Annotated in this window: 392 protein-coding genes, 2 other RNA genes and 4 pseudogenes (2 of these 398 cut by a window edge); 205 read left to right on the top strand and 193 right to left on the bottom strand. The window is 48.6% G+C overall.

Annotated features, from left to right (window positions below; translation table 11 throughout):
• The 13 genes from ABWV76_RS07840 to csrA form a co-directional block, all read left to right on the top strand.
• Window positions 1-465 carry the 3' portion of a sodium-dependent transporter gene (locus ABWV76_RS07840; RefSeq protein WP_282952477.1) on the top strand. Its footprint begins 882 nt before the window's first position, so only the last 465 of its 1,347 coding nucleotides appear in the window; the start codon falls outside the window, past its left edge; it ends in the stop codon at window positions 463-465.
• A 168-nt stretch (window positions 466-633) separates the two neighbouring features.
• Window positions 634-1,023: a transfer-messenger RNA gene (ssrA, locus tag ABWV76_RS07835) on the top strand.
• Between the two features lie 271 nt (window positions 1,024-1,294).
• Window positions 1,295-1,486, top strand: coding sequence for an Arm DNA-binding domain-containing protein (locus ABWV76_RS07830; protein ID WP_353375702.1), 192 nt, complete (start codon window positions 1,295-1,297; stop codon window positions 1,484-1,486).
• Between the two features lie 493 nt (window positions 1,487-1,979).
• Window positions 1,980-2,168, top strand: coding sequence for a transposase (locus tag ABWV76_RS22025; protein ID WP_502914786.1), 189 nt, complete (start codon window positions 1,980-1,982; stop codon window positions 2,166-2,168).
• Window positions 2,169-2,736: 568 nt separating this feature from the next.
• Window positions 2,737-3,012 carry a hypothetical protein gene (locus ABWV76_RS07825; RefSeq protein ID WP_353375701.1) on the top strand — a complete coding sequence of 92 codons (276 nt, stop codon included), beginning with the start codon at window positions 2,737-2,739 and terminating at the stop codon, window positions 3,010-3,012.
• Between the two features lie 386 nt (window positions 3,013-3,398).
• The gene (locus ABWV76_RS07820) at window positions 3,399-7,082 is read left to right on the top strand and encodes a S8 family peptidase (protein ID WP_353375700.1); all 3,684 of its coding nucleotides are present in this window, start codon (window positions 3,399-3,401) and stop codon (window positions 7,080-7,082) included.
• 14 nt (window positions 7,083-7,096) lie between these two features.
• Complete coding sequence (locus tag ABWV76_RS07815) at window positions 7,097-7,486, top strand: hypothetical protein (protein ID WP_353375699.1); 390 nt, start codon at window positions 7,097-7,099, stop codon at window positions 7,484-7,486.
• A 708-nt stretch (window positions 7,487-8,194) separates the two neighbouring features.
• Window positions 8,195-8,416, top strand: a complete 222-nt coding sequence (locus ABWV76_RS07810; protein ID WP_353375698.1) for a nucleoside deaminase — start codon at window positions 8,195-8,197, stop codon at window positions 8,414-8,416.
• 909 nt (window positions 8,417-9,325) lie between these two features.
• Window positions 9,326-11,887, top strand: a complete 2,562-nt coding sequence (locus ABWV76_RS07805; RefSeq protein WP_353375697.1) for a hypothetical protein — start codon at window positions 9,326-9,328, stop codon at window positions 11,885-11,887.
• Between the two features lie 553 nt (window positions 11,888-12,440).
• Window positions 12,441-12,893, top strand: a complete 453-nt coding sequence (locus ABWV76_RS07800; RefSeq protein WP_353375696.1) for a nucleoside deaminase — start codon at window positions 12,441-12,443, stop codon at window positions 12,891-12,893.
• Between the two features lie 340 nt (window positions 12,894-13,233).
• Complete coding sequence (locus tag ABWV76_RS07795) at window positions 13,234-13,548, top strand: tyrosine-type recombinase/integrase (protein ID WP_353375695.1); 315 nt, start codon at window positions 13,234-13,236, stop codon at window positions 13,546-13,548.
• Between the two features lie 105 nt (window positions 13,549-13,653).
• Complete coding sequence (locus ABWV76_RS07790) at window positions 13,654-14,247, top strand: hypothetical protein (RefSeq protein ID WP_353375694.1); 594 nt, start codon at window positions 13,654-13,656, stop codon at window positions 14,245-14,247.
• Window positions 14,248-15,903: 1,656 nt separating this feature from the next.
• On the top strand, window positions 15,904-16,089 hold the full coding sequence (gene csrA, locus ABWV76_RS07785) for a carbon storage regulator CsrA (protein WP_353375693.1): 186 nt from the start codon (window positions 15,904-15,906) through the stop codon (window positions 16,087-16,089).
• 192 nt (window positions 16,090-16,281) lie between these two features.
• Here csrA and ABWV76_RS07780 read toward each other — a convergent pair whose 3' ends face one another.
• Together ABWV76_RS07780 and ABWV76_RS07775 are read right to left on the bottom strand one after the other, a co-directional pair.
• Window positions 16,282-17,484: a serine hydrolase domain-containing protein gene (locus ABWV76_RS07780; RefSeq protein ID WP_353375692.1), complete on the bottom strand. Its 1,203-nt coding sequence runs from the start codon at window positions 17,482-17,484 to the stop codon at window positions 16,282-16,284.
• Window positions 17,485-17,541: 57 nt separating this feature from the next.
• Complete coding sequence (locus tag ABWV76_RS07775) at window positions 17,542-18,387, bottom strand: alpha/beta hydrolase (RefSeq protein ID WP_353375691.1); 846 nt, start codon at window positions 18,385-18,387, stop codon at window positions 17,542-17,544.
• A gap of 220 nt (window positions 18,388-18,607) precedes the next feature.
• Between ABWV76_RS07775 and ABWV76_RS07770 the strand changes: the two genes are divergently transcribed.
• Window positions 18,608-20,782 (top strand): winged helix-turn-helix domain-containing protein, encoded by a 2,175-nt coding sequence (locus ABWV76_RS07770; protein WP_353375690.1) that lies wholly within the window; start codon window positions 18,608-18,610, stop codon window positions 20,780-20,782.
• A 126-nt stretch (window positions 20,783-20,908) separates the two neighbouring features.
• Here the strand turns inward: ABWV76_RS07770 and ABWV76_RS07765 are convergent, their stop codons facing one another.
• A complete protein-coding gene (locus ABWV76_RS07765) occupies window positions 20,909-21,799 on the bottom strand; it encodes a LysR family transcriptional regulator (protein ID WP_353375689.1) in 891 nt (296 codons plus the stop codon).
• Between the two features lie 142 nt (window positions 21,800-21,941).
• On the opposite strand from ABWV76_RS07765, the gene ABWV76_RS07760 reads away from it, so the two are divergent.
• Together ABWV76_RS07760 and ABWV76_RS07755 are read left to right on the top strand one after the other, a co-directional pair.
• Window positions 21,942-23,432, top strand: a complete 1,491-nt coding sequence (locus ABWV76_RS07760) for an aldehyde dehydrogenase family protein (protein ID WP_353375688.1) — start codon at window positions 21,942-21,944, stop codon at window positions 23,430-23,432.
• A gap of 36 nt (window positions 23,433-23,468) precedes the next feature.
• On the top strand, window positions 23,469-24,593 hold the full coding sequence (locus ABWV76_RS07755; RefSeq protein ID WP_353375687.1) for an alkene reductase: 1,125 nt from the start codon (window positions 23,469-23,471) through the stop codon (window positions 24,591-24,593).
• A 185-nt stretch (window positions 24,594-24,778) separates the two neighbouring features.
• On the opposite strand, the gene ABWV76_RS07750 is transcribed toward ABWV76_RS07755, so the two are convergent.
• The 3 genes from ABWV76_RS07750 to ABWV76_RS07740 form a co-directional block, all read right to left on the bottom strand.
• Window positions 24,779-25,480, bottom strand: a complete 702-nt coding sequence (locus ABWV76_RS07750) for a cytochrome c biogenesis CcdA family protein (RefSeq protein ID WP_020414590.1) — start codon at window positions 25,478-25,480, stop codon at window positions 24,779-24,781.
• Window positions 25,473-25,883 (bottom strand): thioredoxin domain-containing protein, encoded by a 411-nt coding sequence (locus ABWV76_RS07745; RefSeq protein WP_353375686.1) that lies wholly within the window; start codon window positions 25,881-25,883, stop codon window positions 25,473-25,475. The genes ABWV76_RS07750 and ABWV76_RS07745 overlap by 8 nt, the downstream gene beginning before the upstream one ends.
• Window positions 25,884-26,443: 560 nt before the next feature.
• Window positions 26,444-27,076 (bottom strand): hypothetical protein, encoded by a 633-nt coding sequence (locus ABWV76_RS07740; RefSeq protein ID WP_353375685.1) that lies wholly within the window; start codon window positions 27,074-27,076, stop codon window positions 26,444-26,446.
• Between the two features lie 787 nt (window positions 27,077-27,863).
• Here ABWV76_RS07740 and ABWV76_RS07735 point away from each other — a divergent pair.
• The 13 genes from ABWV76_RS07735 (at window position 27,864) to mnhG (ending at window position 41,562) form a co-directional block, all read left to right on the top strand.
• A complete protein-coding gene (locus ABWV76_RS07735; protein WP_353375684.1) occupies window positions 27,864-30,899 on the top strand; it encodes a DUF2339 domain-containing protein in 3,036 nt (1,011 codons plus the stop codon).
• A 291-nt stretch (window positions 30,900-31,190) separates the two neighbouring features.
• Window positions 31,191-31,928 (top strand): OmpW/AlkL family protein, encoded by a 738-nt coding sequence (locus ABWV76_RS07730; RefSeq protein WP_020414585.1) that lies wholly within the window; start codon window positions 31,191-31,193, stop codon window positions 31,926-31,928.
• Window positions 31,929-32,253: 325 nt separating this feature from the next.
• Window positions 32,254-32,685: a DoxX family protein gene (locus ABWV76_RS07725; RefSeq protein WP_353375683.1), complete on the top strand. Its 432-nt coding sequence runs from the start codon at window positions 32,254-32,256 to the stop codon at window positions 32,683-32,685.
• A 79-nt stretch (window positions 32,686-32,764) separates the two neighbouring features.
• Window positions 32,765-33,751, top strand: coding sequence for a glutathione S-transferase family protein (locus tag ABWV76_RS07720; RefSeq protein ID WP_353375682.1), 987 nt, complete (start codon window positions 32,765-32,767; stop codon window positions 33,749-33,751).
• Window positions 33,752-33,972: 221 nt separating this feature from the next.
• Window positions 33,973-34,878, top strand: a complete 906-nt coding sequence (locus ABWV76_RS07715; RefSeq protein WP_353375681.1) for a LysR family transcriptional regulator — start codon at window positions 33,973-33,975, stop codon at window positions 34,876-34,878.
• 91 nt (window positions 34,879-34,969) lie between these two features.
• Window positions 34,970-35,665: a pirin family protein gene (locus ABWV76_RS07710; RefSeq protein ID WP_353375680.1), complete on the top strand. Its 696-nt coding sequence runs from the start codon at window positions 34,970-34,972 to the stop codon at window positions 35,663-35,665.
• Window positions 35,666-35,819: 154 nt separating this feature from the next.
• Window positions 35,820-38,105, top strand: a complete 2,286-nt coding sequence (mbhE, locus tag ABWV76_RS07705) for a hydrogen gas-evolving membrane-bound hydrogenase subunit E (RefSeq protein WP_353375679.1) — start codon at window positions 35,820-35,822, stop codon at window positions 38,103-38,105.
• Window positions 38,102-38,521: a Na+/H+ antiporter subunit B gene (locus tag ABWV76_RS07700; RefSeq protein WP_020414579.1), complete on the top strand. Its 420-nt coding sequence runs from the start codon at window positions 38,102-38,104 to the stop codon at window positions 38,519-38,521. Before mbhE ends, ABWV76_RS07700 begins: the two co-directional genes overlap by 4 nt.
• A gap of 1 nt (window position 38,522) precedes the next feature.
• Window positions 38,523-38,897, top strand: coding sequence for a Na+/H+ antiporter subunit C (locus ABWV76_RS07695; protein ID WP_020414578.1), 375 nt, complete (start codon window positions 38,523-38,525; stop codon window positions 38,895-38,897).
• Window positions 38,894-40,417, top strand: a complete 1,524-nt coding sequence (locus tag ABWV76_RS07690; RefSeq protein WP_353375678.1) for a Na+/H+ antiporter subunit D — start codon at window positions 38,894-38,896, stop codon at window positions 40,415-40,417. Before ABWV76_RS07695 ends, ABWV76_RS07690 begins: the two co-directional genes overlap by 4 nt.
• 2 nt (window positions 40,418-40,419) lie before the next feature.
• A complete protein-coding gene (locus ABWV76_RS07685; protein ID WP_020414576.1) occupies window positions 40,420-40,893 on the top strand; it encodes a Na+/H+ antiporter subunit E in 474 nt (157 codons plus the stop codon).
• A complete protein-coding gene (locus ABWV76_RS07680; protein WP_020414575.1) occupies window positions 40,893-41,231 on the top strand; it encodes a cation:proton antiporter in 339 nt (112 codons plus the stop codon). Before ABWV76_RS07685 ends, ABWV76_RS07680 begins: the two co-directional genes overlap by 1 nt.
• Window positions 41,215-41,562, top strand: coding sequence for a monovalent cation/H(+) antiporter subunit G (gene mnhG / locus ABWV76_RS07675; protein ID WP_282952449.1), 348 nt, complete (start codon window positions 41,215-41,217; stop codon window positions 41,560-41,562). The genes ABWV76_RS07680 and mnhG overlap by 17 nt, the downstream gene beginning before the upstream one ends.
• Before the next feature lie 28 nt (window positions 41,563-41,590).
• On the opposite strand, the gene ABWV76_RS07670 is transcribed toward mnhG, so the two are convergent.
• The 4 genes from ABWV76_RS07670 to ABWV76_RS07655 are packed head-to-tail and all read right to left on the bottom strand — an operon-like array spanning window position 41,591 to window position 44,364.
• Window positions 41,591-42,697 carry a 5-(carboxyamino)imidazole ribonucleotide synthase gene (locus ABWV76_RS07670; RefSeq protein WP_353375677.1) on the bottom strand — a complete coding sequence of 369 codons (1,107 nt, stop codon included), beginning with the start codon at window positions 42,695-42,697 and terminating at the stop codon, window positions 41,591-41,593.
• Between the two features lie 6 nt (window positions 42,698-42,703).
• On the bottom strand, window positions 42,704-43,195 hold the full coding sequence (gene purE / locus ABWV76_RS07665; protein ID WP_020414572.1) for a 5-(carboxyamino)imidazole ribonucleotide mutase: 492 nt from the start codon (window positions 43,193-43,195) through the stop codon (window positions 42,704-42,706).
• Between the two features lie 6 nt (window positions 43,196-43,201).
• Complete coding sequence (locus ABWV76_RS07660) at window positions 43,202-44,131, bottom strand: sodium-dependent bicarbonate transport family permease (RefSeq protein WP_020414571.1); 930 nt, start codon at window positions 44,129-44,131, stop codon at window positions 43,202-43,204.
• 2 nt (window positions 44,132-44,133) lie between these two features.
• Window positions 44,134-44,364, bottom strand: coding sequence for a hypothetical protein (locus ABWV76_RS07655; RefSeq protein WP_020414570.1), 231 nt, complete (start codon window positions 44,362-44,364; stop codon window positions 44,134-44,136).
• 111 nt (window positions 44,365-44,475) lie between these two features.
• On the opposite strand from ABWV76_RS07655, the gene ABWV76_RS07650 reads away from it, so the two are divergent.
• The 3 genes from ABWV76_RS07650 (at window position 44,476) to ABWV76_RS07640 (ending at window position 48,943) form a co-directional block, all read left to right on the top strand.
• The gene (locus ABWV76_RS07650; RefSeq protein ID WP_040629047.1) at window positions 44,476-45,426 is read left to right on the top strand and encodes a LysR family transcriptional regulator; all 951 of its coding nucleotides are present in this window, start codon (window positions 44,476-44,478) and stop codon (window positions 45,424-45,426) included.
• Between the two features lie 268 nt (window positions 45,427-45,694).
• Window positions 45,695-46,459, top strand: coding sequence for an OmpW/AlkL family protein (locus tag ABWV76_RS07645; protein WP_020414568.1), 765 nt, complete (start codon window positions 45,695-45,697; stop codon window positions 46,457-46,459).
• A gap of 120 nt (window positions 46,460-46,579) precedes the next feature.
• Entirely contained in the window at window positions 46,580-48,943 is a 2,364-nt protein-coding gene (locus ABWV76_RS07640) for an autotransporter family protein (RefSeq protein ID WP_353375676.1), read from the top strand.
• Between the two features lie 36 nt (window positions 48,944-48,979).
• Here ABWV76_RS07640 and ABWV76_RS07635 read toward each other — a convergent pair whose 3' ends face one another.
• Entirely contained in the window at window positions 48,980-49,927 is a 948-nt protein-coding gene (locus tag ABWV76_RS07635; protein WP_020414567.1) for a glycosyltransferase family 2 protein, read from the bottom strand.
• A 185-nt stretch (window positions 49,928-50,112) separates the two neighbouring features.
• Entirely contained in the window at window positions 50,113-50,880 is a 768-nt protein-coding gene (locus tag ABWV76_RS07630; protein WP_020414566.1) for a class II aldolase/adducin family protein, read from the bottom strand.
• Here ABWV76_RS07630 and ABWV76_RS07625 point away from each other — a divergent pair.
• Window positions 50,864-51,652, top strand: coding sequence for a Crp/Fnr family transcriptional regulator (locus ABWV76_RS07625; RefSeq protein WP_353375675.1), 789 nt, complete (start codon window positions 50,864-50,866; stop codon window positions 51,650-51,652). The genes ABWV76_RS07630 and ABWV76_RS07625 overlap by 17 nt on opposite strands.
• 50 nt (window positions 51,653-51,702) lie before the next feature.
• On the opposite strand, the gene ABWV76_RS07620 is transcribed toward ABWV76_RS07625, so the two are convergent.
• On the bottom strand, window positions 51,703-52,614 hold the full coding sequence (locus ABWV76_RS07620) for a bile acid:sodium symporter family protein (protein ID WP_353375674.1): 912 nt from the start codon (window positions 52,612-52,614) through the stop codon (window positions 51,703-51,705).
• Between the two features lie 226 nt (window positions 52,615-52,840).
• Between ABWV76_RS07620 and ABWV76_RS07615 the strand changes: the two genes are divergently transcribed.
• From ABWV76_RS07615 to ABWV76_RS07595, 5 genes are all read left to right on the top strand, one after another.
• Complete coding sequence (locus tag ABWV76_RS07615) at window positions 52,841-53,785, top strand: DUF1853 family protein (RefSeq protein WP_353375673.1); 945 nt, start codon at window positions 52,841-52,843, stop codon at window positions 53,783-53,785.
• Window positions 53,786-53,968: 183 nt separating this feature from the next.
• A complete protein-coding gene (locus ABWV76_RS07610; RefSeq protein ID WP_020414562.1) occupies window positions 53,969-54,526 on the top strand; it encodes a GbsR/MarR family transcriptional regulator in 558 nt (185 codons plus the stop codon).
• Between the two features lie 241 nt (window positions 54,527-54,767).
• Entirely contained in the window at window positions 54,768-56,159 is a 1,392-nt protein-coding gene (locus tag ABWV76_RS07605; protein WP_020414561.1) for a cytochrome ubiquinol oxidase subunit I, read from the top strand.
• Complete coding sequence (locus ABWV76_RS07600) at window positions 56,156-57,175, top strand: cytochrome d ubiquinol oxidase subunit II (protein ID WP_020414560.1); 1,020 nt, start codon at window positions 56,156-56,158, stop codon at window positions 57,173-57,175. Before ABWV76_RS07605 ends, ABWV76_RS07600 begins: the two co-directional genes overlap by 4 nt.
• Before the next feature lie 206 nt (window positions 57,176-57,381).
• Complete coding sequence (locus ABWV76_RS07595; RefSeq protein WP_157533611.1) at window positions 57,382-58,074, top strand: TetR/AcrR family transcriptional regulator; 693 nt, start codon at window positions 57,382-57,384, stop codon at window positions 58,072-58,074.
• A gap of 81 nt (window positions 58,075-58,155) precedes the next feature.
• On the opposite strand, the gene ABWV76_RS07590 is transcribed toward ABWV76_RS07595, so the two are convergent.
• Window positions 58,156-58,386 (bottom strand): hypothetical protein, encoded by a 231-nt coding sequence (locus tag ABWV76_RS07590; RefSeq protein WP_020414558.1) that lies wholly within the window; start codon window positions 58,384-58,386, stop codon window positions 58,156-58,158.
• A gap of 117 nt (window positions 58,387-58,503) precedes the next feature.
• Here ABWV76_RS07590 and ABWV76_RS07585 point away from each other — a divergent pair, with 117 nt between their 5' ends.
• The 5 genes and pseudogenes from ABWV76_RS07585 to ABWV76_RS07565 form a co-directional block, all read left to right on the top strand.
• A complete protein-coding gene (locus ABWV76_RS07585; RefSeq protein WP_020414557.1) occupies window positions 58,504-58,755 on the top strand; it encodes an HP1242/YdcH family protein in 252 nt (83 codons plus the stop codon).
• An 82-nt stretch (window positions 58,756-58,837) separates the two neighbouring features.
• Window positions 58,838-59,440, top strand: a complete 603-nt coding sequence (locus ABWV76_RS07580) for a glutathione S-transferase family protein (protein ID WP_353375672.1) — start codon at window positions 58,838-58,840, stop codon at window positions 59,438-59,440.
• Between the two features lie 104 nt (window positions 59,441-59,544).
• Window positions 59,545-61,146, top strand: a complete 1,602-nt coding sequence (locus ABWV76_RS07575; protein ID WP_353375671.1) for an ethylbenzene dehydrogenase-related protein — start codon at window positions 59,545-59,547, stop codon at window positions 61,144-61,146.
• A complete protein-coding gene (locus tag ABWV76_RS07570) occupies window positions 61,143-61,784 on the top strand; it encodes an Lcl C-terminal domain-containing protein (protein ID WP_282952441.1) in 642 nt (213 codons plus the stop codon). The genes ABWV76_RS07575 and ABWV76_RS07570 overlap by 4 nt, the downstream gene beginning before the upstream one ends.
• A gap of 91 nt (window positions 61,785-61,875) precedes the next feature.
• Window positions 61,876-63,687, top strand: a pseudogene (locus tag ABWV76_RS07565) (DNRLRE domain-containing protein); the annotation flags it as partial.
• Between the two features lie 75 nt (window positions 63,688-63,762).
• Here ABWV76_RS07565 and ABWV76_RS07560 read toward each other — a convergent pair.
• Window positions 63,763-65,763, bottom strand: coding sequence for an alkyl/aryl-sulfatase (locus tag ABWV76_RS07560; RefSeq protein WP_353375670.1), 2,001 nt, complete (start codon window positions 65,761-65,763; stop codon window positions 63,763-63,765).
• 545 nt (window positions 65,764-66,308) lie between these two features.
• On the opposite strand from ABWV76_RS07560, the gene katG reads away from it, so the two are divergent.
• Window positions 66,309-68,582: a catalase/peroxidase gene (gene katG / locus ABWV76_RS07555; RefSeq protein WP_502914780.1), complete on the top strand. Its 2,274-nt coding sequence runs from the start codon at window positions 66,309-66,311 to the stop codon at window positions 68,580-68,582.
• A gap of 244 nt (window positions 68,583-68,826) precedes the next feature.
• On the opposite strand, the gene ABWV76_RS07550 is transcribed toward katG, so the two are convergent.
• Entirely contained in the window at window positions 68,827-71,037 is a 2,211-nt protein-coding gene (locus ABWV76_RS07550) for a S9 family peptidase (RefSeq protein WP_353375669.1), read from the bottom strand.
• 812 nt (window positions 71,038-71,849) lie between these two features.
• Between ABWV76_RS07550 and ABWV76_RS07545 the strand changes: the two genes are divergently transcribed.
• The 3 genes from ABWV76_RS07545 to ABWV76_RS07535 all read left to right on the top strand — a co-directional run bounded on the left by ABWV76_RS07545 (window position 71,850) and on the right by ABWV76_RS07535 (window position 74,751).
• Complete coding sequence (locus ABWV76_RS07545; protein ID WP_353375668.1) at window positions 71,850-72,509, top strand: TetR/AcrR family transcriptional regulator; 660 nt, start codon at window positions 71,850-71,852, stop codon at window positions 72,507-72,509.
• Window positions 72,499-73,761 (top strand): NADH:flavin oxidoreductase/NADH oxidase family protein, encoded by a 1,263-nt coding sequence (locus ABWV76_RS07540; protein ID WP_353375667.1) that lies wholly within the window; start codon window positions 72,499-72,501, stop codon window positions 73,759-73,761. Before ABWV76_RS07545 ends, ABWV76_RS07540 begins: the two co-directional genes overlap by 11 nt.
• Window positions 73,762-74,337: 576 nt before the next feature.
• Window positions 74,338-74,751, top strand: a complete 414-nt coding sequence (locus ABWV76_RS07535) for a hypothetical protein (RefSeq protein ID WP_353375666.1) — start codon at window positions 74,338-74,340, stop codon at window positions 74,749-74,751.
• Between the two features lie 103 nt (window positions 74,752-74,854).
• Here the strand turns inward: ABWV76_RS07535 and fghA are convergent, their stop codons facing one another.
• The 6 genes from fghA to ABWV76_RS07505 all read right to left on the bottom strand — a co-directional run bounded on the left by fghA (window position 74,855) and on the right by ABWV76_RS07505 (window position 79,944).
• Window positions 74,855-75,718, bottom strand: a complete 864-nt coding sequence (fghA, locus tag ABWV76_RS07530; RefSeq protein ID WP_353375665.1) for an S-formylglutathione hydrolase — start codon at window positions 75,716-75,718, stop codon at window positions 74,855-74,857.
• A gap of 11 nt (window positions 75,719-75,729) precedes the next feature.
• Window positions 75,730-76,863: an S-(hydroxymethyl)glutathione dehydrogenase/class III alcohol dehydrogenase gene (locus ABWV76_RS07525; protein WP_020414545.1), complete on the bottom strand. Its 1,134-nt coding sequence runs from the start codon at window positions 76,861-76,863 to the stop codon at window positions 75,730-75,732.
• Between the two features lie 166 nt (window positions 76,864-77,029).
• Window positions 77,030-78,043 (bottom strand): AraC family transcriptional regulator, encoded by a 1,014-nt coding sequence (locus tag ABWV76_RS07520; RefSeq protein WP_020414544.1) that lies wholly within the window; start codon window positions 78,041-78,043, stop codon window positions 77,030-77,032.
• A 220-nt stretch (window positions 78,044-78,263) separates the two neighbouring features.
• Complete coding sequence (locus ABWV76_RS07515; RefSeq protein WP_353375664.1) at window positions 78,264-78,836, bottom strand: PhnA domain-containing protein; 573 nt, start codon at window positions 78,834-78,836, stop codon at window positions 78,264-78,266.
• A gap of 195 nt (window positions 78,837-79,031) precedes the next feature.
• Window positions 79,032-79,448, bottom strand: coding sequence for a CBS domain-containing protein (locus tag ABWV76_RS07510; RefSeq protein ID WP_020414542.1), 417 nt, complete (start codon window positions 79,446-79,448; stop codon window positions 79,032-79,034).
• Between the two features lie 67 nt (window positions 79,449-79,515).
• Window positions 79,516-79,944 carry an Hsp20/alpha crystallin family protein gene (locus tag ABWV76_RS07505; RefSeq protein WP_020414541.1) on the bottom strand — a complete coding sequence of 143 codons (429 nt, stop codon included), beginning with the start codon at window positions 79,942-79,944 and terminating at the stop codon, window positions 79,516-79,518.
• Between the two features lie 276 nt (window positions 79,945-80,220).
• On the opposite strand from ABWV76_RS07505, the gene ABWV76_RS07500 reads away from it, so the two are divergent.
• Window positions 80,221-80,658: a host attachment protein gene (locus ABWV76_RS07500; protein ID WP_020414540.1), complete on the top strand. Its 438-nt coding sequence runs from the start codon at window positions 80,221-80,223 to the stop codon at window positions 80,656-80,658.
• Window positions 80,659-80,723: 65 nt separating this feature from the next.
• Here ABWV76_RS07500 and yihG read toward each other — a convergent pair whose 3' ends face one another.
• Together yihG and ABWV76_RS07490 are read right to left on the bottom strand one after the other, a co-directional pair.
• The gene (gene yihG, locus ABWV76_RS07495) at window positions 80,724-81,629 is read right to left on the bottom strand and encodes a 1-acylglycerol-3-phosphate O-acyltransferase, YihG family (protein ID WP_353375663.1); all 906 of its coding nucleotides are present in this window, start codon (window positions 81,627-81,629) and stop codon (window positions 80,724-80,726) included.
• 158 nt (window positions 81,630-81,787) lie between these two features.
• Window positions 81,788-83,296 (bottom strand): dipeptidase, encoded by a 1,509-nt coding sequence (locus tag ABWV76_RS07490; protein ID WP_353375662.1) that lies wholly within the window; start codon window positions 83,294-83,296, stop codon window positions 81,788-81,790.
• Window positions 83,297-83,600: 304 nt separating this feature from the next.
• Here ABWV76_RS07490 and ABWV76_RS07485 point away from each other — a divergent pair, with 304 nt between their 5' ends.
• The 5 genes from ABWV76_RS07485 to ABWV76_RS07465 all read left to right on the top strand — a co-directional run bounded on the left by ABWV76_RS07485 (window position 83,601) and on the right by ABWV76_RS07465 (window position 90,678).
• Window positions 83,601-84,266 (top strand): hypothetical protein, encoded by a 666-nt coding sequence (locus tag ABWV76_RS07485; protein WP_020414537.1) that lies wholly within the window; start codon window positions 83,601-83,603, stop codon window positions 84,264-84,266.
• A 151-nt stretch (window positions 84,267-84,417) separates the two neighbouring features.
• Window positions 84,418-85,029 carry a cytochrome b gene (locus tag ABWV76_RS07480; protein ID WP_353375661.1) on the top strand — a complete coding sequence of 204 codons (612 nt, stop codon included), beginning with the start codon at window positions 84,418-84,420 and terminating at the stop codon, window positions 85,027-85,029.
• On the top strand, window positions 85,026-85,592 hold the full coding sequence (locus ABWV76_RS07475; RefSeq protein ID WP_020414535.1) for a YceI family protein: 567 nt from the start codon (window positions 85,026-85,028) through the stop codon (window positions 85,590-85,592). Before ABWV76_RS07480 ends, ABWV76_RS07475 begins: the two co-directional genes overlap by 4 nt.
• 842 nt (window positions 85,593-86,434) lie before the next feature.
• Window positions 86,435-87,409 (top strand): FHA domain-containing protein, encoded by a 975-nt coding sequence (locus tag ABWV76_RS07470; protein WP_157533606.1) that lies wholly within the window; start codon window positions 86,435-86,437, stop codon window positions 87,407-87,409.
• A 623-nt stretch (window positions 87,410-88,032) separates the two neighbouring features.
• Window positions 88,033-90,678 carry a protein kinase domain-containing protein gene (locus ABWV76_RS07465; RefSeq protein ID WP_353375660.1) on the top strand — a complete coding sequence of 882 codons (2,646 nt, stop codon included), beginning with the start codon at window positions 88,033-88,035 and terminating at the stop codon, window positions 90,676-90,678.
• Here the strand turns inward: ABWV76_RS07465 and ABWV76_RS07460 are convergent.
• Complete coding sequence (locus ABWV76_RS07460) at window positions 90,572-91,072, bottom strand: hypothetical protein (RefSeq protein ID WP_026305227.1); 501 nt, start codon at window positions 91,070-91,072, stop codon at window positions 90,572-90,574. The genes ABWV76_RS07465 and ABWV76_RS07460 overlap by 107 nt on opposite strands.
• A 536-nt stretch (window positions 91,073-91,608) precedes the next feature.
• On the opposite strand from ABWV76_RS07460, the gene ABWV76_RS07455 reads away from it, so the two are divergent.
• The 6 genes from ABWV76_RS07455 (at window position 91,609) to ABWV76_RS07430 (ending at window position 98,914) form a co-directional block, all read left to right on the top strand.
• Complete coding sequence (locus ABWV76_RS07455) at window positions 91,609-93,390, top strand: trans-sulfuration enzyme family protein (RefSeq protein ID WP_020414532.1); 1,782 nt, start codon at window positions 91,609-91,611, stop codon at window positions 93,388-93,390.
• A gap of 124 nt (window positions 93,391-93,514) precedes the next feature.
• Window positions 93,515-94,813: a S1C family serine protease gene (locus ABWV76_RS07450; protein ID WP_282952428.1), complete on the top strand. Its 1,299-nt coding sequence runs from the start codon at window positions 93,515-93,517 to the stop codon at window positions 94,811-94,813.
• Window positions 94,804-95,847 (top strand): FHA domain-containing protein, encoded by a 1,044-nt coding sequence (locus ABWV76_RS07445; protein WP_353375659.1) that lies wholly within the window; start codon window positions 94,804-94,806, stop codon window positions 95,845-95,847. Before ABWV76_RS07450 ends, ABWV76_RS07445 begins: the two co-directional genes overlap by 10 nt.
• Window positions 95,844-96,917 (top strand): histidinol-phosphate transaminase, encoded by a 1,074-nt coding sequence (hisC, locus tag ABWV76_RS07440; protein ID WP_020414529.1) that lies wholly within the window; start codon window positions 95,844-95,846, stop codon window positions 96,915-96,917. The genes ABWV76_RS07445 and hisC overlap by 4 nt, the downstream gene beginning before the upstream one ends.
• Before the next feature lie 76 nt (window positions 96,918-96,993).
• Window positions 96,994-97,899, top strand: coding sequence for a penicillin-insensitive murein endopeptidase (gene mepA / locus ABWV76_RS07435; RefSeq protein ID WP_353375658.1), 906 nt, complete (start codon window positions 96,994-96,996; stop codon window positions 97,897-97,899).
• 4 nt (window positions 97,900-97,903) lie between these two features.
• Window positions 97,904-98,914, top strand: a complete 1,011-nt coding sequence (locus ABWV76_RS07430; RefSeq protein WP_353375657.1) for a D-alanine--D-alanine ligase — start codon at window positions 97,904-97,906, stop codon at window positions 98,912-98,914.
• A 103-nt stretch (window positions 98,915-99,017) separates the two neighbouring features.
• Here the strand turns inward: ABWV76_RS07430 and ABWV76_RS07425 are convergent, their stop codons facing one another.
• Complete coding sequence (locus ABWV76_RS07425) at window positions 99,018-99,587, bottom strand: HNH endonuclease (protein ID WP_353375656.1); 570 nt, start codon at window positions 99,585-99,587, stop codon at window positions 99,018-99,020.
• An 820-nt stretch (window positions 99,588-100,407) separates the two neighbouring features.
• On the opposite strand from ABWV76_RS07425, the gene ABWV76_RS07420 reads away from it, so the two are divergent.
• From ABWV76_RS07420 to ABWV76_RS07400, 5 genes are all read left to right on the top strand, one after another.
• A complete protein-coding gene (locus ABWV76_RS07420) occupies window positions 100,408-101,880 on the top strand; it encodes a DUF7133 domain-containing protein (protein ID WP_353375655.1) in 1,473 nt (490 codons plus the stop codon).
• An 84-nt stretch (window positions 101,881-101,964) separates the two neighbouring features.
• Window positions 101,965-102,216, top strand: a complete 252-nt coding sequence (locus ABWV76_RS07415) for an exodeoxyribonuclease VII small subunit (protein WP_020414524.1) — start codon at window positions 101,965-101,967, stop codon at window positions 102,214-102,216.
• Window positions 102,217-103,125 carry a polyprenyl synthetase family protein gene (locus ABWV76_RS07410; RefSeq protein ID WP_020414523.1) on the top strand — a complete coding sequence of 303 codons (909 nt, stop codon included), beginning with the start codon at window positions 102,217-102,219 and terminating at the stop codon, window positions 103,123-103,125.
• Between the two features lie 93 nt (window positions 103,126-103,218).
• Window positions 103,219-105,135 carry a 1-deoxy-D-xylulose-5-phosphate synthase gene (dxs, locus tag ABWV76_RS07405; protein WP_353375654.1) on the top strand — a complete coding sequence of 639 codons (1,917 nt, stop codon included), beginning with the start codon at window positions 103,219-103,221 and terminating at the stop codon, window positions 105,133-105,135.
• Between the two features lie 141 nt (window positions 105,136-105,276).
• A complete protein-coding gene (locus ABWV76_RS07400) occupies window positions 105,277-107,127 on the top strand; it encodes a DUF885 domain-containing protein (RefSeq protein WP_353375653.1) in 1,851 nt (616 codons plus the stop codon).
• A gap of 67 nt (window positions 107,128-107,194) precedes the next feature.
• On the opposite strand, the gene ABWV76_RS07395 is transcribed toward ABWV76_RS07400, so the two are convergent.
• Window positions 107,195-109,270: a TonB-dependent receptor gene (locus ABWV76_RS07395; protein ID WP_353375652.1), complete on the bottom strand. Its 2,076-nt coding sequence runs from the start codon at window positions 109,268-109,270 to the stop codon at window positions 107,195-107,197.
• Between the two features lie 293 nt (window positions 109,271-109,563).
• On the opposite strand from ABWV76_RS07395, the gene ABWV76_RS07390 reads away from it, so the two are divergent.
• The gene (locus ABWV76_RS07390) at window positions 109,564-109,881 is read left to right on the top strand and encodes a DMT family transporter (RefSeq protein ID WP_020414519.1); all 318 of its coding nucleotides are present in this window, start codon (window positions 109,564-109,566) and stop codon (window positions 109,879-109,881) included.
• A gap of 84 nt (window positions 109,882-109,965) precedes the next feature.
• On the opposite strand, the gene rsgA is transcribed toward ABWV76_RS07390, so the two are convergent.
• Window positions 109,966-111,093, bottom strand: a complete 1,128-nt coding sequence (rsgA, locus tag ABWV76_RS07385; protein ID WP_353375651.1) for a ribosome small subunit-dependent GTPase A — start codon at window positions 111,091-111,093, stop codon at window positions 109,966-109,968.
• 590 nt (window positions 111,094-111,683) lie between these two features.
• Here rsgA and pulA point away from each other — a divergent pair.
• Entirely contained in the window at window positions 111,684-115,010 is a 3,327-nt protein-coding gene (pulA, locus tag ABWV76_RS07380) for a pullulanase-type alpha-1,6-glucosidase (protein ID WP_353375650.1), read from the top strand.
• Between the two features lie 152 nt (window positions 115,011-115,162).
• Window positions 115,163-116,437 carry a metal-dependent hydrolase family protein gene (locus ABWV76_RS07375; protein WP_353375649.1) on the top strand — a complete coding sequence of 425 codons (1,275 nt, stop codon included), beginning with the start codon at window positions 115,163-115,165 and terminating at the stop codon, window positions 116,435-116,437.
• A 125-nt stretch (window positions 116,438-116,562) separates the two neighbouring features.
• On the opposite strand, the gene ribA is transcribed toward ABWV76_RS07375, so the two are convergent.
• The 13 genes from ribA to ABWV76_RS07310 form a co-directional block, all read right to left on the bottom strand.
• Window positions 116,563-117,180, bottom strand: a complete 618-nt coding sequence (ribA, locus tag ABWV76_RS07370; RefSeq protein WP_026305223.1) for a GTP cyclohydrolase II — start codon at window positions 117,178-117,180, stop codon at window positions 116,563-116,565.
• A gap of 17 nt (window positions 117,181-117,197) precedes the next feature.
• Entirely contained in the window at window positions 117,198-117,833 is a 636-nt protein-coding gene (locus tag ABWV76_RS07365) for a retropepsin-like aspartic protease family protein (RefSeq protein WP_020414514.1), read from the bottom strand.
• A gap of 18 nt (window positions 117,834-117,851) precedes the next feature.
• A complete protein-coding gene (locus tag ABWV76_RS07360) occupies window positions 117,852-118,340 on the bottom strand; it encodes a phosphatidylglycerophosphatase A family protein (protein ID WP_353375648.1) in 489 nt (162 codons plus the stop codon).
• Window positions 118,341-118,394: 54 nt separating this feature from the next.
• Window positions 118,395-119,342, bottom strand: coding sequence for a thiamine-phosphate kinase (gene thiL, locus ABWV76_RS07355; RefSeq protein ID WP_353375647.1), 948 nt, complete (start codon window positions 119,340-119,342; stop codon window positions 118,395-118,397).
• 8 nt (window positions 119,343-119,350) lie between these two features.
• Entirely contained in the window at window positions 119,351-119,794 is a 444-nt protein-coding gene (gene nusB / locus ABWV76_RS07350; RefSeq protein ID WP_282952413.1) for a transcription antitermination factor NusB, read from the bottom strand.
• Between the two features lie 65 nt (window positions 119,795-119,859).
• A complete protein-coding gene (ribH, locus tag ABWV76_RS07345) occupies window positions 119,860-120,330 on the bottom strand; it encodes a 6,7-dimethyl-8-ribityllumazine synthase (RefSeq protein WP_020414510.1) in 471 nt (156 codons plus the stop codon).
• A 58-nt stretch (window positions 120,331-120,388) separates the two neighbouring features.
• Window positions 120,389-121,501 carry a bifunctional 3,4-dihydroxy-2-butanone-4-phosphate synthase/GTP cyclohydrolase II gene (ribBA, locus tag ABWV76_RS07340; protein WP_020414509.1) on the bottom strand — a complete coding sequence of 371 codons (1,113 nt, stop codon included), beginning with the start codon at window positions 121,499-121,501 and terminating at the stop codon, window positions 120,389-120,391.
• Window positions 121,502-121,601: 100 nt separating this feature from the next.
• Window positions 121,602-122,264 (bottom strand): riboflavin synthase, encoded by a 663-nt coding sequence (locus tag ABWV76_RS07335; RefSeq protein WP_020414508.1) that lies wholly within the window; start codon window positions 122,262-122,264, stop codon window positions 121,602-121,604.
• Window positions 122,264-123,409 (bottom strand): bifunctional diaminohydroxyphosphoribosylaminopyrimidine deaminase/5-amino-6-(5-phosphoribosylamino)uracil reductase RibD, encoded by a 1,146-nt coding sequence (ribD, locus tag ABWV76_RS07330; protein WP_020414507.1) that lies wholly within the window; start codon window positions 123,407-123,409, stop codon window positions 122,264-122,266. The genes ABWV76_RS07335 and ribD overlap by 1 nt, the downstream gene beginning before the upstream one ends.
• Window positions 123,406-123,873, bottom strand: a complete 468-nt coding sequence (gene nrdR, locus ABWV76_RS07325; RefSeq protein ID WP_020414506.1) for a transcriptional regulator NrdR — start codon at window positions 123,871-123,873, stop codon at window positions 123,406-123,408. The genes ribD and nrdR overlap by 4 nt, the downstream gene beginning before the upstream one ends.
• A gap of 170 nt (window positions 123,874-124,043) precedes the next feature.
• A complete protein-coding gene (gene glyA, locus ABWV76_RS07320) occupies window positions 124,044-125,312 on the bottom strand; it encodes a serine hydroxymethyltransferase (protein WP_020414505.1) in 1,269 nt (422 codons plus the stop codon).
• Between the two features lie 219 nt (window positions 125,313-125,531).
• The gene (locus tag ABWV76_RS07315) at window positions 125,532-126,026 is read right to left on the bottom strand and encodes an outer membrane beta-barrel protein (protein WP_083922772.1); all 495 of its coding nucleotides are present in this window, start codon (window positions 126,024-126,026) and stop codon (window positions 125,532-125,534) included.
• 182 nt (window positions 126,027-126,208) lie between these two features.
• A complete protein-coding gene (locus tag ABWV76_RS07310; RefSeq protein ID WP_020414503.1) occupies window positions 126,209-126,700 on the bottom strand; it encodes an outer membrane beta-barrel protein in 492 nt (163 codons plus the stop codon).
• Window positions 126,701-127,206: 506 nt separating this feature from the next.
• Here ABWV76_RS07310 and ABWV76_RS07305 point away from each other — a divergent pair.
• Together ABWV76_RS07305 and ABWV76_RS07300 are read left to right on the top strand one after the other, a co-directional pair.
• Complete coding sequence (locus ABWV76_RS07305; protein WP_020414502.1) at window positions 127,207-127,782, top strand: hemerythrin domain-containing protein; 576 nt, start codon at window positions 127,207-127,209, stop codon at window positions 127,780-127,782.
• A 40-nt stretch (window positions 127,783-127,822) separates the two neighbouring features.
• Window positions 127,823-128,266, top strand: coding sequence for a SpoIIAA family protein (locus tag ABWV76_RS07300; protein ID WP_282952412.1), 444 nt, complete (start codon window positions 127,823-127,825; stop codon window positions 128,264-128,266).
• A 101-nt stretch (window positions 128,267-128,367) separates the two neighbouring features.
• On the opposite strand, the gene fnr (ABWV76_RS07295) is transcribed toward ABWV76_RS07300, so the two are convergent.
• The 3 genes from fnr (ABWV76_RS07295) to ABWV76_RS07285 form a co-directional block, all read right to left on the bottom strand.
• The gene (fnr, locus tag ABWV76_RS07295; RefSeq protein WP_026305221.1) at window positions 128,368-129,105 is read right to left on the bottom strand and encodes a fumarate/nitrate reduction transcriptional regulator Fnr; all 738 of its coding nucleotides are present in this window, start codon (window positions 129,103-129,105) and stop codon (window positions 128,368-128,370) included.
• Between the two features lie 300 nt (window positions 129,106-129,405).
• Window positions 129,406-129,711 carry a hypothetical protein gene (locus ABWV76_RS07290; RefSeq protein WP_353375646.1) on the bottom strand — a complete coding sequence of 102 codons (306 nt, stop codon included), beginning with the start codon at window positions 129,709-129,711 and terminating at the stop codon, window positions 129,406-129,408.
• Window positions 129,689-130,090 carry an SDR family NAD(P)-dependent oxidoreductase gene (locus tag ABWV76_RS07285; RefSeq protein WP_353375645.1) on the bottom strand — a complete coding sequence of 134 codons (402 nt, stop codon included), beginning with the start codon at window positions 130,088-130,090 and terminating at the stop codon, window positions 129,689-129,691. Before ABWV76_RS07285 ends, ABWV76_RS07290 begins: the two co-directional genes overlap by 23 nt.
• Before the next feature lie 212 nt (window positions 130,091-130,302).
• On the opposite strand from ABWV76_RS07285, the gene ABWV76_RS07280 reads away from it, so the two are divergent.
• Window positions 130,303-131,325: an adenosine deaminase gene (locus tag ABWV76_RS07280; protein WP_353375644.1), complete on the top strand. Its 1,023-nt coding sequence runs from the start codon at window positions 130,303-130,305 to the stop codon at window positions 131,323-131,325.
• Window positions 131,326-131,388: 63 nt separating this feature from the next.
• On the opposite strand, the gene fnr (ABWV76_RS07275) is transcribed toward ABWV76_RS07280, so the two are convergent.
• From fnr (ABWV76_RS07275) to ABWV76_RS07255, 5 genes are all read right to left on the bottom strand, one after another.
• A complete protein-coding gene (gene fnr / locus ABWV76_RS07275; protein ID WP_020414498.1) occupies window positions 131,389-132,117 on the bottom strand; it encodes a fumarate/nitrate reduction transcriptional regulator Fnr in 729 nt (242 codons plus the stop codon).
• Between the two features lie 70 nt (window positions 132,118-132,187).
• Complete coding sequence (gene hemN, locus ABWV76_RS07270) at window positions 132,188-133,573, bottom strand: oxygen-independent coproporphyrinogen III oxidase (RefSeq protein WP_157533605.1); 1,386 nt, start codon at window positions 133,571-133,573, stop codon at window positions 132,188-132,190.
• Window positions 133,574-133,694: 121 nt separating this feature from the next.
• Window positions 133,695-134,393, bottom strand: coding sequence for an OmpW/AlkL family protein (locus tag ABWV76_RS07265; protein WP_040629129.1), 699 nt, complete (start codon window positions 134,391-134,393; stop codon window positions 133,695-133,697).
• Window positions 134,394-134,797: 404 nt separating this feature from the next.
• Window positions 134,798-135,706: a 3-hydroxyisobutyrate dehydrogenase gene (gene mmsB, locus ABWV76_RS07260; RefSeq protein ID WP_020414495.1), complete on the bottom strand. Its 909-nt coding sequence runs from the start codon at window positions 135,704-135,706 to the stop codon at window positions 134,798-134,800.
• Window positions 135,707-135,776: 70 nt separating this feature from the next.
• On the bottom strand, window positions 135,777-136,883 hold the full coding sequence (locus ABWV76_RS07255) for an enoyl-CoA hydratase/isomerase family protein (protein WP_353375643.1): 1,107 nt from the start codon (window positions 136,881-136,883) through the stop codon (window positions 135,777-135,779).
• Between the two features lie 181 nt (window positions 136,884-137,064).
• On the opposite strand from ABWV76_RS07255, the gene ettA reads away from it, so the two are divergent.
• Window positions 137,065-138,729, top strand: a complete 1,665-nt coding sequence (ettA, locus tag ABWV76_RS07250) for an energy-dependent translational throttle protein EttA (RefSeq protein WP_020414493.1) — start codon at window positions 137,065-137,067, stop codon at window positions 138,727-138,729.
• A gap of 1,565 nt (window positions 138,730-140,294) precedes the next feature.
• On the opposite strand, the gene ABWV76_RS07245 is transcribed toward ettA, so the two are convergent.
• From ABWV76_RS07245 to ABWV76_RS07235, 3 genes are read right to left on the bottom strand one after another with little or no spacing between them, the layout of a single operon-like run.
• Window positions 140,295-142,424, bottom strand: a complete 2,130-nt coding sequence (locus ABWV76_RS07245; protein ID WP_353375642.1) for an ATP-binding cassette domain-containing protein — start codon at window positions 142,422-142,424, stop codon at window positions 140,295-140,297.
• Window positions 142,414-145,170 carry an ATP-binding cassette domain-containing protein gene (locus ABWV76_RS07240; protein ID WP_353375641.1) on the bottom strand — a complete coding sequence of 919 codons (2,757 nt, stop codon included), beginning with the start codon at window positions 145,168-145,170 and terminating at the stop codon, window positions 142,414-142,416. The genes ABWV76_RS07245 and ABWV76_RS07240 overlap by 11 nt, the downstream gene beginning before the upstream one ends.
• On the bottom strand, window positions 145,167-146,267 hold the full coding sequence (locus tag ABWV76_RS07235; RefSeq protein ID WP_020414490.1) for an HlyD family secretion protein: 1,101 nt from the start codon (window positions 146,265-146,267) through the stop codon (window positions 145,167-145,169). Before ABWV76_RS07235 ends, ABWV76_RS07240 begins: the two co-directional genes overlap by 4 nt.
• A 1,509-nt stretch (window positions 146,268-147,776) precedes the next feature.
• Here ABWV76_RS07235 and ABWV76_RS07230 point away from each other — a divergent pair.
• Window positions 147,777-148,097, top strand: a complete 321-nt coding sequence (locus ABWV76_RS07230; protein WP_353375640.1) for a hypothetical protein — start codon at window positions 147,777-147,779, stop codon at window positions 148,095-148,097.
• Window positions 148,098-148,220: 123 nt separating this feature from the next.
• Here the strand turns inward: ABWV76_RS07230 and ABWV76_RS07225 are convergent, their stop codons facing one another.
• Both ABWV76_RS07225 and ABWV76_RS07220 read right to left on the bottom strand, forming a co-directional pair.
• Entirely contained in the window at window positions 148,221-151,208 is a 2,988-nt protein-coding gene (locus ABWV76_RS07225) for a TonB-dependent receptor (protein WP_353375639.1), read from the bottom strand.
• Window positions 151,209-151,844: 636 nt separating this feature from the next.
• A complete protein-coding gene (locus ABWV76_RS07220) occupies window positions 151,845-152,546 on the bottom strand; it encodes a glutamine amidotransferase-related protein (protein WP_282952398.1) in 702 nt (233 codons plus the stop codon).
• A gap of 331 nt (window positions 152,547-152,877) precedes the next feature.
• Here ABWV76_RS07220 and ABWV76_RS07215 point away from each other — a divergent pair, with 331 nt between their 5' ends.
• Together ABWV76_RS07215 and ABWV76_RS07210 are read left to right on the top strand one after the other, a co-directional pair.
• Window positions 152,878-154,479 (top strand): AbgT family transporter, encoded by a 1,602-nt coding sequence (locus tag ABWV76_RS07215; protein WP_353375638.1) that lies wholly within the window; start codon window positions 152,878-152,880, stop codon window positions 154,477-154,479.
• A gap of 741 nt (window positions 154,480-155,220) precedes the next feature.
• Entirely contained in the window at window positions 155,221-156,276 is a 1,056-nt protein-coding gene (locus tag ABWV76_RS07210) for an AraC family transcriptional regulator (RefSeq protein ID WP_353375637.1), read from the top strand.
• Between the two features lie 163 nt (window positions 156,277-156,439).
• Here the strand turns inward: ABWV76_RS07210 and cobO are convergent, their stop codons facing one another.
• The 3 genes from cobO to ABWV76_RS07195 are packed head-to-tail and all read right to left on the bottom strand — an operon-like array spanning window position 156,440 to window position 158,364.
• Window positions 156,440-157,054 (bottom strand): cob(I)yrinic acid a,c-diamide adenosyltransferase, encoded by a 615-nt coding sequence (gene cobO, locus ABWV76_RS07205; RefSeq protein WP_026305216.1) that lies wholly within the window; start codon window positions 157,052-157,054, stop codon window positions 156,440-156,442.
• A 56-nt stretch (window positions 157,055-157,110) separates the two neighbouring features.
• Window positions 157,111-157,902: an alpha/beta fold hydrolase gene (locus ABWV76_RS07200; protein ID WP_353375636.1), complete on the bottom strand. Its 792-nt coding sequence runs from the start codon at window positions 157,900-157,902 to the stop codon at window positions 157,111-157,113.
• A gap of 36 nt (window positions 157,903-157,938) precedes the next feature.
• The gene (locus ABWV76_RS07195; protein ID WP_353375635.1) at window positions 157,939-158,364 is read right to left on the bottom strand and encodes a hypothetical protein; all 426 of its coding nucleotides are present in this window, start codon (window positions 158,362-158,364) and stop codon (window positions 157,939-157,941) included.
• 197 nt (window positions 158,365-158,561) lie between these two features.
• On the opposite strand from ABWV76_RS07195, the gene ABWV76_RS07190 reads away from it, so the two are divergent.
• Complete coding sequence (locus ABWV76_RS07190; RefSeq protein WP_353375634.1) at window positions 158,562-158,816, top strand: hypothetical protein; 255 nt, start codon at window positions 158,562-158,564, stop codon at window positions 158,814-158,816.
• A 42-nt stretch (window positions 158,817-158,858) separates the two neighbouring features.
• Window positions 158,859-159,959: a YHYH protein gene (locus ABWV76_RS07185; protein ID WP_353375633.1), complete on the top strand. Its 1,101-nt coding sequence runs from the start codon at window positions 158,859-158,861 to the stop codon at window positions 159,957-159,959.
• A gap of 130 nt (window positions 159,960-160,089) precedes the next feature.
• Here the strand turns inward: ABWV76_RS07185 and radA are convergent, their stop codons facing one another.
• Window positions 160,090-161,484 carry a DNA repair protein RadA gene (radA, locus tag ABWV76_RS07180; RefSeq protein WP_020414477.1) on the bottom strand — a complete coding sequence of 465 codons (1,395 nt, stop codon included), beginning with the start codon at window positions 161,482-161,484 and terminating at the stop codon, window positions 160,090-160,092.
• Window positions 161,485-161,746: 262 nt separating this feature from the next.
• On the opposite strand from radA, the gene ABWV76_RS07175 reads away from it, so the two are divergent.
• From ABWV76_RS07175 to ABWV76_RS07145, 7 genes are all read left to right on the top strand, one after another.
• A complete protein-coding gene (locus ABWV76_RS07175; protein ID WP_020414476.1) occupies window positions 161,747-162,190 on the top strand; it encodes a pseudoazurin in 444 nt (147 codons plus the stop codon).
• 13 nt (window positions 162,191-162,203) lie between these two features.
• Window positions 162,204-163,001 (top strand): oxygen-binding di-iron domain-containing protein, encoded by a 798-nt coding sequence (locus ABWV76_RS07170; RefSeq protein ID WP_020414475.1) that lies wholly within the window; start codon window positions 162,204-162,206, stop codon window positions 162,999-163,001.
• 132 nt (window positions 163,002-163,133) lie between these two features.
• A complete protein-coding gene (locus ABWV76_RS07165; protein WP_353375632.1) occupies window positions 163,134-163,484 on the top strand; it encodes a hypothetical protein in 351 nt (116 codons plus the stop codon).
• A 142-nt stretch (window positions 163,485-163,626) separates the two neighbouring features.
• A complete protein-coding gene (locus ABWV76_RS07160; protein WP_353375631.1) occupies window positions 163,627-164,115 on the top strand; it encodes a DUF411 domain-containing protein in 489 nt (162 codons plus the stop codon).
• A gap of 9 nt (window positions 164,116-164,124) precedes the next feature.
• Window positions 164,125-165,873, top strand: coding sequence for a copper resistance system multicopper oxidase (locus ABWV76_RS07155; protein ID WP_353375630.1), 1,749 nt, complete (start codon window positions 164,125-164,127; stop codon window positions 165,871-165,873).
• A complete protein-coding gene (locus ABWV76_RS07150) occupies window positions 165,870-166,664 on the top strand; it encodes a copper resistance protein B (protein ID WP_353375629.1) in 795 nt (264 codons plus the stop codon). The genes ABWV76_RS07155 and ABWV76_RS07150 overlap by 4 nt, the downstream gene beginning before the upstream one ends.
• Window positions 166,665-166,963: 299 nt before the next feature.
• The gene (locus ABWV76_RS07145) at window positions 166,964-167,866 is read left to right on the top strand and encodes a copper resistance protein B (RefSeq protein ID WP_353375628.1); all 903 of its coding nucleotides are present in this window, start codon (window positions 166,964-166,966) and stop codon (window positions 167,864-167,866) included.
• A gap of 402 nt (window positions 167,867-168,268) precedes the next feature.
• On the opposite strand, the gene ABWV76_RS07140 is transcribed toward ABWV76_RS07145, so the two are convergent.
• Both ABWV76_RS07140 and ABWV76_RS07135 read right to left on the bottom strand, forming a co-directional pair.
• Complete coding sequence (locus tag ABWV76_RS07140) at window positions 168,269-169,063, bottom strand: SDR family NAD(P)-dependent oxidoreductase (RefSeq protein ID WP_353375627.1); 795 nt, start codon at window positions 169,061-169,063, stop codon at window positions 168,269-168,271.
• 42 nt (window positions 169,064-169,105) lie between these two features.
• On the bottom strand, window positions 169,106-170,143 hold the full coding sequence (locus tag ABWV76_RS07135) for an MBL fold metallo-hydrolase (protein ID WP_353375626.1): 1,038 nt from the start codon (window positions 170,141-170,143) through the stop codon (window positions 169,106-169,108).
• 177 nt (window positions 170,144-170,320) lie between these two features.
• Between ABWV76_RS07135 and ABWV76_RS07130 the strand changes: the two genes are divergently transcribed.
• From ABWV76_RS07130 to ABWV76_RS07115, 4 genes are all read left to right on the top strand, one after another.
• Window positions 170,321-170,932, top strand: a complete 612-nt coding sequence (locus ABWV76_RS07130; RefSeq protein ID WP_353375625.1) for a TetR/AcrR family transcriptional regulator — start codon at window positions 170,321-170,323, stop codon at window positions 170,930-170,932.
• A gap of 421 nt (window positions 170,933-171,353) precedes the next feature.
• Complete coding sequence (locus tag ABWV76_RS07125; RefSeq protein WP_353375624.1) at window positions 171,354-171,782, top strand: N-acetyltransferase; 429 nt, start codon at window positions 171,354-171,356, stop codon at window positions 171,780-171,782.
• Between the two features lie 96 nt (window positions 171,783-171,878).
• Window positions 171,879-172,127, top strand: a complete 249-nt coding sequence (locus ABWV76_RS07120) for a DUF6868 family protein (protein ID WP_020414464.1) — start codon at window positions 171,879-171,881, stop codon at window positions 172,125-172,127.
• A 49-nt stretch (window positions 172,128-172,176) separates the two neighbouring features.
• Window positions 172,177-172,707, top strand: coding sequence for an ester cyclase (locus tag ABWV76_RS07115; protein ID WP_282952386.1), 531 nt, complete (start codon window positions 172,177-172,179; stop codon window positions 172,705-172,707).
• Window positions 172,708-172,981: 274 nt separating this feature from the next.
• Here ABWV76_RS07115 and ABWV76_RS07110 read toward each other — a convergent pair whose 3' ends face one another.
• From ABWV76_RS07110 to ABWV76_RS07095, 4 genes are all read right to left on the bottom strand, one after another.
• The gene (locus ABWV76_RS07110) at window positions 172,982-174,550 is read right to left on the bottom strand and encodes a multicopper oxidase family protein (RefSeq protein ID WP_353375623.1); all 1,569 of its coding nucleotides are present in this window, start codon (window positions 174,548-174,550) and stop codon (window positions 172,982-172,984) included.
• A 791-nt stretch (window positions 174,551-175,341) separates the two neighbouring features.
• Entirely contained in the window at window positions 175,342-176,199 is an 858-nt protein-coding gene (locus ABWV76_RS07105; protein WP_353375622.1) for a DUF417 family protein, read from the bottom strand.
• Between the two features lie 199 nt (window positions 176,200-176,398).
• Window positions 176,399-176,767 (bottom strand): cupredoxin domain-containing protein, encoded by a 369-nt coding sequence (locus ABWV76_RS07100; RefSeq protein ID WP_020414460.1) that lies wholly within the window; start codon window positions 176,765-176,767, stop codon window positions 176,399-176,401.
• Complete coding sequence (locus tag ABWV76_RS07095; protein ID WP_353375621.1) at window positions 176,767-179,010, bottom strand: heavy metal translocating P-type ATPase; 2,244 nt, start codon at window positions 179,008-179,010, stop codon at window positions 176,767-176,769. The genes ABWV76_RS07100 and ABWV76_RS07095 overlap by 1 nt, the downstream gene beginning before the upstream one ends.
• Before the next feature lie 203 nt (window positions 179,011-179,213).
• Here ABWV76_RS07095 and ABWV76_RS07090 point away from each other — a divergent pair, with 203 nt between their 5' ends.
• From ABWV76_RS07090 to ABWV76_RS07075, 4 genes are all read left to right on the top strand, one after another.
• A complete protein-coding gene (locus tag ABWV76_RS07090) occupies window positions 179,214-180,536 on the top strand; it encodes a DnaT-like ssDNA-binding domain-containing protein (protein WP_020414458.1) in 1,323 nt (440 codons plus the stop codon).
• On the top strand, window positions 180,448-181,113 hold the full coding sequence (locus tag ABWV76_RS07085) for a replication protein P (protein ID WP_020414457.1): 666 nt from the start codon (window positions 180,448-180,450) through the stop codon (window positions 181,111-181,113). The genes ABWV76_RS07090 and ABWV76_RS07085 overlap by 89 nt, the downstream gene beginning before the upstream one ends.
• 189 nt (window positions 181,114-181,302) lie before the next feature.
• Window positions 181,303-182,172 carry a delta-class carbonic anhydrase gene (locus tag ABWV76_RS07080; protein WP_353375620.1) on the top strand — a complete coding sequence of 290 codons (870 nt, stop codon included), beginning with the start codon at window positions 181,303-181,305 and terminating at the stop codon, window positions 182,170-182,172.
• A gap of 410 nt (window positions 182,173-182,582) precedes the next feature.
• Window positions 182,583-182,969 carry a VanZ family protein gene (locus tag ABWV76_RS07075; protein ID WP_353375619.1) on the top strand — a complete coding sequence of 129 codons (387 nt, stop codon included), beginning with the start codon at window positions 182,583-182,585 and terminating at the stop codon, window positions 182,967-182,969.
• Window positions 182,970-183,085: 116 nt separating this feature from the next.
• Here the strand turns inward: ABWV76_RS07075 and ABWV76_RS07070 are convergent, their stop codons facing one another.
• Together ABWV76_RS07070 and ABWV76_RS07065 are read right to left on the bottom strand one after the other, a co-directional pair.
• The gene (locus tag ABWV76_RS07070) at window positions 183,086-185,026 is read right to left on the bottom strand and encodes a phytase (protein WP_353375618.1); all 1,941 of its coding nucleotides are present in this window, start codon (window positions 185,024-185,026) and stop codon (window positions 183,086-183,088) included.
• A 67-nt stretch (window positions 185,027-185,093) separates the two neighbouring features.
• A complete protein-coding gene (locus ABWV76_RS07065; protein ID WP_353375617.1) occupies window positions 185,094-187,706 on the bottom strand; it encodes a TonB-dependent receptor in 2,613 nt (870 codons plus the stop codon).
• Window positions 187,707-187,986: 280 nt separating this feature from the next.
• Between ABWV76_RS07065 and ABWV76_RS07060 the strand changes: the two genes are divergently transcribed.
• The 3 genes from ABWV76_RS07060 (at window position 187,987) to pstS (ABWV76_RS07050) (ending at window position 192,366) form a co-directional block, all read left to right on the top strand.
• Window positions 187,987-189,915 carry a PhoX family protein gene (locus ABWV76_RS07060; RefSeq protein WP_353375616.1) on the top strand — a complete coding sequence of 643 codons (1,929 nt, stop codon included), beginning with the start codon at window positions 187,987-187,989 and terminating at the stop codon, window positions 189,913-189,915.
• Between the two features lie 118 nt (window positions 189,916-190,033).
• The gene (pstS, locus tag ABWV76_RS07055; RefSeq protein WP_353375615.1) at window positions 190,034-191,113 is read left to right on the top strand and encodes a phosphate ABC transporter substrate-binding protein PstS; all 1,080 of its coding nucleotides are present in this window, start codon (window positions 190,034-190,036) and stop codon (window positions 191,111-191,113) included.
• Between the two features lie 167 nt (window positions 191,114-191,280).
• On the top strand, window positions 191,281-192,366 hold the full coding sequence (pstS, locus tag ABWV76_RS07050; RefSeq protein ID WP_020414449.1) for a phosphate ABC transporter substrate-binding protein PstS: 1,086 nt from the start codon (window positions 191,281-191,283) through the stop codon (window positions 192,364-192,366).
• A 72-nt stretch (window positions 192,367-192,438) separates the two neighbouring features.
• Here the strand turns inward: pstS (ABWV76_RS07050) and ABWV76_RS07045 are convergent, their stop codons facing one another.
• The 3 genes from ABWV76_RS07045 to ABWV76_RS07035 form a co-directional block, all read right to left on the bottom strand.
• Entirely contained in the window at window positions 192,439-194,184 is a 1,746-nt protein-coding gene (locus tag ABWV76_RS07045; protein ID WP_353375614.1) for a diguanylate cyclase, read from the bottom strand.
• Between the two features lie 1,164 nt (window positions 194,185-195,348).
• Window positions 195,349-195,924, bottom strand: a complete 576-nt coding sequence (locus tag ABWV76_RS07040; RefSeq protein ID WP_353375613.1) for a hypothetical protein — start codon at window positions 195,922-195,924, stop codon at window positions 195,349-195,351.
• 169 nt (window positions 195,925-196,093) lie between these two features.
• Window positions 196,094-196,702 (bottom strand): MarC family protein, encoded by a 609-nt coding sequence (locus ABWV76_RS07035; RefSeq protein ID WP_020414444.1) that lies wholly within the window; start codon window positions 196,700-196,702, stop codon window positions 196,094-196,096.
• 158 nt (window positions 196,703-196,860) lie between these two features.
• Here ABWV76_RS07035 and aceK point away from each other — a divergent pair, with 158 nt between their 5' ends.
• Both aceK and ABWV76_RS07025 read left to right on the top strand, forming a co-directional pair.
• A complete protein-coding gene (gene aceK / locus ABWV76_RS07030) occupies window positions 196,861-198,615 on the top strand; it encodes a bifunctional isocitrate dehydrogenase kinase/phosphatase (RefSeq protein ID WP_353375612.1) in 1,755 nt (584 codons plus the stop codon).
• Window positions 198,616-198,671: 56 nt separating this feature from the next.
• Window positions 198,672-199,172 carry a hypothetical protein gene (locus ABWV76_RS07025; protein ID WP_020414442.1) on the top strand — a complete coding sequence of 167 codons (501 nt, stop codon included), beginning with the start codon at window positions 198,672-198,674 and terminating at the stop codon, window positions 199,170-199,172.
• 11 nt (window positions 199,173-199,183) lie between these two features.
• Here the strand turns inward: ABWV76_RS07025 and ppk1 are convergent, their stop codons facing one another.
• On the bottom strand, window positions 199,184-201,229 hold the full coding sequence (gene ppk1, locus ABWV76_RS07020; protein ID WP_353375611.1) for a polyphosphate kinase 1: 2,046 nt from the start codon (window positions 201,227-201,229) through the stop codon (window positions 199,184-199,186).
• Between the two features lie 261 nt (window positions 201,230-201,490).
• Between ppk1 and ABWV76_RS07015 the strand changes: the two genes are divergently transcribed.
• From ABWV76_RS07015 to ABWV76_RS07005, 3 genes are all read left to right on the top strand, one after another.
• Window positions 201,491-202,963: a Ppx/GppA phosphatase family protein gene (locus tag ABWV76_RS07015; RefSeq protein ID WP_020414440.1), complete on the top strand. Its 1,473-nt coding sequence runs from the start codon at window positions 201,491-201,493 to the stop codon at window positions 202,961-202,963.
• A gap of 73 nt (window positions 202,964-203,036) precedes the next feature.
• Window positions 203,037-204,503 carry a protein adenylyltransferase SelO gene (locus ABWV76_RS07010; protein ID WP_020414439.1) on the top strand — a complete coding sequence of 489 codons (1,467 nt, stop codon included), beginning with the start codon at window positions 203,037-203,039 and terminating at the stop codon, window positions 204,501-204,503.
• A 159-nt stretch (window positions 204,504-204,662) separates the two neighbouring features.
• A complete protein-coding gene (locus ABWV76_RS07005; RefSeq protein WP_020414438.1) occupies window positions 204,663-205,082 on the top strand; it encodes a DUF2147 domain-containing protein in 420 nt (139 codons plus the stop codon).
• Between the two features lie 83 nt (window positions 205,083-205,165).
• Here the strand turns inward: ABWV76_RS07005 and ABWV76_RS07000 are convergent, their stop codons facing one another.
• The 3 genes from ABWV76_RS07000 to parC all read right to left on the bottom strand — a co-directional run bounded on the left by ABWV76_RS07000 (window position 205,166) and on the right by parC (window position 209,088).
• Window positions 205,166-206,245 carry an HlyD family secretion protein gene (locus tag ABWV76_RS07000; protein ID WP_020414437.1) on the bottom strand — a complete coding sequence of 360 codons (1,080 nt, stop codon included), beginning with the start codon at window positions 206,243-206,245 and terminating at the stop codon, window positions 205,166-205,168.
• Window positions 206,238-206,702, bottom strand: a complete 465-nt coding sequence (locus ABWV76_RS06995; protein WP_157533593.1) for a MarR family winged helix-turn-helix transcriptional regulator — start codon at window positions 206,700-206,702, stop codon at window positions 206,238-206,240. The genes ABWV76_RS07000 and ABWV76_RS06995 overlap by 8 nt, the downstream gene beginning before the upstream one ends.
• Before the next feature lie 136 nt (window positions 206,703-206,838).
• Window positions 206,839-209,088, bottom strand: a complete 2,250-nt coding sequence (gene parC / locus ABWV76_RS06990; RefSeq protein WP_020414435.1) for a DNA topoisomerase IV subunit A — start codon at window positions 209,086-209,088, stop codon at window positions 206,839-206,841.
• Window positions 209,089-209,351: 263 nt separating this feature from the next.
• On the opposite strand from parC, the gene ABWV76_RS06985 reads away from it, so the two are divergent.
• Both ABWV76_RS06985 and ABWV76_RS06980 read left to right on the top strand, forming a co-directional pair.
• Window positions 209,352-209,957 carry an ABC transporter ATP-binding protein gene (locus ABWV76_RS06985; RefSeq protein ID WP_353375610.1) on the top strand — a complete coding sequence of 202 codons (606 nt, stop codon included), beginning with the start codon at window positions 209,352-209,354 and terminating at the stop codon, window positions 209,955-209,957.
• Complete coding sequence (locus tag ABWV76_RS06980) at window positions 209,954-210,760, top strand: ABC transporter permease (RefSeq protein ID WP_020414433.1); 807 nt, start codon at window positions 209,954-209,956, stop codon at window positions 210,758-210,760. Before ABWV76_RS06985 ends, ABWV76_RS06980 begins: the two co-directional genes overlap by 4 nt.
• Window positions 210,761-210,868: 108 nt before the next feature.
• On the opposite strand, the gene ABWV76_RS06975 is transcribed toward ABWV76_RS06980, so the two are convergent.
• From ABWV76_RS06975 to ABWV76_RS06965, 3 genes are all read right to left on the bottom strand, one after another.
• The gene (locus tag ABWV76_RS06975; RefSeq protein WP_353375608.1) at window positions 210,869-211,267 is read right to left on the bottom strand and encodes a hypothetical protein; all 399 of its coding nucleotides are present in this window, start codon (window positions 211,265-211,267) and stop codon (window positions 210,869-210,871) included.
• Between the two features lie 329 nt (window positions 211,268-211,596).
• Window positions 211,597-211,905 carry a hypothetical protein gene (locus ABWV76_RS06970; RefSeq protein ID WP_020414430.1) on the bottom strand — a complete coding sequence of 103 codons (309 nt, stop codon included), beginning with the start codon at window positions 211,903-211,905 and terminating at the stop codon, window positions 211,597-211,599.
• Between the two features lie 187 nt (window positions 211,906-212,092).
• A complete protein-coding gene (locus tag ABWV76_RS06965) occupies window positions 212,093-212,515 on the bottom strand; it encodes a GFA family protein (protein ID WP_282952364.1) in 423 nt (140 codons plus the stop codon).
• Window positions 212,516-212,732: 217 nt separating this feature from the next.
• Here ABWV76_RS06965 and ABWV76_RS06960 point away from each other — a divergent pair, with 217 nt between their 5' ends.
• The gene (locus tag ABWV76_RS06960; RefSeq protein ID WP_353375607.1) at window positions 212,733-213,272 is read left to right on the top strand and encodes a carboxymuconolactone decarboxylase family protein; all 540 of its coding nucleotides are present in this window, start codon (window positions 212,733-212,735) and stop codon (window positions 213,270-213,272) included.
• 15 nt (window positions 213,273-213,287) lie between these two features.
• On the opposite strand, the gene ABWV76_RS06955 is transcribed toward ABWV76_RS06960, so the two are convergent.
• On the bottom strand, window positions 213,288-218,474 hold the full coding sequence (locus tag ABWV76_RS06955; RefSeq protein ID WP_353375605.1) for a DUF748 domain-containing protein: 5,187 nt from the start codon (window positions 218,472-218,474) through the stop codon (window positions 213,288-213,290).
• Window positions 218,475-218,726: 252 nt separating this feature from the next.
• Between ABWV76_RS06955 and selD the strand changes: the two genes are divergently transcribed.
• The 3 genes from selD (at window position 218,727) to cobB (ending at window position 223,336) form a co-directional block, all read left to right on the top strand.
• On the top strand, window positions 218,727-221,021 hold the full coding sequence (gene selD / locus ABWV76_RS06950) for a selenide, water dikinase SelD (protein ID WP_353375604.1): 2,295 nt from the start codon (window positions 218,727-218,729) through the stop codon (window positions 221,019-221,021).
• A 128-nt stretch (window positions 221,022-221,149) separates the two neighbouring features.
• Window positions 221,150-222,457, top strand: coding sequence for an NAD(P)/FAD-dependent oxidoreductase (locus ABWV76_RS06945; protein WP_353375603.1), 1,308 nt, complete (start codon window positions 221,150-221,152; stop codon window positions 222,455-222,457).
• 129 nt (window positions 222,458-222,586) lie between these two features.
• Window positions 222,587-223,336 (top strand): Sir2 family NAD+-dependent deacetylase, encoded by a 750-nt coding sequence (gene cobB, locus ABWV76_RS06940; protein ID WP_281165758.1) that lies wholly within the window; start codon window positions 222,587-222,589, stop codon window positions 223,334-223,336.
• A 5-nt stretch (window positions 223,337-223,341) separates the two neighbouring features.
• Here the strand turns inward: cobB and ABWV76_RS06935 are convergent, their stop codons facing one another.
• On the bottom strand, window positions 223,342-223,926 hold the full coding sequence (locus ABWV76_RS06935) for a SixA phosphatase family protein (protein WP_020414423.1): 585 nt from the start codon (window positions 223,924-223,926) through the stop codon (window positions 223,342-223,344).
• A gap of 176 nt (window positions 223,927-224,102) precedes the next feature.
• The gene (locus ABWV76_RS06930) at window positions 224,103-224,579 is read right to left on the bottom strand and encodes a DNA binding protein (protein ID WP_020414422.1); all 477 of its coding nucleotides are present in this window, start codon (window positions 224,577-224,579) and stop codon (window positions 224,103-224,105) included.
• Between the two features lie 549 nt (window positions 224,580-225,128).
• Here ABWV76_RS06930 and ABWV76_RS06925 point away from each other — a divergent pair.
• Complete coding sequence (locus tag ABWV76_RS06925; RefSeq protein WP_245556713.1) at window positions 225,129-225,575, top strand: CBS domain-containing protein; 447 nt, start codon at window positions 225,129-225,131, stop codon at window positions 225,573-225,575.
• Between the two features lie 19 nt (window positions 225,576-225,594).
• Here the strand turns inward: ABWV76_RS06925 and ABWV76_RS06920 are convergent, their stop codons facing one another.
• The 3 genes from ABWV76_RS06920 to ABWV76_RS06910 all read right to left on the bottom strand — a co-directional run bounded on the left by ABWV76_RS06920 (window position 225,595) and on the right by ABWV76_RS06910 (window position 229,683).
• Window positions 225,595-227,445: an SLC13 family permease gene (locus ABWV76_RS06920; protein ID WP_020414420.1), complete on the bottom strand. Its 1,851-nt coding sequence runs from the start codon at window positions 227,443-227,445 to the stop codon at window positions 225,595-225,597.
• Window positions 227,446-227,664: 219 nt separating this feature from the next.
• Entirely contained in the window at window positions 227,665-228,264 is a 600-nt protein-coding gene (locus ABWV76_RS06915; protein ID WP_020414419.1) for a hypothetical protein, read from the bottom strand.
• 852 nt (window positions 228,265-229,116) lie between these two features.
• Window positions 229,117-229,683 carry a TetR/AcrR family transcriptional regulator gene (locus tag ABWV76_RS06910; protein ID WP_353375602.1) on the bottom strand — a complete coding sequence of 189 codons (567 nt, stop codon included), beginning with the start codon at window positions 229,681-229,683 and terminating at the stop codon, window positions 229,117-229,119.
• 93 nt (window positions 229,684-229,776) lie between these two features.
• Here ABWV76_RS06910 and ABWV76_RS06905 point away from each other — a divergent pair, with 93 nt between their 5' ends.
• From ABWV76_RS06905 to mnmH, 4 genes are all read left to right on the top strand, one after another.
• On the top strand, window positions 229,777-230,907 hold the full coding sequence (locus tag ABWV76_RS06905) for an aromatic ring-hydroxylating oxygenase subunit alpha (RefSeq protein WP_353375601.1): 1,131 nt from the start codon (window positions 229,777-229,779) through the stop codon (window positions 230,905-230,907).
• Between the two features lie 44 nt (window positions 230,908-230,951).
• Entirely contained in the window at window positions 230,952-231,488 is a 537-nt protein-coding gene (locus ABWV76_RS06900) for a hypothetical protein (protein WP_353375600.1), read from the top strand.
• Between the two features lies 1 nt (window position 231,489).
• Window positions 231,490-232,395, top strand: a complete 906-nt coding sequence (locus ABWV76_RS06895; protein ID WP_353375599.1) for a sterol desaturase family protein — start codon at window positions 231,490-231,492, stop codon at window positions 232,393-232,395.
• Window positions 232,396-232,878: 483 nt separating this feature from the next.
• Window positions 232,879-233,973, top strand: coding sequence for a tRNA 2-selenouridine(34) synthase MnmH (gene mnmH, locus ABWV76_RS06890; RefSeq protein ID WP_353375598.1), 1,095 nt, complete (start codon window positions 232,879-232,881; stop codon window positions 233,971-233,973).
• Between the two features lie 42 nt (window positions 233,974-234,015).
• Here mnmH and ABWV76_RS06885 read toward each other — a convergent pair whose 3' ends face one another.
• From ABWV76_RS06885 to ABWV76_RS06845, 9 genes are all read right to left on the bottom strand, one after another.
• Window positions 234,016-234,945 carry an SDR family oxidoreductase gene (locus tag ABWV76_RS06885; RefSeq protein WP_020414412.1) on the bottom strand — a complete coding sequence of 310 codons (930 nt, stop codon included), beginning with the start codon at window positions 234,943-234,945 and terminating at the stop codon, window positions 234,016-234,018.
• A gap of 5 nt (window positions 234,946-234,950) precedes the next feature.
• Window positions 234,951-235,343 (bottom strand): VOC family protein, encoded by a 393-nt coding sequence (locus ABWV76_RS06880; protein ID WP_020414411.1) that lies wholly within the window; start codon window positions 235,341-235,343, stop codon window positions 234,951-234,953.
• A gap of 54 nt (window positions 235,344-235,397) precedes the next feature.
• Entirely contained in the window at window positions 235,398-235,766 is a 369-nt protein-coding gene (locus ABWV76_RS06875) for a DUF2750 domain-containing protein (RefSeq protein ID WP_020414410.1), read from the bottom strand.
• A 183-nt stretch (window positions 235,767-235,949) separates the two neighbouring features.
• Window positions 235,950-237,314 (bottom strand): 23S rRNA (uracil(1939)-C(5))-methyltransferase RlmD, encoded by a 1,365-nt coding sequence (gene rlmD, locus ABWV76_RS06870; RefSeq protein WP_020414409.1) that lies wholly within the window; start codon window positions 237,312-237,314, stop codon window positions 235,950-235,952.
• Window positions 237,315-237,361: 47 nt separating this feature from the next.
• A complete protein-coding gene (locus ABWV76_RS06865; RefSeq protein WP_020414408.1) occupies window positions 237,362-238,069 on the bottom strand; it encodes a M48 family metallopeptidase in 708 nt (235 codons plus the stop codon).
• 29 nt (window positions 238,070-238,098) lie between these two features.
• On the bottom strand, window positions 238,099-238,527 hold the full coding sequence (locus ABWV76_RS06860) for a hotdog fold thioesterase (RefSeq protein WP_020414407.1): 429 nt from the start codon (window positions 238,525-238,527) through the stop codon (window positions 238,099-238,101).
• A gap of 75 nt (window positions 238,528-238,602) precedes the next feature.
• Entirely contained in the window at window positions 238,603-239,214 is a 612-nt protein-coding gene (locus ABWV76_RS06855; protein WP_020414406.1) for a DUF2799 domain-containing protein, read from the bottom strand.
• Between the two features lie 45 nt (window positions 239,215-239,259).
• On the bottom strand, window positions 239,260-239,910 hold the full coding sequence (locus ABWV76_RS06850) for an MBL fold metallo-hydrolase (protein WP_020414405.1): 651 nt from the start codon (window positions 239,908-239,910) through the stop codon (window positions 239,260-239,262).
• Window positions 239,911-239,947: 37 nt separating this feature from the next.
• Window positions 239,948-240,841 carry a hypothetical protein gene (locus ABWV76_RS06845; protein WP_020414404.1) on the bottom strand — a complete coding sequence of 298 codons (894 nt, stop codon included), beginning with the start codon at window positions 240,839-240,841 and terminating at the stop codon, window positions 239,948-239,950.
• Window positions 240,842-241,276: 435 nt separating this feature from the next.
• Here ABWV76_RS06845 and malT point away from each other — a divergent pair, with 435 nt between their 5' ends.
• The 4 genes from malT to ABWV76_RS06825 all read left to right on the top strand — a co-directional run bounded on the left by malT (window position 241,277) and on the right by ABWV76_RS06825 (window position 249,654).
• The gene (malT, locus tag ABWV76_RS06840) at window positions 241,277-243,991 is read left to right on the top strand and encodes an HTH-type transcriptional regulator MalT (protein ID WP_020414403.1); all 2,715 of its coding nucleotides are present in this window, start codon (window positions 241,277-241,279) and stop codon (window positions 243,989-243,991) included.
• A gap of 245 nt (window positions 243,992-244,236) precedes the next feature.
• Entirely contained in the window at window positions 244,237-245,886 is a 1,650-nt protein-coding gene (locus ABWV76_RS06835; RefSeq protein WP_353375597.1) for an alpha-amylase family glycosyl hydrolase, read from the top strand.
• 318 nt (window positions 245,887-246,204) lie between these two features.
• Window positions 246,205-248,736, top strand: coding sequence for a plasma-membrane proton-efflux P-type ATPase (locus ABWV76_RS06830; RefSeq protein WP_353375596.1), 2,532 nt, complete (start codon window positions 246,205-246,207; stop codon window positions 248,734-248,736).
• A gap of 42 nt (window positions 248,737-248,778) precedes the next feature.
• Window positions 248,779-249,654, top strand: a complete 876-nt coding sequence (locus tag ABWV76_RS06825; protein WP_353375595.1) for a polyphosphate kinase 2 family protein — start codon at window positions 248,779-248,781, stop codon at window positions 249,652-249,654.
• Between the two features lie 16 nt (window positions 249,655-249,670).
• On the opposite strand, the pseudogene ABWV76_RS06820 reads toward ABWV76_RS06825, so the two are convergent.
• Window positions 249,671-250,416, bottom strand: a pseudogene (locus ABWV76_RS06820) (alpha/beta hydrolase).
• A gap of 566 nt (window positions 250,417-250,982) precedes the next feature.
• Window positions 250,983-251,393, bottom strand: coding sequence for a GFA family protein (locus ABWV76_RS06815; protein ID WP_353375594.1), 411 nt, complete (start codon window positions 251,391-251,393; stop codon window positions 250,983-250,985).
• A gap of 112 nt (window positions 251,394-251,505) precedes the next feature.
• Between ABWV76_RS06815 and ABWV76_RS06810 the strand changes: the two genes are divergently transcribed.
• Window positions 251,506-251,871 carry a winged helix-turn-helix transcriptional regulator gene (locus tag ABWV76_RS06810; protein ID WP_353375593.1) on the top strand — a complete coding sequence of 122 codons (366 nt, stop codon included), beginning with the start codon at window positions 251,506-251,508 and terminating at the stop codon, window positions 251,869-251,871.
• A 94-nt stretch (window positions 251,872-251,965) separates the two neighbouring features.
• Here the strand turns inward: ABWV76_RS06810 and ABWV76_RS06805 are convergent.
• The 3 genes and pseudogenes from ABWV76_RS06805 to ABWV76_RS06795 all read right to left on the bottom strand — a co-directional run.
• Window positions 251,966-252,219 (bottom strand): annotated as a pseudogene (locus ABWV76_RS06805) (DUF1203 domain-containing protein); the annotation flags it as partial.
• Between the two features lie 367 nt (window positions 252,220-252,586).
• Window positions 252,587-252,901, bottom strand: coding sequence for a cupin domain-containing protein (locus ABWV76_RS06800; protein ID WP_026305209.1), 315 nt, complete (start codon window positions 252,899-252,901; stop codon window positions 252,587-252,589).
• Window positions 252,902-252,958: 57 nt separating this feature from the next.
• On the bottom strand, window positions 252,959-253,840 hold the full coding sequence (locus ABWV76_RS06795; protein ID WP_353375592.1) for a LysR family transcriptional regulator: 882 nt from the start codon (window positions 253,838-253,840) through the stop codon (window positions 252,959-252,961).
• A 121-nt stretch (window positions 253,841-253,961) separates the two neighbouring features.
• Between ABWV76_RS06795 and ABWV76_RS06790 the strand changes: the two genes are divergently transcribed.
• From ABWV76_RS06790 to ABWV76_RS06780, 3 genes are read left to right on the top strand one after another with little or no spacing between them, the layout of a single operon-like run.
• Entirely contained in the window at window positions 253,962-254,636 is a 675-nt protein-coding gene (locus tag ABWV76_RS06790; RefSeq protein WP_020414394.1) for a type 1 glutamine amidotransferase domain-containing protein, read from the top strand.
• A gap of 56 nt (window positions 254,637-254,692) precedes the next feature.
• Entirely contained in the window at window positions 254,693-255,145 is a 453-nt protein-coding gene (locus tag ABWV76_RS06785) for a DMT family transporter (RefSeq protein WP_020414393.1), read from the top strand.
• 37 nt (window positions 255,146-255,182) lie between these two features.
• Window positions 255,183-255,473, top strand: coding sequence for a putative quinol monooxygenase (locus ABWV76_RS06780; RefSeq protein WP_282952332.1), 291 nt, complete (start codon window positions 255,183-255,185; stop codon window positions 255,471-255,473).
• A 145-nt stretch (window positions 255,474-255,618) separates the two neighbouring features.
• Here ABWV76_RS06780 and ABWV76_RS06775 read toward each other — a convergent pair whose 3' ends face one another.
• The 3 genes from ABWV76_RS06775 to ABWV76_RS06765 all read right to left on the bottom strand — a co-directional run bounded on the left by ABWV76_RS06775 (window position 255,619) and on the right by ABWV76_RS06765 (window position 258,067).
• A complete protein-coding gene (locus tag ABWV76_RS06775) occupies window positions 255,619-257,073 on the bottom strand; it encodes an aryl-sulfate sulfotransferase (RefSeq protein WP_353375591.1) in 1,455 nt (484 codons plus the stop codon).
• A gap of 287 nt (window positions 257,074-257,360) precedes the next feature.
• Window positions 257,361-257,741: a DUF1269 domain-containing protein gene (locus ABWV76_RS06770; RefSeq protein ID WP_353375590.1), complete on the bottom strand. Its 381-nt coding sequence runs from the start codon at window positions 257,739-257,741 to the stop codon at window positions 257,361-257,363.
• Between the two features lie 8 nt (window positions 257,742-257,749).
• Window positions 257,750-258,067: a hypothetical protein gene (locus tag ABWV76_RS06765; RefSeq protein ID WP_282952329.1), complete on the bottom strand. Its 318-nt coding sequence runs from the start codon at window positions 258,065-258,067 to the stop codon at window positions 257,750-257,752.
• Between the two features lie 767 nt (window positions 258,068-258,834).
• Between ABWV76_RS06765 and ABWV76_RS06760 the strand changes: the two genes are divergently transcribed.
• Together ABWV76_RS06760 and ABWV76_RS06755 are read left to right on the top strand one after the other, a co-directional pair.
• Complete coding sequence (locus ABWV76_RS06760) at window positions 258,835-259,074, top strand: hypothetical protein (RefSeq protein ID WP_353375589.1); 240 nt, start codon at window positions 258,835-258,837, stop codon at window positions 259,072-259,074.
• Window positions 259,032-259,478, top strand: coding sequence for a L,D-transpeptidase family protein (locus ABWV76_RS06755; protein WP_169337133.1), 447 nt, complete (start codon window positions 259,032-259,034; stop codon window positions 259,476-259,478). Before ABWV76_RS06760 ends, ABWV76_RS06755 begins: the two co-directional genes overlap by 43 nt.
• Window positions 259,479-259,529: 51 nt before the next feature.
• Here the strand turns inward: ABWV76_RS06755 and ABWV76_RS06750 are convergent, their stop codons facing one another.
• Together ABWV76_RS06750 and ABWV76_RS06745 are read right to left on the bottom strand one after the other, a co-directional pair.
• The gene (locus ABWV76_RS06750; protein ID WP_020414386.1) at window positions 259,530-260,936 is read right to left on the bottom strand and encodes an alanine/glycine:cation symporter family protein; all 1,407 of its coding nucleotides are present in this window, start codon (window positions 260,934-260,936) and stop codon (window positions 259,530-259,532) included.
• A 166-nt stretch (window positions 260,937-261,102) separates the two neighbouring features.
• Complete coding sequence (locus tag ABWV76_RS06745; RefSeq protein ID WP_020414385.1) at window positions 261,103-262,620, bottom strand: MFS transporter; 1,518 nt, start codon at window positions 262,618-262,620, stop codon at window positions 261,103-261,105.
• A 184-nt stretch (window positions 262,621-262,804) separates the two neighbouring features.
• Here ABWV76_RS06745 and ABWV76_RS06740 point away from each other — a divergent pair, with 184 nt between their 5' ends.
• The 3 genes from ABWV76_RS06740 (at window position 262,805) to ABWV76_RS06730 (ending at window position 270,649) form a co-directional block, all read left to right on the top strand.
• Window positions 262,805-265,246: a glycoside hydrolase family 31 protein gene (locus tag ABWV76_RS06740; RefSeq protein WP_353375588.1), complete on the top strand. Its 2,442-nt coding sequence runs from the start codon at window positions 262,805-262,807 to the stop codon at window positions 265,244-265,246.
• A 52-nt stretch (window positions 265,247-265,298) separates the two neighbouring features.
• On the top strand, window positions 265,299-267,230 hold the full coding sequence (locus ABWV76_RS06735; RefSeq protein WP_353375587.1) for an alpha-amylase family protein: 1,932 nt from the start codon (window positions 265,299-265,301) through the stop codon (window positions 267,228-267,230).
• Between the two features lie 302 nt (window positions 267,231-267,532).
• Window positions 267,533-270,649, top strand: coding sequence for an FG-GAP repeat domain-containing protein (locus tag ABWV76_RS06730; RefSeq protein WP_353375586.1), 3,117 nt, complete (start codon window positions 267,533-267,535; stop codon window positions 270,647-270,649).
• 88 nt (window positions 270,650-270,737) lie between these two features.
• Here ABWV76_RS06730 and ABWV76_RS06725 read toward each other — a convergent pair whose 3' ends face one another.
• Window positions 270,738-273,284: an alpha amylase C-terminal domain-containing protein gene (locus tag ABWV76_RS06725; RefSeq protein WP_353375585.1), complete on the bottom strand. Its 2,547-nt coding sequence runs from the start codon at window positions 273,282-273,284 to the stop codon at window positions 270,738-270,740.
• 2,030 nt (window positions 273,285-275,314) lie between these two features.
• Here ABWV76_RS06725 and ABWV76_RS06720 point away from each other — a divergent pair.
• The gene (locus ABWV76_RS06720) at window positions 275,315-276,166 is read left to right on the top strand and encodes a universal stress protein (RefSeq protein WP_282952321.1); all 852 of its coding nucleotides are present in this window, start codon (window positions 275,315-275,317) and stop codon (window positions 276,164-276,166) included.
• A 60-nt stretch (window positions 276,167-276,226) separates the two neighbouring features.
• Here ABWV76_RS06720 and ABWV76_RS06715 read toward each other — a convergent pair whose 3' ends face one another.
• Window positions 276,227-277,879, bottom strand: coding sequence for an alpha-amylase family glycosyl hydrolase (locus ABWV76_RS06715; RefSeq protein ID WP_353375584.1), 1,653 nt, complete (start codon window positions 277,877-277,879; stop codon window positions 276,227-276,229).
• Window positions 277,880-278,155: 276 nt separating this feature from the next.
• On the opposite strand from ABWV76_RS06715, the gene ABWV76_RS06710 reads away from it, so the two are divergent.
• The 5 genes from ABWV76_RS06710 (at window position 278,156) to ABWV76_RS06690 (ending at window position 282,921) form a co-directional block, all read left to right on the top strand.
• On the top strand, window positions 278,156-279,016 hold the full coding sequence (locus ABWV76_RS06710; protein WP_353375583.1) for a DUF3014 domain-containing protein: 861 nt from the start codon (window positions 278,156-278,158) through the stop codon (window positions 279,014-279,016).
• 127 nt (window positions 279,017-279,143) lie between these two features.
• Window positions 279,144-279,392, top strand: coding sequence for a hypothetical protein (locus ABWV76_RS06705; RefSeq protein WP_020414375.1), 249 nt, complete (start codon window positions 279,144-279,146; stop codon window positions 279,390-279,392).
• 10 nt (window positions 279,393-279,402) lie between these two features.
• Complete coding sequence (locus ABWV76_RS06700; protein WP_353375582.1) at window positions 279,403-279,591, top strand: hypothetical protein; 189 nt, start codon at window positions 279,403-279,405, stop codon at window positions 279,589-279,591.
• Between the two features lie 1,076 nt (window positions 279,592-280,667).
• Window positions 280,668-282,578: a VCBS domain-containing protein gene (locus tag ABWV76_RS06695; protein WP_353375581.1), complete on the top strand. Its 1,911-nt coding sequence runs from the start codon at window positions 280,668-280,670 to the stop codon at window positions 282,576-282,578.
• 43 nt (window positions 282,579-282,621) lie between these two features.
• Complete coding sequence (locus ABWV76_RS06690; RefSeq protein ID WP_020414371.1) at window positions 282,622-282,921, top strand: hypothetical protein; 300 nt, start codon at window positions 282,622-282,624, stop codon at window positions 282,919-282,921.
• A 151-nt stretch (window positions 282,922-283,072) separates the two neighbouring features.
• Here the strand turns inward: ABWV76_RS06690 and ABWV76_RS06685 are convergent, their stop codons facing one another.
• The 6 genes from ABWV76_RS06685 to ABWV76_RS06660 form a co-directional block, all read right to left on the bottom strand.
• On the bottom strand, window positions 283,073-284,581 hold the full coding sequence (locus ABWV76_RS06685) for a tryptophan halogenase family protein (RefSeq protein ID WP_353375579.1): 1,509 nt from the start codon (window positions 284,579-284,581) through the stop codon (window positions 283,073-283,075).
• Between the two features lie 134 nt (window positions 284,582-284,715).
• Complete coding sequence (locus ABWV76_RS06680; protein ID WP_353375578.1) at window positions 284,716-287,580, bottom strand: TonB-dependent receptor; 2,865 nt, start codon at window positions 287,578-287,580, stop codon at window positions 284,716-284,718.
• Window positions 287,581-287,750: 170 nt separating this feature from the next.
• Window positions 287,751-288,713, bottom strand: a complete 963-nt coding sequence (gene glk, locus ABWV76_RS06675) for a glucokinase (RefSeq protein ID WP_020414368.1) — start codon at window positions 288,711-288,713, stop codon at window positions 287,751-287,753.
• 228 nt (window positions 288,714-288,941) lie between these two features.
• Window positions 288,942-289,250 carry a DUF1272 domain-containing protein gene (locus tag ABWV76_RS06670; protein WP_211214947.1) on the bottom strand — a complete coding sequence of 103 codons (309 nt, stop codon included), beginning with the start codon at window positions 289,248-289,250 and terminating at the stop codon, window positions 288,942-288,944.
• Window positions 289,251-289,442: 192 nt separating this feature from the next.
• Complete coding sequence (locus ABWV76_RS06665; protein ID WP_353375577.1) at window positions 289,443-289,754, bottom strand: cupin domain-containing protein; 312 nt, start codon at window positions 289,752-289,754, stop codon at window positions 289,443-289,445.
• Between the two features lie 61 nt (window positions 289,755-289,815).
• Window positions 289,816-290,115 carry a hypothetical protein gene (locus ABWV76_RS06660; protein ID WP_353375576.1) on the bottom strand — a complete coding sequence of 100 codons (300 nt, stop codon included), beginning with the start codon at window positions 290,113-290,115 and terminating at the stop codon, window positions 289,816-289,818.
• Between the two features lie 452 nt (window positions 290,116-290,567).
• Between ABWV76_RS06660 and ABWV76_RS06655 the strand changes: the two genes are divergently transcribed.
• Complete coding sequence (locus ABWV76_RS06655; protein ID WP_282952311.1) at window positions 290,568-291,161, top strand: TetR/AcrR family transcriptional regulator; 594 nt, start codon at window positions 290,568-290,570, stop codon at window positions 291,159-291,161.
• 62 nt (window positions 291,162-291,223) lie between these two features.
• Here ABWV76_RS06655 and ABWV76_RS06650 read toward each other — a convergent pair whose 3' ends face one another.
• The 5 genes from ABWV76_RS06650 to ABWV76_RS06630 all read right to left on the bottom strand — a co-directional run bounded on the left by ABWV76_RS06650 (window position 291,224) and on the right by ABWV76_RS06630 (window position 296,801).
• The gene (locus tag ABWV76_RS06650) at window positions 291,224-291,754 is read right to left on the bottom strand and encodes a hypothetical protein (RefSeq protein WP_353375575.1); all 531 of its coding nucleotides are present in this window, start codon (window positions 291,752-291,754) and stop codon (window positions 291,224-291,226) included.
• A gap of 111 nt (window positions 291,755-291,865) precedes the next feature.
• Window positions 291,866-292,090: a hypothetical protein gene (locus tag ABWV76_RS06645; RefSeq protein ID WP_353375574.1), complete on the bottom strand. Its 225-nt coding sequence runs from the start codon at window positions 292,088-292,090 to the stop codon at window positions 291,866-291,868.
• A 361-nt stretch (window positions 292,091-292,451) separates the two neighbouring features.
• Complete coding sequence (locus ABWV76_RS06640; protein ID WP_353375573.1) at window positions 292,452-293,636, bottom strand: hypothetical protein; 1,185 nt, start codon at window positions 293,634-293,636, stop codon at window positions 292,452-292,454.
• 11 nt (window positions 293,637-293,647) lie between these two features.
• Window positions 293,648-294,463, bottom strand: coding sequence for an outer membrane lipoprotein-sorting protein (locus ABWV76_RS06635; protein WP_020414362.1), 816 nt, complete (start codon window positions 294,461-294,463; stop codon window positions 293,648-293,650).
• Complete coding sequence (locus ABWV76_RS06630) at window positions 294,444-296,801, bottom strand: efflux RND transporter permease subunit (protein ID WP_353375572.1); 2,358 nt, start codon at window positions 296,799-296,801, stop codon at window positions 294,444-294,446. Before ABWV76_RS06630 ends, ABWV76_RS06635 begins: the two co-directional genes overlap by 20 nt.
• An 815-nt stretch (window positions 296,802-297,616) precedes the next feature.
• Between ABWV76_RS06630 and ABWV76_RS06625 the strand changes: the two genes are divergently transcribed.
• The gene (locus tag ABWV76_RS06625) at window positions 297,617-298,918 is read left to right on the top strand and encodes an amidohydrolase (RefSeq protein WP_282952306.1); all 1,302 of its coding nucleotides are present in this window, start codon (window positions 297,617-297,619) and stop codon (window positions 298,916-298,918) included.
• 44 nt (window positions 298,919-298,962) lie between these two features.
• Here the strand turns inward: ABWV76_RS06625 and ABWV76_RS06620 are convergent, their stop codons facing one another.
• Window positions 298,963-300,438: a DEAD/DEAH box helicase gene (locus ABWV76_RS06620; protein ID WP_353375571.1), complete on the bottom strand. Its 1,476-nt coding sequence runs from the start codon at window positions 300,436-300,438 to the stop codon at window positions 298,963-298,965.
• Between the two features lie 447 nt (window positions 300,439-300,885).
• On the opposite strand from ABWV76_RS06620, the gene ABWV76_RS06615 reads away from it, so the two are divergent.
• The 3 genes from ABWV76_RS06615 to ABWV76_RS06605 all read left to right on the top strand — a co-directional run bounded on the left by ABWV76_RS06615 (window position 300,886) and on the right by ABWV76_RS06605 (window position 302,658).
• The gene (locus tag ABWV76_RS06615; RefSeq protein ID WP_353375570.1) at window positions 300,886-301,488 is read left to right on the top strand and encodes a GNAT family N-acetyltransferase; all 603 of its coding nucleotides are present in this window, start codon (window positions 300,886-300,888) and stop codon (window positions 301,486-301,488) included.
• Between the two features lie 566 nt (window positions 301,489-302,054).
• Window positions 302,055-302,216: a hypothetical protein gene (locus ABWV76_RS06610; protein ID WP_169337131.1), complete on the top strand. Its 162-nt coding sequence runs from the start codon at window positions 302,055-302,057 to the stop codon at window positions 302,214-302,216.
• Window positions 302,164-302,658: a serine aminopeptidase domain-containing protein gene (locus ABWV76_RS06605; protein ID WP_353375726.1), complete on the top strand. Its 495-nt coding sequence runs from the start codon at window positions 302,164-302,166 to the stop codon at window positions 302,656-302,658. The genes ABWV76_RS06610 and ABWV76_RS06605 overlap by 53 nt, the downstream gene beginning before the upstream one ends.
• Before the next feature lie 120 nt (window positions 302,659-302,778).
• On the opposite strand, the gene ABWV76_RS06600 is transcribed toward ABWV76_RS06605, so the two are convergent.
• The gene (locus ABWV76_RS06600) at window positions 302,779-303,837 is read right to left on the bottom strand and encodes a hypothetical protein (protein ID WP_020414354.1); all 1,059 of its coding nucleotides are present in this window, start codon (window positions 303,835-303,837) and stop codon (window positions 302,779-302,781) included.
• A gap of 425 nt (window positions 303,838-304,262) precedes the next feature.
• Here ABWV76_RS06600 and ABWV76_RS06595 point away from each other — a divergent pair, with 425 nt between their 5' ends.
• Together ABWV76_RS06595 and mmsB (ABWV76_RS06590) are read left to right on the top strand one after the other, a co-directional pair.
• The gene (locus ABWV76_RS06595) at window positions 304,263-305,774 is read left to right on the top strand and encodes a CoA-acylating methylmalonate-semialdehyde dehydrogenase (protein ID WP_353375569.1); all 1,512 of its coding nucleotides are present in this window, start codon (window positions 304,263-304,265) and stop codon (window positions 305,772-305,774) included.
• Between the two features lie 42 nt (window positions 305,775-305,816).
• Complete coding sequence (mmsB, locus tag ABWV76_RS06590) at window positions 305,817-306,707, top strand: 3-hydroxyisobutyrate dehydrogenase (protein ID WP_282952301.1); 891 nt, start codon at window positions 305,817-305,819, stop codon at window positions 306,705-306,707.
• Between the two features lie 132 nt (window positions 306,708-306,839).
• Here the strand turns inward: mmsB (ABWV76_RS06590) and ABWV76_RS06585 are convergent, their stop codons facing one another.
• A complete protein-coding gene (locus tag ABWV76_RS06585) occupies window positions 306,840-307,562 on the bottom strand; it encodes an SDR family oxidoreductase (RefSeq protein WP_020414351.1) in 723 nt (240 codons plus the stop codon).
• A gap of 121 nt (window positions 307,563-307,683) precedes the next feature.
• Between ABWV76_RS06585 and ABWV76_RS06580 the strand changes: the two genes are divergently transcribed.
• Window positions 307,684-308,598, top strand: coding sequence for a LysR family transcriptional regulator (locus ABWV76_RS06580; protein WP_020414350.1), 915 nt, complete (start codon window positions 307,684-307,686; stop codon window positions 308,596-308,598).
• A gap of 69 nt (window positions 308,599-308,667) precedes the next feature.
• Here ABWV76_RS06580 and ABWV76_RS06575 read toward each other — a convergent pair whose 3' ends face one another.
• Entirely contained in the window at window positions 308,668-308,940 is a 273-nt protein-coding gene (locus tag ABWV76_RS06575; protein ID WP_282952299.1) for a hypothetical protein, read from the bottom strand.
• 1,014 nt (window positions 308,941-309,954) lie between these two features.
• Here ABWV76_RS06575 and ABWV76_RS06570 point away from each other — a divergent pair.
• A complete protein-coding gene (locus tag ABWV76_RS06570; RefSeq protein ID WP_353375568.1) occupies window positions 309,955-310,149 on the top strand; it encodes a histidine kinase in 195 nt (64 codons plus the stop codon).
• A 352-nt stretch (window positions 310,150-310,501) separates the two neighbouring features.
• Complete coding sequence (locus ABWV76_RS06565; RefSeq protein WP_353375725.1) at window positions 310,502-310,753, top strand: LytR/AlgR family response regulator transcription factor; 252 nt, start codon at window positions 310,502-310,504, stop codon at window positions 310,751-310,753.
• Between the two features lie 791 nt (window positions 310,754-311,544).
• Here the strand turns inward: ABWV76_RS06565 and ABWV76_RS06560 are convergent.
• Complete coding sequence (locus ABWV76_RS06560; RefSeq protein WP_353375567.1) at window positions 311,545-311,865, bottom strand: hypothetical protein; 321 nt, start codon at window positions 311,863-311,865, stop codon at window positions 311,545-311,547.
• Window positions 311,866-312,190: 325 nt separating this feature from the next.
• Window positions 312,191-312,673 (bottom strand): hypothetical protein, encoded by a 483-nt coding sequence (locus ABWV76_RS06555; protein ID WP_282952297.1) that lies wholly within the window; start codon window positions 312,671-312,673, stop codon window positions 312,191-312,193.
• A gap of 659 nt (window positions 312,674-313,332) precedes the next feature.
• Between ABWV76_RS06555 and ABWV76_RS06550 the strand changes: the two genes are divergently transcribed.
• Window positions 313,333-313,800: a hypothetical protein gene (locus ABWV76_RS06550; protein ID WP_353375566.1), complete on the top strand. Its 468-nt coding sequence runs from the start codon at window positions 313,333-313,335 to the stop codon at window positions 313,798-313,800.
• A 190-nt stretch (window positions 313,801-313,990) separates the two neighbouring features.
• On the opposite strand, the gene ABWV76_RS06545 is transcribed toward ABWV76_RS06550, so the two are convergent.
• From ABWV76_RS06545 to ABWV76_RS06430, 24 genes are all read right to left on the bottom strand, one after another.
• Window positions 313,991-314,959, bottom strand: coding sequence for a contractile injection system protein, VgrG/Pvc8 family (locus ABWV76_RS06545; protein WP_282952295.1), 969 nt, complete (start codon window positions 314,957-314,959; stop codon window positions 313,991-313,993).
• 10 nt (window positions 314,960-314,969) lie between these two features.
• Window positions 314,970-315,179, bottom strand: a complete 210-nt coding sequence (locus ABWV76_RS06540; protein ID WP_020414343.1) for a tail protein X — start codon at window positions 315,177-315,179, stop codon at window positions 314,970-314,972.
• Window positions 315,169-315,609, bottom strand: a complete 441-nt coding sequence (locus ABWV76_RS06535; RefSeq protein ID WP_020414342.1) for a phage tail protein — start codon at window positions 315,607-315,609, stop codon at window positions 315,169-315,171. The genes ABWV76_RS06540 and ABWV76_RS06535 overlap by 11 nt, the downstream gene beginning before the upstream one ends.
• Window positions 315,606-317,321, bottom strand: coding sequence for a phage tail tape measure protein (locus ABWV76_RS06530; RefSeq protein WP_353375565.1), 1,716 nt, complete (start codon window positions 317,319-317,321; stop codon window positions 315,606-315,608). Before ABWV76_RS06530 ends, ABWV76_RS06535 begins: the two co-directional genes overlap by 4 nt.
• 173 nt (window positions 317,322-317,494) lie before the next feature.
• Window positions 317,495-317,767, bottom strand: coding sequence for a phage tail assembly protein (locus ABWV76_RS06525; RefSeq protein ID WP_282952293.1), 273 nt, complete (start codon window positions 317,765-317,767; stop codon window positions 317,495-317,497).
• A 100-nt stretch (window positions 317,768-317,867) separates the two neighbouring features.
• On the bottom strand, window positions 317,868-318,377 hold the full coding sequence (locus ABWV76_RS06520) for a phage major tail tube protein (protein ID WP_020414339.1): 510 nt from the start codon (window positions 318,375-318,377) through the stop codon (window positions 317,868-317,870).
• A 33-nt stretch (window positions 318,378-318,410) separates the two neighbouring features.
• Window positions 318,411-319,919, bottom strand: a complete 1,509-nt coding sequence (locus ABWV76_RS06515; RefSeq protein WP_020414338.1) for a phage tail sheath subtilisin-like domain-containing protein — start codon at window positions 319,917-319,919, stop codon at window positions 318,411-318,413.
• A 39-nt stretch (window positions 319,920-319,958) separates the two neighbouring features.
• Window positions 319,959-320,585, bottom strand: a complete 627-nt coding sequence (locus tag ABWV76_RS06510; protein WP_020414337.1) for a hypothetical protein — start codon at window positions 320,583-320,585, stop codon at window positions 319,959-319,961.
• Between the two features lie 17 nt (window positions 320,586-320,602).
• Entirely contained in the window at window positions 320,603-321,910 is a 1,308-nt protein-coding gene (locus tag ABWV76_RS06505; protein ID WP_020414336.1) for a phage tail-collar fiber domain-containing protein, read from the bottom strand.
• A 78-nt stretch (window positions 321,911-321,988) separates the two neighbouring features.
• A complete protein-coding gene (locus tag ABWV76_RS06500; RefSeq protein ID WP_020414335.1) occupies window positions 321,989-322,537 on the bottom strand; it encodes a phage tail protein I in 549 nt (182 codons plus the stop codon).
• Between the two features lie 13 nt (window positions 322,538-322,550).
• Window positions 322,551-323,150 (bottom strand): prolyl hydroxylase family protein, encoded by a 600-nt coding sequence (locus tag ABWV76_RS06495; protein WP_020414334.1) that lies wholly within the window; start codon window positions 323,148-323,150, stop codon window positions 322,551-322,553.
• Window positions 323,137-323,781 (bottom strand): 2OG-Fe(II) oxygenase family protein, encoded by a 645-nt coding sequence (locus ABWV76_RS06490; RefSeq protein ID WP_020414333.1) that lies wholly within the window; start codon window positions 323,779-323,781, stop codon window positions 323,137-323,139. The genes ABWV76_RS06495 and ABWV76_RS06490 overlap by 14 nt, the downstream gene beginning before the upstream one ends.
• Window positions 323,782-323,790: 9 nt before the next feature.
• Window positions 323,791-324,726: an immunoglobulin domain-containing protein gene (locus tag ABWV76_RS06485; protein WP_353375564.1), complete on the bottom strand. Its 936-nt coding sequence runs from the start codon at window positions 324,724-324,726 to the stop codon at window positions 323,791-323,793.
• A gap of 29 nt (window positions 324,727-324,755) precedes the next feature.
• A complete protein-coding gene (locus ABWV76_RS06480) occupies window positions 324,756-326,561 on the bottom strand; it encodes a collagen-like domain-containing protein (protein WP_353375563.1) in 1,806 nt (601 codons plus the stop codon).
• 252 nt (window positions 326,562-326,813) lie between these two features.
• Entirely contained in the window at window positions 326,814-328,658 is a 1,845-nt protein-coding gene (locus ABWV76_RS06475) for a hypothetical protein (RefSeq protein ID WP_353375562.1), read from the bottom strand.
• 13 nt (window positions 328,659-328,671) lie between these two features.
• Window positions 328,672-329,034, bottom strand: coding sequence for a hypothetical protein (locus ABWV76_RS06470; RefSeq protein WP_020414329.1), 363 nt, complete (start codon window positions 329,032-329,034; stop codon window positions 328,672-328,674).
• A gap of 2 nt (window positions 329,035-329,036) precedes the next feature.
• Window positions 329,037-329,987, bottom strand: a complete 951-nt coding sequence (locus ABWV76_RS06465; protein ID WP_020414328.1) for a baseplate assembly protein — start codon at window positions 329,985-329,987, stop codon at window positions 329,037-329,039.
• Window positions 329,984-330,325 (bottom strand): GPW/gp25 family protein, encoded by a 342-nt coding sequence (locus tag ABWV76_RS06460; RefSeq protein ID WP_282952285.1) that lies wholly within the window; start codon window positions 330,323-330,325, stop codon window positions 329,984-329,986. The genes ABWV76_RS06465 and ABWV76_RS06460 overlap by 4 nt, the downstream gene beginning before the upstream one ends.
• A gap of 8 nt (window positions 330,326-330,333) precedes the next feature.
• The gene (locus tag ABWV76_RS06455; protein ID WP_020414326.1) at window positions 330,334-330,930 is read right to left on the bottom strand and encodes a phage baseplate assembly protein V; all 597 of its coding nucleotides are present in this window, start codon (window positions 330,928-330,930) and stop codon (window positions 330,334-330,336) included.
• Window positions 330,927-331,499 carry a hypothetical protein gene (locus ABWV76_RS06450; protein WP_353375561.1) on the bottom strand — a complete coding sequence of 191 codons (573 nt, stop codon included), beginning with the start codon at window positions 331,497-331,499 and terminating at the stop codon, window positions 330,927-330,929. Before ABWV76_RS06450 ends, ABWV76_RS06455 begins: the two co-directional genes overlap by 4 nt.
• Before the next feature lie 180 nt (window positions 331,500-331,679).
• Window positions 331,680-332,117: a hypothetical protein gene (locus tag ABWV76_RS06445; protein WP_353375560.1), complete on the bottom strand. Its 438-nt coding sequence runs from the start codon at window positions 332,115-332,117 to the stop codon at window positions 331,680-331,682.
• A complete protein-coding gene (locus ABWV76_RS06440; RefSeq protein WP_020414323.1) occupies window positions 332,114-332,416 on the bottom strand; it encodes a hypothetical protein in 303 nt (100 codons plus the stop codon). The genes ABWV76_RS06445 and ABWV76_RS06440 overlap by 4 nt, the downstream gene beginning before the upstream one ends.
• Window positions 332,403-332,699: a hypothetical protein gene (locus tag ABWV76_RS06435; protein ID WP_020414322.1), complete on the bottom strand. Its 297-nt coding sequence runs from the start codon at window positions 332,697-332,699 to the stop codon at window positions 332,403-332,405. Before ABWV76_RS06435 ends, ABWV76_RS06440 begins: the two co-directional genes overlap by 14 nt.
• A gap of 1,448 nt (window positions 332,700-334,147) precedes the next feature.
• Window positions 334,148-334,435 (bottom strand): hypothetical protein, encoded by a 288-nt coding sequence (locus tag ABWV76_RS06430; RefSeq protein ID WP_020414320.1) that lies wholly within the window; start codon window positions 334,433-334,435, stop codon window positions 334,148-334,150.
• 178 nt (window positions 334,436-334,613) lie between these two features.
• On the opposite strand from ABWV76_RS06430, the gene ABWV76_RS06425 reads away from it, so the two are divergent.
• A complete protein-coding gene (locus ABWV76_RS06425) occupies window positions 334,614-334,973 on the top strand; it encodes a helix-turn-helix domain-containing protein (RefSeq protein WP_353375559.1) in 360 nt (119 codons plus the stop codon).
• Window positions 334,960-335,415 (top strand): helix-turn-helix domain-containing protein, encoded by a 456-nt coding sequence (locus ABWV76_RS06420; RefSeq protein ID WP_020414318.1) that lies wholly within the window; start codon window positions 334,960-334,962, stop codon window positions 335,413-335,415. Before ABWV76_RS06425 ends, ABWV76_RS06420 begins: the two co-directional genes overlap by 14 nt.
• Window positions 335,416-335,425: 10 nt before the next feature.
• Here ABWV76_RS06420 and ABWV76_RS06415 read toward each other — a convergent pair whose 3' ends face one another.
• Window positions 335,426-335,956: a hypothetical protein gene (locus tag ABWV76_RS06415; protein ID WP_353375558.1), complete on the bottom strand. Its 531-nt coding sequence runs from the start codon at window positions 335,954-335,956 to the stop codon at window positions 335,426-335,428.
• A gap of 54 nt (window positions 335,957-336,010) precedes the next feature.
• The gene (locus tag ABWV76_RS06410; RefSeq protein WP_020414316.1) at window positions 336,011-336,505 is read right to left on the bottom strand and encodes a hypothetical protein; all 495 of its coding nucleotides are present in this window, start codon (window positions 336,503-336,505) and stop codon (window positions 336,011-336,013) included.
• Window positions 336,506-336,826: 321 nt separating this feature from the next.
• On the opposite strand from ABWV76_RS06410, the gene ABWV76_RS06405 reads away from it, so the two are divergent.
• The 3 genes from ABWV76_RS06405 to ABWV76_RS06395 all read left to right on the top strand — a co-directional run bounded on the left by ABWV76_RS06405 (window position 336,827) and on the right by ABWV76_RS06395 (window position 338,565).
• Window positions 336,827-337,627, top strand: a complete 801-nt coding sequence (locus ABWV76_RS06405; RefSeq protein ID WP_353375557.1) for a helix-turn-helix domain-containing protein — start codon at window positions 336,827-336,829, stop codon at window positions 337,625-337,627.
• Window positions 337,628-337,679: 52 nt separating this feature from the next.
• Entirely contained in the window at window positions 337,680-338,186 is a 507-nt protein-coding gene (locus ABWV76_RS06400) for a hypothetical protein (RefSeq protein WP_020414314.1), read from the top strand.
• A 133-nt stretch (window positions 338,187-338,319) separates the two neighbouring features.
• Window positions 338,320-338,565 (top strand): hypothetical protein, encoded by a 246-nt coding sequence (locus ABWV76_RS06395; protein WP_020414313.1) that lies wholly within the window; start codon window positions 338,320-338,322, stop codon window positions 338,563-338,565.
• A gap of 370 nt (window positions 338,566-338,935) precedes the next feature.
• Here ABWV76_RS06395 and parE read toward each other — a convergent pair whose 3' ends face one another.
• The 6 genes from parE to ABWV76_RS06365 all read right to left on the bottom strand — a co-directional run bounded on the left by parE (window position 338,936) and on the right by ABWV76_RS06365 (window position 344,647).
• Window positions 338,936-340,822 carry a DNA topoisomerase IV subunit B gene (parE, locus tag ABWV76_RS06390; protein ID WP_020414312.1) on the bottom strand — a complete coding sequence of 629 codons (1,887 nt, stop codon included), beginning with the start codon at window positions 340,820-340,822 and terminating at the stop codon, window positions 338,936-338,938.
• Window positions 340,823-340,833: 11 nt separating this feature from the next.
• The gene (locus ABWV76_RS06385) at window positions 340,834-341,457 is read right to left on the bottom strand and encodes a YqiA/YcfP family alpha/beta fold hydrolase (protein ID WP_026305199.1); all 624 of its coding nucleotides are present in this window, start codon (window positions 341,455-341,457) and stop codon (window positions 340,834-340,836) included.
• Window positions 341,458-341,533: 76 nt separating this feature from the next.
• Window positions 341,534-342,211 (bottom strand): hypothetical protein, encoded by a 678-nt coding sequence (locus tag ABWV76_RS06380; RefSeq protein ID WP_282952277.1) that lies wholly within the window; start codon window positions 342,209-342,211, stop codon window positions 341,534-341,536.
• A 298-nt stretch (window positions 342,212-342,509) separates the two neighbouring features.
• Window positions 342,510-343,334: a 3',5'-cyclic-AMP phosphodiesterase gene (gene cpdA, locus ABWV76_RS06375; RefSeq protein WP_245556712.1), complete on the bottom strand. Its 825-nt coding sequence runs from the start codon at window positions 343,332-343,334 to the stop codon at window positions 342,510-342,512.
• Window positions 343,335-343,375: 41 nt separating this feature from the next.
• Window positions 343,376-343,897 carry a DUF1249 domain-containing protein gene (locus ABWV76_RS06370; protein ID WP_020414307.1) on the bottom strand — a complete coding sequence of 174 codons (522 nt, stop codon included), beginning with the start codon at window positions 343,895-343,897 and terminating at the stop codon, window positions 343,376-343,378.
• Between the two features lie 87 nt (window positions 343,898-343,984).
• Window positions 343,985-344,647 carry an NUDIX domain-containing protein gene (locus ABWV76_RS06365; RefSeq protein WP_020414306.1) on the bottom strand — a complete coding sequence of 221 codons (663 nt, stop codon included), beginning with the start codon at window positions 344,645-344,647 and terminating at the stop codon, window positions 343,985-343,987.
• Window positions 344,648-344,804: 157 nt separating this feature from the next.
• Between ABWV76_RS06365 and ABWV76_RS06360 the strand changes: the two genes are divergently transcribed.
• Window positions 344,805-345,845 (top strand): glycosyltransferase family protein, encoded by a 1,041-nt coding sequence (locus ABWV76_RS06360; RefSeq protein WP_020414305.1) that lies wholly within the window; start codon window positions 344,805-344,807, stop codon window positions 345,843-345,845.
• Window positions 345,846-345,884: 39 nt separating this feature from the next.
• Entirely contained in the window at window positions 345,885-346,940 is a 1,056-nt protein-coding gene (locus ABWV76_RS06355) for a glycosyltransferase (protein WP_353375556.1), read from the top strand.
• 64 nt (window positions 346,941-347,004) lie between these two features.
• On the opposite strand, the gene ABWV76_RS06350 is transcribed toward ABWV76_RS06355, so the two are convergent.
• The 4 genes from ABWV76_RS06350 to ABWV76_RS06335 are packed head-to-tail and all read right to left on the bottom strand — an operon-like array spanning window position 347,005 to window position 351,292.
• Window positions 347,005-347,556 (bottom strand): DUF4136 domain-containing protein, encoded by a 552-nt coding sequence (locus tag ABWV76_RS06350; RefSeq protein WP_026305196.1) that lies wholly within the window; start codon window positions 347,554-347,556, stop codon window positions 347,005-347,007.
• Window positions 347,557-347,578: 22 nt separating this feature from the next.
• Entirely contained in the window at window positions 347,579-349,966 is a 2,388-nt protein-coding gene (locus ABWV76_RS06345) for a PqiB family protein (protein ID WP_020414302.1), read from the bottom strand.
• Window positions 349,959-350,645 (bottom strand): paraquat-inducible protein A, encoded by a 687-nt coding sequence (locus ABWV76_RS06340; protein ID WP_353375555.1) that lies wholly within the window; start codon window positions 350,643-350,645, stop codon window positions 349,959-349,961. The genes ABWV76_RS06345 and ABWV76_RS06340 overlap by 8 nt, the downstream gene beginning before the upstream one ends.
• Window positions 350,642-351,292, bottom strand: a complete 651-nt coding sequence (locus ABWV76_RS06335) for a paraquat-inducible protein A (protein ID WP_353375554.1) — start codon at window positions 351,290-351,292, stop codon at window positions 350,642-350,644. The genes ABWV76_RS06340 and ABWV76_RS06335 overlap by 4 nt, the downstream gene beginning before the upstream one ends.
• A 356-nt stretch (window positions 351,293-351,648) precedes the next feature.
• Here ABWV76_RS06335 and ABWV76_RS06330 point away from each other — a divergent pair, with 356 nt between their 5' ends.
• Window positions 351,649-353,148 carry a TolC family outer membrane protein gene (locus tag ABWV76_RS06330; RefSeq protein ID WP_020414299.1) on the top strand — a complete coding sequence of 500 codons (1,500 nt, stop codon included), beginning with the start codon at window positions 351,649-351,651 and terminating at the stop codon, window positions 353,146-353,148.
• A gap of 44 nt (window positions 353,149-353,192) precedes the next feature.
• On the opposite strand, the gene waaA is transcribed toward ABWV76_RS06330, so the two are convergent.
• Both waaA and ABWV76_RS06320 read right to left on the bottom strand, forming a co-directional pair.
• Window positions 353,193-354,491, bottom strand: a complete 1,299-nt coding sequence (gene waaA / locus ABWV76_RS06325) for a lipid IV(A) 3-deoxy-D-manno-octulosonic acid transferase (RefSeq protein WP_353375553.1) — start codon at window positions 354,489-354,491, stop codon at window positions 353,193-353,195.
• Window positions 354,492-354,594: 103 nt separating this feature from the next.
• On the bottom strand, window positions 354,595-355,515 hold the full coding sequence (locus tag ABWV76_RS06320) for a glycosyltransferase family 2 protein (RefSeq protein WP_353375552.1): 921 nt from the start codon (window positions 355,513-355,515) through the stop codon (window positions 354,595-354,597).
• Between the two features lie 189 nt (window positions 355,516-355,704).
• Between ABWV76_RS06320 and ABWV76_RS06315 the strand changes: the two genes are divergently transcribed.
• A complete protein-coding gene (locus ABWV76_RS06315) occupies window positions 355,705-356,823 on the top strand; it encodes a glycosyltransferase family 4 protein (protein WP_026305195.1) in 1,119 nt (372 codons plus the stop codon).
• A gap of 4 nt (window positions 356,824-356,827) precedes the next feature.
• Window positions 356,828-357,493: a YrbL family protein gene (locus ABWV76_RS06310; protein ID WP_282952269.1), complete on the top strand. Its 666-nt coding sequence runs from the start codon at window positions 356,828-356,830 to the stop codon at window positions 357,491-357,493.
• Here ABWV76_RS06310 and ABWV76_RS06305 read toward each other — a convergent pair.
• Entirely contained in the window at window positions 357,490-358,380 is an 891-nt protein-coding gene (locus tag ABWV76_RS06305; protein WP_353375551.1) for an ELM1/GtrOC1 family putative glycosyltransferase, read from the bottom strand. The genes ABWV76_RS06310 and ABWV76_RS06305 overlap by 4 nt on opposite strands.
• A gap of 270 nt (window positions 358,381-358,650) precedes the next feature.
• Between ABWV76_RS06305 and ABWV76_RS06300 the strand changes: the two genes are divergently transcribed.
• Both ABWV76_RS06300 and ABWV76_RS06295 read left to right on the top strand, forming a co-directional pair.
• Window positions 358,651-360,015 (top strand): O-antigen ligase family protein, encoded by a 1,365-nt coding sequence (locus ABWV76_RS06300; protein ID WP_353375550.1) that lies wholly within the window; start codon window positions 358,651-358,653, stop codon window positions 360,013-360,015.
• On the top strand, window positions 360,015-361,358 hold the full coding sequence (locus tag ABWV76_RS06295; RefSeq protein WP_353375549.1) for a UDP-glucose dehydrogenase family protein: 1,344 nt from the start codon (window positions 360,015-360,017) through the stop codon (window positions 361,356-361,358). The genes ABWV76_RS06300 and ABWV76_RS06295 overlap by 1 nt, the downstream gene beginning before the upstream one ends.
• Before the next feature lie 79 nt (window positions 361,359-361,437).
• Here the strand turns inward: ABWV76_RS06295 and ABWV76_RS06290 are convergent, their stop codons facing one another.
• The 3 genes from ABWV76_RS06290 to tfpB all read right to left on the bottom strand — a co-directional run bounded on the left by ABWV76_RS06290 (window position 361,438) and on the right by tfpB (window position 367,220).
• Entirely contained in the window at window positions 361,438-362,391 is a 954-nt protein-coding gene (locus tag ABWV76_RS06290; protein WP_353375548.1) for a branched-chain amino acid transaminase, read from the bottom strand.
• 59 nt (window positions 362,392-362,450) lie between these two features.
• The gene (gene glnE, locus ABWV76_RS06285; RefSeq protein WP_353375547.1) at window positions 362,451-365,294 is read right to left on the bottom strand and encodes a bifunctional [glutamate--ammonia ligase]-adenylyl-L-tyrosine phosphorylase/[glutamate--ammonia-ligase] adenylyltransferase; all 2,844 of its coding nucleotides are present in this window, start codon (window positions 365,292-365,294) and stop codon (window positions 362,451-362,453) included.
• Window positions 365,295-365,444: 150 nt separating this feature from the next.
• A complete protein-coding gene (gene tfpB, locus ABWV76_RS06280; RefSeq protein WP_353375546.1) occupies window positions 365,445-367,220 on the bottom strand; it encodes a type IV pilus assembly ATPase TfpB in 1,776 nt (591 codons plus the stop codon).
• 148 nt (window positions 367,221-367,368) lie between these two features.
• On the opposite strand from tfpB, the gene ABWV76_RS06275 reads away from it, so the two are divergent.
• The 7 genes from ABWV76_RS06275 to ilvD all read left to right on the top strand — a co-directional run bounded on the left by ABWV76_RS06275 (window position 367,369) and on the right by ilvD (window position 376,816).
• On the top strand, window positions 367,369-368,046 hold the full coding sequence (locus ABWV76_RS06275; RefSeq protein WP_020414288.1) for a TIGR00153 family protein: 678 nt from the start codon (window positions 367,369-367,371) through the stop codon (window positions 368,044-368,046).
• 10 nt (window positions 368,047-368,056) lie between these two features.
• Complete coding sequence (locus ABWV76_RS06270) at window positions 368,057-369,331, top strand: inorganic phosphate transporter (RefSeq protein ID WP_020414287.1); 1,275 nt, start codon at window positions 368,057-368,059, stop codon at window positions 369,329-369,331.
• Window positions 369,332-369,513: 182 nt separating this feature from the next.
• Window positions 369,514-371,214, top strand: a complete 1,701-nt coding sequence (locus ABWV76_RS06265; RefSeq protein ID WP_353375545.1) for a thiamine pyrophosphate-binding protein — start codon at window positions 369,514-369,516, stop codon at window positions 371,212-371,214.
• Window positions 371,215-371,396: 182 nt separating this feature from the next.
• The gene (locus ABWV76_RS06260) at window positions 371,397-372,275 is read left to right on the top strand and encodes a DMT family transporter (protein WP_020414285.1); all 879 of its coding nucleotides are present in this window, start codon (window positions 371,397-371,399) and stop codon (window positions 372,273-372,275) included.
• Window positions 372,253-373,416, top strand: a complete 1,164-nt coding sequence (gene argE / locus ABWV76_RS06255) for an acetylornithine deacetylase (protein WP_282952262.1) — start codon at window positions 372,253-372,255, stop codon at window positions 373,414-373,416. The genes ABWV76_RS06260 and argE overlap by 23 nt, the downstream gene beginning before the upstream one ends.
• A 115-nt stretch (window positions 373,417-373,531) precedes the next feature.
• Complete coding sequence (argA, locus tag ABWV76_RS06250) at window positions 373,532-374,854, top strand: amino-acid N-acetyltransferase (RefSeq protein ID WP_020414283.1); 1,323 nt, start codon at window positions 373,532-373,534, stop codon at window positions 374,852-374,854.
• A 126-nt stretch (window positions 374,855-374,980) separates the two neighbouring features.
• A complete protein-coding gene (gene ilvD / locus ABWV76_RS06245) occupies window positions 374,981-376,816 on the top strand; it encodes a dihydroxy-acid dehydratase (protein WP_353375544.1) in 1,836 nt (611 codons plus the stop codon).
• Window positions 376,817-376,864: 48 nt separating this feature from the next.
• On the opposite strand, the gene ABWV76_RS06240 is transcribed toward ilvD, so the two are convergent.
• From ABWV76_RS06240 to lgt, 10 genes are all read right to left on the bottom strand, one after another.
• Entirely contained in the window at window positions 376,865-377,515 is a 651-nt protein-coding gene (locus ABWV76_RS06240) for an energy transducer TonB (protein ID WP_020414281.1), read from the bottom strand.
• 221 nt (window positions 377,516-377,736) lie between these two features.
• Window positions 377,737-379,089 (bottom strand): tetratricopeptide repeat protein, encoded by a 1,353-nt coding sequence (locus tag ABWV76_RS06235; protein ID WP_353375543.1) that lies wholly within the window; start codon window positions 379,087-379,089, stop codon window positions 377,737-377,739.
• 11 nt (window positions 379,090-379,100) lie between these two features.
• Window positions 379,101-379,718 (bottom strand): energy transducer TonB, encoded by a 618-nt coding sequence (locus ABWV76_RS06230; RefSeq protein WP_282952259.1) that lies wholly within the window; start codon window positions 379,716-379,718, stop codon window positions 379,101-379,103.
• A 5-nt stretch (window positions 379,719-379,723) separates the two neighbouring features.
• Window positions 379,724-380,125, bottom strand: a complete 402-nt coding sequence (locus ABWV76_RS06225) for an ExbD/TolR family protein (protein WP_282952258.1) — start codon at window positions 380,123-380,125, stop codon at window positions 379,724-379,726.
• A gap of 115 nt (window positions 380,126-380,240) precedes the next feature.
• Entirely contained in the window at window positions 380,241-380,768 is a 528-nt protein-coding gene (locus tag ABWV76_RS06220) for a MotA/TolQ/ExbB proton channel family protein (RefSeq protein WP_282952257.1), read from the bottom strand.
• A 14-nt stretch (window positions 380,769-380,782) separates the two neighbouring features.
• The gene (locus ABWV76_RS06215) at window positions 380,783-382,153 is read right to left on the bottom strand and encodes a MotA/TolQ/ExbB proton channel family protein (RefSeq protein ID WP_282952256.1); all 1,371 of its coding nucleotides are present in this window, start codon (window positions 382,151-382,153) and stop codon (window positions 380,783-380,785) included.
• Entirely contained in the window at window positions 382,150-382,932 is a 783-nt protein-coding gene (locus tag ABWV76_RS06210) for a DUF3450 domain-containing protein (RefSeq protein WP_020414275.1), read from the bottom strand. The genes ABWV76_RS06215 and ABWV76_RS06210 overlap by 4 nt, the downstream gene beginning before the upstream one ends.
• A gap of 287 nt (window positions 382,933-383,219) precedes the next feature.
• A complete protein-coding gene (locus ABWV76_RS06205) occupies window positions 383,220-383,729 on the bottom strand; it encodes a dihydrofolate reductase (RefSeq protein WP_353375541.1) in 510 nt (169 codons plus the stop codon).
• A 10-nt stretch (window positions 383,730-383,739) separates the two neighbouring features.
• Window positions 383,740-384,573: a thymidylate synthase gene (locus ABWV76_RS06200; protein ID WP_353375540.1), complete on the bottom strand. Its 834-nt coding sequence runs from the start codon at window positions 384,571-384,573 to the stop codon at window positions 383,740-383,742.
• Window positions 384,574-384,579: 6 nt separating this feature from the next.
• The gene (gene lgt / locus ABWV76_RS06195) at window positions 384,580-385,431 is read right to left on the bottom strand and encodes a prolipoprotein diacylglyceryl transferase (protein ID WP_020414272.1); all 852 of its coding nucleotides are present in this window, start codon (window positions 385,429-385,431) and stop codon (window positions 384,580-384,582) included.
• Window positions 385,432-385,526: 95 nt separating this feature from the next.
• Between lgt and ABWV76_RS06190 the strand changes: the two genes are divergently transcribed.
• The 5 genes from ABWV76_RS06190 to mepK all read left to right on the top strand — a co-directional run bounded on the left by ABWV76_RS06190 (window position 385,527) and on the right by mepK (window position 393,002).
• A complete protein-coding gene (locus ABWV76_RS06190; RefSeq protein ID WP_020414271.1) occupies window positions 385,527-386,363 on the top strand; it encodes an NRDE family protein in 837 nt (278 codons plus the stop codon).
• 426 nt (window positions 386,364-386,789) lie between these two features.
• Entirely contained in the window at window positions 386,790-388,757 is a 1,968-nt protein-coding gene (locus ABWV76_RS06185) for a L,D-transpeptidase family protein (RefSeq protein WP_282952253.1), read from the top strand.
• A gap of 179 nt (window positions 388,758-388,936) precedes the next feature.
• A complete protein-coding gene (locus ABWV76_RS06180; protein WP_353375539.1) occupies window positions 388,937-390,193 on the top strand; it encodes a L,D-transpeptidase family protein in 1,257 nt (418 codons plus the stop codon).
• 27 nt (window positions 390,194-390,220) lie between these two features.
• The gene (locus ABWV76_RS06175; RefSeq protein WP_020414268.1) at window positions 390,221-391,399 is read left to right on the top strand and encodes a L,D-transpeptidase family protein; all 1,179 of its coding nucleotides are present in this window, start codon (window positions 390,221-390,223) and stop codon (window positions 391,397-391,399) included.
• Window positions 391,400-392,468: 1,069 nt separating this feature from the next.
• Window positions 392,469-393,002, top strand: coding sequence for a peptidoglycan L,D-endopeptidase MepK (gene mepK / locus ABWV76_RS06170; protein ID WP_020414267.1), 534 nt, complete (start codon window positions 392,469-392,471; stop codon window positions 393,000-393,002).
• Between the two features lie 56 nt (window positions 393,003-393,058).
• Here the strand turns inward: mepK and ABWV76_RS06165 are convergent, their stop codons facing one another.
• Both ABWV76_RS06165 and ABWV76_RS06160 read right to left on the bottom strand, forming a co-directional pair.
• Window positions 393,059-394,237 carry an imelysin family protein gene (locus tag ABWV76_RS06165; RefSeq protein WP_245556710.1) on the bottom strand — a complete coding sequence of 393 codons (1,179 nt, stop codon included), beginning with the start codon at window positions 394,235-394,237 and terminating at the stop codon, window positions 393,059-393,061.
• 47 nt (window positions 394,238-394,284) lie between these two features.
• Window positions 394,285-394,950 carry a histidinol-phosphatase gene (locus tag ABWV76_RS06160; RefSeq protein ID WP_020414265.1) on the bottom strand — a complete coding sequence of 222 codons (666 nt, stop codon included), beginning with the start codon at window positions 394,948-394,950 and terminating at the stop codon, window positions 394,285-394,287.
• 168 nt (window positions 394,951-395,118) lie between these two features.
• Here ABWV76_RS06160 and ABWV76_RS06155 point away from each other — a divergent pair, with 168 nt between their 5' ends.
• Window positions 395,119-395,796, top strand: coding sequence for an RNA pyrophosphohydrolase (locus tag ABWV76_RS06155; RefSeq protein ID WP_353375538.1), 678 nt, complete (start codon window positions 395,119-395,121; stop codon window positions 395,794-395,796).
• A 95-nt stretch (window positions 395,797-395,891) separates the two neighbouring features.
• Window positions 395,892-398,159, top strand: a complete 2,268-nt coding sequence (ptsP, locus tag ABWV76_RS06150; RefSeq protein WP_026305190.1) for a phosphoenolpyruvate--protein phosphotransferase — start codon at window positions 395,892-395,894, stop codon at window positions 398,157-398,159.
• A gap of 70 nt (window positions 398,160-398,229) precedes the next feature.
• Here the strand turns inward: ptsP and gcvH are convergent, their stop codons facing one another.
• The 8 genes from gcvH to ABWV76_RS06110 form a co-directional block, all read right to left on the bottom strand.
• On the bottom strand, window positions 398,230-398,616 hold the full coding sequence (gene gcvH / locus ABWV76_RS06145; protein WP_020414262.1) for a glycine cleavage system protein GcvH: 387 nt from the start codon (window positions 398,614-398,616) through the stop codon (window positions 398,230-398,232).
• Window positions 398,617-398,682: 66 nt separating this feature from the next.
• Window positions 398,683-399,771: a glycine cleavage system aminomethyltransferase GcvT gene (gene gcvT / locus ABWV76_RS06140; RefSeq protein ID WP_282952249.1), complete on the bottom strand. Its 1,089-nt coding sequence runs from the start codon at window positions 399,769-399,771 to the stop codon at window positions 398,683-398,685.
• Window positions 399,772-399,974: 203 nt separating this feature from the next.
• On the bottom strand, window positions 399,975-401,090 hold the full coding sequence (locus tag ABWV76_RS06135; protein WP_020414260.1) for a CNNM domain-containing protein: 1,116 nt from the start codon (window positions 401,088-401,090) through the stop codon (window positions 399,975-399,977).
• Window positions 401,091-401,263: 173 nt separating this feature from the next.
• Window positions 401,264-402,226 carry a rhomboid family intramembrane serine protease gene (locus ABWV76_RS06130; protein WP_353375537.1) on the bottom strand — a complete coding sequence of 321 codons (963 nt, stop codon included), beginning with the start codon at window positions 402,224-402,226 and terminating at the stop codon, window positions 401,264-401,266.
• Window positions 402,227-402,333: 107 nt separating this feature from the next.
• Window positions 402,334-403,569 carry a UbiH/UbiF/VisC/COQ6 family ubiquinone biosynthesis hydroxylase gene (locus ABWV76_RS06125; protein WP_020414258.1) on the bottom strand — a complete coding sequence of 412 codons (1,236 nt, stop codon included), beginning with the start codon at window positions 403,567-403,569 and terminating at the stop codon, window positions 402,334-402,336.
• Between the two features lie 41 nt (window positions 403,570-403,610).
• Complete coding sequence (locus ABWV76_RS06120) at window positions 403,611-404,852, bottom strand: FAD-dependent monooxygenase (RefSeq protein WP_020414257.1); 1,242 nt, start codon at window positions 404,850-404,852, stop codon at window positions 403,611-403,613.
• Between the two features lie 68 nt (window positions 404,853-404,920).
• Window positions 404,921-406,270, bottom strand: coding sequence for an aminopeptidase P N-terminal domain-containing protein (locus ABWV76_RS06115; RefSeq protein ID WP_282952245.1), 1,350 nt, complete (start codon window positions 406,268-406,270; stop codon window positions 404,921-404,923).
• Window positions 406,270-406,824: a UPF0149 family protein gene (locus ABWV76_RS06110; RefSeq protein WP_353375536.1), complete on the bottom strand. Its 555-nt coding sequence runs from the start codon at window positions 406,822-406,824 to the stop codon at window positions 406,270-406,272. Before ABWV76_RS06110 ends, ABWV76_RS06115 begins: the two co-directional genes overlap by 1 nt.
• A 206-nt stretch (window positions 406,825-407,030) precedes the next feature.
• Here ABWV76_RS06110 and ABWV76_RS06105 point away from each other — a divergent pair, with 206 nt between their 5' ends.
• The 4 genes from ABWV76_RS06105 (at window position 407,031) to ABWV76_RS06090 (ending at window position 408,444) form a co-directional block, all read left to right on the top strand.
• Window positions 407,031-407,234 carry a TIGR02449 family protein gene (locus tag ABWV76_RS06105; RefSeq protein WP_020414254.1) on the top strand — a complete coding sequence of 68 codons (204 nt, stop codon included), beginning with the start codon at window positions 407,031-407,033 and terminating at the stop codon, window positions 407,232-407,234.
• Entirely contained in the window at window positions 407,234-407,572 is a 339-nt protein-coding gene (locus ABWV76_RS06100; RefSeq protein WP_353375535.1) for a cell division protein ZapA, read from the top strand. The genes ABWV76_RS06105 and ABWV76_RS06100 overlap by 1 nt, the downstream gene beginning before the upstream one ends.
• 85 nt (window positions 407,573-407,657) lie before the next feature.
• Window positions 407,658-407,838: non-coding RNA, 6S RNA (gene ssrS / locus ABWV76_RS06095), on the top strand.
• A 27-nt stretch (window positions 407,839-407,865) separates the two neighbouring features.
• Window positions 407,866-408,444 carry a 5-formyltetrahydrofolate cyclo-ligase gene (locus ABWV76_RS06090; protein WP_020414252.1) on the top strand — a complete coding sequence of 193 codons (579 nt, stop codon included), beginning with the start codon at window positions 407,866-407,868 and terminating at the stop codon, window positions 408,442-408,444.
• A gap of 87 nt (window positions 408,445-408,531) precedes the next feature.
• Here ABWV76_RS06090 and ABWV76_RS06085 read toward each other — a convergent pair whose 3' ends face one another.
• Entirely contained in the window at window positions 408,532-408,669 is a 138-nt protein-coding gene (locus ABWV76_RS06085) for a hypothetical protein (protein ID WP_157533578.1), read from the bottom strand.
• 245 nt (window positions 408,670-408,914) lie between these two features.
• Window positions 408,915-410,429 carry a threonine ammonia-lyase, biosynthetic gene (gene ilvA / locus ABWV76_RS06080; protein ID WP_353375534.1) on the bottom strand — a complete coding sequence of 505 codons (1,515 nt, stop codon included), beginning with the start codon at window positions 410,427-410,429 and terminating at the stop codon, window positions 408,915-408,917.
• Window positions 410,430-410,644: 215 nt separating this feature from the next.
• Between ilvA and rpiA the strand changes: the two genes are divergently transcribed.
• The 3 genes from rpiA (at window position 410,645) to ABWV76_RS06065 (ending at window position 412,561) form a co-directional block, all read left to right on the top strand.
• Window positions 410,645-411,316, top strand: a complete 672-nt coding sequence (gene rpiA / locus ABWV76_RS06075) for a ribose-5-phosphate isomerase RpiA (RefSeq protein WP_020414249.1) — start codon at window positions 410,645-410,647, stop codon at window positions 411,314-411,316.
• A gap of 15 nt (window positions 411,317-411,331) precedes the next feature.
• Window positions 411,332-411,961: a transglycosylase SLT domain-containing protein gene (locus tag ABWV76_RS06070; RefSeq protein WP_020414248.1), complete on the top strand. Its 630-nt coding sequence runs from the start codon at window positions 411,332-411,334 to the stop codon at window positions 411,959-411,961.
• Between the two features lie 204 nt (window positions 411,962-412,165).
• Window positions 412,166-412,561 (top strand): DUF4168 domain-containing protein, encoded by a 396-nt coding sequence (locus ABWV76_RS06065; protein ID WP_020414247.1) that lies wholly within the window; start codon window positions 412,166-412,168, stop codon window positions 412,559-412,561.
• 32 nt (window positions 412,562-412,593) lie between these two features.
• Here the strand turns inward: ABWV76_RS06065 and ABWV76_RS06060 are convergent, their stop codons facing one another.
• Complete coding sequence (locus ABWV76_RS06060) at window positions 412,594-412,911, bottom strand: helix-turn-helix domain-containing protein (protein WP_020414246.1); 318 nt, start codon at window positions 412,909-412,911, stop codon at window positions 412,594-412,596.
• Window positions 412,912-413,309: 398 nt separating this feature from the next.
• On the opposite strand from ABWV76_RS06060, the gene ABWV76_RS06055 reads away from it, so the two are divergent.
• On the top strand, window positions 413,310-414,344 hold the full coding sequence (locus ABWV76_RS06055) for an AraC family transcriptional regulator (protein WP_245556709.1): 1,035 nt from the start codon (window positions 413,310-413,312) through the stop codon (window positions 414,342-414,344).
• 130 nt (window positions 414,345-414,474) lie between these two features.
• On the opposite strand, the gene ABWV76_RS06050 is transcribed toward ABWV76_RS06055, so the two are convergent.
• Window positions 414,475-415,719 carry an OmpA family protein gene (locus ABWV76_RS06050; protein WP_020414244.1) on the bottom strand — a complete coding sequence of 415 codons (1,245 nt, stop codon included), beginning with the start codon at window positions 415,717-415,719 and terminating at the stop codon, window positions 414,475-414,477.
• 383 nt (window positions 415,720-416,102) lie between these two features.
• Between ABWV76_RS06050 and ABWV76_RS06045 the strand changes: the two genes are divergently transcribed.
• The 5 genes from ABWV76_RS06045 to ABWV76_RS06025 all read left to right on the top strand — a co-directional run bounded on the left by ABWV76_RS06045 (window position 416,103) and on the right by ABWV76_RS06025 (window position 423,094).
• Window positions 416,103-417,314, top strand: coding sequence for an acetyl-CoA C-acetyltransferase (locus tag ABWV76_RS06045; protein ID WP_353375533.1), 1,212 nt, complete (start codon window positions 416,103-416,105; stop codon window positions 417,312-417,314).
• A 13-nt stretch (window positions 417,315-417,327) separates the two neighbouring features.
• Entirely contained in the window at window positions 417,328-419,484 is a 2,157-nt protein-coding gene (locus ABWV76_RS06040) for a 3-hydroxyacyl-CoA dehydrogenase NAD-binding domain-containing protein (RefSeq protein ID WP_353375532.1), read from the top strand.
• Window positions 419,485-419,666: 182 nt separating this feature from the next.
• Entirely contained in the window at window positions 419,667-420,815 is a 1,149-nt protein-coding gene (locus tag ABWV76_RS06035; protein WP_020414241.1) for an acyl-CoA dehydrogenase family protein, read from the top strand.
• Window positions 420,816-420,958: 143 nt separating this feature from the next.
• Complete coding sequence (locus ABWV76_RS06030) at window positions 420,959-422,152, top strand: CaiB/BaiF CoA transferase family protein (protein ID WP_353375531.1); 1,194 nt, start codon at window positions 420,959-420,961, stop codon at window positions 422,150-422,152.
• 315 nt (window positions 422,153-422,467) lie between these two features.
• Entirely contained in the window at window positions 422,468-423,094 is a 627-nt protein-coding gene (locus ABWV76_RS06025; RefSeq protein WP_020414239.1) for a hypothetical protein, read from the top strand.
• Between the two features lie 70 nt (window positions 423,095-423,164).
• On the opposite strand, the gene ABWV76_RS06020 is transcribed toward ABWV76_RS06025, so the two are convergent.
• The gene (locus ABWV76_RS06020; protein ID WP_020414238.1) at window positions 423,165-423,710 is read right to left on the bottom strand and encodes a carboxymuconolactone decarboxylase family protein; all 546 of its coding nucleotides are present in this window, start codon (window positions 423,708-423,710) and stop codon (window positions 423,165-423,167) included.
• Window positions 423,711-424,435: 725 nt separating this feature from the next.
• Between ABWV76_RS06020 and ABWV76_RS22020 the strand changes: the two genes are divergently transcribed.
• The 6 genes from ABWV76_RS22020 to ABWV76_RS05995 all read left to right on the top strand — a co-directional run bounded on the left by ABWV76_RS22020 (window position 424,436) and on the right by ABWV76_RS05995 (window position 430,044).
• Window positions 424,436-424,765: an ATP-binding cassette domain-containing protein gene (locus tag ABWV76_RS22020; RefSeq protein ID WP_445365234.1), complete on the top strand. Its 330-nt coding sequence runs from the start codon at window positions 424,436-424,438 to the stop codon at window positions 424,763-424,765.
• A gap of 44 nt (window positions 424,766-424,809) precedes the next feature.
• Entirely contained in the window at window positions 424,810-425,073 is a 264-nt protein-coding gene (locus tag ABWV76_RS06015) for a hypothetical protein (RefSeq protein ID WP_353375530.1), read from the top strand.
• A gap of 118 nt (window positions 425,074-425,191) precedes the next feature.
• Complete coding sequence (locus ABWV76_RS06010) at window positions 425,192-425,659, top strand: ATP-binding cassette domain-containing protein (RefSeq protein WP_353375529.1); 468 nt, start codon at window positions 425,192-425,194, stop codon at window positions 425,657-425,659.
• Window positions 425,660-425,737: 78 nt separating this feature from the next.
• Window positions 425,738-427,270 carry a cryptochrome/photolyase family protein gene (locus ABWV76_RS06005; RefSeq protein WP_353375528.1) on the top strand — a complete coding sequence of 511 codons (1,533 nt, stop codon included), beginning with the start codon at window positions 425,738-425,740 and terminating at the stop codon, window positions 427,268-427,270.
• A 384-nt stretch (window positions 427,271-427,654) separates the two neighbouring features.
• Complete coding sequence (locus tag ABWV76_RS06000) at window positions 427,655-428,968, top strand: hypothetical protein (protein WP_353375527.1); 1,314 nt, start codon at window positions 427,655-427,657, stop codon at window positions 428,966-428,968.
• A gap of 11 nt (window positions 428,969-428,979) precedes the next feature.
• Window positions 428,980-430,044 carry a hypothetical protein gene (locus tag ABWV76_RS05995; RefSeq protein WP_020414235.1) on the top strand — a complete coding sequence of 355 codons (1,065 nt, stop codon included), beginning with the start codon at window positions 428,980-428,982 and terminating at the stop codon, window positions 430,042-430,044.
• A 971-nt stretch (window positions 430,045-431,015) separates the two neighbouring features.
• Here ABWV76_RS05995 and ABWV76_RS05990 read toward each other — a convergent pair.
• Window positions 431,016-431,432: a VOC family protein gene (locus ABWV76_RS05990; RefSeq protein WP_020414234.1), complete on the bottom strand. Its 417-nt coding sequence runs from the start codon at window positions 431,430-431,432 to the stop codon at window positions 431,016-431,018.
• An 873-nt stretch (window positions 431,433-432,305) separates the two neighbouring features.
• Between ABWV76_RS05990 and ABWV76_RS05985 the strand changes: the two genes are divergently transcribed.
• From ABWV76_RS05985 to ABWV76_RS05950, 8 genes are all read left to right on the top strand, one after another.
• Window positions 432,306-433,091: an outer membrane protein OmpK gene (locus ABWV76_RS05985; RefSeq protein WP_020414233.1), complete on the top strand. Its 786-nt coding sequence runs from the start codon at window positions 432,306-432,308 to the stop codon at window positions 433,089-433,091.
• A gap of 1 nt (window position 433,092) precedes the next feature.
• Entirely contained in the window at window positions 433,093-434,442 is a 1,350-nt protein-coding gene (locus ABWV76_RS05980; RefSeq protein ID WP_020414232.1) for an NCS2 family permease, read from the top strand.
• Window positions 434,443-434,453: 11 nt separating this feature from the next.
• A complete protein-coding gene (locus ABWV76_RS05975; protein ID WP_020414231.1) occupies window positions 434,454-435,017 on the top strand; it encodes a phosphoribosyltransferase in 564 nt (187 codons plus the stop codon).
• 235 nt (window positions 435,018-435,252) lie between these two features.
• Window positions 435,253-436,593 (top strand): omega-aminotransferase AptA, encoded by a 1,341-nt coding sequence (gene aptA / locus ABWV76_RS05970; protein ID WP_020414230.1) that lies wholly within the window; start codon window positions 435,253-435,255, stop codon window positions 436,591-436,593.
• Window positions 436,594-436,816: 223 nt separating this feature from the next.
• On the top strand, window positions 436,817-439,501 hold the full coding sequence (pepN, locus tag ABWV76_RS05965; protein WP_020414229.1) for an aminopeptidase N: 2,685 nt from the start codon (window positions 436,817-436,819) through the stop codon (window positions 439,499-439,501).
• Window positions 439,502-439,656: 155 nt separating this feature from the next.
• On the top strand, window positions 439,657-440,118 hold the full coding sequence (locus tag ABWV76_RS05960) for a GNAT family N-acetyltransferase (RefSeq protein WP_020414228.1): 462 nt from the start codon (window positions 439,657-439,659) through the stop codon (window positions 440,116-440,118).
• Between the two features lie 49 nt (window positions 440,119-440,167).
• Window positions 440,168-441,196: a Kelch repeat-containing protein gene (locus ABWV76_RS05955; protein ID WP_020414227.1), complete on the top strand. Its 1,029-nt coding sequence runs from the start codon at window positions 440,168-440,170 to the stop codon at window positions 441,194-441,196.
• 33 nt (window positions 441,197-441,229) lie between these two features.
• Window positions 441,230-441,604, top strand: coding sequence for a RidA family protein (locus ABWV76_RS05950; RefSeq protein ID WP_020414226.1), 375 nt, complete (start codon window positions 441,230-441,232; stop codon window positions 441,602-441,604).
• 27 nt (window positions 441,605-441,631) lie between these two features.
• Here the strand turns inward: ABWV76_RS05950 and ABWV76_RS05945 are convergent, their stop codons facing one another.
• Together ABWV76_RS05945 and ABWV76_RS05940 are read right to left on the bottom strand one after the other, a co-directional pair.
• Window positions 441,632-443,827, bottom strand: a complete 2,196-nt coding sequence (locus tag ABWV76_RS05945; RefSeq protein WP_353375526.1) for a transporter substrate-binding domain-containing protein — start codon at window positions 443,825-443,827, stop codon at window positions 441,632-441,634.
• A gap of 234 nt (window positions 443,828-444,061) precedes the next feature.
• Window positions 444,062-445,564: a hypothetical protein gene (locus ABWV76_RS05940; protein WP_353375525.1), complete on the bottom strand. Its 1,503-nt coding sequence runs from the start codon at window positions 445,562-445,564 to the stop codon at window positions 444,062-444,064.
• Window positions 445,565-445,891: 327 nt separating this feature from the next.
• On the opposite strand from ABWV76_RS05940, the gene ABWV76_RS05935 reads away from it, so the two are divergent.
• Together ABWV76_RS05935 and ABWV76_RS05930 are read left to right on the top strand one after the other, a co-directional pair.
• Window positions 445,892-447,442: a CocE/NonD family hydrolase gene (locus tag ABWV76_RS05935; RefSeq protein ID WP_020414223.1), complete on the top strand. Its 1,551-nt coding sequence runs from the start codon at window positions 445,892-445,894 to the stop codon at window positions 447,440-447,442.
• 137 nt (window positions 447,443-447,579) lie between these two features.
• Window positions 447,580-450,312: a M1 family metallopeptidase gene (locus tag ABWV76_RS05930; protein ID WP_353375524.1), complete on the top strand. Its 2,733-nt coding sequence runs from the start codon at window positions 447,580-447,582 to the stop codon at window positions 450,310-450,312.
• A gap of 118 nt (window positions 450,313-450,430) precedes the next feature.
• Here the strand turns inward: ABWV76_RS05930 and ABWV76_RS05925 are convergent, their stop codons facing one another.
• The 3 genes from ABWV76_RS05925 to ABWV76_RS05915 form a co-directional block, all read right to left on the bottom strand.
• Window positions 450,431-451,012: an HdeD family acid-resistance protein gene (locus ABWV76_RS05925; protein ID WP_020414221.1), complete on the bottom strand. Its 582-nt coding sequence runs from the start codon at window positions 451,010-451,012 to the stop codon at window positions 450,431-450,433.
• A 427-nt stretch (window positions 451,013-451,439) separates the two neighbouring features.
• Complete coding sequence (aptA, locus tag ABWV76_RS05920) at window positions 451,440-452,753, bottom strand: omega-aminotransferase AptA (protein ID WP_353375523.1); 1,314 nt, start codon at window positions 452,751-452,753, stop codon at window positions 451,440-451,442.
• Between the two features lie 130 nt (window positions 452,754-452,883).
• Complete coding sequence (locus ABWV76_RS05915; RefSeq protein WP_353375522.1) at window positions 452,884-454,329, bottom strand: NAD-dependent succinate-semialdehyde dehydrogenase; 1,446 nt, start codon at window positions 454,327-454,329, stop codon at window positions 452,884-452,886.
• A gap of 204 nt (window positions 454,330-454,533) precedes the next feature.
• Here ABWV76_RS05915 and ABWV76_RS05910 point away from each other — a divergent pair, with 204 nt between their 5' ends.
• The 10 genes and pseudogenes from ABWV76_RS05910 to ABWV76_RS05865 all read left to right on the top strand — a co-directional run.
• Window positions 454,534-455,454 (top strand): LysR family transcriptional regulator, encoded by a 921-nt coding sequence (locus ABWV76_RS05910; protein ID WP_353375521.1) that lies wholly within the window; start codon window positions 454,534-454,536, stop codon window positions 455,452-455,454.
• Window positions 455,455-455,650: 196 nt separating this feature from the next.
• Window positions 455,651-456,043 (top strand): riboflavin biosynthesis intermediates N-glycosidase, encoded by a 393-nt coding sequence (ybiA, locus tag ABWV76_RS05905; RefSeq protein ID WP_353375520.1) that lies wholly within the window; start codon window positions 455,651-455,653, stop codon window positions 456,041-456,043.
• A gap of 105 nt (window positions 456,044-456,148) precedes the next feature.
• Window positions 456,149-456,525: pseudogene (locus tag ABWV76_RS05900) on the top strand (PH domain-containing protein).
• 102 nt (window positions 456,526-456,627) lie between these two features.
• On the top strand, window positions 456,628-456,858 hold the full coding sequence (locus tag ABWV76_RS05895) for a hexameric tyrosine-coordinated heme protein (RefSeq protein ID WP_020414215.1): 231 nt from the start codon (window positions 456,628-456,630) through the stop codon (window positions 456,856-456,858).
• A gap of 866 nt (window positions 456,859-457,724) precedes the next feature.
• A complete protein-coding gene (locus ABWV76_RS05890; protein ID WP_040629038.1) occupies window positions 457,725-458,186 on the top strand; it encodes a YccF domain-containing protein in 462 nt (153 codons plus the stop codon).
• Between the two features lie 197 nt (window positions 458,187-458,383).
• Window positions 458,384-458,737 carry a hypothetical protein gene (locus ABWV76_RS05885; RefSeq protein ID WP_353375519.1) on the top strand — a complete coding sequence of 118 codons (354 nt, stop codon included), beginning with the start codon at window positions 458,384-458,386 and terminating at the stop codon, window positions 458,735-458,737.
• A gap of 95 nt (window positions 458,738-458,832) precedes the next feature.
• Entirely contained in the window at window positions 458,833-459,111 is a 279-nt protein-coding gene (locus ABWV76_RS05880; RefSeq protein WP_020414212.1) for a DUF5694 domain-containing protein, read from the top strand.
• Between the two features lie 133 nt (window positions 459,112-459,244).
• Complete coding sequence (locus ABWV76_RS05875) at window positions 459,245-460,072, top strand: DUF5694 domain-containing protein (RefSeq protein WP_020414211.1); 828 nt, start codon at window positions 459,245-459,247, stop codon at window positions 460,070-460,072.
• Window positions 460,073-460,174: 102 nt separating this feature from the next.
• Entirely contained in the window at window positions 460,175-461,107 is a 933-nt protein-coding gene (locus ABWV76_RS05870; protein ID WP_353375518.1) for an alpha/beta hydrolase, read from the top strand.
• A gap of 65 nt (window positions 461,108-461,172) precedes the next feature.
• A protein-coding gene (locus tag ABWV76_RS05865) for a lipase family alpha/beta hydrolase (protein ID WP_353375517.1) crosses the window boundary here: on the top strand, window positions 461,173-461,373 show its 5' portion. 504 nt of this gene lie beyond the right edge of the window; 201 of the gene's 705 nt are visible here — the first part of the coding sequence; the start codon lies at window positions 461,173-461,175; the stop codon falls past the right edge of the window.

The raw sequence follows: 461,373 nt of genomic DNA, 5'->3' as shown, positions 1-461,373 counted from the left end.
CTGATCCTGCAGGTACTGCCAGCACTGTTCGATACCATGGGCGAAGCTGGTGTATTCGTAGCCATTGCCTTCTTTGCCCTGATGGTGATTGCCTCCCTCACCTCCTCCATCTCTATGCTGGAAGTGCCGGTGGCTTTCTCGATTGAGAACCTGGGGATTCCACGCCGTATCGCCACCCCAGCGGTAGGCCTGGTCATATTCGCCATCAGCAGCACCATTATTTACAACTTCGACACCCTGTTTGGACTGGCAGTCAGTATCAGTACTGAATACGGACAGCCCCTGCTTGGTATCGCCCTGTGTATCTTTGCAGGCTGGATCTGGCGCCGTGACCAGCTACTGGGTGAGCTGAAAAAAGGCCATGAGGATATCGAACACACCCTGTTCTGGAAGATCTGGCCCTGGTATGTGCGCATCGTATGCCCACTGTTGATCCTGGTAGCCTTCGCCCAGTCAATTATGTAATCACTCCTCATACCTGCCCCGGCCGCAGCCAGCCGGGGCTACCCTCCACTTTCCTAACACCGCACCAAAACACCCCCAAACAGCCAGCAAAACATCTAGCACGTAAAAACTTATTGCTGAGGCCAAGTTTGAGGTATACTTAGATGACACACGAGAGTGTTTCTTATCGGGGATGACTTGGATTCGACGCCGGTTACGAAACCTTGGGTGCATGCCGAGATGGCAGCGAATCTCGTAAATCCAAAGCTGTATTTTATTAGTTGCCAACGACGACAACTACGGTGCCCAACTCGCTGCGTAAGCAGCTTGTGAAGCGCTAACTAAGGGTTCGTCCCTTAGCAGTCTTCAGCAAGGTTCCAGTATCGCGCTGTAGACTGTTATACAGAACTGGATCGCCGCAAGCCATACCCGTGGGTAAGCGGTTAAACAACTTTCGGGATCGCCCTATACGTCCTGACCGCCGGGCTGTAATGGGTTAAATCAATAGACGGAGCTAAGCATGTAGAGCCTCTGGCAGAGTGCTGACGGACGCGGGTTCGACTCCCGCCATCTCCACCAAATTGCTGTCTCAAACAGTCCACGAAAGCCCCGCAAACCTAGTGTTTCCGGGGTTTTTGCTTATCTGGACCATCCCAGTTAACCTAAGCTAACCCGTCCAAATCCAGCCTCAAGTGGACGGGTTATTGGACGGGTTGATAGCAGTGCCACCGCCCAACCCGTCCAAAATCCATGGAAGGTGAGCTATGCCGCTGTCTGACACCAAGGTCCGCGCCCTCAAGCCACGCGAGAAGAAGTACATCGAGTCCGATGAAAAAGGACTGGCTGAGAAGTGACCCCGACCGGGGCCAAGCGCTGGGTATTCCGTTTCCGCCTTCACGGCAAACGCCCGGAGACGGCACTAGGGTTCTCGCCAGATATGAGCCCAAAATATGCCCGCGAATTTCGCGATGAAGCCCGACAGCGTGTTGCCGAAGGTATCGACCCTCGCGATATAAAACATGCCCGTAAGAAATCCGCCTAGAAAACCAGCCGCAACATCCTCACACTATAGCGAGACTTAAAACCCTATCTGAGTTAATGCCCCATTTCCGAGATAAGCCCACCTGAAGTTTGCCATCTGCTAACTGCCATAGACGAATACCATGGCACCCCCGTAGTAAAAGCAGCCCTAAAACTATCTTCCCCTCCTATTCTGACAAGTGATTAGTCAAACGCTTCGAAAGGTAATGCGGATATAATCCAGTATCGATTTATCTATCTACCAGAGGCAAATAGAGGAAAATGATTATGTGATTTTATAGTGTGCAATCAAGATAATTGACACCAAGGTACCGCTCATAAATTCAAATACTTAAGCTTTGTATGTGGCTATAGACAATAAATCCAGCCCTTTTTATGGACTCAAAAACTACTCCCATGCAAAGAGGTCCTTTCCTGACTTACCATTACGATAAAATTAACTAGTCGGCCCTAAAAAATTCCGTGAAGTCTTGTGACACTAAGGCGAGGTAGATATACCATTTGGTACTGACCTCCTTGACCAACTTGATCCGTCAGATCCACTACTATTACTTTCAAAAGAAATCCCCTGGATAGATTTTGATCGCACTTTTGGGCACTTTTATTCTGACAAAAAAGGACACCCGAGTATTCCCATTCACCTCCTCATCAGTTTACTTATACTCAAGCATTGGAAAATTTGAGTGACGGGAATGCTGTACTTCAATGGTAACGAACCCCCTACTATCAGTCCTTCTGTAGTTTAATATCTTTCCAGAATAAAGCCCCCTGCCCCATAGAATGGCTGCATTTTCGCAGCCGCATTGGCGAGTTCATTGTTGAAAAAAATTTCAAGATGTCGGTGCAACTCCATGCCAATCTTATTGAAGATCAAACCGTAAATATCGATACTAAAGTACAAGAGAAATTTATTTATTACTTACCCATCGGATGGTAAGCTCGCGATCAAATTTATTAACCGCCTTAATAAACTCGCTAAACACAACGGTACTCAGCAGCACCTAGCCTATGCCAAGGAAGAAAAAGAAATGCGACTTAAACTGCGTTTCTTTCACCATGTCAAGAAGCGTTCCAACGCAAAAAGAATCAGCAAAATGGCTGCGTACCATAACGGGCATTTTTTTGTAGGAATTGAGAAAAAAATTATCTAAAAGTCTTTTACATCTGTCAGGGTGATTTTGCGCTGCGTGAGTGTATCTTTAAACAATATAAAATGATAAAGACAAAATCTACAGCTTACACGAACCGCAAGTGTATTGTGTTGACAAGGGTAAAGATCATAAGCCATATGAGTATGGCAGCAAAGCTTCTATTGTCTCTACCGCGAAAGACGGCATTATTCTAATTGCTATGAATCACCACGAAAAAATTCACGATAGCAAGACCTTAGATGAAGTGATTAGCAAGGCTTATGAAGTCAGAGAACCCAAGATTGAAGAGGCCATATGGGATCGGGTCTATCGCGGGAAAGAAGATGGTCGAAGGTGCGAAAATAGTTTTACCCAAACCTGCTTTGAAAAGGGATGATCGCTACCAGCGAGAATAGAATCGGAAAAAATGTCGGCGCCGAGTGGCAATTGAGCCGTTAATTGGACACCTGAAATCTGATTTTCTTCTGCAAGAAACTTCCTTAAAGGCACCGTGGGTGATGCGATCAGCCTTTTCAAGGCCGAATGCGTCTGGAATTTAAAAAAATGAATAGTTAAGGCTCTGGAAGCTTTTTATTTCGACCTAAAAAAAGCGCTTTCATCAATATTTTTAGCCTCAAATCCACACTCATTAACAATATGGCTCTTTTACTTACGCCTTGAAAGCTGAGTTTGGTACGAATTATCCCGTAATCCCACGCTGCCCGGTACTGGGGGTGGGTGTTTGTTTTTTTCAGGATCAACTACTTAAATAGGGGGTTTACTATGCGCGTAAAACCGATTCCGCAGTATCTAGCAGCGACCGTCTTGGTTGCGTTACTGCAATCCGCGGCAGCCGATCCGGGTGAAAAAGCTTCAGAGTCTCGTTCTCTGCAGTTGAGCGTGTCCCGCGAAGGTGCGTCTCAGTCGGAGCCCAACAGGCAAGCCTGGCCGGAGGTGGTCAGATATCGTGCAGATGAAGAGGTGCGTATTATCATCGAACTGCACGGGCCTTCGGCTGCGGAGCAGGCTGGCTTTCGTGCATCGGGCGCTATCGGCACACGGCGGGATATGCGCGCCTTCGTCGCCCGGCAGCAAGAGTTGGGCCTGCGCCAGCGGCAAATAGTCGCCAAACTTCAACAGCGCAAACTGATCACGAGCCACAACCACCGCTTTACTCGTGCAGTAAACGCCATCAGCGCAACCGCCAGGGTGGATCAGCTGCCTGCTATCGCCGCAATGCCGGAGGTACGCGCGGTAACGCGGGACCGGCAGGTACGCGCTTTTCAGGCCGGCAGTCTGCAACAAGTACGCGCGCCGGAAGTGTGGGCAATACGCGATGCGCAGGACAGAGCCGTGGAGGGACAAGGGACCAGCATCGCCATTATCGATACCGGTATCGATTACACACACGAAGACCTGGGCGGCTGTTTCGGCAACGGCTGCCGCGTGGTCGGCGGCTACGATTTCGTGAACGACGATAGCGATCCCATGGACGACGACTCTCACGGCACCATGGTAGCAGGGGTGGCCGCGGCGGTAGCGCCTGCTGCCAAGCTCTACGCCTACAAGGTACTGAACAACTATGGCTTTGGCAGCGAAAGCAACATCATCGCCGCCATTGAGGCCGCACTGGACCCGGACGGAAACCCGCAAACGGATGATGCGGTGGACGTGATCAATCTGAGCCTGGGCGGCGCGGGTGGCAACAACTCGGTTCTATCCGTCGCCGCCAATAATGCCATGCGCGCCGGTGTCGTGGTGGTCGCCGCCGCCGGCAACGACGGCCCCTTTCTCAACTCCATTGGCAGCCCCGGTTCCGCGGAGGAAATTGTCACCGTAGGTGCGGTAGATGGGGCGGGCAACCTGGCGGACTTCAGTTCCCGGGGCATGTTCGGTACCAGCCTGGACCTAAGCAGCAACAGCGTCAAGCCGGAGATGCTCGCGCCGGGCGTGGATATCACCAGTGCCAACCTGGGCGGCGGATTCCAAACTGGATCCGGTACTTCATTTGCCGCGCCCCATGTGGCAGGCGCCGCGGCGCTGCTGCGCCAGTTGCATCCGGAACTGACCAGCGCCGAAATCAAGGCGCTGCTGGTCAACCGCGCCTCGCAGGTGGACGGCAAACTGGCCGAGGTGGGCAACGGGCAGTTGGATGCCTTCGCGGCGGCGAGCGCTCGTTTTCTGGTCAGCCCGCCAACTCTCTATGCAGGGCACTTTGGACAGGGCGCTCACAGCCAGAGATCCCTGCAGGTGGCGGTTAAAAACCTGAGCGCTCCTGCCGAATTCACAGTTGCTACCGGGGGTACTTTCCCCGCCGGCGCCGGCTTGGATCCTTCCGCCGACCAGTTCGATTTGGAAGTGGGTGCAAGCAGAGCCGAGCTCGTCGACCTGAATGTCGATCACAGTCGGGTGCCCTACCTCGAACCACTTTACCTCGCCTACGATTCGGCGCTTGAATATTTGTCCGGCGAAGAGCGGGTGCGCCTGCCGGTGGCCTTCCATCGCGCGGAGATACTGGCCATGCGTGAATCCGAGGCGCCGGGGGGATTCTGGTCCTATTACGCATTGGTGTTCAATGAGAGCTGGTCTGCCAGGGGGAGCCTCTTCGATTTCGAAAGTACTGAACCGGTCCTGCATATGGCGGTGCGTGACGAGCCGATCAATATTCTGTTCGGTACGGACGTCTTTGCTGATGGAGAGCGGTATAACGTCTGGCAAGCGTTTGAAAACCGGCACGGGTCCGATGGTGAACTAGTAGTGCCTGCAAGAGTTCGGGGGGCTGGCATTCCCCCTCTGCAAACAGAAAGCGGCAAGACGCTCCAATTTGTGGAACAGTCACTTGAGGTGACCCACCCCGAAATTCACGGGTCGGCCTTGATCCAGAGGTACGGTGGGGATATGCCGACGACAACCCTGCGCAACCTGTCTGATAACTTTCATGTCAACTATATGGGTCTGGCGGAAGATGGGGACGCGCACCCGCAAGACCGCAAGCTGTATATGGTTAAGCACAGCCAACAGGGCATGTCTGAAGATCTGCACTTCGATCTCAGTAATTCCGGCAGTACGCAATTACTGATCGGTAATTCATTCTGGAATCGGGAGGGCTATACCGTGGGTTACGGGCTCAATACGTACGATGCCGATATCAACATTTGGTCGAACCCAATCGAGTTGACCCACAAATCGTCCCTGCTTACCCTGCATGGGCAAGAGGAGGATATCGCTGCTTGGCCCACATTTTTGAGTTTGTATGTCCCCATAGGGGAAGATCAGACCACGGCGGCCCACAGTAACGAAATTTCCGTCGGCCGCACGGTCTACCGCAAGCTGCGACCTAGCGATAAGGACTTCACTACCCCCGAGGTAATACTGGAGCGGTCCAGCGGAATCATGCTTATGGGTCAGGGCCCCAGGTATTTTGCTGGGGGCCTGCGCAATGACGGCGGCAATCACCGCTTACTTCCCAGCCACATCGGCAGTATTTCTTCGAGCTGGATAATGGACAGCTGGGGCAACGGCTATAGACCGGAGTCGAAATACCGCGCCCTGTGCCTGCCCGGCGATAGTGAATTGAGCAGCAGCGACTTTATTCAAGAATACTTGTTCTTCGCCGACAGCGAATGCACCTTGGTGCAGGTGGATTTCAAGTACACCACGTCTCTCGGTGAAGATGAATACACCTCCAGCGCCCGGGTGCAACTCAACAATCTGGACGGTGCCGCCGCGCCGCGTATCGCTATGCTGGAACTGCTGGATGACGGCGTGATTTCGCACTATGCGCGCCGCAACGCCAAGCTGTTTTTGTCCCTCGAAAGCCAGTTGCCGCTCAACTCTGTGACCACCGAGCTGGCGCTGGGCGGGGGTGACTGGTTGCCGCTGGAAACCGCACCGGTAGACGGTCGCTACGTTGCCCAGCTGCCCGAAGTGTCGGAATCCGCCGTCGCCGATCTGCGCATTGTCGCCACAGACAGTGCCGGCAACAGTATGCAGAACACGATTCGCGGCGCCTTCGTGCTGGGCTTGAATGCGGCAACGGTAGTGGATACCGATAATGACGGCACGGTGGACAGCGAAGATGCCCAGCCCTTTAACCCCCGGTTCCAGCAGGCACCAAGTTCAGGTGTGAAGTTTAATTCAGGTACTGCGGGCGATCGCGAGGCGAGCCCCGGCGAGGAGGATGTGGTGGTGCAGGTATTAAGCCTGGAGACGGACGTGGAGTCGGAACTCAACACCCTGACCTTACAGGCATCCGGCAGCGGGGACGATGGATTGGATATCGCCCGGGCAAAACTCTACCTGGACAACAACAATAACGGAAACCTGGATGAGGGCGACACCATACTTGCCAGCAGTAGGTTTCAAGCAGATGACGGCGAACTGACTTTCCAACTCGACCTGCCGGGACCGCTGGCGCTGGAGCCCGGCGAGAGCCATTTCATCGTCACTTACGATTTTGTGCAGTGAAGGAGCGCAAACTGATGAACGGGAAAAACTTCATACTTAAATCTGCGGTCCCCGCTCTGCTGTTATTAGCTCTGAGTGCTTGTGGCGGCGGTAGCGGCAGTTCGGGTAGCCCCAGCAGCACAGACGGTTCTAGCAGTTCTAGCGGTTCCGGTGGTTCTGACGGTTCCGGTGGTTCCGGTGGTTCTGACGGTTCCGGCGGTTCCGGCGGTTCTGACGGTTCCGGTGGTTCTGACGGTTCCGGCGGTTCTGACGGTTCCGGCGGTTCTGACGGTTCCGGCGGTTCCGAATCTAAAACCTTCTCCAGCAGTATTACCGCCGTGAATATTAGCCGAAAGGACAGCGGTGATTTGCTGCCGGTATCTGGATTGCCTGCGGAAGGAGCAGAAATTACACTGAGCGAATGAATTACTTTTGGGTATAGGGAGCCTAAAAGCCCTTTTTGCTACCTACGAGTAAACGCCAACTGTAGCGTTCCACTTTGGATTCTGTCGCAAACTTTGCGACAGAATCCAACAATAGTCACCCTAAGAGCCGTCCCTGGGCTTTGCACAAAAATATCTTCAGTTGCTTAGAGTTTCGCAATCTTTTCCTCATAGGTGGGGCAACCCCCAACTATTAAACTCTCTTCCCCCTTTCCAGGTAGCGGTCTTCCGCTGGTATTCCCCCTCCTCGCAGGTAGTTAGTACCCCACAACCAAGGGGTTATTATTTCGTCAAACTCAAGTAGAAGTTTTATCAAAGAAGGGCTTACCCTAATGTTGACACCTATAAAGGTTTTATTCGCGTCAGAACGGGGGCTTGGATACCCTAACTATTGAGCCAGGCCAACTCTCAGGAGCATCAGCCTGTTAGTATCCTATACAGCACACACCAGCACAAAAAAAGCCATCAGTTCCCGTAGTTCGCTCTATAGGAAAGATTTATTGACGGGTTACCAAGTGCACGAAATATTTAATATAGCTTTATCAAAAAGTTAAGAGATATTTTCAGCCGCCATCTCCTCCAAATCGAAAAAGGCAATCCGGGACAGTTGACTTTTTTATTGCTTGTCCGTGATATATTCAGAAAAAAATTACCCTTCCTCGCTCAGCCATTGAGGAAGCACACACGGGCTTGGCCGCAGGCGGTATTCCCATTGGTAGTATATTAGCCCGTGACGGTGAAATTATTGGCAGAGGCCACAATCAGCGCATCCAACAGGATAGTGTTATCAAGCATGCTGAAATGGACGCGCTGGAAAAGACTGGAAGATTACGAGCGATCGAGTATCAAGAATGCACGCTTTATACGACTCTTTCGCCCTGCCCAATGTGCAGCGGAGCCATACGTCTATAAGGCATTAGGAATATTGTTATCGGTAAAAACAAAACCTTTCAGGGAGATGAGCTATTACTCAGATCTGAAGGCATAAGCCTAACCATCCTAAATAATTCTGACTGCATTAATCATTATGAATGAATTTATCCAGCAGCCCCCTGAGATCTGGCATGAAGATATTGGCGAGTAAAAAATATAAAACCATTGAATAAAAGTGAAATTAAATTAAAAACAACAAAATAATCATTACCGCACCTAGATAATGAACATTCAATCCCTCGATTTTAGAGGATGTCCTGCCGTTAAAACCTAGCTACAGAGTGAGCTAGAAATGCTTAGTGAAAAGATACCCCGGCTAACACAGAGTCGGAATGCGTTAGCTCAGTATGTTGACGAGCCTCTACCAGATAGGGTTTAGCTTTTTTCTTTTATCATTTAGACCAGAGTCGTGCAGGTTTCCCACCATGAATATCGTGCCACATCGTATTTTCACCCTCACCAAAAGCCCAGTCTTATCCGGCTCTTCAAAATCTGATAACAGCTTTTGGCACGTTATTTAGCCCTCTCCTTCCTCCGTTTTTCATATCCAAGGAAGCATTTTTGATCCGTCACACAATACTCATCCCGTAGCAATAACCTCGAGAGCCATGGATAAAGCCTTTGCTACTGCAATAGTGGCGTAACTTTTTACCGAAAGATTCCTTATAGAACATCCCAACAATGGCGCAAAAAATGTTATCAAACAAAAGACATTAACATTTTCCCTGATAATGCCTTCGACCTTGTTGGCTGATGCCCTTTTGAAGAGTAACTTAGGGCGGGTGGCAATTTTCTTGTGGGCCAGATATTCAATTGCTGTATCAAAGAGGGCGCGTGGCGCTTCCCAGCTATTTGCCTTCTCAAAAAAATTTAATACGGAGCATCATCATGGACGAGACTCTCACACTCTCTCCCGACGACCTGCAGCGCCGACTCAAAAAACAAAGCGCGCCCCTCACACTCTCTCCCGACGACCTGCAACGCCTGCTGGGCAAGCAAGCTACACAGCTAGATAGTTCGACCTCGCTCTCTTTCGAATTCACGCCAACATCTCAAACAGACACAATGCGGCGCGACCCCATCCTTGGCCAGCTCTTGCAACATGAAGCTCGCATGCTGGAGTGGCTTGGTGAATCTGAAGGCAATGCACGTCAGTTCGTGCTCGACCCAATTGCGACTTTTCAGCGGGTATGCGATCCGCGCCCCGAGCTGGTCCAGGGACTGCGCGGCCTGGTTGACCGAGAAGAGCCAAGCGACTTAATTGAAGAAGAAATTGAAGAGCAGCAAGGTCTTCAAGAAGTTGAATCCTCGCCAGATCCAGACCTTTCGCAGGGCTGGGACTTGATCAGTGCCTCGACTCAAGGCGCAGTCAACAATTGGATTAGCGAGCTCTTCGAAGGCGACTCCGGCCAATGGTCCTTCAGCGGGAGTGTCGGCAAGGGCCCCGCCAAGGTTCGCTACGAGTTCGCATTTGATTGTCCCGCCTTCATCGCTCCCGAAGACCAAAAGGCTACGCTGGACCTGCCCATCGCAGGGTTCATCAAGTTCCCAGGTATCACAAGCAACATCGAAGATGCACAAGGCCAGAGCCCCGGTCACGCGCGGCTCGTGCTTGACCTCGACAAAATGCAAGCCAGCGCCAGCATCAATCACGATGGGCAAGTCACCGTGACCATCCAGAAGCCCAGCTGGCGCATGATGGAGCTTGATCTCAGCGACATTCAACTCTCGCAACCGATCAAGGGGCTCGACATTACCGACGCGATGAAAGGCGCCGTCGACCAACTCATCTCAAGTTTCGAGTGGCCCATCAAATACACGGTCGCTCAACGCACCCCCCTGCCCGCCGGGAACCTGGACATCGGGGTGATGTATACAGCCTTTGATGGCGACTCCGGCTCAAACCTGTTCGGACTTGGGATATGCCGTAGGAATCGCCAACCAATAGACGCGCTTCTGCCGCAAACTGTCCCTAGCGGTTGTACGTCGGCACTCATCGTATCCAACGACATAATTTTGACCTCGGTGGCCGCAGCGATTGCTGAAGCAACGCCACTGACCTCATCGCAGCTGACGGTGACCGATACCTACCCTGAAAAAATGTACCTCAACACCGACGTCGAAGATGTCATTGACGGCGCGCACATCAAGATAAAAGAGAATAACCTTCAAGCGGCCTTCAATAACGATGGCGACCTTGTTCTGAATGCCGACGTCAGGGTGAAGCGGGGGGCCATGACGCTGTGGGTCTACCAGACCTTTAAGCTCTCTGCGACAGTCAGCTTCAGCGCCTACGACGATGTGCTCAACGTTCAGGTGAAGACCAAGGCAAAGCTCCCCTTCTGGTGGGCATTCGTACCGCTTGGCTGGGTCATTCAATTGATCATCTCGATTCTGAGTTCGAAGAAAGGGAGTGTCGACATCGCGATTCCCGGCTTTCAGGTCAAGAAGACGAATTCGCCCGCCTATCTTCAGATTGGTGGTGACTGGGCCTATATGCCAATCAAGCTTCATTCCACCCCAATCGCGCCTCCGAACATTCAGATGATGCACATCAATCAGCAGCTGGATGAAAACGGCGGAAGGTTCCGGTTTGACTTCAGCAAGTACGGTTCAGAAGTGACGAGCTTTATCGTTGCCGCCACCTACTGGTTCTTCAAGTACGAAGGAGGTACAGACCACCAAACTCAAACGCTGGGCCTGTCGCTCACCCAGGTTCACAACAAGAATGCCGTCCTCACCGTCACTCCAGACGCCACCTTGTTCGGCCAGAAGAAAGGTTTAAGTCCCTCAGACTCCCAATTGACATTGTCCTGCATCGCAGTAATCGACGGCCCCAAAGACGGTGTGATCCTACCGAGAACCATCACCGATATCCCCAATGAATCAACCAGCCCATACATCCCCCTCGATGAGCCAGAGGCTTATGCTGCCCTTGGAGGCTGGGCGTGCGAGTACCACAAGGACAACGACCCGAGCGAACCCCCAAAGTCACACCACGTTCGCACCATTGAGCTCGATGCAACCACCGCGGTTCCTAACAACTACGAAGTGGGTATCCAATCGACTGCACAGATGCACGATGACTCGGGCAACAATGCCATCGCATCGATTGATGGCAATCTCATCGAGCTGAGCAAGAGCCCCCCTCTGATCGCAAAGTACGTGCCAAACCTCCAAAACACGAGTGATGACGTCCCTGTCGAGATGGGCCAGCCCATAAGCGACGCGGCAGTATTCCTGTCTGGCTATCGCGTCCACTACGACAGCAGTGACCACGATATCCGGCAAGTCGGCGGAGGTTCGGAAACCTACTCCACATCAGGCTCGCAGGTCATACTGCACAATCCACACGCACTGATCGGCGACGGCGACTCGGGGAACAGCAAGCACACTCAAGAAAACAGCGAATCGCACGTATCGTTCCTAATTATCGCAGTACCGGAGTAAATCACGCGGTTGCTCGGGTGGCCATTACACGCCTGGGCAACCTATTCGTTACCAGAATCCCGCGACGGTGTGTACACGCTCCAGTCTTCTTTGGACGCCGCACCGTCGACGCCCCACGACAAACTGTAGTGGCGCGCAGTTTGTTAGTGAAAAGTAAGCGATGCACGAACTACTTACGATACTGAATACTGTGATTTATGTACCGCTGACTTTGCAGCAGCGTTTGGACCCTTTGCCTTCAAAAGCTTTATGGATACTCCATGATTTCTAGTGGGCAGGTACGGAAATAATATTTGAAATTTTTCTGTAGATTTATAGAGCGAAAGCCCCAAAAGTCGCCGTAGTCCTAGCGAAAAATAATGTGCCTGGAAAAGAACCCAAGCAAACGAACCTTTAATCAGAACTACCCTAGTTTATCAATCAGCCAGTTCATATCGTTAAGATCGTGCGGTTTTTGATTGGCAAAACCAGGCACCTGGTCTGAAGAATGCATCGACAAATACGCTATGCCCTATGCTTCAAGTACTCTTAGCAAATTAAACAGCGAGTTGCCATGAATAAATCCAGGCATGAAACTTTTATGCAAGCAGCGATTGAGGAAGCACGTAAGGGTTTAGCTACAGGAGGTGTCCCCATTGGTAGCGTAATCGTACTGAATGATGAAATTATCGGCAGGGGTCACAATCAGCGTATTCAACAGGATAGTGTGATCAAGCATGCAGAAATGGATGCATTGGAAAACACAGGGAGGTTGCGCGCTGCCGATTACCAAAAATGCACGCTTTATACGACTTTATCACCCTGCTCAATGTGTAGCGGAGCCATTCGCCTATACGGCATTAAAAATATTGTTATCGGTGAAAATAAAACTTTCCAGGGTGATGAATCATTACTCAAATCTGAAGGTGTAAGCTTGGTTGTTCTTAATAACCTTGAATGTATTGACCTTATGAATCAATTCATTCAGCAACACCCTGAAATTTGGCATGAAGATATTGGCGAGTAAGAAACCATTAACTGCAAAGTGTCTTTATAGTGGCCAGCCTATAAACCAAATTATTAGAAAAGATTGACATTTCATTGAGTCTTTCGATGTTTACACTGTGGCTTTCAAGAATTCAATTGTGTTTGAGAAGCTACACGGCCTCCTACTCAGCACCAATCTGACACATTACTGGTCAGCCTGATAGTTGCTAAGCAGGCCCAATCGGTGAAGGCTGCAACAGCCACCAGATATGGGCCCTAGCCTGAAGATACCTGAGGCACAACAACTATCCTAGATCGAAATTTCAGCAGTAAGAGCAGCCCTAAAACTATCCCCTCTCCTATTCCGCCGCCCTGGAGAATTGGGAAAACTTGTGTGGACAGAAATCAGTTGGGGTGCCAAGCACATAGAGCTGCCCAGCGAAAAAGTGAAAATGGGCCAGCCACACATTATCCCTCTTGCTGAACAGGCTATTGCCTTACTGCAAGAACTGAAGCCGCTAACAGGCCATGGCAAATATGTTTTCCCATCAGCTCGAGGCCAGTGCCGTCCACTGTCTGATAACGGTGTGAGGGCTGCGCCCAGCTCATTGGGCTGTGACAATGAAACCATGACCGCCCACAGCTTCCGTGCAATGGCCCGTACTCCATTAGACCGCGACACTCGGCAGATTTAATTTAGAATTCGCGTTTTCATCAAGGAAAAAATTGAATGTGGCACGTGCATCTCAAATCAGAGAGGTAGAACACATTCATCAATGGATTTACGAGGATAAAAGGATATGTCTATCAACGAACATGCAACCAAGGTACAGGTGAGTCGACTGGTTAACACCGCTCTGGCAGCGATTAAGAATAAAGATCCGAGACTTGATCAGACTCTGGTCCACACCTTGGATCAACTCAGCTTAATCAGCCGGAACCTGAATACTGCCAAACATAACGTACAGTACTTTGGTGGAATTATGGCGAGCGGCGCTCATGGACAAAACGCCTACCGAGCCAATCAATCCATGAACTCGAAGCTTAGGACCCTCTCATCACTTGAAGCCTTCCTCGCAGAAGAATGGAAAAAGCTTGGTAAAGCAGTTGACGCTTTTAGGAAACAGCTACCATGGGACGGCAAGACCGAATTGGAACTCCTGGACATGCTTGCGGGAGAAATCGAATCGTTCGATAAATTACTTAAGAAAAACGTTATTCAGGTTCCAAAACACCAGTCCAATCCACATCAAACGATGACCCTTCAAAGAGAAATCACCCAATTAAAGGCAATACCCGCTCATACAGCGCCAAGTATGCTTGTCTTAATTACCATCGGCCTTCGGTTATTTGCAATGTACGTCGGTTCTAAAAGAGTGACTAGCAATAGATAGTCTCGATTTCCTTTTTAGCAGCTCTCTAGGCGCTGAACGTTTTTCATCCGACAGGATCAATGCCTGTCGGAGCCTTATAAATAAATGGGGTCAGATCAATATTGTGTTAGTAATACCCACACTTATGGTAAAGCTATACATAGGCGTTCCAGCAGCATTTCCGTCACCCGCCTGGCAAACTGTTTCTCGATAGATGGAACCAGACAGGATTTGTAGCCCCCCACCAGAAAGTTCCCGAGCACCGATACTCCCGATTGAAGTAACGCACATAAATGGCGTGATGGGACACCCACGGAAAATAAAGCATCCTACGTCACACCATATTGCGCTGTTTATACATCAGCAACACGCGGATGACTGGGATCTAAAAAAAGTGGTGTCTCGTTGGTATCGATTATGCAAAGGCTCAGCTTTATCACAGCGTTTTTGTAGAGATGAAACCCAGATCACACCGAACTCACCCAACTCACAGAGGTAGTAAAAATTTGGAAGGCACGACTTACCGATATAAGTTGGTTCATGCACTGTCTGAACGAATCTATTGCGAGAGAGGCCAACCGTGAGACTGGCCTTTTATATTTTTTTCAAATTAGAAGGAATTTCTATTTCCCCAAAGCCCACCTAGTAAGGGGCTAAAAGGCCAGGAACTGTTGCCTCTAGCACAAATTTATTGGCCGGTGGATTAAGGTAGTCGAAATGCCAGGTTGATCGAATATCGCTACCTAGAGGAGAAAATCATGGCTCTGTTTTATGGTGAAACACTACAATAAAAATTGACATTGGATATTTTTAACGTGGATATGTACCCTATACAGGGGAAGCCTCTCGTCTCTACAGGTTCTTCTTAGCCATGATTAAAAGCCTAGTCAGAACTACCCTGTAATGGGTGCTCAGAATACTGTCCAGAAAAGCGATACAAAACTTCAGGCGGACACCTTTATCAAAAGGGTTATAAGCAGTAGCGAGACAATTACAATGAAAACGCGCAAAACCAAACCCTTAAAAAATATTTCGCAAATTTAAAAAGCTGATTGCTTTGAAAACTGCAACTCTCATAAGACTCCAAAACTTCATTTAAATTCTGGGCTAGAGAAATGAAAGCTTCTCGACACCCCCCTTATAAAGCTGCATTTCTTCGCGGTAAGTATACCTAAAAATATAGGCGCCCAAATAATCTTATTGGAATTTATTCAGTTTTCTTCAGCGTCAAAGCTGCGTAGAATCGAAAGATATTTATCAAGGTTATGGGCACTGATTAAACCGGCTTCTACAAGCCAACCGCCCAAGATAAAACAAGAACATCAAGAGTTGTATAAAAGACCCATTCCCAAAGGAGAACGGTAGAGTGACGTAAGAGTAAGTAAAAGGCGCTGACCCAAGGTGCGGCAACACCCGGGGTCAGCTAACCAAGTTGATAACGAACCTATCAAAATGGCTCCATGAATGGTACGCTAGAAACCCACTCGTCTTCAATAAAAGGTTGCAAATTCAGTAACCTGAGGCGATTCCCCAAGCACTGGGAGTCTAGCGCCCGCCTTTTCTTCTTTTACGCCTACCGTTCTCGCGCCCCTCCTAATACCTGCAACCGATATTACTTTCCTGGCCTTTCCGTTGCGGGAGGTTTGCCAATGCTTTGCGTCTCATTAGGAAACCGATATGTTGATTTTAAACCGCCGTACAGGCGAGAACCTCAGGATTGGGGAAAACGTCTCAATCACAATATTAGAAGTTAAAGGTAATCAGGTGCGGGTAGGTATAATCGCCCCCAAGACCTTGGCGGTTCACCGTGAAGAAATTTATAGAAGAATCAAAAAGCAACAGAGGCAAGACAATAGGAGATAAAAAGCAGTTTATCCCAATAGAGTGAACCCTAACAATCCTGCTTGGGCCCTACTGCTCCAAGGACGATAACTAGCGCAACCCTTGTATAATCAAACAATCTGTCCAGCGTTTAGGGCTTCCTTATTCTAAAGGCCCTAAATGCTGGACAGGAGTGTTTAACAGTTCCTAGGCAAGGTCAATTAATGTAACAATTTAGCCAGCTGTACCACTTAATGTAGAAGATACAAAAGCCGGCAAAATACGTTGTTCTATCAAGCCCAGGGTTTTGTCATCATCTCTGTGGCCGGTGATCGCAATCACCAAATCAAGATCTTCAATAGAGATCACATACTGGCCACCACCGCCCCAGCCAAACTTTGCGATATATTTCTTGTTGCCAACCTTCAGGGGCGTTCGCCAGAAGAAGTAGCCGTATGAAAAATTGGTATAGTCAAACTCATCATCTGTGGGAACAGCCACTTTGCCAGTAGCCTTGGCAATATACGCCTCCGGTATTAACTGGTGGCCGTTCCATTTTCCCTTATTAAGTACCAAAGTGCCCCACTTAACCATACTGCGCGATGTCATCATGGCTCTTGATCCTGCCTGGGGTACCCCGCTTACGGCCTCCTTCCAGTGATAGATATCGATCCCCATCTTCTCCAGTAGCTCTTCTTTAATAAAGTCGCTGGCGGAACCTGGAACCACGGCATCCAGAACCAGCATTGCAATCATTGGGTCTGAGCCTTGATATAAATAAGTTTGCGAATCAGAAGTGATCGGCTTACTGTAACTTAGATAGATTTGGGCCAGCTTTTTCCCGGTTAACTGCTCTTTGTTTTCCAGTAAGGCATCGAGTTTTTCCTCTGCAATACGGATTCCTGACTGCATGCTCATGGCATGATTTAGTGTGACAAGGTCTGCGCCTTTAACAAGTTGCTTCTTATCCAACCCCTTTAGGAAGGAAATGACAGGCTTGTCCAAGTCTGCCATGGTCAAATAACCTAACTGTATTGCCCGCCCAATTGCCAGGGCTGTATAGGCCTTGGTGGCAGATGCTTGTGGGTGAGGCAAGTTGACACGGCCAAGGGAATAGTAGGATTCAAATACCAGCTTGTTATTTTGGGCAATAAGCAGGCTATCGTAGGGGGTATGTTGATTATCGGCTATTTCCTGGGCCAGCTTTTGCAAGCTTTCCTTAATTGTATCTATTTCACCAACAGGAATACCGTCTTTTCTATCCGCTGGCGCCGTATCAATAAACGCCTTTTTGAGCTTTGGCGTGGATCTCTCCAGGTTTGGGAGGTCACTACGATAGTCAGCCATATTTATTTCTGGCGCCTTTAAGTCTCCCGCGCCTGCAGTAGCGCTTATGCCGTACATTAGGCCGATTGTGATTAGCTTCTTAAAAATCATCTTATATCCTCAATTTAACTTTGAAGTTTTTATTAATATGACTCGATATACTATTGGTTAATGTTTCAGCTTATCGGCAAGCCAATAAATACTGCGCACTGAAGTCTTCGGGAACGCTGTAGTGTGATTCGCGGATTCGATAACCGCTGGCTCCAGAGTTAAATTAGCCAATTTTTGCTTCTTTAACTCACCAACAAACTTTTCTACCGTAGCGCCGAGCTCTTTCTCTAATGCACCGTAAGCAATAAATACGTTTGTTTGCTTGGGTAGTTCCATCAATGGTTTGTTAGGCTCTGATTCAAGCCGGGAATCCATATAAGTGCCTATCAATCTTGATGGGCTACCGATAATGTAGTTTTGAAAAGTATCCGGTTGGCTTATTAAGGCGTAAACCCCAAAGAGCCCCCCGAATGAGTAACCGAAATAAGTACGGTTATCTGGATTCGCGCGGTAATTGCTTTCGATATACTTAATAACGTCATTTCTTATAAAGGCGAGATGCTGATGGGCCTCTCCTTTATAAGTTTTTTTATCTTTATTTTCTGAGGGTAGTGCTGGCTTAAAGTCTCGATATCGGCTCGACCATTCATTTTCATCAACTGGCATATCTTTCTGCCAGCCAATACCCACCAAAATGGCATCTTCCAGTGCGTATTCAGTAGTGGCCGATAGTATTTCAACTGCCCATAAAGCATCTGTATAGTAAATAACCGGATGCTTTTTAGTATCACGCTCCTCGTATTTCTCAGGCAGCTTAATAAACAGCTCGTATTCCCTGTTATTGCTGGAGTCCTGAATAGGTATTACTTGGATTGTGGATAACTCCAGAGCTTTGTGCTCATTTGCTTCAAGGGCAGCCATAGGTAGCAACAGGAGAAAGGCGACAAGTAAACGCTTTTTCATATCAGTATTTATACCGTTACATGTGATCGGAGAAGTGCTCAACCTAAACAAGGAGCCAGTGAAACACCTGAAGTGCTCCTGATTTTTCGATGACTTTCTGCTGTAGGCATAAAATGTCTATTTATCAATAGGTTACATGGTGCGCTTTAGCTGTAATCGGGGTTTATGCTAGTATCGATGGAAAAAATTCAGCTCAAATTTTGCTCAGGTAGATACATCAATGGCTTCACAATATTGGGTGGGTGACTTCTTTATTGATTTATCCAGAAACCAGATCACCCGAAATGAGCAATCACAAACTATCCCCCCAAAAGCCCTTGCCGTCTTAACCCACTTGGCAAAGCATCAGCGAAAAGTGGTGAGCCAGGATGAGCTACTGTCTGAAGTCTGGCCCGATACAATAGTCACCCCAAATACGCTGCAAAGAAGTATTGCGCAACTTAGAAAAGCCTTTGGGGAGGATCGCAAGCAGCAGTCTTATATTAGAACCCATGCCAAACAAGGTTATAGCCTGGAATGTGATATTGTTTGGCAAGATGGTAGTTCTATTCCACAGGATAAGACAGCACCGGAAGAAGACGCTCCCTCTCCAGTTCCCTCTGCACCCCCTGAGCCTGTAATAGATGTACAACCAAGTAATCCGGATTATCAAACCCAGCCAGTTAAACCAAATAGATTCCCAATATTTGCGCTAATCGGGATGGTATTATTGATATTTGTTGGATTTAATTACTCTTCACCCAAGCAAAACGCTCAGCTTATATTTGATCGATTACAGGCAGTAACGGCTACGGATCACAAAGAGTTTGGCCCCTCATATTCACCTGATGGTGAATATATTATATTTAATCGTTATTTGGATAAGCTCTGTGTGAATAAAATCTGGGCCAGGAATATACATACCCAGCAGGAAACGGAATTAACTCCCGAATGGGGTACTTATGGCCGCCATACATTATCTCCGGATGGCAAAAAACTGGTATTTATTTCAGAAGAAGACTGTACCATACCGCTAACCCAGAATACCTGTTACAACCTGGTAAGCCTGGACTTCCAAAAAGCTATGGTAAGCCCACAACAACCAAATGTATTAATGCGCTGTAAGAATTCGGCCATTAAAAATCCGGTATGGTTAAATAACAATGATCTCGCTATTTTGCATAATGAGTCTGATCGTTGGCGGCTAATCAAATATTCAGTGAGAGATAACACGAGTCAGGTACTTTATGACCTGGAAGAGGGAAACCTAGCCCACTTTGATTATTCAATCGATGACGATTTAATAGCCGTCACCAGCTATCATCAAGATGGTCAGCTTTATATCGATATGCTGGATTCTAAGGGGGCGCTTTTAACCAGCCATCCGATTGACTATCCAGATGAAATATCTGAACACAGAGCCATTTCCCCTAACTTTTCACCGAGAGAGGATGAGTTAATCTTTAGTACAGGGCGACGGCTCTTCTCACTCACCTATGATGGCAAGGTCAGTAAAATTCAGTTGCCTCTGGACCAGTCCGCCAGCTCTCCAGACTTTCATCCAGGTGGACATAGGGCGCTGGTTATTAAAGGGCAATACGATAGTGATATTGCCTCGATACCGCTAAAGCTGCCTGGGACTAGCACCACACCTTCAGAAGAAGATGTCAGCACAATTTACCCAAGCGCCACCCGATCAATTTCCGGGGAGGATGACGGCATTTTCCAACCCAATGGCAACTTGATTGCATTTACCTCCAGACGCTCTGGTGAAGACCAGGTGTGGGTCACTGATGGCAGTGATTTACGGCAGGTATCTCAGTTTCCAATCGATACCAATATCGACGGTATCCATTGGTCTGCCGATGGAGAAAGTATTCTGGTAAATGCCAATAACAAGCTCAATAAAATTTTCTTGGATGGCCGTGTAGAGAGCTTGCCCCTGAATGCGCCTATTGATCAGCTCTTCCAGTGGGACAGTATCGATAATTCAGCGTTACTATCCTTGACGGTTAAAGGTATTACACAGTTTGCAGAAGTCGATTTAGATAGCCTTGAGACCAGGTTTATCAATGAAAAACCAGTTAGCTGGGCCCAAAGAGCTAAAGATGGCCGGTTGATCTATATGGACCATATGAACCGCTTCTGGCAGCCCGGCCCTGCTGAAGACCAACTAATTGAGAAGCTGGTTGATCAAGGTAGCGAAAAGAGATTTGTTATCAAAGATAATGTGATTTACTCAATCAATCGAGACGACCAGCTGTGGTCATACAATCTCGACACCGATAACTTTTCCATTTTGAGGGAAATGCATAGGGATATCGATTACTTGACCGATATTAATCAAGAGAACCTGATGATTACCTATGTTGTTGCCGCTAAAAAGGAGGTGGCTGAGCTTTTCTTACGGCAATAGCATTACGACAATACACTCTTTTTATTTCTAAAAAAATAAGATGGTTTCCTAGAAACCATCTTACTATTCCATCACGATATGATACGAACTTTAATATTGCTAAAGCTCAATTAAAGAACTACATAGCTACCTAAATAATCTCATCAGCTGATCAACTACCCACATATGGAGCTGGCTGTGATTAGATCGGCTGTGCCATGCTGCAATGACTTCAAATTTTGGGGTCTGTGTATCCAAATTGAGAGGAATCACTTTCTTATTGGGCAACAATCTTGAGGGGTAAAAAGCAATTGTGTCAGTGGCAGCAATAATATCTGGTGCGGCTGAAAAGCAAGGTACTGACATTACGATATTGCGCTTTAGTCCTTGCATAGCAAACCATTCATCGTGAGACCCTCTCAAGTTCGGGCGAGAAGGCGAAATAATCAATTGTGGAAGCTCGGCTACGTCAGCCAAAGTCAATGACCTGCCCTTTAGAGGAGATTTTTTTCCTGCAATACAAACATGTTGCTCTTCAAATAACAGTTTGTAAGGCAGGTCATCCGGGATGAAATCAGGGAAAGTGAGCGCTAGATCGATCTCGCCGGCAACCATTAATTGATTTAGGTTATCTGTTTCAAAATCCCTAACAATAACTTTAAGCTCTGGAGCAGATTTACGGACAACCTCTAATAGCTGGGGCAGTACCGATTGAATCGCATAGTCTGTGGCGCTAATGCTAAAAACCCCCTTATAGGTTGCCGGGTCAAAAGCTATTGGGGTCAGCAGTGACTCTATATCCTTTAAAATGCTGCTGATCCTGCCGCCCAGTTGTTCGGCAATAGGAGTGGGCACCATGCCGTTGCCTTGCCTAATGAACAGACGGTCATCAAATACTTCCCTCAACTTACGCAGCTGTTCACTGATTGCTTGCTGAGTTAACCCTACTTTTTCCGCTACCCGCGATAGGTTTCTCTCTTGCAGTAGCGCTTCCAATATACGTAGCTGTTTCAGGTCTAACCGACTTATACCATTCATATTTGTAACCAGGACAAAGAGTAGTTGTTTCTAATTGTATCTTTGCCTATCTATTATTCCCACCATCGTAAGGCACAGCCACATCTGGCTGGGGCTATTTAATAGCCCAAGTAGTTACTCTTCTAATTATCTGGAGATAGATATGAGCCGACCCACTAAGCGCTTTGCTCCTCAGAAATCTTATAAATTATTTATTGGTGGTGAATGGGTTAATAGCAACTCGGGGCGTACGATGGACAGCCTCAATCCTGCTACAGGCGAATTACTGACTCGCATACCGTTGGCCGATTCAAGTGATGTCGATGCTGCTGTCATTGCGGCAGAAAAGGCGTTCCCCACCTGGAAACTTACTTCCGCTATTGAACGACAGGATGCACTGCTCAAAATTGCAGACAGGCTTTCAGAAAAGAAAGCATTCTTCGCCCACCTTGAGGCATTGGAAACCGGCAAGCCAATTCGCGAAACTTCAAATATTGATATCCCACTGGCCATAGACCACTTTCGCTACTTTGCAGGGGTTATCCGCTCTCACAGCGACGAAGCGGTGATGATTGATGATCAAACCATGAGCTTGGTATTCAGCGAGCCAATGGGTGTAGTCGGTCAGGTAATCCCATGGAACTACCCTCTGCTGATGGCAGCCTGGAAGATTGCACCCGCTATCGCAACCGGTAACACCGTAGTGATTAAGCCATCCGAGATGACTTCATCCAGCCTGCTGGAGCTGACCAAGATTTTCAAAGAAGTATTACCAGATGGTGTGGTGAACGTTGTCACCGGCGTAGGCCCAGAAGCGGGCCAGGCTTTACTGGATCACCCTAAAGTCGCGAAGCTGGCCTTCACCGGGTCTACTGGCATCGGATATAACGTGGCCAAAGCTGCGGCTGATAAATTGGTACCAGCTACATTGGAGCTGGGTGGCAAGTCGGCCAATATCGTATTCCCAGACACAAACTGGGAAAAAGCCCTGGAGGGCGGAGCCCTGTCTATCCTGCTGAACCAGGGACAAGTCTGTGAATCTGGTGCCCGCCTTTTTGTGCACGAAGATATTGTTGAGCGTTTTACTTCGGAACTAAAAGCCAAGTTTGAATCTGTAAATGTCGGCGACCCGATGGATCCCAACACACAGATGGGCAGCCAGATCAGTGAAACGCAAATGAACCGTATTCTTGGTTACATAGATATTGCCAAAGAAGAAGGTGCAAAGATCCTTACCGGCGGTAAGCGGCTGCAAAAACCCGGAATGGAACAGGGTTTTTACATTGAGCCGACAATTATTACCCATGCCGACAACGCAATGAAAGTCGCACAAGAAGAAATCTTTGGCCCTGTGGTGGTAGTGATTCCATTCTCCTCTGAGGAGGAAGTTATAGCGATGGCCAACCAATCCGATTATGGCTTGGCAGGTGCTGTTTGGACTCAGGATATAAACCGTGCACTGCGCGTTGCACGAGCCGTGGAAACAGGCCGCATGTGGGTGAATACCTATCACGAACTCCCTGCCCATGCACCGTTCGGCGGTTACAAGAAATCAGGTATTGGGCGTGAAACCCATAAATCGATGATTGATGCCTACACGCAGAAGAAGAATATCTTTATCAGTCTTAATGAAAAGCCCTACGGTCTTTTTTAAGCCTCACTGCAATAAGCTTTTAGCAGGAAAGTAGTTATGAAAAACGAAGCACTGTTCAGTGAAATCAACCTGGGCCCTTACACCCTGAAAAACCGTATTGTTCTGCCACCGCTTACCCGCTCGCGTAGTTCACAGCCCGGTAACATCGCTAATGACTTAATGGCCAACTACTACGCTCAGCGTGCCGGTGCGGGCTTTATGGTCACCGAGGGCACGCAAATCGAACCCAGGGGGCAGGGCTACGCCTGGACCCCCGGAATTTATTCACAGGAACAGATCGAAGGCTGGAAAAAAGTGACCAAAGCCGTACACGATCAAGGCGGTATTATTTTTGCCCAGCTTTGGCATGTGGGGCGTGTATCCCACACATCACTACAACCGGGTCGAACGGCTCCTGTTGCGCCGTCTGCAATTCGTGCAGATGCAGTAAAGGTATTTATTGAGACAGGGCCAGGGCAAGGTGCTTTGGCTGATCCCAGTGAACCTCGTGCACTGACAACAGAAGAAGTTAAAGAACTGGTGCAGCTCTATGCCCAGGCAGCACGCAATGCTTTGGAAGCAGGCTTCGACGGTGTTGAGCTGCATTGTGCCAATGGATATCTTGTAAACCAGTTTATTTCTGAGCATACCAATCAACGCGATGACGAGTATGGCGGTAGCCTGGAGAGCCGACTGCGTTTCCTCAAAGAGATTGTTGCAGCGGTATCAGCAGAGGTAGGTAATGATCGACTCGGCGTTCGATTTGCTCCGCTGTTTGAAAGTACCGATGAGGACCGTGTTTATCTTGGCTTGGTGGAGAGTGACCCACACACAACTTATATCGAAGCAATCAAACTATTGAACGAGGCGGGAATTGCTTACCTATCTTTAGCAGAAGCGGATTGGGATAATGCACCGGATTTACCTGAGAATTTCTACCAGGAAGTACGAGATATCTTTGGCGGGCGCATCATGTATGCCGGCAAGTATTCCCCAGAGAAGGCTTTGCGGGTGCTGCAGGCGGGTAACGGAGATATCTTTGGTTTTGGCCGCCCTTTCATTGCCAATCCGGACCTTCCCACACGTATTCGCAATGATTGGCCTCTTAATAAGGTTGACCCTGAAACCATGTATGGCGGTACCGATGAAGGCTATACCGATTACCCTTCTTACCAGCCATAATTTTTAACAGTTCCTTAACAGGACATAAAAAAAAGCCCCAGTAATTGAAGGTTACTGGGGCTTTAAACTTACTCGTAAAACTTCTTGGATTCCTGAGTTAATTTTCAGTGTTTTTCCAGACACTAAAATAACTATTAATCGCTTTGGACACCTCGACTAAATAGTGATTTACTTCGAGATGATTATTAAAAACTAAAAGTCCACTCGGGCATCCAGTTCAAAGCCCAGGTTTCCAGGACTTTATCAAAGCCACTCAACACCATAATCCCAAGCAACAAAAGTATGGCACCAAGTGCTACTTTGCCACCAACAGCAAAAGCGCCAACTGATGGTGATAAGCGGCTATAAATTTTCCGTGATAGCCCGCCTGCCACCAGTAGCGCAGCGCCGGTACCAAGCCCAAAAGAAAACATCACCATAAATGATTGGCCTAGTTGCTGGCCCATGGAAGCAAGCGCGATTGCTGCACCTAGCGTGGGACCTACGCAGGGCAACCAGATAATTCCTGTGAGAAAGCCGATACCAAACTGTCCGGCCCAGGCGCCATCACCAGTAATACTCGCCCCAGCGGTAACTTTCGCCAAACGCAGGGTCACCCAGTCGGAAAGGGGTTTGATCAGCAGAATAAGGGCAACGGCCACAAGCAGGATTGCAGCAATATAACGAAATAGCTCTGGGTCCAGCCCTAAAGAGACCAACAGGAAACTGAGCACAGTTCCAGCCAGGGCAAATGACAAGCTGAGCCCTACGGCGAGCGCATAAGGCCCCCAGCGCCCAGCACTGCTGGAGGCGCCAACCACCATTGGCACCAGCGGCCAAACACAGGGGGAGAGAATACTAAGTGTGCCCGCAATCAAGGCCAGGGGGATGGCGCTGACTTCAAGCATTTTCGCCGCAGGCCTTAACTGAGTTAAAGATATTCTGGCGAATAACATCAGCGCGTGTTTCAGCAACACTGAACCATACCTGCTTGTCCCCACGATAGAGCAGCAGAGTTGACTGCCTGGGCGCACGGAAATGCTTTACCCACTCTTTTTGCTTGTCGAAATTCACATTAAGGATTGTGAGGCCGCACTGGGGGTTATCTTCCTGGAACTGCGCAAGAATTATGCCCTGCTTCTTGCAGGTAGGGCACCAGTCTGCCCGTACATCAATCAATACGGGTTGCTTCGCAGCTTGCAGCTCTTTGAAGCGCTCTTCGGAGAAGGGCTCTCCGGCTGATGCGAAGGGCACGCTAAGAAGGAAGGAAGTTACAAGCAAAGAGCGTAGAAATAAGTGAAGAACTTTCATGCTAATCATATCCTCGGTATAAAAATGCACACCCCAGCGGAAAGGTAAAATTGGGTGCATTGCAACCTTAGTCGGCGTAGGCCGCAAATTATTACAGTCCATAATGAGGAATTTCTTAACAGATACTTACTGTAGAGCCGTCCACATTTACCATGGTTTGGATACAACACACTCCAAAAGCCAAGCCAGCTCAGGATTCAAAGGAAAGCCTGAACCCCGGATAAAAGAGAAATCCAGGGGGTAAGACGTGAAAATGTGCAGCTAATCCAATCGCTCAAGAAATGACTCAAAGCCCCAGATTCGTCTTAAAAGCTGATTATCTGCCCCTGGCTATAAAGTAGAAAAATGCAAAGATTTCGTCATGCTAAGCCAGGAATGCCAAGTACATTTCAAAGGCCTCAAAAACAGGCTAAGCAGATCCTCCTACTCTCTAGGAAAGCATGCACATTGGAACTCTGAGGATTCTGGCCAATTAATCGTTGGGAATGGGGAATCTGTAGGTCTCAAAAGTTAACCTAATTTATTGAAGGATGAACATAGAATACTAAATTAGCGGATTTTTATTTCCGGCCAATCTTTTTATGTATCACCATTAATATCAGCGGAATCACCAGCCAACCCAAAGACCAAACCACAGGGCTGATGAATGCAAGTCCAATAGTAAGTACTGCGACGAAGGGTTCAGTCGTTGCGCTTTTGAAGACGTTATCTTTTTCATTGCTGGTAAGGGATGTGTTAGCGAAGCCCATCTTGCGGGCATACTGCCAGCCTGCGAGCCCAATAAATCCCGATAGCGCAAGGCATACACTCTGGCCAACGGTGGACGAGATGCTCACTAATTTAGGGTCATTGATCGCAAAATAGAGATAAAAACATACGACCACCTGCTGCAATAACACCAGCGAAGTATGGATATTATTGGACTGCTCAACGGGCCCAAGTAATTTATGCGTCAGATTCCACTGTACGAGCGTTAGTCCTACGGCAATAAATAGGCGGAAAATCTCTTGGGAATTCTCCACTAAAAGACTCAGAAGGCCAAATTCAAGCTTTATCCAAGCCATATCTTCTCCCGAAGGAAGATATAAAACGAAGTTGACAAATAAGAGCGCGTAAGCGACATCAATAAAATTTTCAAGTCGCCGCAGGCGGCAATGCCTTATTGCAATAGTTCCAGTATCTATATGGCGCATCAGGGAGACCAGACTTTTTAGCCACAGTGAGTCTCGTTATAGCAGACACCGGATGCTGTATAGATGCAAAAAATAGACTGAAAGCCAGTAATTTTTACGCCTCCCAGTAAAAAGAGGCAGAGAAAAGGGCCGGCCTGTTATTTGCTCTTAGATAACTTTTCGCCTGAAGAAGATAGTTCGATTAATGATCTAACTGGTACTACTGCCATCATTATTACGCTAAAAGCTGATAGCCGGCCAATTTTGGTTGATAAGCAGACAGATCGAGCACAATTCAAACAAGGCAATACTATTAATCGATTGACTTCAAACAGAATCTACATAAGATCCTACGAAATTAACCCGGATAAAGATTTAACAACCATTTGCATAGCTATCCGGACGCTGAGTTTGGTCAGTAGACCTCCTGACAAGATCCCCACTTTTCCAGGGTTAAACGAATACAATTTTTACAGCCAGCAGAAAAAAGTATAATTATTTTTCTAGAAAAATTGATGATGCAAAAAACTTTATTGAACTCAATGCCGGTAAAAATACCTTCGGCTGCAAACCTTACCGTATCCAGTATGAAAACCAGCCTAAGTAAAAATCTCAAAGCTGGCTTTTGAAAGAACTGGCACGGTATCCTGAAGCAGTCAGATTAGAGGCTGAAAACACTCAATCGTCAGAAAAAATAGCAAGAGGAGTGACAGTGCTCCTTATCCATTTATCTTGGACAGCCCAACCTAAGCATTGCTTTGAATAATAAGTCAATAATACCCAGCAACCATATAAAAATGGGGTAATTATGGAAGGTGAATTACTTTCACTTCGAGCCGAACTCGCCCTGCTGGAGCGGGACAATCAACGCCGGCTGGAGACCTTCGAACGACGGCTCTCCGCCCTTGAGGCACAGCTCAGGCGGGACGATACAGAAACCAAAGAAGCCTTGGTAGAAAGTACTGCTGAGTTAGAAGACGAACTGGCCCTGCTTATGGGCACACCCTCCAAGCCCCGCCAAACCATTCAGCAAGCTCATTCAGCAACCATACCTTCAGCAACGGCAACTCCTACCCCGAAATCTTCTGAATCCAAATCAACGCCTGAGAGAGCCGGTAAACCATCAGTAGCCACTCCATGGTTACAAGAAGGCCTGGCCAGCCTATTGGCACCAACCCTAGAACCGCTCAATCGCGTGTGGGAGCCCCTTGCAAACTTTTATCGCCATTACCAGCGCCAGGGTAAAGCCCCGGTATTCTTTATGACCGCTGCCGGCATACTGGCACTGGTATTTGGCTTCGCATACTTGCTGCAGTTCTCTTTCAACAACTATTTGGGCCCGGCCGGTAAGGTGATCTTGGGCTTTCTGGTTGCGGCGGCAACCACTTTTGGCGGTGTGACTTTTAGCCGGCGTATGCCCCATATGGCGGACTACGGCTCTGGATTAATAGCGCTCGGAGTGATTCTTCTCTACCTGTGTGGGTACTTTGCCGGGCCTTACTATCAGTTGCTGCCTGTTCCTGTTGGAGTCGGCCTGTTGGTGGCGACAACAGGGCTCTCTTACTTACTGGCCCTATTATTTGAGACACGAGTGGTGTCTATGGTGACCCTGCTGGGCAGTGCCACCATGCCTTTGGTGGCGAATCATTTTGATCCTTCCGCACTTGTTTACCTCAGCTATTTATTGGCACTCGCCCTAGCGATGCTGCATTTATCCAGGCAGATACGCTGGCCACAGCTTGCGATCGTCACTATGGTACTGAGCGCAGGCATGCTGGAGTTTTCCGTCTCAAATCTGGATGAGGCTACATCTACCTGGGGGCCATTACTAATACTGCACGGCTTCTTTTATGGCTTTGCCCACTACGCTCTGCGAGGACTAAGTGCTGAATTGATAGAGTCCAAAGGGCTGGAGCGAAGACGCCTGATTATTATTGCCGCAAACCTGGTGCTGTTTATCCACATCAGCTGGTCGCTCGCACCCAACAGTAACGCACTGGGCATTGTGTGGCTGCTGAACCTTCTACCCTGGATGGCTCTGGCCATTTATTCACGCTGGCTGTTTGGCTACAACGCCATCAGTATTTCCGCCCGTGTTGTACAGAATATGGCTCTACTACACGGTGGATTACTGGCAGGCTTGGCAATCCTTGCGTTGTGCAGTCCCGCTTTATTGGGGATTGTCTGGTGTCTAGAGGGATTGTTGCTGATTTTTCTCGGTGCCCGTTTTGGTTTCATCAGTGTAAGAAGCGAGGGTTACATCGCCCTATCTGCAGCTGGCGTTACCATGCTGTGGCAAGCTCTGACCTGGGTAGCTGGCGGAGTTGTTCCCGCACCAATATTGCTGTCATTAAGCGCAGATGCTGGTTGGGGTAACTGGTTGGCGCTCTGTGCGGCTGCCTTCGCATTAACCCGGCTGTTGCAGCACTGCGCAGATCGGATTACTCCTAGAGAGCACCATTTAACCTCTTTCGCAGATAACGCTTTTGTGGTGTTTTTATCCGCAAGCTTTCTGCTATCTGTTGGCATCCTCTGGCCCCAGGGTATGTGGCTGCTTGCCTTGCTACCGATGGGCTTTTTAATCTGGCACGGCAAGCGCACTGGTTCAGCATTTAGTGAATGGTTTGGACTCAGCCATTACTTACTGCTGTTTATCCCACTACTCGCGAGTGCATCGATTGTGGGTAACTTGCATTTCTACGATCAAATACCTTACGGAAAGATCGCTAGTGTAGAGGCCTTCCTTAGCTTGTGGATGATTGCAGCTCTGTATAAACACCTGGATATGCAATCCACTGGCTTCTCTCTGGCACTCAATTTGCGCAAGCTGTTTTACGCTCTGGTGCCAATATTTTTCCTACCAACAGTACTTTATAAGGCCAACGACTACTTCCCCATCGCCGTTTGGCTGTCTGGCGCTATCGCCCTGGCACTTTATACACACCTGAAACTGGAGGTATTAAAACAGGAACTGCGCATATTGATCGCAGGCGCAAGCTTTGTAGCAATAATCAGTTGTGCTCTGCAGGAGTTCGCCAACTGGCAAGGGTTTGCCTTGAGTGGGTTGCTGTTGGGGCTGGTATCAATGGCGGCACTGTTGTGGATCGGCCAGGGATTGCGGCGGAAGCCAGCCGGCCAGGATTGGCGGTTGGCCCTGCATCGGGCACTTAAGCCACTCTTTCCATTGGCCTTTTACTATCTCGCGGCAACGCTACTTATTATTAGCTATGCGCTAAGCCGTGACTTTGCACTGGCACTTTTACTATGCCAGCTGTACTTCGCCGGTCTGTATATTTTTAAACCCCAACTAGCGCCGCTGCGCAACCAGTTGACCCCCCTTTATATGCTGAGTCTGCGCCTGTTTGAGTTTATTACCTTGTTGCAAGTTGCAGCGGTCATTGCCAATTCCGCTAAGGCGCCAATGTTGGGAGTGTATAACCTGGTGGCCCTGGGAATCGCTTCACTGTTGGTTTATCAGCGCTTTTTCGCCAATAGAGCCGTATGGCCCGGCCGCAGGCTGTTTAACCTGTGGGTGCTGCACCTTACAGCCATCCCAGCTTATATTGCGCTGCTGGCGCAAGTGCTGGAAACCATGTGGCTGCCAGCCATATCATTTGCCTTGGTGGTGCATGCAACACTGCTACTGTTCCAGACTCTAAGACCTGATACCCAAAAGTTACTGAAGCTCTCACTCATGTTGTTCGGCATTGCCGCACTAAAAATTGTGCTGTGGGATATGCAGGACTTTTCCCTGATACAAAAGATTGTGGTCTGTATGCTGGTGGGACTGTGCATGCTGGGGGCTGCATTCCAGTATCAGAAATTTCTGACCCCCAGAAAATGAAAACACCAAAAATACTGATCAGCTTATCTCAAAAATGTAATGGGCCTTTTTAGGCCCATTACTATTTACAGTTGTTAAATTAGTTATGATTTGTGTGGGGTTATACAAGAACTCCATGTGCTCTATCTTTTGAAGCAATACTTACAAAGGTTTGGCACAGATCACCCTCTATATATTGCTGCTGTAGACGTCTTATCACATCAAAGAACGCCTTACCCAAACCGCCCATTTGCCGGCCAACTACACTGAATGCGTAACTCCATTTCGATAAAATGCGCAGGGAAGCAAGAAATGAAACGGCTTCAGTTGGCAATAACGCTTTTTGCCGCCTTACTCATTAGTAGCCAAGCTTTGGCAGAGTATAAAAAAGGAGACTTTATTGTTCGTGTTGGCGCCGCCGCAGTTGATCCCAATGACGATTCCGACAATCTGCGCCTAAATGGCACCATACTGCCTGATACACGGGTTTACGTGGATACCGGTTACTCCGTGAGCGTTACGGGCACATGGTTATTCGCAGACCACTGGGGATTGGGGCTTTTGGCAGCATTACCATTTAAACATGATCTCGACGTGCGCGGCCTGCCCGACCCGGTGACTGGCGAACCTCTCGGACGGGTGCGCCTCGGGGACATTAAACATCTGCCTCCTACCCTCACCTTGCAATGGTACCCAGTATGCACAGAATCCTGGGTGCAGCCTTACATTGGTGTCGGAGTAAATTACACCCACTTTTTAAGTGAGCATATCAATCGTGCGGCTCAGAATTACTTTGAAGCTGTACTCGGTGCAGAATCACGAGCAAGACTCAAGCTGGATGATTCTTGGGGCCTGGCTGGGGAAGTTGGAATAGATATCGCCTTTGGCCAGGATAGCCGTTGGCTGTTTAATGCCGCTATTTGGTACCTGGATATTGATACCGATGCAAATATCCGCTTCTATACAGGTGCGGAAACTTACTCCCGTATCAATGTCGATGTGGACATAGATCCGTTTGTTTTCTCGGTCGGTATCGGTTACCACTTCTGATTTGGAGTGCCGGGAATCTGAAAGAGTGATTTTAACGGTTTCTTTTTTATGCCAGTCTGGGCATTAAAGAAATAAGTTATGGACTTTCCTTTCAGTCTGGCGGTAGCTCGCCTCTTCAGTAATCCACTCTCATTTTAATTGATCGAGCAAGCACTTCCCGTTGCGGCGTTCCGATAGACTCAACATTCATTCTATTTTCCCGAATCATACGGCCCGTTTTAAGCAATTTTCATCCTGTCCCTGCCCGATAAACTGCTCCCCATCGATAGAGGTTGCCCATCCCCTGGGGCACTACTTTAGAACTCACAGATTGAGGAGCGATACCATGACCACTTCCGCCCTGAGCACAATTCAAGATACCAACTCCATGTTTCCTGCTATTACCGACTTGGCTGGCCGTATAGGCCTGGCTGCGATTTTCTTACTGGCAGGTGTTAATAAAATTCAAAACTACGAGGGCAGCGCCCAGTACCTGGCCTACGGCGGCCTGCCTGAATTCCTGCTGCCACTGGTGATACTGTTTGAAGTAGGTACCGCCCTTGCCTTGATCGCAGGCTTTCAAATTCGCTTGGTTGCAGTAGCCCTAGCTGGATTTAGTGTGATTACCGCCGCCTTGTATCACAACAATCTGGCTGACCAGATGCAATTTATTATGTTCTTCAAAAACATCGCCATGGCCGGGGGCTTCCTGTTACTGGCTGCTAATGGTGCTGGACGATGGAGCCTGGACGCTCGCAGACAGGGAGCCAAGCAGTAATGCCTCATAAAACAGACGGCAGAAACCCCGAGAAAATCGGGGCCTGCACTCACTCTTACAGGCTTTTAAGAGGTACAAAATGGGACTTTTAATCAGCGGAAAATGGCAGGACCAATGGTATAACACCAGCGAGTCTGGTGGCGCCTTTGAGCGAGAGGCGGCCCAACTGCGCAACTGGATAACCATTGATGGTAGCGCAGGGCCCAGTGGAACTGGTGGCTTTAAAGCCGAGCCCGGCCGTTATCACCTCTATGTATCACTTGCTTGCCCTTGGGCCCACCGCACACTGATCTTTCGCAAGCTGAAAAAGCTGGAAGGGCATATCGGCGTATCGGTAGTAAGCCCTGATATGTTGAACTCTGGCTGGAGTTTTAATATTGAAGAAGGCAGTAGTGGCGACCCCCTATTCAGATTCGATTACCTGTATCAAATCTACACCCACAACAAAGCCAATTACAGTGGGCGCGTAACTGTGCCGGTGCTATGGGACAAACAGCAGAACTGTATTGTCAGCAATGAATCTTCAGAAATCATACGTATGTTTAACAGCGCGTTTAATCTGATTACTGGCGATCAAACAGACTTTTTCCCACGGCAAAAGCGCGATGAAATTGAGGTTATTAATCATGAGATCTACGAGAATATTAACAACGGAGTTTATCGCTGTGGCTTCGCTACCACCCAGGCCGCTTATGGGGAAGCCTACGACAAATTATTCAAATCAATGGACCATGTGGAAACACGTCTGAGCCAACAGCGCTATCTTACCGGTGATCAAATCACTGAAGCAGACTGGCGTTTGTTTACCACACTTATACGCTTTGATGCAGTCTATCATGGGCATTTTAAGTGCAACCGTCAGCGCTTGGATGACTTCCCTAATATCCGTAACTATGTGCGCGAGCTGTATCAATGGCCCGGTGTAGCTGAAACTGTAGATTTTCACCATATCAAGCGCCATTACTACTTCAGCCATACTTCGATTAACCCCACCCAGGTTGTACCGGTGGGGCCCGCTATCGATTACAGTAGCCCCCACGACCGCAGCAGGTTCCCCGTAAGATAAATCTTTAAGCCCGGCCCCACCTCAGGACTAACCCCAACCTCGGCCGCTCTGCGGCCACATTTTCTCAATCATGGGCAATGTCGTCGCCACCCATCTAAATTTTCGAACAAATCTTTCTATAATTCTGACTATCATTCGATTCTAGCGAACATTAGAGTAGCCCTTCGACAACTTATCCTGCCATAGGCATCAGGTTAAATGATCAACGGGAGAAGGCACCCATGCAGAAAACCACCCTGGAGCAATGGCGTATGTTTAAGGCTGTGGTGGATGCGGGAGGTTTCAACCAGGCCTCTTCAGTGGTGCATAAAAGCCAATCGAGTATTCACCATGCGGTAGGGAACCTGGAGACGGCACTGGGTGTAAAGCTTTTTGAAGTAACCGGGCGCAGAGTTACATTGACTGAAGCTGGCCAGCTGATGTTGCGCCGTGGAAAGTACTTACTGGATGAAGTATCCCGTATAGAGGCAATTGCGGAGTCTCTTAGCAGTGGTGTGGAATCTGAGCTGCGTATCGCTGTAGATGGTGCCTTCCCCCAGCAAGTGGTATTTAAGGCTCTCGAAAAAGTATCCGGAATATTCCCACAAACCAATATTGATATTGTCGATACCATTTTATCTGGCACTAATGAGTTGTTACAGGAAGGTGCTGTAGACCTGGGTTTATCACCAATGACAATGACCGACAATCTCAATGAAGAAATCTGTACGATTGAATTTATCGCAGTGGCATATATCAACCATCCTCTGCATCATTTCAAACGAAAGTTAAACTATGATGATTTAAAATCTTACCGACAGATTATTGTGCGGGACTCAGCCACACAAACCAGCGTCGACTCGGGGTGGCTTGGCGCTGAACAGCGCTGGACAGTAAGTAGCTTGCGTGCATCTACAGAGCTGATTTGCCAGGGAATGGGGTATGCCTGGCTACCCATGCCAATTGCCGCCCCGCTATTGGAAAACGGAATGTTAAAACGCCTTTCACTGGAAAAAGGCGCATCCCGCACAGCCAGTTTTTATTTGAATTTTAGAGATCAAGACAGCCTGGGCCCCGCTGCGCGTGAATTTATAGGGGAATTACGGTTGCTGACACTAGATATGCCCACTTCGGAAAATTCACTTTAATAGAACAGCAAATCCTTATCTATCCAATATTTCTCTGGTGCAGACTTGAATAAAATAAATAAAACCATTATTCAAGTACTTGGATCTTGTTATGTACTATTTTAGACCGGCGCAGGAACGAGGAACTGCCAATTTTGGGTGGCTCCAAAGCAAGCATTCTTTCTCCTTCGGATACTACTACGATCGCATGCATATGGGATTTTCTGCATTGAGGGTAATCAATGATGATACCGTCCGTCCCGGTGCAGGTTTTGATACTCACGGCCACAGGGATATGGAGATTATCTCCTATATCTTGGAAGGCGCTATTGAACATGTCGACAGCGAAGGGAATCGTTTTGTGGTCCCCGCCGGAGAAGTGCAAAGAATGAGTGCCGGAACAGGCATCACCCACTCAGAATATAATCACTCAACATCACAGAGATTAAAGTTCCTGCAAATTTGGATTCAACCCAACCGCCAGGGCATCAAGCCTGGGTATGAACAAAAATCAATTATTCAAACGAAGAAGCTGACTCCCCTGGTTACCCCAGATGGACGTGATGATTCACTAACCATGCAACAAGATGCCAGTTTGTATCGACTTCACTTGAAGAGTGGAGAAAGTGTGGTTCTGGATACCCGAATTCGCCCCGGATATTTACATGTGATTGAGGGGAGTGCCACTTTTAATAGCAATCATAAAATGATGGCAGGAGATGGCCTTGGACTGTTTAAAGAGGATATACAATTACAGGCCGGTATAGATGGTATAACGGCCTTGTGGTTTGATCTGCCACATCAATGAAAATTTAGTAAAATAAAGTCAACTCTTTAAATAAGGCAGTTCGAAGTAATCATCAACGGCAATATATATTTTTTCAATCAGGCGCAGTAATCGCCCTACCTGCTCTCTGGCCGATTCCCTCCTAAAATAGATCGAGGCAATTGGGGATCAATTGATGGGTGCAGTTGGCGACACGGATAGTCGCGATAGCAGGCAAGCCGAACCGGGGAGACTTATCTCCCTGCTCTCTCCCGTGCCCCCCACTATTTTGACACTGATCCTGTTGTTCTATATGTCAGATATATCTGCCGGTCGCGAAATTAGTTTTGGCGTGACCTGGGTATCTGACCTCGGTGTATCACTGCAATTTTTTATTGATGGTCTGAGCTTTCTTTTCGCCCTACTCATCAGTGGCATCGGCGTGTTTATTACAATTTATGCCGCATCTTATTTACGCGGACATATGCAACTGCGCCGTTTTTATCTGTATCTCTACCTATTTATGATCGGAATGCTGGGTCTGGTGCTTGCCGGTGATCTGATGACTTTATTTGTATTTTGGGAAATCACCACTATCGCCAGTTACCTGCTGATTGGCTTTAATAACACCAGCGCCATTGCACGCCGCTCAGCGCTACAGGCCCTATTGGTAACCACCCTTGGAGGCCTGTGTTTACTGGCCGGCTTTATACTGCTTGGTTCACTCACAGGCAGTTTCGATATGGTGCAGGTACTCGCTTCCGGGGAGACAGTACGCGCAAGTTCACTATATGTGCCAATCCTGATACTGATATTAATCGGATCTTTTGCCAAATCCGCACAACTGCCTTTCCATTTTTGGCTTCCCAATGCGATGGCAGCTCCGACCCCTGTCAGCGCCTACCTACACTCTGCAACTATGGTAAAAGCAGGCATTTATCTATTGGCGCGCCTGCATCCAGTTCTGGCACAGACAGAAACCTGGGAGTGGATTTTGACCTGTACCGGTGCGGCTACCGCAGCAGTGGCTGCATTGGCAGCTCTGCGCCAGACCGACCTGAAACTTGCCCTGGCCTACACCACCATGATCGCACTCGGTACCTTGACTATGTTCCTTGGTTCCGATGCCTCTGCTGCAGTTGCAGCCGCTATCACCTTTTTAATAGTGCACTCTTTTTATAAGGCTGCACTGTTCATGGTGGTAGGCATCATTGATAAGCAGACTGGCACCCGCAATATGATCAAACTTGGTGGGCTCGGACGTGTCATGCCTATCACTTTTTTTACCGCACTGGCCTCAGCACTTTCTATGGCAGGATTCCCACCATTTCTTGGCTTTATTGGTAAAGAATTAAAATATGAGGGAGCGCTGGCTGTGGCATCCGAACCAGCTCTCGTATCCACTGCCGCAGTATTCGCCAATGCCGTCACTGTTACCGTGGCTGGTATGGTTGCTTTAAAACCCTTTCTGGGAAAATACCCACACAACCTACCCAAAGTCCACGAGGCATCGCCTGGCTTATGGATAAGTCCACTAATTCTCAGCTTTCTGGGACTTACCTTTGGTCTTGCCCCGGATCTCGTCGGTGGGGGACTTGTTGAACCTGCATTAACTGCTGTACTGGGTATTCCAGAGAGTATCGATTTACGCCTCTGGCACGGGATTAATATTCCTCTGTTAATGAGCATATTGACCTTTGGTCTTGGGGTCACTATGTATCTGGGCTTACGCCACCTGCGGGCTTGGCTGGCATGGGATTTCAAACATGCGCCTACCAGTGCCGATCTACTGTGGGACAAGTCCCTGGAGCTGTTGAGGTCCTTTGCGGCTTTCCAGACCCGGATATTGCAAAACGGGGTTATGCGGCGTTATTTGACGGTCATTTTTGTGACCGTTTCGATATTCCTTTCCTATGCCTTGTTACGATCGGGGCAATTCCCACTGGAATACAACTGGCCGCGTCTGAACCTGAAAGAATGGGCCGCCCTTCTACTTACCGTGGGTGGAGCTTTTATGGCGGGTACAGCACGCAAACCATTAATTGCAATATGCGCTCTCGGGGCCCTGGGTGTTGGAGTTGCATTAATCTATCTGTTCTTTGGTGCTCCGGATGTAGCTATTACCCAGCTCCTGGTTGAAACCCTATATTTGGTATTGGTTGCCGCAATACTGCCTCGCCTGCCAGTATTCAGCCCCGGTAGAAAAATCCGCTTTCGCCCTAGAGATGCCCTTTTGGGTGGCATGGTCGGCCTGTTGGTGACTTTGAGTATCCTTGCCGTATTACAAACACCCTTCGATAGTCCCACCAGCGACTTCTTTGAGCAGGCCGCAGTACCCGAGGCCCATGGTCGTAATATTGTCAATGTCATCCTGGTGGACTTCCGCGCACTGGATACCTTCGGAGAAATCATCGTGGTATTTACTGCTGCCGTAGCGGCAGTAACGCTGCTGGGCCATCAATTACGGCGGGGGCCACAATGAACTCTCTGATATTGCAAACAGCAACCCGAGTGCTTGTGGCGCTCATTCTGGTTTTCTCGGTATATATGCTTTTGCGCGGCCACAATTATCCTGGAGGGGGTTTTATTGCCGGGTTAATTGCCGCTTCGGCATTTGCACTCTTTGCCATAGCCTGGGGTATGGAAGCGGCCCAGCGAGCACTGCGGGTTCCTCCCGGAAACCTGGCAATGAGTGGCGTATTGATTTCGGCACTGTCCGGTATGCTCGCAGCTTTTAAAGGAGAAGCGCCTTTCTCGGGCCAATGGTTTCAACTTATCGGCGATAAAAACTCGGGCGGTATCTCCATCAGCAATGTACTAATTTTTGATATTGGCGTTTACCTGGCGGTACTCGGCGCTGTACTCACCCTGATTTTTGCCCTGGAAGAGGCTGGTTAATATGGAGGGTCCCCTCGCACTTGTGGTTGGCATATTGATTGCCACCGGAGTCTATCTGATGCTGGCCAGGGATCTGCTGCACTACCTGTTCGGGTTAATACTCATCAGTAACGCCGCCAATCTGGCCATATTTATTACCGGTAGATTAACCCGCGCGGCTCCGGCCCTGGTTCCCAAAGGGCTGGAAGTACCGCCTATGCCTGTAGCGAACCCCCTGCCCCAGGCACTTATCCTGACTGCCATTGTAATCGGTTTTGGTCTGTTGGCCTTTGCCCTGGCACTAATCGCCCAGGCCTATAAAGTGCTGGGTACCCTTGATGTGGACTCCATGCGCATTGCGGAGCCGGTGAAGCCCAAGAGGAAAAAATCCCCTTGAGCTGGTTACTCGCCCTGCCCTTCCTGATTCCCATCTTCACCGCACTTGCCGCTTTTCCAGCGCGCGGGCGCCCTTTGCTCTGCGGCTCAATTTCTATTTGCGGCTGTGTGCTGATGCTGGGAATAGCAATCGCCATTATGATACTGGTGGAAACCGGCGGTCCGCGCGCGGCCCAAATGGGGGATTGGGCGGCTCCCTTTGGGATTACCCTGGTAGCTGATCGTCTGAGTGCAGTAATGTTGCTAATCAGTGCAATTGTAGGGCTCTGCGTTTCATTATTTTCACTCTCAGACATTGATGAAAAACGGGTGAAGCTGGGATTTCACAGCTTCTTCCAGCTTTTATTGGCAGGCGTTTGCGGAAGCTTTATTACCGGAGACCTGTTTAATTTGTATGTCTGGTTTGAGGTGATGCTAATCGCCTCATTTGCCTTGCTGGTTTTGGGGGGAGATCGTATCCAGCTGGATGGCGGTATTAAATATGTCGCGCTGAATCTTGTGTCCACCCTGCTGATGCTCACATCCATTGGTATGATTTACGGGTTGACCGGCACCCTAAATATGGCACAGCTGCATATATCCCTGGCCACGGTCGACAATCCGGTGGCTGTATCTGCCCTGGCGGTATTGTTTATCAGTGCTTTTGGGATCAAAGCAGCTATCTTTCCATTATTTTTCTGGCTGCCAGCTTCTTATCATGCTCCCCCTGTGGCAGTAACCGCTGTATTTGCCGGGCTGCTTACGAAAGTTGGAGTCTACGCGCTGATAAGAACCTTTACCCTGATTTTCCCTACAGACCTGGGCTTTACCCACAATATCCTTTTGGGGGCAGCATTACTCACCATGCTAACCGGCGTACTGGGCGCTGCCGCCCAATATGAATTTCGCAAAATCCTTGCCTTCCATATCATTAGCCAGATCGGTTTCCTGGTGCTTGGGCTGGCTCTCAACTCCCCCTTGGCACTGGCCGGATCAGTGTTTTACATGGTGCATAATATTGTTGCCAAAACTAACCTGTTCCTGATCAGCGGTACCGCCCAGCGCCTTACAGGCAGCTATGAATTGAGCGAAATCGGTGGTGTTTATCAAGCCAGCCCTCTGCTTTCTACCTTTTTCTTTATTGCCGCTTTCAGTCTTGCCGGCTTTCCTCCCCTGTCGGGTTTTTGGGCCAAACTATTGTTATTAAAAGCCAGCATGGACCAGGCGGCTTACCTTGTGGCAGCTGTTGCGCTAATTACCGGCGCTCTAACCCTATATTCCATGAGTAAGATCTGGGCAGAGGTTTTCTGGAAGGACCACCCCAAAAGCTACTGTAGCAATTTGTATGAGATACCACGTACTGAGAGATTACAGCGCCTGCTACCTGTTGCCCTATTAGCATTCATTACCTTAGGGCTGGGGCTGGTTCCAGAGCCTTTTATTGATTACTCCCTAGGGGCCGCAAATGAGCTTCTGGAACCCCGGAAATATCTGGATGCGGTTTTGGGCGAGGGTTCCGCCCAGTACACAGGAAACCACTGAGTATGCGCGTATTTTTACTCAATCTGTTATTGGCCATCAGCTGGTCCGCACTTACCGGTAATGCGACACTAACGAATTTCTGTTTTGGTTTTTTAATTGGTTACTTGGCACTGAGGGTATCCCCCAGTTTACCCGGGGGAAGTAAGTATTTTTATCGCCTGCCGCGCTTCGCCCACTTGGCCTTTTTTTTCATTCAGGAGCTGATACTGTCCAGCCTGCGTGCTGCCTATGAGGTATTTTCACCCAAACTAAAGAGCCGCCCCATGGTCGTGCGTATCCCCCTGAAAATCACTGATCGCAACCAAATTTTTATTCTCACTAATTTAATCTCGCTAACTCCGGGAACCATGGTGCTGGAAATTACCAAAGACCACTCTGAACTTTTGGTTCACACCATGTTTGTGGATGATCCGGAAGCTTTTCGCGAGGAAATTCACCAGGGTTTCGAAAAGCGGGTACGGGAGGCCTTTTCCTGATGCCAATTACTATTGCCGACATACACTCCCCCATTATTGTAGGGGCGATTAACATCTCTTCACTGATGTTACTTTTGGCCCTGGCAATGTGCTTTTTGCGAATATTTTTTGGGCCTACGTTAGCCGATAGAGTTGTTGCCCTGGATGTATTAAATATTCTCGCCGTCGCATACTGTGCACTATTGGCAATTGCTTCAGGACAGCCTGTATACCTGGATGCGGCTATTGCACTGGCACTTGTGGCATTTCTGGTCAGTGTGGCCTTCGCGCGTTTTATCGAAAAAAGTGGCAAGAAAACCGTGATTCACGAAGGGGGCGGTGGTGGTAGTTTTCGATGAGGTTTTTATTGCAGCATTGATACTGGTAGGAAGTACTTTTGGGTTCAGTGCCGCCCTGGGATTACTGCGCATGCCGGATTTTTACACTCGCATGAGTACTTCCGGTAAGGCTGCTACCCTGTGCTGTGGTCTTTTACTGGCCGGAGTGGCCACCCTGTTCCATGATACCCAGGTTACGGCACGGGCGGTGGCTGCAATCCTGTTCCTGCTACTCACGGTGCCGGTGGGCGTGCATATGATCGCACGCGCAGCCTACCGGGTTGGTACCCCTATGTGGCGGGGAGCATCAGCCCGCCCCCGTTTCAAAAATCCGAAAAGGGACCTCCGTTAACCGAAAGTCCTTTCGAGGTGTCCCTAAATTAGTGGCCCTTAGAATACAGTTCAGCGATAACTGCATCACTGCGCTGGGAAAGTCGATGGGAACAGTCATCGACAAGGATGACATGCCCCATCTTGCGTCCCTCTCTCAAGCTTTTGCCATAAAGCCATACGCCTTCATTTTTCTGCGAGGGTGATTTATTCACTCCGAGCATATTAATCATGGCAGTTGGGCTGGAGCACTGTGTATCCCCCAGCGGCATATCGAGAATGGCGCGCAGGTGGTTGGCAAATTGACTGGTCTCTGCTCCCACCAGGGTCCAGTGGCCACTGTTATGGACCCGCGGCGCTATTTCGTTAACGATCAATCCCTCAGTTGTCACGAAACATTCCAGGGTCAGCGCGCCTACATAGTCCCAGTCACGCATCAGTTTATCCAGGTAGGATTGGGCCTGACTCATTAGCTGGAAGTCATGAAACGGCGCCTTGGAAACCAGAAGAGTGCCCTGGCGATGAAGGTTTTCAGTCAGGGGATAGGTTTTTACTTCCCCGGATACAGAGCGCACTCCAACCAGGGAAACTTCACAGGAAAAATCCACCGCTGCTTCCATCACGCAAGCTTGGCTCTGAGCTTCTTCGATAGCATCTTCAAGTTGCGCCTGGTTTTTAACCCGCCATTGGTTTTTCCCATCGTAGCCATTTTCACAGCTTTTAATAAATACTGGATAGCCCAGGGTGCCAAGGGAGCGACGTAATTCATCAGCCCCCAGCGCCGGTACAAAGGACGCCACTGGAAGACCGCTCTCGGTCAGTGCTAACTTTTCCCGCAGGCGGTGCTGGGCTTTTTCAAAGATATGGGGATCGGGATAAACCGGGCAAAACTGCTGTAACTTTCGCAACAAGGCCACATCCACCTGCTCTCGCTCGGCAGTAATTACCTCTGGCCGGCCCAAGGCTTGATACAAAACCTCCCCGCTCTCATGCTCTTCAAGCTTGACCAGCTCTCCAAGCCCTTCGACACAGCTGGTGTTTTCCCCTTCCTCGGCGAGGAAGCTGAAAGTGATACCGAGGGGCTGGCCCTCCTGCGCCATCATCTGTGCCAGCTGCCCACAGCCAACTATAGCGATATGTCTGGTGCGCTCACTCACAGTGCCTTACTCCACAGACAGAGGAACTTGCTCACTTTGCTGCTCCCGCCAGGCAATCAGGCGCTGCTGCAGACCTGCATCGCTCAATGACAACATCTGTGCTGCCATCAGGCCCGCATTAAAAGCGCCGGAAGCGCCTACTGCCTGAGTGGCAACGGCAACACCCCGTGGCATCTGTACAATCGAAAGCAGGCTGTCCATACCAGTCATAAAACGGCTCTCAACAGGGACAGCAATCACCGGCAGCGGGCTCATGGCAGCAATCATGCCCGGTAAGTGCGCAGAGCCACCAGCACCAGCGATAATCACCTGGGTACCTTTTTTATGTGCCTCACTGGCAAATTCCACTAAACGCTGGGGGGTTCTGTGGGCAGAAACTACGGCGGTAGCGAAGGGGACCTCCAGCTCTGTAAGAGGCTTGGTCGCATTGGACATGGTGGCCCAATCCGAGCGCGACCCCATTACGATGGTGACTTTTTCAAAAGGCAGAGACTTCACTTGCAGTTAACTCCAGTGTTGGATGAAGGCCAGATAGACGGGGATCGCCACCAGCACGTTAAAAGGAAATGTGATTGCCAGAGACAAGGTGATCGAAACACTGGCATTAGCCTGGGGCAGAGCTACGGCCATCGCTGCAGGCACTGCGATATAGGAAGCACTGCTGCCCAACACCGCTAGCAGGAAGACGCCTCCGGCAGACAGACCGAGCAGGGAGCCGAGAACTCCCCCCGCAACGCCACCCATCAAAGGCATGAAGATGCCGAAGCTGAGCAGGAATGCGCCCTGCCCCTTTACGTCTCGGAGACGCGCCGCGGCTACCCGCCCCATCTCCAATAAGAACAGGGCGAGAACGCCGTGAAATAATTGACCAAAGAAAGGCATGACAGACGCAGTACGCTCTCCAGCCCAGGCACCAATAACAATACCGCCAAGAAGCAAGAGAACGCCCTGGTTACAGGTCAGCTCGTGAAACAGCTTGCCAGTGCCAGCGTCTTTAGCAGACTGCCTCGCCAGCAGAATGCCCACCACAATTGCAGGAACTTCCAACAAAGCGACAAACAGAGGGAAGTAAGCCTCGTATTCAATACCGCGTGAATTGAGAAGTGCAACAGCCACAGCGTAAGTCGCGACACTGACGGAACCATAATGGGCAGCTGTGGCTGCGGCATCGAGGCGGGACCACTTGCCAATCCAGTGAAGGACCGGGAAAGCCAACAGAGGTAGCAAGGCACCAAAAGCCAGAACAGCCAGTGATTGTGGTACCAGGGTAGCGGCAGAATAGGTGCTGAGTGCCGCACCACCCTTGAGGCCGATAGCCAGCAACAGAAAGATCACACAGCTTTGGTAGAGGCCAGTTGGCAGGCGCAGGTCACTGCGAACCAACTGTGCCAGTGCACCCAGCAGAAAGAAACCTACAACAATATCGAGTTGCATTTTCAGTACTTCCGACGCTGGGATCGTACTGGCTGTCGCTCCTGTCTGGCGATATCCACCCTGATTCGCCGGCGGCTTCGACTGGTAAACCAGTAACCGACGTTGGCAAGTAACACCAGGAGACCAACAGCCATGAGGGCTCCGGCTACGATACCGGCCAGTGTCAGGGTCCAGCCAACAAACATGACCAGTAATCCAACAGACGCGCCAAAATAAAGTTGTGACTTATGCATCAAAGAGGCCCCCGCTGTTTATTAAGTGGGCGCATTATCGATAGGACTATTGATAGATAAAAATAGATAATTATTATGTTATGTATCAGCAATCCTCTATACAGGTGCCTTGTGTCATCCAGCAGAGCCCACGCCCGCATCGGAACCGCACGACAATTGGAAATCCTCCTCACCGTGTTCGAGCAACGCAGCATTAGTACCGCCGCCAAAACCCTGCACCTGACCCAGCCCAGTGTGTCTATGCAACTGGCCAAGCTCTCCTCGGCAGTGGGGCTACCCCTCTACTATTCTGTCGGCAAACAAATCCACTTCACCGAAGCAGGCCTGACATTGGTGGAAAGTGCCAGAGAGATACTAAAAAGCTATGAGTACCTGGAGCTGAAACTGGCTAAACTCCGGGGCCTGGAAAGCGGTAAACTCCAACTGGCCGTTGTCACCACAGCCAAGTACTTTATCCCCCACCTAATTGGGGAGTTTTATGAACAACACCCACAGCTGGATATTCGCTTTCGTGTAGGTAATCGCCAACAAATCATTGATTATACTGGGGAGGATGCTGATGATTTTTATGTATTCAGTCATCCCCCGCAAAATCCCGATTTGGAACTGGTGGAGTTTTTACCCAACCGCTTGTTGGCTATCGCCCCAGAAAAACACCCGCTTGCAAACAGGAAAAAGATCTCCCTGAAGGAGTTTGCCAGTTGTCCTTTCCTGCGTCGGGAAGAAGGTTCCGGTACACGTCATGCAATTGAGCGCTTCCTGAGAAAAAGGGGGGTCGATCTCAATGTTCGTATGACAATTGAAAGTAATGAAGCCATAAAACATGCAGTGATGTCTGGTCTCGGCGTATCGATTCTCTCCGAGCATACACTTGCCTTTGGCGGGCGTGCCGGCCTTGCCATGCTGAATGTAGAAGAACTGCCCATTATCACTCATTGGTATCTCGCCCGGCGAAAATCCCGCCCCCTCTCTCCTGCTGCAATGGAGTTTCTGGATTATGCCCGTAACCTGGAAACTGTGCCGGAAGAAATTGGAAGCCCCAAAATACTTCAATCCAAGTAATTAACCTTCCCCAACTAAAACAGGGAGGTATCAATCTTATATTTACTGGTGTCTACAGAAGAGATTGTTATTCGTACGATCCCTGCTTTTCTATTTCCCTTAAAAGTCATGCCTTAAAGTTCGTCAAATCCCCTGCGGCCGGCCCGAATCCTGCTACTTTTGGGATACCCGCCGGCAACCTCAAATAAATCCTGGCGGAAAAATCACAACGGCAGAAAAGAAAGAAATTTCCTGCGCAAGTACAGAATTTTTATAGAGGGACATAGTGATGAAACTTAAGGGACTAAGTTGCACCGCAATTACGTTTCTTTTGACCTTTGGTGCAAACTTTTCTCATGCCCAAGAGGACTGGCGTGACATAGAGTGGGGGGACTTTATAGTTAGGTTCGGGCTCAGCTATGTTACTCCCAATGATGCAGCTACATCACTGAAATATCGAGTTCTTCAACAGTGGGATCTTTACAATACAACCTGGGAAATGGACACCGCGCAAACCTGGCAGATCTCAGGAGTTTGGCGCCCCACAGATCGTTGGGGCTTTGAACTGATGCATATTAATAACGCTTCATATGACGTAACCCTGGATAACTTCACAGGCAATCCGGGCCGTGACCAAATCCAGTTAGGAGATTTCAAGGCCTCTAGCACACTCGCTTTCGCAAACTGGTATTTCTTGGACCCTTCCTATTTCACCCGTCCCTATGTAGGAGCTGGGATTAACTATACCAATTACCATACAGTATCAATCAGCCGCCAGTTTAATGAATATCTGATAGATTCAGGCATGGCCGTTGCACCTGGATCATTTAATATGGGGCACTCTTGGGACTGGGCGCTACAGGCCGGGGTGGACTTCAATTTGGATTTTCGCCAGTTTCAGTATCCACTAATAATTAATCTTGCAGCGCTTTATTACATGTCTGATACAGATCCCACAGTGGATTTCCCCACCGAACTGGGCAGTGATCGACTTTACGCCCACTTTGATTACGATCCATGGGTAATCAATATTGGCGTGGGAACCAAGTTTTAAAAACACCTCATTAATTGCAGCTATTAGATTCACCTGTTGAATTTTACCAGTGGATCACAGCAGTCAGCCTACATGAGTCAATAGCTGTCTGCTCCCCGTATATTATTTATCGGAGTCATTGTGGTCATCAAACATAAATTAAACCAGCTGCTCATTATCTTTAAACCTCGATACCTTATTTCATACCTCTTATTATTCTTACCTTTATTATCGATCCATCCTGCTGTAGCGGAGTGCACTCCGGGAAATACCGGTTCAGATGGCCCAGATCAAATTACCTGTGATGAAGATAACGATGCTGATGACGCAGACGTTAATGCCTTGGGAGGCAATGACACCCTAAATCTAAATGGCGGCAACCTCAATAATGCCTATGGGGGATCCGGTGACGATGAAATCCATATTCTTGGGGCCATAGTGACCAACCTGGTTGATGGTGGCGATGGCGAAGATACTATTGTCTTGAACGAACGCAGTAGTGATGTTGGCACTTATCTTGGCGGTGGAGGTATTCACGGCGGTGCCGGCGATGATGATATTCAAATTCTGGACGGGTTGTCTTTCCATGTTTGGGGTGGCGATGGAAATGACAAAATCACCTTGGATGGTGGTTTTATTTTTAATTACCTGGATGCCGGCGAAGGGGACGACTATATCCACTGGGATGAGGGGCTCAGTAATGAAATTCGAGGTGGCAATGGCTCAGACACTCTGGTTATAGATTCCTACTCCTTCGAGGGCGACGCCATACTTAATGGTGGTGATGATCTCAGCGCTGAAGATGGTGATATTGATACTCTGATTTTCAAGCTGGATTATCGCGTAGATGGAACCCAGTTAGATAATTGGGAGAGGGTTGTTATCTGGGGTAGTTCTAAAATGATTTTTTCCGGCAGCCTCAACGTCGGCGGAGGCCAGGATAGCAATGGCAACCCTCTGGGATTGCACGTCAAGTGGGGAGGGCAAGCTTTTTTTGATACTGACGAATATACCGTGACTGGCAATGTTGCCAATGATGGAACTATCGATCTGGTTAATCAAAAATTCAATAAACTAACAGTAAAAAAAGATAGTAATGGTAACTATGGCCAATATATTGGCGGCAATGGCCGCCTATGGATGGATGTAATCCTTGAAGGTGATAATGCGGGAAGTGACCACCTGTTTATTGAAGGCGAAGCCAGCGGCACTACAGCAGTTACAGTTTTTAACCTTGATGGACAAGGAGCCCGCACCGAAGGTAACGGCATTAAACTAATTTCGGTATCAGAATCATCTACGGACAATGCTTTTGTGTTAAATGGTGATTATGTCACCAAGGATGACCAGCAAGCAGCTATTGGCGGAGCTTATGCTTATACCCTTCATCACAACGGAGTTTCAGGTAACAATGATGGTGACTGGTACCTGCGCTCTGTAGTAAATGACTCAAACAAATTTCCACAAGGTGGAATGACTCGCTGGCAACCCACTGCGGTATTATATGAATCCCTACCACAGATACTTCGCTCCCTGAACCTTCCCACCCCTTTACGCAGTCGTGTAGGAAACCGCTTTTGGGTGGGTAGCAGTTATAAAGATCTTCTTAATACTGATTACAGTAGTTCAGAAGAAACTGCTATCGATAGCAAAGGCCTGTGGATACGTAGTAGTGCACGTTATATTAGCGCCTCACCAAGCCAATCCACCACCTGGGCCAGCTGGGATCAAAATTATTTTCAATTGCAACTGGGAGCGGATCTACCCCTGAATGTTTCAGTCCTGGGCAGTTCGCCAGTTGCAAGTATGACCTTGCATTATGGTGATGCTAAAAATGATGTGGATTCATTCTTTGGCGATGGTGACATTGATGTCAGAAATTATGGTGTCAGCGCATACTTAACCTGGTACAGCTACCAGGGCTTATATCTGGATACGCAATTAAAACTGGACTGGTTTGACTTCGATTTTGATGCCTACGATCTACGTACTCTGCATAACAGTGGCGAAGCCTACGGTTATGCCATATCCATAGAGGGCGGATGGAGCTTCAAATTATACGATTACTATTCCATTACTCCTTTGGCCCAACTAATTTATACCTCTGAGGAAGCAGAGGATATCGAGGATACTTACGAAGTTCTCGTGAGTGATATCAATAACAATGGTCTTTTATTGCGCCTGGGTACCGCATTCGAGAAAAGAAAAAGCCAGCGCAAATCAAGCCGGAAAATGTATGGTTCGCTACCTTTGGAGCGCTTTAGCTTCTATATGACACCAAGCTTGATTTTTAATCTCGACCAGGAAACAGATTTGCTTGTTTCAGGAACCCGCCTATATCAGGAACCGGACAACTGGTTTGGTGAGCTTCGTATGGGCGCCAGTTATGAAGAGTGTGGAGATCATTGCTCAATATACTCAGAAATATTTTATTCAAGTAGCCTGGAAAATCTTGGGGATAGCTTTGTTGGTGGCCTGGAACTAGGTTTCCGCTATAAATGGTAGCAAGTACCAATTATAGCGGCTCATTATTAGCGCTTTTTATTGCAGCTTATCTAGCAATTGATATTCAGAAAATACCTTCTTTAACTTGCAATCATTGCCAGATTTCCTTTTCAGGTTTGTATTTTTTAAGCCAGATCCTTGGGCACCTGGTATTGTTAAAAACCGATCCCGCCAGTGACGGTGATCCGACACACGGACTGCCTTAGTTCCCTGCCTGATACTCATCGCCTTTAGCCAAATATCATCCGCATCAGGGCAAATTTTGAGGAATTTCTCACTATCAAACGCATCTTTATGCAAAGCATGAGGGTGATAAAGTACTCCTCCAACCCCGGTTGGGAATACCATATGGGAAGGTTTGGTATTGGAGAAGCCACACCAGCTTTCCCTCTTTAATCGCCATTTCTCATAGGGAAGTAGGTTTCCAGTCTTATCAAGGGTGATTTGATGGGCACGATGACAATGGATATATGAGGGTTCCCGTAAATAAGCCTGGTACAGCATATCAACCATGTCCGGTGGGTATAAGACATCGTCATCTACAGTAATTATTAAACTATCCGGGAACTGATTAAATGCGTAAAAGTATTTTTTATAAGAGCCAAGATCACCGTCAACAAAAAAGATCTGAAGACCTCTCTGCTGCTGCTTCAGCAACATCTCCGGCACTTTTTCATCGGGAAAATTTTCTCTGGACAACCACAGAGCTATAGCGTCAGCCTTGAGGGATTGTTGGAATAAACTTTCCACACATAAATAAACATCATGGATACGTCGACCGAAGGATGTCAACGAAACAACGATTTTATCTGGCTTATTATTTCCTACCCCTTCTTCAACACTGGTTAGAGTTTGCTGGCTCAACAGATGACTGCGAACCAGAGACTCCAACTTTAAGTTGTTATTTAAATCGTGGCTTCTGAGCCTTTTTTTCAAAAAGTATTGAAGCATGTCATGTAACCGAAAACTATTTTTTTTGACCATCAAGGTAACCAAAATATGTCACTCTTCTGGTTACCTCTTATAAAAAATAATATACATCAAGGTGTACATGAAAAATGCTCAACAGTATCAAATTTGGAACTATGGTCCATTAACATAGATAAAAGAACTGTTGATACGTACCTTAAATAGAATAACTCACTGATTCGCGGCCATATTTAGTCAACTTATTCACAATAGCCAGGATTTACCCTGTCCAGTTTGCGCAGAAGTCCCGGCCACGCCAGCAAGCCTCCCTGGCTACCTGTAACCATGTCTCCCTCACTAACGATTTTATCCACAATTTCCTGGGGAACTGGGGTCAAAGGAGGATTACCGGCGAGCGCAGCAATTTGTATTTCACAGGCACGCTGCAGGATAAACATGGCGAGGAAGGTATCTGCAATGGTGGAGGCGCAGGTTAACAGGCCATGATTACGTAGGATCATGTAGTTCGCCATACCCAGGTCAGAGACCAACCGCGCTTTCTCATCTTCACGCACGGCAATGCCTTCATAATCATGGTAGGCAATGCTCGATAGGGGAAAAAGGGATTGCTGGGAAATCGGCAACAGCCCTTCGGCATGTGCTGAAACTGCCACACCCGCAGTAGTGTGGGTATGCATAACACAGTGAGCATCCTCTCGAGCCTCGTGAATGGCACTGTGGATAGTGAATCCCGCGGGGTTCACCATCGCACCGCTGTCGTCAACCTTTTCCCCACCCAAGTCGATTTTGACCAGACTGGAAGCGGTAATTTCCTCGAAAAATACTCCAAACGGGTTAATCAGAAAGTGAGATTCGGGCCCCGGAATACGCACGGAAAGATGAGTGAAAATCGTATCATCCCAGCCGTAATGAGCGATTAGCCGGTAGGCTGCAGCCAAGTCGACACGTAATTGCCACTCTTCCTCACTGACCTTTCCCTTTAGTGAAGGCATGATTTCCAGTTGCATGATGCTCTCCTGTTTTCTTATTCGAGCCTCGATTCTGGATGAGCCTTACCGCAAAGACTGTCAATTTGTTTACACTTGGCGAATGAATACTATTGCGGCCATTTTAGATGCCTGTCCTCTGCTCTCCGGATTGCCAATTGAGGCCATGGAGCAGCTTGCGCAAGGAGCACAAGTACGGCGCTTCGGCACTGGGGATATGATTTATCCACCTGCCTCTTTACTGGAACGCCTGTCAATTATTGCCGAGGGGCAGGTACGTATTTGCTCGAGTAATATTTCAGGGCGCGAAGCCACACTTGCCATACTGGATTCCGGAGCCTGGTTTGGCGATACGGTATTTTGCCCTGGTACTCCCCGAGTATTTGGCGCCAACGCTCACAGTGACTGCACTATTGTGGATATTCAAGGCGAACAATTACGCGACTTGATGCGCCGCCATCCAGAGGCTTATCCAATAGTATTGGAACAAGTAAGCCTCCGCTTGTGGGCAGTAATGTCGATTATCCAGGACGACGTCCTGCGGGGTACCGAAGCAAGAGTTGCACGGCGCCTGTTCTTTATGGCACAGATGCATCATGGTAAGGATATTAGTGGCGCAGTGAGCTTTCGACTCACCCGTGAACTACTTGCCAACACCATGGGCATGACCCGGCAGGGAGTTCATCGCGTACTAAAAAATATTGAGTCTAAAGGGCTGATCGAGTCCTCTTACGGTCACATCAAAGTACCAGACTTAAGCCGTCTTCATGCCTATATTGAAGAACTTGATTAAATCACAGCCCGAGCAAACATTGGTTGGCCAGGCTATGACTGACAGAGTTTCTACCCAGCCTCTCCAATTTCTTCAGCCTGTTTATCACCTGCCCCTTCCATCTCCCGGGCTTTCTTGCGGCCATAAAGAGCCAGCAACATGCCCGATGGGAACATCAGGACGCCATAGACCGCAGAGGGCACCGACATTTCACTGGAGTGTAGAAGAGTCAAGGTTACCATCAGGCCAATAGTGCCATTTTTAATACCTAATTCAGTAGCTACCGCCAAGCCCTCACGGCTAGGCAAGCCACAAAGCCGGCTGGCCATTAAACCCAACAAAACACCCAGAATATTTAACAGGACTACTGAAGGCCCGGCCTGGGTCGCCAGCTCATCAATACGATCGCGCATGCCCCACACAAGCCCTACCACAAGAATCAGCAACACCAACGCACCAAAGATGCTGACAATACCCTCTGCACGGCTGGCCAAATGAGGGTTCCAGGCTCGCACCAACATCCCGATAACTACCGGCAGCAATACGATGACTGATAACATCACGACAGTTTTCGCAAACGGCAGCACTATTTCCTGCTCAGCACCGAAGTAGGTTCGCAGTGCATAGTTGGTGAAAAATGGCAGGCTGAGGGTAGTGATCAGGCTTGCAGACACAGTAAGAACAATAGACAGGGCTACATTGCCACGGGCGAGCAGGGTGAAAAGATTTGAGGTAGTGCCTCCCGGACATGCCGCGATAATAACGAGACCTACGGCAATCGCAGGGGGCAGGCTAAGAAGCCAGCACAATGCGAAAGCAACAATCGGCATCAGGAGAATCTGGGTGATAGTACCCACCACCAAACCAGCGGGTTTCACAGTTACCTGATGGAAATCCTTGGCCGTCAGGGTCATCCCTATTCCGACCATAATAATAAACAGCGCAATCGGCAGACCGATTGAGATCATGGGTCCTGATTCCACACTAGCCTCCTGAGATTATTATTATTTTGGTAACCCGGTTAGTAGGTGGCCACTTGATAGAGCGACACGCATGAAACACCTATGTAAAACCACTATTTCGAGTTACCAGATTTTATTTCGTATTTTTATTGTTTCGCTGTGCGATATTGAACCCTAGCACAGTCCACCGAAGAGTGCCGCCTCTGGTACACTGCCCAGCATTGATTTCAGGGCAGTCACACTTTTTATGTCACAGATTTTCCCTAGTGCACCAGTGGATCACTGGTCCAATTTACTATGGGCTGTGGGGAGTCCGGGTATTACTGGCTCACTTGAATCAAGTTTTTTACCCACAACATTGCCATGGTTGCCGGAGAAAAGACGAAAAAGGCTACTGGAGTATTTCGCTCAGTCACAGGTCAACAAGAAACTTTCACCGCAACTCGAGGCATTCCTGCAGCACTATAGCGAGCGCAAACCCACATCCCGATTGGGTGTGTACTTTGAGAGGCTGTGGGCCTTTGTCTTTGAACATCACCCCGACTACCAACTGCTGCACCACAACTTACCTCTGCGTATCGCTGGTAAAACATTGGGTGAACTGGACTTTGTGGTACGACACCTCCCCAGTGATACTTGCGAACACTGGGAGGTTGCAGTGAAATTTTACCTGCAGCTACCTGGCCACTTTTGGATTGGCCCTGGGCTCAGGGATCGTCTGGACATCAAGCTGAGGCGTATGGCGGAGCACCAGCTGCCATTAATCCGGCGCCCTGAGGTAGTGCACCTTCTGCAAGATCTAAATTTAAAAATTGAACAGCAGTGGACCTTGATACCCGGACGTTTGTTTTACGCATTGGAGGGCCCTGCTAAAGCCAGAGGGAAGCTATCAAAACGACAAATGCAATTCTGGTGGGCCGACCCGGATAGCTTCAACCTCTACTTAAGTACTTTCCCTCAATATCAATCTTTACGCTGGTTTTATTTACCTAAACCTACCTGGCTGGCTCCATTGCAACCGGACCTCGCTAGCGAAAGTCACTCTGATGAGCTTCCGAAGGCTTTGGACAAAGCCCCTGTTGACCGCCCTCTCTGTATTGCGGCAAAGGATAAAAGCGGGGAAGTCTGCCGCGGATTCATTGTTCCAAAACACTGGTATCCAGAGGCACTGGCAAGCCTGCCTGGCCACTGAAAACAGAGGTGAGTGTGGTGTACTCAGCGAGCAGCCCAAACAGCCTCTATCCGAAATATCCCTCCTAAAGTTGTCTCCTTTCCTTCCCTGTAACTCGCCTAAGGCAAACAATTTCCGATTACTTATTGACATAGATCAATTTATATTTACAATTTTCAGAAATTTCTGAAATTTAAGAATTCCATGAAACTTTCCAGTCAAGCCCAGGCGTTCGTACTGCATTTCGGCGAGATGGGCAGCCGGTGGGGCTTTAATCGTACTGTCGGCCAGATGTTTGCGTTGCTCACTATCCACCCATCGCCCCTCAATGCAGAGCAACTTGCCCAGGCTCTCAAAATCAGCCGTGGCAATGTGAGTATGGGGCTTAAGGAGTTACAGGCCTGGCGATTGATCGAACTGCACCACCAGCCGGGAGATCGCAAGGATTACTTCACCGCAGCCGGTTCAATCTGGGACCTGGCACGCACAGTCTTTGAAGAGCGCCGAAAACGGGAACTAGACCCAACCCTGAGCCTACTGCGCCAGCTGTTGCTCAATGAGCCCCAGGATGAGCAGGAAGCCCAGGCCCAGGAAAAGATCCAGGAGGTCTACAGCCTATTGGAGTTACTGGAGGAGTTTGCCAACACACTGAGCAAACTGGAGCATGATGACCTGCTTAAATTGATGAAGCTTGGCTCAGGCATCGTCAAGCTGCTGGAACTCAAAAGCAGACTTACAGGGGGAACGTCAAGCTCCGACTAAAAGTACGCCACGGCAATAAAAGAAATACATAGAAGTAGTCAGCCCGGGGATTGAGAAATCCAGCGGGCTACAGAAAAAGCGGTATAGGGATATACCGCCGCCGACCCAACGTCGGTAACCGCTCAAAAAATACTGGCAGGTCCATACTTCTGCATTGGTGTTTTTTCGGGCACCCCCCGGGTTACTCAGGAAGAGTACCCGGTTATCTGGTTAAAAATAGTTCCGACCAGCAGAGGCACCCATGCTAGATACTCTGATCCTCTCCAGAATACAGTTTGCCGCCAACATCAGTTTTCATATTTTATTTCCCACTATCACTATCGCTCTCGCCTGGATTATCGTCTTTTTCAAGCTCCGCTATGACCAGACGAATAATCCTGTTTGGATGCGCGCATATCGATTTTGGGTGAAGATCTTTGCCCTGACATTTGCCCTTGGGGTTGTCAGCGGTATTACCATGTCATTCCAGTTTGGCACCAACTGGCCAGGCTTTATGGCTCAAGTCGGTAATATCGCAGGGCCATTACTGGGTTATGAAGTACTCACTGCTTTTTTCCTCGAGGCCACATTCCTCGGTATTATGCTGTTTGGCATAAACCGCGTTCCCAGCAAAGTTCACACCTTCTCGGCATTTGTTGTAGCCATAGGCACAACACTCTCCGCCTTCTGGATTATCGCTCTTAACTCCTGGATGCAGACCCCTTCTGGCTTTGAAATGCGCGACGGTGTCGCTTACCCAGAAAGCTGGCTCGCAATTATTTTCAATGCCTCTTTTCCCTACCGCCTGACACATATGCTGCTGGCTTCGGGATTAACGGCAGCCTTCTTTGTCGCTGGAATCTCTGCCTATCGCATTCTGAAAGGCGACCCCAAACGCGCCCCGCGCCTGGCATTGAAAACCGGTCTGGTGCTGGCGGCAGTTCTCATTCCTATCCAGATTTTTGTGGGGGATTTACATGGTCTCAATACCTTTGAGCACCAGCCGCAAAAAGTGGCAGCTATGGAAGGTGTATGGGAAACGGAGAGAGGTGCGCCCTTACTGCTATTCGCAATTCCTGATGGCGAGGAGAAAACCAATCACTTCGAGATTGCCATCCCCAAAATGGCCAGCCTGATCCTAACCCACGAGCTGGATGGCGAAGTACGAGGTATTAATGAATTCCCAGGAGACCACCCCCCAGTAGCGCCGGTATTTTTCGCCTTTCGCATTATGGTGGGTGTAGGCCTGTTGATGCTCGCCGTGGCCTGGGGCGGCTGCTACCTGTTATGGCGGCGAAAAGAACTTCCTCGTTGGGCACTGAAAACCCTGGTGGGAATGACCTTTGCCGGCTGGGTAGCGACACTTGCCGGCTGGTATGTAACAGAGATCGGTCGCCAACCCTGGCTTGTTACAGGTGTATTAAAAACCGCTGACGCAGTCACCCAGCTACCTCCCTCCCATGTCGGCTTCTCGTTAACTCTTTACCTGATAGTCTACGTGATCCTTTTATACGCCTATATACACACCCTGAAAGTAATGGCCTTGAAGTCAGTCAAAGTGGAGGAGTTTGAGACACAAGAACCGCTCGCAGGAGGCAGCCTGACCAACCTGCCTCATTCAACCCAGAAGTCGACAAAGGGGGATTCACAATGAGTGAGGGGGCAACTTCCGCTGCCTATTGGCTGCCCGTAATTTTCATTGGCCTGATGGGGCTCGCAGTACTCGTGTACGCTATTCTCGACGGCTACGACCTGGGAGTCGGTATCCTACTTCCTATGGGCGAAGAGGATGAGCCTCAGCGAGACACTATGATCGCCTCAATTGGCCCCTTCTGGGATGCCAATGAAACCTGGCTGGTACTGGCTGTCGGCCTGCTGCTGATCGCCTTTCCAATCGCCCATAACCTGGTATTGATGCACCTTTATATTCCCGCGGCAATTATGTTGGTCGGGCTAATCATGCGAGGTGTGGCATTCGACTTCCGTGCCAAGGCCGCCGTAGGACACAAACTCGCCTGGGACCGAACTTTCAAAGCGGGCTCCCTCACCACCAGTCTCTCCCAGGGCTACATGCTGGGGCAGTATGTCATGGGTTTTACACCCGGCTGGCAGGCACAACTGTTCTCTGCCGTCAGTGCATTGGGTGTTACCGCCGCATACAGCTATATGGGCTCGGCCTGGCTGGTGTTAAAAACCGAAAATGAGCTACAGGCGCGCTCGGTGCGTTGGGCACGCAGGGCCGGTCGCGCAACCCTGCTCGGTGTTCTCTCGGTATCGGTAATCAACCCCTTGGTCAATCCAACCGTCTTTGATCGCTGGTTTACCTATCCGCTGGTAATGTTTGTGCTGCTGATCCCCACCCTTTGCTTCCTGGCCTTTATCTTTAATGATGTCCTGCTGGCAAGAATGCCAAAGAGTAATGACAGACATAGCGCTCTTCCCTTCACTATGGTGGTGATCATCTTCTTGATGTGCTTTATCGGCTTAGCTTTCAGTTTCTTTCCCGATATCGTGCCGGGACAGCTGAATATTTGGCAGGCGGCCAGCGCCACTGCATCACTCAAGTTCATTTTGGTTGGTGCGCTGATTGTTATACCAGTCATTCTTGCCTATACCGCTTTCTCTTACCGGGTATTTCGCGGCAAAGCAACCGAGCTTCACTATCACTGAAGAAATAGTTTCCACTTTCAAGGGGTAGCAACATCTATTCAAATAAAATTTGGTAGCGCGGAACTACCCCACAAATCAAACAAAATCCCCTTGCTCGCCGAAATTGGTACGATAATAATCATCAATTCCAGAAGACAATTTTTTACAAGGAAGTAAAGCGCATTTCTGGCGCTTTCAGATTGCGCTTGTCTAAGGGGGAGGTGAATTTGAACCAAATCGATCGACGGGCTATCAGCCGGCGCGACACTGCTAGTCCGCGCAAACCACAACGTAAGAACGGCCGCGAGAAATACGAGAAGCTTCTCGATGCGCTGGAAACCTTAATCGCTGAGCAGGATTCAACCGATATCAGCCTCGCAAACCTGAGCCAGGTAGCCGGGGTTCCTGCAGCATCTGTCTACCATTTCTTTCCCAGTGTAGATGCCAGCCTTACTGCCCTGGCAGAACGGCACTACAAGTCTTTCGGAGACGTAGTGCTGGGCCATTCAGACTTTTCACCTGCGGAAAGTTGGCAGGATATGCTCAATCAGCTGTGTGATCTGGTACGCAGCTACTATGAAGACAATATTTCTGCACTGAAGGTACACTACGGACCGCAATCCAGCTGGGCATTGCGTCAACTGCAAATGGAAAATAACTGGCGTTTGGCAGACACCTTGATAAAGAATCTGTCTCGCGAGTTTGAACTGCCTCCATCGCAGGATTGGCGCGACCGCTTTATGTGTGCGATCAATATCAATGACTCTTTCTGCTCCCAGGCTTACTCGCGTTTCGGAAGAATAACCGATGAGTCCGCGGCTGAAGGTAAGCGAGCGGCAGCCGCATACTTGAAGCTTTACCTGGGAGAACTGTTACAGAGGCGCCAACTGCGCTTCGCTCCGCTGGAGGCTTCGGCCTAAACAGCGTACAGGCCTCTTTTAGTAGAGGATTCTCAATCCACTCTTGCTTAAAAAATAAACCCGGCAACAAAATTGCCGGGTTTATTTTTGCCCATCACTTATTCGCCACATCCTATTCTTCAATTCCAACAAACTCAAAAACAAATAACCATCACAACCCAAAACCCCTAAATCATTAGCTTTCCAAAAACGAAGGCCTATTTGAAAAAGAAAAATATCATCAACTTCCCAGGTAAAATAAATCACGGAAACTTCTTTAAAAATCACTCGTTTATTACTACTTATTCTTGATTTTTCATCGATATCTGTCATCACAAATTGCCCATTTCCGCCCTAAAAGGGCAGTATTCAATCGACCCATTTGTGACCATCTGGACCCGAACTAGAATTCGTAGTGAAACTCTTACTGGATCAAGTGGAGGTTCTCATATGCCCATTGCCGCGCACGAGCTGGAATCGGACTTCCCAGAGTATGCAGAAACCATCAAGATACTTCTAAGGGATGACCTGCAATTCAAACTGGAGAACGACCTCTACCGAAAACTTGATAAACAAATTCGCGGTCTTCAAGACAGCGGGATAGGCACTGATGACGACCACTACTCCAGCCTAAAAAAACAGCGTGCTTATCTTAAGCAGCATCTCTATAACCGCATCACAGGAATGATTACCCATCATTAATTTGCGATGGCTATTGTCTGGACATTGCCGGCGCCATTCAGCACACTGAAATCACAAGCAATCAGAACAAGTTGATGGCGCCATGCAACTCTACCTGACTTATTCCTCTCCCTTTTCTCGAACTGCCCGTATTGTCGTTCATGAACATAAACTCCAGTCTGTTATCACTGAGCAATTTTCCCATCCATTTCACAATGAACAGGAATTAATCTCCAGCAATCCCCTTGGCAAAGTGCCCTGCCTGAATCTGGACAATGGCAGTGCCATTATGGACAGCGAAGTTATTTGTGCCTACCTGGACAAACAACTTGGAGATGGCCACCTGAGTAAAGCCATGGAGAATGACTGGGATCTGCGCACACTTTACAGCACGACCTCAGGATTGATGGAAACCCTGGTGCAGCGACAAATGGAAAAACTGCGTAAGCACGAAGGATTGCACTCAGAATTCTGGTGGCAACGTTTTAACGACGCAATCACCAGGGCACTGGACTTCCTTGAGTCAAATGTATCAAAGCTCCCCAAACAGCTCAGCCTGATCCATATTAACCTTGGCTCAGCCCTGTCATATCTGGACTTCCGTCATGATGATTTCGATTGGCGCAATGGACGACCACAGTTAACTGCCCTATCGGAAAACCTTGAAGCTCGTGAAAGCTTTCGTGCCACTCACTTGCACGAATAACCTTAGTTTCCACCCTCAGGCCAGGTTTCAATTCCTGGTCTCATAAATTCTTCTCTAAACTGTCATATCCTATCGATAGCCTGAGCGCTTTTTGAGGCGCCGCCATGTCAAATAGATCGAAGAGCCCTTCGTGGATACTTCTACACGGCGCCGCTGTTGTGGCGGTAACCTGTAGCCTTTTCAGTGGATTGCGTATTGCAACCCTGGATAAGCCTGCGCTTATTACTATTGCAGAGCTTCTCCCCCAAGGAGAGGTCCATACTGTTCACTTTGTCTCCGCAATTTTACTTTCCCTGGCCGCTGCAGGATATTTGATCTCACGCATCCCCTATTTTCGAAACCTGTCTGGAATATCGACGCCCAAGCCTATCAATTATCACAGACTAGTTACCTGGGGTGGTGTTTCCCTGCTTATAACTTCACTGTTGAGCGGTTGGATGCTGTTTAACGGCCTGGGCCCACTCCCCTGGCTTCGCTCGATTCACTTTTGTAGCGCCATCGGACTTGTCTTTTATATTTTTATGCACGGCGGTGTTTACCTTATGCAATTTGGCTTGCGTGCACTTCCATTTATCCTCAAACCATCACTGCCCAAAAGACAATACCTTCCTTTAGTTTCACTATCTCTAGGCACGTTCTCCCTTGGCTTTCTTTTAGTGGGAAGCTGGTATTTAATTCACGGATATTCCCATCACCCCCTGGCAGTCGCCGGGATTTCACCAAATACCATCATCAACATCGATGGCATGGCCTCAGAACCACAATGGCAACAGGCTCAAATACTCACCTTACGTACTGATGGTGGGGCCAATTTTTATAAAGGCCGCTCCGATGTGCAGTTAAAGGCCCTGCAAAATGGTCAGGAAATTTTTTTTCATATCACCTGGCAAGATCCCAATGAGAGCCTCGCCCACCTGCCCTTGAAAAAAACTACAGAAGGTTGGGAAATCTTGCAATCAGGCTATAAGATATTTGATGAAAAACGTCATTACGAAGATAAATTCGCAATACTCCTTTCTGAAAACTGCTCTTTCGCCGCAGCTGGCACCGCCCATTTGGGACAATCCCCACTGGCTGATAAACCCGCAAACTGGCACGGCAAGGGCTACCATTACAGTACCTCCGAGCAGGTGCATGACCTCTGGCACTGGAAGGCAGTACGTACCAATAAGATGCACCTGGCTGATGACAACTTTATCGGCAAACCGGATAAAGTGCGTCCCGGTGCACGTCGCTATACCGCAGGTTACCAGCAGGATAGCAAAGAGTCCGGTGCTTATAGAATGAACTGGAAGTGGTATTCTCCCACTACAATCACCCCCAAGCGCCTACCTGCAAAAACAGATCAGCTGGCTCCCTATCAGTATTCTCTCCCCCACAGTCAAAGCCCGGATTGGACTATTTCCTGGTTCGATTACCAACCCTATTCTTCAAGTCACGACCAATTCCCATTGGGTACCTTGATGCCCTCGGTGCTGTATACCTCCAATCGCTTTGAGGGCGACCGTGCAGATGTCCGCGCTCGTGGTATCTGGCGCGATGGCCACTGGTCCCTGGAATTGGTGCGCAAACTGGATACCGGCTCTTCCCAAGATATTCCTATTGTGGACGGCATCTGCATGTGGGTCTCCGCCTTTGACCGTGCACAAATTGCCCATACTCGCCACAGCCGCGCCATTCAACTCAGCTTTGATAAAACCTTATGATACTTCGCCTACTTCTGGTCTTCGCTCTACCTTTCACACTGGTTGCGGCAGCAATAGTCCGTGCCCCACAAAATCCTGAGCCACCGGAACATTACTTGGTCAAGGTCAATATGCAGGGGGAGTTACTCGGCGCCTGGGAAGGTCCCTGGTCCTGCGTCTGTGACAAGCGTAGTGGTCTCTTATGGGAAGTAAAAACCGACAACGAGGACATCCACGATGGACGCTGGACCTACTCCTGGTTTATTGATAGCGAAGGCGTTGCCAATAATGGCGACTGCTACTTTGAGCTGGACCGCTGCGATACTGAAGACCTGATCCGGCACACTAATCGCGAGCGCCTGTGTCAAGCAGGCAACTGGCGCCTGCCCACTCTCAGTGAGATCAATACGATTATCAGCAAAGACAATAAACCGGGCAGCCCGACAATTGAGTCCGAGTACTTTCCAAAAACCATGCGAGGCGATTACTGGACCAGTGAAAATAAACAGAAACTGAGCGGTATTTACCGCTATTTAACAGTCGGCGGTACTGCTGTGAATTTTATTGGTGGGGACAGGGTCACAATTCCCTATCGTAATGCCGCATTCGTCCGCTTGGTAACCAGTCGTTCAACAGCCTGTCACAAAGCTCCTCAATAATGCCTGCGCGTTGCTGCCATGCAATCCACCCCCCCCCTCCAGGCCGCGACGCTCTCACAAAAATGGTCCCAATTTCCAAAGGATTTCTCTAATGAGACGATATTTTGGCAGTGCTCTTACAATCTCGGCGTTGTTACTTACAATGGGTGCCAGTGCCGCAACTAAACATTACAGGCTCTCTTGGGATGGTGATGCTTCCAGCAGCGCAGTGATTGGCTTTTCACCTGACGGCAGTAGCAATAACCCCTACCTAAACTATGGCTACTCCACCGACGAAAGTAACTGGAATAGTGCCTATGTCAGCAACAGCGAAAGCTTCGATGGCAGTATCACCAGTCACTTCGTGCGCTTACAGGATTTAAATGCAGACTCTCCCGTATATTTTCGTATCTGTGATCAAGATGGCTGCGGGGATCGTTTTTGGTTCCGGACTGCACCTGCGCACAATTCCCCATTTGTAGTAGTTGCCGGCGGTGATACCCGAACTGGCCATACCACCCGCCGGCAGGGGAATGAGCTGCTCGCAAAAATTCGCCCCCTCGCCGTTATGCACGGTGGAGACTTTACCAACGCGAATAGTGCATCGGAAATGCGTGAGTTTCTGGACGACTGGGAGCTGACTTATTCCAGCGATAATATCGATGGTTACAGTTACAAACGCATCTACCCGTTAATTCCCACACACGGCAATCATGAGGACGATAATTATTCCACCATCTGCCAGGTCTTCGGCGTGGACTTTAATGGCGACGGTGACTGCTCTCCCAGCGACACCTATGGTGCTGTGCAGGTTTCTCCCCTATTGCGTGTATATACCCTCAACAGCCAGTTCCAGAGCAGTGGCTGGTCCTCCTATGCAACTGCCATGAATAACTGGCTTGAAAGTGACTTATCAGCATCAGGCAGTGCAGCCAGCTGGCGCTTTGCGCAATACCATAAGCCTTTATTTCCCCACTACACAGGCAAGTCTGACAACCCCACCCTGTTCAGCTGGTGGGCACAGCCTTTCTACGATTACGCCATGAACCTGGTAGTGGAGTCCGATACCCACCTCACCAAACTTACCGAGGCAGTCATCCCAAGTGGTAGTAACTTCTCCACAACCACTTCCGGCGGCACTGTCTATGTCGGGGAGGGCAGCTGGGGGGCTCCGGCCCGGTCTGCCAACGATGCCAAGTCCTGGACTATCGACATGGCCAGTATCCAGCAATTCAAAGTAATTCAGGTGAGTGCAGAGGAACTGGTGGTGCGTACTGCCGAATTTAACGATACCGCCAGCACCTTATCGCGAGAAGATCGCACCGCAGATCCACTGGTATTACCCAGTAACGTGAATTGGTGGAGTGCCAACCGTATCGGTGAGGCCATGACTTTAATACGCAACAGCGCGGACCGCAGCGTTATTTCTGAAGATGGCAGCGGCAGCAACAACTTTATATTGCCAGTGACTGACGATGTGTTTATTTCTTCACGCTACTCATCCAGTAATTTTGATGGGGATTCCGATGGGCTGCTTGCCGATGGCAGTGACTCCACTTTTGGTACCCTGTACTCGCTGATCAAGTTCGACCTCTCAGACCTCACCGCCTGTAGCTCGATCAATACCGCCACATTGGAGCTGAATGTCACCAATAGGTCCGGCAACACCTACGGTGTTTATCTGGCCGCAAATGATTGGCAAGAGGAGTCTGTAACCTGGAATTCCGTTGGCGGTTCCTCGGTGCGCGATGACCTGGCAGAGAGTTTTGTCCCTTTCTACACAGGTGTTGAGCGAATCGACCTGACTTCTTCAGGGCTTATCGAAAGCTGGATGAATAATGGCAATACCGGCTTGGTTATCGCTCCCCGCTCAGGCAGCAACGGGGTCGACTTCACCTCCAAGGAAACCGGTACCTCGGCGAAGTTAACGATTGAGGCCGACTGCACCACTATTGCCGGCCCCCTACCCAAGGCTGTAAAAACCGATGATTTTACTTTGCTATGGCGTAACGAGATTAAAGTTCCGGTCAAACTTATCGAAGAGCCTGCCAAATTTAATCAGGGCCAGGGGATTGCCACTCACCTTCAAGCGGCCCTCCCTGATCATGGTGGGCGCACCTACCAAGCCGCCAAACATCAAACGCAGATCGGTGCTGCTCAAGGCGAGGCTGGCTGAGGGATCATCACTGTGCCGACCGGGATAGCCATGTAACACCCCGTTCTGCACCACGACCAGGTATTTCTCGCTGGTGTCGGTCATATCAATATTCAGGCGGATCTCCGCATCCGCCGCTTTCTCTCCGTTTAGTCGCACGGCCATGGCATCGAATAACAGCTGCAAGGGCACCCTGGCGACTATTTCCTCAGCCGGCAATACCTCTTCTCGAAATTCAACACCATGACGCAATTCTTTCGCACCTGAGAGGTAAAAATTGCGCCAAATACCGGATTCTGCCTGGTAACCCAGCTGCTCCAGGCTGTCGGCTAGCAGGTAACGGGCCTGGTCGTTATCCGGCTCGGCAAAAACCAAATGCTTCAGTACCATGGCCACCCAGCGGTAGTTACCGCGAGCAAAGTCCCGCCGTGCCCGCGCCATAATGCTTTCCTCCCCCCCCATATATTCCACATAGCGCTGAGCCGCCTCTTCCTGGGGAACCGGGTGCAGGTTAGCCGGATTGCCATCGAAATAACCTAAATAGCGATTGTATACAGCCTTGGCACCGACATTAACCGTGCCGTAATACCCTCGGTTAGCCCAGGCCTGTGAAAGGCTTTCAGGCAATTCCAGCCTCTCAGCAACTTCGATCATGTCATAGCCGTGATTGGCGAGGCGCAGCGTTTGGTCGTGGATATATTTGTACAGGTCCCGCTGCTTGGCGAGATAATCCATAGCCTCCCCTTTCCCCCAGGTAGGCCAGTGATGGCTACTGAATACTACTTCTGTCTCCCCACCAAACTTCTCCATCGCAAATTCAATGTAACGACTCCAGGCCAGGGCGTCTCTTGTTTTGGCACCACGCAGGGTATAGATATTGTGCAGTGTATGGTTGGCTATTTCACTCATACATAACGCTTTAAACTGGGGAAAGAAAAATACCATTTCAGTCGGCGCTTCCGCCCCCGGAGTATTAATAAACTCAATCTCCACGCCGTCAATTTTCATTTGTGCACCGGCTTCAGGGATTACAACCGTTGGTGTGGCAATGCCATGCTCACCATCGGATACCCGGTTGCCAAGCCCTGAAGAAACAAACCCATCAGGGCTTGAGGGCAAGAGGTCACCAAACTGGTATAAGGCGCGCCGTTGCATCACATTGCCAGAGCGCACATTCTCGCTGATCGCTTCCTCTGCAAATCCCTCTGGAGCAATAATATCAATCGAACCACTCTGCAGTTGCTCAGCCGTCAGGACCCCCGTCACCCCGGCAAAATGATCCGCGTGGCTATGGGTAAAAATTACCGCGCTGACCGGCCTCTCTCCCAGAGATTTATTGGCCAGGGCGAGCGCCGCAGACGCAGTTTCCGCAGATGTCAGGGGATCGATAACAATCCAGCCGTTATCCCCCTTTACCAGGGTCATATTCGCCAGGTCCAGGGAGCGCACCTGGTAGATACCATCCACCACCTTAAACAACCCATTGTTCAACGCGTTGAGCTGGGCCTGCCGCCATAAGCTGGGGTTTACCGTATGAGCAGAACTACCTTGCAGGAACTGCATCTGGGATAAACCATACACCTCACGTCCCTCAGTATTTTTAATCTGGGCGCCGGGAATAGTAGCAATAAATCCTCGTTTGGCCAGTTCAAAATCTGTCTTATCAGTAAATGGTAAGCGATCAGAAACTGTTTGGTTGTGGACGATAGTTGCCTTCGAGGCAGGCTTTATTTCAGCATTGAAGATATCAATACCGGCTTCGGGTTCACTGCCACAGGCAATGAGGAAAAGTGATAACAATAATATCAATGAACGCATAGAGGCTCCCCCAGGCTGGTTACGCATGACACTCCATTTCCATACTTAAGACAGGAGAGGGTAACCAGATACAAAATGGTCCCCCACTCTAATTCCCTGAAACCTCGGTGGAATTCTGCCAACGAAAGACAGAAAAAGTCACACCATTCAAAAGGAAAGCTATTTGTTGTTTTTGCCGAAATTTAGTTGGCGCAAATTAAGCCAAATCCGCTGTAAGAACCTTGATATTCAAGCGACGAAATAAGTAGTAATTTATATTTCTTCAAGGCGGCAGAAAAAACCGTTACGACCAAGTCAACAAACAATAATTTCCAGCGCCCCTATAAATCAGCTAAAAAAGGAAATACGCGAAATTTAACCCTGCTCTTGAGCAACCCTTCACGATTAACAAACAGGATTTAACCAGACGTTGAAAAGACAGGCATATACTGTGCGCTGGCACTTGAGATAGCAGAATAAAGGTAACCAAGTCGCCAATATAGTCTATATAACCCTTTTGACTCCGGCAGTGAAGGACTCACACCCGGTATAGAGCCGAGGTCTGCATTTCAAATGGTATGGAGATAATTTCAATGCTAATAAAAAGACCCCCACTCTGTGGCGCACTGATAATCGCCATGTCACTGCTGACGCTAAAATCCTTTGCCGCCAATGAGGAGGAAGTTGTGACTGATCCTGTAATTCGCCAAGGCCCTATGGAGGGTCAGCCAAAGTCCAATCAGTTCTGGTGGCCCAACCAGCTGGATCTTAGACCCCTGCGCCAGCACTCACCCAGGTCCAACCCCATGGGGGATGACTTTAACTACGCAGAAGAATTTAAAACGCTGGATTTAAAAGCAGTCAAAAATGATATCGAGGCCCTGCTCAAAACCTCCCAGGACTGGTGGCCTGCAGACTTTGGCCACTACGGCCCATTTATGATTCGCATGGCCTGGCATAGTGCAGGCACTTATCGTATCGACGATGGCCGGGGTGGTGCCGGTGGTGGACAGCAGCGTTTCGATCCCCTTAACAGCTGGCCAGATAATGCCAATCTGGATAAAGCTCGCAGGTTGCTCTGGCCCATCAAACAAAAATACGGTCGCAAGCTGTCCTGGGCAGACCTGATGATTCTCACAGGCAATGTCTCACTGGAATCCATGGGATTTGAAACTTTCGGCTTTGCGGGTGGACGTATCGATGACTGGGAACCTGACCTGGTTTACTGGGGGCCGGAAACCGAGTGGCTCGCAGACGAGCGCTATACGGGTAACCGCCAGCTGGAAAAGCCGCTCGGTGCGGTACAAATGGGGTTGATTTATGTCAACCCTGAGGGGCCGAATGGCAAACCCGATCCGGTAGCTGCCGCCGTAGACATTCGCGAAACCTTTGGCCGTATGGCCATGAACGATGAAGAGACAGTGGCACTAATTGCCGGCGGTCACACCTTCGGTAAAGCTCATGGAGCCGTCAAGGCCGACTGCCTGGGACCAGAGCCTGCCGCAGCTCCCACAGAACAACAGGGGCTCGGCTGGAAAAACAAGTGTGGTAAAGGCAATGCGGATGACACCATGACTTCTGGCCTGGAAGGTGCCTGGTCTGCAGCACCAATTACCTGGAGCCAACAATACCTGAATAACCTGTTCAACTTTAACTGGGTAAAAACCAAGAGCCCTGCAGGCGCGGTACAGTGGATACCTGATGATTCCGCTGCCGCCAATCTTGTGCCTGATGCCTTCGATAAAAACAAACGTCATGCGCCAATCATGTTTACTACTGATCTGGCACTGAAGTTTGATCCAAGTTATAAGGAAATTGCCCAACGCTTCCAGAAAAACCCTGAGGACTTTAAACGCGCCTTTGCTAAAGCCTGGTTCAAACTGACCCACCGGGATATGGGACCCAAAGCACGCTACCTGGGTATTGAAGTACCCGAGGAGGCCCTAATTTGGCAGGACCCCATTCCCAAAGTGGATTATCCCCTGGTCAATGACAGCGATATTGATAACCTTAAGTCGGCAATCCTCAACTCTGGCTTAACGATTCCTGAACTGGTGAGAACTGCATGGGGATCAGCTTCCACCTTCCGCGGCTCCGATATGCGTGGCGGAGCGAATGGAGCGCGCATTCGCCTGGAGCCACAAAAGCAGTGGCCGGTAAATGATCCCGCCGAATTGGCAAAGGTGCTGACGCAGTTGGAAAAAATTCAACAGGACTTTAATAGCAATCAATCCGGCGGCAAGAAAGTCTCACTTGCCGACCTGATCGTGCTCGGCGGCTCCGCTGCCATTGAGAAAGCCGCTGCCGAGGGTGGAAACAATATCAAAGTACCCTTCAGGCCTGGCAGGGCTGATGCAAGCCAAGAGCAAACCGATGTGAAATCTGTTGCGGTACTAGAGCCCACCGCCGATGGATTCCGCAACTATTTCGCTAAAGATAACAGCAGAACGCCCACGGAAATGCTGGTGGATCGCGCTAGCCTACTCACCTTAAGCGTGCCCGAGATGACAGTCCTGGTAGGAGGAATGCGTGCGCTCAATGCCAATACCAGCGGATCTCCCAACGGGGTTTTCACCGATCGCCCCGGTGTACTCACTAATGATTTCTTTGTTAACTTACTGGACATGTCCACCGAGTGGAAGAAGTCTGAAAAGTCAGAAGGGCTTTATGAAGGCAAGGATCGTAAAACTGGCAAAGATAAGTGGACTGCCACCTCAGTGGATCTGATATTCGGTTCCAACTCAGAGCTACGGGCAGTGGCTGAAGTCTATGGTTTCAATGACTCCCAGGAAAAATTTACCCAGGATTTCGTCAAAGCCTGGACGAAGGTAATGAATCTGGACAGATTTGATGAAGTTAATCGGTAGCTAAAATCTATTTTTTAATTAGTCCCTATTATCCATACCGGGCAGGTATGCCCGGTATGGATTTTGAATTAATCCATAGAGTATTTCTATACATCCTGAGTGATCGGAAATTTTGCTCCTCTGTAAGCTGGCCCCTAAAAACAACTTCAAAGAAAAAAATTAATCAGTAAAAAAGCCAGGGCTAGCCCTGGCTTTTTTACTGATTTACAAATCAATTATAGAAATTTAGCTTCTTTAGTCTGCCTTAACTATCATCGCGAAGATGTTGATCAAAGAATTCCTTAATCATAGTGTACTGATGAATACGAGTTTGCTTGCCACGTAAACTATGCTTCTTACCTGGATAGGTCATAAGTTCAAACTGTTGGCCATTATCCTGCAACTGTTTAATCAGACGTGTAGTGTTGGTAAACAAAACATTGTCATCTGCCATCCCGTGATAAATCAGCAGAGGACCTTTCAGTCCATTCGAATAGGGAAATACAGAGGAAGCCTGGTAGGCCTCAGCATCTGTATTGGGATTACCCATGTAGCGCTCGGTATAGTGAGTATCATAAAGCATCCAATCGGTCACAGGAGCACCAGAAACGCCAGCTTTAAAATAATCTCCGGCCTTAAACATACTCATTAGTGCCATATAGCCACCGTAACTGTGGCCATAGATACCAATATTATTGCTATCAACAAAAGGTAGTGAGCGCAGGAATTTAACACCTGTTACCTGGTCCTCTACCTCAGGGCCTCCCATATTTTTGAAAATGGGATTTTCAAACGCTGTACCCCGGTTTGCAGAACCACGGTTATCCAGAGAGAAAACGATGTAACCCTGTTGAGCCATAAATTGGTTGATGTGCTTGTCCCAACTATTGGTTACTACCTGAGCGTGGGGACCACCATAAACAAATACCATGACCGGGTAACGTTTACTCTCATCAAAATTGGCCGGCTTATATAGGCGGTAATTAAGCTTATGTCCCTGTGGAGCTTTGATAGTGCCAAACTCCGGAGTAATCCACTGCTCCATATAAGGAAATAAGGGATGCCCTTCAACAACAGCGTTCTCCTCCAGCCAGGTTATCAGCTCGCCACTTGAGCGGTGTAAACTTACCTGTGGAGGAGTAGTAATGCTGGTGAATTTATCGATGTAACCTGAACCATCCTCAGCAAACTCAATACCGTGCATACCACTGCGTGTGGATATTCTCTGAATACCCCCATCACCTTTTATTGGTACACTATAAAGGTGCCTTTCTATGTCAGAATCCTTACGGCCACTGAAATACACAACATCTTTCTTTTCATCCACAGCTTCCAGCTCATCAACTATCCAATCACCAACAGTTAATTGCTTCTGTAGTTTTCCATTTAAACTGTACAAATAGAGGTGCTTGAAACCATCTCGCTCAGATGACCAGATAAATTGGTCACTGTTTTCCAGGAAAAATAAATCATCGCTGAGGTTTACCCAGGTGTCACTGGATTCTTTTAACAGATTGCGGGTCTTGCCGTTATTGAGATCAAAAACACGAAGCTCAAGTTTCTGCTGATCCCGAGACTGCCATTGAAAAGTCAGTAAATTATCGCGAGCCCAATCTACTCGGGGAATATAAATATCCTGCTCTTCCCCCAGATTTACCCAACGGGTTTTTCCAGATGCCACCTCCATCACACCCAGGCGAACCTTGACATTAGCTCGCCCTGCTGCGGGATAACGCTGGCTTATCATATCGATGCGATCTGCATATATCTCGCTGCGGATCACTTCATCTACAGGGGACTCATCAACCTGTAGGAAAGCAATATGGCGGTCGTCTGGAGACCACCAATAACCTGTCATACGATCCATTTCTTCCTGGGCAACAAACTCGGCCATGCCATTTTTGATAGGCCCATTTCCATCGCTGGTTAGCGCACGCTCTTTACCACTTTTCAGGTTGACGACAAAAATATCCTGATCACGAATAAAAGAGACATATCGCCCTTTCGGGGAAACACGAACATCGGTCTCAAAAGCTTCGGTTTCAGTCAAGCGCCGCGCGGACTTCGTATCCAAATTGTAATAATAAACATCTCCTGCCAGCGGAAATAACAAGGATTTCCCATCCTCAGACCAGCTGTATTCCATAATACCGCTGCCATAGATTCTTTGACGCTCACGTCGGGCTTTTTCCTCATCGGATAACACTTCATCGCCGCTGTGCAGGCTGTCAGATTTCACCAGGATACGGGACTGCCTATCGGCAATGTTGTACTCCCATAAGTCGTAGCGGTTGTAATCTTCATCCCGTCCCTTCAGAAAAGTTACCCGACTACCATCGGGAGAGTACTCAAGGGCACGGGGCGCTGTGCCCCCAAGGGCCGGATCGGAGAATATTCGTTCAATAGTCAACGTATCCGCGGAACAGAGTCCCGCAAAGGTTGTGCAGCTAAGCAGGGCAAGCAGTTTTCTTTTCATAGAAGGGCTCTTTGTTTTAGTGTTTTATGCTAGGCGCAAATCTGCGGTGAGAAGGGCGTAAGACCGCTTTCTCTGCAAGCAACAAAGTCCTTGAATTCTACAATGTAATCTCCAGATAACGGAGGGGGTCGAGCTCTCCTTCTGAATTTAACAGAGTGACAATCAAACCTTCTGTAATTGCCTTCCTTTACCGTCATTTACTCTGCACCATGTATGTTTACAGTGCCTGAAGACAGTCTTGGAGCTGGCTTTTGCGAAACAAAAACAGTGAGAGATGTACCTTGTTTCTTCCATTAAAACAATTCTCACCTCCTTCCATAACAACTCGACCCCAAAGCGAGACTCTTCCCAATAACCACCGCGAACCCAATCACAATCGATTCACTTTCTTATCTAACTTTGAGGCAGACCCTATAGTCGGGGCAGGCAAGGTGATAGAGGGGCCATCTAAATGTGCGACGGTGAAAAGCGTAGGACCCTGCCAAAGTGGGCAATTTAAACCCCAAAATAAGCAATCAAATAGCACAATAAGCCGTATATTGAACTCAAACCCCTGAATAAATTTTATTTTGAAAGAGTAATTTGGATTTCAGTGAACCATAGTGTGTGGCCGAATATTACTGGAAGCTTCTATCGAGATCTAAAATCGACCATACGCCCAGTATCATAGGTTGCCGGTGCCGATCTCCCCGTTTAAGTATCCTTTCCCTGATCCCCAGCTTGACACTACCAAAACAAAACACTCTCCCTTGCATTCCAAGACGATCGGTCATATATTGAACATTAGTTAATAGACGACCGGTCTAATTTTAATGGCTCGACCACGTAAAAGCGAAAACACCAAAGAAGCATTGTTAGAAACAGGCACCGCAATGCTGACCAGCCAGGGATATCACGGCACTGGTATCAAGCAGGTGCTGGATACAGTAGGCGTACCCAAAGGTTCGTTCTACAACTATTTCCCCAGTAAAGAGGCCTTCGTAGCCAGCATTATTCACCGCTACGGCCAACAGATTGATGCGGAACTAGCGCAGACGAAATTAAACATGGATCAGGCACCCGGCTTGATCCAGCTTTGGTGCTGCTTTCAAAACCGTGTTCAGAACAAAGTAAAAGTTGGCCAGTCTTGTGCCTGTCTGCTCGGAGCGATGTCGGCCGAGGTAGCCCAGGCCAGCCCTCTTTGCCGTGAAGCCATTGAGTCTGTAGAGCACAGGTGGCTGGCAAATCTTCAATCGATATTACATTTGGCCCAAGATCAAGGAGATCTACGCATTGACGTCCCCGCCGATAACCTTGCGACACTGTGTTATAGCGTTTGGCAGGGCAGTATTCTGCAATACCAGGTATCCGGTGATCCCTATGATTTACTCAGACAACTACGGACTTTTTTTAGCACCTTGGTGACGCAACAAGGAGCACAAACACTGGCCAGCATTAAAACTTACAGGCAGGACATTCATTTTGAAAAATAGCACTAGCGCCTTAAAAAACACCGATCGAGCTACACCTCTCGCTCGCCCACTGAGTATTCTGCCGGGAACCAGTGTGAAAAACCGCTTGTTTAAATCTGCTATGAGTGAGCAATTAGCGGATCCCAATCATGCCCCCACCAAGGAGCTGATTCACTTATATCGCACATGGTCAGAAGGGGGCACAGGTTTGCTGGTCACCGGTAACGTCATGGTTGATCGTACCGCTCTGGGTGAACCGCGCAATGTGGTATTAGACGAGGAGTCAGACCTTTCTCTGTTCCGGAAATGGGCCGAAGCCGGGCGCCAAAACGGTACGCAAATCTGGATGCAATTAAATCATCCAGGCAAGCAAACACCCAATTTTTTAAGCACTGAACCCGTCGCACCCTCTGCAATTCCACTGGCTAACGGATTAGAAAAGACCTTCAACTGCCCTAGAGAACTCACTGAAAATGAAATAGTTATTATCATTAAAAAATTCGCCTGGGCCGCCGCACAGGCAAAAGAATTTGGATTTACCGGAGTTCAGATACATGCTGCTCATGGTTATCTGATCAATCAGTTTCTATCCCCTCACCACAATCGGCGAAATGATCAGTGGGGAGGTACCTTAGAAAATCGCATACGGTTTTTACGCGAGGTATATAGCGCTATTCGCGAAGCGGTTGGTGAAGATTTTCCGGTAGGCGTAAAACTCAATTCAGCAGATTTTCAAAAGGGTGGATTCAGTGAAGAGGAATCCATGCAGGTTCTAAAAGCCCTGCAGGATGAAGGTATTAACTTAATTGAAATCTCCGGCGGCAACTATGAAAACCCAAGTATGGTTGGTGCCAATGTGAAGGAAAGTACTATCAAGCGAGAGGCCTATTTTCTCGATTATGCAGAAAAGGCACGAGCACAGCTGCAAATTCCCGTCGTAGTCACCGGCGGCTTCCGTTCCGCAGCTGCCATGGAGGCCGCCCTTGTATCAAATGCCGTGGATATGATTGGCCTTGCCCGCCCATTAGCGGTTGACCCACGGCTATCGCACAAACTTTTATCAGATGGCAACCATAAGATAACATTGAAAAAGCTCACCACAGGTATTCCCAACCTGGATTTTATGGCTATGCTGGATGTCACTTGGTACGAACAACAGCTGGCCCTTATTGGCAAGGGAAAGCCAACGAAACCAAATATGAGTGCTTGGACCTCAGTATTAAAAACGCTGACTGCTGTCGGATTACTTTCTTTTCAGAGGCGACGAGCCTGATAAAACTTTATTGCGCCTGGGAGTACTATAGTTCCTCACCGTAAATCACAGCAGATAACTGAGGCAATACAAGGACGTACCGCCGCCGGCCAAAACCAGGGCGAGTTCGTGAAAAACAAGGAGTTTTAAATGCCTGTAACAACAGTTTGTTGTCAGATTATGGCTTTTCTACAGGTCTTTGTAACTGAGGACACCTTCCTAGCGCTTCAGAAAAATAAGCCTCTCCAGCTGCCGAAGAGACACTGTGCACCCTAAAATCAAACCCGAAAATTTGCTCACTATCTCTCCTCTATAAATTGCCATAGAACTACAAAGCCGCTTTATTTTTGACGCTCTTATCCCATTTTCAAGCCACAGATCACAGTAAAAATAATCTGGGCAGGCCTCTACGCACATTTAAAAATACAGGTTTCAAGAATAACTTATTCAGGTAACAAGAAAATAACCTGTAAAGGCCCTTAAGAAAAGAAACACCTTATTGAAGTAATTGGCCTTAACAATTGTTTACTCTGCTTAACCGACATTTGTTCAGGGCGACGGTCATACTTGAACCGAATTACTCACAGGATAACAACAATGAAGGTTCAACTAATTGCCTTTATGGCGACGACCCTGCTCATCAGCGGTTGTAACTCCACCCCAGAGGCTCCCACCACAGAATCTTTTGTTACTAATATTACTGAAGTAGGCCACAAGCGCTTTGTGTATAAGGCGAGCCTGGGGACCAGGCCACATGGCCGTGGAGGCCAGAACTCTGGTGGCCCAGGTATAGGAAGTGGAGCCAAGCCGCCGGGAGGCAAACACAGCTCAGGTAAATCTGGACGCAATAAGTCAACCTCAGGCGATATTAGGAAAATGGCTATGGAGCGGATGGAGTTTCTGCTAATCGAAAGCGACTTCTGCCCTAACGGCTGGTTCCTGATTGAGCAGACATTCCACCAAAACCAGGCAGAAGTCCTCGGTGAATGTCGTGCAGCTGCACCTCAATAAAGGAAAATACCCAGGTAAATTCAATCAATAGCCAGTAACACTGCAACCGGGCCATTCTCCTATGCTCGGTTGCAGCATTGCCCTGCGTGTATTAACTGCCGATTTAAATTGCAGTTTTATCCCGCTTCAATAAGTAATCCGCGTGGAAACGCAGATGCTCTTCAATAAATGAGGCAATAAAGTAATAGCTGTGGTCGTACCCTGCATGATGCTCTAGCCGAAGCGGGTAATTACAAGCTCCTGCAGCCATTTGTAAAGCCTCAGGCCGCAGCTGCTGCTCAAGGAACTCATCATCATCGCCCTGGGATACAAGTATCGGCACATGAGTTGTAGCTCGGCCCAGCAGCACACTCGCGTCGTACTCCTCCCAACTAGTGGTATCTGCCCCCAAATAAGCTCCCAATGCCTTCTCACCCCAGGGACAGGCAATAGGATTGCAAATAGGACTAAAAGCCGAAATTGAGGTATAACGCTCAGGGTTGCGCAAGCCTATTACCAGGGCTCCGTGCCCACCCATAGAATGACCACTGATTGCACGACGCTGACTCACCGGGAAGTGAGCTTCAATAAGTGCAGGAAGCTCATCCACAATATAATCGTACATTCGGTAGTGCAGCTTCCAGGGTTGTTGAGTGGCATTGACATAGAAGCCAGCCCCCTGCCCCAGATCATAGGACGGATCATCGGCCACATCCTTGCCGCGAGGGCTCGTATCAGGAATAACCAGTACGATACCCAGCTCTGCGGCCAGGCGCTGGGCCCCCGCTTTCTGGCTGAAGTTTGTATCGGTACAAGTGAGTCCAGATAGCCAATAGAGCACCGGATAGCGATATTCAGGGTCAATTTCCGCTTCCTGTGGCAAAAAAATAGAAAAGTGCATTGGGCAATTTAAAACATCGGAATCATGCTTATATTGCCGTTGTGAGCCATCGAAAGACCTGGTGCTGCTGACAAGTTCAATAGTCATGGTAACTCCGCTCAAGCTTCACCATAGTGAATAACACTGCGTATACTTTTACCTTCATGCATCAAATCAAATGCATGGTTTATTTTTTCCAGCGGCATGGTGTGGGTAATAAAATCATCCAACTTAAACTCACCAGCGAGATAACGCTCTACATAGTCCGGTAATTCCGAGCGCCCCTTTACCCCTCCAAAAGCCGTGCCTCGCCATACCCGCCCTGTTACCAGTTGGAAGGGGCGAGTACTAATTTCCTGTCCAGCTCCTGCCACACCGATAATTACCGACTCCCCCCAACCTTTATGGCAGCACTCAAGGGCAGAGCGCATTACGTCTACGTTGCCGATACACTCGAAGGAATAATCGACACCACCATCGGTGAGGTCGACGATCACCTCTTGAATCGGCTGCTCATAATTCCGGGGGTTAATGCATTCAGTGGCGCCGAGTTTTTTTGCCAGGGCAAACTTCTCCTCATTCACATCTATGCCAATAATGCGCTCTGCACCCGCCATTTTGGCACCAATCACGGCGGATAAACCAATCCCGCCAAGCCCAAAAATAGCAACGGTCGAACCCGGTTCTACTCTGGCAGTATTCATTACCGCGCCCATTCCGGTAGTGACACCGCAGCCAAGCAGGCAAACCTCCTCCAACGGCGCTTCCGGATTAATTTTTGCCAGCGAAATCTCTGGAAGGACTGTGTACTCCGAAAAAGTGGAAGTACCCATATAGTGATAAATGGGTTGTCCGTTGATAGAGAAACGCGTGGTGCCATCGGGCATCAGCCCCTTACCCTGGGTAGCCCTGATTTTCTGACACAGATTGGTTTTACCAGACAGGCAGAATTTACATTCGCCGCACTCCGGCGTGTACAAAGGAATCACATGGTCACCAACTTTCAAGCCAGTAACCCCCTCCCCTACTGACTCGACAATACCTGCACCCTCGTGGCCGAGAATCGCAGGAAATACTCCTTCAGGGTCTTCGCCAGACAGAGTAAAGGCATCGGTATGACAAACTCCAGTAGCCGTCAGCTTGATACGAACCTCTCCCTTCTGGGGAGGCATCACATCAACTTCCTCTATAGAAAGTGGCTCACCTGCCTTCCAGGCCACCGCAGCTTTACAGCGAATAGTCTCCGCACCCATAGTATTTTTCCTTGGTCATGCTCATTGAATTCAGCAAGGGGCCAGGATAGCCCGGCGCTGGAATAGAGGCAAAGAGGAACAGGGTCAAGGGCAAGCAGATAAAAGGGGGTGGCTAGGTCCAGCTTCACGGATTGGTTAGTTTTCCACCAGCTCTAATACCTGGGCCTTAAGCTATTTCTCTTTGTCGTTTACGCCACTGTAGTGGTGAGCTGCCATGTAAGGTACGAAAGGCTTTGGAAAAAGCACTGGTGTCGGTATACCCCAAGCTCGCAGAGAGCAGCCCAATATCAATACTGGAAGCGCGCAGATGCCACCGGGCGGTCTCCATACGCGCCTCCTGGAGCAATTGTTTGAAAGAAGTACCCGCCTCACTCAAACGTCGCTGCAATGTACGCACGGGCGTATCCACCAACTGCGCGACCTGAGCCAGACTGTGCTGCTGGGCTCCCAGAGTTTGCAATATCAAAGTACGTATCTGAGAAGCAATATCCCCCTCATATCCCTTGATCAATCCTTGGGTAAACTCTTCAAAATAATTCACCAAGCTCTGGCTAGGGGCATTGAGGGGTCGCTGAAGTAATTCAGCATTAAATGTCAGGCAATCGCCCTGTTGGGCAAACAGGACTTCCGCCTGAAAATAGTCCCGGTATCGTTGCCTGGAAGAAATTGGGGCATGGCAAAACTGTACCTGTAGCGGGCGGATATCTTTACCGGCCAATTCCTGAAATAAGCGGCAGGCGGCACCCATAGCGAGTTCGCTGTACTGCTCCGCAGCGCCAAGCCCACCAGAATGGCTGACTCTCTGTGCCATCAACAGACCATCCCGCTCCGATATTCGCCAGTGATCCGCCTGGTTATGTAGCACCATGTAGCGGTGGCTCACTGTCAGGGCAGCATCCAGGCTCCCTTCATTGAGTAATAGCTTTCCCAGTACCCCAAGCATGCGCAAACCCTGCATCTCTGCCAAACGCAAACCAAAATCTTCACACTGCAGTTCTTCCACACAGAGATTCAGTAAGTCGACAAGGGTCGCGATAGAAATAAGGATATCCGGGCGGCGCACACAGTCTGAAGGTAGGCCAACGCTTCTCAGGAGGGCAGCGGGATTCCCACCCATTTGCGGCACCAGAGTATTGAAACCCGCAAGTGTGCCGCTGCGAATCTCATAAGTGGGCTTCATCGTTCCATCCCCACAGCTTCAACCTCTGCTTTATTGACCACTATCTTCCACAGTGTTTAGCCACGCCATCAATATGGCCCCGGATCGCGAGCACACAGGAAAAAAGAAATCGGGTAAATTAGAACTGGCATGATATCAGGCCAAATGCCTTCGGGTAACAGAGTTACTTATGGGGATAAATATCCTTACCGATAGAAAAACTACGCAGCTAAAAGAGATGTCAGCCGCTTTTCTTCACAAATTTCGTCAGAATCACGATACGCTGCCCCTCAACACGTCCCTCAATATGCTCGGGGTTATCGGTAAGGCTGATGCCGCGCACAGCAGTACCGCGCTTGGCCACAAGGCTGGAGCCCTTTACATCCAGGTCTTTGATAATGGTGACATTATCACCGGCCTGCAGTATTGCACCATTGCAGTCGCGATGCACGAGTAGCTCCCCCTCTTCCGGAAAAGTACCCGCCTGGGCCCAATTAACCAGGTCATCATCCAGGTAGAGCATTTCGAATAAATCTTGAGCCCAGGTCTCGACAGATAGACGCTTTAGCAGCCTCCAGGCCAATACTTGCACAGCAGGTTCCTGACTCCACATACTATCTGCGAGGCATTGCCAGTGGGCACTGTCTAAATGTGCTGGGTTATCCAGTTGCTCCCGGCAAGTCTGACACAAAAGCACCTGTGGATTTGCCTGACCCACTGACTCAGCTACCTCATAGACCGCTAGGTTTTTTTGTGCCTTGCAGAGTTCACATTGACCGCCACTGCGCTGTTGCAACTGTTCCTGAGTGATCATGGTTGACCTCAAAAAAGTGCGCAGTATAAGCGCTAATTCGCCCATATGGGCAAACGACGTGGCTATCGAAACTTTGGAATAGCGAGGTGAAAAAAGTTAGCCTGGAGAAATGATAGGGGAAAGGCGCATAGCTCTAAGACCGGTATCAACAGGGACCCACGGCCCCTGTTGATAATACTTCGCTAGTAGCGAGCTCTAATGGTGTGCTGAGATCGCCGAGGCAAAATGGCCACCCTGCTTACTGGCAATGGCCGAAGTAATATCACCCAGGCTAAGAATACCCACCATACGCTTTTCACTGTTCAGTACTGGCATACGGCGAAGTAGCTGCTGCTCCATTTTGTGTACAGCTGAGAGGAGGTCATCTTCCTCCCAACACCACTCAATGCCTTCAGTCATCACGTCGCGGGCAGTTAGCGAGGACAAATTACCACCCTGCACTACACCTCGACATACAATATCGCGGTCAGTAACCATGCCGATCAGGCGATCATTTTCTCCAATCGGGACGGCACCTATATCTTCATCACGCAGGATCTTCGCCACTTCCTGTAGCGGGGTGTCTGGAGTACACCAGGTAGCTCCCTGGTGCATTGCCTGTTTTACTTTCATCACGTACCTCCGCCAATTTCTTAAATATATTCACTGGGTGGCGGCATGGCCGCCACCCATTAGAAAATCAGTGCACTTCAATACGCTTTCGTTGTGGGGGATGCCCCTCATGCTTGGGCACCGTCAGGGTCAGAATACCATCCTTAAAGTTTGCGTCGATCTCACTCTCACGCACATCATCACCCAGGTTAAAACTGCGTAAAAACTTACCGTAGCGCCGCTCTTGACGAAGCACACGGCCATCTTTTTCTTCCTTCAGTTCGCGATGTACTTCTGCCTCAAGGGTCAGGACACCATTTTCAAGAGTCACATTGATATCGTTCTTACCAACACCTGGCAATTCAGCACTTATTTCATACTTGTTTTTACGTTCACTCACGTCGATACGCGGAGAAAAGAAACCCTCCCGCTCATTGGTAATGCCACGGCTGGGTGAGAGCATCTGTTCAAACATATTGTCCAGATCCAGTAGGGACCCTCTCGGTATCAGACTCATAATCACAACCTCTTTGCTTCCACTATGTCGCAGGAGGCGCAAGCCCGCTCCTCGGACCCGGCTTGCGCCTCTCACATCTTGACTTCATTCTAGGTAATTCAGCGACACTCGGTAGGAATAAGTGCCCACAGTAGCCATCGCAAATAGCATTAAAAAATATTTTTTATTTACTTTTTATCTATATGGGAATTGCTGGATATCTTGCAGTTAAGGATATTAGTCAGTGGCATCGAATTTAACTACGATAATTACAGGTAAATTAAAGAGGATAAGCGCATGGCTCTAGCATGGGTCCTCGTGGCCAACCAGTCGCAAGCCAGGATTTTCGAAGCAAAAAAACGCGCCGGAAACCTCCACGAAATCGAAGCTCTCCTCCACCCTGAATCCCGCTTATCGGGCCGCGATCTCGAAAGTGACGCCCCTGGACGCACTTTTGACAGCCGTGGCAAGGGTCGCCACACCATGGGTAATTTTTCCGATCTACGCCATCGCAACGGTGAGAAATTTGCCAGAGAGATTGCTCATACCTTAGAGCGGGGGCGACAGGAGGGACGCTACGAAAAACTTTATATCGTAGCCGAGCCATATATGGTGGGTAGCCTACGGGATGCTCTCAAGACTCCAACCCGCGCTACCATTGCGGGTGAGACCGGTAAGAACCTGGTAGAAAGCCAACCAGAAGAAATTCGGGCCCAACTGCCCATCTGGTTGTAATTAAATTTTGTAGCAGAAAAATAAGGGGCTACTTGACTAGCCCCTTTATTGTTTTTCTGGAAAAATCAGGCTCTGCCGCTATCGGCAAGCAATTTACCAATCAGCATATCTTTTTCTCGCCACAGCTCATAGACCCATTGATTGAATTCAGCACGAAATACCTGATCATTTACGTAGTCCGCAAGAAAGAACCTTTCCGGAATACGAATCTGCTCAACACGAACAATCACCCTCTTTACTTTCCCACCAAGGAAATCAGCAAATGACGGGATACCATCCGGGTAAACTATGGTTACATTTAACAGGCGGTTTAGTTGCTTACCCATACTTTGCATTGCGAAAGCGATACCCCCGGACTTAGGCTTGAGCAGATGGGCAAAGGGAGATCCCTGCCTGTCGTGTTTGTCTTGCGTAAAACGTGTTCCCTCAAGGAAATTCATAATACTGGTGGGGGTTAATTTAAAGCGTTCACAGGCTTTTTTTGTCGCCTCCAAATCCTTACCGCGCATTTCCGGGTGCTTCTTCAGGAACTCCTTGTTATAGCGTTTCATAAAAGGAAAATCCAACGCCCACCAACAAACCCCCATCACCGGAACCTTGATCAACTCCTGTTTTATGAAAAATTTCAGGAAAGGAATTTTTCGATTGAAAATGGACTGTAACACAAAAATATCCACCCAGCTCTGGTGGTTTGACGTCACCAGATACCAACCATTCTTATCCAGCGACTCATCGCCCTGTACGTCCCACTGGGTTTTCTGGGTGAGCTTCATCCAGCCTTTATTCAGAGTGAGCCAGGCTTCAGCACAAGAAATAAAAATAATCGCAAAGAACTTGCGCAGCGCAGCAAAGGGCAAAATCAATCGCAGGACCACAAAAAATAATATGGGTATGAAGCACAGAATGGTGCCAATGGCCAACAAAGTCGAGGCCAATATCAGCAAAACAATCGAGGGAAGAAAATTTAACATCTTGCGATTCTTTAATAATTGAATAACGAATGAAGTAATTTACCGCAGCTCCCTCAAAGAACCACATAGTTTCACTCTTGAGCTGACCGAGGCTAACCGGTCAATTCAAGCACTTGGTAGACCACTTCCTGTGAATAAATCCGTTTTACCGGACACACTTATAAGTTGCCAACCTCAATCATCATGGCTGTGTACATTTTTAGATTCAGACGGAATTGTTCCACAGTGATAAATTCATGCTCAGAATGGCCTGTATAAGCACTGCCCGGCATGGAGGGACCAAAACTGACTGCATTCGGCAGCAGTTTGGCATTGGTAGAACCACCTATGGCGACAGGCTTGGCATCTTCCATACCAGTAAAATGGCTGAAAACATCCAGCAATGGTTCAACATGAGGCGCATTGTCTACCCGGTAGGGATTACCCAGGGAAACCTGAGTATCGGCAAATATTATGCCGGTCCGTTCCTGCCAACTTGATAGTGCAGAATGAATTTCTTTTTCCAGCTGGGTAGCACTTTTACCCGTGGGGCGGCGCAGGTTCAGGTAACTGGTGAGCCCATTTTCAGTGACTTTCACCATGGTAACAGAAGCAGTCATTGGCCCCATAAATGAATCGTTATAGGCGATATCCCCAAATTTCTCTGCCTCAATACCAGTGCCTACCAGGTCATTCAGGTAACGTACAGTTGCTCCAGCAGCATTAGCCGGCCATTCGTGCACACTAAGAAGATCGGCCAGGAAGGCAATTGCATTGACTCCATGTTCCGGCTCAGAGCTATGGATGGCTTTTCCACGAGCAGTAACAACTAGCTTGTTTTCACTTTGCGATATTTCAAAAGTCGCTTGGGAGTGTTCGGCTGCTCTGGTGCGAACCGCCTCAACCAGTTCCGGAGTGACATTAGCCAGGGTGGCTCGGGCTTCGTCCGGCACTTGGCTGCGGAAATAACCACCGGAAAAATCCTCAACATAGGGCTTGGCAAAGTCCGCCGGCAAACTTCCAATAGTGCTAACCTGTATTTCACTCCACCCTTTTTCTGCGGTCACTACCGGGTAGCTAGCATCAATAGTGATGTTGTAAGCGGGAATTGAGTAAGTTTTCAGAAAGTGTCTCAAGGGCTCCCAATCAGACTCTTCAGCCAGGTAAATAAGAAGCTCTATCCTGCGCTTAATAGGCGAGCCCTGGTCCTTAATTGCCTTCATGGCATAGAGTGCAGTTGCGATAGGCCCCTTATCGTCTTCACTGCCTCGGGCAATCAGCTTGCCGGGTTCACTTTCACTATCGAGATAAAAAGGGCTCTTTTGCCACTTCTCAGGGTTTGCCGGCTGTACATCCCCATGAGTAACAATACCGACCTTTTCAGGTCCCTCACCCAAGGCCACTACCAGTACATGACCATAGTCCTGGTATTCAAGCCCTAGCTCCTTCGCTTTTAACTCCAGCACCTTTTTAAATCCTACAAAAGCGGGGTTATCAGCCAAGGGGGTTTCCTCACTTGCAACAGTCTCGAAGCGCACCAGGCTCGCGAGGGTTTTTGTCATGGCCCCTTCGTATTTTTCGACTGCGTAGTCCGCGGTGTCCTGAGCCAGGGAAGAAACTTCAGCCTCTGCTCCAGCAGATAAAAAAGCTGGTAAAAGCAATAACAAGAGAACAGGCTTCAACCTCATAATTCCCCCAAGTGAGTAAAAGCGCCATTGTACATCTCCTCTTATTAGCATGACTCACCTTTTCACCCCAGTCCCAGTGGTATTTATCACCACACGACAACCACCCATCCCCGGCTTGGAAGTACTGACTGCTAAACTATTCAGTGACCACGGGCCCAAACGGGTAACCTAAGCCTGTCTCCCTTTGCTTGCATTCCCATTTAATGAGCCAGCCAGATCCCTGGCTTCAGGGAGGGGGTAAGAAGCAGGCAAATACTTCGGACTATCTATTTCCTAAAATCCTTACCCCACCCGGGAGTAGTGCATGGGAACCGCGATTGGCAAACATTTCCACCGCAAGCAATGGCTGAGTGTTCAACAGGCTGTCAATCACTTGAGCGCCCTCTCGGAGGAGCCCCTAACCAGCGCTCATTTAGCGGACCTTGCTGAGGAGAAGCTCCTTGACCTTTACTGGTATCGCCCTGGGCAAAAGTTAATGTTCCTGGATCAAATCGGCAGCCGCGAACTGGTGGAGCCCCTGCGCCTTTGTACGGATAATCAAAGTGATTGGCGGGCAATTGTCGGCGTATTACGCCACAACCCCGCTCTGCCAGCATATGAACAAGATACCCCCCTGCTTGAAGACGCCCAAGGTAATCGCCTTCGGATTACTTTCGATCATCATCAACTACCTGAACCCTATAGCAGCCGTTGGTATCCCAACCTGGCTGAACTGGTACTCAAACGCAGTGACCTGGAGCAGCTGGAACCCCGTCTGTTCTCACCTCAGGAGGCCAGTATCAACCTGGAGCGCGACTTGCTACTCGACGTTATTTGGCAACTGGAACAACTGGCCCTGGATGGCGAGGAGCACTCTACTAGCTGGCTGGCTGAGCAGCTCGCCAGACGCTCAACATCCCTGGACCGTAATGCCTGTGAAAGGGTTCTTCTAGCCGCAGAACGCGAGCGGACGCAAAGGCAGGCGCATTAGTAAAAATCACTCGAAATACCAATACCACCTGAAGTAACCACTTTTGACCTCCCTCGCAGAGTCTCATTCCAACCATTGGTCATAAGCGACAAAGGCTGTACCCTAGCGCCAGTCATAATAAAGCAATACCAGAGATCTCCGGAGGTAAGCCGTGCAGGCACGGAATAACCAGACTCGCTATGGCTGGGCTGCCATCGCTTTGCACTGGTTGATGGCACCAGCCATCATCGGTCTTTTTGCCTTGGGTTGGTGGATGAGGCAGCTGTCCTACTACGATCCTTGGTACCAGCAGGCGCCAAATATTCATAAGAGTATCGGTGTGTTGCTATTACTGCTGCTGGTGTTACGGCTCTTTTGGCGCCTGATCAATGTTACGCCACAAGCAGAACCCAATACGCCACGCTGGCAAACACTTGTGGCTAAGGGAGCACACCAACTCATTTACCTCCTCCTGTTTGCCATTATGTTTTCCGGCTACTTGATCTCCACCGCTGACGGGCGAGCCATTGAGGTTTTTGGCTGGTTCAGCCTGCCGGCCACTATTCAAAGCATTCCCAACCAGGAAGATATGGCCGGTAGTGTGCATGAAGTTCTGGCTTGGAGCCTGATTATTCTGGTAGCCATTCACGCCTTGGCAGCACTGAAGCATCACTTTATCGACCATGATTCCACCTTGCTGAAAATGCTAGGACTATCCAAAGATTCTGAGCAATCAGAAGAACAAGCCCCCATCACAACCACAAAAAAGGAAACAGCCTTATGAAGAAGCTCACTGCACTTTTATTCGCAGCCCTACTCGGCACCACAGCCCAAGCCGCCGAATATAAAATCGATACTAAAGGTGCCCATGCTTTTGTACAGTTCCGTATCAAACACCTAGGCTACAGCTGGTTGTATGGCCGCTTCGATGATTTCGACGGCTCTTTCTTTTACGACGATAAAGCGCCAGAGAAATCTTCGGTTAACGTCAATATTGATGTTACCAGCCTCAACAGTAACCATGCTGAGCGCGACAAGCACTTGCGCGGGACCGATTTCCTAAACACTGAAAAATTCCCCTCAGCCACCTTTAAAAGCACCAGCTTCGAACCTCTCGCAGATGGCAAGGCTTTGTTAAAAGGTGAACTTACCCTGCACGGCATTACCAAGCCAATTACGATCGACGTAACCAATATTGGCGGTGGTAAAGACCCCTGGGGTGGCTACCGTCAGGGCTTTAGTGGCACTACAGAGTTCGAACTGAAAGACTTTGGTATCGATTACAATCTGGGCCCTGCCTCCCAGAAAGTAGAGATGATTCTGGATATTGAAGGCATCCGTATCTAAGTCCAGACACAATCGCCCAAATACATACAAAGCGAGGGCTCCATAAGCCCTGGCTTTGTTATCACCAGTCTCACTTATCTTTTCAGCCCATCAATTTAAATATCCAACACGAGCTATTTACCAGTGCAAAAAATTAGCATTGTGACAACTGTAATCTAGTCCCAAGTATCACCTAACCGGTCGATTCAAATTTGAAATTGCGTACTTTTTAGGCAGGGTGGCAGGAATTGCCGCTAAGTTGGCATTCTTGATTCGCTGTGATTCTATTAGGTTAGTACCAGTTACAGCTTGAATTTTACTGTAGTAAGTTTGTACAAGTGCCGCTCAGATAAAGATGGCCTGTGGCTTCGAGAGCTTAGCTGGTAGCCCTGATAAGAGAAAGAAGTGCAAATTTTTATTCGATTTCAGCCTCCCCCAAGCTGCAAATAGCAGTAGAAATTCAAACCAGTCCACACTGAGCAAGCACAAATGATTACGGCGCTTTTGACGTCAGAACAACTTTTCAGCGAAAATAGCGGCAATTAGTATCAATCATTGCAATCGTTCCTTAGATCGGTATAAATGGAACGACTATACAGAGCAACTTCAACCCCATAGTGACCACTCACTTAGAGCAGGATTTTAGCACCGGATAAGCTGCCCATCACACTGCCAATATCCGTGGCGGTAGCGGCAATCAACTTGGTTTACTGCAGCTTTCTAGCTGGCGCTTAAAGAGATAAACCTCATTACCTCAGGTTTTCTCTTACTCACTTGAGTAAGTGCTTACCATGTTTTAAGCCTGCTGGAGCCAGATTCGCAAGAAGTTTGAGCATTCTTGCCAGGGTAAAAAGGACAAAAAAATGGCTTGCCTACAGCACCCAGATAGGGAACAACCAGTATATTTAATGGCCCACCACACTATTGGTCGCCGCCAGGGCGCAGTGGACACCCGTATCACCAGTGCTGAGATTTCCGGTATTCACTCGGCAATCCAATGGACCGGCACCCATTGGAATATTCGTGATCTCAGCCGCAACGGAACCTGGCTCAACGGCCAACAACTGGTTCCCGCCAAGAGCTATCCACTACAGACAGGTGACAAGATTTGTTTCGGCCGGGCTGACAACCCAGCCTGGATTATCGAGAATCTTGATGCGCCAGAGAATCTACTCATTGACCTGCAAACCGGGGAAGCACAACCTCTTGAGCAATACCACTTGCTCCCTGATGAGAGTGAACCATTGGCAAGCTTACACTTCAGTCCCGTAACTGCGCAGTGGCAATATGAGTTCACTGGCAATTCCGCTGAAGTCGGCAACAAGAAGCTAGTGAACCATGGCGACCGCATCGACTGCGGCCTTAACAGCTGGCAGTTATTTCTGGCAGATAATCAAGGCGCCACCAAGGAGCTATCCCTACAACAGCTGTCGATCACCGACTTCGGCCTGCGCTTCTCAGTCAGCTCTCACGAAGAGCATGTTCAGCTACAGCTGCAGCGAGAGGGAATGAAGCAATCCCTGCCTGCACGGATCCACAATTATCTGCTGTTATACCTTGCCCGAGCACGCTTCAGGGACATGCAAAACGGCCTAGATATGGATTCGCAGGGCTGGGTCTCGATCCAAGTAGCTACCCACGAGCTGGGTATTACTGTCAATCATCTGAACACCCAGATCTTCCGTGCACGCAAACAGATTTCCGAATCCCTGCCGGACGCAGTTGATACTTCAAACCTGGTTGAACGCCGCTCTTGGGAGATCCGTATTGGCTGCCACCAGTTTGAGATATATAAGGGTACCCAGCTGGAGGCAAAAGCAGAGCTAGGAGAAGCTTAAATTTTGAGGGAGCCAGGGTTTGTTAAGTTAAGGACCACTTTACTATTAATTTAGTTACCAGAATGGTAGAACTGAATCACCAAGATACAGACAAGGCTTACATTACAGGAGCTACTACCCCCTCTGGGTGACCATCTTATATGGTAAAGGCACTCTTCAGCACCGGGGGAATAAATTGTTTGCTACGCAAAGCAACGGTAGGCATACATGATACTCAACTCAACAGATTCCATTAATAAACATAGTTGAGCGAAGATCAGTAACCTCTGAGTGCAAATAGCACCCAAGGGCCATTGGTAGGAAGCTTCAGGCACATTGGGACTGGAAGGCCATATAATGCCTTCCAGAAACCAGGAGCAACTCCTCTCTAGCTGTATATACAGCACAGCATTGTACCTAGCTTATAGTACTCGAATCAGAACTGTTTAAAATTAAGCCAGCATTGACTCGTCAAGTACCAATATTAATTGTACTACAAGCATAATAGAGTCTCTCTAATAGAGCTGATCAAGCCAAAAAATATGGAATAACGTGAACCATTTCCTTCAGAAAGGAGACAGATAGCTTCACGAAAATGTACTATCAGGTAGAATGGCCTATCCATCCGAGAAGATCAAAATACAATGGACGTAGTTGCGCTGGAGAAAACTGAGGAATACCAAGGCCGTTACAGGGTTGAGCGCACTCTGGGAGCTGGGGGTATGGGAGTTGTTTACCTCGCAGAGGATATCAAGCTGGGGCGCAAAGTTGCGATTAAGCAGTTACGCTCAGATATGACTGGCAACTCAGCAGAAGCTCGTTTTCGTAGTGAGGCACAACTCTTAGCCAGGCTAAACCATCCCAATATCGTACGTTTATATGATGTGATAGAGGAGGAGCACAAAATAGCCTTGGTAATGGAGCTAGTTGAAGGCGTGACCCTCAAGGAATGGATACGCGAACAAACATCCACACTGCCAGAGAAGCTCGACTTGCTGATGCAAGTATCTTTAGGCCTTGGCAAAGCACACTGCCTCGGTATTATCCACCGAGATCTTAAACCAGAGAATATCCTTGTTACTGTAGATGGTGTTGCGAAAATAACCGATTTTGGTATTGCCAAAGCACTGGACTGCGATCAACAGCTTACCAGGGAGGACCACATAGCTGGCAGCGTACAAGCTATGTCCCCTGAGCAATTACAAGGAACTCCCCTGGATGCGCGTAGCGACCTATTCAGCCTTGGCTGTATCGCCTATGAGCTTCTCTGTGGTTGTAAACCTTTCGAAAGAAAGGATATAAGTGCACTGGCTTTTGCCCAGCAAATCATCAATAAACCTCATATCCCACCCCAAAAATCCTGGCCAGATATTCCAAAGCCCCTTGGTGCTCTTTTAGATAGACTATTAGGGAAACATCCGGAGCAACGGCCAGACTCAGCTCTACAGGTGTATGAGGCCCTGGAAATAATTCGCAAATTTGGAATTGACGCTGACACTCATCAGTATTCTGATACGGTCACGCAATTATTAATAAAACCTAGAAAGAAATATAAACGTATTTCTACCCTTATTGCCGGACTAGCCTTACTCTTCGCCGGGGGAGTTTGGGGCTGGCGCTCACTTACGCAGCTGACACCGCAATATATTGCAGTATTACCAATAGAGATCGGTGGTGAAATTTCAGGTGGTGATAACGCATCCACTCTGGTAAGAGCTATGGTTCGCCAGGCGTTAACGAGCACTCCAGGTGGTCTTGAATCCAGCGCTTTGGTAAATTTCACTCCCGATGAGAACAGCTCTCAGGAGCAGCAACTAAAAAAACTACACGAAAAAGGCGTCACCGATGTCTTATTCGCCCATCTCGATTGTATGCAGCAGCGCTGCAACATTGAATTACAAAGAATCAATCCTGAAAATAACCAAGTAAAAGAACAGGCCTCTTTTTTATTCCTCAGCGAGCACCGCCAGGAGTCTCAATATACTATTAGCAACAGCTCTTTAGCACTTTTTCCAAGTGGTTATCAAAAGCAAGTTAGTGGTAAGGTTAAAATGGAGTCAAGTGATTACAACTTGTATCTAACCCTGCTAGCAAAATTAAATAAAAATGATACCCCCCTAACCGAAGAAGATCTCGATCACCTGGAAGAATTAATTGGCAAATACCCCAGAAATGTGAACCTTTATAAGCTCTATGCTGATTTCGCAGCAAGGATATTTATCATAACAAACAATAACAAGCTGCTAACATCCACTATGGGAATTCTCTCTAGTGCTGATATTTCCGGGGCAGATGAAATTACTCTACTTGAGGCTCAGCTAAAGATTAGGTCTATTGATGCAGACAAAAAAGGCTTTGAAACAATACTTAAGAAACTCGAGAAAAGAGGCTACCCTTCCGCCCACCTATTTGCCGAAAGTTCGCGATTTCATTTTAGTAATGGCAGCTACTCTGAAGGGCTAATTTATGCTCAAAAGGCCGTAGCATTATCACCTTCAGCAAATCACCTATACTTAGTTGCAATCACCCAAGTAGCCAGCGGTGACTACAGCTCCCCAAAAGAAGTATTAAATAAACTATTTGAGAGCAACCCTCAATACTGGCCTGCTTATGCCTTACTGGGAGTTATAGAACTAGAAAATGGCAACCTTGATACGGCACAAGCTGCCATACAAATGGTTCCAGAAGCTCATAGAAGCTGGCGTACAAAATCTAATCTTGGGACTATATTTTTTCTTCAAGGTAATTACAGAGAGGCCTTGAAAATTTACCTAGATATCCTGGAGAGTTCGCCAAGCAATATTCAAATGATCAGTCAGGTCGCAGAGGCATACGCTATGCTTTCTGACCATAAAAACGCAGAAAAGTTCTTGAATAGGCTCCTTCAAACTACAGAAGGCAAATCTGATTTTCGCTCTCAAAGATATAGAGCTGTTGCTTTAGCGAATCTAGGGCAGGTTTCCCTTTCTATAAGCATGATAAAAGAGCTCCTCCAAAAAGCTCCAGATGATACCTACGTAAAATATTCTGCAGCCCAAGTATATGCCATTGCTCAAGAGTGGCGCTCTGCCGGTTACCATATAGAACAGCTGTTAGCACAAGGGATGAGCGCAGTGTGGTTCATCCTACCTGAATTTCAACAACTCTGCGCTCAACCCATAGCAATAGAAGCCTCTCTTAACTCTATTTGCCAGTACCCGAAGCCGGAACGGGGTCAATACCCGCTTCCGGATCACCGGAAACAAAATGCATTCCCGTTTCAGGATCAACACACATCCACAAAAAATTAAACCGATCTGGAATACGATCCTTATCTTTAATTTTTATCACCAGCTTAGTGTAATCTCCATCTACTTCTTTGGCTCGCGCGCGAAATTGATGGCGAAAATCAGGACTCAGCGCGATAATTCCATCAAGTTTATGGTTTTGCTGGTAACGAACAAACTCCAACTCTCGACCTGGAACTTCTGACAAATCCAGGGAAACTTTCAGGGTAAGCACTCCACCTTTATAAATTTTAAAGCGCATATTCCCAAAGTGTTCTTCCGGGTTAGCTGCATTGTAAAGAGGCCAATACTGAGGCTCGCCATCCTTCTGCTCTCTGGGCCGTAAAACCAGATCCAGCTTTAACCCTTCTTTAGGTACCTCGCACTCCAGTACGGGTAAGTCGGCACAAGCGACCATTATTCATCCCTCTCGTAAGAATTTGTTATTTGGTGTAACCAAAAGACGTTTTATCTCATGTAAACTACGTCTGTGACTGCGCAATCATAACCGGTACCGGTTTAAAAAAAAGCCGGCAGTACTAATACTACCGGCCCGGAATGATGGTCCCAACCATCGACGGTTACAACAACACTATCAAGAGCAAAATTTGGCATCCGTGCCCCGGGCAAGCTCATCCAAAAGTTCCGACTAAGACTCTGCACCTGTCGGTTCCAGCTCGACCGTTCAGCTTGCGCTGAATCCTTTTAATCCCACGCTTGCGAAAACGTGAGAAAACCAAATCCATCCGAAGTTATGTTGCGGGGGCTGCCGATCCATGGCAGGGGAACTGCTTAACAATCTCCCGCCCCCCTCAACTGGAACCTACTTTACGGATTTGAGAATTACAGGTCTATCACGCCCAATTACAGAAAATTACGCGCCAAATGTTTTATACGTCGGCATAGGCTGTTAGAGTCGCGACATAACAAAAAGCATCGCTTAGTGAGGATACGATGGAAGCGAATCTCGAAGATGTAAAAATTCTCTCTCCCCGCCGCAACAGTACTGAAGCCACAAATATTGAGGAGTTGGCGCGTGAACAATTACAGCATTTCTGCATCGATTCAGACTCAGAGCACGGCCAATTACTGGAGCAAACTGCAGCACTGCTATATCAGGCCCAGGGCAATCTGAACCAACTGTGGAGCCAGGTTACAGACACCCTGCAGCGCTTGGATCGCTCAGATAAAATTGCTTATTTCAATGCCAAGCGCTTTATGAGTTTCCAACTGGCAAAACTGCTGGATACTCTACAAAACCCATTGCGGGCTAGCTTTCAAAGTCTGCAGGGAGACGATTTCAATATCACCACACGTGGTGGTTATCCACTATTCGACAATATTCCAGCGATTTTTTCCGCAACCCCGGTGATCGCACGCACTGCCACCTACATCTATGCCTGTACCGAGTGGGTAGATGACGCCTTTCGCGGCCGCGAACCCAGCCACGACATTTACTCACGCCTGCTCAACCCGACTTCTATCTCCCTCGCCAATGCCATTGTGGACCTAGAGTGCGGTCCTGCAGCAAACGAATATATGGCCTGGAACTTTAACTCTGGCATGGCAGCCATTGATGCACTGCTTTCCAACCAGCTGCGCCGCGACGATATATTGATTGTCTCGCGTAATATCTACGGCGGCGTACACCAGCTGCTTCAAGATTTTTACGCTCGAAAAGACAAGCTAGCAATCCAGCTGGTTTGGTTTGATGGCACTAGCGGAGAGGATTTTAAAAAGCTTTTAAATGAGACCCAGCAGAATTATGCCGATAATCTTGCTAGGGGGGCGAAGATCCACACCTATATCGAATCACCCTGTAATCCACACGGTATCATGTTGGATGTACCGGGTATCTGTAAGATGGCACATCGGGAAAATATCCTCGTAAGCCTGGATGCCACCTTGGCCACCCCCTTTCTGTATCAACCATTACGCCGGGAGGACCGTGAGGAGCGCCCGGATTTTGTTGTGCACTCCTATACCAAGGATATTGGCGGCACCGGCGCTGCAACAGCTGGCGTGGTTATTGGGGAAAATCACCGCATGTTTATTCCCAAGGGGGACAGTGCCAAAGGGCTCAACTGGGACCAGTGCATGTTCTGGGATGTATATTATATTAAAGGCGCTTTCCTGGATGCGGATAAGGCATGGGAAGTGCACTGCGGCATGCGTACCCTGGAAATGCGTATGCTTACCAAATGTATCAATACATTGAGCCTTAGCCATTTCTTTGCCAGCCACAATAAAATCCGCGTGAATAGCCACGCGGTAGAGAGTCACCCGAATTCAAAAATGCGCGAGTCATTAATGCGCTATGAGTTCCCAACACCGTTGTTCAGTATTGATATGGAGGCAGCACAGATTCCCACCGCGGCCTTCAAGAGCTTCTTTGATGCATTGGAACCGGCCTTTGGGCAAATGGTGAGCCTGGGGCAAACCAATACCATGGTACTCTGCCCTGCACTTACCTCTCATTCGGAGCTCTCTCCTGAAGCGATGGAAGCTGCAGGCATATTCCCAACTACCATCCGTATTTCAGTGGGGGATGAAAATATGGCACAGCTCGCAGCCCACGTGATTAATTGCGCACGTCTTCATCTGGACCCTGTGAGTCCAGGGTTCAGTGACGGCTTTATCTCTCCGGAGGAGGCCGATGCACTCTTTACTCACTTCTATATGCAATCCCACCAGAAGGTAGTGGAAGCACAACCGAAAATTGCCGATTACCTGTAAAGGAAATTGATTTAAGGGAATGAATGAAAGTGGCGCAGCCGGTAACTACCGTTGCGCCGCGCTTGTTGCACTACCCTATATCCCGTAGTATCACTATTTCTGTCCATAATTTAATCAAACAAAAATGCCGAAAATTTCCGCATGCCTTCTGGCCTGGGTACTTTGTTGCCTTTCTGCAATGGTGCTGGCCCAGGGATACGAGCAGCTTTACAGCGACTACCGCGGCAGCCTCTACCAGATTCGCCTGATCGAAAAATCCTCCAACTCCAAAGCCGGTCTCGGTTCCGGGTTCCAAATCTCAGCTGATGGGTTACTTGCCACCAATTACCATGTAGTCGCTCAGGCCGTCAGTGATCCTGAAAAATACACTCTGGAGTATCTATCCACTGACGGCACTAAAGGCACACTGGAGTTGCTGGATATAGATGTAGTGAACGATCTGGCCCTACTGCGCCAGGACAATCCAGGTAAGGAGTATCTTCAACTTGCCACCGACACCCCCAAGAAGGGTGAAACCATTGTTTCACTCGGCAACCCTTTGGATCTGGGTATGACACTGATTCCAGGCACCTACAATGGTATTGCCGGCGGCAGTTTTTATGATCGTATCCACTTCGCCGGTTCCATCAACCCAGGAATGAGTGGCGGCCCAGCAATCAATACCCGAGGCCAAGTGGTAGGTATTAATGTCGCCACTGCTGGAAATCAAGTGAGCTTCCTGGTACCAGTAGATAAGCTATCCACGCTAGTAGAGCACTACCATCAGCGCGACGAAGCCCTGGACTTAAAGGCTGTGACGTACCAGCAGCTTGTCGACAACCAGCAGCGAATTATCAACTCCATCCTGCAGGCCGACTGGAAACGCCGTTCGCTTGGTGAAGCAAAGGTAGTTGGGGAAATCGTGCCGGCCATTAAGTGCTGGGGCAATACGCAGGATGATGACGATAGCCCTATAAAGCGCATCGACAAGGGCTGCACTGGGCAAGATGTTATTTTCCTTTCTGACGAGTTCAATACCGGCAGAGTGGAGTATGAATTTTTCTGGCTGGAGGCCGACAACTTGCTGCCTGCACGCTTTTACGCAGAATATGAACAACAAATGAGCACGTTTTATCCTGGCAATAGCGCTGGCGAAGAAGACGTAACTAATTTCCACTGTCGCCAGGGCTTTACTTCGCAACCGCGTACTGGCAATGGCCCGGTATCAAAACCAGACCGCAGTAAAAAACCACTGATTGCGCGTACCAGTTATTGCGTAAGACGTTATAAAGATTTTCCCAATTTATATGACATCTTCTTTCTGAGCCTCAGTGTGGACCAGAAAAACCGTGCACTGGTGAGCCACTTTACCCTCTCTGGTTTTACCCAGGAGTCCGCCGACGCCTTTACCGAGAAGTTCACGAGCGAGATCCAATGGCACTGATTATTGAAGAACTCAACCGTGCCCATCGGGTACAAATGCGTTACTGCATGGATGGGGAAAAATTCACTCTGGGTCGCGCTTTCAGCAACGATGCTATCCTAGAAGATATTCACGCCGATGGCCGCCACGCTGAAATACGCCATGAAGAAGACGGCAGCTACGTTCTACATGACCTTAATTCAGTTAATGGCAGCCAGCTATTAGGTAACCTGCAGGACAAGTCGGTCAAGCCTGGAGAAATCTCCTCACATCAGATTACCTCTGGGGATATAGTGCAATGTGGCAAATCCCGGCTGCGCCTGTTCTACTCTGATGATGCTGTGCCAGCAGCTACCCCACTGCACTCTCTGGAAAGTTTGTTTTCAGGCCTATCCCGCCCCTTGAACGCCATATTGCTAGTATTGGCTGTGGCCTGCTCCACGGTGCTACTCAGTTACCTCAACTATGCACGTAGCTATGAATGGACACTTGCCATCAATATATTGGCAAGTGCTACCATCGGCCTGGTGATTTATGCCGGTGCATGGGCTTTCATTGGCAGAGTGGTAAAACATGAAACCCACTTCTTTGCCCACCTGTCTATCGCCGCTATAGGCGCCCTAAGCTATACCGTTTGGGAGTGGTTCAGTGGGGTGTTGAACTACAACTTCGCTATCGGCGATATGATGGAGGCTCTCGACTTCCTCGTGCTCGCGATCATTCTGCCAGCCATGCTCTGGTGTGCCTGCTACCTGGCCACCAATCTTGGACGCGGCTGGCGTTGGGCCGTATCGATGGTATTACCCATCGGCTTTTTAGGGCTCAGCCTGGTTGAAAGCCTCAGCAAGCTCAATGACTTCAGTGAGGCACCGGAGATTTCCACCGAACTCAAGTACGATAATATGCTGCTACGTAGACCGGTGCCGATGCAGGATTTTATCGCCGGCTCAACAGCGCTATTTGATATTGCCATCGAGAAAGAAGAGTCGGAACCGAGGAACATGGACAGCTCTACCGCAGAAGACACAAGCAGCAACGCGGAGGTTGGGCAATGAACAAGTCATTTTGGAGCCCTGGACTGGAGCAACTGGAACCTTATACTCCAGGCGAACAAGCCAATAGTAAAAACCTGGTCAAGCTCAATACTAATGAGAACCCTTACCCTGCCTCGCCGGGGGCGCTCTCACTATTAGCACAAGGCGATTTCGCTGATGCTCTGCGTCGATACCCGGATCCGGAATCCCTTGAGTTACGCGAAGCTATTGCGGAGCGCTACGATCTCAATAGCAATCAAATATTTGTAGGCAATGGCTCAGATGAAGTCCTTGCGCTGAGTTTCTACAGTTTTTTCCGTCGCAGCGACCCTCTGCTATTCCCCGATATCACCTACAGCTTTTATCCGGTGTACTGCCAGCTTTTTGATATAGAACCTAAAACCATCCCTCTACGCGAGGATTTCACCCTTGCTGTAGAGGACTATGCCGGTAATGCCGGGGGTATCATTATTCCCAACCCCAACGCACCAACTGGCCGCTACTTACCACTCGATCAAATCAAAGAGTTATTGCGCCTGCATTCAGAACGGGTAGTAATTATTGACGAAGCCTATATCGATTTTGGCGGAGAAAGTGCCACCCAGTTGATTGATCAATACCCTAATTTATTGGTGATCCACACCCTATCCAAGTCCTATGCCTTGGCCGGCCTGCGCCTCGGTTTTGCAATGGGACAGGAACATTTGATTGAGGGATTGCTTCGCGCCAAGAACTCCTTTAACTCTTATCCAATAGACTCCATTGCCCAACAGGTTGCAACCGCCGCAATACGCGATCGCGCCTGGCATGCAGATAACTGCGGCAAGGTCATCGCTACGCGCCAGCGTAGTGGGGCAGCCTTACAGGAGCTGGGCTTCCAGGTCGTGCCTTCCAAGGCAAATTTCATTCTGGCGAAGCCACCGGAGCCAGGGGCTGAAGCCCTATACCTGGCACTGCGTGAGCGGAATATCCTGGTGCGCTACTTCAACAAGCCCCGTATCAGTGATTACCTGAGAATTTCCATTGGCACAGATGATGAAATGGACCAGCTTATACGGAACTGCAAAGAGATACTTGCGTCACAGAGCTAGCAGGCAACCTGTCTATACTCGTCGGGTCCGCTTAACTGCGATCCGACTACAGTGACTTACCGGTAACATGGGAACTATGTACTTTCCATCAACGTCCCCCTCCATCAAACACCCCAGGTTGATTGCCCGCGCCCTGGCCATTACCTCAATCGTTCTCAGCAGCATCGCCCAGGCCAACCCCTGGGAAGAAACTGAAAAGCCCAGCGCTCAGGCGGCCTCCAGCATTGGCACCTACACCAATGGCTGCCTTGCGGGGGGAGAAACCCTGCCCTTGCGCGGTGAGGGTTATCAACTGGTGCGCACAGGCCGCGAACGCCATTTTGCGCACCCGGATACTATCGCCTTCCTAAAAGACTTTTCGCAAAGTGTGGCACAGAATGATCTGGGCAGAATCCAGATTGGCGATATGTCCATGGCCCGCGGCGGCCCCTTTGGCAGCGGTGGGCATAGCAGCCACCAAACCGGCCTGGATGTGGATATCTGGTACTCCCAGGATCGGCGTGCTGCCAAGCGACCACTCACGCAGTGGGAGCGCGATAATATCTCCGCTATTCCTCTGGCAGATGCAAAAAAACATCGCCTTATTGACGAAAACTGGGATGAGCGAGTCCCCAAAATCCTGCGTATGGCAGCAGAAGACCAGAGGGTGGAACGTATCTTTGTACATCCCACAATCAAGCGCCAGTTGTGTGAAGTTGTGGGCAGGGATAACGAATGGCTGCGCAAAGTGCGCCCCTGGTGGGGACATAACTATCACTTCCATGTACGCTTGGCTTGCCCCGAGGGAAGCAGCGATTGCAAACCCCAGGCACCGGTGCGAACAGATCCCTGTGGCAACGACCTGGACTGGTGGTTTAGCGAGGAATTCTACGCAATACTAAACGGCACCAAGCCCCAACCGACAAAGCCCAAACCTAAGACGATGCCGCAGCAATGCCAGCAGGTACTATTGGCACCCCCTGCCGGCACCACGACGGAATAAATCTATGATCAACACTTTGCTTATCTGTGGCGGTGGCGGCAGCGAGCACGAAGTGTCCCTGCGTACCGCGGATTTTATTGAAGCGCAGCTGACACAAGCCGAAGATATTGCCCTGAAGCGGGTGGAAATGGATGCAAGTGGCTGCCTCACCGATAAACAGGGCCGGGTTTACCATATCTTTTACGATCGCAAGATTCGTGATGAAGAGGGCAATGCCTGGAACGTCGATTACGTTATTCCCTCCATTCACGGTTACCCCGGTGAGACAGGTGACCTGCAATCCCAGCTGGATATGTTTGGTATCCCCTACTTCGGGTCCGCACCTGAAGCCAGCAAAATTTGCTTTAACAAAATCAAAACCAAGATGTGGCTGAGTGCGCTGGGAATAGACAACACACCCTATCTTTTTTTGCACAGCATGGAAGCTGAGGAGCTGAATAAAGCTCACGCAGCGCTGGAGGAGTGGGAGGCGATATTTGTAAAGGCCTCCAACCAGGGTTCCTCAGTAGGTTGCTTCAAAATTACTCGCAAGGAAGAATTAGTAAGCGCAATTGAAGAAGCCTTTACTCTCTCCCCCTATGTTTTGGTAGAAAAAGCCTTGAATGCGCGTGAACTGGAAGTGGCAGTCTATACCTTTGAGCAAGAGCTAATCGCCACTCGTCCCGGCGAAGTACGCGCTCCATCAGATACTTTTTACACTTATAAGGAAAAATATGCTGCTGGCAGCCGCGCTGAAACTTTTATTGAAGCGGAGGGACTGAGCGAAGAACAGCTGGAATGGATTCGAGAAGTTTCGATGCGTACTTTTAAAGCCTTAAAGCTAAAAGATTTGTCCCGTATCGACTTTTTCCTGACCGATAATAACGAGCTTTACCTCAATGAGGTAAACACTTTTCCAGGTATGACACCCAACTCCATGTTCCCAAAAATGATGGAGAACTATGGCCACGATTTTACCGAATACCTGACAGGCCTGATTCGTGCTGCAGTATCTGAATCGATACAGGATCGGTAGTTAGAAAATAGTTATTAACCGTTCGAAATCTGAAAAACCAAAAGGGGCAATAGGCCCCTTTTTATATCTGACATTTATTTTACTTTTTCAATCTATCTGCCAATCAGAGGTGTAACCATCCCTGCTGCCTGCGCCGAGAGAACTGACCACGCAAGAATTCCATTTGGTCACCTCGAATACGCTCACTGTTAATTAGCGCCAGGTATTCCGCCGCATTTGGGCAAAATGGCAATGCCAATAATTCCATATCAATGTCTTCCAACAAATGGCTTCCTTTGTGCTGATTACAACGCCTGCAAGCTGTTACCACATTTTCCCAGGAATCCAAGCCTCCTTTGGATACAGGCATAACATGATCACGGGTCAGATCGATAGATTTAAAGGGCACGCCACAGTACAGGCAGGTGTGAGCATCACGAAAAAATAGCGCCCGGTTTGTCAGTGGAGGTCGGATGCGCGGGCGCGCCATTCTGGCACCACCACAGGCAATGATTGCCGCCAGATCCAATGTGGAACGCTTACCGCTACGATTGAAACCACCACGTACCCGCTGCACAATCCCCCCGAGTGACCATGTGACCAAATCCCGCACATACAGGCAGGAAGCCTCCTGCCATGTAAGCCATTCCAGTGGCTGCCCTGCCAAATTCAGGCGTAAAATTCTTGCTTGCATGACCTCGCCTCCCCGCAGTCAAACGGAAAAACCCGACTCATATCGAAAGTCATCACAGCCAGCAGGCTAAATAATTTTAAAAATTGGCTGTTTGTATACAGGCAACCTTGATAGGTCGGATAGAAAGGTTTGGGATGGGATTCAATCTGTAAGAGAGATTTCAGTGTTGAAAAAATAAAAACTATGACAGGAAAAGTGCAATAACCTGCTAATAATTTCACCGACAAGAAAACAGCACCCCAACAACTCGATGATGTCTGGGGCAAAATGGGCACTGCTGAAAGTAGATTACTGAATGCGCCACCCTCCGCCAGCCCGAGCAATTTTGGCCGGCCTATCATTATTAAAGCGGATAAATATTACAAATTCCAGACAGCTGAAGCCACCATCAAGAGTAAACTCACTCTCTTAAACCGTCCGAGGAGTGGAAAAGAAAAACATTAATAGATTTTATTTAAATAAAAATGTGAGGAAGTTTGGGCACAATAAATAAAACACCGCCCAGGCAATCCGGCCCGGGCGGTGCGTCTCACAGGATGGTGCCCATATCCTTAGGGCGAGCGGCGCAATCCATTTATCCTTTGCCGCAGAGGTGCAGTCCCTTTTGCGTCCCTGCCAGTTAATTATGGACATCAAGCGAGAAAAAAGTAGGGGTAATCTGCTGAAATTTGTGTAAGACATATCTCACAAAGTGAAATATTTCCTTCACAAAGGAGGGGGAGACCCTGTAGACACGCTGTGGTAAAACAAGGGTAATTAGGTGAGCGCGGCCACTATAAACACCTTTATTTCAAGTGCAATCCAATTAGGGAAAATAACGTTGAAATATACGCTAATTTTTTTGCTTATCTTTACCGCTGTAGTTTCAGGCGCCTTATCCGCAGTTGCTTCAGGAATAAGTGTTCCTTGGCGCCAACTTTTTGGTGGCATTAAAACTACCGAGCAGCAGGTTTTAAGTGGGCTCTCAAACGCTCAGGGATACAATCTTCAACTATTTGCCGACGATGTTCCCGGGGCACGCTGGCTGGTGATCACCCGCTCAGGCGACATCCTCGTCTCGCAGCCAAAAAAGGGACAGGTATCTCTGCTATCCCCAGACCGTAACGGCGACGGACAAGCGGATGCCCAGCGGGTATTAATCGATAACTTAAACCGGCCCCACGGTCTAGCTCTACATGAAAACTGGCTTTATATCGCAGAGAGCGATGCCGTTGGGCGGGTTCCACTCGATCATTCCGATGGGCGCCTTGCTGGAAGTTACCAAAGGATTATCGAAAACCTGGAGGACAGCGGTCACTGGACCAAAACCATTGAAATGGGTCCAGACGGCTGGCTGTATCTGAGCAGCGGTTCCAGCTGCAACGTCTGCATCGAGAAAGACCCACGGCGCGCCACGATAATGCGTATGCGGCCAGATGGCAGTGACTTTAAAATCCTTGCCACTGGACTTCGCAATAGCGTTGGATTCGACTGGTCCCCAAAAGATGGCGGTTTATATGCCACAGACAATGGCCGCGACTGGCTCGGCGACGACCTCCCACCCGATGAGCTCAACCTAATTCGGCCAGACAAGTTCTATGGCTGGCCCTATGCCTATGGAGACCGGATACCCGACCCAGATTTCATTGGTGATGAAAACCCGACAGTAAAAGAGATGATCGCATCCTCAGTTCCTCCGGTACACGAATTTGCCGCACACAATGCGCCATTGGGTATTCGCTTCCTGCGCAGCCCGGAACAACCGGAAAACTACCGGGGGGCAGCTCTCGTAGCCCTGCACGGCTCTTGGAATCGCAGCGTCAAAGACGGTTACAAAGTGGTATCCCTACACTGGGATGAAAGTGGGGATATCACCCAGCGGGATTTCCTTTGGGGGTTTCTCAGTGACGATCGCAAAGAAGTTTCTGGTCGACCAGTGGCCATTGCTGAAGATAGCCAGGGCTCAATTTATATTACCGACGACTACGCCGGGGCGATTTACCACCTGTCTCCCGGTAGCATGCTAAAAGCCTCGGCCCCCTATCCTCTCAAGGTCACTAATAATACTCCCAGAAAACCACCTACAATAGACTCCGACGCCGCTCGCGAAGGCAAAGCCCTCTACCAGGATCATGACTGCGCTCATTGCCACCAACAACAAGTGCCCTTGAAAGAGCTGAGCAAAAAATACACTTTGGAGACACTTGCCAGTTATTTCGATGCACCGACGCCTCCTATGCCTAGATACAACTTTACGGATCAGCAGAAAAAAGCACTGGCCCATTACCTGTTATCTCTCGAGGCCCTGAGATAGCTCAGCTACTAGGAAGCGAGTGCACTCTAATTGACCCTTGTCGCGCCAGCGGCTAAGGTTGCCTCGGAATTAAGAGGCGATGCTATGGCGGCAAAGAAAAAATCAGCAACTTTTGAAGAAAGCCTGGAGGCCCTGGAAGAATTGGTGGAACGCCTTGAGGCCGGAGACCTGCCTCTTGAAGAGGCCCTGGCTGACTTCGAACGTGGAGTAAAGCTCACCCGTGAGTGCCAGAAAAAACTGGCCAGCGCCGAGCAGAAGGTCAAACTGCTGATGGAAGAGAGCGGTAATATTCGCGAGCTACCATTCGATACCGATGATTCCGCGGATGATGCCTGAGTGAGTAGTAAAACCGCACCCGTAACACTGCGGGCCTTTCTCCATGATGCAGCCACAAGGGTTGAAGCACGAATCAAGGAAGTCCTCAAGCAACCTGCCCCCAATGCCGAAAAACTCTTTGAGGCTATGCGCTATGCCGCATTGGGCCCAGGCAAACGCCTGCGTCCGGCCCTGGTATATGCCAGTGCCAAAGTCTTTTATGGAGTAGATTTTGATCCAGCTAAATGTGATGCAACCGCGGCGGCCCTAGAGTGTATCCACGCCTACTCCCTGGTCCACGATGACCTACCAGCAATGGATGACGACGATCTGCGCCGGGGCCGCCCTACCTGCCATATCGCCTTTGACGAAGCCACAGCAATCCTTGCCGGCGATGCGCTTCAAACCCAAGCATTTGAACTGCTACTGGCAGATAACACTGAGCCTGCACTCAAGTTACAACTTTTACAGGAGCTGACGACAGCGTCTGGCAGCCGGGGAATGGTTGCGGGCCAGGCTATCGACCTGGACTCTGTAAACAAAACCCTTACTCTGGAACAACTGGAGCCTATGCATCGCCTGAAAACTGGCATGCTGATCTGCGCCAGTGCACGAATGGGTGCTCTACTCGGTGGCGCCAACAGTGTCCAGCTACAAACTATTAGTCACTATGCGCAAGCTATTGGCCTGGCTTTCCAGGTACAGGACGATATCCTCGATATCACTGCAGATACTGAGGTTTTGGGTAAGCCCCAGGGTGCAGACGCGCTGCTGAACAAACCTACTTATGTCTCCCTTCTTGGCGTAGATGGCGCTCGGGAGAAGTTGCAGGGACTGCACAACCAGGCCCTTGATGCCCTGGTTACACTGCCTGGCGATACCTCATTACTGCGAGAGCTCGCTGATTATATCGTCCAGCGCAGCCACTAGAGTGGGGCGTCCGTCCCCCTTTGGGATGCAATATGCCTGTCACGGGCATACAATCCCCCTCACTATCATTATCTGTAGCCATTGATACGATTGATGCTCGAAGACATTCCACGCTCACGCCCTCATACGCCGCTGCTCGACTCTATCGACGAGCCAGCCCAACTGCGCGCGCTTGACGAACGCCAGTTGCCCGAACTCGCCAACCAGCTGCGCGAATACCTGTTGTACTGTGTCGGCCAAACCGGCGGACACTTCGGCGCCGGTCTCGGCGTGGTGGAACTGACTATCGCCCTCCACTATATCTATAACACTCCAGAAGACCGCCTGGTGTGGGATGTAGGCCACCAGACCTACCCGCACAAGATTCTCACAGGTCGCCGCGAACAGATGCTCACCATGCGCCAGCAGGGCGGCCTATCAGGCTTCCCCAAGCGCAGCGAGAGCCCCTACGACACTTTCGGAGTCGGTCACTCCAGTACCTCTATCGGCGCGGCCCTGGGTATGGCCCTGGGCTCCCCCGATGAGCGTAAAGTCGTAGCGGTTATCGGAGACGGCGCCATGACCGCAGGTATGGCCTTCGAGGCGCTCAATCACGCATCTCATACCGGTCGGGATATGTTGGTTGTTCTCAATGACAACAGTATGTCGATCTCGAAAAACGTCGGCGGACTGGCCACCTATTTTGCCAAGATCCTTGCCAGCAAGACCTACCTCAATATGCGCGAGGGCAGCCGCAAGATCCTGTCTGCGATACCCAAGGCCTGGCAGCTGGCACGACGTACAGAAGAGCACGTCAAGGGCATGATTACCCCTGGTACACTTTTCGAGGAACTGGGATTCAACTATGTCGGCCCACTGGACGGCCATAATATGCACGATCTGGTGCACACCCTGCGCAACCTGCGCAGCCAGCCCGGTCCCCAGCTACTGCATATAGCCACAACCAAGGGCAAGGGCTTCGGTCCGGCGGAGGCCGACCCTGTCGGATACCATGCACTGAACAAACTGGAACCGGAGAGTAAAGTTCAAGTTGCAGTGCCAGGCAAAAAGAAGCTGCCCAAATATCAGGATATCTTCGGCCAGTGGCTGTGTGACACTGCCGCCCAGGATGAGCGGCTTATAGCTATTACACCCGCCATGTGTGAGGGCTCCGGCATGGTGGAGTTTTCCAAACGTTTTCCACAGCGCTTCCAAGACGTAGCCATTGCCGAGCAGCACGCTGTTACTCTCGCCGCCGGCCTCGCCTGCGAGGGCCAAAAGCCGGTTGTGGCCATTTACTCTACTTTCCTGCAGCGCGGCTATGACCAAATGGTGCATGATGTTGCCATCCAAAACCTGGATGTCACCTTCGCCATCGACCGCGCCGGCCTTGTTGGTGAAGATGGCCCAACCCATGCAGGCAGCTTCGATCTGACCTTTATGCGCTGCCTGCCCTATCTCGCCATCGCAGCGCCCAGCGACGAAAACGAGTGCCGCCAGTTACTGTATACCGCCTACTGCCACAATGGCCCCGCCGCTGTGCGTTATCCGCGCGGTACCGGCATGGGCGCTACGATCGAAGAAGAGATGCGAGAGCTTCCCATCGGCAAGGGCCGTTTACTCCGCGAGGGCAGCGGCGTGGCGATATTGAATTTCGGTACCCTGCTAGCCCCCGCTATGGCAGCTGCGGAGCGCCTTGGCGCCACTCTCGCCGATATGCGCTGGGTCAAACCATTGGATGAGTCGCTCATTGACGAGCTGGCGGATAGCCACCAATTGCTGGTGACCATCGAAGAGAACACCATTGCCGGTGGAGCCGGCAGCGCAGTGCTTGAGTACCTTAATACTACTGCCAGAACCATGCCTGTATTGCAGTTAGGTCTGCCAGACCAAATTATCGAGCACGGTAAGCATAAGGACCTGCTTGCCGGAATCGGTCTTGATGCTGCCGGAATTGAAGAGCAGATACATCGCCGACTGCAGATACTTAACCAACACAACTTCAAGGGGCGCACGGCAGCGGCCAACTAATCGGGTTCGTTCCAGGACCTTCCCAGTCCAACGAACCAATAACTTCAATAGTGTGTCCAGCTTTATTCAGGTACTGCGGGCGCGACTGGGGCTTTTTACTGGCCCTTTTTCTATCAATTTCTGCTTGGATTCGGGGGAAAGATGTCGTTTTTTAAAAAAGCCCTTGTCACTTCCATAGGCCTGCTTGCCAGTTTCAGTGCTACCGCCATGGACCAGAAAGCTTTCAGAAAGGCCTTTAAAGCCCTTCCCTCTGAGAATGCCTCGGAGCAGTTGATAGCTTTGCAAGACTTCCGCTACCGGTGGATTATGGAAAGCTATCCCAGCATGGCCACCTACGAAGGCTACCCCGGACAGAATGACCGCTGGGTGGACAACTCAAAGAGAGGCATCGAAGTTCGGCAGGAACAGACCCGTCGACTTTTAGGTGCTACTCGCAATCTAGATGCCAGCGAGTTGCCCGAAAAGCAACAACTGGACTACCAGTTGCTTTACCAGGATTTACTCGGTGAAGTAAAAGGCTTCCAGTTTCCCGATCACCTACAGCCTGTGACCCATATGAGCGGTATCCAGCGCAGCGTGCCAGCTGTGCTAATTAGTATGCCGCGCCGCTCGGTGGCCGATTACGAGGATATCCTGGCTCGATTGGAGAAGCTGCCAACCCTGGTTGAGCAAACCCAGGAATTGATGCGTGAGGGGCTCAGGAGGGAAATTACTCCACCACAGATTACCCTGCGTGATTTACCGAGGCAGATCCGCGCCCTGATTCCAGCAATTCCGGAACAGAGCCCGCTGCTCAAGGTCTTCGCAGACATGCCAAAGGGCATTCCGGTTGCCAGGCAACAGAGCCTGCGCCAACGTGCTCTGGATATTTACAACAAGCAGTTAACGCCGGCCTGGCGGAAAATGGCTGAATTTATCGAGCGTGACTATATCCCCGGTGCGCAGAAAAATATCGCTCTTAGCAGCCGCAATGACGGCCTGCGCTGGTACGCCTATAAGGTTGAGCAAAACACTACTACAGAACTAAGCCCTGAGGAAATCCACCGCATAGGCTTGGCCGAAGTCAAGCGTATCCGTGCAGAGATGCAAGCTGTCATGCAAAAGACTGGCTTCCAGGGAGACTTCAAGGCCTTTACCGAATTCCTGCGCACTGATCCACGCTTTTACCACACCAGCCGTGAGGCCCTGTTAAGAGACTACCGGGATATTGCCAAGCGCATTGATGGCGAGCTGCCCGCGCTGTTTGGCACCCTGCCCAGATTGCCCTATGGAGTTAAACCCATTCCCAGCTACTCGGAGCAGTCACAAACCACGGCCTATTACCTGCCAGGCTCCAACGAGGCTGGCCGCGCAGGTATTTTCTTTGCCAACACCTACAACCTGCCCAGCCGGCCCAAGTGGGAAATGGAGGCGTTGACGGTACACGAGGCAATGCCTGGCCATCACTTACAGATTGCCCTGGCCCAGGAGCAAAGTGATATTCACCCACTACGACGTATGGCTCTCTATACCGCTTTTGTAGAAGGCTGGGGCCTCTACTCCGAAAGCCTCGGATATGACCTGGGTTTGTACAAAGATCCCTATAGCGAGTTTGGTGCACTGACCTACGATATGTGGCGCGCCGTGCGCCTGGTTGTAGACACCGGCATGCATCAACTGGGCTGGAGCCGTGAGCAGGCAATTGGTTATTTTATGGAAAATAGTGCCAAGCCTCTGCACGATGTCACCGTGGAAATTGACCGCTACCTGGTTTGGCCAGGACAGGCACTGGCCTATAAATTAGGGCAGTTAAAAATTAAAGAGCTACGTGCAAAAGCAGAAGAAGAGCTAGACAATAATTTTGACATCCGCAGCTTCCACGACGCCCTTCTTGGCGCCGGCGCGCTGCCCTTAAATATTCTCGAGACACGAATGAACAGCTGGATTGAAAGTCAGGGCTCTGCATCGGCTCAGGCTTCTCCCCCAGCAACATCGCAAGCATCGGCGGGCTAGAGAAACTAAAAGGGCAGGAATTCCCTGCCCTTTTTTATGACTGAAGTCTCCGCTAAAAGCCCTCTAATCACCACTCGGAAGATACTGACAAATATATTGAGCGTGGCTCCCCTGGAAAGTATCTGTCCCCAACAAAGCTGCTGTAGTCCGCTCGCTCTGCGTAGGCCTTATTGGTAAGGTTTAACGCCCTTATAGAAAGAGCCCAGCGATCAAATACCCACTCGGCCCGCAGGTTCAACAAATTGTGCCCGGAATATTCATGCTGATTTTGGGGATCTGTGAAGTAGCGCGCCTGATGTAACCATTCCAGCTCAGCGGTTATCTCTTGCCGGGGTTGCCATTGCAGGCGATAGCTACCGAAAGCCCTGGGGGCTGAATCCACAAGATTGCCATCCAGTAACACTCCCTGCAGCTCTCGCTCATCACGGTAGCGGTGCTCCGCATAACTGGAGGATGTCTCCAGTCGCCAGCTCTGGGAAAATGCATAGCCAAGCGCCATCTCCACACCGCGATGTGAGGTTTTCCCACTGGAGTGGTTAAAGTACTCCGTATCCCGAAAAATTACATTGCGCTTGCGCATTCCATAAGCCACAAGTTCATAGGAAAGGTGCTCTTTAAGAATTCGCACCCCCAGTTCAATACTGCTGATTTGTTCGGAATCCAATTCGGCAACAGTTTGTTCTCGCTGTAAACGATAAAGTTCTGTTGCTTGGGGAACCCGATATCCTTGGGCCATATTGACAAAAAACTGCAAGCCAGGTTTGAGATCGTAAGTAGCTCCTAGTTTGGGCGACCAATTCTGGAAGCTGTCTTTGCGGTCTTCTGGCCGGCTAAACCTACAGCCACCAAAGCCACAAGGGAGACCATCCTCGGCCGTACGGCCAGACAGCATTTTATTATTGTAGTCATACTGTACCGATTCTAAACGTACGCCGCTGTAGAGCTTTAAAGTATCGGTAGCATTCCAGGTAGCCAAAGTAAAAGGGGCAACGCTGTAAGCATCTACTTGATAGTCATAGTGCTTACCTACGGGGATAGTCTCCCGTAAAAAACCCGATCCCTCTGTTGGCTCTTTCTGGAGTTCTCGTAAATAGCCTTGGGTAAATTCCATATCTAGCCCCATTACTATTTCCAGGTTGCCTGCCCTGGTAAAGAAATAGCTGCTTCGCAGGCCGATACTCTCCTGGCCATTTTCTTCCAACGCCTGCCCCGGTAAATAGTGCTGTAGAAAACGCATATCTGTTTTTCTAAGATAAGGGGCCAGTGATAGCTTTTTTCCCGAGCCCAAATCAATATCGAGAATAGAGTAAAGCCGTACCGCGGAGGCATCGCGGAATGCTTCTGGGTTCGGGTTTTCCCTGTCCCTCCGATCATCCCGATAGACATTGTGTCCTTCGATATAACCCGCTGTTTCCTGATTTAAATTCGTGACTGCCAGACGAGAACGGATCTGTGTCTGCGCTGTAGAAACAGAGTGCAAAAGACTGAGCTTTTGCTGGTCATAACCAGAGTGGTCCCTATAACCCCCATCAGATGCCAGGGAAAGATCTGCTCGTACTCTGCCTTCGTTAGAAAGATCAGATTCAGCTGAAATACTGGTTCGATAGTAATCATGGGGGCCACCTTCAAAACCTAAAGTTCCAGAAAAGGCTTTTGTATTTTCTTCAATTTCCGGACTCAGAATATTCACGACACCATGCATAGCGTTGGAACCATACAGAGTGCCGGCTGGTCCGCGAATAACTTCAACTCGCTGTGCCACTTCACTATGGGATTCAAACAACTCATTTATATTGCAGAATCCATTTGCCCGCAGAGGGATGCCATCCTCCATTGTCAGCACACTGCCACAGGCTCCAGCCCCTGACAGTACTGGCGAACGCAATGCGGGCAAATATTCCAGACCGTTGCCTCTTGCCACATTGGCCCCAGGGACTCGCGCTAAACTTTGCTGGATATGATTGTGCTTAATCAGCTTTAATTCCTGACCGGCAACCATAGAGAAGCTTTCAGGATACTCCTGAAGCTGTTTTTCAACACGACTAGCTGTAACGACGACAGATTCGATATTCGCTTGGTCGGACCAAGCCACCTGGCTGACCGACAATAGTATTAGCCCCAGACTCTTGATTTTTTTTAACATGCTTCCAGCTTGATTCTCCTTCGATTACAGTCAACCATACAGGACCTGGGCAGAGTTTTCCCATTCTCTCCCTTCCCACTATCAAATTCCCCTTTCCGCCTTAGCCTATCAAGCTCCCAGTCAAAACCTGTGCCAATGTAAAAACACGCAGTAGCGACACCCCACCGGCATATTAGTCGATCAATTTTCTCTAAACTCTTAAGTAAAGTGGCAGTTAGCTATTCTCCGACCTAACCTCCAAAAGGAGAATGAAATAGGAATTTTTTAAAAATTACGTTTTAAAGAGGAAAAGCATGGCCTGGTTCTACCTATTGTTGGCTGGTCTTTGTGAGATTGGTTGGGTACTGGGGCTGAAAATATCCCAGGAGGTATCTACCCGCCTGCTGGGTGTTGTAATGGCTGTTGTGTTTATTGGCCTCAGCGGATTTTTACTGTGGTTGGCCCAGCGGGAAATCCCCATTGGAGTTTCCTATGCGGTTTGGACAAGTATCGGAGCGGCCGGTGCCTTTCTGATGGGAATCGTTTTCTTTGGTGAGACGGCCAGCCTCGGTCGATATCTCGGGGTACTGCTAATTATCGTCGGGGTTGTCACATTAAAACTGGCTCGCTAGCTTACATAACAGTTTTGAAGGGCAGCTAATGCTGCCCTTCTATCCCTGGTTACATACCACTTATAAAAATTAGAGATTCAGGAGTTACTTTCCATCCTCCCCGTGATACTTGCGCTTACGCGCCTGGTTTTGCACAGATCGATACATCTGGGATAGCGCTCTCTCCCCCGCCCGTTTCTGCGCCAGAGTTTGACCGTTACGGCTTAGTTCCTGTTGCAGTTTTTGCCAATTGCGCAGGCGCCGCCCATCCAGCGAACCGCCCGTTATCGCCTCTTGTACCGCACAGCCTGGCTCTGACTGGTGCCGGCAGTCAGAGAAGCGACACTCCCTGGCCAAGGCCTCAATATCGGAGAAAGTCTCCGCCACGCCACCTTCAACATGCACCAACCCCAGCTCCCGCATTCCAGGGCTATCGAGTAACAGCGCCCCCCAACTCAGGGAGTGAAGAGAGCGTTTCCGTGTGGTGTGGCGCCCTTTGCTGTCAGCTTCACGAATGGTCCCAGTCTCAGCCAGAGATTCGCCAGACAGCGCATTTAGCAAAGTGGACTTACCCACTCCAGAAGAACCTAACAGCGCGATAGTTTCCCCAGGTAAGCACCACTGGCGCAGCTGTGCCACGCTCTCTCGATCCAGGCTATTTACCATTGCAACAGGTAATTCACCGAATGGGCGCAATGCCTGAAGAAAAGGGGCAGTATCTTCACACAGGTCGGCCTTAGTCAGTATCAGGTGGGGGCGGCAACCGGACTCCCGTGCCAGAGCCAAATAGCGCTCAATACGTGAGAGGTTAAAGTCCTCATTCAGGGACGAAACAATAAAAACACTATCGACATTGGCAGCGATCATCTGCACCTGATGCCCCCCAGGTGCCATGCGCTCAAACTGGCTGCTGCGGCTCAACAAACGCACAAAATATCCACTGCTCTTCTCTAACAACAGCCAATCCCCCACCGTCGGCAAATTAGCCACAAGACTCCCGGTTAGGGGAAGGGACACAGCCCCCTGCTCGCCGGCCAATTCCAGGCGACCGCGGTGTACAGCCATAACCCGCAGCGGCAAACACTGTTCGAGTTCTTCGAGCGTCACCTGCTGTTGGAAAAAAGACTTCCAGCCGAGCTTTTGTAGCGGAGAAGCTTCCCGCTCAATTTTGATAGATGGGGATTTAGTGCCGAATCTGTTAACAGACCGGCGGGTAAAGTGAGATTTACTCAAGATTGAAACCCTCTGGGCGCAACAAAGCACCAAGCGACCGCAGATACGCGGCCAACAGAGCTTTCTCAGGGAAAGCCCGACGTCTAGGAATCTATCGCCGGGCGTGGGCAGCTGGAGGCTGCTACTGGACCCGACGGAGGGTTGCAACAATCATCAATCATCCTCCGCAGTTATTGAGTTCTGGACTCCGCCATAGTACCTGGCGGGTTATGGGCAAATTAGCACTACCCGGGGATAGGAGCAAGGATAATCCCGGGAAGCCTCTCAGTAATTGCCCCGCCACAAAAAGCAAAGCCGGCAAAAGCCGGCCTTCGAATCCGATTACAGCGAGTGCATCACCTTTCTCGACTCACCATAACCCGATCAGCTGAGTATAGATCCGGCTTTTTCTTTCGCCATCACGTTTACTCGAGAAGCATCTTCTCCTGCGGGTATTTCCACCAAGTGACGAATCTATAAAGGTTTTATGACACCCCCAACCACCTCCCCCAGACCTCCACCTCCTCGGGGTGGGAGGCCGTCAATGCGTGACTGCGATTCAATACCAACTGAGAGAACCGCAACAAGTACAACAAAAAATGGGAAGCGCTATGCCAACAACAAAATTTACAGGACCCGGCACAAGGGCGGGGCTGATTCTGGGGGCTGTCTTCTGCTCCATCCAAATACCGGTGTGGGCATCTGACACACCAGATCCCACAGAGGTCAATATTCCCGGCAACCTACAAAGCCAACTGGGCTGCGATGGCGACTGGCAACCAGGTTGTGTCGCCACCCTGCTCCGCTATGACAGCGAAGACGACAAATGGCAAGGCAACTTTTGGATACCCGGCGGCAACTGGGAGTACAAAGCCGCTCTCAACAATAGCTGGGATGAAAATTATGGCTGGGGCGGCCAGCAGGACGGCGGTAATATTTCCCTTAGCCTGGATGAGGCTCGCGAAGTTAAATTTATCTACGACCACGAGAGTCACTGGATCACCGACAACCACAATAGCGTGATCGCCACTGTAGCCGGCAACTTCCAATCCCTGCTGGGGTGCCCGGGAGACTGGCAACCCGGTTGCCTGCGCAGCTGGATGCAGGATGCCGATGGAGATGGCACCTACACCTTTATCACCTCTGCGCTGCCTGCCGGTTCCTATGAATTCAAGGTAGCCCTGCACGAAGGCTGGGAGGAGAGCTACGGCAACAGTGGAGCCAACGTCAGCTTTACCGTGGCCGTCGATTACGACGAAATCTATTTTGCTTTTGATTCGAATAGTAAAGAAGTCACCGTCAGCAGCGACGGCTTCGCCAAGGGTGACCTGAGCAGCGATAAAGCGCACTGGGTGGATACCAGCAGCTTTGCCTGGGATATCCAGGTGCAGGAAGGTGCAAAGGTTAAATTGCACTACAGCAACAGCGCCGAGCTAAAACTGGAGGACGGTGATATCCGTTCCGATGGCACCATCGATCTCACCCCTCTCGCCACCCTGCCCGACAGCGCCCAACAAAAATTCCCACACCTGGCCAGTTTCAGTGCCTGGCAATTGCCAGGGCAGGCCTCCACCAGTGATCTGGTCGCCCAGCAGCTCGCCCTCGCCGCTTACGATGCGGAGGGCAACTTACTGGATGCGACTGGTGTGCAGATGGCAGGTGCGCTCGATGACCGCTTTTACTACGACGGTGAACTCGGTGCCCGTGTCGGCGAGGAGAGTATCCAACTCGATCTTTGGGCACCCACCGCACAGGCAGTAAAGCTGCACCTGTTTACAGACTCCAGCAGCGATAGCGCCGATCAGGTGGTATCCATGCTGCGCGATGAATCTACCGGGGTTTGGAGTGCCGATATCGATAAGCAGTGGGACCGCAGCTTTTACCTCTACGAGGTCGAGGTGTACTCCTACTTCAGCCGCCAGATTGAAACCAACCTGGTCACCGACCCCTACTCCCTGAGTCTCTCCATCAATAGCGGCAAAAGCCAGATCGTCAACCTGGATGACCGGGACCTGAAGCCGCGCGGTTGGGACCGCCTGCGCAAGCCCAAGTTAACCCAACCGGAAGATATCAGTGTCTACGAGCTGCACGTACGCGATTTCAGTATTGCGGATCAAACTGTCCCCGAAGCAGAGCGCGGCACCTTCAAGGCTTTCACCCGCAAGCACAGCGACGGCATGCGCCACCTCAATAAACTGGCCCGCGCCGGCCTCACCCATATCCACCTGCTGCCGGCCTTTGACTTTGCCACAGTCAATGAGGATCGCACGCAGCAGCAGCAAACCCCGGACCTCTCAGACTACGCATCGGACAGCCGCGAGCAGCAGGCCCAGGTGGATTCTGTTCGCGATACCGATGGCTTTAACTGGGGCTACGATCCATTGCACTACACGGTCCCCGAAGGCAGCTATAGCAGCGCTCCCGATGGACCTGCGCGCATTCGCGAATTCCGTCAAATGGTGCAAGGGTTATCCCACTCCGGCCTGCGGCTGGTGATGGACGTGGTTTACAACCACACCAGCTCCTATGGCCAATACGACAACTCCGTACTCGATAAAATCGTCCCCGGCTATTATCACCGCCGCAATCTGGAGGGCGGTGTGGAAATGAGCAGCTGCTGCGCCAATACCGCCAGTGAGCACGCCATGATGGAAAAGCTGATGATCGATTCCCTGGTCACCTGGTCCCGGGCCTATAAGGTGGACAGCTTCCGTTTCGATCTGATGGGACACCACAGCCTCGACAATATCCTCAAGGCGCAAGCGGCATTGCAATCACTGACCCCGGCAGCCGATGGTGTCGATGGCAACGCTATCTACCTGTACGGCGAGGGCTGGAATTTTGGCGAGGTGGCTGACGATGCTCGCTTTGTACAGGCCCGCCAGGGCAATATGGCGGGCAGCGGTATAGGCACTTTTAACGATCGCCTGCGCGATTCCGTGCGTGGCGGCAACCCCTTCGGAGGCTTTGAGGAGCAGGGCTTTGGTACCGGTCTGTTCACCGACAGCAACGGCAAGTTTGAGGGAGAAGATGAGCGTGCCACACTGCTAACCCTGGCAGATAAAGTCCGCGTTTCCCTCGCCGGCAACCTGGCGGGTTATCCTTTTGAAGATGCCAACGGCAATATCATTACCGGCAGCGAGCTGGACTATAACGGCCAGCCCACCGGCTATACCGCCGACCCGCAGGAATCCATTAATTATATTGCCGCCCACGACAACGAGACGCTGTTCGACGGAGTACAGATCAAAGCCAGCGACAGCGCCGACTTGGCTGAACGAGTGCGTATCCAGGCATTCAGTAATTCCCTGGTTCTGTTCGCCCAGGGAGTGCCGTTTATCCACGCAGGCCAGGATTTCCTGCGCTCAAAGTCGATGGATCGGGACAGTTACAACTCCGGTGACTGGTTTAATGCACTGGACTTCAGCCTCGCCACCGATAATTGGGGTGCGGGTTTACCTATCGCGGATAAAAACGAAGATAACTGGTCCCTGATGCAACCTTTACTGGCAAACCCGGAATTGGCTCCCGAGCGCCGGCACCGCTTGTGGAGCTCCGCTCTATTCCGCGAGCAGCTGGCGATTCGCAACAGCTCTCCCCTGTTCCGCTTGTCTGATGCAGAGTCCGTAGAGGCACACCTCAATTTCCTCAACACCGGACCCGGCCAGATTCCTGGGCTGATTGTGATGGAGTTATCCGATGCCAATGGCAACATCGATCGCCGCTTTGAACGTATTGTGGTGCTGTTTAATGGCGATGACGAATCATTGGAATTTAGCAGCGAAAACCTCATCGGTGAGTACCTGTTCAAGCACCCACGTCAGCGTCGCTCTGTAGACTCACGCCTGTACAAAGTGAAATTTGATAGGAGCAGCGGCACCTTTACTCTGCCCGGCCGAACTACCGCAGTATTTGTGCAGCCACGCCGCAGATATTAATTCTCTGCAGATTAAAAAAGGCCGGATTTTCCGGTCTTTTTTTGGATTTTTTAGAAACTTTTTTCCGGCTCTCGCCAAGTAATAACCCCATAATTGTCATATTCCGCAGATTGATTTAGCTTGTGCTTAAATAATAAATAGGTACACAAATCATGAAGCGTTTCCTTCTCTGCGGTATCGCAGTGACTCTTTTCTCTTCCTCAGTGCTGGCAGAAACCATTATCCACGCAGGCACACTCCTCGCTGTTCCCGGTAAAAAACCTTTAAAAGAGCAAAGCGTAATAATCGAGGATGGCAGGATTACTTCCATCAGCCCTGGTTATGTGAACAGAGATGATGCCGAAGTCATTGATCTTAGGGACAGCTTCGTAATGCCGGGCTTAATGGATATGCACGTTCACCTGCAAAATGAGCTGGGACCCCAAAATGATTCCGAAACCCTTAAGATGTCCATGCCACTGACCCAAATGCGCTCGCAAATGTTTGGCATGCGTATTCTGAAATCTGGTTTCACCACTGTGCGCGATGCGGGTAATAGCGGTGAAGAAATGTATGCAATGCGCGATGCAATCAACAATGGCTGGGTAGATGGCCCACGTATTATTGCAGCCGGCGGAGTGGGTATTACCGGAGGGCATGCAGATATCAGTGGGGTCAGCCCCGAGTTAATGGCGTTGCATGACGACAAAACCAGAACTGTATGCGACGGCCCCTACGATTGCCGCCGTGCGACCCGTCATGCGATCAAATACGGCGCTGACTTTATCAAGATTACCTCTACCGGTGGTGTACTTACCGATCGCGCTACAGGTACCGGCCAGCAGATGGAAATGGATGAGCTAAAAGAGGTGGTCCTGGCAGCCCAGCGTATGGGGCGCAAGGTAGCCAGTCATGCGCACCAGGAAGAAGGCATTATTGCCGCATTGGAGGCTGGTGTAGACAGTATTGAGCACGGCACCTACGCGGGCCCCCGCGCCCATAGGCTATTTAAAGAAACCGGCGCCTACCTGGTTCCGACCCTTCTCGCCGGTGATACCGTGGTACAGCTGGCAAAAAATACCGATGTTTTATCTGAGGCTCAGAAGGAAAAAGCCATACGTGTTGGCACGGACATGCGCGGCAATTTCCGTAAAGCGGTCGATGCCGGAGTAAAAATTGCTTTCGGCACCGACTCAGGTGTATCCAAACACGGCATCAATGCCCGCGAGGCGGTCCTGATGAGTGAAGCCGGTATGGATAATATGGCCATCCTGCAATCCGCTACCGTTAACGCCGCCGACCTGATCGATATGAGCGATTCACTGGGCACCATTGAGTCCGGTAAGTATGCCGATATTATCGCCACCGATGGCTCGCCACTGGATAATATCGATGAACTTTTAGATGTGGATTTTGTGATGAAAGGGGGCAAGGTCTTTAAGAATTAAAAGCCTCTGAATAGTTTAAAACCGAGTTTGAAATATCCGAGCTCAGCTTTAAATAATTTCTACAAAATAAAAAAGGCCGGATAACTCCGGCCTTTTTTATTGGGATACTTAAAGAGAAGTGAAAGTTAGTTTCCCTCTTTTCCTTCTTCATCCTCATTTTCAATCAAATGACCAAGCTTACCTTTCTTGGTGGACAAATACTTGGCATTGTGGGGATTGCGTCCGGATTGGTGCGGCAAGCGCTCAGTCACATTAATCCCCAAATCCTCCAACGCTTTTACTTTGCGCGGGTTATTGGTCATCAGACGAATAGCATGGATTCCCAGATGCTCGATCATCGCTTTCAGAATAGAGTAATCCCGCATATCAGCACCAAAGCCCAACTGCTCGTTGGCTTCCACCGTATCCGCACCACAATCCTGTAGGTGGTAAGCGCGAATCTTGTTTAAAAGGCCGATGCCACGACCTTCCTGGCGAAGGTAAAAAATCGCTCCGCGCCCTTCCATCGCGATGCGATGCATCGCATGCTGTAACTGGGCACCGCAATCACAGCGCAGTGAGAAGAGCGCATCTCCGGTCAGGCACTCTGAATGAATGCGGGCTAACAAGGGTTCATTGGTGTCGAAATCCCCCATAGTGAGCACCACGTGCTCTTTACCGGTTTCCACTTCCTCGAAACCGTGCATCTCAAACATTCCCCAGGATGTGGGCAGCTTTGAGGACTCTACATATCGAATGGTCAACTTAATACCTCTTCAATTCAGTTCCGAGCACGCAATATCAGTACGCCACTCTGCTGTTCCATATCTACCCGCCCCAGAAAACTGTTTCCCAAAAGGACGACACGGGGAAAATCATCAGAGTGCACAGTGGCCGCGACATTGTGCAGTTTAATACCGCCGATAGTGACACTGCTGAGATTTATCAGGTATGCACTCGTCATCCCATTTGCAGTAGAAATGGGTATTTTTCTAGCTGAGCTGAGGTTCAAACCCAGGCGCCGCGCAGTAGGATAATTGATTGCGATACTGGTTGCTCCAGTATCCACCATCATCGGCACCCGCATTCCGTTCACCCAAGCATCTGTACTGTAGTGACCTCGGCTATCAGCGGAGAGCCGCACCTCCGCCTTATCCGCTTTGGCATAGCTCGCCGCTATAGGTGCATCCAGGGTGAGTTTCTGTTCTCGACCAGCAACATTGATACGTGCGTGGCTGCTAGTTGTCTCCAGGAGAAGGACGCCTTCAGGGGATTTATCACCACTTTTCAAAATTCGCTGGCGACCATCGATTTCCAATAAGGCTCTATCGCCGAACAGGCCTCTCAATTGTACCTGCTGTGCTCCTACCTCGGCGGTAATCAGAAAGCCAAATAAGAACAGTATGTAGCTGCGCATCGCGTCTTCCTTATCCCGCTAGGCTCCCAGTATCCAGGCAGTCAGTTGCAACACCAGACCTGCGTAAACGGCAGCAAGTATATCGTCCAGCATAATCCCGATGCCACCTCGCACTTTCTTATCAGCCCAATTGATGGGTGGGGGCTTTGCAATATCAAATATGCGGAAAAGCACAAAGCCATACAGGGCCCACGCCCAACCTGCAGGGGCCAAAAACATGGTAAGCCAGTAACCCACCATTTCATCCCAGACTATCCCACCGTGATCATGGACACCCAGCTTGCGAGCAGCTGCACCGCATAAATAACAGCCCAGCAGGCCCGCCAGAAGAACAATCCCTAAATACCAGGCTGGCGACAACCCCTGCATTAACCACCAAAATGGAATCGCAACTAAAGTGCCGAAGGTGCCAGGCGCCTTTGGAGCGAGGCCGGAACCAAAACCAAAGGCCAGTAGCATGGTGGGGTCACGCAGGAGCTGGGAAAAAGTCGGGTTCTTTCCACTCATAGTGTTTGTATCCAAGGCCTCTAGTGGCGTTCTCTACTCATTAAAAGTGCCAGTTCAAAAGTGTTGGTAGCCCTTTGACGGCGCTTGCCAGGGCTCACCATTGTGCCAGCAACGCACTTCGGCAGCGCCAGCACTTAGAGTCCCAATAGCAGTCACTCCTAACTCCAGCTTTTCCACTGATTCCACCTTTTCCGGGGGCACAGTAAAACAAAGCTGGTAATCATCGCCACCACCAGCAGATAAAGAAAGGGCATTCGCACCAGCAAGTGACTGCGCTATGGGAGAAACAGGCAGGCGCTCCAGATAAATATCAGCGCTGACGTGGCTGGACTCACAAATATGGGCCAGGTCTGCTATCAAGCCATCGGAAATATCTAAAGCGCTGCTGGCGAAGTCAGAAATCGCTGCCGCAGTGGCGAACTGCGGCTCGGGAAAATAAAAGGCGTGCTCAGCCTGATGTTGCACCTCAGCTGGCACCCGCTGATCACCGAGAATTACCGGCAGGGCAGCAGCTGCCGCCCCCAGAGGGCCACTAACATAAATAGAATCTCCACAACCGGCACCATCACGGCGCAATGGCCGGGCAGTCTGTCCAATCACCTGGATAGTAATCGACAGAGGACCGGCTGTAGTGTCTCCTCCCACCAGGGAAACGCCAAACTGCGCAGCGGTTTGCAGTAAACCACTGGAAAATTTGCGCAACCAGTTAGCGTCACTTTCAGGTAAGGTAAGCGCCAGAGTAAACCAGAGTGGCCGGGCATTCATGGCAGCCAGGTCACTGAGGTTAACCCGCAGCGCTCGGGCAGCTATCGCCGCCGGGTCGGCCTCGGCGGGAAAATGTCGACCCGCCACCAAAGTATCCATAGACGTAGCCAATTGGCCCTGGCTGGGAGCCTGTAGCAAAGCGCAATCATCACCAATTCCCAGAACCACACCCTGCCCTTGCGGAGCACTGGCAAAAAAGTCACGAATAATTTCAAACTCGCCCGGAGCAGCTCCCATTTTCTGCTTCAGGCTTTCTTGTCCGCCGCCACTTCTGGCGCACGCAGATCCGCAGCTGTTTTATCCAGGATGCCGTTAATGAATTTGAAGGCATCGGTAGGACCAAATTTTTTCGCCAAAGCTACAGCTTCGTTAATGACAACTTTGTAGGGCACATCAATACGATTTTTTAATTCGTAGGTGGACATACGCAGAAGGGCTCTGGAAACTGGGTCGAGCTCATCCACTTTACGGTCCAGGTGCGGAGTGAAAGCACTCTCAACCTCGTCCAGATTCTTGGCAACACCGTGGAAAATATCGCGGAAATATTCCACGTCGGTCTTGCTCATATCGTTGTCAGCATGAAACTCGGCTTCAATCGTATTAAGGCTGGCGCCGGCTATCTGCCACTGGTAGAGCGCCTGCATGGCGTAGTGACGCGCCTTGCGGCGAGCGGATGCAGTTACGGTCATTGTTTTTTCCGGTAGATACTTCACAGAATGGGGGTGCCGGCAAAATAGGCCGGCACTTCGGCAATTTAAATTTTGCCGAGCAGGGAAACCATTTCCAGAGCCGTCTCGGCAGCCTCACAACCCTTGTTACCAGCCTTGGTGCCGGATCGCTCAATCGCCTGTTCGATAGAGTCCACGGTAAGCACACCAAAAGTTACCGGGATACCGGTATTCAGTGATACCTGGGCCAGGCCCTTGGTGCACTCGCCAGCCACATATTCAAAATGTGGGGTGCCGCCACGAATCACCGCTCCCAGGGCAATAATGGCATCGAACTTCTTAGTCTCAGCCAATTTTTGAGCGGCCAATGGGAATTCGAAAGCACCCGGCGCATAGTAGATAGTGATATCTTCATCCTTGATGCCCTTGCGACGCAGGGTATCCAGTGCACCATCTTTCAGGCTCTCAACGACAAAACTATTCCAGCGACTGACCAACAGCGCATACTTGCCAGTGCTGCCGACAAAATCCCCTTCGATCACTTGAATATTATTCATAATTTCCAGTCCATATTTCTTTCTATAACGCCGGTACTTGTCGACGTTACAGCTCTATTTACTCTTCGGCGTTCAGATACTCTTCCACTTCCAATTCAAATCCGGAAATGGCACTGAACTTAAACGGTGCACTCATCAGGCGCATCTTGCGTACCTTGAGGTCACGCAGTATCTGAGAACCTGTGCCCACCTGCTTGTAGACTAGGTCCTGGCTGGGGCGCTGCTGCTTGCCGCTGATCAGCCAGTCGATACTTTCCTCAATCTCTTCGGTGGTTTCGTTGTGGCAGATAAGCACCACAACGCCTTTACCTTCTTTCTCAATACGCTGCATTGCGCGGCGGAAAGTCCAGGGGACAAATTTTTCGTCGCCTCGGCGAATTGTGAGTACATCACGCAGTGTATTGCCCACATGCACCCGCACCAGAGTCGGCTCTTCCGGAGTGGGATCCCCTTTAATAAATGCGAAATGTCTCTCCCGTCGTGCTTTATCGAGATAGGTGCGCAATTTGAATTCACCGAATTCGGTACGCACTTTGCGCTCATTAACACACTCAACGGTCTTTTCATTCAAAGCGCGATAGGTAATCAGGTCGGCGATAGTACCGATCTTGAGATCGTGTTCCTTAGCAAACTTTTCCAGATCCGGGCGGCGCGACATAGTGCCGTCTTCATTCATGATCTCAACGATCACAGCGGCGGCCTCAAAACCCGCCAGACGCGCCAGATCGCAGCCTGCCTCGGTATGGCCCGCGCGGCTCAATACGCCACCAGGCTGGGCCATAATCGGGAAAATATGGCCGGGTTGTACGATATCACTGGGCTTGGCATTCCTGCCCACTGCGGCGCGTACGGTGCGCGCTCGATCTGCGGCAGAAATACCGGTAGTAACCCCCTCAGCAGCCTCAATAGATACGGTGAAGTTTGTACTGAACTGGGCACCGTTTTCCCGCGACATCAGCGGCAGGTCCAGTTGCTCACAGCGCTCCTTGGACATGGGCATACAAATCAGTCCGCGGGCATGGGTAGCCATAAAATTGATGTCTTCGGCGCGTACCTGCTCCGCCGCCATCACCAGGTCACCTTCATTCTCACGATCTTCATCATCCATCAGGATCACCATTTTGCCCTGGCGGATATCATCGATCAGTTCTTCAACCGTATTTAATTCCATTGTTAACTCTGGATAAATTTATCAATTGCTAATTGAGCGGCTATCCCTGCTATTCACTCCCACCCGCCCTCACTGGCGCGGCATGCCGGGATGAAACCGGCTAGCGCTTGTAAAACCCATGCTGGGCGAGAAACTCAAGAGTCATACCCTCATCGCTGGATTTGGCTGCTTTATCACCGAGTAACAAGCGCTCCAGATAGCGTGCAATAAGATCTACCTCGAGGTTGACCCGGGTACCTGCGCTGTAGCTTCCCATAATGGTTTCCTGCAGCGTATGCGGCACAATCGTCAGTTCAAACTCTGCACCATCCACCGCGTTGACTGTGAGGCTGGTGCCGTCAACAGTGATCGACCCTTTGTGCGCAATATAGCGGGCCAGATTTTCCGGCGCGCGCAAACGAAAGCGCTCGGCCCGGGCCTCGGATTTGCGCCACACAACCTCACCAATGCCATCCACATGGCCACTGACAATATGCCCACCAAGGCGGGTTTGCGGGGTGAGAGCTTTCTCCAGGTTAGCTCGATCGCCTTTTTTCCAGCTACTGACACTGGTGACGTCGAGTGTCTCTGCAGAGACATCCGCCCAGTAGCCATCGCCAGGCAGATCCACTACTGTCAGGCACACGCCATTGGTTGCGATACTGTCCCCAAGCCCGACATCGGTAAGATCCAGCTTGCCACTCCTGACGCGCACACGCAGATCTCCCCCTTGGGGCTGCAGCTCGGCGATTTCACCAACAGCTTCAATAATTCCGGTAAACATCAGCGCTCAATATCGGTAGTTGCAGTGATACGCCAGTCGTGACCGACGGCGCGCATATCAGTGATCGTGATCGGCAGCACCGAGCCCATACGCTCAATTGGCAGCTCGAATAGCGGCCGCGCCGTGCTGCCGAGCAGCTTGGGAGCCAAATAGACTATCAGCTCATCTACATGGCCGCGATACAGGAACTCACCGGAGAGGGTCGCACCACTCTCCACCAGGATCTCATTACATTGGCGTCGCGCCAGCTCCTCGAGCAGAGCGAGCAGGTCCACCCTCCCCTCTTTGTCCTGTGGCAGAATGATGACTTCAGCACCTGCCCGTTCCAGGCGCTCGCGACGCTCCGGGTCCGCACGCTCGGTGGTGCACACCAGTGTGGGGGCATCGCCCTGTAAAATAAAGGCTTTTGCCGGGGTGCGCAGCTGGCTATCAACAATCACCCGCAGTGGCTGTACCTCAGCTGCCTGTTCAGCAGCGAGCAGCTCAAGGGCCATTTCATCGGCGCGCACATTTAAGTTTGGGTTGTCGAATCGCACTGTTTCTACACCGGTCACAATTGCGCAACTGCGTGCCCGTAAACGCTGTACATCGGCACGCGCCGCAGGTCCGGACACCCACTTGGACTCACCACTGGCCATCGCCGTACGTCCATCCAGGCTCATCGCAGATTTACTGCGCACGAGAGGAAGCCCCAAAGTCATCCGCTTGATAAAACCCGGATTGAGCGCGCGGCACTGATCCTCTAAAAGAGGCCCCTCCACTTCTATATTGGCATCGCGTAGTTTTTGTAGCCCCTTGCCACCCACCCTGGGGTTAGGATCCTGCATTCCGTATATCACACGAGAGACACCAGCTTCGATCAAGGCCTCTGTACAAGGGCCAGTGCGACCAGTATGGCTACAGGGCTCCAAGGTCACATAGACCGTAGCACCCCGGGCTCGCTCTCCTGCATCGCGCAGGGCTTCAATTTCTGCATGGGGCTCACCAGCACGTTGATGCCAGCCCTCGCCGACAACAACACCCTTACTATCGGTGATCACACAACCCACACGGGGGTTGGGCATAGTGGTATACAGCCCACGCTCCGCCAGTTGAATAGCTCGGGCCATCAGGGATTGGGGTGTATTTACAGCCACTTGAATCATTTCCGTTGGGTTTCCTTACTGGTCAGGCGCTCAATCTCTTCACTGAAGTCACTGACATCCTCAAAGCGCCGATAGACCGAAGCAAATCGCACATAGGCCACCTGGTCCAATTCCCGCAGCTGCTCCATAACCAGTTCACCAATAGCGCGCGCCGGCAGTTCGCGCTCACCAGTCGCCTGCAAAGCATGCTTGATTTGAGATACTGCAGATTCTACCCGCTCAGTGCTGACCGGGCGCTTTTCCACCGCACGCTGAATACCCGCACGCAGCTTATCCTCGTTAAACGGTTCGCGTTGACCGTTTTGTTTGATTACCCGCGGCAGAAGTAATTCCGCTGTTTCAAAAGTGGTAAAACGCTCGTGACACTCAAGGCATTCGCGCCGGCGGCGCACTTGGTCGCCCTCGGCCACCAAGCGGGAATCGACTACTTTGGTTTCTTCTGCGCTGCAGAACGGACAGTGCATGTGGGATCGTCCCCAGGGGAGTGGAAAATGGGCCGCAGTTTACCACAGCCGTTGCACTGTGTGTCTGCGCGACGCACCGCACCGGTGCAGTCGGCCAGACAGGTTAAGAACGGGCATGTACTTCCATAAAAAAAGCGGCCAACAAGCCGCTTTTTTAACTGGAAGAGCTATCAGGCCTTCTTGTACACAGGAAATTGCGCACAGATTTCAAGAACCTTCTGCTTCACTTCGGTAATAGTGGACTCTGCATCACCCTTTTCCAAGGCATCGAGAATGTCACAAATCCAATGAGTCAGTTGCTGGGTTTCCTTCACACCGAAGCCACGGGTAGTAATCGCCGGGGTCCCAACACGCAGGCCGCTGGTGATAAATGGAGAGCGCGGGTCATTGGGGACTGCGTTCTTGTTCACCGTAATGTTTGCATTACCCAGGGCCTCATCAGCATCTTTACCAGTGTATTCTTTACCAATCAGGTCCACTAGCATCAAGTGGTCATCGGTACCACCGGAAACGATATTGATACCACGATCCAGGAAGGTCTCCGCCATTGCGCGAGCATTCTCTACCACCTTCTTCTGGTAAGCCTTGTATTCAGGGCTCATCGCTTCTTTAAAAGAAACCGCTTTAGCTGCAATAACGTGCATCAGCGGGCCACCCTGACCACCGGGGAATACGGCGGAGTTCAGCTTCTTCTCAATTTCTTCATTGGCGCGCGCCAGGATAATACCTCCGCGTGGACCGCGTAGGGTTTTGTGAGTCGTAGAGGTTACTACATCCGCATGGGGAATCGGCGAAGGGTACTCTCCAGCAGCAACCAGGCCAGCAACGTGTGCCATATCGACAAACAGGTAAGCACCAACCTTATCCGCAATCTCACGAAAACGCGCCCAATCCATTACACGGCTGTATGCAGAGAAGCCGGCAACAATCATCTTAGGCTTGTGCTCGAGAGCCAAACGCTCCACTTCCTCATAATCTACTTCGCCAGTTTCCGGGTTCAACCCGTATTGGACCGCGTTGTAAATCTTGCCTGAGAAGTTGACTCGAGCACCATGAGTCAGGTGACCACCATGGGCCAGACTCATTCCTAAAACGGTGTCTCCTGGCGCGCATAACGCCTGGTAAACCGCAGAGTTAGCTTGAGAGCCGGAGTGAGGCTGCACATTGGCATAATCGGCACCGAAAAGCTCTTTGGCGCGCTCAATCGCCAAAGTTTCCACCTTATCCACATACTCACAGCCACCGTAGTAACGCTTACCCGGATAACCCTCTGCGTATTTATTGGTCAGGCTGCTGCCCTGGGCTTCCATGACTTGCGGGCTAGTGTAGTTCTCGGAGGCGATCAGCTCGATATGATCTTCCTGGCGAGAGTCTTCTTCCCGAATGGCTTCCCAGATTTCGGGATCGTAAGAAGCGAGTGTGACTGATGAATCAAACATGGTGTTCCCTCGGTAATGCGGGCTGAGTAGAGTTTTGTGTAGCTCGGTACCACTTTGCTCAGGTCTTACAGCTTGGCTTCTGGCGCCAATCGGGCCACATGGACTACTCAAAGAATCCTGAGCATTTTAGAAAGGCGCGCATTGTACACCAAGGGCAAAGGGATTGCGCAAAAACGAAAACGCGGCCATTTGGCCGCGTTTTCTTTTAGCCATATCGGCTTAGAACCTCACAATCAGGGAGCCAGACCAATAATCCACATCCGCCTCAATAAAAGTGTACTCAGTTTCAAAGATGACTTTCTCTGACAGCTTGAAACCAGCTCCGATACCAGCAGAGGCACCGCTGTCGGAATACTCACCAAAGTAGTCTACATCCAGTTCCTCATGGAGATAACCCAGACGCCCTTTCATGTAAATATCACCTTGCGTGCGATAAGTAGCATATAGCGCCTGCGTGGCGAGGGAGTAGTTCTCATCTCCCCAGTAATAGTCATACTCACCCTCAACCAGAGAGTCAGTAAGCTCAACTTCAATTCCCCAGCCTGAGTTCGAGGTGTAACCAGCGCGGATACCGGCATTAAGGGGACTATCTCCACTGGCATCAGTATTCATCACACCGAAAACACCACCGACATATGCACCTTCTGCCTGTGTAGTCGCTGAACAAACCAAAGCCGCAGCTACAGCCAAAACCTTAAAATTAAAACGCATCATCTTCCCCCTACCTCTGAAGATATAAAAACGGGCGGATTATAGGGGGGCATGCAATGTATGCAAGCACTTACTTAAATGCGCCATAAAAAGCCAAGTGTGAAATAGAAAAATCACTAGAAGTACTTAAGACGCGGGCGCCAAATGTAAAATTAGGCCTCGCTACAATGTCACCTGTTGAAAAATTAAAAGCGATAACTAAAAGCCCCGGACAAAAATCCTACATCTTTTTCGAGGATGGTGTACTCCAGCTCAAAATTACTACTGGCACCAAGAAGAAATCCAATACCTGCCCCAGCAGTAATACCAAAATCGTCACTGTTATCACTGCCCACGGTGACATCCTCATATAGCAGCCCCAAACGCCCTTTGAAGTAGATATCACCAAGTGTTCGATAAGTTGCATAGCCAGCCAGACTATACATATCCACATCCACTTCTTCCCCAAGGACTTCTACCTCACCACTTATCAAGGAGCCAATATATTCAACTTCAACTCCCCAGCCCGATACCAGGGAGTAGCCAGTTCTCAATCCAACCCCCGTGGGATTATCAACCCCCTTGAAGTCAAAATTCATTGTCCCGACAGCAGCCCCCCAATAACCCCCTTCCGATAATGCCGCAGAAGACAATAGTGAAAGAATACCGGCGACTATAAATTTTGTAATTTTTTCCATGGATATTCCCAAATTTGCCAAACGCTTAACTAATTAATAGTGAAATAACCACTCTTATCCTGTCCACCATCCAAATATCTATAACTATATGTCACTTAGATCAATACAAGCGGCATGAAATAAATAGTCATACTCATGAAAAACATAAAATATCTATTCAAATTCTTATGAAGAACAATCAGTCGAAGATTAGCGCAAAAGAAAAGAGCGGATTTGAATTGAAAGTAGGCGTGGATTAGTAAACGGTCAAATTAATATCCATCAATATTATTCAAAATAATACCAATGACTGACTAACCAGTAGATTTAACCGACAAAAACAATGTTCCAAATTAATACTGCTTTCAATCATTACACATAAGGAGCGAGGGAAGCAGTAAAAGAATAGGTATATTGCATTATATTCCTCTCTTCATCCTACAAACTTTTCCTCACTTGATCCAAATCAACTCTCGCTTGCTCATCCCAGCAACAATATAGCCAGAAACTGATCGCGGAGGTCTGGGATGAATACCATCTATCGGCAACTGTGCTGTGACCACAAACATATGCAGCAAATGCTCAACGCTTTTGAGCAGTTATTGCTGGATCTATTTGGACGCAGCGACCGCGACCCTAACACATTGACGTTAATACTTGATGCGCTGGATTATTTTTCGGTCTACCCAGATAAATACCACCATCCAGTTGAGGACTTGATACTTGCCCGTCTCCTGACCAAACCAATACATGGGCGGGATGCCATCTATGAGGCACAAATGCAACACGAGCAAATTGCAGCTGCAACCAAACATATGTGCGCACTATTTTATGCTGTTGCGAATGATGCGATGGTAGAGCGAAGAGTATTACAGGGCGCCAGTAACAACTATTTACAACTTCAACGCAGCCATATCAGCCTGGAGAATTCAGCGATTTTTCCCCAGATAGAACAATACCTAGACGCTGAAGATTGGAAGCAGATAAACAAACAAGTCGCGGAAATCAAAGACCCGCTTTTTGATGAGAATGCAAAAAAAATCTACGAATCTTTGCGTAACTACCTGGTACAACCAGAAACCGCAGAGAAAGCCCTCGCTTAAGGTGTAAAAAAATTACTACTAATGAATCAAAGGAGGAAGCATGAAAACTAAACGCCACGGCATTTCAATTGGCATGGAGCGTATTGATAATGATTTCTTTCTCTATATCAAGGCAATTGGCCAGTTGACCCATGAAGATTATGAGCATATTACGCCATTACTTGAGTACGCCCTCGAAGGCGTAAAAAGCCCACAAGTACAAATGCTAATTGACCTCAGGGATTTCGAGGGGTGGGGATTACATGCAATTTGGGACGAATTCCAACTGGCATTAAAACACGGCAATGAATTCTCCCGGATCGCCGTACTTGGGGATGAAGAGTGGCAGGAAATCGCCACCAAAGTAGGAGGATGGTTTATGAGTGGTGAAGTGCGCTACTTCGAGGAGCAGCACAAGGCCATGGATTGGCTGTCACAGGCAACAGAAGAAAAAGTTGAAAAAAGTGAGGCCAGGGAAGATTTAGCTTTCTCCACACACTCCTGATAAGTAGTGGATTAAGGGGGCGTTTTCGCCCCCCTTTTTTTGTCACTAATTTTAACTATCCACCTGGTGCATGAAAAAGTGACCCAACCCTCTAGGAATAACTACTCTACATTTTCATTATCAAAGCCACAATGAGTTCCGGCTACTTCACTAAGCCCAAGTAAATCCACAATTTTTACAACTCTGCCATCCGCCTTAATCAGCCCTTCTTTCTGGAAGCGAGAAAAAATCCGGCTGACTGTTTCAGCGGTAAGACCGAGGTAATTGGCAATATCTGTCCGCGGCATGGAGAGGATGAATTCGCTGTGAGAATATCCACGACTGGCATAACGACTGGATATGTTGATCAGTAAAGCAGCTAGACGCGTATCCGCCGAGCGTTTACCCAACAGCATCAAAATATCATTTTCCTGACGTAACTCCTCGGAAAAAATACTGTAGATTTGTTGCTGTAATGCCGGAACTTGTTGCGCGAGTACTTCCAATTGCGCAAACGGTAAAAGACAAACACTACTATCCTCCAAAGCTTCAGCATAACTGGAGTGAAGACGCTTACTGTAGGCATCAAGACCAAGCAACTCTCCAGGAAGAGCAAAATGGGTGACTTGGGTATCCCCATCTGAGGCTATTACGACACTTTTAAAACTACCGGAACGGATTGCGTAAAGATTTTGAAATGGATCGCCTGACCGGAACAAAGCCTCACCAGCTTTGACGATTTTTTTCCTGCGGGTGACTTTTTCCAGTCGATCAATATCCGTCTGAGACAAGCCAGCAGGAAGGCATAGACGCCTGACTGAGCAGTTACTGCAACTTACCGCCACTGATGAATCTATCATGCCTAAGCGACCGGTTAACAATTTGCGGCAATTGTACCCACTCCTCCAACAAGCGTCTTTAGCTGAATTTCAAAAAACAAAAAGTGAAAAAAATTTCCTATCGGACATTCAGTCAAGCGTTCAATTTCCTTAAAAATAGCGTGTAAAAATTTAAGAATTATTTTTTACACAAAAGAATCACGGCTGACCACTAATATCTTTTCTGTATGCTTGGCCTTTCTGTCGTTTAATAAAAAAACCCGCTACTAGAACTACCACTTTCAGTGAACTGATGACCAGCCAGACAGCATGGCATGCTATTCACAACCATCCCTTGCTGTTTTTCCCTGTTGGATCTATTTCGGTTTTGAGCTTACAAAACTCTTCTGCCCATGCAGAGGTGCGAATACGCACCGCTGCCTTCTTACTCTCTATGATCTCCAAAACCACCTGTGCAACTTGGTCAGCGCTCTGGTAACGCCTTGCAGTTTGTTCTGGAGTCCGCTTGTGGATACGGGAGAAGTACGGCTCGAATTCCCCCCCATAGCCCCCTTCCGGCATTCCTTCATCCAACTCCAACTGCGAGAGGATACTATTGGCAAATTCAGAGTGGATACCACCTGGCACTACAGCACTTATAAGATAGAACCGCCTTGGTACTGGGTACTACCCAAGGTAATTCACATCCATTATCCGTTGGGGTCTCCTCGTCACTGGCCATTTCAGTCGTTTTGACAAACCCAGCGCCAGTATTAGTGACCAGGTTATCAATCCGGCCCTGCTCCCTGACAACAGTCTCAACACAGCGCTGCACGCCCTCGATGCTCAGAACATCCAGTGCCAAGACCCTGAGATTCCCTCTATTTCCAGTCCTCTCTTTCAGGAAGCCTGCCTTGGTGAGGTTACTCATGGTTGTATAAACGATATATTCCTGCGCGGACAGTTGCAGAGCCAGATTGAAACCCAACCCGGTAGATGTCCCACTATTCAAAGTAACCTTTCCCATTTATCGATTCCTAGAATTTAATACAAATGTAAACCAACCAGTGTATTTTATGGTATACCAAAAAAGTAAACCGATTCGTTTACCTTGTAAATAAACAGAGACCACTGCTCCACTTTTCAGCTACCAGTGAGAAGCTGATACCATTAGCCGCAATTGAAACGGCATGCCTTATGGTCCATGTCCCAAATCCCTGCCCAGGTAAAGTTATTTCTATGAGCATCGCTGATCCAGATTTTATTAAAGCCCTGCCCAAGGCAGAGCTTCACCTGCACATTGAAGGCTCCCTGGAGCCAGAACTCATGTTTGAATTGAGCAAACGGAACAATATTGAAATCCCATTCAATAGTGTTGAGGAAATCAGGGCTGCCTATAAATTCCATAACCTGCAGTCCTTTCTGGATATTTATTACCAGGGTGCCTCAGTCCTGATTCATGAGCGTGACTTTTATGACCTGACAATGGCTTACCTCGAGTGCTGTCAGGAGGATAATGTTGTACACACAGAGATTTTTTTTGATCCACAAACCCACACAGAAAGGGGGATCGATATCGGCGTGGTCATTCGTGGAATCCACAGTGCCCTCAAGGATGCGGAAAATGAATGGGGTATAAGCAGTCATCTGATTCTCTGCTTTCTTCGCCACCTGAGTGAGGAGGAAGCTATCGCAACCCTGGAAGCAGCCAAACCTTACCTCGATTTCATTAAGGGGGTTGGCTTGGACTCCTCAGAACTTGGCCACCCACCAGTTAAATTCCAGAATGTTTTTGCTATGGCCAAAGAACTGGGCCTGGAGCGTGTCGCCCATGCAGGGGAGGAAGGGCCGGCAGAATATATTAAAGAGGCTCTCGATATACTCGATGTTAGCCGTATAGACCATGGGGTTCGCTGTGTGGAGGATAAGGCTTTGATTAATCGCCTTAAAGAAGAAAAAATTCCACTAACTGTATGCCCCTTGTCCAACACTGCACTTTGCGTCTACGATGATATGAGCGAGCATCCGATCCTCAATCTGCTTGATCAAGGGCTCTGCGTTACAGTAAATGCCGATGATCCAGCCTATTTCGGCGGCTATGTCAACCGAAACTACCTGGCTCTAAGCGAAAGTCTGGGGATGACCAGGGAGCAGGCAAAACAACTGGCTCTAAATAGCTTTAAAGCCAGTTATATTTCCGAAACACAAAAACAGAAATGGGCGAAAGCAATTGCTTCAATTGAGACAGTCGCAGAGCTTTAATTAATTTTCTGTTCCAATTAAGGGATTCTTGAGGGGCAACCGAATATTCAGTTGCCCCTCATATTAATCCTCATCGTAACCGCAATGGGTCCCGGCCAATTCACTGAGCCCAACCAAATCTAATATCTCCACCGCCCTACCACTCACTTTAATTAAATTCTCACGCTGAAAACGTGAAAAAAGTCGGCTAACTGTTTCTGCAGTCAATCCCAGGTAATTCGCTATATCAGTTCTTGGCATAGACAAAACGAATTCACTGTGGGAATAACCGCGACGGGAATAGCGACTGGAAATATTAATCAGTAGAGCCGCCAGGCGAGTATCGGCTGAGCGCTTGCCGAGTAACATCAGAATATCGTTTTCCTGACGTAGCTCCTCGGAAAAAATACTGTAGATTTGCTGCTGCAGGGCTGTCACCTGATGGGCCAATAACTCCAACTGGGTGAACGGCAACAGGCAGACACTACTGTCCTCAAGTGCCTCAGCGTAGCTCGGATGAACCCGACTGCTATAGGCATCAAGTCCCAGCAATTCTCCTGGCAAAGCAAAATGAGTCACCTGCGTATCACCATCAGCAGCAATCACAGCCGTTTTAAAACTACCGGAGCGAATCGCATAAAGGTTGGCAAAAGGGTCGCCAGAGCGATAGAGGGTCTCCCCTGCTTTTACTATTTTCTTTCGGCGAGTGACCTGCTCCAGTCGATCAATATCCGCTTGAGATAATCCCGCGGGCAGGCATAAACGTTTAACGGAGCAGTTACCGCAACTAACCGCTACTGAGGAGTCAATCATACTAAACCAGCCGGTAAACTAATTTGCGGCAATTGTACCCGCTGTAAAAGCGATCGTCTCCTGTAGTTACTTAAAGAACCCGGGAATATTGCGCATCGGTATGCTGATTATGTAAATAAATATCGAAAGCTGAAGCCACATTGCGTACAAACCACCGCCCTTGATCAGTAACAGTAATATTGTTTTTATCCTGGTAAATTAGACCATCCTCAAACATAGGCTGCAGGCGTTGGAGCTCTTCATAAAAATAATCATCAAAAGGAATCCCCACCCGACGCCCGGCTTCGTTTTTGTCCAGGCGCAGACGGCACATTAACTCTGTTATAGCCCACTGGCGCAAACGGTCTTCTTCACTCAAAAACCATCCTCTGCAAGACGCATTACCCCGCTCTCCTATAGCCTGGGCATACTCTTTCAAGCGATGCAGGTTTTGCCAGAAACCATCTCGGCTATAGCTAATCGCCGAGGCCCCAAGCCCCACCAAGGCGTCGGCAGGCATCAAGGTATAGCCCTGGAAGTTTCTTTGCAGCATCCCGCTATGGGAAGCCTTTGCCAGCTCATCTCCCGGGCGAGCAAAATGGTCCATACCCAAGAATTCATATCCAGCGCGTCCCAGGTGCTCTACTGCGGCCAATTGCATAGCCACTTTTTCTGCGGCTGATGGAATAAGGTCAGTATCGATCAGGCGCTGCGCTTTAAAACGATGGGGCAGGTGTGCATAGTGATAAAGTGCAATTCTGTCAGGCTGCAAATCCAATACTTTATCCAGGGTACTGTGCAGGCTGTAAAGATTTTGTTTTGGCAGGCCGTAAATCAAATCATAGGAGATAGACTCAAAACCCCGTTCGCGCGCCGCAACTGTCAATTCAGTAACCTGGTCAGCACTGCAAATACGGTTAATTGATCTCTGTACTTCGATATCAAAGTCCTGAACTCCCAGGCTCAAGCGGTTAAATCCGAGTTCCCGCAGGGTATCCAGCGTCTCCAGTTCCAGGGTACGTGGATCGGCCTCAATACTGTATTCCACCCCATCGCCAGGATGGAGGTTAAACACCTCACCCAGCCCTTCCATCAAACGCCGCATATCTCCATCACTGAGGAAGGTGGGAGTCCCGCCCCCCAGGTGCAACTGGGTTACCGGTACCTGCGCTACCTTGTCTCGATACCAACGAGCTTCTCGTAGCAGGTTGTCAAGGTAGCTGGAGGCGAGGCCATATTGAGAGGTAATAACTTTATTGCAAGCGCAGAAATAGCAGAGTGAACGGCAAAAGGGGATATGAACATAAAGAGAGAGGCTGCGAATATCCTGCAAAGCTTCCCAAGGCCTAATATTGCCATCCAGTGGTTTGAACCGGTCTGCTGTAGGATAGGATGTATAACGGGGGCAGGGCCCGCTATAGCGGGACAGCAACTCTTCTGACAAGCCACCCATGTTACTTTTGGTTTCCTGCATCATATTCCTACAACCTCAATCAATCGTTTGCGACAGCCCCCCCGCACAAACTAAAAGGCAGCCACCGAGTTCCTTTTAAGAAAACCGCAGCGACTGCCCCATCCCAAACTAGAGTGTCGCTACCTTAGAAGCGGTAGCCCAGACCCGCCATATAAACCAGCGGATCGATATCCACTTTAGCGGTGATATTACCCACACCCGGTACCTTGACGGTGGCATCGGTATCGATATCCATCCAGAACACGGAAACATTGAACAACCAACGCTGGTCAGCGCCAAAAGCGAAGTCGACGCCAGCTTCTGCAGCCAGGCCGAAAGAGTTATCCAGGGAGAGCTTGGCGTCCCCAGTGGCATTAAGCAGCTCTTCAAACTTCGCATCTGCAGTGCTACTAATTTCCTCATCGAAGAAAGCGGTGTAGTTCACACCGAGACCAACGTAGGGCTGGATTGTGGACTGAGTATCCATCGGGTACCACTGCACCAACAGAGTCGGCGGCAAGTGCTTGGTTTCACCCAGCTCAAAAGTGTCTCCGAGGCCTTCAGCTTGAATTTCATGAGTGAAAGGAGTTGCGGCTACCAGCTCCACACCCCAATGATCGCGGAACATATACACACCGGTCAGGCCCAATGCAGAGCCATTATCCACATCAACACCAGTATTCGGGACAGCATCCCCATTGGCAAAAAGTGTGCTGGAACTGGTGTCGGGCGCTACAGTGGCCATACCACCACGCAAAATAAAGCTACCCTCTTCGTAGGCCAGTACTGGGGCAGAGAGTACGGCGGTCAAGGCGGCTGCTGCATAAGCAGTTTTACGATTCATCAACTTCTCCATATAGCGATTTGGCATTTTTCCCGACTCAGGAAGGGCCCCCTCCAGGCACAATCACAAGTCGCAGGAAGGTTAACCCCTGGCTACAAAAACGGGCTTGATCCAAATCAAGCTGTCGAATTTAGTAGATTTAAAACCAGCAGTTCACCAGCTGCAGTCATGTAACCGGGCTTGAAATCAGGGCACGTCCCAAGGCGGGCGGAGGAAGATAGCGAGAGCGGCGCGGCTAAGGAATGGTGACAACTGAGCTATTTGATACCTCTTCTCTATTTTGCGAACCAGTACCAATTTTTAGCGTTAGGTGACAGGCATACCTCACCGGTGCGCCTGTCATTTTGATATAGTTTCCGGGTCTTGCTGGGGCACGGAAAACCTATATCAATTGAACACACAATTTACCAAGTCAGGGTTCCAGCGGGCCTGCGGAACATATTCTGAATACTGGAGAAATCGAGCTGTTGATTTTCTTCACTCGCCCCGTGAAGCTGATACAGGTTTTTGGCCAGCGCTCCCATAGGCGTAGAAGAGGCGCTGGTGGAAGCCGCATCCATTGCGAGCCCCAGGTCTTTCAACATTAACGCTACACTAAAGCCACCTGCATACCCCTTTGCTGAAGGTACATTTTCCATGGCGCCAGGATAGGGGTTGTAATTGGAGAGCGACCAATTATTGCCTGAACTCTCCTGCATAATCTCACTGAGGACCCTGGGGTCCAAACCTTTATCCACACCCAACTGTAAAGCCTCTGCGGTGCCGGTCATATGAATCGCCAACAGCAGATTGTTACAGATTTTGGCTACCTGCCCCGCACCAGCCCCACCCGCATGAAATATTTTCTTTCCCATAGCCTCTAGAACTGGCCGGGCCGAATTCACAACTACCTCATCGCCACCGCACATAAAGCACAGTGAGCCAGCTGCCGCTGCCGCAGTCCCACCGGAGACAGGTGCGTCAATCGCACGTAATCCTCGCTCATGCGCAGCGCTACTCACAGTAGAGGCATCTTCCGCGGATATCGTTGAGCAATCAATAACCAGAGTGCCAACCGGAAGTTGTTGCAAAAGGCCCTGATCACCGAGGTAGAGCCCTTTGACAGCCTCACCACTGGGTAACATCGAAATCACAACATCCGCACCTTCAGCGGCCTGAAGTGCTGTATCACAAGGAATACAGCCATCCTTATGGGCTTGAACCAATGCCGCGGAATTTAAATCGAAAGCAGCTACTCTGAAGCCTGCCTTTGCCAAATTGGCAGCCATAGGGCCACCCATATTACCCAGACCCAAAAAGGCTATTTTTTCCATAAAAGCCACTCCGTGTTTTGTTGTTTATATTCCGGGCATAAAGCGGCCAGGACGCTTGTTAACAGGCTTTCTATAAATCTATCAACGGATGATCGCTATCCCAGGGACCCACAAAGCAATCTGCCACTTGCTGAGAATTCATTTCCCCTAGGGATGCCGGTTGCCATTTAGGTGCGCGATCCTTATCAATCAACAGGGCACGTACCCCCTCCTTAAAGTGTCCGCTAGCGCAAAGATTAACTGCCAGATTCAACTCCATACGGAAAACATCGGCAAGAGACAAATGGCGTGCCCTGCGCAACTGCTCCCACACTATCCAGGGTGTTAATGGCGAGCCTCCCGCCAGGGTAGCAGCAGCGCGCTGTAACCATTTATCCACTCCCTGATACGTAGTGACAGCCGCACAGACCTCCGGCAGAGTCGAGAAATCCGTGAGCTGTTGAATTTGATCATAATGCTCGCGCAACGCCGATTCCGGCCGCTGCAGAGGAGATAGTTCGAGCCCTTTAAGGCAATCACCCACCAGCTGATGATTCACGGTGCAATCCGCAACAAAATCCAGCACCGATAGGGACTGTAAAACCGACTCACGCTGGTCTTGGGCAATAATTCGGTCCGCCATCCCTGCAAACAGGGCGTCGGCACCATTAAACTGGGCACCGGACAGGCCGAGGAAAAGCCCTAGACGACCGGGCATACGATTAAGGAACCAGCTCCCCCCCACATCGGGAAACAGGCCAATGGTAATTTCCGGCATCGCCATTCGCGTAGTTTCAGTCACAATGCGATGGCTCGCACCAGCCATAATGCCAATACCGCCTCCCATCACAATACCCCCACCCCAGACCACTATCGGCTTGGCATAAGTGTGTATCTTGTAATCCAAACGATATTCACGGGAGAAAAAATCAGTGGTATAGCGATAATCCGGCACTTCACCATAAGATGTCGACTGCTGATATAGCGCCACTACATCACCACCGGCACAGAGGGCCTTATCGCCACGGCCCTCAATCCAAACCGCCGCTATATCATCGTCTTCAGCCCAGGCGTCCAACTGGGTGGACAGCAGATCAATCATCTGCAGATTCAAGGCATTCAGTGCCTTGGGCAGGTTTAGGGTCGCGACCGCCAATGCGCCGCGCCGGGAAAACAATACCGGGGAATCCTGATCCATTGTTATCCGTCTTATTGCTCTTGTACTAGTTAGCGTCGCAGTTAAGCACATATCAGATTCGACGTCAGCCACACGCGAGTACAGCGGTGACAGGTACTAAGGTGCAGTTGCACTTTTTACGTAAACTGATAAGTTGCGCGCAAAATCTGAGCGATTGCAACACCCAGTTACGGAACCCCAAATGGCTGAATACGTATACACCATGAACCGGGTGGGCAAAGTAGTGCCCCCCAAACGCGAAATTCTGAAGGACATCTCCCTGTCTTTCTTCCCCGGCGCCAAAATCGGCGTACTCGGCCTCAACGGCGCCGGTAAATCCACCTTATTGCGCATTATGGCGGGGGTCGACCAGGACTTTAACGGTGAAGCCCGCGCCATGCCGGGTATTAAAGTCGGCTACCTGCCCCAGGAACCGCAACTCGATGCCAGCAAGACCGTGCGCGGCAACGTAGAAGACGGTGTACGCGAAGCCATCGACGCCCTCGCCGGCCTGGAACAGGTCTACGCCGATTACGCCGAGCCCGATGCGGACTTCGATGCCCTGGCTAAGAAACAGCAACAGTTCGAAGATATTATCCAGGCCTGGGACGCCCACAACCTGGAGCACCGCCTGGAAGTCGCCGCAGACGCCTTGCGCCTGCCGCCCTGGGATGCAGACGTCAACAACCTGTCCGGCGGTGAGAAGCGCCGTGTGGCCCTGTGCCGACTGTTGCTGTCCCGCCCGGATATGCTGCTGCTCGACGAGCCCACCAACCACCTGGATGCGGAATCCGTGTTCTGGCTGGAGCGCTTTCTGCACGACTTCACCGGCACTGTGGTAGCCATCACCCACGATCGCTACTTCCTCGACAATGTTGCCGGCTGGATTCTGGAGCTGGACCGCGGCCACGGCATCCCCTGGGAAGGTAACTACACCACTTGGCTGGAACAGAAAGAAAAACGCCTGGAGCAGGAGCAGCGCGGCGAACAGGCGCGCGCCAAAGCCATGCAAAAGGAACTCGAGTGGGCCCGCCAAAATCCCAAGGGCCGCCAGTCCAAGAACAAAGCCCGTCTGTCCCGCCTGGAAGAAATGCAGTCTCAGGACTTCCAGGCCCGCAACGAGACCAACGAAATCTACATTCCGCCCGGTGAGCGTCTCGGCGATAATGTGATTGAGTTTAAAGAGGTGAGCAAAGGCTTCGGCGAGCGCCTGCTAATCGACAATCTGTCTTTCCGCGTGCCCAAGGGCGCGATTGTGGGTATCGTCGGCGGTAACGGTGCCGGTAAGTCCACCCTGTTCCGTATGATCAGCGGCACCGAGCAGCCGGACTCCGGCGAAATCAAAATCGGTGAAACCGTTAAGGTCGCTTACGTTGAACAGGGCCGTGAGAATCTGGACGACAGCAAGACCGTATGGGAAGCCATCTCAGACGGCCACGATATGCTCAAGATCAACAGCTATGAAGTGGGTTCACGCAACTATGTTGGCCGCTTTAACTTCAAGGGCAGCGACCAGCAAAAACGCGTAGGCGAACTCTCCGGTGGTGAGCGCGGACGCCTGCACCTGGCCTACACCCTCAAGCAGGGCGCCAACGTACTGCTGTTGGACGAACCCTCCAATGATCTGGATATCGAAACCCTACGCGCCCTGGAAGAAGCCCTGCTCAACTTCCCCGGCTGCGCTCTGGTAATCTCGCATGATCGCTGGTTCCTAGACCGCGTCGCCACCCATATCCTCGCCTATGAGGGTGAGAGTGAAGCGGTCTTCTTCGAAGGTAACTACACCGAGTACCACGAAGACTTTGTGCAGCGCAAAGGTGAGGATGCAACACCTCATCGGATGCATTATAAAAAGCTTAAGACTTGAGAATAAAAAAGCCCGCTTCTGCGGGCTTTTTTAATTCACATACAAGAAGTGCAACATATACTCAAGTAAAATAAAATTCTGGCCATACATCAACAAATATAGGCGCCTTTTTTGGTGACTAACCGCTCATGAGAAGATATATAAACCTTGCCTTATTCATATTGTCGACCTCTAAATAAGATTTAAACATTGTCAACTCTATAATTCTGTTTAAAGTACTATTAGTTAGCTAAAATTATGGCTCAACCGCCAACTCTAACATACGCATGATATTGAGAAAGCATTACCAGCCTAAAATAAAAATCCGACCATTTAATCAAAAAAACCTTACAATTCTGTACTTTTTATATCAGCTCAAAATATATATAAGATTTGGACACATCTGATCCAGCACCCAAAAAGATAACCGAAATTATATTTTTAAAATGTAAAATTACTGGAATGTTACTATCTTTCCCAGAAATAAATAAAAACTTACAAACCACCCTACCAAATTAGTAACCACCACACCCTTGAAAAACCAACTCATATAAAAAGAACCAGTTTCCCACTTATTGTTCACTGAGAATAAACCAATACATTTAACACTAAACGAATCATACTTACACTTTCAATACTATTTTGAAGTTTCAAGATAGAATAAAAAACTCTAGAAAATAACCTCTCATATATAAACAAGTCATGATCTGAGAGATAACGAGAGTTTGTCATTCTAGTGCTAATTAGATAAACTCGATAATATTTTGGCTGCCCCCTTTATGAGCCCTTATAAAATAAAGGTAAGGATGACACCAAGATTATTAGAAAAAACTCTTTGAGATTAACCGAACCTAAAAATTTACCTTTAATTAAAATTTAATGTAGAGTCAGCAGAAACACCAAGAGAAAGACCTTGTCGGCAAGAAAATATGGTTAATATATAAAAACTGCAATAAATCCAAAAATTATATTGGCGACCGAAGGAACTTCAACGAGTATTCAGTCGCATCGGCAAGCTAAACGCCATGAAGAAACACTTAATTCAAAGTGCATTGATCACTTAGGTCTAACTTAGAATTAAGACATCTTTAAAAGTCATCCACAAAGTCAGAAACCTAGACTAGAGATGTTGTGACAGCACTGTGATGCCGCTGAACACACCAAAAAGCCTGAACATAAGTCTCATATGGCAAACTTTAATTTGAACCGCAGTTACTTCCCTAATTGGGAGGGGGCTCTGGTATAGCCTCAGGACCAGCTTGGATATCAGTTTCAAAAAGCATTATTATACTCCATCTAGGAATTGACATTAAATTACAATTGGTTAGAGGCATAACCATGTACCGATACACAAATGGTACGGACCGAAAGCTAAGCCTCTAACCCTAAAACTGCTAAATATTCTAAACCTGATCTGTTGGCGGCTCTGGACTTGCCTCTGGACCAGCTTTTATATCTGTCTGACTATGCATATCATATCTCCTTTTACTCTTTAATTTGTCAAAGTTGCCATCATTCATTACTGAATAATGGACTATAGCAAGCTTAACTCGAATTTAGCTTTTTAGGCCAATGTTAATCGATAATTATGGGTGAGCGATCACAACTAATGTATTCGAATATTTTTTTATACAGTTTATCACTTTACGTAAGTTACCAGGATCTAGAGCAGCCAAGCTTTCATCCAGTATAACCAGCTCGGCATCCTGTAACAAAGCTCGAGCAATAAACAACCGACTCATCTCCCCATGTGACAACTTCCATCCCATCTCTCCTACGGTCTGCAGTATCCCCGCAGGCATTTTATTTAACAGGGGAGTCAGGCCCAACTCATCACAAACTGCATAGGCCTTTCGCAAACTCTCTTGCGTTGGTGGCCACTCATTCCCCATCAACAAATTAAATAGGAACGAGTCACCAAGTACATGATTTTCATGGAACTGAGGGGAGGAAGCTACGATTCGACGCCATTCATTCAAACCAAAACTGGCTCTATCGTACCCATTTAATAACATCAGTCCGTCACTTGGCTCATGGATACCTGTAATAATATTCGCTAAAGTAGATTTGCCTGACCCTGAAGCGCCTTGCAGTAATATACGATCCCCAGAATATATATTCAGTGTACATCCGGCCAGTATTGACCTGCCTTTTCCAGAATAGCTGAAACACAAATCCTTCATGGAAATGAAAGGTTGATTAGCTGTAAGCGTTTTCACACTATTTGCTTGCACGGTCCGAAACAAAGTGTGTGGTTGTGGTATTTCAAGGGCAAATAGCTTTCGTACGTTTTCCCAAGCTAAAAGGGCACTCAGAGCACTGGTGAAACCACTCATACATTTAAGCACTGCACGGTAGCCGAGTAGCACACCACCAAAGGCCACTGCTAGCTGAGCACTACTCACATCACCACTAATGAATACCGGTAACAATCCCACTACCCCAAATAAGAGCCACATGCGCGGTAAAAGAGCTACTAAGCGCACCATGGTACTATCTACGTCTGTAGAAGCTTGTAGGTAATTACTCAGCTCCCGATCTTCACCACGATGCCAATCCACCGGAGCTTGCTGGGCAAGGCGAGTGCGATGACCCAACATCTTTTCAATTAAGCGATCTGTCATTGATAGCCGCTGGACAACCCAGCTGCGACGACTTTGGTACTGGGCACTCCCCAGGACAATCGCCACAATGAAAAACAAAGGCAAAAGCAATAGATATATATGCCCTCCTGCACCTATCAACAATACAAAGACAGCCATAAGTAGCTCTGTAGCCCCTAACACCAAAAGGAAACTTCCCTGTAACGCGTTAGACTCAATATTTTCTGCATCATAAACACGCCCTAATACTTGGCCAGTGCCCATATGGCGCAAACGGTCTGGGTTGATACGCAGGGCGCTAGCAAGTAATCGTCGTTTTAGGAGTGCTCCGCTTTCTATCGATATAGAACCGCGTAGATGTAAGGTAAACAATGACAGAGGAACTTGAGAAGCCATCAACAATATCCAGGCAACAAGCCAGCCCGTATCGATATAGCCACCCAATACGGCACGTCCAATGACCCACCAGCTGGCCAAGAAAAAAACCATTTGTGTTGCGTGGCAGGCCAGCATGCCTAAAAATTGCCAGTGCTGGCTTCGCAAGCGTAACTGTTTCCAAACAGAGCGATGTGCAGGCTGGCGCAGTAACCAGCAACCTTCAATGCGCACCCCTGCCAGATTCTCTTTAAGTAGAGCCTCGGTCGCACGCGCGCGTCGTCGCTCCCCAATATTAATACCATCAAGTAAACGCGCTATACGCTCACGCTGGAAGGTCACTTGTCTATGACTGAACTGGGCCTCCACCTGACTAAGAGAATTTTGAACCACTTGCAACGTTGGGGTAAGTAAACGCAATTGACGGCGATTCCCCCCACATAAGGCGGCAAAATACTCACCCTCACCAAAATTTAAGCGAACCAATGCAGGTGAAGCCTGTAACAACATCTGGCTCAACTCGCTATAACTACAACTAACTTGCTCGACCTGTATATCTAGAGCTTCCGCACTCGCTTGTAGACGAGTGTTCGTGTCCAACTCATTATCTGTTGAAGAGTAATCCAGTATTTCCGGCTCCAATCCACAATGCCGGGCTAACGCCTGTAAGGCAGAATCTAGTTGAGAGGCAGGCCAACAACGGGAGCGGAGTTTGTCGCTTGAAATTTCAGAATTCATGGACCACCTCCTCGGACTGCCTTTCTTTTGGCTGTATCAGCTCCTCTTTCTTAATGGGCCTTTCTACCTCTGACAGGCTTCCTGCAGCCATGCGCAAGTAGCGCCAATCACTACTCTGCCAACACTCTTCCCATGCCTTTTGTTCAGAAACTACTAACCGCGCATAGTGGGAATCCCTACGGGATTTCAGCTTTTTAGGTGCGCCGTCCTCTATAATACGCCCATCCTTTACTACCAGCACACGGGGAAAATCCTGCGTCTCAGAAATATCGTGGGTAATGCAGATCAAAGTGGTATCTTTCCAAATTTGTCGCACACGCCCAAGAAGTCGCTGACGCTGTTCACGATCCAAACCTCGAAAAGGCTCATCCAAGATTACGCAACAGGGGTTTTCCTTTCCCAGGGCTCGCCCCAGGCGTACGCGTTGGCCTTCTCCACCGCTAACAAGTGCACCACTTTCGCCAAGGGTACTTTGTAATCCATCTGACAGCGAAGCCACTAGCTTGAGTAGATCCGACTGCTCAAGAATTGGATACAAGGATTTATTAGGGCTGTTGCCGTAATTCAGGTTATCAAGGAGGCTACTATTCCAAAGCTGGATAGCGGGGTCTACCCAAGTACAATGCATGCGAAATTGAGCCAGAAGCTGGCCTTGCAGTTTCAAGCCATTCAAGAGCAACTGTCCACTGGAAGGTTTATGCCACCCTAACAAAAGGCCAGCAAGACTGGACTTTCCCGCGCCGGACTCACCAACGATAGCGACATGTTCTCCTGGAACAATATTCAGGTTAATACTATCAAGAATGGTGCGACCGCTGACCTGGACACTGACATTTTCGAAGCAGAAATGTGCCGGTTGCGTCAGGCAAAAGCTCTCTTCTTTCTCATTGTCATCCGTTACTCCTTCCTCTGTTTTATCATTAACCGCCAGTAAAGGTTCTAAGGCGCGCAGTAAAGTATTTCGCTGTCTTGGATACTCCCGCATTAATACGGCAATATCTTCTCCCAGAGGTGGAAGGGCTAAAACCCAATAAATCAATAGCAATAGATCAGGGCTCGCTCCACGAACTTGGATGCAGTAAGCCACCAGGGTACAGACAAGTACACAATTTATAATCATCTGCACCGCCTGGCTGTTTAATTGCAAATGCAGAGAAAGATAACTGGACTTCACCCACTCGGTAAGTAAGCTCCCATGCTCTTTGCGCACTGACTCGGCAGCACCATGAGTTCGAATCGGAACAAGCCCTAAGAGCGCATCCATATAAAATCGAGCTAAGGCACCCGCATGTGTCTGGACACGCATGTGATGATCGTTAAGTAAAGGCTGGAACACCAGGGGAATCAATACCTGGACAGCGACCATCAGAATTACAAGCGGCGCAGCAGTCGGCGCAATCCATATAATTCCAGCAGCCGTAGCAAACAAAGAAACTACTTTAAAAAGAATACCACCTCCCAGCACAGGGAGTTCTCGTAATGCACTAATACGGTGACTGCGCTCGGCAGTATCTGAAGTTGGGCGACTCTGAAAAAAGTGATCCGGGATACGCGGCAATGCTGTGAGAAAACGCATACGAAAACGGTTTTCCAAGTGCCTCCCAATCATCAGTTGAATCTTTGCTGCAGGATACTGAATGAGAACTACAGTCAACATAAAACCCAGCAATAGCACCACAGTACCCGTCCGCTGTATTTCAGTACCCAGCTCACTATGGATATCGATCAGCCCCCGAAAGAGCAACGCTTCGGCCATTAAGCCAAATACGGCTCCCATCATCGCCAGGATAACTATGAGTGGAGCGAGTAAGCCATCATCCCGCAACATTCCAAACAGCTCCTGCAATGGACGAACAGGAGGCTCCTCTAAAGCTCTGGATAAGTTCTCAGAGCTTGGTTTCACTTCAGCATCTTTACGTAAGCCTTTAACACTTACTATTACTGCACCGCTGAACTCCAATTGTTCTGGAAACTGTTCGAAAGGTGTATTTAAGTCAGTACCAGGTGGACAATGAGGACGGGCACACCAATAACTCTCTGGCACCAAATTAAAAGCATCAGCAGAGCTTTCAGAAAATTCATCCACCAGCTTTTGTAGTATCCCACTAACTTCGCTTCCTCTGCGTAATGCCCCGGAGGACACCAGGGCGGTCATCATACGGACAGATGCATCAAGAAACGCTAAAGGTAGCCAACTGTCTGACTTCAGTGCAAACTGACAAAACTTCGCACAGAGTGATTCGGAAATTTTTAAGCGAACTATTCTTGTGCGAAGGGGATTCATAAAGTCATCTCCTCCCGCCCAGGCGCGCCACCCCTGGGGGGGAACACGCATAGTATGAATATGCAATTCTTCGAGGAAGCGATGAACATTGGGCCAACGTCGGCCACTGGCTGGGTCCATTACCTGTATAACACTACCGTGATTACGCCAGGCAACAACAAAATGAGTATTCCCATTAGGTAAACGCACAACCACCAGCCCAGGTAAATAACCAGGAATATCCATTAGCAAGTGGTCTTTTGGTACGACCATTTGAGCCGCATCTAATCCTAATTCAACAGCAATTTTTTCCAGCGTATTTATAGAAGTACCATCCACATCGGTCTGGCAAGCATCGCGCAAGTGGCCATAGTGGACATTGACTCCAAACCCCTCCAACAGGCTTTTCAGAGATGCCGGACCACAGTCCATATTAGATGTCTGTACAATTTCAGGTACTAGCCAGCGGATTTTCTGCCTCACTGAGAAAACCTCGCATTGTTTAGCTTACTATCTGGCTCCCCTGTCAACATATCTCCAACTCGCTGTAGTAGCAGTTGATAAGGAGTTTTTATCCCGGTAGCAACTTCTACTCTCGCGGGCAGGTCATGCATTAATGGTAGTTGTTGGGGCACTTCGCCTTGAAGAGATAGCTCGACCAAAATTCGATCTCCATGAACAGCACTGGCAACCCTCTCTACACGAGCATGAAGCTGCCCATAGCGCGCCCAGGAAAAGCCATCTAGTTTAACCCGGGCACTTTGCCCTTCACGAATATGCCCTAAAGCCATGGCCGGAGGAAAAAAGGCTTGCACGCTAATCATGCCTTTTGCTTGCATTGTGGCAATCTGTTGGCCAGCAACCAGAACCTCTCCCTCACGAATATCCGCTAAAGAAGCGAGCTTACCCGAAATTGGAGCACGTAACTGTTGCTCATCCACAGCCAAGTTACTCCGCTGTATGCGGGTATCCACCTCTGCAAGCTTACTTTGAATATCCGCCCGACGCTGCTTTAACCCACTAAGAGCAAGTTGATATTCACTGGCAATTTCCTCAGACCGATCAACGGTCGCCTCAATTTGGGCTTCTGAAGCCAGAGTTGCCATAGCCATTTGCTGGTAAGTTCGCTTTGCTGCCAAATAATCCAATTCAGAGCTTTGCTGTTTTTTCAATAATCGCTCATAACGATCTGCCACATCAGCCTGTATCCTCTGATTACTTATCTGAAGTTGGTACTGCTGGCGAATGAGTTTTAACTGCCCGTTGAGAGCTTTATTATCTTTTTCAAACTTTTTATCCAGAAGGGTTTGTTCCCGCCCGATCGCCTCCAGCTGTATTGCAAGGCTCTGGGAAATTTTATTATTCCCATCCAAATCAAGATCATACGCAGCAGTATCAAGCTGTACCAATATATCTCCCCTTTTGAGGATATCCCCCAGAGAAGCCTGGATAGACACTACTCTCCCTGTTCTTTGGGTGCTCACATGTACGGTATTTTGCTCCTGCTCAAGCCTGGCTTGATCACTAACGCTGTATGTAGTGATATCTTTTGTCAGAAACCAAACTATCCAAGCCACCATCAGCGATATACCAAGAGCTGTAGCCCATGCTAACGAGTAAAAAGTATCCGCAGAGATAGATCGAGTTGTATTAATGAAGGGGGTTGGCAATGCGATTCACCTAATTTGTACCAACTATGGCCAGTACTATTTATATTTCACCTTTATATGCGTACAGCCTTTGGCTGTTTATCGCGGAACCAAATCTAAATGCCCTATAACAGATAGTCAAATTCGATAAATATTGAACTATCCAACTAACTTATCGCTGTCTTTCTTGCCTATATGATCAAAAATCCAACATTGAACAAAAATAAATTCACATTTATCAAATAGTAAAATTCTAAAAATTTCTTATAGAGACGACCTACTGAAGAACTGTTATTAAAGTTAGAAATTAAAAAACATAACTTACTTTTATATTTTTAATCTAAAGCAGCCTATTAAAACCTTACCTTACAGTCATTTTCCTAACTTGTATGCCGCTCCCCTACTCGAACAACTTCTCCCCAACCAATACATAAATGAAATCGATAGAACAGAAAAACACGTATATTTTTTACACCTCACTAAATTAATCGTCATGGAATCTTTAGGGCAAAAAAACCTATGCGTTAGTACACGGGCTATTCCATGGTGGCTGGTGGCGGGTTGCCCAGAGGCTGGTCGCAACTTGACACCGCACCTTCAGCTCCACCCCGACAGGTTTGGATGGAAAGCACCGTCTAATCCACCCCGGCATTGGTATCGAAACTTTTATTGAATATATAGTCAGCGTCATTGAATGGGAGGAGCTTGACAATATCATCTTGGTTGGCCATAGCTTTGCCTGTATTACTGGTACAGCTGAGGCAGACAGAGTCAGGAAGCGCATAAACAGCTAATCTACCTAGATGCAGCAGTTGCCCATAATGGGCACTGCTTCTATGAACAGTGACCAGATCCGAACCAGGCTATGAGGCTGGCCCAAGCTAAGATGGCAAGGGGTACTGAGTGTTTCCTAACCATACCTGCCCAGTCATTTAATATTATAAAACCCAAGGATATAGCCTGGGTTGAGCGCCACCTGACTCCCCATCCGGTAAAAATCTATCTTAACCCAATACATCTAAGTAAGCCGGAAAGATCTGGGCTGCCTATATGTTACTTGTACAAATCCTGTACACTCCTCTCGCACACAAAGTCGAACATGGGCAAAAAGCTGGCTGGCTGGCTGGCTGGCTGACAAATGATAGAAATCACCACAGGCCATAGCGCCCCTATTACTAATCCTGACATTGTTAGCAGTCTTTTACTAAGCCTATAGCCATGCTTTATTAACACCTATATTCTCACCTGTTCGATACCCTCTTCTTTTTCCAGAGAGCGCCAAAGCAGTATTCAAGGTCAACAGCTATAATGTAATCAGCTGAGATTTTCATATTGAGAATTATTGAGAAATGTATCTATCGGCTAGCCAGTCATGAAGTTATATCAGCCTTATATCAGCTTAAAGCATCTAATCAACATCACCCTTTCTGGTAGAAGCACATGCCCAGCTGCAAGATATTTATAGAGTCCTCAAAACTGGTTCCAGATTCTGTGCCAGCCATATTTAATGAAATTCTTATCGAGGGGCTTGAAGCCAAAGGAGAGCATGCAGTTACAGCGGTGGTTGAATCAAATTATGTAGAACCCGCTGGCTGTTATATCGAAATAATATGCAATAAAAAGCCTGCACGCACACATGAAATATTGCAAAAACTTGCTATCCGGATTGATGAAACAGCAAGAAGGATTTTTCAAATCGAAGATCCTATCACAGTAAGAATTTTATTGTTTGATGAAGACTTAATGTCGGGAATCAACTAACATTTTGACCGCAAAAATAACCATTAGAAAAAATTAACAATCAGCCAAAACTATAAATAGTAACACCAGAGGCCGCCTCCTCTTCAGCTGAAGACAGCCCCTACTAAAAATACTCCTCTTATTTTAAAAGCGCGCACTTGCTCCAAAACGTAAGTAACGAGGAGTTTGATAAACCTGATTGATACCCCAATTCGGATCAGCAATCCCTGGGCTCAATTCGGCAAATTCATATACTTCAGTCTCAGCATCTGCATCCAGAAGGTTAAAAATTTCAGCTCTTAATTCTAGATCAGCCAAACCAATTCGAGTAGTATAAACCAATGATAAATCTATTTGTTTAACCCAACTAGTTCGTCCACTACTGCCACGCTCTGCTTTTATCAAATTACCATCGGAATCCGTAAGATAATAAGTATCCCCATAGGAAGGAGTACCATTAGGATGCCCCGTACCAAAAGAGTTAATAGGTCGCCCTGATTGCCAAAGTAGATTGACCCCTAAGAGTAGGCTTTCCATTATTTGATAATTACCATATATTTTAAACTTATGGGTACGATCATTAGGAAGAAAGCCATCGGCTCCATCCATTAACTCAGGGAAATCGAAGTCTTGAGTTATTCCCGCATCATCTTGTGCATTATCTGACTTTACATAACCCTCAGTATTCCCCTTACTTTCAGACCAGGTATAGCTCGCACTGATTCCCCAGACCCCATCAAATCCTCGCTTGGTCGAGACCTCCAACTCTTTATATTTTCGTTTTGCCTCAGGGTAAGCTAATAGCTCTGCAGGAAAAGTTGTCATCTCCAGCTCGCCAGTTCCGTACCTATCATAAGGTATAGTAATATCATTACCTGGATTAGCTAGTACATATCCATGAGCATCTCCAGTATGCTCATAACCCAGAGCATCAACAGCATGATCAATACTCACATCATCAATATGGGATTTCAAATCACGGTAAGTGGCCTTTAACCCAACAGTCCAATCACTGTTTAAAACCTTTTCATAACCAAAAATAATTTCATCCTGATACATCGGCTCTAGATCCCGATCCGATAGCTGCGCGCTATCAGGAACTTCGCCACTGGAAGTTATCTGAGTGGAGCCTATTTCTTCAGAGAGAGGGATACCATCGGTACCTACATTAGATGGAGCAACAGTGACGGGGTCATAATCCCCATCAAATATAAAGTAGCGCTGTATCCCTAATTCACCACCAGACAAACGCACATTGGTATTTGAGGCAATCGGCATAAAGTACCGCCCCCAATTACCAAACAAACGAGATTCACCATCGCCAAAGGGGTCCCAAGAAAAGCTTAGCCTGGGCGCCCACTGATCATCAATTTCAATAAATACATCTCCCTCACCGTTATAATTAGAAAAGGTCTCATTCCGAAGCCCTGCACTTATAGTAAGGGTGTCAGTGATATCCCAAGTATCCTCAATGTAAAATGCTTTAGACTCCACTTCAAAGTCACCTGACACTTCCCCCAGGCGATATCGAACAATGTGGACATCTGATCCATCCCCATGAATATCGGGAACGATCCCCCCATTTGATAGTTCTGCACCTGGCGTAAAAGTATAATATCTATAGTAGACACCTCCATCTGCTCGCAACCCAGTACCCGAATAAGTTTCTGCAGAACTTGAGGAGTTATTTTCTTGATCATAACCAAATCGTAAGGTGTGATCCCCTAAGACCCATTCAAAATCTATACGATCAGCAACGCGCTCATCACCACCAGTTTGAGGCCTGGCACTAGCCTCACAGCCAGGAAATGTAGAAGAATTCCCCGGTATTGCTCCATCACTTGTATCAACAACATATGGGCATTCTGTATCGGTAGTGCTCGTAGTGGTTAGGGAATATTCATTCTCACCATGGAGAAGTGATACACTAAAGTTATCAGTTATTTGCCCGTCGTATCGAACAAGCCAGTTTTCTCCTCCTCGCTCATCCCATACTGTACCTTTATATCCTTGATCATCCTTATTGTAAGGGTCATAGTTTAATTGCCTGTTCTCTCTGGTGCGCTCATCTGAGAAATGTACGTAGGAAAATATATGATTATCAGTAATATTCCAGGTTAAATTTATTCCCCAGAAATCATCACCAATCTCTCTATCATTGAAAGTACCCGGATCAGCCCTTGTTGTAAATTCTTCAATCGTTTCCTGTTGCTCATATAAGGCATAGAAAAATAGTTTATCAGGAACTATCGGCCCACTGACATAATAGTCAGTCGTATATCTTGATTTTTCGTTTTCGGAATTTAAATCATAAAGAGTGCCATCAGTGGATATTGTATTAGGACTAGTTGAGCGAAGGTCCGCAGGCTCATAATAAGCAACCACTCCATATTCAAATTCATTACCTCCCCTTTTAGTAACAGCATTCAGTACCCCACCAAGTGAACGACCAAATTCAGCGCTATATCCCCCAGTTTTTATTTGAAACTGATCATAAAATTCAAAGGGGACTGAAGAACCACCAAGTCCATTTCGGAAATTTGTAACATTGAGACCATCAATATAATATGCATTTTCCCCTACAGAGGCGCCACCAAAAGAAATCAGATCCTTATCTTCCCCAAAGCCGGAATCCCCCAGAACTGTCCCAGGCGCCAACAAAGCTACCGATTCAATGTTACGAGAAACAGGCAGCATCTCTATATCAGCCAACCCAATATTAAGTGAGGATTCCGCTGTTCCCCTACGTATTTGCGGAGCTACCTCCCCAAAGACTACAATCTCTTCAAGATCACCCAGTGACAAAGGTATATCCAAGCTGGCCGAACTACCAATCGAGACTAAAACCTTCTCAATAACCGTAGGTTGATAACCACGTTTTTGCACCGTAACTTTATAGGCCCCACTGGGAAGGTTAACTCTGAAATCCCCATTCACCCCAGTAGATATTGTTCTTTTAAATCCATTTTTCTCATTCTCGATAATAATGGTGGCGTCAGTTATCTCAGCTCCATTATGTCCTAAAATTGAACCATCAATCGTTCCATTAACATTTCCTGCAGCTATGGCTTGACTGCCCAAAATCGACAGGCTAATAGATGCAGCTACTATTGTCTTCTTGAATAAGGTCATAAAGCCACCCTTTTTATTGTCAGTTTATTTATAATTTATCGGCTTTTATATCAGGCTCAAAATATCTACCCCGCTACCACAGCCTCCAATATCAAACCAAGTAGACGTTCCACTCCTTCTAAACAACCAGTTATAAACTCATCCGACCCATAGAAATCCTAAAATGGGATCAAAAGCAAACGTCCACTTTGAAGAGACTGAGACACACATTATTCCTTCATATTTTGTAAAACAATCTCTTTAGCTCTGCATTTGTTAGAAATCAGAGAGAATCACGCCAAGAACGTGCTAACCACTCAATAACCAAATAAAATAGATAACTGAAAATGTAATTTGTCCCAGAAAAATTAAAAAGACTCTGGAATTTATAAGCTTGATATGAAAACCCTAACAATCACCACAAATTAAAAATGATTATTTCTTATCAAATTAAAAAAATTATTAATTACATCAAAATCAATACATTACTGGCAAGGTTGCTTACACAATATCTTCTTATTCAAAACCCAAATTTGATTTTGCAATCAAAGGATATATATCTTGACCAAGACTGATGAAAATAAAAAATTCTGCGGTAGGGTTAAAGTGATGAAGAGGCAAGATAAGAGGACGAGAAACCCGCCCTCTTGAAATATATTATTTGCGCAAGAACTCCAACATCCACTTGGCAACGACATTCTCATGGATATCATTTTGTAAAGAAGCCTGCCCCTTCTGCACAACTTCTTCGCCGAAAGCTTCCCGGCGCAACTCCATCAAGCTATTGGAATAGGGCTTTGTAAACTCTGGGTGAGCCTGAAAGCTGAGCATATGGTCATCCACTTGCAACATAGCCATAGGGCAAAACTCGCTGGAAGCCAGCACACGGCCGCCCGGGGGAAGCGCTTCAACTTGATCCTGGTGGGTAACCAACAAACTAAAGTTATTCAGCGGCTCAGACATCCAGGAGGGAGTTTCCTGCATCTCATAGGTATGCACTCCCAATCCCCAACCTTTGTCAGACTTGCGGGTTCTTCCTCCCAGAGCCTGAGCAATCAGCTGGTGTCCAAAGCAAATGCCAATAGTGGGCTTCTTTACATCGTGTAACTTGCGCACAAATTGCATCAGCGGCGGAATCCACTCTTTATCATCATAAACACCGGTTTTACTACCAGTGATCAGATATGCATCTACTTCATCTATCTGCTCCGGGTATTGACCGTGCTGTACCTCGTAGGTAGCGAACTCCAACCCTGAATCCTGACTGCGCAATAGCTCGGCAAACATCTCCGGATACTCGCCGAATTCGCCCACCAGCTCCTTGCGCACATCGTCGGTCTTTAACACTCCAATTTTCATTATTTCACCGCTGAGTTGACTGCTGAGTGTTGGGATTATGGCATATTCAAGAATGACAGGTCTCTTAAGCTGACCTGTTAAAAGACTGTCACAAACTCACAGTTTTGGTGACCGAAATAGAAGTGCCGTTTCTTTAAAACACCCTCCCCAGTGTATATCTGACTGGTGATTACCGATCCACCCGTAGGGAACATTCCCCCCTCAGGCATTCTTACCCAAAGGACTTTTGTGTATGATCGCGCCTTAGCACATTTTTCAGCCAATTATTCGGCTAACGGACGCTCCAGAGGCAATTAGGAGCAGCCGACACCAAAATGATTGAGGACAAACAATGACCACAACGACCTCCCCCAGCGATCAGCAGGATAATTCGCCTGGGCGCAAGACGGCCTTTACTCGCTTCCTAGATGTAGTGGAGTGGCTTGGTAATCTGCTTCCCCACCCCATTACCCTGTTTGCACTTTTTGCCGTTGGGGTGGTAGTGCTCAGTGGCATAGCTTCCTACTTTGGCCTGTCCGTCGCCGATCCCCGCCCTGTGGGCGCAGCTGGCCGTGACCCAGATGGAGTCATTGAAGTCTTCAACTTGATGAGCGGTGACGGCCTTAGGATGATCGTCACCAGCCTGGTGAAAAACTTCACCGGCTTTGCCCCTCTTGGAACAGTATTGGTCGCTCTTCTCGGAGTAGGGATTGCTGAGCATTCAGGCCTGCTGAGTGCCGCAGTACGCGGCTTGGTATTGCAGGCTTCCAAGCGTACTGTCACAGTGATCGTGGTCTTCGCCGGTATTATCTCTAACACCGCCTCAGAACTCGGATATGTTGTGCTGATCCCTCTGGCAGCCATGATCTTCCACTCCCTGGGCCGTCATCCCCTGGCGGGTTTGGCTGCTGCTTTTGCCGGTGTCTCTGGTGGTTACAGCGCCAACCTGTTACTGGGCACTGTGGACCCACTACTCTCAGGCATAACAGAATCAGCAGCCCATATGATTGACCCGACCTACAGCGTCGGTCCGGAAGTAAACTGGTTCTTTATGATCGTCAGTACTTTCCTGATTACCCTTGTCGGCAGCTGGGTCACAATGGCAATCGTAGAACCCAAGCTGGGTAAGTATGACCCAAATGAAGCTTCGGTAGATTTAAGCCAGGACAAGCTGGGCACTTTGACCGATGACGAGAAACGGGGACTTAAATACGCGGGTCTCGCTGTCTTAGCCGTTTCCGCTCTATTTGCTCTTTCTGTTGTACCTGAGTGGGGAGTTCTGCGTAACCCGGAGACCGGCTTGGTAGCCGGCTCCCCATTCCTGAAAGGTATTGTATCCCTGATCCTCGTCTTCTTCGCCATTCCTGGCTTTGTTTACGGCAAAGTGGTTGGCACCATGAAGAATGACCGCGATGTGATTGATGCCATGGCCAAGAGCATGAATAGCATGGGCATGTATATTGTGCTGGTGTTCTTCGCAGCACAATTTGTTGCCTTCTTTAAAGTCACCAATCTCGGTACTATCTTTGCTGTACTGGGCGCCGACGCTCTACAGAGCATTGGCCTGACCGGGCCACTGCTGTTCCTGTTCTTCATCATGATGTGCGGTTTTGTAAATCTGATGCTCGGTAGCGCATCTGCCCAATGGGCTGTAACCGCCCCGATCTTTGTACCCATGTTGATGCTGCTCGGTTATGCCCCCGAAGTTATTCAAGCGGCCTATCGTATCGGTGACTCTGTGACAAATGTGATTACGCCAATGATGAGCTACTTTGGCCTAATCATCACCTTCGCCGCCCGCTACAAAAAAGACCTAGGCATGGGCACCTTGATCGCCACTATGATCCCCTACTCTATTTTCTTCTTTATCGGTTGGACTGCCCTCTTCTACATTTGGGTTTTTGCCCTGGGCCTCCCTGTTGGTCCAGGAGCCGCAACCTATTACGGCGGCTAAACCATACACTCCAGAGCCCGCCCTATGCGGGCTCTTTTTTTTACAACCCCTTGTCCTAATCCTAACTACAGCCACCAAAGAAAGTACGTATGTCCCAATTTCGGGCAGGCAAGGCTTCTTGCAGAGAACATATTTAACGAAAACCGATTTCTGACAAATTTTTCTGAAAAACTATTATTCCCAATCGCTTAGTCGCCATAAAACAAAAAATGCATTTATAAGAATTTAAGGAATATTTTTCTTAAATGACCAAGCATACGGGTATTTTTTTTCTTTAGGCGACAAGGTTTAAATCCACATATCGATTAACAGTCTTCAAAAGACCTAAAAAAAACAAGTAATATAGATACTTGTAATAACGTTAAGCGGAGATCAATACGCGGATTATCGCCACCAGCGCCTTGCCCTGATCGAACTATCATTCACTATCCGCTCAGGATGAGCACCATGGTTGTGCCCTGCACTGACCTTATTCTTATAAGGCAGTGACTGTTATTGCCCATCCATCCATTGACATATCCGGACGTCAAAACAGAGCAGACTTCCGCCGACAAGATTGTCCTTATAACAGACACAGTAATAACCCTTAGAAGAAAACCATAAATAACGTGCCACAAGGCTCCGTTTTTTATTATCCCTGGGTTCTGCTAACAGTCGTTTCACTAACGCCAGATTGAATTATTTAACTCGGAACAAGTTCATAACGTCATTTATCCGAGTGGTATACAGGATTCTAAGAAATTGACTCAACAAATAAGAACTACGCTGTTAACGGGCTTTTATGAGTTGGTGAGCCAATTTAATGGCAGCCCTGAGGCCTTGCTAATAAATGCCCGAATAAATCCCCAGCAAGTTGAAAGCCTTGAGGGTTACCTACCCTTAAGATCCGTAAACGACCTGATGAACAGAGCTACGCATCAACTCAACTGTGCAGATTTTGGACTGCGCCTTGCTTACAGCCAGGGGGCGGCTGCATTGGGATCGCTGGGAGCAGCGGTACTGCAGTCCCTAACTTTGGGGGAGTTCCTCAACGCAGCAATTAGGCAGCTCGGAGAGCCACCCTATAACCTGCGTGTGGAACTTCAGAAAAAAGGCAAACACACATATCTTTATTTTTATTGCATAGACGACCTCCAAACAGAGGAGCGGGGAGCCCCCGCTATTGCCCTGGAACAGTGCCGAGAATTTCTCCTCGGGGTCTCCATGGTCGCATTACAGAATCTTTGCGGAGAAAACTTCCAATTGGAAGCCGTGCATCTGCAAACAGAGCGCCCCCTGCATGACCAGTATGAAAATTTCTTCGGTGTCCCGATACACTTTGGGCGGGAAAAAGATGCACTTATCCTGAGCAGTAGCTCCCTATTACACCCCACTGAAAAGTGTAACCCGAGCCTACGTCCACTGCTAAAGACATATATTGAAGAGCTCCTACAACAGGGGGAAGCCAGTCTGATAGAGCAAGTGCAGCAGCTTATTTATTGCCTGATGCCGCTGAAGCGTTGCAGCCTGCAAGAAGTTGCTAACCAACTTGGCATGCACAAGCGCACCCTGCAAAGGAGGCTGCGTGACCGCAATCTCGTATTTGAAGATTTACTGGATCGCATTCGCCGTGAGCGTGCCGAATACTACTTGAGTACCAAACAGCCGCCCATGTCACAGATATCCAATATGTTGGGATACCGTGAGCAGAGCTCTTTCAACCGCGCCTGTTATCGTTGGTTTGGAACCACGCCGATGCGTGTGAGACGCCAAATGATAGCCAGCATCGCTGCCAGAGAAGTATCAGAAACCGAGTAATTGGACCCTTCACCAAAAATGGCAGGGTGCTTATTGTGATAACATCACCCTGTCGGCCTCAGCGCATTAAGCTGTAAATATATAATCAGTAGGTGCTAATAATCAAAACCAGTTGGCTCAATCCTTACCCGCAAGGTTTAGGCCTATGCCTGCAGTTGCTTCATTACCACTCAATACCTTTACGTGCTGCGAGACCACTAGCAAAGGCATGCTTTTCCGCGCGCATTTCACTAACGGTATCCGCAATATCCCTCAAATATTGTTTAGCACCACGGCCGGTAATAATAACTGACTGTTCCTTGGGGCGATCCCGTATAGCTGCCAATACTTCAGCCTTATCCAGCCAGTGAAAATTTAATGCATAGGTCAATTCATCCAAAACAACCAAGTACACGCTTTCATCACGCATGGCCATCAACCCCTTCTCCCATAGCGCTTGTGCTGCGGCCTTATCTGCATCAAAGTTCTGGGTTTCCCAGGTAAAGTCCGTACCCATCTGGTACCACTGCAAAGGGCGGGAAGATCCCATCAATAAATTCTTCTCCCCGCACTCCCAAGTACCTTTTATAAACTGTATGACCACCGTAGAGAAAGCATAACCCAGAGCCCTTGTTACCAACCCCATAGCTGCTGTGGTTTTACCTTTACCATCACCAGTATATAAAATTACAGTTCCACGCTCATCCTGCGCTCTAGATACCGTCTCATCAACGATCTGCTTGCGATTCCGCATACGCTCCTTGTATTGTCTACTTTCATCCTGAAATTTAGAGCTCATAAAAAAACCAATAAATATTTAGGCACATAACTATGTAAACAAATTGATAGCAATATTTAAGTCAACTTAAGAAAACTCAAAATGACACCCCAAATCAAAGTGTCCTGCCATAGGACATGATGCCCACCTTCAAAAATTCCCAGGCGAGATTCATTTATTTGCTGGAATAAAGCCTTCTGGTTTTCAAAAGGAGCGATTCTGTCATAGCGACCACCACAAATAAGTGTCCCAACCCTGAGCTCAGGCAAGCGTTCAAAGGTATCATGTCCCTTTCTTGCCTGGAGCTGTCGAGAACGGCATAAAGCCCCTTCCGGCTTATTTATAGAAATCTCACAAACTTGCTTGTAGTAATTCCGCAGAGGTGTGTAGAGCGCCGTTTCTATTTGTTCATTATTGGAACTCGGCATACGGCTATCTCCAGCCGAGATGAAAAAGTTAACTTTTTCCTCGACGTTCATTGCTTCGATATCATATTTATGGAGAGGAAATGAAGCTCCTCCCGGCCCCCCAGAACTGGTGACTATCAAAACGAGTCTCTGCACAGCTTGTGGATAGAGAAGCGCAAACTCCTGCAATACCATTCCACCAAAAGATTCGCCAATAAACAGTGCATCCTGCCAACCTATATGCTCCATTAAACGCTTGAGATCCTGGGCATAGTCAAACATCGTAGGAGAGGCATCGGGAGAATTGGATTGCCCAATTCCTCGTGGATCAAAACTCAGTATTTCAAAATGTCGTGCCAATGGAGAATCAAATACAGTCGGATGTACTCTGAGATCACTGAGAGTACCGGGATGGAATACCAGGCGAGGACCATTCCCGCGAAGCTCAAAGTACAGGCTCACGCCATCCTGGCTAAATACCGACATACAGTTCCACCATCAATACCAGATAGCTGTAGTAAGAATAACTACAAAGGTATAGTTCAGCAGCAGAAAGTGAGTGACAAAGAGATTCACCTTAATCCCAATAAATAGGGAAATGGCACCTTTTCCGGGTGAAAAGGAAGAAAGGCCTGAAATAGCAGCTATAAACCACTTCACCTCATTTTTTATAAATTTACCTGCTCTCCACCATATACACACCAGAATCGGTAATGAAGCCGATGTGAGACTTTCCACTTTTACTGCGACGTGAAATGGCTGGCCACTATAAAGACAGACTGGATTCTGTTTCAAAAATATAAACGAGCCTCCTTTACCCAAATAAAGTGAAACATCCACTACTGGGTAACAAAGCAACAGCAAGTATGATAGCGCGACAGTCCGACCATAATGAACAGGCCGGTCAAACACGCGGTTAAACATGAAGCTCTACCTGGTACCAGCGCCCTTGCTTACTTCCACATTTCTTTACATAAATTCCACATTCCTTGCGCATTCCTGAACTATGTTGGCTCTCATCGGTTAGTGAAAAAAGCCTCCTTCCCAAGATAAGGCTCCACACCAGTTATGAAATACTGATAGCAACAATCCACTCAGTCGAATCCAAAAAGGAGAGCACTGTGAATAAAATTCTGATTCCCATCGCTATGCTAGCCATCGCCTCTACAGCAACGGCACAACCTCGCAAACCGCCTCAGGAGGCCTTTGATGCATGTAATGAAATGTCGGAAGGGGATTCCTGCACCGTTGAAACTCCACGAGGTACATTGGAAGGCACTTGCCGTATCCCTCCCAAGGAAGAGCAACTGGTCTGCGTACCGGCAAAAATGGAGGGCCACAGACCGCGCAGGGACAAAGAAGCGGATTCCGAATAAATTTTCCGATCTGTCAGGGGCCGTGCAGTTTTAGGTTGTCGTATGAAAAAGTGGTTATTACTAACTCTTGTCTGTGTTGCCCCGACTGCACTAGGTCATTTACCAGAAACAGCAACTGAAGCCTGCCATAGCCTCACTCCCGGTGCCAGTTGTGCTGTCGGGCATAGTATTGGCCAGTGTTTTAACTTAACAGAGTCCCAGACACTCATCTGCCTACCGGAGAGATTGAATATTGCCCAGGCCCCCTCCAAAGACCGTATTGCAGGCAGACCTCCCACTCGCAAACACCTAGCAATACAGTCAGATGGGTTGCAAAGCACTGTTCCTGCAAATCGTACGCCTATCGCCTCCAGTGTGGTGACGGTGTCTGTGCAGGGCCCCTGGAGAGTGATTGAAGCCAATGGTATCTCAACACATAAAACAGGCGCTTTTCCCAACGCAGGTAATCCACACAGAATTGAAGCCCAGCGCTATAAATACAGAATTCCAGCCACCCCCAAAGTGGCAGCACAAGTCACACCCGTCACACTGCAGAATTTCGGCATCGGCATTAACGGTGTGCCTTTTGATCCAAGTGCAGCAGAATGGTATCTGGGTAATCGTGGCCCTTGGCGATATGAAGCGTTATCAGGTGCAGTCCCCTTAGGTGTGGATGATAACTTTGCGCATGTGCAGCCTAGCGGAGCCTACCACTACCACGGCCTGCCGACCGGACTTCTGGCACGCTTGCAAGTAACCTCTGAGCACCACTCACCGCTAATTGGTTGGGCTGCAGATGGCTTCCCAATTTATGCCTTGTACGGTTTTCAAGATGGCCAAAATAGTGAATCCGGTGTCGCAAAAATGCGGTCCAGTTATCAAGTGAAAGCTGGGCAGCGTCCTGCTGGCAGCAATCAGCCAGGCGGTTACTATGATGGTACTTTCGTAGCTGACTACGAGTATGTGGAAGGCTCAGGCTCCCTTGATGAGTGCAACGGCCGTTTCGTGCGCTCCCCCAACTTTCCCGAGGGCACCTACGCCTACTTCCTCACTGAAGAATGGCCAATTATTCCGCGCTGCTACAAGGGTACGCCTTCAGAAGATTTTCGCCGGGGCCCACAGAGAACACCCCGCGACAGAGGAGCGGGAAGGAGATTCGGCTGACTCAACCAAACCTGCCAATTTATTTAAACAATACGTTTAAAGGCGATCGCTAACCGGGTAACAGTTGAATCAACAGCAGTTTCTCCTCAAACAACAAATTACAATGATTTGCTGAAAAAATTTAGCAGTTTCAGCTCATATCTATAACGGAAAGGGCTTCCGCCAGAGTTTTTACCGAGTGCATTTCCATCCCCTCGATATCATTTTTTAAGCGGTTTGCGGCGGGCACTATCGCCTTGCGGAAACCGTGCTTGGCCGCTTCACGCAAACGCTCCTGGCCTGAAGGCACAGGTCGAATCTCACCAGACAGGCCCACTTCACCGAACACCACCAAATCTCGGGGCAGAACGCGGTTACGGAAACTGGAAACCACAGCCAATAACAAAGTCAGATCAGCACTGGTTTCCATGACCTTAACCCCACCTACCACATTGATAAATACGTCCTGGTCGCCCACCAATACACCACCATGTCGGTGCAGCACCGCCAACAACATGTTCAAACGGTTTTGGTCGAGCCCCACTGCCACACGGCGCGGATTACCCAAACTGCTGTCATCCACTAACGCCTGCAACTCCACCAAAAGTGGGCGAGTACCCTCCCAAACAGAAGTTACCACCGAACCCGCGGCGATTTCCTCTGCGCGCTGCAAAAAAATTGCGGAGGGGTTGGAGACTTCCTTAAGACCCTGTTCGGTCATAGCGAACACCCCCAGCTCATTGACCGCACCAAATCGATTTTTGTGCGCGCGCAAAGTGCGGAAACGGGAGTCGTGAGTACCTTCAAGTAAAATGGAGCAATCGATAATATGCTCCAGTACTTTGGGGCCGGCGAGGCTGCCATCTTTCGTGACGTGGCCCACAAGAATCAGTGCCGTGCCGGTTTGCTTGGCGTAGCGGGTCAGGTAGGCTGCACTCTCCCGTACCTGAGCTACCGAGCCTGGTGCGGACTGTACATCGCTCATATGCATGACCTGGATGGAGTCCACCACCATCACTTGCGGATTCACCTCCCTGGCCGCCAGGCAGATGCGCTCTACATCAGTTTCGCTAAGTAGTTGCAGGGAGTCTGTAGGCAAGCCCAGGCGCTTGGCCCGCATAGCCACCTGCTGTAAGGACTCCTCCCCGGTGATATACAACGCTGGCATGGAGATAGCCAAATGACACAGAGTTTGTAGTAGTACCGTGGATTTACCGGCTCCGGGGTGCCCACCAATCAGCACCACCGAGCCCGGCACCAGCCCCCCGCCCAGCACACGATCTAACTCAGAGGCGGAAGTGGGAATTCGCGGTAATTCACTCAGGTCAATTTCCGAGAGCTTTTGCACCTTGCCAGCACCAGCAGTGCCGGCATAGCCGCTCTGCGCATCGGTAAAATTGGCTGCACGGCTGTCCTTATGTTCAGGCCCAAGGCGTACCTCTGAAAGGCTATTCCAAGTACCACAGGCACTGCATTGCCCTGCCCATTTGGTGTAGTCCGCACCACATTCATTACATACATAGGCAGTTTTGCGTTTTGCGGCCAAGGTTATCTCCCGAACAGTTGCCCGAATAATTTGGCGTACAGTTTACCCCTTATCAGGGAACAACGGGCAGTGCTGAGCAGACATAAATGACTCACCTGTATCGCTCCAACGCAATGGCACTTACTTCCTTAATCTACGCCGTCTACGCGATTGATCTAGATCAATTCCCTGGGTCTCCACCGAGATAATATCCGCCGCTGCCTGTACCCACTAATGGGGAGGCATTCATTCACACTGACCAATCACCAAACAGGAAGTAAGCATGTCGTCTATTTCTCTTCGCGGCGCAATTCTAGCGCTCGCCTTGGCCTCGACCTCCGCCCTGGCAGCAGACCACGAAGTTAAAATGTTGAACCAGGGCAAGGATGGCATGATGACTTTTGAACCAGCCTTCCTAAGCGTTGCCTTGGGCGACACAGTAACTTTTCTTCCCACTGATATGGCCCACAACACCCGCTCCGTATTTTCCCCAGCAGAGGGCGCTTCCTGGAACGGCACTATGGGGGAAAAAGTGACTGTAACCCTGAACAAAGAGGGTGTTTACCTATACCAGTGTGACCCACATCTACCACTGGGTATGGTTGGGGTAATTCAGGTCGGCGAAGCCGGCAACCTTGAGGAGGCCAAGAAACACGCCGAAGGGATGAATGATCGTATTGCTGTAAATAAGGAGCGACTGCAACAGTACCTCGGCTTGGTGAAATAAGGAGAGCCGCGGCGTGGACATCCTATTTGAAAAAGGCCACCACCTGGTTGCGCGTTTCTGCGATCTGGTCAATGAGCAGAATGGCAGCGACGGCGTTCAGGCCAACCAGTTTGTAATTCGCCGCGGTACCAAGGGAGCGCTCATTGATCCCGGCGGCGATCTAACCTATACACCCCTGACTATCGAGCTCAGCCGCCACCTTAACCTGAGCGATCTTGAATACATTCTGGCCTCACACCAGGATCCGGATATTATCGCCTCGTTGCCGCGCTGGATGCTACATTCCCGCTGTAAGGTGGCAGTATCAAAACTTTGGTCGCGCTTCTTGCCACATTTAGTATCTGGCTTCGTAGCCTCTCGGGCGGGCAGTGAGAAATGGCAGGACCGCATAGTACCGCTCAATGATAAAGGCGAAGTACTGCCTTTTGCCGATAGTGAAATCTGGGCCCTGCCCGCTCACTTTCTGCATTCATGTGGCAATTTCAGCTTCTATGATCCGGTTAGCCGTATCCTGTTTTCCGGAGATATTGGTGCCTCCCTCGGTGGCGAAGAGGGAGAGGTGTTAGATTTCGACACACATATCCCATCAATGGAAGGTTTTCACCAGCGCTATATGGGAGGCAATTGGGCCTGCCGGCTTTGGGCCAAGATGGTGCGTGAATTAAACCCGTCTATGATCGTGCCTCAGCACGGCGGCTATTTCTCCTCGGACGAAACCAAAAACCGATTCCTAGGTTGGCTGGAGAAGCTGGAGTGCGGCCCAGATCTATTGCGCCATCAAGATTTCCGCCTGCCCCTCGGCAAGTCCTGAACCCAGAGATATTGACTGGTGGCGCCTGCAACGCCACCAGTGTTTCACCTCATTAACCAACACCCCGGTCACTGTTGCGCCCCTAAGTGTCAGCTCATACACTGCGTCCCTGTACTTATTCAGGCCGAAGCCATGAACCCCGGATTTTTACGCTCACTGCTACTGATACTGCTCCTTGCCTTTGCCGGCTTGGCTTCGGCGGTACCTTGTATTGAGCGTGGTGAGGTAGCACCGGCCTTAATGAGCGCTGATTCCAACGAACAGAGTCACTGTTCCTCAGAGAAGCCTAACGACTGTAGCAATGAGCACGCCGGCAATTGCAGTATTGAGTGCGGCTGCTGTCCTGGGCTTGGCAATAACCTCGCTGCCCCTTCTGATAGCAAGCCCATTTTTATTACGCAGAGCTCATGTAATACAGCCTATTTCCGTTTCAACGTCCCTCCAGAGCCAGATACCGAGTTGCGACCTCCTATTCACTCCTGAATTGCAACAGGCACCACAGGGCTCTCCTGACCCAGACAATCCACCAGGAAATTTTTCACGCGCGAACAGATCTCCGCGTGCCCAGAGCCCCGTGCATTTTTCACATGACGCGTAATCAATTTTGAAAACAAGGAGACTCTCCATGTACCGAACTTTCCTGGCTGCTATAGCCTCTATCTTTATCCCCATGGCATTGAGCGCCTGTGCCGAGTCTATTGAATCACCGGCACAAAGCCCCAGCCTGACCACCTACAAGTCAGCCACTTGCGGTTGCTGCAAAGTCTGGGTTGATCACGCTCGGGAAACTGGCTTCGATGTGGTAGCGAAAGATGTCGATGACCTTAACAGCGTCAAAAAGCAGCATGGAATTGAACCCCGCTACCAGTCTTGCCACACCAGTGTGTCCAAGGAAGGCTATGTTTTCGAAGGGCATGTGCCAGCCAAAATGATTCACCAATTTTTGGAGAATCCACCGAAAAATGCCCTGGGGCTGGCAGTTCCCGGTATGCCCCAGGGAAGTCCTGGCATGGAGGTAGGCGATCGCTTTACCCCCTACCAGGTAATGCAAATAAACAAAGATGGCAGCAGCGTGGTTTATGCCGCGATTAACTCTGCCGGAGAACAGTTCTGAGGGCTGTCGATGACAAACCCCCCATGGTGTGGTGCGATCTCGCGCCGCACCTTTGTGACCGGCCTTACCGCCGGCGCAGCTCTATTAGGCTTATCTAGTCTTCCCCTCGCTGCCAGAACGAGGGTGCCTCCACCCACGATACTAAGTGGCGAGCATTTCTCCCTGAAAGTGGGCCAAAGACCGGTCAACTTCACCGGCCAACGACGCAACGCTATTTCAGTTAATGGTTCAGTTCCCGGCCCAGTTCTGCACTGGCGTGAAGGGCAAACTGTCACCCTGAATGTGTTCAATCAGTTACCCAAGGATACTTCGATTCACTGGCACGGTATCAGAGTGCCGAGCAATATGAATGGAGTGCCGGGGCTCAATTTTCCTGGAATTAGGCCTGGGGAAAACTTTCGCTATCGTTTCAAGGTAAAACAAAGCGGCACTTACTGGTACCACAGCCACTCCAGCTTCCAGAGGCAACAAGGACTCTATGGAGCCATCGTCATTGATCCAATTGACGAAGACCCGGTGGCCTATGACCGGGACTATGTGGTGTTGCTTTCCGATTGGAGCGACGATTCCCCCCAGCGGATTTACTCTAACCTGAAGAAAGATGGCCACTATTACAACCGCCACCGCCGCCGCACCACCACAGATCTTTGGCGAGATGTACGCGCAAAAGGTATAGAGCAAACCTGGCGCGAACGTCATCCATGGAACTTCGCTGGCATATCTGATCGGGACGTATCTGATATCACCAGCGATACCTACAGCTACCTGATCAATGGACAAACCCCGGAGGACAATTGGACTGCCCTATTTGCCCCCGGAGAAAAAGTACGGCTACGTTTTATCAACGCCTCAGCCATGACAATCTTCGACCTGCGCATTCCTGGCTTGGATATGACAGTGGTCAGTGCCGATGGCCAGAATATTCAGCCTCTGCGGGTAGATGAGTTCCGCCTAGGCACCGGGGAAACCTACGATGTGGTAGTTAGGCCTAAAGAGGACAGAGCCTACACTCTGTTTGCCCAAGCGATAGACCGCGGTGGTTTCGCTCGCGGCACTTTAACGCCAAATCAGAAATTCACTGCCGAAGTTCCCTCCATGGACCCAATCCCAATACTTGATGAGCGCGATCTGGGATTCACTCCTGCCAGTGGCGCTAAAGCCGCCGGCAGACAGCCTTCCGCTGAAGAACGCAGTGGCAAACTGGCCCCCGCCGGCCAGGGAAGCAATAGCTCTATCATCCACCAACCAACAGAAAAAGGTCATGGCGTAGCCCTGCGCGCGCTCACTCCAAAAAATGGAGTGTATGATCCCGGCGTGGGACTGCGCAAACATCAGCAGCGCTACAACCGCCGCGTACTTTGTTACGCGGATCTTCGCAGCCTCACTCCATCGTTAGGCCAACGCGAACCGCAGCGGGAACTGCAGTTACACCTCACCGGTAATCCAGCACGTTATCTATGGTCAGTTGATGGCGTTAAATATAGGAATGCCACACCGATACTATTAACCTATGGCGAGCGCCTTCGTATCACTCTGGTAAACGACACTCTGCTTACCCAGCCCATGCACCTGCATGGTTTATGGAGTGAGCTGGAAACCGGCGATGGAGAGTACCTGCCACGCAAGCACACGGTGATAGTGCAGCCCGGCGCCAAAATCAGTTTTCTGGTAAATGCCGATACCCGAGGGCGCTGGGCATTACACTGCCAAATGCTCTATCGCGCACACGGCATTTTCCGTGAGGTCCGTGTGGTATGAACCACCACACAATAATAAAAGCCACAACAACAGCCCTCATTGCCCTATGCTCCGAGCCGAGTTTTCAAGCAGCTTTAGCCCAAAATCAGGAAGATCTGCACCACAGCATCCAGTCTCGCTCCAACGAAACTACCGTTGGAGAAGGTAATGGCATCGCTGGGGAAGAAGATAAACCTACAGCCAAGTTCAGTTTCGACCAGTTCGAGCGACGCGGCCAAAATGGCGCAGCAATTGAAGGGGATATCAGTTATGGAGGCGACATTAATAAGCTGGTGCTGGAAATCGATTTCGAGCGGGGAGGAGGTGAAACAGAAAAAAATGAGCGATGGCTGGTGTACAGCCGCGCTATTTCCAAAAACTGGAATTTCCTCTCCGGCATACGTCACGACCTCCAGAGAGAGAGTACCAGCCGTAACTGGCTGGCGGTTGGTTTAATCGGAGAAACACCTTACTCATTAGAAATGGATGCGGTGTTATTTCTTGGGAAAAGTGGCAGCACAGCTTTCCGTCTGGAAGCGGAATATGAGGCCAAACTCGCAGAGAAAGTCACTCTGATTCCGCGCCTAGAACTGAATTTTTTCGGTCAAAATGACGAAATCGCCGGTAGTGGTACGGGATTATCTCAAGCAGAATTAGGTTTGCGCCTTCTCTATGAGATTCATCCCAAGTTTTCCCCTTATGTTGGGGTTCATCATGAGCGAGAAGTGGGCAATGCAGCGGACTTTGCCCGTGAAGAAGGAGAAAAAGTATATACTACCGTGTGGGTTATCGGTATTCGTGCTTGGTTTTAATCCCCACCCTACCAATAATTTCTTTCACAACAAACTACTGTTCGTCGAGAAAATTCAATAGATATTCTAAATAATTCATCATGGTAGTTTAAATACACGACATTTTCTTACTCATAGTGGATTAACAGACAGACCTCAGTAAAATCGAGAGTTTAGACAGGCGATATACTTATATATCATTATTAATTCCCTACAATTTACAAACCTAAAATCTGTAAATTATCAGCGTCATAAATATCTTTTGCGGTGGATGAACGAAAATTCCATATCAGGCAAAATGAGGTTAAAAAGGGCTAAAGGTGTCGCACTTCAATCCTACAGCTCAGTGCCATATTCCTTCATCACACCTTTGCAAAGATTTTTTTGCACTCACCACCGTAGATTTAACTAGATATCTGACCCTCATATGGAAGTCCTGCCAAGATATAAGACAACCTCTTTCACATAAAGCACCAATAACACCAGTAATTATTTTTTTATTACTAATAGGAATGCAGCCTGCCAAAGGACAGTCTCAAGGAGATTTACATCACTCTATCCAGTACCGCTCCACACTGAATGATACGAACATAAGAGAAGACAAGCCGATAGCCAAGCTCAGTCTTGACCAATTCGAATTACAAGGCAATAACGGAGCCACCATCGAAGGTGACTTCAGCTATGGCACAGATGAAAGTAAGATATCAATAGAGGTTGATTATGAACGCACCAATGGAGAAACTGATGAAAATGAATTATGGGGAGTTTATAGCCGCTCAGTTTCTGCCAACTGGAATGTTCTTACCGGAATACGCCATGATTTTCAGTTAGAGAACACCAGCCGTAACTGGTTTGCCATTGGAGTTATTGGCGAAACGCCCTACTCTTTCGAAATGGATGCTGTACTTTTCTTTGGTAGAAGTGGTAGCACAGCCCTTCGTATAGAAGGGGAGTATACGTTCAAAATTTCAGAAAAAGTGAGCTTAGTACCACGTGCTGAGCTAGATTTCTTTGGGCAAAATGATGCGAGTGTGGACGGCGGTTCTGGTCTATCCGAAATAGAAATCGGCGTGCGCTTACGTTATGAAATTCACCCCAAGTTTTCCCCCTATATTGGCATTCATCAATATCGAAATGCCGGTAATACGGCTGACTTTGAACGCGAAGAAGGAGAAATGGTATACGATACTGTATGGGTTCTTGGATTTAGGGCTTGGCTATAAGGCCGAAGAGTACTATTCTCCGAATGCCTAGTATCTACACTAAACCAATAAGCCCTCTAAAATCTCATCCTCACGAATATCCCAGCATCAACTCAAACCGCCCCACACTAAGTTGCTAGTAAGAAGAACTTTTAAGGGTACCCAAAGGAAATCAATAGACCAGAATACAGACAGCCAATTGACGCTCTAATCTACCTTAAATATTTCTCTAACTCCGATGCTGTATCCTACCGCGGGAACTCTTCAGTGATTTTCGCCATTGAGTTTTTTCTTTGATAGTTTAAGGCAAGGGAAATTACGCGTCTCTTACCTGCGCGCGATTTGCTTCCAAGCAACGAAAGTCATCAATTGCTGGGAACCCAAAAAAACCTATAATACCACTATCAAAATAATCCTTAAAAGCTAAGCCTTTTTGTTATTTACAATACCTTTAAACACTCTGCCCGATAGCTTCAACAACATCGCTCGGCTCAATAGTCTAGGAAGTAAAACAAGCGTCCACTTTTGCTTACCCGAAAGCACATAACTTTTCTTTGCCAAGAATCCATTGATTCCAACCAGAGCAACGTGCTCAGCGGTTTCATATAAATTTTCATCAACGCTTACCTTATTATTTGCCACCTCAGCAAAATTTGTCTTGGTTCCACTGGGGCAGAGGCAGGTAACAGTGACTCCCGTTCCAAGCAGTTCATTATGTAGAGCTTCTGAGAAATTCAACACATAACTTTTAGATGCAGAATAAACCCCTGCATAGGGTACTGGCATTAAAGCTGCACTGGAAGCCACATTGATAATCCCCCCTGTATTTCTTGACTTCATTTCAGGAAGGTATAAATAGCATAACTCAGTTAAGGTATTAATATTAAGCTGAAGTAAACTTCTGTATGTCTTCAAGTCAAAGTCTTGGAAATTCCCCCATTTACCGAATCCTGCATTATTGACTAAGATATCTATTGCCAATCCCCGCGATTGGGTTTCGATATATAGTTTCTGTGCGGCACCTTCCACGCTTAAATCAATTTCAATAATATCCACTTTAACTGAATACCTCCCTTCAATCTTCCTGGCTATCTCCGATAAAGCCCTATAGTTACGGGAAACTAAAATGAGGTTCGCGCCTTTCTTTGCACATTCATAAGCAAAGGCTTCGCCGATACCAGAGGAGGCGCCGGTTATCAATACAACTTTTTTATCCATCTGTATGTTCCCCTTGTAAGAAATTCAACTGAATTGCCATAATCACGGTTGCACAACCAATTCAACCTGTCCTTCTGCAATAAACTTCCTCCACCAGGGAAGAGTCGGAGCCGGCATACGCACATCAACCGGGGCACCAATAATGGGGGTCAGGATCGCCGCCCCATGGGGTTCTGCAGCAGCTAGCGCTCGCTCTAGAGGTTCAAACCAATCATGCAGGGCAAGATCAAAAGTACTGTTATGGATGGGCACCATAGCGCGACCACGCAGATCCAGGTGAGCCTGCACACTCTCTTCCGGCATCATGTGAATTTCACTCCACAGATCGTTGTAGGCACCAGTTTCAATCAAGGTCAGATCAAACGGGCCCAAGCGTTCACCTATCTCCCGAAAACCACTGAAATAGCCGCTATCACCGCTAAAGAAAATTCGGGCATCGCGCCCGGCAATCGCCCAGCTGGCCCACAGAGTCTTATCACGGTCAGTAAGGCCGCGTCCGGAAAAATGTTGAGCCGGAGTTGCAGTAAATTGCAAGCTGCCAACAGCATATGACTGCCACCAGTCAAGCTCGGTAATCTTGTCTGATGCAACCCCCCAGTCCCGCAAATAATTGCCAACCCCCGTGGGAACAAGAAATCGTTCTACTCTCTCATCCAGGATACGCACGCTGGCTTTATCCAGATGATCGTAGTGATCGTGGCTTATTATTACGGCTTTTAGTGCTGGTAAGTCCTGCAGAGACAGAGGTAGCGGGTGAAAACGCTTCGGTCCCATCCACTGCACTGGTGAGGCTCGCTCACTGAATACCGGGTCAGTGAGCACGTATTCTCCATCGAGACGGATCAGTACTGATGAGTGTCCCAAACGATAGACTGTAGGCTGATTCTCGTTACTGGTAAGTACTTCCTTTGTAATCGGCTGCAGTGGAAGGGGCGCTTTCGGTAACGGCGCAGCCCTCTCTGCGCGAATGTAGGCACCGATAATCTCAACAACCTTACCCATCCCGGCTTTATAGTCGACTTCTGAGTTTTGAAACTTATTCGGCTGAGTAGCACAGCTGTTAAACAGACCAACGGACATACCTACCACTCCTAATAATAACCACCAGTGTTTTTTCATAGATACCACCAAGTAAACTATACAGTGCAGTTTATTACCGACAGATACAAAAGTAAACTAATTAGTGTAAAATCAATTATGAAGTAAGATTCACCGCCAGGCGGATTTCCTAGTGCAATCAGAAGTACCGAGAGTCATATGAACGAAAAGAAGCCAACCAGAAGTGAGCTGAAGCGCCAGGCCATTATTGATGCCGCTAAACAAGCTTTTCAGGAACTCGGTGTTCAGGGTACCAGCATGGATGAATTGGCAGCCCGTGCTCAAGTATCCAAGCGCACTGTATATAATCACTTTGCCAGCAAGGAAGCGCTGGTTATGTTTTTGATTGGCGAACTCTGGCAACAGGCAACCCAATCCCCTGGCTGCGAATACAATCCGAACAGCGACCTCCATACACAGTTGCGCGCCCTGCTCGAGTTGGAGATTAAAACCATCTGCAACCCCCAGTATATTGAATTGAACCGAATGGCTTTCGACTACTTTTTCCACCAACCGGAAGCCCTGCGCAAAGAGATGGAAAAGTTCAAAGCGAATGAAACCGGCGTACAGCGCTGGATAAAATCTGCTTTAGCCGATGGCCGTTTGAGGCAGCTGGATCTAGAGATCGCCAGCGGCCAGATACACAATTTGATAAAGGGAAGTTGCTTTTGGCCACAGCTGCTCCAGCTTTCTGGCCAACCGACCCCTACTGAGCAAGAAGCTCTGGCCGAGCGCACTACAGCTATGTTTTTGAGTCATTATCGAGCTTAAAAGGTATAGTGTTAAATATCAATGAAAGCACTTAGTTCCTCCTGGGTCCGCCTATAGAAATTATCTAACCCACTAATCGTAAAAATTTTAGTGGCTTAGTTTCTCGCTATTGAAGCAAGAGCAGGCGCTATGGCAGAAACCCGCTTCAATATAAATGTGGCACTGGAAGTTTCCCGAGATCTAAATTGATTATGAGAATTATTTCATTATGAACAACGGGAAGATAAGATATTGATATCAATAGTTAAAATCAGCCTTTTCATGAAATAAATCTAGAAGCCCCTAAAATTCATAGTGGGAAAAATGTATTAACATTTCACCTAGATAAGGCCATCTACTCCACCCACTACTAGATTAATAAACTTAGATACGGCCTATGTATTCGATATAAAGTTGCTACGAACAAAGGGAATAGACATATATGATCAGAGAGTACAAATTGAGTGACTTGGACATCATTTTAGATATTTGGTTAACAGCCTCGATCAATTCACACAGATTTATCTCTTCTGAGTTCTGGGAATCACAGCTGGAAGATATGCGCGATATCTATATCCCAAACTCAGAAACCTATGTCTTTGAGAGAGACAGAAAAGTAGCTGGGTTTTATTCCCTCAATGGTAGTTCATTGGCTGCAATCTTTGTTTATCCACACGTCCAGGGTCAAGGTATAGGAAAGCAACTTCTGTCTCATGCAAAGTCTCAACAGTCTCATCTGACACTCTCCGTCTATAAAGAAAATACACCCAGTTATCATTTTTATCTCTCTCAAGGTTTCCTACCAATAAAGGAACAACTAGATAAATATACGGGACATATTGAATATCTAATGAGTAATAAAGCACAATAAGCCACCCTACTGTCTACCTTTTTTGAGCCTCACTTCGGATAGCTTCTATTTATTGCACCAATACGAAAAAAATGAAGCAATGACAAGGACGATGCTATGATTACACTTCCACAGTTAACAGAATTACTTGGCTGGGCATCAATAATCAATATTGCCTACCTTCTCCTGGCAACAATAGTTATTTCTTTTATGAATAAGTGGTTATCTTCTATTCATAGTAAGCTATTTAGATTAAAGGCTGGAGAGTTGAACTCCAAGTACTTTGACTTCCTGAGTATTTACAAAATCGTGACACTGGTATTTATCGTGGCGCCATATATCGCTCTGAAAATTATGGGTCAGTAATTATCCAAACAAACTGCCAAATTTCATTTAAACCTCAAGAACCAATAAAATGCCTACCACAGATCTAAAGTCAAAACTTGACGCGATATTCGACAAGCATGTACAGGCTGAACTTGCCGGCGATCTCGATGGAACCCTGTCCACTATGGCGCCCAATCCTCATATCGTAAATATACCAACCATGCTAGGTGGTCAGGGCCCTCAGAGCATCCGTACATTTTACTCCAAACATCTTATAGGGCAGTTTTTTCCACCCGATGTTACTTTCGAAACTATTTCTAGAACATACAGCGAAGAGCGACTCGTCGATGAGTTGATCATATCATTCACTCATACTATAAAGATGGACCACATGCTACCGGGAATTGAACCAACTGGAAGGCGAGTTGAAGTAATATTTATTGTTATTGTGGGCGTTGAAAATGACAAGGTAGCTTACGAGCATATTCTGTGGGACCAGGCAAGTGTTCTGGTCCAGCTTGGCCTATTAAACCCAGAAGGTCTTCCGGTTGTTGGCGCAGATGCCGTAGCAAAAATCAGAAATCCAGCCTTGCCGGATCCTTTTTTTGATGGCTCCTAAAAAATCAGTATTTGCGACCCATTCATTTCATGTTATAGATGTTGCTTATCTAAATTTTCCAGGTGTATTAGTTGAGCATTGAGCCTAGCCTATATTTTTATCTTAATATTCTTTTAGATATTATTTATTTTATATAGAGAGCTATTTTCAAATCATAAAATGTACCCCCCAATTTACTGGTAAATTCTGCGGTAGATTTTGTTCATTAATGAAATAGAGTCATAAATAACACTACCTAAGGCTAAGAATCTCGCACCCTCTGGCTTAGAAAATTTTATTTCTTTATTTCTGAGAGGTCCTTTACAACTCTCACATGCTGCATCATACCGCCATCTTCATGATATAGCAGGTGGCAGTGTAAAGGGTATTTACCCGTAAAGTCTTTAAAACGGGTTCGAAATTTTACATATCCATGTGGAGGCACCTGGAAAGTATCGCACCAGAATGGCAGCTTCAGTGTATGGTGCATCGGGTCTTCACCTACCACTTCAATAACATAGTAAGGATTGACATGAATATGTATCGGGTGAGGAAACTCACTCTCATTGACCAGAGTCCACTCCTCTATCGCATCTAACTCAACATAGTGGTTTACCACATCACAACCACCAAATGGCGCATGATCAATACTTACATTTAGACCACGGAAATATTTGTCCGGATCATCCAGCGTATTGGCCTGCAAGGTCAATCGCCGTGTATTAGTGATCTCATCATCTGTAATAGGCTTTAAAAGATCAACCTTAAAACTCTCAGGAAATGGAGGTGGAGCACACCTTGACGGAGGCTTGCTGGGAGCGTAAATAGCAGTACCAATCTCCTCACCCTGCTCAATCGCGATAACAAACAACGGGCTATTATTGTGGTACTTGTAGTGCGGCATCTGCTGAAATTCAATGGCGTTATTATATACATAGAAATGCGCACCGGGCGTTGCAGCCTCACTAATTTTGAGAAACAAGGAAGCGCGATTCGCGGGACCCAAACTTACGCCATCCTGCAGGCGGTAGTCTTCTGTGGGATTCCCATCAAAGCCGTAAATGTACATCTGCGCGAACCAAGGGCAGTCTATGTCTATTGACGTGCGAGTGGTTGCATTGAGGAGACGCAAGTTCAGTAACTCTCCCACCGTCGCATGTATCACTGGGCAATATTGACCATTCACAGTAATGCAGTATTCACTGTCGGGGAACTTGGCAACCTGATGTTGGTCCTCCACTCTTCCTTTTTCATCTACCGCAATATTTTGAAATACCAATACATATTCCTTAACACCCATCGCCTCCAGTTCATCATCAAAATCGTCACGTACAATTAAGGCACCAGCCATACCACTTCCGACTTGTATCGCGACAGAGCCGTGTTTATGAGGGTGATACCAGTAGAGGCCGGGCGGGTGATTTTTTGGAATATCATATTCATAGGTGAAATTTTCACCCGGCGGAATTTTCATACAAACATTATCACCTGGAGACTCTGGGGAAACGTGAAGTCCGTGTGTATGCAGGTTATAAGTATTGAATTCATGAGGAAAATTGATCATTCCGGAATCACCCTCTTCCTCTTCAGGTGGCAGCTTGTTATTGGTTTGAATTGTCAGATGGCTACCGGGGCGTATTTCAATGGTCGGCCCGGTAAGGGTAAACCCAGCTTCCCGGGTGATTGAAGATGAAAATACACGTGTCCAGACAGGAGTTTCATTTTTTTTGTAAAAACTGAAGACATTGTTCTCTTCGTACTGAACATCCAATTCAACACGTAGATTCCTATCTGCCTTACTCATCGAATATACCGGTGGGTTTACCAGCGGCTCTAAGAAAGAGATATTCTTTCGATTATTCACGGTATCGCCTCAAATCCTTTTAAAGGCATAGAAAATATTAATACACTAGCGTCATCGATATAACCGCTCTCTTGGTTATAACTTCTGGAAAAAAGTTCTCTATATAGTATCCCAGCCTGGGATCAACTTATCCAAGTATAGAGTTCAGTGTAGGCCACTGAGTGTCTGTCAAAGAATGACATCTATATAAGCCTGGAATGAAACAGGTAAGAGAAGTAATCTACGCTTTAGCCGATCTAATTACGAGTGTAAAAAATCCCCATCAAGGAGCCTTTCTCCAAAACTTACAATTTATCTTAGGCATATCCCAATTACGACCTCTATCCGGTTCATACCGGCGCGCCATACGGCTCCAGTGAGAACAGTATCCAGAGTTAGGGATTAGCTTCATTCGATCCTCAATCATCAGCAACAACAACTGAGATTTAAGTAACCAATAGGTGGTCATCTAAAGAAAAATAGCCTTGGATAAAAAATCTTTTAATCTGAATAGAGAAAGACCAAGCATACCGAAGTCTTGATTACCTTTGCGAACAAAACAACAGAATCTATTCACAATACTTATAAATTTTACTTTCAGAACCAAACTCCAAGGCTGATTATTTCAGTTAAAAGATAGGCATAAATGAATTGTTGAGATTTTATTCGGCTAAGAAACCTAGAAAAATTTCCCCTGGCTACTTAATTTGAGAATATCTGCTTACTACATTATTGGCTCTGCATCCTTGCGACCAGGTTCCATCTTTGAATTTTACGGCGCTGTAAAAGTAAACATTAATTTCATCAAATTACTATTCCTTTGATGTTTCTACAGCTTGATTACTTTGACATATCTGGTGCCTGAAACTGATCATAATGATCAAATTCGCAATAAACCAAAGGTCTTTAATGATAAAAATTCCACTGGATGCTAGAACCCACGGTTTTTCCCAGCTCCCGGGATAACTAAGCAGGAACGTTTGGGTAGTAACAAAAACAGCCCCACAAAGTAATACTCCAGGCCAGAAGAGTGCCCTAACATGAATACCTATAGCCAATATAACCAAGGCAAGCAGATCATAAACGCCAATAATATTGGATGCTTGCTGGACACTGAAAAAGTTATACAACCAGGACATCAATGGGGAACTATTCACCAGCCCTTCGATACCTTGGGCCTCTATAGCGGTGAATTTCATTCCTCCAATCCACAATAGAACCAGGCCAACTGGTAGAAAATTCAGCCATATATATTTCCTTGAAGGTGCAGATTTATAGCCGAGCCAGGTCAGTCCTATTACGATCAGGGAAAAATATTTTATGACTCCCTGCCCAGAACCTATAGCTGGAAAACCGCCAAGTGCGTCAATCCAGTGTGTGCTGCCAAAAAGGCTCAGCAGGGGCACTATGGATAGTGCGATGATCAAGAGCGCCAAAGGCAGGATAAATTTTTCTATAAAGATAGATAGCACAGAGAGTAGGGCAGCTATGGTGAAGATTATCGCAACAGCGGTGGCAATTCGTGAAAGTCCCGCGCCTCCTTCGAAACCATAAAATGCCATGATGGATCCCAGCCCCCCCTGCTGACCGGAGAAAAGCGCGGCTGCGAGCAATGCGAAGGAAATAGCCAGGAGGGCAAATGGTAGTTTCCGCAAACAAATATTCATCATTCAATGACCTGGAAGTAATTAAACTTTCAAGGAGCCGCCTTACGGCAATCTCCCATTCCTTATGCCTTGCCAGCAGGAGCAGCCTGATGGCAGATGCTTTGAAGGAACTTACTTACAGTTGTCGTCACGACTTCGGGAATTATTACAACTCCAACGTCTTTCACTTTGACTTAGCAGCCAGGCTTAGTCACAACTGAGCCTACTCCAGAATCAGGGTGCCTCGGTACATCTGCATCTGACAGGTAAATGGATATTCCCCAGGGTTTGCTGCCGGCAATATAACCGGAGTATCCCTGTGCAGAGTAAGCTCAGCGCTGACTTCCAAGTCTGGAAATAACACCCACTCCGAGCAGGGACTCGGATCTTCGCGAAGAAAGTGCAAGGTTGCAGCTCGGCCCGCCGGAAGGCGAATATGATCTGGCTCATATACCCCATCTTTGACCAGTATTTGCAACTTATCTGCGGTGGGCATGGCTTTGTTGGCTTTGCGCTTTGGTCCTAGCCAAAACCACCAGACAATGCCAACAATGAGCAGCAATCCCACCAGATTAACGAGTATCGCTCCCATTAGCGCACCTCCGAAGGTTTGAAAAAGCGCAGGCGATTTGCATTACTAACAACAGTTAGCGAGGAAAATGCCATTGCAGCTCCCGCCACAATCGGGCTTAGTAGCATTCCAGTTATTGGGTATAAAACCCCCGCGGCGATAGGAATGCCCAGTGTGTTATAGATAAAGGCACCAAACAGGTTCTGCTTGATATTGCGGAGGGTCGCACGGGATAGCTCTACAGCGTTGGCAACGCCGTGTAACGATGAGCGCATCAGAGTGACATCTGCACTCTCAATTGCAACATCCGTACCTGCTCCAATAGCAAAACCCACATCTGCACGAGCCAGCGCCGGCGCATCATTGATTCCATCACCTACCATGCCCACACGTTCACCACCTTCTTGTAGCTCGGCGACAATGCGCTCTTTATCCTCCGGTAAAAGATCTGCATGAACTCTATCGATCTGCAGCTTTTTGGCGACTGCCTCTGCACTCCCTTTGTTATCACCAGTCAGCATCTCAATTCTTAGTCCCAGCTTGCTCAGGCGCTCTATGGCTGCTTGAGCATCATCACGAATAGGGTCAGCTACAGCAATTATGCCTTGCAGCTCTCCGTCCACTGCGGCGTACATTACTGTACGCCCGGCCTCAGCCAAGGTATCAGCTCGGCTCCGCCAGGAAGCCAGGGGTATATTTTCTTTGTGCATTAGTTTGCTGTTACCGAGCAGCACTTTCTTGCCAGAAATAATCCCTGTCACACCGTGGGCAGTTGTTGCGTGGAAGTCACTGGGAGACTGCAGCTGCAGTTCTTTTTCTTGGGCCGCGCTGACTATAGCTTCAGCCAGAGGGTGCTCAGAGCCCTGCTCCAGACTCGCGAGCAGTTGCAGTAATTCATCACTGTCACCATTGCATTCGATATCGGTAAGGCGTGGTGAGCCTTCCGTAAGGGTACCTGTTTTATCAACAACCAGGACGTCCAGATTACAGGATTGTTGCAAAGCTTTACCATTGCGTACCAGCACTCCATTTTCAGCGCCCTTCCCCACTCCCACCATTACGGATAGCGGAGTAGCGAGCCCCAAGGCACAGGGGCAGGCTATGATCAATACCGAAGTAAGCACCACCAGCATATGGGCAGCTTGGGGCTCTGGGCCGAAGTTAAACCAGATGAGAGCCGCAACAACAGCAATAATCATAACCACCGGTACAAAAATCGCAGAAATTCTATCGGCCAGGCGTGCGATGGGTACCCGCGACCCCTGGGCGTTCTTCACCATTTCAATAATCTGCGCAAGGCGTGTATCGGCTCCGACTTTTTCCGCAAGAAACAGCAGGCTACCGTTTTTATTGAGAGTACCTGCTGTCAGGCTATCCCCTTCGTCTTTTTTTACCGGGACCGGCTCACCGGTGAGCATAGACTCATCCACCAAGCTTTTGCCCTCGAGAACCCGGCCATCCACAGGAATTTTCTCCCCCGGACGCACACGCAGCTGGTCACCTTCCTGTACCTGCTCTATCGGGAGATCTACCTCTTTACCATCTCGCAACACACGAGCCGATACATCTTGTAGTTCCAGCAACTTTTCCACCGCGGCACTGGTGCGCCCACGGGCCCGCACTTCCAGGGCCTGTCCCAGGCTGATCAGGCCAATAATCATGGCACTGGCCTCAAAGTACACATGGCGAGCAGATTCTGGCAACAGATGGGGAACCAGCACCACCATCATCGAGAAAAGCCAGGCTGTACCAGTACCCAATGCAACCAAGGTATCCATAGTGGCACCGTGGTGGCGCAGCGCCTTCCAGGCCCCACTAAAGAAATGACCGCCGCAGAAAACCAGCACTGCCAGAGTAATCAGTCCTGTTGCACCCCAAGCGAGCTGCTCATTGAGGGTGTTCACAGATACTTTATCGGTAATCAGACCCCAGGCCATCAGCGGTACGCCCACCCCCAAGGCGAAGGCTGAGCGCCACAACAGCTGGCGATAATGTTGCTGTTCGTGGGCTCTTTGCTCGGCGCGCTGATCACGCTCACTGCTCTTTGCTATCTCGGCGTCATAGCCCGCGGAACGCACCGCCTCAATACAAGTCTGAGGTTCTGCTTTGCCGTGAACTATAAGGGTTTTGTCAGCAAGATTTACCCTGGCATCCTCTACACCACCAGCTTGCCGTACCGCACCTTCGATCTTGTTTACACAGCCGGCGCAACTCACGCCGCTGAGGCGGAACACCATTTGTGCTGAATGCTGCTTCTTGGCCATATTGCTCTCCCTCAAAACCGTTTCTGGCGACAAAGTTACAACCTTCCCGCTAGGGTAAGGCAACAGTTTGCGCCAGCAATCCCTTCTTTTATAGGGTTCGGCCGCCAATCTTCAGCTTAGTGTTTTGCTCAAAGACTTGGAGCTACGCACAAGGCGAGTGCAAAGGCCGCGCAAGCCCTTCTCCGGGGTGTTATTATCGCGCCATGAAACACCCCCTGCTCCCTGAAAGACCCCTGAGTATCTCACCGACTCTGGCTGCAACCGTTGGCCTGGAGGAGGCTGTATTGCTCACAGCGCTCGGCGACTTGACGCCTTTCCTACCCTTGGAGCCTTATGGGGGGCGGGATTGGTACACAGCACAGGGAGAACAGCTATACCTGCTACTACCCTTTTGGCAAGCAGCGGATATCCAGCGTGTGGCTACCAGCCTGCGTAACCAGGGTGCACTGTTACTCGGTGCTGCCCCTTTTGGCAGTAGCGAAATCCTGAAATTTGCCCTGCCGGGAGAATACAAACACCCTATAGCGACACCGCCAACTCCCCAGGTCCAAATCCCACCGAGCCGCAGTGCCAATACTATTGCACCAGGCTGGCAGCCCGATGCAGAGACCATGGCGCGTATCAGCCAGCTGGGCATCCCCGAACACTTTGTGCGCGAGCAGTTACCGGAATTTGTAACCTACTGGCGTGAACGCGCCGAGCCGCGACACTCCTTTGGTTCACTATTCCTACGCCAGGTTAAAGGCAAGTGGGAGGCTTTTCGCGCCACCGCTCAACGCAAGCAAGCCCTGCCGGATAACTGGCAACCGAGCAACGACACCTTGCGAAAACTGGCCGACGAGGGTGTGCCCAGTACATTTGTCAGCCGCGGCCTGCAGCGTTTCCTCGATTACCACCGCTCCAGTGGCAAACAATCCATATCCTGGGATCTGGAATTCAATGACTGGATCATGGAAGACTGGGAAAAGCAGGAAACCCCATTTATTGAAAAGCGTAAACCCACCGCGATGACCCGTGACTGGCAACCCAGTGAACATACCTGGGAGCAGTTACAACGCTTGGCCATTAATCCGCGCTTTGCCGCAGAGCTACTGCCAGAATTTATCTATAAATGGACTGAGCGAGGTGGCCACAGCGCACGCTGGGGGGAGCTGTTTATTGAATACGCTCGAGAGGAGTGGGCCTACTACTGCCAGGGTATTGAGAAAAACCCTGTGGCCAAACCTATTCCACGCAACTGGCAACCTGGGGGCGACTGTCTGAGTCACCTGGTGAATCAATGCGAGATCGACCGAGATTTTGCCCTGTCGCTAGTAGCGGAATTTATTATTTACTGGCGCGGCCAAAACGCCGCACGCAAAAGCTGGGACGCCGTTTTTGTGCGTCACGCACGCCACCAGTGGGCGGAGCGCAACAAATTGGCAATAGGAAACTCTTATGGCAACCCACAAGACTCCAATAGCAGCGCAAACCAGCGCACCCGCGACCGATCAATCGGCGACATACTCACAGACACAAACTGGTAGTGGACAGAGCCAGGAACAAGTCAACGAAAAGAAGCGTGCAATCAACGAAGTATTCGCACTGTTTAAGTTAAACTATCATAACCAGTTCAGTGCTGCCTTCCCGGACACAGAAACTCTACACCATGCCAAGCGCCTATGGCTGGAAGCTTTACTCTCATTTGCCCCCGAAGACATTATGCAAGGCGCAAAGCGTGCGATCCTCCAGAGCGAATACTTGCCCACAGTGCACAAAATGCTGCAGCTCTGTGCCGCCGGCGAAAATGGCCTACCGGAATCCCGCGCGGCTTACCGTGAAGCCTGCAATGCTCCCAGTCCAAAAACCAATCATAGGTGGAGCCACCCTGCGGTTTATCATGCCGGACGCGAGTCTAATTGGTTCTTTCTCGCCAATAATCCCGAATCCGTAGCCTACTCCGTATTTGCAGAGCACTATCGCAAGTTTTGTGCTCGAGTGTTAGAGGGAGAAAAGCTTCCGGCCCCGGAGCAGTTGAAGCTGGAGGAAAAGCCCGGCACCCCACTCTCCAAGGAAGAAAATGCACAAAAAATGGCGGAGCTACGCGCGGAACTGGGAATCTGACCTAAGACCAGGATATTTTTAGTAAGCCGGCAAATCCATGTCGGCGGCAACTTCTGGCTCCGCATTCTCCTAAAAAGATAACAGAAGAAATTGTTTAGAATTTAACATTTAGATACACCAAAATCCCTCAATAATAATTAGAGGAAAGTATTCCTAAGATACTTAAGGATCATTAAAAAGGACCCATTAATGAAACTAAAAATCTTACTACCCATCCTTATCTCATCTTTCCTGCCACTCCAAACCTTTGCAGTCACGGAGCATTCTCACAACCTCACCAGTATTTCTGATGAAGATGTTGCACATCAACGTGCAAACCTGGCAAAGAACACACAAGGAAGAGGTTTTGGACCTCAATCTCCCCGCGATATTGACCTCATTGAAGGTAGGAATACCATTTCTTTTAGTTTGGCCCCTGCCTACTCCAGCATGAATCTTTGTAATATCCACTTTCATAAAAATGCCGAACATAAAGGAGGGGAATTTACTATCTTTGCTGGGAATGGAAATGGCCTTGGATACGACACTGGCTTTAAATTTTCCGGAAGCCTGTCAGCGGCTGAGCTAGCAGCTATCAATCAAGATATTTGCCCCAGTGAACATGGCGGATTGCGCCCAGGTGATACCATTGAAGTTCACTATGTTCATTCATCTGCCAAAACCATACCTGGCCCCTCCCTGGGCGCCTGCCTGAATGACTCAGTCAGGAACCCCCAGTTACGGGTTGAAGCTCAGGTTTACGTACTGGTGAATGACCACAATGCCCTTGATTTCAGAGAACTGACAAAGCTCGGAGAGCATAAAGGGTTTCATCAAGCAGTAAATATTCCAGCTAACACCGGACTGCCAATTCAATATCCAGGCTCAACAACTGGCCCTGGATATAATGAACAAGGTTCTCCTTTCCAAGTAACCTGGAGCGTCAGGCCTCGTGTTGCAAAGGTCAATATTAAATCAGTAGACAATTGGTGCCGTGAAAATGTATTCAATGAAGATCATGCCCACGGCGTAAGAAATCTTATTACAAATCCAGACCTTCTTTCTGGGGTTAATCCATAACCTTGATCAAAGCACCGGAATATCTATAGTTCTAGCCTAGGGAGTGCTTACTTAAATAAGCACTCCTAAAATAAGCAACCAGAGTCTGGAAGTGTGTTACGCCACACCCTAATTCAATACGCTCGCCCCCAACACCTTCCAACATATACAACTTATAAATTATTAAATCTCACCTTAAAAATCATCATCCCATAATATCGATTTGGAGAAGCATTCACCACGGCATACCGACAAACTGAATCAAAAATCAAATGACAAATACTGTATCTATATACAGAAAAATGACACTGAAGTAATTTTACTTTCTTTACGAAAGAAATTTCATGCAAAGCCTTGACAAGTTAACCATATAGCCACCTAACTTTCTGTATGTTATTTTTATGGATACCGAGCCCCTATGTGACATCCATATGCAAAAAATATTAGCTTTATCGACCATATTGTTTTTTGGCTTTATTTTGTGGGTAATTTACTTAGCTAACACAGGCAGCAGCAGTATATTTTTTGAACTGGTGAGAGCTATCCCCTACGGGGATAAAATCGGGCACATAGTATTATTTGGCACACTTACATTAATCTTGACGCTGTCTTCAAGGAAAAAATTTTACTGTCTGGGCTCCATACATATTTACTATGGGGCGATAGCAGTATTTCTTTTTGCTTTAAGTGAAGAAGTCACACAGGCCTTCCTCCCCTCCAGAACCTTTGACTTCATTGATTTAGCAGCTGATCTTATCGGTATAGGTACAGCGAACATTACGGTTAATCTCTTACAAAGAAGAGAAAAGTACATTTGAATACGAATGGAAAAATTTACTTTTACCATCCTTTTAAAAAAATTTATTGATGAGCAGCCATCTGACAATTTCGGATGGCCGCTGGAAATAGAAGCGCAAGCAGAACAATAAAACTATCAGTTTGCTGTAGCGGAAGATAGATTCAATATATTTTCAATTTTCTGCCAGGAAACCAGCTTAAAGTTTTGCCTACCACTTGGCATACGGTTTCTTCCATCCTGAACCACTAATAACCCCATTGGGAATTCAGTACCAAGGTTTGCACCAGTTACGGCCAGGCCATCAGTCTCTGAGCTGGCATCTATACCTAACTCCCTGTTCATGTCCACACGGAAATTACCGATAAACTCAGTCCCAGAGCGACTGAATAATGCATAGCTGTTGTTCCCCTGGCTAGATGCCACCAGATATCCACTATCTTCATGCAGATACAAGGCCAGCCCCTCTACATCAGCCACTAGACTTTTAGTATTAACCTCCGCTACAAGTTTAGGCTTACCCATCCCGGCACTGTATCTGTGCAAATCCAGCTTCCATATTCCCCTGTCTTCTTCACCGTAGAAAAGCTGGCCATTCTGGGCATCGACAACGCACCCTTCTACCTGACCCTCGACAGGTAAACGGGATACGTGTTTAAGTTGCCAATTTCTAGCATCTTGACCCAAGTGAATATCCAGCTGATGTAGCTCTCCCTCCTTATCAGATACCCAGACGCTAAGCCGGCTATCCATATAATAAAGGCACAAGCCATAGGGGTCCTTCATATTCAGTTTCTGTAATCCCAGATATTCAACTTTCCCTGATTTTTCTATGGCAAATAAGTCAATACCCGGCGTGGAGCGGTTGGAAGCTGCTGCAATTGCACTATAAGTAGGATGCTGTATTTCGCTGATATCTACATTATTCACTCGCCCTACGGCAAATTGCTGCACCAGTTGCCCGGATAAACCATAGATATTTAAGCCATATTTTTTATCAGTGCCCAGAATTAAGCTTTGCTCAGGGTGAAGCCGATTCACCCAAATAGCTGGATCATCTGCAGCGTCTCCAGCTGAAGAAACCGGCTGTGTTTGGGCACTGGCAGGAATACGCGGTATGAATTCATCCACCAGTTGCAGGTCAGGATGTTCAGGAGGATTGAGAGGTTCATACTCAAAGTACAGAAGGGAATCTACTTCCTCATCCAAAACCACAATATTTTTGCCTATAACGCCAACAGAAGCTGGATAATAATTACTATCAATATAGATAGTCTGATCAGACCCTTCTTGTAAATTTTTTAACTCATAGCCTTGCAGGCGAGCATCCGCTGTTAACCATAAATAATTGCCAGAGTGATCAATCCAAAGGCCGCCAAAATCCTCCCCGAGTTGATCTGCTTGCATGAGTAATTTTCTTTCCTCATCCTTTTCAGCATCAGCATTCATACTGATAATACCGATTGGCGGCTGGGAGAAGAGCAGCTTCCCATTAAAGGGAGCGACTGCACATGCATTCACCTGCTCACCAAAATACAGGGGGCGAATTTCTACAAGCTCCCATGTAGAAGGTCCAGGGCTTACCAGGTATTCGTGCCCTAACCCATCATCTCCAATAGTAAATAGATGAGTACGATCATTATTCTGATAAAAACACAGGGCGCTTTGCGGAGAAATTTCATCACGGCCGCCAAGATACTGCAAAACTGGTTTGCGATCGATCCCTCCCTTTAACTTGTAAAGTTTCACCTCTGCAGATAGCTCATCATAGGCTGCCACAAGGAGGCTGCCTTGTGACAAACTTTGTATAGCCAAAGTTTCTACCCGGCCAGGAGCAGATACCAGGTGATCTCCATTGCTATCTAGTAATAAGACGCCTTTATTTTTACTGGCAATTAATAGTGCACTCTTTCCCGGAAACTGAACGGGTAACATCTGTTCAGCTCCAATGCCCTGGAGATCGATTTTTTCTATCGGCTGCACCTTTTTGACACGTAAAACCTGATCCCAACGAGCATCACAACCTCCGAGAATACTACTCAGTAAAAGGCAAATAAGGAGGTAGTACTTATTTTTCATGGTAATCCACCAGCAGAAAATATAAACCCCGTTACTAAATAGGGGGTTGGCAATACCTATTAAAATTTTAGAAAGTGCTATAACTCAAACCCAGTGCATAGGTTGGACCATACTCCTCATACTGGCCATTAAAGCCTGAATTATGTGCGTAGTAAGGCTCATCAGTGAGGTTCACCCCGGTAAAGGTCAGTTGCAGTCCGTTATCGAAACGATAGCGTGCGGATAAGTCCAACTGTAGATGATCATCCTCATAGCGATCAGCAGTAGAATTCTCCAAATCCACCTCCAATAAACGCTCGCTGCGATAAGCAGCTGATAACCGCATGCTAAATGCATCGCGCTCATAACCCATCACAAAATTAGCCACCAGATCTGCTTGCGAAGGCAAAGAAATCTTATCGCTACGCTCCCTATCTGGCCCCAGGCCCAAGCGTGCTTCAGAGTCTGTCACAGTGGCATTTGCGCGTAACAGGAACCCGTTTTCGAAACCCCTGGTCCAAGCCAGCTCCATACCATTGAGACGGGCGGAATCACCATTTACCGGTTGTAATACTTCAGCCTCGTCAACACTCAAATTCCCCACATACTGACTGTAATCCACAACACTGGAAACATCGGACAGAACAATGAAATTGTCGATACGCTTGTGGAATAACCCCAGGGAGAGCATACCCAAATGGTCTGCATAGTACTCGGCAGAGAAGTCCAGATTGCGCGACTGGTACGGATCTAGCGCAGGATTACCGGCCTCCACTTCCAGCTTGTCATCGTCATACTCTATCTTGGCCGGCGATGGGTTCAGGTGTCCGAAGGATGGGCGCGAAAGAGACTCACTATAAGCCGCACGCAAAACAATATTATCGTTGTAGTCATATTTATAATTTACACTGGGAAAAAAGTCATCATAATCGCGCTGATAGCGTATCCCAGCTGCATAAACCTCGTCGGCAATTTCCTGTGCACCGGGTACCGGCTCTTCAGACTCGACGACTTGCACACCCTCAGCGGTAAAGTCTGTGCGCTCGTAGCGAACCCCAAATACCAGCTGCGACTGGTCAAACTCAATCGTATTCATAACGTAGAACGCACTGATATCTTCCTGCATATTGTAATCGCGCGCGGAAGACAAAGCCGTTTCAGTTTCATCAACTTCAAAATCGTCAATATGACTGTTAATAAAGTAATTTAAACTGCCGCTACTAACCCCAGGGCCAAAGCTATCCAAGCCGTAGTCGATGTCATTGCGAACAAAATCTGCGAGGGTGTAGTCTCCCGCAAAATCCTTATACACGGTCGCATTCAAGTCTCCACTCTTCTCACGCTGTCGCTCGTGTATGCCAAACTGGATAACTGATGGATTACCGGCCCACTGAATTTCCCGGCTAATGTCGAAACGCAGGCTCAGCTCTTTATCCTCTGTAAAGTTATCTTCAATGACGAGCTCATCCAATTGATAACTGGACGGGTCTAAAACTCGCTGCGCATCTTCTGCGCCCACTGCCATACGCGGCGTTTTATCTGCCTCTACATAGCCAATGCGCACAGGCTCCAATGCAAAATCTGTATCGCGTCGGTGAGGTTCAGACTCCTCCGCATGGGAATATCCCAGTGCATAGGAGATATCCACCTGATCAAAATTATGCTCACCACCGAAAACAGAGGAGATGATTTCCTGCTCTTCCAGCCGGTCCTTCAAAGACTTTTCCAGTGCAGCTTCCTGCCACTGTGCGGAGTTCCTTGAAATCGTTTCCGGCTCATCCCGCCCGGCATCCAACTTCCAGGAGTTGCGCTGGCGAATTTCCTTGTCGGAAAATTCTGAATAGAGATTGTGGAAGTACATACGTGAGCGATCACTAAGATCCAGATCGAAGTTGGCAGCAACACCTGTTCGCTCGCGGGTAATGGAATAATCACGCTGTTCGATCTCTGTCGCACCAATGCCGGTAGTACCATCCTCAGCCGTAAATTCCTGCCAGGTACCATCAGTCTCAATATTTTCCGAACCGAAATTCCGCTCTTGATGGCTGAGGGCCAGGGCCACGCCAAATCGTCGATCGCCACTCAAATCAAAGACATTGGTTAAAGTGGCTGCGACTTTGGGACTATTTTCCTCCTGAAGTTCACTGTAACTGTTCTCAGCACTGAACTTATAGCGACGGCCATCATAATCGAGCGCATTAAGGCTTTTGATTTCAATAGCGCCGCCAATAGAGTCTGCACTCATGTCGGGAGTCAGGGTTTTAAAAACCTCCAGGCTGGCGAGTAGGTCTGAGGGAATGACATCCAGGGCGACCGCGCGACTATCTGTTTCCGGGGCCGGCAGGTTAATTCCATTTATTGTTGCCGCGTTCAAGTTAGGATCAATACCGCGCACACCCACAAAGCGTCCCTCCCCCTGATCACGGGCAATAAAAACCCCCGGCATCCTCTGTAAGGCTTCAGTAACATTGGCATCTGGAAGCTCACCGATTGCATCAGATGTCTGCACTGCAACCAGCTTATTCGCATCCCTCTGGCGATCCAGGTCACTGCGCGCGTTACTTGCCTGGGCAGTGACGACCACAGTCTCCATAACCTGTGAATCCTGGTTTTGTGCACTTGCATTTGCGCTCATAATTGCAGCGGCAAGTGCCGTAACTGATGTACCTAGCAGCCGTAAACTGATGATCTTATATTTCATAAAGCCCCCACTCCCGTCATTGCCAGTGGCGTATTAGATTGGGCGCAGACTAGTAGGCGTTTATGACCCTTCAGTGACGTTTTTTTTAAGCTGTCATCAAGCTTTCAGAAAAAATTGTAAATATCTGTGCCAATCAACCAAAGGGCCAAACAATCAGGCCTGAAAAATGAGTTATAGAGCAGTGACTCCGGTCATAGACTTTTAAGCAGAAATTCCCACTTAACCAATGAGATTCGCCGAGCCAGCGATCCAGAACCAGTAACCCAAAATGGAGTGGAGTATGAGCGACCAACCCAGTAACCCAACACGGCGCAAACTGCTCAAAACCTTGAGTACTGTGACCGCCGCGGGTACAGCAAGCTCAGTATTACCCGGCTGTATTGCGGAACACAGCGCTGAAAGGGAAAGCCTTACTTTTTCTGAAATTCCTCATTCGCTGGATTTCCAACACCACCTGCCGGAACACTACAGCGCCGATATCCTTTTGCGCTGGGGAGATCCAATTCAGGAAACCGATACTCCATTTCACCCGGAGAAACTGGATGCCGCAGAACAGGGACAGCGATTCGGCTACAACAATGATTTCATTGCATTTATGCCTCTGGCTGACAATGTCGAACCTTCACGTGGGGATTTACAACTGCAAAGCGGCAATAGCAACCGCGGACTACTGTGTGTAAATCACGAATATACTCAACCCCACTTAATGTTCCCCGGCTATAACGACGAATACAGTGCCACTCGTGGGGTTAGTTCTGAGCATGTCGCGATAGAGCAGGCGGCCTGTGGTCACTCCGTGGTGGAAATTGAGCGCAGTAGCAACGGGTGGCGTACCGTGCTGGACAGTCCTTATAACCGCCGAATAACCATGACTACCGCCATGGATATCAGTGGGCCAGCGGCAGGAAACAGGCGATTGAAAACCGCAGCCGACCCCAGCGGTACCCAAGTGCTGGGCACCATAGGGAATTGTGCCGGGGGCAAGACGCCTTGGGGTACTGTCCTTATTGCTGAGGAAGGGTTCGGTGGCGCTTTCCAGGGTAACCCACAAGAAGTCGAAGACCCCAGGGAGGCCCAGAACCACCATCGCTTTGGCATAAGCCCAAGAAACCGTAATTTGGGTGACTACGATCGCCGCTTTGACATTCAAGCGGAGCCCAACGAGCCAAACCGTTTTGGCTGGATGGTGGAATACGATCCCTATGATCCCCAATCTAAGCCGCGCAAGCTCACTACCCTCGGCCGCTTTGAGCACGAGGGCTTCACCCTGGTGTGTAAACCCGGTCAGGCGGTGGTGGCCTACGGAGGCGATGATGACGAACACCAGTTCGTCTATCGCTTTGTCTCCAGGGGTATTTATCAACCTGAGGATTACCAGGCCAACAGGGAACTTCTTACTGAAGGCACTCTCTATGCCGCCAGGTTCGATGAAAATGGTCACGGGCAGTGGTTAGCCCTGATTTATGGCCAGGGATCTCTCAACAGCGAAAATGGTTTTCACAATCAGGCAGATGTACTGATCGATGCACGGCGTGCGGCAGCCCTGTTAGGCGCAACCCCCATGGATCGCCCCGAAGATGTGGAAACCAACCCCCATAACGACTGCACTTATGTCATGCTGACGAAGAATAAGAAGCGCCAGAAAGATGAAATCGATGCTGCCAACCCTCGCGCTAAAAATGTTGCAGGCCATGTATTGGAAATAGTACCACCGGGTAAAAATGGTAATCGTGACCACACCAGTGATCGTTTTCAGTGGCAACAGTTTTTACTGGGGGGAAACCCCAATGCAGAACGCCCAGAAGAGAGAGGTGCCTACGGCCAGCAGGCCAGCTACAACATTTCCGCCAATGGCTGGTTTGCCAACCCGGATAATGTCGCGTTTGATGGCCACGGCAATATGTGGATTGCCACTGATGGCTGTGAGCGCTTTGGATTCCATGATGGGCTCTGGGCCATGGCGACAGAAGGGCCCCTGCGCGCTGCACCAAAACACTTCTTCGGCTGCCCCAGAGGTGCAGAGGTTTGTGGACCGGAATTTACACCCGATGGCACAACCCTTTTCATAGCAGTGCAGCATCCCGCCGAAGCGCGTAACTCCACATATGAAAATCCCATACACCGCTGGCCGGACAATGACCCCAAATTGCCACCACGTCCATCCGTATTGGCAATCTACAGGGACGATGGTAAAGAGGTTGGCAGCTAACTTCACAATCAATTAAGACGGCGTCAGTATTGCTAAAATTAACTCTAAGTATATTTTTTTACCGGCTTGCCGCCTGTAGTCTCTCCTAAGAGCGCAGGCTTTGTGGTTGAGGTTAGCCATGCAAACTAAATTTATCGCTGCTTTACGCCACATTGGCGTCACTCTGGCAGTTGCTGCTGTATGCCTGCTACCCCAGATCAACGCACAAACCTCTGAGTCCACCATTAATCTGCGCGGCAGTGGAGCCCGTTTCCCCCACCCAGTCTACGTCGACTGGTTTCGACAGTTTACCCATCAGGATAACGATATATTCGTGCACTACGGATTAAGTGCCAGCACAGATGGTATCCGGGATTTCCTGGGAAATACGGTAGACTTTGCTGCCTCAGATATTGCCATCGAGATTGACAGGCTAGAGGGCTTAAAGGGAGGAGCCGTAGTACTACCTGTCACCGCTATTCAGCTTGTATTGATATTCAACCTGCCGGGCATTGAGGCGTTAAAACTTTCCAGGGATGCCTATGCAAATATCTTTTTAGGTAAGGTCCAAACCTGGGACCACCCCAGTATTACTGCCAGTAACCCTGAAATACAGTTACCTAACACTGAAATAACGGTGGTAACTCATACTGAGAGTTCTGGCGCCTCTTATCTTTTCTCCGGGCATCTGAGTAATATCAATGATGAATTTCGCGAAAACATCGGAATAAGCCAAGCGCCTAACTGGCCCAGACAGCCCGGTTTCGAGCGGGCCGCAGGTAGCCAGGGAGTGGCGGCTAAGGTCAGAGCGACCCCAGGTTCCATAGGCTTTATAGACCACTGCTTTGCCGAAGTTACCAATCTCCCTGAAGCACTGCTGGAAAACCGTTCGGGGAATTACATTGAGGCCAATGTAGAGAGCGGCACTGCAGCATTGGAAGAGGTTGAATTTCCTGAAGGCAAGCTACCAGGCAGTAACGCCCCTAACCTGATTGCCTGGGTTTGGGATCCCGCTGCTGAGGGCGCCTATCCAATTACCAGTTTCTCTTGGCTATTGCTTTACGCGGAGCAGGACGATAGCAAAGCCAAAGCTCTACGCAAAATGTTGTCATTTATTCTACATGCCAACTCCCAGGCAAAGGCAGGTGAGTTGGGGCTGGTGCCCTTACCGGAACATGTTCGGGAAAAAGTACTGAGCGCCATAGATTTTGTCCAATAAATCAAAGATGTGTTTAGATTTATTTCCCTTGAAATCAACTTATATTAACTCAGTGGTGACACCAAGCTCCCTGCCCTCCTGCTAAAATTGAATTTGAAGCCAAGTTTTACCCGGCTCGCCATCAGGAATCGATTAAGGTACTGGCGGCCCTTTAGTTGAGGTTTTCCATGCTATCGAGGTATGCCACTACTTTATGCCGCCTGGCTGCCACTCTTTCAGCCGCTATTTTTGGCGCAATTTTCTCTCTTTCCTCCCTGGCCCAAGTACCGGAAAACCCTATCAACTTACGTGGAAGTGGCGCAAGTTTCCCGTATCCAATTTACGTGGAATGGTTTCGTCAATTTACTCATCGAGAAAATAATATTTTTATTTTCTATGAAATGAGCAGCAGTGGCGATGGTATCAGGGACTTTCTTGGACACACAGTGGACTTCGCCGCATCCGATGCAGCGATTGATGTTGATGAATTAAGACGTTTAAAACAGGGCGCTGTGGTCTTGCCAGTAACCGCCGGAGAGGTGGTACTGGTATTCAACCTTCCAGGTATCGATAAGCTGAAACTTTCCCGGAAAACCTATACAGGGATTTTCCTGGGTAAAATAAGAAACTGGGATGATCCACTGATCGTTGCGGATAACCCCGATATCACATTGCCCCGAACACCGATTAGCGTGGTCACGCGCTCAGAAAGTTCTGGTACCTCTTATATTTTTTCCGGTCACTTAAGCAGTATCAGTGAGGAGTTTCGTGAGAAGGTTGGCCTGGATAGAGTTCCCAACTGGCCTAAGCTTCCCAGCTTCAAGCGCGCACCGGGGAATCAGGGCGTATCTGCCAGGGTAAGAAAAATCCCTGGTGCCATCGGCTATGTCGAGCATGGCTTTGCCGAGATCGTCAACCTGCCAATCGCAACACTGGAAAATCATGCGGGTAACTATATCGAAGCCAGCGCAGAAAGTGGTGCTGCAGCACTAAAAGAGGCCGAATTTCCCAACACCGAACTACCAGTAAGTGGCGCTCCCAATTTGATCACCTGGGTTTGGGACCCCAAAGCGAGGGACGCTTATCCGATCACCAGTTTTTCCTGGCTATTACTCTACTCGGACCAAGAAGATGATAAAGCCAAGGCCCTGAGGCAATTACTGGTATTTATGTTGAGCAGGAAATCCCAGTCGGAAGCGGGCAAGCTTGGATTAGTGCCACTGCCAGAGAATGTACGATTAAAAGTTTTAAATGCTGTTACCTTTGTGCAGTAGAATCCGTTACAAATTTAAATAGCGAAATTGAATTTAAGACGATGAATATAAACAGCATTAAACTAGAGCGCATCAGGCACTGGCACCCGCTGTGGAAAACTCCAATATCCTATTGCGCCCTGTTCTCTTCGCTTGGTAAAGGGCGCTATCTGCCTGCTGTAACAATTCCAAAATATCCTTATGCCCTTGCAGACAAGCCACCCCAATACTCGCGGTAAAACTTACAGGTCCCTGAGCCGATTTAATAACAATTTTTGCAATATCTCTATGTACCCTCTGCGCAATACAAACTGTGCCCGCGACATCCGCACTCACCAACAGCGCAAATTCCTCACCACCAATCCGACCAAATACATCCACCTCACGCACATGCTGGGCTATTACTCGTGCTGTCGCACACAGCGCCTGATCACCAATTAGGTGGCCGTGAATATCATTTATGGATTTAAAATGATCAATATCAAGCATCAACACACCCAGGGGAATCTGCTTGCTCTGGGCTAATTTTATAAGTAAAGCAGCTTCCTCGAAGAAGCTGCGGCGATTGTATATTCCAGTGAGCGGATCTGTACGCGCCTCTATTTCCGCCCGCACTTTTGCTGCTTGTAACTCCCTTGTGCGCAGCTGTATCAGGTGCTCAAGATCTGTTTTGGAAACTTCCAATTGTTGCATATATTTTTTTTCTGCCAGGTCTTTTTGGGTGCGTAAACGCTGCACCATTAATCCAATCGCAGCCATTATGGCCATCATTTCCACAAATGAAGCTACTGGAGGCCAGTAATAGTTGACCGGATTATGCACCACAAAGCCTAAATCACGCATAGCCTGCACCAGTAAACCAAGCACCAGGGTGGCCCAACCTATTGCAAATACCGCGGCAGCACTATTACCCTGCCGCCAGCGCACCAAGGCAATTGGCACCACAAGTGGATAACATAACAATGCTACTGTCATGGAAATCTGGGAGGCAGATTTCAACCCCAGCAATACACAAACTAACAGGAAAGCACTGTTAGCCATCATTACCTGTAATAAGTAATCAAGCCTGGGAGTATAGCGCCTGGTTTCCAGAAAAATCCGCGCAAAAATTAGGCCTGTTAAAATCGCGATAGCTCCGCTAATAGTGGTATATCCCCAGTGAAATCCACCACTTACCAGATATTGATGTGTATAACCAAGTACGGTGCCCCACACCAAAATTTTACTGGCGCAATACAGGGAATAAAGGTAGAGAATATTTTCTTTAACCGTAATTGCCCCAACAAACGCAAATAGGGCCATGAGGAAATAGCCTCCGAAAAGGAAGGCTATTAAACTAATCTCACCCTTGCTATTTTGTTGCAGCTTTTGGGGGCTCCAAATTCGCATACTGGGAAAAACCACTCCCAGCTCACCGGAATCAAATTTTACCAATAATTCCTGTGTAGTCTTGGCTGGCACAATAATTTCAAAAACAAATCGATTGTGCTCTACCTGGCGAGTGTCAAATGGAGCATATATGGATAAGTTGGCAAGCTTCCGATAAGGTCCGGCACTGGATAAAGCACGGGAATACACCTGTAATCCCAGCAACTGATGATCCACATACTCAATATGTAATTTGGCTGGCTGGTTTGTGCTATTGCGCAAAGCAAAATGCGACCAGAAAGCACCGGGTTGAATACCGGTTGAGCCCGCAGTTCTCAAGGGGGTAAATGCTCCACGTTCATAGGCAAGTAAAGCATCCGCAATATCACTGTGGCCACCTTTATCATGCCAAGTCTCATGGAATCCTGTGAGCTTACTTCCATCCTCCAACTGTGATACTTCAATTGGCACATGGGCCCAGGCCAAGGCTGAGGGTAGAAACAGGCAGTTGATAAGTATCAGAGTTAGCGACAATCGGGCAGAACGAAGGTACCACTTTAAGTTTATGGGGCATCGGAGATACAATAACCGCTGTCTTATTATACTTTTCTTCATGCTCTTGGCACGTAGGCGATACAATTCCGCTTTTATAATGTCTTCGGCCGGCTCAGTAAATCACAGTCTCTCACGCGGAGAGTCATCTTCAGTTCCGGCAGCAACCGGCTTCAGTATCTTTGGCCACTCCCTGCTGAGCTACTGTCACTTTTAACTCCCCCCATCACGAATACTGCGATGGAACGCCAGAGCTATACAACCTTCGAAATCGCAAAAGATGACGGAGTTCTGACCAAAACCATTTAACATCCGCCAGAAAACACTCAGGGCCTAACGGTGATGAGACATCCAAAGTAATAGTTATATATATCTGGACTTAAAGAGAGTCTAGATTCCAAAAAGTGACAGGGAAATTAAGCGGATCACCTAACGGCATGGCGTCTTATGTACCCCACGAATGGCCAAACTCAATCACGGCCCTAGAGATCATCAGACAAAGAGGAGAAGCCGACATAGAGAAGACCAAATCTGGCTAACAATAAAATTGAAGCTTATTTGAATTAATTGACCAAGCTTATCTCCTACTCTCTCAAAAACTCCATTTTAGCCTGCAAACATACCATTCATGTCTCCACTGAACTCCCCGGTAAAAACACATTACATAACAAGTATGTATTGGTAGATGGTCATTAATTAATCTTTATCCAATTGACCTAAAGAAATCACTATGTTTAATAATATTGGCTGGACCGTGAATACAAAGATAAAAGAAATCCAAGGCAATACTTTTACAGGGTTTGATCGTGCAAATACCTGAACAGATTGAATACCTTCTCAGTCAGAGCTTCTCGCTATCGACTAATATCAAATCTAGAAAGATCCATAAATATCTATATACGCTTCTGCTTGGTTTATTAGCTTTATCTGAACCAGTTGAGGCAGTGCCTTCAATGACAACACCAAACCACAGATGAACATAAGGGCAAACATATAGTAGTGAAAACACTGTGTGCTAATACGCAATATTCGACGTTTTACTGGGTAAACCCCTATGATCCCCCCAATACCTATAGCAATACCCTAGGTAAGTAACTCTTTGGTAATAACTTCAAAGCTTAGGCAGGTCAGTATTTTTGTTCCCTGTAACACCAGAGTGTTCAAAGCTTTGGTGGCAAGCAGATTTTCCTTATCAATACCATAATTCAAAAAAAATGGATTTTTTACTGGCCCGATAGCCCCGATGATTCCGGATAAAAAGGCAGTAACAAGTCCCAGTATAAAAAAGTAAGGAAGGCGCATGGGAAACGAATACTTTGTCTTGCCCAAACGGTATTGAAAAACAGTAGACATTAGAAAGACTCCAACAAAAATTGAAGCCACAGGGGTGCATCTGAGAACAGATATAGGCCCCAGTTTTGGCCCCCAGAATGCTACCGGGCATGATCCAGCAGGCCACCTTCCAGTTGATATAGGACCAAAAAAACAAAGTCCTGAAGGGAGCAGCATCACGCTGCCAATTGTGACAGTCGGTGCAACCAAGTGAGGACCCAGGAGAAAACCTACCATTGGTACTAGCAACATGGCCCCGCCACCGGCGGCCAGAGTACAGACATACCAGGGTAGAGCGCCAAAAACCAGGAGAGTTGCAGCTATCATTAGTTGGCAGCCTCAACCACTCAAAGCACTCTCCTGAAAGTATCTATCCAAAACCACAGCCGACAAACCCAGCCAACAAATACAGTCCAGAGAGGCAATCAGTAAACCGGTGGTCGCCAAAGCACCCCTCAATGCTGCTATCAGGGGGTGCTCAGAAAGTGTATGCCGATTAAATAGAGAAGAATTGCTGGATGCCCACCAAAACACTTGTGGTGGCCACAGAGGCGAGAATTAGGCCCATCACCCGACTGACGATACTGGCACCAGCATCACCAATAAAGCGATAAATCCAGTTAGCAGTCAGTAACAGTGCAATGACTACAGCGAGTACCGCCAGCATGGCCGATGCGGTGTTTAATTGGTGAAGTAAATCAAAGCGGTGATTATCAGTCAGCACTACTGCGGCAAGCATGGCCCCTGGCGAAGCAATGGACGGCACTGCCAGCGGAAATATGGCAGTCTCATGCCCTTCTTTGACGATTTCCTTTTCCCGCTCGGGCTTACCCTCACCAAAAATCATTGTGAGGGCAAATAGAAATAGCACTACACCACCTGCAACCTGGAATGCGGATAGAGGCACCCCAATGGCCTCCAGTAGAAACTGACCTGCGATCAGGAAGAACAGCAGAATACCAGCCGCCACCAGTACAGAAAGCCAGGCGATTTTACGTTTTTGCCACTCTGCATGGCGGGAAGTCACTGCAATGAATACCGGCAGGGTACCCACCGGGTCGATTACAGCAAAGAAAAAGACAAAACTACTGATCCAATCGTTCAATTGGTACTCCGGCGTGCCGTGCTACTATCCGCTTATTCCTTGCCGCGGGGAGACCGGCAAGCACCACAGCAATATTGCCCGGGCCATCCCCGATGCCATAGGGAATGGCCTCCGCGGTGGAAAAGCTTAACCTGAAACTCAGTAAAAAAGTCTAGTGCATGACCAATCACTCACCGACCGCCCGCCGCATCGCGAAGACCATCCTGAATGGTTTTGATGCGTATTTTGCAGACTACCAGAACATCACCCTGGGCGCCAAGGCGCGCTTTGAGACCGCCTCCTGGCAAGCCGCACACCAGGCCAATAAGGAGCGCATTGATCTATACAAGACCAAGGTCAATCAGGTGCTCAAGCTGGTACACTCCGTCACTAGCAAAGACACCAGCCAACTGGATCTATGGCGGGATGCACGCGCAACTTACGCACAACTAATCGCCAGCCATAGCAATTACGAAATCGCGGAAACATTCTTTAACTCAGTGTTTTGTAGCCAGTTTAAACACGCCAATATCCACGATAGCAATATTTTCGTTAAACCTTCCCGCCCCCCGGAAGACAAGCCGCTGCGGGATTACAGTATCTATATCAGCTATAGCGGGCGCGCCGGCCTGGAAAACATGATTGAGGATATCCTCAGGGATTTCAGCTTTTCTGCACCCTGGGAAAATATGCAGCGGGATATTGAAAATATCTGTAGGGCGCTACGTGGACGCCCCCTTGCAGACCTGGAAAATGAAAAATTGCTGCGCGTGGATATGCTGGAGTCAGTTTTCTACCGCAATAAGGCCGCCTATCTGGTTGGGCGCATGATATTCCATGGTGAGGTAGTCCCCCTGATCCTCCCCTGTCTGAACAACGGTCGGGGCAGTATCTTTGTAGACACCTTGCTGCACAGCAATGACTCCGCCAGCATTATCTTCAGTTTCACACGCTCCTATTTTATGGTGGATGCACCGATTCCTTCCCGCTTCGTGCGCTTTCTCTCTACCATTATGCCTCTAAAGGAAAAATCGGAACTGTATAACTCCATAGGCTTCCACAAGCATGGCAAAACGGAGTTTTATCGCCATATTCTCGCCCATATGAAAGTGAGTAATGACAAATTTGTGATTGCTCCTGGCATCAAGGGCATGGTGATGAGTGTATTTACGCTACCCTCTTATCCGGTGGTATTCAAAGTCATCAAGGACCGTTTTGATCGCCCCAAAACTGTCACCGAGAAAATTGTGAAGGAGAAGTATAAGTTTGTTTCCCGCTCAGACAGGGTCGGGCGTATGGCTGACACCCAGGAGTACACCAATTTTATTTTCTACCGTAACCGCTTTAGTGATGAATTACTGGAAGAACTACAAAAACTCGCTCCCTCCAAGCTGCTGATCGATGACAAGTGGGTAATCATCAAGCATCTCTATGTAGAGCGGCGTATGGAGCCCCTTAACCTCTATCTGCAAAATGCCAATGAAGAGGAAACAAGAGAGGCTATGGAAGAATACGGCAATGCAATCAAGCAGCTGGCCGCTGCCAATATTTTTCCCGGCGATATGCTACTGAAGAACTTTGGAGTCACCCGTCATGGCCGTGTCGTCTTCTACGACTACGATGAGCTTTGCCCTCTGACAGAGTGCAATTTCCGCAAGATCCCCGAAGCACAGACCGCAGAGCAGGAGCTGGCGGATAAGCCCTGGTATACGGTAGATGAGGCAGATGTTTTCCCCGAGGAATTCCGCCTATTTTTCTCTGGCAACCCTGTTGCTCGCGCAGCCTTTGAGAAGCAACACAGCGATCTTTACGATTACCGCTATTGGAGACGACTACAGGACCGTATTCGCGCTGGACATGTGGAGAGCGCCTTCCCTTACCGGCGCAAGTGGCGCTTCCACCGTCGAGCACCGGCTATCGCAAGGAAAAAGTAAGTGCTCAATCTGTGACTATATTGGTAGGAGGTATTTCCTATTAGAACAGGTGATAAGTGCGCATATTTGCATGGGCCACAACCCCAGTGGCCCTGGCTTTATTATTTGCCAAGGGCTGCGGTTACCTCCCCAGCGAAATGACCATTGCCGGGAAAGAAAAAGCGCCACCGCCCCACGCTCGCATCACAGGCAAACCCCAAGTGGTCAGCTGTGCCACCCCAGCCAGGGGGTTTCGCCCAATCGCTTTTGATGCGCTCTACACCTTTACAGGCGATGAACGCCAACCATTCCAAGAGAAAACCAGTATTCCGGCGCAATTTGATGTGGAAGCCTATGTATGGGGCAGTGAACGCTGTGCTCCTAGCGCCTTCTGCAAGCGCGGAGACTATTATTGGCTAATTGGTCGCGGGCCGGGAAATGAGTTCAATACCTGGGTGGTTACACCTCAATACCCGAGGATGATTATTCAATCTCCTTGTTACGAATGGCTTCGGATCGGACAGCGCTATCGCTTCTCTTTTAGCCGTGGGAAGCTGGTAGGATTCAGCCGAGACTAGGTGAGTGCTGATTACTGTGGGCGCTTTTTAAGGTAGCGATAAATAGCATCTTGAGAACGACACCCCTTACGATCACTATTGGCAATTCTGGTATTACTTTGCTTTGCATCCATAACCCGGGCCTTTTGATTGTCACTCCATTGCAGCTCCAGTATTTTCCGTACAGTCTCACGATGCTTACTATTGGTCAGGGGAAAAGTAACTTCCACTCGATGATCCAGGTTACGGGTCATCAAATCTGCCGAGGACAGCCACATAATCTCCTCACCACCGTTGTGGAATATATAGACACGCGCATGCTCCAAGAACTTATCCACCAAACTGATAACCTGGATATTGTTGGAGAGTCCCGCAGTTTCACATACTAACGAACACATACTCCGCACAATAATTCTAACCTGCACACCAGCAGCACTTGCACTATAAAGCCGCTCTATCATCTGACTATCCACCAAGTTATTGCATTTTATGAACAACTCGGCCTGATCACCTCTTTGTGCAGCTTCGATTTCCCGATCTATTGCCCCCAGCAGGGCTGCGCGGTTGGTCAGTGGGGAAACCGCGATATGCTGGAATACCGGGCGACGTCGAGTACGCTGGATAAATTCGAAGACATTGTAAACATCCAGGCCCAGATCCTGGTTATTAGTTAACAAACTAAAATCACAATAAATTCGCGCGGTACTCTCATTAAAATTACCTGTTCCCAGATGACTGTAGAATTTATCCTTGCCCTCTTCCCGCCGAACAATAGAGATTAATTTGCAATGAACTTTTAATCCGGGAACGCCATAAATTACCTCCACTCCCGCATCGGATAACTCCTTGGACCAATGGATATTGGCCAGCTCATCGAATCTCGCACGCAACTCAACTACTGCAATCACCTTTTTATTATTGCGCACTGCATTTATCAAAGCAGCAACCACCCGTGAGTTTTTTGCAACCCGATATAAATTGATACGAATTTCCCGCACCTGGGAATCTATAGCTGCAGAGGCCAGCAAATTGGTGATTACACGAAAATCATGATAAGGGTAATAATAAAGTCGGTCTGCACTGCGAATTTGTGCAAAAGCACCCCCATCACTCGGCAGCGTAGGCAGTGGCACCAACGGCTTGTAGGTATAACGCCCAGAGTCCGCTGGAAATTTCATCAGGTCTTTGGAATTGTGGTAGCGGCCACCTGGTGTATAAGTATCGTAACGCCCCATCTTTAATTTTTTTTTCACCAAATTAAGGAGCACTTCGGGCATTTCTGCATCATAGGCAAGGCGCACTGGATCAGCACGTTTACGTCTCTTGAGTGATTTTTCTATACGATCTACAAGATTCTGGGTGATTTGCTCGCCCAGCTCCAGCTCGGCATCGCGACTGATCTTGAACATGAATGCCTGCGCCGAGCGAATGGGCAACACTTGGCGAAACACCTCTACCAAACAGGCCCGTATAATATTGTCCAGAACGATATAAACCTTTTCCCGCTTACCTTCACGGGGTGGAATCACTACAAAGCGAGATAGAGTATTAGTGGGAATTTCCATAGCGGCATAGCGCCGACTGCCATCTTTTAGGCGGAGGAAAATCGCAAAATAAATACTCGCCTCATTAAGTAGCGGCATAGTATCGCGGTCATCAATAAAGAAAGGCTCCAGCTCAGGCAACACTTCGCGATGAAAGTAATCCTCTACAAACTTACGCTGGCGCTCGCTGAGCTTATTCTCCCTAACCACATGGATGTTATGTTTATCGAGATCAGCCAGTACTTTGGCGTAAGCACGTGCATAGCGCCGCTGAAGACGTAACACTCGCTCATTAATTTGCCCCAATAGTTTGGCAAAATGCCTCTTCTGTTGTTCACCAACGGCAAAGGCCGCGAGGCGACGTACATCCGCTACACGAACCCGGAAGAATTCATCGAGGTTATTGGAGAAGATCCCCAGGAAGCGCACCCTCTCAATAACGGGTACTGTTTCATCTTCCACTTCCTGCAACACCCGCTCATTAAACGACAGCCAACTCAACTCTTTGGGGTATAGGGGCGTATCGTTAAACATCGACAATCTGCCAAACATCTCAGCCGCAAATGAATTTCCCCATCCCAGAGGGCTTGGAGTGAGCGTGTCCCAAGCAGTCAATTAAGAAGGCGCAGTAATAAGCGGAAACGAGGCACTACTGCAGAAAAGAGGATTTACACGCTTTTCGCCAATTTCAGGGGCGTATTCCCGCCAGATTGAAACAATCTAAGTGGGCACAGGGTTATACAGTTAATAGTAGAGCAGTTTGCCGTCTCAATTATCGCGGGTGCCAGGATGTCGATGCAATCACCAAGTGAACGCTACGCAGCGCTCGACCTGGGTTCTAACAGTTTCCACCTGTTATTGGCGGAATTTCGCGGTCAGCGCATGGTGCGCCTGCATACAGACCGTGCCATGGTGCGCCTGGCTGAGGGACTGGATGCCGAACGCAATCTGGATCCAGCGGTGTCGGAACGTGCATTGGCAGCTCTCAACCGTTTCCAACCCGTACTGGATAAACTACCGACCGATCATATTCGTGTGGTAGGCACCAACACCCTGCGCGCTGCAGCGGCCAACGCAGACGGTTTTCTCGAAGAGGCGGAATCCATCCTGGGGGTGCCAGTGGAAATCATCAGCGGCATTGAAGAGGCTCGCCTGATTTACTCAGGTGTAATGGCCGCCGCTGACGGTCCACCCCGGCTACGCTGCATAATCGACATCGGTGGCGGCTCCACCGAACTGGTGCGCGGTAGTGAGTCCCCAGAGCAATTGCAAAGCCTGTACATGGGTTGTGTTTCCTACAGCAAGCGCTACTTCGCCGATGGCATTATTAGCAGGCAGACCATCAATCATTTCAAGCACGCTCAGCGCGCTGCACGTGCGGAGCTTCAGGAACTCCAGCACATGGCCACCGAAGCTGAAGTAGTAGGCTGCTCAGGTACCATCAAGGCGGTATCTCGAGTACTGAACGGTGGCGAAGTAGAGGATATCAGGCGCGAGGATATTGATCGCCTGGCGCAAGAGGTGGCCCAAGCCGAGCATATCGCCGATTTGAATTTGCCCTATCTCGATGAGGAGCGCCGCCCTGTATTCGCTGCGGGCCTGGCAATTTTGCACGCTATTTTTTGCGAGCTGGATATCCAGCGCATGGAGGTCTCACCTTACGCAATACGCGAAGGCATAGTGCACGACCTGGCTGGCCGCCTGCATGGAGGGGACAGGCGCGCGGATACAGTGGCCTGGGTAATGCAGCGCTGGCAGATAGATGCCAACCAGGCTCGCCGCGTAAGTGATACTGCCCTTAAGCTATTACAGCAACTGCGTCCCGGATATCCGCCGGAAGGACGCCAGCGATTGCGCTGGGCCATACAACTCCATGAAGTTGGTTTGGCCCTGACGCACAGCAGCTTTCGCAAGCTCGGCGCTTTTATGATCAAACACGCTGATCTGGCCGGGTTTTCCAAGGGTGAACAGGAGCACTTGTCCTATCTCGTGCGCAACCAGCGCGGACGAATAAAGCACCCCAAAGAACACTACGGCTTCCACCCCAGCCCCGACCTGCTTCTGTGTCTGCGCCTGGGCTGTATCATTCACCGCGATCGCACCGAACGCACATTGCAAGGAATCAACCTGGCCGACCAGGGAGATGCCTACCGCTTGCAAATTGAACGTGAGTGGCTGGATAGCAGCCCGGCTATTGAGGAGCTGCTCTACCAGGAAGAACAGCATTGGCAATCACAGACACGCCCATTGCGCCTACTTGCGGTATAGACACCACTGTGAATTGTTATCGATACCGGTAACATGCCCGTTAATATCAATTTTTATCCTAAGCCCAGAATCTATGAAGCTCAGCGAAGTTACCCTCAGCCACCACTATGCAGATCTGGGCGACGCCTTCGGCACGCGAATAGATCCCACCCCCTTCGATCACCCCCAGTTGATCGACACCAATCCAAAAGTCATGCAGCTACTCGGTATCGATGCATCTGAGATAGAAAATGCCGCATGGGCGCAACTGGGCTGTGGCGCCAAACTATTTCATGGCAGCCGCCCCTTTGCCATGAAGTACACAGGTCATCAGTTTGGGGTCTACAACCCGGACCTGGGTGACGGCCGCGCATTGCTGCTGGGAGAAATCGAAAATGCCGGACGGTGTTGGGAGCTGCACCTTAAAGGTGCCGGCAAAACCCCCTACTCCCGTTTTGGCGATGGCCGCGCGGTATTGCGCTCCACTATTCGCGAGTACCTCGCCGGTGAGGCCTTAAGCGGCCTGGGTATTCGATCCACCCGTGCACTATGTATTGTTGGCAGCGACGAACCGGTAACCCGTGAACAGATTGAAAATGGCGCCATGCTGATCCGAGTGGCCGAGAGCCACGTGCGCTTCGGCCACTTCGAATACCTGTTTTACACTAAACAACTACAAGCCCTGCAACAGCTCATCAGTGAAATCTGCCAGCGCTTTGTGCCAAATTCACAAGGGCTCGGTGTCCGCGAGCAGGCTGAGGCGATGCTGCGATTTACCACTATGCGCAGCGCCGAACTGGTAGCTGGTTGGCAGGCAGAGGGCTTTGCCCACGGAGTGCTCAATACCGACAATATGTCGATTATCGGCGATACCTTTGATTTCGGCCCCTATGCCTTCCTTGACGACTACGACCCCACGTTTATTTGTAATCACTCAGATCACACAGGCCGCTACGCCTTCGAACAGCAGCCGGGTGTCGTATTGTGGAATTTAAACGCTCTCGCCCACGCCCTGTCCGGATTTGTTGACGTGGAAACATTGCGTGATTGTTTGGAGCAGTTTCAGCCCCAGGTCACCCGCACCTATGCTGCACGTATGCGCGCCAAGCTTGGGCTCACCACAGAAGAGGATGGCGATCCAGCACTCTGTGCAGATCTACTAAAACTGTTACAACAGGGTGAGGCGGACTATGCCCGTTTCTTCCGCGCATTGGCACACTATCGCGGTGAACGCCCAGCAGCTGGGTTATGTGAATGTATCGCAGCAGTTAAACACGATGCGCTGGATCAATGGCTGGGGCATTACGATCGACGCCTGTCACGTGAGAATAGTAATTCCCGCACGCGCAACCGCGCCATGTTAGCAGTAAACCCCAAATATATTCTGCGTAACTATTTGGCACAGAAAGTCATCGAGGCAGCCGGACAAGGTGATTATTATCCCCTGCGTACTTTGCGCAATTTGCTGCAATCACCGTTCGAGGAACACCCGGAGCATGAGGCCTGGTCTGCCAGACCACCTGAATCCGGCAAGCGTATTCCCCTAAGCTGCTCCTCATAAAGCGGCAAAACTGGTACGAAAATCAGATAAAAAGCGTTTAAATGCGGCTAACTGCCGGATATATGCGGCTAATTTTTGCCCGATGGTGACTATCCTCCTGCCGCCAACGATGACTTCATGTAAGATCTGGGTCACCACTTAACAGAGGAACTCCTACAGATGATCAAAAACCTGCTCCTGGCCGCTTTCGGCCTGATGTTCGCCCTGCAGGCCAGTGCCGCAGATGTTGTAGGCAAGTGGCGCACTGTCGACGATGAAACCGGCCAGCCCAAGTCCATCGTGGAAATCTACGAAAAGGATGGAAAGTACTACGGGAAAATTGACCAGTTGCTGATGAAACCCAATGACACCGTCTGCGAGAACTGCCCCGGTGATCTGAAGGGTAAACCTCTCGTTGGCATGGATGTGATCACCGGCATGGCGAAGAAGGGTGATAAATACGAAGGCGGAGAGATTATGGACCCGGTCACAGGCAAGGTATACGACTGCAAGTTCTGGCTGGAGAACGACGATACCCTGAAGGTGCGCGGTTACCTTGGTTTCTTCTACCGCACCCAGACCTGGCACAGAGTTCAGTAATTAAATATTAAGAAGGCCCATCTCGCGGGCCTTCTTAATATCTGTTCTGGCAAGGAAGCCCTTCCCCTGCAAACTTTTCGTTTTTACAGGACCACCCTGCCACTCTCATCGGTTGAGGCTCGGGCCGAAACCACCTTGGCATCCTCGCTGGTGTCGATACGCACCTTTGCACTCATACCGGCCCGTAACTGCGGCGCATCCTTTAGAGGATAGAGACGCAAGCGCACCGGCACTCTCTGTACTACTTTCTTCCAATTGCCGCTGGCATTCTGGGGAGGCGTCAGGGCAAACTCGCTACCACTAGCCGGGCTCATACTGTCCACCTGGGCCTGCCATTCGAAATCAGGATAAGCGTCGAGGGTCACCTCTGCCTGCTGACCGGTACGTACCTTGGCTAGCTCAGTTTCCTTAAGATTGGCTTCCACCCAAAGACCGCTAGACCCAATCATATTGAGCAAGTTAAGTCCGGCAGTGGCCATCTCCCCAACCTGGGGCACGGTATTGGCGATGGTGCCATCTACTGGCGCAATAATACGCGTACGAGACAGTTGATAGTTGGCCTTATCCAACTGTGCCTGGGCCACTTTGAGATCCGCCTGATCTTCCAAAGCAGAACCAGGATCGCCTCCCAGCTCTGCCCGCAGGCTGGACAGTTTTTCTGCATTGATAGTGATCTGTGCCCGAGCCCGCTCCAATTGCTGGCGCGCACTATCCAGCTCCGCTTCAGAAAAAGCCACTTTGCCTAGCTTTTCATTGCGCTCCAGTTGGCGCCGGTAAAAATCTGCATCTTTGCGCGCCTGCTGTAAGGCGGCATCGGCCTCCGCATATTCGGCACGGCGGGCCAGCAAGTCATTGCGCACCTGTGACAAACGGGCTTCTGCCTCGGTGACCGCCAACTCAAAGGCGGTGCGGTCGATCTGAATTAACAGCTGGCCCTTGCTCACCACTTGGTTGGCACTCACCAGTACCTTGGTGACCACACCGCTGACTTCTGGTGCCAGGGAGACTTTTTCCGCCTTCACATAGGCATTCTCTGTCTCGACGATATCGCCACTGCCAAACAGGCTCCAGCCAACCGCCAGCGCAGCAAGCACCAGGACCAGTATGAGCCCCAGTTTGCGCTGTGTGGTTCGATCCAGGTTTAGATTCAGCTTGTCAGTCAAATTCAATCTCTTCGCGTGTCAGGTTTTTGCGCAATCGCTCCAACAACGTTTGCAGCTGTATTACTTCCTCCGGGGAAAAACCATCCAGGGCTTGGGCGCGAGTCTCTTTTTCGAGCCCATCCAACAAAGCCATGGCCGGTTCCGCCTGCCCGGTCAGGTAAATACGAAAGCAGCGTCTGTCCTGCGGGTCAGGGCGCCGCTCTACCAGCCCTTCCCGCTGCAGGTTGTCGAGTTGGCGCGCCAGGCTAATCGGCGCCATATCAAGGCACTCAGCCAATTCTGCCTGCTTCTGCCCCTGTTGTCGCACCAGATGCCACAGCACCTGCCAACGGGAGCCGCTGAGACTATGACCCCTGGCTCGGCGGTCAAAGTTGCGCCGCAGTAAACGCGCCGCGCTGTGTAGCTCCAGGCTCACCCCAGTCGCAATATCCTCGCCCTGCGTATCTTTCCCTGACATGCCCAAGACTCCCTTTTTGAGGGCGCTCATTATAAGCCTGCTTATTATTTCATCAATGTATCAGTTATCAATACGGGATTAGCAATAAAAAAGGCGGTCAGAATGACCGCCTTTGCCAGCACAGGTGGACTTCAGCTTACTTTTCCAATACCTCAATCCGATCGACCTTCTGGAATCCCCGCGGCAGCTTATTACCACGGCGACCGCGCTCGCCGCGGTAATGATCCATCTCTGCGATCTTAATCTTGGTATGACGCTTTCCAGCGTGGACAACCAGCTGGCTCTTACCCTCCAGCACGGCAACACCCACCACAACTTCCTCACGGCTCGCTGCGCGGGCCGAGGTGATATTGATAATCTTATTACCCTTGCCCTTCGCCAACTCAGGCAATTCAGTGACAGGGAATACCAGCATACGTCCTTCCGAGGTTACTGCCGCCAGCAGGGCCTCCTGTGGATTTTCCAGTAAATGAGGTGGCAGCACCTGCGCGCCCTTGGGCAGGGTCAGCATGGCCTTGCCTGCCTTATTGCGCGACTGCAGATCCGAGAGCTTGGCAATAAAGCCATAGCCGGCATCGGAGGCCAGTAAAACCCGTTGTTCGTCCGGCCCCATGAGCAGCCCCTCAAAGGTGGCACCGGAAGGTGGATTGATTCGCCCGCTCAGCGGCTCGCCCTGCCCTCGCGCCGACGGTAGAGTATGGGAGGCAATGGAATAGCTGCGCCCCGTGCTATCAAGTAACAGCGCCGGCTGGTTGCTCTTGCCTCGTGCGGCGAAGCCGAGACTATCCCCAGCCTTGTAACTCAATGCCGCCGCATCAATTTCATGGCCCTTGGCCGCGCGAATCCAACCCTTTTCGGAAACCACAACAGTGATGGGATCGGAAGACAGTAACTCCGCTTCGCTAAACGCTTTGGACTCTTCACGGGCAACGATGGGGGAACGACGCTCATCACCAAATTCTTTGGCCGCCGCCAATAGCTCTTTCTTGATCAGCGTCTTCAGGCGACGTTCGCTATCCAGAGTTTTAGTTAGAGTATCACGCTCTTTCTCCAGCTCAGCCTGCTCACCACGAATTTTCATCTCTTCCAGACGCGCCAACTGGCGCAGCTTGGTGTCGAGAATGTAGTCTGCCTGGATATCCGTGAGCTCGAAACTCTCCATCAACTCCTGTTTGGGTTCATCGCTGGTGCGGATAATTTCGATCACCTCATCGAGATTGAGGAAGGCGATCAACTGCCCGGCAAGCAGGTGCAGGCGTTTCTCAACTTTGTCCAGGCGGAACTGTAGGCGGCGGCGGGTGGTAGTTGCCCGGAAAGTCAACCACTCTCGCAGGATCTTATCGAGGGACTTCACCTGGGGGCGGCCATCGATACCGATCATATTCATATTGACGCGGTAGTTGCGCTCAAGATCGGTGGTGGCGAACAGGTGGTTCATCACCGATTCCATATCCACCCGGTTGGATTTCGGCACAATTATCAGGCGCGTGGGATTTTCGTGATCCGACTCATCGCGAAGGTCATTCACCATAGGCAGCTTCTTCGCCTGCATCTGCTGGGCAATCTGCTCCAGCACCTTGGCACCACTCACCTGGTGGGGCAGCGCGGTAATCACGATATCGCCGTCTTCCTTGCTCCATAGGGCGCGCATCTTGATAGAGCCGCGACCGGAAGTGTAAATCTTACGAATATCATCGCGCGGGGTAATTATCTCTGCTTCAGTGGGCATATCCGGGCCGAGAATATGCTCACACAGCTCTTCTACTGTGGACTTGGGGTTTTCCAGCAGCGCCACAGTCGCGTTGACCACTTCGCGCAAGTTGTGCGGCGGAATATCTGTAGCCATACCCACGGCAATACCGGTGGTGCCGTTCAATAGAATATTGGGCACCCGTGCCGGAAGAACACAGGGTTCATCCATGGTGCCGTCAAAGTTCGGCTGCCAATCGACAGTGCCCTGCCCCAATTCCGACAACAGTACTTCCGAATATTTACCCATGCGCGACTCGGTGTAACGCATGGCGGCAAAGGACTTGGGATCATCCGGCGAGCCCCAGTTGCCCTGACCGTCGATCAATGGATAGCGGTAACTGAACGGCTGTGCCATTAACACCATTGCCTCATACACGGCACTATCACCGTGGGGATGGTACTTACCGATCACATCGCCGACCGTACGCGCGGACTTCTTATACTTGGCGGTATTCTTCAGGCCCAGCTCGCTCATGGCATAGACGATACGCCGCTGCACCGGCTTTAGGCCGTCTCCGATATTCGGAAGGGCGCGATCCAGGATCACATACATGGAGTAATCCAGATACGCCTTCTCGGTGTACTCCTTTAACGGCAGGCGCTCTGTGGCCTCATAGACAGAGGTGTCGGTCATACAGCACTCGTTATTCGATTCGGAAGGAGCGGATTATGGCGGACTGGGGCGGGAGGTTCAAAGGGAAGCAATGAGTGTGAAAAAGATATATCGCGGAACTGGAGTAGGAGTAGGAGTAGGAACTAGCTTCCACTTCTCAGCTAACCTAGCAAAGCAGTACAAACCACTGAGTCAAATTCACACGACAGGTGTATAAGCATTTTAGAATACTGACAGGAAACTAAAACCACTAACTACAAAGTAGTTAGCAAGTAACCCCTGATATGCCTCAACTAAAATTAGAGACACTGAGTATCGGCTCACTTGAAAAAATAGCGCTGGATGTACCGCCGGGAGAAGTCATCTGCCTATCCGGCTCCTCCGGCTCCGGTAAAAGCCGCCTACTCAGAGCTGTGGCTGATATAGAGCCCCATAATGGCAAGATATCTCTTGATGACAAAGAACAGAATAAAATACCTGGCCACCAGTGGCGTCGCCAAGTCATGCTGGTACCGGCACAGAGTGCCTGGTGGTATGAGACTGTCGGTGAACACTTTAATAAACCGATGGACGAAGCCTTAAAGGTATTCGGGTTTCCCGCAGAGGCCACAGGGTGGCAGGTGAGCCGGCTCTCTTCGGGAGAAAAGCAGCGCTTGGCGCTTATTCGCGCTCTCTCCTATGAACCAAGTGCGCTTTTACTGGATGAGCCCACTGCCAATCTGGATGCAGAAACCACGAATAAAGTAGAAAAGTGGCTGCTTGCTAAGATTCAAAAACATCAATACCCGGTAATCTGGGTGGCCCACAGTAAAGAACAGATACAGCGAGTGGGCAGCAGGCATTTTGAGATTCAGGGAAGCCATCTTGTGGAGCGGGAGATATCACAATGAGTGTGATCGACCTGACCTGGTGGCAGTTATCGCTGGCTGCGGCGCTGGTGGTTGCCCTGGCAATTTGCACCCATATCGCACGATTACAGCTCGGCAAGCCACTGATTGTCGCGGCAGTACGCACTGCGGTTCAATTGGCGCTTGTCGGAGTCATACTGGAAGCCCTGTTCGCTGTTGGCACCCTGTTATGGGTCAGCCTGCTGGGATTGGCAATGTTATTGTTTGCCGGGCAACAAGTCGTCTCACGGCAAAAATATCGCCTGCGTGGAGGCTGGAGTTTTGCCATTGGCACTTTATCCATGCTGGTTTCCGCATTTAGCGTCACAATACTGAGTCTAGTGGTGCTAATCGGTCCTCAGCCCTGGTACCAACCTCAATACTCTATTCCCCTCCTGGGAATGCTTCTTGGGAATACCATGACCGGCGTTGCCCTGGGCCTGGATCGACTAACAGAAAGTATGCGGCGCTCAAGCGATATTATTGAAAATCGCCTAATGCTGGGAGAAACCTGGCGGCAAGCCAGTATTGAATTTCGCAGAGACGCAATGCGCGCGGGATTAATGCCAACAATCAATTCGATGGCTGCAGCCGGCATTGTATTTCTGCCAGGTATGATGACTGGGCAGATACTAGCTGGTACATCCCCCACAGTCGCAGTGAAATATCAAATTTTGATTATGTTTACTATTGCTGCTGGTACAGGGTTTGGTACTTTTGTCTCTGTTGGTATGTGTGCGAAACATCTCTTTGATCAGAGAGAGAGGTTATGTATAGATAGATTAAAGGAGTTAAAATCACCTTGATTTAATCTAAGTTACTCAATAGCAGCGCAAGTGTTACAAGACAAATTAAAATACCTTTATTTAGAGTATTAATTGAGTCTGAATTATTATCAAAATATTAAAGCCCCTTTAAAGGTAACCTTCTGGAAAGGTAATTTTCTGGAAAGGTAACCTTCTGGGTATTACTGATTGCTGTGAGCTGAGAATCCCCGACAATATCCCAAGACATACATTCCAAGAATTAAATTCGCCCACGACTCCGATATTTCCATCTTTATTCATAATATCAAAGCCAGGAGTTGCTTCCCGAAATACAGTGGCACCACCATAGGTCAATTCAGCAAGGGGCTCAGACTCACCACTAATATTGTAAGAAATAGGAAAACCAAATTCGACACTTTCAATTTTATCCCAATAGGCTCCCCCAGCTGTAATACAAGCAGAGTCAGTACCCCAACCCCAAAAAACTGGAGCATTGAATAGATTACCTGCGGCTGGTTCCTTGACAGTGCTAAATTCAATAGCCATATAGGTTTCGGGCCCAAATATGCGTGATAGAAAGAAGCAGTTTCTCTTGAAATGCCTCTAATGCGCTTATGCGAAGACCAATCCGTTTCTCAAGGTCAGGATGTAAATAAGTCTACTCGATGCCATTAACTCGATCGAGGTAACCAAAAACATCCGTCTTAATAGGAAAGGTATCGGTATACTTGTCTGAAAAATTAGTACCTGAGTCAACTAGCTGTAGTTTCCCATGGAATTCCAGCAACCCATCGGGAGTACACAAATGAAAAAAGACTGGAAAAGGCGTTAACGCTGGCAAACAGCCAGCGTTTTCAAATTAATCACGTAGCTTTTTATGTCCGACCTAAAAATAAAACTAGAGCGGCTATAATCAAACCAACTAACAAAATCCAAACCCCTCTCAACATCAAGGAGCGTGCATATTCTGCCTCTTTATAGCGCAGCGCATAGGGAATACCAGTGATTGGACCCAAGAAAATGGTAATGATACCCCAAACCCAATGCTTGTTACCCAATGCTGTAAGCGCTGCCATTAGTCCCCCAAACCAGCATAAGGTAACACCGATCACACACACCACAAGTGCAATGATTGACCACCACTGGTTGGCCAGGAAAATTTCTACAATTTGAGTTTCTGTCATGGTGACCTATTACTCCCTATTACTACTCGGTCATTAGAATACCTGCTCCCCGGTTGACAACTCTCTGATTATCCATCCAAGCCAGGGAAAGATACCCCCAGTAAGGCGGCACCTATGAATGGCATATAATAACCTTTAAGCGGAGCAAATAGTCTCCTTAAATAAAAACAAGAAAGTTGGCAAGCACTTACTCTCCTGAAAACTCAGTCACAAGCTCTAGTCCCGTGATATTCCTGGTCTCATTGGCAAAAGCATAATATTCCGGCTTTTCATCGATAAAGATCTGATGAGTCATTTTTACTTCTTTAGGTAGATTTAAAATTCCCGCTGGTATTGAATACTGCTGGGTTTCTTTTAAACGGTAAAAAAGATGAGATCCACATTTGGAGCAAAAGCCACGCTCTGCCCAGTCTGAGGAGTCAAATACGGAAATATGCTCCTCTCCAGAGATCTCAACATTGGTTTGGCAGTCCACCGCCAACAAAGGACCACCACCCCACTTTTTACACATTCCGCAGTGGCAGACACCCAAATTTGATGATGGTAACGAGGCCTTAAGGGTAACAGAACCACACAGACAACTTCCTTGTACTTGATTAGTACCGCTCATATTACATCCCCTCTGTAATGAACAACTTTATTATCAGTGTCAGTATTTGCCAGCAAACACTGTCATCAAAAGAAAACTACACGCTTGGAGGGAATCACACAAGGGTTCCGATGAATACTTCTGGACTAAAGATCACACTAAGATCTCTATAAGTTCTCATTTATGAGACTTGGTTCTAACCAAAGTTAGTTATATCTTCCAGCGAGCTTCATAAATTATGAGTCACTTTTCCTATCTTAGACCTGAAGCCTCCCCCCAGGAAATATTCAGTCACTTACATGGTGCAGGACCATCAATATTAAAAACATTTGAAGCAGCAATGAGAAGCCCCTCAGAACTATCTCGTGGAGAACGTGAATTAATAGCAGTATTTATTTCCTCCTTGAATGGATGTCGATACTGCTATCTATCCCATGCAGAAGTCGCACGCGAATATGGAGAGGCAGATGAACTTATAGAAGCTGCGCTTTCAGGTGTTATCACTCAGTTTCCCCAAAAGCTGCAAATAATTTTTAGTTTCGCTGCGAAAGTGGCTGAAAATGCTCATTCGATTTCGAAAGAAGATATTGCAGATGCTATTAGTGCTGGATGGAAGGAGCAAACAATATTAGATGTTGTCTTCGTCGTATCCTGCTTTTCTCTAGTTAATCGCTTAGTATCCGCCGCAGGTATAGAACCCTTATCACAGCAAGGTAATATAGAGGCAGGTAAATTTATTGCGCAACAAGGCTACTATCAAGATAACAAGTCAAAGTAATTTTACAAATCTTGATTAATTTGAAAACTCGACTCTGGGCTGGCCAAAATCTCTTCCATTGTAATCTGGTGCGCAGGGGATCAATTCCGCCGCTGGAATGCCTGCATCAATAAGATATCGCTCAACTTTTCGACTACGCTCTTGTGCCAGCTTCTCAAACTCTTCACGCAAGAAAATAGGGGGGTTATGGTAAAAATCAGCAAGGAGACGGCGGCTACCTCTTAGGCCTACGGTAGACTCAGGATACATTGCGCTCCAGTCTCTGGCATTAGCTATACCGCACACTCCGGGGCGGGCCTTCGGATGTTTATGCAGTACAGTTACCATTTGCTGTAATTGCCCCATAGCCAAACTACTTAATTCTGAGCTGCCAGGAGCAAACTCAATTGAATCAAAGTCTTTTGCCATAAATCGTCCCCACGCCAACTTAACCAGCAGGTAAATTCCATAGGGAGTTAGGTAGCTTAACAAAGCATCGAAGATGGCTTTTTGCAGTAATTCACTGAAGACAAAGGATAGAGAAAACTTAGGATCTCGAATATTACCGGTTACAGGCATTCCAAATTTCACATTTCCCTGGCCATCTTTCAGCAACCATAAAGCCACATTTAATGGGATAATTTTTGATTTAACGGGCAGCTGGTCATCCTTACGAACACGACGCACTTTGATTTTTTCTAGCTCAACATCAGCAAAAGCATTCAATTGATTTTCCCGCACATGAATGCTAACCACCGCGTCCATTTGTCCTTGTAATATCTTATAACCAAGTAACTTAGCCATATAGGGAGTGGCCGGAATAAGATTTACATTCTCCATATACCCCGTTAAATCAGCATCCCATATGTTCTCCCCTAAGTAATCGATAGTTCCCCCCAGTTGAATGTCACCAAAACCACCAGGCCTGCCATTCGCTACCAACACTGCCGGTGGGTGTTCGCCGAGATTACTAAAATGGCTCAAATTTAGATTGATATCACGTACGGGCAGCCGAGCTCGAAACTCGTCCTGCCGATCAACCCAGGTGAAAGTGCCATGTCGAAGATGAACATCCCTTATATGGTAGGAAAGGGGGTCATTTTTTTCTCTCTCAACAGAAAGTCTGTTTACCCCTTTAAACCCTCTTAGCTCAGCTATTTCTTGCTTTATTGGGAATCTACCCCGCTCATCCCGCACTAAAATAAACCGCGGCTGTAGAAAATCAATAAATTCTACATTTAGTAATTTATAACGCCTATCGAAACTAAATCCTTCAATATGCAGTAATCTAAAGTCCCCCACTGTGCTATGTCGATGATACTCTGGCTCAACTGGATTCCTGTTAAAAAAGTGAAAATGAACCGCTTCCCCCCAGGAAAATCGCCACTCCTGAGCACTGATCGCAAATTGTGAAAGCGTTATACTCTCCCCCTCCACTAGCAGTTCACCTTGGGGAGAAAAAAGATCAATTTTTTTAGCCTTTAGTAAATTGAACTCCAGGCCCTGTCCAGCTGTAAAACCTCCATCCAGCTCCAAATCCCCCAGCCTGAAACAATGATCTCCCTTATCGAAATAGCCGTTGGGTATACAACTGGCAATATTATTCAATTGCAACTGCTGTACATGTACTGATCCAGGGCTGAAGCGTAGTTGTCTCACCCGTAGACTTTCTGTTTTTAACAGCTGTTCCGGTAGTGCCTGCGAAAATCCTGCTGCATGCATCTGTATATTTGCCGAACTAATATCGAAGACTTTAAATATTCTTCCGGAAAGCGTATTTTTACTTACTACTTTGCCAAGTTTCAGCCGTTCTAACTGATAACAAGGCGCTATCTTTCGGTCTTTAAGTAATCCTGCCGGAAGACAACCACTTATGTTGCCAACTTGTATCAGTGATTTCCCCTCGAAGGAAATATTATCCAATTGCAAGTTAGGTACCCTAATCGGTTTAGTATTTCTACGCACTAAAGACAATCCACTTAGCTCCATTGAACCCTTTAGAGAAAATGGTCTACTGAGTGATATTTTTTGCACACCAGGCATCAGGAGCTGGTCGAGCCCATAGCAACGTCGCGTATCCCCTGGGCTAGCCTGTTTCAATAGATGAATATTTACCTTCCTGTCGGAGTCAGGTAAACAGACCCTGATATTTTCCAGGCGAAAATTCGTAACGGAAAAATCTCCATCACCATCCCAGGTCATGCGCTGCCAGCTCATCTGTTGCAAGCCAGCCTGCAAGTAATTATTCCCTTTTTGCCAAAAAGCAACTGGTGCAGTTTGCATAGGTCCAAAATCCAAAAGAGCTGTATTTTCATTTAATCCAATACGAACCGGTCCTCTATTGAAGCGCAATCGAGGAGTTTCAATGCAATCAGCCAGCTGAAACCTATTTGCCTCACTAGGTAATAGCCTGTGCAAACCACAGATAAGAATGTTATCAATTTCCAGATGGTACAGATCGAGTGTATTGTGCGAGAAGGCGATTTTATCGACGGACAGCTTTGAGAGCTGCCAAAGTGGTTCTCCTGTTCCTATAGAAGTAAATTCTGTCTCTCCAATAGATAAGCCGCTACTACCAACTGAGTATATTTCTTTACTGAACACACAATGTGGCAATCGTTCTGCGGAATTTAAATGGCTAGGCAAGCAGGCAAATAGCGACTCTATGGATAAGTCCTGCATTTCTACCATAGAGTCTTGTGTGTTATTGCCAGACCATAGAAACTCCAGCTCAGGTATGGATAGTTTCTGGATTTCCAGTAATGGAATATTGCCACTTCCCAAAAGCTGCAGTTGCTCAATATCGCTGTCATCCAGATTACCCGATACCCGATCATGCCCAGCCTCCAGTTTAAAGTGCCCTCCGAGTTGCACTGTTTGCAATTCCACACATCGCAGCTTTTGGGTCAAAGTACTCTCTAAATCTGGCAGGCAGGCATGCAACTGGCCGACTGAGCTTTCGGGTAAGGCAATATAAGTGCTAAACGTATCAGCAGGAACAATACGAATCCTGGCCAATGGCAAGTTAAGGTCGGCCAGGTTAAGCAGGGGTCTGTTCTGTACAGTAGCTGCAGTGGCGCGGCCAATAGAAAGCTCCGCAGTGGCAAAATCCACCCCCCCCAGCCAGGCCAGCACAAGGGGGCGCTCTTGTTGCAGGTCGCGCACATCAAAGCAGGCTGGCATTTCCTGCGCTGCTGCTGACGAACGGTAAATCAATTTTGCCCATTCAGGGGGCAAACACCCATCCAATCGAAGGAGGGAGCTGCTCTGTAGCTTGAAATTAGGGGCACGAATACTGGCCAATGCCATACTCAGAGCCTCTCTCCCTGTTTTCGATTCCCTAAGGCGCCCCTTTTCCTTACCGTAATCCTCTTGCCCCACAGCGCCTTCCGTAGCTGAAAAGGCATTGGCCCATGGGTCCTCAACAGGTTCACGGCGAAAATACCCTTCACCGGTGCTGAATTTTTGCAGCAGAAGCCCCTTATTACCTCCTCTAGATTCTCCCAATAACAGCCGTTGCACTCCCAGCTTACCAAAGATGGCATAACCATCCTCACCACCTTGCCAGGCAAAATTCCCACGTCCATCCAGGCTATTCAGTTGCGCACAAAGTGGTTCCCAGCCCGTAGGCAACAATCCTCGCGACATGCAACCGGAAAGGGACTCGAGGGAAAAATTCTGAATCGAATAAGGTGTGTCGACACCCAAGGTATCAATTCCACGCCACTTTAATTTTTGCAATTGCAGCTGTTCTTCACCGAGTCCAGACAGCTTGAGCTGAGCAAGAGATAATGGTCCACTGGCAAAGCCCCAGGGAATTTTTAGTGGGGAAGAGCCGAAGCGTAAGGCAGCTTTTTCCTTAGCCCGCAAACCGACCAAACGTACGCAGTGATCCGGTTTTTTCCACATATCGCCGGGGACACAACCATTGGCAGTTCCCACCGCCAAGCTGTCCACAGCTAGGATGCGACTGGTGACATCAAATTCCAATGAACCCAATGCTGCTTGCTGAGCGGTTAAAGGCTGTCGATGGGGTTGAGCAACATCGAGATAGCGCAACTGCTGCGCAGCACTGGTTCCGGTTGTAATTTTAAGTCGATGGCTCCAGTCAAAAGTGGTTGGTTCAGGCACCTGCAAAGTGGTTGCGCGGATACAAAAATGATGATTGTTATCACGCAGGTGCTTAGGGCACCAATCAAATGCAGTAGCCCGGCCCCTGCGCCAATGTATCCGCTTTATTGAGCGGACAAAATCGAAGTCACGAATAGTGATGGTTCCAGCGCGCCAATCCTGCCAACGCTGATTACTCTGCCGGAGTAAGACGCCCTCCCCACTCGCATAACGCCAATGTGCCAATCCTTCACGGCCAAACCCAAATCTAAGATCACCTTCAACATTGAGGCGACGCGCAGCAGCGCAGTGGCCAACCAGGCGCTGTAAGCCGCGAATTGCATCAGCCCACTTCTGAGGCGGACAGCCAGAAAAAAGCTCTGCTTGAAAGGATTCCGCTCCGGTACGCAAACTTGGCCAACGGAAATCTCCTTGCTTCAAGTGCAGATGCGCCAAAGTAGTATTGTAATGTGTCGAATTTTTTTCCCTGGCCAACAATTCCTCTAATTGGATATCTGCAGCTGCGATATTGACCTTGAGGGGCACATCTCCCTTGCGCCACAGCCCCAGCAAAAAATCCTCTATTTTTGCATCGCCAACATAGGCACAGGTCGCAGTTGGCCAGACAGGCCGGTGGCGATAACAGAGTTCACTATCGCGTATCCTGGCCCAGCCGATACCCATTTTAAAATCACGATCCCTGCGCTTCACCTCTCCCAAGTCCCAGCCGCCCACTTCCCATTCCCGGTATTTTTCTCCGGGAACGGATTGCAAATCCATGTAGGCGCCACTTACCGAGGCGCGTGGTAAGTGGGCTCGCCCGCGCAGCAACTGCCACCAGCTGTAATCCAGTGTTACTTCACGTGCGGCAAACCCCCTTCCTTCACGATTGGAAGCATGCACCCCTACAGCCAGCACAGACAGATCTAGTAGGGACACCCGGAAATAGTCGGCATGAAAATCCAGGCCCCGCTCAGCCAGCCAGGCATCTGTTTTATCTCGCACGAAGTCCGAGGCGAAGATAGAAAAGCCTTCCAGTAGCAATAAGCCACCAACCAACCACCAAAGCAGATGGCGAAAATTAGTGTATTGATGGACGGGCTCTGGTGGCATTGGGAAAATAGCGCCGCAAAAAATAAATTAAGCGCAAGCTGCAACGACAGCCAAGCCAATAAAGTAAAGACCAGCACCTGTGTATTTTTTTACCCTGGCGCTTCGATTCGCGATAATAGGAGCCGGTGTCGTGCTATAGGTCTCACTTCAACTCATGCTGTCTACTATTTATCCAGAAGTGAATTTGCACGGCGGAAGAATTTGGCAGGCGATCAGGTTATATATCGCTGCGACCATTCCATTAAGTGAGCAATGAGTGAAATGCAGGAGCACCCAAATTACCAGGATATCGTTCTGGTCGGCGGTGGCCACGCCCATGCCATAGTGCTGCAAATGTGGGCTATGAACCCACTACCAGGCGCGCGTCTAACACTGGTTTCCCCACAAGTACAAACCGCCTATTCAGGCATGCTACCTGGTATGGTAGCGGGCCACTATTCATTGGATGACACCCATATAGATTTGATCCGGCTATGCCGTGCGGCTGGGGCTCGCTTTGTGCAGGCCTGTGCACACCATATTGATCCCGAAGAACGTAAAATTTCCTTGTTGGGGCGCCCGCCACTGGAGTATGACCTACTGTCACTGGATGTGGGCGCGACTCCCGCACGGGAGCTGCCGGGTTCGGAGTTAGCAATCCCAATCAAGCCCATTGGGCACTTCTATCCTTTTTGGCAGAAACTTTTACAACATGTGCATAAGACCCGGGCACCGCTAAAACTCGGCATTGTCGGCGGTGGTGCTGGTGGCTGTGAACTGGCCATGGCAATGGCCCACGCACTGGAGGAGCAAATTTATTCCGGGCGTGTGCAGGTACACTTGATTCACGCCACGGAAAGAATCCCCCAAGGCTATCCACTGCTTGCACGCAAGCTTGCAGAGCGCGAACTCGACCGTCTCGGAGTACAGCTGCATCACAACTGGCCTGTTCAGGAGATTACAGAACAAGGCGTACGCAATAAATGCGGCGACCTGCTGGAACTCGACCAGGTACTCCTCTCCACTAATGCTTGTGCACCGCCATGGCTGGCTGATTCACAGCTTGCCCTGGATGAAAAGGGCTTTGTGCTGGTGGATCGCAGGCTGCGTGCCCAGGGCCGACAGGAAATTTTCGCTTGTGGTGATGTGGCCAGCTTTTCAGCAGAGCCACTGCCCAAAGCCGGCGTCTACGCCGTTCGCCAGGGACCAATTCTATTCCATAACCTGCGCGCCACTCTCACTGGTCACCCGCTAAAGAGCTATCGCCCGCAAAAGAGCTTCCTGAGCTTGCTATCCTGTGGCGGCAAACGCGCCATCGCTGTACGCAATGGGATTGCCGTCTCAGGTGACCTGCTATGGCGCTGGAAAGACCATATTGATCGCACTTTTATGCAGCGCTTTAGCGACCTGCCCGTTGCTATGGAGGAAATGCCTGAGGCCCAACCCCGTCAAGTAATAACCCAACGCAACGGCATCTCATTGTCGGGTATGCGCTGCAACGGCTGTGGTGCCAAAGTCGGCGCGGAAGTTTTACGCCGCGCCTTACAGAAATTGCCCCCCCAGCAGTCAGAACATCTTTTACGTGGCGTGGGCGATGATGCCGCAGTGATGGACCTGCCCCCAGGCCAGTTGCTGGTCCAAAGCTCAGACCAGTTGAGGTCTATGGTGGCGGACCCCTGGTTGTTTGGACGAATTGCCACACTGCATGCACTCTCAGACTTGTTCGCCATGCATGCGCGCCCCGTCAGTGCACAAGTGCTGGCAACCCTGCCTACCGCCGCAGCAGAAATTACCCAACGAGATTTACAACAACTATTGGCCGGGGCCATTTACGAACTCAACCGCCACAATTGCACCCTATCCGGTGGTCATACTGCCGAAGGCGCGGAGATGCAGTTAGGGCTCACGGTGAATGGCTTGGCGGAACGTGAGCAGTTACTGGAAAAAAGCGGAGCTCGCGAGGGAGATTGCCTGGTGCTGAGCAAACCCCTCGGCATAGGCACAATTCTCGCAGCGGAGGGTATGGGTGAAGCTGAGGGGCGCTGGGTGCAGAAGGCCCTGGAGTGCATGCTGCTCAGCAATGCGAACGCAGCCGAAGTACTTGCCCAGCACAGCGCACGCGCCTTAACAGATGTTACAGGATTCGGCCTGCTCGGCCATCTGCTGGAAATGCTCGACGCCGATAAGCTTGGCGCCACACTAATCGCCGAACAACTTCCGCTGATTCCGGGTGCCTCTAAGTGTATCGAGCGCGGTTGGCTCTCCAGCCTGCAACCGCAGAACGCACGCGCCTACCTTTCTGTGGAAAACCCTCAGGAGTGGCAATCCCTTCCACACTGGGCACTACTCGCAGATCCACAGACCAGTGGTGGGCTGCTCTCCGCCTTACCACAGGAACACGCTGAGGCCTGTGTGCGTGACCTGCTACAAAGCGGCTGCAGCCAGGCTGCAATCATTGGCGTTATCACCCACACTGATGGAGTGAAGCCCAGTGTGCGCCTGCAACGAGAAGGAAACTGGCGCCAGCTGATAACTCGCGACAATGAGGCGGTGCAAAGCCAGGCTTAAGTTGCCTCCAATACCGATGAGAGAGATACTGGCGCCAGAACAAGCGCCGGCAACCAAGTATTCCGGCGAATAGGTCTTCACAGATTGGGGAGTCGGCTTTTTAGCAATCGACAGGAAGACCAATCACCATGAAGAAAATCGTGATTGTTGGCGGAGGCGCCAGCGGCCTCCATCTGGCCACACGACTCGGACACTACTTCAACTTTACCCGGGGGCTGCCACGACGGCGTAAAACTCCCGCCGTACAAGTAACTCTGGTCGATAAAAATCGTACCCATATCTGGAAACCCCTGCTCCACCAAGTCGCTGCCGGCGCACTTGACGCCAATATGGACGCGCTCAATTATCAGGTTCATGCCCGCGCTAACGGTTATGAATTCCAACTTGGTGCACTGGAGTCCCTCGACAGGAAAAGACAAGTGCTGACACTTGGCCCTGTCAAGGACGACGACGGTGACGAACTGGTGCCGTCACGGGAGCTGGAGTACGACTACCTGGTGCTGTGCATCGGCAGCCAGAGTAATGACTTCAGTACTCCGGGAGTCCGCGAACACTGTGTGTTCCTTGATAGCAGTGAGCAAGCACAGAAATTCCACCAACAGTTGCTCAATCATTTTTTGCGCTTGGAAACCCATGTCGAGGAAAAACTGCAAATTGCTATCGTCGGCGGCGGTGCTACCGGCGTGGAGCTGTCCGCAGAGCTGGTAGATGCCAGTAAGTTAATGGGAAATTACGGCCGCATTCGCTCCAATGCCATTGAGATAACGGTCATTGAAGCCGGCCCACACCTACTACCAGCACTACCCGCGCGGCTGGGCAATAACGCCGAACGGGAATTGGCAAAGATGGGAGTGCGTGTGCTCACTGGCTGCAATATCGCCAGCGCCAGCGCCACGGACCTGACAACCCGCGACGGAGAGAAAATTCCTGCAACGATCCGCGTCTGGGCTGCCGGGGTAAAAGCCCCCGGGTTTCTCACCCACCTGGATGGCCTCGCCACTAATCGCCTCAACCAAATTGAAGTGACAACCACTCTGCAGACCCAAAGCGATCCAAAAATTTTCGCCATGGGAGACTGTGCCAGCTGTATAGATGGAGATGAACAAAGAGTGCCACCCCGCGCCCAGGCTGCACAGCAGATGGCTACTCTGACTGCCGACAATCTGGTCGCCCTGATTGAAGACAAACCGTTGGAACATTTCTACTATCGCGATCGCGGCTCACTGGTCTCCCTGAGTAAGTACACTGCAATAGGTAACCTGATGGGCGCCCTGGTAAAAGGCAGCCTCACCGTAGAGGGGCGCATTGCCGGTTTTGCCTACCGCTCCCTCTACCGGATGCACTTGGCAGCGATTCACGGCTGGCCAAAGGCCATGCTGCTCTATTTGGTCGGCCAGGCCAATCGCGCGGTCAGCCCACGGCTAAAATTGCATTAGATCAAACACTCTGATTTGACTCACCACAGGGATTCGTAAATTATCAAGGCGCAGGGGTGCGCCTTAAGAAATTCAATATAGGCACTTGCCCCCATGCTGGTAGCGTAATTTTTTTGCGATCGACATAGTATCCAGCCGCATACCTATTCTGAGAATAAGAAAAAACCGATAAATATGCAGTATCAAAGTATTGTGGTCCTGACTGGTGCCGGAGTTTCAGCGGAATCCGGGATTCGCACCTTCCGCGGAGCCGATGGCCTGTGGGAAAACCATCGTATTGAAGACGTTGCTACGCCGGAAGCCTTCGCGCGTAATCCCCGCTTGGTGCAGCGCTTTTACAATGAGCGGCGCCGTCAATTGCTATCGGGTGAAATCAACCCCAATAGCGCCCATCATGCACTTGCAAGACTAGAACAAGAGTTTTCCGGAGAGTTCCTGCTGGTCACACAGAATATTGATGATCTACATGAAAGAGCCGGTAGCAGCAATTTGATTCACATGCACGGGGAGCTTCTGAAAGTGCGTTGCAGTACTAGCGGCCAGCTGTTTCCTATCGACTCAGACCTGGATACAAGCGACCTTTGCCACTGTTGTGCCCTGAGGGGCACCTTGCGGCCCCACGTAGTCTGGTTTGGGGAGATGCCCCTTCAAATGCGTAGCATTTACGATGCCCTGAGTCGGTGCGACCTATTTATCAGCATAGGTACCTCTGGCAACGTTTATCCCGCAGCGGGCTTTGTGGAATGTGCCAACCAGGCAGGTGCCCACAGCGTGGAACTCAATTTGGAGCGCAGCAGTGTTGGCGATGCCTTTGCCGAGCACCGCTATGGGCCCGCCTCTGAGGTCGTGGATTATTTTGTGCGAGATCTATTGGGCTAAAATCCTTACGGTTCTTCCACAGCTGCTTCAGTTTTCGATTTACGCTCAGCTTTAGCACTACTATCGGCACCATAACGCTGTAACAAAGTTGTCACATCTCCGCGATTGCGTATCACGATATAAAGCCGATCGTACTCATCCAACTCCCTGATTGGCCGCCCCTTATCACCGCCCAAAAGCTCCACCAGCTTTGGAGTTGTATTACTGTGACCCACAACCAGCACCCGCTTACCGGCCTGATCGAATTGCCGTGCAAATTCCTTCAGTTTACGGGGATTATACGTCTGAATCGGCAGGCCCAACTCCGCAGCTAGTGGCTCTGCGGTCTCTTTGGTACGGACATAGTCAGTACTGTACACCGCATCAATACCCACCTCGCCAAGTACGCGTGCCAGCTGCTTGGCGCGCTGCCGCCCAGCTTCTGTCAGGTGCGGGTTTATTCCACTTTCCAGGCCCCGCTGCTTCTCAGCATGGCGCACTAAATAGATAACCTGGCTATCAGTAATTGCAGTTTCACTCTCAGCCCAAGCCGCCATTCCAAACAGGGCCAGGAGTGCGCAAGTAAAGCGAACCGTTAAACGGGACAACACGGATTAATACTCCCTATCAATAACTCAGTAAGACGTTATGCAGGCAATGATAGAGCAAGTAAATCGGAATGCGATAAAACGCAGGAGTATGCGCTCAATATGTAAAGAAAAGTAAATATATAGGGAAGGATATCCGGTGCCAATAAAACGGCACCGGACTAGCGATCAAAAAGAGATTAGATCTTCCACTCTTTTACAGTGTCCAATCCATACTCATCGATCCACTGGCTTAAAGCCTTCGGATTACGCTTTTTCTTTTCCACAGTGGCACCGGTATAAGGGTTGCGGTAGTGGCCGGTTTCCAGCTTGGGCTCCGCAGACTTACTGGCGGGCGCTGCACGACGACCGCGACGGGGAGAATCTCCCTCTTTCTTCAGGTGACGGGCAACACGGGACTTAAGAGTCTGAACAAAGTCCTGAGCATCCTCATCACCCAGCTGGCCAACCAGCCATTCAACAATTTGCTGACCGCGGGCGACGAAGAACTCTTCCTCTTCCATCTGGTATTCCGCAGCCAAATTAACCAGCGCCTTATCGAAAGCGATTACGCCATCTTTTTTACGTTCTGCCTGGGCCATTTGCTCCTGCAGCTCTTCGATTCTCGCCTGGTGTTCGGCGATTTGTTGTTCAAGTTGTTCGTATTCCTGAAACATTCAATAAACCTCAACGACGGTTATTAAAAAATACAGAGGAAACCCTGTGACGGCAATCGACACAGAGTCGAGTCCCGGGTATTCGAAATATAAAAATTTGTAAACAACAGCGTTAACCGATTGAGTGCGGTTAAGAACTGTAATATTCGACACATTACGAACGGGCCGAAACAAAAAAGTAGATACCGCTGCGCAGGTGGACTCCAACGCTAGATATAATCGGCAAATACATTATTTAAAACTAACCGAGTTCAGCCAAAAGTGGTGATATGCCCGAATGGCTGGTTATATTTCTCGGCTGAGGTCGCGAATAATAAGCTTTCGCCAATAAATATCAACTGTTTACACACTGTCATTTGAATATAATATGGATCTTCGCCCGTATCGCTACTAAAAAGTAACAAAGGCGGGGATATCTCCCTCAATGAAGGGATATTCAACTGTTCCTGTATTGGCTATATTGTACCTGCAGTCGCCAATTGCAAATTACTATGCTGGTCATTGCAATAGAGTTCATTGCCAAAAACTATTGGATACTTATTGTCAGCTATGTCCAATCCCCACAATATCCATCATATGCCCACACTTGCGGCATTAATGACGCCCTTTCCCTACCACATTGATATCGATGCCACTGTCGAGGACGCTTTGGCTGTGATGGAGGAGCACAAGGTACGCCATTTACCAGTTACTCGAGCGGGTGAACTGGAAACTGTTATCTCCAGGGGAGATATAGAACGCGCTAATGCACCCGGCCATCGCCTGGAAGAGCAGCAGCTATACGTGCATGACCTCTGTGCACGGCGCCCCTTTATCGCCGATATCCACGACCCTCTCGATAAAATCCTGTTGGCCATGGCCGATACCGGGATCGGCTCGGTATTGGTAATGCGCGAGGGAGAACTGGTGGGTATTGTGACAGTGACCGATATATTGCGTTTTTGCAGTAACTACATGGCGGAGTTAGCCCAGCCGGTAGACGATTCCATCGCCTGATTTCGGTAAAAAAGCAATTTCACAAGGGCCAGACCCACAACAGCATGGGGATACTGACTAATACGACCAGTATCTCCAGAGGCAGCCCCATGCGCCAGTAGTCACCGAAATCAAATCCTCCCGGTCCAAGGATTAATGTATTGTTCTGGTGTCCGACCGGAGTCAGAAAAGCACAGGATGCGCCGATGGCCACTGCCATCAGGAAACTGTCCGGGTTTACTGCCAGCTGCTCCGCAGTGCTAAAGGCGATGGAGCACATCACCGCCGCAGTCGCGACATTGTTCATAAAATCCGACAGGGTCATGGTGACAATCAAGATCAGCGCTAATGCCACTACCGCACTGCCCTGGGCCAGATTATCCAGCAATACCTGCGCTAACAGGTCTGCGGCACCAGTGGTTTCTATCACGTCCGCTACTGCAATCAGGGTACCCAGCAATACGATTACCGAGCCATCCAGGGACTCATAAATATTTCGTAACGGTACAACCTTCAATGCCATAAACGCCAATACGCAGGCAGCAAATGAGATCGCAGCGGGAATTAAACCAAAAGCAGCTCCCCCAACCGCCAGAGCCATAGCAATTAGTGCTATGGCTGACTTTTCCTTATTCGGCATACTGATATCCCGCTGTGCCAGGGGGACGCAACCCTGCTCGCGGGCGAAATGATTCAAGTTGTCATCTGCCCCCATCATTAACAGGGCATCTCCGGCCAGTATCGGGGTAGAGCGCAACCTACGCACTGAGCGACGTCCCCGCCGGGAGAGAGCTAACAGGTGAATCTGGTAGCGCGCAGACAGATGTAAGAATTGGATAGAGCGCCCGACCAAAAGGGAGTTGGGCATCACCACGAGCTCACGCAGCTGCATTTCCTCACGGTGATTAGAGTTTTTTTCCTTCTCTGCCGATTTCTCTTTACGCCCAGCTGTGGCTTGACTCATTTTATCTTTCAATTCTTCTTTATCTTTCTGCACACTCTCCGATTCCCCCACCATCTTGAGACCGAGGCTCGACAAGCTGGCCGCAAGGGATTCGGGTTCAGCCTCAATAACCAGAATGTCTCCGCTGTGCGCTCGGTGCCAAGGGGTAGCTGGCGAAACTCGGGCATCGTTATGAACAATCCCTACAACCTGAGCATCTTCAGCACCAAGCAGTTTTCCAATCTCGCGAAGGCTCTTACCTGCAGCGGCACTCTTTTCGCCTACAACCGCCTCGGTAAGGTAGGTACCGGTGTCAAAACTGGAGGCTCCAGCCTGACTGCGCCCCGGTACTAAGCGCCAACCAATCAGACCGATGAACAGCAGTCCAACGACCGTCACTAGTAGGCCCACCGGAGTAAAATCAAACATACCGTAACTGCCAGCACCTGCACTGGCACGAAAGCCCGATACCACCAGGTTCGGTGGGGTGCCAATCAGGGTAGTCATACCGCCGAGAATAGTGGCGAAGGAGAGCGGCATCAGAATTTTGCCGGGAGCTATATTCTGTTTCTCAGCCATATCGGCAGCCACTGGCATCAGCAACGCCAAGGCACCAATGTTATTCATAAAACTCGACAGAAATGCGCCGAGACCGGTAAGCAATAAAATACCCAAGGTGATATTGCCGCTACGCGGTACCACTCGCTGTGCCAGAGCATCCATTGCCCCGGTGTTTTGCAGGCCTCGGCTGATGATTAACACGCAGGCCACAGTCACCACCGCAGGATGTCCAAATCCGTTAAAGGCATTCTCAGCAGGTATTAAGCCGGTAAACACACAGGCAAGCAGGGATGCCAGTGCCACCATATCGTGTCGCCAAGGGCCCCAAATAAACAGCGCAATGGTCACCGCGAGGATGGCTAAAATAAGCAACTGGTCGAGAGTCATAAATTAGGTATGTCCTGAACACGGCATTCGCGAGAATTTCGTCGCGATGACTTATTCAGGGTATACAAGGAACAGTATCGAGCGAGCAATTGAGTGTCAGAACACTGATAGAATCAGTGCCGCTATTTCCAAAGGCAACTCTGTCAGCTTCACCCTTAAATAGACGTGATAAGTAATCACACATCCCTATGCGATATTAATTATTGATTCATCGATGCGTTAATTCGCCAGGGAAAAAGTGACCGCGCGCTCCTCCAGCGGGTAAAAGATTGTACCCACTTTGATACAGACCCGGCTGGTACTGCAGGAAAACCAACCCGTATACCCTGTTACCTGAAGACTCCTATGACTGCTCGCCATCTGCTGTAGCAGGCGTTGGGCCCAGGGCCTCAGCTCCTTACCATCATAACCAGAGCCACAAGCACAGACATGCAGGTTAACGAAGTTAGCCGGTAAGCCTTCCTTGACCAAAGTGCTCGCCAATTGGGTTGGCGTATAGGTTTTCCACTCACCTCCCTGCCATTGCGCCATACCATTTACGTATACTTTCTTTTGTTTGTTATTACCACTATTGCGTTGGGCCCCAATCATCTTTCCATCGGGTGCACCTGTGCCATGGGTAACTATGTAAAGAGTGTCAGCTGGGGTAAGTTTACTGAGACACTTATCCACCCATCGGTACATAGCCTTGCCAACTCCGGAAGTCACCTTATTGGCGAGGATCTGGTTTGCAGGAATATTCCAGGCACCGGCCAGATCTTTTGCAAATTCCTGCATTTCATCGCTGTTAACTGGAATGTAGATATATTTTTTTGCCATTTCTTACATTTTCCCTGGAGTTGCGCATACTTTTCCAAATTAAACACTGAATTTCCACTCAGGCTGAGTGAAAATGCCACTGGCAATCAGGAGAAACATTCATCCCCGGTAATATTCAACGCTGACTCTGAACAGGAGCCAGGAAAATCAATAATAATTTTCCCTCCTGAAATTCATGCACATTAATGAACCACAAAAAAATCAGATAATCAATCCTAAATTCAGGTTAGAGGTTGTACCTACCCCGCAATTGTTTTTCATCCTTTAACTGAGCAGCAATCCAAAAACAATCAGTTGCAATCCCTATTTGAAGACAGGGGAAATTCACTCGCTATATTAGTTTTACACAGCACCAGCTAACGCTTTTATAATTATTTTTTACCATATTTTTTGGACCTCCTTATTTTGTGCACAACTTACCACCAAATTCACCTTTGACGACATATCTTGCTCCACACTTTCACGAGTTGCCAATTCTCCAATATGATGCTTTTTACTGATGACTGCCTGGGCAGGAAAACCTCAAAAGATAAGAATCAAAAATAAAATTAGGGGAACATAAAAAATATGACAAAAATAGAAGAGGCGGACGCTCAGATTAACTTTTACACATGGTGTAAATATCAGGTTACTTCCAACTAACGGCCTACTACATAAGTTACATTTTCAGACAGATAAATATTATTACAGTTTATTGAAAATTTTTTCTAAATTACACTTCACGAATAAAAATTCACACAATCAATTTTCCAGTAAAGAGTTTTTCTCTCGGCAGAAATAGATTGATTGACAATAAGGCTTACCTCTCCATATTAGGGAAAAGTACAGCCTCTAATAAGTTGGTTAAAACTACTAAGCATTTATACCCTCAAATAAGCTGGTAACAGCAAAACCTGCTGCCTGTTCCACACTAGCCTGCCCCTGACCGATCAACCACCAAGCTGAGTAAACCTGGGCATCAATCATTGAACTTATCCACTCGATGGACAAATCCTTGCGAATGTCGCCATCTTTTTGCGCCTGTTCTATCAGACCCGTTAAATCATCCATCTGCTGACCATAATACGCCAGCACTTCTAAATCACCCTCTGCGATATTCCACAGAGATAGCAGGAAATGATAACTATCTGCCAGGGGCATCAGAGCCTCGAGCCCCCTGCGCACCTTTTCCCGAGCCGAGAGCTTGCAATCTGTATAGATGGGCCGCAGAACCTGGCTGGTTAACTTAAAACACTCTCTGGCTATTTCCAGGATCAACTCCTCACGGGTTTCAAAGTGCCGGTAGAGGGTTGCCCTTCCCACCCCGGCAACTTCGGCTACTTCTTTCAGGCTGGCTTTTGGGTTCTTCATCAGTAGCTCCTTGCCGGCTTCAATAAGGCGGGCTCGGGAGCGACTGACTCTGGAATCATTGGTATTCATAGCAACTCTTTTTTGAGACACAGTTGTCTCATTAATGTCTGACGGTTATGATACATAAATGTCTCATAAAAATTTTACACTGTGAGTGGCTCCATGAGTACTGATGATGAAGACTTGTTATCCGAATATCGACGCACGGCCAATTCCCAGCTTCCTAACGCCCACTGTTTGCCCTTCGGGGCATATACGTGCGAGACCATATTTCACAGGGAAATGGAGAGCATCTTTGAAGGGGGTTGGGTGTTTGCCGCTGCCGAAGCAAGCCTCTCTAAACAGGGAGATTACTGTGCCATTAATATTGGACGTATACCTGTAGCTGTGATTCGTGGGGCAGATGGACAGCTGCGGGCTCTGTCCAATACCTGCCGGCACAGAGGCACACCATTGCTGGATACCGGCTTGGGCAATGTTAATAAGCGCATAGTCTGCCCATATCATGCTTGGAGCTACAGCCTGGAAGGTTCTTTACTCGGAGTACCCTTCACTGGAAAACAGGAGGTGAACAAAGCCAGGCACTGTCTACCTATCTACCCGGTAGAAACCTGGAATGGCCTGGTATTTGTAGATGTCAGTGGTCAGGCACCCCCCCTCTCAAAACAGCTTTCCAGCTTATCGAATTACCTGCCAATCCAACAGCTTGACGTTTTTGATGCATTCGAGCCTGGCAAAACCGAGTATTGGTCTGCCAACTGGAAAGTGGTGATGGAAAATGCCATGGAGAGTTACCACCTGTTCAAAGTACATCGGAAAACCTTAGAAACAGTCACACCAACCCAAGATGCCTACTATACCGCGGGCTGCAGCAGATGGGCCCTGACTGGAGGCACAATCAAGTCCTTTCTTGGCTTTGGCAAGCCAGAACATTACCAACTACTGATGCTGCCTCCTAACTTTGTTGCCATTATCGATCCTATCTCTTTTAGCTGGATATCCGTTATTCCACGCCATGCGGGTGAAACAGAGGTCCAATCCGGTTCACTGATTTACAACGGCCATGGCAGCAATCGCTCTACCCGTAAATTTACGGACAGATTCTTTGCCGAAGACCAATGGATTTGTGAACGAGTTCAACGAGGTATGAACTCATGCTCTGGAAAAGGCGGCACTCTAGTTGAGGCAGAGCGCATTGTTGTGGATTTTCACCACTTTCTTGCTTCGCGCCTATTTGGCTGTCCCAGTATCCCTATTTATCGAACATCTACGAGCCGGGAGAGTAGAAATTGAAACTTTGTCATGCCTTACTTTTAACAGGTGTTATTGCCGGCTCAGTGACTTTTCTTGCCTGGGCCCAGCCTTTAGCTCCTGAAACAAGAGCACATATAACCAATGCAGCGAGTGAACCAGGAATTGCCACAAAATCTGATGCTAAATCCTTAACGCAATCAGGTTCAGAGATTCTTCCAAAAAGAATCTATGGCATGACCCGCTTCATTGCTTTGGAAAACGCTGGCAACCTGGTTGAATTACTATTGCAGCGCGAGGATGTATACACTCGGCTTAAACCGGGCCCTCATAAGATATTTATTATCTACCAGAAATTTTCGAAGAACTACCATGAAGCCCGGGTAACGGTAGGGTTACCGAAGGAAAGCTTCTTATTTCTGAGCAACGTCAGTGAGCCCATACCGGATGGTGATGTCACCCACATTGGAGGAAGCACGGATACTTCCCCAGATGGACTTGAAGGGCACTGGCAACTGGTTCACTTTGGCCCAACACTGCAAGCAGTCATTGAGAAATATACTCTGTCAGAAGACGGGATTGTTCGCTCTGTTGATATTTATCAGGTTAATGAGAAACAGTGACATGAACTTTTTAACTGCAATGTTTACCCATGAACAGATTGAACACTTAGAGGTGTGGGTGAATGATGGCTTCTTTTTACTGGCTATGGTGGTATTTGTATTCGAACTGCTACGTTATGCTCTCAAGCGCAAACTGACCCTAAACATGCTAGGTGATTCGGCTAGCAACTTCATTACCCTGGCTGCTTTTATTGCAATTACCTCATTAATTGCTGCGCTTTTTTATGTGGCCGCATTTTTCTTTGTTTTTGAAAATTTCAGCATCGTCCAACTACCCATTACCGGCTGGACCATCATGGCCTGCCTGATCCTTGCTGATCTGGCTTACTACTGGGAGCACCGCTTTGCCCACAGAGTCAATTTGGCCTGGGCTTCCCATACAGTGCACCACAGCTCACCCTATTTTAATATTTCTGTAGCCTACCGATTTGGACCACTGGATGGCTTGTTGCCTTTTTTCTTTTACCTGCCATTAGCCATGCTCGGGTTTAATCCGCTTCTCATTTTCTTTAGCGAAATGATTGTGCAGGTTTACCAAACATTACTGCATACTGAGGCAGTTAAAAAACTACCTAGACCGATCGAATGGATTTTAAATACCCCATCCCATCACCGGGTGCATCATGCTGCTAATCGTGAGTATCTGGATAAAAATTATGCCGGTATTCTAATTATTTGGGACCGGATTTTTGGAACCTTTGCTGAGGAAAAATCAACTGTGCGGTACGGGGTTTTTCCCAGAATTAACAGCATCAACCCGTTTACCATCTTTTGCCACGGCTACGCCAAGCTATTCCGGCAGCTCTGGCAGGCTAATGGCTGGAAAGCACGCTGGCATCTATTGATAAAATCCCCTGAGTGGATATGGAAACATCACCAGAATCGCAATAGCTTTCAACAAAATTAAATACTGTGCACCAATAAAGGCAGATTTTTCTATCTATTAACTATAAATTAAATGGTTCTATCTCATAAGCTATTTTGACCATTTTTTGATAAGTGATACTCACGAACAAGCCTGAACTAGTTAACAAAGACAAAGCGATAATTGCACCCTATTTATTCTCATAACTTAATCTGGCATCAATGTGGCAGAGTATTTCTCCTAAAATCCCAATAGAGAAACAGAAGTAAAAGAGATCCATTTTGTTACGCTCAACAATTTCTCAGGAACAGCCCTGCCACTCGCTATATTTGTTGGATATTCCATATTACATACGGACTATTAGTGCTTTTTTACCATCGACAACATATCTTATCTTCCATATCTCAGTTTTCCTCACTCCGGCGAATGACTTTCAAAGCCAGGATATTCTCTTCAGGCATCTGGTTCACAGAAGCGGCATCAAGTATCTTATCGATATTCCCCATATTAATAGAGAGGCTTCCATTGCGGCAGGGTACATCCAATTACCGAGAAATTTTCCTCCGTGATACTCCACTACTGGATGTGCGCGCACCGGTAGAGTATCAGCGTGGGGCCTTCCCCTCTGCAGAAAATCGTCCATTACTGGATGATCACCAACGCGAACTCATCGGCACCGAATACAAACGGCGAGGACAGCAGGCCGCCATAACCCTTGGATGGAAACTCGCCACTCAAGAGGTGGTACAGGCACGTCTCACCGCCTGGGAGGCTTTTCTCGATGAGCACCCACAAGGCTATCTCTACTGTTTTCGTGGTGGCCTACGCTCACGTACTACTCAGAAACTGCTTCGCGACGCAGGTTTTGATTACCCTCTGGTAGAGGGTGGTTACAAAGCTATGCGCAACTACCTTCTTGGTGAACTGGAAATCCAAAGCCGGCAGTTATCATTTGCTGTTATTGCTGGCCATACCGGCAGTGGAAAAACGGAACTGATCCAGTCGGCCAGTCGAGCTCTGGACCTGGAGGGCATAGCCAAGCATCGTGGTTCCAGCTTTGGTCGCACCGGATACAAGCAACCAACGCAGATCAATTTCGAAAACCAAATCAGTATCGACTTACTCAAGCTGGCACAAACCTCTGAAAGGGTTTTTATCGAGGATGAAAGTCACCTCATCGGACGCTGTGCCCTCCCCCCCGCCCTGCAAAGCGCAATGAAAGCAGCACCACGTATACTGGTTGAGGAACCCGTAGAGAATCGTGCCCGCCGTATCGTGCGCGATTATATCAGTGAGGCCTTACCACGTTTTGGCGACACTGAATCCCCTGCTGCGGCACTTGGAGCGGATCTGCATGAAAGCTTGGGGAAAATACGCAAACGCCTAGGCGGGCTGCGCTATCAGCAATTAGACACACAACTGGCCGAAGCCAATGGGGAGCTACAGCGCAGTGGCAACAGCGACGCCTATATTCCATTGGTGATGGCACTGCTGAAGGAGTATTACGATGGGAGTTATAGCTATCTGATGAAGAAGCGTGATAGTGAAGTCCTGTTTCGCGGTACCTACGCTGAAGTGAAAGCCTGGTTGGCAGATTCGGAAACTCTTATCCCCAATTAACTTTCACCCAGCACGATTACCGCAATAATCAGAAGCTACACATCAAGCCTTATGTGCCAACCGATTCAATTTAAAGCGACGCAGCATTATCCAGTCCCGAAGTCCGCGGGGCAGCCAGCGTGCCAACCAGGGCAATAAGCTACTGCGGTTTCCAATGCGTACCAGAGTTCGTGGCCGCTTTCGAAGTAACTCACGCACCAACTTACGTGCAAGCGTGCTGGCCAGAGTGGCATTTTGCTGCGACTCCTGTGCGCGAGAGCGCACGGCCTCCTCCTGGCGCTTATATAAAGAGTCCGGCGGCAGTAACCCGCGCAGTGATACCTCTGCATGACGGCCAAATTCCGAGGCGATAGCCCCCGGCTGCACCGTCATCACGCGAATGCCAAAAGGCTTTAACTCGAGACGCAGTACTTCGGAAAGTGAGTGAAGGGCAGCCTTGGAGGCACAATAAGCACCAGAGAAAGGTGTCGCCAGTACGCCGGATACCGAACCAATATTACAAACAACACCACCCTTGCCGGCACGCATTAACGGCACACAGGCGCGGATCAGTGCAAGCGGTGCGAATACATTAGTGCGAAACTGATTTTCCAGGGCCCGAGTATCCAACTCCAGCAAAGGCCCCATCTGGCCATAGCCGGCATTGTTGATCAGAATATCGAGGCGACCATAGGCGGCTTTAAGAGCGTGAACAACGCGGTTTATATCCGCCTGGCTGTTTACATCCATGGCTTCAGTGGCAATGCCCAAATCAGCAAGCTCCTGCAAGCTCTCCGGACGCCGCGCCGTGGCAATAACAATTGTACCGCGACGATGCAACGCCAGGGCCAGCTCACGCCCGATACCGCTGGAACATCCGGTAATCAGTGCGACTCGGTCTGGCGCCACATAGCCCCGTCCGATCTGGGCCAGGCTCTCAGCTGCAAAGCCCTGACTTGAAGTGCGAAAGCTGGATACTGGCGGTCTGTTCACGGGGACTACTCCGTTAACTGTTCCAAAACCTCCGGCTGAACTTGTGGGTGCTCAATCAACCCAAAAATATTGCCGTAGGGATCGAGAAAACTTGACATCAGCACGCCCTCGCCAACATCCACCACATCGCTATGTTGTCGCGCACCCATGGTTCCGAGACGTTCGACCTGTGTGGCCATATTCGCAACCGCCCAATAAGCGACCACGCCATCCGCACGGCTGATCGCACTGCGCGCGTCTGGATTCAAGCCCAGTTCACATTGACCAATTCGAAACCCCACATAACACTCACTATCAAAATAGGGTTTCTGCTGCAGTAATTGTGTGTACCAGTCTTTGGCTTCAGCAATATCTGTTACACCGTAAATAACCGTGTGCAAGCCGAGAATCTGCCCCATTTGAGACACCCTATTGTGTGATTTTTATCCACTGATGGGGCACTATGGCGCAGCTTACTGCAGTTCCTGCTCCAGCTGCTCCAACAGGTCGAGTGGTTCCAGCTCCACTCCCTCCAGTTCAACATTCCAATTTAACCCTACCAGCAGCACGTCTTCATGCATACCGGTAAGCCAATCGTCCATAAACTCTTCCAGATCGATAGCTACAGCTTCATACTCGGCCCAATCACCTTCACAGTGCATCTCAGCAAATTCACGCTGCGACCAAAACGGCATTACTTCAGTCTGTGCACGTTTTTCTGATTCACACAGCGCAAAACCCTCTTCCCCCTGTAGTGCCCAAACACAGCCCTGCTCAGCAGCCTCAGGCAAAAAGCGCGCACAGTTCTCTTCAAAATCATTCGTTAGGGGTGCACTTTGCATAACATCTTCGCTTAATGGATTTGCCAGCAGTGTACGTTAGTTTTCTCTTCGCACCAATGCAGTAACCTGGCGTAATTTTCCCGGCCTGGCCTTAGCGAGGCTCACCAGCCATTATTAACTTATGCATAAAACCCAGCTAATTTTTTCTTTATCTCGAATATTTTTGCTTAGACAATTATCGGCTTAGGCATCCCTTTCAAATACCGCCATAGATTCAACGTGATCGGTATGGGGAAACATATCCATGACACACGCCTTTGTCAGGTGGTAACCGAGCTGTGTCAAGGCCCCCGCATCCCGCGCAAGGGTTGCAGGATTACAGGACACATAGACAATTTTCTTTGCATTAAAACTCGCAATACTCCGCACAGCCTGCAAAGCACCACTTCGCGGCGGGTCCAGCAGAATCTTATTAAAGCCGCCCTGGGCCCAAGGCTGATTTATTATTTCCTCATTCAAGTCTGCTGCGTAAAATTGCACATTATCCAAAGTATTCAGCTCGGCATTCTCTACACCGCGACGGGTGAGTGCCCCCACGCCCTCAATGCCAACCACCTCGCCGGCACATCGCGCCAAAGGCAGGGTAAAGTTCCCCAGGCCACAGAAAAGGTCCAATACCCGCTCATCGGGTTGGGGATCCAGCCATTGCAGGGCTCTACTTACCATTTGGCGATTAATTTCGAAATTGACCTGGATAAAGTCCAATGGCTGGAAACGCATGGTGAGATCAAACTCTGGCAGCGCGTAACTGAGGAAGGCCTCCCCCTGCTCCGGCCATAAACGTCGAACTGATGTCGAATCACCAGGTTGTATATACATGTGTATACCAGATACTTTTGCGAAGCTTATCCAGCGCTCTCGGTCACCTTCCGATAACGGCTTTAGGTGGCGCAGTACCAGAGCCGCAACATCATCACCCACAGCCACATCCAACTGAGAAAAATAGGCTTTGCCATCGCAGTCAGCCACAAGCTGTTTTAACGTCGGTATTTGTCTGGCAATTGCCGGGTGCAGTACATGGCATTCATCGATATCCGTCAGATCATTACTGCGTTTTTCACGGAAGCCAAAAATTAACTCTTTCCCCCTACGGGATTTTAACTGGCGAATGCCGATACGTGCCTTGCGCCGATAGCCGTAGGATGCAGCAACCAAGGGCGGTAATATCTCTTTGGGCTCAATACCAGCAAAACGAATAAGTTGGTCCAGCAGGATTTTTTGCTTCTCAATAATCTGCGCACCAATTTCCAGGTGCTGCAGAGAACAACCTCCGCAGAAGTTGATATGAGGACAGCAAGGCGCGCTACGCTGAGGTGATGCCTGCAAGATTTCCACCGCTGAGCCCTCATCGAACCGGGCCCGACGAGCGCTATAACGAAAAAGTACTTTTTCACCAGGCAAAGCGTTATCGATAAATACAGTTTTCCCCGCAACGCGGGCAATGCCACGCATATCATGGCTGAACTTCTCTACGCAGGCTTCGGCCTGCGCCGGCAAATTTTTTGTCACCGGCTTGCGCGAGGTAATAAAACGCGGTTTCTTGCTCATGTTAATTAATTGAATAATTCGAAAGATCTGATTTGTACTGATATTTTTTACACAGTGAGGCGGTGGCCATTATCACGGAGCCAACGGCGCAATTCTTTGAAACGGGGACAAACACTTTGCACCAACACCCAAAAGTCACGGCTGTGATTGTGATGTTGCAGATGGCAGACCTCATGGGCAATGAGGTAATCCACTACAGGTTCCGGAGCCAGACAAACCAACCAGTTGTACTGTAGCTCTCCACGGATACTGCAATGCCCCCACTTGCTTTTAGTACGCCGTACCCGCACTGAAGAAAATGTCAGCCCCAGTCGATCCGCCACCAACTGGGACTTTTCCGTTAACAGGACCAGTGCTTCGCGCTGATACAAGCGCTGCAAAGCTCCTTGAAGTTGCTCCTGTTCAGGAAATTGGGTACGGGTATAAAGAAGGATTGCCGCTTCACCAATTCCTGCAGCTTTAGTACTAGAGGCACGCGCAAGTGGCAATGACCTGCCGAGCCATGGAAATCGCTCACCAAAAGCATATCGGTAACGCGGCACCTGGGATGCCCGCTGACTGGCGGCCAGTAATTGGGCTCGCACCCACTGAATATTGTCCTGCAGAAACTGATGGCCATGGCGAGCTGCACAGCGCTGAGGGATACGTACCTCTACCCCTGACTGCGCCAATATCAATCCCAATCGCTTGCGTCTGGGTGAACGCACCAAGCGATAGGGAATATCCTCAAAAATAAATTCATCCGCCTCACTCATTGGAGGCACCCCAAAAAATTTGGCATCTGCTAGCCACCGTGAGCCACCACCGCCATGGTGATTCGGGAAATACAGCTTAACTTGCCATTGGGTGCATAAATCAATATTTCCCAAACCTGGCTGCTTCGTCCAATATGCACAGGCTTAGCCCGGCCAGTAACTTCACCCTCCGGCACCGGTCGCAGGTGGTTGGCATTAATCTCCTGCCCAACACAGTAGTATTTATTGGGATCCACCAACAGGTTGGCACCAATAGATCCCAGAGTCTCTGCCAGCACCACATTAGCACCACCGTGTAAAATCCCAAAAGGCTGGCGTGTACGGTGGTCCACCGGTAGTTTACCCTCTAAGTAATCTTCACCAATTGCCGTAATTTCCAAACCGAGATAGCCGGGCATGCAGTTAGCACTGCCCTGATTAATCTCTTCCAAGGTCGGAGTACTGTGCCAAATTGCCATGAAAAACTCTCTAGAAATGAAATCGTAAAGGTGATCATCTGAGTTTAACCACTCGGTAGCACACCACCGTTAAACTCACCAATAAAAAAAGGCGGAGGAGAAAAAACCACGGGGATAAAGACCGGGGATAAAATAACGAGGACCGAAAAGCCCATAGCGATGCAGCTCCAAATCCAACATGCGTAACTCCCACTCGAGCCGACTGTGCTGGAAATACAGGGCGCGGCGCTGGCTGTCACTGTCAGTGTGCCGGAGGGCATAATGCAGAGAGTAAAGCTCCCGCTCTAAGTTGTCGCGACGCCACAATAAGTTTTGATACTGTTGTTCGATACGGTATTCAACGAGTCCACGCTGGTAATTTTCGACGAAGAGATCAGCAGTAGGGCCTGTACATACCCCTTCATACTTGTACCCCCGACGCCCTTGCCGATAACCATTATCCGGGGTGCAGAACTGCTCTATACCTTCCTCATGACCGCGCAACCAAGCCTCATTATCCACATAGATTTCGTAACTCAGGCATTCCTGAGCCAACTCCTGCACCAGCAGCGGGGAGCGTCCGCGGGCACCGTCCTGAACGCCACGCTCATACCAGAGCCCAGCGCGGCACTCATCTTCGGAAATTACTGCACAACCACTTAACACAGCAGCAAAAATAAGTAGGTATAAACTCACTTTCGTAGACATAGGGTCGGCCTCCCGTATTAGTTACTGTTCTCCCACAATAAAAACTCAGCCGAAACGTTTATCAGCTACGAAGGGGTTGGTTTTACGCTCCTGGCCAAAAGTCGACATAGGGCCGTGCCCAGGTACAAAGCGTACCTCGTCACCGAGCGGCCACAAGCGCTCCTTGATCGAGCGTATCAGAGTATCGTGATCTCCCTGGGGAAAGTCTGTGCGTCCGATAGAGCCCGAAAACAGCACATCCCCCACCAGGGCAAGGTTACTGGGACGGTGAAAAAACACCACATGGCCCGGCGTGTGGCCGGGACAGTGATAAACTTCCAGCTCTTCCTCACCCACAGTAACGGTATCACCCTGCTCCAACCAACGATCCGGAGTAAAAACTTCCACCGCGGGAAAGCCAAACATCTGGGCCTGCATGGGCAGCTGTTCTATCCAAAAATTATCATCTTGATGAGGGCCCTCAATGGGTAATTGCAGCTGCCCGGCTAGCGCAGCTGTCCCCCCCACATGGTCCAAGTGGCCGTGAGTAAGGAGTATCTTCTCCAACTTGAGGCCGCGCTCCTCTACAGCGGCAAGGATCTTGTCAATATCACCGCCAGGGTCCACTACCGCAGCGCGCTTGCTGTCCTCGCACCAAAGCAATGTGCAGTTCTGCTGAAAGGGAGTAACCGGGACCGAATGAAATTGCAGCGACATAGGTATCCTTAATGGGATCAGTTACAGGGAACAGAGATTATACCGTGAGTACCCGTTGAGATCGCTGAGCAGGTGCCGAACCTCCACGCTGTCCGTTTTGCAGCAGCGCGCGCAAGTCCCCAAGCAGCTGTTGCAGCACCAGGTCACTGGACCAGTAATCTTCCAGAGGCAACACCTGTGGACCTTGGCTACCCATATGGGAATCACTTAGTGGACGCGTCTCATAATCTTTAAACACGGCCTGGTTATAAGTAGGACTCAGTGGCTTTAGGGGCCAACCAAATAAATCATCGGGGTGATAGAAGTTCTTCCAACGAAATCGATAGCCGCGGGAGTCCGCGGTGACCGCCTGGATCTGCTCACGCCCCCTGCCAGCACACCAGAGCGGATTACTGGCTCCGAGGGTGTACCAGTAGCTCAGGGTCTTCAGTCGCAGGAAGCGTTCTCGCGCAGAACCCTTACGCACACCTCCGGGACCACCATCACGCCAAATTCCATGGCCAACACTCGAACGCTGGGCATCCCAGAGGTAATTGGAAAAACTGACGCAACCGAAAGAATGACTTAATAGCACCACCGGTGTTCGCTCACCGGCCGCTGCTGCAGCCTTTTGCAACATGCGATAAATCGCCCCTTGGGTTTTCTCATAGGCTCCATCACGCTGCTGGATATCTCCCAATTGGGCTGCGCCCTGGGCCATAGTACAAAGCAAGAATTTGCGCGCGCGCAGATAGTCCATCTCGCTCTTGCACATCCCCTGGAACACCCGATCTGTATTGCCCTGAAGGGATTCCACTGCCGTCAGGGTATCGCAATACAAGCGCGACCAGTCACCGCCGAGAGCATCTTTTAACGCCGAGAATAATGGGCTCGCAAAATCCCTGGGGGCCACCCCGGCTCCCGCAACGGCCAGGACTACAATATCTGCCATATTTGCCTCTTCTTATTATTTTTGTTGAATTGGCATCAGACCCTCTGCACACCCGACAGTGATCCAAATTGAACTCACTGCGTAAAAATATGTTGCGTATTTTGGCAAAAATAATCCGGTCAGGAGGACCGGAAATTGCCGCTATAACAATGCGCTAGAAGGTGATTAATCTGGTCGGTAAGACCAGTTTGCACGCCAGCTTTCGGGGGCAAAGGGACGTGCCCCTGCCGGCGGCTAATCTTAAGGGATCAGTGTGACTAATTTGATCCGCCCAGTAATATACTGCCCAAAGTCAAGTCCGCGCCAGTCTTAATCGAAACAAATCTACCAATTCTACCCCTGCCCCCTGTCGCAGCGCTGTAACATTAGCGCTTTCCTGGTGCATAATAACCTTTGTACAAAAATCAGACGTTTAAAACGATCCCGCCCGCAGCGATGCTATTAACCTCCAAATACAGCCTGCCGGATTGCCCCGAGCACACACTGGCGCGCCCCCGCCTGCTGTCGTTACTTAACGACGGTCACAGCGACCAGTTGCTGTTGGTAACTGCACCGGCGGGCTACGGTAAAACCACACTTGTCACCTCCTGGGCCTCAGGCCAGGATAACCCGGTGGCCTGGTATACCCTGGATGCCAGCGACAACGAACCGAATCAATTCTGCCGCTACCTTGTGGAGAGTGTGCACCGCGCAACCGGCAACGGCGTACCCCAGACCTACCAGTTGCTAACAGCACCCCAGTGTCCGGACCCAACCTCTGTCGTCAGCCATTTGCTGGCTGAATTGCGCGGACTGCCTTGCGAGCTGCGCATAGTGCTGGACGATTATCACCAGATCGATAATCAGGTAGTACACGACACAACCCGTTTTCTTCTGCGCCACGCCCCCGCCGGTGTGGGCGTCGTCCTCACCAGCCGCAGCCAGCCGCCCCTGGGGCTCGCTACCCTGCGTGTACAGGGACGCCTACTCGAGCTGGGCAGCGATGCCCTGGCACTCACTACCGAGGAAATCGCCCAGCTGCTGAAGCAGCGCCTGCCATTTAACCTGGACGCTGATCGCGCCGCCCAACTACAGCATTTAAGTGAGGGCTGGCCCCCGGCTGTGCAACTATTCACGCTCTCTGTACGCGACCGCGAAGAGGTCGACCGTTACCTGGCAGAACTGGAGCAGGGCCATAGCCATATTCTCGACTACCTCGCCGAAGAAGTACTGGAACGGCTTGAACCCCAGCTACGTGAGATGCTCGCATGTACCTCAATCCTCACCCGCGTCAATGCCCAGCTGGCAGAGCGCCTGAGTGATCGCAGCGATGGCCAGCAAATGCTGGAAAGTGCGGCCAGGCGTGGGCTCTTCCTACAGGCACAGGATTCCAGTCGACGGTGGTTCCGTTTTCACCCAGTGTTTGCGCGTTTCCTGCAGCGTCAACTGAGCGACCGAGATCAGTTGCAGCATTTACACACCATTGCCTGCGACACCTGGCAAGAGCTGGGCCAGCCGGTTGAAGCCCTGCGTCACGCCCTCGCCGGTGGTGACCGCGAACGCCTGCGCCAGCTGCTGAACGAGCAGGGAGAGCGGTTACTGCGCGGGGGCCAGTCCCGCCTGTTGCGCGATTGCCTTGAATGGCTGGGCGCTGAAGAGCTACAACTCAATGCGCGATTTACCCTGCTTTCAGCCAAGATGGCGCGGGAAAACTTTGAGTACGACCAGTGTGAGAAGAACCTCGCCGCCACTGAGAGCTGGCTGCAACGCCAGGATCCGCAGCAATGGCACCAGTATGAGGGTGCCTTTGCCACTATGCGCGCCCAGGTCGCTATCGCCCGCGGCCAAACCCTACAAGCCAAGGAATACGCTGAGGAAGCCCTGGGGCTGTTGCACCGTGAACAGCTGGGGGAGCGAATTTCCGCATTACTGGTGACCGGCGAAACCAGCTTCTGCCTTGGCGCATTGGAACAAGCCCTTGCACATATGCAGGAAGTGGAAGCCCTGGCTATTGCCGAGAAAGATATTCCCAGTGCCGCGTGGGCCATCTGCCAGCAGACCGAGATCGCTTTCGCCCAGGGTCTTTTGAAAAAATCCGCCACCCTGCAGGAAAAGGTGTACAACCTGGTGCAGAAACACCACCTTTCCACCCTACCAATTTCCGAGTTTGTCTGTCGCCTGCGCGGCCAATTGCAGTGGGAGTGTGGAGACCTGGAAGGCGCCGAGCGCTCCGCCCGCCGCGGAATGCAAATCAACCGCAAAGTGGGAGAGCACTGGCTTTTGCCTGAATACACCCTATTGCTGAAAATTGCTCAGGCGCGCGGCGAGAAAGAGGAGTCCCAGGAATGGCTCGACCGTATTGAGCGCCTGCTCTCAGACGAACGCTATCATCGCGACTGGGTTGCCAATGCCGACGCCACCCGTATCCGCACCTGGCGCGCCCTGGGCAATCAACAGGCTATTACCACCTGGCTGGAACAGGCTGAACCGGTAGCCGACAGGCCCAGCAATCACTTTGAGCAATGTCACGGACGCAACCATGTACGCGCATTGATTGAGCTACATCGCTGGTCTGACGCCAATCGCTTGCTGAGCCGCTTGCAGCAGGTCGCCAAGGAGTGCGGCCTGGTGACGGACCGTCTACGCAATCGGGTATTGGAGTCCCACCTGCTTTGGCTGCGCGAGCGGCACAGCGAAGCAGTGGAAGCCATTTCCGTGGCGCTGCAGTTGGCCGCCGGGCGAGACTTCCGCGCCAGCTTCCTGCAGATCGGTAAACCACTGATCGTCATTCTGAAGGCCGCCCTGGAGCAGGGTCTGGAGGAGGCAGAAGCCACCAAGGCGCAGGAATTGATTCGCGTGACCCAGCAACAGCCTGAACTGGATGGTGGCATTCGAATTGAGCTGGATGACACCATCATCCGGGAGATTCTCGCCAGCGATGCGGTACCCGATTTTCTGCGCCATTCGCCACTGACTCCCAGGGAGTGGCAGGTACTCAATGCCATTCACTCGGGGCTATCGAACGAGCGCATTGCGCGTCACTTCAAGGTGGCACCCAGTACTATCAAGACCCATATCCGCAGCCTCTATCAGAAACTGGATGTCAAAGACCGCCAAGAGGCCATCGCCCTGGCCGAGCAAATGCTGCGTTCAGTGCAGGATCGCCCCTGAGACCACTCACAGCACAAGGATGTACTGACGCATTCCCACCGCAGCTCACTATAATTTGACGACACACCCAGGGTGAGTCAGATATTAGTGTGTCCTCCAACTACTCTCCCCCAGCGCGCCACAACTCTCAGCCTCTCCCCCCTGGGTGGGGAGGAGGTAGACCACTGCACGCTACCCCATACTCGGCGCATCCTTCCAGAGTGGGCCTGTCCCACCCTTCAAATAATGAAACAAGGCAGTAATCCATGAGCGGCAACAGCACAGAATGGTGGCGCAATAGTGTTATCTACCAGATTTACCCCCGCAGCTTCTGCGATGCCAATGGCGATGGTATCGGCGATCTTCCCGGTATTACGCAAAAACTGGATTATGTGAAATCTCTAGGCGTAGATGCCATCTGGATCTCCCCCTTCTTTAAATCCCCGATGGTGGATTTTGGTTATGACGTGGCGGATTATCGCGATGTAGACCCGATTTTTGGCAAACTCGAGGACTTCGACCAACTGATCGAAGCAGCCCATGAGCGCGGCCTGAAAATTATTATCGACCAGATCCTCAGCCATACCTCAGACCAGCACCCCTGGTTCAAAGAGAGTCGCTCCAGCCATGATAACCCCAAGTCAGACTGGTATGTATGGCAAGATCCCAGGGACGACGGCACCCCGCCAAATAACTGGGTATCCGTATTTGGTGGTGGCTCATGGCGCTGGTGTACCCGCCGCCGCCAATTTTATCTGGCTAACTTTCTCAGGGAACAGCCGGACCTCAATGTGCACAACCCAGAAGTGCAGGAGCAGCTGCTAGCCGACATGAAGTTCTGGCTGGACCGAGGAGTGGATGGTTTCCGCCTGGATGCAGTGAACTTCATTTTCCACCAGCAGGCCCTGGCTGATAATCCAGCGCGCCCACTCAGGATTGACGAAAAAGGGTTGCCGCCGGTGAATCACTACGATTATCAATGGCATCAACACGATAAGTCCCAACCTGAAAACCTCGTCTTTTTACAACGCGTGCGCAAGCTGATGGATCAGTATCCGGGCACGGTTACCGTGGGCGAGGTGGGCGATGACAACACCCACAAGATCATGGCCGAATACACCACAGAAAACCGACTGAACATGGCCTACTCCTTCGATCTGTTGACCGAGGATTGCAGCGCTGAATTCCTGCGGGAAACACTGGAGAAAAACCGCGAGGTAATTGAGAGGGGTTGGCCCTGTTGGTCCATCAGTAACCACGATGTACCCCGCTCGATTAGCCGCTGGAACAAAGGCTTCAGCGATGAATTAACCCATGCGCGCGCCCCGCTATTCCTGCTTATGCAGCTGACCCTGCGCGGCAGTGTTTGTATATATCAGGGGGAAGAACTGGGCCTGCCGGAAGCGGATATCGCTTTTGAGGATTTGGTCGACCCTTATGGCATTAACCTATGGCCCGAATTTAAAGGTCGCGACGGTTGCCGTACGCCTATGCCCTGGTTGCAGGGGGGCGGCGAAAGCGCCGGCTTTTCCGCCAGTAAACCCTGGCTACCTGTTTCAGAAGATCACCAGCGACGCGCCGTCAGCATCCAGGAAGATAGCCAGCACTCCATGCTGAACCAGTTTCGCGCCCTGATTGAATGGCACCACACATTGCCGCCAAGCTTAGCGACAGCACAACAGGCAGTGATCAACACTGATAACGAATTATTGGTATTTATTCGCCGTGCCGCAGGAGAGGAACTCCTTGTTGCCCTGAATCTAGGTAAACACAGCGAGCAATATACCCTGCCTGAAGAGTTTACTGGTGCCCAAGACATTACCCCAAGCCTGTTTAAAAACCAGTTTAACAACAGCACCTTAACCCTGGATCCTGCTGGAGCCTGTGTACTGCACCGGAAAAAACCCAATTCGTAACCCGCTAACCCAGGTGTTTTTTTGACCGGCAGTTACTGCTGCTGATCGCTATTTTCAGGAAAATAACAGCACCTCTCCCAGGTATTTTGTGTTGCTTTTCTGTGTCTCTGCAACGTCAGCTTATCCTTTCGACGTCTGCTTCCTCGCCGGCCCCGTGCCGGCCTTTTTATTCCCCATTGAAAATCCTCGCAGGCAGCTCTTACAACATTTGGCTTCGACCCTGCTGCTAAATTAGATATTTGCAAAAGTACAAATTAACTGCCCTGTAAAATTACCCGGAATTTATGCTCAACGCCTGCGACCAAATGGAATATGCCCGTGCCTGAATCTGGGCCAGGAATTCAAACTGCGAATACCTCGTCGGTAGTGGCCAGCCAGGTAGATCTGCAAAAGGCAGAGCTTGGCGACGTCTATTCTGCACTCAAAACTACACCTAAGGGCCTAACCCGGAGTGAAGCTACAGCTCGGCTTAAGCAGTACGGCCCCAATACGATTCAAGAGAAAGAACAGAGCGCACTCGCCAGGTTCTTCCGTTTTTTTTGGGGCCCCATTCCCTGGATGATCGAAGCCGCCGCTTTACTTTCCGCACTTATTGGGCACTGGCCGGACTTCGCTATCATCATGGCACTGCTTCTCTACAATGCCATTGCCGGATTCTGGCAAGAGCATAAAGCCTCCAATGCCCTCGCCGCCTTGAAGGCCAGTATGGCTCCACAGGCCGAAGTACTACGGGACGGCAAATTCCAGACTATTGCAGCGGCCAACGTAGTGCCAGGTGATATTTTGCGTATAAAGCTTGGTCAAGTGGTACCAGCTGATGTGCGCTTTATCGACGGCAAATCTATTAGCATCGATCAAGCCGCTCTCACCGGCGAGTCCCTGCCGGTCAGCAAAAAAGTGGGAGATATTGGCTACTCAAGCAGTATTGCAAAACGTGGAGAAATGAGCGCTGTTGCTATTGGCACCGGCCGCAATACTTTCTTTGGACGCACCGCAAAATTGGTCGCAGGTGCAGGCCAGGAGGCCTCGCACTCACAAAAAGCCGTCACTCATATTGGCGACTTCCTGATTGTGCTCTGCCTGATATTGGCGATGTTACTGGTTGGGACCCAGCTGTATCGGGATATAGTAATAGCGCCCAACTGGCACTGGTCCGACATTATCAACATTTTGCGCACAGTATTGGTGCTGCTAATCGCCTCCATTCCGGTAGCTATGCCCTCAGTGATTACTGTTACCAATGCCCTGGGTGCGTTGGCACTATCGCGCAAAAAAGCTATTGTTTCCAAACTCGAATCTATTGAAGAACTCGCCGGTGTAGATATCCTTTGCTCCGATAAAACCGGCACTCTAACGAAAAACCAGTTGAGCTTACATGATCCAAAATTATTTGATGCTCAAAGCAGCGATGAACTTATTCTTGCCGCAGCTCTAGCTTCAGAATCCGCTTCCAGTGACCCCATCGATCAGGCAATTTTTGCCGGCCTTAAAAATAAAAATCAATTAAATAACTTTCGACTAAAAGAATTCACTCCTTTCGACCCCGTTACTAAGCGTGCTCAGGCGCAGGTCACAGACGATAAAGGACACTTACTTTCTTTTTGCAAGGGTGCCCCCCAGGCGGTGATGGCACTGTGCAATCTCAACGGTGATAAAGCAGAGAAAGCAAAATCCTGTGTAGAGGAATTAGCTTCTCACGGCCTTCGTTCACTGGGAGTGGCACGCTGTAATAATGGAAGTAACTGGTCTTTTCTCGGAATTCTTTCCCTCGAAGATCCACCTCGGGATGACTCTAAACAAACTATCAGCAGGGCGCGGGAACATGGGCTACAGGTAAAAATGATTACTGGAGACGATGTCGCGATCGGTAAGGAAATCGCCTCCCAGGTAGGTATCGGCCAGAATATATTTGCAGCAGGGGATGTATTTGATCAATCGGAAAATATGGACCACCTGCCAAAAAAAGTGGTTGACTGTGTAGAGCGAGCTGACGGATTTGGCAGGGTATTTCCAGAACATAAGTATGCCATTGTAAAAGCATTGCAAGGGCGCGGGCATCAGGTAGCTATGACTGGTGACGGTGTAAACGACGCTCCTGCCCTTAAACAGGCCGACTGTGGTATTGCCGTCAGCGGCGCCACCGATGCCGCTCGCGCTGCGGCTGCTATTATTCTTACCGCCCCAGGATTATCGACCGTTGTCGATGCTATCGACGAAGCACGAAAAATATTCGAACGTATTATTAATTATGTGCTTTTTCGGGTTTCCATGACATTGGACATCATGGTTGTTGTGGTATTCGCCACCATTCTTTTTGGATTCTCTCCCCTTACCCCCGTAATGATTGTACTTGTCGCATTACTGGATGATATTCCCATAATGACCATCGCCTACGACAATACCTTACTGCCCAAAGAGCCGGTACACTGGGAAATGCGTGATCTGCTGCTTGGGTCAACGATTATTGGAATTTTTTCTATTGCACAAACAATGGGCCTCCTTTTAATTGGCATGGAATGGCTACAGAATAGCCAGTGGCAATCCTGGATATCACTTAGTAAGGAACAAATCCAGACAATTATTTTCTTGCAAATTGTCGCTGGTGGTCATCTGCTGCTGTTTGTAGTGCGCTCACGTAAAGCTTTCTTTAGTAAACCATTCCCAGCAATGAAACTGTTTTGTGCGATTGTCGGCACTCAAATCCTGACGGTGCTAATGTGCGGATTCGGCTGGCTGGTTCCCGCCATCCCTTGGAGTATTATTGGCTTGGTATGGCTATATATGATCATCTGGATGTTCGCCCTGGACTTGGTCAAAAAATTACTCTACCGCCGCCTGCAGGACATTTGAAAAGAGTTTAACTTTTTCTCAATTCACTAAATGGGAATAGCCATGGATTGTTTTAAAACCTTTCAGGTTAAACCTGGCAGTAAAGTCAAACTGGATAAAATAGATCCAGGATTCAAAGACTGTTACAACAGTCGCGAAGAAGCCAATCCAATAATAGAAAAGCTCGATAGGAGAATTCGTGCCCAGCAGTACCTGATGTACGCAGAACATAAGCACTCATTATTGATCTGCTTGCAGGGCCGGGATGCTGCGGGCAAGGATGGCACTATCAATCATGTATTGGGTGCTATGAATCCCCAGGGTTGTAACGTAACCAGTTTCAAACAACCATCTAAAGAAGAAGCTGCTCATGATTTCCTCTGGCGATGCCATAAGGTAACACCGGCTCAGGGCCATGTGGCTATTTTTAACCGTTCACACTATGAAGATGTCCTGATTCAACGGGTTCACAATATGGTACCCAAATCGATATGGTCTAAGCGCTATGAGCATATCAATAATTTTGAAAAACTACTGGCCGACCATGGCACCCTGGTCCTGAAGTTCTTCTTGCATATTGATGCAGATGAACAGTTAAAGCGTTTCAAGCAACGTATTGATGATCCCACAAGGCATTGGAAAATCAGTGAAAATGACTACACAGAGGCAAGCTACTGGGATGCCTATACCAATGCCTTTGAGGATGCATTAAGTAAATGCAGTACGGCTTATGCTCCGTGGTTTATCATCCCAGCAAATCACAAATGGTTTCGTAACCTAGCAGTAGCTTCTATCGTTGCAGATGCTATGGATGCTCTGAAGATGAAATTCCCTGCCCCCACTGTCGACATAGACAAAATCAAGAAAAAATATCACAGCCTGGATAAGATAGATATAGAGGAGGGGCTGGTAAATGCCCCTAAAAATAAAAAGCAGTGAATCTCAGCCACACAGGCTAATTACCTTGCACGTTCTTTATGGAAAAGAATTTCTCAAAAGCATCATAGACAGCCAGATGTAAAGCATCACCGTGATCCAGCTGCCCAAAATAACCAAAGTGCACCCTGGCTTTATTTTTCTCACTATCTAACTTAGTGAATAGCGACCTTGTCAATCTCTCCATAACCTCACCCTCTTTCCCTACGCCGACATAAACTAATTCATCAGCACAGCAATCTTTTGGAAGATCAGCCAATAATGATCCTCCACTCCACCAAAGACTTGGACTGATGATAATATAATTGTCGAAGTGTTCTGCACGCCTAAATAGAATTTCGGTAGCTAGAAGCCCTCCTAATGACTGGCCTATCAAGGTAGAATCCCCTCTCACCCGATAGTGACTTTCAACCAGTGGCCGCACTTCCTTATCAAAAACTCTATAAACTGATCTGCCCCCCCTGAAGATGGGAATTCCTTACGATCCCGGGATTCCGTAGAGGGGAAGGTAAAATCCCGCTTTCTGCCTACATTCACAACTCCAACAAGAATCGACTCAGGAACCATATCAATCCAGAAAAAGGAACCAAACTGTAACAAGGCTGCAATATGAATAAAATCTTCATTTGTAGATCCATCCAAAAGATATATTACTGGATAGTCCCTTTTTGGTTCTCTTTGATCACTCTTCGGCAGGTAAACATTCAGGCTACGCTTTTCATCCGATATCTTGGATGGAAAACTTATAGAATCTCCAATAACCAAAGGTGGTTTTTTAAAATCCTAAGGTCCCAACAACAGCTGACACCAGTGAAGTACAAAAGAGGATAAGCTATTTAGCTATTATTTTCATAATGGTAAAAATAAATTTTATTATTGAGTAAGGCGACATTAATCACTAGATTTCCACCCAAAATCATACAGCAATCAGTATAAAATTAACTATCGAAAAAACTATTAGATAGTACTACTACCCAAACAGTTTTTCTGCAACCGGACTGATATATCCAGTCCGATTGTATGTCACAGACTGCTGCGTGGTTAACTACCTCAGCATTCCTGCTGAGCATTAAATTCCCTTTTCTTGGCCTCATACCACTCCTGCATCACTTCAGGACTTTCCATCAGATTCTGCTTTTTTGCATGGCTTGTAAGTGAAGGGGATCCTGTTTTTGATACATCTCGACACCATGCCTTTTACTCATTTCCGCCATCTCTTCAAAGGTGCTGGCGCGAAACTCAAGGTCACAAGCATCTCCTAATTGTGTACACGTCATTATTCTCATTGGGATATCCCTCATTCAGTGATGGCCTTTTCAGCTCCAATCAACTTAGAGCTCAGGCATCTTTTCAAATTTAGAGAGGTCTGGGTCCATATAATCCCAGGAAGCACCACTGCCCGAGTACACGACCATGGATGGTCTGAACTTTTCCAAGTCGTGCAAAGTTCCTGCCCGCAAAAATTCAAACTGGGGCATTCCACTATTTTCCGCAGATATATGGGAGCCGCAATGAGGACAGAACCCTCTTGTTATCAGGTTGCCACTTTCCGCATACTTTTCATGGTATGTGAGCTTGCCAGAAATATTAAGACTATCTTTTGGAACTGCAATATTCGATATGTGTCCTGCACCACTAATTTTCTGGCAGTCCGTACACTGGCAATGCCCCGCCATTACAGCATCACTATCACACGTATAACTTACAGCACCACATAGGCACTCCCCTGATAAATTTGGCATTTTTTCCTCCACAGTAACTTACGATTTTGAAGTTATTAAATCCTATAAGCATAACTTCAATTTTGCAAGTTACTGTATTACTATTTATCGCATTGAATCGAATGGAACAACCGTGACCACTGATAAGAACTTTTTGCGCTCCGGATGTCCGATAGTGAGCGGACTGGATGTATTTGGTGACAAATGGACCTTGGTAATACTCAGGGACTTGATTTGTGGAAAAGAGACTTATACCGAACTCGCTAATTCACCAGAGAAGATTCCAACAAACCGGCTGGCCGAAAGGCTTAGAATGCTGGAGTCGGAAAAAATTATTGAAAAATCCTTGTACCAGGAAAAACCCAAGCGTTACAAATATCTGCTAACAGAGAAAGGCCGAGATATTTTGCCGATCGTCCAGGAAATTGCCCGATGGGGCAATAAATATATTGAAGATACCTGGGTTCCACCTAAATGGTTTATGCAAGAAGAAAGGTAATTTAAAGCAAAGTAGAAGTTGTTCAGCTGTTAGACTGATTATCAGTCATCCAGAGCAAGAATTAGCTTTGTCACAAAAAGTAAATACCACAAGATCATATACGGTATACAGCGCAAATAAAGCAACCAGGAGCCGCATTGTGAATATGAACATAATCAACCTTTGCACTACTGAACATTTTTTTAGCCCAGCTTCCAAATCAACCCCCTGGCATACCTCTGCCGCCACCATTAAATCATTACAACAGTAAGCCCTTAAAGAGAGCAGTCGGTGCTTCAACATTTCTGGAATTTCATTAACATTCAATTTTGTCGGTTTTGCACCCTCCCCAATAAAAACCGGACCTGAGGCACAGTAAAAGCTTCGTTAATTGAAATGTACGAATGGTATACAAAGTATTCGTTCACCAACCTCAGCATCTAGCAGTGAGATCCTCAGGGATAACCAGGGCTGGCATCTGAGAATTTCCAATCCATATTTTTAAATTTTAGATGAGGTTCTGAGCAGTTATATAAGTGATGTAAATTCGCTGGATCAAGACCTTTAATTTGAAAATTCACGCCAATTTTTCCCTAACTAATAATTAGGCCAATAAGCATAGTTTCCAAACAAGCCTTCGGCAGGCCAATTTCGGAAGTGCAATAGGTACCAATATGATTTGCAGGTAAACCTAAAATAGGATTATCCTTGAATGCTTCATTAGAAATGGCGACATCTATGTATAAAAAACAGCAAGCCAAACTGTAGCTTCTTCTGAAGAGGTCTCCAATACCCGATGCTTTCTCCCCGCTGTAATCTCGACAAAATCACCAGCCTCCAAGCGCACCTTCTCTCCGCAATTAAATTCAATCAATCCATATCCGGATAAAACGATTACCCACTCGTTCTGCTCCTGATTATACCAACCCTGTTCAGGGGAGGATTGCCCATAAGATACGATTCTCTCAATACGCATATCCCCTGATTTCACAATGTCTGTAAAGTGCTCCACAGATGTATCTGCAGGTAAGTGAGCGAATATATTTTTCATCCAGGCCAACTCATTATTGATGAGTCGAGGATACATAAGGTAGCTACTTGTTCAAAATTATTCTTTCCAACCAGAGAAATACTCCACCAAGTAGTCAATCGCCATTCTTGCGCGTAGTGGCAAGAAGCGACGATTCTGGTAGACAATCCAGCTACTGGCTCCCCTGCTCCAGAAAGGTTTAAGAATTGGCTTTAACAAACCTTCCTCAACAACTTCACTAAAACTGCCCTTAGGCATATAGGCAATACCTAACCCCTGTTTACAGGCTTCTACAACGGTATGGGCATTATTACTTCTCCAGCGCCCCTTAACCTTCACAACCTCTTGTCCTCCATTTACTTCAAACATCCATTGATCATTATTTGTCACAATACAGCTATGTACTTTCAGTTGACCAGGGCGCTCGGGAATGCCGTTTTGTCTTAAATATTCTTTGCTGGCAACTGCCATCATCTGCCGGTCTGCAAGCTTTCGAGCTACCAAACCGGAATCTTCCAGGCGACCATAGCGAATGGCAAAGTCGATACCATCTTCAACAAAATTAACCATCCGACTATTGAAATCCATATCAATATTTAATTCTGGATGCTCTACACCAAATTCCATCAGGGCCAGGGCGACATATTGCTCGGCAAAGAGGCCAGCACAGCTCACCCTGAGGGTTCCACTGAGCTGGAACTGCTGCTGGCTTACCTGTTCATTCGCCTGTTGCAATCCAGTCACCAGTTCCTTACAGCGCTGGTAATAGACTGCTCCAGCCTGGGTAAGGCTGACCAGGCGTGTGGTGCGGGCCAGAAGGGCGCAGCCCAGACGTTCTTCCAAACGTGAGACCTGCCGACTGACATGGCTGGTGCTACACCCCAACTGCTTCGCTGCCGCAGAGAAACCCTGGCTTTCCGCCACAGCTACAAACTCGACCAGGCCGTCAAAATTTTCCATATTTCAAACTTCTATTATTGCTATATAGCAAAGGTATTTAACCGAATAGATATATTATCAGCAGATTAAGGACAATCTACAATCCCTCCCCACTGAATGCTTACCAATAGAGGAAACAGACATGAAGAAAGTACTTATCCCGGTTACCAATCACGCCACCCTGGGTGAAACCGATCAAGCCAACGGCACCTACTCACCCGAACTGACCCATGCCGTTCATGTATTTAAGGAGAATGGCATCGACTACGATATTGCCTCAATCAAAGGCGGCAAGGCTCCTATTTACGGTACGGATATTGAGGGCGATGAGGTGAACCAGAAGATGCTGGACGATGAGGATTTCCAGAACCGTATCAACAATACCATCCCCGTAGATCAGCTGAATATTGACGACTACGATGCAGTATTTTATCCAGGGGGATTCGGCTTGCTCTCCGATCTGGCAACTAATGAAGAATTCGCCAAACTGAGTGCTGAGCACTATGAAAAAGGCGGCATCCTGGCGGCAGTCTGCCATGGTCCAGCTGGCTTCCTGCCCATCACCCTAAGCAACGGGGAAAAGCTTTTGGCCAGCAAATCGGTAACGGCTTTTACCCGCGAAGAAGAGATTGACTTCGGTACTATTAACGATATTCCCTTCCTGCTAGAAGAGTCTCTCGTTAGAACTTCGGCCCGGTTTAACAAAGTCCAGCCCTGGCAGGAGTTTGTTATTGAGGACGGACGTGTAATCAGCGGCCAAAACCCAGCTAGCGCACACGGCGTAGGCTTGGCCATTGCCAAGCAACTTGCCAGCTAATAGGGCTGCGGGCCGGTCCAAGTACCGGCCCACAACCTTGAGTAGAGGTTCCAAAAGTGCAAAATGCAATTTTTTATCCGTCCTTAATGCTCCTGGCAGGTGTCGGTATACCGGTAATGGCAACACTGAACAGTGGTCTCGGTGTTAAGCTCGGTAGCTCAGCCCTGGCAACGACATTACTGTTTTTTGTTGGATTGGTAATCTCCTCAGTTTACCTCTTTAAAACGGAAGGAATCCCAGGCGAGATTTTTCACAAAGGCATTTCCTGGTATTTCTACCTCGGCGGGATTTTAGTCGCATTTTATATATTGAGTGTCACTTGGGTGTCCCCAAGATATGGAGTGGGCAATGCAGTATCTTTCGTTCTTCTTGGACAGCTGCTCGCTATTAGTGTTATCGATCACTTCGGATTACTTGGGGCGCAGCAATCCAGCCTGGACACAAAGCGCCTAATTGGACTGGCCATGATGGTTATTGGTGTTTTGCTAGTAGTTAAACGCACTTCGTGACCTTTTAAGCACAATTTAAACCTTTGGAGTAGAAGCAATGGCTAATTTATACGTTATGGCGCGAGTCACAGCCCAGCCGGATAAGGCATCCCCGGTATTAAAACTGCTAACAGAACTGGCAAAGGAATCTGAAAATGAATCCGGCTGCCTATATTATAAAATACTGCCCGCCACGGATCAGAGTAATATATTTACGACTCTTGAACTGTGGGAGTCTGCGGAAGCTGAGCAGCAGCATTGGAACACAGACCATTTGAAAAATATACTATCCCAGCTAGCCCCACTTTTAGCAGAAGAAGCAAGAATTGAAAAATACACTGAATTATAAAATATAAATTAAGTTAACTGATTATGGAGTTTTCACTCAATAGGTAAAAGCAAGTCCACAGCATCTGATTAACTGTGGACTTGCTGGACTTTTAAAGGTAGGCCTTTATGAATTGGAAAAGGGTAATAATGGAGCGGCTATCAAACTAGTTGTTTCCAGAACTTCTTCCTAAAAGTTCAGCCCAACTAACACGCTCTGCTCGGTAAATTGTTGTATCAACAACCTCCACCTCCCAAGCAGTCTCAGGTATATCTCCTGATGTCACTTCTATCAAGTGCGCATTGCGATCACCACCTGTACTTGCACTTCCTGGGCCCCCAGCACATATTAAGATATTTCCACCTATAAGCTCATCGACATCTCCAAGAGATGCAGTATATTTAGGCGCAACAAATTCCCAGGTTTGCTCCGCAGACATAGTTTCCGTATCTAATCGAAATTTAACTGCGCGGCTGTTGTAAATATCTCCACTTAATTCAGACTCATTTCTATTGTCATAGACTAATATTTCTCCATCGCCAGTCTTCATTGCAGCATGCTGGGAAGCCATCCAGCTTCCATTATCAAGGGCGAACAACTTCTCTGATAGCTCTTTAGAAACTACTGAGTCCCTCCCCATAATCCAGTTAATTTCACCACTCTTATGGTCGATACTGACCACCCAACTTTGGGAACGGCTGGAGAGAAGAATAGAATCATCTTCAGCGATATAATGCAGTGCATTAGAGTGAGTCCAATCCAGAGCCCCATTGGATAACACTCTTGCGGCCAGATCGCCTGGGAAACGGCCTGTATCCAGGTGATCAAAAGCAGACCACTCCCATACAATGTTACCCTGGGTATCGAGCTCTATAATTGCGTCTCCCTGTAATAAAGTTCCATTGATTGTTTCGGTTTCATTGCTCAATAGCAGTATGTGACCATTTTCTAGTAATAGAGCATCATGATGGTAAGGGGGCAGCTCAATAGAGGATAGGGTTTCCCCTGTAAATGAAATAGTGCGCGCCTCACCACTCAATAACAACAGTAGGCGTCCATCATGCAGATTTCTCGCTATCTTGGTACCTGTTGCAGGCAAATCACCATGTAAGTACCAGACAAGCTCGCCCTCTTCATCAAATCCCCAGAAAGTACTACCAGTATTGCCTGATGGCGCGAAAATGGTAAGCCCCCCTTCACCCTGCTCATTTTTTGCAAGAAGATTTACCTCAGGTACTCCAGTGGGTTGAGGGCCCGTCTTAAACTCCACAACCTCACTCAATATTTTTTCACCAGACTCAAATACAGCTACTGCTGTAAATTGATAAGTCGTATCAGATCGCAAACCGAGCACTACTCGGTTATGATCAGTCCCGAAATCAGTATAAGCCGTACGCCTTCTTTCTGTATCAGCAGAGTTGAATCTGATGGCCACTCTCGCATTAGACGCTGTGACCACACTGGCATTAACCATCAGACTATTATCAGGATGAGGGCTCAGTATTAACTCCACTGCCCCCAGAGTTGTTTCATCCGCCTGACTCACCTCTGCCCTGGAAAACCCGCTAAGGAATATATAAAATAATAAAAAAAATTTCAGTAATACATTCTTCTTATACATGTTCTGCTCCGTTTATTTATGGAAACCCAACTATTCAACGGAACCCAAGGGATTTGGTTTACATAAAATTAATTTTTTACTCTTCCATAAGCAAATACCACATTCATAGCAATATCTATTCGAACATTTTCATAAAAACAGGAAAAAGTTTAATACCACCCCCAAAAAACAAATAACATACGTAAATCAGTTTTTAATATCGGCAAACAAAACTTTAAGCCAGCATAAATCTTCTGGGCCCAGGTGTGCTTTTTACGCCAGCTTTTATTAGAATAAATATCTTTATATTAATGAAAAATTGCTTTCTCAGTTAATCCTCTCCAGTGCTTGCCATCCAATTCTGGAATTGATCCACTAGCCAGATTAGGGTCATTCAACGGATCATGTTGTTCTTGCGTAGTTCTTAAGGCCAATTCCAATTCCTGTAAAATTGGATTGACAACCTTGAGAGTACTAGCCTCAGAAAACTTTATGGCAACGTCTTTCTCTGCTTTTGCTATGGCTCTCTTAGATTGAGCTTCATCAATTTTCTCACCGACTGGACGCAATCCAAATTTGTTGACTATCCCACCTACACCGGGAACCAGTACTTTCGCTGCCAATCCAGCACCAACAATAGGATTGAAAACCGCCGCCACACCACCAATGAGCAACATTCCCAAAGTCATTTTTCTATCTAAAGCGTCAATATCATCGGCGAGCTTGGCTTAAGGATTTCTGTGCTTTTCTTTATGCTCAAGTGAAAATTCCACGGCAGACTCCACCATGAATTTACGCAGGCTGCCTTCATAATATTCATTGGAGAAGTGAAAATACGCCGCTTAGGCAGGTCATTAACCTCTGGGGTTTCTTTGGGCAGACACCGCATAGTATGCAAGGTAAAACCTACCTCTGAAAGTTCAAAAGGAATTACAAAGTAGTGTTTTTCATCAAAGACCTGAGCAGTTTTATTATTCCTCTCGGAAGAGGCAAAAACAGGCAGCTCTTCAATCAACCCCTGAACAACCTTAACACCGGAAGTAAAGCCCTCAGGAATTCACGAAGATAAATCATCCAGTATATTCTTGCTCTTATTTAGATACTTTTTCATAATTATTCTACTCCCCCCCCTTTTTACTACATCACGTCTCCATCTCTACCAGTTATCCGGAGAATATTTTTCTATTCCATGAACTTAAGTTTTCATAAAACCCCTTTCGCTCAATCTTTTCTGTCAAAGGATAATCGGTAGACAAAATAGGGGCACCGAGTAGTCCGAAATGGTATCAGCTTTATTAGTTCAAACGCTGACCAACGAGCTTGGCACTAACAAAGAAGTCCCTTATTCCATTTTGGTGTGATTGGCCCAAGATGGCGACCTTAACATCCTCTTGACCTGTAGTGGCAAATACCACTGCTAACCCATCCCGCAGTAAATGCCGAATATAACGGCAATCTGCACTGGGGAATCACTCACTGTTGTCTTATCCCACTTAACTGGGAGCCTGTCTCTCGCCCTGGGATTAGTAACAGTAGTTCGCAACTGCGGTTGTTTGCACAGCCCACGGGCAATTGAGAGGTGTGTAATGCATAACCGACCTTCGCTGCAAAATCATCGAACTATACATACACAACGGAAAACACCCCTACAAAAAGTGCAGGGATCTCTACGTAAAAACTCTTCATTCGCCGCCGCACTGGTGGTTGTAGGATCGGCAATATTAGCTCCCCTGGCCTATGCCGTAGATTACTCCAATCCCCACGCCCGCCAAGGCTCGAGATATGTCTCTCACCAGGGACATGGAGGGCACTATGGCGGGCATTCCAGGTACAGCAGGGATTACAGATACAGAAGGGATTACAGGGGACACTCGAGATACAGCAGGAATCAAAGGGGATATTCAAGATACGGCCGATACCAAAGGGCACAACCACGATATGGCCGATACCAAAGGGCACAACCACGATATGGCCAGCATATGTGGTTCAAAGCCCATGTGCAGGGTACGCCACGCATTGTGATCGACCTTAGTGACCAGATAGCCTACTTCTATAAAGGTGGGCGCCTTGCCGGTATGTCTCCTGTCTCTACCGGCAAACCCGGCCATCGCACTCCCACAGGCAACTTCCGTATTTCTGAGAAGAAATATAGTCATCGCTCAAACTTATACGGTCACTATATCAGTGCCCGCGGCCAAGTACTGCGCAGCAATGTGGATGTACGCCGCCATCGCAAACCCGCCGGGTCTCGCTTCCGCGGCGCATCAATGGATTACATGATGCGGATTAACGGCCCGGTCACCATGCACGCCGGTTATGTACCCGGTTACCCGGCCTCCCATGGATGCATCCGTATCCCCTGGCATATGGCGAAGATTTTCTACCGCCACGCTAGAGTTGGAACAAAGGTATCCGTCGTACCTTAGGCAAAATTGGAGCGCTATAAAAAGGCGGACTTAACAGTTCGCCTTTTTCTTTTATTGGGAAACTTTTGCCCCCTTCCGCCTTGAAACTTCCATGCGGGTGAAATAATCATGAGCAGCTCGATTAACATGTCGCGCCAGCAACAGTGTAGATACCATGGTAGGTACGGCCATCACAGCGTACATGCCAATAATAATACTGTTAACTGCACTCAAGGACGCCACCGCCCCCAACACAATCAGCACCATATAGAGCCCGGTATAAAGCCCCTGCCAGCGACTGCCAAAAAGAAACACATAGCACTTCATACCGTAGTACCAGCAGGTAACGATTGTACTAAAGGCCAAGGGAAACACCATAAACAGCAACAGAATGGGCCCCAACTGGCCAAACACCTGAGAAAATGCCTGTGCGGTCAGAGTCACACCAGCCACACCCTCACCTTGCTGCCAAGCCCCGGTAAGTAATATTACCAGGGCGGTACAGGTGCAGATCAGCAGGGTATCCACAATAGGCCCCAACATAGCAACCACGCCTTCGCGCACCGGCTCGCAGGTTTTTGCCGCACCGTGCGCCAATGATTCGGTACCGATACCCGCCTCATTAGAGAAAGCCCCTCGGCTTACGCCGATCGTGATCACTGTACCAAGAGCACCACCGGCAATCGCTTGGCCACTAAACGCATCACTAAAAATAAGGGCAAATGCCGCTGGAACCTGCTCCCAAAAATTTCCGATCACAATCAGGGTCAAGGTGAAATAAAACAGCACCATCCCTGGCACAATTCTCTCGGAAAATTTGCCAATACGCTGGATTCGCCCGGCAATCACGTACGCTGAGGCAATAGCGATTAATAAGCCAATAATAAAATCAAACAACAGAGAACCACCCGGTGCTACCCAGCCCAGCGGTTCGGCGAAAGACTCTCGCAATAATTGAGTAGTCTGGTTGGACTGAAATACCGGCAACATGCCGCACAATCCGGCCACAGCAAATAAAACAGCCAGTGGCATCCAGCGTTTACCAAGACCTTCACGGATGACATACATGGGACCACCCTGCAACTCCCCATTCGTATCACTGCCACGAAACATCACGGCGAGGGTCGCGGTATAAAATTTTGTAGCCACCCCCACCAAAGCGGTAACCCACATCCAAAAAATGGCCCCCGGCCCACCGGCGGTAATGGCAATGGCCACACCGGCAATATTGCCCAGCCCCAGAGTACCGGAAAGTGCTGTAGATAGTGCCTGGCTATGATTTACCTGGCCTGGATCATTTGGGTCATCATAGCGACCACTTAACAGCCCGATACTGTGCCCCAAATGACGATAGGGTCGGCCGCGAGAATAAAGCAGTAATGCCAATCCGCCACCAACTAGCAAGACAAGCAGCGGTGGCCCCCAGACAAAATCGGCAAAGATCTTTAGAGCTTGTTCGATTACATTAAAAAAGGACATAGGAGATTGTAATTTTCTGTGAGACAGAGCCAGTCTAGGTAGACAGGCACCAAACTGTCAAAATCCAGGGGCTCCCCCAGAGTTTCTGGCCAATCCATTCAGATAGACTAACACCAATAAAAAAGCCCCTGAATAAGGGGCTTATTAGCGGAAAAAGGGATTTAATTTAAGCTGTAGTACCAGCCCGTAATTCAGTTTCCGATTCTACAGTTTCCCGCACAAAAAATACTGATACCGCACCGAGCAGCATACTCACCCCGGCCAAAACAATAATGTAAATCGCCTGGTTGTCGAACACCGACTTCAAGATCAGCCCCGCCACCAAAGCAGAAATTATCTGGGGTGCAGCAATTGTGAAATTAAAGATTCCCATATACACACCGGTTTTATCTGCCGGCAGGGTGTCGGATAAGATCGCGTAGGGCATTGCCAAAATTGCCGCCCAGGCAATACCGACACCAATCATTGGCAGTAACAAACCCAGTGCACCGCTGGGCACAGAGACCTGGGTGATCAGCAGATTCACCTCGGTCGGCTCGCCACCCTGAAACAGCAAGAACCCAATATAACCCAACCCTCCCAGCGCTAAAGATAGTGAGTAAGTCAGTCTGCGCCCCAGCAGTTGAGCCACCCTCGCCAACACAATCGAAAACAACGCAGCAAACAGCGAATAGGCAGCGAAGATAATACCCACCCAGTCACCCGCCGCACCCTTAGCTGCGGCGATATACGTGGGAATTTCACTTACAGTTTCAAGGTAAGCGGGATCAAACCACTTGGCTTCCACTCCCCAAACATGCTGGGTAATCGCTGGGGTTGTGTATACCCACATAATAAACAGGGCGAACCATGAGAAGAATTGCACCAGGGCCAACTGGCGCATAGTGCGGGGCATACTCAGCATCAAACGGAAAAAGCCACCCAAACGTTGTAAAAGTGTCCCTTTCTGTTCCCGCTCTTTTTGCAACTGCTCCGCATCAAGGCCTTTATAAGCATTGTACTGCTCCGGTGGGTATTCCTTGGTACGCACAACTGTCCAAAGCACACTACCCAATAATACTGTTGCACCTATATAAAAAGCCCAGATCACCGAAGGGGCCACTTCGCCGGCACGGGCAGTATTTTCCAGGCCGATAACATTGGTGAGGATAAATGGAAGCATAGAGCCAAAAATGGCACCGATATTAATCAGTAGGGATTGGATGGAATATCCCAAGGTGCGCTGCTCTGAGGGCACCATATCTGCCACCAGTGCGCGGAAAGGCTGCATGGTGACATTGAAGGCGGCATCCATCAGTGCCAGCATTACACCGCCGAACAAAATTGGCGCCACCAGAGCTACGACAATTCCAGCATTGGGCATAAACGCCATACCCAGAGCTGCGGCAATAGCACCAAACAGGATATACGGATTGCGGCGCCCAAAACGGCTCCAGGTACGGTCCGAAGCAGAGCCCACGATAGGCTGCACAATAAGCCCCATCAGCGGAGCCACTATCCAGAAAAGTGACAGCGAGTGTAAATCCGCTCCCAAATCAGACAAGATCCGGCTGGCATTCGCATTTTGCAGGGAGAAGCCAAACTGCACTCCCAGGAATCCGAGGCTGACATTCCATACCTGCCAGAAGGGCAGGCTCGGCTGTTGGGCCCGGGGCGCGGCGGCGCCGTTTACTGATTGGGTCATTGGGATCACCGCATCTCTATTTATGCTTATTTTGCCATTCTGTCACGCCAACCTCAGGTCTCCATCCTCCCCACAGGGGGAGGATGCAAGCACTAAATAGTGCCTTAGCATAGGCTTGGGTCCCCTGTGCCCGCACAGGTCCTGCAGCCACAAATAGTCAAATAATCAACTGAAGTTCCGCGCGATGATCCCAAATCTGCCCCTTCTGCGTCTAATTGCCCTTGCCAGCACCCTCTGCTTGAGCGTACTCGCTGTAGCCGGTGAATCAAGAAGTTACCTGGCACATCAGCAAAGCAAAGACTCACTTACCATACAATTAAATGATGGCGAGGTCTCCCTTACACCGGTCGGCCCTTCGGCACTCTCCCTGCACTACCACAGCGAAGGTATCAAACAGCTGCCTTCTTTTGCTATTGACGACAAGCCGGAAAGTTCGTTCAAGGCCCAGTTGCGGGACGGAGAGGACAAGCTCATCTACCAAACTGGCTCCCTTACAGCAATTATCCACAAGTCTCCCTTCCGAATTGAGTACTTTCGCGGTAAAGAGCCAATCCTAAGTGAAGAAAGCGGCTTCTTTGCCACCGAGACAATGCGCGGATTCCGCTTTGCACTGTCGCCAGAGGAAAAACTACTGGGCGGTGGAGAGCGGGTTATGGGGATGGACCGTCGCGGTCAACGCCTGCCCCTGTATAACCGTGCCCATTACGGGTACACCACCGAATCCAACCAGATGTATTTTTCCCTGCCTGCAGTACTGTCCAGCAACAAATACATTCTGCTGTTCGACAACTCTGCCACCGGCACCCTGGATCTGGGCGCAAACGAAGAAGATATCCTGCAATTTGAAGCCGTAGCCGGGCGCACCGCTTACATCGTGGTAGCCGGTGAGACTTATCCACAGTTGCTGGAAAATTATGTATCCACCACCGGCAAACAGCCCCTGCCACCCCGTTGGGCCCTGGGTAACTTCGCCTCCCGCTTTGGCTATCACAGCGAAGCCGAAGTCCGCGCAACCGTGGATAAGTTTGCCGAAGAAGATTTCCCCCTGGACGCCCTGGTGTTGGATCTCTACTGGTTTGGCCCGGATATCAAAGGCCATATGGGCAACCTGGCCTGGGACAAGGAAGCCTTTCCCGAACCAGAAAAGATGATGGCAGACCTTAAAAAACGCGGCATCAATACCATTCTGGTGACCGAGCCTTTTGTCCTCTCCACCTCCGAGCGCTGGCAGGAAGCCGTGGCGAATAATGCCCTGGCCAAAAACCTGGCCGGAGAGCCCAAGCGTTTTGATTTCTACTTCGGCAATACCGGCTTGATTGATGTCTTCTCCGAAGATGGCCGCGACTGGTTCTGGAATATTTACGACGGGTTATTGGAACAGGGCGTAGCCGGCTGGTGGGGCGACCTGGGTGAACCGGAAGTTCACCCCTCCGATACCGTTCACGCAATCGGTATGGCCGATGAAATCCACAACGCCTTCGGCCACGCCTGGGCACAATTACTACACGAACGCCAAACGGCAAAACACCCTGAACGCCGCCCCTTTATTATGATGCGCGCCGGTTTTGCCGGCTCCCAGCGCTACGGCATGATCCCCTGGACCGGCGACGTTGCTCGGGAATGGGGTGGCTTACAGCCCCAGGTGGAATTGGCTCTGAGTATGGGCTTGCTGGGCTTTGGCTACACCCATTCAGACCTGGGTGGCTTTGCCGGTGGTGAGAAATTTGACCGTGAACTCTACATCCGCTGGTTACAGTACGGCGTATTCCAACCGGTTTACCGCCCGCACGCCCAGGAGCATATTGCTTCCGAGCCAGTTTTCCACGACCGCCGCACCCGCGACATCCTGCGCGAATATGTAAAACTGCGCTATCGCCTGCTGCCCTACAACTACACCCTCGCCTTCGAAAACAGCCAGACCGGCATACCGTTGATGCGCCCGCTGTTTTTCGAAAACGAAAGTGATCTGTCCCTACTGGACTACAAGGATGCTTACTTGTGGGGTCAGGATTTCCTCGTTGCCCCAGTCGTGGAAGAAGATGTGGATGAGGTCGCGGTAAAACTGCCCGGCGGCACCTGGTTCAATTACTGGACTGATGAACAATATTCTGGCGATCAGGCCCTGGTAGAAGTGAACCTGAAAACTATTCCTGTACTGGTGCGGGCCGGCGCCATTATTCCCACCATTGACGGTATTCACAGCAGTCGTGATTACTCCAGTAAAAACCTGACCTTGGATTACTACGCGCACCCATCAGCAGCAAAATCTGAGCGCTATGTTTATGAGGATGATGGTGCTACCGCGCAAGCTTTTGAAAAAGGCAAATACGAGAAGCTGCATTTCTCAGCAGAAAACAAACAGCAGGGTTTATCCTTTTCCTTTAGGCGTGAAGGCGAGGGCTATACCGGTATGCCGGAGTCCCGCAAGGTCACTTTAAAGATTCACAACTGGCAACAAGTGCCCGTGCAGCTCAATATTACCGGCAAATCCCTGCCTATTTTCGACAGTGAAAAAGACCTTGCTCAGACACCCCGTGGGGCCTGGTACAACAAGCGCAAGCAGCAACTGCTGGTTAAATTTGACTGGCATAAAGAACCGCTGGATTTAACGCTCAAAAATCAATAATTCAGCAAACCGCTGTTCACTGACTAAAAACTTTTAAAGTCATCAGGAAACAATGAAGAAGTTACATTCCCTGTTTATTGCCAAACTCATTTCGGCTTCATTACTAGGTGCTGCTCTATTCGGCGCTGCCAGCTGCAGCCAGGAGAGCGGCCCGGAAGAAATACAGCCCGCTGAAAAAGTTGCAGAGAAAAAAGCGGTTATCTACCAAGTGCTGCCGCGCTTATTTGGCAACACTAACAGCACCAACAAACCCTGGGGCACACTCGAAGAGAATGGTGTGGGTAAGTTCTCCGACTTTACCCCAAAAGCACTGAATGAAATCCACGCGCTGGGCGCCACCCATATCTGGTACACCGGTGCCCTGCACCACGCGCTCGTTGGCGACTATACGGAATACGGTATCAGTAACGATGATCCAGACGTGGTTAAAGGCCGCGCCGGCTCTCCCTATGCCATCAAGGATTACTACAGCGTAAACCCGGACCTGGCCAATAACCCAGCAGAGCGATTACAGGAATTCCGCGCACTGGTGGAACGCAGCCACGCGGCCGGTCTGAAAGTGATTATCGATATAGTGCCCAACCATGTAGCCCGCGCCTATCACTCTCTCGATAAACCCCAAGGCGTACAGGATTTTGGAGCTGGCGACAACACCCAGGTCACCTACGCCCGCAACAACAATTTCTACTATGTGGTGGGCGAAGACTTCCGCGTGCCCGTTGCAGAAGACAGTTATCAGCCACTCAATGGCGAAGTCAATGATCTTGTCGATGGGCAGTTTATAGAGAGTCCAGCGAAATGGACCGGTAATGGCGCGCGCAGTGCACAACCTGCAATGCTCGACTGGTATGAAACGGTCAAAATTAATTTTGGCGTTCGCCCCGATGACAGCAAGAATTTTTCTGAGCTACCCCAGGAATATGCCGAGCGCGACTACCGGGCCCACGCCCAGTTTTGGGCAGACAAGAAAGTCCCGGACACCTGGGAAAAATTCCGCGATATCGCCCACTACTGGCTGGACTTTGGCGTGGATGGATTCCGCTATGACATGGCCGGTATGGTACCGGTAGAATTCTGGAGCTACCTGAATTCCTCCATCAAAATGCGCAACCCCAACACACTGTTACTTGCCGAAATCTATACTCCGGAGCGCTACCGGGACTATCTGCACCTGGGCAAAATGGATTACCTCTACGATAAAGTCGGCACCTACGACGCTATTCGCGCGGTCATGGAGAACAAGGGCAGTACAGATAAAATCGCAGAGGTGCAGGCAGGCCTGGTAGATATTTCCTCTCATATGTTGCGCTTTATGGAGAACCACGACGAGCAGCGTATTGCCAGCCCACAATTTTCTGGCAACCCAGAGGCAGGCAAACCTGCAATGCTGGTATCCGCCGCGCTCTCTCCAGCCCCTACCCTGGTTTACTTTGGCCAGGAGTTAGGAGAACCCGCCAACAAAGATGCCGGCTTCGGTAAAGCCAGCCGCACCACCATTTTCGACTACTGGTCAGTACCCAGTATACGCCGCTGGAATAATGAGGGCGCTTTTAACACTGCTCTGCTGACAAAAGAAGAAAAAGAATTGCGCAGCTTCTACCAGCGACTGCTCAACTTCTCCAAGCAAAGCTCTGCCTTACGTGGTAACTATTTAGATTTACATAAATACAATCGCAAGCAAAGTACTGGCTATGGGGAAAAGCAATTTTCCTTTGCCCGCTGGGACAATTGTGAAAAACTATTGGTAATAGCCAACTTTAGCAGTCGACATTCTGAATTTGATTTTGTTTTACCAGAAGAGTTACTTCGTAAATGGAATTTGAAAGATGGAGTGTATCAGGTTAAGGGCCAGATTTCTGATAGGACGATAAATCTCCTAATAAATAACAGGCTAGGGAAGATTCACTTTAAACTAAAACCCTTCGAAAGTAACATATTCCACATTTCAAGTGCATCACCTCAAAATTCACCAACAAATATTTAGTGAAATTATATCGGGGAGTGGACACTCCCCACAAATTCAGAATCGATAAAAATCATATTTCTGGCTACTTCTTTTCTGGAAATCATTCACATCCCCCATTTAAAACCAGATATACGCATCGAAAAACTGTGAAACAGTCAACAATTACTTAAAGAAATAAAAAATTATTTATTTTGCCTCCCATTACAAATAACATGCATCGATTCCAATAATATTAGCTAATAGAATACTAATAACTGAGACACTCGAACCAGTTACAGGGAAATCATGTTGATTATTGCTGCAGATACATGGAGGACAATGTGAGTATATATATTAATAAACCCTGGATTAAACTCATTAATCTGGCAACTATGTCTATAATACTGACCGCTTGTGGAGGAGGGTCATCCAACAGTAGCTCTAATAGTGAGCCCTCCTCAGGTCAAGGGGATGGAGCAAACAATACTCCTCCTGTAATCAATAGTTTATTACTATCACCTGAACAGGCATATAACGATACACCCCTCTCTATTCAGCTAGATGCAACCGACGAAGACGGTGACCAGCTGGAAGTCAGTTATATATGGAAAAATAACGAAGAGGTTATTGGTGAAGCAACCAATAGCAACCTTGAACCTGCCTACTTTAACCGCGGCGACAATATTCTTGTAGAAGCTTCTGTCACCGATGGCAAAGATACGGTAACGCAAACCGCATCTATTACTATTCAAAATAGAACACCGGTTATCGAGAACCTAAGTTTTATTAACTTGCCTGTTTTTACCCAGCCGGATCTAAAAGTTACTTCAACAGTCTCTGATGAGGATGGTGATCAGATAACCTCCACGTATCGGTGGTCAGTTAACCAAAAAGAAGTTATCGGTGTAACAACAGATACATTACCTTCGGACTACTTTTCAAAAGATGACCAAATAACAGTAACATTAATCGCCTCAGATGGCGATCTAGCTACCGAGCTATCTGCCAGCACTGAGGTACAAGATTCCCTGCCTGTACTGACTATTGTCAATATGCCGGAAACCGCACAATATGGTGCTGAAGCCACTTTTCAAATAGTAGCTGAAGATTTTGATAACGATCCATTCACGCTTGAATTTCAAGCACGCCCCAATGGTATGGAAATGGATGAAAGTGGTATGGTCAGTTGGACGCCAACTGGGCCTATGTTCGATACGGAGATGGATGTCACTTGGGAAATTCTACTGACCCAATCAGAATATTCACATAGTGAAAGCAGAACAATTAAAGTACTCGACCAGAATCGGCAATTTCCACTTGCAAGAGGCCATTCAAATATATTTTCTAAGATTCAATTATCAACTGTTGGAGATTTTGATGGAGATGGAGCACAAGAAGTATTGTCCACCAGTCAGAACAGCAGGCGACTTTCTATCTGGGGATATGACGGTTCTGATTTCGCAATTAACTGGGAATACCCTTTCTCGATAAGCAGCTATAATGATGGTCTTTCACCCGCATCAACTATTTCATCTGTTGCCTCTGCCGACTTCGATGGCAATGGCCTAGATGAAATATTGGTAGGGTTAAAATATTATAACTCCTTGGTAGGAGACCCGCCCCAATTAGGCCTGTATAAATTCAATGAAAATTTTAAGCCTGCGAAAATTTCAAGTGTTGATGGTTACGATATTCATGAAATCAAGGTTTACAATCTGGACAATGACCCAAATTTAGAGATCATTCTATTAGTCCAAACCACAACCTCCCCCTTTCCAGTACCTGACGGTTATCAGCGCAAAGAAAAACTAGTCATTCTGGACAGCACAGATTTTTCAATTAAATGGCAGTCAGAATCACTAGCCCTAGGGACTAATTTTACCATCGGTAATTTAGACCTTGATGATGAAATGGAAATCGTAACCGGTAATGGCTTTCTATTGGACCGTGATGGAAATAGTTATAAAAAAGCTTGGCACTATGAGAATGGTTTTACTAGAGAATGGCGTAGTATAGAAACAGCAGATATAAATATGGATGGGGTAGAGGAAATTATTGGAATTCACCCGGACACCGGATATCTTACTGCGTACGACACTACAACGAAAAGCATAATCGCTGAGAATCCGGGTTCCATAGATTATTTTCGCATCATCCAATCTCCAGAGGAAACGTCTGCAAGGTTTGTGACGACATCAGGTTCGTTCCCAGTAGTATATTCCTTTAGCCCAGATACTCTCCAATTTACCAGCTTATTAACAGGAGAAAGAACAATACCTAATCAATTCTCCTCAAATGTGATGATTTTCAATATGGATGGAGATCCAGAACTGGAGTATCTTTATTACGATGGAAAGAATTTGGCAATTTTCTCAGAAAATCCAGGAGACTCTAAGCTCCAGTTAGAATGGAATTCAGATGAAAGAGCACCCAACTTCCGCAGCTACATGCTTCCTATAGAACAACATGAGTCTAATACTTCTGAGATCCACGCTTTAGTTCTTTCGAATTCCCTAGATGAACCCACATATGTATTTTCTTTAGACTCAAGCAACGGAAAAACCTCTTTGAGCCCAGAAATCTATCTTCCAAAAGGCGATGATTATGACACTCAATTAACACTTTTAGACTTACAGGATGACGGCATAAAAGAGCTAGTTTTCGTAAATAATGAAAGGCCTGGAATTTATGATTTCTTTTCAGAGTCAATAATCTGGTCTGGAGAAGCCACAGGGTCAGATCCAAGGCACATGGTAGTAGGTAAACTTGGCAATAATACGGAAAGCAGCATCGTAGTCACGAATGAGGACTCATCTCTTCAAGCCTATAATGCAAACACTTATGAATTAATTTGGAGTAATACATCTGATGGTGGCAACCATCTAGAATTATTCAATATCAACAACAGTGGGAAGATGGGTATTGCTGTCTCAAACTACGACAAAATAAGTATTTTAACTGAAGAAAATAGCTACCAATCCCCAGTATTTCAATTCCAAATTAACGATACTCCAGATGAGTTTAGAGACCCAATATTTTCAGAAAATATTGAAGACATATGGTTCAACCCTATAGAAACGGGGGATATAGATGGAGATTCAATTGATGAAATTATTGTCACGATGGGTTTAAGACCCGAATACAACCACCATTGGGTGATGATATTAAATCAAGATTTAAGTGTGAGAAGTGTTGCTTACCTTCCGGATGTCGATCGGGTTAATGCAATACAGATACAGAACTACGGCTTATCACACAGAAACATTTTATTAGCTATAGCTAAATTCAATACAGTTTACATTGCGGAAATGGACTCAAAAACTGGAAAAACCATCAGCATATCACCCGAATTGGCATCCTCTCCGTGGAGGCACATGAATTTTACAGACACCAATAAAGATGGAATTTATGAATTAACATGGTTGTCGGGGGAGCTCACTATTAATGTAACTCGATAACCTAAACTATTCTTTTCTGTATATATAGACAATTTAAAGCAAGAAAAAATAAAGCAGGCCTAATGCAAGGCCTGCTTTATTTGTTCATCTATAGACCATCCACATTGTAAGTCATCGTTTGATCATTAATCCGCACCGTATAAATTCCTGTAACAGAGATGTAAATATCAGAACCATCCCGCTCAAGAATTTTGTCGGTATTGTTATCGCCGTAGTTTTCACTCCAGTCACCATTGACATCAAATTTAAAACGCTGCTGGGATTGACCATCGAAGTTAACCGAAATTTCCCAAAGGTTATCCGCCACTAACTGCATTGCCTCAGCTCCCCAATTATTTGGCGTTCCACGGAAATATAGGGAGGAAAAATTAGAGGCGTGGCCGCCACAATCCACACAGGTTAGGGAGTAACTGAGTGTTTTATCATTCACTTCAACAAGATAAGTACCAGCCACATTGGTATAAATATCATTGCTGCCCTGCTCCAGAAACCCATCGGCATTGTTATCCCCATAATTTTCATCCCAGTTAGTACTTACATCAAACTTGAAACGCTGATTACTACTGCCATCAAAAACGACTGTTGTACGCCAGGTATTATCCGCTACCAAACTCATGGCCTGAGTGCCCCAGCCATTGGGCGTTCCCCGAAAATGCAGTGCAGTAAAGTTTTGTGCATAGCCTCCATTGGGATCAATCACTGTAATAGTCGCAGTGGCACTATCCGTCAGGTCATCGTTATCCGTTACCGTCACTGTTTCTGTATAAGTACCAGCACTGTCGAAACTCAGGGAAGTACTGGCGTTGCTGCCACCACTACTCCAGCTATAGGACACCACACTGCCATCAGTATCGCTAGAAGCGCTGGCATCCAGAGTGATACTTTGATTGATCGCAACGGTAACTGCTGAGGGAGAGACAACCGCTACCGGTGTCTGCTGGGAGGAAACTTCAGTAAGGGTATAGCTCAGGCTCTGATCATTGACTTCGATTCGGTAATTACCACTTACAGAAGTATAAATATCTGCACCGGTCTTATCCAAAGTACCATCGGCACCATCATCGCCGTAATTTTCGGCCCAATCACCATAAATATCCAGTTTAAAGCGCTGGTCCGCCTGACCGTCAAAGTTCACTACCAACTGCCAGATATTATCGCCCACCTGTTCAAATGCTGTACTGCCCCAGTTATTGGCAGTACCGCGGAAGTACAGGCTAGGGAAGCCAGGTTCAGCGCAATCGTCACAAGGTGTTACTAACTGGCCACCATGAATTGCCGCAGCAGAGTTGGCAGCCACATTAAAGGTAGCATAGCCATTGCCATCCACAGTAATCACATCACCACTGCATTCATGATCGTCCGCCAACACATTGCAGTAATCTCCCGCGGGCATGCCGGTGTAGAGACTTTGGCTCAGGGAGCCCCCCTCATTATTGATCACCACAAAACCCTTGTTGCCGCGGCCAAAAGCAATCTGGTTATTGCCATTGTCCCACCAATTGTTCATGGCAGTACCGTTGGTATAGTTACGGAAACCTACCATATTGGCGATATTGCCCCAGCGGTGTTGACAGACCCAAGCGCCATTTTGACAATTATTCGGGCCATTGCTGGGAGGACCAATATCAGTATCGGTAAAGTCATACCCCGACATTACCTTGGGATAACCGTAGGGATGAGCCAACATAAAGACATTGGCCAGGTTGTATTTGGCCCCATCGTGATAAGTCAGATTACCACCACCACCATGACCTCGCTCGCGGTCGTGGTTATCGATAAAATGTACCGCATCGCCAGAAGGGAGCAGCCCCCAGCTTTCACCAATAGTGGCAAGATTTTTAATCTGACCATTGAAGTTACTGGCCACATCAGTGCCATATTTGAATTCGGTGACACTGCCTAAAAAAGTGTAATTGTAAGGCTGAATTTCCGAAGCTTCGCCGGATGCGCCAATAACCTCAGAGAAGACCCAGGGGTTGCCCGCTTGATTCACAATGGCGTGCAAATCGCTTGGGGACATATGCTTGACCGCATCTATACGAAAACCATCAATTCCCATGCCTTTTAATTTACTCAAGTAACCAGCCAGTTTTCCCTGTACATAGCTGGAACCGGTATCCAAATCCGGCAAGCCACTCAACCTACAGCTCCATACGTGATTGGCATCATTGTAGTTATTGATGGTGCAATCGGAGTGATAGTCGTTATAAGAAAACTCCGGATGGTCCAGCAAGGTCCACTGAGTGCCCCCCCAACCGGTACCACCGCCATTCCAGGCCGCCGTATGGTTAATTACCGCATCGGCGTAGACTTTCACACCTGCTGCATGGCAACGGTTGATCATGCTTTGCAGTTCCTGCTCAGTACCGCTGCGACTGGTTAAGTTGGTATAAGTCACGGGCTGATAGCGCGCCCACCAGGTGGATAGGCTGATATGCTCATTGGGCGGAGATATTTGCACCGCATCAAAACCCTTAGGCCCGAGAAAGTTCTCACACTCACTGGCGATATCATTCCAGCTCCACTCGAATAAATGTACAAAAGCGGTACCGGCATTAACATGGGCACTAGATAGTGTACCAAGCACAAGGCCCGTACTGGCCAGTAGCCTTTTTAGGGGAAATGGATTGTTCATTATTGCTTTCTCTTAGTCATCTTTTCGCTGTTATTTTTTTAATCCAGGTATCTGAGCCCTCAATCACACAAACGGCAGGTCAAGGGAGCAAGATTTCCTGAATTTAAATACCAAAGTCACCACTTTAGAAACAGCAAGCCTTAAAGCTCAGGAGAGCCTCCCAACAGAGATAAAAGAAGCTAATGCATAACAATCAATATGAGGTTCAATTTACTAAGTACTCACAGCAAATGCTCACCAGTTGAATCCAACCAAGCGAATGACTTGCATCAGTGAGTGCAAATGATTGCCGGGAAATGACAACCTGAGAGATAACTAAACCTAGTTATCGTTGTTATATTTAACCCTAATAAGTGCTTCTAACCCAGTGACTCCAGTACAATGGGCCACCCTCCATGAAGAATGACCTATAGCAGAGTAAAGAAGTGGTACTAATGCATACATCCCCCTTCAGGGGGGCGTAGTAGCTTTATCTGCAGAGGTTTGAAATTAGCGACAAGTGAAGCTCTGCACTGTTCAAAAAACAAACTTAGCTTGTCGACCGGCTTTCCGCTAAGCGCCAAGCCAGGCCCAACTACGGACGTTAATGATCACAAAACATGTGAGAGTCATACTTCTCTTTTTTAGCAGCCTGCTTGGCACGTATGCATTTGCATACTCAGGCAGTGAAACTTCAAAAATGTCAGAACAATATAGTTCTTCTGATGCTGTCTTTCTGGCAAGGCTTAGAACTACAAGTTCTTCCTAGTTTAAGTGGGCGATAAGTGAGGTAATAAAAAGCTCCAAGCCGCAATTATCAAAAACTATTGAGCAAAGTATAATTTCCTGTGACCCACGGCTTAAGGAGGAACAAGAATGACTTTTATCCACCAAAGGAAACGAACCCCTATACTGAGCAGGTGCAGCTTTAACATTCAAGCTGAATGTCTCAATAGGGACTGGCGTAATAAGCTATCGAACAACCATTAACATATCTAAACAAACAGGCATACTAACGCGTGTGTTTGTTCAAAGCGTTAAAACATGATAAATACGGTGAGCTTAAAGAAATTCTCTCTGATAGTTTTTGTCTCTTGTATTCTTTCAGCATCCTCTTTTTATGGTTACCTACTAATACATGATCAGATAAGTAGCTACATCAGGTTCGAAGGTAGAGCAGGGAGCAATCAATTTATTGAGTACAAGCCAAATAGCTTCCACCTTAGGGCACAATTAGAAGAATCTAAAGGCAACATAGAACAAGCATTGCTAAATCAGCTTCATCAAGATTTTGAGGAATACCAGGGATCACTATCATTATGTAAAGTTAGGCAAATTTATGGTGACCCTACCTACTCTGTTTTGGCAGAAATAGACTGCGAATACTCCCAGTGAGTTTTAACAAACGGCTTTTCTTGCCCCTTCGGGAGTTGCCCCGCTACATTACGCTTAATTACCGCAAATTCAGGGTGTTAAGAAATTTTTCACTGGAAGAGAAGGTGTCAATAAATCAATGTAAAATGCCTAACCAAATAGATTGCCACTCCCTGCTGAACTAAAATATACGGCACCATGCACCCTAGTATAAAAACAACGGCACTAAAATAGGTAATCACTTCTAGATATGTTGGACTTGCTTCTTAACCGTCTAAAGCAAAGCAACTGCCCAGTTATAGAAGCCTTCTCCCGCAGGGGAGCTATTCCCCAAAAGATCTGCACAAGTCGCGAGTCTGTCCAAATCAGTAATTGCAACTATTGCCAATACCTAACAAATACTGCCATCACTAATAGCTGAGTAATGTATTTCAGCCAGATAGTGATTATTGTATCGATAGCCCCTGAGGATAGCCCTGCTGGCAACTCAACTTGATCTAACTCAATACGTGCTTCCCCCATTGCTTCATTATGCGCCGATAACAGGGCCAAATGGCGCATATTTCTACGTATTTCAATAACAAAATCTCCGCGCCACTATCGCCCCGTGATAGATTAGACCCAAGAGTCAACTGCATAAGGCAGGGACCAGAAATACCCTTTGATCTGGAGGAAAGATGGAGCAGCAAAGCACCGTATTCGTGGTAGTGGATCCCAACGATGAAAAGCATGTAGCTCTGGAGCGAGCTCTGACCACTTCCCGCGGGCGCAATCCACAACCGCGCCTTGCAGTGTTTGTAGCCGTTGATGGTGAGGCTGTAGATACGCGCGCAGTAAACGACCACCTCTTTCGTGATGAATCCTGGTTTCGCGAGCAAATCCGCGAGCCTATTTCCGAAGCAGGGTTATCCTGTGAAATTACTGTATGCTGGTCCAGCGACTGGCAAGCAGCCATTGTGCAGGAATCCAAGCGCTACAATGCGGAAATGATCTATTTGCCGGTACACGCAAAATCCAGCCGCCGCTTTACTTTTGCCGAGTCCAAGTGGCAGGTATTAAAAACTGCACGCTGTCCAGTGGTTCTAATCCGTCCTGGCGCCAAGGAAGAGCGAAAAGTGGTATTGGCCACCGTGAACTACCAGGCTAAAACCCTGGAACAGCGCCAGCTAAATCGCCAGATCAGCGAGCGGGCTACTTATATTGCCGGTCACTATGGTGCCGAACTGCACTTGGTAAACGCCTACCTGGATTCCATGCTTTACCCGGATCGAGGTGCGCTGGCCAAACTCGCAGACAAAACCGGAGTACCAACACACCGCATTCACGTGAAGCAGGGATATACCAGTGATGTGGTGGAAACTATTGCCCGCGAGATTGATGCGGACCTGGTGGTAATGGGAACCCTGAACCAGTACGGTGAAACCGGCTCCTTCCTGCGCGGTAACACCGCCGAACGAGTGATCGGCCAGCTAGACGTGGACGTGATGGTGTGCAACCAGTTCACTACCACTGACATGAAACACGATTGAGCGGCTTTAATAAAGCCCTTTAAGGCCTGGCAATCGAAAAATTGCCGGGCCTTATGCTTGCTATGATTTCTTCGGCTTGGCCGAGAGCAGCAGTAACTCAGCCTGAGTATCAAACATTACCCTACCGCTTTTAACCCTGGCACGTTTGCCAGAGTAGTAGTCCGTCAGCTCAGTGCCATCAGCAAAAACCCCCACTACAGAGACAGTCTTTTCTCCACGAGGCAGATCCATAGCAACTACGACCGATTGCTCGCCGGATAAGGTACGAGCGAAGGTGTAAGGTATATCAGCGATTTTCTTGTGCACACCAGCACCCAGCGCCGGGTGGGCCTGGCGGAACTGGCCGAGCTTTTGCCAGTGAGCCAATAATTTACGGGTCTCAGGCTTTTTTAGGTCATCCCAGTTCATCCTGGTACGCATGGAGGCATCTCCATAGGCACGATCATCGATCATGGGGCGAGCCAGTTCATCGCCGTAATAAATCTGTACCGCACCGGGAGCCAACATCAACTTGGTAGCAGCACTCACAGTTTGCTCGCGCTCACGATCAAATGATTGGTGATCATCGTGTGAACCCAAGTAGTTGAGTACCCCTAAACCTTTCAAGTCTCCGTTATTTAGTGCTGCTGAATAGCTGGAGAAGATCTCCTCAGCAGATTGGCCGGCAACTTGGGCGAAGTCAAAATTGATCAAACTGTCGAAGCCATGCCGGTAGAAATCCACTTTCTTATCATTGTAATTGTAGGCACGCCCAACTGTGGGACCGAAGTTATTAACCCCAAAGTGATAGACCTCCCCCACCATAAAGAAGTCACGGTCATCAAGTTTCTTATGCGGGTTTCTGGCTTTCCATTCCGCCAGTGCCAGATCTGCTTCTTTTCTCAATACTGCCCAGGCTTCTGCCTCTACATGTTTTACTGTATCCACACGAAAACCATCCACCCCATACTCACGCACCCAGTCTGTCAGCCATTTGATCAGATAGTACTTGGGCGCACGGGGATAACCTGTACGCTCGAAGAATGCATCCAGTTCACTCTGCTCCTGCTCCAAGCGTCCCTCATCCTTCCACTTTTCAAGCAACTGCGGCGGTAACGCCACAGCATCTTCACTTTCCGTAAGAATATCTGTGAGGTTCTCGTGTATCGCACATTCAACATTCCCGGCGTAATCAGACCAGTCACACTGCTGACCATTTCTCAACCAGGAAGCCGGCCATTTCGCGTCTTGTTCCGTAACAGGCCCGGTATGATTAATGATCACATCCATTAGTATGCGAATACCGCGGTTATGGGCGACTTCAATCAGCTCCGCTAACTCGGCCTCAGTACCGAAGTTTGCATCCACAGCGGTCCAATCCTTGGGCCAGTATCCATGGAAAGCATAAGTGCGCTTATCGGACTCGTTATAGCCGTGGATATTCTCAATCACCGGAGCCATCCAGATAGCATCCACCCCGAGATCATTAAAATATCCCTCCTCAATTTTCTCTATCACCCCACGCAGGTCACCGCCCTCAAAGCCGCGCAAATAAGCTGCGTCAGCTTTCCGTTCGTAGGGGAAATCATTTTTGGTGTCGCCATTCAAAAAGCGATCCGGCAACATAAAGTAGACAGTAGCATTACGCCAGAAAGGATCTACCGGCTCGACAGCTACAGCAGCTTGCGCGGCTCCCAATAGCAAGGCCATCAAAAAGCTGGTCAATTTATACATTATTTCCTCTTGTCTCACCGCTCACTATTTGCCCATTGCACTCTAATATGCACAGTAAAACACACATCCTCCTGCTAGGGGGCGTAGATTCGGGCTATTGCGACCGCAGCGTCCGGTTAATATCCCTTTTTCACCATAAGCCTCATGAAAGCACAATTCCCCTTTGCGACTGGCTGCAACGGAGAGTAATGTAAAACTCATACACCACGGAGAAACCGCAGGGCTTTATCGTGGTCCAACCGTTACATTCTGATAGCAGCAAAAAGGAGGCAGGGAATGTCGGAACACCAGTCTAGGCAAGGGTGGATCATCGGAATTATTGTGGTGATTGTCGTCGCCGCGGCAGCCTATTGGTTGTGGACCGGCGAGGAAAAGAAGAATGAAGTTCCCATCACCAAAGTAATCGAAGAGCCCCAAACCACCCCCGAACCGGAAACAATGGCGCAGCCAGAAGTGGCCGCACCCATTCCAGAACCCCAAGAACCCGCACCGGCAGAAGAACCCGGTAGAGAACCCCCTCCTCCACTCAACGAGAGTGACAAAGCCGCTTATGATGACCTGATGACCCTGGCACCAGATAACGCACTATCCCGCTGGCTGGTGTCCGAGGAGGTAATCCGCAAATGGGTAGCCGCTGCCAATGCAGGCTCACGCGGCCAATTGATCCACAAGCATCGCCCACTCAAAACAATTCGCGGCCCGATTATTGTCGATGGCTCATCTATGGAAGGCTACCAGTTATCTCCGGATAACTATCGCCGCTACGATCAACCCGTGCGAATTTTCGCCCTGATGAACACCGATATGGCGGTAGGTCTCTATCAATACTGGTATCCGCGCTTGTCCCAAGCCTGGGGTGAACTGGGTATCCGCGATAAAAGCTTCCACCAAGTAGTACTTGAAGCCATTGACCAAGTGCTGGCAGCACCGGAAGTAGAGGGCCCTATCCAGCTGGTACGTCCGTCGGTTTACTATAAATTTGCCGACCCTTCACTGGAAAAACTGCCCGGTGTGCAGAAATTGATGATCCGTATGGGTCCAGATAACGCCACACGAGTTAAAGAAAAACTCAAAGAGCTAAAGGAAAAGCTACAGGCCATACCAGTACAACAGCCCCAACAGGAACAAAACCAGTAATTCCCATAACCAGCCTGTGCCAACCTACTGGCACAGGCTAATAAAAGCCCTCTCTCAATATCTTATTCGCCCCCTGATCTCCTTCTTACCGATAAAGCCCCTGCTAACAAGCCTATAGAGGCCCACTTTGAAATATCTTGCCCCCGGCAGGCCGCTGGCTGTCGCACTTATCCTCATTGATTCGGTCGCGCACGCAACCCTGGAAATACATTTTGCACCGGCTCCAGAATGGGTAGTAGAGCTGGCACCAGTAAAATCCGGGCGGCCACCAGAAGACAATGTGCGTGTGCATTTATCCAAGTCCCAGATACTGCACCAGGGACAAGAACAGAAGTATTATTTCCAAGCCACTATGCAGCCACTGTACCAGCTTTAGGTCAGTGAAATTGTGGAGCACAACTGGCCAATGGGAAAATATTGAAGGGTTATTTAAGCAAGCTATTGAAGCAGATTTTCCCGCTGCTTATTTTCATTATGGCAGTTATCTGCTTGAAATAAGCGATAAAGATCATAACAGCAAGGGGATTGAATATCTGAATAAATCCGCCAATTCAGAATTTCCTCTCGCTCTCTAACTGAGTGCATATATCGCCAAAAAAAAATTGTATAACCAGCAAAAAATGGACAGCTAGCCCCGAAAAACTAAGAAGCTACCGCCAAATGTCGATGCATCAAAGATCAGTTTTACATGGGCGCTCTGAATGCCAATGGAAATCTAGTACAGACCAACCACGAAAACGCCTACGACCGGTAGGCTCTCTGTGTCAAGACAAATAATCTGGAATGCCTTACCAGCACTGCCTTAGGGCTGGTGTAAAACAGAACTATCAGCATGCAGCGGAAAAGAATCAGTATGCTGTAATACAGGGTTCTGTCAGGGCCAGTTATAATCTAGGTTCACTCTATCAGGGTAGTCAGGAGGTGGAGCAGGACCTCGGGCTGGTAATCGAGCTCCTCACTCAGGCAGCAGAGGGCGGCTCGGCAGTGGCAATGCAAAACTTGGGCTTGATCTACTCAAATCCCAAATATAGGCTAAAGGGTTACCTCAACGCTCTCCAATCGTTTGAGCGAGCAACGGAAAATTAATTTTCACGAGGTTATTTTAATCAAACTCGCATGCTTGAAGAATGTCTAGAGGTAGACAGAAATCAGGATCGCGCAATAGAACTCTATAAGAAGTCTTCCAGACTTGGGCATGCTACTTCATCTCTTAAACTAGCAAAGGTATACAGTAAAAAGTATTCCAATGGCAGAGACCAAGCAAAAGCTTTGCATTATTTAAAAATAGCCATAGAAAAAAGCGAGAATAAAACCATAAGACATACTTTAGAGAATGTGTCAGAAATCACAAAGTTGTGATTTTATAGATTTAGAAACAATAATCAGTTATTTATCTACCGAAGATCATTAAAAAATTACTTATAGTTCCAGCACCTTAATAAGATGAGCATCCTGCTTGTGATACTCCCCTCACACTAGCACCTTCCTACCGTTGGCTCATATGGACGGAAATCAACTGCTTCAAACTCTAAGGTTGTTCATAATTTGTAATGAAACCTTAAATTCATACCCGACGTCACAGAATAACAATTTACCCTCCCTATAATTCGATTCAATTTTCATCAACTACATTCGAATTAATTAAGAAATTATGAGAGAGCCATTAAAACTACTAACAGTCTTCAGTTTATCCGTTTTCTTGACAGCCTGCGGTGGCGGCAGCGGTGACAGTGGCCAGAGTCCGGACGATGACAATGCCAATAACCCTGTAAGTGATGGCAGTGGCGATAACGGTGATTCCAATAATGGCAATGACGGTTCAGACAATAGCACTGGCGGCAATACAGATACTGATACCGGCAATGACACAGATAGTAACGGAGTAATCAGTGGAGGTGAGGGTAGCGTCACAGAAAATGTTGAAATAACTACTTCAGGTCAATTGATAGATAGCGGCAACACAGATCAAACCTTTGAGGAAACTGGCCTTCAAGGAAAATATGGCAACCTGAAAGTCTCTTCAGATGGCAATTGGAGCTATACCCTAGAAAGTAATCTGGCTGATCCACTAAATGCAAACGAACTGGTTACAGATGAATTTTCTGTTGGCATTGGAAGCACAGAAAAAACAACAACTATTACCATATCAGTCACAGGTACTGATGACGCTTACACTTTTGATCCCGGCTCTCCCTTAGCTACTATGATCGTAAATAACAGAGAGCATGCTAACGGAACTATGATGATAGAGGATGTCGATGGTAATACTCCAGAATTTCCTGAGGAGACTATTTCAGGTAGCTATGGTGAGTTCAAACTTCTAAAGAATGGAGATTGGGAGTTTACGCTAAACAACAATGCAGATAGCCTGAAAGAGGGTGAAACAGCTGAAGATACCATTGCATTTCAATTAACAGACGGGACAGAGCAATCTGTTACTTTTACCATAGCCACTATTGACCCATCAGAGAGTAGTATAGTATTTATTTTAATGAACTTCTCTGATGGCCTGGCAACAGACCAGGGTGATCTTACTCACATAGCGAATACTGTCTTCAATGATAAAGATTCACTGGATAACGCCTATAGAGAAAACTCTTTTGGGCAGTTAAAGTTCCTACGCCATAGAATCAACGATAAGTCTCTACAGCACTACTGTTACGGCGAACCAGGCAATGAGGATACCTCTGTTGACTGCATGGTCTTCAATATTCCAGATAGCGAGAACGGCGGTACATTAAGCATTGCAGATGCAGTTGCTCGTGCCGAGGCCGGCCAGGAAGGGGAATATACAGATGACGGCTTCACATGGCGTGACAAAGCCTACCAGTGGGCGAGTGATAATCTCGTTGACGAAAATAACCAGCCACTAAACTTACGCAACTGGCGTCATCAGGTCTTCATTTATCCAAACGCGTCTTACAAAGCTGGTCTTGTAGGAGCTGGTGTTGCCAGCGTTGGAGGGGGTATGAGCCTTGTTGCCTCTTTCTCCGATCAAAATGTTATGGGACATGAACTAGGTCATAATATCGGCCTAAGCCATGCAGGCCTGGATAGCAATAATGATGGTGATACTAACGATAGCGGAGATAGTGAATATGGCACTGATGGCTCATTAATGGGCAATCGTTCTCGATCAAGATTATTTGGCAGTGCGCATCGAGAATATATGAAGTGGTATAACCTCTTCCCTGAGTACACAACAACAGTTGAACAAGTTTCCAGCTCATCCCAAGATGTGGAAATCGAAGCCATTGAATTAACTGCTGGAGAGCTTTCTGGCTCTCTTCCCCAGCAATTAAAAATAGAGAGTAATGGTAGCAGCAATGGACAAAACCACTATTATGTTAACTACCATGTAGCTCACGATATACTGAATCCTAGGCCTCACTTTGAAGATTCAGTAACCGTTCACTATCTCAATGGTAGAACGTCCAACCATGTAGCAGTTTTAGAGCAGGTTGGTGATAGCTTCACTGACTCAAAAATCGGACTCACAATTACGTACAAATCATCCGACTCAATCAAGAAATCTGCTGTAATCACAGTGAGTTACAACTAATTACCTTAGAGAAAGTTAATAAAGTATTGGAAGGATAAATAATATGCTTAGAGTTTTGACACTGATCACAGGTATAACCCTCGCCGTTTTTGCTCAAGCAGAGGAGGTCGTAACCGGCACTTTGGAAGAAATTATTTCTGAAGACTTTGAAACGGGAAAGGTAGAAAGACGCTTTTCCCTCAAAGATGAGCAAAGTGGTCATTATTACTTTATTGAAGCTGAAGAATTAAAGCGCAAGGGTATGAAAACTGGGGATCGAGTAAAAATTCGCGGTGAACGCGGAAAAAAACGGATGCTACATATCAAGGAGACCCAAAAACTTGAGACTGAGGGAGAGGAATAAGTTAGCCTGTCGATTTACTATAGTAAACACTGACTATTTAAATTTTTCTCTCTGGGCGCCTACATATAGTGCGCCCAAGAAGTTACAGCTTTATACTGACCTCCAGCCCCGCTTTACGCGGGGCTCTTAACATCCCTGGATTTCAATGCATCTACGAAACAAGTAACTTCAACTGTTGAATATGTGAGGTAAAATTTAGGGCACAGCGACGATTAAAATCCATAATTTCTTCAATTTTATACTTGTTCGCCAACTCATTACCTGGACGTAACTGCTCCTGTCCCGGGTAAATTCCCTTGCCAGTCAATAGGCAATTCCAGGATACATTCGGGAAATAGACATCCAGTTTTTGATCCAGTAGTTCATCAGTAATATTCTTGCCTGCCATCCAGGACATCAAGATTGAGCGCAGGGAGGGAGATATCTTTTCATTAGTGCCATTGGCAATCCAATAATCCGTATCTGTTCTCGAACTAATACGGTAGTGACAGACAATATAGTCCCGCACCGCATCAAAACGAGCGCTGATACGATCATTAAAGTCAGCCCTATACTTATCTGTATGATCACCATTGTTATAGGCCTCTATAAAGCGCACAACGGTTTCCTGAACCATATCCAACGCCGTTGCCTCCAAAGGCTCAATAAACCCTTGGGAGAGCCCCACTGCCAGGCAGTTCTTGGCCCAGTGTTCGGCAACCCGACCCACCTTGAACTTTAATCTACGCGCCTCGACATCACTGTCCAACAGTCCCAAGTGAGCGCGAAATTCCGTTTCCGCCTTGTCATCATCGACAAAGCGGGAACTGTAAACATAGCCGTTGCCATTGCGATTAGTCAGTGGGATTTTCCAGGCCCAGCCATATTTCATCGCAGTAGAAATAGTGTGCGGTGCATACTCTTTCTCCTGATCTGTAGCAAATACAACCGCAGAATCGTTAAACAGACTCTCAGCGCTACTAATAAAAGGAATTTTCAGGGGTTGTTGTATGAGACTTCCACGAAAGCCGGAACTATCCACATACAGATCCGCTTTGAGCACTTCACCATCAGTAGTTTTCAGGTGATCAATATTCCCCTGTGCATCGAGCATGGCGCCAGCCACTGTCGCCACCTTATAGCGAACCCCTTTCTGTTCTGCAACACGCCGCAGGAACTGGCCCAATAAACCAGAATCAAAATGGTAGCCATAGGCAATTTCAAAGGGGAAGTTTTCCGATGCGACTGGAGCTAATTTTTGCCGGATCAACTCAGTTGCCAGAAAGAAGTGGTCCGGGTGCCCCTCCAGGTCAACGCCTTTCCTGCGCAGATAACTATTATGAAAAAATGCCGGGATAGTAAATTGGTCCGGCTGGCCGACAAAGGGATGAACATACTCGGTATAGCCCGGTTTGACCGACCAATCCCTAAAGGTAATACCGACCTTGTAAGTAGCGTTACAAGCAGGCATCCACTCCGATTCGCTAACCCCTATAGTCTCCATAAAACCCTTAAGTGGCGGAGTTGATCCCTCCCCCACACCGATAATCCCAATATCCGGTGATTCCACCAGGGTGATTTCAAACCCTTTATCCTGCCAATGGGTCGCCATCAGATTGGCGGTTATCCAGCCAGCGGTACCCCCGCCAAGAATAATTATTTTTTTGCGTTGATTGCTCATGGCGACTCTCATAAATTCGGCACCGCACTTGTTTTCGGGCCATTTAACATTCCAAAAAAAACCGCCCGGCAAGCGTAGCTCAGCGGGCGGTCTCTTATCACATCTTCGGTTTACACCGTAAGAATCAGCGATACTTAGTAGCTATAGTTCAAGCCGAGGTAGAACTGACGCCCAAACTCAGTGTATTCACCGAGGACACCATCTACTCCGTAGGATTTCACATCAGCCTCATCCGTAAGATTGTTCGCTGAGAAAATCACATCGATACCATTATCAAATGCGTAGGATATCTGTGCATCGACAGTGGTATAGGCTTGTGCTTCCACAGGTGTTGAACTACCTGGTACAGGCATATTCAGGATAAATTCATCCCGATAGCGAACGTTGACGTGGGAGCTGAAATTACCGATGTCCCAGAATACTGTAGTGCTCCAGACATTTTCAGAGAGGCCCGGCAACGGCAGGTTTTCACCATAGAGGTTACCGCCACTCACTTCGGTTTCACTCTCAGTATATGAATAGCTGGCGGTCATACCCAAGCCAGCCCAAATACCTGGCAGCTGATCAAAGGTTTTGGTACCCGCAAGCTCGATGCCTCGAATATAACCACCCTTGTCGTTGTTCACGTAAGTCTCGAAAGCGCCGGCTTCCAGACCAACGGGAATTTCAATGCCCAGGGAATCAAACAGCGCCGTTCGATCTGCCTGGCTGTCCAGGTAGATATACTGCTTTTCTACCAGGCTTTCGATATCTTTCCAGAAAATGGCTGCAGTTACCGCGCCGCCATCTTCGAAATAGTGCTCATAAGCCAGGTCAAACTGGTTTGCACGGAAAGGATCGAGGTAGGGAGACCCCTTGGTCCAAACGTTGTACTCCGTAGCGCCATCGTTGTTAACACTGTTCCAGGAGCCAGCGCCGCCCTTCAGCTGCCCAACCGGCGGACGGCCCATCACTTTAGCTGCAGCAAAGCGAATGTAGTCCTGCTCGGTCAGCTCAAAGTTCAAGTTAAGGGAAGGCAGGGTGTCTGTGTATTCGGGGCCGTACTCAACATAGTCGTAGCTATCTGAAGTTACACCCACGTCATCAGTAATTTCGATACCATTGCCAGCACCCACATTTTGGATACCGCTGGACTTCACATCGGTTTCAACAACCCGTACACCGAAATTACCAGTTACTGGAATACTACCCAGCTGGGTTTCAATATTGGCCATCAGGTAGTAGGCAAAAACTTCCTCTTTCACAGCACCGGACTCAACGAAAGTCCAGTCCTGGCTAAATACCTTTTTACCTTCGTAATTACCTGCACCAAAAATGCTGGAAGCCAGAGCATCCATATCGTTGACTACGAATTGTGGTATCCCATTGGTGGATTCAACGCTGACATAGTCGTCCAGTAGTTGCGGCTCACAATCGATGTCGGACAGGTTATCCGCACAGTAGTCATTGAATTGACCATCGCGGCTACCGTACAGGAAAGCACCACGCTCAGAATCGAAGGTACGCTCAGAGACACGGAATCCAGTCTCAATAGAGGCAATGGCTCGCCACTCCAAGTCAAACTTGTAATCGAACTTGAAGGCTTCAACTTTATCGGTGTACTCGTGGGGGTACTCTTCGTAGCGCGACAAACGCATGGTATCCAGATCGGTGAAATCTACACCGGAGAAAACGCCTGAGGGAATACCGTCACCATTAAGGGAATAGGCAAAGCTCTGCCCAGCAGCTTCTTCCCAGGTCTCTAAGTTCCCATTGTCATCGTAGGTCAGGTCGTAAGCGTGCATGGATACAATCTGATCCTTGCGCGTCTTGGTGCCCTTACTATAGGAGTAGTCAACGGCCAGAGTGTGGCGGTCACCAAAATTCCACTCCAGGTTCAGGCCAATACTATCGCTGTCCGCCTGAGTGGATTGATCCTCAGAGCGGGATTCAAACCAGGGGCTGGAATCGTAAACAGTTTTTGGATCGGTAATAATTACCGTTCCATCGGTAACCACTCCGCCGTTTACTTCCGTATCGGAAAGGGTATACATGTCTGTATTGGCCAGCCCACCAACCGTAATACCGTGGCGGGTATCCACACGCTCAAAGTCAGATTTGAAGTAATCCAACTGGGCCTTGAAACCATCGGTAGGCTCAAAAACGACGCTGGCCAGGTAACCATTGCGGGTATCGGTACCATCACCTGACTGCCATTGGAATGCGCGCGGCAAGGCATCTGCGCTGCCGTCACCATCGTAATCGCTTGCCGGCGGTTCATAACCGATCTGGGCGTCTGCACCCGTGCGGGACTTTACAAAGCTGTTCGGCTGCTCAAGGTGGGAATAACCCAGGGCGACGCCCACCTTGTCATCCATAAATTTACCCATGTACGACAGCGTGACACGCTCACCGAATTCGTCAGCACCGACGTCGTCGGCTGCGTCGTTAAACGACATACGCACATTGGCATTAAAGTTGTGTTCTTTCTCGGCGTCGAGAGGATTGGCTGTTTTCAGCTCTACAGAGCCCGCTACACCACCTTCGATATGAGAGGCTTTCGGAGTCTTGTAGACCGCGGCCTGATTAATCAGCTCAGCTGGGTACTGGTCAAAAGAGATCCAGCGAGTACTTTCGGTATAACCACTGGTAGAGGCCTGCTCACGACCATTCAGGGTGGTCTGCAGGAAGTCGCCATTCATACCGCGGATATTTAGCTGTGAGGACTGACCGTTGGATCGCACGGTGGTTACGCCGGGCAAGCGGCCCAGGGCATCGGCGATTGATTGATCGGGAAGAGATGACAGAGCGCCCGCATCTACCACATCGGCCACAACATCGGCGGCGCGCTTGGCTTCAACGGAGTCCAAAACGCTGGTGCGAATACCGGTAACTGTTACCTCTTCCAGTGTTTCCTGCTCTTGCGCATAGGCCCCAACCGAGGTGGACACGGAGGCCGCGATGGCAGCAGATAGCAAAGTGGGTCTGAGCGCCCCTTTACCTTTATTGGATAGACTCATCATCTTCTCCCTGGACTTATCGTTATGTTGAGACCCTGCATCCTAGGGCGGCCCCTAATCCATAACATCCTCCCCCGAGGGGGGAGGAGGTGGGAGAAACTGTGATTTTGTTCACAGGGGTGCATCTCTACACCCCACACTTTAGTATGTTGGCTATTTATACAGGAAAATCACCCCTCAAGCTGTACCGCAGCGCCAATCAAGGCTTGGTAACCGGCTTTAAGAGCATATACAGGCACAGCCTCCATCCACTGGGCTACCCGGCCCTTATTCAGAAAACGTTGCTCGAATTCACTCTCCGGCAGCAGCTCCGCAATACGTGGCAGTATCCCACCACCTAAGAAGACACCCCCTCGGGCCCCGATATACAACGCCGCATCCCCAGCCGCACTTCCAAGGAAATTCAGGAAATCCAGTAAAGTTTCACGGCATACGGGATCTGTTCCGCCCAATCCGCGCGCGCTAATGTCGGGAGGGCTCAAGTCTTCCGGTTCCTGTCCATTCAATTCGCAGACCGCACGATAGAGGTTCACCAAGCCATTGCCCGACAGCACCCATTCATTAAAAATAGGTGCGCGGCTCTTCATCATGATTTGCAGAAGCTGTAATTCTCGCTCAGTGGATACTGTCAGATTGGCGTGGCCGCCCTCTCCAGCAAGGACATGATAGCGGCCATCTGCCTCAGCCAAACCTGCTACACCAAGACCGGTTCCCGGCCCAAGTACAGCCATTGGCGCACCCCGCAGCCGGGGAACATCTCGCAATACTTCATAATCGTCTTTTCCCAGACGAGGCAGGGATTGCGCCAATGCGGCGAAGTCATTGATCAGTTCGAGGTGCGGAAAGGAAAACTCCCTGGCCAACTCTCCTGCATCAATACTCCAGCCAAGGTTGGTCATATAGACGCGGCCACCGGAGGCGGTCTTTTCTAGAGGGCCCGCGGCCGCAATACACGCCTTCTCAGGCCGGGGGCCTTCCAGTTCATCAAGCCAGTGTTGCAGGGCGGCATCAAAGCCCTGAAACCGCTTACAGTCCACTACTTTCAGATCTTCAAGCTGGTAACCAGCCGCCACCGGTTTGGCAATGGCAAAGCGGGCATTAGTGCCGCCGATATCCGCTACGATACTTGTCATATTTATCCCTATGAGATCCCCCCAAAAAAGGCGATATAAGTTACGGTGTCAGAGAAAATATTGCCAGCCCCAAAAGTTTGCCAAAGGGGCTATCTCAGCCCGGAGAGGAACCGGATAGTCGATAGACTGGCCATATTTGCGATTAGGCACTTAATAACAGCAAAATCTAGACTGCAGGGCTAGATTTGGTCAAACAACCAAACTAGCTTTATACCTCTTTAAGGGCTTTCAGCGCTCTTGAGGGGCTACTCCCTTCACGGACACAGCAAAGTCCTGCATCTCCTTTTTACTGTAGCGACTCAAAACTCGCTTTTGCGATGCAGGTTGAAACCGGATCCCCACTCCTTCACGTCTTGCCAACCGCGGCCGTACAGGGCGAGGGCAAAATCCACCACCGCAATTGGGGCAGACATTACTCAAAACCTCTTCAACACAGGATTTGCAGAAGGTGCACTCATAAGTACAGATCATTGCCTCAACAGAATTTGGCGGTAGATTTTTATCACAACATTCACAATTCGGCCTCAGCTCCAGCACTGGAAACACTCCTCTATTATTTTGCCAACTCCACTAATTGATCATCTATCGAAAAGAAAAACCAACCCATAATCAGATAGACATGTCTGTTTTTATACTGAAAATTTTTCTCATAAAAAATAACAATAAATTTCTCTTCTACTTAAACTCGTTTTACAAAAAGTCCTCACTTTTAAAATAAGCGAAAAGCAGTTAAACACCTCTCTCATGCTCTATAACCAGAACCCTTGCCACCCCTAAAGGATGTACGAGATATTCTGCACCTTCCGACGCATAAAATATATCCCTTGCATTAAGCACTCCGGAGCATACCTTACCTTCACGCTTGTAAAACATTTCCACGCTTCCATCCATAACCGCAAAAACCTCCTGTCCGTCATTAACATGCCCAACATAAGATTTGTCCATCCAGTTCAATTTGGTAGTAATTCCATTCATATTGACAATCAACTTCGATTGCCAGGCCTTCTCTCCAACAAATTGACAACGCTTTACAATTTCCATCAGATATAAAATTCCAAACTCAACAGAGAGACAAAGATTAAATAGCCGCTGAAATTTATTACTAGAGAGGGGTGCCCCCAATCTCCTGTGCCTGTTTAGGACGCTCAGTCTCATCATTATAGTTCTCAGCAGCATCGTCTATTCTGCGCACGCCAAAAGTTACAGTAGGAGGAATGCCCATGCTTAAATCAATATCAGCAACACGATAATTACATCCCTTGGCCCTCAGAATGGCATTCACTTTCTCCTGTTTTTCTACCGCTTTAATAACCGTATTGGCAATCACTTCATCACTACTAAATGCGGTCACAGATTCATTGACCTTGTCACCAAGTTCCCTGGCTTTATCAAAAATACCCACATCTGTTCCCCTTATCATCTTTACCTATAAAATGAATAAGATCATAGGGAATAACTCAACTCTTAGGAACTGTCTCCAGGCATTCAGCTGCGATGGGTTGCACTACCCAAAGTATTACTTTTACCCAATATCCCTTTACTTATAACCTGATAAAAGTGTACAAAATTGTTTGAATAGTAAACGGCAATCTGACGAACCAGTCATTAACCTTATTATTACAGAGGTAAAATTTATACTGAATATTAGTGGGAATTGTGAAACTGAGAAGTAAAGATTGACTAACCAGCCACCTCCAGAACTATCCTCTACAAACAAAGCCGGACGAACCTTACCCTGCAGTATCAACGGCTATAGACACCCTGAAACTCTATATTTTACTCTGTGCCGCTCCATGTCTTGCCCCCCCCTGGTCGTTATGTCAATATGATTTTTTTGATGTTTGGTAACAACGCATGAGTGGGCGCAAACAGTTCAATGAGTCAGAAGTCCTCGATAAAGCCATGCGCGTCTTTTGGGAGAAGGGCTACAAAGGCACCTCCCTGTCCGACCTTGAATCAGCTATGGGTCTGAATAAATCGAGCATCTACAACTCATTTCACAGTAAAGAAGAGTTGTACGGTCGCTGCTTGGAGCATTTCCACTCCCAGTACGCCTGCGACGCAATGAACACCCTGGACCACCCGGATTTTAACATTGCCATGGGCAGCTTTTTGGAGATGCTACAGGCGGGCATGGAAAGCTCAGAAAATCCAGAAGGGTGTATTGCCACCATGGCAGCTATGGAAGTTGGCGCTAGCGAGGGATTTCTCGCCGACCTGGTGGCCAAAGGTACAAATGAAATGCTGGAGCGTATTGAGTCCAGAATGCAAAAAGCAGTAGAAGATGGCCAGCTGAAGGTTGATACCGACTGTGGTGCTCTTGCAGCACTGGTGATGGCTGTAAGCCGTGGCGTTGTAGCCTTGAATAAAGGTACTGGTAACAATATAGCGGGCAAACGCAGTTACCAGCAGCTCACTGCAATACTGGGCCAATACACCAAGCCCTAATCATCTTGCTGGCTGGAGCTATTTTACGCTGTAATTACATTGCCCTGAGTAACATAAGTAATTTACTTCGGCAGCATACCTTGTAGTGGTGCAAATTCGTTTAGCTCTCTAAATCTGCGCTCGGCCAATGGCCCGGGATGCAGACGTGGTATCCTCGTCCGATCTGTTGCCTCGTTTGCCCGCTCAAAGGCTTGCAGAAATTCCTGGTCGCTATTCAAATGCCCCTGTTGCCTTAGAATTACAGACATTCTGGCGATCTTATTAAGGTCTACCGTGCGACTAAAACGGCGAAACCCTGCATAACTAAAAATTTGATTGACATGGTCATTACTCATGGCTAAGAGCTGATCCATCAACGCAAATAACAGTGTGTTGGCATCCAACTGGGTTAACAAAAGGGTAATCTCTCCTGTTTCTAACTCCGGTAAATCGCATCCATTTGGCAATTCCATAAAAATATCTACAAGCCACTGCCCTTTGTAGCGCATTTCCATATTCCACAGTTGAAAATTCGCTCCAGCATATTCAACCTGCTGTAAACAATTTCGTAACACCTTGGTAATTTCACCTTCATCAATAGGTGAATCACCCAAAATAAAGTACTCAGAGTTGCGCGCCATTTGCGAAAAATTATGATGGTTATTAAATGGCGTGCTGGTATGACAGCCTACTTTCAGGCGAAAGCGCTCACGTATTTCATGCTCTCACGCTTTTTTGATCGCCAGAAAAACAGTTTGAATAATTTCTAAAGTTGGCAACTCCGGCTCTACCCGCCACTTACGCCCATATGCAATTTTGTTTCCCCAACCCTTACTCCGGTAGTTATCAGGACCAATAACACCAACTTGAATAAAAATTCCCCCGGCATCCTGGTCTACGAATATCGGATAATTCTCCGAGCACTCAACTTCGGGTATTAACTGTTCCACAGTTTCCCCTGGTTTGTTTGTAGACCAGATAATGCTGTGGAATGCAGTGATTCCCATTTTCCATGGCGAACACTGGGGGCATATTCAATGGGGGACTCCCCCAAGCCGGGAAGAAAAGAAAATTCCTTTAGGTTTATCTTTAGGTTTATATTGTTCAAGGTTCCAACATTTCGATGATTGATGCCGATCACAGGTTGATATCCTAAAGCCGCACTCTATACTGGGAAGCGCAAAAAAACCGACAGTATGTGGCGAAAATTCACCACTAGACAGCTCCCTACAACTTTTGCTTATCGTAAAAAACACCCTTTCAAAACTGATTTTGGAAAGGGCGCAGAGGGGTTCCTGAGAAAACTATTTTTTAGAAATAGCGACGCAGCTCCAGTTGTAAATAGTCGTCGTTGCGTAGGCTGTAAGTTGGATCCCCCTCATCGGCATTACCGAAGAAACGGGCCTCGGCCTCCAAAAGCCAGCGATCGTCTAATCGATGAGTAACTTCCAGGTTGGTAAAGCGGCTGCCATTATCCAGATCGGTACTTACTGCCAGCAGGAACTCAGTATCCTGTGTATTATTAAGAGCGTAACGAACCCCTACCGCTATATCATTTTGGTTTGCAGTAGACCAAGGCCCACGGCGATCATCAAATTGATATTCCATCAACAAGCCAAGATCGGCCACAGTTTCACGAATACCATATAAACTATATTCGAAACCGCCGACAGCAGCTGTCTGACGATCTTCACCGAGCGGCTTAAAAGAAATGGCTTCAAACTTCCACAACCAATCACCTCGAGTAGTCTGGATATCCACTCCTGTTTGGTCTACTTGAGCATAGTAAGGTGTGAGCAAGCCATCATTACTCGGCAACAGCAGAGGATCCCGATTTGTACCAGAAAAATGACTTAACCCCAGATCCCAATCTCCAAGCACATGACTGTAGCGTAAGGCCCAATCTATGTGTTTTTCTTCCCGGTCAGACTGGTAGATTGCCCCACCCTCATCAACAGGTAGGGAAGCACGCAGCCGTCCCTCACGACCAGCAAATTGCCGCTCGCGAAAACCCAATAAGCCATAAACCTCTAAAGTGCCCCAATCACGTTCCATCAGAAGGTTCACCATGGGCTGGCCTAACTTGTCTTCACCATCGATATTTTCCAGAGCATCGTCCTGATTAATCACATCCACTAAATGCAGGGTTTCAGTAACCCCCCAAAAAACCTTACGCACACCAGCATAGAGTTCAAAACTATCATAGGCCTTCCACCAGTACAGCTCACCGAGATCACCATGGCTGCGCTCGCCATCCTCGCTATCCCAACGACCAAAGGCACTGGCTACAAAGCGCTGGTTACCAGCGTCAAGGTCCCGATAATACTCAAGACTTAAAGATGCGGAAATCCCTGCATCACTCTGGATAGAATCTGCTGGGTCCGCAGTAAAAGCGCGAGCCTCCAGGCCCGCGTAACCGGTTAACTCATTTGCCACTGGCGCCTGACTCAATGCAGCCATCAACGGAAAAAAGGCGAGTATTTTTCGGTTTGCCATGGGCACGCTTCCTACTTCGCCCTTGACAGACTGTTTTTGGTAAAGTCACGATCGGTAAAGCCGTTGCCAAAAACCCAGTCGCTATACTGCAACACAGTAGATTTACCGGTTTGGTGATTTACCATCTCCATTTTATTTGCGCGCCAGTATTTATCGTCATACTGGTTGTAATCGGAAACCGTAAGAGTCTTCATCAGGTCTCCTTTACGATCATAAAAATCTGTCCTCCACGCCCGATATTCTTCCATATCAATCCAGATATGCTGGATGGAGTAACCGGATTTAGGATCTACCGGGTCCAATTCCAAAACAAAGTGATCTCGCCCATCAAAAGTCTCATTGCGCAGATACTTGTAGGTATATTTCTCCACTTCTTGAGAGGCAATATCCTCATAGGCAAATTCACTACCCATAAACGGGCCGGATTTATTGCTGGAGGAAATACGCTTAACGCGTTTTAGTGCAGGTAAGTAGAGCCACTGATCATCGGAACCCACTTTATGGGTAAAGGACAAAAATGCAGTGCCCTTCACATCTCGCGGGTTGTCAAAAATTACCAGGGATTTATCTCCATCATCTTCCTGCTCAAGTGTCTTGGTACGCATAGAGCGCATGCTCGCCTCACCATATTTATTTCGTAAAGTCATTGTGAGGTTGTTACTGATATCACCGAATCCTAAGTCGCGGCGATCGGCCTCTTTCGCAATTTCCAGGCCTTTCTCTGCGGCCAGGTCCAGTTCATTAGCAGCGACTGAAAAAGTAGCCAGTGCCAGTGTGCCGGCAAGCACTCGAGTCAGAAATTGTTTTTTAGAGCGGTTGGGTTGCATAGTCTTGCTCCTTACTTTCAATAGAGGGGATAGCTGGGTCATATGCCTTGGCATCAAGTTTCATCAGAAGAATCGGTAATAGTAGGAAGTCCGCCAGTAAGGCCATCAGAATACAAATTGCAGTTAATATGGCCATGGAGGAATTCATACCGAATGAAGACTGAGCCAGTACCATAAATCCGGCAATCAGAATCAAAGAGGTCACTACAATTGCCACACCCACAGAAGAGAAGGCGTAGCGCAGCCCATCTTCCACGTTGTAGCCGGCACGGCGGCGACGAAGATATTTACTGAGAAAGTGCACGGTATCATCCACCACAATACCCAGTGCCATTCCAGTAACCATGGTTACCGCAACATTGACCTCCGCTACCAGGGCACCCCAGAGGCCAAAAGCCAAGCCAGCGGGTAACAGGTTGGGTATCAGGCTCAAGGTGCCGAGTTTTACACTGCGCAGGGCAATACCAATAAGAGCGGAGATCAGCACCAGTGCCACCAGAGTACCCACCAACATGCCCTCCATATTACGCTCAGCAATATTCGCAAACATGATGGCCGGACCTACTCCGTAAGCAGTGAGGCCAACATTTTTTTCCAGCCAATTACTGCCGGCGTCAGCCACTGCTTTGAGCTCTTTCGACTTCAGATTGTCGAGGGTTACGACTACCTGCGTGGAGGACTTGGCCACATTAAGCTGGTTATTCAAGTCCAGACCATAAGGCAAGGATAATTCATACAACAGTAGATACTGAGCTGCCAGCTCCTGATCGTCAGGCAGCTTGTAATACGCCGGATCATCACCATGCAGGTTTTTGTTCAAACGTTTGAAAGTATCGCCAATCGTATTGACATGACGCACGCCAGGTTGGGTTTCCATCCACTCGGTAAAACGATCCAGCTTAGCGAGGAACTCAGGGTTACTTACACCATTGCTATCGCCAGATTCCAGGGAATAGATCAATTGATAAATACCAGACAGGTTTTCATTGATGTAATCGGAGTCAGCCCGGAACTCTACAGATTCATCAAAGTAACCAACGAAGTCATCATTGATTTCGTTACGCGGCACCATAACCAATAAAGCCAGGGAGATGATGACACCAACCAGAAGTATCGGGCGTTGGCGACTTATAACAAAATCTCCAAGGGCATCCATAGAGCGGCCAATCTTGGATTCGCTGACACGGCTCTTGACCGGCAGAATCGCCATCAGTGCGGGCAGAAAAGTGATTGACAGGAAGAAGGCCACCATCACACCCATAACAGTGATATTACCCAGATCATGAAAAGGGGGCGCATCGGAAAAGTTCATTGACAGAAAGCCGATCGCTGTAGTGATCGACGTAAGAAACACTGGACCCATGTTGAGCTGCAGGCTCTCTTTAATAGCCGCATGCTTACTGAGGCCACGGCGCATAGCAGCAAACAAGCTGACCAGGATATGTATCGAATCTGCCACCGCGAGGGTCATAATAATGGTTGGAGCGGATACAGAGGGAGGAGTCAGTTTAACGCCGATAAAACCAGCCAGTCCCATACCTGCGGCCATGGAGAAGATAATTACTAATAACGCGGCAAATGTGGCACTGACACTGCGCACCAGCAAGAAAACTACAGCAATGATGACAAGATACATGAGTGGAACCAGAGTACTCATGTCTGACTGAGAAGCTTCAAAGAAAGCATTACTTAGCAAAATGATACCAGTCGCATAGACTTCAACATCATACTTAGCTTCAATCTCTTCCATCAGCGCTTGAGCCGCGGCAGCTGCCTCAGGTGTTTCATTCATGGATTTCTGCGGTAGCTGGAAGGTAATATTAATTCCAGTCACAGAGCCATCACTATTTACCAGACGCTCTTTCAAGGTAGGATCCGCAAGAGCTGTGGATTTAATGGAAGCTAATGTTTCGGTATTGAGCCCACTGGCATTTTCCACCAAATCCTGAACTAAAAGATCATCTTCCTCAGCAATGGTATGCTGGAAATTAGTAATAGAATCCACCCGCAGTGCATAAGGCAACAACCAGGATTTTTCGGTCATTTCTTCCACCGCCGCTAGGGCACTCGTGGAGAAGGCTTCGCTACCTTTAGGCACTATGGCAAAAAGAATGTTGTCATTCTTGGTATAAGTACGCTGAATCTGTTCATAGGCCTGTAACTGAGGATTAGCATCACTAAAGAATGCTCGGTAATCGTTGTTAAAACCGAGGAACCTAGCACCACTTACCGCGAGAAAGGTTAACAACAGGGCACCAATAGCGACCAGCCAGCGATATCGAATGAGCCAGTCCGCATAGCGGCCAACCCAATTCGACTGTAATTGGGGGGAAGACATAAAAGCAGCTCCTTCAAACTACCTGATAGAGAAGAAAAAATAGTCTTTAACCAGTATTAATAGATTTCATTTCCCCATGCGGATTGAGGTAATTAAAAAGTGGGCAACAAATTCATTAAATAATTCAGTGTAATTTTATTAGCATCAAAATAAATGCGGACCTATATATATTAACTTTTAATTGAATTAACCAGCCAAGTTTTATTGGCACACACCCACCCCTCCCAGTTAAAGGATGACTATAAAACCTTAAAATTAATTTAATAAGAACCTAAGAAAAAATCTAATGTTGTAAATAACAAAGCTATTCCTAGTTAAGCCAAAATTTTTAAGTCCTTTCATCCCCCATTATTAAGAAGAAGAAAAAAATCCGGGACAGAGGGTGCGCCTTTATATTGGTTGGGCAATCTCCATCTCTCAATACATGCCTTCAAGTCCTAATGAAATTAGTAAACGGGCACACAATGCACTCTGTGAAATAAGCACTTTTCCCTTCCGATCCATTAGAGTTCGGATTTACTAGTCATTACATAGCAAACACACTTAAAAGACCGGCCTCTAGTATCCATTCGAGCATCGCATGCCCTCTTATTATTTCTGTGGCTGTATTGATTCCCACAAGCTCTGCCAACAATCTTGAACCGTTCGGTTCACCTTGTCAACAAATTATGATTGCCTGGTAGCACGAGAGGATTGCCTAAAAATACGACCACCTAAGCCTCATCAGTCGGACACTGATTGAATTAGTCATCGGAGCTTCAAAGCCTATGAGGTTAGAATCCCAATAACCATAACGATAACCAAGGAAATATGCTGTGAAGAGATTACTCCTGCCCTTGGCCATCGGCGCCTCGCTGCTGGTCACTCAGATATCTGCTGCCGACACCAAACCCCAGCAGTTGCTGGAAAATACCGAATCCAAGGTTATTGAGTGGCGTCGCCACCTGCACCAGAATCCAGAGTTGGGTAACCGCGAGTTTGAAACAGCTAAATATATAGAAAAACATCTCCGTTCATTAGGGCTGGAGGTAGAAACTGGCATTGCCCATACCGGGCTTGTTGGGTTTCTGAAAGGTGCCAAACCAGGGCCGACAGTAGCGCTACGCGCCGATATGGACGCTCTACCGGTAACTGAAAGGACCGATGTTCCTTTTGCATCCAAGGTGAGAACCACTTACCAGGGCAAAGATGTAGGCGTAATGCACGCCTGCGGCCACGATACCCATGTCGCCATGTTGATGGGCGCCGCTGAAGTACTTGCCGGCCTACGTGAAGAACTCGCCGGCAATGTACTCTTTATTTTCCAGCCTGCCGAAGAGGGGGCGCCAGATGGTGAAGAAGGCGGAGCCGAGCTGATGCTCAAAGAGGGAATTTTCAAGAAATACAAGCCAGATGTTGCTTTTGGCCAGCACGTTACCTCCTCACTTCCTGCTGGCGTAGTCGGTTACCGCTCAGGCCCCTTGATGGCCGCCGCTGATGAATTCCGCATCACTATTAATGGCCACCAGACTCATGGCTCCCGCCCCTGGGGCGGAGTAGACCCTATTGTTGCAGCCGCGCAGGTAGTTATGGGTACCCAGGCAATTGTCAGCCGTCAGATAGATATCACTAAGGAACCAGCAGTTATCTCTTACGGACGCATTGATGGCGGTGTGCGCAATAATATTATTCCGGATAGTGTTTATCTGAATGGCACCATCCGAAATTTTGATATGGATAATCGTGCGGAAATTTTCAAGCGCTTGAAAACAACAGCTGAATTAATTGCTGAGAGTTCTGGCGCTAGCGCAGATGTAGAAATTTTGGAAGGATACCCTGTAACTATCAACAATGCGGAATTAACTGAAATGGCTCTCCCCATTTTGAGATCCGTAGCGGGTGACAAGCGGGTGATAGAGATACCTAAAGTTACTGGTGCGGAAGACTTTTCCTACTTCGCCAATGAAGTGCCCGGTTTTTACTATTTCTTAGGAGTAACCCCACAAGGGCAAGATCCCAGCAAAGCCCCCAGTAACCACTCACCTCTATTCTATGTGGATGAAAGCGCTATGCGTAAAGGGACTGAAGCTCTAACCTTACTAACCTTGGACTACATGGCCAATTATAAACGACGGTAATGGAAAGCGAGCCTCCATTGAGGCTCGCTTACACTATTTTTATTTTACGCGCTTTCCGAGCGCCCCCTTGCTGGACGGCGGCGTGGTGCACGTTGGAGCCCTTGTGAATCGGAACGGTCTGTTCCTTCAACTCTATCTCGCCCCTTGCCATTATTTCTTGAGCGAGCCCCAGCATTCCCACCATTATCGTTATTACTGCGAGAACGGCTTTTCCCCCGCCCCTCATTATTACCGCGGCTGTTTGCGCGATTACCTGAACGACTGTCCTTGCTGCTTCGGCTACCACGGCTGTCGTTATTGCCGCGAGCGCTCTCTCTGCGTTTTTCCCCACCAGAATGGGAGGGCTGGACTCCTCTGCGCTTAGGGGTGCCTGAGGCCGGCAGCTGATGATCTGGCTCGAAATCCTCAATTTCCTCACGAGGGATCGGTTTACCAATCAAGCGCTCGATATCGCGTAATTGCTTGATTTCATCGGCGCTCACAAGAGACAAGGCTTGCCCCTGAGCCCCCGCACGCCCTGTGCGACCAATACGGTGGACATAATCCTCGGGGACACTCGGCAGATCAAAATTCACTACCTGAGGTAATTGATCGATATCAATTCCGCGGGCCGCGATATCCGTTGCAACTAGGATCTGCACCTTGCCAGCTTTAAAGTCCGCCAGGGCCCGGGTTCTGGCATTTTGGCTCTTATTACCGTGAATAGCAGCTGCCAGAATGCCATCTCCTTCCAGCTGCTTCACAAGTCTATTGGCACCGTGCTTGGTACGACTAAATACCAGTGCCTGATGCCAGCTATTCTCCCGAATCAGGTGACTAAGCAGTTTTGTTTTTCTAGCTTTATCCACAGGGTGCAGCTTTTGGCGTACCGTTTTTGTGGTGGAGTTACGAGGGCTGACATCAATCTCCAGCGGGTCCTCCACCAATCCTTTGGCAAGCTGGCGAATTTCTGGGGAGAAGGTTGCAGAGAACAGCAGATTCTGGCGTTTGGTCGGCAGAATCTTCAACACTCGCTTAATATCATGGATAAAGCCCATATCCAGCATACGGTCTGCTTCATCCAATACCAGAGCCTCTAGCCGATCGAAACGGATTGCCCCCTGGTTGTGCAGATCCAACAGGCGCCCGGGGGTCGCCACCAGAATGTCGGCACCGCCGCGCAAGCGGGATATCTGGGGATTTATCTTAACACCACCAAATACTACCGCATGACGCATTGGCAGGTACTGGCTATAGCTCTGCACATTATCGAACACCTGAGCGGCCAGCTCGCGGGTTGGGGTAAGTACCAGCGCACGCACATGCCCCTTACGGGCACGTTCACCGGCACTGAGCCGGTGCAATAGTGGCAAAGTAAAACCGGCTGTTTTACCTGTACCCGTCTGGGCCGCCGCCATAATATCACTGCCCCTCATTACTGCAGGGATAGCCTGCGCCTGAATGGGCGTAGGCGTACTGTATCCCTGCTCTGCAACTGCACGGGCAATATCCTGGGCAAGCCCCAGATCTTCAAACAACATAAAAACCTCAAACTGCGCTCCAGGCGCAAGCAAACACATTCGCACCACAAGGGTGCAAATTTAAAAATCGGAGTGGGCATACAGAGCTTGTTGGTGCTCAATGCATACAGCCGTCTATTCACCGGTCGTCCGGCGCGCGGCATTCAGTAGAAAGTTCCGGGAAGAATTTAAGAAATGTTCCTGGGAGGGCACCGGTGAAATACCGGCCTACAAATGACGCAGCTGAGAAATCACAGCGCGGGCACTATAACATAAATGTACTGACTGTATAGTTCTATCTGTTAACACCCAGGCTTCATAGCCTTATACATAGGGGTTGTTAGGAAAACGCCCAGCGCGACCGTAATATAGTTTTGCGTTCGCAACGCGAGCGTCTATCTTTTTGATATCCACCCCCGTTGCGAACTAGAAACAAAGCTGCCAAGCGCAGTTGGGATTTTTATTGATATGTCATTTAACAACAGAGTTACCCCGGAACGAAAAATAGAATTAATCACTCTCGGCAACGGGCGCAGGGTATCAATCCGCCCCATTTGCCGCAGTGACGGGCAGCTGGAGAAAGAGCTCATTGAGGACCTCTCCCCCCAAACCCGACGCGATCGCTTTATTGGGGGCAGCTGTAAAGCGAGTCAGCAACTGATTGAACTGCTCACCGACAACGACCATCAGGTTCATGAAGCTTTTATTGCCCTTTGCAGCAGCGACCACGCACAGAGAGCGGTTGCCACCGCGCACTATGCAGTAGATCCAGACGGACGAGCCTGTGAGTGTGCCGTAGTGGTTAGTGATGATTGGCAGGGCCTTGGCCTTGGTAGACTGATGTTAAAACGCCTAATTCACTGCGCCCAAGAACAAGGCTTAGAGCGTATTTACTCTATTGAATCTGCCGAAAACAAACGCGTTCATTCTTTCGCAAGGTCAATGGGCTTTGTTTGCCAGGCCGACGCTCGAGATTACACCTTACTGACTTATACTCTAAATCTACAGCCGGCAGCGCAAACCATCGAATTTGAGCAGAAGTCAGAAGATAACCGAATTAATCTAAACTGAAATACCATCGATTAGGGGCTGCCTGGTATAGCTTGGCAGCCCTTCATCAACCTATTACCTTGGCCGAATCTCCAAAAACACAACGCACTGACTAGCCGGTCAGCGATATATTCTTTCCAGTACTCGAAATCCAAGCATTAACAGCTACACATTAAACAATCAGCCTTTAAGCCGATAAAAAATCAAACAACGATTAAAAAAAGTAAATGAAGCTGAAAAAAAACTATTTCTATTTTCGTACTATGTTTCTGCATATCATCCTGCTCTTCAAGTATCCCCTCGTATATTAATAACTCAAAAAGCTTCCCACACAATCGCTTAGTTACTCAAGAACAGATTCAGCTATGGGGATTCAATAAGAGTAAATACTGCCAGGGAGAAACAATCTTTGTGTTAACTATTTTCATGCAACTGCTTAAACCAATAAGAAAATTAATTATTCTATTGAAGTTGAATCCTACAAGTCTGAAAGTACAGTTAATCTCGAACTTAACCGAAATGCTTTGGAAAGTTCTTTTTCAGGTACTGTAATGCTTCTACATGGATTTCGCGCTTCAAAGGAGTTCATGCTTAGCTCAGCGCTCTATTTTCACTTTCTTGGGTTTGATGTAGTAATCCCAGACCTTCTGAGTCATGGAGAATCAGGTGGCAAAAAAGCCTTTGGAGTGGGCGACAGTGAGATCGTCAACGCTTTGGTCGATAACCTTATCCAAAACAAGTATTATTAAGAAAGATAATCTCTATTTGCTAGGCCATTCAATGGGAGCCCTAACCGCTGCACGAATCTCTGCCTCTCGCCAAGATATCAGCGGTCTAATTCTTCAGGCTCCCATGGTGAAATTTGATCAAGCAGTAGTAAACTATGCTAGAGCCGCTCACCCTTTGGCTAGCGGCCTTATTCCAGAAAATAACTTCCGCGAAGGAGCTACTCGCGCACTGGAAAAAGCCAATATTTATCACGACAACACAAGAATAAAAGCACTCCTAATTTCCTCCAGTACTCCAACGCTTCTATTCCTCTCACCATCAGACCCTATTGCCCCCTATAGCGAATTCAAGGACTTAACAGATAGTAATATAAATTTGGTATTACTTAGGGAGAGAAATCATCCCAGCATGGGAGTGATCGAAAAAAATGAGTATGAGCTACTTGTTAATTGGCTAAAGTAATATGGTTAGGATTGCATGCTTAATATATTTTTATTTCATCATAATTTCAGCATTCAGTGATACTATTTGTATCACTGAATGTCAAATAAAAACTAAAAGTAGGTAAAATCAACTCAACAGCTATTCAAAAAAATCATCACATGCTAGTGGACCACTAAACTCCAGCAAGGCTTGCGGCATTGTGACTGTCTCAACAAGATCTCCTTTTTTATAAAGCGAGAAATTTACGTTAGCCTGCATAGATTTCATATATCTCTGCTCCCCACCAAAAATAATTACAGAAGGAAATTCAAGAGGATAGAAACTATTGATATCAGCCTTAGCTTCCACAACAAGCTTATATCTTATCTTATTGAGTTCAATTCTCATAAATCCAGAACATGAGTCTATCACCCTTTTAACAGATAAATTATTAAACGCAGGATAGAATATCAAATCGTGCTCATCAGAAATATACCGACCGGCCCACATTTCAAAGTCAGAATTACCAAGCTTGGCTCCAGTAAACATATAGTAAAGTTTATCAGATAGCCCCATACTGTATGCCATCCCCGCACTGGACTCTTTGTCATACCAACCTTTGTCCAGCTGGGCATACCCTACTCCCATCAGTGATTGTGTACCATCGTGAAAGCTATACTGTATAGGAGTCCCTACCGTGTATAGAAACCATCGCCCCCCTACTCCTGGAATCTCAGGAATAATACCAAATGGTGTTTGCCCCGGATTCAAACCATGCCAATAATGATGGTGTTCACCATTCCATCGCATACTGAAATTAAAATTTTCATGGTTCACCCAAATAGCTTCATCATCAGCCACAAGGACTCCGGGCACTTCATAATAAAACTTACCGGGATCATCCGGGTGAGTTAAAATCACCTCATCCAAAAACAAATCATATTTTACAGATTCTCCATTTATTGGCGTAAAAGCCAGATGAATATAGGCTTTTGGAATGGGGTCAGAAAAATTTGGAGCAATATATGTCTGAAAGCTGACCTTGAAGTAGCCTACATCAGGAACCGCAATATTGTAGAACCACTGTTCGGCCCAGGTCTTATCTGAGGTTGGGTTATGAGCCTTTACGTCATCTAGAGTTGTTGCGTACCCTTTTATATGTGAAAAAATCAATACTGAAGCAAATAAAAAATATCTTAATTTAATAAAGCAGCGCATAGCATTCTTCCCATGAGAAATACTGTAGACCAGCAATATAACTGACTATCCTTTACAAAAAATGTAAATAGTAATAAATGTCAGATTGAAAAGCCCACCGAGCTAGAAACAGCTAAGCCGGTTTTTTGGCGAACAGGAGCATAACAGTCTTTATCAACCAGATAGGATACCCACCAACATTAGACTGCATAAAATGAGAGAGAGCCCACAATTAAAATCAAAATATCTTTTATATTGAATGCCATTACATAATTTAAACAATAATTAGTGGAATAAAGGGATACCGGCTCAACCAAAAAACCTAGAATCACTAAAACTGGTTAATTTTAGGTTCTATTTAAATAATATGTGGCGGATAATTTCTCTTTTATTTTTGAATCACATCTAAAATAAGAAAATCCAATTCCCAGCCTGACTCTCTTAAAATGGATAGATCTATTCCTCCCAAACTCCCAATCTACATAAATGGTACATGGGTAAGCTCTAACAGCAAAAAATGGCTAGATGTCACCAACCCCGCCTCAGGGGATACACTCTGCCATGCACCATATACAACTTCAAAAGAGCTACAAAATGCAGTAATTTCTGCCACCGAGGCATTTAACGACTGGAAAGATACACCGGTTTCCATACGAGCTCGGATAATGTTGAAATATCAAGCTTTATTGAAGGAAAACCAGGAATCACTAGCTGAAATACTGAGTGAGGAGACTGGTAAAACCTTTGAAGATGCCAAGGGCGATGTTTGGCGTGGTATTGAAGTGGTCGAACACGCAGCGAATATTGCCAGCCTGATGATGGGCGAGACCGTTGAAAATGTCGCCACTGGTATAGATTGCTATTCCTACCTCCAGCCAATAGGTGTTTGTGCCGGAATAACTCCGTTCAACTTTCCTGCAATGATTCCCCTCTGGATGTTTCCCATGGCAATAGCTTGTGGCAATACTTTTATCCTCAAGCCATCAGAGCAAGACCCGATTACTCCCTGTAAGCTCGCAGAACTCTTTGAGGAGGCCGGTGCGCCGAAAGGAGTTTTACAGGTAGTACATGGAGGTAGTGAGCAGGTAGATTTCCTACTGAAAGATCCAGGCATCAAGGCAATATCCTTCGTTGGATCAGTACCCGTAGGTCGTCATATTTATCAGACAGGTACTCAGCACTTAAAGAGAGTCCAGGCATTTGCAGGAGCTAAAAACCATATGGTTGTTATGCCTGATGCTAACAAGAGGGCTGCAATCAATAATATCGTCGGCTCCTCTGTTGGTGCGGCAGGTCAGCGATGCATGGCAATTTCAATCGTGGTGCTAGTAGGTGAAGCACAGCAATGGATACCTGAAATCCGTGAAGCCATGGCCAAAGTTAAACCGGGCCATTGGACAAATCCAGACTCTGACTTTGGCCCACTGATTTCTCCAACAGCCAAGAAACGGGTATTGGGGTATATTGCGAAAGGAAAGGCAGAAGGCGCAGACTGCCTGCTGGATGGTTCCAATATATCAGTCGAAGGTTACCCCAATGGGAATTGGGTAGGGCCAACCCTGTTTGCTAATGTCTCTCCAGAGATGTCCATTTACACTGACGAAATATTTGGGCCGGTCTTATGTCTCGTCAATGCGGATTCACTGGAAGATGCTATCCATCTGGTCAATTCTTGCCCCTATGGTAACGGTACTTCAATTTTTACTTCCAGTGGTGCCGCCGCTCGCAAATATCAGCATGAAATTTTAGTGGGGCAGGTAGGAATAAACGTTCCCATTCCTGTCCCCCTACCTTTCTTTAGCTTCACTGGCTGGCGAGCCTCATTTTACGGGGATCAACATGCCTATGGAAAGCAGGCCGTGCGCTTCTATACGGAAACGAAGACGGTAACTGCGCGGTGGTTCGACTCCGATATCGAACATGCGGAGCATACCAATATGACTATACAGCTCAAATAAATTTAAAAGTGCATTAAACTACGTTCAGTTAAGGAGATCATCGTGGCCACATCAGTCGCCTTTTTTGGATTGGGGCATATGGGAGCTCCAATGGCATCTAACCTGGTAAAAGCTGGATTTCAGGTCAAAGGGTATGATCCCGTTACAGAGCTCCTCGATAACGCAGAAAAGCAAGGTATAGAAAAGTGTGTATCTCCACATCAAGCAGTTGTGGGTGTAGATTTTATTGTGAGTATGCTACCTAATGATAGTGCCGTCGAATCACTCTATCTTGATGAAGAGAAATTACTGGAGCAAATTACCGAAAATACATTGGTAATCGATTGCTCAACTATTTCGACAAAGAGCTCCAAGAGACTTCTTGCTTCTGCTCAAGATAAAAAGTTACATGCTATTGAAGCTCCTGTATCTGGTGGTGTCGCCGGTGCAGCAGCAGGTACGCTTAGTTTTATGTGCGGTGGAAACCATAGCGATGTCGAGCGAGCAAGGGAAATTCTTCAGCATATGGGGGCCAATATCTTCCATGCTGGTCCCGCAGGCGCAGGACAAACCGCAAAAATCTGCAATAACATGCTACTGGCCATTCATATGATTGGTACAGCCGAGGCCTTGCAACTCGGGGTAGATAATGGCCTCGACCCCATTGTACTCAGCGAGATAATGTCGAATAGCTCTGGGGCCAACTGGTCACTGCAAAAATATAACCCCTATCCCGGTGTAATGTCTGATACCCCCGCAAGTAAGGATTACACCGGTGGATTTATGGTGAAGCTGATGTGTAAAGATTTGGGACTTGCGCAGCAGGCTGCAAATAACAGCCAAAGTTATACTCCACTTGGTTCCCTGGCCCGTAATCTTTACGGGCTACATGATCTTGCAGGCAATCATGAGCTGGATTTTTCCAGTATACAGCGAATGTTCCAGAAGACTTGATAACTACCTGAAATCTGCTGGAATTAAGTACGAATGCGTTTCCTCAGGAAAAAATAATCTATTTAGAAAACTAGACCTAACTGTTGTAGGCCCCTATAAAAGAGAGGCCTAAATTATACTTGGGATTAACTATTAGCGCTCTTGTCCTGTAGGTGCTATCTGGATTTCTCTGATAGTTACTTGTTGAGGCTGTGAATACATAAATAGTGCTGCGCGTGCTATATCATCTGCATTTATTGCGCCACCAATAGAATCCTTCCACTTTAGATAGTCGTCAATAATTGCCTGTGAAGTGGTATGGCTTACAAGATCAGTTTCCACTGCACCTGGACTTATTGTCATCACACGTACGCCACTGGATGCGACCTCTTCTCGTACCGTCTCACCAATGGCCGTAACCGCATATTTGGTCCCACAATAAGCAGCGTGGTTAATAAAGGTTTTCACTCCTGCCAGTGAACTGATATTGATAATACTGCCACGCTTTCTGTTTTTCATGCCGCCAAGTACTGCCTGCATACCATTTAGAGTTCCAAGCACATTCACATCAAACATCTGCCTCCATTCAGTAGGGTCTTGGGTTTCCACATTACCTAAAAGCATCATACCGGCATTGTTAATCAAACAATCAACAGGGCCAAATTGATGTTCAGCTTCTCTAATTGCTGCTTCAAGGTCCTCTCGATCGGTGATATCTACCTTCTTACACAAGGTATTAGGTAGATTAAGGGATTCCATCTTCTCCAAACGGCGCGCCAACAGTAGAAGGGGATATCCAGCATCTGACATATGCCGAGCGATGGTGGCGCCGATGCCTGAGCTGGCTCCAGTAATCACAATAAGTGGTTTGGTCATAACAATCTCTCTTTTCTTTTCCATAGCCGGTCTATCTTTCGGCACTCATTTGATGGACCAAGTATAGGATTTACGACTATGATGATTATCCTCACCAATCTGAAAACATTGTTTGGTTTTAATGAACAAACTATCCTGGCGAGCCATCAGGGCCTTTTTATCTGTAGCAGAATATGGGAGCTTTACTGCCGCCGCCGAGCACCGTGGGTTTTCCAAGGCCAATCTGAGCCAGCAAGTATCTGAGTTGGAAGCTGCTCTCGGGGTCCAACTCCTTTACCGCACCACCCGCAAGTTGCGGCTGACGGAAATCGGTGAGGGCTATTACCAGCGTTGTAAACTGGCAATGCAGCAGCTGGATACTGCCGCGGAGTGGGCATCTCAGAGCAAAGCAGGGATTAAAGGCAGTATTCGGATAAATGCTGTTGGCGGGGTGATTGGTGAAGAGCTTATTGCGCCACTCGTGATAGATTTCCAGCGTAAATATCCCGAAGTGCGGGTTCACTTAGACTTTTCCAGCGTACGTGTAGACCTGGTTGAAGAGCAATACGACCTGGTCATCCGTATGGGTACGCTGCCGGACTCATCGCTGATAGTGCGCAAGCTGCATAATATTAAAACCCGGTATGTCGCGAGCCCCGACTTTTTAAGTACCCACGGGCCTATAACCAAACCTTCTGACCTTTCCCTGGTGCCTCTGGTTTATGGCAGTGTTGACCAATGGGTCATGACACGAGGTAAAGCCCAACAGGTTGTTCAAGCTAATCAAGGAATTAAACTCGTCAGCGGCCGGGCTATGCATCTCGCATCATTGGCTGGCCTGGGAGTGACTCGCTTGGCAGATGTTTATGTGCAAGCAGATATTGCCGGGAACAGGCTTGTAGAAATCTTACCTGGCTGGTCAGAGTCCACGATATTGTCTATGGTGTGCCCACCCCTGAAGCACCAGCTAATAAGAGTTCGCAGTCTTATGGAATGGCTAAAAGAGCGCTTCCCTAACGCATATCAACTCTTACTGGAAAATGGTCCGGCTGGTTAACTCCGCACCTGCTTATTTTTCTTCTTGTTTTCAAAAAAAATTCTATTAACAATTTGTCTCGGAAAATATTTATTCCTCTGATTTATCAGCTCGCTTAATCGCCTCTAACTCTTCCAAAGTTAACGACTTATAACCACGTAAATAAGGCCATCCAAACCCCCACCGAAAAGGTGTAGGCAAAAAGGGTGTCCCACCGATACGGACTCCCACCAACATTAGTAGCGCAACTTCGTCCTCACCAGTACCAACAACACAAGCTTTTAATTTTTCATCCGCCAGCTTGCGCTCTTCATAGGTACCGCCTTTCCAGTAAGCGTAGTCATGAGCCAGGCAACAGCTCATCCATAGTTCTCCATGCTCAACAGTCCCATCAGGAAAAACACTACAACCATCTGTTTGAAAAGGTTCTATTTCCAAAGCCCATAATGTAGATGAATAAAACAATACGATTATTAATAGGTACTTCATAATACTTTAATTTGATCAGCAGCAGACACAACCTACCCAACTAACTCCAGAATAGGATGAACTATATTTTATAACATCCTCCTCCAGTTAGGGGGTTTACCATAGAAATAAATGGGAGCTTCTAAGATTTTCCTGCGATCAATTCTTCCAACCAGTTGGCTACAAGTACCGGTTAGATAAATAAAGTTTCAATCAATTCTCATTGGGCTCGAGCCTTGCCCACAAGAGTTTCAAAAAAAATCCAAAGAGCTTGCTGGTGGAGCTGGATAACTATGCTGTTCACCCAATTCACCTAAGGCAGCAAGAATAAGTGTGTCACCAATGACCTGGCGCACTCGAGCAAAAATCAAAGTAGCACGAGAATACCTGCCATGTGAGGACTCAGCGCTGACCAGGCTAAGATTTGGCTTATGGCTATGGACTTCGGCGCTCTGATATCGCTATCGCTCATAGGAGATCAGCCCTTCCATAGCAACTCTTCCCTGATAACGTTCCAGCATCAACAGCTCTATATACTTAGCTATGGATTCCACCAAGAAGGCTCTATCTCATTTAATCCCATTTCAAACCAATGGCCAAATCATTAGCCAAACCGTTAGCCAAACCATTGGTATGCAGTTTTATGAACTGCACGGCGATAGGCCTGACTGCTATCTTACCCTTTATTTGGCACCCTTATCTTACAACTACCCCTGAATATTCCTACATTAAGTTTATTACCATCAGAAAATCATAAACCTTTCGACACACTAAATTTGCTTGTGGTCTTGATTTTCTGGTTAGTCACCACTCCTTTAATTTTGGCCTTCGAGCGAGAACACAATACTCGGAAGCTCGCTGAACTGACAAATGAACAGACCCAGACTGAGCTAAGAATGTTACAACAACATGTTAATCCCTACTTTTTTTAATACACTAAACAGTCTATATGCATTACGCTTAATGCAGTCGAATCAAGCGGCACCGATGCTGCTGATATTATCTGACCTTCTACGCCATTTGGTGTATCAGGGTCAAACAGCTGAAGTAGTACTAAAAGATAAACCTGCCTATTTACAAAATTATTTTGAACTAAAAAATTAGGAGTAGAATTTCTCTACAGGATTGGAATAGATATAAATTACCAGAGGAATCAAAAAAAATTTCGCCTCTACTACTGATTATACTAGTAAAAAATACCTTTAAACATAGTGCTGAAATCAGCCACGATAAATGCTTTGATCACATCCTTTTATATGTGCAAAGTAACAAATTAATGTTTGAATCTATTAATCGCGCACCTGATCAATCTATCAATAAGAGCACCGTGGGTATTGGTCTGGAAAATATTAAACATCGTTTACAATTAAGACAACCAAAAAGTTTTACCCTACAAAGGGTAGTTGCAGGAACAGCATTGGCATGCTCAACTAACAATACAATTATGAAAACCTGAATTATAAATGATGAACCATTAGCTCATGATATCCATATACACCAAAGCCATATACATGTTGATCTTGAAATAGCAGAGCAGTGTTATAGGGCTGCTGAAGGACTTTCTTTTCTAGCTGACCAGGAATTTGATCTGATACCATTGGATATTCACATGCCTGTTTTATCCGGCCTGAAAATGATTAACATACTGGCTAACCGCCCTCAGGTTGCTCTTTGCACTGCTTATCAGGAATACGCACTTAAAGGTTAAGAATCAGATGTAACCGACTATCCGTTGAAATCAATCAGTAATGAACGTTTTCCCCAAGCCATGGATAAAGTCAGACGTCATTTTGGAGAGTCAACACCGCCAGTAAACCTAGAACATATAAATTGTATCGTAGAAAGAGTAGAACAAAAAATCCTAAATATTAAATTATAAAAACACTTTATTTTGAAGCTTACGAAAACCATGTAAAAATCTGGCTTGGGGATAATATTTGCTTACCGCATCTACCAAAAAAATTTAATCAGAACTCTACCTTATGGGCACTTTATTTAAATACATAAATTAATTTTACCTATTAATAAAAATTTTTTAGCCTAAACAAAAAAATGTCATATCGGCCAAAAAAAGCAGTAAAATTTGGTAAAAAACTTCAGCAAAATACTATAGATTAATGGTCATGCTAAGTTCATTCATGACTGCTCCACAATAAGAAAATTAATATAGACAAACCTCAATATGCCATCCGGCCTATTAGAACAATAGTATAATTATAAAAATTATTGCAATATATTCATAAACCATCATTTTTTCTAAAAAATGAAAATTTGAATTTCACATAAAGCTCTTTTAATTACAATTAAAAATTTGTCCGATAATCTTAAGTCATCTTTCTTTTCAAGTTGCCTCTATCATTACACACAAATAAATTTCTGCAGATATCTTATTCCGAGCAGCCTTAGCAAATCTATAAACTTCTTCACTTATAACTAGCATCTCAGCAAGAGACTTCACATCTACTTATCTTCATACTATAAGTAAATACATATAAATATTTAATCTTCCTTGGGAAGCGGTACTGCGGTATCTAATATCGTTACCCCATTCAAGCTATAGCCATTTATATCTGGGTAATCTACTTGCATTCTTTTAACGAATTCACTAACCAAGAAGTCTAGCCCAACGTCTGAGATAGGTCCACGAACACGACCAAAATTACTGCAATGTAGAGTCCAAGCTTTCTCTGCCTCTCCCCCACTAACAGTATAATTAATTAAAAGTAGCTTTGGACCAAAACGATTCCACAACATACCACCTAAATTAACAATCTGTAATAAGACAATAATTATCATTATGCCTAATACTGTAGCATCCATTTAAAACTCCTACATATAACTTTTCAGTAGATTAGATTTACTCTTCAGTTGAAGGCCTTTTCCAATGAATAAATTTACTTTTAGCCTCTGTAATTATGGCTACTCGTTTTCGTTTCTGACGCGCATCTTTACGTCGTAGGCTGTCACACGATTTGCATCGACTATCGCGACCACTACTATTTTTGGAGTTTAAATAGTAGTTCTCTGGAGTTTGCCAGTAACGACATATGCAACACTGTAGACGGCCTTGACTATCTATCTTCCGGCGAGGGCGTCCTACTGTAGGGTGTTTAATCATATTAGGAGACTACCTATGAATTTATACTTATTCTGCATGCCAGGTTTTAATCCGTGGGGTGCGAGGTTGGCGCTGCTCAAACGCTGTCTTTTTAAAGTTTGCTGCGTTAGCCTTTCCGAACAACATGCCAACTAACATCCAGCGTCCAGTATTGAGATACTCCACATATTGACGACGACTCATTTGAATAGACTTGGCTCTTGCAACTTGAGTTTCAAGGCCCGGCTTGCCAGCATGTAACTCTAACTCTACGACTTGACGAGCTTCAGATAGAAGCTGCCCTAACGTCATTAGACAGCGATCTACTTCTTCTGCTCGAGGGCATTGATAGCCATTATGCGGAGAAGTTGATCGTATTATTTCACCACCACTAGACATAAGTGCAGCAATTATATTTCCGCCTCCTGATAACCCTTGGGGAAGGCCGTCATACCCTGCGGAGCTCCATTGCAACCACTCCTCTAAGCGTTGCTCTAAAGCTTTTTTTAGTTTGTTATCTAATTGCGCCATAAATTTATAGTCCCAATCCTGTGAACAAAGGCGATCTATAATTTTTAGAATGTCACTCTGATGTAAGTAACTCTTAATAAATTATTTCAAGTTTCAGTGATATCATTTTTTCATTGTCAGCGTGGATAGTTTTTTTATTTAGCCGGTATGACCTTTTTTCCTTTATTTAATGATCGAGAATTTTCTTAATACGACAGTTGCGCTTTAGTTCTTTGTATTTGTTGTTATTTCAACTATAAATATCTCCCTACTAACAATTAAGCCAGGAGGAGTTTTGTCAAAGTACAGAGGCCAACAGCTGACCACCCCACATGTTCACTTAAAGTGAACATGTGGAGCAATGTACATTTTAAACGTACTTTTATCAACATTTATTTCTAGATTTTTTGTGTAACGTTCATCTCGAGTGGGCTTACCCCTCACAAAAAGGGTAATTTTTTGCTAGATGGAGCTGTAGACTGAGTTATCAACTTCTCGTACAAAAGTACATGCTCTATAGTTGCTTAGTGAGTTCTACCGATTAGAATGTGCCTGCGCCTTAAAGGAAACGACGTTCGTTCCCCGCTGAAAGGTTCATTTATAATGGACTTATGATAGTGGTTCACCAACAGACAAAATGAAGCATGAAAACAGTGAAAACTGGTAAGAAGAGTGAAACTTTGAAAGATCCCAAAGGCCGGGGAGCTAGTGAACGTTTACATAAGCTCCTCACTCAAAAAGGTTACCCCGTAGGGCGTGGTCGATTGTCTAGCTTCTGCAAGGAGTTCGGTATTGGCAAGACTACAGCTGCAGCTTGGCTTAACAATGATGTATTGCCTAGAGACCGAATTGAGCAGCAACGCATCGCCAATGCGCTGGGAAGTAGTGTTGGCTATTGGGCGACGGGTGAGGGCGAAACAGAATTACGACAAATTGACTTTCTGCTAGTTGGTAAGTGCGTCAATGCTATCGTGGTCTATTTACGCGATGAGTGTGATCTGGATCCGGATACTTTACCAGACGTGGTACTGGCTGATGCATACGGTAGCTTGTATCGTTACGCCCAGGAGAACAACGGCGAAATTTCCTCAGAGTTAGTCGCCAGGGTTTCTGTTCAGGTACTTGCGAAACTGGCTCAAAAAAGTTAAACATCAACCTCAGAAAACTACTATTACACATACTTAACTAATAAGTGATCACCTATTATCGAGAGAGGTGTATTAGCCGATTTTGAAGTTATCCCACTTATAAAGCAGAGAATACTTACCGTGAATGAAAACTATTTCTCTGACCGTAAAGCTTATAACATAACTCTGATACTTACGAATTTTCAGCAAGCTATGGCTGTAGCGCCGCTTGAACTTGCGTTGTGTAACGCTGGTTTTTCCCAATACTGTGGGTAGCCTGATCCACAGTCCATATACCATCAATTTGCTGGTGGAAGTTACTTAAGCGCAGAGGGGTTTTGGCTCTAAGATTGGGATTTCCATCCAGGGTAAATGACAGCTTTCCGCTCTGGCGGTTTAGATTACGTAGACGAGCAGCTGCTGCAGTTTCCGCATCAGTTGGTCCAGATCTCAGTTGTGGTAACCGATCTACCGCCCCACTGCGATCGCCGATTAATACCAATTGCTCTGTAGCGGTAAGCGGGTCATGCCAGCGAGCTTCAACACCACTATAGAGATTACGATCGGGTAGGGTAAATCGCCAGTTCTCGCATGTATCTGAGTTAATTTGCATCTCAAGTAACTTCTTACCACTGGCACTTTTGGCTTCATCTACTGGAACAAAAATCAGACGATCCTCTACCAGCTTGGCTATAGCCTGCATTTCCAGTGCAAGACGAGTAAGTAAGTTCATATCACTTTCGTTGGTTTGATCTAGATGCTGGAACTTGTGCTTTGCTAGGGATTCAGCCACAACTGGAGTTAAACGGTTATCTTTACAGACTTCTGTGATTAGCTCCTTTAAAGTGAGATTATCCCAACTACGTGATTTATGCGTCTTTAATTTATCACGAAAGTTGCTACCACGGGCAGTTATAGTCATCTGACGCAGCGGCCCACTTAATTCAATCTCATCTACAACAAACCTTGGTAACATTTGTAAGTCATTGCCATAACCTAGCTGAGCGGAAATTAAAACACCCTTTCGCGGTATAGCTAGGCGACCTTCCGTATCATCCAAAATGACACTAAACGTATCAGAAGTTTGGCCTGCCTTATCCACCCATGTGAAGCCTAGAGCTCTTTGGTTGAGTTCACTTCCCTCAATACCATCCACCTCTATTACAAAACGCGGCTGCATAGAAAAACCTCTAATCCCATAAGTTAATCATTGGACTTTTTACCTTCGCATCGCTCAATTCTGGCAGAATTATACGCACGCCCTCTGGCAACACTGAAGGCAAAAGGGCTAACTTAGGATTTGCTTCTAGCACTTCCGGTACGGCGGACTCTCGGCCATAGTAACTTTTGCAAACTTGGTCCAGGACATCCCCAGCTCTTGTACGGTAATCAGTGACCATACTTTGCTCCGTAATACGTCAAAGAAATAGAAAACTCCACACAGCGAGCCACTCCATCTGCCAATGGATCTTTGTCGGTGCGCTCTATACTGGTAATTGCCCAAAACCCCATTACTTCACCCATTCCGGATACAAGCTGTAAAGGCTCTCCTTGAGCAGCAGTATCTGCCATTTCTTGAAGTTGATTAGGCTTACCAAACTCTAAAGGATAGATTGTCCCACTCAGAGTAATGTCACGTGTTCCCTGCCCAGTAAATTGAGGCTGTGGATACCCCCGAGGACGGTTACTATTCTGCCAGTTGAATTTCCATGCCTGGCGCAACTGATCGTAACCAGCGGTCTGTAGAGCAAATGGAAAGTCTCCTAATTTCAGCATAGTTTCTGATGGAACGTCTCCTAATTTCAGCAAAGTTTCTAATATATTCATCATGTCGCCGCTCCATTCATTATACCCAGGTCAAACATTACACTGCGTTGCTGAGCTTCTTGGCTTCGTTGACGTTTATCCAGTTCTTCACCTACTTTGCGTCCTATGGACTCTTCATCTAACCCTGCTGAAGGGTAAATATTGATTGGAGAGTTAATACTGTTTTGCACCATGATATTGCTGCCACCTCGAGGTCGTACATCTGCTTGCGTGTCTATTGTCGTTGGCTGATTTTCAGGATTCTCTTCTTTACCAAACAGCTTTCCACTCAACCAGGAGGCTCCACGAAATAGCAAACCTAAAGGACTTTTACCCAATATTTTGAAGGCAAAGTCTTTGATCTTGGTTAGGGATTTACGTGCACCTTCAGGTAGCTTATCCCATAAACTACCCAAAGTTTTATCGCGAATCTCTTTAAGCCAATCTCCAAACTTACCAACCGCTGCAACAACTTTGTCCCAGTGCACCCAGAGTAAGGCTACGGCAGCAACGATACCTGCAATAATAATCCCAGGGAGTGATAACAAGCTAATAAAAGGCAATATCGCAACAGTCATTATTCCAGTTAGCACAGCACCAATAGACTTAGCTATTCCGCCAAATTCACTAAATTTACTGACTAAAGAGCCAACGCCTTTAACCACTTCGATTAAACCTAGAGCAAAATCACGGATAAACTCTTTAGCTTCTGGCTTTTGTAGCCACTGCGTAAAATCCTTGAACATACTCATAAGTGTTGGCATCAGCTCAGTAGCAAGAAGGTTTTTAAAGCCAGTAAGCGTAGTGGTCAATTTTAGCCAGCTAGTGTTAAAATCCGCTGCAAGCTGAAGTTGTTTACGGTCTAAAACATTACCTGTCGCGTTAGCTTCCTGGTGCATCTGCTCAAGCCCACTACTCCCACCGCCTAACATGTTGACCATGTCGATACCTTGAGAACCAAAAAGTTTATCCGCTATAGATATACGCTTACTTTGACTTTCAATGGTCACCATAGCGTCCGCTATAACTTTCAATTGTTCTTCAGGTTTCATCTGGGCCAGGTTCTGTGCATCCAAACCCAGATCTTTAAGTGCAGACGATGCCTTCACATCACCCTTCGCAGCCGCAGTAATACCTTTGATCATATTCTGGGCGCTCATATCAAAGGTTTTGGCAGTTATGCCTGAGCGCTCTGCGGCAAAACGATACTGCTGCAATCCCTCTACAGTGAACCCAAGCTTGTTAGCGGTATCAATCGCTTGATTACCTGAGTCAGCCGTACTTTTTACAAAATTGAAAAGCCCTAAAGCTGCGGTGGTTGCACCTGCTCCTATGCCTTTTAAGTGAGAGATGGATTTTTTAGCTATGCCAGGTAGACGCCCGAGGGATTTAAGGCCTGCCGAGCGTCTTTCTAAGCGCTCTAATTTTCGATCCACATTAGCAACACTGATACCATATTTTTGAGCCGCTGTGGCTGCTCTCCAAAGCTCCTTACGTTTACGCTCAACAACCTGACGAGCTCTCTCCCCTTTAATACTACTGGCCTCGTAACGCCTTTCCAGTTTGGAAAGACCATCTCGTTGCTTTTTTAAACCCTCGGCCGCAGCCATTGCTTCATCGGTCTCGTTAATAGACTTACTAAAGCGTTGCAACATTGTCTGGCCTTGTGTAACAGCACTTTTAAATCCAGACGTTAAGGTGCCATCTAGGCTCACTAATAGGGAAAACTTGCTCATGGATACGGATCCAAAGGGGGTAAATTAGATAGATTGCCTCGGTACAGCTTCATCTTTAGGCAGATGATCAACCCAACTACTCAGTTCCTCACAACTCATATTTGAGAGTTCTGTGAGACTCCAGCCAGTCCAGCTAGCCAGAGTTATTAATAGTCTTCGGATAGCAGAGGCGCTTAGGATAAAAAACCTTCATAGGTCTCATCTAGTTTTTTGAAGTCTGCAGCATCCATATCTTCAATGACTGCGGGGGAGACTTCACAGAGATTGGCATAGGTTTCAGTCGCCAGCTCACCATCTCCCACCGGCTGGCGTTTGCGTTCTGATTCTTTTTGTTTACGCTCAATAGCTAGCAAGTCACGCACCTTGGGACGCCGCATTTGCAATTCGGAATAGATAATACCTTGATATTCAACTGGAAAATCCAGCTTAATTGCGTTCTCGGACATATTTTCCTCAAAAAAAGCCCACAAGCATTAAGAACTTGTGGGCAAGTCAATTTAGAGAGTGATAAAAAAAAAGGGAATTGAAAACTCTTAAGAGCCTGGGTTATCGGCCAATAGCAGCGCGAAGCTCTGCCGTCTGGTCAACACCATCAACAACACGCTTGCCATTTAGCACGTCAATTTCAACGACTTGACGGCCATCAATGCTCACAGAGTAATAACGCAGTTCCGCACTGTATTTCTGTTTGTTCATCTCACCGGGCTTATGAGAACCTGCTTCATAAGTACGCACCAGCCCTCGCATCTTAATAACCACCGGTACCACCGAGCCATCGGCTTCACTTTGAGCTGCCGCGCGTAGGGTTAAGGGTGTACCAGCTTGTCCTGCTTGACCCCACTGGGCCAATGTTTCGGCATGGTAGCCTGCCAGGGTCCAACTAGCTTCCAGTTTCTCGACCCTGCCCATATCTATCCCAATAGCGGCCCCTAAACCGCCCCCGTTATAGTCTTCAGTAACGACTTTGAGGCTAGGTGCTTCAAACTCCTCCACCAAACCGGCATACCCCTTACCATCAGCAAAGAGCTCCATATCTTTAAAAATAAAACCTTGCATTTGTTTCCCCGCTCAGTCGAAAATAATATTAAATTAAGCTACCAGATCGGTTAGGTAGCGATTAGTGCTAGCAACTTGGAAGCGGATACTCTCTGCGATACCAACAGGGGTATATTCTACGTTGAAGTACACTCGTCCAGCGGCCAATTCACTTGTACTATTAAGCTCTGGATCTGGGGTACAAGTGCCTCCATGAATTGCTCCAAGCAGAGTCAAGCGACGTAAGAAGTTATTAACACTTTCTGCGACATCTTCAAAAAAGGTTCGATTTAAATTACGATCTACTGCCCAAGCAACACCTTCTTGAATACTGTCATCAATTGCATCGGCGATACGTACATGCGTTTCAAATGCCCACTTGGGATCTGCAGAACAAGTACGGTTTCCCCAAAGACGAAAACCACCTTGGCGAATTACTGTTGTAATCTCATGTTGATTCAGTAGATTAGCGCGGCTATTAGGGTCACCTTGAATGAAATCTACAGGGCGACTGCTACCAACAATTCCTGAAATTTCCTGATTGGAGATGGATGCCCAAAAACCTTCTTCGCTATCTCGCTTAGCACGGATACCTGCAGCAATCGCCGACAGAGGGACTCGTTTATTATCTCCACTGGTCTTATCAAATTTGAGCACGGACGGATCAAAAATCTGTAGACGCTTACTGCCGAAGTTAGTTCGAAATGCTTTTGCGGCAGCATCATCGGTGTCAGGGGCATCAATATATGCAACGCCTTTAACTCGATCAGCGACGACGTTCATTTCACTCGCGACTGCCGAATCAGACGAAAAGCCTGGGGCAATCACAATACGGGGGCGCTCCCCCACGGCACTTTCCGCACCACGTAATGAATGTAAGCCAGTGTACTGGCCAGCACTTTCGCCCCCAATAACGTTTGCACGAGTGGAGGAATCATCAGGGCCTTCTGCTACCCTTACTACTACAACTAAAGCGCCGGCCTGATCTAAAATGGCATCAAGAGCATCAGGTAAACTGCCTTTAGCAGTACCCAATGTATCCAAGGCTGATGCTTGCAGTTCAGAACCCGCAATCAATACGGGTTTGTTGAGAGGGAAAGGTTCATCGGTACCGCCAGACATCCGGAGTGCTGGCTGCGGCGAAAGAACACCACTACCATCACTATCACCGTTTACCACAGAAAATAGTGCTGAAGCCTCCGCATTTGCTGCTAATGCCGTGCGAACATTATCAGCTGTGCTAATAAGCTTGCTACTTGAATCTGTGGCGAGTGATACCGTTACTGATTTACCATTAATGTTAATGGAGAGAACAGCATCTGCGGTATTTGGATTGACAAACTCAATACTGATGACATTGCCCGTATTACCAGGGCTTGCTGCCGTAAAAACAAGCTCTGTATTTGCTTCAGTAGTGCCAATAGTCAGAGAGGCATTGGTTGCTGCCGCAGCATTTGGGGCCGTCCCCACAATACCAATACAACCCAGTTTGACTAGGTTGATATCGCGTGCGCCGGCGTCACTATGGGTTACCCCTACGCCGTGTAAAATGTTGGTGCTCATAGAATAGCTCCTGCTTTTAGTGATCAGTTAGTAGAGACATCAGCTGATAGCCAGTGCCGCCAGTTCATCAATAGTTTGTTGTGCTTGGGCCCCATAGTCTGAGCCCTCCGCAAGCTCCAAAATCTGAGCCTTACCACGTAGGCGGAGATCGCGGATTTGGTCGAGTGCCTCGAGCCAGACACTATGTTGGAATTTAATTTCTGCCACTGCTTCTACAGCAGTTTGTCCAGAAGTATCCATTTGTACCTGTACAGCTAGAGGGGTGGGGCCAGGAAATCCATCAACCTCATAAGCTATTGCTACTTCATAAGCTCGGCGACGTTCTTCATGCATAAATTCACCGGGCCCTAGGAGTTGAGCACGTACTTGGCCGGCAAAGTGATCGATGCTGATTAAAGCATCAGCACGTCTCTGTTCCTCACTACGGGTATCAACCTGCAGTTCTGCCCATAGAGTGGCATGGTCAGCAATTACCTGCTGAAAATCATCGAGAGTTAAAATTACATCATTAGGGCGAATGGGGTCTTGCCATTCAATCTCTCCCTCTACGCCATCGAACTGTACTGCGTGCACTGCATCGAGAATATCGTAGTCAGCCAAGTCCATTTCCACAGTGTTACCATCCACTGTAACTAAGCTCTCGGTAGCCATAATCGTCAGTTGCATTATCTTTGCCTCTAGATTTATGGTGCTATACGCTGTACATAGGCCAGCGCATAATAAGGAGGTAAAATCGCCACAGTGTGCTCATGGCCATCATGAGTAGAGGCGCTTGCCGTGTGGTTATGTGCACCACCACCACCACTGTAGCGGGTATATGTATTGAGCCCGTTATCCCAAGTACCTCCATCCCACTTAAGTATCCATCTTTGCTGGTATGTTCCGGTACTTCCGTTCGTGTAGGCACCTAGATCATGATGGTGCCGGTGGCTAGGAATTTGTGATAAGGTCAATGTGTGGTTATTAACTGTTATCGCGTGGGAGTGGGCACCATTCTTACTTGTCCTTGCTGATGTGGCACCACCAGTCGCCCCAACTGAATAATTGTCCCCAGCGCCAAGTACAAATCGGTTACGCAAATCACGTGTACCGTTACTGCCATTACATAGCTTGTATCCAGCTGGCAAATCTTGGATCTCCCCGCCCCAGATATAAATTAACTGACCAGGAAATTGCTTATTGATATATCCCTTTAATGTTTCTGGAGTGACGGCCTTTTTCTTTTCATTGCCAATGTCAACTTCACTCTGACTGGCCAGCGCTACGATTCCGCTCTGGCTAGTACCAGCTGCTACTGGTTTATTATCATTGAGTTTATTCTGCAGTGTCTTTGGAGTAACTACGAGTGTTGAGCTATTTCCATCATCCACAGCCTCCTGGGTAGCCAAACGGGTAAAACCATCTCGATTCGTAGTTGCATAAACATGACTGTGGCTGGAAAGAGCCAATACCGACAAGCGCTGATGGAGCGTTTTTGGCGTTACCACTTTATCATCAACGCTCCCTATATTAACTTCGGCTTGAGTCGCAATAGGAATAACGCCCGCACGTTCTGTGGTAGCTGTTGGGTTGCTAAAGCCTGTATCTCCAACGGAAATATTATCCGCGTTACTACCAGATAGTTTGATATCTAGGGATAACAAGTAAGTTGAATTGGCTCCTTTATTCCCTACCGGGTCGGCTCCAGGGCCTACCGAATATACGGCATAAAGTATTCCCGTATCGGTATACAAGCCAAACTCATTAACATCATAGATATCACTGCTCTCATCTTTTAAGGTGATATGCAGCATATCATTGGCAACTTCTACGTTACCGGATATGGTGGGCAGTCTTTTAAATTCTTGTTGCAACCCTGTAGCACTGGCATCCGGGTTCCAGCGCCCTGTACCCAGGGCAATCTTTGACAGTTTTACCGGTAAAGTACCGGCGTTATTCTCATCCACAATGGCCTTCTGGCCTGCAGTGGTAAGTACTAGCGCGAGTGTCACGGGTTTACTCCATGCACGGGCGAGCCACTCAGCCAAAAAATACCGAGTGACTCGCGGGCAGATTTATGGGAAAAGTGTTTAGGTCGCGGTAAACCGCAATCGGTCAAATACAGCAGCTCGCGCTAAACCTACAGATAAAGTCGTAGCACTTGCCTGTGTCCCCAGTCGCATAGTGAAATGGGAACGAAGCGGTTTAACATATGTTACCGCTTTCACAATATCTTTCTGAAATTCAGCACTCACTGGCTTACCAAATGCATCCACAGCATTTAGTACCAGATCAAAAGTATGAGGCTTACCTGGAGGATCAGTTTGAAACCACTCAACAATTGCTACATCTCCACCAAAAGCTGCAGCTGCAGTTTCTACTGCAGATCGAGTACCTTTTGTTGTATGTGTAGTAAACGCTGAGCGAATTACGGCACGTTTGGTAGCGGTAGGCCAACTATCATTCCATGTATCCACACTATGTTGCCAGGCTAAAAAAGGTAGGAACGTTGGTGGACATTTATCTGGGTCATAGAGTTCTGTAATGTTTACCGGTATTGCATTGAGTCTGGTAGCAATAACAGACTCTACAGCTAGCTCCAACTGGCTCGCATTGGGTGGCAATAAAGTGTTATTCAAGATTTACCCTCCATTAGTCAGCATAAAAAAGCGCGTTGGTCACAATATATTTTGTACCCTCTAACACTGGTAAAGATTCATGTAGCTCCGAGGGTGGAAACAGCAACAAATCTCCAGTAGTCGGAGCGATATTCTGACCACTTTGCAAAAATTTTAGCTGTCCACCTGAATAGTTGTCGTTCAAATAAAAGACCAGGGTGAATACTTTGCGCCACCCAAGGTAATAGTGCCCCGCACGAGCCCCATGATCAGGATTTTCATGAAAACTCAGCGGACGAGGATTATCCTCGTGAGCCCGTAGGTATTCACCCATTTGGTAACGAATTACACGAGACTCATAGAAGTAACGCTGAGGTCCTCCACTTCCTAAGTATTTATCTAAAGTACGTGTAGCAGCCGCTATCAATTGATCCCTTACCCAAAGCAGTGGCTCATAGCGCTCAACCCAAGTTTCTGAACTGGTTCGTGAATCACCGACAAAATTATCTGATGTATAACCAACTTGACCCGATCGTAGCCACCGACCATGTTTCTCAGCAGCCTCAATAATTTCTGCACATATTGCTGGAGGTAGAGCTCCCTGGTTAAAGCAGGCTAACTCATGCGGCAGCATGGGATTCTCCCTTTTTAATGCCTATTAGTTCAGCCTTATCCGCAAGAATATCCTCACAAGCAGAGAGCCAATTTAACAAAATATACTTATTATCATTTTCCGGCGGGAATGCCTCATGGAGGTAATTATCAGATACTGGAAATACTACCGCGCTCCCGGGATTTGTATTACAGCAGACATTCTGCTGAGGGAAAAACAGCTGCCCACCATAAGTGTGATTTAGATTAATGACCATAGTTAATTGACGCCATTCACCTGGTCGGCAATGGCGTAAGTCAGAATGCAACCGAAAAAATCCGGTTGGCCTATAGCGTACTATACGCGCAGGCTCGGCCACTAAGTAAGCCTCTACATTCGCTACATTTTTTCGATATAATTCGGCAATATCTTGGTAGAGAACTTCCAGTTTTTTTTCCAAATCGGTCAGCTCAGAATGCTGACTAAGCCAGATCTCATGACAGCGGCGACTACTGGGGACCACTACATTTCCCACGCCGTTCCCCATTACTACCCGGCCGGGCGTGTTAAATTTTACTGATTCAGCTAGCTGGATAATTTGCTCACATTCAGTTTTTTTAAACACATCGTGGACGTAAATAATTCGGGGATCCGTAGTACGTTCTATTTCCATCGAGTTCTCCTACGGAATATGTATTCCCATACCTACGCCTATACCCATACCAACTGTAGAATATTTTGTAGCTTTCAGACCAATAACGTCATCAAATAGGTAACTACCACCAATTAATTTTATACGTACCCGCACTCCGCATGTGTAGGATCCATTACTGGTTCGATTGCGGTATGCATAGCGAGTACCATTAATAGTCCCCACAGAACCTACTGATGGCGAAGCACCAGAAATATCGGAATTGTCGCCGGATACACTGGCATTATCGAAGCGCATCTGGAATTTATCACCTACAGTGCTACTAGCAGGCTTAATCCAGGCTCCCTGACTAACGGGGGAGCCAGACTGATTTTCCAAATATATGTATCCGTTGCGGGCAATTTCTAAACGTGCTACCGCGTTAGTCGGTGAGCCCGCTGACGCTGAATAACTACTTGGTAGATTACCTGGGAGAAACTGGTAATGGTGAAAGGTTATCGTAACCGTATTACTGTAGACAGTACCTACACCATCGGTCACCTTGCAACGGTATTGGCTGGTTGTTATTTCTCCTGTATCGGAGCGGCTAAGAGTCACGCTCCTTCCATTAGCGGAAACTGACAAAGTGGTACCACTGACCTTTTGCCAAGTGTAAATAAAATTCCCAGTGCCATTGCTCGGTTGGCTACATGTCAATGTAGTACTGCAACTTACTGAACCCGTACCGGCATTTTGCTTGACTGTGGTACCAGATAAAGATGGTGTACCCATAGCTACATAATCGGTAGCACTATAGAAATCTGCACTATCAGCAGCACCTGAAGTCGGAATATTATTATTTTGTGAAATATTCGGTACAAAACTACCGCCTCGATAAAATTGTGAAGTATTACCGGCACCACTCTGTCCAAATACACTTTGTAGATTGGCACTACTAGCCTGGCCGCTACTGGGCATAGTTGCCATAATTATCCCCGCTATTTAGTTTGATCTCGCTAATTTTTCTGCAGCTCTTTTATCGTTTTACTACATTCTTTGATGATCTCAGCCTGCTGTTCAAGTCGTGCTTCCTGGTCTTTACATACTTCAACGAGTAATCCCGTCACAACGTTATAATCGGCCTGATCATATCGCTTACCATGCTTCCTGAACTTCGATTTGTAAACAGTACCTGGTAGTGCTTTACGAATATCGGGGCTCATCAAACCGCCAGAACCACGACCACTGTCTTTCCAATCGAAAAGAACGCCATTAAGTTTTTTCAATCTGGAAATTGGCTTGTCAATCGTGCGTACATTGGTTTTAAGAATTGGGTCTGATCCAACCGAACTAGACTGCCAATACACATGGCCATCAGCATGGAAATTACCATTGGAAACATCGAACAAATATTTCGTTGTGGTGCCTGAGCGAATATATAAGTCACCAGTATGTAGACTCAAATAACCGTGGCTTCCGCTATGCATCATACGCATATCCGCACTGTTACCCCAACGAACCTCTTTGAGGTCCTGCCATTCGGTATGTCCTGTTACATTATCATCAGTATCAGCACGAATAAGCTGTGAACCATGTAAATTATCTACGGTATCCGCATTCCCCGCACTAGTAGCACTGGTAGCGCTATTAGCACTAGTGGCATAGTTAACGTTCAAATTCAATGAGAGATCGCCATTTGCATCAAAACTTGCTGAGCCACTGGCATTACCGCTGACTGAAACAGTACCACCGGTTTTTATCGCACCGATTTCTGCTGGGGTAGGCTTTTGCCCTTCATGATAGATTTTTTTATTATCGCCATAAGTCAATCCGCCAGATTGTTTTATATAAGCTGCGCTAGGTTCCGCAGCCTGCCAAACGGCCTCATCATTGTAGGTAGTAGATACGCCATTAGATTTCGTCGCGCCAATTTCGAATACACTTACTCCGAAGTGATCAACAGCCTTCTGTACCCACAGCTCAACCGGCTGACCATACCCCGCACTAATCAGCCGAAAAGCGTCATCTTTAAAAGCTCCACTATGGTTAAATGCATAGGAGATACCGCTATCGGACACTAGGGTATTTGGTGCGATCTGCTGAACGACATGGACACTCACCATTGCATGACCACGAATAGATGAACCATTAGTTGTCAATAATAAAATCAATGTGGCATTGGCATAATCAGAATTGGGCATATTGAATGTAGCAATTTTCGCCCAATAATTTGCACTGCTCATTCCCGCATTCTTTAAATTGCAAACCCGCCTCCCCAAGCCCTCTATTGGAAAGGGGCCGGTGTTTTCTTTTACTCCATCGGTATAGGTGATTCGCAAGGTGCCATCAACTAAAACTTCCATACTGGAAATACCGCGTCCGGAGTCGCCCTTGGGACCAGCCAAGTTACCAATTATGGACCAACTACCAACACTCTTTTGATAAAGAGTTTTATTTGGGCTATCCAGCTCCACATAATGCTCGCCATTTCGGCCCAGGCTGTCTGCAGGTATACCATTACCAGCGAAGATACCCAGGCCCTGTTCGCCCTGAATTCCTTGTATACCCTGGTTACCCTTATCGCCCTTATCTCCTTTTGGGCCTTGGGGGCCCCGTAGATTACGCAACTTCGCCCAACTGTTATCACTTTTTCCATACAGGTCGGCACTATCATAGTCCAAGTATTGGTCGCCATTGTTACCGAGGCCCGCAGCAGGTATACCACTACCCCAATGAATTGTTGCGCCTTGAGGGCCAGTTGGGCCGGATGGGCCCGCTACACCGCTCTGCGCCAGAGTTAATGTCTGGGTGATTTCGCTCATAATTTTCTAATGGTTAAACAGTGACGTGCGGCGTCACAGTGACGCAGCCATATATCAGGCATTTGCACTATTAGTTTTGGATTTTAAAGAGAAGTTGTAGAGGGCTGCAGGCCAAGCAATTATCAGCCTCGCAAGGGCTAAGTGTGCATAGCAAGGAGCAATACCCTCACGACTAAAGTCTTAAGATTTTTATTTTTGTCTAGCTAAAAATTAGCACTGCTAACTTAACTTTCGCTAGGTATAACGGCATAGTTAATACTGGTTTTCAATCCGGCTTTGAAGACTTTTTATCATATGCTGGAGTTTATTAACAGTTTTACCTTGGTTCTTGATAGCTTTAAAGTCATCACTCTGCCGCTGTAATCTATTCTCCAAGTCTTTACACACCTCAACCAACAAACCAATGACGGCATTATAATCGGCCTGATCATATCGCTTACCATTCTTCTTAAATTTGGATTTGTAAACGGTACGTGGTAGTGCCCTACGAATATCCGGGCTCATCAAACCGCCAGAACCACGACCACTATCTTTCCAATCGAAAAGAACACCATTAAGTTTTTTCAATCTGGAAATTGGCTTGTCAATCGTGCGTACATTGGTTTTAAGGATTGGGTCCGATCCAACCGAACTAGACTGCCAATACACATGGCCATCAGCATGGAAGTTTCCACTGGAAACATCGAACAAATATTTCGTTGTGGTGCCTGAGCGAATATATAAGTCACCAGTATGTAGACTCAAATAACCGTGGCTTCCGCTATGCATCATGCGCATATCCGCACTGTTGCCCCAACGAACCTCTTTGAGGTCCTGCCATTCGGTATGTCCTGTTACATTATCATCAGTATCAGAACGAATAAGCTGTGAACCGTGTAAATTATCTACGGTGTCCGCATTCCCGGCACTAGTAGCACTTGTAGCACTATTGGCACTAGTGGCATAACTAACATTCAGATTCAGTGAGAGGTCGCCGTTTGCATCAAAACTTGCTGAGCCACTGGCATTACCACCAACTGAAACCGTGCCACCGCTTTTTATCGCACCGATTTCTGCTGGAGTAGGCTTGTGCTCCTCATGATAAATCTTTCTATTTTTTCCATAAACTAGCCCGATAGATTGTTTGACATAAGCTGCACTAGGCTCCTCTGCCTGCCAGCTAAAATCGTTATGATAAGTAACCGTCACTTCATTAAGTGCGGCAGCCACTTCGTGAACACTCAAAGATACAAAAGAATGCTTCTTTCTCACCCAGAGTTCTACAGGCTGACCATATCCATTAGATATCAATTTAAACGAATCATCTGCAAAAATTTCACCATGATTTGCAGCAATATATACCCCAGACTCTGCCGCCAAAGTATCGGGGCTGGCTCCCTCACGAAACTTTACAGTGATCACGGCCGCGCCATGTACTGCTTGATCCCCACAAACTAGAGCTAAAACCAGACCAGCATCAGCTGTACCTGTCGTAGTTCTTAACGTTGCGACTTTGGCCCAGTAATTTGAATTATCAGCTCCTGGATTTTGTGATAGTGCTACACGCCGTCCCAAACCCTCTATCGGAAAGGGGCCAGTATCTTGATTCGTACCATCAGTGTATGAAACTCGCAAGGTGCCATCTGATAATACTTCCATATCGGAAATACCTCGGCCAGTATCACCCTTTGGACCAGCTAAGTTACCAATTACAGACCAATTACCAGCACTCTTTTGGTAAAGGGTTTTACTTGGGCTATCCAGCTCCACATAATGCTCTCCATTTCGGCCCAGATTATCTGTAGGTACACCATTACTGGCAAAAATACCTAGGCCCTGTTCACCCTGAACTCCCTGGATGCCTTGATTGCCCTTATCCCCCTTATCTCCCTTTGGCCCTTGAGGGCCACGGAGATTGCGCAGCTTTGCCCAGCTATTATCACTTTTTCCATATAAGTCGGCACTATCATAGTCGAGATATTGGTCGCCGTTGTTACCGAGGCCCGTGGCAGGTATACCACTGCCCCAATGCATTGTTGCACCTTGAGGGCCTGTTGGGCCGGATGGGCCCGCTACACCACTCTGTGCCAGAGTTAATGTCTGGGTAATTTCGCTCATAGTTTTCTCATAGCTAGACAGTAACGCGCGGCGCCACAGAGACACTGCCATATATCAAGCGCTCAGCACTATCACTACTGGGATTTAGAAACAGATCGTAGATAGCATCGCGCCAGGTAAAACCAGCGGTTACGAGACCCGGAATTTCAATTTTTAGCTGGCCATTATTTGGGTCACCGCTGTCGCCTCCCACCTTCAGCCCATCTAAATTGTCTAAAGATAGCAGTAGTGTTTTATCATCATGGTTATCACGTATTTGTAGACGTGCCGTGTAGCCAGTCAAGTTACGAGGTGTGCCTGGTGGAGCTTCAATAGTCATTAGCAAGCCATAGCCAGCCCCTTGCTCCAGTTCAATATTGTAATTAGAGCCGTACATATTTACCCCCGTATAATTTCAATACCTGCACACCACGCGGTCTGATGTGGTTCATTGAGGATATCGAATTCTGGTTCGTGCAATTGCACTCTTTCTATACCCTCTTGATGCAATACTTTGGATAACCCCGATCTGGCTACAGTAAGGCCCAAACCATGGCGTTTCTTTGCATAAGCAATTGCGGCCTCTTCAGCACGTTGATATAACGCTTCATCCACAGGTCCTGGCATTGGAGTCAGAGTTGCACTAATAGAGTACTGTTTAATTTCAGGCTCTATTATCTCTACCTTATCAGTTAGAGGACGTATGGACTTTTCTGATAAGGCATTATTCACAGCTTCAAGTAAATCCGGTGAAGCCGAGCCATTACCCTCAGTGCTGAGGATAACCACATGTACCACTCCATCACTAGGACTGCTTGCCAATGCATCTTTTACGCGGGGGTCAGCTGCAAGCGCATGGCTCTTATAGGAGCCTTTAGGACCAGCAGTGGTGAGGCCCTCGAAGGCAAGAGGAATTCGCCCGCGGTAGCGGGTGTCATCCTCACCTTCTAGCCGGCGAGTCTTGTTGTTCTCTCCCAGCCGATCCAAATCTCCATCAACCGCAAAAGCAACCATGACGCCCCGAGCCGCATCATTGACTCGCTGACGAGTGAGCATCTCTCGGTAGGCAGCTACTTGTAATAAGCGAGCTAAAGGCTCGCTTTCCATTTGTACATAACTAAGATTCATCAGAGAATCCGCTGGGATTTTGAAGTAAGGTGCTCCATCATCAGTAACTAGGTCTGCCCTCACTGTTTGTGGCTTAATCACCTGCCCCATTTCATCAAGTAATAGAGGGGAGGCACCATCAAGCAGAGCTACCATTTCGCCATAGATACTTTCAAAATCTAGAGTTTCCACTATATTTGGTGCTGGTAAGCGACTGATGTCCACTGCACTTTCTGTTGTCATATTTTTATATTCTCCAGAGTTATAAACTCGCCGCTGTCCACCATATAGCCGGACAGTTTCATAGTTATACCGCTGCTCTCCATACGTACTACCTGCATTTCTGTACTCTGAAAGCGAGGTTCCCAAAGGCTTAAAGCCTCTGCTGCATTGGAGTAGATATCCACTATGGTGGAGCGAGTTAATGGTGCATCCAAGGAATGGAAAATTTTTGCACCATAGTTCCGACGCATTAATCTAGACCCTACTGGAGTAGTGAGAATGTCGGTGATTGACTGACGCAAGTGCTCCAGCTCTGTGATAGCCACACCACTACTACTATCCATACCGTATCGCTGCACGCTTCCCCCTATTGTGGTTTCTCAGTGGGGCTACCCACCGATTTCACTATATGTGTATGCTTGGGTAGGCTGATGCCATTACTGCTAAGGTCATCACCGGTATGCTCAACCTTTCCTTTCATTTGAATTTCAGTCCCTTCTAGCCTGAGACTTTCGCTCTCTAAGTTAATATTTTTCGCTTTTAAACTTATATTCTCAGCCTCAGCAACAATCGAGCCCGCCACTTTCAACTGGGTATTACCATTTTGATACTCAATCATGTCACCATTGGCGAATGTGCGGCGAAAAAGGTCGGCAGTATCGCCATTAGCTGGTGCTTTATCGCTATAGATCGCTGGTAAAATCACACCTGCACGTAGCTCTCCACTAGGGCTTAATACTGCAACCTGTTCACCAATACTCGGTGGACGCCACTCGGTATCATTAGTCCCAGCCGCTGGGGCAAACCAACGTAACCAGGTTGTTAGGTTTTCTCCTAAGCGCACGCGAGCGCAGGCTGTGTCATAGTCCACCTCCTCCACAGTACCGAGACGTACTATATTGTCGACCCGACGCTGTAACTCACCAAGCTGCTGTAGAAGTGCAGTTACTACTTCTGAGTTCATGCCTCGCCCACCTCACCAATTTTGGTATAGTCATCGCGATGCTTTAAGCCAACTTTTGGTTCATAACCCACATGAACTTCTACCGGCTTAGGTATTGGCGTAAGATCATGTCGCCGGTCTTCTCCGACCCATATTTTCTGAGTAAACCTTAAGGTGTAAGCAGCAAGAACACCGTCACCAGTTTCATTAAGCTGCAAAGGCTGAAGCCCTTGGAAATTCAAACGTCCAGACTTTTCAATTAACTTGGCTTGTGAATCGATCAAGTGCTGCTCAAATACTAGGACTGTTGAAACCGCAAGATCTCGAGCTGCTCGGTTATTAGCCACCAAAGTAGTCAGATTGCCTACAATGACTATAATTTCCCATTCTACTGAAAGCGGCTGCACGCCATTATTAAAAGCAGCTATTGGTTCACTAGAAACGAGTCTTAACAGTAAGGCTGGAGTGCTATCAGGAATCTCACTACTACCTACCTGAAGTTCCTTTATTATTTCTTCACATTTAATTATGCCGGGAATACTTTGTAATTTAAGTAAAATATTGTCAGATATAGTGTTAATACTGGTCATAAATGTGCATCTCTTATCCGACCTCAAGGAGCAAATAAAAATTAGATCCAATGTGAAATTCAAAAACTAAATCTGAACCACTGAAATTTTAAAAACCCAAAAAAATAAATAAATTTGAGCAACACAACCCAAAGGAATTTAAAACTTTTGAATCTAAAATTTTTCGGCCACTAAATAAATTTAGCTATCTTTAGATAAACCCGAAGGAGAACGGGCCATATGATAGCGAGCTATCGCTTCGCTGATTTTATTCGGAGCAAAATAAAAAGTAAGAATTACTCCTACCGGTAATCCCATTTTCGAGGCTGCTGAAAAAGTAATTTCAGCAGCCTTAGCGAAACTTTGATTATAAGGCTCAAATGCTGACCACACACACAATATCAAAGCTACGAGACTTTCTAGCAGCCAAATAAACGTAATTGATAACGCTAATAAACGCCGGGTAAGGTTCTGGCCAGCAGTTACCTGCTGCCACTTCAGCATCCAATCTAATACTCTTGCTTTGAAATCAGCTTTTTCCTCTTCAGTATAAACTAAAGCATCACCGGTTCTAATTACGGCATCGACACTCTGTTCGATAACATCGCTAGTATCCCATAATCTCTTCCATAAACTCATGATTTAAGCCCCAATTTAATTCCCCACAAGCATGGCTCTCGAGATAAATATTGATAAGCTGCTTCCGCCGCTTTATCATAAACTTCGTTTAGAGTTAAGAATCCGGCATTAGTTGTCTCTATATATGGATATTCCTTTAGTGGCTTAAATAGCCCTCCGCCATTACATTGCCAGACTGTCATAGTTTCGCTATTAGTAGATACTGCTATCATAAATTCTTTTGTTGGCACCACTAATACAAGTACTTCTGATGAACCTATAGACTCTAAGGTAAGGGGGCTCTTTTCAGTTTTGTTCATATTTGTGTACAGGATTTCGCATTAAGAAATTCTTAACTTGGTTCACATCAGCTCCCACTTGATCAATACTATTCTGTAAATTCTCAAATTTACGGTCAGTTTTCTCTTCCAGGCGACGATTAGCCTCATCCAGGCGTGCAATATCATTCTTGTGGTTGTGCTCTAATGCTTGCCATTTGCTCCAAAACATTCCAAAAGAAAAAACTGCCCCACATAGCATAATTACCAAACCAATAGCCACCGGTGTATCACGGTCGATCGCTTGAGGTTGATCACAACTCATAAATTCCCCAGGATACAAAAAAGCCCCAGAATTTCTGGAGCTTTCTCAATATTCAGATTAAACGACTTCGAAAAATATTAATCGAAATTAAATTTACTGTCTTAGCTTCTGCTGGTCTTACCTTACCCACACTACAGAAACCTTATCGAAAAAATCTGTAATCACCAAATATATGACCCTTTTAAATCGGGCCTGTAATTTGACTATGGACTAATAAACAATTTAGGCACGCAATAACGACCACAAAAGCATACTTCAATACCTGTCATTCTCCTCAGAGCATATAGACAGAAAATTCAAACTATCAAGCCAACTGCCACCAAAGCAGCACTGGTGGCAGCTATCAATCAAGCATAATTAATTAACATTTTTGGAAAACCAAAAAAATCTGTGAATTTGTGACGCAATCGATTAACAGCCGCAGCAGCTATCGTTACATCTCATTTTCCTACCTTCACCTTTATGGGCTTACTTCGCCCACAATGCAGAAACTTTAGCAAACAAATCCGTAACTGCAAAATACATGACCCTTTTAATAAACCTCAAAGATTATATCTATATTGCAGTGTATAACTCTACCTAAGAATGCAATACGACTCTTATGAATACCCCTCAATAACTTCCATTTTCTTCAGAGGATATAGATGAAAAAATTGCACCATATAGATATCAAGCCAATAGCCGCAAAATTAAATTTTACAGCTCTGGCCTGTTATTCACGAGCTTACCTTGCCCACGATACGGATACTTTAGCGAAAAAATCCGTAATCACCAAACACATGACCCTTTTAATTCAGACCTCACTTATAGAATATGGAAGGAACAATAGATTAACAGGCAATAAATTCTTCACACTAATCAATATGTAAGCAGGCATTGCAGTAAGAAGAGTTCAAAAACTGAAGCTAGCTTGATAGCTTAAGCCTAACTTACGAAAAACTAATAAGTGCTAGAATGAGTCCTCACCACTAAGTTCCTCCATAGCTCGCTAGGCTAGAAACTTCTAGTGCCCAGAAATTTAGACCTCAAAAAAATGCGTCAAGACTTCGCTCTATACCTGCCAAACACTTTAGGCCGTTTAGTGCTCGCACAGGTTAAGTTTCCGATAGCTGTGCGCCATTGTTTATTCCTCTTCAATCCCTCATTGCTTATAAATTTCCGAAGGAGTCTTGAATATCTGGATATCCCACCATAACTATTACCTCGAATGTGACAATTCTCTTGCACAAGTCACAAAGCGACGACAAATAATTATTTCAGTAATATTTGCAATTAATTGCTCAGAAATCTTTTACAAGATATTTCGCCATAATACGAGATAAAATAGGACCTAATAGGTTGAAGCGTTTTATTTAGATTAATTAGGGCTAAATATATCGCAACAACCTGAAGTCGAGAAAAGGTAATGCTTTAAGGTAATTTGATTTGTTTTACTCTATCTAACTTTGTCATCGGGTACAGTTAAGCTTTAATGTACATGCCTCGCATTTTCTACAAAGATCTGCACGTACGGATGCAATACAATGTAAGGTGCCCTTTGTTTTAACCTCAGCTTTGTAGGTATCCTCAGACAGTGCTTCGAATAGCTGCCGTTGAATAGAAAGGGCTTGTGTCATAGTGGCGCCCTTAGCTAGAGCAATTTTTGCTGTTACTCTGGCAGCTACTCGCGCAGCTCGATTTTTAGTGTTTATACCCCCATTTTTTTCCTGAAACTGGGTTATTTTTCTAGCTTCCATGACAATCCTCTCACTTTATTGTCGTAATACAACAAACAAGAGAACAATATACCTATTGAGGTCTATCGTAAAAATCCCTGATGGGTCAGACTTGAACCGGTTTATTAAAATAGATTCGACATAGATACGATTTCATGAAAGTTGCACTATCGTATGAATGCTTTTAAGGAGAATGGTGGTGAATCGCTTACCCACTAACTGGCTTGAGTTGAGCCCAGGGTTGCGCTTGGCTCAACAGCGTCGAGCGCTGGGTTTGAGTCTAGTGAAAATGGCTGCGATCTCGGGTATTAGCGCAGAGCGCTTGCAGCGTATAGAGAGAGGCAATGGCAGGTTGGCTCCTGGAGAACTATTGCCTTTACTGGGCGGCTACAATTTGAGCCCCAATAGCTGGCTGGTCGGTATGGAGAAAGTGCCATTATTAGGCATCGAAGCCAGCCCGCAATTCCAACAACACTTAAGCCTGCTAGACCTGGATGAAATGGAGGCTGTAGAAAAATTTGTGTTCAACATCACCGCGGGACGTAATGCCCAGCCGTGAACCCACCAGGGAAGAGCGGGACTATATGGAAATGTTGGCAGCGATAGCGAAATCTCTGCGCTTGGATGCCGGGCAGGGAATCACCGCTACGGCACGGGCTTTGGGGATGAGTCTATCGAGTTACAAACGTTTAGAGCGCAGTGAATACCTAGCCAATGGAGCGGATTTACAGCAGCTCGGGCGCTTATATGGGCTTGATGCCAACCTCTTAGTTTATGGGGTAACCTTAGTCGGGCAACCGCTTTCTGGTGAGGCGAAGTTAGCGCGCACTTGGCAGCGTCTACTATATCGTCTACGCGCACTGGACATTCAGACGCAGGGAGCAGTAGGGGAATTAGTGGCAGATCTATATCAGTTGCACCTAAAGCGTGGTGGAGCTCCAGCCGAGATAGCTATAGCAAGAGATCAGCGACGCTTACAAGCATTATTAAAATCAGAGTAAGGGCTACTAGCTACAGTATATTCATCTTGTCTTGTCGCTCCCTGCGATGCATCTCAACCAGTACCCTTACGGCTGCGCGTGCTACTAGGTCCTTGCTAATTTTGCCTTTGTTCTTCTTGGCATCGGCATAAAGTTCGCTGTAGGAACGTGTAAGGATTTCATCATCTACAGCGATATCTACATCCCCCCCCAAGGCCTCATCCAAATAACACACTACTTCGTTAACACATTGGCCAGCGAGTACAAAGTCTTTGACAGTTTTTGGGGGGGGGAGATCGGAGCATAGAGAATTACGATCGGCAGCATAGGCCCACCAAATAGCATCTGAACCCAAAGCTTCGGCGATATCATCCATTTCCTTGAGGTCGCGGGGGAGAATATCCTGACTGAGCCAGCGGGTGGTATTTGCCTTACTTACTCCAAATCTGCGTGAAAATTCCGCGCTACGTCCCGATCCTTCAGGAGGAAAGCCAGCTTTATCTAGTAAGAGATTCAAACGCTCACTACATCCCTCTGTAGCCACTAAGTATTTATCAACCATTTTCCCCTCTACCTATTGTTGAGTTGGGTAAAAACCTTATGGCTATCTACCCTGTCATTGCGCACTCAATTGTTTTCTATGTACTGCTAATACGTTGACAGCTGTAAGTGATACACGGTCCGGATCAATGTTTCCGCTATTACTACATGCATACTCGTAAAGCTCGATATAACCGCAGTTCAAAGCCTCTCCTTCAAGATCCAGCGGTCTATCCATCAGGTCTGCCAATCGTTTTAGAAGTGCATTTGCACACCGGCCAAAAAGTGAAATATCGAATACCTCTTGCACAGAGGACTCCTCTTCTCCTTTACCTATTGCCCACCAAAATGGATCTGTACCCAGAGCATCAGAGATTCGTTTCAATTCTGTCATATCACGAGGTACTTTATCGTCATTAAGCCATCTGGTCGCGTTAGCCGTATTTACCCGAAACTCCCTCGAAAAGGCGGCTACACGTCCCTTACCGTCTGGTGCGAAGCCTTTTGCATCCAACAGTCGATGCAGGCGCGCGCTACTCCCGGCAGTACCTAATGACTTCTTTTTGCTCAAGTGTATTTCCTTAGTACTGCAAGTATCACTTGCGAAGTAATCTTTGACCCGTCTTCTGTAGAGTGACTTTTCTTTTCCAAACCGCCCAAAGTCGATTGATAGTGGGCCTTTTGTACTGAGAAATGATCATACCATAAGTGTCACTATAAATTGTCAGAATAAAAATCAGGCAATTAAGTCTAAAATTACACAATAAAAGAAATAAATTTATCAAATTTTGGTGAAATAATATCCATATAGCAGGTTAGACAGGTTGCAACAAGCACCACATGTGGAGTATTGTTTTTTTAATCCACAAGCGATACCTAAGGGAAAGGGACTGTGAGTTTAGAACTAATGACGCGAGTCTGGAAGCTCGAAAATCTAAATAGTACCGAAAAATTTGTTCTTCTAGCTTATGGTAGCTACGCCAATGAAAAGGGTTGCTCCTGGCCGAGTAAAGAAACTGTTGCCCGTCGAACTTCATTATCCAAAGCCACTATAAAGCGCACAGTAGCTCGGTTATGTGCCAAGGGTCGCCTAGTAGAAATGCCCTTACACGTGGGGTATGGCGCAGATAATAAAAGACGCAAAGTACGGGCGTATTTGGTTCAACCCGAAGGACTATGCAACGACGAGAGCGAGGAGAAACTAGGTGCATTAACTGGGGTTCCAAAGCACTGGGGGCAGAGTGAGCCAGGTTCATTGAGCTCCCAAACTAGGAGCACCGAGTACCAGGAACACCGGAAAAACGCGTCAAGTGGGGTTACTGTTAGCCCCAATAATGTAAAAAATAATAAATCTATAAAGTATATAAATCGACACAGAGGAATTATCCTTGATAACTTGCCTGATTCTATTGATCCAGAAATTGCTCGGGAAGTTATAGATCACCGAGAGAAACAGAAAAAACCACTAACCCAAGGCGCATTTAATCGACTGATAAAAACTGCTCTGCAAGCACCCCAGATCGCAGGTATAACAGCCAATGAAGCCCTACAAAAGATTCCCGATCGTGGCTGGTACGGACTGGAATTGGAGTGGCTCGTACCTATGCAGTCAAAGATGTCCCCTCGTACATCAAGCAGCAACCGCCGCTCTCGTGATATCCCCATCGCCGACATGCTCAATGACCAATGGTAGGTATGCAAAATTATTTATTCAACAACCATTACTAAGCTTTTGAGCCTCCACAATGCTTGATTTTTTAACTCCAGCCAATAGAAATTATTTTTCTTATAAAGAACTGCAATGTCGCTGTAACAACTGCATAACAGAGCGCCACCAGGGCGATACTTGTGTGGGCAATGCACAGAACATGAATCATGAATTTATGCAGCATCTAAATCGGGTACGTGAGAAAGTGTACTGTCGCTCAATGCCAATTTCTAGCGGCTACCGTTGCAGTCGCCACCCTGTAGAGTTGCGCAAGCGTGAGCAAGCCAAGCGAGATGGAAAACCATATATTCACGGCGATCATCCCAGTGGCGTGGGTGTAGATGTAAGAATATATGGTGCTAATGCCCATGATTTGATTGAGGCACTGCACATTTACAATTGGTGGCATAGCCAAAGAGGCATGCCGCGCCCTTTTACTGCTATTTGTCCCAATCAGCGCGGACCATACACAGGGCGCTTTATTCATATTGGAGGGAACACTGATTTCCCTGGGCGCCCGCGCCCCTGGCTATGGACCTATTGAGGGGACCGAGATATGGAAACAATATTTGTCATAAATTCCCATCTATATTGAATTTCCCTTATTTACGATGAAAACCAATATGGATTTAACCAATTTTTAACAAAAATTAAACTTGTTAGGAGACAAAAGAATAATGGACAGATTTGCAATTTTTTACGGCAGCTATAATCTGCAGATGGGTGGAGCAAAAGATTTTAAAGAGTCTCACCCAAATAAAGAAGAGGCACGGAAAAGAGCAGAGGAAATTGCCAAGGAAAATTTCTTTGCTAGCTGGGTTCAAATCTTTGACAAAGTAACCGATGAGCTTACCATCTACAATGTGGTTGATGGTGAACTCAAGGAAAGGGACTGCGATCAATATTTGGCTACCCCCAAGTAAAAATAAAAAAAGGCCAGGAAGCACTTATCAAGTACATAACTTAGATGGATCAAATTAAGCAAAAGCTGGAAATTTGTCTCTTGAAAATAAGCGTTTTACTCAGCTGATCAAGGCAACTAAATTTAAAAGTAAAAATGGAGGCGATCGCATGAATGAAGAACTAACGTAAAGATAGATATCCTACTATTCATCATATTCAAATGAAATGGTACTATTAATGACAGATCCTTTTAATTTACGAGCAGGGATATTCCCTTCATGAGATATTTAGAGCTTCCTTGCTCAGACAATATACGTTAGTTTAATGCTTTCCCCCCAAATTTATAAGATGTTCCTGCACTCCAATAAATTATTGCTACAACCTAAAAAATTAACCGACCTCGGCAAGGTTCCCTTTACTCTCCAGCCACTGCTTGCGATCACCCGCACGCTTTTTGGCAAGTAACATATCCAACAACTGATTGCTGTCATCACCGGCATCTATATAAAGCTGTACCAGGCGACGGGTATTGGGATCCATTGTGGTTTCACGCAGCTGCATAGGATTCATTTCACCTAGGCCTTTAAAGCGAGTAACCTGGATCTTGCCCTTTTTCTTCTCTGCACTGATTCGATCGAGAATGCCCTGTTTTTCTGATTCATCCAGCGCGTAATAGACATCTTTGCCAATATCGATACGAAATAATGGCGGCATTGCTACATACACATGGCCATTGGTCACAAGCGGGCGGAAGTGTCTCAGGAATAGGGCACAAAGCAAAGTAGCAATATGTAATCCATCTGAATCGGCATCTGCAAGAATACAAATTTTGTTATAGCGCAAACCTTCAAGGTTATCGCTACCGGGATCTACTCCCAAGGCTACAGCAATATCATGCACTTCTTGGCTGCCCAGGATTTCTGCTGAATCAACCTCCCAAGTATTCAGAATTTTTCCGCGCAAGGGCATGATAGCCTGAAACTCACGGTCACGAGCCTGCTTGGCGGAGCCACCCGCAGAGTCCCCCTCGACCAGGAAGAGTTCACTGCGGGAGGTATCGGCACTGGAGCAGTCTGCTAATTTGCCGGGCAGTGCAGGTCCCTGGGTTACTTTTTTACGTGCAACTTTTTTGGCGGAGCGCATACGTTTTTGCGCATTGCTGATGCATACTTCAGCGAGTTTATCGCCCTCTTCCGTGTGCTGGTTCAACCATAGGCTAAAGGCATCCTTAGCCACACCGGAGATAAACGCAGTAGCTTCGCGAGAGGACAGCCGCTCTTTGGTTTGACCTGAAAACTGAGGGTCAGCCAGCTTGGCAGAAAGTACGTAGGAACATTGGCCCCAAATATCCTCAGGACCCAACTTAATACCGCGAGGTAACAAGTTGCGGATTTCACAATACTCCCGCATGGCATCCAGCAAACCTGCTCGCAGCCCATTCACATGAGTGCCACCCTGAGCGGTGGGAATCAGGTTTACATAGGACTCTGCAGTAATTTCTCCACCTTCAGGTAACCACTGTACTGCCCAGTCTGCAGCTTCTGTAGATGCAGCAAAACTACCGACAAAAGGTTCTGCAGGCAGAATTTCCCATCCTTGGTTAGCCGCAGCAAGATAATCTTTTAGTCCATCTTCGTAGTACCATTCATCCGACTCCCCGTCCTGTTCATTGATAAAGGTAACGGTGAGCCCAGGACAGAGCACAGCTTTGGCACGTAGCAGGTGGCGTAGGCGCACCACGGAAAATTTTGCGGAATCAAAATACTGCGGGTCTGGCAAAAAACGAACGCTGGTTCCGGTAGTACGCTTGGGGCAGTCACCGACCACTTCAAGATCAGAGGCTTTTTCTCCATCCTTGAAACCGATTCGATGTACTTTACCATCCCGCTGGATAGTCACTTCAAGCACCTTCGACAGGGCGTTGACCACGGACACACCCACACCATGCAAACCGCCAGAAAACTGGTAGTTTTTATTGGAAAACTTACCTCCAGCATGCAAGGTGGACAAAATTACTTCAACACCTGGACGCCCCTGCTCGGGGTGAATATCCACGGGCATGCCACGCCCGTTATCACTAACAGAGATCGATTGGTCTTTGTGTAAGACGATTTCGATTTTATTGGCATGACCTGCGAGGGCTTCATCGACACTATTATCGATGACTTCTTGGGCCAAGTGGTTGGGGCGGGTAGTATCTGTATACATACCGGGGCGTTTGCGCACCGGATCCAGCCCTGTGAGAACCTCAATATCTTCGGCGGAATAATTGGCCATAATTTAATTAATTACTGCTGATTAAATAAAAATTCAACTATAGGATCGCAATATCGTGCGAACCCCTGAAAGCTGTGATCACCACCGTCTTCGATAGTTTGACGCTGGCCCCGATAAAAGTCCTCTGCATCACGGTAATCGAGTGTTTCATCACCTCGTTGGGCTAAAAGCCAATAGCGACTGCTCAAAGGGCTGGGCAGCTCAGCTTCCAAATGCTCCAAAGTATCTACGTCCCCCCTACCAAGGCGATAGTCTCGCTGTTCACCACTATAAGGCCGTAATACCTGCCCAATATAGGCGGGCATAAAGCGGGACGGTCGTACGGCAGGGTTGATAAGTGCTGCTGGCAGGTTAAAGCGCTCTCCCAGATAGGTGCACCAAAACCCTCCCATAGAACTTCCCACCAACCCAATAGGGCCACAATCAGCAGACTTCAGGAAACCCTTTAATAAGCTAACCAGGGATTGCTGTGCAATTGCCGGATAAGGAGAGATTTGTGGCGCACAGAAAATAATGCTCGGATGATCAGCACCGAGCTGTTCGCGCATCAACTGACACTTAAAAGATTGCGGGGACGATAGAAAGCCGTGCAAGTAAATCAGCAGCGGCCTTCCCTTGGAGTCTTGTGTTTGCATAGGCGGGGATTATAGCGCCCTTGAGAGCCTGTGGGAGCGTAAGCTCCATACCTACCCGCCGAATATTTCACATTATCTACAGTAGAGCCTTATCGAGGCTGGCAAAGGCCCGGCGCATATCTACACGCATATCAGACCAAAAAGTTACGCTTGTAAAGCGCTCAAGCCGCCCCCCCGGCCCGTTCGTACCAAAGTTTTCTCCAATATCCCGCCGGTCACGAAAGCGCATCACCGCATTGCCATCGCGGTCGTAGAGAGTTCCTACCAGTACACCATAGGCACTCTGTTCAGTGTACACACGCCACGCCCAGGGTGAGGGGTCCAATGGAGCAGCCACTGAAAATTTTTCCAGTGACATTGCCAGGGTGTAATCGGCCTCTGACTGCTCAGAAACCAGCACACCATTGCGCGCACTAAGAAACTTATCCGAGAAAGTTTGTGCCAACAGGTTATTAAGGCGCTGCAGATCCCGTTGGTCCAGCTCATAGTCCTTCTCGCGATAATTACTGCGTGGCAAAGAGGAATAACGCTTACTGTATTCAATTTGTACAGGGCCGACATAAACCTTTGCGCCACTGAGATCCAAAGCAAAAGCTGCTGATACCTCATCCAAATGGCTGGGACGAGGCTCCAAACCATCCTGCTGTACCTGAACAGAGCTACCTTCAGCAGATGTAACCTGTATTGGTTGCTGGGTACAGGCTGTAACTATTAATACTGTACCCAACATTGAGCTAAGTAATAATTTTTGCATTTCTAAACTCCTGACTTCCCGATGTTATCAACCCGGCGAATGGAGCTCGAACACAGCGATCAATTACCACACTTTTTAGGCTGCTCATTGCAGCGTCACACTTTTATAGCTCTGATTTTCGCCGATCAATCCCTATACCAATGATTGGACTTGCGCCCAATCCAGGGAATTTCATTGTACGGCGACCGGGGAGGAAAGATAGTAGTTAGTTCGTTAAGAATGGTTTTGTACTATTCAACAATCAAGAGACAGAAGACAGGCAACCCGCTACAGCTAATTGGTACCGGGTTGATGCAAATCAATAACCTGAAGAGGCAAGATCCACATAATATTTAGAGATGGCCACGCGCTCCACGCCAGTGGTGTAGGTGCCATCATTGTGCAGCTCAAACCAACGATAGCCAGGCATTTCGTCATCTACCGCGAAAGGGCCGCTGCCAGGGGTGAACTGTACCGAAGTAGACGGCGTTGCGTGCAAGCCGATCTGTCCTCGGTTGCTGTCAAATTGCTGGTGTACATGGCCCCACACCAAGGCTTTAACTTGAGGTGCTTGATCCACCATCTGTAAAAGTTGGTCACGCCCCGCACGAAGCATATGGCCATCAATCCATTTACTGCCCACAGGAACAGGCTGGTGGTGCATCATAATCATCACCGGATGCTCTCGAGTTTCCCATAGTAGCAGTTGAAGGCGTTCCAGTTGTGCCTCACCCAGTCCACCACATATCTGGCCCTCCACACTGGTATCCAGCAGTAATAATCGCCAATTACCCAGTGCGATCAAATCCGTGCTCCGATTGGGAGCCAACTGTCGCATACGTGCACTCACATCATGATTGCCGGGAAGCCAGTACCAGGGAATAGGAATGGTGCGAATTTTTTGCAAAAAGCGACAATAGGAGGCCTCCGAGCCGTTCGCACTGATATCACCGGTGGCAACCAGGGCTTGAGCACGGGGTTGTTTGGCGATAACTGTCGCCAAAACCTCGTCGAGTGTGTGGCCGGTATCCAGACCCAGCAATTGATAATCGGGCCTGCTGCCGATATGTGGATCTGTGATCTGGATCAAACGGTGCGATGTCGCCCCAGGGGGAGACTTCGACTTATTGTGTTCGCGAATCACTTGCTCACCTTGTGTTCACATCCATGTGCTCTACTGCAGAATCAAAATCTCCGGCCATCCAGCACCAGATCAAATTCTGCGCGACCATTTGCGAGACAGTACTCAAGCCATTCGCCGAGATAACGGTTCGCCTGAGGTCTCTCATCTGCGCGTTGCATACGGGGATTCGGGTAAGCGGTATCAACTCCTTTACCACCCACCGGCCCGCGACCATTGGCTGTGATTACCTCCGCCATGCACGCATCGTGATAAAGACGTACAGTTAAGTCCGGGGGTTCCAGCCAGCGGCACTTACTGAGGCTTACCTCCGCGCTCAGGGACACTTCCGTCGTGTACCTAGATCGCGCCTTCACTCCCAGTATCAGAGTGCCTCCGGGCAATTGATAGCGCCACAACTCCCTCTCTGAAAGCTGTGGCAGCAATTTGATCAGACGCAGGTAGTTTGCATCGCAGTCGGCATGATATGACGGCAGATCGACTCTATACACTGCACTTTCATTGCCATTTGGCGACAATTGTTGCCGTTTGCGCTGTCGCGCCTGTGCCTCGCCCAGTACAGCCATTATCAACACTCCGATTCTATTGCCGCCGTGACTCAGATCTCAGTTTGCCCTTACAGCAGGTAACAGAGTGCAAGGCATAATGACCGGTCAGGCAGTTAACGTCATCTTTACTAGTTTTTCCCGGTTTAACTCCAGCCACTGCATGCAAATGATAGTGGGTGCATTATCGATAGGGTTCTCCCCTGGAGCATAGTCCCCACCCAAAGTCCTAAGAATCAGATCCCGGGTAAACACCCTTAGGTGTATATCTTCATTCTCATCTTCCAGGCCAAAGTACCCCTCTGCAGAACTCAAGTCCACTAGCCCACAGTAAAGGTGTAATCGCTCTGAACTGCCCCCTACACTGGGCATATAGCTGTGGATAAAGTGCAATTCCTGCACTTTCAAACCGGCCTCTTCCTGCACCTCGCGTTGGGCCACATCCCGCAGATCTTCTCCCTCCTCAACCATTCCGGCGACCACCTCCAGACACCAGGGCCCAGCTGAACGCTCTAGAGCACCCGCGCGAAACTGTTCAGTTAATGCTACAAGGTCCCGTTCTGGATCATAAAGTAGTACTCCGACAGCAGGCCCACGGACAAACACCTCGCGTTGAAATGTGCTGCTCCAACCGCCGCGAAATAGCCGGTGGCGTAGCCTCAAGCGCAACATGGTGAAAAATCCCTTGAACACTGTTTCCTTGGAAAGGATTTCCACAGAATCCGCAGAAAACTCAGGATACAAATCGTTTTGACTACTTTTTCTTGGCATTGTTCGCCTTCCTCTTTGCGATACAGGTCTTTCGCACTCTGGGTAGTACAGGGCTATATGGACCCGAGCCAGCTGTTATACTCTGCGCCCACCGTAACAGCCTCTGAACCAAGCGGCCATACGAATTATCTCCCTGGATTTTAGAGAGTGCGCCACTATGAGAGTGCTCAATATCGCCTATCAGCAACTGCGTCGCTACGGCAAGACACGGGTCAGCTGGGCGCAGAAATTGACTTTTGGCCTGATCAAAAATGATCACAACACCCAAGTATTCAGCGATCGGGATGTAGCCGCATTTGAGGCCCCGTTTGGCATCCGCGACCTGGGTGTGAGCAAAGCCAACCGCCGTTTGTTAGAAACCGTAGAAGCATTTGAACCGGACTTGGTGATCGCAGGCCATTGCGACATGATCGGTAACGATACCCTGAGGGAAATTAAAAAGCAGCAGCCCAACTGCATGATTGCGCACTGTAATAATGATCCTCTGTTTGTCCCCAGTAATGTGGAGCGAATTAAATACCGTGCGGAAATCGCCGATGCAGTTTTCGTGTCCACTGGGCGCCGCGAACTGAAAATTTTTGAAGGCTTCGGCGCTCGGGTTTACCACATGCCAAACCCAGTAGAGACATCGATCGAAAACCTTAATAATGCTGAGCGCACAGATCTGCCCATCGACTTATTGTTTTGCAGTAACAGCAACAATTTTACCAAGCGCCTGCAGATGGTTAAGAACCTCAAGGATGCCTTGGGGGACTCATTAAATTTTAAAACCTATGGCAGTTTTGGTGAGCCGCCGGTCTGGGGAAGAGATTACGATCGTGCACTCTCCCAAACTAAAATGGGGCTGAACTTTAATCGTCAGGATACCCACTACTGGTATTCATCCGCACGCATGGCACAACTTGCCGGTAACGGCATACTGCAGTTCACCAGTGACAAATTGCACTTTGATGAGTTACTACCGCCAGAGAGCATCGTTTATTTTTCAGAAGAGCAAGATCTACTGGAAAAAATCCGAGAGTTTCAAAATGATGATGCCAAACGCCGTGCCTGGGCAGCAAAGGCCCGGGAATTTTTCCATACGGAAATGAACTCCAAGCTCTATGCGCAGTATATTGTCGAAGCCACAAGCTTGCAGCCATTTAGCCATGACTATGCCTGGGCACGCGATATCAACCTGGATGGCACCCTGAAATAACGGCACTGCCAAACCAATCACACTTAATATGTTGGATTTATGAGTAACAAGCCAATTCGAGTGGCACAAGTCCTCGCCGGCGCCGAACACGGTGGTGCGGAAAATTTTTTTGTACGCCTGGTAAGTGGATTAAACCCAAGAGGGGAAATTAACGAGAAGGCATTTATTCGTAACCACGACCATCGCGTACAGGCACTGCGTAACAATGGCGTTGAAACTGAAGGCTTCAAGTTTGGTGGCAAGCTGGATTTTCTCGGCCGCAGAATTTACCGGGAGGCCTTGGGCAACTGGCAGCCCGATATTGTGATGACCTGGATGGGGCGCGCCACGATTATCACCCCCAATTCAAAAAACTACTTACTGGTTAGTCGCCTAGGGCACTACTACAATCTTAAGTACTACCGCCATGCAGATTACTGGATCGGTATCAGTAAAGGCATCTGCCAGCATATGATTGATGGCGGTATCCCCAAAGACCGCATTTTTCATATCCCCAACTTTGCCGACGAGACTCCTGTAGAACCTCTACCACGCAACAGTTTTAATACTCCGGAAGACAAACCCCTGATTCTCGCTGCCGGACGTCTGCATATCAATAAAGGGTTCGATGTTCTGCTGCACTCCCTGGCACAGATTCCCAATGCGACACTGTGGCTAGCAGGTGCTGGGCCAGAGGAGGCCAAATTAAAGGCCCTGTGTCACAGGCTTGGCCTGGATCAGCGGGTACGCTTTCTGGGCTGGCGCAACGATGTCACCACCCTGATGCGCACTGCCGATCTATTTGTGTGCCCATCACGCCACGAGGGATTGGGCTCGATCGTAATGGAGTCCTGGGCGCACCGCTGCCCAATAGTAGCAACCAACTCCCAGGGGCCGGGTGAGGTAATTACTGACGGTAAGAGCGGCCTAATCACTCCGATCGATGATGCAGACGCACTAGCTAAAGCCATTAAATCAGTACTGGACAACCCTGAGTTGCGCCAGAGCCTGATTGAAAATGCGTCGGAGGTCTATGCAAATGGCTATTCGAAAAAGTTTATCGTGGACTCCTATATTGAGCTCTACGATAAACTAATGCACCGAGGGCGCCCTTAATGAACAAAAAAAGCCACCAATTTATGGTGGCTTTTTTCACATCAGGCCAAAATTTTGGCACCTGCTACTGATAAGCCTCCGGTAAATCCCTCAATAAGGCGCTCACACCCCGGACAATGAGACGCTGGCGCTGCTCAATGCTATCTGGGCGAGTCAGTAGTTCACTGGCACTTCCACCCCAAATAATTTCCCCCCCTGGGCGACCAATCCCCACACTCATAATCACCAGAGGGGCATCAGTAAGCGGCGGTAACTCTACAACCTCTTGGGGCGCATTACTGTCAAACTGTTTATCCCAACTGGGGTCCCTAGTATCCCCGGAAAAAAACTCATCAACAACGGCAACCTGGTAGTCGACCACCATATCGGCTTCCTGGTCCTGCCCCACCTGACGATAACCTCTTTGCTGCAACTGCGCCGCGACTGTGCCACGCATTTCTTCATCCAACTCCACCAATTGCGCCGGCGCATCGGGCGCATCCCCGAGCGGCGTTACCCCCCATTTGTAGGTGGAAAAAGCCACCGGCTGGGCTCCTGTATTTACTCGCTCCACCTGCATCTCCTGGCATCCTGCCATTAATAGCAATGTCACCAGACCCGTCATTATGTAACGCATAAATACTCCTTAACTTTCATACTTATTTAACCGGTTCAGAAAAATCATAGAGTTCTATTTTGGGACTCCACTTATACCATTCAGGTTCAGCTTTTGGGTACAAAGGATAGTGACTGCCGCTCTCCACCTCGAAACCCATGAAGGGCGCTTCCGGCGTCGCAAAGGCAACCCCCCCTTTTATCAAGGCTTGAGCGGATTCTGTATTGACATTAAGACCGCTCCTCAAACCAAAATTCACCTCTACACCACTGGCATTCCAAAACACAGTGTGCTCACGCACTAATGGTTGATACTGCGGCTCGATATGCACATAGATGTAAACTCGGTCAGCCAATTCTCCCAGGGAAAAACCTGTAACCTCACCCACCTGGACCTGCCGGTAATAAACGGGACTCCCAGCTACCAGAGAGCCGCGCCTCGCGGCATCCAGTATCACAGCTAACCCGGGTCGGCTCATGGTATCGGCAAGATCCTCTTTAGGCGCTTGCAGCTCTGCATAAAACTCCGTTTGCATGGGCCCCAGGCCCGGCTCTAAAGCCAAATAGCGCCCGGTTATCAATGTATCCAGGTGGGCAACTTTACTTATGCCTATCTGTGGCGACACCACCCAAATACGTGTGCCTGCACGGGCAAAGCTTGCACCACGGTGATAAAGCTTGGCACGGGCATGGACCTCTCCGAGGTCTGCGCCAAGACGTAACCGAGTAATTTCCCCAATTTGCACACCTTTATAGCGCAGAGGGGCCCCAACTTTCAGCCCTTCCGCACTGGGAAGGTTGATTCGTATTTCAATCCCTTCTTCAAGTGCATCCTCACGACTGCTGTACAGAGGAAATTGATCGCCATTTTGCACTGGTGCTGATTTCGCACGATCCTCACGCCGGATGCCAAAAGCAACGCCCCCACGCAACAATGACATCAAGGAGTCCGCCTGTACTTCAATCCCCTCACTAAGACTGGCACTGGCGCGCAGACCGCTGACATTCCAAAAACGAGTACCCTGGTGTACCAAGTGCGCATAGCGCGGCTCAATTACCACGTACACCTCAACCCCCTCACCATCTCTACGCAGCTCCATTCCCTGCACCTTACCCACTTCGATACGCCGGAAGTACACAGGAGCTCCTCGTTGAAGTGAACCTGGGTTGCGTGTGGTGAGACGCAGGTGTAAACCGGGTACGCGGGGATCTCTTGGCGGTGCCGAGGCACGTGCCGTAAAAATACGCTGGGATCGGTTTCCCCGGCGAAGATCTACTTCGATGCGATTGCCCTGAATCAGCTTGTTAAGGCCGCCAGTAAAGTCAAATGTGGGGGGGGCTAGCCAGAAACGAGTATTTTCACTGAGGAGGTCATCAGTTACTGGGTCCATCAACACTTTGACTTCTATGCCATCCATACGCTTGTTAGCTTTTGCCCTGCTGACTTCACCTACTTGAATCCCCTGGTAATACACTTTGGTGCTGCCAGGCGTAACATCTACACCGCGATCAAAATTTAAAGTGACAGAAATCCCTGCATCTGCAGCAGCAAAATTTTTATATAATTTAAATTCTGTGCCATTTACGGCTAAGGGGGATTGACGCTGAGATTCCGGGGTATAAAAGCTGACACCGCCGGCAAACAAGGCGGCAAGAGATTCCAAATTAATGCTAATTCCGCTGATGCCACCTTCAATTGAAATACCTGAACTGTTCCAAAAACGGCTGCCCCGGTGAATTAGATAGGCATATTCACGACGAATAAACAGCTCGATACTGACTTCATTACCATCCTCTTCAAGGCTGTAATCCGCTACCTGGCCCACCCTTAACTGGCGGTAATAAACAGGGGAGCCACGGCTCAATGAGCCCAAGCGGCGGGATTTGAGCACTACGCGCAGGCCATCTCCGCGAATAAATGCCGGGGGCTGGTCCAGCGCAACAAATTCGCGCTTGCGTTTGCCGCTGCCAGATTCAACTGCAATATAGTTACCTGATAGTAATGTCTCTAAACCACTGATACCTGTGATGGAAAGCTCCGGTTTCACTACCCAGAATTCAGTCCCTTCAACTAGCAGATACTCTGCACTGCGATTGAGGCTGACCTCCGCCAACACTCCATCAGCACCATTCAACTCCTTAGCATTGGGTACCAGGCGTACATCCTGCACAAGGCCGATATCTACACCGGAATACTTCACGACGGTCTTCCCCTTCACCAAGCCATCGCCAGAGTGAAACAGGATGCTCGCTTTTACATCTCCCTCGGCCACGTCCTGGTAAAGCAGCCAAACTGCGATCAGTCCCGCCACCAAAGGCAGAATCCAAACCAACGGTAATCCCTTACTCGCGCGCACCACCCCCCGCTGGGCCCCACCGTTTAAACGTGCCCCTTCAACACCACTGTTTTCAGGGGGCAAATTATCAGCCATTTTCTGCGGCACCCCGGTGTGCCGTCTCCGGTGCTACATCCTTACTGTATAAGTCACCATCATAAGCATCCCAAATAAGTCGGGGATCAAAAGAACGTGCAGCCAACATAGTAACGACTACCACAGAGGCGAAAGCGGTGCTGCCAGGACCCGCCACCACCTGAGCAATAAATCCCATATCGACTAATGCCACCAAAATGGAAATCATAAAAAGATCCAGAAGAGACCATCGCCCAATACCGGCAACTACCCGATAGATTTTCATTGCCTGGGAAGGCACAAACGTTAGGCGCAGTTGCATCTGAACCAGCAATAAAGCCAAGCCCAACAACTTCATTACTGGCACAGCAATACTTGCCACAAAGACAATAAGCGCAATTCCCCACATCCCGCTGTTATATAGCTGCATAACGCCACTAATTATGGTGGTTGGGTCGCCGGCACCGAGGTAAACCACCGTCATAATCGGGAGAATATTTGCTGGTAACAATAATAGGGCCCCGGTAATTGTTAGTGCCCAGGTAAGCATCAAACTCCCCAAAATACGCCTGTGCACCCGCCCACCACAGCGAGGGCATCGGCAGTGCCCACCCGTAATTGGCAAAATAATTAATTGATGGCAGCTGAGACAGCTTGTCAGGCCCTCATGAATCCCTTTGCGAGGGAATTTCGAACTCATGTCAGTTTCTCCCGCTGAGCACGCCGAAGTGCCAGCCGGTGCCAAATGGCATTCTGGTCAAAACTGAGTGAAGAGAGATTCGCAACCAGCATCATGGCGCCAAAGCAATACAGCCCCGGTTCCACATCCATTTTCCCCAGATCCCTTAATTTAATCAGCGCTACAAGAATGCCGAGCATATATACATCCAGCATCCCCCACTCTTTGATATGTTGGTACCAGCGCACCGCAATAGAAACCCAGCGATCCAGCAGCCCCAAAAAACTGCCGCAACAAACAAATAACAGCAGCAGAAATTTTCCCAAAGGAGCCAGCACACTGCAGAATAAGACCAGTGACGCCAACCAGATATAGCCAGCTTTAAATAATGAATAAACACCATTCATCAGGGTATTCTCGGCACCAAAAGAGAATAACGAGAATTTAAGGAGCGGGAGACTCGCTGAGGGAATAAATAGCAGTAGTCCAGTCAAGCTTAAGGCAATGGTGTAGTAGACGCTGTGATTGGCATTGCGATGCAGAGTGCAACCACAGCGTGGGCAAGTCAGCTTTTGACCGGACGGTGCCAACCCGCCAGTCAGCAATAGATCGCACTCATGGCAAGCATGCTGCCAACGTATCTGTTTATCATCACGCAGCTGTTCCATGTGCGAGAGGTCCTTGCCTTATCCTGCACAATTTTTGCCGCATCCAAATGCTTCGATGGCGCGTCTATTGCAATATAGGGCCATTGCCCTATTCAATGCTGCCCTGACATTGCCAGGCAGTTACCGGTAAACGCACATTCGCGTCGGTTTAACGAAGATATACCAAAAAGCCGAAAGCGTCGCCTCGACGCTCAGGCTGGCCGCGGGTACACTCTCGCGACTGCTGATTGGGGAGACTGGCAGCACAACCTAACTTTGCGAGCCAAAGGAATCCACCGAGTACCCAGAACTCGAGTGCCGCTCCAGATACTTTTTAGAAGCTTGAAGACCGCACCCGCCACAGGAAGTTGAAACAGATGAAAAGAAGTAACCGCACAGAGCCGCGAGGCCGCCAGTTGCGTCCACTGAAGAAACTACTCGCCGCCGCCCTACTCGGATTCGGTGCCATGCAGGCCCAGGCCGACACCCTGTGGGATATTTATACTCAGGCGCTAGATAACGATCAGCAACTTGCCGCCGATCGAGCCACCTACCATGCAGGTATCGAGGCAAAGAACCAGCTGCGAGCACCGCTATTGCCGCAGGTAAATGCCAGATTCGAGGCCTCCAGAGTCCATGAATTTAACATCTCAAACGGGGCACAAATTCTTGAAGATGGCCCCGTTGATGGTGATCTAGTTGACTTTAACCGAAGATCAACCGGGACCTATCAAAATAGGGTGTACAATGCCACACTGACCCAAGCAATTTTTGACGCCCCTGCTTGGTTTGATTACCAACGGGGTAAAAGATTAACCAAAGTTGCTACTGCAGAATTTAGTGCCAATCAGCAAGAAATGATGCTTCGAGTCGCCACAGCCTATTTCGATGTACTACGCGCCTATGACATCCTGGAATCCGCAGTGGCCGAGGAGAAAGCCCTAGCCAAGCAGTTGGAGCAAACTCAGCAGCGATTCGAAGTGGGCCTAACCGCAATTACTGATGTGTATGATTCCCAGGCGGCCTTCGACAGCTCTGTAGCCCGCCGCTTAACCGCTCAAGACGAGCTGCTCAGTAACTTCGATGCCCTATCAATCCTCACCGGTAGCTATCACGATGAGGTTGCTCCTCTCGTAGATACCTTCCAAGTCGCACCTCCAGTGCCGGCTGAACGTGCAGACTGGGTCGACTTCGCTTTGGCCAATAACTTCGACTTGAAAGCTGCACGACTGAATGCCGAGGCGGCCCGCTACAATGCCCGTTCTGCCGCCAGTGAGCACCTGCCCACTCTTACCGGCTCCCTCTCCTATAACAAGCTCACCTCAAACGGCACTGAACGTGTGAGATTCAGAGACGAGACTCGCCAATCAGATACTGAGTTTCCCAGGGACTTGGACGACCGTGATTCTGTAGCCGCAGTCACACTGAATATACCGATTTATACTGGTGGCCTTTTGAGCGCCAATCGACGTGAAGCGCGTAACTTATCCTTTCAAGCACAAGACCTGCGCAACCTGGCTGAACGCAATACTATCCAAAACACCCGCACCCTACATCGTGCAGTGGTAACAGATGTATCCCGTGTGGCAGCCCGACAACAGGCTGTGGTCTCCGCAAAGAGTGCATTGGATGCCACTCAAGCCGGCTACGAGGTGGGTACGCGCAATATCGTAGATGTGCTTTTAGCGCAAAACACCCTTTATTCAAATCAAACCGAATATGCCAACGCCCTCTACGACTACATCATCAACACCTTAAGCCTTAAGCAGGTAGCGGGTCTCCTTTCACCACAGGATCTACAAGAATTGGATGTTATGTTGAACCCGGCCAACAATGTTCACCGGGTAGCGGAAGCCGGCCCAAGCGGTTCCAAGTAGCTAACTCGACTCCAAAGAAATGTGAGCAGCTCCAAGAGAGCCGCTCACATTTTTCCTGAACTCGGCATCAGCCTGTCTATCTCTTCCAGCAGGCGCTGCAAAGCCCCACTATTTTGCTTCGCTACTGCCCTAGCTCGTTGACCTAAGACCTGTCGCTCCTTATCGTTCAGTAACCACTGCTTTATCTGATTACTCAGTGATACAGCATCCGCCGCAATTGCCAATCCGCCAGCATTCTTTAAAAGATCAGCCACGGTCGCGAAGTTATGCATGTATGGCCCGGAGATAGTCGGTATCCCCCAGGCCGCCGGCTCAATCATATTGTGCCCTCCCACAGGGACCAGGCTCCCCCCCACAAAAGCCACATCACAGGCACCATAGAAACGCAGTAGCTCACCCATGGTATCCCCTAAAAGAACCTGATCATCCGCTTTTGGAGCACCACCACTACTACGCCTTGAAACCTGAAAGCCTCGCTCCTGACATAAACGGGCAACATCATCAAAACGCTGAGGGTGACGCGGTACCAAGACTAAAAGCAGATCTGAAAAGTCCTTAATCAGGGTAGAGAACGCATCCAGTATGATCTCATCCTCACCGGCATGGGTGCTGGCTGCCAGCCAAACCTTACGATTTAAAGAGCCGCGCCATTGGTGGGATAGCGCCTGCGCTTCGCTGATGAGGCCCAGGTCAATATCCAGGTCAAACTTAATATTGCCGCTGGCCACTACTTTCTCTCGAGGCAGGCCCAGAGAAACAAAACGTTCAGCGTCTACTGTGTACTGGGCAACAACTTTATCCAAATTGCCCAACATTGAGCGGGTAAACCCAATAAATCGCCCATAACCCCGGGCAGATTTCTCACTCAAACGTGCATTGGCAAGCAATGCAGGGATCGCCCTCTTTCGACATAAACGCAGAAGGTTTGGCCACAATTCGGTCTCTACAATCACCAACATAGTGGGGTTGAGAGCTTCCAGAAATGGATTGAGGAACTCGGGTAAGTCATAAGGTAGGTAATAATGGAGCAGGCGGCCGCCCAAAATCGGGCTTAAGGACTTTGTAACCCGCTCGGAGCCTGTAGGGGTACTCGTTGTAACCAGCCAATGCCAATCAGGATAGCGAGCTGCTAATTGAGCAATAACGGGGATCGCAGCGAGGGTCTCCCCCACAGATACGGAGTGAACCCATATTAATGGAGCTTGACTATAGCGTTTTGGCACCCGTCCCAGCCGCTCCTCGAAACGCTGACGATAAGCTGGCTGGCTACGGCCGCGCCACCATAACCGAAAAAAAATAAATGGAATGGCTAAGCGAAAAAGCCAGTTGTAAAGGGTCTGCATATATCCAGCTGTCACCAGTTGGCAATTATTTGGAATCCGAGCCGAAGCTCCAGCCAGCTATCTTACAGGCAGAGAGTACAACTTGAACTTTTTATGTGACTTACTAGCAGTCCACAACCCGGTAAAAATCTGAGCGAGCCCCAAACACTCCACAGGCCATGCCTACAGAACGACATAGGCGCAACCAAGGCCGGGAACCCAGGCGGAGCCCTCCAAAAACCAAGCCAAACAAGCAGAGAACCCCTGCAACCATAAGTTGGAATATCGCTGAAAGTAAAATTCCTAGCCGACTGCGCCCAGATTGCAACTTTTGCTTTGCAAGCGTGATACCTGCTGAATATTTGCGACGGGAAAGCCAGCGTAAGTTCGCGCGGCTTATTGGTACAGGTTCGAATACTTTTGCTTCAGCGCAATGAATGATGTCTCCACCCTTGGTATGCAGCTCAGAAAAGAACAACACATCCTCACCACCTCCAAAGGGATCCCGCTCATCAAAGGACAAGCTAAACTCACGAATTATTTTCATTGGAATCAGGACATTATTGGTGGCACAGTAGGTGAGGTGATCACCTGTTTGCCTCTTCCTTCGAGAGAAATATCTTGAATAATAAGCCGGCACTGAGTCTGGCAATTCCCGTATCACACTACCATTTACTACCGTGTTGCCACCAAGCTCTTGAGCAAATCGAAACAACTTGACCAGCCAGTCTCGAGCCACCCATTCATCATCATCAATAAAAATAAGGTAATTCGCATTTTTGCCCTGTGCCTCTTGAATACAGCGATTGCGAGCAATGGGAATTCCACGGCGTTCTTCAAGGACGTAAAGAATTGGGAGGGACGAATCTGTTGCGAAGGACTCCACTACCGCCTTCCCCCCCTGCTCCTCAGGGTCATTATCCACTACTGTCACACTTACATCTGCATCTGCAGGTAAATCAAGCTCGGCAAGACTTTGCAAAGCAACGCGAAGTTGCTCCGGCCTTTTGCAGGTGCAGATACAAATGTCTAGCAGTGGTCGCAATTTAAACTCCACAAACAACCAAATATTAAATCAGGGCGTTAGCAATAGCAGCGCAGCCTATACCCCTCTATTTGGCATGTCTATAATATTTGACTTTTAGTAAGCCTGTAGTCAGCTCATCAACTTATTGCCCGTTGAGCTAGACAGTCTGAGTAATACCTAGTACACACTTATGTCGTGAAACAATCCATGAAAGTAATGCAACTGCTTCCCGCTTTAAACTCCGGGGGAGTCGAGCGGGGTACGCTCGACTTGGCAAGAATGCTCATTCAAGCCGGCCACACATCTATCGTTGTATCTTCTGGGGGCACCATGGTTCCAAAATTGGAATCCGAAGGGTCCAGGCATTTTACACTGCCTATCCACAAAAAGTCCCTAAGTAGTTTGCTACAGGTTAGACCGTTAAGACAACTTATCGAATGGGAAGCTCCAGATATATTGCATGTTCGATCCAGGGTCCCCGCCTGGCTCACTTTCTTGGCTTGGAGAAAACTAGATATCCAGTCGCGGCCACGCCTAATTAGCACCGCCCACGGCCTGTATTCAATTAATCGCTACAGTGCCATTATGGCCCGGAGCGAGCAGGTAATCGCAATATCCGAGTGCGTGAACGATTACTTACATGATAATTACCAAGCCTATCTACAACGTCCCCCAGAAGTGATCTATCGCGGAGTTGATACCGAGGAATTCAATCCCAACATCTCGGTTCCAGCTGACTGGAAAGCGAACATTGAGAAGGAATATCCAAATCTAGCAAATAAGCAATGGCTTCTCTTGCCCGGCAGGCTGACTCGCTGGAAAGGTCAAGAGGATTTTATTGAGCTAATCCAGCGTTTGATCAGTAAGCATCATGATATTCATGGGATCATTCTCGGTGGGGCTGAAGCTAACAAGAGCCACTATGAAAAGGAACTGAAACAAAAAGTAAGAGAGAAAGGAATAGAGGGGCACCTTACCTTTGTCGGCCATCGTAGTGATATTCGTTATTGGTATAAGGAATCTCGTCTCGTGTACAACCTATCCAAACGACCTGAGCCATTTGGACGTACCGTGATAGAATCTGCAGCTATGGGAACACCCGTAATTGGATACAACATCGGTGGCCCCGCAGAGTCTCTGCGTGTTTGCTTTCCACAAGGGTTGGTAGAGCAAAACGATGCTGAAGCACTTTATAATCGCTCACGGGAATTGCTAAAAGGCCCAAAACAAAAAGCCTCCCTTTCTGAAGACTTTACCCTCAAGCGCCAAGCAGAACATACCATCGAAGTCTATGAAACCATGATCAAAAAGTCGCCCGGAGCCTGATATAGTGATTGATTTAGGCTACAGTAAGCCTTTTGCCAGTGGTGGAAACCGCTTTTGCTACCGCCATCCAGAGAAACCTCTGCTCTGCATAAAGGTTATGCGCCCAGGGCGCACCGCAGAATTGCTCGGACGAGCACCATGGTACAAAAAGTGGCGCGGTGAAGATGATTTTGATGATAATTTGCGTGAACAAGAAGGCTATTCGCAAAAAGCTATCCAGCAAAATAAAGAAGGCCTCTGGCAACATTTACCTCGCTGGTACGGGATACAACAAACCAGTCTGGGCCCCGGTGCAGTAACAGACCTTATCCTGGAGAGCGAGGGCAACCCAGCCCCTACCTTGCGCCAATATCTGAATAAGCATGGCCTAAACAGTGAAATAAGATCTGCCCTTGAACGCTTTGCAGCATGGCTCTTGGAGTATGGTGTACTGACCAAGAACCTGATTGCACACAATCTAGTTGTACGCAGGGAAAATGAAAAATTAGAAATTTATATTATTGATGGCTTGGGTTGTGCATCTTTTTTGCCCTTGCCTCAAATTTCTGACTTCTTCGCCAAACGCTACATTCAGCGGCGAATCCGGCGCATGTGGCTTCGAGTTGAGTGGGAGATTTCAGATAAGAAAACTCCCTGGAGGAAGTTTGAGTCTCAAGGCCTCAAACACTAGCGAAATGGCAAGTCGCAGCGGCGGAGTAAAGCCTGGGCACATAGGAGATATTGATCCAAAGGCTCTCGTCGCTTTTGTTTTGCCACCTCAGCTACTTGGTCACTAATAATTCCCTGGTCTACCAACCTTTGCACCGCAGCCCTGACTTTATTGGATCGTGCTCGACTTGGCACACGTATAACACCCACCTGGGCACTGCTCTGTAAAGATTCAAACAGCATAGAGATACTGTCTTCACTAACCCAAATTTGCTCAGCCGCCGCCATCTCTTCTTGTAACCACATGGGGGAGCAGGTACGCCAATCCACCATCTGGACATTGTCTACCAATAGTGAAGTAATCGTGCTCTCAGGAGTTCTGCGGCTATTGGACAACTGCCATTTAAGAGGTTGTTGAAGTAACTGATCCACTTGGTGATGAAGAGAACTGTCATCCCATAAATAGTGACTACTTGGTCCCCCCAGTAATATTAGCCCCCGCCCAGATTTTTTAGACCCTTGTGGCAAAGGGCCTGTCAGTGCACCCTGACTGAGAATCACATTATCTAAAGGAGGCGGGCGGTCGTGCTCTGGCACTATCGAAAAGTCAAACCAGCGAAATGGCAACTGTGGGAGGTTAATAGCTACTGCACGCCCCCCAAAACGGTGACGTGCAGCTAACATAGGCAAACGACTTCGGCGGCCAGTTCCAATCAGAAAATCCGGCTTAGGGAGCTTGGGAATCTCACCGGCAGTTCCGAAAAGGATATTAGAGGCCGCAATGGAAGTGGAGATATCAAAGCTCCTAACCTGGCCCACGAAACTACTTCGCAACCCAGTGATCAATGCCGCACTTTGCTTTTCGTGTGCGCGGTTACCATCTAGAAAGCACCATATTGTCAGTTGCAAAAGAAATCCTTGATATGCAAACAGAGGCCAATTATTAAACAAGTCATCAACTTACTGGCGCCAATTGCTAAAATCTTGTAGATGCTTTTACAGGGGCCGCCACTGTTGAACCCTCACCTCTTCCAGTATAACCTTCCAGCCGGTTGTGCGGATGCTTAGAACCCTGCACATCTAAAACTTATCAATGCACTAAATATATTACCTATTTCGAAGATTGTATCCATCTTAAGCTCCCCAGAGTATTGCTATAGCATTTACCGTTGGCAACCCATGGGCAGCTTCAGCAAGCCTTGTTTGCCTAAAGCAGAAACATTATCAACTACACACTTAGTTATGTCAGAAACTGGAAGTAACTCTAATCCACTCCCTCCAGCACGTTACCGAAGGCAAGATTCCAGGTGGGTCTCTATACCGCTCCGCATAGTTTACTTGGGGCTATTCCTTCTGCTTTGCGGTTTTTACCTGACTCCCAAGGTCTCGGGCGTACAAACAAGCTTCTATTTAACTTTACTGCCAGCGACACTTTTTCTGCTGCCTTGGAGAAAAGACTATTCGTTCATATTTTCATGGCAATTTGTTGCTTTTTGCAGCCTTCCTTTGATATTGGCACTATCCACTTTTTGGGCCGACGGTGCGAATGCTGATGTCGTGCGAGAGGCAACATACTACTGGAAGCTGGTACTCTATTTAGCGGCTTTTTACTGTGCGATATATCTATTATTAGAACAATATGGAGATGAAATTTTACGAAACCTATTACTTGCAATAATTGTAGTGGGATTAGTTTCCGGGATCGCCTCATTAATTGCATATGGTATTGATGGTGGGTTTCAGAAATTTTACCGTATAGGTGGAATATCTTTAGAAGGGAATATTGATAAAACCGGCATGCTATTTGGCTTCCACGCGTTGTTCTGCTGCTATGGAATCAGGCACTCCTCTCTATTTTGGCGCTGGCTATCTTGGACTGGATTAGTGATTTCCTGCACCTATATTTTTCTTTCACAGACCAAAATTCCGATAATAATGGCAGGGGTTGCTATTCTACTCTCAGCAACTCTAACTCCTTCGCGTATATTCAAAATACTTGTGGCACTGGTACTTTTTACTGCTATACCCTTTGCCTACTTTATTATGTTTGGTGACTTGCCGCTATTCCATCGAAGCGTCGCCTATTCAGCTCGCCTGGAACTATGGGGCAAAACTTTCGAAGAATTTATGCTTTCCCCTATCGTTGGCTCAGGGCTGGTTCACAAGCAATTTATCACGCTAAATCATGTACTGCCTCATCCACATAACTACCTCTTGGATGTGGCTCGCTTTACAGGCCTACTCGGCATCGCAGCTTGTGCCTGGCAGGGGCTAGGCGTGCTTTACACTGTCGCAACCAAGAAAAACCTACTTAGTTGGGTTCCAGGCTTATATGTTGCCTGGTTCCTGTTCGGTACTTTAGCGATGCTAATTTACGCCCAACAACCTTTGGTCAAACCTAACTACATCTGGTTCTTCTATTGGGCTCCTCTCGCAATCCTTTTGGCCCGCAGTTATCTTGAGCAAGGTAAACTCAGGCCCTCGGGCTCTGCTTACCAGCAGATCTACCAGAAACAAACTCCTCCAAATATTGAGTCAAACTGATGAATGTCACCGTTTTCGGCACCGGTTACGTAGGTCTGGTGCAAGCTGCTGTACTGGCTGAGGCCGGCAATAAAGTAGTCTGTATTGATATTGATAATGACAAAGTCGAGCGTCTGAAACAGGGGCATATCCCTATTTTCGAGCCAGGCCTTGAACCGATGGTGAAAAGTGGGATCAACACCGGCAATTTGTCATTCTCGACCAATGCCGCTTATGGTGTTGAACATGGAGAGCTTATTTTTATTGCGGTCGGCACGCCACCAGATGAGGATGGCTCCGCCGATCTTAGACACGTCCTTACCGTTGCAAAGACTATTGCGCAACATATGGACAGCAAAAAATTTATTATCACAAAGTCAACGGTGCCCGTAGGTACTGCCGACAAAGTCCGCGCGACAGTCGAACAGCAGCTAGCTGGCCGCAATAGACCCGATTTAACATTTGATATTATTTCAAATCCGGAGTTTCTCAAGGAAGGATCTGCTGTCTCAGATTGCATGCGCCCTGATCGCATCATAATAGGCACCTCTGAGGCCGAATCGGAGCAAAAACTCCGCCATCTATACGCGCCATTTAATCGCAACCACGAGAAGATTCTCGTTATGGATGTTAAAAGCGCAGAGCTGACCAAGTATGCGGCTAACTGTATGCTCGCTACCAAAATCAGCTTTATGAATGAGATGGCAAATATTGCCGATAAAGTTGGTGCTGATATCGAGGCCGTGCGCAAAGGTATCGGCTCTGACCCACGGGTTGGCTATCACTTTATTTATGCTGGCATCGGTTATGGCGGCTCCTGTTTCCCAAAAGATGTCAAAGCCCTGATTTCTTCTGCACAGCAATTAGGCTTGTCGGCGGACATCCTCTCTGCAGTCGAATCACGCAACGAACAGCAGAAACACTATCTAGCCGAGAAAATTGTGGGACATTTTAAGGGGAACCTGAAAGGGAAAACCTTTGCGCTCTGGGGCCTTTCTTTTAAACCCAACACTGACGACATGCGAGAGGCACCGAGCCGTATCCTACTAGAACGCTTGTGGGAGCAGGGTGCACGGGTTCAGGCTTTCGATCCAGAAGCCATAGAAGAGTGTCGCCGTATCTATGGAAATCGAGCAGACCTAAAACTCTGTGCATCAAAAAATGAGGCACTGCATAACGCCAATGCCCTGATTATCGCTACAGAGTGGCAACAGTTCAAAAGCATCGATACAGATGAACTGAAAGCAACTTTGGTTTCTCCAGTCATTTTCGATGGCCGCAATCAGTATGAGCCAAGCGAAATGCAGGAAGATGGATTTGATTACTATTGTGTGGGAAGGCCTGATACCAATGCAGCCCCATAATAAATAATATAATTACAAGTTTGATGAGTAATAAAAAACCCGGTTTTCACCGGGTTTTTTATTATCTCTGACCAGTATCTTAAGCAATTCGAATATTTACTTCAGGTGCATCAATGACATCGCTCAACCACCCCCGATGAGCGGCGCTACGTCCCTGAACCACATCGAAATAGAGACTCTGTAAGCGGCCGGTGATCGGCCCGCGCCGACCACTGCCAATTGAACGCCCATCTAGAGAGCTGATCGGCAGTACTTCAGCCGCAGTGCCCGTAAAGAAGGCTTCATCGGCAATATATACTTCATCCCGGGTAATCCGCTTCTCCACCACCCTGTATCCGCATTCCCTGGCGAGTTCAATTACAGTATCGCGGGTAATTCCATCCAGGCAGGAGGTAAGCTCCGGCGTATAGATGATACCTTCGCTAACGATGAAAAAGTTCTCTCCACTCCCCTCTGCCACATAGCCTTCTGGGTCTAATAGGAGCGCCTCATCACAACCGTTGCGCACAGCCTCCTGTAGAGCCAGCATAGAGTTGATGTAATTGCCATTGGCCTTGGCTTTACACATGCTGATATTGACATGATGGCGGGTATAGGAGGAGGTATTCACCTTGATACCTTGTTCCAAGGCCTCCGGGCTCATATAACTGGGCCATTCCCACGAAGCTACGATGACATGGGTTTTGAGACCCTCAGCACGTAACCCCATTCCCTCGGATCCGAAAAACACCATGGGCCTCAGATAGGCCTGATGCAGGTTATTCTCCCTCACTACCAAACGCTGAGCTTCATTCAGCTCATCAACATCGAATGGCATTGGGATATTCATAATTTTTGCAGAGCGAAATAGTCGGCGGGTATGGTCCAGCAAGCGAAAAATACTGGCGCCTCGGTCAGTTTCATAAGCCCGTACCCCCTCGAACACTCCCATCCCGTAGTGCAGGGTATGGGTCAGTACATGAACGCGTGCATCGCGCCAGGGGACCAGCTCACCGTCAAACCAGATAACGCCGTCGCGGTCGGCAAAAGACATGGGAAACTCCTACAAATCCTGAAAAACAGTTTAATCGGGCAGCAGGAGGTAGCCGGCCTTTAACCGAGCAATTGCTGCCAGTTTGTTTGAACGGTCTTTCTTTCCGCTGTGAATCGGTCATCGCTCACAATCCCTGGCCGTTGTTGTAGTGCCAGGCGATGACCCTCAGATCGGTAGGCTTTGTAGGCGTCGATCAGATGTCCAGCTTGTTTGGCTGGCATCAGGCCCGCGTCAATCAGACTTTCGAGAATGCGAATATTATCGGTATAACGCACTATCGAGGGCGCAGTTTGCGCCCAGGCCAGAGCAGCATATTGAACCAAAAACTCAATATCGACAACACCGCCCGCTCCGTGTTTCAGGTCGAACTTTTGATCATTGCTCTTATCGAGATGGGAGCGCATTTTATTTCGCATTGCGATCACTTCCTCGCGCAATTTCTGCTCATTTCTGTGCTCGCAAAGCAATCTCAAACGAAGCTCCTGGAAATCCTCACACAGGCGGCTGCTACCCGTCACCGGCCGGGCGCGCACAATTGCCTGGTGCTCCCAGGTCCAGGCACTCTCACGCTGGTACTTGTCAAATGCCGCCATAGAAGTGACCAGTAGCCCTGAATTACCAGAGGGCCTCAGGCGAGTGTCCACCTCATAGAGTGGTCCGCTCAATGTGCGCGTTTGCAGAATATGGATCAGGCGCTGCGCCAGACGGGTATAAAAACGCTGGTTATCAATGCTGGTATCCCCGCTAGTATTGAGCTGGGGGTCTGCATCATGCACAAACACAATATCCAGATCAGATCCATGGGCCAACTCGAGACCGCCAAGTTTACCGTAGGCGATAATGGCAAAACGCATATCCTCTACGGTAGCGCCTGCAGGCAAGCCGTATTTGTCCACCATCTGCGCCCAGGCCAGATGCAAAGATTGCTGTAGAATTGCCTCAGCAAGCCAAGTGAGGGAGTCGCTCACTCTCATCAGCGGCAGAGCCCCACTTACCTCCTGGGCAGCAATACGCAGGCTTTGACTCTGCTTGAAGTAACGCAACGCTTCCATCTGTTGCTCCAAATCAGCAGGATCAACGCGCAATAGTTCTCGACGCAGCTCATCTGCAATATCCTCCGCTGTAGCCGGCGCTAACAGGCGACGTGAATCCAGTAATTCATCCAGAAGTATCGGGTGGCGTGCGAGCTGCTCTGCAATTCGCGGGCTGGCACTACAAAGCCGCACTAGCTGGCTCAGTACCGGTGGGTTTTCATTGATCAAAACCAGGTAGGCGCTGCGGCGCAGTACTGAGCGCACTAGGGGCAGTACTCTAGCAAGCACCAGCAGCGGCTGCTCCTGTAAACTGGCTGCCGCCAATAGCAGAGGCATAAACTGGTCCAGGCGCTCCCGGGATGAAGCAGGCAATGCGATCACCATTGGTGAGTTGGATAGCTCCCGCAATAGATTCAGGGCCTCCCCAGCAGGGACAAAGCCAGCATCCGCCAAGCTCTGCAGGTTGATCTCCTCACTTCCCGGCTCATTACAGCTGCCCCAAAGCCCCTGCCATTCCTCCGCTACACGCGGCTCAGCGATCTCCTCCGGAGGCGCGATTACAGTATCGAATTCACTTTCGACTACATTGCGCACCGATGCCAACTCCCCGAAGAGTTGTCCCCAGTCATCTCGCCCCAGGGCATAAGCAAGCCGCTGACGTTCCTTATCATCTTGGGGTAATGCTTGAGTTTGCTGGTCTCGATAAGCTTGTAGCGCGTGCTCAACCCGGCGCAGTAACAGATAACAGTTTGCCAATTCAGAGGCTACACCGGGCTCTACATGCCCATCACTTTCCAATAGTGGTAGGAGCTTCAACAGGTTGCGTTCACGCAGTGCCGGTTGGCGGCCACCGCGAATTAACTGGAACGCCTGGGCGATAAATTCGACTTCGCGAATACCACCTCGACCGAGCTTGATATTGTCTGTTAGGCCTTTTGCACGCACCTGGCGTTGAATCAATGCCTTCATCTCCCGCAGCGCATCGATCGCACTGAAATCGATATAGCGACGATAAGTAAACGGGCGCAGCAGCTCCATCAAATCTGCCGCAACTTCCTTATTACCGGCCACAGGACGCGCCTTGACCATGGCATAGCGCTCCCATTCGCGTCCCTGGGTCTGGTAGTAGTCCTCCAGTGCAGCAAAATGGCTCACAAGCGGGCCACTGTCTCCATAGGGGCGCAAACGCATATCCACACGAAACACAAAGCCTTCGGCATTAATAGCATCCAATGATTTGATTAGTCGCTGTCCCAAACGCTGAAAAAACTTCTGGTTTTCCACGCACTGTTCGCCATCTGTGTGGCCGGGTTCCGGATAGGCAAAGATCAGGTCTATATCTGAGGATAGATTCAGCTCTCGCGCACCCAGCTTGCCCATACCGAGCACTACCATAGATTGCGCACGCCCTTCTCTATCCCGCGGCTCGCCGTAGCGCTTTACCAGCTGGGAATGGTGCCATCGCAGCGCCGTATCAATACAAAGCTCCGCCAACTCACTCAGGCGCAGGCAAGTCCGTGGAATATCCCACTGGTCGGCAAAATCGCGGAATATCACCTCCGCGGTAGCGCGATTGCGCAGAAACCTCAGTGCGCTGTCGAGGCTCTCATCACTATTGAAGTCTGGCAGTGCAAGCCCAAGATCCTCAGCTTTTAACAGCTCAACCAAGAACTGAGGTTGCCGGCAGCAATGACGGTGAAACAACTCAGAACCGATAAAGCTTCTTGCCAATCCCGGCTCTAGGGCCCGCTCTTCTGTAAGCCTCTCCACCTCATCACTAAAAGCAGTGCCCGCCTGTTCGCACCAATCACTCCACAATGAATCCAGCTGGTGTTTGAGTGACTCGGGGCAATTGGCGTGGTCGAACATGGGGTATCAATCCTTAGAGCAGCTATGAGGCTGGTGTGCCTGCTCATTTTTTCCTAGGCCGAATTCAATTTTGAAGCCAGCAGCTTAGAACAGCTAGCTTCTTAATACCTCCACCTGTTCTTCACCAGCTAGGCAATCCAGCTCCAAACTTTAAAACGCAATGTCTGGCGGCGGAGCTACACGCAACACTTCCGCAACGGTAGTCAGGCCGGCTGCCACTTTTTTGGCACCTGAGAGACGCAAGCTACTCATACCCTCTCGCATTGCCTGACGACGCAGCTGCTGCAGATCGCAATCAGGGGTAACCTGTGCCTGGACAGGCTCACTGAACGGCAATATTTCGTAAATGCCTTGACGTCCCAAATAACCGGTATTACGACACTCCAGGCAACCTATCGGTGCATATACCTTTTCCGGGAGCGGAGCCTTCCATGGGCGCACCAGGGATTGCCAATCGGCCTCTGCTATCTTATCCGCACGCTTGCATGACGGGCACAGGGTGCGAACCAGTCGCTGCGCCATTACCCCGAGGATGGTCGATTTAAGTAGGTAGTGAGGTAACCCCAGGTCAAGCAATCGAGTGACCGCCGTAGGGGCATCGTTGGTATGTAAGGTGGAGATCACCAAGTGCCCGGTAAGCGCCGCCTGTACCGCCATCTGCGCTGTCTCAAGATCCCGGATCTCCCCCACCATAATGATATCCGGGTCCTGGCGCATCAGGGTCCGAATACCCGCGGCAAAATCGAAACCGATAGAGTGGTGCACCTGGGTTTGGTTGAAGCTCTCTTCAACCATTTCAATCGGATCTTCCACCGTGGAGACATTCACCGCGCTGGTAGCCAACTGTTTGAGGCCTGTATACAGAGTGGTGGTCTTTCCCGACCCCGTAGGCCCTGTTACCAGTACAATGCCGTTGGGACGCGACAACATTTTTTGCCAGCGGGACAAATCTTCACCACCCAAGCCCAGGTCACTGTAGGAGCGCGCCAGCACTTCGGGGTCGAAAATTCGCATCACCAGTTTTTCACCAAAGGCTGTAGGCAACGTAGAGAGGCGCAGCTCCACTTCACTGCCATCGGGCCGCTTGGTCTTGATACGTCCATCCTGGGGCTTTCGCTTCTCAGCCACGTTCATTCGCCCGAGAATTTTCAGGCGGCTGGTCACAGCAGCATTCACCTGATCTGGCAGCTCGTGAATAGGGTGCAGCACACCATCGATACGGAAACGGATTCGCCCCACTTCCCGCCTTGGCTCGATATGGATATCACTGGCGCGCTGGTCGAAGGCATGCTGCAGCAGCCAGTCGACAATATTGACGATATGTTGATCGTTGGCCTCGGGATCCTTTAGGTTGCCGAGCTCCAGCAACTGCTCAAAATTGTTCGCAGTAGATGTACCTTGCAGGCCGCTGGCCCCAGAAATGGAGTTGGCAAGGGAGTAGAACTCCACGCAATAGCGCTTAATATCTGCGGGGTCCGCCACCACTCTGCGTACCATACGGCCACTGGTGTGCTCCAACTGCTCTTCCCAGCCCCTAGCGAAAGGCTGTGCAGTTGCAACCAAGAGTTCTTCTGCTCCCGCTTCAACACATAAGATCTGATGGCGCTTGGCAAACTGGAAGCTCATCACCTCGGTCACCGCACTCACATTCACTTTAAGCGAGTCAATATGATAGAGGGCATGAGAGGAAATATCTGCTAACCAGGCACTGAGAACTTCGCTGTTCAATAGGGCTCCGGGGGCTTTCCGGTTGGCGAGGTCGCAGCTTGCGATGTAGCTGAGAGGGTGCATTTGTGCCTGCTCAGCAGTACGCGGAGTACCTACAATCCGGTTAGCATCCTGCCTGCTCACATAGCCCTGACCGACAAGGTCATCCAGCAGCCCATGTAAGTCCAGCAGCCTGTCCGCGGCTTTGCTCTCTGCCATTGGTAAACCCCCTTTATTCTCATATGGCGACGCCGCATTGTAGCCCCATCCTCAGGGTACAACAGTGCATCGTTAACGCACTATTACCGAAGTTGCTCCGATTGGGGTACCATGCCGCCGTTTCGCACCCTGAGCAATGGAGCTAACCATGGCCCTGTCGAATATTGCCAATCTGTTTGGCCGCTCTCCAATCAAGCCGATTGAGAAGCATATGGCTACGGCCCACGAGGCTTCAGCCGATCTGATTCCGTTTTTTGACGCACTGATCAAAGGTGATCTGGAAGAGGCGGAAAAAATTCAACTGCGCATCTCTGCCACAGAAAACCGCGCAGATGACATCAAAAGAGATCTGCGCCTGCACCTGCCGGACAGCCTGTTTATGCCGGTCTCCAGATCCGATCTGCTGGAGCTGTTGCACGCGCAAGATGAGGTTGCCAACACCGCGCAGGATATCGCCGGGCTGGCAGTGGGCAGGAAAATGCAAATCCCACAAAGCCTGCAGCCGCTCATGGCCACTTTTGTTGAAAGTGCTGTGGCGACCTCATCCCAGGCACTGCGCGCCATTAACGAACTGGATGAGCTGCTGGAAAGTGGTTTCGCCGGCCGTGAGGTCACCATCGCAAAGCGCATGACTGAAGAGCTGGACGAGCTGGAGCGCAAGTCAGACAAGCTGGAAATTGAAATTCGCGCTGCGCTTTTCGCCATAGAAAAAGACTTACCGCCGGTGGATGTAATGTTTCTCTACCGCGTTATTGAATGGATCGGCGAACTAGCCGACCGCGCCCACAGCGTGGGCAACCGATTGCAGTTGTTGTTGGCACGTTAGGGGGTTCAGCGTGGAAATTATTAGTCAATACGGCCATATTCTGTTGATTTTGGCCTGTGTCGCAGGCTTCTTTATGGCCTGGGGCGTTGGTGCAAATGATGTCGCCAACGCCATGGGTACATCTGTGGGCTCGCGCGCACTGACTATCAAGCAGGCGATCATTATCGCCATGATTTTCGAGTTTGCCGGTGCTTACCTAGCTGGCGGAGAGGTAACTGCCACCATTCGCAAGGGTATTATTGACTCGGAAATCTTTGCCTCGCAGCCAGAGTTGCTGGTTTACGGCATGCTATCTGCCCTTCTCGCCGCCGGCACCTGGTTACTAGTGGCGAGCATCCTCGGCTGGCCAGTATCGACTACCCACTCAATCGTTGGTGCAATTGTCGGCTTTTCTGCAGTTGGCATCTCTGCCGACGCTGTGGCCTGGGGTAAAGTTGGCAGTATTGTAGCCAGCTGGGTGGTTTCTCCCCTGCTAGCTGGCACTATCTCCTTCCTGTTATTCCGCAGCGTTCAGCGGCTGATTCTCGATACCGAAGATCCATTCAATAACGCTAAGCGTTATATTCCCTTCTACATGTTCGCTGTAGGCTGGATGATCGCGATGGTGACCCTGACCAAGGGCCTGAAACATGTCTTGAAAGATGCCAATATCCAGCTGACATTCGTGCAGGATGCAGGCATCGCAGCCATTGCCGGTCTTATTGTGGCGGGTATCGGTATTGCCATGCTCAAGCGCGTGAAGCGCGACCCCTCCGCAGAATCCGAGAATCGCTTTGCCAATGTGGAGCGAGTCTTCGCGATTCTGATGATCTTTACTGCCTGTGCCATGGCTTTTGCCCACGGCTCTAACGACGTGGCCAATGCAGTAGGCCCACTCGCAGCGGTTGTAAACACTATCCAGAGCGGTGCGGTAACCGCCAAAGCCACTATGCCCTCCTGGATTCTGCTCCTTGGTGGCCTGGGAATTGTTGTGGGTCTTGCCACTTACGGCTTTAAGGTAATGGCCACTATTGGCAAGAAAATTACCGAGCTGACTCCGAGCCGCGGTTTTGCCGCCGAGCTGGGGGCTGCCGCCACCGTCGTTCTGGCCTCGGGAACTGGACTGCCAATTTCCACGACCCATACCCTGGTTGGCGCAGTTCTCGGTGTTGGCCTGGCACGCGGTATTGGCGCCCTGAATCTGCGTATGATCACAACCATTGCAGCTTCTTGGGTAGTAACTTTGCCCGCGGGTGCCGGTATTGCAATCCTGTTCTTCTACTTGTTTAAAGGTATATTTGGCTGATAAGCCAGTCTTAGGCTTTAAGAAAAGTCGATTAGAGGGAGGCCCCAAAAGCCTCCCTTTTTTATTGCCTCTAAATTCGCCATCTACCTGTTTGAGCTACGCTGTTGCAACGCAGGGCAAGATAGCCTGCCCTTTTATCAGCCGGGAATTCCAGCCTCTCCAAGCAATTGGCCTCCACTGCAATGAAGACTACTAACACATGCCAATGGACTGTCGGAACCTACCTCGCGCAGAGGTTAAAAGATGCGGGAGTCCGGCATTATTTTGCTCTACCTGGCGACTATAACCTGGTACTGCTGGACCAGCTATTGATGCACAGAGACTTACAGATGATCAGCTGTTGCAATGAGCTAAATGCTGGCTATGCCGCCGATGGCTATGCACGTGCCACTGGTGGGCCATCAGCGGCGGTGGTCACATTCTCCGTTGGTGGATTGAGCATGATTAATGCCGTTGCAGGAGCCTATGCCGAGGACCTACCGCTAATCGCTATCTCTGGTGGGCCAAATACCAATTCTGAAGCTGAGTGGGAATACTTGCATCACACATTGGGCAAGGTCGACTATAGCTATCAGCGAGAGATGTATTCCCGCATAACCGCAGAAACCGTGATCATCCACCACCCCTCACTGGCACCCGCCGCTATCGATCGCGCAATTGATACGGCAATGTTGCGCCGCAAACCGGTATACATTGAGATCGCCGCAAATGTCGCCAATGCTCCAACTTCCGCACCCATACCCCGCGGTTTTGCCAGGCGCGCTACCAGCGATCCCGATTCCCTCAACGCTGCAACCAAGCATGTTGCCGAATTCCTTAATGCCGCTGAGAGACCGGTACTGATCGCCGGAAGTAAAATCCGTGCAGCCAATGCCCGCATCGCCCTTCGCGATTTGGCCCAAAGCTGTAGTTACGGCCTCGCCACCATGCCCGATGCTAAGGGCATAGTGTCTGAGGCACACGAGAACTTTATGGGGATCTATTGGGGGCCAGTGAGTACGCCAGGTTGTAGTGAGATAATTGATACCTCCGATGCGCTATTGTTCGCAGGACCACAATTCACTGACTACACAACTACCGGACACCAACTGGGTTTTGAAAAAAGCCGGGCAATCTTCTGCCACCCGGCCTCAATACAACTCGGGGAGACCTGTTACAGCAATGTGCACATGAACGACCTGCTTGAAGCTCTTGTAGGACAACTCAAACCCAACGATGGTGCACTCAAGGCCTACCGAAGAGTCAGCAGTCCAAAACACATTCCTCAGCCAGGCAAAGCCAAGACTCCACTATCTATCCGGCAACTGTTTACACGAATACAGAAACTGCTCGACCGTAAAAGCACTTTGCTGGTGGAAACAGGGGACTCATGGTTTAACGGTATGGAGCTATCCCTGCCTGAAGATGCACAATTTGAAATCCAGATGCAATACGGGAGTATTGGATGGTCAGTAGGAGCGACTCTTGGTTACGCACTGGGGAAGGACAAAGGCCGCCTTATTTCCTGTATTGGCGACGGTTCTTTCCAGCTGACTGCACAAGAAATTTCCACCATGATCCGCTATCAGGTCGACCCGATTATTTTCCTGATCAACAACGGTGGCTATACCATTGAAGTGGAAATCCATGATGGCCCTTACAATAAGATTAAAAACTGGAACTACGCCCAATTAGTTGAAGTATTTAGTGCGGGAGAAGGTGATGCCTGGGGCTGTAAAGTCAGTACCGAGGGGGAACTGGATAAAGCTATTAAGGAGGCTAAAAGCCGTAAAGGGCTCTGCCTGATAGAAGTGATCATCGACCGCAACGATTGCAATGTGAATCTGCTGCGCTGGGGGAACCAGGTTGCGCGTAATAACGGCCGAGCAAACCGAAGCATGTAAAAAAACCAGGTAAAATGAGAACTACGTTCAGCTCTCAAGTAAGAGTATTAGTCGCCCAGCCTTAGCCTCTATTTACAAAATCTAAGTGCTCTATAGCACTGCTTCCAATTGGCTAGCACGCCGGTAATACTACTTTTCCTGAACATAATAATGTCCATTACTTAAAAGCTTACGTCTTATCCATGCCACTGCTACTCTTTGTCACCTTCCTTTGGGCCCTTTCCTTCAGTTTGATCGGGGTTTACCTGGCCGGCCAGGTGGATAGCTACTTTTCCGCAATGAGCCGGGTATTACTCGCCTCCCTGCTATTTTTGCCCATGTTGCGGTGGCGTCGCTCAGGCACTCGCATTGCCTTAACCCTTATGACTATTGGTGGTGTACAGCTTGGGCTGATGTATTTGTTTTATTACCAGTCATTCCTACTTCTGAGCGTCCCGGAAGTCCTGTTGTTTACCATATTTACTCCTCTGTATATTGCCCTTTTATACGACCTCCTCAAGAAACGAGTCTCTTTATGGAATCTGGCAATCGCACTATTAGCAGTTTCCGGGGCAGCTATTATTCGCTGGGATAAACCGAATGGCGACTACTGGAATGGATTCGCCATGGTCCAAGGGGCAAATCTATGCTTTGCACTGGGCCAAGTAGCCTACAAGCAGTTCATGCAGCACCGACAGCCACTTGAGCCCAGGCAAACTTTCGGCTGGTTTTTCCTGGGTGCCAGCTTAGTTACCGTGACAGCCTGGACACTATTGGGTGAAGCCAAATATCCGCAAAACGAAATTCAGTGGGGTGTACTAATCTGGCTAGGGCTGGCCGCATCAGGGCTTGGCTACTTTCTTTGGAACAAAGGCGCTACCCAGGTTTCCGCCACAACTTTGGCAGCTATGAATAACGCCTTGATTCCCGCGGGCTTATTGGTAAACCTGTTAATCTGGAATCGAGAAGCCGATATCACAAAACTGGCAGTGGGAGGTGGTGTAATTACCGCAGCCGTAATAATTAGCGAATGGCGCAACAGGAAAAGGGAGATCCACTATGGCGAGTACCGCAGTACCTAACCTCAAGGAGCAACTGCGCCAGCTTGTTGGCACTCCGAGTATCAGTGCCACAGATCCAGCGCTCGATATGGGGAACCGACCGGTGGTGGAACTATTGGCAACCTGGCTGGAAGCCCTCAATTTTAAAGTGGAATTGTTGCCCCTGAAAGGCAACCCTCTCAAGGCCAACATGATCGCCACTTTGGGCGGCAGCTCCGATGGCAATGGCGGACTGATTTTATCCGGACATACCGATACAGTGCCTTATGATGAGGGCCGATGGCAGTCCGATCCTTTCAAGCTGATAGAGCGAGACAATCGCCTATACGGCCTCGGTAGTAGCGATATGAAAGGGTTCTTCCCCCTTGCCATTGAGGCGGCCAAGTCCTTCTTAAATAAGCCTCTGCGCCAACCCCTTACGATTCTTGCAACGGCCGACGAAGAGACCTCAATGGCTGGGGCACAGGCATTGGTCGAAGCAGGGAAACCCCACGGGCGCTTTGCGATAGTAGGTGAACCCACCGGCTTGCGCCCTATACGCATGCACAAAGGGATAATGATGGAGGCAGTGCGAATCACCGGCCAGTCCGGTCACTCTTCCAATCCCAGCCTTGGCGCCAATGCCTTGGAAGCCATGCACTCAGTAATTGGAGAGCTGATGTCTTTGCGAGCCGAATGGCAGCAAAAATACAATAACCCGGGCTTTGCCGTACCTGTCCCAACCTTGAACTTGGGCTGCATCCATGGCGGCGACAACCCTAATAGAATATGCGGCTCTACTGAATTGCAATTCGATGTGCGCCCACTACCAGGCATGCATCTGGCAGACCTGCGCGCTGAACTGCAAAAACGTCTAGCCAGCTGTATCGACAACGACAGAATTCGCCTGGAAGTGATTTCCCTATTTCCAGGTGCACAACCTTTCGAGCAAGAGCAGAATTCTGAGCTGGTGCAGACTGCAGAAAAACTCTGTGGCCATACCGCCGGAAGCGTCGCCTTCGCTACAGAGGCTCCCTACTTGAAGAGCATGGGCATTGACACTATTGTGCTGGGTCCAGGTGATATTGACGTAGCCCATCAGCCAGATGAATACCTTGGGCTAGAGCGTATCAATCCCATGGTGGATATATTACGCAAACTGATAGCCCGCTTCTGCCTATAAGCACAGCACCCTAACTCGGCATACAGCAGGAGTCTGGGCACTTCGCCTGGAGTAGATAAAACCTCCAATACTTGTCTTTAAGCTGGCAAGTACCTCAGTAAACGGAAAGGCATTAGTGAGCGACGATAGCGCCTCCCTCAACTGGTTCCGCCATGCGGCACCCTATATTAACGATCTTCGCGGTCGCACCCTGGTGATTGGAGTCCCTGGTGACGCCCTGGAACACACCAATTTCCGTAATTTAGTGCATGACCTAGCGCTACTCGCCAGCCTCGGCGTGCGCTTGGTAGTCGTTCATGGCGCCCGCGCCCAAGTGAACCGGGCCCTTGCTGAGAGCGGCATAGAGAGCCGCTTTCACGACAATAACCGGGTCACCAATCGAGAGAGCCTGGAGATAATTAAAGCTGCGGTGGGTAGATTGCGATTTGATATCGAAGCCGCATTTTCACAGGGTCTACCTGACTCCCCTATGGCCCGCTCAGCTTTGAAAGTGATTTCCGGTAACCTGGTTACCGCACGGCCCTGCGGAGTGCTTGATGGTGTCGACTTGGGCTGGACAGGTACCGTTCGGAGAATGGAAGTCAATACCATTGAGCAAGCCTTAGACCAGGGTGCGCTGGTATTGCTCTCTCCACTGGGCACTTCGCTGACAGGGGAACTGTTCAATATCAACTACCTCGACCTGGCAGCGGAGGCAGCGCGGGTATTACGAGCAGAGAAGCTGGTACTGTTCCGCGAACCTGCCCAGTTAATCTTGGACGGTAACCCGGTTCACGAACTCAGTATTGTACAGGCTGAACAAGTTTCTGCTCGAGTACGAAGCAAAGCTCTAGGGTGTGCCATACGCGCCTGTAATTCCGGGATCGCTCGTACCCATTTGCTCAGCTACTGTCAGAATGGCGCTCTTATCCAGGAGCTGTTTCGCCGCGAGGGTGCCGGTACCATGATCTACCGGGATAGCTATGAAGTGGTGCGCCGTGCGCGTATCACCGATGTTGGTGGCATTCTCGGCCTTATTCGCCCGCTGGAGAAGCAGGGTGTCCTGGTACGTCGCTCTCGGGAAAAGCTCGAAGCAGAGATTGAGCATTTCACTCTGGTAGAAGTCGATGGGACCCCGGTGGCTTGTGCTGCTCTCTACCCGATCAGAGATGACAGCGGGATCACATCAGCAGCGGAAATTGCCTGTGTGGCCAGCCATCCCGAATTCCGCGGCGGTGGCCGTGGCGCCAAGTTGATGCGACACCTGGAGCGTCAGGCCCGCACCCTAAATGTCGATGAGCTCTATGTGCTCACCACGCAGACCGAGCATTGGTTTATTGAGCAGGGGTTTAAGCAAGTGGCGATCAAGGACCTGCCCACATCTCGCAAGTCTCTCTACAATATTCAGCGCAATTCGCGGATTCTGCGTAAACGCATCACTGCCAGCCCTCCTGCATAAACCGCTCCATCCGCAATTTTCATCCTAGTAAGTCGCGCAACTTGATCAAGTTGCGCGAAAATATCCCAGATATCGGATTTTTTTGATAAGCTGACGCTCTAATTTACACAGCCGGATGCTTGTACCATGCCCAGATATCGTTCCCGTACCTCCACCGCCGGACGCAACATGGCCGGCGCCCGGGCGCTGTGGCGAGCCACAGGAATGACCGACGCCGATTTCCACAAGCCGATTATCGCCATCGCCAACTCTTTCACCCAGTTTGTGCCGGGCCACGTACACCTGAAGGATATGGGACAACTGGTGGCAAGGGAGATAGAGCGAGCCGGTGGTGTCGCCAAGGAATTCAATACCATCGCCGTAGATGATGGCATTGCCATGGGCCACGACGGCATGCTCTACAGCCTGCCCAGCCGTGAGATTATCGCCGATTCAGTAGAATACATGGTCAACGCACACTGTGCTGATGCCCTGGTATGTATATCCAACTGTGACAAGATCACTCCGGGAATGCTGATGGCCGCTCTACGTCTGAATATCCCGGTTATTTTTGTATCTGGCGGACCAATGGAGGCCGGTAAAACCAAGCTGGCCGATCATAAACTGGATCTTGTCGATGCGATGGTGATCGCTGCTACGGATACAGCAACTGATGAAGAGGTTGCAGAGTACGAGCGCTCCGCCTGCCCTACCTGCGGCTCATGCTCCGGCATGTTCACCGCAAATTCTATGAACTGTCTGACTGAGGCACTGGGCCTCTCACTGCCAGGCAATGGCACCCTGTTGGCCACCCATGCGGACCGCAAAGAGTTGTTCCTGCGCGCAGGACGAGAAATCGTTTCGCTAACGAAGCGTTACTACGAAGAAAATGACGAGAGCGCCCTGCCTCGCAATATCGCCAACCGCAGTGCTTTCATGAATGCCATGGCTCTCGATATCGCCATGGGTGGCTCGACCAACACGATATTACATCTACTCGCCGCTGCCCAGGAGGGCGATATCGACTTCAACTTACAGGATATCGATCGACTCTCCCGCGAGATACCGCAACTGTGCAAAGTCGCGCCTAACACAGAGAAGTACCATGTTGAGGACGTCCACCGAGCCGGTGGGGTAATGGCGATTCTCGGCGAATTGGAATCTGCTGGGTTAATTGATGCCTCCCTGCCCACAGCCTACGGTGGCTCATTAGCGGATGCACTAAAGCAATGGGATATCTCTCGCACCGATAAGCAATCGGTGCGTGACTTCTACCGGGCTGGTCCCGCGGGAATTCCCACACAGACCGCATTTAGCCAGGCCTGCCGCTGGCCAACTCTAGATGTCGATCGCCAGCAAGGCTGTATTCGCTCAGCCGAGCACGCTTATTCTGCTGAGGGCGGGCTGGCAGTTTTATTCGGCAACCTGGCCCCTAATGGCTGCGTAGTGAAAACTTCCGGCGTAGACGAGGCGCTTTGGCACTTTGAAGGCCCGGCTCATGTGGTTGAGAGCCAAGAGGAGGCGGTTTCGCATATTCTCAAGGGCAAAGTTCACAAAGGTGAAGCCGTGATAGTCCGCTATGAGGGCCCCAAAGGCGGCCCCGGTATGCAGGAGATGCTCTACCCCACCAGCTACCTGAAATCCAAGGGATTAGGGGAACACTGTGCATTAATTACTGATGGTCGCTTCTCAGGCGGAACTTCCGGCCTCTCTATCGGGCATGTATCACCAGAAGCAGCTTCTGGTGGCACTATCGCCTTAGTGCGAAATGGAGATCCAATACATATTGATATTCCCGCCCGAAAAATAGAGGTCGCGATTAGTGATAAGGAGCTCGAGAAACGCCGCCAGGATATGGTCAGCCTCGGCCCACAAGCCTGGAAACCGGGTGAATCTCGCCCCCGCAAGGTTAGTAAAGCTCTTAAAGCGTATGCGTTACTCGCCACCAGTGCTGATCGGGGCGCGGTGCGAGAAATTGATTGACTAAAAACATGAAGTAAAACGGCCCTCTTTGAGGGCCGTTTTTTTATTTCATTGCGCCAACTTATAAGTAATACGATTACGCACACCATAGCGCTCTACAGGCTGACCGTCTTCCATTTGCGGCTGGTATTTAAATCGCTCAGCCGCTGCCAGTGCCGAGCGATTGAATACATTGGTAGGGTTCCCAGCGCTGTCGAATCCCCCAACTACCTGGGCATCACGCACCGCTCCGGTTTTGGTTATCGTAAACTCCACAACTACGTAACCCTCCATGCCTCTGCGCATAGCCACACTAGGGTAACGCGGTGCGGGCTTATAAACAGGAAGAGGTTCTCTCGATACAATAACCGGGTTACCCCCAGTTTCAGCAACCGGCGGAGCAACCGTTGGTATGGTATCTATAATCTCTACGTCTCTGATCACCTCAGTGCGCTGAATTGGTGGCGGAATATCCTGAGGGCTGGGCGGTGCCTGGTACTCTTTAACCGTTACCACCTTTTTCTCAGTGATATCTATTGGTTGAATCGTCGGTAACGGCTTAGCCACCGGCTCCACAAAATTAGTGGAAATCAACTGGCTCATTAAAAAAATCAACCCGAGAGTTATCAGGGCAGCATAGGCCAAACCTTTGGCATAGCCAGAAAGCTGATAGGTAAGTAGAAATTCAGGGCTGGAAATTGGCGGGCAAGCTCTATCCATAACACCTCTCCTATTATTGTTAGGGTGCAAAAACGGCATCTGGAGTGCCGAAATGGAAAAAGCTGATCAGCTGACTCTAATCATTAGTCAATTCACGAAAAAATGCAAATAGTCCATTAATACAGGTTATTTAGCCTGGGCAATTGAGAGAACTCTAGAAAAGAAAAAAGGCCATACATTTCTGTATGGCCTCCTAAAAAAAGGTAAATAATTGAAGGAAATTAAATCGCTAACTGCTCTTCACGCTTTTTCTCACCCTCAACGTAAGCGATCCACTGCTGCGCAGACTTTTTAGAGCGCTCATCTTTTGAAGCTTTCTTGAGACTTACCAAAGCTGCGTCATAACGTTTCAGGTTAGCATTAGCCATACCCATCACGATGTGAAGCTGATCGACACGCTTAATTTTGCCTTTTGCAAAAGCCTTCTTGCCCATCGAAATGGCTTTCTCATTCTGATCCAGATCCAAATAGATACCGGCCAAACGTGAGTAAATTTCCCCTTTGTCTGACAAGCTAGCTGCAGCCTCCAGCTGAGGGATTGCTTTTTGCAGCTCCTGAGCCATCTGGTAAGCCTGGGCTAAAGTCTCCAGGTTCTTAGCTGTTCGAGGGATCTTCTTCTCTTTAATACCTCTGGCAATAACCTTGGCACCTTTATAAGGCATTTCATGCCCCATAAAGAGATAGCCCATGTTCAGTAAATCCCGATCTTTCTCCAAAGCACCAGCAATATAAGCTGCTTCCATCATATGAAGCTGGTCTTTGTCACGCTTAAGCTCACCGTACATAGCTGCAAGAGTTTTGTAGTACACCGGCTTCGGGTAATACTGCACTAATTTTTCCAGAACACCCGCTACTTTTTTGTAGTCGTTGCGCTCGAAATACACAAACTGCTGCAACCCGTACCAGCCTTCCTTCGGTACCTTGCCCTCTTTCTCATACATGGATACCGCTACGTTGATATCCTTCAGTGCCTTAGCTTGGTCACCAACTTGGTTATAAGCCTGAGCACGCAATGCATAAGAATCTGCAGTAATACGATCAGAAACCTTGAACCACTGGTTCAAGTAATTGATCGCCTGCTTATAGTCTTCGGTTACGAAATAAAGTTGGGCCAAGGTAAACAAAGTGCCCACTTCAAGTGCTACTGGCAGGTTTTTTTCACCCTGACTCAGCACTTTCTTGAAGTAAGGAATAGCCTCTTTGTAGCGCTCGGTACTGTAGTAAACCACACCAAAGAAATTGTACATCTGTGCTATTTCATAGCCATTGTACCGTTTCTTGCTCGCATCCATTTCCTTCAGCGCAGCAAGAGCACCCGCCCAATCCTCTGCATCTGCAGCTTCCTGGGCCTTTTCCAGTTTTTTATACGCCGCTTCGCGCATTGCCGGAACTTTACGGGTCTTTTCTTTACTAGGCTTTTTTTGCTCTTGTGCCTGTGCCGAGGCGAAAGATGCGGAAACACCCGCTGCTTCAAGCACGGTAACACTGACTGCTGGTGCCAAGACCAGGGGCAGCGCTACTGAGGTGCGCAGAGCGAGCTTGGACAAACTTTTGCTAATGCTTGTCAACTTCATAGTGCTTCCCCTTAGTTTTTGGCCATATTAAAGCTGATCTTAGTCCTTACATTGGGAACTTCGGTCGGCTTGCCATCGACTACCCGCGGCTTGTACTTGTATTTCAGTGCAGACTTAAGCGCAGCTCTGTTGAAAACAGAAGTAGGCTTACCATCTAGCGTGAAAGCTTCAATTACGATGGGGTCACGTACAGAGCCGTTTGTGGTCACCGTATATTCCACAATCACATACCCTTCCATTCCGCGCTGCAGGGCGCGTCGAGGGTACTGAGGCTGCACCTTAACAATTGGCAGATAATCCCCCTCACCAAAGCTGAAGCCCGACAACTTGACGCCGCCACCTGCTCTAGGGGCAGCAACACTGATACTGGTATCAATATTCGGGTCTTCAAACTCAGGCTCTGGCATCTCCGGCGGAGGCGTTTCTGGCTCCTCCGGTTTCACCGGTTTGGTCGTATCGTACTGTGTTTCGATCTTCTGCTCAGGCATCACCACATCGGCAACTTTGAATTGCTCCTTTTCCTCTGGAGCCTTCATGTTTGCCTGAATCAGCTGATGCATGGTGAAGATGAGGCCGAAGGTGGTGGCTACCGCCAACGTACCTGCCCCAAGAAGTCTTACCGGATTCATAGCTGTTAACTCTTTTCTGTCGCGACCGAAACTTTCTTGATGCCAATTTTCCTGGCAGCTTCCGCAATCAGGGCAATCTTCTCAATACTCGCTTCCTTATCGGGCTGAATTACCAACCACCCTTTTGGGTTTTCCGAGTAGAGGCGCTCCAGGACAATTCTCACCTGGCGCTCATCAACCTTATCTTTGGCAATCCAGATCTCATCACTGTCGTTGATCGCTACCAGAATAGAGGCGGCCTTGAGTTCAGCGGTTGTCGCATCCGGCTTCACAACATCAGCACCCGGTTCTTTAATAAAAGTCGCGGTGACGATAAAGAAGATCAGCATGATGAACACCACGTCCAGCATGGGCGTGAGGTCGATAGCACCCGCTTCTTCTTCTGCCGTATTTTGTCTTTTGCTCATAGCAACTCTCTTAGCGAACTTTCCCGCGAGGGGCTCCAAGGGAGCACCCTCGGTGAAAATATCTGGTTGGCTAAACCTTCACAGCAAATAAGCTCGCCTATTCGCTTATGTGTGCTTAGTGGTCCATCGTCAGATGGTCTTCCAGCAGCTGAGTCTCACGCTCTGCTTTCCGGGCAAGGTAAGTGTTGGCAAATACACCTGAGAGGGCCGCAACCATTCCCGCCATTGTCGGGATAGTTGCCATGGATACACCACTGGCCATCTGCTTGGCGTCACCACCACCAGTAATCGCGAGAACATCGAACACATTGATCATGCCCCAGACCGTACCCAGCAGCCCGAACAAGGGCGCAAGGGCAACACAAGCCTGGATCATATCCATATTGTCCTGAATTTTCTCGGATACCCGGGAGATCATCGCGTAGCGGATCTGGTGGGCCCCCCAGGATTTGCGCTCACCGCGTCCCTCCCATTGGTCAACCACACCTTGAACATCAACCTTCAACGCTTTGTTGAAGTAAAAGACCCGCTCAAAAATCAGCGTCCACATAAAGAAGGTCAGGCCGGCGATCAGGAACAGTACTGGCCCGCCCGACGCCATAAAGGCGTTGACGGCGGCCCATGCGTCGATTAATGCGTGCATGTTGCCGCCTCCTCTTATTTACGCTCGGCGTTTTCCGCCACGATACCGGCACTCTGCTCTTCCAGAATATGCAGAATACGCTTGGCGCGGCCGTTAACGATGGTGTGCATCAATACAGTCGGGATAGCAACACACAGACCGAGAACGGTGGTAATCAATGCAGAAGAGATACCACCAGCCATAGCTTTAGGATCACCAGCACCGAAGATAGTAATCGCCTGGAAGGTAATGATCATACCGGTAACGGTACCCAGCAGACCCAGCAGCGGAGCTACCATTGCAATAATCTTCAACAGGTTGAGACCGGATTCAATTGCTGGGCGCTCTTTCAGAACGGCTTCTTCCATCTTCAGCTCTAGAGTCTCGCCGTCGACACCTTTGTTTTCTTCAGCTACTGCCAGTACACGGCCCAGTGGGTTATTCGTATTAGGGGTAGCTGAACGCAGCTGAGCACTTACCTTGGCACTAACACCGGTCAGAACAATCAGGCGGAAAATGGCCAGCAGCATCGCAAATACACCAACTGCAGTGATGATATAACCTACGATGTCACCCTGGTGCCAACGCTCAACAATATCCGGGCTGTTGATCATGGCTTTCAGGTAGGAACCACCGGTAGGACCAGTCGGGTCAACACCAAATGCACTGAAGCCAGCTGTGGAGGCCTGCAGGCTTTCTGCCATACCCTGGAACTTGGCATCCGGCTGACGGATCAACTCAGCCATTTTGTAGGCTTTATTCATCTCCAGGTACTTGCCGTTGGAAACCAAGTTGAAGTTACCAACACGCACAACTTCCTGCTGAGCCTGTTCTCCGCTAGGCTTGATCACAGTTGCGTTGAACTTAACAACCTTGCCAGACTCCACGGTCTCACGCTGAATCTCAAACCACAGGCGTTCGATCTCTTCGATAGTGGGCAGCTGAGTAGCGCTGTTCATCTTTGCCAGCAGGCCATCAATAAACTCGGTACGGCCAGGATACTGGGCAGATACCAGAGAAGAGCCAACATTCGCTCTCAGGTCTGCTGCAGTAGAGGACATATGGCCGAATAGCTCTTTCAGGGAGCCCAGACGCTCGTCCAGCTGCTGGCGCTTCTGGTCAACAGCAACTTCCTGTTCCTGGTATTTCTTTTCCAGCTCGGCAGAGCGCTTTTCTTCCGCCGTGCGAGTGTCTTTGGCCTTGTTCAGCAGAGATTGCTGATTAGCTTTCTGGCGACGGAAATCAGCTTCACGCTGTTTGTGCTCTTTGGATTCAGCAATTTTGGATTGTTGAACCATTTTCAGCAGATCGTCGAGGGAAGCTGCTTTCTCTTGGGCAACAGCAGAGAAGCTGATCAGGCCAGCCGCTGCTGCAACTAATACGCGTTTGGCAATAGAGGATTTCATTGCGCTGCCTCCGGAGCCGGGATCGGCATGGTCATGATGTCGATAGTGGCCTGCTTCTTGGCGATCTTCAGGCCATTCATGAGGGCGCGGCGATATTCGCCAGCATCGATTTCAACCCAGGCTTTCTGGCCTTTATCGTAGGCAAGAGAGATCTCGGAATCGGTAGTCTGAGCCAGCAGAGCGATACGGCCGATCTGCAGCACGTTTACTTCGCGCTCCTGGCCATTTACATTCAGGGAGTCACCGTAAGTGTCAATCTTACGCGCGTACTCCGCTTCGAAGTTGTACAGCTCCAATACCTGACGGAATTTCTCCGCAACAGTAATATCGGAACGGTCCATATTGTTCTTTACACCTTCGAGGTTTGCCATGCGCTCGTCCAGTTTGAACGGGGCATCCAATTCGATGAACTGCTCCAGACCTTCCAGCATGCGCAGGATCAGCGGCTGGATTTGACGTTCAATGACAGTAACGTTGGCAATAGATGCATCCAGTTCATTGATAACCTGGAGCTGGTTGGCCAGCTGCTTTTCCAGCTGACGGTTGTATACGCGCAGACCATCGATTTCTTTATTGACCACCTTGAAGTCCTGCAGCAGGCTGCTAGTTTCTTCGGCAATCTTGTCGATGCGCTTTTGCGATGCCTGGGCCGCAGTGGTTTTCTGCTGGCCGACGGCGAGTACGTTATCGAGAGTATCCGCAGTGGCTACGCTGCCGTAGAGCGCGCCGGCAGACAGCGCAGTGGTCAGCGCCACAGCCATGAATCGCTTGGTTTTCATTAGACCCCCCAGTGGGTTCAATATTTCACAACATGGTCGCGATGAGTTAGCTGCCACAACGCGGTGTCCTTTTGTTTTAAAAACATTGGTTAGAAGACAGCTAAGAGCCGCACATTGTAAACAGCCGATTTGATTATTCAAATGCCGATTGTCAGCATCGGCCCGCATGGGTAGCAAGGTAACAACCGGGTAACAAAACCGGGTCACTTGCACACATTGGCGGCGGTGTTCCTTGTGTAGGCTGTCGCAGAATTTAACAGATTGATCAACTTTTAATCAAATTGTTTTTATTTAAATCTGTCGTACTGAACTAATGCGTAGTTGTACTCATTCTTGTCTGAAGCAGGGTAACACTCCCGCACCACTTCGACCCATGAGTCGTCAATCTCTGGGAAGAAGGCGTCCCCTTCCACATCGGCATCCACCTCGGTGATATAGAGTCGCGCTGCCATTGGTAGGGCCTGGCGGTAGACCTGCGCCCCACCGATCACCATCAATTCAGCCACACCTGCCAGTGAGGCCCGCTCACCGGCAAGGTCCAGGGCGGACTCCAGAGAGTCCACCACTTCGACACCTTCAGCTGCCCAATCACGATTGCGGGTGATCACGATATTGACGCGACCCGGTAGAGGTCGGCCGATAGACTCATAGGTTTTGCGCCCCATCACTACAGGTTTGCCCATAGTCGTGCGCTTAAAGAACTGCAGATCACCTGAAATACGCCAGGGGAGCTCATTGTTTTTACCGATAGCACCATTGCGCGCTATAGCCGCAATCAGGGCGATAGATGTATCCATACCTCTCCCCTTAAACCGCGACCGGTGCCGGTATATGCGGATGAGCCTCATAGTTTTGCAGCTCGAAATCTTCAAAGCGGAAGGCGAACAGATCTTCCACATCGGGGTTTAGTTGCATCTTTGGTAGCGGCAGAGGCTCACGCTGCAATTGCAGCTCAACCTGCTCCAGGTGATTGGAGTAGAGATGAGCATCACCAAAAGTATGAATGAACTCGCCCGGCTTAAGGCCACAAACCTGTGCCAGCATCAGGGTTAGCAGGCTGTAGGAAGCAATATTAAAGGGGACTCCGAGGAAGATATCCGCGCTGCGCTGATACAGCTGGCAGGACAACTTACCCTCAGCCACGTAAAACTGAAACAGCGCGTGGCAGGGAGCGAGCGCCATACGCCCCTCGCGGGCATTATCTGCCGGGGAAATCCCCTCATCGGGAAGATCTGCCGGGTTCCAGGCACTGACAATCAGGCGCCGGGAATCGGGACGGGTTTTTAATTGGTGTACCAGCTGTTCAATCTGGTCGATTTGACGGCCATCCGGTGTCGGCCAGGAGCGCCACTGATGGCCGTATACCGGACCCAGATCACCATCTTCTGCGGCCCACTCATCCCAGATTCTTACCCTATTTTCCTGCAGGTAACGGATATTGGTATCCCCCCGCAAGAACCAAAGGAGTTCGTGGATGATCGAGCGTAAATGGCACTTTTTCGTGGTAATTAGCGGAAACCCCTCCGTGAGGTCAAAGCGCATCTGATACCCAAAAACGCTTAAGGTGCCGGTGCCTGTACGGTCACCTTTTTCCGTGCCGTGATCGCGCACATGGCGCATTAGATCGAGGTACTGCTTCATCTATTGCTATGCTCCGCCATTAACTTGGGAACGCGTCCGCTTATTGCCATTTTTACCACTACGCCCCTCTGGTAGAGGCTGGGTTCGGTAACTCCACACCAGCAGAGCGATACCGGCCAAAATCATCGGCAGGCTCAGAAGCTGGCCACGGGTCATCCAGCCAAAAAGATCGAAACCGATATGACCATCCGGTTCCCGCACAAATTCCACGAGGAAGCGGAATATGCCGTAAAGCAGAACAAACATACCGCCTACGGCAAGGCGTGGACGCGGTTTACTGGAAAACCACCAGAGCACAGCAAAGAGCACAAGCCCTTCAAGAAATGCCTGGTAAAGCTGGGAGGGGTGCCTGGACAGCAGCTCAGGATCGCGGGGAAATACCATGCCCCAGGGGCCTTCAGTCGGCCGGCCCCAGAGTTCCTGGCCGATAAAGTTGCCCATCCGGCCCAGTCCCAAGCCAATAGGCACCAAGGGAGCCACAAAGTCGATTAGCACGGGGAAGGTTGTACCAATTTTACGGGCGTAGAGAACGGTAGCCAGCATCACTCCCACCAGGCCTCCGTGGAAGCTCATACCGCCCTCCCACACTTTAAGCAGCGAAAGCGGATTCTCAATCAATTGCGGCAGGTTGTAGAAGAACATATAACCGAGTCGCCCGCCAACAACTACGCCTATTGCACAGTAAAGAATTAAGTCTTCGACTTCTGATTTAATTACCGGAGACCATGGTTTGGTGCTGCGACGCAGTGCCAACCACCAGGCTGCGATAAAGCCGAACAGGTACATCAAGCCATACCAGTGCACTTTTAATGGGCCAATAGCGATGGCCACCGGGTCTATTTCAGGGTAAGTCAGCATGGGGGAATCGAGATTGTTTGTTAAGCGCGTATTATGGTCGCAAAGCGCCCCGCAGCGAAAGGGGCGCGCCCTTCCCCACCTCCCAGGAAGCCGCTATGTGCCTACTACTGTTTGCCTATCGCTGCCACCCCGAGTACCCACTCCTGTTGATCGCCAATCGAGATGAATTCTACGCTCGTCCTACCGCCCCAGCAGCGCAGTGGAACACGGGAAGCTTGGTAGCCGGGCGGGATTTGGAAGCTGGCGGCACCTGGGCAGGCATATCCCCCGGCCGTGTCGCCGCAGTCACTAATATCCGCGAACCCGGCACACCCGAACCTGACAATGCGCTTTCCAGAGGGGAAATTCCGGTTAATTTTTTGACTGGCATGAGTACACCAGAGCAATTTGCCAGGACCCTTCAAGGGCCTCGCTACCGCGGCTTTAATGCGCTGCTATTTGACCTGAGAGCAGAACACCCTCTCACCTGTGCCGGCAATCGCCACACTCCATTTTTATTTACGGCAGGGGTTCACGGAATTTCCAACGGAGCACCAGATGCCCCCTGGCCCAAGGTCGAAAAGGGAAAGGCCGGTTTAGAACGGATTGTACAAAATATCAAGGGCCCAATTTCCGGCCATAACTTCGTAGAGCCAGCCCTCAGCTTGCTTCAAGACAGACAAAGAGCTGCGGACGCAAACCTTCCCAAAACGGGTGTTGGCCTTTCCCTTGAACGAGCCCTGTCGTCAATATTCGTACAGATAAACCATAGGGAAAAACTTCTGCCAGCCGACACCAAAACAGATAACTTGACTGGAGGTTACGGTACTCGCGCCAGCACCGTAGTCGCTTTTAATCGAAATGGCGCCAGCCAGTTATGGGAACAGACCTTTGAAAATGGTGAGCCGCAGGGACCCTTGCGTCACTTTTGCCTCGCTCCTCCAGAGCCATAAAAACCCCATGAAAAACTGTGACTTAGCCCACTTTTCACATTTGATTAGCCGTATCTAATCGTACAAGCACTCACCCACTAATGGAATTATTTCCGCCAAATAGAATAAATGTGCATGGTTGATACAGCTAGATTGTCGCTTTTTTCTTTCACACTTAATCTAAGAAGAAGCAAACGCCAAGCAAATTCCTCATTTGTTGCCATACTTACTTTCACAGACTGAAATTGGTTGATATTCGCGCAAGTGCGGCGCCAATTGTGGTCTAAATAAGAGGATGTCGCGCGGGACGCATGACAAGTGCGAGTCAACGCTGAACACCAAAATGTTTCTGGATGGGCTCGCCACAGGTTGGGAAGGTATGAACGATCTGGCGCCCGGTATTATCCGCAAGACAACCCCGGGCCCCTGCAGTATCGCTGAGGTACCATGTCTTATTTCAACCCTGAGCTCCGCAAACGAAAATCCATTCTGCCCCTGCTAACCCTGGGCACTCTTTGTGTCTCTATTCTCTATTATGCCTTTGCCGCGAACCAAGAAACGGTGCCGGTATTGCCTGAAAACGCCGTACGACCTCACTTGGTTCACTGGCTGGAAGAAAACCCTGACGCTTGGCCAGCCCAGGATCCTATATTCAACCCTGCCGCGGTGCGCAGAATTTACCAGCGCACGGATTACCGTCTACTGTGGTTCGATAACTACAACCTGAGTGAAAGCGCCAACGATCTGTTGAAGCAACTCACAGCAGCCAGCTCAGGCAATCCCAGCAGCATGGTGGATTACCGCTACCATCTCGGTTATTTCGACCGCACTTTGAGAGACACCCCCCAGCGACTGCAGATGGCCGCAGTTCTCGATATCCTGCTCACCGACGCGTTTGTCTCCTATGCCCAGGACACCCAACTGGACCGGCTAAGCCCCAAGAGTCGACCACGTCGCGGTATCACTCCTGTGTTCCGTGATGACCAGGGATTTCGCATGGTTGCTCTGATACAACCCAGCCAGCGAGAGACCAATGAACATCGTGGGCGCAAACATTTTCGCGGCTACAACCGAGCGCGCATTATCGGCAGCACCCCACGCAGCCGCCATTACTCACGCGATTACGAAACTGACCGCGATCGCAATTATTCCAGCTCATCAAGCGCCAATCGCAGCTACAACCGCTCACGACACAGCTCTTACCGAGATAACAATGTAAATGGCTCTGGAGCCGGGAGTAATGGCAGCCGCGTATATTACAATCAAGGCCGTAATGCCAATGGTCGGGGAAGCGAGGCGGTCCCGCGCACGGAAAATAGCGAGGGGCCCTACTTCGAGGAGAATAAACCCTACGGTAGTGATGCATATGCCTTGAGAAATGAGCTTGAACGGCTGCGCAAAATCTCTGCTAGCGGGCGATGGCGTCCCATTCCTCCAGGACCTGTTATGACTATGGGAGCACGCCACCCCCATGTGAGCCACCTGCGGGATATGCTCTCCCTGTACGGTGACTATTCCAGTCGCTACAGTTATGGGGGCGTCGACCCCAACCGATTCGACCGTGGACTGCACGAGGCAGTGCTGCGTTTCCAAAAGCGCCATGGCCTTAAACCCGATGGAATTGTGGGCCGCGGCACGCGCAAACGGCTCAACCTCTCCCCTACTGCTCGGGCAAAAATTGTTGAGATGAATATTCTCCGCAGGGAGGAGTTGCCGGCCAATCTTGGGGAGCGCTTTATCCAGGTCAACATTCCCGCTTACCGTCTCCAATACGTGGAGAACAACCAGGTAAAGCTGGCCATGAATGTAGTTGTGGGTAAGAAAAAACATGCAACGCCTGAAATTACTACGAGGGTTAGCAAAGTAGTGTTCAATCCCACCTGGACTGTACCACGCAGTATCCTGGTGAATGAGATCCTGCCCAAAGCGCGCAAGAACCCCACCGGCATGGAAAACATGGGCTATCGGGTGGTTAGTGGTAGAGGGGAGTATCTACCGCTCACATCCCAGAATCTCTCGGCGGCAGGCGCGGGTTCCTACCTGATGCGCCAGATGGGCGGGGAGGAGAATATGCTCGGCCGGGTGAAATTTGAAATCCCCAATAAACACGATGTCTATCTGCACGATACGCGCGCGCGCAAATTATTCTCGCTGACCGACCGGGACTATAGCCACGGCTGTATCCGGTTGGAGAAGCCACGCCACTTGGCTGAGGCGTTATTGCGTCCACAGGGCGAATGGGATCATTGGCGTATAGACAAGCTAACTGTCGGCGAGGAAACCACCGAAGTAGACCTGAGGCAACTGGTCAAGGTGTATATCACTTATTGGACCGCCTGGGTGGATGGTCAGGGCAGGCTGAACTTCCGCCCTGATATCTATGACAAGGACGGACTCAGTGATAACCAGTTCTAAGTTATCGGGGCGGCCCCAGGGCCGCCCTTAGCCTCGTGAAAGTAATACCTATATACCTTTTCCTGTGAGTACCAGCAGCATCCATTCCCCATAATTATTTAGAGTTTCACGGTCACAAGTTACCACTGTGAGCAGAGTGATCATTTCCGGTGATCCTTCTTTGCTTACAGGGGTGACTTATGGGTGTTGGCTTTTTCCCTTCTCGTTTGCGTGTTGCACGAAAACCGATGAGGTGCGGTTGCGCAATAATATTGGCTGTTGCACTGGGCCTTGAGCAGTCGATAGCAGTCGCCGCGCCAGGAAACGCCAAAAAAGATGATTCGATTGAGGGCGTTTCTGGCAGTGATCCTTTTTCCCCTTACGGCCGTCAATATGCCTTGCTAAGCGAGGAGCTGGCGCGCTACAGCGCCTTAGCGGAGGGGGAACAGTGGAAGCCCCTATCTAAAGGACAACCTATAACTCCCGGAAGCCGCAGCCCTAGGGTCGCGCAGCTCCGCAGCCTGTTGATGCTGTATGGCGATTACCGACCAGAAGACTTTGCTGAAACTACCGAAAAAGGCAGCCTGGAAGCTGATGTCTACGATAAGCCCCTGCAGCAGGCAGTACGCCGGTTTCAAAGACGCCACGGCCTGAAAGCCGATGGACTTGTGGACGAACGCACTCGCAGTCGTCTCAATACCAATCCCGCCGAACTGGCACAAATCCTGAGCGCCAATCTTCAGCGCTGGGAACAACTGCCCAAAGACCTGGGGCCACGCTATATCGTTGTTAATATCCCGGAATTCAGCCTCCGCCTGATCGACGGTGATCGAGAGCAGTTTCGTATGAAAGTGGTAGTGGGCAAACCGAAGCACAAGACTCCACTGATCGCCACGCGTATGACCCGCCTGGAATTCAATCCAGTGTGGCGTGTGCCGCCGAGTATCGCGCTGAAAGAACTTTTGCCAAAAGGCAGCTCGGCCCTGAGCGCCAAGGGCTACCGGCTGGTCAACCACCGCGGCAGGGCTGTTCCCTTTACCAGAGGTAATGTCGCTGGCGTTCGCCGAGGAAAAGTAACGCTGCAGCAAAAAGGTGGACCGGGCAATGCACTGGGACGGGTCAAGTTTGTTATACCCAATCGCCAGGCAATTTTCCTGCACGATACAAACAGCAAGCACCTTTTCAAAAAAAACCAACGCGCTTTCAGTCATGGCTGCATTCGTCTGGAAAAACCGCTGAAGTTTGCCCGCATGATGCTGGCTCAACAAAATCGCTGGAATAGGGCGCGCATAGACCGGGCACTGATGAGTAGCCGCACCCACGGCGTACAACTGAAAAATCCTCTTCCGGTCTATATCGCCTATTGGACTGCCTGGGTGGATGAGCATGGACAGCTACAGTTCCGACCGGATATTTACCAACGTGATAAAGCCGGTGCGGGGACAAACCGTGGTTAAGCACAAGTATCACCACGGGAGTTATTTATGGTCAAGATTCCCCGCCATCTAGGGCTAGCAGCCTTACTCAGTTTGGCTATCGCCTCTGCGACGCCAATACACATTGCCATGGCAACTAAGGAATCTGTGGCTCTAAACCCAGTCAATATCAGTAATCAACTGCGCTCTGAAGCCAACCATTATCGGGAGATTGCCAAACGCTGGCGGCCCATTAATGAAGGGGGCCCTCTTCAGGCAGGGGATAAAGACTTACGCGTGCTGCAATTGCGCAAATTGCTTGAACTATATGGAGACTATCGCGGGCAACCGGGACCTGCGTCAGCCCCTCAGAAGGATCACTTGCGCTTCGACAGCGCCCTACAGTCAGCCCTTGAAAATTTTCAGCGCCGCCACGGACTTCCCGCCACCGGGGTTGCCGATAATGAAACTCTCTCCGCCCTGTCAGTTTCCCCCGTTGAGCGAGCTAGGCAAATGACCCTGAATGCGGATCGCTGGGACCAACTATCCCTTCCCGAGGATGGCCGCTATATATTGGTCAATATTCCCAGCTACCGATTGCAGTTGGTCGAGAATGGACAGGTTAAGCTGGACATGAAAACGGTGGTTGGCAAAAGTAGCACCCGTACACCGAACATGCACAGCCGTATTACCAGTGTCGTCTTCAATCCCACCTGGACAGTGCCGCGAAGCATTCTGATTACCGAACTCCTCCCCAAGGCGCGGCACAACCCCGCCGCCATGCACCGTCGTGGCTACCGAGTAGTTCAATATCGTAGCGGAGCCACATCACCAATTACCGATGAAAGCCTCGCCCGTGCAGCCGGTGGCCACGCCACCTTGCGTCAGGTGAGCGGTCCTGACAACACCCTCGGCAAAGTAAAATTTGTTATTCCCAATAAGCAGGCAATCTTTCTACACGATACTCAGGCCCAGAGCCTATTTTCAGAACAACAGCGAGCATTCAGCCACGGGTGTGTACGGCTCCAGCAGCCGGAAGAGTTAGCTTACTCACTTCTTGAGTCTCAGGGATGGGACAGAACTCGCGTTGCCCAGGCCACAACCGGCAGTGAGGTCCTCAATGTTCCGATCAAGCCCGCCCCACGGCTTTTTATTGTCTATATGACAGCCTGGATAGATACCCATGGGCGCCCACAGTTCCGTCAGGATATTTATCACCGCGATAAACATCAGGCCCCTCTGAACTAGCTCCACAAGTGAGTCCGATTTTTGACAACCTGAAAATGATCTACGCTTTAAAACCTAAAAAAATAGTGAAATAAACGCGAACAAAATTTTAGTTATCTGGGCTAAACGTTTTTGTAATGAAAGAAGCACAGCGCTTTTACGGTATCTTTAGGAAAAATCTCAATTCTTAAAAAATCAGATTCAAAAGCCCCATAGCGCTAAGATATGGAATTGAACAACTTGATTTTCTTTCTGGTTGTTTAGCTAAAGGCTCTATTTCGACTAAAAAGTCCAACACACATTGAATACTGATAGAGTTACAATTCTCAAAACTGTAAAAACGGCTGCAGCCTACGGTAGTTTTTAAGTACTGAAAAAAGAAGGTCGCAAAGGCAACTTTAGCCACAAACCCCAGCTAAGATTTATAGCAATGGGTAACCGAGATCGCAGAATTCTATAGCTTTGCAAGAATTAAAAAAGGAGTACTGTGGCCAACATTCTTATTTAATAAAAATATGAAGCATCCTGCAGAACTTTTACTTACACCAATCAGGCGCACTCTTATCCACAACCATCACATCGAGATAAGGTATCTATCTGAAGGATATGTAGGAATCATACCCTCAATGTTGTATATACATGTACATACATTCAAAGGGGAAGGGGTAATAGAGAGAGGTGGACTTTCTCCCATGCTACATAGGGCTTTCTAACAACCTACCAGCAGCACTCTTCGTATATTTGAATAGCTCTCAAAAGAGTAGGTAATAGACCTCTCACCGTGTCCGAGCCCCACTTTTCTATCACTTTCCCAGCCCTATGGAACCTAACAGTCGCAGAAAAATGTTTTTTTAACGTTGGCAACAAAATGACAACGCTGTCTCATTGCTAACAGGTATCCTTGAGTTATTTCTGGAAAATTCCCACCCGCCGGTAGCATAAGAGAAAAAATTTACCAGCATAGCGGTATGATTATTTCCGAATTAGCAGCTGCAAATTTGTAACAACTGGTTATTTTTTGTACATTTTCCGCCGTACCCGGATGCGCTATCCGACGCGCTCCGAAGAGAATTAACGACGAGGCGGAATTATGAAGAATCCATCCAGACGTCGATTCCTGGCAGTGACCTGCGCAACTGCGGCGGCGGTCAGCGCCGGACCGACTTTCGCTAAAGTAGGTAGCTCCCGCACCCTGAAGATGCGCAACCTGCACACAGGGGAGAAGCTGGAGGCCGCCTACTGGGCTAACGGAGACTACAGCAGTAATGGCTTGAAACAATTCAACAAATTGCTGCGCGACCACCGAGCCAACGAAGTGACTCGAATGGACCCGAAACTGTTGGATATCGTGTATAAGCTGAAGGAAAAGTTCAATTACACAGGTACCATCGAGATTATCTCGGGATACCGATCGGCCAAGACCAACGCCAAGTTGCGTGCTGCAGGCCGCGGAGTTGCCAAGCGCAGTTACCATACTCGTGGTATGGCCCTGGATATCCGCATGCCGGGCGTCCCACTGTCAAAACTGCGACAGGCGGCACTGGCTCTAAAAGCAGGCGGTGTTGGCTACTATCCGAAAAGTAACTTCGTCCATGTAGATACTGGCCCTGTACGTCGCTGGTAAGACTGAGAAAGTACTCCAAATCAAAAACCCCGGCCATTGCCGGGGTTTTATTTTGATCAGTTCCCTATCGTAGGCAGGGATACCGGCATAACATCCTTTTCCGATAACGGAACCTGGGTTGTTCCTGCCATCAAACCCGCCATACGTTCAAGCAGTTTACGCGCCTGCACCAATTGCCCCGGCTCAGCCAGCTCAAACGGATCCTCCATCTTCAGCAACAAGGCCTCAAAATCCGAAAAAGTCTCTTCCAGTGCACTGACCTGATGACGGTCAAGCAATACTTCCGCCATGCCGCCACCACCGGTAGGTATCCAGTTGGACTGTAAAGTCGCCATGATGCCCAACAGAGCCTGCTTAGAATCCGCAGCCCGACCACTTTCCACGTCACTCTCTGATCCCTCGGGAAGGCGCCGTAATACTTGTTCATCAATTACCTGAGTATGCGCAGCACGAATTTGCTGTAGCCGTGCTACAGGCCCCAGAGACAGATACTCACGCGACAAATTATTGGCTGAAGTCGGCCAACGGCGCGCGAGACCGGCCATATCCTCTTCCATACCCTTGGCAATCAGCCGGGTCAGTTCGCGGCGACGATTCACCGCCAGCGCCTCAGGTTTCTCACCGTTACTATCGGGGATAAAGTCCTCTGCAGTGCGCTCTCCCGTGGGCCCCCAAAGCATGACTTCCAAGGCATGAAACCCCGTACTGGCTTCCTCATGGGCGGTAAGCCTGTGTTGCTTACGTAAATTAGCCAGGGTCAGCTCGATTGCAGTGTCATTGACAATGCCGCTGTCTGAATACCCTGGCACCGTATCCAGGTAGCCAGCCTGGGCTGGCCAACTGTCCAATGCCAGCATCAACTTGCGCCCCTGGCTACGCAAGTCCACCGGGGAAAACGCCAACTGTATATAGGGAAGGGTTGCCGCAAACTCCCGGTGTGCATCCAGCCAGGAGAGCCTGGCCTCTTCAAGCTGGTCCTCACTGGGATTTGCCAGTAGAGCTTTAACTGCGCGCTGTAAAGTTTCCACTGATGCATGCGTGTGGAGTACCTGGGCCTGTCCCGCCTGCCAAATTGCCAGAGAAAGGTCTGAGGCCGCCTGTTCACTGATCTGTTGCGGCGCCACATCCCGAAGAGTCTTGGGCGGTTCCACGGGCTCCTTCTCACATCCCAATGTGAGCGCCAAGCCACCGAGCAAGAGCACCACAACCAGATACCGAATGCTATGTCCGTTCACTCAATTCCTCATTATTCCCATCACCGCAAAGATCTTGGCTACGCAATTCAGCGGCTCTCCCGCAAGCTGATAACTGGCCAACCGCGCGCTTCTGCCTCTACACGCAGGCGCGCGTCGGGATCTACAGCCACCGGGTGCTCCACTTCGGCCAATAGGGGCAGGTCATTAATGGAATCGCTATAAAACCATTTCTCCCTGCTTTCAAACTCTGGGTTATGCGCCAGCCATTGGCGCAGGCGCAGCACCTTGCCGGCCTGGTAACAGGGCTCTCCGACAACCCGCCCAGTAAACCGGCCCTCTAATTCTTCGGGCTCTGTAGCCAACAACGTGTCTACTCCCAGACGCGCGGCAATGGGCTCTACCACAAAACGATTAGTGGCTGTGATAATCATAATGTGATGCCCTTTGCGGCGATGTTCGCCGATCAACTCCTGCGCCGCAGGCAACCACAACTCACTGACCACTTCCTGCATAAATTCGCTCTGCAGGTTTTCCAGTTGACCGCGTGAAATCTGCGACAATGGTTCCAAAGCGAATTCCAGATAGGCAAAAATATCCAGATCACCACGTTGATAATCCTGGTAGAAGCGGTCATTGGTGGAGCGATAGCGCTCACTATCCACATGCTCCCGATCCACAAGGAACTCGCCCCAGGCGTGATCACTGTCTCCACCGATCAATGTATTATCGAGATCAAATATTGCCAGATGCACCGCCAGCTCCCCCGTAAACTATAGATTCCCAAAGGGTATTTCACCGCCATGGTTAGGCCACCATCAACGTAGCGGCAGTCAATTTTACCTCGCACTTGCCCGTATCACACGGACTACGTCACTGAATTGCTGTAAACCCACCTCTGTGGAACAATGCGGGACAAGTAAGTGCTGCGCACGGCAACACACAACAGTATTGAGGACGGTATTTTGGGCGACGGCAAGCCGGCACAAGCCGGGCGAAGAAACCGCCGTAGGCCCGCCAAACAGTCAAATCGCACCGATAGCCCCGCAGCCAACAACCGCAACCGGGGCCAGGGTAGCGAAAACAGCAGCAATATAGATACCGAGGGTTTCCGCCCCAATGTCGGTATCATTGTGCTGAATGTCCGCGGTCAGGCACTGTGGGCTAGGCGGGTAGGTGGCAAGGACGCCTGGCAATTTCCCCAGGGAGGTATAAACCCAGGCGAAACCCCAGAACAGGCGCTATATAGGGAACTGTACGAGGAAATTGGCCTTACTCGCGATCAAGTCAGTCTGATTGCCTGTACTCGTGGCTGGCTGAGATATCGCCTGCCTCAGAGACTGATTCGTCGACGCTCTGAGCCACTGTGTATAGGGCAAAAACAAAAGTGGTTTTTGCTGAAGCTGGAAGCGCAGGAGTCCTCTATCAGCTTCGATAATGGCTACAAACCTGAATTCGACCACTGGCGCTGGGTGAATTATTGGCACCCACTGAGTAAAGTAGTCACTTTCAAGCGCGAGGTTTACCGTCGTGCTTTGACCGAGCTGGCCCCCCAACAGCTTCAGCTGGAAAGACGCTGGCTGCGCGACAAGGGTGAGTGACCCGAAACCTGCTCCTGGTGCGGCTCCGCACCTCCTCTGGCCCCAGGTTAGCCCTGGGCCTATAAATTTCTCCGTTGATTGGCGAGGACAGGCCATTGCTCGGATCTTTACGTAGTATCGTTCAAGAAGTAAACACCGCCAGAGACCTTCCTGCGGTGCTCGAAATTATTGTTCGACGTGTGCGTGAAGTAATGCATACCCGGGTCTGCTCCGTATACCTTCGTGACAAACAATCCGGAAATTATGTCCTGATGGCCACCGATGGCCTGCTCCCAAGTGCCGTGGGTCAAGTGCACTTGGCGCCTGGCGAGGGCCTTGTGGGCAACGTGGTTACCCGCGAAGAGCCCATTAACCTGGAAAAGGCCGAAGCTCACCCCGCCTTCCAGTATTTTCCCTCCACTGGCGAGGAGCGCTTTAGCGCTTTTCTGGGCACGCCGATTATTCACCACCGCACCGTACTTGGTGTTTTGGTTGTCCAGCAGGAGGAACAGCGCCGTTTCGATGAGGGTGAGGAAGCCTTCCTGGTCACGCTGTCCGCTCAATTGGCCGGGGTTATAGCGCATGCGGAGGCCACCGGTATGCTGGCCACCATCCGTAGGCAGCGCCAGGAAACCCATTTCTCCGGTATTGCCGCCTCACCTGGCATTGCCATCGGTCGTGCACATATTGTCACCCCCCAGGCCAACCTGGCCACCGTGCCCTATTCCCTGTGCTTGGATATTGAGGACGAACTCGCCTTATTCCAGCAAGCACTCAGCACTGCCAGGGAAGAAATCCGCGAAGTAGGAGAAAGGCTCAAAGGAGACCTGAACCGCGAGGAGCGTGCGCTGTTCGACGCCTATATCAGTATGCTGGACGATAACTCTCTCGCCGTTGAAGTCTGCGACCGTATCCAACAGCAATTGAGTGCCCCCAGGGCCTGGGCCGAGGTCATGCTCGAACATGTAAGGCGCTTTGAAGCCATGTCCGATTCTTATTTTCGCGACAGGGCAGCCGATGTTCGCGACCTGGGCTCCAGGGTTCTCTCACATCTGCATCAACGCCAGCAGAGCGAGCGAGACTACCCGGATAACACCATTCTCGTGGGAGAGGAGTTAACAGCGGCTGTATTGGCTGAGGTCCCACGGGAAAAGTTAATCGGCGCCGTCTCTGTAAAGGGCTCCTCCAATAGCCACGTAGCTATCATTGCCCGGGCCATGGGTCTGCCTGCCATTATGGGGGTGCAGGATCTCCCCTATGAGACTATCGATGGTGTCGATATGGTTGTGGACGGCTATCGGGGCGACCTACATATCCATCCCGGCGCGGAACTGAAGCGCCGCTATGACGATATTGTGGAGGAGGAACACCAGCTTGCCCGTAGCCTCGACCATATGGCCGGGCTACCAGCGGAAACAGCTGATGGCCACCGGGTTTGCCTGCTAGTTAATACCGGGCTAATGGCCGATGTAGTGCGCTCCCTGGAACGAGGTGCGGAAGGCGTGGGCCTATTTCGGACTGAAGTACCTTTCCTGCTGCGCGACCGCTTCCCCTCTGAGGAAGAGCAGCGGGAAATCTACCGGGAACAGCTGGAGGCCTTCGCGCCCATGCCGGTCACCATGCGAACCCTGGATGTCGGTGGCGATAAGGCGCTGGCCTACTTCCCTATCGAAGAAACTAACCCCTTCCTCGGCTGGCGCGGTATCCGCGTTACCCTGGACCATCCGGAAATATTCCTGGCGCAGGTGCGCGCCATGATGAAAGCCAGCTTAGGGCTCAACAACCTGCGTATCATGTTACCAATGATCAGCGGGCTCAATGAACTGGAAGCGGCGCGCAGGTTAATAGAACGCGCCTACGGAGAGCTGCTGGAAGAAGGGTATGAGATTGAAATGCCGCCGGTTGGTGTCATGGTGGAAGTGCCTTCAGCCATTTACCAGATTCGCGAGCTGGCCGAGCGCGCCGACTTTATCTCAGTAGGTAGTAACGACCTGACCCAGTATCTGTTAGCGGTAGACCGCAACAACACACGTGTAGCCAATATCTATCACGCCCTCCATCCCGCGGTGCTTCGCGCGCTACAGGAAATCGTCACCATTGCACATGCAGAGGGCACCAAGGTGAGCATCTGTGGAGAGCTGGCCGGCGAACCCGGGGGGGCGCTGCTGTTAGTGGCAATGGGCTATGACAGACTATCGATGAATGCCACCAATTTGCCAAGGGTAAAGGCTACCTTGCGCGCTGTGCGCCAGGCAGATACCGAGCTGCTTCTACACCAGGTGCTCAAAATGGATTGCGCTGACGAGATTGAACAAACCGTGAGCGCCTTTTTGCAGAGGATCGGCCTCAAAAATATTCTGCGCCCAGCAAGTGCACGGCATTAAGTCCGATACTCTTCAAACAAAAAAGCCGCTGCATTTGGCAGCGGCTTTTTTGTTTGAGATCAGGAAGTAATTACTCCGCTGACTCCTCGCGATACGCCTCGGCATCCAACATATTGTCCAGCTCACTCACGTCACTGGGCTTGATACGGAAGAACCAGCCATCATCGTAAGGGGAAGAATTCACGGTTTCCGGAGAGTCTTCCAGAGCCTCGTTCACCGCGACAACCTCACCGGAAACGGGGGAGTAAATATCGCTGGCAGCTTTCACCGACTCGACCACACCAGCCTCATCTCCTGCAGCCAGGGTGCTGCCAACTTCGGGGGTTTCAACGTATACCACGTCGCCCAGAGCATCCTGAGCGTGATCGCTGATGCCGATAGTTACGGTGCCATCCTCTTCAAGGCGCGCCCACTCGTGGCTGGAGAGGTATTTCAGTTCATTGCGGATTTCGCTCATGCTGTTATCCCTTGATTAAGCATCTGAATTTATTGTCTTGCCAACGCGTACACCTGCGGGCGACGCTTAAATAACCGATTTGCCATTGCGCACGAAACAGGGCTTCACCACCCTGACTGGCTGCAGCTTTTTGCGGATTTCCACCTCAGCGGTATCGCCAACACTGACCGGTACCCGCGCCATGGCAATGGAGTAACCCAGGGTCGGCGAGAAGGTCCCGCTGGTAATGATACCGCGCTCTTCTGTACCGTCTACCACCACCTGTTGGCCCGCCCGCAGTACACCGCGCTCCTCCAGGACCAGACCAACCAGCTTGTGCTTAACGCCCTGCGCTTTTTCTTCTTCCAAGACTGCACGGCCAATAAAGTTGCGTCCCTCCGGCTCCCAGGCGACGGTCCAAGCCATATTGGCCACCAGTGGGGAAGTCTCTTCATCCATTTCGTGGCCGTAGAGGTTCATACCGGCTTCCAGACGCAGAGTATCGCGAGCACCCAAACCACAAGGCGCTACGCCAGCATCGGCGAGAGCGCGCCAGAAGCCGCTGGCGTCCTCACCCGAGAGCATGATTTCCAGGCCATCTTCACCGGTATAACCGGTGCGCGCCACAAACCAATCACCACGGGCCACACTTTCAAATACTTTCAACGCATCGATTGCCGCAGTCCAGTCGATACCCAGGACTTCCTTGGTTTTAGCGATTGCATTGGGACCTTGGATAGCGATCATTGCAAGATGAGGACGCTCTGTGAGAGTCACATCAAAAGATTCTGCCTGCTTGTTCATCCAGGCTAAGTCTTTGTCGCGGGTCGCGCAGTTCACCACCACTCGATAACCAGGATCACGCAGGTAGACGATCAAGTCGTCGATTACACCGCCTTGGTCATTGAGCATACCAGTGTAGAGAGCCTTGCCAGGCTTGCCGTCTAGCTTGGCCACATCATTGGCCAGCAAATAACGCAGGTAGTCGCGAGCAGCGGGCCCATCGACATCTACTACGGTCATGTGGGAGACATCGAACATCCCCGCATCGGTGCGCACCTTATTATGCTCATCCAGCTGGGAGCCGTAGTGTAGCGGCATGTCCCATCCACCGAAGTCCACTATTTTGCCACCCATGGCGACATGTGTGTCATACAAAGGCGTTCTGTTTCCCATCTTAATTCTCAGTCCGTCAGGTTCCGAAGCGGCGTATTCTAGCGGCTTGAGTACAGACCTTGCCAGCAGGCTATCCGCGGCGACATTTATGGTCAGCAAGCTTAGCAGCCGCCGGGACTAAAACCTGCGCAGAATGCCGGAGGCCGTCAAAGATTCCGCTGGTGCCACCGGTAGTAAAAAAAGTGGCATGAAGAGCGGATAGATTAGTCCCGCGGACGCTCACTCTCCTTATTGCTTTCTTCTGGTTTTTTCTCTTCTTGAGCCGATTCGTCCACCTTTAGACCATATTTTTTGGAGCGCCAACGCCACAACCGCTTAGCCAACTCCTGGCGATCAGGGGTTTTATCAGCCTCATCGACAATCTCTTCACCGAGCAAGGTCTCAAGAAGATCCTCAAGGGTGATCAATCCCTCAAGGCCACCATACTCATCCAGCACTGCGCTGATCTGCACCCGACGAGATAGCATTTTCTGGAAGGCCTGATAGATCGTGGCAGTTTCCGGCAGCATCAGCATCTCACGGCGGAAATCCTCCAACTTACGCTCGCGCTCTCCCTTGGCATAAGCAAGTAAAAGCTCCTGTTTAAGTACAAAACCTACAACGCAATCTGGATCGCGATTTTCATAAACAGGGATACGCGAGAAGCGCCCTTTTTCAACTTCCTCATAAGCCTCAGCCAATGTTGCATCCTGGGGCAGGGAAAAAACCACGGTGCGTGGAGTCATCACCTCTCGTACCGAGTGATCCCGCAGGGTAAAAAAGAGATTGCGTAAAATATTGGACTCACGCTGTTCCAGCTGGCCCTCAGCCTCACCAATCTCGGCCATAATCGCAAATTCATCGCGGCTAAAGCCGGTCAGGGTCGGCCCATGGGAGAGACCGCGGGTTAACATTTCAGACATTTTGACAAACGGATAGAGCAGCCAAACCAGCCCCCGCAACCCGTAAGCAGTAAATGGTGCCAGTTGACGCCAATAAACCGCTCCCAGGGTTTTGGGGATAATCTCAGAAAAAACCAGAATTAACAGTGTCAGGATCACAGAGGCAATTCCCAGGTATTGATTGCCAAAAACCGCCGTTGCCTGGGCTCCAGCCCCGGCAGCACCGGCGGTATGAGCGATGGTATTCAGGGTAAGAATTGCGGCCAGGGGCGCATTGATATCCCCCTTGAGTTTACGTAGCAGAGGGCCGGCCTTATGTCCCTCGCGCTCCAATAGTCGCACGTAGGGCGTTGTTACACTGAGAATGACGGACTCGGCTATAGAGCACAAAAAGGAGAAACCGAGAGCGATAAATACATAAGTAATTAAGAGAAGCATATATCCCTGGTTACAGAAAAACTGGAATTGAATTTTTGCGTACTGCCAACGACACAACAAGCCTGTAACAAGCTAAAAAAGCAAAAATATTATCAAATGGGCCAATAACAGCCGGACAAGGCCCCACTTATCAAAACAGGAACAACAAACGCAAGTGCACCTTAGGGAGCGGTTCAGCCTGGAATAAACTTCCGCCCCCCGCCCACAACGCAATACACTAAAGCAATGACTAAGCCGCTAACGAAGCCCCCTATATGTGCTGCGTTTGCAACCCCGACTCCGGTGAAAAATGTCATAACCCCCAAAGCGCATAAAACCAGCCAAGCCAAAGCCACGGTGATAATACCTACGGGAATATCACGCCATGCTGGCTGAAAACGCTGCACTACCAAAGCAAACCCTACAAGGCCATACACCACTCCAGACATACCACCAAAAAGAACCCTCGGCTCCCACAAATACTGGGAAAGATTGGAGGCGATAGCCCCGATAAGTACCAGCAACGTATACATGAGGCTGCCACCCCGGGCTTCCAATGGCCGACCTAATATCCAAATACCCAGAGCATTGAACAAAGCATGGGGCAGGGAAAAGTGCACAATAGCTGGTGTCAACAACCGCCACCACTGCCCATTTTGTAGATGCCAGGCAAGAGAGGAATCTGAGAGAGGATTGCCCGTTTGATCCGGGTAGATCAGCAAAGCACTGGAAAAATTATTCGCTTGCAGAAACCAGCCAACAAAACATAGTGCAATCAACAAGAGGCTGACTGGTGTCTTATCCAGGGGAAAACTTGGTAACACTGAGGCTTGGTTATGTGCCTGTTCAGACGATACATTTTTTTTAGGTTGATGCGCTGATTCCGTCTCGGGATCATTCGCTTCAACTGCCGAATCAGGCGCACTATTTGGCTGAGCAGCTTGTAACTGGACCCTGTCGAGGTCAACTTCACCAGCATCCCAGCGCTGCAGCAGGGGTTTAAGTACTTCTGCTAGGTTGCCATCAAAGGTCATTATCTGCTGCCGGTTTTTCTCCTCAACGATTCGCAACGGCAGTTGATAACGTTGAATAAAATGCGCCAGTGCACAGAGATCCTTCGAAAGAGGAAAGGAATAAATAACTAACCACTGGCTCAAATCGGTAAACCCTTCTAATTGGATTGCCTGACATCACTCATTCCAACGGGCCCTTTTGCACTTAACGGCGCTATATTTTAACGGCAATTACAAGGGGCAAGCTCTCACTACACCGCCATGGCCCGCAGAATGATACGCTTTTTTAACATGGGGCTGGCGTCCACCATACTCAAGCCAGTATTGCGCAGCCAGCGCCAGTGCAAATCGCCAGCACCAAACAGAGATTTAAACGCACTCATGGCTTTTAAGGTTGCAGCATTATCCCCGCGGCGACGACGTTCGTAACGCGCCAACACCGAGGCGTGTGCAGGTTCCAGCCCGCGGGACAAGGCACGGTCTACTTCATCGGTGAGAACACGCACATCCTGGAACCCAAGATTCACGCCCTGTCCAGCCAGAGGGTGGATACTATGGGCCGCGTCCCCAACCAGCACGGCACCGGGGCCATGATAGCGCTCCGCATGGCGAGCACGCAGAGGAAAAGAAAAGCGCTCACTCACTGATTCGACTTTACCGAGCCGACTTTCGAAAGCTTTTTCCAGATTCAGAGCGAAGGCCTGGTCATCCAACATCAGCAGCTCCCGAGCGAGTGGGTCATCCGCCGACCAGACAACGGCACAGTGATTGTCATCCCCGAGTCCAGCTAGAGGCAGGAATGCCAGGGGGCCACTCTGCAGGAAACGCTGCCAAGCGGTATGGCGATGAGGCTTTTCGCAGCGAGCGACACATACCAGGGCTGCCTGATGATAATCCGTATCCTGGCAGCGAATTCGGAGCAGGTCTCGCACTTTAGAACGAGCGCCATCGGCCCCAATCAGCAGGCGGGTGCGCACTATCTCGGCCCGCTCACGCAACTCTTCTATGTCATTGAGCTGCTCACCACGCGGCTGTAAGTGCCAAAGCCCACAGTCTCGCCACCAACTTTCCAAACGAAAGCCATTGACCAGCTCCACATTCGGCAGTGCCTCAAGCCGGGCCCTCAAAGCAGCAACAATCACATTGTTTTCAACAATATGGCCGAGATTTGGTAATTGCACATCGCGGCTGTTAAACCTTACTGAACCGGTGCCATCGGCATCCCAGACTCGCATTTCCACATATGGGCAGGCGCGGCGCGCAGAAATCTCCGCCCAGGCACCAACCTCCTCAAGTAACTCCCGTGAAGCTTGAGTTAAAGCCACCACCCGCGGCTCATAATTTTGGGAGGGTTCCGGCACAGTCCCCTCGGAGGCCTCCAGCAGGGCAAGACGCATATCCGGGTGGCGCACCGCCAACAGTGCGGCCTGGGCCATCCCCACCATACCTGCGCCAACAATGGCAAAGTCCAAACGGTGTCTATTCATATTCAAGCCAATTCCGCTGTTGCACCCTCACAAGGGCACCGTTAAAGCCCAAATCCTGCCGCCTGGCTGACAAACTCCGCTCTCAGCGGCGGTACCAGTGTAAGGCCGAGCAAACCCATTTGGCGCACAACTTGCTGAAAGGGGTTCTCTGATGTGAATAGTGACGGTATTTGGTCACTAAACCCAACAGTCAACTGCTGGTCAAAACTGCGACATCGACCATAGGCCCGCAGGCGATCCAATTCTGCTTTTGAACCCTGCGCAGGTCGATCGCCCGCTAAAGTCTGTGCCAGGGCATAGCAGTCGCGCAGAGTCAGGTTAAACCCCTGCCCGGCTACCGGGTGCAGGAAGTGCGCGCAATTACCAACCAAAACCAGGTTGCGGCGCCATTGCTCCCGCGCTAAGGACAGACTGAGCGGGTACCCCTGTAGGGCTCCAGCCCGCTCAAAACGGCCCGCACGCCAGCCAAAATTTTCTTGCAGACGCAACAGGCGCTCCTCCTCCGACAGCGTAAAGAGGGCTACCGCCTCATTCTCTGGACAAGCCCACACCAGTGCAGCGCGATGTTGTCCCTGTCGTTGCTGCAAAGGCAGCAACGCCATAGGCCCCAAAGCGGTAAATCGCTCAAAAGCGACGCCACCATGGTCCCGCTGTAGACCAACAGTAGTGACCAGGGCCCTCTGTTGGTACTTTACCGTATCAATTTCTATACCCAACTGCCGACATAGGGGCGATTCCACTCCATCGGCAATAACCAGTAACCTGGTGGTCAATTTATATTGAAAGCCCTGCTCAGCGGCACTCCAATTCAGGTGTGCCCCTGCGGAATCCATTCGAACCCGGCTGACCCTAGCGGGAGCCAACAATTGCACCGCTGTATCCGCCAAAGCGCGATGCAGGATCGGCCCAAGCGCAGCATTCTCAATCACAGCACCGAGCATGCCCTGGAAGCTTGCTTGCTGCTGTGTATGGGTGGACAGAGATGCGCCAAAAGAGTGGCCACGGTCACTCACTTGGATACGCTGGATGGGCGCACAATATTCACGTAAGGCGGACCACAAACCCAGCTGTTGGAATAACTGTAAGCTGCCAGCGGCGATAGCTGTGGCGCGGGTGTCAAAGCTGGGCAACTGGACACTGGCAGAGGCATCAGGTAGCGCTCTCTGTTCCAGCAGTGCAACACTCAGCTGAGGGCAAAAATGTGCCAGCATAAGCGCCAGACTGGCACCGGCCATACCCCCACCAACGATAGCCACATCAAATTGTTGACCTGCCTCAGTCATAAAACTCCCCCAGGCTCTCTATCCATCAATGTAAAGGGCCCGTAAGCCGCAAACTCTTAGTGCTATTTTTAGCGGGTCAGTAAATCCCGCCCATGACGCATTGCATATTCGATCTCTTCTACAGACTTTGGCGCTGCGGCGGATAGGACTTCCACCCCTTCGCCAGTTAGGGCCACGTCATCTTCAATGCGAATACCAATTCCCCGAAACTCTGTTGCAACGCTCTTGTCGTTCAAGGGCACATAAATACCCGGCTCGATGGTCATCACCATGCCGGGCTCCAACTGGCGCCAGGCGCCATGTACCCGGTAGTCTCCGACATCGTGTACATCCATTCCCAACCAGTGGCCTACCCGGTGCATATAAAAGCGCTGGTAAGCACCTGCTTCAATCAAACTCACTAAGTCGCCTTGCAACAGCCCCAGATCTACCAACCCCTGAGTAATTACCTCAACGCTAGCTATATGAGGCTCATCCCAATGGTTGCCGGCCTGTACCCGCTCGATGGCAGCCAGCTGCGCGGACAAAACAATTTCATACAGTGCTTTTTGTGCGCCATTAAAACGGCCATTCACCGGATAAGTTCTCGTGATATCCGCCACGTAACCGCGGTACTCACAGCCAGCATCCACTAACACCAGATCGCCATCACTCATCTTTGCCTGGTTGCTGCAATAATGCATAACCAAGGCATTGCGACCACTGCCGACAATGGTTGGGTAGGCCGTCTCTCTTGCACCAGCATCGACAAAGGAATGCAGCAGGGTCGCCTCCAGTTGATATTCATAGAGGCCTGGCTGGCAGCGTGCCATGGCTCGGCGGTGTGCTGTAGCACTGATTTCTGCCGCTTGCGCCATCAGACGCAGTTCCTGCGCGCTCTTAATCAAGCGCAACTCACGCAATTGGTAATCCAAGTCCACCATCTCCGGGGCACCCTTGCTGCCTGGAGCCTCGGTAATATTTTGCAAATAGCTGCGAATACGCCGGTCGAGGTGGGCATAGCGTCCCATGGGAAAATAAATACGTTCACGCCCTTCCAGCAGCCCAGGCAAAATGTCATCGAGATCACCTATCGGAAAAGCATCAGATAAACCAAGCCGCTGCACAGCCTGTTCCGGGCCAAGCCGCGGCCCATCCCACATTTCCTTTTCCGCATCGCACTCACGACAAAACAACAGGGTTTCGCCCTGGGTGCGTCCCGGCACCAGAACCAGCAGGGCTTCAGGCTCTTCAAACCCACTCAGGTAGAGAAAATCACTGTCCTGGCGGAAGGGGAAGAAAGTATCGCGGGATCGCAGTTGTTCACCAGCAGAAGAGACAATCGCCAAGCTGTCTGGCGCCAGTTCAGCCATTAGGCGGGCGCGACGACGGATATACTCCGTCTTGCTGATTACCGCTTTTTTTCCGCTATTGGACATTAGTGTACAGTTGGACCGCTATCGGATTGCTTGCCGCGCACTTCGGTGAAGATATTGAGTACCGCGACGCGCACGTACTCCTGTAATTCCAGCAGCTGTTGTTCGTTCTCCTCACTCTCCTCTACATGATCGGCATCCACTTGTGAAATTGCACCAATGTCCTTCAGAGCTTCATCGCTGGTGGGAAGCAGCTTCCCCTTGGCACTACCAATACCGAAACCGTGTAAAAAACCTTCGCACCAATGCCCTAGCGCCAGAGTACGCGCGACAATATCGTCATCGTCACAGAGCACCAGTCGGAAAGAAAAGTCGGTATCACTGAGCTGCTTTTGGCTCTCTTTCGCTAATTGCAGAAAATCCTTGTTTAAATCCGCCGGCACAGCCTCCAAATCGAGAAGTTCCGCCAGTTCATGCTGCCAGCGTTTTTTGTCCGGCTCCGCACCTGCAGCCAATATGCCACAGATAAAGCCGTGCAGTTCACTGGGATCCGCCTGGCCGCCGGCCGAGAGAATAGCATTAGCAAGAAGCTCAAATCGGTTGGTTTCTGATGTCATAGTTACCGTGCAATTTTTCTTGATCGGGATATATTCAATGCGTGCAATAGCAGCAGCATGGAAAAGAACTTGTGTTTTCAGGACAATTTTGTGATTGCCCGCGCAGGTGGAGCGATTGACCCACCTTTTCACCGGCAATATAGTAGCGGAATCCCTCGCAGTCTGTCGTGTTGCGAACCCAGACGTCGACCCCAAACGCAGGAAATATGGATAAGCTGCAAGCGTTAGAAAGCACTGTGGATTCACTGATCGCCCGCTGCCAACAGCTGGCCGAAGACAATCGTGAACTGCGCCGGCAGGAAGCCGACTGGCTACGCGAGCGCCAGCGCCTGATAAAAAATAATGAGGCCGCCCGCTCGCGGGTCGAAGCTATGATTAATCGTCTTAAAGGGCTAACGCAAGATTCCTGATGTCTGACTCCGTACCAACATCTGAAACAGTCACCGTATCTATTCTGGGCAAAGAGTACCGTGTGGCCTGTGCAGACCACGAGCGCGCAGGCCTGCAGGCTTCCGCGCACCTTCTGCACGAGCGCATGGCGCGTATCCGCTCAACGGGTACCGTTATTGGCATTGAGCGTATCGCCGTTATGGCCGCACTGAATATTGCTCACGAATTGATCCAGGCCAAAGCGGAATTGAGTAGTATTCCTCTCCAGGAGGAAATGATCGACCGCCTAAAGGACAAAGTACAAAATGCGTTAGGTGAGATAGACCCGGAGCGGGAAACCCAGTCACCGCAAGGATAAAGGTATACGCCTTCCTAATTACAGGCACAACAATTTCCTTTAAATTTCCAGTTAACACCCCCACCTGCCCAAGTTATAATTAACCTATACCCTGGGGTGTTGGCCAGCAGACTATGTCCTTGAGCCGATAATCTTACCCCGGTGGTTTCCAGCGGGTGCTGGTGCGCAGGTCCGCCATGCAGCGGAAAGCCTTATGTACTCCGGATCCCACCACCTTGAACCTTACGGTTCAAGGCTCCGTCTACAGCCGCACACTCGGGGTTCCTATTTCATCTCCAGTCATTCCCCTACTAATGAGTGAAAATAAAACGCAACTGCGCCAACGTATGCGTGCGGGACGGCGGGGGCTCAGTGCTTATCAGCAGCGTTTGCATGGTCGTGCAGCAATTACCTTATTGAGCCGAATACCACAGATAAAACGCGCCCGCCATATCGGTATGTTTTGGCCTATGGATGGTGAACTGGATGTTCGTCATTTGTTACGGCGTTATCCCAATAAGTATTTTTACTTGCCGGTACTGCCTGTAGAGCCACATCCGCACCTCGGCTTTAGGCGCTGGGCTGGCGAACCATTGTCATTCCGAAATCGCTTTAATATTCCCGAGCCGGTACGCAGCCCCAGTCGAGCACCGAATTTATTGGATTTGGTACTGGTACCGTTGGTGGCCTTTGACCCCAGCGGCGCCCGCCTGGGTATGGGTGCAGGCTTTTACGACCGAACTTTCGAACACAAACTACTGCTGCCGGGTACCGGGCCACAGCTGATTGGCGCTGCCCACCAACTGCAATGCGTGGAGCAATTGCCGACGGACAATTGGGATATACCTTTGGATATGGTGGTGACAGAAAAGCGTATCTATCGCTGCCGTTAATGTTGGAGTTAAAACAAAAAAGGCCGAACACTTTAAGTATTCGGCCTTTTTTGCTGTTTCGTGGGCAGAGCGCCCCCCGGCATCAGCCTAACGGGTAACCACTCCCTGTTGCAGAGCAGCCGGTGGCTCAGACTCCGAGGCAAATACCTCGGTCAAACCACTGGTGCTCAGCAGAACGCCCGCGACAAAGACAACCACAGCGATTGTCAGCGCATCGGCTTTCATTGGGACCATCCTGTACAATCAATTTTTTTGTTATATGCGTTTCGCCTCGCATATGACCTGAGCCATAGCAAAAGTTCCACGATCAAAGAAGATACTGAAGAATCGGCGTGATAGTAACTGTTTATTGGATAATTTATGCGTTTTTTGTCGCATTTTTACGCAAAGGGGTTCGACAAAGCAGAAATTACAGTCTACACCCCAATAACTTCTGAGACGCTTAACCCAATTAAAGGTTTCTCTTCACCTCAGCTACCCAAGAAAAAGCGGTAAGCTGGATTTTCCGTTTCATCCCAAAAGGGATATTGCAGCTGCTCAAGTAAATCCAAAAGTTCTGTGCGAGCCTCGGGCTCGACTTGCAACCCAACCAATACCCGCCCATACGCAGCACCATGGTTACGATAGTGGAACAAGGTAATATTCCAGCGGCCGGCCAAGTGCTCGAGAAACTTCCGCAAGGCTCCGGGCCGCTCAGGAAATTCAAAGCGGTATACAACTTCATCGTGTAATCCAGGTACCCGCCCACCCACCAAGTGGCGAATATGTAACTTTGCCATCTCATTCTCGGTAAGATCAGTTACCCGATAACCGCCCTCTTTAAGCTTGTCGACCATCTGGCGCCGATCGTTATCGGTAGCCACCTGCAGGCCAACAAAAATATGTGCCTCTTCATCTCCTGCATAGCGATAATTAAACTCGGTAATAGCCCTGTCACCTAAGTCACGACAAAATCTCAGGTAGCTGCCTGGGCTTTCGGGAATACGAACCGCAAGTACCGCCTCGCGCTTTTCGCCAGTTTCTGTGCGCTCGCTAATATAACGCAGCCGATCGAAGTTGATGTTGGCTCCGCTACAAACAGTGGCGAGAACCGAATTGCGGCAATCAGTCTGTTCAATAAACCTCTTCAGCCCCGCCAACCCAACAGCCCCAGCCGGCTCGGCGATAGAACGGGTATCCTCAAAAATATCTTTAATCGCTGCACAGATCTCATCGGTACTCACGGTGATCACACCATCCACTGTTTCACTTAGAACTCGGAATGTCTCCTCACCAATTTGCGCTACGGCAACACCATCAGCAAACAACCCTACTTGGGGTAGGCGCAAACGCTCTCCACTTTCCAGGGCAACTTTCAAGCATGCGGCATCTTCAGGCTCCACCGCATAAACCTTTGTTTCCGGCCTTACATACTTGATGTAGGTAGCCATGCCGGCAGCCAGCCCACCTCCACCCACGGGAATAAATACAGCTTCAAGGTTGCCAGAGTATTGGCGCAGCATCTCCATAGCCACAGTTCCCTGGCCAGCGATCACATCCGGGTCGTCATAGGGGTGTACAAAAACCAGGTCGCGTTCCTTCACTAGTTTCCTGGCACGCGCGGCAGCCTCATCAAAGGTATCCCCGTGTAATACCACTTCAGCTCCGCGCATTCTCACAGCATTAACTTTGATCAGAGGTGTGGTCTTCGGCATCACAATCGTTGCACGCACCCCCAACTGGGCTGCACCCAATGCCAATCCCTGAGCATGATTGCCAGCCGATGCCGTGATTACCCCACGAGCACGTTGCTCAGGGGGCAGTTGTAACAACTTGTTATAAGCACCGCGAATTTTGAAGGAAAATACTGGCTGCAGGTCTTCCCGCTTGAGCAGAATGCGGTTACCCAGGCGGTGGGATAGCTGGCGCATCGGTTCTAATGGCGTCTCGGTGGCGACATCGTAAATGCGCGCGTCTAAAATGCGCTTGATATAAGACTTGGGCATGATGTGTATCGGCTGCCGTTGCGATTAATTTCTATGCACGACTCAGGAAAGCCTAGTAGCGTAAGCACTGGCAAAACACTCCCAGCACGCGCAACACCGGCAGGCCAGTCTAAGTCTTGATCAGCACAATTGCCAACAATTTGGCCTTATTGCGCTTTTTTTTGTCGAAAGGTAAAAATAAAGCATAAATAATTGCACAGGAAACTATCCAGAGTATGACCCAGGATGAACTGAAGCAGGCCACTGCCCGCGCCGCTATAGACTATATCTCCCCTCGCCTGGAAGCTGACTCCATCGTCGGAGTGGGCACAGGCTCCACAGCCAATTTCTTTATCGACTATCTGGCGGAGATCAAAGGCAAGTTCGACGGTACTGTCGCCAGCTCAGAAGCCTCGGCACAAAGGCTAAAATCTCATGGAATTCCGGTCTATGAGCTGAATAGTGTAGATAGCATCCAATTTTATGTAGACGGTGCCGATGAAGCTAATCCGGCACTGGAACTAGTCAAGGGAGGCGGTGCCGCCCTAACTAGGGAGAAGATTGTCGCGGCTTGTTCCGATGAGTTTATCTGCATCGCCGATGAGAGTAAGTCTGTAAAGATCCTTGGAGACTTCCCACTGCCGGTGGAGGTGATTCCCATGGCGCGCTCCCTGGTAGCCCGAGAGCTGGTCAAGCTCGGCGGGGACCCGGTTTACCGCCAGGGGGTTATTACCGATAACGGCAATGCAATTCTCGATGTGTACAATCTAAAGATCGAACAACCTGTCGCACTGGAAGAAGCAATCAATAATATTACCGGTGTGGTTACCAATGGCATCTTTGCCAAGCGCCCAGCAGACTTGCTACTGCTCGGAACCAGCACCGGAGTCAAAACCATCACCGCCTAACTGTGCAGTAAATTTATGCAAGAAAATAATAAAAAAAATGGGATTCTGGTGGCGCTGCTTGGCGCCACTGTCCTGAGCGTGGGCTGCGCCACTAGCCCACCCAGTAACCCTGACAATATCTGTTCTATTTTCCGCGAGAAAAAAGGCTGGTATGACGACGCCAAGGCGGCAGAGGAGGAATGGGGCTCCCCGGTTGCAGTGATGATGGCAATCCTGCATCAGGAATCGCGCTTCGTACATGATGCGCGCCCACCGCGCAGCAAGATACTGGGCTTTATTCCCGGACCCCGCCCCTCAGATGCCTATGGTTATGCTCAAGCACTGAAAAATACTTGGCGCGGATATCAACGTTCCACATTTAGTTATGGTGCGGACCGGGATGATTTTGGCGATGCCATAGACTTTGTCGGCTGGTATAACAACACGAGTGCGCGCCGCTGCCAAATCCAGTCCAGAGACAGTTATCACCTGTATCTGGCCTATCACGAAGGACACGGTGGTTTTAATCGACGCAGCTTTAAAAATAAGGCCTGGCTCAAGAAGGTGTCACATAAGGTCTCCGCGCGTGCCCAGCGCTATCAGCAACAACTTAATAGCTGCGAGCAATCCCTAAAGAGGCGCAAGAAATTCCTCGGTCTTTTTTAGGTCCAACCAGTCGAGATCAAAAATTCGCGCGAGTGGCGGGGAAAGGCGCCACGTCCGCGCCGAAACTGGCTACCCTGAAACTAATGTCCCATAGCTGAAAGCACTAAGCTCTCACCTAGTTCCGTACATAACGCCCATTGCCCTAACGTGACGCTGGGTGCTCCCTCTGAGAAGCAAAAGCGTCCACCGACTTTGGAGTGCCCAATGAAGCCCTTTGCCAAATTCCTAACCCTATTTGCCCTGCTGCTCACTGTCCCATTCGTCGCTGCACAACCCGCGTCCCCTCAGGCTAACGCCCCGAAAACCAGTGCCCCCAAGGTATCCTTCAGTGAACCTCAGCTCAAGCAGTTTGCCGACGCCTACCGTTCTATTGTCATGCTGAGTCGGGAATATGCCCCAAAACTTAAGGCTGCTGCTGATATCAAGGAAGCCGAGGCTCTTAATAAAGAGGCCCAAGGCAAAATGATTGCGGCAATCGAGAAAACAGGCTTATCCAAGAGCAAATACCAGGAAATAGCCAACAGCATTAAATCCAACCCGGCACTGTTGGAGAAAGTTAATAAGATACTGCAACAAACCCATACCAAGCCGCAGCAATGAATACAGGCGGCACATCAACCTGATGTGCCGCACTAGTCATCCAGGGTGATTTCCAACACCTGGCAAATGGCCGGCAAATTACTTTTCACCCAGACTCGGTCAAAAGACCCCCAGTCTCGCAGCAGATAATAGCCATCGTTGTGGCGCACTCCCTCCTGGACGAATTCCACTCGGGTTCCGTGACCAGGCAGCCCCTTGGCGATTATGTCCTGCACTGTGCGGCGCGGCCAACCAGTCACCTCTTCCAGGGCCGGATTATTCGGGCGGGGAATCTGCTCAATTAAGTATGCAATCAACATGCGCCGACAGATTGTCGGATTCAGCTGGCTCTCAACAGTTGCGGACGGCATTTGGCCACTCCCTCATTGGCATGTAGCTTAATTGTTAACCTCTATGACCTTGAGGTCTAGTGATTAGACGACCTCATCCTCTCCCGCCGCAGGCCTTTTTCCAAAGTAAGCTCTTCCAGCGAGCTACCCGATAAGCACTACAACGAAACGGGATGAAATTTTTCGTTTAAACCTAAATAATGAATAAAAACATGTAATTAGCAGCAGAGATTTCAATATTAGAAAAGAGCATCAGGCACATTTCGCGCCATTCTATTGATCGATAGAGGTCACCTCCCTTATCACTTTGTTACTCCCACCGGCGATAAACCTGACTTTCTGACGCGCATTGCGCATAATCCATGCTTGCACTTGAGCGAAAATATGCAGCTTACAAAATAAAGTTGAGGGCTGAGAGAGTGGAAACTGAAAACCCCAAACTCCACGAGGACCCGGGTATACCTGCCACGGTCGTGCGCGCCCAACTGGTTGGTGCCCACAAAGCAGGATTGGACTGCTTGCAGATACTGCACGACAGCGGTATAGATCCCACCCTGCTTGAGGACCCTGATAACCGCATCAGCCGCGATCAGATGGCCAACCTGCTACGCAGGGAATGGGATCTGCTGAATGACGAATCGGGGGGCTTTCTGGCTCGTCCGTGGCTGCCTGGCACCTTCGCCATGATGGGACATGCCTGTATCAGCTGCCCAAACCTGCGTCGTGCCCTTCTGCGCTCCGGACGGTTTATCAGCATGGTCAGTGATGACCTGCATATCAAATTGGTGGAGGATGGCGAGGAAGCTCGCTTGATTATCCATCACACTAATGACAAGAACCTGCCCAACCAGATTTTTGTCGAGTCTATCGCAGTTATATGGCTGCGCTTCTTTAGCTGGTTGATCGATCGCACCATTCTCCTTGAGCGCGTTTTACTGGCCTTCCCTCAGCCAGATTACAACGAAGATTACAGTGAAATGTTTCCCTGTCGGCATTATTTCAATCAAGCCGAAACCTGCTTGGTATTCAGTACTCGCTACCTGCAAATGCCACTGGTGCGCGATGAACAGCAACTGGCCGAATTCTTGTCCCGTGCTCCCGAGTGTCTTCTCACCCAATACAAATCTGACCACAGCTTCACCGGCCGCATTAGGCGTATGCTGCAACAACAAAACAGCATAGAAAACCTATCCCTCGACGATGTAGCCGCACGCCTGTATACATCCCCACAGACGCTTCGCCGAAGACTCAAGGAGGAGGGTAATAGCTGGCAGGATATCAAGGACTCAGTGCGCCGAGATATGGCTGTATACCAGTTAAAACAACAGGAGACTGCAGTAGCAGAAATTGCCGAGCGACTTGGCTTTTCCGAGCCCAGCGCCTTCAACCGCGCCTTTAAAAAGTGGACAGGCCTTGCCCCCGGCGCCTACCGGGAAAAATTCCGCAATGATTAAAGAAAATCCGAAAACTAAATTCTCTTTGGCTTAATGCAAAAATCAGAAAACTAATTGCCCCAAAATACAGCCCCACAAAATTAGCGGGGCTTTTTGCTCCTTTGATTTTCACGAGCTCTGTTATCAATTTTCAGTTGCTAAAAGTTACCACCCGCACGCTGATACGCTCATTGCTCATCTTTCTCTGTTCTCTCTTCTCTGCTTCATCCTCTGGGACCTCCTTGGCAGATCCCATACCGGTAGCAGTAATTCTGTTAGCCGCGATTCCCTTCTGCAAGAGTATCTCCCGCACTACATCTGCACGCTCCTGGGAAATCTCCTGTTCCCGGATTTCATTACCCTCACCCTTTACATGCCCCTCAATAGCAATGCTCAGGTTCGGGTTTTCCTGCATTATTTTTGCCAGAGCATTGATATCAGGTGCCGAAGGATCGAGAATCTTCGCAGTCCCCCCTTCAAATTGAACCCTGAGTGGAAACTCCCGGTCAGGCTCCCGGGCAAAACTCTTCAAATAGTCGCGCAGGTTGCTGGCAAAATCATCCGGTCCAAGTTCCGCCTGGGCATTGCTATCGGTTAATGGGGAGTCTCCAACGGGCTCAGAAGGCGATTCCATAAAAGCCTGCTCCTGAGAAGTCAAAGAGGGGCGATTCTCAGGCGCCTCCTCCCTTCCCTTATCCATGCACATATTCAGCGCATAAAGAGCCACCAATACAAGTAACAGCGGAAAAAACCAGCTGCTGAAACTTACTGGTTTACGCTTTTCACCATTACCATGCAGAGCTTCTGGGCGGGGTTCTTGTGGTTTGGCATGGCCGTGAGTAATCAGTGATGCACCCAATTGATCAAAGCTGGGAACATTTAGGGCTTTGAGCAATGCATCGGGGACTTTGCCCTGGAGAAATTCACGTTGGCCGATCAGGAAAGATGCCAAATCAGAAACATCCATTTTGTGCATCTTTACTTGGCCATTCAGTAAGGATGTAACAATTGGCAGGGCCAACTGGAGCAGGCGGCTGCCATCGCCACTAGGCAATGTCGATGAAGCCAGTTTTTTCACTTCTTCAGTACTGGTACCAAAAACCTTTTGCAACATTCCTGCGCCGGTTTGCAAAATGGCACCGAGTTTGTCTTTGTCAGAAAAACTCTCTGTTACCGTCGAGAGGTCCAGTGCCTCGTTATCGGTAATCATATTGAATAAATATCCCATACCGGTTTTGCTGCTGGCTTTATTCAGCATACCGGCCAGGGAATACGCGATACCACTATCCAGTGCCGCTTGGCCTTTCTCTGCCGGAATATTGAGGGCCGAAGCCAGCGCACCAGTGCCCGAAGCACCCAACTGGCTCGCTGCTATTTCCAGTAGATTTTCTGCCATAGCCAAACCTCACTGCCAATATTCGCGCAATCTGCCAATGGCCTTCTCGGGTCCCAGTACGCGAAAAATTCAATATCATTCAAATATTTATTGCGTAATTACCAAGCCTTCGCCCCCAAATTGCACCCGTATTTTCTCTTTACGAAGCAAATTGATCCGCCAAAAAATTTTGGTGAACAATAAAAAATAGAGCGCCTTATTTGAGTGTACGGCAGCCGAGTCACCGGGTTAGTTTGATTTGGAATAATGAATAAAAATTATCTTCACTCACTTGATAACCACAGCAGACATCTGCGTCACCGTCCCTGTCGTCTTTCATCATTGCACCTAATCTGCACGTAACTATGGTTATACCCACAATCAAAAATAAAGAGGCGAGAACCGTGCCCACAACAGAAGCCTATATTTACGATTCAATCCGCACCCCCCGCGGAAAGGGAAAATCCAGCGGAGCACTACACGAAGTCAAACCCATCACCCTGCTTTCCGGCTTACTGCGAGAATTACAGGGTCGCAACCAATTGGACACCGCCAAGGTCGATGACATCGTCATGGGTTGTGTCACAGCAATCGGCGATCAGGGTGCAGATATTGCTAAGGTGGCCGCTCTCGCCGCTCAATGGAACCAGGATATTGGTGGCGTCACCCTCAACCGCTTCTGTGCATCCGGTGCCGAAGCCGTCAATTTGGCAGCAGCCAAGGTACGCTCAGGTTGGGAGCACCTGGTCGTGGCCGGCGGAGTGGAATCCATGTCCAGAGTGCCAATGGGCAGTGACGGCGGCGCCTGGGCCCTGGACCCTCAAACCGCTATAGACACCAGTTTTGCTCCCCAGGGTATCGGCGCCGACCTGATTGCCACCCTCGGCGGTTTTTCCCGCGAGGATATGGATAACTTTGCCCTCGAATCACAGCGCAAAGCTGCTGCAGCCTGGGAAAGAGGCGCCTTTGCCAAGTCAATCATTCCAGTACTAGATGAAAATGGCCTGCTAATCCTGGACAGAGACCAGCTTGTGCGGCCCGACACTTCCCTTGAGGGCCTGGCAAACCTAAACCCCTCCTTTGCCGGTATGGGGGACCTGTGCTTCGACAGCATTGCCATTTCCCGTTATCCACAAGTGGAGTCAATTCACCATGTACACACCGCCGGTAATTCCTCAGGGATCGTCGATGGCGCTGCTGCAATCCTGATTGGCAGCGAGCAGGCCGGTCACGATCTGAATCTGACACCGCGGGCGCGTATCATTTCCGCAGCTGTTGTTGGCAGCGAACCCACCATCATGCTGACGGGCCCTGCACCGGCCACACGGAAGGCCCTTAAGGCTGCAGGCCTAACCCCGCAGGATATAGACCTCTACGAAGTGAACGAAGCCTTCGCCTCAGTAGTACTCCGTTTCCAGCACGAGTTGGATATCGATCCACAAAAGCTCAATGTGAATGGCGGCTCTATCGCTATGGGCCACCCACTGGGAGCCACCGGCGCCATGCTGATTGGCACTGTGTTGGACGAACTGGAACAGCGGCAGCAGCGTTACGGCCTTGTGACCTTGTGCGTGGGTGGTGGTATGGGCGTAGCAACCATAATTGAGCGGGTTTAAGGGGGACAAAAAAATGAAATCTATTCGCCTAGAAAAAGACAGCGACAACATTGTCCACCTGATTATGGACAATCCCAATGCGTCGGCCAATGTGATGGACAAAGACTTTACCGACTCTCTCCAAGCCGTAGTGGAACAACTGCAAAAACAGGACTACAAAGGCATCATTGTTCGTTCAGCTAAAAAAACTTTCTTTGCTGGTGGCGACCTTAAATCTCTCTACTCTGCTCAACGAGACGACGCCGAAGCATTTTTTGCCTCATGTGAATCGCTAAAAGCCAACCTGCGCTGGCTGGAAACCCAGGGCAAACCCGTTGTGGCTGCGATTAATGGTGCCGCACTGGGTGGCGGCTGGGAAATTGCCCTTAGCTGCCACCAGCGGATAGCCTTGGATGACGGAGCAGTTAAAATCGGCCTTCCCGAGGTCACGCTTGGCCTTCTTCCCGGTGGTGGTGGCTGTGTACGGATGCCCCGCTTATTGGGTATCCAAAATGCCCTGCCTTTCCTACTCGAGGGCAAGCAGGTGCGAGCAAAACAAGCCCTGGAAGCCGGTCTGCTTCACCAGACAGCCAGCGACGCAGATGACTTGTTAAATAAAGCGCGTGCTTTTATCCAGGCCAGCAGCGATACCCAGGTTTTACAGCCCTGGGATAAGCCCGATTACCGCATGCCTGGCGGGGATGCCAAGAACCCCAAAAATGCCCAGCTGCTAATGATCGCCCCAGCCATGCTGGAAAAGAAAACCCGTGGATGTCTACCTGCTCCCGAGGCAATCCTCGCTACCGTAGTCGAGGGCGCACAGGTAGATTTTGAAACGGCAACACGCATCGAGTCACGTCACTTTGTCGAACTCACATGCGGGCAGGTGGCGAAAAATATGATTGGCACATTCTGGTTTGCTCTCAATGAGCTGAAGGCCGGTGCCTCCCTACCTCAGGACACTCGCAAACTGGAGACTCAGCCTATACAAAAAATTGGGATCTTGGGCGCCGGCATGATGGGCTCTGCAATAGCTTATGCCTGCGCCAGTAAAGGGGTCGAGGTAGTCCTAAAAGATGTCTCTATGGAGGCCGCCCTAAAGGGTAAAAGCTATGCGGAGAACTCTCTGCAAAAGCGCCTGCAGCGCGGTCGTACCGATGAAGTGCGTATGCAATCCATCCTGTCCCGTATCCTCCCCACCGACAACGCGTCTGATCTAACCGGCTGCGAACTGGTAATTGAAGCAGTCTTTGAGGATCGCGAACTAAAAGCCAAAGTCACCCGCGAAGCGGAGGCAGAGTTAAGTAACGACGCTGTCTTCGCATCCAATACGTCAACCTTGCCCATTACTGGGCTTGCGAAAGCGTCAGCACGTCCAAAAAACTTTATTGGCATGCACTTTTTCTCCCCCGCCGACAAAATGCCTCTGGTGGAAATTATCTGCGGAGAGGAAACCGGTGAGGAAACTCTGGCCCAAGCCTTTGCTTTCGTATTGCAAATAGGCAAAACCCCTATTGTAGTTAATGACAGCCGTGGCTTTTTTACTTCAAGGGTATTCGGCTGCTTTACCAATGAAGGGATTGGCATGCTCAGCGAGGGCGTAAACCCCGCCACTATTGAGAACGCTGCTTCCCTAGCAGGATTCCCGGTAGGTCCCTTGGCAGTTAGCGATGAGGTTTCCTTAACACTAATGGGAAAAATTCGTCAGCAAACTATCAACGATTTACAAAAAGAAGGGAAAACAGCTCCTACTCATCCAGCCGACGCCGCGATAGACCATATGTTGGAACTAGGCCGTGCCGGTAAAGCTGCGGGTGGCGGATTTTACTCCTACCCAGAAGGCGGCAAAAAACACTTATGGGCAGGACTACATCAGGAGTTCCCGCTCTCTAATCAACCGCCAATAGAAGATATCAAAGAGCGCCTGCTATTTATCATGGCGCTAGAAACCTTGCGCTGCTATGAAGAGAAAGTACTGCGCAGTGTGCGAGATGCAAATATCGGCTCCATTTTTGGTATTGGCTTCCCACCCTGGACAGGTGGATCCCTGCAATATATCAATCAGTATGGCGTTGCTAAGTTTGCCCAGCGTGCGCAGCAGCTTGCGGAAGCTTATGGAGAAAGATTTTCTCCTCCGGCAGTATTGATAGAACTGGCAGAATCCAGGGAAAGCCTGAAAGACAAAGAGTAATTCCAGAAGCAGTATTTACGTACCTTTCAAACCCGTGGCCCGCAAGGTGCCGCGGGGTCAGTATTTCTGCAACAATACCTTTCTCACACAAAACCAATACAAATGAGACTATTTTTATACTGATCTAAGCACTTACTATTATCCGAAGTTCCAGATAATAACGAATAAAGATGGAGTAACTGATGATACCGAGAACTGTTTACAACGAAGAACATGAGCAATTTCGCGATACAGTGCGTAAGTTCCTCGAAAATGAAGCCATCCCCTACCATGGCCAGTGGGAAAAAGATGGGCAAGTCGATCGTGCTTTATGGAATAAAGCTGGAGAGATGGGGTTCTTATGCCCGCAAATTCCAGAGGCTTATGGCGGCTTGGAACTGGACTACGGTTACAACTCCATTCTCGATGAAGAAGTTGCCCGCGCCGGATTGTCAGGTATTGGCTGGGGACTTCATTCGAATATAGCCGTGCCTTATATCATCAAATATGGTACAGAAGAGCAGAAGAAAAGATTGCTGCCCAAGTGCATTAGCGGTGAGATAGTTACCGCAATTGCCATGACTGAACCCGGCGCAGGCTCAGACTTGCAGGGAGTGAAAACCACAGCCATCAAACAGGACGATCACTACCTGCTCAATGGCTCTAAAACATTTATTACCAACGGCCAGCATGCTGACCTCGTCATAGTAGTTGCTAAAACTGATCCCAGTGAAGGGGCCTCTGGAGTTAGCTTACTATTAGTGGATGCAGACTCTCCAGGGTTCAAGAGGGGCACCAACCTGGAAAAAATTGGTATGAAAGCCCAGGATACCTCCGAGCTATTTTTTGATGATGTAAAGGTACCGGTAGAAAATTTGTTGGGAGCCGAGGGCCAGGGATTTATCTACCTAATGCAGGAATTACCTCAAGAGCGCCTCAGCGTGGCCATCTTTGCAATGGCCAATGCTGAAGCCGCCCTGCAGTGGACTCTCGACTATGTGCGAGAGCGCAAAGCTTTTGGAAAACCTATCTCGGCTTTCCAGAATACACAATTTAAATTAGCTGAACTCGACAGTGAACTCACTGCACTGCGTGTTTTTGTAGACCGCTGTTTGGAGCTACATTATGAGAAAAGGCTCGATGTCGCTACCGCCGCCAAAGCAAAATTACTCAGTACTGATTTTCAGTGTAAATTACTTGATGAATGTGTTCAGTTACATGGCGGTTTCGGCTATATGTGGGAGTACCCCATTGCCCGTGCCTGGGCGGATGCTCGTGTCCAGCGTATTTATGCAGGTACCAATGAGATCATGAAACTGATTATTTCACGCGAACTCCTTCGCGATACCTGATCACCAGTAGCCGATTAGCTGCCTGCTTATCGGCTAGTCCTCTCACAGTACAATGCACTATCGCTAATAACTTCTGATCTCGAACTACCACGAGACCAGATTATTCACATAATCATATAAAGATAAAACAGGCTTGCGATGCTATGAAAGATCAGAATGCCCCCCTGCAAGGCCTCAAGATACTTGATTTCTCCACCCTTTTACCGGGCCCCTATGCCACTATGTTATTGGCCGATATGGGGGCTGATGTTTTACGGGTCGAGTCCCCAACGCGTCCAGATATGTTGCGCAGCTTCCCACCCATGGTTGATACTAAGCATCCCCTTTCAGCGGCGCACGCTACAATCAATCGTAATAAAAAATCCCTGGCACTTGATCTAAAAAAACCGGAAGCAAGGGAGGTTATTCGCCGTTTACTTGGGAAATACGATATTGTCATTGAGCAATTTCGACCCGGTGTTATGGATAGGCTTGGATTTGGATATGAGTCCCTTCAAATCATCCGCCCAGATATCATTTATTGCTCAATCACCGGATACGGGCAAACAGGCCCACTGAAACAGCGCGCCGGTCACGATATCAATTACCTGGCTCGCTGCGGCCTAGCCAGCTATTCAGGCAGGAGTAAAAGCGGCCCCAGCCTAAGTGGTATGCAAATTGCCGATATTGCTGGTGGTTCGCACCACGCGGTAATGGCGATTCTGGCCGCTGTATATAAGCGTCAGCAAACCAATAGCGGGACATATATTGATATCAGCATGACCGACTGCGCATTTGCCCTAAATGCCATTAGCGGAGCTAATGCCCTGACTGAAAGTTGTGATCCGAAGTTGGAAATGGAACTTCTTAATGGTGGTAGCTTCTATGATTATTATCAAACTGCGGATGATCGTCACCTGGCCGTGGGTAGCCTGGAACCGCAATTTGCTGAGGCATTTTTTGTAGGCATAGGTCATCCAGAGTGGGAAGACCGTATATTTGATGAAACTCAAAAAAATCAACTTAAACAAGATATTGCCAACATCATTATCCAGCGTGAGCTTATAGAATGGATACGTGTTTTTGAAAAAAGCGACGCCTGTGTAGAACCCGTGCTCAGCTTCAATGAAGCCGCTGAAAGTTCCCTAATGCAAGAACGCAAAATGCTAAGTGTGGCATTAACAGCTAACGGAAATAGGGTCAAGCAAATAAATACCCCTTTTCATTTTGGCAATGAAAAAAGTCAACAACATATAGCAGGCGCAGATCTTGGTGAGCACAGCGAAGGTATATTATTGTCTTTGGGATTCACCCAGGACGAAGTAAAGCAAATCTGTGCTCAAAGCACTTCTTGCTAAAGACTCAGGAATAACTGGTCGTCTTTAGCAGTTCTCAATATGGACAAGCTATGACTCATAGAAATAAAGGGCTTACAGGCTAGCTAGTGCAAACTAGCTCTTAATCATCCTTTTATGAAAGGAAGTACAAGTTATTAACTATTTTCAGTGTCGATTTGTTAATCAGCTCAACAATCACTGGATCTAAGAATCAGGCTCACAAAAAACAGATTCTTCCGATCACACCTAATACTGCGCTCTACCCTCTCAATTGTATTTATGGTACTGCTTGGGCATAATTTAACGTGATAAAAATAACCCTAGGATTCGAGATTTATGACAAATCCTTTCTGGCGATTTATCGCCGCCCGGAGGGCGATTTTTCGCAAGTCCTCCTACCTTCGCGTTACCGGTTGGCTTGAATCATTTAAGCGTGGCTACCCTTGTGATGTAGATGGCAATGCTCTTCCATGGATGAATTATCCTGTAATTCACTTTCTCAAAGAGCGCCTAAGTAAAGATATCAATGTATTTGAGTTTGGAAGTGGTTTTTCAACCCGATTTTATGCCGAGCGGGTATCTTCAATACAAAGTGTGGAAGACAATCCCAAGTGGTTTGAAACAATGGCTAAGCAATTACCAGATAATGCCAAAGTCATTTTGCAAGAGGCGGATGAAGATGGAGAGTATTGCCGGTCAATCAACAAATTTGAACAGAATTTCCAGCTTGTGGTAGTGGATGGACGTGACCGGGTAAACTGCTTTAAACAAAGTTTATCTCGCTTAACCGGTGACGGGGTCATATTGCTGGATGATTCATCCCGCAGTAAATATTCTCCAGCTATTGATCTTGGAAAATCTGCTGGATTTAAAGTTCTTCACTTTGAAGGGATTAAACCCACGACAACAGGTTTACACCGCACCAGTTTGTTTTATCGATCGGAAAATTGCCTGGGTCTATAATCAAGATCATTTAGCTCCGAAATAAAGTTAGTTACAACTTATCTACTCAGCCTAAAAAATAAGAAAACTATCAATGTCTCCCCATTTTAACTGGGGAGACAATGGATTTGAGAACTTCATCATTCTCAAACGGGACACCGGTTGAGTCAGAATACCTGGTCAGCATATTGAACCAACTTAACAGAAAGATTGCCCTGCAGGCCATGTCATAGGTTCCATAATGATCCACAAAGGCCTTCACTGAATCTTCAGACATTTTTGCGTTATTGGTTATTTCATCACAGGCCTTGCAAAGCACCTGGTGCCAGGTTTCCAGAGGGCCTAAATCATCAGAAAGCACTATATCAACAATTTCTTGAGGGAGTGCAGCGGTCTTTCGATGAAAATTTATTTCATACTGAGAATCATTATCCTTACAAATACGATAAAGAATAATTTCCCGATCATCATCCGGCAAATAATCATCACTAAATAACGCAGAAACTACCGAATATATTTCGGGTGCAATTCCAGTCCTAGCTAGCATTAATGCGATATTGACAGGTGGTAAACCCTGCAATAACTCTTGAGTTTTATTGTCGAAGTCCTGTACTGAAGCCAACGGTATTCTGCTCATAAGGCGCTCCACAAATGACTACTTGGACAAATTAAAGAGTTTATTTTTATAATCCATCCCGAGCGACCATCGTATTGTAGGACCAACTGAAAATTAATCCCTTTTTCAAATAGTTACTCACATATAAATTATAAAATGACTGCAGCGGTAAAAATATCTTTTGTATAACCGGCAACTCACTACCAGGCTAACTGTTTAAGCCCGAAGAATAAGCAACAATGTATTCCCCTCTGGAAAAAAGTTCTTGAATCATCTTCGATGATTCATTAGGGTATATGGTTAAAATAAGTATCCACGTCCTGAATCTCCATACCTTATACTTCGATTGGAGCCATTTACGCCGATGAATTAAACCCGCACTCTATTGCGGTCCCTTTTAATCCTATGCAGGTGATTAATCCTATGCAGGTGGCGTAATTTCGACAAGAATATATCTTCCCTGAAAGTAGAAATACGCTGCCCAATTCGATCATCGGAGGGCATATGATAGCTATTTGTACTATTGAAAACCTTTCTCTAGCATTTGGAGATACATCTCTTTTCCAAAAAATGAATTTGGAATGACCTCCCGGTATGATCGGTCTAGTTGCGCCAATGGTTATGGTAAATCCACTTCTAAAAATACTCTGCGGGCAAACCTCAGCTGATAGCGATAGGGTATCCTGGAGAAGGCCCTACCACATGGTACAATAACCTAATGATCATCCTGAATTAAAGATCGTCGATTGTCTCGAACAAGGAAAGCTGTACGATATTTTTTAAGGTTAGAACGGGGGCATAAATCAGAAAATGATCTGATATCTTTAGCAGACTATTGGCACCTACCTCTTACTTGGCAGTACCAGCTAGAAGAGGCAAATATTATTGCTCCATTAGATACTTCCTTAAAAAAATTGAGCGGTGGACAGAGAGCCAGATTACTCCTTTCCCATGCATTTTCACTTTCAAATAACTTCCTGCTTATAGATGAACCTAGCAATCACCTTGATGAGAATGGATGTAAATGGTTACGAGAAAAAATAATCAAGCATATAGGAGGAATATTAACAGCCTAAGATTTTATGGAGATGAATGCAGCACTTATATACAATAAAAAGAAGTGGAACAAACTGCTCTACTTCAAAAAGCAGAGGGTAATCGAAAAGCGTTAGACCAATTAAATAAAGTTAGACAGCAAAATATTCATAAATATGTCATTAGGCAACAGCAGGGTAAAAACAAAAGGAAACCTCAGAGTATGAGTCTTATGGATGCACAGAAAGATCGTGCAGAAAAAGGCCCTGGGAAATTAAAGCGTAATCTGGAGCAACGCCAATTACTGTTAGAAGCAAATCGAGATGGGATAAAAAACATCTACAATTGATTCACAAAGATTAAGACTACCGAAACTAACTCTCATTAATTGGAATTCTAGAAAGACGATACAATTACATATCGAAGATTTACAACTCCCTTATGGCTCTTATAAGAGGCCCATATCTTTGACTCCACGCAGAGAAGACCGTTGCAGGAGTTCCGGAATATATGGAAGCGGGAAATCTACATTATTAAAGGTCATCACTGGTCAGCTAAAAGCGCGAGGTGGTGTTTACAGAAATCATGATAGTTTTTGCTATTTAGATCAGGATTTCAGCATTCTCGACAAAGAATTATCCGCCTTAGACAATCTATCCAATTTCTATCCAGGTAAAAAGGAACTTGAATGGCGTACCATACTTGGAAGCCTGCAAATAAGAAGAAATACGCCTCTGCGCCCCCTGAAGTGCCTAAGTGGAGGTGAGCAACTCAAAGTGGCGTTAATTGCAGCTACACGAGGCATTACCACCACGCTACTACTGGATGAACCGGATAATCACTTGCATCTGGCGTTCCCGCCAGCTATTAACAGATGCCATTGCAGAGTTTCCTGGCACGATTTTATTGGTCTCACACGATTTAAATTTTATTGATGCTATAGGTATCGACAGTCAACTTATACTGGACTAAGAGAAACCCCATTAATTACCCAGCAAAAGAGAACACTAACTTTGAATACGCTTCGCTTGATCCTTGGGGACCAGCTGAATTATAAACACTCATGGTACAGAGAAAAGAATCAGAAAATCATATACTTCATGGCCGAAATGCGCCAGGAGACAGACTACGCCGCTCACCATATTCAGAAGGTAGTCGCTTTTTTTGAAGCTATGCAGAATTTCGCTGAATGGCTAAAATCACGCAACAAAGAAATTTTATATTATCAATTACAAGATAGAGAGAATCAGCAAGATCTTTCTAAAAATATAAAACAGCTAATAAAAAAATATGACATCAATAAATTTGAGTATCAATTACCAGATGAATATCGCCTTGATAAACAACTAGAGATTATATGTAAAGAAATACATATTGAATCTGAAACATATGATAGTGAACACTTTCTCACCAAAAGAACAGAGTTAGGTGATTTCTTTGATGGAAAAAAAACTCTTCTAATGGAGAATTTTTATCATCACATGCGCAGAAAGCATAATATTTTGATAAAAAACACAGGAGAACCTGAAGGGGGGAAATGGAATTATGATCAAAGTAATCGAAAGAAATGGAAAGGCGAGATTACAATTCCTAAACAATGCCAAATTAGAAAAGATGTAAAAAAAACACTGAGGAGAATAAATAAATCTGGAATTAAAACCATAGGAAGTATTGACCCAATAAATTTTCCATGGCCAAGTAATCGAATAGAAAGCCAAAAAATGCTTCGGCATTTTTGTAAATATTTATTACCCTATTTTGGCGATTATCAGGACGCAATGGACCCAAATGAAGTTTACTTGTTTCATAGCCGCTTGAGTTTTTCTCTCAACACCAAGATGTTAAGCCCTTCAGAAGTTATTGAGGCAGCAATTTCCCACTGGAGATCTAATAAAAAATCTATTCATATCAGCCAAGTAGAAGGGTTTGTTCGCCAAGTACTTGGGTGGCGGGAATATATGAGGGGAATCTATTGGAGAGAAATGCCTGATTATAGTAAGGAAAACAAACTAAATAACTCCAGTCCACTTCCTGCCTTCTACTGGGATGCGAACACGGATATGAACTGTCTTCATCAAACTATAAGCAACAGCCTTCAAAATGCTTATGCCCATCATATTCAACGCCTGATGATCACCGGTAACTTTGCGTTACTAACCCAAACAGATCCAAACCAGGTAGAAGCCTGGTATCTGGGAGTCTATATCGATGCTATTGAATGGGTGGAAATGCCGAATACTAGGGGGATGAGCCAGTATGCGGATGGAGGCCTATTAGCAACAAAGCCCTATGTAAGTAGCGGTTCTTATATAAATAAAATGAGCAATTACTGCAAAGATTGCCGATATAAGGTTAAGGAAAGAGTAGGAGATGATGCATGTCCGTTCAATAGCCTTTATTGGTACTTTCTACTTAAAAAAAAGAAATACCTTAATGGCAATCCAAGAATGGCAATGATGCTCAGCACATTGGATAAAATGACGAGTCAGGAGAAAAATGATATTCAGAAACAGGCAATTAGATTTCTAAGAAAGCTCTATTCTTAAGCAGGCTGTCACTTTAATTTAATTAGTACATTTAGATCAGTTAGTTCCCTATAAAAAATCTAATCGCCATACCTTATATGTGTGAAATGTATCACGATATCAACAATGACTTATTACATGTAATTACATTCCCACCACCTGTAACTTGAACGAGGATACTATTCATCCGCACTCTAAACTAATTCCACTCTGGCACTATTTTTTTATCCCGCATAGATACACAGAGAATTTTTTTGCGTATGGGCGTCCAACCTAAATTTCAAATATTTTTGAATAGAGGCGTAAAATAACAAATACCTTTTTAGTATTTTTTTAGATAAATTTATGCAATCACTCTTTCTAAAATAGCTTTGAAAACACAATGACATTGATAAGGAATCATCGATGAGTACTCTTCCCGAATCTGCCAGCAGCATGGGACTACAACCATTTGGACAGTCGGGTACTGGCCGCTCAATTATGGCTAATGGTCAACTACATGGACTGTTAGAAGGGTACAAAGAGCTTAGCTCTATACCAAGCAACGAGGGATATCATGCTCTAGCAATTACCAGCGCGGTTAATAGTCTTCGCGGTAGCGTGGCTCCAGTTAACTCTTTTCTTAAAGAGGGTAGTTCTACACGTCGCTGCGTTATAGGGGCAGGCTTTGAAATAGAATATGAGCTAAATAATTATTATGGTGGCCCACAAACTGATGTGGTAATTATAGATATTAGACTTACTGGAGATAAATCAGAAAGCAGAAACCGAGCTGCTTTGTGGAATGCAAATTTTTCATCTTCAGTTGATAGATGGATATCTAAAGATGCCCCTGAGTACATATTGGAAAAATCATCTAAAGTATCTGGATCAAAAGAATCTCCTTTTAAAATCGGAATCAATGGCTATAGCAGGGACTTGGATCACGCAATCAACATTTTGCCATCACATATAAGCCGTGGAGATACTAATAACCTAAATAAGTTGAAAGAAAATGGTTATCTTCTATTTTATGTACCACAAAAAGGTGCGCTTAAATCTGGATGGCGATGCGTAAGAAACTTAGGAAAAAGTATCACCAGGGAAGATCTAGAGGCTGCACGAATATTAGCCAACCATATGAAAGAAGCGCATGATAAAAATTATCATGTTGAGTGGACCAGCCATAGAGGGGGCTCTAAAGTTCTTACTGAGGCAATGAAGTTACTGGCTCAGAGACAAGTAGATCTTGCTGGAAAACAGAAGGTATTTCTTAGTGACCACACATCCAGCCAATATGCTGCGGATGTAGTTCGCCGTAAAATTGGCATGAATACAGATGATGCAACATGGAATAAATCTACACCGGGAATTGCCCAGTTAATAGGAGGCAAGAACCTTGGTACGGCAGATTTAGCCATATCTGCAAATACCCTTTTTAAACATACAGAGAAAGAGAATCGTCCAGGCCAGGCTGTTGATACTCTGCACCATGGGAGAAAACTATATAAAGCTGGTAAAAAAGCAGTGCTTACGGGTACCGGTGCATGGACGATAGTAACTACCCTATCGACCAAATTTGGAATATCCTTTACTATGGCACAAACTATAGTAGGCTTACTCGGCCTCAGTGCAGCACAAACAATTTTATCCAGTATACCGAGCCTTAATGAAGGCTATCATAAAAGTGCAGCCGAGCCTTCCAAACAATTGGCACAAAAGCTCTTTTCTAAAAAATAGGCATATAAAAAATGCTGTACAATAGAAGTAAATACCCTAAAGGGCCTGACTTTCAAAAGGCCAGGAAAATTCAAAAAGAACTGTCAGGCTGTAAAACCTCTTTTTTGGCACCTCCGCAATCTGACCCCTATTCCTCAATGGGAATCTGGGAGTCAGAACCCAATATCATTGACATCAATGACTTATCAAAATTCAAACCCCTAGAATGGAGGTTGAAATCTGGTGAGTTAAGGTATTTTTCTGAAGTACAAACTCTGTGTATTTATTCAAATAGATGGGGCTTCAATGGCTTACCCATTATTCAGGGACAGCGTGGAGATGTCAGTTTTTTTATAAATGTTAATTTAATAAAAGATTTACCCGTTAATGAAACTTTATTCCACAATAGAGTATTGGCCCAAGAAACATTCAGAATTTTTGATCTTACTTTTCTACAAAATTTACACAAAGGAAGAAAATCCACCCCTTTTGATCTGACTCCGTCTAGATGGCCATCTTTTTTAGGTCCTATCAACTTTCAATGGGTTAACCAGGGGGGCAGCGATTGGCTTTATTTCGAGAGCCAACCCCTAAAAGATGACTTGGAATTGATTAACTGGAGTACTCCCATTACAGAAAAGCACTTGCTTAGCTGTCAATTCTATATTAACAGATCTTCCACGAACGCTGGAAATGCTTATCGTATAAATCAAAGTGTACAAAGAGAAAATTACTTGAGACTGACACAAGAAATCATGAACACTTTTGAAATAGAGCTAACATCCAACCATAAACAGAAATACAAACGCACTCAGTCTCTTTTGGATGCTAATGAGAAACCCATCTTAACTTGCACCAGCAAACAAATTGATAATGCAAAGCATGTCCTTCAGAGTTGGAGTGACCTAGAGTTTATAGACAGTAAAAAAAATAGTGAAGATGATCACAAAGCGTCAATCGAAGAGGTTACAAAATTTCTTGAGGATCGCATTCAACCAAAATTAATGCCAAATAGCTATCCAGCCGAAGAGGAAATACAGATATCCTCTCGAATACCCCCGAAAGAAATCCAAAAAATTTTAATTGGTGAAGAATAAAAGAATATAGATAAATATACCCAAAACAAGCTGATTGAATTACGACTACAGCTTTATAGTTTTTATATTTTATTTATACCACATAGTCAACACTGGGATAATCTATGACAATTACCATTAGCTATTCGCCACAATAGTAAACTTAAGATTACCGAGTGTCACCAAGAAATCCAACGGGACCAAGTTTCCTCAAGACAAGGGGAATTGAAAAAGATCTCTCCGGCTGCCGGCTAGCCTTTATGGCCCCTCCAAGCCAAGATCCTTATTCTTCTATGGAGAAGAGGGGAAACTGAACCTGATTCGCAGAATATTTTTGACATTTCCAATTTTCGCTCAATTGAGAAGCCTATAAAGAATGGGAAACGAGAACTTTTCTCAGGAATTAATTTTTTGAGGTTATATTCAAATCGTTGGGGTTTTAATGGTTTACCACTGTCACTTTTAAAGTGTGGGTATTTTAATTTTATTATTGATGTTCATACAATGGATGACTTACCTATCAATAATAGTCTTTTTAACACTAAGATCTTGGTTGAAGAGACATACCGGTATTTCGACTTAGCTCAGCTGCAAGAATTACACTAAGGTATTAAAGAAAATCCATTTGATCTTACACAATATAAGTGGCCGTCTTACTTAACGCCATTAAATAGCCAGTGCATTCATCAAGGTGGAATAGATTAGTTTTATTTTGAAAGTCAGCCCCTTATTAGTGGATAAGATATATTAAGTTGGTTTACTGCTATAGATGAACGAATCAAACCCAGACCACTACCTTATAGTTATTCGCTAGACAACCTAATGAAGATCACTTCAAGGCTCCCTCTGAAGAAATACAAGTTGGCTATGAACTTGAGAAGTAGGAGAATGTATAAAGATTGGCAATCTGCCAGAAAGAGAATTTTTTAACCAGCCCGACAGTTAATCTTATCGAGCTGGTTTAGCTCTATACTTTGAGAGCAAGCTGAACTCTATTTAAACATCAGCTCCGGATTCACCATAGTCTTCATCTCCAAAACATTTCCGTTTGGATCTTCGATAAAGAAGGTTTCCTGCTCATATTCATTACCGACAAAACGGCGATAGGGCTTATCCAGATATTCGAGGCCGGCGGCCTCGATACGACCTTTTAAGGCTTGGAATTCATCATCTGGTAGATGAATGCCAAAGTGAGGCACTGCAACTTCGCCCATATCCACTTTGTGGCGCACATTCGGCAATTTTTCTTCGCTTTGGTGAAGGGTTAGTTCATTACCCCAAAAGTCGATATCTACCCAGCGCCCCTCTTCACTATTGCCAGTTTTACACCCCAGAACATCACAGTAAAACTTCTTTGCCGTCTCCAGATCTCCTGCAGGAATTGCAAGATGCAGACAATTGGATTTCATATAGCCTCCCACTACTGATCGCCCCTTACTACCTAACAAGTTGACACCATATAGTCATAAGCCAATGTCAAAATGATTAGATTACTTGAGCAACCGATATACACACTCGGAGCCAATTGACCCCATTTTTTTATTTATTTGACCAGGCGAAGTACAACGATAGCTACTTTCACCTGGGAGGATAATCAGAGCTTTCAACCACTCTTTACGTCTGCAAATACGCATCTATTTATAAGGAGTGGTAAGCGCAGAGACCACCTATGATCAAAAAATCACCGACAACTAAATCTAGGTCACAGCCAATAAGCAAGCTTTGAAAAATCCTCCTAAATGAGGGGTGCACTGTAACACAAGTGTTTCGAGGAATAACCGATAAAGTCTTCGCTAAAGAACTCTAAGTCAATCTCCCCACCAATATTTATATTTCAAAAGGGCAGCCCCTAATTGATGGGAACTTCTATAGAATCTCGGCCAAAAATCCCTCCTCCTTCCTTTATGTAAAGAAACTATTCATAAGTGCACCAACTTGGTGCTTTTACTCTATAAACCTTTACAAATGAAACCAGCTGGTCAAGACCTGAATCAATCACCGCGAACCTAACTACCCTGGTAATCAGACCAACTCCTCACTAGACCTTTTTTCCACTCCTCGTATGTGAGAGCAGTAAAAGATAACTTTATTTTTCTATTACGGATTTCGTTGGTACAGATTTGCTTTCCCTCTGTTTTAAAGCCGCAATTGCTGCAAAAAAAATACTGGAAAACAGTCGGTAAATTCTGGTACATTCCGCGACTATTTTTTAACCAACTCCGCCGACCGGAATGTCGGCCGCCAGTGCGGTTTCCGCCTGTCGCCGTAACAGAGGTAATAGAATGAAACCAACCAAGCCCCTGCTACTAATGGCTACCGGCCTGTTGTCTGTAGCTGCCCAAGCTGAAATGACCTGGAGCGACAACAGTCTGAGCCTGCTGTATGGCCGCAACTATGAAGTGAACTACAGCCTTTCGACGGATGATTCCGAGCGTTCCGTAGTAACTTTTGAGCACGCCAGCGGCCATAGTTGGGGCGATCTATTTATCTTTGCCGACTACCTGGACTCAGAAGAAGGTTCCAATGAACTTTACGCTGAAATTTCACCCCGCCTAAGCCTGGGGAAGCTCAGTGGCCGTGAGCTGGCCTGGGGACCTGTGACCGACGTACTAGTAGCTTCCACCGTTGAACTGGGCAATATGGATGACCCGGACGGCCTCACTGCTACCGGCCCGCATTTCACCAATACCCTTGTAGGCCTTGGTTTCGATGTGGCAGTTCCAGGATTCTCCTTTGTGCAAGTGAATGCATATCGCCGCGACAACGACGACAAAGCCAGCAACGAACAGCTGACCCTCGTTTGGGCCATGCCGTTTAGCCTGGGTGATGCCAGCTTCGTGTATGACGGCTTTATTGATTGGACCAGTGCTTCTGAGGATGCACACCCCAGCATGAACTTTACTTCCCAGCTGAAGTGGGATGTAGGTGCCAATTGGGGCGAGCCTAAAGCCCTATATGCCGGTATCGAATATGTACATTGGAATGACAAGTTTGGAATCAAAGATGGTTCCTTCGGGGTTGATTCCAATGAGCGTAACGTAAACCTGTTAGTAAAGTACCACTTCTGATATGAAACCCACTGATATCCAAACATCGGCGACCACAGGGTCTGGCATCTCCCAGGCCCCTCTGCTGGAAAAGCTGTTTAAGCTGTCCGAGCGCCAAACGAATGTTCGTCGGGAAGTGATTGCCGGCGTTACCACATTCCTAACCATGGCTTACATCATTTTTGTAAACCCCAATATCCTGGCGGCTGCCGGCATGGATAAAGGCGCCGTATTTATGGCGACCTGCCTGGCCGCAGCGATTGGTTGCCTGATTATGGGACTTTACGCTAACTATCCAATTGCCCTGGCACCTGGAATGGGACTAAACGCCTTCTTCGCCTACGTAGTAGTCGGCGAGATGGGTTACAGCTGGCAGGTGGCCCTGGGTGCAGTGTTTATATCAGGGGTGGTATTCCTGCTACTCAGTATCTTTAAGTTGCGGGAATGGATTATTGACAGTATTCCTCTTTCCCTACGGCAGTCACTTGCCGCCGGCATTGGCCTGTTCCTGGCCATTATCGCTTTGAAAAGCGCAGGTATTGTTGTTGCGAGCCCGGCTACTCTGGTAACACTCGGGGATCTCAAATCTATTGAAGCCATGCTCGCAGCTCTGGGCTTTTTTATTATCGTGGCCCTCTCTTACCGCCGTATGCTCGGCTCCGTGATGATCGGTATTCTCGCCGTAACAATTATTGCGCTGGCAATCGGCAAGGTTGAGTTCACTGGCCTGGTATCCGCGCCGCCGAGCCTGGCACCCACCTACCTCGAACTGGATATTGCCGGTGCCTTCGAAGTTGGCATGATCAGCGTAATTTTCGCTTTCCTGTTTGTAGACTTGTTTGATACCGCAGGCACCCTTCTGAGTGTTTCTGACCGGGCCAAGCTGTTGGACAAAAACGGTAAGCTTCCGGGTATGGGCAAAGCCCTGATGGCCGACAGCTCCGCCTCTGTGGTCGGCTCTGTTTTAGGCTCCTCAACCACCACTTGTTATGTAGAGAGTACCGCTGGTATCACTGCTGGTGGACGCACCGGTCTAACCGCTGTGGTTTGTGCCGTACTGTTTTTGCTGGCAACCTTCTTCTCACCACTGATCGGCATGATTCCCGCTTATGCAACCGCCGGGGCTCTGCTGTACGTTGGTGTCCTGATGACTTCCGGCCTGTCTTCTATCGATTGGGATGACATCACTGAAGCCGCCCCAGCAGTGATTGCTGCGGTTATGATGCCGCTGTCTTTCTCTATCGCCCACGGTATTGCATTGGGCTTTATCGCCTACGCAGTCATTAAAACACTGAGTGGGCGCAGTAAAGACGTCAGTATCAGTGTCTACGTGTTAGCGGCACTCTTTGTTGCCAAGTTCGCCTTTTTCTGAGGGGTACATAGATGAAAAAGCACTTTATCAGCGCACAGCAACTCTTAACGGATTCCTACGCGCTTGCGGAACAGATCTATCAAAGCGGCTTTCGCCCCAATTATATTGTCGGTGTATGGCGTGGTGGCGCTCCGGTTGGTATCGCAGTACAGGAATTGCTGCACGTGATGGGTGTGGATGCAGACCATATCGCAATCCGGACTTCGTCCTACCTCGGCATCGGCGAGCGTGACAAGAAGGTTCGCGTTCATGGCTTAAACTACCTGATCAAGCGCCTTGAGTCACACGACTCCCTATTAATCGTGGACGATGTGCACGATTCTGGCCTGAGTATTGAGCAAACTATCGAAGATCTGCGTGCGGCCTGTAAAAAGAATACACCGGAAATTCGAATTGCCACACCTTACTACAAGCCTAAAAACAATAAGGCTAAACGTGTGCCAGACTACTTTATCCACAAAACTGAAGAGTGGCTGGTTTTCCCACATGAAATTGACGGCCTCTCCAGGGAAGAAATCCTGGAGAACAAACCAGAACTGGCGCCCTATGTAGACCGGATTGCCACCGCCGTTTAACCACGGCCAAGACCGGGGGCCGAGCCCCCGGATCTTTTACTTCCCTGCAACACCTGCCCCCCCTAACCTCCCAGTAGTGCCTCCCAGCGGCAATCAAGCCCTACCCCACCACGCCCATACTCCAAACCTTTCTTAATAGCGTCCGCTTATGAAACTAAAGTTAGTTTCAGGCAATTTATTAAATAGAAAATTTGGTCCAGAATTAATTTAATAGAGCAGAAGTCGGAAAATAAAAATGAACGACAAACTCGCAGGGCTAACCCAGACACAACTCGATTCCCATTGGATGCCCTACACAGGCAACCGTCAATTTAAACGGGATCCCCGAATAATCATTGCTGCTGAGGGCTGTTACTTCACCAGTGCCGATGGTCGTCCAATCTTTGATGGGCTCTCGGGGCTTTGGACTTGTGGCGCTGGACACAATCGTCCAGAGATTACCGAGGCAATTAATCGCCAACTAAAAACTCTCGACTATGCCCCTGCATTTCAGTTTGGCCACCCTTTATCTTTTCAACTAGCTGAGCGAATCACCCAATTTATGCCTGTGGGCCTGAACCGTATTTTTTTTACTAATTCGGGCTCAGAATCAGCAGAAACTTCATTGAAAATTGCTCGCGCCTATTGGCGCAAAAGGGGCTTAGCGGCAAAAACCAAGCTTATCGGTCGGATAAAAGGCTATCACGGGGTTAATTTCGGTGGAATCAGCGTGGGTGGTATAGGTGCCAATCGGGCAATGTTTGGCCCCACACTCGATTCCGACCATTTGTCACATACCCTTTTGCCAGATAACCGCTTTTGCCGTGGACAGCCACAACAGGGATCACATTTAGCTGATGAGTTACTCGATTTAATTGCCCTGCACGATGCCAGCAATATAGCAGCGGTAATTGTTGAGCCTATGGCCGGCTCGGCCGGTGTACTTCCACCCCCTGAGGGCTATTTGCAACGCCTGCGCGATATCTGCAACGAACACCAGATATTGTTGATTTTTGATGAGGTTATCACCGCCTTTGGCAGAATGGGGACAGCCACTGGAGCCGAGTTTTTCGGGGTTGTGCCGGATATTCTGAATACCGCTAAACAGCTTACCAATGGCGCTTTTCCTATGGGTGCCGTCGCAGTACAGCAGGGTATATACGATACATTTATGGAAAAAGCGGGGCCAGACTATCAACTTGAATTACCCCATGGTTACACTTACTCAGGCCACCCTGTAGCCTGTGCCTCTGCGCTGGCAACTTTGAATATCCTCAAGCAGGAGGACCTGTTCAAACGGTCCGCCGAACTTGCTTATGAGCTTGAGAAGTATATTCACCAGCTCAAAGGACTCCCCCTGATCCATGATATCCGCAATTGCGGACTGGCCGCGGGCCTAACCATTCAACCTGCTCCTGGTGAGCCTCTACTGCACCCCTTTCGAATTGCGATGAAAATGTGGAGTAAGGGCTTCTATATCCGCTATGGAGGAGACACGATTCAACTGGGAATGCCTTTCATTTCCAGTAGCGAGGAAATCGATGGTTTAGTCAATGCCCTAGCAGAATCCATCCTCGAAGTAGCCAATGGCAAATAGCCCTTTCTCAACATTGACCTTATTCCTCATCAGCCTACCGCACAAGTCCGACACCTCAGCGCACAACCCTGGCTGCTGGAACTGTAATAACTACCCCCCTTGTACAATGACATTTGGCGCTCCCAAAAAAAATTTGGCCCTAGCTATATCACACATGCTGGAATGAGCGGAACACCTACTATTAGTAAAACAAAAGCAACAAAAAGTAAGACGTGAGAATACAATGATCAAAACCAGTAAGCTGATGCCGCCCAAGCTCACTGCTGCTCTGCTATGCACAGCTATACTGGCCGCCTGCGGCCAGGAATCCAGCACTTTACAAGCACAGAAGGAAACTACTTATGTGCCGGTACACAGGGCCAATATATCGGGCCTCTCTGAAGAATATGCCAAATTACGTAAACAACAGGTGGTCGAGGTTGATTACCGCTTGAGTGTCAACCTGGATGGTACTGGTGAAAGTTATTTTGGTACCGTACACGCTGATATCCAGTTCAAAAAAGCTTTACAGCAGCCTCTCACTATTGATTTTGCCGGTGGTAAAGTCGAATCGGTAAAAGTTGATGGCAAAGAAACTCCGTTCGAATATAACGGCCACTTCATTACCGTTCCCATATTGCACCTGCCAAATCGACAGCACGCAATTACAGTGAACTATCAACACCCCTATTCCAATAATGGCTCCGGACTACACCGCTTCGAAGATCCAAAAGATGGCAAAGTCTATATGTATACTGACTTTGAGCCCTATGATGCCAACCGGCTTTTCCCACACTTCGATCAACCAAATCTAAAAGCTCGTTACACTCTGGATGTTACTGCTCCAAAAGACTGGGTAGTTATCAGCGCGGAGAGGGAAAGTCGAGTAGAGGAGCAAGGAGAGCTGAAGCATTGGTTTTTCCCTCAGTCGCAAAAATTTTCCTCCTATATTTTTTCTCTTCATGCAGGCCCATACCATATCTGGGAAGATGATGCTGCCGGCATACCACTACGCCTGATGGCCCGCCAAAGCCTGGCAGAGTATGTTAAAACCGAAGATTGGTTTACTTTTACCAAGCAATCCTTTGAGTTCTTCCAGCCATATTTTGAAATAGATTACCCTTTCAAAAAATACGACCAGATCCTTGTTCCTGACTTTAACGCCGGTGCCATGGAAAACGTAGGTTCAGTTACTTTTAATGACGCCTATGTTTCACGCGGGGAAAAAACCCAGGCACAGCGTATGGGCCTGGCAAATGTCATTGCCCATGAGCTGGCTCACCAATGGTTTGGCAACCTGGTAACCATGAACTGGTGGGATGATCTATGGCTCAATGAGAGTTTCGCCACTTATATGGCTAACCTGGCCCTGGCGGAGAACAGTGAGTTTACCAATGCCTGGGAGAATTTTTATCTGGGTACCAAACAGTGGGCCTACCACTCAGATCAACGCCCCACCACCCACGCTATCCAGCTGCCCGTCAAGAATACTGATGAAGCCTTTGCCAACTTCGATGGTATTACCTACGGTAAAGGTGGCTCGGTGTTGAAGCAGCTACCCTACTATCTGGGAAAAGAGGAGTTCCGTAAAGGGGTCAGCAATTACCTGAAAGAGCTCTCCTACCAAAACTCAACACTTGACGACTTCATGGGGCATCTGGGAAAAGCCTCCGGGGTTAATTTAGATATCTGGCAACAGCAATGGCTTTACCAAGCTGGTCTCAATACCATCGAGGCCAGCTTTCAATGTGAAAATAACCAGATTAGTCATTTGACCCTCACTCAGACTGCACCGCAAGAGTATCCCACCTTACGAGAACAGCGTACGCAACTTGGCCTCTATCGTATGGATGGCGAAAATATGAAGCGCTTCGCCACCTTGCCAGTACTATATAGTGGTGCCAAAACTAATGTGGAAGATGCCAAAGGGCTGCCCTGCCCGCAAATTCTCTACCCCAATGAGGGGGACTGGGCTTTTGTGAAAGTAAATCTGGATTCGGTAACGCTGAAGAATATGGCTCAGCATATTAATGCTATCCAGCAGCCTTTTGCTCGTCTTATGATGTGGCAAAGTCTGTTTGATAGCACTTATGATACAAAACTTCCTTTAGATGAATATATCAGCTTTATTATCAGCAATGGCGCAGTGGAACAGGATATTAACGCCATCCGGCTCAATGCCCGCTATTTAAGTTTTGTCTACAGCTACCTTAACCAAATTCCGGTCGGAAAAGAGCGCCGCAACGAACTACAACAGGCGATCGAAGACTTTGTCTGGACACAACTTCAAAAAGCGGCCAGCAGTAGTGACCAGCAGAAAGTTTGGTTTGATACTTTTACCAATGTAGCCCACTCTAATGCAGCACTGGATAATGCCAAACAGTTGTTAATGGGGGAGCTCTCCGTTAAAGGTTTAAAACTAGATCCAGATATGCGCTGGGAACTAATAAGCTTGCAGAACCGTTATCTTTTTGCCGACTATGAAAAAGCCATTGCCCGAGAGTTGAAACAAGACAACTCTGACCGATCAAAGCTCAATGCTATAGCGGCTGAAGCCGTTAGGCCCTCACCGGCAGTTAAACAGAAATGGTTAGATAATTTGATCCTAAATAGAGATAAGTTCAAGTTGAGCGAACTTCGTACAGCCACTTCATCTCTGTTTACCTCAGAACAGATTGAGCTTTTCAACACTAATAGCGAACGAATATTTTCAGCTTTAGATCAGATCAATAATGAAGATTCCTCAGAGTTAATTAGTATCTATGCATATATGCTCCCCCTTATGTGCTCGAAAGAAGGCGCCCAAAAACTTAGCGATACTCTGAAGGAAAAACAACAGCTCAAACCTACGCTGGTCAAGGCATTAAAAAATCATCGCTATACCAGCGAGCGTTGCATCAAAATGGGGCAGGCTTTAGTAAAACGGTAGCAAGGTTGACCCTAATCACACAACTTGCCAGCTAAAATTATTTTAAGGGCTCTCAGAGCCCTTTTTTATTCAATTGGATTATCGAACTGATATAAAATTAGTCCTCAGCTTATATCTAGCGGTACACTCCCTGAAAAAGGTAAGGGATTTCAGGTATGAAAATTTTTGTAGAAAAAGATAATCTTGTTGATGGAGCTATTGCTAAGCTCTTGAACTCTCACCTACAGGAAATGTATAGGCACTCCCCAGCTGAAAGTGTTCATGCATTGGACCCAAAAGCCTTGCAGGATTCAACCATTACCTTCTGGAGTGCACGTATTAATGGAACTCTGGCCGGATGTGGAGCCCTCAAGGAAATCGCACAATTCCAAGGGGAGTTAAAATCGATGAAAACTAGTCAGTCCTTCCTGCGTATTGGAGTTGCCAAGGCAGTACTGGAAGAAATACTTAAAGAAGCCAGGCTTCGGAGCTATAAAGAAGTTAAGCTGGAAACCGGAAGCGGCGCAGCATTTGCACCCGCAGTGGCACTTTACCAGCGGTATGGTTTTGAGCCTTGTGCACCGTTTGCCAACTATAAAAGAGACCCGCACAGCTTGTTTTTCTGTAAAAAATTATAAATACCATTATCTATTAATAATAATTATGCCTATTTCCAGAAGAGATTTTTTGAAACTCACAGGATTTTCACCTCTGGTGTTTGCTGGGATCAGTGTTGACAACTCATTAGCAAATGAGAAATCAATTCCTTTTTTAAGTCAAATGCCCGGGCTGAAAACGCCTATACAAGAAATTTATCCCGCCGTCTTCAATAATGAAATCTATGTTGCCGGTGGCTTTATTCCGTCAACCACTCCCGCTTTTTTCGGCCTTTCTCCGTCAGAGGAGAACTACATTTTTTCCCCTAAACTGCAAAAATGGCGAACTGGACCATCACTTCCCGCTCCGAGGCACCACCTCGGCATGGCCAGTAACTCAAAATACCTATACGCTATTGGTGGATTCACTGGAAAAAAAGGGAACGCCTGGCAGCCCCAAAAGACTGTTTGGAGGCTATCCGAGGCAAAAGAGCAGTGGAGCTCTGCACCATCACTTCCAGTACCAATAGCGGAAAGTGTGCATGTCTCACTCTTGGAGAAAATCCATGTTATTGGTGGAAAGTCCCCCAATTCTGAATCCAAAAACCGAGACAGCAAAAAGCACTATCTATTAGTTGATAATAAACACTGGGAAACAGCGGCACCCCCAAGTATCAATAGGAACTCAGCAGCAGGTGCAGGTCTCAATAACAGAATTTATGTTGTGGGTGGTCGGCAGGTTGGCGACAGCACAAAAAAAGCTAAAAATCTTTCGTATTTTGAAGTTTATGACTCCAATCTTGACAAATGGGAAAAGATAAGGCCATTGCCACAAGCACTTGCTGGTCTTACTGCAACGCCACTTAACGGAAAAATCGTCGTTACCGGAGGTGAGGCATTTGGCCCTAATGGCAACTGGAAGACAGGTACGGTATCCAGTGCTATTTGGATCTATGATCCACTCAGCGATCAGTGGGGTAAAGAAGCGAAACTCAATGAAACACGTCATGGTCATGGCGCCGCTACTATAGGTAACAACCTCTATATTATTGGCGGCGCCGCCAAAGTAGGCCCACAGGATACACTTGGTTCCATGGTAAAATTGAGCTGGAGAGAATAACTGATTTTATCACTAGATCCCGAAGGAAGAACTATGTTAAGTAGAAGAGATTACCCTTTCCTACCAAAACCAAAAGGCCCAATGACTCATGCAGTCATTCATGAAAAGAGTCTTTATATCTCCGGCCTTACGGCCATGGGCACTGACGCTCAGGCTGAAGACTTAACTGAGCAAATACGAGAAATTCTCTCTCAATTAAAAAAAGTTCTGGATTATGAAGGGCTTACTAAGTCAGACCTAATTAAGCTTACAATTTTTATAAAAGAGATAGACAAATTAGGTATAATCCGAGAGGAGTTATTTTCTTTTTATGACAGTCACTATCCCGCCTGCTCATTGGTAGAGGTTTCCAATCTGGTGCATGCAGACCTTAAAATAGAAATTGAAGCGGTAGCAGCAATAGCATAAACCGTTCTGCGGGGAGGTCAGGGGCTGCTATTGTGTATCCATATAGTACTGGTTACGCTCAACACCTAGGTACCCAATATATCTGTCCCTGATTTCCCGCACATAATTTACCGGCTCCCTACCACGCACATAGCCAAATCGACTGCTTCGATAATACTCAGGTTGAGACAAAAGTAGCATGGCCTCCTCAACGTGCCCAAACCACTGGTTAGGGTCCAGTTCCAGCCTCTGGGCAAGATTTCTGGCATCTCTCACATGACCATGGCCCGCATTATAGGAAGCCAGGGTGAAATAGATTTTCTGGTCGAGAGGTAGGTTTTGCGGGAAGCGATCATCCAGCCAATCCAGGTAGGATACACCTGCTCGGATGCCATTTTCCGGATCATATAAATTACCAATACCCAGCTGGCGGGCTGTACGAGGAAGTACCTGCATCAACCCCTGAGCCCCAGCAAATGAACGTGCCTGAGGATTAAATTGGCTTTCCTGATACATTTGCGCGACCACCATTCGCCAGTCGCGGTCGGTATTTTGAGTATATTTTTGCACTATAGGATCAAATGGCGATAATACATCCGTGCTGCGCAGGCGCTGTCCCTGATGCTTAAGGATACGCTTCTGTTCTTTAAAATACTTGTTAAAGGTAACATTGAAAAACAGGTCACGATTATGTTTTTCTAAGAACGTATTCAAGTGCTCCAATAACACCGGTTGCTTAGCACGAACAGCCCAAGCGATATCGCGATCACCAGGAAGTTCGCCGACTACTCTAAAATCGTTACGATAAGTGCTTTCAATTGCCACGAGATGTGAATCGACAACAGTGTAGGGGAAAGCTCCGCTGGCCACAGAATCAATGAGAAATTCCGTTGTAACGCCTTCAATACGTTTTATCTGTAGTGGAAGCAGCTCCTGTGCATGCTGTTTTTGCAGTAATTTCACCAGGCTATCGTGATAACTGGTTTGCGGATTTACCGCCACTATCTGCCCGGCCAGCAACTCCTCCAGTGTCAAGTTGTTATTTTCACTTGCGCCCTGGGAACCGGCCACCAACAACTCCTTGACTGCCATAACTGGTCGGGAAAATACTAACCCCTGTTGACGCCGACCCTCAGTAATTGTGAGAGATGCTGCAATCATATCTCCCATTCCTGCCTGTAGCGCATCAGCTAGGTCCATATCCGGATCTGGCACTATCATGCTGAGACGCAGCTTATGATCACGGGCAAATTTCTTCAGTAAATCATAATCGAACCCCATTAATTCACCGCGCCAAATAAAGTAAGAGGCGGGATGATTACGAGTGAGCACTCTCAAGGTTCCACTCTCCAGGATCTCCTGCCAATCACGCAGAGCCTGCTCCCTCTTCTGGCTGGCCAATACCAATTCAGCCGTAAAAAATTCATTCAGTTCTCGACGGAGGGCCACAGAATCACGTCGCACCGCCCAGGCGATAGCTCGTTCAGAGTTGAGCTTGGAACTACTGGTCAGTTGTGGATAAGCTGGAAGAAACGCATTAACCTGGTTGCTGTCAATGACAGTCGCCTGATATCTCCCCTCGGCTACGGCGGTTAGCAGCTCTTCATGCTCTACCGGGCCATCCAGATAGGTAACTTTATAATTCTGCGCATCCTCGCTATGAATCAACGTCTCAGCAAAGGCGCTGCCACGCCTCACAGCAACCTGTAATGGCCTATTCGGCACGGGTTGTAACCCATTATCCCGCCGGGTTACCAATAACTCACTGACAAACTGCAGGGGGCGTGTAAAGGAAACCACAGCCTTTCGCTCCTGCGTTCGGGAAAAATTGCTGGCAATGACATCGCCACGACCTTCAATAAGTGCCGGAATCAGTTGCGCGAAGTTGTCCACATACACCCATTGAGGTTGAAGGCCCCGACTGTGGGCAAACTTTTCCGCTAACTCCCTCCATTCACTCATAGGTAGCCCAATACGCGGCAGCGAGCCCTCTTGGGGCCCCCTCGGCGCAAGCAGACGCAGGACGCCTCTCTCCTTCAAAGCAGGCATATCCCCCAGGTCTACATAGTTTTCAAAAACCGGAGCTTCTACCAGCTGTGTTTGCTGCTGATTTGGCGCAGGCTGTTGGGAAATTGCCAGATCAGTGTCGGCAGTGTCATCGACAGAGGCCTGTCGCTGCTCACAACCTAAAAGCAGAAATAGTGAGGTCAGTAAAAGGAAAATAAAAAGCAATCTTCTTTGCACAGTGCACCTTTTAGCTTTTATTAGGCATCGTACTACGCTTCCTGCGCGCTGCAGTTTGCGCTTCGCCATCTGGAGCGGCCGCTGTTAGGTAAATCGTACCAGCTTAGGGTGAAAGATCCCCCCAAAAAAAAGCCCGGCAAACTCAATTGCCGGGCAAATATACGTTGGCGAATGTAGGTTGTCTCTTACACGGAGTGACAAGCCCTCTCTTATTCGATGAGCCTCTTATTTTTATTAGATGGATTTAGGTTTGCCCTGTAGCTCCGCCAATCTCATTTTTATTTGTCTGTTCTCATCCTCATCAGGGAGTTCGAACATCAGCGGTTTTGCCACTTTCGCAAAGTACTCCGCATCTTTCTGTTGGTATAGCTCTTCAGCCAGCCACTGGGCAATATGCAGCTCACGAGGTGCACGAATATAGGCCTGCTCCAGCTTTTCCAAATACTCTTCCCGGGGGTAACCCAGCATTTCCATAGCCATTGCCAGGCCGAACCAATGGGAGGCATTTTCCGGTTCTTTGTCTACCAGGTATTTAAATTCCTCACGGGATTTTTTCAGACTGCGAAGGTCACGCGCATGGTTTGGAACTGTAGCCTGTTGGTTAACCGTCAACCACGCGTGCGCACTCAAGTACCAGGGCTGCTGGCGATCGCTGCGAGGCACACTGGCGAGTAAGTGGCTGGCTTGGGGGAAATCCCCTATGCGCAGATCCGCACTGGCTTTAATAGCGGCCAGTTGGGTGCTGTAAATGCCGGCGTGGTACGCATAGGAAAGAAGGTCATCCAGGGCCTGCAGGTTGTAACCAGACTGGGCGATAAACCCGGCCAGGATATTCACGGATTCACGCTTGGGCAGACGTTTGACTTTAGGCTTGGCCTCTTTGAAGTGCGCGGGGATTTCACCACTAACCACTTCATATTCACCAGAATCGAACGCGGCAACATATGCTTTTTCAAGCTCTTTAACCGACATGCCCAGGGCCTTCTCCAGTGATTTCACCGGGTCAGCGCCGTCGTTATAGGCTTTGACGAACTGCTTAAATTCTTCCGACTTATCTCCCTCCATCATCAGCCAGTGGGACAAGAGCCAACCGCTGGCATACACATCGGCTTTCTCCTCGGCATCGGTGTTATAAACAGTTGCACGCAAGAGCCTATCCAGGGGCATCAGGCCTGCATACATCAAGGTTTGAGCGCGTTCCTGCGGGATTTCACCCAGCTCATAGCGGCCTTTCTTGGGGAAAGACATGGTTGCCATAAACTCGGCAAAGCCCTCGCTGTACCAATAGGGGAAATGGATGGTATTGCCGTTATAGGAAAGGAAGTGGGTGTACTCGTGGAAAAGGAATTCACGGGCCTTAAGTTGCTTCTTTATGCTGCGGCCATCCAGATTCACCAGGGCATAGCTACCTTCGGCGGAAGTATCGAACAAGCCGTTAGTCATTTCAGCTAGTTCAGCACCCACCAATCCAGCATAAGTATCCCTGTCCCCCGCCGCATAAATGGTGAGTTTTGGGGTATTTGGATCTACCTCCAGAAGCTCTGTAGCCACTGCGCGATAGCGTTCCAGGTCAGCGACCAGGGTCTTTACCGCTTTGGGATCACCATCGGTAATGACTCGAAAATTTTCACTATCCACTTCATACCAAATTTCCTCCCCCAGGTAGCGGGGAGCAGCATTGGCGGTCAGTACAAATCCGAAACAAAGTACTAAAAAAACAGCTGCGCGAGAAACCATAGTTCGGGCCACCAGTCGTTGTTAATGAAGCCCTCCATGGTCAAATAGTGAAGCCCATACACTACCGCTTTTAATTGATTAAAAAAAGAACAATTTGATCACAAAACATCACCTTTCATGTTTTTTTGTGACTTGCCGGACAGGGTATTCAGTAGTCAAGTTGCAGAAAAACTGGAGGGGATAACGACAAACTAAGAGACAAACGTCTCAATTTTGGCCCTTCTGGCATACAAATAGAGGACAAGCTTCTATATATTGCGCTGTTGACCATTTTCTAAAAAATGGTCAAAAAAATAATAATTAATCTGCTTTGATGAGAGAAACATAATGAAAACTGCACCACTACTGGCGCTGCTTGGCGGCGCCTTGATGTCAGCCCATGCCTGGTCGGCACCCGAATATATTTCCGATCTGGATATTACCTCTTTTGATGGAACTGTACTCGATGCCAATTTGTTTGTGCCTGAAACCCCAGCACCTGCAGAGGGCTACCCCACCGTCATCTTCACCAACAGCTGGGGCCTTGAGAAACGCCAATATCATTTCCAGGCCAAAGAGCTCGCAGAGAATGGCTATCTGGTATTGAGCTACTCCACTCGTGGCTTTGGCCACTCGGGCGGCCTGGTAGACGTAGCCGGGGAGAACAGTATTGCCGATGTTGGTGTTCTGATCGACTGGTTAGAATCCAATTATTCTGTAGGTAAGCTGGGAATGGCCGGTATTTCCTATGGAGGTGGCATTTCCCTGCTAAGCGCGGCACAAGACCCTCGGATTGATGCGGTAGCTGCCCTGTCCGGTTGGGCCGACGTAGTTGAAGCCCTCTACCCCAATGAGACCGTTAACCTGGTTTGGGGTAGCTTGCTTGTTACTACTGCTTTCGACAAAGAAGCTGAACTGGAACAGGTCTGGGATGACCTCCGAAGCGGTCAGAATTTGGAGCAGGTCATCGAGTTCGGTGCCAAACGTTCGGCTATCAGCTACATCGACCAATTGAACAAAAACGGCACCGCAGTGCTGGTATCTAATAACTTTGCCGATTATCTGTTTAAGCCCAACAGCATGACTGACTTTTACTCCCTGCTTGAGGGCCCCAAAAAGCTGATGCTGAATCCTGGCACCCACGCCATTACCGAGACCCTCTCTGGCAACGATGGCCATATATGGTCCACCAGCTTCCGCTGGTTCGATCACCACCTGAAAGGCGAAGACAACGGCATCAACCGCGAGCCTAAAGTGGATATGACAGTCCGCATCAGTAATGAGCTGGAGCACTATGAAGACTATCCGGTAACCCAGGAGAGCACCACTTGGTATCTGCAACCACGCTTCACCATGTTTAACAGTGGCAGTATGGAGAGCGGCAAGTACGATGGCTGGAGCTGGAGTAATGAATTCCACGGGGGCTGGGATACCTTTGCTGGTACCGGTATCCCATTGATTTCCGATGCCCTCGAAGGTTTTGGTATCCCAGTGTACGCGCCAATGATGGCGATCAACGGTTACTATGCCATTGAGTACAAGTCACCAAGACAATCAGAAACCCTGCAAATCCGCGGTGCTCCTAAGCTGGAAATGTGGATTGAACCCAGTAAGGAAGAGGTTCAACTCAACGTACACCTCTACGATGTCAGCCTCTTTGGCCTTGGCCGCCTGATCACCCATGCACCAATTACAGTGCGTACCGACCAGCCCGGCAAGAAGCAAAAAATCGAAGTTGAGTTATTTACTACCAGCTATAACGTACCTGCCGGCCACCGTGTAGTTATGGCCATTGATACCCAGGGCCCTATCTATAAGAAACCGGAAGACACCAACTACACCATCACAGTGCCTTATAGCAGCAGTAAGGTTTCCAGCCTGACAGTTCCGCACCTGTAAGAAACCCTCCCGCAACAAGCCCGGCAGATCTCCCGGCCGGGCTTTTTTCTCGCTGTTGATCAAACCACTTCAGCACTAGGCGTATTTTTCGCCAAACCGTTACAATGGCCTCTTTTTAGGCAAAGTACCCTCTCCCTATGAACAAGAAGATACCACTTGCCCTGGTGGCCGCGACTTTACTGTCTGTAGCCGGCTGCAATCCAGAAGAAAAGGCCGCGCAAAAACCCGAACTGCAGACCAGCACCTCGGCTGTAACCTTGGACTTGAGTGATGCCCCAGAGGGCAAATTGCCACAGGGAGTGAGCCCCACCGCCTACCGGCTAGACCTCAACCTGGACCCTCGCCAGGATTCCTTTAGCGGCAGTGTCGCTATCGATATCCAGCTGGCCAAGGCTGCCAACCATATCTGGCTACATGGCAATAACCTCGGTGTAAGTGTGATTAAGGCACAGTTGACTGATGGGCGCGAAGTCGCAGCTCAATATCGCCAGGTACTAGACAGCGGTGTGGCCGCTATCGAATTTGCCGAACTGTTACCCGCCGGCGAGTTCACACTGCTTATTGACTACAGTGCCGACTTTGATCGCAACCTGGCGGGCTTGTTTAAGGTTGAGGAGCAGGGCAGCGCCTATGTCCTGGCCAAGTCCGAGTCGATCCAGGCGCGCAAGTACCTGCCTGGCTTTGACGAGCCAGGCCTCAAGGCGACCTTCTCTGTCAGCCTGACTGTACCTGAAGGCTATGCCGCTATTAGTAATGGGCCCGAGCTAAAACGTGAAGCCGCTGGTGAAGGCATGGAGAAGGTGACTTTTGCTGCTACGCCCCCCATGTCCACCTACTTGCTGTCTCTATCGGTAGGGCCCTTCGATATCGTCGAGCGCCCGGCCATACCACCGAGTAAATATCGCAAAGAGCCTATTCCACTACGTGGTTTTGCCCGCCAGGGCCGTGGTGGCGATATGAATTATATCCTCGATATCACCCCCGAAATGGTGGAAACCTTCGAGAACCAACTACAACGCCCTTACCCCTTCAAGAAACTCGACATCATCGCAGCACCCCAATGGCCCAGTGGTGCTACCGAGTTATCTGCCGCCATCACCTATCGCGAACAGCGCATTCTGGTAGGTGATAATCCCGCCCCCGGTGCCCGCCTGGCCCTGGTGGAGGTACATGCCCATGAAATCGCCCATATGTGGTTTGGCAACCAGGTAACTCCGCCCTGGTGGGACGACTTGTGGTTGAAAGAAGGGTTTGCCACCTGGGGAGAACCTTTGGTGTTGCGTATTATGGAGCCGGGAGGTGGCCACGACCTGAATGCCGCGACTTACGCCATTGGCGCTATGCAGCTGGATTCCCTGGCTAGTACTCGCGCTATTCGCGAACCGGTGACTGACAACAACAATATCCGTAACGCCTATGACTCCATCACCTATTCAAAGAGTCTCGGTGTGATCAATATGGTGGACAGCTATTTTGGAGCTGAGCGTTTTCGTCCAGCCCTGGGGCGCTACCTGGAAACCTTTAGTGATGGGGAAGCGGACTCGCCATCCTTCTACAAAGTTATTGGCGAAGAGACCAATACTCCAGAACTGACAGAGGCTTTCCGCAGTTTCGTTGAGCAAAAGGGTGTACCTCAGCTGGAGCTGTTGCTGGATTGCACAACTCCGTCCCAGGCAAAACTGCATGTAAGCCAAAGCCGCTACAAAGCCCTGGGCTCTCCCATTGAAGAGACCGGGCAAAAGTGGAACATCCCATTCTGCTTCAGCAGTGCCGGCAGTGAACAGCAATGCCAGATACTGACCCGCAAAGAGGAAACCCTGGATATTGCCGTCAATACCTGCCCGAGCTGGGTAATGCCGAACGCCCAGGGCAGCGGGTATTATCGCTGGAACTTGCCTGAAGCCCAGTGGCAGGCCCTGCTCGAACATTTTGCAGAATTCGCCCCCACCGAACAGCTGTCCATTATCGACAGCGCCTTTGCTGCCTTCGAGGCCGGAAAACTGCCAGCAGCTCAGTTACTTGAAGTTGTACGCCAATCTGCAAGAGTAGAAAAACGGCAGGTCATCACCTTGCCACTAAACTACCTGCGCAAGTATCGGGAGAGCTACTTGGGTGAAGTGCAGCACTCTGCATTCCTAAACTTTGCTCAAAACCTGTATTTACCGCTACTAAACAACAGTGCCAACAGCGCTGAACCCGATCAGCAAATGCTGCACAGTGAACTGCTCGGCTTTATGGCATTGGTCGCTGGCGATCCAGATACGCGCAAGCAGTTAGTGGATAAAGCCACTGCATTCACCGGTTACAAAACAACCCGCGACCCTGAAGCGCTGGACTCCGACCTCTATGGTCCTGCGTTGACCGTAGCCGTACAGGATGCTGGTGATGACTTTTTGTCGCACTTGATCAAAGTACGCGGCGTGTTGGATGATCCGCGCTTCGAGAATGCCAGCGCCAGTGCCATTGGCAGTAGTGACAGTCCCTCGCAATTAGAAGTCGTGCAAAAGTTGGCCCTCAGCGAAGAAATGGGACCCCGTGAAACCTTCACATTGATTCAGTACTCCCTGGCCCAACCTGAGGTACAAGAACAAAACTGGCAGTGGCTGCGCGATAACTTTGACAAGGTTGTGGATAAAATTCCGGCCCAAATTCGTCGCCGCACCCCGGCTTTTGCTGGCGTTTTCTGTGATGCAAAACGCTTGCAGGAATTACAGCAGTTGTTTGCTCAACACGGCGCTCTCACTCCCGGTTACCAACGCAGCCTGGCACAGACAGAAGAGCGTATACAGCTGTGTATGGCACTGGAGAAAAAAGGGCAGTCCTTAATGGAAGCTTTGCCGAGGTCAGTGGGCCTCGCCCAAAATATCTGATACAGCTGCGCTAATTTATATTGCGCCTTTTATTGCAGTATTAAATATCCTCATAGCAGGGAAATTTTTGCTGCCAGTGCCGGGAGGGGATTACTCTCCCGGCTAACTTGCCCAAATTTCAGGATTCACCTTTATTGTGCTTACGCAGTCGGAATGCCAGCCAAATCATCGGCAGACCAAAAATAATTGCGTAGGCTCCTATCAACCACACCAGCGCCAAGGCGCCTGCCCCCGGACTCACCAGAATCGCAATACCGAAGATTACCGAAAGCACACCGATGGCAATCAGCAGCCACTCATTGTCAATTTCCTTGCGCAAGCGAATCGCACCGACAATCTCAAAAATTCCACGAACCAGGGCCCAGGCACCAATAAAAATTACCAGTACCAACGCTGTTATTTGTGGATACATAAAAGTCACTATACCTGCTGCCAAGCTGATTAAACCGGAGACGATCAGCCACCATAGGGGGGTAGACTTGTGTCTCCCCATCACCGCCGCAACCAGCGAGAAAATCCCATCCAACAAAGCATAAATACCAAATAGGAAAACCAGGGTCAGCAGGGATAATCCCGGCCAGATGAAAGTTAGCACCCCGAAAATTACCGCAATTAACCCGCGCAATAACAGCAGCCACCAATTGGCCGAGAGGACCTGCAATATAGGCCCGGAGGGGAGAGAGGAAGTATCAGTGGACATAGAGCAGTCCCCGGGTAGAACATCTATTTTAATTTAAGCGCCACAGTCCATGGACTACCAGTTTTTCGGGAAAATCTCCGCAGAAAAACAGCAAAAAGATGCTAAAAAGCCAATTGCCTTCTCATAATCTGGAGACTTAAAGCATTGGGAAAACTACCCATTGGATAAGGGCTATAAGGAGGGAGGCGGCCCACGAGCGCGACCATGCAGTCGACTCTGCAAAGACTGAGATCGCGCCGCAGGCCGCTATTTCCAGTGTAGCCGTAACTGACAAATCAGGTTATTGACCAAACTGGATTAGAAGTCAGGTGTAAATAGCACAGGGAAACTCTCTCACTGCGGGGTTTATTTTTCTGCTAAGCAGAGGAAAGGCTTTGGGAAATACAGTGAAAGTAGCCGGCAGCCCGAAGGCTGCCATAAGAGTTGATCAGGACAGCTCGCCGATCACACCACGCAGTTTATCGACAATTGCATCAATCTCGTGCTTTTCGATAATGAGTGGTGGGGACATACACAGGGCATCACCAATACCTCGGGCCATCACTCCTGCCTCCCAGGCCATGCCAGATGCTTTGGCCCCGAATTTACCCTTCAGGTTTTCCGGCGCACGCAGTTCAATCGCACCAACCAAGCCGTAGTTGCGCACATCAATCACATTGTCCATATCCGCCAGGCTGTGCAAGGCATTTTCCCAATGCTGGCCGATCTCACCGGATGCACGAGTTAGCAGGCCTTCGCGCTCGTAGATATCCAGGGTTGCCATACCTGCAGCACAAGCTACTGGATGCGCGGAGTAGGTGTAGCCATGGAAGAATTCCACCATACCCTCAGCGGCCGCATCCATAATGGTGTTGTGGATATCGTCTTTCACAAAGACCGCACTCAAAGGCACTGCCGCATTGGTAATACCTTTGGCGGAGGTGATCATATCCGGGGTCACGCCGAATTCGATGGAGCCAAACGCGGAGCCGGTACGGCCCCAACCGGAAATTACCTCATCAAAAATCAGCAACAGGTCATGCTGGTCACAAATCTCACGCAAACGCTGCAGGTAACCTTTCGGAGGTAGCACCACACCGCCAGCACCGGCAAACGGCTCGACGATTACCGCAGCGATTTGATCTGCACCGTGGAAGGCCACCAGGCGCTCCAGGTCTTCCGCCAGTTCCACACCATGCTCAGGAAGACAACGGCTGAAAGCATTGCGCTCAATGTCCAGGGTATGGCGCATATGATTGGCTTTAACCGGCTGACCAAAGCTCTGGTAATTCGGAGCGATACCACCTACAGAGATACCACCGAAGTTCACCCCGTGGTAACCCTTTTCGCGGCCGATAAACATGGTGCGGGTGCCTTTGCCTCGTGCGCGCTGGTATTGCAGGGCAATTTTCAATGCAGTCTCTACCGCTTCGGAACCGGAGTTGCCGAAAAATACATGGTTGAGGCCGTCTGGAGTATGCTTCACCAAGCGCTCGGAGTACTCAAAGCCCAGCTCGTGACCGAAATTAAAAATAGAGCTGTAATCCAGAGTTTTTGCCTGCTGGTATATTGCCTCAGCAATTTCGGTACGACCATGACCGGCATTGCTGCACCAGAGGCCAGCGGTTGCATCAATAATCTGGCGTCCACCCTTTTCGGTGAGATAAATACCCTCAGCGCGCTCCACGATCCGCGGTGCGGATTTAAAGGTGCGATTGGGGGTAAAAGGCATCCAGAAAGCGTTGGTTTGCATCTCAGACATAAACTGTATCTCCGCAAGTTCCCTGAAATTTCAATGTATTCGGATTTGGGAGCCATTGGCTCCCGCTAATCTCTCAAGGCGCTTGTGCAATTTCAGACAAGCGCGTGGCATAACCGTTCGGACCTGTGGGTCAAGCACCGAAGCAGCAGTATTTGGTCTCGTAGAATTCGGCCATACCCTCAACTCCCCCCTCGCGACCAATACCGGACTCCTTGGTGCCGCCAAAAGGTGCGACCGTAGTGGAGAAAACCCCGGTGTTGCAGGCAATCATGCCGTATTCAAGTGCCTCGACCACTCGGTTAGCGCGACGAATATTCTCACTCATTACATAAGCGGCCAGGCCATAGGGAGTATCATTAGCACGGCGAACTACATCATCTTCCTCGATAAACTTCTGCACTGCCGCAATCGGTCCAAAATTTTCTTCCTGAGCAATGCGCATATCGTCAGTAACACTGGTGATCAGGGTCGGGGCAAAATAGTTTTCACCATTTGGCAGCTGCTCACCGCCAATTTCGATCTTGGCGCCAGCCGCTACCGCATCCTGTACCAGGCCCTGAACGCGGTCTACCGCACGGCGGAAGATCATCGGGCCCATATTCACCCCCTCTTCTGTGCCGTGGCCAATCTTCATTGCAGCCACTTCAGCACGCAGTTTTTCTACGAACTCATCGTGCACAGATTCGTGCACATAGATACGATTGGTGGCTACACACACTTGGCCGGCATTGCGGAACTTGGTCGCTACACAGGCCTTCACTGCGGTATCGATATCTGCATCATCGAAAACGATAAAGGGGGCATTTCCACCCAGCTCCATGGACATCTTCTTCACCGTGCTGGCGCACTGGGCCATCAGCAACTTGCCGACAGCAGTGGAACCAGTGAAAGTGAATTTGGCCACACGGGGGTCCTGGGTCAGTACCCTGCCGATGCCCGGCGCATCAGTGCCAGTCACAACATTGATAGTGCCCTTGGGCAGGCCAGCCTCTTCTGCCAGCCGGCAAAGAGCCAGTGCGGAAAGCGGGGTCTCGAGAGCGGGTTTGATCACTACGGTACAGCCAGCTGCCAGTGCAGGCGCCGCTTTGCGGGTAATCATCGCGTTGGGGAAGTTCCACGGTGTAATGCAGGTTACAACACCCACTGGCTGGCGGATGGTGCTCAGACGCATCGCCGGGTTGTGGGTAGGAATCGTCTGGCCGTAAGCGCGGCGGCACTCCTCCGCAAACCACTCGATAAAAGAAGCGCCGTAGAGAATTTCACCCTTGGCTTCCGCCAGGGGCTTGCCCTGCTCCAAAGTGAGGATACGCGCCAAATCATCGCTGTTATCCATAATTAGCTGATACCAGCGCTTGAGGATGGCGGCACGTTCGCCGGCGGTGCGGCAGCTCCACTCTGGGAAAGCCGCGTTAGCTGCGGCTACCGCTGCCTCTGCATCTGCCGCTGAACCATCGGCTACATTGCCCAACAACTCGCCATTGGCCGGATCACGCACCTCTGCGGTGCCCTCAGCATCCCGCCACTCTCCATCGATATAGTTCTGAAACTTCAACAGGTCTGGATTCGCCAGTTTCACCGGAAACTCCTGATAATTGCGTGTTATTAATAGTATTGCGGCGATTTTGGCCGCAGCTAGGAGGGGAGAATAGTAGTATTTTTGCAACTAAAATTTATATTTATCAAACTTTATCTCAAAGCAGCTAAGGCCTTTCCCCTTGAGGCTGCCTAGCAATGCTAAGTTACGGCAAAAATTCGTGGAAAACACGGGAGAATTCGGCAAATGAGCAAGGCAAAAAGTGCTCTGGGTGGTCGCCTCAGCGATATGGATCTCCGTCTGCTGAGAGTCTTTCGAGAAGTAGTGCGCGCCGGCGGTCTGGCACCGGCAGAAGTAGCGCTCAACATCGGGCGCTCCACCATCAGTGTTCATATCTCTGACCTGGAGACCCGTCTGGGTATGCAACTATGCCTCCGCTCTCGCGGGCGTGCCGATTTCAAACTGACACCAGAGGGAGAAACCCTCTTTCAGGCAATTTTGGAACTGGATGGGCATCTGGATGCCTTTAGAAGCCAGGTTAACGCTATTCAGTCCCAGCTTACCGGTACTCTACGCCTAGTGATGCCGGATGACGTATTGGAAATCCCCCAGCTAGACCTGCCCGCAACCATTGCTCGCCTGAGAGAACAGGCCCCCCAGTTACACCTGGAGGTCCAACTGGCCGCACCCCAGGAGCTGGAATTGGAAATCCTCGCCGGCCGCGCCGATGTTGGCATCAACCCGCTGCATTCACACAGGCCGGGTTTAGACTACCAACCTCTATTCCAACATCAATCCACCCTTTACTGTGGCGCCAATCACCCGTGTGCCCAAGCCAAAAAAATTAGTGAAGAGTTACTCACTCAGCAGGAACTGGCCGCTCCCAGCCATGCTGTTTTATCTGGTGCAGCTCATCTCTATCGCCTTTTTCCCAAACGCTCCACCGCCAACCATATGGCAGCAAGACTCGCCATGATTCTCTCTGGATCTTTTATCGGGTTTCTGCCTGAGTATCTTGCACGTAAATATGTTCAAGCACATCAGCTCCTGCCCCTGTTACCAGGGAAATTTCATTACCGTATTCAAAATGCAGCGACTTTCAAAAAAAGTGCAGCTGAGCACCCCACAATCAAGCTGTTTCTGAGAGCACTGGTGATACGTGAATAATTAATCAAGAGTATCTGATAATCCATTTAGTTGATCTGTATTATCACTCTCCTAGAATTCACGACATCCAAGTAAGGAAAATTCAATGAGGGAAACAGAAAAGTTTTACTTTTTTTGGAAGCATCAATTTGGGCAGTGGACACTGAGAGATATATCAGATATCGATGGTCAAATCTACAACTGCTGAGAACAGTATATGATGTACAAAAAGGCAATACTTTTCGGCGATATTAAGACCGCTGATAACATCCTCAAAGAAGAAAATCCATCCGAGCAACAAAGGCTAGGTAGAGCCGTTCTAGGTTATGAATCAAAAACCTGGGATCAACACAAACTTGGGGTAGTTTGGACAGCGAACTATCTGAAGTTTACGCAACACGAAGACTTAAAAGAGAGGTTACTTGAAACGAACAATAAAATCTTAGCTGAGTCTTCTCCTCATGACTTAATTTGGGGTATAGGCATGAGTTCGGATGACAACAGAATATTGAATCCAGATAACTGGACCGGGAAAAACCTACTTGGTGAGATTCTTATGTCGATAAGATCAATAATCAAGCTCAACACCTTAGGACAAATCACTAGGTAATTTATGTTCTACTTAACAAATAGTTACCAATAATACATACTACTATTCCTTACACCTTAGTGTTAATCTAAGCATAATTGCTTTTAGATCCACCAGGGAAGAGCTGTGATCGACTTCAAAAACTCCTCTGTCTTCAAACTAAAGCCCATTGATATCTCCTCTGCCAGGGATGAATTTAATAAGTTCCTGATAGATGGTGAATCCATTTTCGCAGGCTTCAAGGCAATAAGAGACCAGGTAGTATTCACCAACAAGCGTATTATTGCACCAATGTGCAGGGATTGACCGGATCTAAAGTAGATTACACATCCTTGCCCTACAGTAGAATTCAGGCTTTCTCAGTTGAAACTGCAGGCACATTGGATATGGACTGTGAAATTGTGGTTTATCTCAGCGAAGTTGGTAAGGTCGAATTTGAAATCAAAGGCTCCTTTGATCTTGTCCAGTTCAATCAACACATCAGCAAGTATGTTCTCGACTGATTGACTAAGTGAACATTAACCCACTATGTTTTGGCTTGGTTTAACCATCACCAGGGCATAAGTTCTTAAACTATATCGATTAAACAAATGAGAGGGAATTTCATGTCTCAAATTTGGTTAGAAAGCCTGATTACCGAAAATGCACAGCAGGGTTTTGAGCTGGCGATGAAACTATCCAGAATGGGAGTAAAATATACTCAACCTTCTGACGAAGTACGAGGAAAACTTAGAGCCTCCTATGAGGAAAATGCCGATAGCCTGATCGCATCCTCCCAAGTTGTTGCTATCAATTTCCAGACTGTGGCGGCAGCGAATAACTACTGGCGTAGTTAATAAACTCCAGTGCGCTTTGTGATCAAATAGCCCAAGTTTATCGCCAATAAGTCCACAGAGCGCATTTATAACCTCTATCCCACACGGGCATATCAAGAAAAATTTTTCTTCAAATTCACAATCAATTTTATATCAATCGTATTTCATCTATCTAAATCTTATTATTCCCAGGCTATTTATCAAATCTGCAAACAATATTCAAGCTGGGCTGATAGTTATACAACATATTAATCGAATAGATAAGTTAATCAGGATTAATACCGGTAAGATAGTAACTTGCCGCAATTGAAGGTACCAGATATCCAGAGTGTCAGTGCATGCTTCGATATTTATAATAGTCAAATGGCAGGTAATATTATCCTATCCTTCTAACAATTGATTTGGTGGTTTAATTAAGGAGTATCTCCAGAAGATAGAACCCGCCACCAACAATTTACTGATAAATCATCTTTCCCAGTTTTCTGCCTCTTATTTTTTATTGCTACTTCAGGATATAGGGAGCATTGTCAGTTGAATTCAGGCAACCATTTATCAACTTTATGTTATTTAAGGCCCAACTATCATATAATGACAGATGACCTGATCCATTATTAAGCAGCTTCAATAAATATCAAGAACTCTCTGCTTTCATAGCATTACATCCCTATAAAAAATTGAGAAGCCATTTGGCACAATACCAAAAATACCACCAGTAAAAATAATTAAAACAGCGCATCCAAACACTCAGGATAAAGCGTCTAAGCCACAAAGCACTTGATTCTAAATAAGAGATTACATTGATGATTGATTACGAGCTATAAATCTGGCATTTTCTAACCAGATGCAATAAGTTTTTAATGAGTATAGATAGGATACTAAAGCTAAGTATGAGAACTCTGGGAAATTTTCTTTGGTTTATATTAGGTGGTTTTGTTATGGGCCTCTGCTGGTGGTTTTTTGCTCTAGTAGCATTTATCAGTATTATCGGTATTCCCTGGGGGAGAGCCTGCTTTGTTATGGGTAAGTTTTCATTCTTTCCCTTTGGTCGTGAAGCAATATCACGCAAAGAACTAACCTTAAATGAGGACATAGGTACCAGCGGGTTTGGCTTAGTGGGCAATATTATCTGGTTCCTATTCGCAGGTATCTGGCTGGCTATTGGCCATTTGGTTCATGCTCTTGCCTGCTTTTTAACCATTATTGGCATTCCATTTGGAATCCAACATCTTAAGCTTGCCGGTATTTCCTTATCTCCAATTGGCAAAACCATTGTAACTAAGGAAGTTGCCCAGGCTGCAAGGATGAAAAATGCCAGCGCAACTGTTTCTCAAATTCGAGGTAACGCCTAGCTTCTTCTAAAATATAAATTTCCCAACTTAGGTGCCTAATCAAATGGCATTATAAACATTTACTTAAGACAAACGTATCAAATAGTTTATGTTGAAAGGCAGCAAAAAATTCTTTTTGCTGCATCTCCTTGTTATTCTGTAGCGTCTAATGATAAGCAATTCTCATCTTTCTATTATATGAAAACAGGGAGTAAACAATGAGAGCAATCATCTCAATTATATCTGGCATATTTGCTTTTGGTGTTAGCTCTATAATCTATGCAAATCATAAATCAATACCAGCCGACCTGGAGATACAACCTGTCCAGGTAATGCTATTTGGTGTATTTCATTTTCACAACCCAGGATTGGACACAGTAAAGTCAGAGGTGACAAATGCACTGACACCCAGTAACCAGGACTATTTGGAAGAACTCACCAGCAAACTTACGGATGAACCCCCTACCCATGTATTAATTGAATGTCCATCAACACACCAGAGACAAATGGATCAGAAATTCAATTCTTATAAAAATGGCAGTCACGAACTTAGTGTAAATGAAAATCAGTAACTGGGATTTCGTATAGCCGTAAGGCGGGACTGAAAAGTGTCATATGTTATGATGAAAGAAATGTTCACTAGAAAGGTGCTGAACTAAGAGAGTATATGGCCAAAGAAACTCCAGAAGAAAGAAAATTCATGAAAACTAAAAAAAAGCTCAGCAAAGAAACTTCCCAGAGAAATAAGAGTTTATCTTTAGGCCAATTGCTCGAATTTCATAATAATCCCATAGAAGATAGAGATAACATGAATCTCTATATCATGGGAAATGATATTGGTGTGGGGCAGGAATTTATCGATGCCGATGCAGCAACCAGCTCGTGGCATCACAATTTTCGCATGTACGCCAATATACAGGTTCAAGCCAACCGGGAACTAAAGTAATCGCTATCGGTGGATCTGGCCATACCGCTATTCTAAAGTCCCTTCAGAAGGTTGACAAAAGTCGCCACCCTTGGGATGTTAATGAATACCTGTAATAATTATTTAAAATAGCCGCTGGCAAATAAGGATAACAATGAAAAATTTTATAAAAATCTTTAGCAGTACAATCATTTTAGTATATTGTTCTGCAAGTTGGGCTGCGGAAAAAGAAGTATTATCCAGCCCTGAAGCACCGACAGCTCAGGTAATGTTATTCGGTACCTTTCATTTCGCAAATCCTGGCCGAGATACAGTAAAGCTGAATGTTATTGATGTGCTAACACCTGAAAATCAAGCCTATCTGGAGCAATTAACTGAAAAACTCGCAAGCGAGTCCCCCACCCATGTAATGCTTGAATGTGACCCGAGCATCCAAAACAAGATTGATAAAAAATTTCAGTCTTATCTGAATGGACAACATAGGCTTGAAGTCAATGAAAGTCAGCAGTTGGGCTTTCGCATTGCAGCTAAAGCAAAGCTAAGTGGCGTTATCTGCTATGATGAAAATCAGGTGCACTGGGATGGGTCCAAGCTCATGAACTATATGAGTACCAATACACCAGAAAGAAAGAAAATATTCGATACAGAGATAGAAGAGTTCGGGAATTTGTCCAGCAAGCAACACAAAACGCTAACCTTAAGACAATTACTCCAGATCGATAACTCTGTTGAGAGAGACAGAAAAAATATGAACCTATATCTTATGGTAAATGATATTGACTCTGGTGAGGGTTTTTCAGGGGCAGATGCATCAGTCAGTTGGTGGCACAGAAACTTTCGAATGTATGCCAATATCCAGACTAAGGCTCAGCCAGGAACCAAGGTTATCGCCATTGCAGGCTCAGGTCATACCGCCCTTATGAAAACACTTCTGGCCACTGATCTTCAGCGCGAAGCCTGGGAAATAAACGATTACCTGTAAAGCTATCCAGCTTTGGCTCATCCCCCAAGGGGGGTGAGCCAGGGTTCCCTAGTTTTCCATAGAGTTGATTTTCAAATCAATGGATTACAATAGGTGGATAATATGCTTCCTAGCTTGCGTATTTTACTCGCTCTTCTTTGCTATCTAACCTTTACATTTTTCTCTAAGGCCTTCGCAGAGGTGCAGCTGGCTTCCGGCACCCTGGAGACATTGCCCAGCATTTCCTACGAGGGCATTGCAGATCGTCCAGTACAGGTATGGCTGCCAGATGAATACCCAGCCCAGGCTCCCTATGCTGTTCTGTATATGCATGATGGGCAGATGCTTTTTGATAGCCGCACTACATGGAATGGGCAGGAATGGGGTGTAGACGAAACGGCATCCCGCCTGATCGCAGAGGGCCGTACGCGACCTTTTATCGTGGTTGCACTGCACAATAGCGAAGATGGCCGCCATGGAGATTATTTCCCGCAAAAAGCGCGAGATCTAATGTCTGAGTCTTCACGAAGGGTGAAGCACCCTTTTAATCGAGCTGAGCTGCGAGCTGACCGGTACCTGGAGTTTCTGGTAAAAAGGGTAAAGCCTTATATAGATACAAACTATAAAGTCAGTCGTAACCCAGAGAACACTTTTATTGCTGGTTCCAGTATGGGAGGACTGATTTCCCTTTATGCGGTTTTGGAGTATCCACAAGTATTCTCTGCTACTGCAGCAATTTCCACCCACTGGCCAGGCATCGGTCCCGAAGAGACACTCCCTGTCGCAGAATCCATTCGCAAATACCTCCGGGAAAATCTACCTGAACCGGGAAAACATCGCTTTTACTTTGATCATGGCACCGAGACACTGGACCGCTTTTATCCGCCTCTGCAACAGGCTGTGGACAAGATTATGCGCAAGCGAGGTTATAACGACAACAACTGGCAGTCACGGGTTTTTGTAGAGCATACCCACGACGAGAAGTCTTGGAACGCCAGGCTGGGTCATGCCCTTATTTTCCTTCTTGGCACGGAAAAACAGCGCGACTATCAATAACCTCTGCCTACCTCAAAATTTTTGGCAATTGAATAGCTGGCGATTGAATAGCTTATGAGGGATATTTGATCGCCACAAGTCTTGCCCAACTACACTTTGGGCAGGTGCAGTTCACAGGGCTTCAACTTCGGGGTTCAGTGGACCTCTGTGGAAGATCACTCCTACTCTATGCGATGAATCCTAAAAGTCACACAGTTCTACTGATACCCGGAATTTTCGACCGTGGATCTTCCCTGCTACGGATGCAACACGCTCTGGGGGATGCA

The organism is Microbulbifer sp. NBRC 101763 (assembly GCF_040371615.1).
Classification (GTDB): Bacteria; Pseudomonadota; Gammaproteobacteria; order Pseudomonadales; family Cellvibrionaceae; genus Microbulbifer; species Microbulbifer variabilis.
This window is presented reverse-complemented; position numbering and strand designations above follow the sequence as displayed.

Coding starts and splice junctions, on each gene's coding strand:
- ABWV76_RS07820 (WP_353375700.1), top strand. CDS start 3,399: ATGCGCGTAAAACCGATTCCGCAGTATCTAGCAGCGACCGTCTTGGTT.
- ABWV76_RS07815 (WP_353375699.1), top strand. CDS start 7,097: ATGAACGGGAAAAACTTCATACTTAAATCTGCGGTCCCCGCTCTGCTG.
- ABWV76_RS07805 (WP_353375697.1), top strand. CDS start 9,326: ATGGACGAGACTCTCACACTCTCTCCCGACGACCTGCAGCGCCGACTC.
- ABWV76_RS07800 (WP_353375696.1), top strand. CDS start 12,441: ATGAATAAATCCAGGCATGAAACTTTTATGCAAGCAGCGATTGAGGAA.
- ABWV76_RS07790 (WP_353375694.1), top strand. CDS start 13,654: ATGTCTATCAACGAACATGCAACCAAGGTACAGGTGAGTCGACTGGTT.
- csrA (WP_353375693.1), top strand. CDS start 15,904: ATGTTGATTTTAAACCGCCGTACAGGCGAGAACCTCAGGATTGGGGAA.
- ABWV76_RS07780 (WP_353375692.1), bottom strand. CDS start 17,484: ATGATTTTTAAGAAGCTAATCACAATCGGCCTAATGTACGGCATAAGC.
- ABWV76_RS07775 (WP_353375691.1), bottom strand. CDS start 18,387: ATGAAAAAGCGTTTACTTGTCGCCTTTCTCCTGTTGCTACCTATGGCT.
- ABWV76_RS07770 (WP_353375690.1), top strand. CDS start 18,608: ATGGCTTCACAATATTGGGTGGGTGACTTCTTTATTGATTTATCCAGA.
- ABWV76_RS07765 (WP_353375689.1), bottom strand. CDS start 21,799: ATGAATGGTATAAGTCGGTTAGACCTGAAACAGCTACGTATATTGGAA.
- ABWV76_RS07760 (WP_353375688.1), top strand. CDS start 21,942: ATGAGCCGACCCACTAAGCGCTTTGCTCCTCAGAAATCTTATAAATTA.
- ABWV76_RS07755 (WP_353375687.1), top strand. CDS start 23,469: ATGAAAAACGAAGCACTGTTCAGTGAAATCAACCTGGGCCCTTACACC.
- ABWV76_RS07750 (WP_020414590.1), bottom strand. CDS start 25,480: ATGCTTGAAGTCAGCGCCATCCCCCTGGCCTTGATTGCGGGCACACTT.
- ABWV76_RS07745 (WP_353375686.1), bottom strand. CDS start 25,883: ATGAAAGTTCTTCACTTATTTCTACGCTCTTTGCTTGTAACTTCCTTC.
- ABWV76_RS07740 (WP_353375685.1), bottom strand. CDS start 27,076: ATGCGCCATATAGATACTGGAACTATTGCAATAAGGCATTGCCGCCTG.
- ABWV76_RS07735 (WP_353375684.1), top strand. CDS start 27,864: ATGGAAGGTGAATTACTTTCACTTCGAGCCGAACTCGCCCTGCTGGAG.
- ABWV76_RS07730 (WP_020414585.1), top strand. CDS start 31,191: ATGAAACGGCTTCAGTTGGCAATAACGCTTTTTGCCGCCTTACTCATT.
- ABWV76_RS07725 (WP_353375683.1), top strand. CDS start 32,254: ATGACCACTTCCGCCCTGAGCACAATTCAAGATACCAACTCCATGTTT.
- ABWV76_RS07720 (WP_353375682.1), top strand. CDS start 32,765: ATGGGACTTTTAATCAGCGGAAAATGGCAGGACCAATGGTATAACACC.
- ABWV76_RS07715 (WP_353375681.1), top strand. CDS start 33,973: ATGCAGAAAACCACCCTGGAGCAATGGCGTATGTTTAAGGCTGTGGTG.
- ABWV76_RS07710 (WP_353375680.1), top strand. CDS start 34,970: ATGTACTATTTTAGACCGGCGCAGGAACGAGGAACTGCCAATTTTGGG.
- mbhE (WP_353375679.1), top strand. CDS start 35,820: ATGGGTGCAGTTGGCGACACGGATAGTCGCGATAGCAGGCAAGCCGAA.
- ABWV76_RS07700 (WP_020414579.1), top strand. CDS start 38,102: ATGAACTCTCTGATATTGCAAACAGCAACCCGAGTGCTTGTGGCGCTC.
- ABWV76_RS07695 (WP_020414578.1), top strand. CDS start 38,523: ATGGAGGGTCCCCTCGCACTTGTGGTTGGCATATTGATTGCCACCGGA.
- ABWV76_RS07685 (WP_020414576.1), top strand. CDS start 40,420: ATGCGCGTATTTTTACTCAATCTGTTATTGGCCATCAGCTGGTCCGCA.
- ABWV76_RS07680 (WP_020414575.1), top strand. CDS start 40,893: ATGCCAATTACTATTGCCGACATACACTCCCCCATTATTGTAGGGGCG.
- ABWV76_RS07660 (WP_020414571.1), bottom strand. CDS start 44,131: ATGCAACTCGATATTGTTGTAGGTTTCTTTCTGCTGGGTGCACTGGCA.
- ABWV76_RS07655 (WP_020414570.1), bottom strand. CDS start 44,364: ATGCATAAGTCACAACTTTATTTTGGCGCGTCTGTTGGATTACTGGTC.
- ABWV76_RS07645 (WP_020414568.1), top strand. CDS start 45,695: ATGAAACTTAAGGGACTAAGTTGCACCGCAATTACGTTTCTTTTGACC.
- ABWV76_RS07635 (WP_020414567.1), bottom strand. CDS start 49,927: ATGGTCAAAAAAAATAGTTTTCGGTTACATGACATGCTTCAATACTTT.
- ABWV76_RS07625 (WP_353375675.1), top strand. CDS start 50,864: ATGATTTCCAGTTGCATGATGCTCTCCTGTTTTCTTATTCGAGCCTCG.
- ABWV76_RS07630 (WP_020414566.1), bottom strand. CDS start 50,880: ATGCAACTGGAAATCATGCCTTCACTAAAGGGAAAGGTCAGTGAGGAA.
- ABWV76_RS07615 (WP_353375673.1), top strand. CDS start 52,841: ATGTCACAGATTTTCCCTAGTGCACCAGTGGATCACTGGTCCAATTTA.
- ABWV76_RS07610 (WP_020414562.1), top strand. CDS start 53,969: ATGAAACTTTCCAGTCAAGCCCAGGCGTTCGTACTGCATTTCGGCGAG.
- ABWV76_RS07605 (WP_020414561.1), top strand. CDS start 54,768: ATGCTAGATACTCTGATCCTCTCCAGAATACAGTTTGCCGCCAACATC.
- ABWV76_RS07600 (WP_020414560.1), top strand. CDS start 56,156: ATGAGTGAGGGGGCAACTTCCGCTGCCTATTGGCTGCCCGTAATTTTC.
- ABWV76_RS07590 (WP_020414558.1), bottom strand. CDS start 58,386: ATGACAGATATCGATGAAAAATCAAGAATAAGTAGTAATAAACGAGTG.
- ABWV76_RS07585 (WP_020414557.1), top strand. CDS start 58,504: ATGCCCATTGCCGCGCACGAGCTGGAATCGGACTTCCCAGAGTATGCA.
- ABWV76_RS07580 (WP_353375672.1), top strand. CDS start 58,838: ATGCAACTCTACCTGACTTATTCCTCTCCCTTTTCTCGAACTGCCCGT.
- ABWV76_RS07575 (WP_353375671.1), top strand. CDS start 59,545: ATGTCAAATAGATCGAAGAGCCCTTCGTGGATACTTCTACACGGCGCC.
- ABWV76_RS07570 (WP_282952441.1), top strand. CDS start 61,143: ATGATACTTCGCCTACTTCTGGTCTTCGCTCTACCTTTCACACTGGTT.
- ABWV76_RS07560 (WP_353375670.1), bottom strand. CDS start 65,763: ATGCGTAACCAGCCTGGGGGAGCCTCTATGCGTTCATTGATATTATTG.
- katG (WP_502914780.1), top strand. CDS start 66,309: ATGCTAATAAAAAGACCCCCACTCTGTGGCGCACTGATAATCGCCATG.
- ABWV76_RS07550 (WP_353375669.1), bottom strand. CDS start 71,037: ATGAAAAGAAAACTGCTTGCCCTGCTTAGCTGCACAACCTTTGCGGGA.
- ABWV76_RS07545 (WP_353375668.1), top strand. CDS start 71,850: ATGGCTCGACCACGTAAAAGCGAAAACACCAAAGAAGCATTGTTAGAA.
- ABWV76_RS07535 (WP_353375666.1), top strand. CDS start 74,338: ATGAAGGTTCAACTAATTGCCTTTATGGCGACGACCCTGCTCATCAGC.
- fghA (WP_353375665.1), bottom strand. CDS start 75,718: ATGACTATTGAACTTGTCAGCAGCACCAGGTCTTTCGATGGCTCACAA.
- ABWV76_RS07525 (WP_020414545.1), bottom strand. CDS start 76,863: ATGGGTGCGGAGACTATTCGCTGTAAAGCTGCGGTGGCCTGGAAGGCA.
- ABWV76_RS07520 (WP_020414544.1), bottom strand. CDS start 78,043: ATGAAGCCCACTTATGAGATTCGCAGCGGCACACTTGCGGGTTTCAAT.
- ABWV76_RS07515 (WP_353375664.1), bottom strand. CDS start 78,836: ATGATCACTCAGGAACAGTTGCAACAGCGCAGTGGCGGTCAATGTGAA.
- ABWV76_RS07510 (WP_020414542.1), bottom strand. CDS start 79,448: ATGAAAGTAAAACAGGCAATGCACCAGGGAGCTACCTGGTGTACTCCA.
- ABWV76_RS07505 (WP_020414541.1), bottom strand. CDS start 79,944: ATGAGTCTGATACCGAGAGGGTCCCTACTGGATCTGGACAATATGTTT.
- ABWV76_RS07500 (WP_020414540.1), top strand. CDS start 80,221: ATGGCTCTAGCATGGGTCCTCGTGGCCAACCAGTCGCAAGCCAGGATT.
- yihG (WP_353375663.1), bottom strand. CDS start 81,629: ATGTTAAATTTTCTTCCCTCGATTGTTTTGCTGATATTGGCCTCGACT.
- ABWV76_RS07490 (WP_353375662.1), bottom strand. CDS start 83,296: ATGAGGTTGAAGCCTGTTCTCTTGTTATTGCTTTTACCAGCTTTTTTA.
- ABWV76_RS07485 (WP_020414537.1), top strand. CDS start 83,601: ATGGGAACCGCGATTGGCAAACATTTCCACCGCAAGCAATGGCTGAGT.
- ABWV76_RS07475 (WP_020414535.1), top strand. CDS start 85,026: ATGAAGAAGCTCACTGCACTTTTATTCGCAGCCCTACTCGGCACCACA.
- ABWV76_RS07470 (WP_157533606.1), top strand. CDS start 86,435: ATGGCTTGCCTACAGCACCCAGATAGGGAACAACCAGTATATTTAATG.
- ABWV76_RS07465 (WP_353375660.1), top strand. CDS start 88,033: ATGGACGTAGTTGCGCTGGAGAAAACTGAGGAATACCAAGGCCGTTAC.
- ABWV76_RS07460 (WP_026305227.1), bottom strand. CDS start 91,072: ATGGTCGCTTGTGCCGACTTACCCGTACTGGAGTGCGAGGTACCTAAA.
- ABWV76_RS07455 (WP_020414532.1), top strand. CDS start 91,609: ATGGAAGCGAATCTCGAAGATGTAAAAATTCTCTCTCCCCGCCGCAAC.
- ABWV76_RS07450 (WP_282952428.1), top strand. CDS start 93,515: ATGCCGAAAATTTCCGCATGCCTTCTGGCCTGGGTACTTTGTTGCCTT.
- ABWV76_RS07445 (WP_353375659.1), top strand. CDS start 94,804: ATGGCACTGATTATTGAAGAACTCAACCGTGCCCATCGGGTACAAATG.
- hisC (WP_020414529.1), top strand. CDS start 95,844: ATGAACAAGTCATTTTGGAGCCCTGGACTGGAGCAACTGGAACCTTAT.
- mepA (WP_353375658.1), top strand. CDS start 96,994: ATGTACTTTCCATCAACGTCCCCCTCCATCAAACACCCCAGGTTGATT.
- ABWV76_RS07430 (WP_353375657.1), top strand. CDS start 97,904: ATGATCAACACTTTGCTTATCTGTGGCGGTGGCGGCAGCGAGCACGAA.
- ABWV76_RS07425 (WP_353375656.1), bottom strand. CDS start 99,587: ATGCAAGCAAGAATTTTACGCCTGAATTTGGCAGGGCAGCCACTGGAA.
- ABWV76_RS07415 (WP_020414524.1), top strand. CDS start 101,965: ATGGCGGCAAAGAAAAAATCAGCAACTTTTGAAGAAAGCCTGGAGGCC.
- dxs (WP_353375654.1), top strand. CDS start 103,219: ATGCTCGAAGACATTCCACGCTCACGCCCTCATACGCCGCTGCTCGAC.
- ABWV76_RS07400 (WP_353375653.1), top strand. CDS start 105,277: ATGTCGTTTTTTAAAAAAGCCCTTGTCACTTCCATAGGCCTGCTTGCC.
- ABWV76_RS07395 (WP_353375652.1), bottom strand. CDS start 109,270: ATGTTAAAAAAAATCAAGAGTCTGGGGCTAATACTATTGTCGGTCAGC.
- ABWV76_RS07390 (WP_020414519.1), top strand. CDS start 109,564: ATGGCCTGGTTCTACCTATTGTTGGCTGGTCTTTGTGAGATTGGTTGG.
- pulA (WP_353375650.1), top strand. CDS start 111,684: ATGCCAACAACAAAATTTACAGGACCCGGCACAAGGGCGGGGCTGATT.
- ABWV76_RS07375 (WP_353375649.1), top strand. CDS start 115,163: ATGAAGCGTTTCCTTCTCTGCGGTATCGCAGTGACTCTTTTCTCTTCC.
- ABWV76_RS07365 (WP_020414514.1), bottom strand. CDS start 117,833: ATGCGCAGCTACATACTGTTCTTATTTGGCTTTCTGATTACCGCCGAG.
- ABWV76_RS07360 (WP_353375648.1), bottom strand. CDS start 118,340: ATGAGTGGAAAGAACCCGACTTTTTCCCAGCTCCTGCGTGACCCCACC.
- thiL (WP_353375647.1), bottom strand. CDS start 119,342: ATGGGAGCTGCTCCGGGCGAGTTTGAAATTATTCGTGACTTTTTTGCC.
- nusB (WP_282952413.1), bottom strand. CDS start 119,794: ATGACCGTAACTGCATCCGCTCGCCGCAAGGCGCGTCACTACGCCATG.
- ribH (WP_020414510.1), bottom strand. CDS start 120,330: ATGAATAATATTCAAGTGATCGAAGGGGATTTTGTCGGCAGCACTGGC.
- ribBA (WP_020414509.1), bottom strand. CDS start 121,501: ATGGAATTAAATACGGTTGAAGAACTGATCGATGATATCCGCCAGGGC.
- ABWV76_RS07335 (WP_020414508.1), bottom strand. CDS start 122,264: ATGTTTACCGGAATTATTGAAGCTGTTGGTGAAATCGCCGAGCTGCAG.
- ribD (WP_020414507.1), bottom strand. CDS start 123,409: ATGATTCAAGTGGCTGTAAATACACCCCAATCCCTGATGGCCCGAGCT.
- nrdR (WP_020414506.1), bottom strand. CDS start 123,873: ATGCACTGTCCGTTCTGCAGCGCAGAAGAAACCAAAGTAGTCGATTCC.
- glyA (WP_020414505.1), bottom strand. CDS start 125,312: ATGTTTGATTCATCAGTCACACTCGCTTCTTACGATCCCGAAATCTGG.
- ABWV76_RS07315 (WP_083922772.1), bottom strand. CDS start 126,026: ATGATGCGTTTTAATTTTAAGGTTTTGGCTGTAGCTGCGGCTTTGGTT.
- ABWV76_RS07310 (WP_020414503.1), bottom strand. CDS start 126,700: ATGGAAAAAATTACAAAATTTATAGTCGCCGGTATTCTTTCACTATTG.
- ABWV76_RS07305 (WP_020414502.1), top strand. CDS start 127,207: ATGAATACCATCTATCGGCAACTGTGCTGTGACCACAAACATATGCAG.
- ABWV76_RS07300 (WP_282952412.1), top strand. CDS start 127,823: ATGAAAACTAAACGCCACGGCATTTCAATTGGCATGGAGCGTATTGAT.
- fnr (WP_026305221.1), bottom strand. CDS start 129,105: ATGATAGATTCATCAGTGGCGGTAAGTTGCAGTAACTGCTCAGTCAGG.
- ABWV76_RS07285 (WP_353375645.1), bottom strand. CDS start 130,090: ATGGGAAAGGTTACTTTGAATAGTGGGACATCTACCGGGTTGGGTTTC.
- ABWV76_RS07280 (WP_353375644.1), top strand. CDS start 130,303: ATGAGCATCGCTGATCCAGATTTTATTAAAGCCCTGCCCAAGGCAGAG.
- fnr (WP_020414498.1), bottom strand. CDS start 132,117: ATGATTGACTCCTCAGTAGCGGTTAGTTGCGGTAACTGCTCCGTTAAA.
- hemN (WP_157533605.1), bottom strand. CDS start 133,573: ATGATGCAGGAAACCAAAAGTAACATGGGTGGCTTGTCAGAAGAGTTG.
- ABWV76_RS07265 (WP_040629129.1), bottom strand. CDS start 134,393: ATGAATCGTAAAACTGCTTATGCAGCAGCCGCCTTGACCGCCGTACTC.
- mmsB (WP_020414495.1), bottom strand. CDS start 135,706: ATGGAAAAAATAGCCTTTTTGGGTCTGGGTAATATGGGTGGCCCTATG.
- ABWV76_RS07255 (WP_353375643.1), bottom strand. CDS start 136,883: ATGGATCAGGATTCCCCGGTATTGTTTTCCCGGCGCGGCGCATTGGCG.
- ettA (WP_020414493.1), top strand. CDS start 137,065: ATGGCTGAATACGTATACACCATGAACCGGGTGGGCAAAGTAGTGCCC.
- ABWV76_RS07245 (WP_353375642.1), bottom strand. CDS start 142,424: ATGAATTCTGAAATTTCAAGCGACAAACTCCGCTCCCGTTGTTGGCCT.
- ABWV76_RS07235 (WP_020414490.1), bottom strand. CDS start 146,267: ATGGTGGCTTGGATAGTTTGGTTTCTGACAAAAGATATCACTACATAC.
- ABWV76_RS07230 (WP_353375640.1), top strand. CDS start 147,777: ATGCCCAGCTGCAAGATATTTATAGAGTCCTCAAAACTGGTTCCAGAT.
- ABWV76_RS07225 (WP_353375639.1), bottom strand. CDS start 151,208: ATGACCTTATTCAAGAAGACAATAGTAGCTGCATCTATTAGCCTGTCG.
- ABWV76_RS07220 (WP_282952398.1), bottom strand. CDS start 152,546: ATGAAAATTGGAGTGTTAAAGACCGACGATGTGCGCAAGGAGCTGGTG.
- ABWV76_RS07215 (WP_353375638.1), top strand. CDS start 152,878: ATGACCACAACGACCTCCCCCAGCGATCAGCAGGATAATTCGCCTGGG.
- cobO (WP_026305216.1), bottom strand. CDS start 157,054: ATGAGCTCTAAATTTCAGGATGAAAGTAGACAATACAAGGAGCGTATG.
- ABWV76_RS07195 (WP_353375635.1), bottom strand. CDS start 158,364: ATGTTTAACCGCGTGTTTGACCGGCCTGTTCATTATGGTCGGACTGTC.
- ABWV76_RS07185 (WP_353375633.1), top strand. CDS start 158,859: ATGAAAAAGTGGTTATTACTAACTCTTGTCTGTGTTGCCCCGACTGCA.
- ABWV76_RS07175 (WP_020414476.1), top strand. CDS start 161,747: ATGTCGTCTATTTCTCTTCGCGGCGCAATTCTAGCGCTCGCCTTGGCC.
- ABWV76_RS07165 (WP_353375632.1), top strand. CDS start 163,134: ATGAACCCCGGATTTTTACGCTCACTGCTACTGATACTGCTCCTTGCC.
- ABWV76_RS07160 (WP_353375631.1), top strand. CDS start 163,627: ATGTACCGAACTTTCCTGGCTGCTATAGCCTCTATCTTTATCCCCATG.
- ABWV76_RS07155 (WP_353375630.1), top strand. CDS start 164,125: ATGACAAACCCCCCATGGTGTGGTGCGATCTCGCGCCGCACCTTTGTG.
- ABWV76_RS07150 (WP_353375629.1), top strand. CDS start 165,870: ATGAACCACCACACAATAATAAAAGCCACAACAACAGCCCTCATTGCC.
- ABWV76_RS07140 (WP_353375627.1), bottom strand. CDS start 169,063: ATGGATAAAAAAGTTGTATTGATAACCGGCGCCTCCTCTGGTATCGGC.
- ABWV76_RS07135 (WP_353375626.1), bottom strand. CDS start 170,143: ATGTCCGTTGGTCTGTTTAACAGCTGTGCTACTCAGCCGAATAAGTTT.
- ABWV76_RS07130 (WP_353375625.1), top strand. CDS start 170,321: ATGAACGAAAAGAAGCCAACCAGAAGTGAGCTGAAGCGCCAGGCCATT.
- ABWV76_RS07125 (WP_353375624.1), top strand. CDS start 171,354: ATGATCAGAGAGTACAAATTGAGTGACTTGGACATCATTTTAGATATT.
- ABWV76_RS07120 (WP_020414464.1), top strand. CDS start 171,879: ATGATTACACTTCCACAGTTAACAGAATTACTTGGCTGGGCATCAATA.
- ABWV76_RS07115 (WP_282952386.1), top strand. CDS start 172,177: ATGCCTACCACAGATCTAAAGTCAAAACTTGACGCGATATTCGACAAG.
- ABWV76_RS07105 (WP_353375622.1), bottom strand. CDS start 176,199: ATGATGAATATTTGTTTGCGGAAACTACCATTTGCCCTCCTGGCTATT.
- ABWV76_RS07100 (WP_020414460.1), bottom strand. CDS start 176,767: ATGGGAGCGATACTCGTTAATCTGGTGGGATTGCTGCTCATTGTTGGC.
- ABWV76_RS07095 (WP_353375621.1), bottom strand. CDS start 179,010: ATGGCCAAGAAGCAGCATTCAGCACAAATGGTGTTCCGCCTCAGCGGC.
- ABWV76_RS07090 (WP_020414458.1), top strand. CDS start 179,214: ATGAAACACCCCCTGCTCCCTGAAAGACCCCTGAGTATCTCACCGACT.
- ABWV76_RS07085 (WP_020414457.1), top strand. CDS start 180,448: ATGGCAACCCACAAGACTCCAATAGCAGCGCAAACCAGCGCACCCGCG.
- ABWV76_RS07080 (WP_353375620.1), top strand. CDS start 181,303: ATGAAACTAAAAATCTTACTACCCATCCTTATCTCATCTTTCCTGCCA.
- ABWV76_RS07075 (WP_353375619.1), top strand. CDS start 182,583: ATGCAAAAAATATTAGCTTTATCGACCATATTGTTTTTTGGCTTTATT.
- ABWV76_RS07070 (WP_353375618.1), bottom strand. CDS start 185,026: ATGAAAAATAAGTACTACCTCCTTATTTGCCTTTTACTGAGTAGTATT.
- ABWV76_RS07065 (WP_353375617.1), bottom strand. CDS start 187,706: ATGAAATATAAGATCATCAGTTTACGGCTGCTAGGTACATCAGTTACG.
- ABWV76_RS07060 (WP_353375616.1), top strand. CDS start 187,987: ATGAGCGACCAACCCAGTAACCCAACACGGCGCAAACTGCTCAAAACC.
- pstS (WP_353375615.1), top strand. CDS start 190,034: ATGCAAACTAAATTTATCGCTGCTTTACGCCACATTGGCGTCACTCTG.
- pstS (WP_020414449.1), top strand. CDS start 191,281: ATGCTATCGAGGTATGCCACTACTTTATGCCGCCTGGCTGCCACTCTT.
- ABWV76_RS07040 (WP_353375613.1), bottom strand. CDS start 195,924: ATGATAGCTGCAACTCTCCTGGTTTTTGGCGCTCTACCCTGGTATGTC.
- aceK (WP_353375612.1), top strand. CDS start 196,861: ATGACCAATCACTCACCGACCGCCCGCCGCATCGCGAAGACCATCCTG.
- ppk1 (WP_353375611.1), bottom strand. CDS start 201,229: ATGTTTAACGATACGCCCCTATACCCCAAAGAGTTGAGTTGGCTGTCG.
- ABWV76_RS07015 (WP_020414440.1), top strand. CDS start 201,491: ATGCAATCACCAAGTGAACGCTACGCAGCGCTCGACCTGGGTTCTAAC.
- ABWV76_RS07010 (WP_020414439.1), top strand. CDS start 203,037: ATGAAGCTCAGCGAAGTTACCCTCAGCCACCACTATGCAGATCTGGGC.
- ABWV76_RS07005 (WP_020414438.1), top strand. CDS start 204,663: ATGATCAAAAACCTGCTCCTGGCCGCTTTCGGCCTGATGTTCGCCCTG.
- ABWV76_RS06995 (WP_157533593.1), bottom strand. CDS start 206,702: ATGTCAGGGAAAGATACGCAGGGCGAGGATATTGCGACTGGGGTGAGC.
- parC (WP_020414435.1), bottom strand. CDS start 209,088: ATGACCGACACCTCTGTCTATGAGGCCACAGAGCGCCTGCCGTTAAAG.
- ABWV76_RS06985 (WP_353375610.1), top strand. CDS start 209,352: ATGCCTCAACTAAAATTAGAGACACTGAGTATCGGCTCACTTGAAAAA.
- ABWV76_RS06980 (WP_020414433.1), top strand. CDS start 209,954: ATGAGTGTGATCGACCTGACCTGGTGGCAGTTATCGCTGGCTGCGGCG.
- ABWV76_RS06975 (WP_353375608.1), bottom strand. CDS start 211,267: ATGGCTATTGAATTTAGCACTGTCAAGGAACCAGCCGCAGGTAATCTA.
- ABWV76_RS06970 (WP_020414430.1), bottom strand. CDS start 211,905: ATGACAGAAACTCAAATTGTAGAAATTTTCCTGGCCAACCAGTGGTGG.
- ABWV76_RS06965 (WP_282952364.1), bottom strand. CDS start 212,515: ATGAGCGGTACTAATCAAGTACAAGGAAGTTGTCTGTGTGGTTCTGTT.
- ABWV76_RS06960 (WP_353375607.1), top strand. CDS start 212,733: ATGAGTCACTTTTCCTATCTTAGACCTGAAGCCTCCCCCCAGGAAATA.
- ABWV76_RS06955 (WP_353375605.1), bottom strand. CDS start 218,474: ATGCCACCAGAGCCCGTCCATCAATACACTAATTTTCGCCATCTGCTT.
- selD (WP_353375604.1), top strand. CDS start 218,727: ATGAGTGAAATGCAGGAGCACCCAAATTACCAGGATATCGTTCTGGTC.
- ABWV76_RS06945 (WP_353375603.1), top strand. CDS start 221,150: ATGAAGAAAATCGTGATTGTTGGCGGAGGCGCCAGCGGCCTCCATCTG.
- ABWV76_RS06930 (WP_020414422.1), bottom strand. CDS start 224,579: ATGTTTCAGGAATACGAACAACTTGAACAACAAATCGCCGAACACCAG.
- ABWV76_RS06925 (WP_245556713.1), top strand. CDS start 225,129: ATGTCCAATCCCCACAATATCCATCATATGCCCACACTTGCGGCATTA.
- ABWV76_RS06920 (WP_020414420.1), bottom strand. CDS start 227,445: ATGACTCTCGACCAGTTGCTTATTTTAGCCATCCTCGCGGTGACCATT.
- ABWV76_RS06915 (WP_020414419.1), bottom strand. CDS start 228,264: ATGGCAAAAAAATATATCTACATTCCAGTTAACAGCGATGAAATGCAG.
- ABWV76_RS06910 (WP_353375602.1), bottom strand. CDS start 229,683: ATGAATACCAATGATTCCAGAGTCAGTCGCTCCCGAGCCCGCCTTATT.
- ABWV76_RS06905 (WP_353375601.1), top strand. CDS start 229,777: ATGAGTACTGATGATGAAGACTTGTTATCCGAATATCGACGCACGGCC.
- ABWV76_RS06895 (WP_353375599.1), top strand. CDS start 231,490: ATGAACTTTTTAACTGCAATGTTTACCCATGAACAGATTGAACACTTA.
- ABWV76_RS06880 (WP_020414411.1), bottom strand. CDS start 235,343: ATGGGGCAGATTCTCGGCTTGCACACGGTTATTTACGGTGTAACAGAT.
- ABWV76_RS06875 (WP_020414410.1), bottom strand. CDS start 235,766: ATGCAAAGTGCACCCCTAACGAATGATTTTGAAGAGAACTGTGCGCGC.
- rlmD (WP_020414409.1), bottom strand. CDS start 237,314: ATGAGCAAGAAACCGCGTTTTATTACCTCGCGCAAGCCGGTGACAAAA.
- ABWV76_RS06865 (WP_020414408.1), bottom strand. CDS start 238,069: ATGAGTGAGGCGGATGAATTTATTTTTGAGGATATTCCCTATCGCTTG.
- ABWV76_RS06860 (WP_020414407.1), bottom strand. CDS start 238,527: ATGGCAATTTGGCACAGTACTCCGACCTTGGAAGAGATTAATCAGGGC.
- ABWV76_RS06855 (WP_020414406.1), bottom strand. CDS start 239,214: ATGTCTACGAAAGTGAGTTTATACCTACTTATTTTTGCTGCTGTGTTA.
- ABWV76_RS06850 (WP_020414405.1), bottom strand. CDS start 239,910: ATGTCGCTGCAATTTCATTCGGTCCCGGTTACTCCCTTTCAGCAGAAC.
- ABWV76_RS06845 (WP_020414404.1), bottom strand. CDS start 240,841: ATGGCAGATATTGTAGTCCTGGCCGTTGCGGGAGCCGGGGTGGCCCCC.
- malT (WP_020414403.1), top strand. CDS start 241,277: ATGCTATTAACCTCCAAATACAGCCTGCCGGATTGCCCCGAGCACACA.
- ABWV76_RS06835 (WP_353375597.1), top strand. CDS start 244,237: ATGAGCGGCAACAGCACAGAATGGTGGCGCAATAGTGTTATCTACCAG.
- ABWV76_RS06825 (WP_353375595.1), top strand. CDS start 248,779: ATGGATTGTTTTAAAACCTTTCAGGTTAAACCTGGCAGTAAAGTCAAA.
- ABWV76_RS06815 (WP_353375594.1), bottom strand. CDS start 251,393: ATGCCAAATTTATCAGGGGAGTGCCTATGTGGTGCTGTAAGTTATACG.
- ABWV76_RS06800 (WP_026305209.1), bottom strand. CDS start 252,901: ATGAAAAATATATTCGCTCACTTACCTGCAGATACATCTGTGGAGCAC.
- ABWV76_RS06795 (WP_353375592.1), bottom strand. CDS start 253,840: ATGGAAAATTTTGACGGCCTGGTCGAGTTTGTAGCTGTGGCGGAAAGC.
- ABWV76_RS06790 (WP_020414394.1), top strand. CDS start 253,962: ATGAAGAAAGTACTTATCCCGGTTACCAATCACGCCACCCTGGGTGAA.
- ABWV76_RS06780 (WP_282952332.1), top strand. CDS start 255,183: ATGGCTAATTTATACGTTATGGCGCGAGTCACAGCCCAGCCGGATAAG.
- ABWV76_RS06775 (WP_353375591.1), bottom strand. CDS start 257,073: ATGTATAAGAAGAATGTATTACTGAAATTTTTTTTATTATTTTATATA.
- ABWV76_RS06770 (WP_353375590.1), bottom strand. CDS start 257,741: ATGACTTTGGGAATGTTGCTCATTGGTGGTGTGGCGGCGGTTTTCAAT.
- ABWV76_RS06760 (WP_353375589.1), top strand. CDS start 258,835: ATGTCTCTCACCAGGGACATGGAGGGCACTATGGCGGGCATTCCAGGT.
- ABWV76_RS06755 (WP_169337133.1), top strand. CDS start 259,032: ATGTGGTTCAAAGCCCATGTGCAGGGTACGCCACGCATTGTGATCGAC.
- ABWV76_RS06750 (WP_020414386.1), bottom strand. CDS start 260,936: ATGTCCTTTTTTAATGTAATCGAACAAGCTCTAAAGATCTTTGCCGAT.
- ABWV76_RS06745 (WP_020414385.1), bottom strand. CDS start 262,620: ATGACCCAATCAGTAAACGGCGCCGCCGCGCCCCGGGCCCAACAGCCG.
- ABWV76_RS06740 (WP_353375588.1), top strand. CDS start 262,805: ATGATCCCAAATCTGCCCCTTCTGCGTCTAATTGCCCTTGCCAGCACC.
- ABWV76_RS06735 (WP_353375587.1), top strand. CDS start 265,299: ATGAAGAAGTTACATTCCCTGTTTATTGCCAAACTCATTTCGGCTTCA.
- ABWV76_RS06725 (WP_353375585.1), bottom strand. CDS start 273,284: ATGAACAATCCATTTCCCCTAAAAAGGCTACTGGCCAGTACGGGCCTT.
- ABWV76_RS06720 (WP_282952321.1), top strand. CDS start 275,315: ATGGAGCAGCAAAGCACCGTATTCGTGGTAGTGGATCCCAACGATGAA.
- ABWV76_RS06715 (WP_353375584.1), bottom strand. CDS start 277,879: ATGTATAAATTGACCAGCTTTTTGATGGCCTTGCTATTGGGAGCCGCG.
- ABWV76_RS06710 (WP_353375583.1), top strand. CDS start 278,156: ATGTCGGAACACCAGTCTAGGCAAGGGTGGATCATCGGAATTATTGTG.
- ABWV76_RS06695 (WP_353375581.1), top strand. CDS start 280,668: ATGAGAGAGCCATTAAAACTACTAACAGTCTTCAGTTTATCCGTTTTC.
- ABWV76_RS06690 (WP_020414371.1), top strand. CDS start 282,622: ATGCTTAGAGTTTTGACACTGATCACAGGTATAACCCTCGCCGTTTTT.
- ABWV76_RS06685 (WP_353375579.1), bottom strand. CDS start 284,581: ATGAGCAATCAACGCAAAAAAATAATTATTCTTGGCGGGGGTACCGCT.
- ABWV76_RS06680 (WP_353375578.1), bottom strand. CDS start 287,580: ATGAGTCTATCCAATAAAGGTAAAGGGGCGCTCAGACCCACTTTGCTA.
- glk (WP_020414368.1), bottom strand. CDS start 288,713: ATGACAAGTATCGTAGCGGATATCGGCGGCACTAATGCCCGCTTTGCC.
- ABWV76_RS06665 (WP_353375577.1), bottom strand. CDS start 289,754: ATGGAAATTGTAAAGCGTTGTCAATTTGTTGGAGAGAAGGCCTGGCAA.
- ABWV76_RS06655 (WP_282952311.1), top strand. CDS start 290,568: ATGAGTGGGCGCAAACAGTTCAATGAGTCAGAAGTCCTCGATAAAGCC.
- ABWV76_RS06640 (WP_353375573.1), bottom strand. CDS start 293,636: ATGGCAAACCGAAAAATACTCGCCTTTTTTCCGTTGATGGCTGCATTG.
- ABWV76_RS06635 (WP_020414362.1), bottom strand. CDS start 294,463: ATGCAACCCAACCGCTCTAAAAAACAATTTCTGACTCGAGTGCTTGCC.
- ABWV76_RS06630 (WP_353375572.1), bottom strand. CDS start 296,801: ATGTCTTCCCCCCAATTACAGTCGAATTGGGTTGGCCGCTATGCGGAC.
- ABWV76_RS06620 (WP_353375571.1), bottom strand. CDS start 300,438: ATGTTGTTTGAAGATCTGGGGCTTGCCCAGGATATTGCCCGTGCAGTT.
- ABWV76_RS06615 (WP_353375570.1), top strand. CDS start 300,886: ATGTCATTTAACAACAGAGTTACCCCGGAACGAAAAATAGAATTAATC.
- ABWV76_RS06610 (WP_169337131.1), top strand. CDS start 302,055: ATGCTTAGCTCAGCGCTCTATTTTCACTTTCTTGGGTTTGATGTAGTA.
- ABWV76_RS06600 (WP_020414354.1), bottom strand. CDS start 303,837: ATGCGCTGCTTTATTAAATTAAGATATTTTTTATTTGCTTCAGTATTG.
- ABWV76_RS06595 (WP_353375569.1), top strand. CDS start 304,263: ATGGATAGATCTATTCCTCCCAAACTCCCAATCTACATAAATGGTACA.
- ABWV76_RS06585 (WP_020414351.1), bottom strand. CDS start 307,562: ATGACCAAACCACTTATTGTGATTACTGGAGCCAGCTCAGGCATCGGC.
- ABWV76_RS06580 (WP_020414350.1), top strand. CDS start 307,684: ATGAACAAACTATCCTGGCGAGCCATCAGGGCCTTTTTATCTGTAGCA.
- ABWV76_RS06575 (WP_282952299.1), bottom strand. CDS start 308,940: ATGAGCTGTTGCCTGGCTCATGACTACGCTTACTGGAAAGGCGGTACC.
- ABWV76_RS06570 (WP_353375568.1), top strand. CDS start 309,955: ATGTTAATCCCTACTTTTTTTAATACACTAAACAGTCTATATGCATTA.
- ABWV76_RS06560 (WP_353375567.1), bottom strand. CDS start 311,865: ATGGATGCTACAGTATTAGGCATAATGATAATTATTGTCTTATTACAG.
- ABWV76_RS06555 (WP_282952297.1), bottom strand. CDS start 312,673: ATGGCGCAATTAGATAACAAACTAAAAAAAGCTTTAGAGCAACGCTTA.
- ABWV76_RS06545 (WP_282952295.1), bottom strand. CDS start 314,959: ATGCAGCCGCGTTTTGTAATAGAGGTGGATGGTATTGAGGGAAGTGAA.
- ABWV76_RS06540 (WP_020414343.1), bottom strand. CDS start 315,179: ATGGTCACTGATTACCGTACAAGAGCTGGGGATGTCCTGGACCAAGTT.
- ABWV76_RS06535 (WP_020414342.1), bottom strand. CDS start 315,609: ATGATGAATATATTAGAAACTTTGCTGAAATTAGGAGACGTTCCATCA.
- ABWV76_RS06530 (WP_353375565.1), bottom strand. CDS start 317,321: ATGAGCAAGTTTTCCCTATTAGTGAGCCTAGATGGCACCTTAACGTCT.
- ABWV76_RS06525 (WP_282952293.1), bottom strand. CDS start 317,767: ATGTCCGAGAACGCAATTAAGCTGGATTTTCCAGTTGAATATCAAGGT.
- ABWV76_RS06520 (WP_020414339.1), bottom strand. CDS start 318,377: ATGCAAGGTTTTATTTTTAAAGATATGGAGCTCTTTGCTGATGGTAAG.
- ABWV76_RS06515 (WP_020414338.1), bottom strand. CDS start 319,919: ATGAGCACCAACATTTTACACGGCGTAGGGGTAACCCATAGTGACGCC.
- ABWV76_RS06510 (WP_020414337.1), bottom strand. CDS start 320,585: ATGCAACTGACGATTATGGCTACCGAGAGCTTAGTTACAGTGGATGGT.
- ABWV76_RS06495 (WP_020414334.1), bottom strand. CDS start 323,150: ATGCTGCCGCATGAGTTAGCCTGCTTTAACCAGGGAGCTCTACCTCCA.
- ABWV76_RS06490 (WP_020414333.1), bottom strand. CDS start 323,781: ATGGAAATAGAACGTACTACGGATCCCCGAATTATTTACGTCCACGAT.
- ABWV76_RS06485 (WP_353375564.1), bottom strand. CDS start 324,726: ATGGCAACTATGCCCAGTAGCGGCCAGGCTAGTAGTGCCAATCTACAA.
- ABWV76_RS06480 (WP_353375563.1), bottom strand. CDS start 326,561: ATGAGCGAAATCACCCAGACATTAACTCTGGCGCAGAGCGGTGTAGCG.
- ABWV76_RS06475 (WP_353375562.1), bottom strand. CDS start 328,658: ATGAGCGAAATTACCCAGACATTAACTCTGGCACAGAGTGGTGTAGCG.
- ABWV76_RS06470 (WP_020414329.1), bottom strand. CDS start 329,034: ATGTACGGCTCTAATTACAATATTGAACTGGAGCAAGGGGCTGGCTAT.
- ABWV76_RS06465 (WP_020414328.1), bottom strand. CDS start 329,987: ATGACAACAGAAAGTGCAGTGGACATCAGTCGCTTACCAGCACCAAAT.
- ABWV76_RS06455 (WP_020414326.1), bottom strand. CDS start 330,930: ATGAACTCAGAAGTAGTAACTGCACTTCTACAGCAGCTTGGTGAGTTA.
- ABWV76_RS06450 (WP_353375561.1), bottom strand. CDS start 331,499: ATGACCAGTATTAACACTATATCTGACAATATTTTACTTAAATTACAA.
- ABWV76_RS06445 (WP_353375560.1), bottom strand. CDS start 332,117: ATGAGTTTATGGAAGAGATTATGGGATACTAGCGATGTTATCGAACAG.
- ABWV76_RS06440 (WP_020414323.1), bottom strand. CDS start 332,416: ATGAACAAAACTGAAAAGAGCCCCCTTACCTTAGAGTCTATAGGTTCA.
- ABWV76_RS06435 (WP_020414322.1), bottom strand. CDS start 332,699: ATGAGTTGTGATCAACCTCAAGCGATCGACCGTGATACACCGGTGGCT.
- ABWV76_RS06430 (WP_020414320.1), bottom strand. CDS start 334,435: ATGGAAGCTAGAAAAATAACCCAGTTTCAGGAAAAAAATGGGGGTATA.
- ABWV76_RS06420 (WP_020414318.1), top strand. CDS start 334,960: ATGCCCAGCCGTGAACCCACCAGGGAAGAGCGGGACTATATGGAAATG.
- ABWV76_RS06415 (WP_353375558.1), bottom strand. CDS start 335,956: ATGGTTGATAAATACTTAGTGGCTACAGAGGGATGTAGTGAGCGTTTG.
- ABWV76_RS06400 (WP_020414314.1), top strand. CDS start 337,680: ATGCTTGATTTTTTAACTCCAGCCAATAGAAATTATTTTTCTTATAAA.
- ABWV76_RS06395 (WP_020414313.1), top strand. CDS start 338,320: ATGGACAGATTTGCAATTTTTTACGGCAGCTATAATCTGCAGATGGGT.
- parE (WP_020414312.1), bottom strand. CDS start 340,822: ATGGCCAATTATTCCGCCGAAGATATTGAGGTTCTCACAGGGCTGGAT.
- ABWV76_RS06385 (WP_026305199.1), bottom strand. CDS start 341,457: ATGCAAACACAAGACTCCAAGGGAAGGCCGCTGCTGATTTACTTGCAC.
- ABWV76_RS06380 (WP_282952277.1), bottom strand. CDS start 342,211: ATGCAAAAATTATTACTTAGCTCAATGTTGGGTACAGTATTAATAGTT.
- ABWV76_RS06370 (WP_020414307.1), bottom strand. CDS start 343,897: ATGGCTGTACTGGGCGAGGCACAGGCGCGACAGCGCAAACGGCAACAA.
- ABWV76_RS06365 (WP_020414306.1), bottom strand. CDS start 344,647: ATGCCAAGAAAAAGTAGTCAAAACGATTTGTATCCTGAGTTTTCTGCG.
- ABWV76_RS06360 (WP_020414305.1), top strand. CDS start 344,805: ATGAGAGTGCTCAATATCGCCTATCAGCAACTGCGTCGCTACGGCAAG.
- ABWV76_RS06355 (WP_353375556.1), top strand. CDS start 345,885: ATGAGTAACAAGCCAATTCGAGTGGCACAAGTCCTCGCCGGCGCCGAA.
- ABWV76_RS06350 (WP_026305196.1), bottom strand. CDS start 347,556: ATGCGTTACATAATGACGGGTCTGGTGACATTGCTATTAATGGCAGGA.
- ABWV76_RS06345 (WP_020414302.1), bottom strand. CDS start 349,966: ATGGCTGATAATTTGCCCCCTGAAAACAGTGGTGTTGAAGGGGCACGT.
- ABWV76_RS06340 (WP_353375555.1), bottom strand. CDS start 350,645: ATGAGTTCGAAATTCCCTCGCAAAGGGATTCATGAGGGCCTGACAAGC.
- ABWV76_RS06335 (WP_353375554.1), bottom strand. CDS start 351,292: ATGGAACAGCTGCGTGATGATAAACAGATACGTTGGCAGCATGCTTGC.
- ABWV76_RS06330 (WP_020414299.1), top strand. CDS start 351,649: ATGAAAAGAAGTAACCGCACAGAGCCGCGAGGCCGCCAGTTGCGTCCA.
- waaA (WP_353375553.1), bottom strand. CDS start 354,491: ATGCAGACCCTTTACAACTGGCTTTTTCGCTTAGCCATTCCATTTATT.
- ABWV76_RS06315 (WP_026305195.1), top strand. CDS start 355,705: ATGAAAGTAATGCAACTGCTTCCCGCTTTAAACTCCGGGGGAGTCGAG.
- ABWV76_RS06300 (WP_353375550.1), top strand. CDS start 358,651: ATGGGCAGCTTCAGCAAGCCTTGTTTGCCTAAAGCAGAAACATTATCA.
- ABWV76_RS06295 (WP_353375549.1), top strand. CDS start 360,015: ATGAATGTCACCGTTTTCGGCACCGGTTACGTAGGTCTGGTGCAAGCT.
- ABWV76_RS06290 (WP_353375548.1), bottom strand. CDS start 362,391: ATGTCTTTTGCCGACCGCGACGGCGTTATCTGGTTTGACGGTGAGCTG.
- glnE (WP_353375547.1), bottom strand. CDS start 365,294: ATGTTCGACCACGCCAATTGCCCCGAGTCACTCAAACACCAGCTGGAT.
- tfpB (WP_353375546.1), bottom strand. CDS start 367,220: ATGGCAGAGAGCAAAGCCGCGGACAGGCTGCTGGACTTACATGGGCTG.
- ABWV76_RS06275 (WP_020414288.1), top strand. CDS start 367,369: ATGGCCCTGTCGAATATTGCCAATCTGTTTGGCCGCTCTCCAATCAAG.
- ABWV76_RS06265 (WP_353375545.1), top strand. CDS start 369,514: ATGAAGACTACTAACACATGCCAATGGACTGTCGGAACCTACCTCGCG.
- ABWV76_RS06260 (WP_020414285.1), top strand. CDS start 371,397: ATGCCACTGCTACTCTTTGTCACCTTCCTTTGGGCCCTTTCCTTCAGT.
- argE (WP_282952262.1), top strand. CDS start 372,253: ATGGCGAGTACCGCAGTACCTAACCTCAAGGAGCAACTGCGCCAGCTT.
- ilvD (WP_353375544.1), top strand. CDS start 374,981: ATGCCCAGATATCGTTCCCGTACCTCCACCGCCGGACGCAACATGGCC.
- ABWV76_RS06240 (WP_020414281.1), bottom strand. CDS start 377,515: ATGGATAGAGCTTGCCCGCCAATTTCCAGCCCTGAATTTCTACTTACC.
- ABWV76_RS06235 (WP_353375543.1), bottom strand. CDS start 379,089: ATGAAGTTGACAAGCATTAGCAAAAGTTTGTCCAAGCTCGCTCTGCGC.
- ABWV76_RS06230 (WP_282952259.1), bottom strand. CDS start 379,718: ATGAATCCGGTAAGACTTCTTGGGGCAGGTACGTTGGCGGTAGCCACC.
- ABWV76_RS06225 (WP_282952258.1), bottom strand. CDS start 380,125: ATGAGCAAAAGACAAAATACGGCAGAAGAAGAAGCGGGTGCTATCGAC.
- ABWV76_RS06220 (WP_282952257.1), bottom strand. CDS start 380,768: ATGCACGCATTAATCGACGCATGGGCCGCCGTCAACGCCTTTATGGCG.
- ABWV76_RS06215 (WP_282952256.1), bottom strand. CDS start 382,153: ATGAAATCCTCTATTGCCAAACGCGTATTAGTTGCAGCAGCGGCTGGC.
- ABWV76_RS06210 (WP_020414275.1), bottom strand. CDS start 382,932: ATGAAAACCAAGCGATTCATGGCTGTGGCGCTGACCACTGCGCTGTCT.
- ABWV76_RS06205 (WP_353375541.1), bottom strand. CDS start 383,729: ATGGATACATCTATCGCCCTGATTGCGGCTATAGCGCGCAATGGTGCT.
- ABWV76_RS06200 (WP_353375540.1), bottom strand. CDS start 384,573: ATGAAGCAGTACCTCGATCTAATGCGCCATGTGCGCGATCACGGCACG.
- lgt (WP_020414272.1), bottom strand. CDS start 385,431: ATGCTGACTTACCCTGAAATAGACCCGGTGGCCATCGCTATTGGCCCA.
- ABWV76_RS06190 (WP_020414271.1), top strand. CDS start 385,527: ATGTGCCTACTACTGTTTGCCTATCGCTGCCACCCCGAGTACCCACTC.
- ABWV76_RS06185 (WP_282952253.1), top strand. CDS start 386,790: ATGTCTTATTTCAACCCTGAGCTCCGCAAACGAAAATCCATTCTGCCC.
- ABWV76_RS06180 (WP_353375539.1), top strand. CDS start 388,937: ATGGGTGTTGGCTTTTTCCCTTCTCGTTTGCGTGTTGCACGAAAACCG.
- ABWV76_RS06175 (WP_020414268.1), top strand. CDS start 390,221: ATGGTCAAGATTCCCCGCCATCTAGGGCTAGCAGCCTTACTCAGTTTG.
- mepK (WP_020414267.1), top strand. CDS start 392,469: ATGAAGAATCCATCCAGACGTCGATTCCTGGCAGTGACCTGCGCAACT.
- gcvH (WP_020414262.1), bottom strand. CDS start 398,616: ATGAGCGAAATCCGCAATGAACTGAAATACCTCTCCAGCCACGAGTGG.
- gcvT (WP_282952249.1), bottom strand. CDS start 399,771: ATGGGAAACAGAACGCCTTTGTATGACACACATGTCGCCATGGGTGGC.
- ABWV76_RS06135 (WP_020414260.1), bottom strand. CDS start 401,090: ATGCTTCTCTTAATTACTTATGTATTTATCGCTCTCGGTTTCTCCTTT.
- ABWV76_RS06125 (WP_020414258.1), bottom strand. CDS start 403,569: ATGAATAGACACCGTTTGGACTTTGCCATTGTTGGCGCAGGTATGGTG.
- ABWV76_RS06120 (WP_020414257.1), bottom strand. CDS start 404,852: ATGACTGAGGCAGGTCAACAATTTGATGTGGCTATCGTTGGTGGGGGT.
- ABWV76_RS06115 (WP_282952245.1), bottom strand. CDS start 406,270: ATGTCCAATAGCGGAAAAAAAGCGGTAATCAGCAAGACGGAGTATATC.
- ABWV76_RS06110 (WP_353375536.1), bottom strand. CDS start 406,824: ATGACATCAGAAACCAACCGATTTGAGCTTCTTGCTAATGCTATTCTC.
- ABWV76_RS06105 (WP_020414254.1), top strand. CDS start 407,031: ATGGATAAGCTGCAAGCGTTAGAAAGCACTGTGGATTCACTGATCGCC.
- ABWV76_RS06100 (WP_353375535.1), top strand. CDS start 407,234: ATGTCTGACTCCGTACCAACATCTGAAACAGTCACCGTATCTATTCTG.
- ABWV76_RS06090 (WP_020414252.1), top strand. CDS start 407,866: ATGAGTGAAAATAAAACGCAACTGCGCCAACGTATGCGTGCGGGACGG.
- ABWV76_RS06085 (WP_157533578.1), bottom strand. CDS start 408,669: ATGAAAGCCGATGCGCTGACAATCGCTGTGGTTGTCTTTGTCGCGGGC.
- ilvA (WP_353375534.1), bottom strand. CDS start 410,429: ATGCCCAAGTCTTATATCAAGCGCATTTTAGACGCGCGCATTTACGAT.
- rpiA (WP_020414249.1), top strand. CDS start 410,645: ATGACCCAGGATGAACTGAAGCAGGCCACTGCCCGCGCCGCTATAGAC.
- ABWV76_RS06070 (WP_020414248.1), top strand. CDS start 411,332: ATGCAAGAAAATAATAAAAAAAATGGGATTCTGGTGGCGCTGCTTGGC.
- ABWV76_RS06065 (WP_020414247.1), top strand. CDS start 412,166: ATGAAGCCCTTTGCCAAATTCCTAACCCTATTTGCCCTGCTGCTCACT.
- ABWV76_RS06060 (WP_020414246.1), bottom strand. CDS start 412,911: ATGCCGTCCGCAACTGTTGAGAGCCAGCTGAATCCGACAATCTGTCGG.
- ABWV76_RS06050 (WP_020414244.1), bottom strand. CDS start 415,719: ATGGCAGAAAATCTACTGGAAATAGCAGCGAGCCAGTTGGGTGCTTCG.
- ABWV76_RS06040 (WP_353375532.1), top strand. CDS start 417,328: ATGAAATCTATTCGCCTAGAAAAAGACAGCGACAACATTGTCCACCTG.
- ABWV76_RS06035 (WP_020414241.1), top strand. CDS start 419,667: ATGATACCGAGAACTGTTTACAACGAAGAACATGAGCAATTTCGCGAT.
- ABWV76_RS06030 (WP_353375531.1), top strand. CDS start 420,959: ATGAAAGATCAGAATGCCCCCCTGCAAGGCCTCAAGATACTTGATTTC.
- ABWV76_RS06025 (WP_020414239.1), top strand. CDS start 422,468: ATGACAAATCCTTTCTGGCGATTTATCGCCGCCCGGAGGGCGATTTTT.
- ABWV76_RS06020 (WP_020414238.1), bottom strand. CDS start 423,710: ATGAGCAGAATACCGTTGGCTTCAGTACAGGACTTCGACAATAAAACT.
- ABWV76_RS06000 (WP_353375527.1), top strand. CDS start 427,655: ATGAGTACTCTTCCCGAATCTGCCAGCAGCATGGGACTACAACCATTT.
- ABWV76_RS05995 (WP_020414235.1), top strand. CDS start 428,980: ATGCTGTACAATAGAAGTAAATACCCTAAAGGGCCTGACTTTCAAAAG.
- ABWV76_RS05990 (WP_020414234.1), bottom strand. CDS start 431,432: ATGAAATCCAATTGTCTGCATCTTGCAATTCCTGCAGGAGATCTGGAG.
- ABWV76_RS05985 (WP_020414233.1), top strand. CDS start 432,306: ATGAAACCAACCAAGCCCCTGCTACTAATGGCTACCGGCCTGTTGTCT.
- ABWV76_RS05980 (WP_020414232.1), top strand. CDS start 433,093: ATGAAACCCACTGATATCCAAACATCGGCGACCACAGGGTCTGGCATC.
- ABWV76_RS05975 (WP_020414231.1), top strand. CDS start 434,454: ATGAAAAAGCACTTTATCAGCGCACAGCAACTCTTAACGGATTCCTAC.
- aptA (WP_020414230.1), top strand. CDS start 435,253: ATGAACGACAAACTCGCAGGGCTAACCCAGACACAACTCGATTCCCAT.
- pepN (WP_020414229.1), top strand. CDS start 436,817: ATGATCAAAACCAGTAAGCTGATGCCGCCCAAGCTCACTGCTGCTCTG.
- ABWV76_RS05960 (WP_020414228.1), top strand. CDS start 439,657: ATGAAAATTTTTGTAGAAAAAGATAATCTTGTTGATGGAGCTATTGCT.
- ABWV76_RS05950 (WP_020414226.1), top strand. CDS start 441,230: ATGTTAAGTAGAAGAGATTACCCTTTCCTACCAAAACCAAAAGGCCCA.
- ABWV76_RS05940 (WP_353375525.1), bottom strand. CDS start 445,564: ATGGTTTCTCGCGCAGCTGTTTTTTTAGTACTTTGTTTCGGATTTGTA.
- ABWV76_RS05935 (WP_020414223.1), top strand. CDS start 445,892: ATGAAAACTGCACCACTACTGGCGCTGCTTGGCGGCGCCTTGATGTCA.
- ABWV76_RS05930 (WP_353375524.1), top strand. CDS start 447,580: ATGAACAAGAAGATACCACTTGCCCTGGTGGCCGCGACTTTACTGTCT.
- ABWV76_RS05925 (WP_020414221.1), bottom strand. CDS start 451,012: ATGTCCACTGATACTTCCTCTCTCCCCTCCGGGCCTATATTGCAGGTC.
- aptA (WP_353375523.1), bottom strand. CDS start 452,753: ATGTCTGAGATGCAAACCAACGCTTTCTGGATGCCTTTTACCCCCAAT.
- ABWV76_RS05910 (WP_353375521.1), top strand. CDS start 454,534: ATGAGCAAGGCAAAAAGTGCTCTGGGTGGTCGCCTCAGCGATATGGAT.
- ybiA (WP_353375520.1), top strand. CDS start 455,651: ATGATGTACAAAAAGGCAATACTTTTCGGCGATATTAAGACCGCTGAT.
- ABWV76_RS05895 (WP_020414215.1), top strand. CDS start 456,628: ATGTCTCAAATTTGGTTAGAAAGCCTGATTACCGAAAATGCACAGCAG.
- ABWV76_RS05890 (WP_040629038.1), top strand. CDS start 457,725: ATGAGAACTCTGGGAAATTTTCTTTGGTTTATATTAGGTGGTTTTGTT.
- ABWV76_RS05885 (WP_353375519.1), top strand. CDS start 458,384: ATGAGAGCAATCATCTCAATTATATCTGGCATATTTGCTTTTGGTGTT.
- ABWV76_RS05880 (WP_020414212.1), top strand. CDS start 458,833: ATGGCCAAAGAAACTCCAGAAGAAAGAAAATTCATGAAAACTAAAAAA.
- ABWV76_RS05875 (WP_020414211.1), top strand. CDS start 459,245: ATGAAAAATTTTATAAAAATCTTTAGCAGTACAATCATTTTAGTATAT.
- ABWV76_RS05870 (WP_353375518.1), top strand. CDS start 460,175: ATGCTTCCTAGCTTGCGTATTTTACTCGCTCTTCTTTGCTATCTAACC.